This is a genomic window from Pseudomonas stagnisoli, from assembly GCF_048595745.1.
Lineage (GTDB): Bacteria > Pseudomonadota > Gammaproteobacteria > Pseudomonadales > Pseudomonadaceae > Aquipseudomonas > Aquipseudomonas alcaligenes_A.
Genome location: NZ_CP184361.1, coordinates 3040825 through 3487253 on the forward strand (window position 1 = coordinate 3040825; position 446429 = coordinate 3487253).

Genomic DNA, 446429 nt, shown 5'->3' on the forward strand with positions numbered 1-446429 from the left:
GAGACACCGCTGGATCAGCTGCAAGCCCTGCTTCTCCAGGACCAGCGTGAAGGGCTGAGGCAATTCGCCGACCAGCGCCTCTACCCGCTGATCGACCCGCTGTCGAACAAGTTTGCCGAACTGATCGAGGTTCAGCTCGGCGAGGCACGACGCCAGTACGACCTGGGCCAGGCGGCTTACGCCAGCAATCTCAGGGTGAGCCTGGGTGTCTTGTTGCTGGCCCTGCTGATCGGCGCCGCCCAGGCGCTATGTTTCGCCCGCCTGCTACGCCAGCAACTGGGCGCCGAACCGGGCGAGCTGGAAGCCATCAGCGCGCGCATCGCCGCCGGCCAACTGGACAGCCAGGCCGGCCTGGAGCGGGCGAGCACCGGGGTAATGAAATCGGTACAGCGCATGCACCATGGCCTGCGCGACATGATCGGCAATATCGGCGAGGCGTCCGAGCAGATCGAAACCGCTTCCCTGCAGTTGGCCGCCTCCTCCGAGCAGGTTCTCAACAGCGCCAACGTACAGAGCGATACGGCCTCGGCCATCGCCGCCACCATGGAACAGATGGCGGTGAGCATCAGCCAGATCGCCGAAAACGCCCAGCAAACCCGCGACAGGGCCGAGAAAGCCGGTAGTCTCAGCGATCAGGGCCTTGAAGTGACCGCAGCCGCCATCGAGGAGATGCACAGCATCGCCGAGCTGGTCAGACGCAGCTCGGCCGACCTGGAACAGCTGGCCGACCAGTCCGCCAACATCAGCGCCATCGTCGACGTGATCAAGGGCATCGCCGAACAGACCAACCTGCTGGCCCTGAATGCCGCCATCGAGGCCGCCCGCGCTGGCGAACAGGGCCGCGGCTTTGCCGTGGTCGCCGACGAGGTGCGCAGCCTGGCCAGCCGTACCGCGCAGTCAACCACCGAGATCATCGCCCTGGTCGACTCCATCCAGGGCGGCGTGGAGCAGGCTCGTACGAGCATGGGCCTGGGCCGCGAACGCCTGGGCAGTGGCACGCGGCTGGTGGAGCAGGCTGGCACGGCGATGCAGGACATTCGCGAGGCCCTGAGCGAATCGCTCGACGCGGTCAACCTGATCTCCACCTCTCTACAGGAACAGCGCGCCGCCAGCGAGCAGGTGGCGGCAAACGTCGAGCGAGTGGCGCAGATCGTCGAAGAGAACTCCGCCGCCCAGGGCAGCATCGTCCAGGCCATCAAGGCGCTGCAGGGCATGTCCGGACGCCTGCAGGGCATGCTGCGACGCTTCAGCTACTGAGGGCGGCTAGTACCCGCGGACGAAATCCACCTCGCCGCGCAGCGGCTGGCCGTCGCGGTAGCGCTGCAGGTTGTCGAGGAACAGCGCGATCAACGCCGCCGGTTCGGTCGGCGCCGAGCTGTGCCCGGTGAGCAGCAGGCGCGGCGCGTCCCAGAAGGGATGGCCGGGCGGCAGCGGCTCCTCGCGGCACACATCGATCACCGCGCCGGCCAGCAGGCCGCTGCGCAGGGCCGCCACCAGGTCGGCCTCGACCACCGCCCCGCCGCGTCCGCAATTGATGAACAGTGCCTCGCCGCGCATACGCGCGAACAGCGCAGCATCGTAGAGGTCACGGGTGGCCGGGGTGTCCGGCAACAGGTTGACCAGGCAATCGGCCCAGGCCGCCTGCGTGGCCAGCGCATCGAGGCCATGCACCTCGGCGAAAGGCGCGATCGGTCGCGGCTCGCGGGCGATGCCGCGCAACTCCACGCCGAAGGGCGCCAGCAGATGCGCCACCTCGCGGCCGATATCGCCGGCGCCGACGATCAGCACCTTGCAGCCGCGCAGACTGGGCGGCGGCTGGTTATCCCAGCGCTGCTCGACCTGGCTGGCCAGACGCGCCAGCAGGCGCCGCCGGTGGGCCAGCAGGTAGGTCAGCACGTACTCGGCCATCGGCTGGCCGAAGATGCCGACCGCGCGGCTCAGGCGGTAGTCACGCGGCAGGTCGCTGCCCAGCAGCGGGGTGATACCGGCCCAGGTGGATTGCAGCCAGGCCGGGCGCAGACTCTGACGCAGCAACGGCAGCAACAGGTCCGGCTGGCCGAGCCAGAGCGGGCAGGCGCTGGCCTGCTCGCTACTGGCCTGCTCGCCCGCAACCAGCTGCAACTCCGGCGCGGCAGCGCGCAGCAGCTCGGCGTAGCTGGCGTGGTCGTGCTCCAGCAGGAGGATGCGCACCGGCGTCACACCGGGTCGTTGCGGCGCAGCAGCTCTTCCGGCAGGTGCTGGATGTATTCCTCTTCCGGCGGCGGCATCTGCAGGTGGTAACCCTGCTTGTCGAGGTTCTCCAGCACCTGGTGGATGTCCTCGCGAGCCAGCTTCTTCTCCGGGGTGAGGATCATCTCGAAGCACAGCTGCGGGGCGCCGAAGGCGGCCAGCAGACCTTCCGGTACGCGGCTCAGGGCCTCGGCCTTGAGCACGTAGAGGTACATCTCGTTCTTGCGCGGGCTTTTGTAGATGGAGCAGATCTTCTTCATTGCAGTACGTCCAGCAGGGCTTGGCCCATCAGTTCGCGGCGCCAGCCGCGCAGGTTGTCCGGCAGCGTCCAGGGGCCGTCGGGGAAACCGCTCTTGAGCAGGGCTTCGAGGGATTTCTTGCGCAGCATCAGCTCGGGGGCAATCTGCAAGCGCTCGGCCTCGCGCTGGCCCACCGCGCGCAACTGCTTCAGCAGGGCGCCGGCTTCGAGCGGCAGCGGCATGGGCAGTGCCTCGGGCCACTGCTCGGGCGGCAGCGCGGCAGCCTCGCGGATCAGTTTGAGAATGGTCTCGCCATCCTGGCGCACGGTGCGCGGATGCATGTCCTCGATGCGTGCCAGGGCCACCGTGTTGTCCGGCTGGAAGCGCGCCAGCGGCCACAGCGAATGCTCACGCAGGATACGGTTGCGCGGCTGGTTGCGTGCCCGCGCCTGACGCTCGCGCCAGGCGCACAGGACGCGCAGCACGGCCAGCTGCTGGGGCGACAGCTTCCAGGCCAACTTGGCCTCCAGGTAGGCCTCGTCCGGGTCGATCTCGCGACGCAGGTTGGCGACCAGTTCGGCGCCGTCTTCGAGAATCCAGGCCAGCTTGTCCGCCGACAGCTTCGGCAGCAGCACCTGGTACAGCTCGGCCAGGTGCTGGGCATCCTCGGCGGCGTAACTGACCTGGGTCTCCGACAGCGGGCGCTGCAGCCAGTCGGAGCGGGTCTCGCCCTTGGGCAGCTCGATGCCAAGCACGGTCTGCACCAGGCGCGAATAGCCCATGGAGAAGCCGATATTGAGGTAACCGGCCGCCAACTGGGTGTCGAACAGCGGAGCCGGCAGCGCACCGGTCAGGCGCAGGAAGACTTCCAGGTCCTCGCTGCAGGAGTGCAGCACCTTGGTCACCGCCGGGTCTTCCAGCAGCTCGGCGAACGGCGCCCAGTCCTTCACTTCGAGCGGGTCGATCAGGTAGGCCCGCTGGCCGTCACCGACCTGCAGCAAACCAGCGATGGGATAGAAGGTGTCGACCCGCATGAACTCGGTGTCGAGGGCGACGTATGGCAGCTTGCGCCACTCGGCGCAGTGACGCGCCAGACTGGCGTCGTCGAGAATCCACTGAATATCGATGGCCACGCGGCACTCCTTGATCAATGCCGCGCAGTATATATGGGCGGCGCTGATGCGGGGCATTCATGCCCGGCATGGCGACGGCGTGTACACTGCCGCCACCTCACCACAGGGACGAACAACAATGAAGAAACTCCTTGGTCTGCTGGCCATCGCCATTGCCGGTGCTGCCGGCTATCTCGCCATCACCCCCAGCCCCATCCAGCCGCTGGCCTGGCAACCGCAGCCGGCACCGCTGATGACCGGCGTGCTGGAGCCCAACGACACCCTGATGAAGGCAGAACTGCTGGCCCAGGGGCAGATCCACGGCCCGGAAGACACCGCCGTGGACGCTCAGGGCCGGGTCTATGCCGGCCTGCATGACGGCCGTGTAGTGCGCATTGCCGACGGCAAGGTCGAGACCTTCGCCAATACCGGTGGCCGCCCGCTGGGCATGGATTTCGATGCGCAGGGCAACCTGGTCCTGGCTGACGCCTACAAGGGCCTGCTGCGCATCGACCCGGCCGGCAAGATCGAAGTGCTGGCCACCGCGGCCGACGGCGTACCCTTCGCCTTCACCGATGACCTCGACATCGCCAGCGACGGGCGCATCTATTTCACCGACGCCTCCAGCAAGTTCCAGCAGCCCGATTACCTGCTCGACCTGCTCGAAGGCCGTCCCTATGGCCGCCTGATGGTGTTCGACCCGGCCAGCGGCAAGACTGAAGTGCTGCTCAAGGACCTGTACTTCGCCAACGGCGTGGCGCTGTCGCAGAACGAGGACTTCGTGCTGGTCAACGAGACCTACCGCTACCGCATCCAGCGCTACTGGCTGAAGGGCAACAAGGCCGGCACTCACGACCTGTTCGCCGACAACCTGCCGGGTATGCCGGACAACCTGCAGGGCGACCGCGCCGGCACCTTCTGGGTGGCCCTGCCAACCCCACGCAAGGCAGATGCCGACTTCCTGCAGAACCAGCCGTGGATCAAGGCCCAGCTGGCCAAGCTGCCACGCGCGCTGTGGCCGAAACCGGCCTCCTACGGCCTGGCCATCGCCCTCAACGAGCAGGGCGAGATCGTGCAGAGCCTGCACGACACCAGCGGCACTCACCTGCGCATGGTGACTTCGGTGAAGCCGGTGGGCGACTACCTGTACCTGGGTAGCCTGGACAACGATCGGATCGGCAAGCTGAAGATTCGCTGACCCTCCCCCCTCCGGGAGAGGGACAAAAAAAGCCCGCCATTAGGCGGGCTTTTTCATGCCGGCTGACCGGTCAACCGCTCCCGCGGTGCGCTGGACTGCGGCTCGCCGAGCAGCGCCTGCATGCTCTGGCGAGTCTGCGCCATCAGCTCAGGCAACTGCTCGGGGCTGAAACGGCTGGCATCGATCGGCGCGCCGATGTGCAGCTGCACCGGCTGGCCCAGGTTGAAGCGCCAGGTGCGCGCCGGCAACACCTCGTGGATGCCACGAAAGACCATCGGCACGATGATCGCATTGGTATCCAGGGCCAAGTGAAAGCAGCCTTTCTTGAACGGCAGCAGCTGACCATCCTTCGAGCGCGTGCCCTCGGGTGCCGCCCACAAGACGATGCCGCTCTCCATCATGCGCCGCGCCTGTTCCAGATCCTTCACCGCCTGCTGGCGGTTATGCCGGTCCACCGAAGGGAACTCGGCGGCGCGGATCGCCGCGCCGAAGATCGGGATGCCGAACAGCTCCTTTTTCGCCAGCATGCGGATCGAGCCCGGCAGGGCGACGAAGCTGGCAGGAATGTCGTAGTGGCTGGCGTGGCTGCTGAGCAGGATGTAGCGCCGCCCGTCATTGAAGTCCGGCATCTGCCCGTGCACGCTCAGGTGCATGCGCACCAGGCGCAGCAGCAGGCCCGACCAGCGCCGGGTATAGCGATCGACATCGGCGCGCCGCAGGCGCCCCACCAGGGCACGCAGCAGCACCTTGCTGCAGTAATAGAAGGTGGCCAGCAGCGACCCCAGGACCACGCCGACACGGCGGGCCAGGTTGGCGCTTTCGATGGCAGGTTGCAGGCTGAGCATGGTGACTACCTCACACGGCGAACCGCCTGGGGTTCGCTTCTGGTTATGGAAAGCTGTCTTTATGATGCCCATAGTCACGATTTCGACACAGGAGTTCCCATGCCGCTCGCCCAGCTGATCAGCGCCACCGACCTGCACACTCGCCTGCAGGAGCCGAACCTGGTGCTCCTCGATTGCCGTTTCGCCCTCGAAGACCCGGACTACGGCGCCCGCAGCCATGCCGAAGGGCACCTGCCCGGCGCACACTACGCCGACCTGGAGCGCGACCTGTCGGCACCCGTGGTCAAGGGCGTGACCGGCCGCCACCCGCTGCCCGATCCGCAGATGCTCGTGGACAGGCTGCGCAGCTGGGGCATCGACAACGACTCGACCGTCGTGCTGTACGACGACGGCCCCGGCGCCTTTGCCGCGCGCGCCTGGTGGCTGCTGGCCTGGCTGGGCAAACGCGACGGCGTATGGCTGCTCGACGGCGGCCTCAAGGCCTGGAAGGCAGCCGGCCTGGCGCTGACCACCGACATGCCTGCGCAGCGGGCGGGCAGCTTCAGCGGCCAGCCGGACGGCGCGCTGCTGCTGAGCGCCACCCAGCTACAGCAACGCCTGGGGGCCGGTGATCTGACCCTGCTGGACGCCCGCGCCCTGCCGCGCTTCCGCGGCGAAGTGGAGCCGCTGGACCCGGTGGCCGGGCATATCCCCGGCGCGCAGTGCGCGGCGTTCACTGACAACCTGGGCGCCGACGGGCGCTTGCTCCCCGCCGAGCAGCTGCGCGCGCGCTTCGATGCCCTGCGCGGTACACGGCCGGTGGAGTCGCTGGTGGCCTACTGCGGGTCAGGCGTCACCGCCTGCCACAACCTGTTCGCCCTGAGCCTCGCCGGCTACCCGCTGGCGCCCCTGTACGCGGGCTCCTGGAGCGAATGGATCACCGACCCGGCGCGCCCCGTGGCGACTGGCGATTGAGCAGCGCCTGGGGCGAGGGAGGCAGCGAGTGGCCTGAACACCCTCACCCCTGGCCCCTCTGCCAAAGGGAGAGGGGAAATGACCTCTACTGCAGGCCGCGCAGGCGCTTGGGGGTCAGCCCCAGGTAGCGGCGCATGGCCGTGGTCAGCGCGCTCTGGCTGGAGAAACCGCACTCCTCGGCGATCCGCACCAGCGGCAGCGGGCTCTCACGCAGCAGGCGCGCGGCATGGTCGAGGCGGGTTTTGAGCAGGTACTGGTGCGGGGTCAGGCCCACGCTGTCCTTGAACTGGGCATGGAAGTGGCTGGGGCTGAGGCAGGCCACCTGGGCCAGCTCGATCACCGTGATGCGCCGCGCCAGGTGCTCGACGATATAGGCGTCCAGGCGGCCGATATCCAGGCCGGCCACGGCGCTGCGGCCACGCTCGCCGAACAGACGCAGGTGCAGTGCACGCAGCAGCACACCACCGAGGGCGCGGGCCAGGTGCGGGTCGCTGCCGTAGCGCGCCAGCTCGGCGCCGGCGTAGCTCAGCAGGTTCTGGAAATCGGCGTCCAGGGTCGGGTAGCGCGGGCTCTCGAACAGCTCGGCGAGCAGGCTGAGGTCTTCCGGCGAGGTGTCGCGCTCGTCCAGATCGAGGATCAGCATGCGGTTGTCGCCCATGCCGGCGAACTGGTGCTCGGCATCGCCCGGCACCAGGCAGGCACGCATGCGGCAAACCTCGCCACCGCAGCCATCGACCTCGAATTCCGCGCGGCCGGAAAGAGACAGCACCAGCTGGTGGTAGTCGTGGGCATGTTCGTGCGCCTGGTCGTCCAGGCGCAGCAGACGGGCGTTGAGCATTCTCGTTACCGGTTTGGGTAAGCCGGCACTTTATCGGGTTGCACTAAGTTGCAACAGGCCCTCGACACAAGGTTGCGACGGATGGATGCCGACATCCGCACGACCAGGGCGCCGTTACTTCGCACCAAATGAGCGAGCCCAGGCAACCCACTGCACGCCCACGGTGCGTCGCGCGCAACGATCAGCAGCGCAGCGCGCAACACTGCCGCATCGGCCACTGGCAGGGCTCTTGCAGCTGCTCGTCACATGCCCTGACCATGAGCCCGCCAGATGAGCCCCGAACTGCTTTTCGCCCTTGCCCTTGCTCTGAGCCTGTTGATCCTGGGCCAACTCCTGACCCGTCGCGCTGCGCAGATTCATCGCGCCACCCTCGACCAGCTTGAAGGGCAGTGCCTGCAACGCAGCCTGGAGCTGCTGCGTGCCCTGCAGAAGCACCGCGGCCTGGGTGCCCAGCAGGACATAGTCGCGGTGAGCCAACGCAATGCCCTGGCCCGCCAGCTCGACCAACTGTGGCTGAACTGGCCGGGAGAAAGCCTGGAGCTGGCGCCACTGCACCGTGAATGGCCGGCGCTGCGCATGCAGCCAGCCGACTTCGAAACCCACTGCCAGGTCATCGAGGCGCTGCTGCAGGTGATCGACACCCTCGAAGAACGCCTGGCCACACGCGAGCATGGCGCCGTACGCGGCCTCGCCAGCACTTGCCGCCACCTCGAGGAGCTGGCCCGACTGCGAGGCCTGGCGGTGCGCGCTGCCAACTACAGTCAGTGTCCACCTGCACTGCAGGAGCAGATGCGCGAACTGTGTCAGCGTATTGCCGCCAGCAACGCCGACCAGCAACTGCATGATCTGCTGGCGCGCCTGCGCAGTGACCTGATCGAGGCGCGCCAGCCCAGCCTTGGCCCGGCCGAGTGCTTCGCCCTGCTCACTCCACCGATCGAACGACTGCTGCAGGGTACCTGCCTGGGCCACGGTTGAAATCACCGGCGCCTCGCCCCATCTAGCACCCCACAACCGAGGGTGCGCCATGAACGACCAGGACAACACGCCGGAAATTATCGAAGCCAAGACCAGTGGCCTTGCCCTGCCCGGCCAGAACCTGCCGGACAAGCTGTACGTCATTCCCATCCACAACCGCCCGTTCTTCCCCGCACAGGTGCTGCCGGTCATCGTCAACGACGAGCACTGGGCCGAGACCCTGGAACTGGTGGCCAATACCGAGCACAAGTGCTTGGCGCTGTTCTACGTCGACCAGCCGGTGACCGACCCACGCCACTTCGACACCGCCAGCCTGCCCGAGCACGGCACCCTGGTGCGCGTGCACCATGCCAGCCGAGGCGATGGCAAGCTGCAGTTCGTCGCCCAGGGCCTGAGCCGGGTGCGCGTTCGCGGCTGGCTCAAGCGCCACCGCCCACCCTACCTGGCCGAGGTGGACTATCCGCAAAGCCCGGCCGACCCGCGTGACGAGGTCAAGGCCTACGGCATGGCGTTGATCAACGCGATCAAGGAGCTGCTGCCGCTCAACCCGCTGTACAGCGAAGAACTGAAGAACTACCTCAACCGCTTCAGCCCGAACGATCCGTCGCCGCTCACCGACTTCGCCGCCGCGCTGACCACCGCCAGCCCCGCCGAGCTGCAGGAGGTGCTGGACTGCGTGCCGATCCTGCGGCGCATGGAAAAAGTGCTGCCGCTGCTGCGCAAGGAAGTGGAAGTGGCGCGCCTGCAGAAGGAGCTGTCCGCCGAGGTCAACCGCAAGATCGGCGAGCACCAGCGCCAGTTCTTCCTCAAGGAGCAGCTCAAGGTGATCCAGCAGGAGCTGGGCATCACCAAGGACGACCGCAGCGCCGACGCCGACGAGTTCCGCGCGCGCCTGGCCGGCAAGACCCTGCCCACCCAGGCGCAGAAGCGCATCGACGAGGAGCTGGGCAAGCTGGCCATTCTGGAAACCGGCTCGCCGGAGTACGCGGTAACCCGCAACTACCTGGACTGGGCCACCAGCCTGCCCTGGGGCGTGTTCGGCGCAGACAAGCTCGACCTCGGCCATGCCCGCCAGGTGCTGGACAAGCACCATGCCGGCATGGACGACATCAAGGCGCGCATCACCGAGTTCCTCGCCGTCGGCGCCTTCAAGGGCGAGATCGCCGGCAGCATCGTGTTGCTGGTCGGTCCGCCCGGCGTGGGCAAGACCAGTATCGGCAAGTCCATCGCCGAATCCCTCGGCCGGCCGTTCTACCGCTTCAGCGTCGGCGGCATGCGCGACGAGGCAGAGATCAAGGGCCACCGCCGCACTTACATCGGCGCCATGCCCGGCAAGCTGGTGCAGGCGCTCAAGGAAGCCGAGGTGATGAACCCGGTGATCATGCTCGACGAGATCGACAAGATGGGTGCCAGCTACCAGGGCGACCCGGCCTCGGCGCTGCTGGAAACCCTCGATCCCGAGCAGAACGTCGAATTCCTCGACCATTACCTGGACCTGCGCCTGGACCTGTCCAAGGTGCTGTTCGTCTGCACCGCCAATACCCTGGATTCCATTCCCGGTCCGCTGCTCGACCGCATGGAGGTGATCCGCCTGTCCGGCTACATCACCGAGGAGAAGCTGGCCATCGCCAAGCGCCATCTGTGGCCGCGCCAGCTGGACAAGGCCGGGGTGAAGAAATCCCAGCTGAGCATCAGTGACGCCGCACTCAAGGCGGTGATCGAGGGCTACGCCCGCGAGGCCGGCGTGCGCCAGCTGGAGAAACAGCTGGGCAAGCTGGTGCGCAAGGCGGTGGTGAAGCTGCTCGACGAGCCCGGCAAGCCGGTGAAGATCGGCCCCAGGGACCTGGAAAGCTACCTCGGCATGCCGCTGTTCCGCGGCGAGCAGGTACTGTCCGGCACCGGCATCATCACCGGCCTGGCCTGGACCAGCATGGGCGGCGCCACCCTGCCGATCGAGGCCACGCGTATCCACACACTCAACCGCGGCTTCAAGCTCACCGGCCAGCTCGGCGAGGTGATGAAGGAGTCGGCGGAAATCGCCTACAGCTACGTCACAGCCAATCTGAAGCAGTACGGCGGTGATCCGACCTTCTTCGACCAGGCCTTCGTCCACCTGCACGTGCCGGACGGCGCCACGCCCAAGGACGGCCCCAGCGCCGGCATCAGCATGGCCAGCGCCCTGCTCTCCCTGGCGCGCCAGCAGGCGCCGAAAAAGGGCGTGGCCATGACCGGCGAGCTGTCGCTGACCGGCCAGGTGCTGGCCATCGGTGGCGTGCGCGAGAAAGTGATCGCCGCGCGCCGGCAGAAAATCTTCGAGCTGATCCTGCCGGAAGCCAACCGCGGCGATTTCGCGGAACTGCCGGACTACCTGAGGGAAGGCCTCACCGTGCACTTCGCCAAACGCTACGCCGATGTGGCCAAGGTGCTGTTCGGCTAGCCATGGAGCAGCTCATCGCCGCCTGCAGCCCTCGCCGGCACCCGAAAGCAGCGGCTATGCTGTGCGGGTTTTCGATCGACAGGAGTCCGCCATGAACCGTGCCTATCGCCTGCTGCTGCCCTGCAGCCTCGCCCTGCTGGCCGCTTGCACCACGCAGCCCAAGCCCAGCGTCAGCGTTGGGGAAAAACAGCTGGGCCGTTGCCCGATGCAGCTGCACAGCGGGCAAACGCTGACCGTGACCCTGCCGAGCAACCCCACCACCGGTTTTCGCTGGGTGGTGGAGGACGCCGCGCCAGGTGTATTGCGCAGCCTGGGCCAGGAGGTCTACACCACACCGGAGAATGCCGGCGTGGTTGGCGCCGCCGGGCAGTCCAGCTGGCGCTACCAGGTCTACCAGGCGGGCGAAGGCCGACTGCTGATGCACTACCGTCGCCCCTGGGAAGTGGAAGTCGCGCCGGCCAAGACCGTCGATTGCCAGATCAGCGTGCGTTGAGGCGGATGCAGTGGCGCGGGTACGCCTCCCCAGAAACCTGGGCGACTGCGAAATCATCATCACCAAAGCAGGCAGCCCTGCGGTCTGGAATCGCAAGTCCGGTAAAAATCGATTTCTACTGGCCTGCCGCAATATCGAAGAGGCCGAGAAGGTGTTGCAGAAAATCAGAGCCAATGACGGACAGGAAGACATCTGGCTGTAGCCACTGACGCAATCAGCCACCCCTGCTGGCATGCCGCGCACTGCTGCCGGGTCTCTTGGTGGCCATACTGGCTGCAAACAACAAGAGAGTTCCGCCATGCGTCCATTGCTCCTGACCGTCGCGCTGGTCGGCGTCGCCCTGTTCCTCGTCGGCCTGCAGCTGAACCTGCCGTGGCTATGCCTGCTCAGCAAGCCGCTGCCGATACTGGCCCTGCTCGTCTGGCTGCGCGAGGCGCCAGCCGGAGGCTATCGGCGCCGGATCTCCATCGGCCTGTGCCTGTCGCTGCTCGGCGACATGCTGCTGCAGTGGCCGGCGGACCTCTTCGTGTTCGGCCTCGGCGCCTTCCTGCTCGCCCACCTGGCCTACCTGCTGGCCTATCTGGGTGATACCCGCCGCCTGGCACCCCTCGACCTGCTGATCGCCGCCCTGGCGGCCGGCGGTATGTTCTTCATCCTGGCCCGCGCTGGCCTGGGCCCGCTGTTGCTGCCGGTGGCGCTGTACAGCCTGGCCATCGGCGCCATGCTCTGGCGCGCCCTGGCGCGGGTCGGCGTGATGCCGCCGCGCTCGGCCTGGCTGGCGGCCGGCGGTGCGGCGCTGTTCGTGCTGTCGGACAGCCTGATCGGCATCAACCGTTTCGTCGCGCAGTTCGAGGGCGCGCGCCACGCCATCATCCTCAGCTACTGGCTAGGCCAGTTCGGCATCGCCGCCTCGGCGGTGGCACTGGCCGCCCCGCGCCAAACAGCGGCCTAGACTGGTCCAAGTAACCAGGGCGCCCATCGCGGTTGGGTTGGCGCCCGCTCTTGGCTAGAATGCCGGACTTTTCCGCCGTGAACCGACCGCCGTGAAACAGCAGCCCGACCGACTCTTCGCCCAGCCCCTGGACCAGGTGCCGGACTTCGTCTTCAACGAAGACGTGGCCAAGGTCTTTCCGGACATGATCAAGCGCTCGGTGCCGGGCTACCCGACCATCGTCGAGAACCTCGGCGTGCTCGCCGCGCAGTTCGCCCAGCCGCACAGCGCCCTGTATGACCTCGGCTGCTCGCTCGGCGCCGTGACCCAGGCCCTGCGCCGCCATGTGCGCAGCGACGACTGCCGGGTAATCGCGGTGGACAACTCGCCTGCCATGGTCGAGCGCTGCGCCGAGTACCTGCATGCCCAGGACGCCATGTTCCAGGAGCTGTTGCCGGTCGAAGTGATCGAGGCTGACATCCTCGCCCTGGAGTTCCAGCCTGCCTCGCTGGTGGCGCTCAACTTCACCCTGCAGTTCGTCGCTCCGGAACAGCGCCTGGAGCTGCTCACGCGCATCCGCCAGGCGCTGCTGCCGGGCGGTGCGCTGATCCTCTCGGAGAAGCTGCGCTTTGCCGATGAAGCCGAGCACGAGCTGCTCGGCGAGCTGCACCTGGCCTTCAAGCGTGCCAACGGCTACAGCGAACTGGAAATCGCGCAGAAGCGCAGCGCCATCGAGAACGTGATGAAGCCCGACAGCCTGGAGCAGCACCGCGAGCGTCTGCTGGCCGCCGGCTTCTCCAAGGTCGTGCCCTGGTTCCAGTGCCTCAACTTCGCCTCGCTGATCGCCCTGCCATGATGCTCTCCCGCCTAGACCTCGACGCCTTGCAACAGCAACTGGCCGGTACACCGCTGCAGGACTGGACCGCCGGCCTGCCCGGCCAGCTCGACGCCAAGCTGGCCGTCGGCCATGGCGACCTGGAGCGCTGGTTCGCCGCCGTCGCGGCCCTGCCGACGCTGCCCGTCGAACATGCCGAACTGCGCGAGGCACTGCGCCTGGAGGGCGCCTGCGACGAGGCGACCCGCGCCGCGCTGAAGACGGCCCTGCAGGGCCTGATCCCCTGGCGCAAGGGCCCCTTCGAGCTCTTCGGCGTGCACATCGACACCGAATGGCGCTCGGACTGGAAATGGTCGCGGGTGGCCCCGCACCTGGACCTGGCCGGCAAGCGCATCCTCGATGTCGGTTGCGGCAACGGTTACTACATGTGGCGCATGCTCGGCGCGGGTGCCGAGGCCGTGGTCGGCGTCGATCCCAACTGGCTGTTCCTCAACCAGTTCCTCGCGGTCAAAAACTATCTGCCGGATGCTGCCGCCTGGCACCTGCCGCTGGCGCTGGAGGAACTCCCAGCCAAGCTGGAAGGCTTCGATACCGTGTTCTCCATGGGCGTGCTGTACCACCGCCGCTCGCCCATCGACCACCTGCTCGACCTCAAGGATACGCTGCTGCGCGGCGGCGAGCTGGTGCTGGAGACCCTGGTGGTCGAGGGCGACGCCCAGCAGGTGCTGGTACCCGAGGACCGCTACGCGATGATGCGCAATGTCTGGTTCCTGCCCTCGGTGCCGGCGCTGGAGCTGTGGCTGCGCCGGGCCGGTTTCGTCGACGTGCGCTGCGTCGACGTCTCCACCACCAGCGTCGAGGAACAGCGCGCCACCGACTGGATGCGCTTCCAGTCCCTGCCCGACTTCCTCGACCCGACCGACCACAGCCGCACCGTCGAGGGTTTGCCGTCACCGACGCGAGCCGTGCTGCTGGCACGCAAGCCCTGATGGGCAGAAAGTCGCATTGCACTGCCGGCTGAATCGCCCACACTGATAGACAGACTCCGGTGGACTGCCTGCATGTTCCGATACCTGCCGCTTCTGGCCTGCCTTTTACTGGCCGTACCTGGCCGTGCGGAACAGGCGCAGCTGCAGTTTTTCACCGAGGAATACGCCCCCATCAGCTTCCTGCACAACGGCATCGCCGACGGCATGGCCAGCGAGCTGGTGCGCGCCCTACTGCAACGCCTGGGTGAGACGGCGAGCATCCAGGTGGTGCCCTGGTCGAGGGGCTACCACATCGTGCAACGCACTCCCGGCACCGCATTGTTCGTCACCATCCGCACGGCGGAGCGAGAGCCACACTTCAAATGGGTAGGCCCGATCATGCTGGCGCAGGATGCCTACTACGGCCTGAAAGGCTCCGGACTGAAGATCGACGACCCCAGGCAACTGCATGACGTCGGCCCCATCGCGGTGCCGCGCAACTGGTTCACCTACCAGGAGCTGAGCGCCGCCGGCATGCCCAACCTGCTCGGTGTAAACGAGCCCGAGCAGATGTTTCGCATGCTGCGCCATGGCCGGGTGAAACTGATCGTTGCCGACAACATGAGCTTCTACGCCCGCGGCGAGGCGGCTCAGCAGGTCGATGGCCTGGTCCCGGAGGATGTCGAAGTGGTCTACCCCTACCGCAGTTCCGAGGGTTACATCACCTTCTGGCCGGGTACCGACGACGCGGTGGTCCGGCGCTGGCAGGCAGCACTGGACGCGATGAAGGCCGACGGCAGCTTCAGCCGCATCTACCAACGCTGGCTGCCGGGCGCCCAGGAGCCGCGCTAGTCAGACCAGTTCGATACGGTCTTCGTGGATGCGGATCAGGCCCTGCTTGAACAGCCCGCCGATGGCCTTCTTGAAGTTGCCCTTGCTCACGCCGAAAGCCTTGCTGATCACCTCCGGCGGGCTCTTGTCGGACAGCGCCAGGTTGCCGCCGGCGTCGCGCAGGGCGGTGAGAATCTGTTCGGACAGCTCATCGCGCGCCTGCTGACCGACCGGTTGCAGGCTCAGGCTGATCTTGCCGTCGGCTCGCAGCTCCTTGATGAAGCCCTTCTCCTGGGAACCGCCGCGAAGGAACTTGAAAACCTCGTTCTTGTGGATCAGGCCCCAGTGTTGACCATTGATAATGGCCTTGAAGCCCAGATCGGTCTGTTCCACCACCAGCAGATCGACTTCCTGGCCGACCTGGTAGTTGGCTGGAACCTTGTCCAGATAGCGGTCCAGACGCGCGGTAGCGGTGATGCGCCGGCTGCGGTCAAGGTAGACGTGCACCACGCAGTAATCGCCGACCTGCAGCGGGCGCTTCTCCTCGGAGTGCGGCATCAGCAGGTCCTTGGACAGGCCCCAGTCGAAGAACAGGCCGATGCGGTTGATGTCGACCACCTTGAGGCTGGCGAAGCCGCCGACCTGCACCTTGGGCTTCTCGGTAGTGGCGATCAGGCGATCTTCGCTGTCCAGATAGACGAACACGTTGAGCCAGTCGCCCACCTCGCAAGGCTCGCCCTTGGGGATGTAGCGCTTGGGCAGCAGGATCTCGCCATCGGCGCCGCCGTCGAGGTAGAGACCGAAGTCGGCCAGCTTGGCCACCGGCAGAGAGTTGTAGCGCCCGATCAGAGCCATGTTCGTCACCCAATTCGAAGAGGCGGGCATTCTACACCCCGCGAGACAGCCGGTTACATGCGCCACTGGCATCTAGCACAGGCATGTTTCAGAATCATGGCACGCCGCAACTTCGGCCGGTTCCACCTGTCTGAATGACACGGACTCTCGCTGCCTTATCTCAGGAGCTCCTGTGCGCCCTTCCAGCCATTGGCTGCCTTACCCCGCCGCGTCGCTTGTCGCGCTCGGCTCGCTGTACCTGCTCCTGCCCCTGGCCTGCCGTTACTGGCTGGGCTGGTCGAGCTGGCCCGGCTATGTCTCGGACCTCGGCATCGGCAGCCTGCTCCTGCTGCTGAGCTATCGCCGCCCCCTGCTGGCTGCACCGCTGGCCGTGGCCTGGGCGCTGATGCTGCTGGGCAATGCCGAGCTGGTCAATGCGGTGGGGCGCATGCCCGAGCCCAGCGACCTCAAGTACCTGAGTGATCCGCAGTTCGTCAGCCAGTCCACCCAGGGCAGCGGTATCCGCTATCCGCTGCTGGCAGGTGCGCTGACCGTCGCGGTGCTGGCCTGCCTGCTGCTCGGCCGCCGCCAGGGGCCGAGACTGTCTCGCTACGCCTACGCGCTGCCCGCCTTTCTGCTGCTGGGGCATGCCGCCGACCAGTACCTGGCGCCCAGCGAAAACGACCAGTGGCAACTGTTCAACCTGCCGCACAAGGTCCTCGCCGAAAGCACCAGCCGCGCCCGCGTGGCCATCGAGGACTGGTACGCCGGCGAAGAATCCGGCCTGCCGCCGGACATCGACGGCCTGACCAAGCTCGACCTCTCCGGCACCCCGCTGCTGCCGGGTGGCGGCAAGGCACGCAACGTGCTGATCGTCACCCTCGAAGGCATCCCCGGTGCCTACATCGCCAAGAATCGCCAGCTGATCGGCAGCCCCTATGCGGAAGACCTGATGCCGCGCCTGAGCCAATGGGCAGAGCGCAGCATGACCACGCCGGACTATGTGCTGCACAACCACCAGACCATTCGCGGCCTGTACGCGATGCTCTGCGGCGACTACGAGAAACTGGACTCCGGCACCCCCAAGGGCGTCGAGCTGCTGACCAGCGAGACCCGCAACCAGCAGTGCCTGCCGCACCAACTGGGCATGATGGGTTTCCGCACCCACTTCCTGCAGGGTGCCGGCCTGCGCTTCATGGCCAAGGACCAGATCATGCCGCATATGGGCTTCCAGCAGACCCATGGCCGCGACTGGTTCAAGAACAAGCCCTACCTGGAGTTCCCCTGGGGCATGGACGACAAGGCCTACTTCGAAGGCGCGCTGAAATACGTCCAGCAACTGCGGCAGAACCAGCAGCCATGGATGCTCACCCTGCTCACCGTCGGCACCCACCAGCCCTACTCCGCGCCCAAGGCCTATCTGGAGCGCTATCCCACCGCCAAGCAGGCTGCCATCCGCTACCTGGACGACGCCGTGGCCGACTTCCTCGCCGGGCTGGAAAAGCAGGGCGTACTCAAGGACACCCTGGTGATCGTCACCTCCGACGAATCCCACGGCCTGGAGAACGTGCGCCTGGCCTCGGCCTGGGGCTTCAACCTGGTATTCGCCCCGGAGGGCGACAAGCTGCCGGCGGTTAAACCCGGGGTGTACGGCCATGTCGACCTGACCGCCTCGGTGCTCGACTACTTCGACCTGCCGGTGCCGGACAATATTGCCGGACGCTCGCTGTTCCGCGACTACGCCACGCCGCGCGAGATCATGTCCTACACCAACGGCCTGCTGCGCCAGCACGACGGCAAGGTGTTCACCGAGTGCACCTTCCAGCAGGTGTGCCGGCGTTATGAAAGCACCCGCTTCATCGCCGCCGAATCCCAATACCTGGGGCGGGTTACCGGCCGCCAGGCGCGCCTGGTCAGCCAGCGTGCGGACCTGCTCGACCAGTCCATTACCGGCGGCCAGATCGGCCAACGCTACCAGTTCGCCAACCGCGAACGGATCGACCTCAAGCCCGAGTCGCGTGACGAGTGGGCGGACAACCTGATCGGCGCCCAGTATCTGGAAATGCCCAAGGGCACCCGTACCCGCGTGACCCTGAAGATCGAGGCCGTGCGCCTGGATCGCAACGGCGCGGCCCTGCGCCTGCTGACCAAGGAATTCGACCGCGACAACAGCCTGGCGATACCGCCGCTGCCACAGCTCAAGCGCGGTGAAAGCATCCAGCTGAGTTTCGACTTCGACAACCCGGAAACGCGCAAGGCCTTCTCCTTCCATCTGCTGGGCGAAGGCCACGGCGCCATCCGCATCAGCGACTTCAGCGTGGTCACCGAGCCATTGCCGCCCGAACTGGTGGCGGCCCAGGAGCCGGAGTCGGCCATGGAGGCCGCAGCGCACTGAACCGCGGCCTGCTCTTCCCCTCTCCCGGGGAGAAGGACCGTAGCCCGGATGCAATCCGGGGAAAGCACCGCCTGCATCCCCCCCTGGTCAGTCCCTATCGGCCTGAGACCAGGCCCAACCGAACCAGCTTGCCGTCCGGTGCATCGGTCAGCAGGTAGAGAAAACCATCCGGCCCCTGGCGCACATCGCGGATGCGCCAGCCCCGGTCCTGCAGCAGACGCTCCTCATGCACCACCTGATCGCCCTGCAGCTGCAGGCGAATTAGCGCCTGCCCCGCCAGCGCCCCGATGAACAGACTGTGCTGCCAGGCCGGAAAGCGCTCGGCGCTGTAGAAGGCCATGCCGGAAACCGCCGGGGACTTCTCCCACACATGATGCGGCGGCTCGGTGCCGGCCACCGTCGCGCCCTCGGCCTCGGGAATCGGCAGGAAGCTGTAATTGATGCCATGAGTTGCCTTCGGCCAGCCGTAGTTGCGCCCCGCCCGGGGGATATTGATCTCGTCGCCGCCGCGCGGACCATGTTCATGCAGCCAGAGCTGGCCACTCCAGGGATTGAGCGCCAGCCCCTGCGGGTTACGGTGACCATAGGACCAGATCTCCGGGCGTACGCCCTCGCGGCCGACGAAGGGGTTGTCCGCCGGTACGCCACCGCCCAGCTGCAGGCGCACCAGCTTGCCCTGCAGCTTGTCCAGCTGCTGCGCGGTGGCCCGCTGGTTGTTCTCGCCCAGGCTCACGTAAAGCTGGCCATCAGCACCGAAGGCCATGCGCGAGCCGAAGTGGATGCCCTCGGAGAGCTTTGGCAGCTGGCGGAAAATCACCCGGAACCCCTCCAGCGCGCTCAGGTCCTCCTTCAGCCGACCATAGCCGACCGCCGTGCCGGCCCGCTGCCCCTCGTCGTCCGCCTCGGCGTAGCTTAGGTAGACCAGGCGATCGGTGGCGAAGCTTGGCGACAGCGCGATATCCAGCAACCCGCCCTGACCACGGGCGAACACCGCCGGCACGCCGCCCAGCGGCGGATGCAGGCGCCCCTGGACATCCAGCAGGCGCAGACGCCCGGGGCGCTCGCTGATCAGGCAGCCCTGCCCCTCCGGCAGGAAGGCCAGAGCCCAGGGATGCTCAAGACCACCGATCACCTCGGTCAGCTGCAATTCGCCCAGCTCGCTGCGCTCGGCCATGACCGGCGGAGTCAGCGCCAGCAGGCTCGTCACGGCCAGCGCCAGCAGTGCTCGTTTCATCGTCGTTATCCCGATCCGTCGCTAACCTTGTAGCGCAATCCCGGCAAAGCCCCCAGGCCGGGTACAATGCCGTTCATTTCCCGATGTGACACCCACCACCATGACCGAAGCCGAACGCCTGTCCAAACGCCTGATCCAGCTCACCTCCTGCTCGCGGCGCGAAGCCGAGCTGTACATCGAAGGGGGCTGGGTCACGGTGGACGGCCAGGTGGTGGAAGAACCCCAGCACCCGGTAACCCACGAACAAGTGGTGCTGCTGCCCGGCGCCAAGGCCGAAACCCAGTTACCGGTCACCCTGCTGCTGCACAAGCCGGTCGGCCTCGGTTGCGGCCTGGGCGCCAACTCCACCCAGCAGCTGCTCAGCCATGCGCACCACTGGAGCGAAGACCCCAGCGGCATCCGGCCGCTGCAGCGCCACCTGCGTCGCCTGGAGCTGCTCACCCCGCTGGAAACCGACGCCAGCGGCCTGCTGGTGTTCAGCCAGAGCCATGCGGTGCAGCGCCTGTTCAAGGAAAAAGGTGCGGAGCTGGAACAGGAATACCTGGTGGATGTGGCCGGCAGCCTGGACGAGAAAGGGATCAAGCGCCTGAGCTTCGGCTTCAGCTACAAGGGCACGACCCTGCCGCCGTGCAAGGTCAGCTGGCAGAGCGAAACGCGGCTGCGCTTCGCCATCAAGGCGGTACAACCGGGGCAGCTGCGCTACATGTGCGAGCACGTCGGCCTGCAGGTGCTGGGCATCCGTCGCCTGCGCTTCGGCCGCACCGGCCTGGCCAAGGTGCCGGTGGGCCAGTGGCGCTACCTGGGACTCAGCGAGAAGTTCTGAACCCGCTCAATAATCCGCGTAGCGCTGCTCGATGCGCGCGTATTCGCCGCTGGCCCGGATCGCCGCCAGGCCGCGATCGAAGCGATCACGCTGCTCGGCCAGGCGGAAGCCGACACTGTAGGCCGTCGGCGGGAACAGCATGTACTGGGTCACCGGCTGACGGATATCGACCTGATCGGCGACCTCGTGGTTGAAGTACCTCAGGATGCGCGGGTCGCCAACCACCAGATCAATGCGCCCGCTGTACAGAAGGCGATTGCGGTTGATCTGCTGCGCCTCCTCGCGGTAACGCGGGTTGGCCTCGGCCATGGCCTGAAATGCCGGCCCCAGCAGAAAACGGGCGCGCTGGAAGCTGCTGATCGAATAATCGTGCAGATCCGCGATGCGGGTAATGCGATAGCCACGCGACGACAGTGCCATGACCACGTTCTGACAACGAATATAGGGCTCGGAGTAGAACGCCTCGATGCCGCTGTAGGGATTGGTGGTGGCAATGCCATCCAGATCACCACGACTGAGGGCCAGGTGCAGGCGCTCCATCGGCGCGTGGTACACCTGCGGCTCATCCCCGGCAGCACGCACCGCCGCCGCCACGATGTCGTACTCCAGGCCACGGTGCTCGCCCTCGAACACATAAGGCGGCTTGTGCGTACCAAAGCCCACGCGCAAAGACTCGGCCTGTAAGACGGGCGCCAGTGTCACCAGCAGCCACGGCCAGACGCGTCGAAACATGCAGTTCCCCCTGTCAGTCTGCCAAGCATAGGCGCTGCTCGCGAATGGGTGCTATCACTCGCGGATATGCCGGCCGATTCATCCGGTGGCAGCCTCTTGCGGCTAGACTCAGCGCTCTCAGCCGATGGAGAACTGCCATGCTTAAAGCCGAATACCAACACCGCGGAAAAGTTCCGCAGGACGTGATCGAAGCGGTCAAGCTGGAGCTGCCGCCACTGGCCGCCGGCCAGGCTCTGGTCAAGGTACTGGCCGCGCCGATCAACCCGTCCGACGTGCTCACCCTGACCGGCGAATACGGCATGCTGCCGCCGCTGCCGGCCATCGGCGGCAACGAGGGGGTCGGCCGCGTCGAGCAGCTTGGCGATGGCGTCAAGCACCTCAAGGTCGGCCAGACCGTGCTGCTGCCGGTGGGCTGCGGTACCTGGGTGACCCACCTCAACGCCCCGGCCGACAAGCTGATCCCGCTACCGGATGCCGACCCGCAGCAGCTGGCGATGATGACCATCAACCCGCCGACCGCCTCCTTGCTGCTCAGCCAGTTCGTCGACCTGCAACCCGGTGACTGGGTGATCCAGAACGCCGCCAACTCCGGCGTCGGCGGCTACCTGATCCAGCTGGCCAAGCTGCGCGGCTTCAAAACCATCAACGTGGTGCGCCGCGAGTCGGCGGTGGCCGGTGTCCAGGCCGAGGGCGGCGACGTGGTGCTGGTAGACGGGCCCGACCTGCACAAGCGCGTGCGCGAGGCCACCGGCGGCGCCAAGCTGATGCTCGGCATCGACGCCATCGGCGGCCCGGCCACCGACCACATCGCGGCCTGCCTCAGCGAGGGCGGCACCCTGGTGAACTACGGTCTGATGAGTGGCCAGCCGTGCCAGGTGTCGGCAGCCTCCTTCGTGTTCCGTGACGTAACCCTGCGCGGCTTCTGGCTGGCCAAGTGGTTCCAGAAGGCCACCCCGGCCGAGCAGATGAAGGTGTTCGGCGAGCTGACCCAGCTGATCGCCAGCGGCAAGCTCAAGGCGCGCATCGCCGCCACCTACAGCGTGGCGCAGATCAAGGAAGCGGTGGCCGCGGCCGCCAGCGGTGAGCGTGACGGCAAGATCCTGATCGTGCCCTGATCGGTTCGAGCCAAAAGAAAAAGGGGGCCTGCTGGCCCCCTTCTCGTTTCACCGCTGACCTATATGCTCCCCTCTCCCACCTGTGGGAGAGGGGCTGGGGGAGAGGACAATCCAGCTACGCCCCTCTCCCCAACCCTCTCCCCAACCCTCTCCCGTAAACGGGAGAGGGGGCAACATCCTCATTCCGCCGCCGGCTTCTTGCGCTTGAGCGGGGCCATGCCGTCCTGGCTGACCAGGGGCGCCGCCTTGGGTGCGTTGGCGCGCCGCTTGGGTGCGGTCTTGGTGGCCGATTTCTTGGCCCCGTCCTTCTTGTCGGTCTTTTTCTTCTTCACGCCGACCGCCTTGCCGGACGCCTTGACGTTCTTCGGCCCCTGGTAGCTGCCCTTGAGCTCCTTGATCACGCGGCGCTCGAAGCGCTGCTTGAGGTAGCGCTCGATGCTCGACATCAGGTTCCAGTCGTTGTGGCAGATCAGCGAAATCGCCAGGCCGCTGGCGCCGGCGCGGCCGGTACGGCCGATGCGGTGCACGTACTCGTCACCGGAGCGCGGCATGTCGAAGTTGATCACCAGATCGAGGTCGTCGATATCCAGGCCACGGGCGGCCACATCGGTCGCCACCAGCACCTTGCTGCCGCCCTGGCGGAAGCGATCGATGGCCAGCTTGCGGTCCTTCTGGTCCTTCTCGCCGTGCAGCACGAAGGCCTTGTAGTCCAGCGCGACCAGATGGCCGTAGAGACGGTCAACCTGGGCGCGGGTGTTGCAGAAGATCATCGCCTTGCGGTGCGGCTCGTTGGACAGCAACCACTGCACGAGGCGCTCCTTGTGCATGGCATCGTCGGCCGTGATGATCTGCTGGACGGTGGTCGCACTGAGCTGGTCGACGCTGTTGAGCTTCAGATGCAGCGGCTCGCGCAGCACCTTGGCGATCATCTCGCGCAGCACCTTGCCGCCGCCGGTGGCGGAGAACAGCAGGGTCTGCTGGCGGTTGGCGCACTCATGGGTGATGCGCTCGATGTCCTCGGCGAAGCCCAGGTCGAGCATGCGGTCGGCCTCGTCCAGCACCAGCACTTCGACACCATTGAGCTTGAGGCTGCCGGCGTTGAGGTGCTCCATCAGCCGGCCGGGGGTAGCGATCAGCAGGTCGGGCTGCTTGCGCAGCAACGCGGCCTGCTCCTTGAAGTCCTCGCCGCCGGTGACCAGGCCAGCCTTGATGAAGGTGTACTGGGAGAAGCGCTCGACCTCCTTGAGGATCTGCTGGGCCAGCTCGCGGGTCGGCAGCAGGATCAGCGAACGCACGTCGGTGCGCTGCTTCGAGCTGGCATCGCCGAGCAGACGGTTGAGCAGCGGTAGCAGGAAGGCCGCGGTCTTGCCGCTGCCGGTCTGCGCCGTAACCCGCAGGTCGCGTCCCTCCAGCGCCGGCGGAATGGCCGCCTGCTGCACCGGCGTCGGCTCGGTGAAGTTCAGCTCGGCGACGGCCTTGAGCAGGCGTTCATGCAGGGCGAATTGGGAGAACACAGGGGCTTACCTCGGCACGGAAAATCGGAAACAGCCGCATAGGTTACCGGTTGTCGGGGCAAAAGAGCGTATTTGATCGAATTTTGTACAAATCCTGGCAAACGGATAGAATGCGCGCCGCCTGCCATCCCGGCCGGCATGGGTTCCCTAACCCCATCCCCAAAAAAGGTAGCCTCCATGCTCGTTTCGCAGACCGCGCACCAGCGTTCGGCCCTGGCCGTGCTGATCGCCTTCCATATCCTCATCATCATCGCCAGCAACTACCTGGTGCAGCTGCCAATCACCCTGTTCGGCTGGCACACCACCTGGGGTGCCTTCAGCTTCCCGTTCATCTTCCTGGCCAGCGACCTGACCGTGCGCCTGCTCGGCAAAGGTCCTGCGCGCCAGGTGATCGCGCGGGTGATGATTCCCGCCCTGCTCGCCTCCTACGTGGTCTCGGTGCTGTTCCAGGAAGGCGCCTTCCGTGGCCTGGCGGCGCTGGGCGAGTACAACGAATTCGTCCTGCGCATCTCGGTGGCCAGCTTCCTCGCCTACGTGCTCGGCCAGCTGCTCGATATCCAGGTGTTCGACCGCCTGCGCCAGCTGCCGCAGTGGTGGATCGCGCCGACCGCCTCGACCATCCTCGGCAACCTGCTGGACACCTTCGCCTTCTTCTCGGTCGCCTTCTGGCGCAGCGACAACCCCTTCATGGCCGAGCACTGGGTGGAGATCGCCACGGTGGACTACGGGGTCAAGCTGGCCGTCAGCCTGATGCTGTTCGTGCCGCTGTACGGCATGCTGTTGCGCGCCATACTGCGAGTGCTGGACCACCGCAGCCGCGCGCTGGCCTGAGGGAACGATCGGGCACGGCCGCACTCGAAACCTGTACCCCGTACCGGAGAAGGCCCCATGTCCCGTACCCTGTCGCTTGCCCTGATCGCCGCCACCCTCGCCCTCGGGCTGAACAGTGCCGGCGCCGCGCCCAAGCATGACAAGCACGACAAACACGGCGGTGAAGGTGACGATGTCACCGTCGACCTGCGCGGCCCGAGCATCGACATCGGCCGGGTACGCATCGTGCTCGGTGACAACCGCGAGCTGATCGGCCCGGCGCAATCGCTGCCGCCGGGCATCCGCAAGAACCTGGCGCGCGGCAAGCCGCTGCCGCCGGGCATCGCCAAGCGTTTCGACAACAGCCTGCTCGGCCAGCTGCCGCGCTACGACGGCTACGAGTGGCGCCAGGTCGGCACCGACGTGGTGCTGGTGACACTGGCCACCGGGTTGATCTACGAGATCATCGAGAACGTGCTGGACTGATCCGCGGCTGCACCGGGGCGCTCACATGAAGCCGCAACTGATCTACTACGTCGCCGCCAGCCTCGACGGCTACATCGCCCGCCCCGACGGCGCCGTGGACTGGCTGCAAGCCATCGAGGCCAAAGGCGACGATCATGGCTACGAGCAGTTCTACCAGGGCATCGACGGCCTGCTGATGGGCCGCGCTACCTACGACATGGTGCGCGGCTTCGGCAGCGCCTGGCCCTACCCCGGCAAGCCCTGCCAGGTGCTGGCGCGCCATCCGCTGCAACAGCCACCAGCAGATGTCCAAGGCCGCCACTGCACCCCCAGTGAGGCCCTGGAAGAACTGGCTGCGCGTGGCTGCCAACGGGTCTGGCTGGTCGGGGGCGGCAGCCTCGCCGGCAACTGCCTGGCCGCCGGGCTGCTCGATGAACTGCTGGTCAGCGTCATCCCACACCTGCTCGGCGCCGGCATCCAGCTGTTCGCCGGCGGCCTGGAACAGCAGCTGAGCCTGCAGGCGCACCGGCTGTTTCCCAGCGGCGTCGCCCAACTGCACTACCGGGTGTTGCGCGAAAGCGCCGACTAACCCAGCTGCCGCGCCTGCTTGCGCAGCAGGCGCGCGCTGTCCCAGCCTATCAGCAGCACCGCCAGCCAGATCGGCAGGTAGGTCCACAGCTGCTGCGGCGAGAAGGTCTCGCCGAGGAACAGCACGGCAACACCGAACAGCAGCACCGGCTCCACGTAACTGAGAATGCCAAACAGCCCCAGCGGCAACAGGCGGCTGGCCGCCATCATCGCGCCGAAAGCCAGGGCGCTGAGCAGCCCCAGGCCCGGCAACAACCACCACAGCTGCGGCGCCTGCTCGAACACCGCAGGTGGCCCATAGGCATGGATCAGCCAGATGCCCAACGGCGCCAGCACCAGCATCTCCAGGACGAAGCCGGACAGCGCGTCCAGCTTCATCCAGCGGCGCAGCATGAAGTACGGCGGATAGCCGAGCGCCGCCACCAGGGTCACCCAGGAGAAGGCCTGGGTCAGCCACAGCTCATGCGCCACGCCGAGCAGCGCGCACCCCACGGCAAGGCGCTGCAGCGGGCGCAGGCGTTCGCCATAGAACAGCCGGCCGACCAGCACCATGGCCAGCGGCAGCAGGAAGTAGCCAAGCGACACATCCAGCATCCGGCCGGCCAGCGGCGCCCAGACGAACAGCAGCCACTGCACGCCCATCAGCGCCGCCGCCAGCGGCAAGGCGAGCAGCAGCAGCGGCTCGCGCCGCAGGCGCACGAAAGCGGCGCCGAGTACCTGCCACTGGCGGGCCATGGCCACCAGCAGAAGGACCGCCGGAATCGACCAGAGGATGCGCTGGGCGAACACCTGCAGGCCGTCCAGCGGCGCCAGCTCGCGCACGTAGCCGGGAATCAGGACGAACAACACCGACGCCGCCACCGACAGCGCCACACCACGACCCGACAACTGCACTGTCGCCTCCGACCACCCGACTCAAGGTGCGCTATGGCAACACAGAGCGTTCAATATTTCAAACACAGAAGACGAATTTATTGCCCATACACCTCACGCCGACCTGCGCGTCGCTGCTGCACACCGCCGAAAAAACCTTAGACTCTCAGCTCCGTGCCAACCCATCCCGCCGAGTCCAGCGTGCCTTATCCCTACGCGCCATCGCCCGTACCAGCCTCCGCCACGATAGAGGAGTTCTGGCGTGAACCGGCCCTGCCATACATGGAGAGCCGCCGCGCCTGCCACAGCCGAGCCTGCTACAAGCCGCACAGCCATCCGACGTTCTCCATCGGAGCGGTAGACGAGGGCCACAGCCTGTTCAGCAGTGCCGGCGACCAGCCCGTCGCCTTGTACCCCGGCACGCTGGTATGGGTACCGGCAGCACGTGTTCACGCCTGCAACCCGGCGAGCGGAACGGCCTGGAGCTACCAGATGCTGTATCTGGATGCTGAGTGGATGCAGGCACTGCGCCGCGAGTCGGCGCTGGGCCCGGTGGCTCCTGACGAGCCGGTGCGGATCATCGCTGAACCCGCACGCTATGCCCGCTTCTGCCGGCTCAACGCCCTGCTCTTCTCCGATGCCGCCGCGGCGGACAAGGAGGCCGCGGTGATCGAATTCATCGGCGACTTCGATGCCACACACGCGCACGGCATCGAGGTGCCTGGCCCCGACGCCGCGCAGGCCGACCGACTGCGGGCGGCGTTCGACCGCTTACAGCGCTCGCCGGCGGCCGATGTCTCACTGCACGAGCTGGCGCAGTTGAGCGAGATGAGCCGCTACCAGTTGATCCGCACCTTCCGCGCCATCACGGGCATGACGCCACATGCCTGGCAGCTCAACCTGTGCATCAACCTCGCCAAAGAGCAACTGCTGAAGGGCGCGAGCCTGGCGGACGTGGCCTACGGACTGGGCTTTGCCGACCAGGCGCACTTTCAGCGGGTATTCAAGGCCTACACCGGCATTACCCCCGGACGCTTTCGCGCCTAGGTCTGCAATTTTCTTCAATACTGGGCAGGGCCACGACTGACACGCTGCGAAAAACATCGAGCGAGTCGCCATGCAACCCTTTCTCTTCATTGCCGCCGCGCACTTCCTGGCACTGCTGTCCCCCGGCCCCGACTTTTTCCTCATCGCCCGCACCTCACTGGCTGCCGGCTGGCGGATAGCCAGCGGCGCCTGCCTGGGCATCGCCCTGGCCAACGCGCTATTCATCGTGGCAGCCTTTGTCGGCACGGCGGCACTACGGCCCGGCAGCCCGCTGTTCATGACCCTGCAGCTGGCGGGCTGCGCCTACCTGCTGTACCTCGGCGTGGCGTTCCTGCGCCATGCCGGCAGCACGCCACTGGCGCTCTGCGGCACGCGTACAGCACCTGGTATCGACGCCTGGTGGCGCGCCCTGGGCATGGGTTTTCTGTCAGGCATCTTCAATCCGAAGAACGCGCTGTTCTACGCCAGCCTGGCGGCAATGCTGACACCGCCGCACACCAGCGCGTTCTGGAAGACCCTATATGGCGTCTGGATGTTCGCCGTGGTGCTGCTGTGGGACGTACTGGTGGCGCTGCTGATCGGCAACCAGACCGTGCTCGCCCGCTTCACCCGTGCCCTACCATGGCTGGAGCGCCTCTCGGGCATCGCCCTGATCCTGCTCGCGCTGGGCATGCTGAGCCTGCTCTGGCTGCGCTGAGCAGGACCACGGACATTGCCGCAGGCAAGAAAAAACCGGCCCGCCGGGAGGAGCGCCCGCGCGGGCCGGTGACGGACCGAGACAGTCGGCCCCAGGGGAGAGTCAGGTGATCAGGCGACCTGGGCCAGTTGCTCGCGCGCCTTGGCCAGACCCTGCTCGGAGAACTCGGCGCCCATGTTCAGGCCCTCGGCATGGATGAACTGCACGTCGTGGATGCCGATGAAGGCCAGTGCCTGGCGCAGGTAAGGCTCCTGGTGGTCCATGCCGCTGCCGGCGTAGATGCCGCCGCGAGCGGTCAGCACGTAGGCACGCTTGCCGGTGAGCAGCCCCTGCGGGCCGGTCTCGGTGTACTTGAAGGTGACGCCGGCACGCAGTACGTGGTCCAGCCAGGCCTTGAGGGTGCTGGGGATGGCGAAGTTGTACATCGGCGCGGCCAGCACCAGCACGTCGGCGGCCAGTACCTCGTCGGTCAGCTCGTTGGAGCGCGCGGCGGCGGCCTTCTCGGCATCGCTCTGCTGCTCGGCGGGCTTCATCCAGCCAGCCAGCAGGGTTTCGTCGAGGTGCGGCACCGGCTGCTTGGCCAGGTCGCGGACCTTGACCTCATCCTGCGGATGGGCGGCCTGCCACTGGGCGAGGAAATCGGCGGTCAGCTGGCGGGAAACGGAACCTTCCTGACGGGCACTGCTTTCGATAACGAGGATGCGGGACATTGGGCTAACTCCATCGGGGTTGTTGGGCTTCGATGGAGTGCAGATTATGGTCAGCCAATAAGATAAAAAAGCGCAAATATCCGCTACAAATGATCAACAAAGTTGATTTATTTAGCGACGCGCCCTAGTCTCACTTGGGCTGGCAGGTCACATTCACCCGCAGCCGGATGATGCTGCGAGCGAACTTCACGGTCTGGGTCACGCTTTCCCCGGCCTTGAGTTCGGCGGAGCGGGTACGCGGCGCCTCGGGGCCATTGCGGAACTGGGCTGTGCACTTGGCGTCGGTGAGGCCGTAGTTGTAAAGAGTAAGGCCGCCAATGTTGCTGTCGATCTGCTGGACGGTGGCGGAAACCTCGGCGCCATTCATCTGCTTCTCCAGCTCGGTGGGATAGGCTGCAGCGGTAAGCGGCAGCAGGGCAAGCAGGACCAGGCAGCAGTTTTTCATCGGCACTCTCCTTTTGGGGGTGCCTAGTGTGCTGTCTCGAAATTAACTGTTCAATGAGGAAGCGGCGATGAAAGCGCCCCGTGTCACCCTGGATCAATGGCGTACCCTGCAGGCGGTGGTGGACCACGGCGGCTTCGCCCAGGCAGCCGAGGCGCTGCACCGCTCGCAATCATCGGTGAGCTACACGGTGGCGCGCATGCAGGAGCAACTGGGCGCACCGTTGCTGCGCATCGACGGGCGCAAGGCGGTGCTCACCGAAGCCGGCGAAGTGTTGCTGCGCCGCTCGCGGCAGCTGGTCAAGCAGGCCAGCCAGCTGGAAGAACTGGCCCACCACATGGAGCAGGGCTGGGAAGCCGAAGTACGCCTGGTGGTGGACGCCGCCTACCCCACCGCCAATATCGTGCGCACCCTCTCGGCCTTCATGCCGCAGAGCCGCGGCTGCCGCGTGCGCCTGCGCGAGGAGGTGCTGTCCGGGGTCGAGGAAGTGCTCAAGGAAGGCTCCGCCGACCTGGCCATCAGCGCCCTCAACATTACCGGCTACCTGCCCATCGAGCTGGGCGAGGTGGAATTCATCGCCGTGGCCCACCCGGAACACCCGCTGCACCGCCTGCAACGCGAGGTGACCTTCCAGGACCTGGAAGGCCAGATGCAGGTGGTAACCCGCGACAGCGGGCGCATCCAGCCCCGCGACTCGGGCTGGCTCGGCGCCGAGCAACGCTGGACGGTCGGCAGCCTGCCCACCGCGCGCACCTTCGTCTCCAGCGGCCTGGGTTTCGCCTGGCTGCCACGCCACCTGATTGCCCGCGAACTGGCCGAGGGCCTGCTCAAGCCGCTGCCGATGGAGCAGGGCGGCACACGCAAGCCGCGCTTCTGCCTGTACAGCAACAAGGACAAGGTGCTCGGCCCGGCCACCCAGATCCTCATCGAGCTGATCAAGAACTTCGACGGCGCGCCGCTGGAGGCGCCCTTCGCCGCCCCGCTACCCAACGCCTGAGGCCGCGTAATGCCCTACTTCGAACACGCCGGCTGCCAGCTGTACTACGAGGACCATGGCCAGGGCGAACCGCTAGTGCTGGTGCACGGCCTGGGCTCGAGCATCCAGGACTGGGAATACCAGCTTCCCCACCTGCAGCAGCAGCGCCGCGTGCTGGCTATAGACCTGCGCGGCCACGGCCGCTCCGACAAGCCGCGCGAGCGCTACAGCATGGCCGCCTTCGCCGCTGACGTGGCGGCGCTGATCGAGCAGCTGGACCTGCCACCGGTGCATCTCGTGGGCATCTCGATGGGCGGCATGGTCGGCTTCCAGCTGGGCGTCGACCGCCCCGAACTGCTGCGCAGCCTGTGCATCGTCAACAGCGCCCCCGAGGTGAAGGCCAAAAGCGCGGCCGACTGGTGGATGCTGGCCAAGCGCTGGAGCCTGTCGCGCCTGCTGAGCCTGCAGACCATCGGCAAGGGCCTGGGCCGCCTGCTCTTTCCCTACCCGGAGCAGGCCGAGCTGCGCGCCAAGGTCGAACAACGCTGGCCACAGAACGACAAGCGCGCCTACCTCGCCAGCCTCGACGCCATCATCGGCTGGGGTGTGCGCGAACGCCTGGCCGCTATCACCTGTCCTACCCTGGTCATCAGCGGCGACCGCGACTACACCCCGGTGGCAGCCAAGGAGGCCTACGTGGCCGAACTGCCGAACGCCCGCCTGGTGGTGATCGAGCGTTCGCGCCACGCCACGCCGATGGACCAGCCGGATCGTTTCAACGCTGTCCTGGACGATTTCCTCGCCCAGGTCGAGCAACCTCAACCGCAACACGACAACAAGGACCCGCAACCATGCTGAAGCAACTCCTCCTTTCCGCCGGCCTGCTGCTGAGCACCAGCCTGTTCGCCGCCGAGAACCCGCACGTGGTGCTGACCACCAGCTACGGCGACATCGAGATCGAGCTGAACGCCGAGAAGGCGCCGATCAGCACGCAGAACTTCCTCGGCTATGTCGAATCCGGCTTCTACAACGGCACCCAGTTCCACCGGGTAATCCCGGGCTTCATGATCCAGGGCGGCGGCTTCGATGCCGACATGGGCCAGAAGGACACCTTCAAGCCGATCAAGAACGAAGCCGACAACGGCCTGCGCAACGACCGCGGCACCATCGCCATGGCCCGCACCCAGGCGGTGGACTCGGCCACCAGCCAGTTCTTCATCAACCACAAGGACAACGACTTCCTCAACCACGGCGGCCGCGACTTCGGCTACGCGGTGTTCGGCAAGGTCGTGCGCGGCATGGACGTGGTCGACCGTATCGCCAAGGTGCGCACCGGCAACCGCGGCATGCACCAGAACGTGCCGGTCGAGCCGGTGCTGATCCTCAGCGCGAAGAAGCTCTAAGCCCGTTCAGGCCCTGGGCTGCGCCAGCAGCTCCAGGGCACCGGCAATATCGCCGCTGGCGTGCGCCAGGCGCAGCAGCTCCAGGCGCCGCGCCAGTTCCTCGGCGCCCAGTCCGTAGTTCTCCGGCAGCGCCGCATGGCAACCAGCGATGGCCAGCGACAGGCGCACGCCGCGCCCCTCGGGCTCCCGCCCCTCGCGATAACGCCAGCCGACCATGCGGTTCGACGCCACCTGCACCTGAGCAAAGTCCTGCACCTCTGCCCAACGCACATGATACGCACGGAACAGCGAGCTGAAGGTAAAGCCCTCCTCGTCCAGGCGCAGGTAGTTGGCCCCCGGCAGCAGGGCCAGCGCGGCGATCAGGCTGCCCAGGCCGAACAGCGCCAGGCAGAACCAGCCGGCCAGCCGCCCATCGCGCAGCATCAGCACCGCCACCCCACAGAACGCCAGGCAACCGAGCAGCATGCCCAGCCATTTCCAGGGCCTGGGGCGCAGGATGAGGCTCATCGCAGGTAGCTTCCCACCTTGCGCTGCAGCAGCTCGACCAGCTCGGGCTGCATGTACTGGTAGTCGTCGGGAATGCCCAGGCAGATCACCCGCTTGCTCTTGAGCAGCGCGCCGAAGCGCTGCTGCAGGCGGCGCTGGTGGACGCGCTCCATGACGAAGATCAGCTCGGCCCAGTGCAACTGCTCAGCGGACAAGGGCACCTCGGCGTCTGGCGCCAAGCCGGCAGAATCGCTCTCTACGCCCGGCCAGACGGCGAACAGCTGCTCCGCCGTGGGGCTGCGCAAGCGATTGCGACTGCAGATGAACAGGGCGCGTGGCATGTTCAGTCTCCAGTCTGGCGATAGGGCAGCAGCTGCCGCGCCTGCTCGGCATAGGCCCGCAGCGCCGGCCGCTCCTCAGCCAGGAAGTTCGCCACCGCGGCCCGCAGCCCCGGGTGCAGCAGGTAGTGCCAGGAGCGCGTGATGACCGGCTCGAAGCCGCGGATCAGCTTGTGCTCGCCCTGCGCGCCGGCGTCGAAACACTGCAGGCCTTCGGCGATGGCGCGCTCGATCCCCTGGTAGAAGCAGGTCTCGAAGTGCAGGCGGTCGAAGTCGCCCAGGCAGCCCCAGTAGCGACCATAGAAACGCCCGCCAGCGACCAGGCTGAAGGCCATGGCCACCGGGCGACCATGCTGCAGGGCGCTGACCACGCGGATCGCCTCGGGCATGCGTTCGGCCAGCAGGCTGAAGAAGGCACGGGGCAGGTAGGGCGCGCGGCGGCGCACATGGTAGGTGCTGGCGTAGCAGGCATACACGAAGTCCCAGTCCGCCTCGCGCAAGTCGCCGCCCAGCTGCCAGCGGAAGTCGATGCCCTGCCCCGCCACCTGCTCGCGCTCCTTGCGCAGCTGCTTGCGCTTGCGCGAATTGAGCGCATCGAGGAAGTCCTGGAAGTCGCGATAGCCGCGATTGCGCCAGTGATACTGACAGTCCAGGCGCTGCAGCCAACCCTCACGCGCCTCGAACAGTGCGTCGTCCTCGGCACGCAGGAAATTGACATGCAGACCGGAAAGCCCCTCGCCAGCCAGGCTCGCCGTGAGTTCGTCGAGCAAGGCGCCAGCCTGCTGCGGATCGCCCAGCAGGCGCGGCCCGCTGACCGGGCTGAAAGGCACGGCACCGAGCAACTTGGGGTAGTAGGCGATACCGGCACGCTGGCAGGCCTCGGCCCAGCCCATATCGAACACGTACTCGCCGAAGGAGTGTTCTTTTATATAGGCCGGCAGTGCAGCGCGCACCTCGCCCGCCGCGTCGCGCAAAAGGCGATGCGCAGGCTGCCAGCCGGTGTGAACACCGACGCTGCCGCTGTCCTCCAGGGCCGTCAGAAAGGCATGACGCAGGAAGGGCTGTGCCTCCGGCAGCAGGGCGTCCCAGGCGGCGGGCGCGATATCGGCGAGACGATGCAGGGTATGAAGCGACATGCCACCAGTCTGGCGGCTGCCCAGCGCAAATAAAAGCCTGCCGCTCCCCGCTCCAATAAAAAAGCCCCGCAGAAGCGGGGCCAGGAAGAGGAGCGGATGAACTGCTTGTACTTAGAAGACGTACTGGGCGCGCATCACGAAGCCGTCGCCACTGTCGTCATTGTTGGCATTCTTGGCGTTGTCGACCGAGGACTTGACGTAAACACCGCTGATCTTGACCGACTCGTTGGCATACCAGTTCAGGCCGACGTTGTGCACCTTGCCTTCGATATCATCGATCTTGGCGAACTTGCCGTTGTCGTCTTCAGCGCTCAGATAGTCGTAGCGGTAGAACACTTCCCAGGCACCGATCTGCTTGTTCGCCGGCTTGATCGCATCGAACTTGCCGAGCTTGTAGCCGCGCGGCTCACCGGTCAGGGTGTAGGCCGCCTGTACATAGTAGCCATCGGCATCGATGTCCTCGTAACCGTCATCGTCGGCTTCCATGCTGCGCGACACGTACTCACCCTGCAGGGAGAACGCGCCCATGGCCCAGGCCGCTTCCAGGCCCCAGGCGGCATCGTCGCCATAGGCGCCGGCCGGAGTGGCTTCGGCGCCGCCCAGGGTCAGGCGGTTGCCGTTGTCGCCGGCGTCCTGGCCACCATCGGTGCTCACGCCGCGCATGCCCAGACGGCTGCGGATACGGCCGTCGAACGCGGTGTCGGAAAGGTCGCGCTGGGCATAGTTGAGGCCGAAGTGCAGCACCTTGCCAGCCTCGGCCATCGGCGCGAACACGCCACGCAGGTTGAACTGGGAAGTGCTGTCGCCATCTTCGGTGGAGTTGGTCGCGTCCTTGGAGAACAGGCCGGCGGAACCGTACAGGGAGTTGCCGGCGGTGCCGGACACCTGGATACCCATGCCGCCGTTGTGGCCGTTGGCCCAGTCGACCAGGTCATAGGCAGCGGTACGCTCCTGGGCAGTCACCCACTTGGAGCTGGTGGCCCTCTCCAGACCGAATTCCGGGTTGAAGCGGCCGACCTTGATCGAAACCGGCGCGAAGCCGTTGTAGGCCAGGGAAGCTTCGTTGAAGTAGCCGTCATCCTTGCGGCTGTCGCCACCGGCGTTGTGCGAGAAGTCGTAGGTAACCTGGTAGGCCCAGTCGGTGTACATCACACCGCCCAGCTCGAGGTAAGCGCGGCGGAAGTAGCCGGCGTCGGCGGTGTTGCCGTTCTTGGTGTAGAAGCCATCGAAGCGGCTGTAGTCAGCCTGGATGCGGCCGCCCAGCTTGAAGCTGAATGCCTTGTCGGTGGTGCCGACTTCCAGGCCACCTTTGGTCTTGATCATGATGTCGGCGCCGTCAGTGGTGACGGTACCGGCGAAAGCCTGGGCGGAAATGGCCAGAGCCAGGGCGCTGGCAGCAAAACCGGCAAAGTGCTTCATCGAAGGATTCCCCTATTGGTCTTTAGAAAAACACTGGGCATTGGCCCTGCGTGTTGGGGGGGAATCTTGGCGGGGGGTTATTTCAGCTCGGTTGTAGTTATATGAAAGTTAAATTACAGAGGAACTTTTTAATTCCTTTTGAAATAGCAGCGAATCCCCCGGCCCGCCTGGGCCGGGGCCTCATTCAGCGGCGGCGCAATACCCTTGCCAGCCAGTGATCCAGACTCAACCAGCGCCCCGCGCCACTGAAGAACAGCGCCAGCAGCATCAGCAGGTAGGTAACGGCGAACTCGATGCCGTTGTTCAGCACGACGAAACGCCCGCTGGCCGTGAGCCAGGCGTAGTTGCCGTGCTCCTGCAGGATGGCGCGGGCACGCTCCAGTTTTTCTGCCGCGGCCAGTACGCGCTCGTTGGCGAAGGGCGCGGAGGGATCGGCAATAGCCTGCCAGCCGAACTCCCAGTGCACGGCGAAGATCGCCACCAGCATGGTTACCATCAGCGGGATGCTGATCCAGCGCACCGCCAGCCCCAGGAGCAGCAGCACCGCCCCACCCGCCTCGGTCAGCGCCGCCAGCCAGGCCAGCAGCGCCGGGAACGGCAGGCCCAGGCCCCAGTCAGGGTTGCCGAACCAGGCGATGGTCGACTCCATGTCCGCCAGCTTGTGCGTGCCGGCCATCCAGAAGATCGGCACCAGGTACAGGCGCAGCAGCAGCGGCGCGAGAAAGTCCAGACGGCGGGTGGCGTCCAGGCCGTCCTGAAAGCGGTTGAGCAGGTTCAGCATGAGGGTCTCCAGATATCCTGGCGCTGCCAATCATCCAGCAGCGCCCGAGCGTGAGCGAAGTAGTGGTCGTCGGCCGGTAAACCGGTGGTTTCGGCCAGGTCCAGCAGTGCATCGCGGCAAGGCTGTCCGCCCTGCAGGCGCAGCGCCAGGTGAAAGGCGAAGGGCGCCAGCTGCTGGAAGCGCACCCGCTCCTCGCGGTCACGCCAGGCCAGCAGGCAAGTAGGCTCGGCAGGACGCTCAGTAGGCCGGTAATCGGCGCTCAGCAACTGTACTGGCCAGGCATAGGCCAGCGGCCAGGCCAAAGGCGACCAGCCCTGCTGCGGCAGCGCGTCGGTGGCGATGTCCAGCGCCAGCTCGACCCGCTCGTAATGCGCCAGTTCGGCGACAAAAGGCGGATCGCCCGGCTCCGCGCCGCCGCCCTGCTGCAGCCAGTCGACGAACGCCTCGCCTATCTGCAGAAAGTAGGGCGTGGCGCTGCGTTGCTCGCAGAGAAAAGCCCGCACCAGCCGGCGCCGGCGCGGCTCGCCGAGAATCCGGCAGAGCACCGGAAAACCGCTGGTGATGAAGCCGTCGAGGTTGTTGAAGAACAGCTCCTCGTACACCGCCATGCGCGCCGCGGGGATGCCCGGCAACAGCGGCGCGGCCTGCGGGTCGCGGATGCGCGCGGCAAAGAGCACCTGATCACGTTCGCTCATCGCGGCGCCTCCTGCTGCAGCGCGCGGATGTGCGCCACCTCGGCATACAACTCGGCCAGCGGCGGAAAGTTGAAGTCGCGCTCCAGCAGGGTCGGACGCACACCATGGACCCGGTAGGCGTGCGCCAGCAACGCCCAGACCGGGTCGTCCACCGGCGCGCCGTGGGTGTCGATCTTCAGGTCGGCCGCCTGGTCCAGGTGCCCGGCCACATGCAGATAGGCGATGCGCGCGCTGGGCATCGCCGCGATATAGGCGTACGGGTCGAAGCCGAAGTTATGGGCATTGACCTGCACATTGTTGACGTCCAGCAGCAGCTGGCAGTCGGCCTCTGCCAGCACGGCGCGGACGAAATCCACCTCGTCCAGCTCGCCGGGCAGGCGCGCATAGGCCGAGACGTTCTCGATGATCAGCGGCCGCTCCAGCACGTCTTCGACCTGGCGGATGCGCGCAGCCACCCGGCGCACCGCCTCAAAGCTGAAGGGCAGCGGCATCAGATCGTACAACTGGCCGTCGTCGGCACAGGCCGACAGATGCTCGCTGTAGCCACGGATACCGTGCTCGTCGAGAAACACCTTGATCGCGCGCAGCAACTCAAGGTCCAGCGGCGCGTAGCCGCCCAGGTTGAGGGACAGGCCATGGCAGAGGAACGGCACGCGCTCGCTCAGCGCACGCAGCTGGCGGCCGAAACGACCGCCAACGCCGATCCAGTTCTCCGGGGCGATTTCGAGAAAGTCCACCGCACCTAGGGCGCTGTCCTGCAGCGCCCCGAGCAGGCCGCGACGCAGGCCCAGGCCCGCGCCGCTGACGAAGTTGCCGTTGGCCATGTCCCGACGCCCTTACTCGGCCTTGTCGCCGCCACACTTGCCTTCATGGCCGGCCTTGGCTTCCTCACCGCAGCTGCCTTCTTTAGCCGCCTTGTCGCCGCCGCACTTGCCCTCGCCGCATTTGCCTTCCTTGCTTGCCTTGTCGCCGCCGCACTTACCTTCCTCGGCCTTCATGTCGCCGCCACACTTGCCCTCGCCGCAGGCGCCTTCATGGCCCTTCTCGTGGGCCGCCAGGCTGTAGCCGCTGGAGAGTTCCTGGCTGGCGAAAGGATTGCCGCCGGCCTGGACAACGAAGGTGGAGCCGAGCAGGGCCGCGCCCAGGGTGATGGCGATGGTATTGCGCTGTTTCATGGAATGTCTCCGTCAGAAAAAAGTGCGAGGGGCCGATCGGCCACCTTCGCCACACTAGACGGAGCAGTCTCGTGCGCATTACAGCCGGCACGAAAAAAATTATGCGCCCTGGCGCCGCGGCCACATCAGGCTGAAACGCGCGCCCCCCAGGTAGGTGCCACGCCCGACGTAGGCACGCCCGCCGTGCCAGTAGATGATCCGCCGTACGATGGACAGCCCCAGGCCGTGACCGCCGGAGGCCCGCGTGCGGCTGTCGTCCAGGCGCAGGAACGGTGTGAACACCCGCTCCCAGGCCTCTTCCGGCACGCCCGGGCCATCGTCCTCGATGTCGATCCAGCAGCGCTCGGGATCGATCCGGTAGGTCACCCGCACACGTGACTCGGCGTGGCGCATGGCGTTGCTCACCAGGTTCTGCAGGGCACGGTGCAGGTAGCGCGGTTCGGCATCCACCTGCGCCGTGTCGTCCGGCCCATCCTGGCAGGGGCCACGCTCGACACGAACGGCCGCGCGCAGCGGCGCCAGCTCGCCGATCACCTGCTCGATCAGCGCACTCAGGTCCACCCGCTGGAAGTTCAGCTCGGGCGAGCCCTGCTCCAGGCGGGCGTAGACCAGCATCTCGTCGACCAGCTTGTCGAGGTCCTGGATATCGCCATCCATGCCCTCCAGGTATTTGCGCCGGGCCTGGTCGGTCTCGGCGTCGGCGATCATCTCCAGGCCGAAGCGCAGGCGCGCCACCGGGGTGCGCAACTCGTGGGACACCGCCCGCACCATCTCACGCTGCACGCCGACCAGGCGCTGCAACTGCTCGGCCATGGCGTTGAAGGTGCTGGCCAGACGCCCCACCGAGTCGGCACCCTGGGTCGGCGCGCGCGCCTCGAAGCGCCCGCTGGCCAGCTGCGTGGCGGCATTTTCCAGGCCCTGCAGGCGGCGCTCCAGGCGCCGCACCAGCAGATAGAGGATCATCCCCGTGAGCGTCAGGCCCAGAGCGCCGATCAGCACCAGCAACTCGGTGGGATAGGGATTCATCTGGTAGATCGGGCCGACTTCCAGCACCCAGGGCGTATTGACCATGCCGGCGATCACCCGGATCGAGTTGCCGTCCTTGCCCAGCGCCATCACCGTGTCGCCCTCGTCCACCCGGCGCTGCTGATCCTCATCCAGATCAACCTTCTCCAGCGTGACCAGGCGCAGGTCGAAGCCGAACCCCTTCTCCTCCTTCAACGCCGCCAGGCGCCTGGGTTGCTCGGCGATAGGCTGGCGCACCAGCTCGTCCATCAGCAGGTAGACGGTGGCACGCGCCAACTGCTCGCTGATCTGCTCGATCTCGGCGGTCAGCACCAACTGCTCGTCGGCACTGACCAGCGCGTATACACGCGCCTCGTGCGGAGCACTCTGTTCCACCAGCACCTGCCCATTGAGCAGGCGCGCACGCGCACGCCCATCCAGCGGGTCAGAGCCCAGCGTGCGCAACTCCAGGGGTACGCCGAGCAGACGGCTCCAGGTCACCAGGGCGCGGCGCCGATCGACATCGTCCATCGGTTGCAGGCTGTCCGCCATCAGGCGGAAGGTGCCGCGTGCCAGTTGCTCGCGGTACTGGTCGCTGCGCACCTCGTTGGTCAGCTGCAGGGCGCTGACGCCAAGCAGCGCCACCAGCACCAGCGCGGCGATGATGCCGCCATAGATGCGCAGGAAGATGGTGTTCATTGCAGCTCGGCAGCCGCCTCGGCGACGAACAGATAGCCCTTGCTGCGCACCGTCTTGATCAGGCGCGGGTGCATCGGGTCGTCACCGATCTTCGGCCGGATGCGCGAGATGCGCACGTCGATGGAGCGGTCCTGGCCGTCATACTCGATGCCGCGCAGGGCGGTGAAGATTTCCTCGCGGGAGAGGATGCGCCCGGCGTTGGCCGCCAGCAGCCAGAGCAGATCGAACTCGGCGCTGGTCAGCTCGACACCGGCACCGCGCAGCCAGGCCTCGCGCATCGCGCTGTCGATCACCAGCTGGCCGAACTCCAGGCGCCGCGGGTTCTCCGTCGGCGCCTCGCCGCCCTCGCTGCGCCGCAACAGGGCACGGATGCGCGCCAGCAGCACACGCGGGCGCACCGGCTTGCACACATAATCGTCGGCGCCCATTTCCAGGCCGAGCACCTCGTCCATGTCGTCCGTGCGCGCCGTGAGCATCAGGATCGGTCCGGCGAACTGGCCGCGTACCTTGCGGCAGATGGACAGCCCATCCTCGCCCGGCAACATCAGGTCGAGCACCACCAGGTCCGGCTGCTCCTTGAGGATACGCGCCGCGGCACGGCCACCATCGGACTCGATTTCCACCTGCAGGCCGTTGCTCTGCAGGTACTCCTGGGTCAGCTCCGCCAACCGCTGGTCGTCCTCGACGATCAGGATCCGCCAGGCCTCTTGCTCCACGACTTCTTCTCCAGCGCCAACACCATTAGTGGCGGCATTGTAACAACCGCGACCGGTTAGCACAGCGCATGCCAGAAACACTACATATTGTGTTAGGGTCGATAAGGTTTCAGAGCGTGTCGCAACCTGAGAAAAGCATGACTCAGTGGCGACGAACGGTAGAAGCCAGGGTTAACGGGGCTTGCCGCACAAACCACCGAAACGACCCACAATTCACCCACAAGTTATCCACAGCAGGCGCCTTCTCGGCTCCCTTGCAAAGCCCCCGATAGCGCATTATCTTGTATCCCCATCGCGCCTCACCCCAATATCTAGTGGGTAGAACGAGGCCAGGGACACTAAGAATAAAGAATGCAGAGGGGCCCGATCCACGCGCTACCGTTAGCATTTACGCCCAGCCGCCAACCGTGCGGCCGGCCTAGCACGGACCGCGTAGAACACTCCCCCGCATTCACCAAACGACCGCGAAGTCGCGCCGCGTCGATCACTACAGGTTGTGGTCACGCCAAACGCCTTCAGCCGTGGTCTGCAGCCAGGACGGCCCCGCGTCACCCTGTACTGCCGCAGTTTCTCGATGCCTGGCCGGACGCCGGATATCGCGATGTTTTATCAAGGGAATGAACACAAGACACCCAGCGTGTCCAAACCAATTAGAAGTGGAGAACCTCATGCACACCGACACAACTCGCGAGAACCCGCAGGCCGTGGCGCCGCAGGCCGCCGAATCCAGTCAGGATCTGGCCGCCACCGCCCCGGGCCAGCTGCGCGTGATCAAGCGCAACGGCACCGTCGTCCCCTACACCGACGACAAGATCACCGTGGCCATCACCAAGGCGTTCCTCGCAGTTGAAGGCGGCACCGCCGCTGCCTCGTCGCGTATCCATGAAACCGTCGCGCGCCTGACCGAGCAGGTCACCGCCACCTTCAAGCGCCGCATGCCGTCCGGCGGCACCATCCACATCGAAGAGATCCAGGACCAGGTCGAACTGGCCCTGATGCGCGCCGGCGAGCAGAAGGTCGCCCGCGACTACGTGATCTACCGTGAATCCCGCGCCCAGGCGCGCAAGAGCGGCGCCGCCGACGTGGCCCAGCCGCACCCGAGCATCCGCGTGACCCGCGCCGACGGCAGTGTGCAGCCGCTGGACATGGGCCGCCTGCAGACCATCATCCGCGAAGCCTGCGAAGGCCTGGCCGAAGTCGACGGCGCGCTGATCGAGTCCGAGACCCTGAAGAACCTGTACGACGGCGTGGCCGAGAAGGACGTCAACACCGCCCTGGTGATGACCGCCCGTACCCTGGTCGAGCGCGAGCCGAACTACTCCTACGTCACCGCCCGCCTGCTGATGGACAACATCCGCGCCGAAGCCCTGGGCTTCCTCGGCATCGCCAGCAGCGCCACCCACCACGAGATGGTCGACCTCTACGCCAAGGCCCTGCCGGCCTATGTCGAGAAGGGCGTGGAGTTCGAGCTGCTCGATCCCAAGCTCAAGGACTACGACCTGGCCAAGCTGGGCGCCGCGCTGAACCACGAGCGCGACCAGCAGTTCACCTACCTGGGCCTGCAGACCCTGTACGACCGCTACTTCATCCACAAGGACGGCATCCGCTTCGAACTGCCGCAGGTGTTCTTCATGCGCGTGGCCATGGGCCTGGCCATCGAAGAGCCGAAGAACCGTGAAGAACGCGCCATCGAGTTCTACAACCTGCTGTCCTCGTTCGACTACATGGCGTCGACCCCGACCCTGTTCAACGCCGGCACCCTGCGTCCGCAGCTGTCCTCCTGCTACCTGACCACCGTGCCGGACGACCTGTCGGGCATCTACGGCGCCATCCACGACAACGCCATGCTGTCGAAATTCGCCGGCGGCCTGGGTAACGACTGGACTCCGGTGCGCGCGCTGGGCTCCTACATCAAGGGCACCAACGGCAAGAGCCAGGGCGTCGTGCCCTTCCTCAAAGTGGTCAACGACACCGCCGTGGCCGTGAACCAGGGTGGCAAGCGCAAGGGCGCCGTCTGCGCCTACCTGGAAACCTGGCACCTGGACATCGAGGAATTCCTCGAGCTGCGCAAGAACACCGGTGACGACCGCCGCCGCACCCACGACATGAACACCGCGAACTGGATTCCGGACCTGTTCATGAAGCGCGTGTTCGACGACGGCCAGTGGACCCTGTTCAGCCCGTCCGAAGTACCGGACCTGCACGACCTGACCGGCAAGGCCTTCGAAGAGCGCTACGAGTACTACGAAGCCCTGGCTGGCTACGGCAAGATCAAGGTGTTCAAGACCATCGCCGCCAAGGACCTGTGGCGCAAGATGCTCTCGATGCTGTTCGAAACCGGCCACCCGTGGCTGACCTTCAAGGACCCGTGCAACCTGCGTAGCCCGCAGCAGCACGTGGGCGTGGTGCACAGCTCCAACCTGTGCACCGAGATCACCCTGAACACCAACAAGGACGAGATCGCCGTCTGCAACCTGGGCTCGATCAACCTGGTCAACCACATCGTCGACGGCAAGCTGGACACCGAGAAGCTCGGCCGCACCGTGAAGACCGCCGTGCGCATGCTCGATAACGTCATCGACATCAACTACTACAGCGTGCCGCAGGCGAAGAACTCCAACCTCAAGCACCGTCCGGTCGGCCTCGGCCTGATGGGCTTCCAGGACGCCCTGTACCTGCAGCACATCGCCTACGGCTCCGACGCGGCCATCGAGTTCGCCGACAAGTCCATGGAAGCGATCAGCTACTACGCCATCCAGGCCTCCTGTGACCTGGCCGACGAGCGCGGCAGCTACAGCACCTTCGAAGGCTCGCTGTGGTCCAAGGGCATCCTGCCGCTGGACTCCCAGCAGATCCTGATCGAGGCCCGTGGCCAGAAGTACATCGATGTCGACCTGTCCGAGTCGCTGGACTGGGCGCCGATCCGCGAGCGCGTGAAGAAGGGCATCCGCAACTCCAACATCATGGCCATCGCGCCGACCGCGACCATCTCCAACATCATTGGCGTGTCGCAGTCGATCGAGCCGACCTACCAAAACCTGTACGTGAAATCGAACCTCTCCGGCGAGTTCACCGTGATCAACCCCTACCTGGTACGCGACCTGAAGAACCGCGGCCTGTGGGACAGCGTCATGGTCAACGACCTGAAGTACTACGACGGTTCCGTACAGCAGATCGAGCGCATCCCGCAGGACCTCAAGGACCTGTACGCCACCGCCTTCGAAGTGGAAACCAAGTGGATCGTCGACGCCGCCAGCCGCCGCCAGAAGTGGATCGACCAGGCGCAGTCGCTGAACCTGTACATCGCCGGCGCTTCGGGCAAGAAGCTGGACGTGACCTACCGCATGGCCTGGTACCGTGGCCTGAAAACCACCTACTACCTCCGTGCCCTGGCCGCCACCAGCACCGAGAAATCCACCATCAACACCGGCAAGCTCAACGCGGTGTCCAGTGGTGCGATCGACGAAGGCAACTTCGCCGCGCCGGCCGGTCCGGCTCCGGTTCCAAAGGCATGCTCCATCGACAACCCCGACTGCGAAGCCTGCCAGTAATGGCAGGCGCGCGAATCTGAGCGGCGCCCGCGTTGTTGCCCGGCAGCTCCGCCCCCATCACGTGCACTAGCACGCTCAGGGGCTCGAACCTGCCAGGCGCCTAGCGCTCACTCGCTCAGCTTCGCGCTTGCACCGAGTGGCCGAGGCTAAAAGCTAATGCCGCAAGCCACTCGGACTGCTGCTAGTCCCCTCTCCCTCCGGGAGAGGGCTAGGGTGAGGGACCCAGGCCCAGCGCCGAATCCCTCAATGAACACTCCCCTCGCCCGCCAACACGGGCCTGGGCGCCACCAGTCGGGTGGCACGGTTTTACCCTTGCGCGCTGTACGCAACGGAACATAATCAGAATTACTGGACATACATACAGGCTGCTGAATGGCGGCCGTCAGCACCAAGCAGGAGACCACCATGCTCAGCTGGGACGAATTCGATAAGGAAGATGCCACCGAAGCGGCCGCCAAACCCGCCGCTGCAGTCGTTGGCGCCGCGCTTGATCAACTGGACAGCGACGCCGCCGGCTCCGTCGAGGAAGCCCGCGCCGTGTCGGCCGACGACTCCGACGCCGTCGCCCGCGCCAAGAAGGCCCTGAACGACCTGGACATCCAGGAAGGCCTGGACGACCTGGAAGGCGCCAGCGCCCGCGTGCACGTCGGCGACAAGCAGATGATCAACGCCCGCGCCGACCTCAACCAGCTCGTACCCTTCAAGTACGACTGGGCCTGGCAGAAGTATCTGGATGGTTGCGCCAACCACTGGATGCCGCAGGAAGTGAACATGAACGCCGACATCGCTCTGTGGAAGAGCAAGGACGGCCTCTCCGAAGACGAGCGCCGCATCGTCAAGCGTTCGCTGGGCTTCTTCTCCACCGCCGACAGCCTGGTTGCCAACAACCTGGTACTGGCCGTGTACCGCCTGATCACCAACCCCGAGTGCCGCCAGTACATCCTGCGCCAGGCCTTCGAGGAAGCGATCCACACCCACGCCTACCAGTACTGCATCGAGTCGCTGGGCATGGATGAAGGCGAGATCTTCAACATGTACCACGAGATTCCTTCGGTCGCGAAGAAAGCCTCCTGGGGCCTGAAGTACACCCGCTCGATCTCCGACCCGATGTTCCAGACCGGCACCCCGGAGACCGACCGCCAGTTCCTGCGCAACCTGATCGCCTACTACTGCGTTCTGGAAGGCATCTTCTTCTACTGCGGCTTCACCCAGATCCTCTCCATGGGCCGCCGCAACAAGATGACCGGCACCGCCGAGCAGTTCCAGTACATCCTGCGCGACGAGTCCATGCACCTGAACTTCGGCATCGACGTGATCAACCAGATCAAGATCGAGAACCCGCACCTGTGGGACGCCGCGATGAAGGACGAAGCGACACAGATGATCCTGCAGGGCACCCAGCTGGAGATCGAATACGCGCGCGACACCATGCCGCGCGGCGTGCTGGGCATGAACGCGGCGATGATGGAGGACTACCTGAAGTTCATCGCCAACCGTCGTCTGACCCAGATCGGCCTGAAAGAGGAATATCCGGGCGCGACCAACCCGTTCCCGTGGATGAGCGAGATCATGGACCTGAAGAAGGAAAAGAACTTCTTCGAGACTCGCGTGATTGAGTATCAGACTGGTGGTGCGTTGAGCTGGGATTGATGGCCATATGAAATCACGCTAAATTCTTACATTGCTAAGAATTTCAGGCAAAAGCCCTGCCCTAGCAGGGCTTTTTTTTGACTATAAAAGAGGTTATTCATGTCTCAGCGGATGAGTATAAATCCCACCCACCTTTCAGTAGGCCAATTATTTTCACATAACTTTATATTTCGACTACCCAAGTATCAAAGATACTACTCATGGACAAGCGAAGAAATTGATGACTTTTTAAAGGATCTGGATATTTGTGCCAGACACAAAGAAGCCAACAAGCCAAAATCCCATTTCTTCGGCGGCCTCGTAACTGTAGACCAACCAATACTAGGAAGCGCACGACAAAATGTCGAAGTGATTGATGGCCAACAGCGCCTTGCAACTTTTGTAATGTTTGCGGTAAAGCTCCGCCAAACAATGAAAAAACTTTCATCAGAAGATACAACACCAAAAGAAATCAGCGAATTTCTCTCCAAGAAAGCAGAGTCACTAAGATCACAGTATGAAGAATACAATGACACCATTAATCTTCAAGTAATCCCCGTACCGCGACTAGAGCTTTCAAAACCAGACAAAACCTTCTTCTCTCAGCTAATTGAGGGACTCAATCCGTCGATAGAACGAAAGTCACATGAGCTTCTTGAAAATGCCTTCAACCGAATGGGAAAGCACTTAGAGAAAAGTATTGCATCAAAGAGCACTGTTGAAGAGAAAGCACGATACCTCGCAACCTTAGCCGCGGTTCTTGATGAGGACTGGACTGTAATCCATATGTCGACCAAAACTAGAAGCGAAGCATATATGCTCTTTCAGGTTTTGAATGACAGGGGCATGGGCCTAACAGAAGGAGAGCTCTTACGAGCCAAAACTCTCGAAGCGCTTGATAATGGCGGTAATGCCACACAACAGCAAGCAGTGGAACAAGGCTGGGATCAAATACTCAGCACAGCTCCAGAAAGAGTAGAGGAAAGCTTGAGATGGCTGTACGCATCATATAAAGGAGCGCGCCCAGGCAAGGCTACTCTTTTCGATGACTGCTTAGATCACTTTTTCCCGATGCATAGTGAGCTACCACTTAGCAGTGAGTCTGCAGCAAGCCTAACCAAAACCGTTAACGAACTCAAAAAAGAGTTCCAAGTAATAAATTCTCTTTTAGAGGGAGAATGGCCTTACGATACTACCTCTGTAACCAAATGGGAATCAGATAGGCTTCGCCTATTAACCATTGAGCTAAAACACACAAACTGCATGCCATTGCTAGTAGCAGCATCAAAGCTAAGTCAAAAGAATTTCTCAGAAATAATACAAATTTTGGAAAAATTTGTATTTCGCTACAAAACAATTATCAATGGGCATATTGGCCCTGCGACGGCAATCTATCAGACGCAAGCAATCGAAATAAGAAAAAATCCCGCAAGTTATGCAACAAAAAATCTACAAAAAGCATTAGCGCAATTAATTTCGAGTAATGCAGATGACGCCAAATTCCGCGCAGTCTTGGGCGAACTGAAATACTCCCGAATAGCAAGCAACAAGCCTATAAAATACCTTCTAATGACACTTGAACATTACCACTCTTGGTATGCATCAGGGGCCAAAGGCAAACCTAACTGCAAAGACAAGTCTCGAGTCTTCGATTTCTCTAACGGTACGATTGAACACATATACCCAGCCAACGCCAACCCTAAGGATCCAGCACTGGAGCCATTGACCGACACACTGGGGAATCTCACATATCTAGGGCTTGCCGATAACGACGCGATAGGAAACAAGCTATTTTCAGAGAAAAAATCAGTTCTTGAAAAATCAAGCATTCTTCTAAATAGAACTGTAGCAGCCAATATGACCTGGGATGAGAAAACAATTGAGGAGCACAAAAAACTACTCATTGACATGGCAGTCAAAGTTTTCTCATTATAAATTTTTCAGGCCAACGTCATGACAACAATAGTTGAAAGCATAAAGGCGGTGCTAAACCAAAGCGTCGCCCCCCTATCTGCTCACCAGATATATGAAGCCATCGACAAGTCAAAACTATACAAATTCAATACGAAAGACCCTCTAGGAGTAGTACGCCAACAAGTTAGACGCCACTGCGAAGGCTTATCTTTTCCTTCAGCCATGCCCAACAAGTATTTTTTTCAAGCGGAAAAAGGGAAATATGGGCTACTAGAAAAACATATAAAAAACTCTCCAATACAAGCCGCAAGCACAAGCAAAGAGAAGATCCCTGAAGAGCACATACAGGAGTTTTATAAAAAACATATCGAAGAGACAAAACGCGATCTCATTGATAAGATGCTAGAAATACAACCAAGAGCATTTGAGAGACTCGTCTTAGATCTTTTGCTGAAAATGGGTTATGGCGTGAACGGCTCAGTTAAGCAGAGCAAGAATGGCTCAGACGGAGGGATTGACGGAGAAATCCTTCAAGATCAGCTAGGCTTTGATCGAATTTATATGCAGGCAAAAAGATATGCACGCAATAAATCCGTCAGCGAAGCTAAAGTGAGAGACTTTGTAGGTGCACTAAAGGGAGGGACAAGAGGGGTGTTCATCACCACGTCAAGATTTACAAAAGCAGCAATAGATTACTCAATAGACCAGCAGCAAAAAATACTTGTATTGATTGATGGTGATAGGCTGAGCCAGTTGATGATTGACCACGGCCTTGGCATTCAAAAGACCTATACCTTCTCAACGTATAGGCTTGACTCAGACTATCTTGGCGAAACAGATCTTTAGCCAAGTGATTCAAGAACAGCGTCAATCATAAAGCCATCCTCTTTACCAGCAAGATAGGACAGCCCTCTATGCAAATGACGCGCACAAGCCTGCTTAACATCTTCAACATTTGCACTCAAACCATCTTGCTGAGTACGGAGCAAAAGTAAATTCAAATATAGCTCTTCATGCCCCCCAGTGAACGTGCGCCAGTCTATTTCTATACCACTGGTAAAATTGAAGTCTTCCTCTGGCGGCATCGACGGATTAGCAAGTGAAACACACAGTGCATGCCGGCAAATCGAGTTGTAATGCTCGATACCCGTCTTGCGTTTGAGGGTGGAGAGCTGAATCTTGGCAGCGGCCGTCAGGCGAATTCGGTCGATCATAATGCGGCTTCTAACTGGAGCTGATGGGCTTTGACGCTGGCAATACTGCGACGGCTTTCGTCGTCGAAAGTCAGGGCGTATTCGCGGTTCATATGCTGTTCGAGTGCGGTATGTACGCTGCCCTCCACTTCCTCGTCGGTGGAAAGCACCAGTACCTGGTGGGAGACCTTGGCGAAGAAGTTATGGATCAACGCCTCACGGTGGGCGCGATCCAGGCGAGCCAATGGCGTATCCACCACCACCGGGAAGCGGCCTTTGCGCTCACGGATCAATGCACTCAGCACGGCAATGGCCAGGATCTGCCGCTCACCGGCGGACAGGCGTTCCATGGCCAGGCTATGGCCGTTTACATCTTCGATAGATACGGCGTAGGTTTGCGGCTCCACCAGTACACGCGATATCAGGTTGCGCTTGCGCAGCAGTTGCTTGAATTCAGCGGTGATCATTTCCGACAGCCACTGCGCCTTCGAAGCCAACAACCGCTCACGGAATATCACCAGCGCCTTCTTCGCGCGCTCTGCTGCTTCAAATGCTTTGAGCTGAAACTCGCTTTCACGCGATTCGGTACGCAACTTTTGCCGGGCGGCACTCACACGGCTCTCGACATGTTTCTGGCTTGTACGGGCCTCTTCCAGGCTACGCGCCAACTCTTTCAGTTGCAGCTCTGCGCTGGAAACGGCCTGGGTATAGGCCTCCATTTGCGCAAACACATCGGCGAGCTGCCCCTCTTCAGGAATCTGATCAACTGCCTTTTGTGCCTTGTCGACTTCATGCTGGGTTTGCTCCACAGCCTGCTGCGTCTGCTTGAGGCGGGCCTTGGCCTGTTGCAGGCGCGGCTCGATCTCTGCAGGGTCACCGCCTGGGAGCAGCAGCGGCTCATGCTGCTTCGCTGCCTCCAAGGCTTGCAGATCCTGGGCAAGCAACGCAGCCACTGCCTGCGTGACTTGTGGCGCTTGAGTGTCGAGCAAGGCCAGCACGCGCTGATCGCGCTTGCTGAATTCATCACTCAACAACGCCGCATGCTGTGCCTGTTTGTCCTGTTGCCACTGGGTTTTATAGCTATCCCACAGCGGCCCCAACCAGGCCAACGGCAATATGGGGTCTTCAAGGACTGCCACTCGCTCGCTTTTCGCTGCAGCGTAGCGCTCCTGACACAGTTTCAGCCGCGCCTTGAGTTCAGCCGCCTGCTTATAGGCATGCAGACCGCTGCGCTGGGCTTCGACCGAGAAGGTCTGTAGTGCGCGTTGAGCATTGTCCAGATCGGTACGCGCCGCGCCCTGCTGTTGCGTCAGCAGGGTAATACGCTCGTTGATGGCATCCAGTTGCGTCTGGTGCTGTTCAAGCTGCGCATGTACTTCATTAATGTCGCCCGATATCGACTTCTTGCCACCCGCACGCCTCTCGACGGCCTTGAGATCAGTGGCCAGCGCATCAATACCACCCAGCCCCAAGAAGACTTCCGTGGCGCGGCGCAACAGTTGCGGCAGGCGCTCGGGGTTGGCCAGTGCTTCGATCTTCTCGCCATCGAACAGAAACAGATGAACCAGCTCGACCGGCAATATGCCATTGATAAAGTCGTCCCACTCTTCAGCCAAGGTGATGTCTTCCCTACCCTGCTGATACACACGGAACACTTCGCGGAACGAAGCGCCCTTGGCGATCCACTCGCGACGGAGTGTCAGCACTTGGCTTTCATCGCCACGCTCGATGGTGAGGATAATTTCGATGCGCGAGTTACCCGTGGCGTCCTTGCGCTGCAAGCCGGCAATAAGTTGTTCGTACTCGGAACGCCGCGCGATATTCACGGCTTTGTAGCCGTACAGGCCAATTTGCAGCGCGGTCAACAATGTCGTTTTGCCGCTGCCGTTAAGAGCCTTGATCAGAATGACCGGACGCTTTTCCGCAACGCTGAAGTCAAAGCTTTGCTGTTCGCGGAATGGCCCCAGGTTCTCGATGGAGATATGGTTAATCGTGAGTTTGGCCATGCTTATTCTTCAACTTCTTCTTCGACCAGCGGGATCAGCTCCAGCTCTTTGTCTTCGCCAATGTCTTCCTCTTGGCTCGCCTCATCACGCGCTATCTGATCGCGGTGGCTGAGCGCGAACGCCAGGGCTTCGTCTTCGGTTCGGAAGGCGTTGGCCTTGAGTACGGCATCGAGTCGATCCAGATGCAGTGAACGCTTCTGCGACTGCATGGACTGGAACTGCACGGCCAGCAAATTACGGGTGAGCCGATACAGGCGGTCAGCCGCTTCTGGATCGAGCTCAGCGGCTACTTCTCTCAACAAGTCGAGGTCTGCGTTTTCCAGCGGATGCTGCTCCTGGGGTTTGCCTGGATACGGCTCACCGAAAACGCGCTCATAAATCTGCGGCACCAGGTCTTCAATTTCTCCCTTTTCCTCGACCCAGATGCGGCGAATGGCGTCCATCTCGTCGAGCGGAATCAGCTCGATCTGGTCATGCCCCGGCACATTGGCGTCCCGTACGATCTTCTGGGTACGCAGCAGCTCTTCGAGAAGAGTGGCGCGGTACTCCTGAAGATAGGGGCCATGAATCAGCTCATCGCGCTCGTTCATGACCTTGATGCGGCCATTCATGCGCTGGAAATCGCGCTTATCCCAGTCATGAATCGTCAGGTAGGTGTTACGAAAGTCCAGAATCGGCTGCATCCACGACTTTTGCTCGTCGTTCTGGATCATCGCCGCCATGGACTTGTCCTGCGACACCATGGTGCAGACATAGCAGCCAAAACGGCTGTCGCCGCAGCTCGGTGTGGACTTGTCGACCACCACCGGGCACTCGGCATCTGGCGTCGCGCCTTTGTAGATGTCAAAGAGATCCTGGTTATCGACGCCCCATGGGTTCGGTTCGGTGAGGACGTACATCCACACGTCGTCGCTGGTCCAGGTTTCAATCGGCAGATAAACCCATACCCGCGACAACTTAGGGTTAGCGTTGCGACTCAAACGATCACGGGAGCTGCCGCTGTAGGCATCCATTACCTTGTCACGCGCAGCGCTCTCACCACGGCGCTGACCCAGTACCAGAATCGCTTCGTTATTAGCCTCGGAAAGCTCTTGGATGAACTTCTCGGAGGCACTGATCTTCAGGCGGTCCGTACACCAACGAAAGCGATTACGCGGGGTCGGATAGCCCTTGCCGATCAGATTCACCCAGAAACGGCTTTCCAGATCAGGCGTCAAGCGATGCGGGCGGATCGGCAGACCTTGGCGCTGGGCCTCGTACTCCATGGTGCGCAGCGAGCTGACCACCCAAGCAGCGATGACCGGGTTTTCCACCAGCGTATCGGTACTGATGACGTGAATATCTTTGGTGCGCTGTTCAGCAGGCAACGCTGCGACAGCCTTCCAGATCAGTTGCAAAGAGGCAGTCGAGTCCTTGCCACCGCTGTAACCGACGATCCACGGCAGGGAGTCGGAACAATACAGCGACTGGATTTCTTCGATGATGGCCTCGGGTGGCGTGCTCATGTGGGCTTCCGCTTAAAACTCAAGATCTTTCCCGCTGAGCAGCGAGAAAGGCATTTTCGATGTCCTGCTCTTCCTGGGTCAGAGGCAACCCAAGGGAGCATTTGATTTGATTACAGGTCAGGGTGACGTTCTGGCTGTTCTTGGTCATACGCCCGCCAGTCATAGCCCTACCCTCCCAGGTACCGATGTTCTTGCGTGACCAGTCGATGTCGCTGAGCTTGTTCAGCGCCTGCTTCAGATCGGATTGGCCGCTCTGGTAAACGCACTTACCGACCCGCCCCAGCGCCTGCAGCACGATGGCGTGCGAGTGGATGAAATCCTGCCGTACTTCCCCGGCCGTCATCTTGCCGTTGCGCACATGTACCCACTCGGGTATCAGCTCGCCAACGGTTTCCCAGTAAGCAAGGCATTTTTGCGAGGCTGCGGCAAAATCCTCGAGCTCTTTCTCACTCAGCATTTCCAAGATGGCGAAGTGCAAGGCGCTCAATGTGAACAGCTTGCGCGAGCGTGCGGAAAGGGAGGAACGTTCAGCTTCGATCAGATTGCGGAATACCTTTGAGGTAAGCCCCAGATGCTTGGCGACATTAGCGGCAGCGCTTCGGTGGTCATACAGAACACCCAATGAAGGAGAAGGCTTGACCGCATGCCGGTTCAAGTCCGCAAACATCTGCTGGCAACGTTGCAAACCACGATCATGGAAGAAGACCACAGCGATGGTTTCATCACCAAGCTCAGGCTTAGCTTCCAGCGCTTGCTCGATAGCGGCCCGCCGATGCTGACCATCGTTGACGATGAACTTGGCATCCAGATCGACTTTCAGGGTGCCCATGCGAAAGCTGTTGGTATCGTTCGTTCCAACCGGCTCGAAAGCCACCTTGCCGTCGATGGAGGCAGTGATGGCGGAGAAGGTGTAGTTATCCGAGTTCGCAACGATGTAGCGGGCAATCTCGGGCACGCGGGACTTGTTGATCGAGCGCTGAGCACGCAGCTCTGGCATAAGCTCTTCGTTGTCAAAAACGAAGAGCTTGGCAAGCAGCCTGAGCGGGCACATCGAGACGTAGAATTCCCGTCCCGCCTGCACGCCGCGGATTGCCGGAAAGGTATAGGAGAAGGCGCTGACCATAAGGGCCGAAACCTTAGCATGTTTGTGTATTTCGAGACATACAAATGTCTGGTTTCACACGTACAGGCAAGGTCTGCGCGATGAGCGGCGTATTGTCGCTGAAAGCCACTGAGAACTGCTAGCCACTGCGCCCTGCCAGCCATCTGTACCCTCACCTAGCGCTTCCCGTTAGACTCCATGTCCAAGGAAACAGGTGGCCGGAAACGATGACAGACGAAGCCAAGCTAGAAACGATTAAGCACCAGAATGCCGTCATGCTGGAAAAGCTGAAATGGCAGTTTAAAAAGCAGGAGCTGGCCTTTCTGGAAGCTGGCCAGCATCTACGTGCCCTCAATCAGCTGCTCTGGCAAGTACCGGGCATGGTAATCGCTATCACAGGTGGAATTTGGTACGGGGCTCTGTCTATCCCAAATGACCGCGCCAGATCACTAGCTCTCTTGTTTGCAGCAGCGGTAAACTTTTTGACCATTGTTGTCATTTGGCGACTTCGTGCGGTTATCGATATACAAATCGCTCTTCAAAACAAATTCAATCAAATTGAGCGAAAGCATGGAAAAAATATAGTTGTCTGGTGCTGGACGCTTCTCCTCCTTGCCGCACTCACCCTCAGCCTGCTAGCAGCCATATATTTACCCACAACAACCACTAAAACAAATAATTCAGACACCACCAACAACTACTTATATCCTGAAAAAATTGAAATTATAAAGAATGAGCAACCATCTAAATAAGCCATGGAGCAGCTACGACCAACGCAGTGATGTTTTCTTCCAGACCTATAACAAAATCTACTTTTCCAGCGTACACAGACCCTTCATAAGGTTCTTACCAAAACAAGCAGCAGCAAGAGTCCTCGACATTGGCTGCGGCTCGGGGAGGGACGCCAGGGCGCTAGCTAAACGCGGCTACTCCGTCACAGCAGTTGACCCAAGCAAAGAGATGCTCCGTCTTGCTGAAGCACGAGATGTAAAAAAAACAATTGCATGGAAAATGGATGCACTTCCCCAGTTACTGTCTTTAGGGAAAACCTCCTTTAGCTTTATACTTCTCAGCGCCGTCTGGATGCACATACCTCCCCAGCAACGCGAAAGTTCAATCAAAAGAATTTCAGAGCTCTTAGAAAATGAAGGCCACCTTGCTATCACACTAAGATTAGGCAAGCAAGATGAAAACCGAATCATGTACCCCATCACTCTAGAAGAGCTTTTAACACTATCTTCAAGATACAACCTCCACCCTGTTTACATCAGCCGCTCAACCAAAGACTCACTAAAAAGAACCGAGATAAATTGGAAAAAGATAGTCCTCAAAAAGTCAAAAAAGACGTATCCCCATCTGCAATAGCAGCTGGCTTTAGAGTCCTAGATCAATGTAACGGCTTTCGTGGCCAGTTGCTCGGCAAAGACCGATGGCGTTAACCCACCAAGCCCTTTCTTAGGTCTCTCTTTGCTGTATTCCCTCCGCCAGGACTGAATCACTTCCTTGGCGTGCGGCAGGCTGGTGAACCAGTATTCGTTCAGGCATTCATCACGAAAGCGCCCGTAAAACGATTCTATGTAGGCGTTTTGATTGGGCTTTCCTGGCTCAATCAGGGACAGCTGCGCACCCCGCTGCTGAGCCCAGGTCATCATGGCCCGACCACAGAACTCCTTGCCATTGTCAGTGAGGATGGCTTTGGGCAGAGGTAGTAACTGGCATCTGAAAAGCCGTGCCGACGACACAGCTCCTTGATCGGCAGTCTGGCCTCGGCTTCTCGTAGGAAGCCAATGATTTGCTCTCCAGTGAAACGCTTATTCATGTCCGGTCTCCTGGTTACTGGGATTGGACTCTAAAGCTGAGCGCTACTCAAATCGGGGGCGACGTCCCCACGCCCCCAATAAATGCGCCGCTCTGGCCCGCTATAAGCAGCGCTTCCCTTACCCGCAGCAATCGCTAGAATGGCGCCCACCCAAAAAGTGGCACATCGCCTCCATGAACAAGGACGCTCAATGAAAACCCTGCATTACGTTGCAGCAGCCCTGCTCAGCCTGAGCCTCACCGGCTGCGTCTCCTTCAACCCCGCCGGCCCGATCAGCGAGCCCGCAGACAAAGCCAGCAGCCCCCGCCAACAGGCCGTGATGGTCGATGACGTGGTGGTCTCCGACAACAGCATCAACGCCGAAGTCCGCAAGAACCTGGGCAGCCAGTTCACCGCACAGCTGAACAAACGCCTGGAACGCGGCGAGTACTTCCGTGAAGTCATCAGCTTCCCGGCCAAGCTGGGCGAACAAGATGCCCTGCTCAAACTGGAGTTCAGCTCCCTCAAGGGCAAGCGCTCGCCACACCCGGGCTATTTCCCCGGCGCCATCCTGACCCTGACCGGCTGGATCTGGTTCAACGGCCCGATCTACGTCGACAAGTACGACCTGACCGGCGCCCTGGTCTTCACGGATGCGCACGGCAAAACCCTCGCCAGCAGCCAGAAGACGCTACAGCTCAAGCAGAACACCGGGCTGTGGGATGACGACTACTTCAACCTGGCCCTCGGTGCCACCCAACTCAACCAACTGGTCGAGGAGTTGCTGCAAGACAGCCTCCGACAACTGCCCACTGCCCCACAAGGAAACGCCCAATGAACCGGATTCTGACCCTGCTGCTGACCACGCTGCTGCTCAACCTCACCGGCTGCGCCACTTACTCGCATGACGATCTGACCCCGGTCAAACAGTGGCCGCCGGTCGCCACCAGCGGCGCCAAGCCAAGCCTCTACCTCAAGGTGGAAGGTCAGCACCTGCTCAATGGCGCGCCTACCGGTGCCAACCTGAATCAGGCCAAGCTGGCGGAGTTCGTGCTCAAGGAATACCAGAGCAGCCAGCAGTTCGAGCGCGTCACCCTCGAGCAGCAGACCTCCGATATCTATGCCACCGTACAAATCACCAACCATGAACGCGGCAGCATGGTCGGCGCCTTCATCACCGGCTTCACCCTGTTCGTCATCCCCGGCAAGTACGACAACACGCTGACCATGGAAACCGTGTTCAAGGATGGCCAGGGCAAGGTACTGGGCCGCATCGAGAAGGAAGAAACCACGACCACCTGGATGCAGCTGCTGCTGATCTTCGCCCTGCCCTTCAACGAATCGCTGGACAACGTGTTGACGCAACTGGCTCGCAGCAGCCTGGAAGAGGCCGCGCAACAGGGCCTGCTGAGCGTTCGCTAGCCCCGGGCGCCCGATCGGTTGGTATGGCCGTACAATGCCAGACCACCGATCGGGGCATCCCCGGAGTACTCGCCTAGATGTTCACCCTCACCCACCTCACCACCCCGCCGCCCGAATCGCTGAAAAGCCAGGTGCTGCAGATGGTGGTCGACTACTTCAGCGACCTCAGCCCGGCCCCGCTGACGTCGAGCAACCCGCTGTACCAGCTGTACCAGTACGTCATCGGCTACGAGGTACACCTCTACCTGCAGGCCATGGGCAGCGAGCCGGCCAGCAGCGCCCGGATGATCCTCGCCCTCGACGATGAAGACCCATCGCGCGTACTGGGCTTCGCCCTCTACCTGCCCAGCCCGGATGATCCCGAGGCCTGCACCCTCGTCTACAGCGCCGTACAGGCCAGCCACCGCCGCCAGGGCATCGCCCGCGCCATGCTGCAGCAGATGCAGCTGCTGCATCCGCATGCGGCGCTGGCCTGCGTGGCAGACCGGGTGCCGACCTTTGAGGCGATGGGCTTCAACGTCCTTGGCGCGCGCGGGCCACAGGTGTTGATGAATACCCGGCGTAAGGCATCGGATGGCTGGGTGGCGGTGCAGGACCTGGCGCCGATCTTCCAGTCCAAGGAGGTGCGGCAGATCCACAGTTACCTGGTCAAGCAACATGGCGAGCGGGCGATGCGCGATGCGGAGAAGCAGCGCGACCGTCTGCTCGACCAGCTGACCCGCCAGGCCGAAGCGCTGGCCGCCTCGCGCCGCCTACACTGAGCCCCGACACACCACACAGGAGCGGCCCCATGCGCATGATCGCGTTCTCGGCAACGCTGCTCGCCTTCGCCCTGAGCGGCTGCACCAGCCACGGCGGCGGCGAGCATGTGCAGATGCGCCTGACCGGCACGGCGAAGAACGCCGGCCGGATCGGCCAGGCCACGCTGTCGCCGCGCGGCGAGCTGACCGACGTGTCGATCTTCGTCAGCGGCGTGCCCTTCGGCGTGACCTTGCCGGTGCGCCTGTTCGCCTATGTCTACCCCGGCAGCTGCGCGGCAAGGGGCACGCAGCCGAGCCACGCGTTGAACAACACGGTGCTGACCGAGCACCGCGGCTCGGCCGATGGCTGGCGGCTGTCGCGCATCGCCAAGGTGCCACTGGCCGCGCTGCGCGCCACGCCGCACGCGCTGGTGCTGCGCACCGCGCCGGCGGATGGCAGCCAGGACATCTTCTGCGGCGAGATTCCCCAGGGAACCTGATGGAATAACCAGCAGTCTCACCAGCCCCGGCCTTCGCCGGACAGCCCTCCAGGACCACACAGCAAGGACACACCATGACCCTTCGCCCGCTCCCGCTCTTCGCCCTCGCCTGCCTGCTCCCACTGGCTGCCTGCGCAGCCACGCCGGAAATCATCAAGCCCTACCCGCAGGCCGGCGAGGGTCAGCAGCGCCATGTGATCGAGGTGCCGCCCCAGGCCAACGAGGCCGACTACCGGGTGGAGCTGATCGCCGGCAAGACCCTGGACGTGGACTGCAACCAGCAGCATCTGGCTGGCCAGTGGCAACGCAAGAGCGTGCAGGGCTGGGGCTACGACTATTACGAACTGGAGCAGGTCGGCCCGGGCATGAGCCCCCTGATGGCCTGCCCGGATGAAAGCCGCCGCAAGGCCTTCGTCACCGTGGGCGGCGAGCCGCTGCTGGTGCGCTACAACAGCAAGCTGCCGCTGGTGGTCTACACCCCGGCCGATGTGCAGGTGCGCTACCGCATCTGGTCTGCCGCCGAAAACAGCAGCACCGCGACGAAGCGCTGAGCGGCTAGCGAGGGCGTCCTGCGGTTGTCTGGAGCTGCGGATTTCACCGACACTCCAGGCCTGCACCATCGACAAGGACGCCCGATGCCCCCGCGCCACCCGCTTGCGAAGATCGCGCTGATCCTGCTGCTCAAGCTCGCCATTCTGGCGCTCATAGTCCCTGTCCTGGTGATCTCGAACATCCTGGCCATGTCCCCATTCATCCGCCTGGGGTTCTACTGGCCACCGTTTCTCTATGCCTGCGCAGCACTGATTGGCTGCTGCGCCCTCCTTACATGGCGCAGGCGCGACTGGGGGCCAATCGCCATGGGCTTCGCCACAGTGGCGACTGCAGGTGTGATGTACCTCCACTCGCCCGCCATGCCGGGAAGAGGCGCAGAGTGGGTTCTCACCGCCCTATCGATGCCTGCTGCAATCAACTTTCTTTATCGCAATCGGGTCACGGAGCCGATGCTGATCTTTTCGGCCCTGATCGTTTTGGCCTTCGCCTTCACGGACATCCTGTATCCCGCCGTGCTCCTGCTTTGGGCCTCTTTCTCCGCGGGCTACCCGCTAGGGATGAAGGATGTCTGGACCACACTGAGAAGCGTTGAAATGCTTCTGGGCGTTGCCCCTACCGCCCTTATCTATTGGCTCGGCAAGCACGGCTACGCCCCCTGGCTGAACAGGCTGCAGGTGCTGCTGCAGCGCCGCTCCGCATAGACCCCCTCCGTTTACCACGCGACCACTAGGCACCTCAGGGTGCCACCCTCCCCGCCTCCCGCTACAATGCGCGCCTTGCCGTGCCACGCCTATAAAGAAGAAACACCATGTCCTTGCCGAAGAACCATCTGGAACTGCTCAGCCCTGCCCGCGATGTCGCCATCGCGCGGGAGGCCATCCTGCATGGGGCCGATGCCGTGTACATCGGCGGGCCGAGCTTCGGCGCGCGGCACAACGCCTGCAACGAGGTGAGCGATATCGCCGAGCTGGTGAAGTTCGCCCGCCGCTACCACGCGCGGGTGTTCACCACCCTCAACACCATCTTCCACGACGACGAGCTGGAGCAGGTGCGCACGCTGATCCACCAGCTCTACGACGCTGGCGTCGATGCGCTGATCGTGCAGGACATGGGCGTGATGGAGCTGGATATCCCGCCGATCGAGCTGCATGCCAGCACCCAGACCGACATCCGCACCCTGGACCGGGCCAAGTTCCTCGACCAGGCCGGCTTCTCCCAGCTGGTGCTGGCGCGCGAGCTGAACCTGCAGGAAATCCGCGCCATCGCCGACGCCACCGAAGCCTCCATCGAGTTCTTCATCCACGGCGCGCTGTGCGTGGCCTTCTCCGGCCAGTGCAACATTTCCCACGCGCAGACCGGCCGCAGCGCCAACCGTGGCGATTGCTCGCAGGCCTGCCGCCTGCCGTACACCCTGAAGGACGACCAGGGCCGCGTGGTGGCCTTCGAGAAACACCTGTTGTCGATGAAGGACAACAACCAAAGCGCCAACCTGCGCGCACTGGTCGAAGCCGGCGTGCGCTCGTTCAAGATCGAGGGGCGCTACAAGGACATGGGCTACGTGAAGAACATCACCGCCCACTACCGCCAGCTGCTCGACGCCATCCTCGAAGACCGCCCGGACCTGGCCCGCGCCTCCAGCGGCCGCACCGCACACTTCTTCCAGCCCGATCCGGACAAGACCTTCCACCGCGGCAGCACCGACTACTTCGTCACCGAGCGCAAGGTCGACATCGGCGCCTTCGACTCGCCGACCTTCACCGGCCTGCCGGTGGGGCATGTCGAGAAGGTGGGCAAGCGTGACCTGATCGCCGTCACCGACACCCCGCTGTCCAACGGCGACGGCCTCAACGTGCTGGTCAAGCGCGAGGTGGTCGGCTTCCGCGCCAACATCGCCGAGCTGAAGAACGAATTCGAAGAGGATGGCGAGCCGCGCTACCGCTACCGCGTCGAGCCCAACGAGATGCCCGAGGGCCTGTTCCGTCTGCGCCCGAACCACCCACTGTCGCGCAACCTCGACCACAACTGGCAGCAGGCGCTGCAGAAGACCTCGGCTGAGCGCCGTATCGGCGTGAGCTGGAAGGTTGTGCTGCGCGAGGAGCAGCTCGGGCTCACCGCCACCAGCGAGGAAGGCATCAGCGTCGATGTAGCGCTGCCCGGCCCCTTCGGCGTGGCCAACAAGCCGGAGCAGGCACTCGACGGCCTGCGCGATCTACTGACCCAGCTCGGCACCACTGATTACCACGCCCTGGACGTGACGCTGGACGCCCCGCAGGCGTTCTTCGTGCCCAACTCGCAGCTCAAGGCGCTGCGCCGCGAAGCCGTCGAGAAGCTGACCGAGGCGCGCATCGCTGCCCACCCGCGCGGCAGCCGCAAGGCCGAGACAAGCCCGCCGCCGGTGTACCCGGAGGCGCACCTGTCGTTCCTCTACAACGTCTACAACCAGAAGGCCCGCGACTTCTACCACCGCCACGGCGTGCAGCTGATCGACGCCGCCTACGAGGCCCACGAGGAAGAAGGCGAAGTGCCGGTGATGATCACCAAGCACTGCCTGCGCTTCTCCTTCAACCTGTGCCCCAAGCAGGCCAAGGGCGTCACCGGCGTGCGCACCAAGGTCGCGCCGATGCAGCTGATCCAGGGCGACGAGGTGCTGACCCTGAAGTTCGACTGCAAGCCCTGTGAGATGCACATCATCGGCAAGATGAAGGGCCATATCCTCAACCAGCCGCAACCGGGCAGCGCGGCCCACAGCAAGATGGTCGCCAGCATCAGCCCGGAAGACCTGCTCAAGACCATCCGCAACAAGCCGACCGGCTACAGCCACTGACGGCTATCGACGGCCCAGCCCCGACCCTCTACCCTGTCGGCATCAAACCTGAAGTTCACTTGAGGTTGCCGCATGAAAGAGATGGACATCGGCAAGGTCGCGCGCTGGTCCGGCCTGCCAGCCTCGACCCTGCGCTATTACGAGGAACGGGGGCTGATCCGCTCCATCGGCCGCAACGGCCTGAAGCGGGTATTCGGCGAGTCGGTGCTGCAGCGTCTGGCGCTGATTGCCCTGGGGCGCACGGCCGGTTTCTCGCTGGATGACATCGCCGCGATGCTGGCCGGTCCGGAGATCGACCGCCAGCAACTGGACAGCAAGGCCGACGAACTGGACCAGACCATCCGGCGCCTAACAGCCATCCGCGACGGCCTGCGCCACGCTGCGGTCTGCCCCGCTGACAACCACCTGGCCTGCCCCAAGTTCCAGCGCCTGATGGACATAGCCGCGAAGCAGGCTGCCAAGGGCCGACACACCGCGCCGCAGCGGCGCTAGACGCTGAGCATCTCGATCTCGCGAATCTCGAAGTCGCGCTGCAGGTAGTCCATGCGCCGCTCGCTGAACGCGCGCATGTGCGGCAAGGCCGTGTGCTCGGCAAAGGCCTCGCGTGACGCCCACACCTCGAAGAAGATGAACAGGCTCGGATCAGCCGCATCGCGCAGCATGTGGTACTGCACACAGCCCGGCTCGGCACGGCTGGGTTCGACATAGGCGCGAAACAACCGCTCGAAGGCCTCGGCCTGTTCGGGTTTGGTATGGGCGTGAAGGATAAAGCCGTACATGGTGAACTCCGAAGGGATGATGCCCACACCCTAGCGCAACAGCAGCACCAGTATTCGTGACATATCAGCAATAATCATTTGCCCACGGGCGGCTGTTTCAGGGGCGCCCGCCTGCGTAACCTGCCGGCCATTCGAGATGCCCGGAGGCTCCCATGAAAAAGATCCTGTTCCTCAACGGCGGCAAGCAGTTCGCCCATTCCGACGGCCGCTACAACGCCACCCTGCACGACGCCGCCGTCGCCTTCCTCGATCGCGCCGGCTTCGACATCAAGACCACCTTTATCGACGGTGGCTACGACATCGATGAGGAAGTGCAGAAGATCCTCTGGGCCGACGTGGTGATCTACCAAATGCCCGGCTGGTGGATGGGCGCGCCCTGGACGGTGAAGAAGTACCTGGACGAGGTGTTCACCGCCGGCCACGGCAGCCTCTACGCCAACGACGGCCGCACCCGCGCGGACGCCTCGCAGAAGTACGGCAGCGGCGGCCTGATCCAGGGCAAGCAGTACCTGCTGTCGCTGACCTGGAACGCCCCGCAGCAAGCGTTCGACGACCCCAGCGACTTCTTCGAGGCCAAGGGCGTGGACGCGGTGTACTTGCCCTTCCACAAGGCCAACCAGTTCCTCGGCATGCGCGCCCTGCCGACCTTCCTCTGCACCGATGTGATGAAGCAGCCGAACATCGAGCGCGACGTGGCGCGCTACCAGCAGCACCTGGCCGAGGTGTTCAACCTCGCTTGAGCCCGCGAGGCGCAGCACCCATTCAGGGTGCTGCGCCGCTTCACGCCCCACACTGCCTTGCGATAGCCTTGCCGACACCTACTCGCAAGGACGCTCCCATGTCGCAGGATCCGCAGTTCCACCCTCTCGCCAAGCCCATCCGCCGCCTGACCCTAGCCGTGTGGGTAACGGCCGCCGCGCTGATCTTCAGCACAGTGGCCCCCTACGTCGTCATGCTGTTTCCGCAGTTCTACGCCGCACAGGTGGAACGTATCGAGGAGTCACTCGACTCGACGCTGGTGAAAGAACAAGAAGAAGTCGCCCAACTGCCCCGAACCTCCGTCGAATCGAACGCGCCATCGACTATTCCAGGCGAGGAGTTCTATGCCCTGCCGCTGGACAAGAAGATCGAGCAAGCCAGTGCAATCGCCATCACCCGCATCGAAAAAACCGACGACGGCAGACTGCGCGAGATTGTTCAGGAATATCTGAAAAAGGCACCTGGCATAACCATTCGCCATGAAGTGGGCAGCGAACTCCGCTCCCGCTACATCAATGAGGACGATAAAACCGTCTACGGCGATGGCGCCATCGTATTCTTCCAAGGCTCTCCAGCCAGGGAGTTTTACTGGTCGTACTTCCACGGCGATCGTGTCCGTGGGCTGGACGACATTCCTCTCGCGCTACTGCGTGAAAAGTGCAAACAGGCTCAGGGCGCGCCGAACAGCGCCGTCCAGTAGATGCCAGCATCGCTCTTCGGGTCCACCGCGTAGCCGGCGCCCAGTTCGCTGAACGTCGGGCTCATCAGGTTGGCGCAGTGGCCGGGGCTGGCCAACCAGCCGGCCACCACCTTGTCGGCGGCATCCAGGCCGGCAGCGATGTTCTCGCCGATCTGCATGCCGCTGTAGCCGGCCAGCTCGGCGCGGTCGCCCGGGGTGCGGCCGTCACGGTCGCGGTGGTCGAAGTAGTTACCGTTGGCCATCGCGCGGCTGTGGCTCTCGGCGGTACTGGCCAGGGTCGCGTTCCAGGCCAGCGGCGCGCTGGCGGCAAATGCCTGGCCGCCGCACTGACGCGCCTGCGCGCGGGCGGCGTTGATCCGTTCCAGCAGCTTCTGCCCTTCCGCCTGCCAGTCACCCAGGCGCCCGCCCAGCAGCGGCCGCGCCAGCACGATGCGCCAGTCGCGGTCCACGCGGCTGACGCCGACATCGACGAACTGCGGATCGAGCACCACGCGGCAGAAGCTCTCGCGCAGCGCCTGCATGGCGCTCTGCGCATCGCGCGGACCGGACAGGGTGATCGCCTGCACATTGACCATCGGGTAGCCGTTGCGCGCCAGACTGTCCTGCAGGTCGCCGCCCACCACCGGCAGTACCAGGCGCGGATCGCTGGCCAGCGGCGGCAGTTCCGGCGACGCCAGCGCGCCGCAGCGCTGCACCTGGCCACGGTAGGCGTTGATCGCCTCGACCAGTTGCGCCTCGTCGGCAGCCAAGGCACTGCCGCCGAAACCCAGCGACAGGATGAGCAGAACGGATGAAATGGCGCGCATGGGGACCTCCCTGAAACCGATGGCCGCCATCATGCGCGATTCCACCCTTGCCTTGCCACGCCCTTGGCTCTACCGTCGGCCACCCGAGCAAAGGAGTGCCGCCATGAACGAATCGTTCGACGTGAACCGCGCCAACTGGAACGAGCGCGCCGACCTGCATGCCGCCTCGCCGGACTATCAGGTCGAGCAGTTCGTCAGCCAGCCGGAGCATCTCTCAGAGGTGGTGCGCTTCGATCTGCCGCGCCTGGGCGATATCGCCGGGCTGCGCGCCGTACACCTGCAATGCCATATCGGCACCGACACCCTGTCGCTGGCGCGCCTGGGCGCGCGAGTATGCGGCCTGGACTTCTCGCCCGCCTCGCTGGCCCAGGCACGCCGCCTGGCCGAGCGCTGCGGCGCGGCCATCGACTATGTCGAAGCCTCGGTGTATGACGCCGCCAGCGTGCTGCCGACGGAGAGCTTCGATCTGGTCTACACCGGCATCGGCGCACTCAACTGGCTGCCGCGCATCGACGGCTGGGCGCGCAACGTGGCGGCCCTGCTCAAGCCCGGCGGGCGTCTGTTCCTGCGCGAGGGGCATCCGCTGCTGTTCGCCCTGGACGAGGACTGCGAGGACCAACTGGTGATCGGCTTCCCCTACTTCGAGCACACCGAGCCCACGGTATGGCAGGACGAACACACCTACGTGGAGACGGACCAGCTACTGAGCGCCAGTATCACCCATGAGTGGAACCACGGACTGGGCGAAATCATCACCGCCCTGCTGCGCCACGGCATGCAGATCAGCGCGCTGGATGAGCACGACAGCATTCCCTGGGAGGCCCTGCCCGGGCAGATGGCGCTTGGCGCGGACGGCGAGTGGCGGCTGCGCAGCGGACGCGAGCGCGTGCCGCTGAGCTACACGCTGCAGGCGATCAAACGTAGATGCTGACGCCGCCCCTGGCCTGCAGCCAGTCGCGGTAGGTGGCCAGCGAGTCGGTCTGCTGGCCGGCATTGAAGCCGACGAAGCTGCTGCTGTCACCGAGGCCCGCGTCGATCAGCTTGTCGACCTGTACCAGCAGCTTGGCCGCGTCGTCGCGGTCCATGGCGGCGACGTCGGGCAGCTCGATCTTCGCCCCCGACTCGCCGGCCTTGCTACCCGACAGGCTCTGGCTGATGCTCGGCTGCAGGCTGCCACCGCCATTGAGCGCGCGCAGCAGCCCGCCCTCGCTGCGCGCCACCATCTGCCGGGCCAGGCTGCGCAGCTCGGCAATCGGGTCCTTGCTGCTCTCGGCCGGTTTCTCCTGGCTGCTGGCAGTGGTTGCAGTGGTGACCTTGCCGGCGCTGGCGAGGTAACTGGCCAGCGGCGAGCTGGTGTTGATGGTGGTCATGGCGAAGCCCTGCGAAAGTCCGTTTCAGGGTCATAAGCAGAATGCGCGCCACCTTGCCGAAAAGCCCATGCCTGCTGGGCTGCCGCCGTATCGGCAACGCCAGTCAGCGGAACGGCCTTGCCGCTCGGGGCAAGGCCTTGCCACCCATCAGCCCGGATGCCCGTCGACCCGCGCCGTCCAGAACATCGCCGCGTAATGGCGCAGGAACAGGCCGAAGGCCAGGCACCAGCACAGCGCCGCCAGCCACAGGCCACTGACCGCAAAGGCCGCCAGCAGCACGCGGCTGAGTGCCGCTGCCTGCAGCAGGGCGAAGGCCCAGGTCATGGCCGGTGGCGGCTGCAGTGGACGCCCGGTATGGCCGAGGCTGACTCGCGCCAGCATGGCCAGGATCAGCCCACCCATCGCCCCGACTGCCAGCGCATGGCTGGCCAGGCTCGGCTGCGCCAGCCAGCCCAGGTGCCAGGCGGCCATCAGCAATCCAGCGATGGCCAGCCAGGCGTAGGCCAGGTGCAGCGACCACAGCAGCGGCACGCGCCAGATGCCGCCTGCCCGCCACTGCCACAGGCGCAAGCCGTGCAGCATGGCCACGGCGAGGAACAGCGGCGCCAGCCAGGAGCTGGAAACCTGGCCAAGGCCGGCGACAATGGTCGCGGCTATCGCCAACGAACCGCCCAGCAGACTCCACATCAGCCAGGGCCGCGCCGGCACCTGGCGAGCCAGCCCCAATCCCCGTGCAGTGAAGAAGGGAATCACCCGCCCGCCGATGATCGCCATCAGCGCCGCTACCAGCCACAGCGCGGCCAGCACGCCGCGCCGCTGCAGGCTATCGTCGACCAGCAGCAGGCCATACAGGTTCAGCGCCTGGCAGGCACCAAGCAGCGCCAGCACCAGCACGAGCGGGGCGTTATGCCACTGCCGGGCCCGCAGGATCAGCCGAGCGAAGGCCAACAGCAGAGCCAGGGCGAAGGCCAGTTCGAGCGCCGCCAGCGCGGCCAGAGGCATGGGCAGGAACCAGGCCAGGCGGCCTGCCAGCCACAAGCCGAACAACAGCGTCAGCGGACGCCCGGACAGGCTCGGCTGGCCGGTCCAGGTCTGCACGGAGGTGAGCAGGAAGCCGGCGATGATCGCCAGGCCGAAGCCGAACGGCATTTCATGACGGTGCCAGGCCAGCCAGCCGCCGAGCGGCTGCAAGACCAGCCAGCCATTCAGCGCCGACACCCAGGCGGCCATGGCCAGCAAGGCGAACAGCGCCCCGCCGAGAAAGAACGGACGAAACCCCATCCGCCAGAGCGGCGCGATGGCCAGGGCCCGGCTGCGCTCAAGCACTTGCACAGCAACGCTCCCAGCCGGCCTTGCGTTGCAGGTGCTGGGCCAGCAGCCGCATCACATAACCGATCTTCAGCAGGCTGGGGCCGAGAATCACCGCCGAATGCGCCGCCACCTGGGTAGCGATACTCAGCCGGCTGTCCAGGCCGTAAGCGACCACGACGCCGACCAGCAGCAGCGCCAGCCCAGCCAGCAGCAATTGGGTGGATACCCGCAGAAGGTTCTTCGGGCAGCTCAGGTACTCGATCATGGCGGCATCTCCCTGGAGTTGGAGGGTGAAACCCCTCTATACCCTGATCCTTACAGAACCCATGCCAATAAAATAATTATTTAAAATCAACAAGTTGAGCAATTAAGAGTCATATAGACACATGACAATAGATGTCCTTATGACCACATATTGTCATAAAGACAACAGCAGCTAGCTCCATCGGGCAATCTGCTGGCAACATGGGTGAACAGGAAACCATCAGGGACAAGGATGATGCCCACCCTCCCAACGCTCAGCACTCCGCGCCTCACCCTGCGCCCGCTGCAACTGGAAGACGCCCCGGCGATCCAGACGCTCTTTCCGCAGTGGGAAATCGTCCGCCACCTGGCCAGCCGCGTGCCCTGGCCCTACCCCGCCGATGGCGCCCTGCTCTATCTACGCGACATTGCGTTGCCCGCCATGCAACGGGGCCGAGAATGGCATTGGACTCTGCGCCTCCAGCAGCACCCGCGACAGTTGATCGGGCAGATCAGCCTTTACGACTCCCCCAACGACAACCGTGGACTCTGGCTCGCTCCCGAGTGGCAGGGCCAGGGACTGATGCAAGAGGCTCTCATGGTGGTGATGGCCTATTGGTTCGAAGTCCTTGAGCGGCCATCGCTACGCGCCACCAAAGCCTGCGCCAACCAGGGCTCACGCCGCCTGTCCGAACGCTGCGGCATGCGCCTGATCGCTACCGCCGAGAGCGACTACGTGGCGGGCAGACTGGCCAGCGAAGTCTGGGAAATCACCCGTGAGCACTGGCTGCAGCAGCGTCTCACGACGGATGCCCTGCCATAGCGCCGCGCTTTGCGTTAGGCTCTGCCGCCTATTCAACAGGAGGACACCCCATGCCCCGCGCCAGCGCCCGCCACATCCTGGTTTCCAGCGAAGCCAAGTGCAACGAACTGAAAGCCGCCATCGAAGCCGGTGCCGACTTCGCCCAGGTGGCCAAGGACAACTCCAGCTGCCCGTCCAGCCGCGACGGCGGCAACCTGGGCTCCTTCGGCCCCGGCCAGATGGTTCGCGAATTCGATCAGGTGGTATTCAGCGCCCCGGTCGGCGTAGTCCAGGGTCCGGTGAAGACCCAGTTCGGCTACCACCTGGTGGAAGTCACCAGCCGCCAGGACTGATCCTGCGGACAAATAAAAACGCCGGCGAATGCCGGCGTTTTTCATGGTGCGGGAATCAGGCGTTGCGCAGTTGCTGCTCGGCCAGGAAATCCTCTTCCAGCAGTTGGTCCTGGGCGGCGGCATCACCTGCCTCGACGCCATCACGGTGGCTCGGTCCACGCTTGTTGCGCAGCTTGCCGAGCTGGTGATCGAGTGCATGCCCGAGCTTCTCGATGGCGCCATCGAGGGCGAACTCCAGAGACTCGGCCTTGTGGGTCACGGACAGCGGCTGCAACCCCTTGGGCCGGACCTCGATCTGGCAGCGCTTGTCCTGGGCACCGGCCTTGCTGCCGTTCTCGTCGTTGAAATGCACGACGACACGGGTCAGCTCCTCGTCGTAGCGCTCCAGTTGGCTGCCGAGGGTAGCGCTGACCCAGCTGGCGAGACGGGCGCTGCCGTCGATATGGTTATCACTGTGAACCTGGATTTGCATAAAGCCTTCCTTATTCAACTTCAACCATGCGTCGCACTGAGCGACGACTTCAGCCTACGCCATTCGACGCCCCATGGGGCACTCTGTTGCACCAGGAAACACTCTTTGCTGACCTGGATCACGCACGCAACGACCACCTCGCGCCAGCTCTGGACTTTCTCGCCAGCCGGCACCTAGCATGGGCCGGATGGATGCCCGCAAGGGCTCGTTCGACACCAGGGAAGGCTGATGGAAAACCTCTACCGCACACCACAAGCACAACTCGTCGACGCCCCGCTGGCCGACGCCGAGGGTCACTTCTTCACCACCTCCATTCGCAAGATGAGCATCCTGTTCATCGCCACCATGGGCCTGTACATCCTCTACTGGGGCTACAAGCAGTGGGACAGCCAGCGCAGCCGCATGCTGCCGAAGAAGATCATGCCGGTGTGGCGCTCGATCTTTTCCATCTTCTACATGCACAGCCTGTCCGGCCTGATCGACGAGCAGCTGCGCCAGCAGGGCAAGCCTCTGCTGGGCTCTGGCCCGGCCACGCTCTATGTGGTGGTGGCCATCGGCAGCGCGCTGCTTGGCCAGGTGAGCGCCCGCATCGAGGACCTGCCGGTATTGCTCGACGTCGTCCTGATGCTGCTGCAACTGTGCATTCTGCTGCCAATGATCAGCATCCAGCGCCAGGCCAACCTGGCCAGCCAGGACCCGCAAGGCAGCGGCAACGCGCAGATGTCGGGAGCCAACATCGGCTTCATCGTCGCCGGCGTGCTGTTCTGGTGCCTCTATCTGGGCAGCATCGCCACCCTGCTGATACTCGGCGCACCGGCCTGAATCAGAAGCGGTAGTGCATGCCCAGGCTGGCCTGCACGGTGCGGTTGGACATGCCTCCCGCATCACCCTCGATCACCTCGCGGGTAACGCTGTCGTCAATCTTCACCTTGCCCTTGCCCTCGGTGAACTCCTGGTACTCCACCTGGCCACGCAGGCTGAGCTGCTCGCTGAAGCGATAGGCCAGGCCCAGGCTGGCAGCGCGCAGGCGTGAACCCTCACCGGTACCGGCAAAGGTGGTGGAGCGCAGGTGATGGATGTCGTAGTCCTCGGCATCGACCCAGTCACTGCCCTTGAGCGTGGCGTCGAGCTGCCAGTCCTGCCACTGATAGCGCCCGGTCAGCCCCAGATAGGGAGCCTTGTAGGTCTGCTGGTAGGTGATGCCGACTTCGCCATCCGGGAAGGTGCCCGTCATATCGCGGAAACCCCAGTCAGAGGAGTAGGTGTAGCTACCACCCTTGGCCTCCCACTTGTAGTGGGTGCGCTGATAGCCGGCGAGCAGCCCGAGCTGCCAGTCGGCCTCACGCAGCACCCAGAAACTGGCCGCGAACTCGGCCTGATAGGCACGAATCAGACGGGTGTCCGGATGGTAGGAGCGATCGCTCCAGGCGCTTTCCTGCTGGCTCAGCCAGTCGTAGTCGGTCATCGTGCTGTCGCCCGAATCGAGCTTGCTCCAGCCTTGCAGCGAGAGGGTCAGCCACGGATTCGGATCGAGACTGAAGCCCGCATGCAACGTAGGCGCCTGCTCGATCTCCCAGAACAGCTGGCTGATCTTCGCCCCGCTCTGCGGGTCATAGACCTTCTCCTGAGAGCGCCCGGTCAGGTAGCCGACACCCAGGCTCACCTGCGCCTTGTCCCACTGCCAGCTGGCTTCCTGCGTCCGCACCGCTTCGGCCTGCGCCACACCACCGATCAACGCCAGGCAAACGCCCGACAGGTTTACTAGATTGCGCATGCTGCTCCTCCCTGAAAAAAAGCGCGCATTCTGGCGCCCTGTTACTGTGCATTCAATAGCGTCAACCGTGACCTGATACGCGGTATCAGGCATTACCACCAGCATGCCCTAGCCAGACTGCTCGGCTTGCGCAGACACTGCGCCCCCCGCAGTCAGGAATATTGCGCATGGATCGCCAACCCCGCTCGCTTATCAAGATCATCCTCTCCCTGCTGGCGTTTAGCGCCGCCTGCGTCATCGGCCTGGGGTTCTGGACGGCATTGCCGGCGTTCAACGATCTGTTCGCCGCCTTCGGCGCCGATCTGCCGGGGCCCACCCGCTGGGTGATGGAGAATCCCGACGGCGTGCTACTGCTCCTGCGCAGCCTGCTGATTCACAACCTGGTCTGGCTGGTCGTCTGGCTCTGCGTACGCCAGCGCTGGGTCGGCCTGCTGCTGAGCCTGGCCACGCTGCTGGTATGGCTGGCGCTGGCAATGCTGGTCGGTGCCGCCTATCTGCCGATCTTCACGATGAGCGTCATGGTCAGCTGAGGCGCATTGCCATCGGCGGGATGCCGAGGCCGAAGCAACCCGTTAGAATCTGCCTCCTGAATTCGCCCCGCCCTGCGGGGCGCCGTCCCCCTCAGCCTGCGAGAACACCCCATGGGCGCCCAGTGGAAAGCCAAACCCAAAGAAGCAGCAGCCAACGCCAGAGGCAAGATCTTCGGCCGTCTGGTCAAGGAAATCATGGTCGCCGCGCGCAACGGTGCTGACCCGGACACCAACGCCAAGCTGCGTGTGGCCGTGCATGCGGCCAAGAAGGCTTCGATGCCCAAGGACACTCTGGAGCGGGCGATCAAGAAAGGCGCCGGCCTCTCCGGCGAGGTAGTCAACTACGAACGCACCCAGTACGAGGGTTTTGCCCCGCACCAGGTGCCGGTCATCGTCGAATGCCTGACCGACAACGTGAACCGCACCGTGGCCGAGATCCGCGTGCTGTTCCGCAAGGGCCAGATGGGCGCCGCCGGCTCGGTGAGCTGGGACTTCAACCATGTCGGCATGATCGAAGCCTCCTCCGACACCGGCGCCGACCCGGAACTAGCCGCCATCGAAGCCGGCGCCCAGGACTTCGAGCCGTCCGATGAAGGCAACACCCTGTTCGTCACCGACCTGACCGACCTGGACGCCGTGTGCAAGGCCCTGCCGGAGCAGGGTTTCACCGTCAACTCGGCAAAGATCGGCTACATGCCGAAGAACCCGGTCAGCAACCTGACGCCCGAGCAGATGGAAGAGGTCGAAGCCTTCCTCGAAGCGCTCGACAACCATGACGACGTCCAGAACGTCTACGTCGGCCTGAGCGGCTGACGCCGCCCGTGAGCCGCAGCCAGTTCCACCAGCAGCACGCCGCACGCGCCGAGGCCGAAGCCAGGCGCCTGCTGGCACAGCGCGCCGAACTCGGCGCGCGTTGGCTGGACTGGGTGGCCGCCGAGCTGTACCAGCTGACCCCGCCCGAATACGCCGCCATGGTGCGCCGGGAACTGCAGCGCCTGAACACCCCATGACTCGACTGACCATCGCAGCCGCCTGCCTGCTCGATGATGCCGGCCGCCTGCTGCTGGTGCGCAAGCGCGGCACCCAAGCCTTCATGCTGCCCGGCGGCAAGGTCGAGCGCGGCGAAACCTCACTCGCCGCCCTGCGTCGGGAACTGCTGGAAGAACTGCAGTTGCCGCTCGACGAATCCGCTTTCACGCCGCTCGGACTGTTCGAGGCACCTGCCGCCAACGAGGCCGACACCTGGATCGACGCCAGCCTCTATCTCGCCTATCTGCACCGCCCGGTGCACCCGGCTGCCGAACTGGAAGAGCTGCGCTGGCACTCCCTCGATCACCCCGATACCGCCGATCTGGCTCCGCTGCTGCGCCTGCATGTTTTGCCGCGCCTGCGCCGTCGAACGGCGCTATGCTGCACTTAATGTACAGCGCAGGCTGGCTCAGCCTGGGAGGTGGTGATGACCGACGAGAACTGCGGTTGCTAACGACTCGCCATTTCCGGAGGAAAGCACCATGAGCAAAGGTCTGGACCGGCACAAGGAGGCGAAGAAGAAGCCTCTGAAGACTGCCGAAGAAAAACGCATGGCCAAGCGCAACAGGAAGTCCGGCAACACCCTGCTGGGCAGCCATGCCCCGAATGCCTGACCCACTCGCACCCGGCATCGCCGGATGCCCATCTGCCACTTTGATCCAGAGCAAGACGGCTCCGCCGTCATGCTCTAGGATCGCCGGCAAAACATAACGACAACGCCCTGCGTGCAGACCCAGTCATCAACAGAGGTTTGCATGAGCACCACTTCATCCACCATCTGCGCCGCCGCCGACGCCCTGCAGGGCCTGGTCGGCTACAACGCCAAGAGCGGCCATCATATCGTCCGTTTCAGTGAGGACTCCTTCGGCCTGGACGTCACCGAAGACAGTATCCAGCCCTGCGCCGAATTCGTCTGGCAGCCCCTCAAAGGCGCGCTGATGACCCTCAGCCGCGAGCGTCTGGGCCTGCTTCTGGAGCAGCGCATCGACGAACGCCTGAACATCACCGAGCCCCTGCGCCTGTACCTGAAGCGCCACGACCTGCCGGAGATCATTGCCGAACGGCGCAAGACCTGAGGGCGACTCGGCTGGCATAATGCGCGCACCACCCTGATGCGTCTGCGCGCATCCCCTGCGAATGGAAAGGATTGCCATCGATGTTCCCGCGGCGCCTGCTGCTGGCCCTGCTACTGATCGTCCCGCCAGCCCTGGCTGCGAACGATGTCATGCGTTACCCCCGCGCGCCGGCCGGCGACGAATTCCGCCCACTCTACCCACTGGCCCTGCTGCAGCTGGCGCTGGACAAGGCCGGCAGTGACCTGCGCCTGGAGCCATCGGAACACCACATGGAGCAGCAGCGCGCCCTGCTCAACCTGGAGCGTGGCGAAGCAGTGGACGTGGTATGGACCATGACCAGCATCGAGCGCGAGCAGCGCCTGCTGCCGGTCCGCATTCCCCTGGACAAGGGCCTGTATGGCTGGCGCATCGCCCTGCTGCGCGCTGACCGGGCGCAGCTGCTGCGCGATGTGCGCACGCTCGATGACCTGCGCCGGCTGCGCGCCGGCCAGGGCCACGACTGGCCGGACACCGCCATCCTGCGGCACCAGGGCCTGCCGGTGGAAACCAGCTCCAGCTATGACAGCCTGTTCCTGATGCTGCGCGCCGAGCGCTTCGACTACTTTCCGCGAGCCGTGCTGGAAGCCAACGCCGAGTTGCAGCACATGCACATCGACGACCTGACACTGGACCGCCACCTGGTCCTGCACTACCCCACCGCGCTGTATTTCTTCTTCTCGCCACAGAAGCCGCAACTGGCGGACACGGTGCGCCAGGGGCTGGAACTGGCGCTGGCAGACGGCTCCTTCGACCGCCTGTTCCAGCAACACCACGCCGACGACCTCCGGCGCGCCAGGCTGGACCAGCGGCGCATCATCGAGCTCGACAATCCGCTGCTGCCACCGCACACGCCGCTGCAACGGCGCGAGCTGTGGTATCACCCCTAGTTGGCCGGCAGGGTGCCTTTCAGGGCGTTGCGACTGTGCGCGCCGAAGTGGCGGAACAGCTCGACCAACAGTTGCTCCAGCGCCGGATCGGGCATCACCGGCTGTAGCTGGTTGCTCTCGCTGAAGCCCTTGCCCGCTGCCGCCTTGTGCGTCGCGACCCGTGCCATCCACTCGCCGATCAGCGCATCGAACGGATCGGCGCGGGCATGCGACTCGGCCGCTACCACCTGGGCCGCATAGTCCACGTCGAAGGGTGGATAGTCAGCGTCCTGTTGCCGTTCGCCATAAGCCGCCAGCAGCGGATGGTCTAGCTCGCCCGTGAGGATCAGCGCCTGCATGCGGTCGAACTGATACTGCTCGATGGCGGTGTGGCGGTCAGCCACACGCTGGATGGCGGCTTCGCGATCTTCCGGATACCCCGCCTCGGCCTTGGCCGCGATCAGCACCATGCCGCTGGTGCCCACGCCCGGCAGCACGCTGGCGTGATACGGCTGGGTGAGGTCCTGCAGGTAGTGCATGGCCCAGCCGAGAAAACGATAGCCCCAGTAGGGATGGCCGCTGGCAAAGGCCAGGCGGGCCAGGCCGCTGTACTGATAGACCCGCCAGTGCGGCAGCGTCTGCCCCAGGTAGGGCGCGGCGGCAAAGATCAGCGCCGACTCGTGGTAGTAGCCGATGTGGAACGGCGCCTGCGAGGAATACTCGAAGCGCGCATCGCCAAACGGCTGCGGGCCGAAGTTGTAGCGCTGCCCGGTATCCCCCGGATTGTCGCTGAACAGGTTGATGTCATGGCCGTAGTCCGGCTCGTCCGCCGCGCTGGCCAGCACCTGCAGCGCCTCCACCCGCTCGCCGTCGCGCAGCGCCAGGTAGCGCCAATTCGTCCAGGGACCGACCTTGTGGAACACCAGCACGTCCTCGCCCTTGAGCAGCGGCCTGCCGCCGCCATCCTGCCCCGGCAGTTGCTGGATGAAGCTGGCCAGCTTGACCTCCGGGTTGATGCGCAATGCCTCGAGGAACGCGGCGCGCCGATCGCCCTCGCCGGCAGCCTGCCAGCGCAGCTCGTCCGGGCGCGCCGGGTAATAGGAGAAGTGCTCGCGGGCGTAACGCTCCTGCTCGTCCAGCAGTCGCTCGATGGCTGGCGCCTGAGCGGCGAGGAAGGCCTCCAGCGGCTCCACCTGCACCTCCTGGCGCAGCGCGGACTCCTCGCGCAGTGCCAGCAGGCTGCCCAGCGAGTGGTTGGACCAGGCCAGGGCATGGGAAGACAGGCCGGCCAGCAGGCCGGCGCACGACAACAGAACGAGTGACTTCACGGCTACTCCGATGCGTGAGGCTAGTCGGGCAAGGCTAACCTCGGCAGCCGCCCGAGGCACTGTCGGGCTGCGCCAGCGGCACTCACCGATCAGGCATCAGAGCAGGAAGGCGGCCGACGCTCCGGCAATCACCAGTAGCACCGCAAGCGCCAGGCCGACGCCCAGCGCCGACCCCGCCGACTTGGCAGCCGGCGCCGGCGCGGCCTGAGCCTGGGCTGCCGCACGCAACGGGTTGACCGTTGGCGCCGCGCCGTTGGCCGGCCTGGGCCTGGCCTGCGGCTTGGGCAGATCGACGGCACGCACGAACACGGTGGCGTCTTCGTTTTCGTCCGCCGGCGCCTCCTGGGCCTCGACCTTGGGCCCGATCACCAGCAATACTACCGACCCCATGCGCACCTGGTCACCGGGCTTGAGCACCGCAGCAGCGGTCTTCTCGCCGTTGACCTGCACGCCGTTGGCCGACGCCAGGTCCTTGACCTCCAGTACCTCGTCGCGCAGGAAGAACTCGCAGTGGCGACGCGACAGCTGGGCGTCACTGAAGCACAGCTCGCACTTGACCGAACGACCGAAGGTCATCGAGCCGCTGACATGGAACTTCTTGCCTTCGTGCTCGCCCTGGATCACCTGGAGGAACCAGCGCTGGCCGGCTTCGGCGCGCGGCGCGACCTTGCCCGGGTCGGTCAGTTGCAACTCCACCTCGCCCAGGCGCAGACAGTCGCCCGAACGCAGCTGATAACGACTGGCGATACGCTCGTCGTTGACGAAGGTGCCCAGCTCGCTGTCGCAGTCACTGATGTAGTAGAGGCCATTGTCCTGGCGAATCTCGGCGTGAAAGGCACTGATCCCCGCATCGGCCAGGACCAGGTTGTTGCGCTTGTCCTGGCCCAGGGTGAAGCGGTCCTCGACCAGCCAGATGGGGGCCTGGCGACTGTCCTTGAAATGCAGCTTGAGCATGGGTACGGGTCCTACTGACCGAAGATGTTGTTCCAGGCACGTTTGATCGGGTTGCTGTTACTTTCACGCTCCTCGCGCGCCGCGCGATCGGCGGCAGCGCGGGCATTGGCGGCACGGGCTTCGGCCAGCAGCTGCTGGTGTTCGCCCTGCATCTGCAACAGTTCCAGGTTCTGCGGCTCGGCCTGCAGGCCGCGCTCGATCATGGCCAGGGCAGCCGGGAAGTCGCTACGCCGATAGGCGGCATTGGCCAGGTCACGGTACAGCAGGGCCACGCGATTGAGGCCGGCCAGGGCCTCGGCGTTGTCCGGCGACCAGCCGAGAATCTGCCGGTAGTAGTACACCGCGCTGTCCTCCTCGGGCAGCAGCAGGCGCTTGTCGGCGATGCTCTGCTCGGCCAGCGCCAGGTAGCGAGCGATGCGCGCCTGCAGCACACGGCTCAACCCGTCGAGCGCGCCGGCGTGCTGCGGGTCGATGGCCAGGGCCTGGCGGTAGTAGAAGTCGGCGTTGTCTTCGCTCGGCTCGGTCAGCAGACCGTCGGCCAGGCGCTGCTCGGCCAGGTCGGTGAAAACCTTGATGCGCGCCTCGCGAATGCGCTGCAGGCCGGCCAGTGCCTCGCTGCTGTCGGCATCGATGGCAAGGATCTGGTTGAAGTAATGCTCGGCGCTGTCCTGCGCCGGCTCGATCAACTGGCCGGCGGCGAAGCGCTGCTCGGCCTGGACCAGCAGCGCCTCGATCTGCCGCTGCTGCTGGATGTACAAGCCGGCGGAGGTCAGGGTACCGATCAGCACCAGTACGCTGAGCACCACCAGCAGCGGCATGGCCGAGCGGCGCGGGCGCGGCGCGGGCGCTGCAACCGGCGCGGCAGGTTCGGGCAGCACCAGCGCCGGACGGATCTGGGTTTCCTCCAGATCGCTCAGCTCTACCTCGTCCAGCGCGGCGAGCAGCGCGCGGCAGTCGGCGAAACGCTCGTCCGGCTTCTTCGCCAGCATGCGCGCCAGCACGCCGCGGAAGGCGCCGAGACTGTCCGGCAGCGGCGGTTCCATCTGCACGTGGTTGACCACGGTCTGGGTGTAGTTGCCGCCGCGGAACGGATTGCTGCCGGTGAGCATCTCCAGCAGGATCACGCCCAAACTGTAGATGTCACTGCGCGCGTCCAGCGGCTGGCACTGGGCCTGCTCGGGGCTGCTGTAGGCCGGGCTGCCGACGGCCACGCCGAACTGGGTCAGCTCGCTGTCGATGTCCAGGTCCTTGGCCACGCCGAAGTCGGTGAGCACGGCAGTGCCATCGCCACGGAACAGCACATTGGCCGGTTTCACGTCGCGATGCACCAGGCCCTTGTCATGCACCACGGCCAGGCCGCTGGCGACCTGGCGCACGATCTGCAGAGCGCGCTCAGGGGCAAACAGCTCGCCCTTGTGCCGCGCCAGGTCGCCGCCGGGGAGGAACTCCATGGCCAGGTAGTAGCGACCGTCGGCCAGGCGATCGATGTCGTAGATGGTGATGATCGACGGGTGGTTGAGCGAGGCGACGATGTGCGCCTCCTTGATGAAGCGCTGGCTGAAGGTCTCGTCTTCGGCGCTGCGCAGCACCTTGATCGCCACCTTGCGGCTCAATGACTCCTGGGTGGCCAGGAATACCTCGGCCATGCCGCCCTTGCCCAGCTGGCCGTGGACCCGGTAGCCGGGGATTTCAAGCAGAGTGGTGCTCATGGATGTGCGTCGATCATTCAGTGCTTGCGGGAATGGAGCCAACGGCTGAGGAAGTTGCGCGGCCTGGCGTCGATCTCCGTCGATTCCGCCATGCTACGACCCAGCACGATGCAGGAGATATTGTCCTTGCCGCCCAGCCGATTGGCCAGCCCTATCAGCTCCTCGACCAGCTCATCGAGCGTGGCCGCGCCAGCACAGACTTCCTGGATCTGTTCGTCGGTCAACTCGCCGGTCAGGCCGTCGCTGCACAGCAGAAGCAGTTCGCCGGGTGCCAAACTGCCCTGCACACGCCCGACCTCGAGCTCCTGCTCGCCCTGTCCCAGGCACTGGGTCACGATATTGCGCCGCGGATGCTGGCGCGCTTCGTCGAGGCTCAGTTCACCCGCATCGATCATCGCCTGCACCCAGCTGTGGTCGCGGGTCAGGCGCTCGATGCCGTCCAGGCTGATGCGGTAGGCGCGGCTATCGCCGATCCAGGCCACCTCATAATCGGCGTCGACAAAACGCACGGCCACCACGGTACTGCCCATGCGCCGGCCACCCTCCTCCTGTACCGCCGCGAGGATCGCCTGGTGTGCTGCGTGGATGGAGGATTCGAGACCGCTACCGGCGACAACGGACTGGCGCAACGTGTCCAGGGCCAGGGCGCTGGCGACTTCCCCACACTCATGCCCGCCCATGCCATCGGCCACCGCCCACAGACCGAGCTCGGGGAGGCAGAGCACGGCGTCTTCGTTATGCCCACGAACCCGGCCCGCGACGCTCTGCGCCGCAAACCCCAGGGACTGCATCGACATGGCTGCTGCTTACCTTATGAATCTGCACTGCCGTGCATGATGCTGCGCCAGGCCCTGGCTGTCAGCCCGAAGCGCGCGAACTGTTAAACAGTCGTCAGCGGCGGCGCTGCACCTCTTGACCACTCTGTCCCGGATAACGCTGTACCTCGATGCCACCGGGATACTCGGTGCTCTGGCGGATGCCGCCGCTCTGGCGCACGCTGGAACCACTGTGGATCTGCACCTCGCGACCGTCATATCCCTGAATGGGGACGGCGTGACCGCCATACAGGTCATAGCGCTGGCTGTAACTGGAGCCGCTGACACTCCCGGAAGCGCCCGGGCTTACATACTCGATGGGCACAGGCTGCGAGCGCAGCGGCTCGTTCGCCAGGACCGGGCCGCCACACAGCGCGGCCAGCAACAACAGCGGATAGCGCATAACGGCTGCCTCTGCGAACATTCGGGCAATCGATGCTACGCCAGGCGCTGGCGCCTGGCCATGCTTGGCACAAGGCGCCGAGCCGGTATGATGCGGCCCTTTTTGGGATGCCGTATCCATGCCCAAGCGCCTCGCCCTGTTGTTGCTCTGCTGCATCGCCCTACCCACCCTCGCGGAACCACCACGCACCTTCGCCGAAGCCAAGAAGATCGCCTGGTCGCTCTATGCCCAGCAGTCGGTGGAGTTCTATTGCGGCTGCCGCTACAGCGGCAATCGAGTCGACCTGAAGAGCTGCGGCTACCAGCCGCGCAAAAACCCGCAACGCGCGGCGCGTATCGAGTGGGAGCATCTGGTACCGGCGTGGGTCATCGGCCATCAGCGCCGCTGCTGGCAACAGGGCGGCCGCAAGCACTGTGCGCGCAGCGACGAGACGTTCCGCCGCGCCGAGGCAGACCTGTTCAATCTGGTGCCCAGCATCGGCGAGATCAACGGTGATCGCAGCAACCTGCCCTTCGCCTGGCTGCCCCAGCCGCCCACCCAGTACGGCACCTGCCCGATGGTGATCGACTTCAAGGCAGGCAAGGCGATGCCAAGGCCCAAGGTTCGCGGGATGATCGCCCGCACCTACTTCTACATGAGCCAGCGTTACGGCCTGCGCCTGTCCAAGCAGGAGCGCCATCTGTTCGAGGCCTGGAGCAAGCACTACCCGGTGGAATCCTGGGAGCGCCAGCGCAACCAGCGCATCGCCTGCGTCATGGGCTGGAGCAACCCTTTCGTCGGCCCCGTCGATCTGCGCAGCTGCGCCGGGTCATTTACCGGAAAAGGCAAAAATGATTAGGTGTTTTGGCACTTTGCCTGTAGGGTAGCGAGTACTGTGCTGCATGTGTCACCGCAAATCGACCGGTTTAGATTTCGGTCCAACCTCCCTCGGTTTCTTTACTCTTTGCACTCAGTCATGGCCTGGGCTGTTCCAGCGCCGTGTTCACTTTGTTCAAGGAGAAATCCCATGTCCGTACGTCAAACTGGCACCGTCAAGTGGTTCAACGATGAGAAAGGCTTCGGCTTCATCACTCCGGAAAGCGGCGCCGACCTGTTCGTGCACTACCGCTCCATCCAGAGCGCCGGCTTCAAGAGCCTGAAGGAAGGCCAGCAGGTCTCCTTCATCGCCGTACAAGGCCAGAAAGGCATGCAAGCCGACGAAGTCCAGGTCATCTAAGACCTGCACTGCGCCGCAAGGAACCGGCCTCAGGGCCGGTTTTTTTATCCCTGCAAGATAGAGGAATACCATGAGCGCCAAGAAGTCCACCCAGCAGCCCAAGCCGCAAGCGGCCGTGGCAACCAGTGAATCCCTTGAAGCCCAGGTGGCAGCCTTCCTCAACTCCGGCGGCGAAATCCAGCAGATCGCCAAGGGCGTCAGCGGTCAGTCCTGGAGCGCGCCGAGCCGACATATCGTGATCGGCAAGAAATAAGCAGCCCCAGCACTACTGGCACTTTGCCTAACAGTTCCTTGCCGACACGCACAAAGCCCTGCATCCTTGATCTCATAACAACGAAAAACGCGCCACTGGCCAGAGATCTCGCTGATGTTCAAGCGACTGCGCAATGATTTCCAGCTGTCCATCATCACCCTCATGGGTGTCATCGGCGTGCTCGGCATCAGCCCCTACGCGTTTTACCGCCTGCTAAACGGCAACCTGCTGGTGGGCATCGCCGACAGCGTGATAGTGCTGTCGACACTGGCCGCCGTGACCTACGCCTGGCGCACCGGCGATACGGAAAAACCGGGCATCTACCTGGCCGCCGTGTTCTCCGTGGGTGCGACGCTGATCGCCATCAACCTGGGCGTCAACGGCCTGTTCTGGATCTACCCGCTGATCCTCTTCAACTTCTTCATGGTCTCGCCCGGCAAGGCGATCGCCGCCACCCTGCTGGTGCTCCTCGGCCTGGTCGCGCATGCCCTGTGGGTACCCGGCAGCGTGTTCGAAAGCCAGTACCAGATGGTGTCCTTCTTGGTGACCAACGCCATGGCCGGCATCCTGACCTTCATCTTCGCCTACCGCACCCGCACCCAGCGTGAGCAGCTGCAGGCCCTGGCCATTCAGGACCCACTGACCGGCGCGCGCAACCGCCGGGCCATGAACGAAGAACTGAAGATCGCAGTGTCCAGCAAACGTCGGCATGGCCGCAGCTACGGCGCGCTGGCCATGGACCTGGACCATTTCAAGCAGATCAATGACCAGCACGGCCACCAGGCCGGGGATCAGGTACTGATCGACTACGTGAAGCTGATCAAGGCCTGCTCACGCCAGGAGGACCGGCTGTTTCGCTTCGGCGGAGAGGAATTCCTCCTGCTACTGCCGGATGTCGACCTGCAGGGCCTGGAAGCCGCCGCCCAGCACCTGCTGGTCTCGGTGCGCGAGCAGCTGAACGGCCCTGGCGGCGCAGTTACCGTCTCGATCGGCGGCGCCATGCTGCGCAACGACGAACCCTGGGGACAGTGGCTGCAGCGCGCCGACCAGAGCCTCTACCAGGCCAAAAGCAACGGACGCAATTGCATCATCATCGACAGACCCACCGTCGGCGACCTGGCACCCAGCCATGCCGGCTGACTGACAGCCGGCACCACGCGTGAGCAGAATACTGGCAAGGGAGACGCTACAGATCCATCAACCGCTGGACCTCACGCCCAGTGCTCGCCTGATCGATATGGGCCGCGATGACCTCTTCATCGCCGACAGCCTGCTGGGCGAACGCGCCGTTCACCTTTCGGGAGTCAGCCACCAACGCGTCCATGCCTCCCGACAGACAGTCGGCAGTTACACCCTGCACTTCCTGGTGCCACGCAAGCGGGCCGACGCCCAGCCGTTACTCCACCAGTTCGACGGCGGTCTGCGACGACTGCAGGACAGCGGTGAGTACCAGCGCATCCTCGACACCCATCGCGAGCATGCGCTGCGTGCTGAATAGACCTCAGCCGCGGTGGGCGGCGGCGACGATCAGCTGCTTCATTTCCGCCACGGCCCCCTTGAAACCGACGAACAACGCATGGGCGACGATGGCGTGACCGATGTTCAGCTCGTGCACCCCGGCGATTGCCGCTACCGGCTCGACGTTGTGGTAGTGCAGACCGTGGCCAGCATTGACGATCAGGCCATGAGCCAGTCCGCAGGCCACGCCATCACGGATACGTGCCAGCTCACGAGCCGCCTCTTCCGGGGAGTGGGCATCGGCGTAGCGACCGGTGTGCAGCTCGATGGCCGGTGCACCGATGCGCCGGGACGCTTCGATCTGCCGTTCCTCGGCGTCGATGAACAACGAGACCTCGCACCCCAGCTTGCTCAGGCGCTGCACCGCGGCCCTGATCCGCTCTTCCTGGCCGGCCACGTCGAGGCCACCCTCGGTGGTCAGCTCCTGGCGCGTCTCCGGCACCAGGCAGATGTGCTCGGGCCGGATCTGCTCGGCGAAGTCGAGCATGAAGTCGGTCACGCCCATCTCGAAGTTCATGCGCGTCTGCAGCACGTCCTTGAGTATGCGCACGTCACGCTCCTGGATATGCCGGCGATCCTCGCGCAGGTGCACGGTAATGCCGTCGGCGCCCGCCTCTTCGGCATCCAGCGCCGCCTTGACCGGGTCCGGGTAACGAGTGCCGCGAGCCTGGCGCAGGGTGGCGACGTGGTCGATGTTGACGCCGAGGAGAATGCGGTTGGCTTCAGTCACGAGCAGGTTCCTTGAGAGTCATGAAAAGTTCGCGGCTGACCAGCGGTCGGCCGCCCAGGTGAGGAGCCAGGGCTTGGCGCATCAGGCGCTTGGCGGCAGCCAGGGCACCGGGAGATGACCAGTCGGCCTGCGCCATCGCCAGCAAATCGGCACCCTGGAATAGACCGGGTTGCAATTGTCCTACCGGTTCCAGACCGGCATCCGGCTGCAGGCGGTACAGCCCTTCAGCGGCGATGGGTCGACCGGCAATATCGATATCCAGGGCGAAACCATAGCCCAGCTCGTCCAGCAGACGCCATTCGAAGGCGCGCAACAGCGGCTCAAGCGGAGGATTGGCGGCCAGCGCCTGCAGGGTCAGAGCGTAGTGTTCGAACAGGCCCGGATGAGCATCCTCGGCGGGCAGCAGGCGCAGCAACAGCTCATTGAGGTAGAGCCCACTGTAGAGGGTTTGCCCCTGCAGCCACACCGCCAGCCCGGAGGCCTCCAGGCGCGCCACGTTCTTCAGTTCACCGCGCCCTCGCAACTCCAGCTCCAGCGGCGCAAAAGGCCGCGCCAGGCTGCCAGCCTTGCCGCGCGCACCACGCAGCACTGCGCGCAGGCGCCCTTGCGGAGTAAGGAAATCAACCAGCGCGCTGGTTTCCTTGTAGGGCCGGCTATGCAGGACGAAGGCCGGGTGCGCGCCGGAGAGCATGGGGATCAGAAATCGGTGTAGCCCAGCGAACGCAGCGCGCGCTCGTCATCGGACCAGCCGCCCTTCACCTTGACCCAGAGGTTGAGCATCACCTTGGAGTCGAACATGGTTTCCATGTCCTTGCGCGCATCCTGACCGATGCGCTTGATACGTTCACCCTTGTCACCAATGATGATTTTCTTCTGCCCGTCGCGCTCCACCAGGATCAGGCCGTGGATATGCAGTACGCGCCCCTCCTGCTTGAACTCCTCGATCTCCACGGTGATCTGGTAAGGCAGCTCGGCACCGAGCTGGCGCATGATCTTCTCGCGAATCAGCTCGGCAGCCAGGAAACGGCTGGAACGATCGGTAATCTGGTCTTCCGGGTAGAAATGCTCGGACTCCGGTAAACGCTCGGCAACCAGGCGCTCCAGGGTATCGAGGTTCTGCCCGTGCAGCGCGGAAATCGGCACTACCTCGGCCTGCGGCAGCTGGGTGGCCAGCCACTCCAGATGCGGCAGCAATTCGCTCTTGTCTTCCAGGCGGTCCGCCTTGTTCACCGCCAGCAGGATCGGGCACCGCACATGCTGGACCTTCTCCAGCACCATCTGGTCCTCGTCGGTCCAGCGGGTACGGTCGACCACGAACACCACCACATCGACGTCCTTGAGCGCGGTCGATGCACTGCGATTCATGTAGCGATTGAGTGCTTTGTCGTTGTGCTTGTGCAGGCCGGGCGTGTCGACATAGACAGCCTGCACCTCCCCCTCGGTCTTGATGCCAAGCATGTTGTGGCGGGTGGTCTGTGGCTTGCGCGAGGTGATCGCCAGCTTCTGCCCAAGGATATGATTGAGCAGGGTCGACTTGCCCACGTTGGGGCGGCCGACGATGGCGACATAGCCACAACGGGTCACGGGTGCATCAGTCATGGCTGTTCTCCACGCCCAGGGCCACCAGCGCGGCGGCAGCGGCCACCTGCTCGGCGATGCGCCGGCTGGCGCCCTGCCCCTGGGTCTTGTCGGTCAGCAGGGCGATTTCGCACTGCACGAAGAAGGTCCGGCAATGCGGCTCGCCCTGGATATCCACCACCTCGTAGCGCGGCAGCTCGGCGGCACGCGACTGCAGGAACTCCTGCAGTCGGGTCTTGGGATCCTTGTTGGTATCCACCAGGGTCAGGCCGTCCAGCTCATTGGCCAACCAGTCCAGGACACGGGCACGCGCCACATCCATGCCGGCATCCAGGTAGATGGCGCCGATCAGCGCCTCCAGGGCATCGGCCAGAATGGACTCGCGGCGAAAACCACCACTCTTCAACTCACCCGAGCCCAGACGCAGGTACTCGCCCAGCTCAAAGCCACGGGCCAGCACCGCCAGAGTCTCGCCTTTGACCAGGCGCGCGCGCAGTCGCGAAAGCTGCCCCTCACGGGCCTGCGGGAAGCGCTCGAAGAGCGCCTCACCGGCAACGAAGTTGAGGATGGCATCACCGAGGAATTCCAGGCGCTCATTGTTGCGCCCGGCAAAGCTGCGGTGCGTCAGTGCCAGGAGCATCAGCTCCTGGTTCTGGAATGTATGGCCGAGCCGGCGCTCGAGACGGGAAAGAGATTGGCTCACTGGGCTCGGATTCGGAATTCTTTGTCGAAGTTGGCAACCAGATCGAGATTCTCGATCAGATGCTCGCGCCTCTCATACTTGAGATGAACGAGGAACTCGTTATTCTCCAGCTTGATCTCGATAGCATCTTCTAGATTGAGATCACGAATACCGTTTACGGTCATCCCCTTCTCGACGTGCTCATAAAAATCGCGAACTGTGCTGATATCAAGGCTAGGCTCAGTCTCGACTTTAGTGATCATACTTTCCAGCGCCATGTAATCCATGTAATGCGGAAACATCTTGAAGGCTGTGCTGGCAAAAAAAGCCACCAGCGCCAAGACCACCATCCAGCCCAGCATGGACATGCCTTTCTGCGAACGCGCAAGTTTCATGGTCGACCCCAATTCCAATGTTGTTGTGATGGTGATGACTATATCTAAGCAGGCGCTGCCGGGTTGAACAGCGCCTCGCAAAACCGGGTGATCAGCGAATCAGACCGACCCGAGAGAAGTTCGGCAGGCTGCGCAGCTTGGGCTCGGACCAGGTCATCCATACGGCGAACGCCTTGCCTACGATATTGCGATCGGGAACCATGCCCCAGTCTTCCTTGGCAATATGGGCATCCTGCCAGTAACGGCTGTCGTTGGAGTCGTCGCGGTTGTCACCCATCATGAAATAATGCCCTTGCGGCACTACCCACTCGTCGCCCGGCCGGACATTGCGATGCAGCTGCTTGCGGATCATGTGCTCCGCCTCACCCAGCTTCTCCTTGTACAACAGGGTGCGCCCCAGAGAACCCGGCTCCTCACCCAGCAGCGTCTCGGCTACCAGTTGACCGTTGACCAGCAGATGCTTGTCCGCCGTATAAGCGATGCGATCCCCTGGCAGGCCGACCACACGCTTGATGTAGTTGATGCTCGGGTTGCTCGGGTAACGGAAGACCATGACATCGCCACGCTGCGGATCACCGACTTCGATGATCTTGGTATCGATCACCGGCAGGCGGATACCATAGGCAAACTTGTTGACCAGAATGAAGTCGCCCACTTCCAGAGTCGGCTTCATCGAGCCGGAGGGAATCTGGAACGGCTCCAGCAGGAAGGAGCGCAGCACCAGGACGATGGCCAGCACCGGAAAGAACGATTTGCCGTACTCGACCAGCAGCGGCTCCTTGTTCAGACGCTGCAGAACCTGCTCGTCCGGCTCACTGACCTGGCCTTCATAGGTCGCGGTGGCCGCACGACGCCGCGGCGCCAGCAGCAGCAGATCCAGCAGGGCGAGAGCGCCGCACACGGCGACGGCGATGACCAGAATCAGCGGGAAGTTGAACGACATGGGAGTTAACTATCCACCTTGAGTACGGCAAGGAAGGCTTCCTGCGGGATTTCCACGCTGCCGACCTGCTTCATCCTTTTCTTACCGGCCTTCTGCTTCTCCAGCAGCTTCTTCTTACGGCTGACGTCACCACCGTAACACTTGGCCAATACGTTCTTGCGCAATGCCTTGACCGTGGTCCGGGCAATGATCTGGCCGCCGATGGCTGCCTGGATCGCCACGTCGAACATCTGCCGCGGGATCAGTTCTTTCATCTTCTCGGTCAGCACACGACCTTTCTGGTGAGCACGATCACGGTGCACGATCAACGCCAGAGCGTCGACCTTCTCGCCGTTGATCATCACGTCCAGACGCACCAGGTTGGCCGACTGGAAACGATCGAAGCTGTAGTCCAGCGAGGCGTAGCCGCGGCTCACCGACTTGAGGCGGTCGAAGAAGTCCAGCACCACCTCGTTCATCGGCAAATCGTAGGAGACCTGCACCTGGCTGCTGAGGAACTGCAGGTCGCGCTGCACGCCGCGCTTCTCGATGCACAGGGTGATGACGTTACCCAGATGCTCCTGCGGCACCAGGATATTGGCGCGTACGATCGGCTCGCGCATGTCGAGGATGCCGGCCGGATCGGGCAGCTTGGATGGGTTGTCGACGTAGATGGTCTCGCCGTTCTTCATCTCCACTTCGAAGATCACGGTCGGCGCGGTGGTGATCAGGTCCAGGTCATATTCGCGCTCCAGGCGCTCCTGGATGATCTCCATGTGCAGCATGCCGAGGAAGCCGATGCGGAAGCCGAAGCCCAGGGCATCAGAGCTTTCCGGCTCATACTGCAGGGCGGCATCGTTCAGGGTCAGCTTCTGCAGCGCTTCGCGGAAATCCTCGAAATCATCGGAACTGACCGGGAACAAGCCTGCGTAGACCTGCGGCTTGACCCGCTTGAAGCCTGGCAGCACATCGACGTCCGGAGTAGTGGACAGGGTCAGGGTATCGCCCACGGGCGCGCCGTGAATGTCCTTGATGCCGGCGATGATGAAGCCCACCTCGCCAGCCTTAAGGTCGGCGGTCTCGGTGTGCTTCGGGGTGAACACGCCAACGCTGTCGACCTGGTGCATCTTGCCGGTCGACTTGACCAGGATCTTGTCGCCCTTCTTCACCCGGCCGTGCTTGACCCGCACCAGCGAGACCACGCCCAGGTAGTTGTCGAACCAGGAGTCGATGATCAGTGCCTGCAGCGGCGCGTCGAGTTCGCCCTCTGGCGGCGGAATCACCTTGACCAGGTGTTCCAGCACGTCGATCACGCCCATGCCGCTCTTGGCACTGCAGGGCACGGCGTCGGTCGCATCGATGCCGATGATGTGCTCGATCTCATCCTTGACCCGCTCCGGCTCGGCCTGCGGCAGGTCCATCTTGTTCAGCACCGGCATGACCTCAAGGCCCTGCTCGATGGCGGTGTAGCAGTTGGCGACCGACTGCGCTTCCACACCCTGGCCGGCATCCACCACCAAGATCGCGCCCTCGCAGGCGGCCAGCGAGCGGCTGACCTCGTAGGTGAAGTCGACGTGGCCGGGAGTATCGATGAAGTTCAGCTGATAGGTCTTACCGTCCTGCGCCGGGTAGTGCAGGGTCACGCTGTGCGCCTTGATGGTGATGCCGCGCTCACGCTCCAGGTCCATGGAGTCCAGGACCTGGGCTTCCATCTCGCGGTCGGACAGGCCGCCACAGATCTGGATGAAGCGGTCGGCCAGGGTCGACTTGCCATGATCGATGTGGGCGATGATGGAAAAATTGCGGATATGACTCAGGTCACTCACGGATCAACACTCGAAAAAGCCGCAGGCAGGCTGCCCGCCGAAAAATAGCCGGGGATTCTACCCGATCGGCGACCGGCCCGTCACGGGCAGGCATGAAAAGGGCGGCCAAAGCCGCCCTTTTCACTCGCCGGCCGTTTACTCGGCCAACTTGAAGGTAATGAAGCTGGCGCGCCCCTGACGCAGCACGCGCATGGACACCGAGCGGTTGACCGGCAGCGCCTTGGCCACTTCGGCAAACTGCTTGGCAGAAGTGATGGCCTGATTGTTCAGGTGCGTGATGATATCGCCGGGGCGCAGACCGATCAGCGCTGCCGGGCCGTTCTGCACGTCCTTGATGACCACGCCACCGCGCAGGTCGAGCGCTTTCTTCTGCTCGCCACTCAGCTCCACCACCGAGACGCCCAGCCGATTGCTGCTGCGCTCGACACCCTCGGCAGCGCCCAGCGCGACCTCCTCGCCCTCTTCAGGGAGAGCGCCAATAGCCAGTTTGATGGTCTTGCGCTCGCCCTCGCGCACCACTTCCAGAGCGGCCTGCTCGCCAGGCTTGAGCGCCCCGACCAGGTGCGGCAGATCGGCCGACATGACGATCGGCTGGCCGTTGAGGCTGAGGATCACATCGCCGACCTGCAGACCACCCTTGGCTGCGGGGCCCTCCTCGAGCACCTGAGCCACCAGGGCGCCGGCCGGCTTGTCCAGCCCGAAGGACTCGGCCAGATCCTTGTTGACCTCCTGGATCACCACACCCAGCCAGCCTCGGCTGACCTTGCCCGCGCCCTTCAGCTGATTGGCCACATCCATCGCCACATCGATCGGAATGGCAAAGGACAGCCCCATGAAGCCGCCGGATCGGGTGAATATCTGCGAGTTGATGCCGACCACCTCGCCGTCCAGATTGAACAGCGGGCCGCCGGAGTTACCCGGATTGATCGCCACGTCGGTCTGGATGAAGGGCACGTAGTTCTCGTTGGGCAGGCTGCGTCCCTTGGCGGAAACGATGCCGGCGGTCACCGAGTGGTCGAAGCCGAACGGCGAGCCGATGGCCAGCACCCACTCGCCCACCTTGAGCTCATCCGACTTACCCAGCTTGACCGTGGGCAAATCCTTGCCCTCCACCTTCAACAATGCCACGTCGGAACGCGGATCCGCGCCAATCAGCTTGGCTTCCAGCTCACTGCGGTCGGACAGGCGCACAATGATCTCGTCGGCATCGGCCACCACGTGATTATTGGTCAGTACATAACCGTCATCGGAAATGATGAAACCCGAGCCCAGCGACTGCGCCTCGCGTTGCCGGCCGCCAGGGCCACGCGGCATCTGCGGGACATTGCGCTCGAAGAACTCGCGAAACATCGGCGGCAGCCCTTCGAGATCCGGAATCTGTCCCTGGATCGCCACGTCGCGCTGCGGCAGCTTCTGCCGGGTACTGATGTTCACCACGGCAGGTGAGGCTTCCTGCACCAATTCAGTGAATTCAGGGAGTTCGGCCTGCGCCAGGGACACCTGCCCCAACAGCAACAGGGCACACAGGCCAGTGAACGAGGATTTCAGGCTACTCATGGACATCAGCTCCATCCACTCGGAAGACAGGACAAATTCGCACCCGCTCGGAGTGCATGAATCACCCGGCGGTCGCGACCATCGAAACTCACTGTGCGCTCTTGGCGTCACCGCCCTGCATCGACAGGGCCACACGCTCTGCGGTGCCCAGGGGGATTTCCCCCACCACGGTGACCATCACATCACCTTCGGCGGTATTCATGCGCCGGGACACCACGGCCGTCGGCCCAAACTGGCTGCGCGCGTCTTCGGCGGCAGCACCCCGCAGCGGCTCGAGGAAAATACTGAAGCGCGCCAGTCCGTCGCCGTAGAGCAAGTAGGCCACCGGCTCGGGAGACAGCGGGCTGGTTCTCTCCAGCGCCTGGTTCAACTCGAAACCAGGCGGCACCCAGCCGGCCTGCCAGGATTGCGAAAGGCCGGGTGACTTGTCGAAGCTGACCGGCTTGCAGGCAGCGCTCGGTTGCAACGCATCCTCGCTCTCGAAGGGCGCCAGGCTGATGAACTGGAAGCGCTCCAGCAACTGACCCTTCTCGTTGATTAACAACGATTTCAGCGGCAGCGCCGTCTCGTCATCCAGATGCAATTCGAAGGCGTAGCGATGGCGGTCGCGGGGAATCAGCGCCAGCACAGTGGCAGTGCGACCGGCAACCCGCGAACCGCCCAGCACGCGGAGGTCGTAGTGCTGCTGCAGCTGCGCCGCATTCAGCTCACGAGCCGGCCACTGCGCCTCGACCGCGTGCCCAGCCAGGGCGTCGGTCATGCACTGCGGACGTCCGTCGACCCGCAGAACTTCCTGAGCAGGGCCATCGAGCTGCAGCAAGCGCTCGCTTATCGCGTTCTCGCCCCCCTTGTGCCAGACGGCATGGGTGGAGAAGCTGCCGTTGCGCTCGTAGATGAAGGTGCCCTGAAAACTCTGATGTTCGGCCTGGGTCAGGCGCTGCAGCCAGTTCTCGGCAGCCTGGACGGGCTGGACCAGACAGCTGCCGAGCATGGCGAGAAGGACGACGCGCATAGAGGCTCTCAGCGGTTTTCCAGGCTGGCGGCACGGGCATAGGGCAGGACCGAATCATTCCCGCTGGCAGCCGCCTGTTGCGCATGCTGGCGCAGGTAGTTCGGCAGACGCTGCTCATACCAGCCGGAGGCAGGCTGCTGCACGTTCTGCCGCACCGGCGCGGCGGACTCGGTATAGCCTGCCAGCACCGCCGGCCCCTGCACCTGCGGCAGGGTCAGACTCGGCTGACCGGCCTGCTGGGCCAACTGAGCACCGGACAGCTCGTCCTGATTGTAGAAACGCACACCGGCCAGCACCGCCAGGGTCACGGAAGCGGCTACCGCCACGCGTCCGAGGGTACGCCAGGAACGCTTTACGGCAGGCGCAGGCACCGCCTCTTCGGCCAGCGCGGCGGAAACCGCCGCGGCGATATCCAGGCGCGGCTCCAGCAGCTCCTTGTGCATCACCGCGCGGGCAATCTGGTAGCGCGACCAGGTGCCTCGCAACTCGGCGTCGTCGCCGGCGGCAGCCAGCACTCGACGCAGCTCCAGTTCGTCCGCTTCGTTATCCATCACCGCGGACAGCGATTCCTGCAGGGCTTCACGACTCATGGCGTTTCCTCTCTTGGCTGTCGCCGCTGTCTCAGGCTTCCTGCAGCAACGGCTGCAGGGCTTTATCGATGGCCTCGCGAGCACGGAAGATCCGTGACCTCACAGTGCCGACCGGACACTGCATCACATTGGCAATGTCCTCATAACTCAGACCGTCGAACTCGCGCAGGGTGAGCGCCGTACGCAGGTCTTCCGGCAACTGCTGGATGGTTCGATGCACGGTGGCCTCGATCTCATCCCGCAACATGGCGCGCTCCGGCGACTCGATGTCCTTCAGGGCATGATCGCCCTCGTAAAACTCGGCATCCTCGGCGCTGACATCACTGTCCGGCGGCCGACGACCGCGCGAGACCAGATAGTTCTTCGCCGTGTTGATGGCAATGCGGTACAGCCAGGTATAGAACGCACTATCACCGCGGAAGTTGCCCAACGCCCGGTAGGCCTTGATGAACGCTTCCTGGGCGACATCCTGCGCCTCATGACTGTCATGTACGAAACGCACCACCAGACCGAGAATCTTGTGCTGGTACTTGAGCACCAGCAGATCGAAGGCTCGTTTGTCGCCCCGCTGCACACGCTCGACCAGCTGCTGATCGTCTTCCTGGGCTAGCATGAATACTCCTCGTTCGCCTCGGAAGGAGTCAGCATCGTCCAGTCTGTCGGTCTGCCAAGATAGACTCGGGTGCTGTGCAAAAGTTCTCCCCTCCGAACAAGCTTCGCGAGGCCTGCGAGGCCTGCGCAAAACGGAGCAGCGGCTGGGTCCAGCCACTGCCCGAATGATCCTTGCAGTCGACCCACTGACCGCCCGACAAGGGTAGCCATGATGCCGACAACTTCCTTTGGAACCTGACTGACTAAGAAAGTTCCGATTCGCATTATTGCGTCATAAGCCTGGCTATTGTGCGTCTGCCCCCCTCTATATACTAGGCGGCGCCATTTCGACCCCCCGCGGAACCAGCAGTAGATGAGCCAACATTATCAGCATGACGTCCTGGTCATCGGCAGCGGCGCTGCCGGCCTGACCCTGGCCCTGACCCTGCCCGGGCACCTGCGCATCGCCGTGCTGAGCAAGGGTGACCTGGCCAATGGCTCCACCTACTGGGCCCAGGGCGGCGTGGCGGCCGTGCTGGACGACGCCGACACCGTCGAGTCCCATGTCGCCGACACCCTCAACGCCGGCGGCGGCCTGTGCCGCGAAGACGCCGTACGCTTCACCGTCGAGCACAGCCGCGAGGCCATCCAGTGGCTGATCGAACAGGGCGTCCCCTTCACCCGTGACGACGAGCAGGAGCGCGAGGACGGTGGCTTCGAGTTCCACCTCACCCGCGAAGGGGGCCATAGCCACCGGCGCATCATCCACGCCGCCGATGCCACGGGCGCCGCGATCTTCAACACCCTGCTGCAGCAGACCCGCCAGCGCGCCAATATCGAGTTGCAGGAACAGCGGGTGGCGGTCGACCTGATCACCGAGCGCAAACTCGGCCTGCCCGGCCAGCGCTGCGTAGGCGCCTATGTGCTCAACCGCACCAGCGGCGAAGTCGACACCTACCACGCGCGCTTCGTCATCCTCGCTACCGGCGGCGCGGCCAAGGTCTACCTCTATACCAGCAACCCGGACGGCGCCAGCGGCGACGGCATCGCCATGGCCTGGCGCGCCGGCTGCCGGGTCGGCAACCTGGAGTTCAACCAGTTTCATCCGACCTGCCTGTACCACCCGCAGGCCAAGAGCTTCCTGGTCACCGAGGCCCTGCGCGGCGAAGGCGCGCACCTCAAGCTGCCCAACGGCGAACGCTTCATGGAGCGCTTCGACCCGCGCGCCGAACTGGCCCCGCGCGACATCGTCGCCCGCGCCATCGACCACGAGATGAAGCGCCTGGGTATCGACTGCGTGTACCTCGACATCAGCCACAAGCCGGCCGAGTTCGTGAAGTCGCACTTCCCTACCGTCTACGAGCGCTGCCTGACCTTCGGCATCGACATTACCCGCCAGCCCATTCCGGTGGTGCCGGCGGCGCACTACACCTGCGGCGGCGTGGTCGTCGACCAGCACGGCCACACCGACGTACCGGGCCTGTACGCCATCGGCGAAACCAGCTTCACCGGCCTGCACGGCGCCAACCGCATGGCCAGCAACTCGCTGCTCGAATGCTTCGTCTACGCCCGCTCGGCCGCCCAGGACATCGTCGCACAGCTGGATCGGGTACCGATGCCGCAGGGGCTGCCAGCCTGGGATGCCAGCCAGGTGACCGACTCGGACGAAGACGTGATCATCGCGCACAACTGGGACGAACTGCGGCGTTTCATGTGGGACTACGTCGGCATCGTGCGCACCAACAAGCGCCTGCAACGCGCCCAGCACCGGGTGCGCCTGCTGCTCGATGAGATCGACGAGTTCTATTCCAACTACAAGGTCAGCCGCGACCTGATCGAGCTGCGCAACCTGGCCCAGGTCGCCGAGTTGATGATCGAATCGGCCATGCTGCGCCGCGAGAGCCGCGGCCTGCATTACACTCTGGACTACCCGGACCTGCTGCCCGAGGCCCGCGACACTATCCTGGTGCCGCCCACCTACGCCGGCTGAACTTCAGGCGCACGCGCAGATGCCGGTGCGCCTCGCGCGTCAGTGCATCACGCGGGATACACAGGCCACGCACGCGCCGCTCACCAACCAGGCGAAAGCGCAGCACCACGGCGAGTGGCAGCGCCAGGCTGTCCGGCCGCAGCTGCACCGACTGCCAGCCATTGCGCGCGCTGAACAGCTGCCAGCCCTCCTCGTCCCGGCGCAGACCGGTGAAGGCCGACGGATGGCGCAGCAGAATCTGCCGCGGCAACGTCCAGGCCGCATACCCCAGGCAGGCCAGCACACCGAGCGCAGCGCCCCAGAGGGGCAGATCGATGACCAATAGGGTAAGCAGCGCCAAGCCGAGCGCCGCCAGGTAGAGCGTCAGCAGCAGGCGCGAGGCCTGCCAGTGACATTCGAAGTGCTTACTTGGGCTGGACACGATCCAGGATCATGCGAACCATGCGGCGCAGATCGGCATCCTCGGGCTCACCGCGCTGCATGAACCAGCCGAACATGTCCTGGTCCTCGCACTCCAGCAGCTTGCGGTAGCGCGCCTGGTCCTCGGCGTCGAGGCTGGGGTAGACCTCCTTGACGAAGGGCACCAGCAGCACATCCAGCTCCAGCATGCCGCGGCGGCTATGCCAGAAGAGTCGGTTCAGTTCGGTCGCGTCGGCCATGCAGCAGGCTCCTGTGCAAAGGGGCGCAGTATAACGGCGCGCGGCGCGCTCGGCACCCGCTGACAAGGCGCCGGACGGCCTCTATGATGACGGCCTGACTTATTGCCCAGCGATCGCCCATGGCCGACTCTGCCTTCTTCACCCCGCTCAATCACGAAGCCCTGCTCGCCGTACGCGGCCCGGACGCTGCCAAGTTCCTCCAGGGCCAGCTCACCTGCAACCTCAACTATCTCGACGAACGGACCTCCAGCCTGGGCGCCCGCTGCACGCCCAAGGGCCGCATGATCTCCAGCTTCCGCATCGTCCAGGAAGGCGACGGCTACCTGCTGGCGCTGGCCAGCGAACTGCTTGAAGCGCAACTGACGGATTTGAAGAAATACGCGGTGTTCTCCAAGTCCAGCCTGGCCGACGAATCCGCCGCCTGGGCCCGCTTCGGCCTCAGCGGCGGCGATGGTGCGCTGGTGAGTCTCGGCCTGGACCTGCCACAACAGGCCGATGCCGTAGCCCGTGCCAATGGCCTGCTCGCCCTGCGCCTGCCCGGCGGCCGGGCAGAACTCTGGGCCCCGGCCGCACAGGCCGAAAGCCTGCAGGCTCGCCTGGCTGCCCAACTGCCGGAGGCCCCGCTCAACGACTGGCTGCTCGGCCAGGTACGCGCCGGCATCGGCCAGGTGTTCGGCGCCACCCGCGAGCTGTTCATCCCGCAGATGATCAACCTACAAGCCGTCGGCGGCGTCAGTTTCAAGAAGGGCTGCTACACCGGCCAGGAAATCGTCGCGCGCATGCAATACCTCGGCAAACTCAAGCGCCGCCTGCAGCGCCTGAGCCTACCCCGGGGCGAACAGCCGGCCGTAGGCAGCGAACTGTTCTCGCCAGTACACGGCTCCAGCGTCGGCGAAGTGGTCCTGGCAGCCGGTAACGGTGGCGGCGCCGAGCTGCTGGCGGTACTGCAGGAAGATGCCGTCGCCGATGGCCGCATCCACCTGGGAAGCCCCGAGGGCCCAGCCCTCGAACTGCTGGAAATGCCCTACCAACTGGACGCAGATCGCGAAATCCAGCGCTAGGTAAAAAAGCTGATGCATGATCCCGGGCAAACGCGGTACAACCCGGGCAGACCCGAACACAGTCCGCCTCAGCACCTAAACTGAGGCAGTCGAGCGACCCGAGAAGCGAAATGAGCAAGCTTGCCGAGAAAGTCCAGGAAGAACTGATCCAGGCCATCGAGAACGATGAACTGGTACTGCCGACCCTGCCGGAAGTCGCATTGAAGGTGCGCGAAGCGGCCGAAGACCCGAATGTCAGCATCCCTGCCCTGAGCAAAGTGATCGGCAACGACGCAGCCCTCACCGCGCGCATCATCAAGGTGGTGAACAGTCCGCTGCTGCGCACCAGCAAGGAAATCACCGACATCCAGATGGCCGTCAGCCGCCTGGGCATCAACTACACCTGCAACCTGGCCACCGGCCTAGCCATGGAGCAGATGTTCCAGGCCACCAGCGATGTGGTCGACCGCAAGATGCGCGAAGTGTGGAACAAGAGCACCGAGATCGCCGGTATCTGCCACGTCCTGTGCCGCCATTACACCAAGCTGATGCCCGATCAGGCCACCCTGGCCGGCCTGGTCCACCAGATCGGCGTGCTGCCGATCCTCACCTATGCCGAAGAGAACAACGCGCTGCTGGCCGACTCGATCAGCCTCAACCATGTGATCGAGAAGATCCATCCGATCATCGGCGACCGCATCCTGCGTGCGTGGGAGTTCCCCGAGCCGATCGCCATCGTGCCCAGCCAGCACCTGAACTTCAGCCGCAACTCGGCCAAAGTGGACTACGTGGATATCGTTCAGGTCGCCACCCTGCAGAGCTACCTGGGCAGCGAGCACCCCTACACCCAGCTGGACTGGAGCCAGATTCCGGCCTTCGCCAAGCTCGGCCTCGACCCGAATGTCGACATGCAGGCCGACGAAGATCTCTCCGCCGCCATGGAAGCGGCCACCAGCATGCTGCAGTGAGGCACGGGCGACCCTCCGTCGCCCGCCCCACCCCGGCAAGGCTGATCCTGACTAGACTGCAAGCAAGCCCGGCGCGCGCCGGGCGGCGTCAACGGAAGCACGCCACGGCCCCGAAGGAATCGGGGTCGCAATGCTGGGTTCTGGGTAAGGAAATATCTCATGCGCCTGCTGCCACTGCTGTTCGCCTTGCTCCTGCCGCTGGCCGCCACGGCCGATGAAGTCCGCCTGACCAACGGCGAATGGAGCCCCTACCTCGGCCAGAACCTGCCCCACCACGGCGTTGCCTCGCGCATCGTCGAGGAGGCCTTCGCCCTGGAAGGCATCCGGGTCAGGTGGGAGTTCTACCCCTGGGCTCGCGCCCTGCGCAGCGCCGAGCGCGGCAAGAGCGATGGCAGCGCCGTGTGGCTGCGCAGCCCCGAACGTGAGAAGACCTTCTACATCAGTGACCCTGTGGTGGAGAGCGGCTTCTACCTGTTCCACCGCAAGGACCGCCCCCTCAACTGGCAACAGGCCGCCGACCTCGCGCCGCTGCGCCTCGGCGGCGCCATCGACTATGACTACGGCCAGGCCTTCCAGCAGGCCGAGCGCGACGGCCTGCTCAAGGTCAAGCGCCTGAGCAGCGAAGAGCAGGGCCTGCGCATGCTGCTGGCCGGCCGCCTAGATGCCTTCCCGATGGACAAGGTGGTGGCCTTCGACATGCTGCACAGCCAGTTCAGCCGCGAGGAGCGCCTGCGCCTGTCCTTCCATCCGCTGCCACTGCGCAGCGACAGCCTGCACCTGCTGCTCTCGAAGCAGGTGCCCGGCAACGCCGAACGCATGGCGCGCTTCAACCGCGGCCTCAAGGCCCTGCAGGACAGCGGCAAGGTCAGCCAGTACCTGCTGGAAATCCAGCAGCCGCTGAGCCTGACCTACTAATAGGCCGGCGGAAAACTCACCCGCACCCGCAAGCCGCCCAGCGCGCCCTGCCCCAGCTCGATCTCGGCGCGATGGGCGCGGCAGATCTCGCCGACAATCGCCAACCCCAGCCCGGCCCCGCCGGCATGCGGATTGCGCCGATAGAAGCGCTCGAATACCCGCGCGTGCTCCTCCGGCGGAATGCCGGGGCCATCGTCCTCCACCTCCAGCAGCGCCGGCGCCAGCACCCGCACCACCACGTTGCCACCCGGTGTATGAGCCAGCGCGTTGTCCACCAGGTTGTAGATCAGCTCGTGTAGCAGCATCGGCTCGCCGCGCAGCCACACCTCGGTATGCGCTTCCAGTGCCAGGGCGATGCCACGCTGGTGCGCCAGAGGCGCCAGGGCCATGCCCAGCTCGCGGGCCAGCTGGGCCAGTTCGACCCGCTCGGCGCCGCCCTCGGCCACGGCGCGGGCGGCACGCTCGATACGCGCCAGCGACAGCAGCTGATTGGCCAGGTGGGTGAGGCGGTCGGTGCTCTGCGCCGCCTTCTCCAGGGTGCTGTGCCACAGCGCCGGCTCGCGCTCGCGCAGGCCCAGCTCGATGCGCGCCTTGAGCGCCGCCAGCGGCGTGCGCAGCTCGTGGGAGGCGTCGGTGATGAACTGCGCCTGGCGTTCGAACTGCTGGCGCAGACGCTCGGTGAAGTGGTTGAGCGAGGCCACCAGCGGGCGCAGCTCGTCCTGCACCTGAACCATCGGCAGCGGCTGCAGGTCGTCCGGCTGGCGCTCTTCCACCGCCGTGCGCAGGCGCTCCAGCGGACGCAGCGCGGCACTCACCGCCAGCCCCACCAGGGCCAGGGTGATCAGTGCCAGCAGGCCCATGCGCCACAGGGTATCGAGCAGCAGGCCACGGGCCATACGCACCCGCGCCACGTCGGTCTCGGCCACGCGGATTTCCGCCATGCCGTTCATCCCCGGCTCGGAAACCGGCTGCAGCAGGCTGACCAGGCGTACGCCGACGCCATCGAATTCACCGTCATAGAAGTGCGCCAGCGCCGGGTAGTCATCGGTACGCGGCGTGCCGGGCGGCGGCGGCGGCAGACCGTCGTAGCCGGACACCACGCGCCCCTCGAGGTCGCTGACCTGATAGAAGATGCGTCCCTCCAGGTCATAGGCGAAAGGGTCCAGCGCCACGTAGGGCACGTCGGCGCGCAGCTTGCCATCCTCGGTGTAGAGTCCGTCGGCGATGGCCCGCGCCGAGGCCAGCAGGGTGCGATCGTAGGCCGCGTCGGCGGCATGGCGACCATTCCAGTAGGCGCTGAGGCTGCCGATCAGCAGCGGAATGGCCAGCAGGATGGCCAGCCGACGCAAAAGCCGGCCACGCAGGCTGCCCGCCGCCAGCTCAGTCACCGGTGGCTTCCAGCAGGTAGCCCAGGCCACGGAAGGTGACGATGCGCACCGCATCGCCTTCCAGCTTCTTGCGCAGGCGGTGCACGTAGATCTCGATGGCATCCGGGCTGGCGTCCTCGTCCAGGCCGAACACCTGGTCGGCCAGCTGCTCCTTGCTCATCACCCGTCCGGGGCGGGCGATCAGCGCCTCCAGCACCGCCTGCTCGCGCGAGGTCAGGTTGAGCAACTGCGCGCCCAGGGTGAAACGCCGGGTACCCAGGTCGTAGACCAGCGCGCCACAGCGTTGCTGCTGCTCGCCGCCGAGCACGCTACGGCGCAGCAGCGCCTTGACCCGCGCCTCCAGCTCGGTGAGTTCGAAGGGCTTGGCCAGGTAGTCGTCGGCGCCCAGGTTGAGACCATGCACACGGTCCTTCACCTCGCCGCGTGCGGTCAGCATCAGCACCGGCAGGGTCTTGCCGCGTCCGCGCACGCGCGCCAGCACCTCGAAACCGTCGAGCCGCGGCAGGCCCACGTCGAGCACCGCCAGGGCGTAGTCCTCGCTGGCCAGGGCGTGCTCGGCGGCCACCCCGTCGTGCAGCACATCGACGGTCAGTCCGGCGCCGCGCAAGGCCTGGGCCACGCTCTCGGCCAGGGGCAGATGGTCCTCGACCAGCAGGATTCGCACGGCAGCACACTCCGAAGTCTTGTCGTTATGCGCCGAGTTTAACCAGCGCGGGCGGCCTGTGAAGGGCGCCGCCGGTTTCTTTCACCCTGAAAGCCTGGCGAAAGTTTCGCCCCCTAGGATCGCGACCAGGGTGGCTCGATCCACCCGTAAAACGCCGGGAGCGTGGTTGCCCCGGCGTGACAAGAACAACAATCGGAGACCACATGATGCGATCTGCCCATCGGCAGGCCTCGGCGCCTGTTCGTCGCTTCAGCCTCACCCTGCTCGCCTGCGCCCTGGCGCCCGCCTCGCATGCCGCTTTCATCGAAGACAGCAGCGCCACCCTGACCACCACCAACATCTACCTCAACCGCGACTTCCGTGAAGGCGATGGCCAGAACAAGCGCGAGGAATGGGGCCAGGGCTTCCTGCTCGACGTCCGCTCCGGCTACACCGACGGTACCGTCGGCTTCGGCCTCGACGCCCTCGGCATGCTCGGCCTCAAGCTCGACTCCGGCAAGGGTCGCACCGGCACCGATCTGCTGCCGGTGCAGGACGACGGCGGCACCCCGGACCAGTTCGGTCGCCTCGGCCTGACCGCCAAGGTCAAGCTCGCCGAAAGCGAGTTCCGCTACGGCTCGCACATCCCCGAGCTGCCGGTGGTCAAGGCCAGCGACAGCCGCCTGCTGCCGCAGGTGTTCGAGGGCGGCCTGCTGACCTCCAGCGACATCGACAACCTGAGCTTCACCGGCGGGCGCCTGGACAAGGTGATCGACCGCGCCTCGACCAACTCCGAGGACCTCATCCTCAACAGCAAGAACAGCCGCTTCGCCAGCGGCGTGACGGCCGAGCACATGGACCTGGCCGGCTTCGATTACAGCTTCGCCAAGGGCCTGACCGGGCGCTACTACTACGCCGACGTCGAGGACATCTACCGCCAGCACTTCCTCGGTCTGCTCGCCAGCCAGCCTCTGGGCGGCGGCACCCTGAGCGCCGACCTGCGCGTCTCGATCAGCGACGACAGCGGCTCGGCCAAGGCCGGCAAGGTCGACAACAACGCCTGGAACGGCCTGGTCTCCTACGCCCACAGCGGCCACAAGGTCGGCCTCGGCTACCAGCACCTGACCGGCGACACCGGCTTCGCCTACCTCGATGGCAGCGACCCCTTCCTGGTCAACTTCGTGCAGATCAACGACTTCGCCAACGCCGACGAGCGCTCCTGGCAGGCCCGCTACGACTTCGACTTCGCCGGCCTCGGCGTGCCCGGCCTGAGCTTCATGACCCGCTACATCAAGGGCGACAACGCCCAGGTCAGCGGCAGTGATGAAGAAGGCCGCGAGTGGGAACGCAACATCGAGTTCAAGTACGTGGTGCAGAGCGGTCCGCTCAAGGACCTCTACGTGCGCCTGCGCAACGCCAGCTTCCGTTCCAGCTTCGCCCGCGACGCGGACGAAAACCGTCTGATCGTCGGCTACAGCCTGCCGATCTGGTAAGCCACAATAAAACTCCACAGGAGAAAGATCATGAAGACTGCCTTGTCGCATATCGCCCTGGCCCTCGGTGCCCTCGCCCTCAGCAGCCAGCTGCTGGCCGAGCCCAAGCGCCCCGAGTGCATCGCCCCGGCCAAGCCCGGCGGCGGTTTCGACCTGACCTGCAAGCTGGCCCAGAGCGGCCTGAAGGACAACGGCCTGCTCCAGGCGCCGATGCGCGTCACCTACATGCCTGGCGGCGTCGGTGCGGTAGCCTACAACGCCGTGGTGGCGCAACGGCCGAAGGACGCCGGGACCATCACCGCGTTCTCCTCCGGCTCCCTGCTCAACCTGGCCCAGGGCAAGTTCGGCCGCTATGACGAGAACGCCGTGCGCTGGCTCGCCGGCATCGGCACCGACTACGGCGCCATCAGCGTACGCGCCGACTCGCCCTACCAGACCCTCGACGACCTGGTGCAGGCGCTGAAGAAGGACCCGGGCAGCATCGTCTTCGGCGCAGGCGCCACCATCGGCGGCCAGGACTGGATGCAGACCGCGCTGATCGCCCGCGCTGCCGGCATCGACCCGCAGAAGCTGCGCTACGTGGCCTTCGAGGGCGGCGGCGAAACCCTCACCGCCATGCTCGGCGGTCATGTCCAGGTCACCTCCAGCGGCCTCGGCGAAGTCACCCCGCAACTGGCGGCGAACAAGATCCGCGTTATCGCCGTGCTCTCCGAGCAGCGCCTGCCGGGCAAGCTGGCCAACCTGCCGACCGCCAAGGAGCAGGGCTACGACATCACCTGGCCGGTGATCCGTGGCTTCTACATGGGCCCGGAAGTCAGCGATGCGGACTACGCCTGGTGGAAGGGCCAGTTCGACACCCTGCTGGCCAGCCCCGAGTTCGCCAAGCTGCGCGAACAGCGCGACCTGTTCCCCCTGAGCATGACCGGCGACGAGCTGAAGGCCTACGTGTTCAAGCAGGTGCAGGACTACAAGACCCTGGCCGGCGAATTCGGCCTGGTCCAGTAAGGCCTCCCCTCTCCCCCCGGGAGAGGGTGTCCCACAGGGCCGGGTGAGGGCATCGCATGCCCCTCACCCCTAGCCCCTCTCCCGGCGGGAGAGGGGAACCACCATCCTTGCTCAGGAATACCACCATGTACGTCCGCCTGTTCGCTGCGGTGTGGCTGCTCGTCTGCGCCTTTCTCGCCGTGGTCGCCTGGGGCTTCCAGGCGCCCTTTTCCTATGACCCGGTCGGCCCACGTGCCTACCCCCTGCTGTTGCTGGCACTGATGGCCGCCGCCGCCCTGTGGCTACTGTGCAAGCCAAGCGGCGAGCCGACCCTGCCGATCTCCTGGGCGCTGGCGCGCAAGGTCGCCCTGTGCATCGGCGCCCTGCTGGCCTACGCCCTGCTGTTCGAGCCACTGGGCTTCGTGCTCAGCACCGCCCTGGCCGGCTTCGGCCTCGGCCTGCTGTTCGGCGGCCGCCTGCTGCCCAGCGCCCTCAGCGGCCTGCTGATGGGCACCCTGCTGTATGGCCTGTTCGATTACCTGCTGGACGTGCCGCTGCCGCTCGGCCTGTTCGCCGCCTTCGTGGAGAGCTGAAATGGAAACGCTGAATTTCTTGATGCAGGGCTTCGACGTGGCCACCCGGCCGGTCAACCTGCTGGTGGCGCTGTTCGGCGCCTTCGTCGGCACCGTGGTCGGCCTGCTGCCGGGCCTGGGCCCGATCAACGGCGTGGCGATCCTGCTGCCGCTGGCCTTCGCCCTCGGCCTGCCGCCGGAGACCGCATTGATCCTGCTGGCCGCCGTGTACCTGGGCTGCGAGTACGGCGGGCGTATCTCGGCCATCCTGCTCAACGTACCGGGCGACGCCGCAGCGATCATGACCACCCTCGACGGCTACCCGCTGGCGCGCCAGGGCAAGGGAGGCATCGCCCTGTCGCTGTCGGCCATGAGCTCGTTCATCGGCAGCACCATCGCCACCATCGGCGTCGTCCTGTTCGCGCCGATCCTGGCCAACTGGGCGGTGGCCTTCGGCCCGGCCGAGTACTTCGTGCTGATGGTGTTCGCCATCGCCTGCCTGGGCGGCATGGTCGGCGACAAACCGGTCAAGACCCTGCTCGCCGCGCTGATCGGCCTGGGCCTGGCCACGGTCGGGGTGGACGCCACCACCGGGGTTTACCGCTTCACCTTCGACAGCGTCGGCCTGTCCGACGGCATCCAGTTCGTCATCGTGGTGATCGGCCTGTTCAGCGTCAGCGAGGTGCTGCTGATGCTCGAACACACCACCAGCGGGCAGAAGGCAGTCAAGGCCAGCGGGCGCATGCTGTTCAACTTCAAGGAGTTCGCTTCGGTCTGGTGGACCACCCTGCGCAGCTCGCTGGCCGGCTTCGTCATCGGCGTGCTGCCGGGCGCCGGCGCGACCATTGCCAGCGCCATCACCTACATGAGCGAGAAGCGCATGGCCGGGGCCAACGGCCGCTTCGGCGACGGCGACCTGCGCGGCGTGGCGGCACCGGAAGCGGCCAACAACGCCTCGGCCTGCGGCTCGCTGATCCCCATGCTGACCCTCGGCGTGCCGGGCTCGGGCACCACCGCGGTGATGATCGGCGCCCTGACCCTGTACAACATCACCCCCGGCCCGCTGCTGTTCGAGCAGCAGCCGGACGTGGTCTGGGGCCTGATCGCCTCGCTGTTCATCGGCAACGTCATCCTGCTGGCGATGAACATCCCGCTGGTCGGCCTGTTCGCCCGCATGCTCAGCGTGCCGAGCTGGATCCTGGTGCCGGCGATCACCATCGTCAGCCTGGTCGGCGTGTACGCGGTGCACAGCACCACCTTCGACCTGGTGCTGATGATCGGCCTCGGTGTGTTCGGCTACCTGCTGCGCAAGATGGACTTCCCGCTGTCGGCGCTGATCCTCGGCTTCGTCCTCGGCGAGCTGATGGAATCCAACCTGCGCCGCGCCCTGTCGATCAGCAACGGCGACCTGGCGATCCTCTGGTCCAGCCCGATCACCGTCGCGCTGTGGGGCCTGGCCCTGCTGATGCTGGCCCTGCCCGGCCTGCGCTGGCTGCGCAAGCGCCGCTCGCTGCGTGCCGCGCATGCCTAAGTGGTGGCTCACGCCGCTGGCCGGTGCGGCCGGCGGCGCCCTGGCCAGCCTGATCGGCTGGCCTTTGCCATGGATGGTCGGCTCCCTGCTGGCGGTGATTCTGCTGCGCTGCCTGGGCGGCCTGGACCTGCGCGAAGTGCCCGGCGCGCGCAAGGGCGGGCAGTGGCTGGTGGGCACCGGCATCGGCCTGCACTTCAGCCCGGCGGTGCTGGAGCAGGTGCTGGCCCACGGCGGTCTGCTGCTGGCCGGCGCCCTGCTCACCAGCCTCACCAGCCTGATCGGCATTGCCCTGCTGCGCGCGGCCGGCCACGACCGCGCCACCGCCTTCTTCGCCAGCATGCCCGGCGGCGCCAGCGAGATGGTTAACCTCGGCCAGCGCAACGGCGCCCAGGCCGGCGAGGTGGCGGCCGGACAGAGCCTGCGCCTGCTCCTGGTGGTGCTCCTGGTGCCGGCGCTGTTCCAGTGGTGGCTGGGCGCCGCACCGACATTGGCGCACGCGCACAGCCACAGTCAGCCCCTGGCGCTGGTTGCACTGCTGATTGGCGGCGCGCTGCTGGCCCTGCTCGGCCAGCGCCTGCGCCAGCCCAACCCCTGGCTGCTCGGGCCGATCCTGTTCGCCGCCGGCGGCGCGGTCTGGCTGGACCAGCCGCTGAGCCTGCCGTCCGGTACCAGCGAGCTGGGCCAGTGGCTGATCGGCAGCGCCCTGGGCTGCCACTTCAGCCGCGAGTTCTTCCGCCGCGCACCGCGCTTCCTCGCCCTGGTGCTGGCCGCCACGCTGCTGGCCATGTGCGCCGCCGCCCTAGCCGCCGAGGCCCTCGGCTGGCTGGGTGCGCTGGATCAGCGCTCGCTGATGCTGGGCATGATGCCCGGCGGCATCGCCGAGCTGAGCCTGACCGCCGAGGCCCTGGCCCTATCGGTGCCACTGATCACCGGGCTGCAGGTACTGCGCCTGATGTGCGTGCTGTTCCTTGCCGAACCGGCCTTCCGTCTGTGGCAGAGACAGCGCTGAACCGTCGGTCGGCACCCCGCAAGAAAACCTGTTGACCTCAAGTCAACTTGAACTCGTAGAGTCGTTTCACCCCCCTGAACGACTCCTGCGAGGTTCCCGTGCAAGACATCCTGCTGCTCACCGCCATCGGCGCCGGCGCCACCCTGGTCATGGACGCCTGGTTGCTGCTCCTGAACAAATGCGGCATCCCCACCCTCAACTTCGCCTTTATCGGCCGCTGGGTCGGCCATCTGCCACGCGGCCAGGTGATGCACGCGGCCATTGCCCGCTCCGCGCCCATCCGTGGCGAACGGGCACTCGGCTGGGCGATGCACTACGCCACCGGCATCGCCTTCGCCGCCCTGCTGCTGGCACTCACCGGCCCGGCCTGGGCGGCCGCCCCCAGCCTGCTGCCGGCGCTGGCCCTGGGCATCGCCACGGTCGCCGTGCCGCTGCTGCTGATCCAGCCGGCCATGGGCGCCGGCATCGCCTCATCGAAAACGCCAACGCCGCTGCGCAACTGCCTGCGCAGCATCGCCAACCACGGCGTGTTCGGCCTCGGCCTGTACCTGAGCGCCGCGCTGATCGCCGCCCTGTAAACGGAGTATTCGTCATGCACCGCATCGCCATCCTGTACCACAGCGCCCACGGCCACACCGAACACATCGCCCGCTGCATCGGTGACGGCATCCAGCAGGTCGCCGGCCTGCAGACCGACCTGCTGCAGGCCCAGGACCTGCTCGCACACCCCGAAGACCTGCTCGCCTACGACGGCCTGATCCTCGGCTCGCCCACCTACCTCGGCGGCGTCTCGGCACCGCTCAAGGCGCTGATGGACGCCACCGGCGGCCTGTGGCGCCAGCAGCGCCTGCGCGGCAAGCTGGCGGCCGGCTTCACCGTGTCGGCGCTGCCGGCCGGCGACAAGCAGTCCACCCTGCTGTCGATGTTCACCTTCTGCATGCAGCACGGCATGCTCTGGGTCGGCAACCCGATCCTGCCCGAGCAGCACCAGGGCGTGCCCTATGACGAGGCGGCCAACCGCCTGGGCTCCTGGTCAGGATTGATGGCCCAGGCGGACAAGGCCTCCCCCGGCCACGCCTTCGCCCCCGGCGATATCAAGACGGCGCACCTGTTCGGCCAGCACTTCGCCCACACCCTGCTGCGCCTGCACGCCGGCGCCAGCCTGGAGCGCGCCGAATGATCCCGCCCAGGTACGCCCCGCAGCTGTTCGCCCTGATCCTCTCCGGCCTGATGTCGCTGCTGGTTTCGGCTATCGCCACCCTGCGTGCCAGCGGGCTGGGGCCGCCGTTCATGGGCATCTGGCTGGGCGCCTGGCTGACGGCCTGGCTGTTCGCCTTCCCGACCGTACTGCTGGTAGCGCCGCTGACCCAGCGTCTGGTGCGCCTGCTGGTGCGCCAGGGCTGAAGCCGATGGCACGCTGCCGCGTGCCACAGCCTTTCAGCGCAAGGTGTAGCCCTTGTCCACCACCCAGTCCTGGCCATACACGCCACGGGCGCCCTGGGACAGCTGGAACAGCACCACCTCGGCCACCGCCGCGGCGCTGAGGAACTCGCCATCCACCAGGCGCGTATTGACCTCGCTGGCCACACCGGCCAGCGCCTCGTCCGGCAGGCCCAGGCTGTTCCAGATCGGCGTGGCCGTCGGCCCCGGCGATACCAGGTTCAGGCGCACGCCTTCGCCGGCATGCTCCAGCGCCAAGCTGCGCACCAGCGCGGACAGCGCCGCCTTGCTGGCGATGTAGGCGCCCAGGCCGACAAAGCCAAGCTGGCGCAGGAAGGTACTGATGAACACCACCGACGCCGGCTGTGCCAACTGCGCCTTCAATGCGTAGAAGGTGTTCACTGCGCCGGCGCCGTTGACCCGCCACTGAGCCTCGAACGCCTGCAGGTCACTGCCCGGCGCCAACCGGGCGATGCCCGCATTGGGCACCAGGTAATGCACCTCCCCCAGCTCGGCGGCGCCCGCCGCCAGGGCGTGCAGCGACGCCTCGCGGGTCACGTCGCCCTCATGCCAGTAAAGCCGCTGAGGATAGCGTTCCAGCAGTGGCGCCAGTTCGCCCAGGCTGCGCGACATCGCCAGCACCCGTGCGCCACGCTCAAGCAGTTGCTCACACACGGCCAGACCGACACCGGAACTGGCGCCCGTCACTACCGCCAGGCGCTGTTCAAATTCATTGTTCATCACTTACCTCGAAAGCCGAGAAGAAGGGGCCGCTCCGGGCCTGGCCCGGAGCGCCGTCAGGATCAATGGGAATAAAGCCGGCCCTGGCGCAGGTCGACCTGCTGACCACGTTCGAAGCGCCGCTGCGGCGAGCGCACCCAGCGCTTCTCACCGGCCTCGTCACGCACCCGGTAGGCGGTGCCACTCTGCCCGCTAGCGCGCTGCACCTGCGCCCCGGACCAGCCACCCACGGCCGCGCCGACTACAGCCCCAACCGGCCCACCGGCGGCGGCGCCGACCATCAGCCCGGTCAACCCACCGAAACCGGTGCCGACCGCGTTTTCTTCCCGCTCCGCCACCACCTCAGCGGCCTGGAGGGATTGCATGGCCAACAGGCCGGTTGTGAAAGCAAGCAAGGCAAGGTGTTTCATCTGAGTACTCCTGAGTTGGGCATTGCGCCTGGAGTCACTCAGCTTTCGTGCCAGGTATTTTTCTTCTTAATTTCAATTACTTGATAAGCATATAGGTCGATATGACAGCTTCTGCCTGCGGTTGATAGGACACTCATAGAGGTCGGAATGACAACTAAACGGTACTTTCCCACCGTCTATGTCCGCCAGTACCTTTATGAACAACCGTCAGGAGACCCCTGATGGCCAGAAGTGGTCAGTCTTGTCGATTAACAAATCCGTCCTCTTGTGTTCTCGATACGGACCAAGGAAGGGGCCGCGACCTGCGCGCAAGCTGAACGCATGGACAGCTTGCGTACCTCCCCCTCGATTGGCTAAGTTCCGGAAACACTAATGGCGATGCGCCAGCCGTCGGCGCCACGCGACTACAACGGAAGTAGGCCCTCTCGAAGGGCTCGGTAGTAGAGGGAAGCGCGATGCGCCTTGGCTTCTGGCAACTCTTCTCCACGCTGGCCCGGCTGGTGGCCGGCACCTATTTCGTCAACCCCCTCTCCGTGCCCAGCCAGGACCCGCGCCTGCGGCTGCTGGGTATCGCCCCCTTAACCCTTGCTGCCAACTCGATGGCGCCGGCGCTGGTCGCGGGCGACCACATCGTCGCCAATGCCTGGGCCTATCACCTTGGCCAGCCGCAGCGCGGTGATGCGGTGGTGTTTCGCCATCCAAAGATGCCGCAAATCACCTACGTGAAACGCCTGATCGGGCTGCCCGGCGAGCGAGTAGCCATTCGCGGCGGCACGGTGTTCATCGATGGCAAGGCGCTGGTAGAGCCTTATATCTTGGACAGGCCGGAAGATCGGAAGCCCAGCACCTCGGAAATGGCAGAGCGAGTGGTATCGGAGGGGGAGTTTTTTGTATTGGGGGATAACCGGAATGACTCGAATGACAGCCGGTACTGGGGGATGGTGCCGGTGGGGAAACTGGTAGGCAAGGCGGGAATATCAAATCAATAAAACATCAGCCCGCTATAGAAAACCACACCATTACCAAGCCATCTTAAGAGCCAACACAAATGAGACTGCTAAGTTTCTCTATAAAAAATTATCGAAGCATTACCAAGGCCCACAAAATTGCCCTATCCCAATCATCAGTTCTTGTCGGAAAAAATAACGAGGGAAAATCAAACGTTCTCCACGCACTAACTCTCGGACTCGAACTAATAAAGCAATACCCCGCCAAAAGATCACGACAGCTAAGATCAATAGACTCCGGCCGCATGATATTGAGGCGCGCTGGCTTCGAGTGGGAAAAAGACTTTCCGATATCTTTTCAGTCACGAAACAGACCAGCGCCATGCGTACTGCGCCTTGAGTTCTCATTGGACTCCAATGAGATTGAAGAACTTTATGAACGCATAGGAAGTAGAGTCAACGGCAGCCTACCAATTGAGATCACCATTGCAAATGGCGCAGATTACGACCTCAAGGTAGTTAAAAGCGGCCCGGGATCAGCCACCATCTCCAAGAATTCTTCAAAAATATGCTTATTTATCGCCGAAAGACTAGAATATAACTACATCCCCGCAATAAGAACTGCCGGTGAAGCGGTGAAGGTTGTTGAGGAAATGGTTGCAAACGAGCTCGCAGCCTTAGAGAAAGACGAACGATATCAAAAAGCAATGGAGGATATTGCCAACCTCCAAGAGCCTATACTTGAAAAAATATCCAATTTAATTACAACCCCTCTGAGAGAGTTCGTACCACAAATTGAAAGCGTCAGTGTTACAGTATCAAGCGAGGCACGCAGACGAGCACTCACCAAGTGCGACATTGTAATTGATGACGGAATTAAAACCTCCATAGAGAGAAAGGGTGATGGTGTCAAAAGCTTGGCAGCCATTAGCCTTCTTCAAGGAGTTGGGGACTCAGTAGAATCTAAAATATTAGCACTTGAAGAACCAGAATCTCATTTGCACCCTGGAGCCATCCATCGACTCAAAGACATTATCGATGACCTCTCACAAAAACACCAAGTAATAATAACAACTCACTGCCCCGTCTTTGTCAATAGAGCAAATATCAACTCAAACGTTGTCATCGACAACAATAGCGTCAGACCAGCAAAACAGATAGATGAAGTTCGCGAGATACTAGGAGTAAGAGTTTCGGACAACCTTCATCACGCTCGATTAGTTTTACTAGTTGAGGGTGACACAGATGCCATATCCATTAGATCTATCTTGGAAACCTCATCCACTCCTCTAAAGAGAGCTCTTAAAGAAGGCCTACTTATAATAAAATCCTTAGATGGAGCATCAAAACTCTCATTCAATGTTCATCTTTATCAAGGAATAATGTGCGATATACATGCCTTCATTGATGACGACCAATCCGGCCGAACTGCCGCACAAGGGCAACTCGACAAAGGAAGCCTTAAAGAATTTGAGATCCATCTAGCAAACTGCAAAGGCAAGATCGAAGCAGAGTTTGAAGACCTTGTTGACCCCAAAATTTACAGCGACTCCGTTCTTGCAGAATTTGGCGTAAACCTCCTAAACGACGCCACATTCACAAGAAGCAAAATGAAGTGGTCTACCAGAATTGCCGAAACCTTCAAATCCCAAAGCAAGCTATTCACACCCAGCACTCTTAAAAAGCTAAAGACGATGGTATCTGAATCTGTCGAAAAGCATGGACACACCGCAATAAACAAACACCACCTCAGTACTACAGAAAACCTATGCAAAGCACTTGAGTCTAGGATCTCAAAATATAACTAACCAATTATCTCAAGACACAAAAACAGGATAATCAGGGACAGACCACGATTTAGCGGCCGACGCATCAGTGCCAAATCGCCGCACTTTCCTCGGCTGGAACGCCAGATTTCGCCTTGTACGGCGAGTCACTTTCTTGTTGCTTGCCCAACAAGAAAGTAACCAAAGAAGAAGGGCACCCGACATCCGGGTTTGGCGGCTACGCCACCAAACTCCCCTCGCTCCGGTGCCGCTCCGGGGGCCGTCACGAAGGGACGTCCCTGTCCCTTCGTTCCTCGCTCGGCGTCCTGCCTCGCGTCCCCCTGCGCAACACCTCCACTCGGCCTCCTGACGGGGTTCGGGCTCCGAGTTGCCTGATGGCTTTTACTGGCGCTGCGCGCATTGATCGTTCCCATGCTCCGCGTGGGAGCGCAGCCGTTGATGCTCCTGCGTCCATTCGTTGGTTTATACGGGTCGGCAGGGCTGTGACGCGGAGCGTCGCGGGATCAGCTCCCACGCGGAGCGTGAGAGCTGGAGAAGGCACATGACTGTCAGGCAGCTCCAAACGCCCCTTCAGGAGGGTGAGCGGAATCGTTGCGTAGAGGGGTGAGCCGCATGGATGCGGCGAAAGGCTTAAAGGGCCAGGGACGGCCCTTGTAAGCCGACCCTCGGAGCAGCGATGGAGTGAACGAACCCGGAGCGAAGCGCAGGGCCGGATGGCGGGGCAAGCGCTTTTGGTTACTTTTGTCGCGACTGACAAAAGTGACCCGCCCAGCAGGGCGGAATCAGTGCAGTAAGCAAGTAGATAAATAGTATCGGCACGAACTAGAGCCCCTCTCCCCTACCCCTCTCCCGTAAACGGGAGAGGGGAGGTACAGTGCCCCGCTCCAACTCCCTCGCCAGCCCTGAGCAAGATCCCGATGAGCAACGACCCTCTTCATGGCCTGACCCTGAAAGCCATCCTCCAGGCCCTGGTCGACAAACACGGCTGGGAGCGCCTCGGCCAGCTCATCGCCATCCGCTGCTTCACCCACGACCCCAGCCTCGAATCCAGCCTCAAGTTCCTGCGCAAGACGCCCTGGGCGCGGGAAAAGGTGGAAGCGCTCTACATCAAGGACATCGCCCGCTAAGGAAGCGCTCAGCGCTGCAGGTAGCGCGCCTGGATGCGCGCATAGTGGCCCTCGGCAATCTGCCGGCGCAGGGCCTCGGCATAGCGCTGAACGAACTCGGCGGACAGGCTCTTCTTGCTGAAAGCGACCTCCGCCCCCTCGCTGGACACCACCACCGGCGTCGCCCGGATCTGCTCGCTCAGGCCCAGCTCCATCAGCTCCTGCTGGCCAGTGTGCTCGTCGGCGATTACGCCATCGAGGCGGCCCTTACCGAGCATACGCCAGAGGCTGGCGCGGTTCGCGCTGAACTCCATGCGCTCATGGAAGGCAGGCTCCTGGAGCAGTGCCTGATAACCGGGCCCGTAGGACACATCAATCTGCGCACCCAGGCGGAATGGCGTGTCGCGCAGCTGCAGCAGTTCAGTGACCGACCAGCGCGCGGCCGCCTGGTGGCTCATGAACAGGATGTTGCGCGAGGGCTCCTCGACGACGCCGGAGAAGTGCGCATAGACCTCACGCTCGGGCTTGCGGAAGGCGCCGGTAAGTACATCCAGGCGCCCCTGCTCCAGCTCGCGCAGCGCCCTGGCCCAGGGCAGGCGTACCAGGCGGACCTCGCAACCCAGCTCATGCAGCACACGGCGGGCACTGTCGACGGAAATGCCGCCGATGGAACCATCGGCCAGCTGCATGCTGTAGGGCGGGTCGTTGTCCCAGCGCAGCGATACCACGCAGGTGGCGCCGGCCAGGCCGGGAGCGAGCAACGATGCGCCCAGCAGGAGGCGCAGGAGCAAACGCATGAGGGGCATCGGAGTGCTCACGAAGTGACTGCAGCCGACTCTAAGAGAAAGCCCCTGCGCGGGTAAAGCGCGCTCGACTCAGGCTTTGTGGCGCTTCACCGCTTCCAGCCAGGCCAGGTCGAGGCGTTTCTGCTCGGTGTCCAGCCGGCGCTGCTCCATGGCCTCGCGGTGCGTGTCGATTTCGCGGGTCATCTGGCTCAGCTCGCTGCTGTTGCCATCGAGCTGGTGCATCTGAACCACCCCCAGGTGGTAGAAGCGCAGCAGCTTCATGGCGGTCTCGTCCCCGGCGGCCACACCGGCTCTGACGTGGTGCATGACATTGGTGACGCGCATCAGGCTGCGCTTGAGCGCCCAGCCGTAGGCGGCAGCGGCCATGAACGGGCGGTGCCAGAGCTGCTGGCGCACTACGGCCACAGTCAGGGCCAGGCCGCTGAGCACGCCGAGCAGGTTCCACTTGAAGTTGTCACCGGGCGGGCCGCCGAACAGCTGGGTGCTGGCGGTGGCGCAGAGCATGGCCAGCACCAGGAAGATGGCGATGACCACGAAGGTGCTGCGGCGGGTCTGCTGGCGGTAGAGCTCGGGGCTCATGGGCTGGATTTCGAACATGGTCTACCTGAGTGAATAGCGGAGGAGCGCCACCTTGCCTGAACGCTCGGCGAGGGTCGAGTCCCAGTGGGTGACAAAGCGCTTCAGAGCACTTCGATGCGATCGCGGCCGTTGGCCTTGGCTCGGTACAAGGCGCGGTCGGCACGGTCGAGCATGCTTTGCGGGTCCTCATCGCCGTGGTAGTGGGTAACGCCAAAGCTGGCGGTCTTGCGCACCACGGTGTCGAAATCGAACTGGCGGATGCGTTCCTGCAGGGTGCGCGCGGCGGCCTGGGCCTGCAACGCGTCGATCTCCGGCAGGATGATGAGGAACTCCTCGCCGCCCAGGCGGCCGACCTTGTCCACGCTGCGCACGTTGTCGCGCAGCAGCGTGGCGAACTGGCGCAGCACGCTGTCGCCCACCGTGTGGCCGTGGTCGTCGTTGACGTGCTTGAAGTGGTCGATGTCCAGCAGGATCACCGAGAACGGCGTGCCGTAACGACGCGCGCGGGCGAACTCCTCGGCGAACAGCTGGTCGATGCGCGCGCGGTTCCACAGCCCGGTGAGCCCGTCAAGGCTGGCGCTCAGGGCCAGCCGGCTCTGGTGCAGGAACATGGTCTTGTGCGCCTTCTCGAGCATGAAGGCGCACAACGCGCCGAACGACAGCGAGGCCAGCACCCAGATGCAGTGCAGGCGCTGCACGCCCGGCTGCAGGGCATCCGGCAGGGTGACCAGGAGCAGCACCAGGGTCGAGCCCGACGCGGTCAGCGTGGCCTGGCGCAGGGTCAGGCCGGACACGGTGAAGGTCCACATCAGGTTGAGGTAGATCTCGGGTACGAAGTAGGCGAAATCCGGCTTGCCGTAGTTGAACGCCAGGTTGGCGGCCACCGAGCCCACCGGCGCCACGCAGAGGATGGCCAGCATCCAGCGGTGCCAGGCCTCGAAGTAGCTCAGCACGCCCACGGCGAGCAGCGCCAGCGGCACCAGCAGGCCATGCGCAAGCAGGCGCAGGCCGAGCTGATCCTGCGCCACGTTCTGCTCGATCAGCGCGTAGATCAGGTACAGCGCCATGGTCAGGAAGGCGAGGTGGCGTACCTGCGGCAGCTTGGCCTGACGATACCAGCAGGCAAATTCCTGGCGCGTCGCCTGCGGCAAGCCGTGCAACGGGTCCAGCGTCCGTGTCAGCCTGTGGATCAAGGTCACCTGGGCGCTCCTGTCCAGTGCGTGCCGCCCTGCTGCGGCTCACTTATGTCGGCAGTGGCGCCGCCGACATGAGCTCAGAATGCCATCAAGCCTCCACCTGGCTCCACTGCTTGGCCAGGCGCTTATCGGATACTGCCATTTTCGTGCCCAGTTGCTGAGCGAACAGCGACACCCGGTACTCCTCGAGCATCCAGCGATACAGCACCAGCTCGGCGTCACGCTTGCCCTCCTGGGCGTGCTTGGCGGCGCGTGCCTGGTACTGCTCCCAGGCGGCGCTCAGCTCGCCGGTCCAGACGCGGTCGCGCTGCACTTGGCTGGCGACCTTGTCCAGGCGCTGTTCGATGGCCTTGAGGTAGCGCGGGATCTCCTTCAGCCACTCGCCCGGGGTCTCGCGCACGAAACCGGGGTAAACCAGGTTGGCCAGCTGCTGCTTGATGTCGTTGAGGGCCATGGCCTGGGCCAGGTCGATCTTGCCCTTGAAGCGCTTCTGCAGGCCGTGGGTGAGCTTGAGGATGTCCAGGGTGAGTTTGGCGATGCGCTCGGCGTGGCCGGTCCAGTCGCCACGCTTGCGCTCGGCCAGCTGCGCCAGGGCGGCGCCATCGCGCGGCAGCGTCGTTTCGCCGTCGAGGATGCAGGCGTCGAGGCTGGCCAGCAGGATGTCCTCGACCAGCGCCTCGGGCCGGCCCATCTCACGGTACAGCAGGCCCAGCTCAGTGAGGCCCGGCAGCTTGCCGCGCAGGTACTTGGCGGGTTCGGCCAGTTGTTGCAACAGCAGCTTCTGCAGCGCGCGGCGGTGCTGGAAGTCGGCCTCGGCCTGGGTCGGGAAACGGCCTTCCTTGACCACCCCACCCTCTTCCACCAGGGCCGGGAACACGGTCATGGAGAGGCCAGCAATCTTCTGCTGGGTTTTCTCGGCGACCTGGGCGAAGGCCTTGGCCTCGACCGGCTTCTGTTCCTGCTTCTGCTGCGGAATGGCGAGGGCGGCCTGGCTGGCTTCGGCGAAGCGCGCACACAGCTCGGCGAGGTCGCGGCCTTCGCCAAGGAACTTACCGCGCGCATCGACCACTTCGATGTTCATCTTCAGGTGGTGTTCCAGCTGCTGCGCCGACTCCCCCCAGGCCTCTTCGGGCACGCGGGCACCGGTCATGCGGGTCAGCTCACGACCGAGCGACTCGGGCAGCGAGCCCTGGCCGAAGGCAATCTTCGACAGGGCCGCGCCGACGAAGTCCGGCACCGGCACGAAGTTCTTGCGGATGGCCTTGGGCAGGCCGCGCACCAGGGCGACGGCCTTGGCCTCGATCAGGCCCGGCACCAGCCATTCGAGACGGTCCGCCGGCAGTTGCGGCAGCAGCGGCGCCGGTACGCGCAGGGTCACACCGTCGCGCGGGTGGTTGGGCTCGAAGTGGTAGGTCAGCGGCAGTTGCAGCTCACCGAGCTGGAGAATGTCCGGGTACTGCGCGGCGGTCACTTCCTTGGCATCGCGCGCCAGCACGTCTTCCTCGCGCATGATCAGCAGCTGCGGGCTCTTCGCGCCTTCGCTCTTGTACCAGTGCTCGAAGGTCGCGGCCTGGTGGATCTCCGCCGGGATGCGCGCCTCGTAGTAGGCGTAGAGGGTTTCCTCGTCGGCCAGGATGTCGCGGCGGCGGGCCTTGGCTTCCAGCTCGTCGAGGCGTTCGAGCAGCTCGCGGTTGGCCGCCAGGCAGCGGGCGCGGCTATTGATCTCGCCGCGCACCAGGCCCTCGCGGATGAACAGCTCACGCGAGGCGACCGGATCGACCGGGCCGAAATGCACGGGGCGGCGGCCGACCACGATCAGGCCGTAGAGGGTGACCTGTTCAAAGGCCACCACCTGGCCACGGCGCTTCTCCCAGTGCGGCTCGAAATGGTTCTTCTTGATCAGGTGGCCGGCCAGCGGCTCGATCCAGTCCGGCTCGATCTTGGCCACCATGCGGGCGAACAGCTTGGTGGTTTCCACCAGCTCGGCGGTCATCACCCAGGCCGGCTTCTTGCGCCCGATCACCGACGACGGATGAATCCAGAAGCGCCGCTGGCGCGCGCCGAGGTAGTCGCCGTCTTCGCTCTTCTGGCCGATCTGGCTAAGCAAGCCGGACAGAATCGCCTTGTGCACAGCCGCGTAGCTCTTGGCGCGCTGCGCCGCCTCGCTGGCCTCGGCCTGCTCGCGGACGATGACATTGACCTTGGTATCGGTGGTGGGCTGCGGCGCGCTTTTGTGGGAGCGGCCTTGGCCGCGATCAGCTGCCTGAAGGCCGCTCCCACGCCTACTCTCCGATTGGCTCGCCGACAGCTGCAGTTCGCGGGCGATCAGCACCAGCTGGCGATGCGCGTCGCGCCACTCGCGCAGGCGCAGGTAATTCAGGAAGTTCTTCTTGCACCAGTTGCGCAAGGGGTTTGCGCCCAGCTCCTGGCGCTTCTCCTCGAAGCCACGCCACAGGTTGATCAGCGCGGCGAAGTCGGAATCCACATCCTTCCACTGCGCATGCGCCTGGTCGGCCGCCTGCTGGCGGTCCATCGGCCGCTCGCGCGGGTCCTGCACGGACAGCGCCGAGGCGACGATGAGGATCTCGTCCAGGCTGCCGAGCTTGGCTGCCTCCAGCACCATGCGACCCAGGCGTGGGTCGATGGGCAGGCGCGCCAGTTGGCGGCCCAACGGGGTGAGCTGGCCCTCGCGGTTGACCGCCGAGAGTTCCTGCAACAGGTTGAAGCCGTCGCTGATGGCCTTGCCATCTGGCGGCTCGATAAAGGGGAAGTCCTCGATGCTGCCCAGGCGCAGGTGCAGCATCTGCAGGATCACCGCCGCCAGGTTGGTACGCAGGATTTCCGGATCGGTGAATTCGGGGCGGGCGAGGAAGTCCTCCTCGCTGTACAGGCGGATGCAGATGCCCGGTTCGACTCGGCCGCAACGGCCCTTGCGCTGGTTGGCGCTGGCCTGGGAGATGGCCTCGATGGGCAGGCGCTGCACCTTGGCGCGGTAGCTGTAGCGGCTGATGCGCGCGGTGCCGGAGTCGATCACATAGCGGATACCCGGCACGGTCAGCGAAGTCTCGGCGACGTTGGTGGCCAGCACGATCTTGCGTGCGCCCATCGGCGCGAAGATTTTCTGCTGCTCGGCCGGAGTCAGCCGCGCGTACAGCGGCAACACCTCGGTCAGGCGCAGGTTGGCTTTGCGCAGCACCTCGGCGGCCTCGCGAATCTCGCGCTCGCCGGGGAGGAACACCAGCACGTCGCCGGGGCGCTTGCCTTCGGCCCGTTCGTGGGCGGCGATCTCGTCCAGCGCGGCGAGGATGCCCTGGTCGACGGTCAGGTCGTCGAGCAGGCTCTCGCCCTCCTCGTCCACCTCGGCGGCCAGCGGGCGGTACCAGGTGTCCACCGGATAGGTACGCCCGGACACCTCGATGATCGGGGCGTTATTGAAGTGCTTGCTGAAGCGCTCCAGATCGATGGTCGCCGAGGTGATGATCAGCTTGAGATCGGGGCGGCGCGGCAGCAGGGTCTTCAGGTAGCCGAGCAGGAAGTCGATGTTCAGCGAGCGCTCGTGGGCCTCGTCGACGATGATGGTGTCGTACTTTTCCAGGAAGCGGTCGTGCTGGGTTTCGGCCAGCAGGATGCCGTCGGTCATCAGCTTGATCAGGCTGGCGTCGCCGGAATGGTCCTCGAAGCGCACCTGGTAGCCGACCAGCTCGCCCAACGGCGTGCCGATCTCCTCGGCCACGCGGGTCGCCACGCTGCGAGCGGCCAGGCGGCGCGGCTGGGTGTGGCCGATCAGGCCGTGCACGCCGCGGCCCAGCTCCAGGCAGATTTTCGGCAGCTGAGTGGTCTTGCCCGAGCCGGTCTCGCCGGCAATCACCAGCACCTGGTGTTTTTCCAGCGCCTTCTTGATCTCGTCGCGCTTGGCAGCGATCGGCAGGGCGTCGTCGTAGCGGATCGCCGGGATGCTCTGCCGGCGCGCCTCGACCTTGGCCACTGACGCCTGGAAGCGCTCCAGCCACTGCGCCAGCCTGGCCTCGTCCTGTGGCGTCTGCTTCTGCAGCTCGTGCAACTGGCGGCGCAGGCGGTGGCGATCGGCCTGCATGGCCTGGTCGAGGTTCTTCTGCAAGGTGTGGAAGTCGGTCATTGCAACGCGGCGGTCTGGCGAGGGCGGGCGGCGATTGTCGCAGATTGCACGGCCCGGCGTGAAACCGCGCGGCTCAGCGCCCGGCTGGCGGCAGGCCGGCGAGCAGCTTGCCGAGCAGGTCGAACAGCTGGGTTTGCTCGGCTTCATCCAACCCCGCCAGCAGGCGCTGCATGTTGGCCACGTGCGACGCCATGATGCCGTCGATCAGGGCGAAGCCGGCGTCGGTCAGCGCCACCAGCACGCCGCGTCGGTCGCTCGGGTGCTTGCGCCGCTCGATCAGCCCGGCCTTCTCCAGGCGGTCGATGCGGCTGGTCATGCCGCCGGAGGAGATCATCGCCGCCTCGTACAGTGCGGTGGGCATCAGCGCATAGGGCTCGCCGGCACGGCGCAGGGTGGCCAGCAGGTCGAACTCGCCCGGTTGCAGGCCGTGGGCGGTGAAGAACGGCACTAAGTGATCGCGGCTGATCAGCTGGCTCAGCTCGCTCAAGCGCCCCAGCAGGGCCATGGGCGCGGGATCGAGGTCGGGACGCTGCTGGCGCCACTGGTCGGCGGCGGTTTGCGCACGGTCATGCATGGGCGGCTCCAATTATCTTGCCATCAAGATACTTATCATCAAGAATGCAGCCATCCTAACCCGAGGTGAGCGTCATGTCGCGCCCCTGGCTTTCCCTGTTCCTGCTGCTGGCCGTGGGCAGTCTGCTCGGCCTGATCGGCAATGTCGCCAAACTGGCCGCCGCCAGTGGCTGGCCACCGGTGGCCCTGCTGCTGTGGAGCCTGCTCGGCGCCGGCGGCCTGCTCTGCCTGCTGGCGCTGGCCCGCGGCGAGGCGCCGAGCCTGAGTCGCCCCTATCTGCGTTACTACCTGATCTCCGGGCTGGTCAGTATCAGCCTGCCCAATGCCCTGCTGTTCAGCGCCATCCCCCATGTCGGCGCCGGCTTCGCCTCGCTGTGCCTGGCCTTCCCGCCGCTGCTGACCTATGTGCTGGCCCTGGCCCTGCGCATGGAGGGTCTGCAGCGCCTGCGCCTGCTCGGCATCCTGATCGGCCTGGCGGGCAGCCTGATCCTCGCCCTGGGCAAGCTCGGCAGCGGCGACAGCCCGCTGCTCTGGGTACTGGCGACGCTGGTGATGCCGGTGTTCCTGGCCATCGGCAACGTCTACCGCTCGCGCCACTGGCCGGAAGGCGCGCGCCCGCTGCAGCTGGCGCCCGGCATGCTGCTGGCCGGCGCCCTGCTGCTGTTGCCGCTGGGACTGTTCGGCGTGGAACTGCGCCCGGCCTGGGAGCAGGCCGCCGGAGCCTGGTGGCTGGCCGCCGAGGTGGCACTGTTCGCCGGCATGTACGCGCTCTACTTCGTGCTGCAGAAGGTGGCCGGCGCGGTGTACCTGAGCCAGATCGGCTCGGTCACAGCGATTACCGGCGCAGCGGTGGCGATCTTCCTGCTCGGCGAACAAGGCTCGGCGTCCATGTTACTGGCAGCCCTGTGCACCACGCTCGGTGTAGCCCTGGTGGCATTGCGCGCGGCGCGCTAAAGATCGCCTAATCTCAACCGCTATAAAGAGCAGCGGCGGCTCTCTTGACCCGGATCAAGCGGGGACGAAATGCCGCATGCATGATAGCGGCCTTGTGCCATCCCATCAGTCGATGAAGAAGTTCGCCATGGATGCGTGGATTCGCAATCTCTCCCTGAAATACAAGTTCTGGGCCGTCAACCTGGTGGCCTTCTTCACCACGCTGTTGCTGGTGTTGTTCGCCATGCAGCAGGAACAGGCCGGTCGCGCCGACGCCGCGCGCGAGGCAGCCCAGGCACGCGCACAACTGCTGGCTACCTGGCCGGCGGGCACACCGCTGCCGCGTGATGCCCAATTGCTGCCCTTCCCCGCCAGCGGCCAACCGCCACTGGGCTTGTCGTCCTCCGCCCGCGGCTGGACGGAACTGGAGCACGATGCGCTGTGGGCCGACTCGCCGGTGATCGGCGCCTGGGTCCAGGAAGTCGCCGGCCAGCGCGTGGCGGTGACCGCGCAGGCGCCGAGCCTGTGGCAGGTGTTCGAGGACCGGGCCGGTGCCTACGCGGTGTGCGTCTTCGTGCTGATGCTGCTCCTGCTAGCAGCTTCGCAACTGCTGATCCACTTCATCCTCAGCCACCTGCACCAGTTGAAGGACGTGATGCTGCACGTGGAGCGCAGCGGCGACCTGTCCGCGCGCGCCGAATTGAACAGCGGCGATGAGGTGGGCCAAATGGCCAATGCCTTCAACGCCATGCAGGCCGGATACCAGCGCGTGGTCGGCACCGTGGCCCAGGCCGCCGCCAGCCTCGACGAAGGTGCGCGGCGCCTGGCCGTGAGCATGGAGCAGGTGCGCAGCGGCATGCTCGGCCAGCAGAGCGAGACCGACCAGGCCGCCACCGCGATCAACGAGATGTCCACCACCGTGCACCATATCGCCCAGCACGCTGCCGACACCCGCGACCAGTCCACCGAGGCGGATCGCCTCAGCGGCGTCGGCCAGCAGGTGGTGGCGCGTGCCGGTTCGGCCATCGCCAACCTGTCGCAGGGCGTGCAGCAGACGGCCGAGATGATCCAGAAGCTGGCCGACGACAGCCGCACCATCGGCGGTATGGTCGAAACCATTCACGGCATCGCCGAGCAGACCAACCTGCTGGCGCTCAACGCCGCCATCGAAGCAGCGCGTGCTGGCGAGATGGGCCGCGGCTTCGCCGTGGTGGCCGATGAGGTCCGCAACCTGGCCAGGCGCGTGCAGGACTCCACCGACGAGATCACCCGCATGATCGGCAACCTGCAGGCAGCCAGCCGCGATGCCGTGGAGTTCATGCAGGAAAGCTCGATCAAGGCCGACCACTGCGTGCAGGAAGCCAATGCCGCCGGCGAGGCCCTGGGCGATATCGCCCGCGCCGTGGCGCTGATGCGCGAAAGCAACACACAGATCGCCGTGGCCGCCGAGCAGCAGAGCCAGGTCGCCGAGGAGATGACCCGCTCGGTGGTGGGCATCCGCGACGTTACCGAGCAGACGGTGCAGCAGACCCTGGCCTCCGCCAGCACCAGCCACGAACTGGTGGGGCTGGCCGAAGACCTGGGCAAGGCAATCCGCAAGCTCAAACTGTAAGGGGCCGGAACACGCGAGCCATTGTCGTGCCTTGGGGCGCCGGATCACTCCATGGATAGTCGGGCTACGTCGGCGCACACCCTCGGCGATGCAGCCAGACGTGCGCCGTCATGCCCCCGCATCATACCGATCGGCTACAGCTAACCCGCAGCACGCCCCTTATCGACTACTTCGTGATTGAGGCGCCCCATGCGTTTCTCTCCCACAACATCGGCGGCGAGGAGCCGCCCAAGGCCCTCGCTGCGAACATCCTGCCGCCGGCGGTGACACTGCACCAGCCCGACCGTAGCGCCCGGAAGGACCGCCCTCGGCGTCGATATCGGGCACCGTCAGGCTTCGGACAGGCCGCCTCGTGCCAGGCATGCATCTACCCCGGAAACGAGCAGCCAACTAACCTGCCCGAGGCTTTGCGCCGGGCGCTATTGCCCGAATGAGAGAACCGCAGAAACGAAAAAGCCCCGCCAAGGCGGGGCTTTTTCATGTGGCGGAAGATCAGGCCGTGGCGGCGATCTTCTTCAGCTCCTGGTCGCGCAGCTCGCGGCGCAGGATCTTACCGACGTTGGTGGTCGGCAGGCTGTCGCGGAACTCGACGAAACGCGGCACCTTGTAACCGGTGACGTTGGAACGCATGTGCTCCAGCACCTGCTCCTTGGTCAGGCTCTCGCCCGGACGCACCACGATGAAGACCTTGATCGCCTCACCCGACTTCTCGTCCGGCACGCCGATGGCCGCGCACTGCAGCACGCCCGGCAGGGTGGCGAGCACATCTTCCAGCTCGTTCGGGTACACGTTGAATCCGGACACCAAGATCATGTCCTTTTTGCGGTCGACGATGCGCATGTAGCCGTCGTCCTGGATCACCGCGATGTCGCCGGTCTTCAGCCAGCCATCAGCCGAGAGCATCTCGTCGGTGGCTTCCTGGCGCTGCCAGTAGCCCTTCATCACCTGCGGGCCCTTGACACACAGCTCGCCACGCTCGCCCATCGGGAGGTCGTTGCCTTCGTCGTCGATGACCTTGCACAGGGTCGAGGGCACCGGAATACCAATGGTACCGATCTGGATGTTCTGGTACGGGTTGACCGACACCACCGGGCTGGTTTCGGTCATGCCGTAACCTTCACAGATGGAGCAGCCGGTGACTTCCTTCCAGCGCTCGGCGGTGGCCAGTTGCAGGGCCATGCCACCGGACAGGGTCAGCTTCAGGCTGGACAGGTCCAGGCGACGGAAGTCCTCGTTGTTGCACAGGGCAACGAACAGGGTGTTGAGACCGACGAAGGCGGTGAACTTCCACTTGCCCAGTTCCTTCACGGTACCCGGCAGGTCACGCGGGTTGGTGATGAGGATGTTGTGGCTACCGGTCAGCATCATCGCCATGCAATGGAAAGTGAAGGCGTAGATGTGGTACAGCGGCAGCGGGCAGATCACGGTCTCGCAGCCTTCGCCGAGGTTGGAGCCCATCAGCGCCTTGGCCTGCAGCATGTTGGCCACCAGGTTGCGGTGGGTCAGCATGGCACCCTTGGCGACGCCGGTGGTACCGCCGGTGTACTGCAGCACGGCGATGTCACCATTGGCCGGGCTGGCCTCGCTGACCGGCTTGCCACGGCCCAGGGCCAGGGCCTTGGTCAGCTTGACGGCCTGCGGCAGGTTGAATGCCGGGACCATCTTCTTCACGTGCTTAACCACGGTGTTGACCAGCAGGCGCTTGAGCGGCGGCAGCAGGTCACCCACTTCGGTGACGATGACGTGCTTGATGCCGGTCTTGGGCAGCACTTCCTCGGCCAGGTGGGCCATGTTGGCCAGGCACACCAGCGCCTTGGCGCCGGAGTCGTTGAACTGGTGTTCCATCTCCCGCGCGGTGTACAGCGGGTTGGTGTTGACCACGATCATGCCGGCGCGCAGGGCGCCGAATACCACGACGGGGTATTGCAGGACGTTGGGCAACTGCACGGCGATGCGATCGCCGGCCTTGAGGTCGGTGTGGTTCTGCAGGTAGGCGGCGAAGACGCCGGAGAGCTCGTAAAGCTCGCCGTAGGTCAGGGTCTTGCCCATGTTGCTGAAAGCAGGCTTATCGGCAAAACGTTGGCAGGACTCTTTCAGTACGGCCTGGATATTGGGGTACTGGTCGGCATCGATTTCGGCAGCGATTCCGACAGGGTATTTGTCCTTCCAGAAGTTATCGGTCATGGAAGCCTACTCCTGAGCAACAGCTTGTCTACACCGCGCGCAATGGCGGTTGTTTGTTGTGATGATTGACCTTGACGCGAGGTGGGGACTGGCGCAAAGCGTGCCGAGAGTAGCAGCTTTGCCGGGGAGCGCCTAGCACCAAACATGGCCCCGGCGGTCAGAAAAATGACCGATCATATTAGATCGGTCATTTCCTGATAGAGCAGATGGGAACCGCTTGAGGACGGGGCTTCAGGCGATGTCGCGCAGCTCGCGACGGAGAATCTTGCCGACCGGCGTCATCGGCAGGGCATCCTTCAGCACGATGTGCTTGGGCACCTTGTAGCCGGTGAAGTTCTCCTTGCAATAGGCCTTGATCTCCTCGACGGTGACCCCGCCCTCGCGAGCGACCACGAACAGCTTGACCGCCTCGCCGGACTTCTCGTCCGGCACACCGATGGCCGCGCAGCTGGCCACCTTCGGATGCGCCATGACCACTTCTTCGATCTCGTTGGGATACACGTTGAAGCCGGAGACGATGATCATGTCCTTCTTGCGGTCGACGATGCGCGTGTGGCCATCCGGATCGATCACGGCGATATCACCGGTCTTGAACCAGCCCTCCTCGTCCAGCACCTCGGCCGTCGCCTCTGGGCGCTGCCAGTAGCCCTTCATCACCTGCGGGCCCTTGATGCACAGCTCGCCGCGCTCGCCCAGCGGCTGCTCGACGCCGTTGTCGTCGATCACCTTGAGCGTGGTGCCGGCCACCGGAATGCCTACCGAGCCCAGGCGCGCCAGCTTGCCGTAGGAGTTGGTGGTGGCTACCGGCGAAGTCTCGGTGAGGCCATAGCCCTCGACGATGGTGCAGCCGGTCATCTGCTGCCAGCGCTCGGCGGTGGCTTTGACCAGTGCCGTGCCACCCGAGTTGGTGACTTTCAGGCGAGAAAAATCGAGATTCTTGAAGTCCGGATGGTCCATCAGCGCGACGAACAGGGTGTTCAGCCCCAGCAGCGCGGAGAACTGCCACTTGCCCAGTTCCTTGACGAAGCCGGGGATGTCGCGCGGGTTGGTGATCAGTACGTTGTGGTTGCCACTGACCATCATGCACATGCAGTTCGCAGTGAACGCATAGATATGGTAGAGCGGCAGCGGCGCGATCATGACCTCGCCGCCTTCCTTCATCAGCGGCAGACCATCGTCACCGAGCTGCTGCAGGCAGTTGTACACCTGCAGCATGTTGGCCACCAGGTTGCCGTGGGTGAGCATGGCCCCCTTGGCCACCCCGGTGGTGCCGCCGGTGTACTGCAGTACGGCGATATCATTCAGCTCCTGTTTGGCCGGCTGGAAGGCGTGGCCCTTGCCTTCGCGCAGCACCTGCTTGAAGGAGATGGCCTGCGGCAGCTGGTAATCCGGCACCATTTTTTTCAGGTGCTTGACCGCCGCGTTGATCAGCAGCCCCTTGAACGACGGCAGCATGTCGCCCAGGCGCGCTTCGATCAGGTACTCGACCTGGGTATCGGGCAGCACTTCCTGCACCGACTTGCCGAAGGTATTGAGGTAGACCAGGGCACGCACACCGGCGTCATTGAACTGGTGGCGCATCTCGCGCACGGTGTACAGCGGGTTGGTGTTGACCACGATCAGCCCGGCGCGCATGGCGCCGAATACAGCGATCGGATACTGGAGCACGTTGGGCATCTGCACGGCGATACGATCACCGGGCTTGAGGTCGGTATTCTTCTGCAGCCAGGCGGCGAAGGCTGCGGAATGGCGCTCCAGTTCGGCGTAAGTCAGCGTAACACCGAGGTTGGTGAAGGCCGGGCGATCGGCGAATTTCTTGCAGGATCGTTCGAAAACCTCGACCACCGAACGATAGGAAGCGAAGTCGAGCTGGTTGGCGACACCGGCAGGGCGTTTGTCGTCCCAGAAATCAGGTTGCATTGTTGTTATTCCCCTAGACCTGAAGATGCGGGCCAGCCACCTGGGTTGCGGCCGGGCTGATCGGGAACTTAACAGCTCCATCCGCGCCGGCATATCCCCCGGCCACGCTCATTGACCGCATGAATCTTTACCATGCTTTTCAGCGATTCCCCGCGCACTGGTCTATAGCTTGTTGTGCCTCCCTGCTCGGCATCGACCATGCATCGCCCCCTATTGCTCGCCACTATCGCGCTGTTTTGCCTGCCACTGGCGGCCGAACCACGCCTCGCAGCACCGGAGTATCCACCCTACAGTTCAGCGTCATTGCCGGCCGGCGGCAGCTTTATCGAACTCACCCGCAGCGCCTTCGCCACGCAGGGCTACAACCCGGACATCGACTTCATGCCGTGGGCACGTGTACGTGCCAAGCTGCATTCCAGTCGCTACCAGGGTGCCCTACCCCTTTGGCCACGGGAGGTCAGGGAGGAAAAACTGCGGGCCTCACGCCCACTCTTCTACAGTCAGCTAGGCCTTTTCGTCAGACGCAACACCCCGTTAGTCTTCAGTAGCCTGGACGATCTGCGCGGTCTTCGAGTCGGCGTTGTCCGCGGCTACGGCTACCCGGCCCGTATCATGAATTCGGGCATCCACCTGGAGGAGGCGGTCGACGACATCAGCAACCTGCGCAAACTGGCAGCCAGGCGATTCGACCTGGTGCTATTGGAACGACGGGTTGGCGAGCACCTGATTTCCAACGATACGAACCTGCGCGACCGCCTGGTGTGGCAGGAACCGGCTCTGGAGAGCATTCCCCTGGTGGTCGGTTTCACCGCCCCAGGACCCGGCCAACCAGACTGGGCCGCAATCTTCGAGCGCGGCCTGCTCGAACTGCACGCCAGCGGCGAGTACCTGCGCATCCTCAAACGTCACAACGAGTGGCGCTAGCGGCCCTTTGCGCGATAGCCCCGGCCATGCACAATGCCGCCAATAACCGGGCACAAGGATCGCCATGCACCCACAAGACTTCCGGATCGGCGCCAGTGACGGCACCGCCCTGCGCGTACTCCACTGGCCGACCGAGACACCGCCCAAGGCGCTGCTGATGATCGCTCACGGCATGGCGGAACATGCCGAGCGCTATGCGCGCCTGGCCGAGGCGCTCACTGCCGCCGGCTATGGTGTGTATGCCCTGGATCAGCGCGGCCATGGCCGCACGGCGGACCAGGGCCTGCTCGGCCACTACGCCGACACGGACGGCTGGAACAAGGTGGTCGGCGACCTGGCCACGCTCAATCACTACATCCGTAAACAGCACCCGCAGGCGCCGATCTTCCTGCTCGGCCACAGCATGGGCAGCTACATCGGCATCGCCTACCTGATGCAGCACAGTTGCAGCCTGCAGGGCGCCATCCTGTCCGGCTCGAACTACCAGCCGTTGCCGGTCTACCAGGCCGCAAGCCTGATCACCCGTTTCGAGCGCTGGCGCCTGGGCCCGACCGGACGCAGCCGGCTGATCGACTTCCTCTCCTTCGGCTCGTTCAACAAAGCCTTCAAGCCCAATCGCACCGCCTTCGACTGGCTCAGCCGCGACCCGGCGGAAGTGGACAAGTACGTGACCGACCCGCTGTGCGGCTTCGTCTGCACCACCCAGCTGTGGTGCGACCTGATGGGCGGCCTGCAACAGATCACCCCGGTAGAGAACCTGGCGCAGATAGACGCCGACCTGCCGCTGCTGGTAATCGGCGGCGACCACGACCCGGTCAGCCAGGGCAAGCGCCTGGGCGACCTGGCCGGCGCCCTGCGCACTGCCGGTTTGCACAACGTAGAGCTGAAGATATATCCCCAAGCCCGCCACGAGCTGCTCAACGAGAGCAACCGCGACGAAGTCACCACCTACCTGCGCGACTGGCTGGACCGGGCCCTGGCCCGCAGCCGCGCGTGCACCCACCCCATCGAGGAACCCGTATGACCCAGGTCACCAACATCCCCTACGACAACCTTGAAGTCGGCCAGCAGGCCAGTCTGGAAAGGACCGTCGAGGAACGCGACATCCAGCTGTTCGCCGCCGTCTCCGGCGACAACAACCCGGTGCACCTGGACGCTGCCTTCGCCGCCGAGACGATGTTCAAAGAGCGCATCGCCCACGGCATGTTCAGCGGCGCGCTGATCAGCGCGGCCATCGCCTGCCGCCTGCCCGGCCCGGGCACCATCTACCTCGGCCAGCAGCTCAAGTTCACCCGTCCGGTGAAACTCGGTGACACCCTGACCGTGCAACTGGAAGTGCTGGAGAAACTGCCCAAGGGCCGCGTACGCCTGGCCACCCGCGTGTTCAACCAGAACCAGGAGCAGGTGGTCGACGGCGAGGCCGAAGTGCTGGCGCCGCGCGCCGAGCAGACCCTGAATATGCCAGAGATGCCGAAGGTTAGCGTCGGCTGATCCTTCGACCATGTTCAGCAAGGCCGCTCGATGAGCGGCCTTTTTCATCAACCTGCGGATTCGCAATGCGCAGCATCATGCTGCGTGGCGCCGGTGTCGAGGAACTGTGGCGGGAGATCCTGATCCTAGGAGTGTTCTGCATCGTGCTGCTGGGCCTGGCCGTGATGCGCATCCACAAGCGCCTGGACTAGGCTGACGCAGCAACGCCCCCCGGAGGCTGCCATGCGACGACCGCTGCGTCTGCTCACCCTGCTGGCCTGCCTGGCGCTGCTCGGCGCCTGCAGCCGTTTCGACCTGGCCTACCGCAACCTCGACTGGCTGCTGGCCTGGCGCATCGACCGCTACCTCGACCTGAATGCCGAACAGAAGGCCTGGCTCGAACCGCGCCTGGACCAGCACCTGACCTGGCACTGCAGCACCCAGCTGCCGCTGCTGACCCACTGGCTGGACCAGGACCGCGCCGCCCTTGCCGCCGGCGAACTGGACGCGCCTCAGCTGCGCGCCCGCCTGGGCGAGCTGCGCGCTGCGCTCGAACAGATTCCCGGAGAGGTCAGCCCGACCGTCGCCGGCCTGCTGCAGCAGCTCAGCCCGCTGCAGGTGCAGCAGTTACGCGAACAGATGGCCAGGGAAAATGCCGAGCTGCGCCGCGAATTCGTCACCCCACCGCTGGAACAGCAGATCGCGCTACGCGCGGAGAACACGGAAAAGCGCCTACAGCCCTGGTTCGGCGAGCTCAACGCAGCGCAACAAGCACTGGTGCGCAGCTGGGCAGGGCAACGCGGCGAGCAGAACCGCCTGTGGCTGGACAGCCGCGAGCGCTGGCAGGCAGCGTTGCTGCAGGAGCTGGAGGGCCGCCGCAGTGCCGACTTCGCCGCGCGCATCGAGCGCCTGCTGCGCGAACGACAGAGCTACTGGAGTGATGCCTACCGGCAGTCGTTCGCGCAGAGCGAAGACGACCTGGCCGAGTTGTTCGGCCAGCTGATTGCCAGCGCCGACAACGCCCAGCGCCAGCGCCTGTATGACCGCCTCGGTGCTCTGCGCGAGGACATCGCCGGGCTGGAGTGCATCACGCCGGCAGCGGCGGGAGTCGCCAGTCGATCGGAGTAAGACCGCACTGCTTGAGGTACTGGTTGGTGCGGCTGAAGTGGCCGTTGCCGAGGAAACCCCGGTAGGCCGACAGCGGCGAGGGATGCGCCGACTTCAGCACCAGATGGCGGGTGGTATCGATCAGCTTCTGCTTGCTCTGCGCGTGCGCGCCCCAGAGCAGGAACACCAGGTTGCCGGGGCGCGCATTGACCACCTCGATCACCTTGTCGGTGAAAGGCTGCCAGCCCTTGTCGGCGTGCGATCCGGCGCTGGCCTGCTGCACCGTCAGCGAAGTGTTGAGCAGCAGCACGCCCTGCTCCGCCCAGCTCTGCAGGTAGCCGTGCGCGGGGATGTCGATGTTCAGGTCGCGCTTGAGCTCCTTGAAGATGTTCACCAGCGAAGGCGGCGCCGGCACGCCCGGCTGTACCGAGAAGCACAGGCCATGGGCCTGGCCGGGACCGTGATAGGGGTCCTGGCCGATGATCACCACCTTGACCTGATCCAGCGGCGTGGAATTGAGCGCATTGAAGATCAGCGGCCCCGGCGGATAGATCACCTTGCCGGCCGCCTTCTCGGTACGCAGGAATTCGCTCAGCGCCTTCATGTAAGGCTTGTCGAACTCCTCGCGCAGGGCTTCTTTCCAGCCCGGTTCGAGTTTGATGCGGTCGTCGGCGCTCATGCGGCTTTCCTGCGGTAAAAACGAAAGCGGCACGCTAGGCAAGGCACCCGGGCAAGTCAAGGCTGATGCCGCGCCATCACGCCGCTGGATGCGTGTGGCGGCGCCACGCCAGCCGACCAAGACTGCAAGCTCCCACTGCCGAGGAGCATGGATCATGAGCACTGACGACAACGTAACCGGGATCAGCCGCGAACGCCTGGAGCAGGCGCTGCAACACTCCACCTTCGCCCAGCTGCTGGGCGCCGAACTGCTCGACTTCGAACCCGGCCGCGTCAGCCTGCAGGTACGCAGCCGGCCGGACCTGTGCCAGCACCACGGCTACCTGCACGGCGCGGTGGTCGGCTTCATGGTCGACAGCGGCTGCGCCTGGGCGGCGGCCTCGCTGTGCGGCGACGTGGTCACCAGCGAGTACAAGCTCAACCTGCTGGCCCCGGCCGTCGGCGAGCGCCTGCTGTGCCGCAGCGAGGTGCTCAAGGCCGGCCAGCGCCAGGCGGTGTGCCGGGCCGATGTATTTGCGCTGAAGGATGGCCTGGAGAAGCTGGTCGCTACCGGGCTGGCGACCATTGCCCGGGTGTGAAACTCAGCCAGCACCTAGACTTGCCCTAGGCGTCGACACTGGCGAACCGGGAGAAACCGAAATGGCCGATTACCAGCCCCTGAACTGCGACCTGTACGACTACCTGGAGATCGCCTGCATGCACGGCTATCGCCTGCAGGTCGAGCTGGTCGACGGCCCCGGCTTCATGGCCAGAGCGCTGGATACCCGCACGGCGGCGAGCAAGGAGGAGTTCCTCGTGCTGCAGACCGACGAGGGCCGGCAGGAAGTGCGCCTGGATCGCCTGCTGGCCATCACCCCGCTCGACCCCGGCGCCCGTTTCGGCCGAGTGGAGCTGGCCGGCAGGGTCTGCTCGATCTGATCGCTCGCACGGGCCGCTCACCCGGCCATTCATGCGTCGGCGCCTGCAATTTGCTAGCATTGCCACCCCCTTGCCCCTCGTCGTCGTCACTATGTCGCAGTCCGCCAATGCCGTGCGTTTCGCCCTGCTCACCCGTTTTCTCAAGGGTGAAGCCAAGGTGCCACAGATGCCGGAAGCCGCCCTGCGCATTCGCCGCCTGCTGGAGGACCCGCGCACCTCGCTGGAACAGTTGGCACGGGTGATCAACAGCGATCCGCCGCTGGCGGCCTATCTGATGCAGTTCGCCGACAGCCCGCTGCTGCGCGGCGGCCGCCAGGGCATGTCCATGCGCGACCTGCTGGCGCGACTGGGCACCCGCCAGCTCAACGACCTGGTGCTGGGCTTCACCGTGCGCCACCTGTTCGCCAGCCGCGAAGCCATCCTGCAGCAGGCCTTTGCCCTGCGCTGGCGGCGTGCGCGGGAGCGCGCCGCCTACTGCGCGGCATTGGCACAGCGCTGCAGCCTGACGCTGGATGACGCCATGCTCGCCGGCCTGCTGCAGGACATCGGCAGCCTGCCGCTGCTGGACGAGCTGCAGCACTGGCCGGACTTCCCGCGCGAGATGGCGGCACTGGACGAATTGTGCGACCAGCTCTCCGCCGACATCGGCGCGCTGGTGCTGACGCGCTGGCAACTGCCCGCTGCCGTCATCGAATGCGCGCGCCAGCGCGGCCAGTGGCAGCGCCAGCACGAAGGCGCAGCGGACCTCACCGACCTGGTCCTGGTCGCCAGCGCCCTGCAGGCCGACGCGGCCGCCCTGATCGAACCCCTGCCGGCGCAACAGCGCCTCGGCCTGCAACAGCCGCTGGCTGAGCTGCGCGAGGCGCTGCGCCCCGAGCTGCAGCTGTGGCTGCGCCTGCTCGCCTGATCAGCCGCGATGCAGCGCCCGGTAATGACTGGGCGCCATGCCCACCACCTTCCTGAACAGCCGCGAGAAGTAGTACGGGTCGTCGTAGCCCAGCTGCTCGGCGATCTGCCGCACCTCCAGGCTGCCCTGGTCGAGCAGGCGGCAGGCCTGGGCCATCTTCAGCTGGATGAAGTCCTGGATCGGCGCATGGCCGGTCAGGGCACGGTAGGTCTTGGCAAAGTGGAAACGCGACAGCTTGAACTGCGCGGCCAGCTCGTCGAGGTTGAGGCTGCCGTGCAGGTGGCTGCGCATCACCGCCTGCACCGCGTCCACGTCCAGTACCCGTCCGGATTTCAGCGTGGTGCGGATCGGCAGCACGGCCAGCGAGCTGAGCAGCGCCTGCAGCTGGTGGGCGGCGTGGATGAAGTGCGCCGGGTTGAGGCCACGGCGGTGCAGGCCGAGCAGCGCCTCGAAGTCGGTCAGCAGGCGTGGCTGCACACCGATACGACGTACGCCGGGCTTGCCCAGCAGACGCAGGAAGTCGTCGCACAGGGCGCCGTCGAAATGCACCCAGTGGATGGTCCAGGGCCGCTGCGGGTCGGCGCCGTAGGTGTGCGCCAGGCCCTTGGGCAACAGCAGCAGGTCACCGCCACCCACCTCCAATCGTCCATCCCCGCAGTCCAGCCAGCCACGCCCGGCGCGGCAGTAGATGAGCAGGTGGTCATCCGGTAGAGGCCGCTGCATACGGTGCCCGGCGGCCTCCGGGTAGAAGCCCAGAGCCAGCGGATAGCAGCCTGCAGAGAGCGGGTGACGGGCCAGTACACGCCTCAGCCGAGGCGGCACGATAAAGCGCAGGCCGTTGGCCGGCAGTGGCCAGTTGGAGGTTTCCACCGAGGCGTTCATGGCGCCCTCATTGTTGTTCGAATGCCAAGATCGTCCATCCCCCGAGCAAGATCGTCAATCCACAGGGGGATCGGCTGCGGCTATAACAGGGGCACATAAGAACAATCAGGAGGCCCTCGATGCCCCAGGTGATCCCCCAGCTGATCAACGGCCAATGGCAGGCCAGCAACGCCCGCGAACTGATCGAGGTGACCGACCCGGCCACTCAGGAAGTGCTGGCCCTGGCGCCCAAGGCCACCCACGAGGAAATCGAGGCGGCCATCGCCGGCGCCAAGCAGGCCTTCTTCAGCTGGCGCGAAGTCCCGGTGCCGGAACGCGCGCGGCTGATGCTGCGCTACCAGCACCTGCTCAAGGAGCACCATGACGAGCTGGCCGAGATCCTCGCCAGCGAGACCGGCAAGACCTTCGCCGATGCCAAGGGCGACGTCTGGCGCGGTATCGAGGTAGCCGAGCATGCGGCCAACATCTGCAGCCTGATGATGGGCGAGACGGTGGAGAACGTCGCCCGCGAGATCGACACCGCCAGCTATATCCAGCCGCTCGGCGTGTGCGTCGGCATCACCCCGTTCAACTTCCCGGCGATGATCCCGCTGTGGATGTTCCCGCTGGCCATCGCCTGCGGCAACACCTTCATCCTCAAGCCCTCCGAGCAGGACCCGCTGACGCCCAACCGTCTGGCCGAGCTGTTCCTCGAGGCCGGTGCGCCGGCCGGCGTGCTGCAGGTGCTGCACGGCGGCCGCGAGGTGGTGGACGCCCTGCTCACCCACGAGGACATCCGCGCCATTTCCTTCGTCGGCTCGGTGCCGGTGGGCCAGCATATCTACCGCACGGGCACACAACACCTGAAGCGCGTGCAGGCCTTCGCCGGCGCCAAGAACCATATGGTGATCATGCCCGACGCGCCCAAGGACCAGGTGCTCAGCAACCTGGTGGGTGCCAGCTGCGGCGCCGCCGGGCAGCGCTGCATGGCGATCAGCGTGGCGGTGTTCGTCGGCGAGTCGAAACAGTGGATTGCCGAACTGGCCGCGCAGATGGCCGAGCTGCGCCCCGGCTACTGGAAGGACAGCGGCGCCGCCTACGGCCCACTGATCAGCCAGCAGGCCAAGCAGCGCGTGCAGAAGCTGATCGCCGAGGGCAAGGCGGAAGGCGCCGAGTGCCTGCTCGACGGCAGCCACTGCGAGGTGCCGGGCTATCCCGACGGCAACTGGCTGGGCCCGACCCTGTTCCGCAACGTCAAGCCGAACATGTCGATCTACCGCGAGGAGATCTTCGGCCCGGTGCTGGTGTGCATGGAGGTCGACACCCTGGAACAGGCCATCGAGCTGGTCAACGCCAGCCCGTTTGGCAACGGCACCAGCATCTTCACCCGCTCCGGTGGCGCCGCGCGGCATTACCAGCATGCGGTGGAGGTCGGCCAGGTGGGCATCAACGTGCCGATCCCGGTGCCGCTGCCATTCTTCTCCTTCACCGGCTGGAAGGGCTCCTTCTACGGCGACCTGCACGCCTACGGCAAGCAGGCGGTGCGCTTCTACACCGAGACCAAGACCGTCACCAGCAGGTGGTTTGATGACACTCCAGTAACGGGCCCGAACATGACCATTCAACTGAAGTAAAGGTTGATCCGCGGCACCACGGTGCCACTACGACGAAAAGACAATGCCTCCGCGTTCGCCAGGTCTGCACAGTCGGCCCTGGCATAACAACAACAGGGAGCATTGCATGAAACGACTGACTGCCTGTCTGGCCCTCTGGGCCGGACTCACCGCCGCCGCGCAGGCGGCCGAGCCGATCACCCTCGGCCTCAGCTACCCGCGCACCGGCAGCTACAAGGAAGAAGGACTGGCACAGATGCGTGGAGCCCTGCTGGCCATCGACGAGCTGAACGCCAAGGGCGGCGTGCTCGGCCGCCCGCTGCGCCTGTCCAGCCTGGACGACGCCTCGCGCCCGGAGAAGGCCGCACGCAACGTCGACAAGATGGCCGGCGAAGGTGCCGCCATGCTCTTCGGTGGTGCCTCCAGCGCCGCCGCGATCGCCGCCGGCAAGCGCGCCAGGGAACACGGCCTGCTGTACTTCGGCACCCTCACCTATTCCAACGACACCACCGGCAAGGACGGCCACCGCTACCTGTTCCGCGAGTGCAACAGTGCCTGGATGAGCGCCCGCGTGCTCGGCCAGTACCTGGCCAAGCAGCTGCCGGACAAGCGCTATTTCTACGTCACCGCCGACTACACCTGGGGTAACACCACCGAGAGCTCGCTGCGCGAGACCACCGGAACCCAGGACGGCGCGCGCAACCCCGGCCTCAAGGTCCCCTTCCCCGGCGCGCGCATGGCCGACTACCAGAACGCCCTGACCCAGGCCGCGCAGAGCGACGCCGAGGTGCTGGTACTGGTGCTGTTCGGCGAGGACCTGGTGCGCGCCATGCGCGTGGCCGAGAAACTCGGCCTGACCCGCAAGGTGCAGATCGTCGCGCCCAACCTGACCCAGGGCATCGTCGAGCAGGCCGGCCCCGGCCTGATGGAAGGCGTGGTGGGCACCGAGCCCTGGACCTGGCGCGTGCCGGAGCTGGAGGGCAGCCAGGCCGGCCAGGCCTTCGTGCGCAACTTCACCGAGCGCTATGAGGTCTACCCCTCCAGCGCCGCCGCCTCGGCCTACAGCATCGTCCAGCAGTGGGCGGAGGCCGCCGCCCGCGCCAAGAGCCTGGACAGCGAGGCACTGATCAAGGCCCTGGAAGGCCACCGCTACAGCCTGCTCAAGGGCCCGCAGGAGTGGCGCACCTTCGACCACCAGAATGTGCAGACGGTGTACGCGGTACGGGTCAAGAGCCGCGCCGAGGTGATGGCCTCGCCACGGCATCAGGATTACTTCGAGATCGTCCACCGCCTGGACGGCGACAAGGCCGCGCCCAGCCTGGCCGAATGGCGGGCCGAGCGGCGCGCCGCCGGCCAGCCCACGACATTGCAGTGAGAGCCTATGGACTTTGAGCTGAACGAAGAACAACGCCTGCTGGTCGACAGCGCCCGCGCCTTCGCCACGCGGGAGCTGGCGCCGCATGCCGCCGACTGGGACCGCGAGCAGCACTTCCCGCTGGAGGTGATCCGCCGCGCCGCCGAGCAGGGCTACCTGGCCCTGTACATCGGCGAGGACGACGGCGGCCTGGGCCTGTCGCGCCTGACCAGTTCGCTGATCTTCGAACAGCTCGCCGCCGGCTGCGTGGCCACCACGGCCTACCTGACCATCCACAATATGGCCACCTGGATGCTGGCCAGTTTCGCTGATGAAGCCCTGAAAGCGCAGTACCTGCCAGGGCTGACCAGCGGCGAGCTGCTGGCTTCCTACTGCCTGACCGAGCCGGACGCCGGCTCCGACGCCGCCCACCTGCGTACCCGTGCCCGCCGCGAGGGCGACGAGTACCTGCTGGACGGCAGCAAGTGCTTTATCTCCGGTGCGGGCAGCACGGATGTCTTGATCGTCATGGCCCGCACCGGCGAGGACGGCGCCAGGGGCATCTCCTGCTTCCTGGTGCCGGCGGGTGCCGAGGGCGTGAAGTACGGACGCAACGAGGACAAGATGGGCTGGAAGGCGCAACCAACCCGCACCATCAGCTTCGAGGGCGTGCGCATCCCCGCCGGCAACCGCATCGGCCCCGAGGGCCAGGGCTTCGTCTACGCCATGAAGGGCCTGGACGGCGGCCGCCTGAACATCGCCAGCTGCTCGCTCGGCGCGGCCCAGGCAGCGCTGGAGCAGAGCCTGCGCTACGTTGAGGAGCGCAAGCAGTTCGGCAAACCACTGGCCGAGTTCCAGGCCCTGCAGTTCAAGCTGGCCGACATGCTCACCGACCTGACCGCCAGCCGGCAGATGGTGCGCCTGGCCGCGCACAAGCTGGACAACCGCCACGCCGAGGCCGCGCTGTACTGCGCCATGGCCAAGCGCTTCGCTACCGACCACTGCTTCGCCCTGTGCAACGAAGCGCTGCAACTGCATGGCGGCTACGGTTACCTGAACGACTACCCACTGGAGCGCTGGGTGCGCGATAGCCGCGTTCACCAGATTCTGGAAGGCACCAACGAGATCATGCGGGTGATCATCGCCCGCCGCCTGCTGGACCAGGGCGGCATGCTCGATCGCCTGCTGTAGTTTTGGCTTTTAGTCCCCTCTCCCCTCGGGGAGAGGGTCAGGGAGAGGGGGCCGATCAACCTCCCTCTCCCCCTGCCCCTCTCCCATGAATGGGAGAGGGGAGTAATCCGACGAGGACCGTTATGAGCACCGCCATCGAACCCTACAACCCCGGCATGTTCGACCTGACCCACAAGCTGACCGTGGAGAAGCACGGCCATACCGCGCTGATCACCATCAACCATCCGCCGGCCAACACCTGGGACCGAGACTCGCTGATCGGCCTCAAGCAGGTGGTCGAGCACCTCAACCGCGACGACGACGTCTACGCCCTGGTGGTGACCGGCCAGGGTAGCAAGTTCTTCAGCGCCGGCGCCGACCTCAACCTGTTCGCCGACGGCGACAAGGCCCGCGCCCGCGAGATGGCGCGGCGCTTCGGCGAGGCCTTCGAGACCCTGCGCGACTTCCGCGGCGTGTCCATCGCCGCGATCAACGGCTACGCCATGGGCGGTGGCCTGGAATGCGCCCTGGCCTGCGACATCCGCATCGCCGAACGGCAGGCACAGATGGCCCTGCCGGAAGCCACGGTCGGCCTGCTGCCCTGCGCCGGCGGCACCCAGGCGCTGCCGTGGCTGGTCGGCGAAGGCTGGGCCAAGCGCATGATCCTCTGCGGCGAACGCATCGACGCCGAGACCGCCCTGCGCATCGGCCTGGTCGAACAGGTGGTGGACAGTGGCGAAGCGCGCGGCACCGCCCTGCTGCTGGCGGCCAAGGTGGCACGGCAGAGCCCGGTGGCGGTGCGCACCATCAAGCCGCTGATCCAGGGCGCCCGCGAACGTGGACCGAACACCTGGCTGTCCGAGGAGCGCGAGCGCTTCGTCGACCTGTTCGACGCCGACGATACCCGCGAGGGCGTCAACGCCTTCCTCGAAAAACGCGACGCCCAGTGGCGCAACAAGTGATCCGCAGGGTGGAAAACGACCGCAGGTCTTTTCCACCAACCTTCCCTTCGCTGGATAACGCTACGCGCTTATCCACCCTACGATGGCCCGCCTGATGAACATGCATTTCGAAGAACGTCCCGCCCAGCACGGCTATCGCATCGGCATCGCCAGCCTGGATGCGGAGAAGAGCCTCAACGCCCTGACCTTGCCGATGATCGAGGCCCTGGATGCCAAGCTGAAGCAGTGGACCGAGGACGAGCGTATCGCCTGCGTGCTGCTGCGCGGCAACGGGCCCAAGGCCTTCTGCGCCGGTGGCGACGTGGTGCAGCTGGCGCAGCAGTGCCGCGAACATCCCGGCGAGGTGCCGCCGCTGGCGCGACGCTTCTTCGCCGACGAATACCGCCTCGATCACCGCATCCACACCTACCCGAAACCGCTGATCTGCTGGGCCCATGGCCATGTGCTGGGCGGCGGTATGGGCCTGATGCAGGGCGCGGCGACCCGCATCGTCACCCCGAGCAGCCGCCTGGGCATGCCGGAGATCAATATCGGCCTGTTTCCGGATGTCGGCGGCAGCTGGTTCCTCGCCCGTCTGCCAGGCAGGCTCGGCCTGTTTCTCGGCCTCACCGCCGCCGGCATCAACGCCCGCGACGCTCTGGACCTGAATCTCGCCGACCGCTTTCTGCGTGACGAGCAGCAGGACGCGCTGCTCGACGGTCTGGTGCAGATGAACTGGCAACAGCAGGCACCGGAGCAGCTCAACAGCCTGCTGCGCGCCCTGGAGCACGAGGCCCGCGCCGAGTTGCCCCAAGCCCAGTGGCTGCCGCGCCGCGAGCGCATCGACGCGCTGCTCGACGTGGCCGACCTGCCCGCCGCCTGGCAGGCACTCAGCGCCCTGCAGGGCGACGACGACCCGCTGCTGGCACGCGCCGCCAAGACCCTGGCCGCCGGCTGCCCGCTGACCGCACACCTGGTCTGGGAGCAGATCCGCCGCGCCCGCCACCTGTCGCTGGCCGAGGTGTTCCGCATGGAATACGCCATGAGCCTGAACTGCTGCCGCCACCCGGAATTCCCCGAGGGTGTGCGCGCACGCCTGATCGACAAGGACCAGGCGCCGAAGTGGCACTGGCCCGACCCGGCGACCATTCCGGCGGCGGTGATCGCCGCCCACTTCGAGCCGGTGTGGGACGGCGTCCACCCACTGGCGGACCTGTAGCCAAGGAGCACGCCATGTCCAGCCAGTTGCACCAAGCCCAGGCCTTCCAGGCGCTGCACCGGCGCCCCGGGTGCTTCGTCCTCCCCAACCCCTGGGATGCCGGCTCGGCCAAGGCCCTTGCGGCACTTGGCTTCGAGGCGCTGGCCACCACCAGCGCCGGCCTGGCCTTCAGCCTAGGCCGGCAGGATGGCGCCGGCCTGATCAGCCGCGAGGACGCCCTGGACAACGCCCGGGCGATCATCGCCGCCACGGGCCTGCCGGTAGCCGCCGACCTGGAGAACGGCTTTGGCGACAGCCCGCAAGAATGCGCCCAGACCATCCACCTGGCGGCCCAGGCCGGCCTGGTCGGCGGCTCCATCGAGGATGCCAGCGGCCAGGCGGATACGCCAATCTACCCGTACGAGCTCGCGGTAGAACGCATCCAGGCTTCGGTCGAGGCGGCCCGCGCCCTGCCCTTCCCCTTCACCCTCTGCGCCCGCGCGGAGAACTTCCTGCACGGCCGCGCCGACCTGGCCGACACCATTAGCCGCCTGCAGGCCTATGCCGAAGCCGGTGCCGACGTGCTCTATGCCCCCGGCCTGCGCAGCCGCGAGGACATCGCCGCAGTGGTGCGCGCCGTGGCGCCCAAACCCGTCAACGTGGTGATGGGGCTGGGTTCGGCCAGCTTCACCGTCAGTGAGCTGGCCGAACTGGGCGTCAAGCGCATCAGCCTCGGTTCGTCCCTGGCCCGCGCCGCCTTTGGCGCCTTCCTGCGCGCCGCCGAGGAAGTGCGCACGCAGGGCAGCTTCACCTTCGCCGAGCAGGCCGAACCCTTCGCCCGGATCAACGCCCTGTTCCAGCAACAGCCCTGAGCCACCCACGAGGAGAACAATAACAATGACCCAGATCGCCTTCATCGGCCTTGGCCACATGGGCCTGCCGATGGCCCGCAACCTGCTCAAGGCCGGCTTTGCCGTCACCGCCTTCGACCTGGCGCAGGAGGCGCTGGACGCCTTCGCCCAGGATGGCGGCAAGCGCGCCGCCAATGCCGCCGAGGCCGTGCACGACGCCCAGGTGGTGGTCAGCATGCTGCCCGCCAGCCGCCATGTGGAGGGACTGTACCTGGGCGATGACGGCCTGCTGCAGAAGATCACGCCCGGCAGCCTGGTGCTGGAATGCTCGACCATCGCCCCGGACTCCGCGCGCAAGGTGCATGCGGCCGCCGCCGCACGTGGCATCGCCCTGCTCGATGCGCCCGTGTCCGGCGGTACTGCCGGCGCCGCCGCCGGCACCCTGACCTTCATGGTCGGCGGCAAGGCCGAGGCGCTGGAATGCGCGCGCACCGTGCTCGCCGCCATGGGCAAGAACATCTTCCACGCCGGCCCCGACGGTGCCGGCCAGGTGGCCAAGGTGTGCAACAACCAGCTGCTCGCGGTGCACATGATCGGCACCGCCGAAGCCATGGCCCTGGGCGTGGCCAGCGGCCTGGACCCGGCCGTGCTGGCCGAGATCATGCGCCAGAGTTCGGGCGGCAACTGGAGCCTGGAGAAGTACAACCCCTGGCCGGGGGTGATGGAGAACGTGCCGGCATCCAAGGGTTATGCGGGCGGCTTTATGGCCGAACTGATGGCCAAGGACCTTGGCCTCGCTCAGGAAGCCGCGCAGGCTACCGGCAGCAGCACACCGATGGGTGCGCTGGCGCTGCAGCTGTATCGCCTGCTGCTCAAGCAGGGCAACGGCAAGCTGGACTTCTCGGCGGTGCAGAAACTGTTCGTCGAATGATCGGCTGAACAGGAAAACGGCGAAGGACCTGCATCCTTCGCCGTTCCCCCATCAGTAGGCGCGGCGCGTACCGCCAACGCCCTCGCGCTGTTGCGAGTGGCGCCTGCCATCATGCTCGCGGGTGCCATCGTGCCGGCGCGGATAGCCGTCATAACGCTGCCCGCCATGTTGCTGCTGCCAGTAAGACCGGTCACGCCGGTCATGGCTGCGATAGCGCTGGTCCCAGCCATGGCGCGGTGGCTGGTAACCACGGTCATGCTCGCGATAGCGCTCGTGGCGCCTGCCATCCTGCCATTGGTAACGACCGTCATAGCCCGGCGCGTAGTAGGAGTGGCGACGCTCCTGATAACGGTCGCGGTGCCAACGGTGATAGCTGCGATCGTCTTCGTAGTAATAGATGCGGGTGGAGGGATAACTCTCGTAATAGCGCACGCTGGGGCCGGGATAACCGTAGTCACCGCCGTACACGGCGCAACCGCTGAGGCTCAGGGCCAGAACTGCAAGGACAAGGACTAGACGGGACATGGCGGCCTCCTTCGACCGCGGGGAAGGCGCCGGCGAGTGCCGGCTCCGGGACTGCTCTCACTGCATCTGACCGCGTCACCGGGGCAAGCACATGCCGCGCCCCGGGCGAACTTTCATTACAAGTTGTTACAGCGTCGACAGCTCGATGTCGTCCTTGTAGGGCGACTGCAGGTCGCGCTCGGGAATCTCCCAGATCAGCAGCTGCGGTGGCGTTTCGCGGAAAGCCGGGCTGGCGAAGTAGTCCTTGGCGGCGCCGGAGAATTCGCCGCCGTCCTTGGCAAAGTTGCCCAGGCTGGCCCCCAGTGCCTGCTCGAGGAAGGCCACGAAGTTGGAGTTGCGCGAGAAGGAGGTACCGATCAGCGCGACATTGGGCAGCTGACTGTCACCAAACAGGTCGTCCTCGCTCATTGCCTCGGCCTGCTCGACCTTGCTGAAGCGCGACTCGGCCACCCGCTCGCCCGCCGGCTGCAGGCCTTCCGGTAGCCAGTCGAGGCCCGCCAGACGCACCAGATCGCCAGGGCGCGGCGCCTCCGCCTGCAGCTCACGCTTGAGCTGCTGAGCCGGTGTAGGGGTCACGCCGAGCGCGCCGATCTGCGGCGCCAGGGCCAGTGCGGCAGCCTGCGCCCCTGCTTCGCTCCAGTGGGTGTCGCTGCGCAGGTAGGCCGAACTGCCCAGCCTCTGCAGGGTCGGTGCCAGGTCCAGCACCGCCACGCCGGCCTGCTGCAGCTGCGCCTGCCAGCGCTGCGCGCGATCGGCCAGCTGGGCGGAACGGCTGATACCGCACAGCTGGTCGGCGGCGATCCGGCTCTTGTCCGGCACCAGAGCCACCAGCAGGCGGATGTTGCGCGCCGCCAGCCAGTCACGCACGGCGAGCACCTTCTGCGCACGCGCCTGGGCATTGTCCTCGGCACGCGGGTGAATGCGGTTCTCGTCGGCCAGGAACAGCCAGCCCGGACACCCCTGGCGCACGCGCGCACCGGTGTCGCCAATCAGCAGCCAGCTGGCGGCGCGCTCCAGGTCGGCAGCCTTCCTGGCCAGCGCCACATGGGACAGCTCCTTGGCGATATGGTGAGTGATCTCGCCCTCGCCGATAGCCGCCCAACCGTGGTCCTTGGGCAGCAGGTCCACCTTGCCGCTGACGAACATGGCCCACAGGCAGCTGAGCAGACCGGCCAGCAGGAACACGAACATCACCACTCCGGCCACCGGGCTGAGCAGAATGGTCATCGCACTTGGCGGCACCGGAGCGAGGGAAGCGTCTTTTTTCGACATAAGGACGTCCCCTTAGAACTGGAAGTACAGGAAAGGTACGGTTTCACGGCTGGCGATCAGGGCGAACGACAGCAGGAAACCGGCGACCGGCCACAAGGCGCCAACCGCACGGAAGGTCAGGCTGTGACCGAAGCGTGCCTCGGCACGGGTCTGCAGCAACGGCAGCAGCAGACACACCACGCCGAGGGCGGCGGCGATGCCATGCGCCGGACGCAGGGTCGCCGCCAGGGCATCGCCCAGGGCGAAGCCGTTGAAACCGAACTGGCCGGCATACATGCCCAGCGCCGTGGCGAAGTCCGGCGAGCGGAACAGGGTCCAGGCCAGGCAGACGAACAGCAGCGTCACCGTGTGCGCCAGCGGCGCTGGAAGGTCCGGCAGGCCGGCGCGGCTCCAGGCGCGGTCGATGCACAGGGCGATACCGTGGGCGGCGCCCCAGAGCACGTAGTTCCAGCTGTCGCCGCCATGCCACAGACCGCCGATGGCCATGATCAGGAACAGGTTGCGGTAGGTCTTCCAGGTACCGAAGCGGTTGCCGCCCAGGCCGATGTACAGGTAGTCGCGCAGCCAGCTGGACAGCGAGATGTGCCAACGCCGCCAGAAGTCCTGGATATTGCGCGCCCAGTAGGGCCGGTTGAAGTTCTCCGGGAAGTGGAAGCCGAGCATCAGGCCCAGGCCGATGGCCATGGCGCTGTAGCCGGCGAAGTCGAAGAACAGCTGGAGCGAGTAAGCCAGGCAGCCGATCCAGGCATCGACGAAGGACGGGTTGGTCTGGTGGAAAGCCACATCCACCAGCGGCGACAGGCTGTCGGCCACCAGCACCTTCATGCTCATGCCGATCATGAAACGGCGCGCACCCAGGGCGAAGTTCAGCGGATTGAAGTAGCGCTGGACCAGCTCGCGACGCACCCAGTCGTAGCGGATGATCGGGCCGGCGATGGAGTGGCCGAACATCGCCAGGTAGGTGGCGAAGTTGGCAAAGCTGCGCTCCACCGGCACCACCTTGCGGTGGACGTCGACCAGGTAGGAAATCACCTGCAGCACGATGAACGACAGGCCGGCGGGCAGCGCCACCTTCTGCCACTCGAACGGCATGGAGCCGTGCGCGGTGAGCAACTCGTTGAAGGTCGCGGCGAGGATGTTGGCGTACTTGTACCAGCACAGCACCAGCACGTTGCCCACGATCAAGAGGGTCAGCAGGCGGTAGCGCCGGCGCGACTGTGGATCAGTCAGCTCCACCAGCAGGCCACCGACCCACCCCACCACCGTCAGCACCACGTGCAGCAGGAGGAAGGCCGGGCTCAGCCAGCCGTAGAAGATCCAGCTGCCGATCAGCAGCACATGGTTGCGCCCCCCCGGCCGGACCAGGGCATACACCAGCATGAAGGTGGGCAGGAACAGCAGCAGAAACTCGAGGGAGGCAAAAACCATGTCGGGATCTTAGTTAGCCAGGTTGTCGACGGCCTGGAACAGGCGCGGACCCTGGGCCGAGGGCACCAGGAACAGGGTGTAGCGCTGGCCGGCGGCCAGTTGGCCGAGGTCCAGCGGCTGGCCGACGGCGGCACCGCCGCAACGCAGCTGTACGGACAGCTTCAGCGGGTTGATCGAACGCCGCTGCAGGCTGCCTTCGGCGACATCCTTGAAGATGTCGACATTACGCCCGGCGGCTTGCAGGCCGGCGTTGGCGCAACTGCCATCGAGGCTGTAGAAGGCCAGCGAGGCTTTCAGGGCGTTGAAATCGTCCGGCTGCTCGCGCAGGGTCACCAGGCGCAGTTCCTTGCCGTTACCAAGGCCGACCACGGTGGCGAACTCACCCGGCTCGACACTGACATCCAGCGCCTGCTGCGCGTCGCCCTGCTTCAGGCTGCCCTGGATCGGCTTGCCGGCCGGCACGGTGAGGAAATCGGAGGCACGCTGCTCGCCTTCCAGGCGCAGACTGGCGCCGTTGGCGGCATTCAGCTCCAGCGGCGTCTCGCCGGCGTTGAAGAAGCGCAGGAAGGCCGAATCTTCGCTGGGGCCGGTGGGATACAGCGGAATCTCCGCCGCCAGGGCCTGGCCCAGCGGCAGCACAGCGAACAGACCGAGCAGCACGCGCTTCATCATTTGCCTCCTTTCAGGCTGGCGGCCGGCAGCTTGCTCATCGCCTCGGCGATGGCATTGCCCCAGGCCTTGTAGCCGGCCACGGTGAAGTGCTGGCCATCGGTGGTCACCCACTGCCCCGGCTTGGACATCTTCAGCGAGTCGACATAGGTGCAGGGCGCCACGTTGGCGGCGAGGAACTGCGACATGAACTGGGTGCGCTGGTCGTTCTTCTTGTACTTGCCACCAACCTTGCCCCAGGCCGGGCCGACCCACACGCACTTGGTGCCGGTGGCAGCGATGGCCTTGGTCAGGTTGGTCACGCTCTGCCAGGCCCAGGCCTTGGGAAAGGCCGGCTTGTCGTAGGAGGCCATGGTGTCGCCGATGACCAGCACCACCACATCCGGTTTCTGCTGCGCGATCAGCTCCTTGATCGGCGTGGTGGTGGCGCCACTGCCCTTGAGCACGAGCTTGCCGTTGTTGTCCTGCACGGCACCGCAGTCAACCTTCTTGGTCACCAGCCAGTCGGCTGCGCTGGCACCGCAGGCGCCGATGGAGTGCACGTTGGCGCCTTTGGCCACCAGTGCCGCATTGAGCGGTTCGGTCAGGTGGTTCTGCAGGCTCATGTGGCTTTCGCCGAGCACCAGAAGGGTCAGGCCGGCCAGTACGGAAGAAGACATCTGAAACTCCTTGAATCGTTCACTGCGTAAAGAGGAATACCGGGCTTACTGGGCAGCGCCCTTGCGCACTTTCTCCAGCTCGGCGCTGATGGCCGCGCCCCACTTCTGGTAGCCCTGCACGTTGAGGTGCTGACCGTCGGTGGTGGCCCACTCGCCCGGCTTGGAGAATTTCAGCGAGTCGACATAGCTGCACGGTGCCACGTTGGCGGCGAGGAAAGCCGACATCTGCTTCACCTTGGCGTAGGTCTTGCCGTACTTGCCGCCCTCGGTACCCCAGTTCGGGCCAATCCAGGCACATTGGGTGCCGGTGGCGCCGATGGCCTTGGTCAGGCTGGTGGTCTGCTGCCAGATCCAGGCCTTGGGGAAGGACGGCTTGTCGTAGCCGGCCATGGTGTCGCCGATCACGATCAGCACCAGGTCCGGCTTGTCCTTGGCGATCAGCTCCTTGATCGGCGTGGTGCTGGCCTTGCCGCGCAGCACCTGGGCCGGCTCCTTGCCACGGCGCTCGGCAGCGCCGCAGTTGCCGCCCGGGGAGACCTTCAGCCAGTCGCCGGCATTGGCCCCGCAGATACCGATGGAATGGACGTTGGCGCCCTTGCGGGTGAGGTCGTCGTGCAGACCGCCGATCAGGTAGTTGGGAGTGGCCATATGGCTGTCGCCAATGATCAGGATCGACAGGCCGGCAAGCAGGGAGGAAGCCATGGGAATCCTTATTTCGCGTAGGGGGATTGATAGGGAGAAACGGGCAGCGGCATCGGGCCGGTCATGCGTTCAAGCATGTAGCGCAGGTACAGGCCGCCATTCCACTGGCGGTAGTCCTGGGCGTTGTCGACGCCGACGTGACCACCGAGGAACAGGTGGTCGCCCAGCTTGTATTCGGCGGCGCCGGCCAGGTTGTAGCCGATACCGGTGCTGTTATCGCTGCCGTAGACCGCCTCGTAGCCCAGCGCACGACTGGCCTCAGCCTGTTTCGCACGGTCGCCGGGGAAGAAGTCGGCCTCGTCCTGATTGATCGCCTGCACGCCGACCGAGCCGCGCAGCTGGAAGCTCAGGCGGTCATAACGCTGCGCCCAGCTGACCGGCACGCCCAGGGCGAAGAAGCTCTGCGGGCTGAAGTAGCCGCCGTGGCCATAGGTGAAGTAGCCGAGGTTCTCGCGATAACCGATGCCGAGCAGGTCGAGACCGATGGTGGCCTGGCTCTGCTCGTCGTTCTGCAGGTACCAGTAGACGCCGGTGCCCGCCTCCACCCGGTCGTTGTCCTCGACGTTGTTGCCAAGCAGGCGATGCCAGCCGGCATAGGCATAGGCGCCCATTTCGCGGTCATCGAAGGCCAGCTGGGCACGTCCGCCGTTGGCGGTGACGCCGCCCCACTTCTGCCCGGTGCGTTTGTCCTCGGCGCCGGCGAACGACAGCAGGCTGTCGGTGACCGCGCGCCGCGACACGCCGACGTTCCAGTGCAGGTCCGGGTTGCCGGGCACGGCGCGCTCGACGCTGACGCCACCGACCGCAGTGCTGTAGAGGAAACCCTGCGGCGTGGTGCCGATGTCGGCCTTGAGGCCCGCACCGGGGTTCTCGAAGGCCACGGCCAAACCGACACCGGAATCCTTCTGCGAGCCGGGCGACATGCCCGGGTTATCCAGGGTCGCCTGCGGACCGCCGCCGAAACGATCACGGGCACTGTCGTCCAGACTGCCGGCGTTCAGCGAGACGGGGGTCACGCGCAAGGCCAGGCGATTGTCGCCGAGCGGCATGCTGGCCTCGAACGGCGCCTGCACATCGGTGATCTTGCTCAGGCCGGACTCGCTGTCATTGGTCCGCACCGTCACGCCCTGCACCAGGTAAGGGCTGCGCTGCTGCAGGATATCGTCCAGCGCGCGTGCCGCCTCGCTCATCCCGGCACGCGGGTCCACCTCCTCCTCGGCACCCGGCAGGAAGGGGTTGCGCGGGGCAGGCTCGGCGGCGGCCAGGGTGGTCGTCGGTGCCGGCGCGGGCTCCAGGGCCAGCAGGCTGTCACGCGCGGTGGCCACCGGCAGCTCGGCACGGGCCGGGGCACGCGGCTGGCTGCTCGCCGGAGCCGGAATATCGTCCAGCGTCAGGCGCGGACGTTCGACCGGCGTCGGCAGGGTCGATACCGGGTCGGGAATCGCGGCAGGTGCTGCGGCCAGGCTGCCAACACCGGCGAAGGGGTTGGCCGGCGCGCTGGCCGGACGGGTGCTGGCGGCGTAGCTCGGGGTCTGTTCGCGCTTCTCCTGGGCCACCACCTTGCTCAGCAGCTCGGCCGCGGTACCGGTACGGCCGAGGTAGCGGTACACACGGGCAGCGGTGCTGAGGATGTCGACATCGTTGGGTGCCAGCTTCAGCGCCTGCTCCAGGCGCTCCTCGGCGTAGCCGTTCTCGGCCTGCTGGGCGGCCATATCGGCGGCACCGACCTGCAGGTTGGCGTCCTGCGGAAAACGCTGCACCAGCGGCTTGAACAGCTCCAGGGCCTTGGCGGTGTTGCCGTTGGCGCCGTACATGCGCGCCAGCGCCGAAACCGCCAGCGGGTCCTGCGGGCGCTGCGCCAGTGCCGGCGCCAGGGTGTCGTAGGCTGCGGCCAGCTCACCGCGCAGGCGCAGCTGCTCGGCCTGGCGCACGCGGTAGTGGAACAGCAGATCGTCGTACTGCTTGCGCTGCTCCACCGTCATGCTGCGGCCCTGCAGGTCGCGCAGAATGGCGGCCACCTCGGTGTCCTGCTCGGCGCGAAGCAGCACGCCGGCATAGCTCAGGGTCAGCGACAGGTCATTGCGCGGGCTGCGTGCCAGCAGGTCGCGCATGATGACCATGGCACGCTGCGGGTCGTCGGCATCGGCGTAGGCCGAAGCCATGCTGGCCAGGCGCGCCGGCTTGCCCTGGGCCAGCGGCTCGATGCGGCCGAGGAAGGCACGGGCCTCGGCGCGCCGACCACTGCGGTTGAGGCGCTCGATTTCCTGCATCTGCAGGTTGAAATCCACTTCCGCCACCAATCGGCTGACGTCCGAATTGCGCGCGTCGCGCGGGATGCGCGCGAGAGTCGCCTGGGCCTTGCGCCAGTCGCCCAGCTGCATGGACAGCAGCGCGCTGGTGTAGAGCGCGTCGCGGTCGTTCGGCTGGGTCTGCAACAGGCCATCGACCAGGCTGCGCGCCTCGTCCACGGCACCCAGATCAACGTACAGGCGGGCCAGGGCAAAGCGTGCCCAGGCATTGTTCGGATCGTCGCGCAGGGCGTTTTCCAGCTCGCGGCGCATGCCGGCGCTGTCGCCCCGCTGTTCGGCGGCGCGGGCGCGCTGCAGCGCCTGCTCGGCACGCAGCTGGCTGAGGCTGCCGATCTTCTCGCGCTCGGCCTTGGGCAGCTTGTCCAGTTCGCGCAGGGCCTCGTCGGCCTTGCCCTGGCCACCCAGCACCTGCACCAGGCCGCGCAGGGCGCGCGCCTGCTGCTGGCCCAGCTGCAGCGCCTGGCGATAGCCGGCTTCGGCGGCCGCGAGCTCGCCCTGCTGGGCCTGCAGCTCGGCCAGGCTCAGTACGGCCTCGGCATCCTTGGGCTTGAGCCGGCGCGCCTGCTCCAGTTGCAGGCGGGCATCGGCATTGCGCGCGTTGGCGATGTTGTCGCGCGCACGCTGCAGCAGCGACCAGTAGCGCACATCGTCCAGCGCACTCTGCCAGGCGCGGCCACCACCGCCCTTCACAGCACGGGTGAGCAGCAGCTCGGCATCCTCGAAGCGCTCCTGGCGCTGGCGCAGGATGCCCAGCCCGCCGAGAGCATCGGGGTCCTTGGGGTGCTTCTCCAGGTAGGCGCTCAACTCGCGCTCGGCCACCTGCAGTTCGCCTTTCTCCAGTGCCTTGAGGCCGCGGTCGAGCTGCGGGTCACGGCGCCAGGCCGCCGCGCCGCTGGCGGGCTGAGTGCGGCCCTTGACCAGCAGCGCGCGGATTTCCTCGTCGTCCGGATGAGTCTTGAGGAACTGTTCGAACAGCGGCTGCTGCGCCTTGTTGGGCGGGCCGATCCAGGTCAGCGCCAGGCGCCAGCTTTCGTCGGCGTCGCCCCCGATATCCTCGCGCTCGGCCAGCTTGGCCAGGGCGCGGATGCCCTCCTCGCGTGCGCCCTGGTTGCGCGCCAGGTGCTTGGCCAGGAACAGCGCGGCATAGGGGTCATCCGGGTACTCGCGGTGGATACGCTCCATGCCGCTGCGGGCCTCGGCCCAGTGCGCATCGACGTAGCCCAGGTTGTTGTAGAACTCCAGGCCGATCTGTCCCTGCGCAGGCTTGCCGCCCAGCGCACGGCGATAGACTTCGGCCGCCTTCGCGCGCTGGTCGCTCTCGACCAGCAGGCGGGCCTCGTCGAGCAGCTTCTGATTGGCCGGATCGGCCAGGCGGATGTCCTGCTCCAGCAGCAGCGCCTGGCGCGGCAGCGGCTGGATGGCCTGCAGGCGCTGCAGGTAGCCACCAGCGCTGGCCAGGTCACCGTCCTTGACTGCGATGAAGCCCAGGCCATAGAGCGCATCCGGCTGCGCCGCATCGATCAGCAGCAGCTTCTGCCAGACCTCGCCGGCGCGCTTGGGCTTGTCCTGCGCCTGCCAGAAATGTCCCTGCTCGATCAGCAGGCGCTGGGCATCGTTGCCCTCGGCCTGGGCGCCGCCATGGGCCAGGGCGGCGAGCAGCGCCAGAGTCAGCGGGCGGTAGCGGAACATGGAGACTCCCAAAGCGGTAGCAGACGGCCATCGGCCGCGAAGCGGTAGTACTTGTCCGCCCAGCCGAGACCGAACAGGCTGAGCATGTAGTCGTAATAGAACGGCGCAGGACCCGTGCCGGCGATCCACTGGTCAATGGCGCCGCGCGCGCGCTGGTCCTGCAGCTCTTCCAGCCAGGGCTGGCCCTTGGCGCGGAAGTACGGCACCAGGGCGCCGGAGAAGCCGCTCGGGCTCTGCCCCGAGGTGGTGCCCGTGCGCACGTCGACCTTCTCCGGCGGCAATCCGCTGGAGGCCGTGGCGCGCGCCATGCCGAACAGGCTATCGAGCAGCGGCTTGGCCAGCGGGTCGGCAGGGTCGGTCATGCCGGCCCAGAGGTAGACGCGAATGGCGTCGTAGCTGCCGCTGTCGCCCTTCATCGGGTCACTGGCGAACAGGCCGGCGCGCTCGGATACGGCGCGGTAACCGATCCAGTCGGCGGCGAAGCCATGCGGCCCGGCCTGCTCCTGCAACACCGCGCTGTGCCGGGCGATGGCGTTCCACGGCCCCTTGGGGTCGACGGCGGCGAGGCGGCGCAGCAGTGGCAACGGCTGGTAGCTGGGATTGATGCGCCACAGATGGCCGATATGCGAGAAGCCGATCGGCCCCGGCAGCAACACGGGGCCCAGGCCTGGCAGCTCGGTGGTTTCTCGGGCCTTGATCTGCGCCAGAAGGGCCAGCGCATCGGCGCGGTATTCGGGCTTGCGCCACAGGCGGTCGGCTTCCAGCAGGGCGTAGACGAACCACAGGTCGGCGTCGGAGGCGGAGTTGGGGTCCTGCACCTGCCACTGGCCATCCTTGCCCTGCCCCCACAGCCAGGCTGGCAGGATGTTCTGCGGATCGTTGCCGGCGAGGTTCTCGCGGCTCCAGCGCCAGATGCGCTCGAAACGCGCCTGGTCGTTGGCCACCAGGGCGAAGAACAGCGCGTAGGACTGCCCCTCCGAGGTGCTGTGGTTCTTCTCCAGACTGGACTCCAGGACGCGGCCGTCCGGCTGGATCCAGTGTTCGGCGAAGCGCTGCCAGTGTGGCCAGTCGACCGGGCAGGCAGCCTGCGCGGCGCTGCCGAGCACGAGGCTCAGCAGGCCGGCGCAGAGAGTCGGATACAAACGCCGCATGGCCGACCTCAGCCGTTCAGACGGGCACGGGCCCGCGCGCGCAGGCTGACGAACAGCAGCAGACTGATCAGGCCGACGCCCAGCGCGGTAAGCAGCAGCATCCAGCCCAGGTTGTGTGCCAGCAGCCACTGCAGGTAGCGGAACCAGCCCAGCTCGCCGACATGGTATTGCTCGTCAGCCACCAGCGAGTTGATGCGCGTGCCGTTGACCACCGCCAGGCTGCCCTGCAGGGACTGCTCGTAGTCCTCGCCGCCACGCAGGGCCGCGCTGACTTCGCCCAGACGCTCCGCAGCGCTGGCGGCGATCACCACCACGCTGCGCTCGCTGGTCAGCGGCGACTCGAAGCCGGTCACGTAGGCGCCGGCCGCACCGCCGTCGAGGATCAGGTTGCTGCGCGCCGGACGCAGGTTGGCGCGGCTGTCGCTGTCCACCCAGTGACGCACGCGGTGGACCAGGTCGGACAGCTCGAAGCGGGCGCGACCGTTGATCTGCGCCGGCAGCCAGTCAGCCCAGCGCTCCAGCAGCGGCTGGTTGCTGCCGGTGGCCAGCACCAGCAGATCCTTGTCTTCCAGCTCGGCATCGTTGTCGCCCTGGGTCACGCTGACGCCGCTGGCCGGCAGACCGGTGGACTCACCGAAGCGACCGAGCAGGTCGAGCAGCAGGGAGATTTCCTCGGCACTGGCGCCGGCCGGGATCACCACGGCGGTCTCGGCCAGGTCGGCCATGCGGGTGAACGGGAAGCCGCTGCTCTGGAACACGCCCAGGTTGGGCATGGCGATGAAATGCTCGTAATCGCTCAGGTCCAGGGTCGAATCCGGCTCGATGGTACCGCGCATGCTGTCGATGATGATGTCGCGGCAATCGCCCTGCTTGATGTAGTCGTACATGAAGCGCAGCTGCAGGGCCGACTGCAACGGCAGGCTGTCCAGCGGCAGCATCAGCTTGGCCTCGCGCAGCAGGCTGTCATCCTGCAGCTTGGCCAGCAGCGACTTGTCGAGGTTCTCCTGCGACGGCAGCGGCAGCGACTTGATGAACTTGCCGCCGACACTGATCAGCAGCGACGAGTTGGTCGACACCGGCTGTGGCGTGTAGCGGTACTTGAGGTGCAGCGGTACGCCCGGCTGGCGCCAGTTGAACAGGTCCGGCGGCAGGCGCATGGGCAGATTGATGGTTCCCGGGTCATAGCCGGAAACGCTCAGGCGCTTGGCATCGGCCAGCTCGCCGAGGCGCACCGGGCGATCGCTGGGCAGCCAGTTCGGCGCGTCATAGGGTTCGCGTGGCGCCAGGCTGTCGATGCGCTCGATGCGGGCGTGGGCGCCGGACAGCACCTGGCTGCCGGTGACCAGCGCCAGGGCGGCCTGCTTGAGTTGCTCGGTGTCGTCACCACGCAGGATCAGCAGCTTGCCAAAGGGGTCGGCGGGGTGCGCCATCAGGGTCAGACTGGGGCCCTTGTCGGTTGCCTCGGGCACACCGTCGACACTGGCCGCACCGCTGAGCAGGACGATGGCATTGCCCTTCTCCGGCAGCTGGCCGAGGCTCACCGGGAAACGCGCACCGCGATAGCTGGCCAGCGCGCCGAACCACGAGGACACCATGCCGGCGGCCTCCAGGCTGCGGTTGTCCGGCGCACCGGCAAACACGAAGGGCAGCTCCAGCAAACGCGAATCGCGGCTGTCGAAGAACGGCAGCGGCAGCTTGGCCAGGTCGTCCGGCAGGGCGATCTGGGTGGTCTCCAGCTGCAGTTCGCTGGTGTTGCTGACCTTGGCCCACAGGCTGGAATGCAGTGGGTCCTCGCACATCATGGTGTAGTGGCCGATCAGCTGCAGGGTCAGGCGGTTGAATTCGGTGATCAGGTGCGGCGGGATGTCCAGTACCTGCTGCTGCAGAGTCCCGGCGGTTTCCTTGGGCACCGGCAGGCTGGCCGCCACCTGGTCGTTGACCATCAGGTTGATCTGCGACAGGTCGGGCAGCAGCGCCGGCGAGTAGCTGTACTCCAGTTTGACCCGCGCCTTGCTCACCACCTGGTCGGCACGCACGTCGAAGCTGACGCTGTCACTGCCCTCGATGCCGCGCAGGTGCATGGTGTAGTTGGCGCCCAGCTGCTTGAGCGTGGCGCTGTAGGTCGGCACGAACTCGACCGGCACGGCCTCCGCCGGTACCTCACCACCTTCGACGGCAGCGCCCTCGACGGCGACGGCGCTCTCCTCGACCGGCTCCTCGGCCCAGGTGGATGCCGCCAGCAGCGGCAGGGTCAATGCGAGACACAGGGACGACAGTCCATTGCGTTTCTGGCTCATGGGTTCCTCGGGGTGGAGCGAAGGTGGAAAGACGGGATGCGCAGGCGCACACGCAATTCGGCGAAGGTGGCGCGTGACAGCAGGCGAATGCCGCGCCAGCCAATGCTGGAGACTTCAGCCAGGGCGCCCAGCGGGGTATCGACAGCACCCTGGCCCCAGGTGGCGGCCCAGGTGTCGGCACGCGAGAAGGTCATGCGAGTCAGTTCGCGCTGCTGCTCAAGGTTCAATTCGAGGAAGTTCAGGCCCAGCACGCCGTCGCGGGAGAACATCACCACGGCGGGGAACACGCACTCCTCGTTGTCGCGGAACAGCGACACCAGCAGCTGCTCGCCACGCTCGACATGTGCCCCTTCCGGCAGGGCGATGCCGATGCCGCGCTGGGAGAAGTCGTTGGTCCGGCAGACGATGGTCTTGCCGTTGGCCAGGCTCAGGGTGGCCGGCAGCTCGGCGTACACCCGCGGCTCGGCACGAATCTGCCGGGCTTCGGCGGCCACCGCGACCGACGCGGCGCTGATGACGATGTTGTAGAAGGTCCAGGTCAGGTTGATCAGCACGGTGGCCACGCTGACCTCGGGATCGAAGCCCAGCTTCCACAGGCCGGCCAGCACGCCCAACACGTTCAGAGCCAGCACCACGATATAGGGCCGGGCCATCTTCCAGTCGAAATAGCTCTTGTCGATCACCCCGCCCTTGGCCGTCACGTTGAACTTGCCGAGCTTGGGGTTGACCATCGCCAGCAGCACCGGACGCATGATGTACCAGGCCAGTACCGACTCGTAGACCTCGTTCCAGAAGGAATGGCGGAAGCGCCCCTGGATGGTCGAGTTGGTGACGCTGGCGATGAGGATGTGCGGCAGCGCATAGGCCAGGATCAGCAGGGCCTCGGCCTGGAAGATCTGCGCGCCGAAGAACAGGTAGGCCAGCGGCGCGGTGAGGAACACCAGGCGCGGCAGGCCATAGAAAAAGTGCAGCATGGCGTTGAGGTAGCACAGCCGCTGGCCGAGCTTGAGCCCCTTGCCCAGCAACGGGTTGTCGGTGCGGAAGATCTGCGCCATGCCGCGCGCCCAGCGGATGCGCTGACCGATGTGCCCGGACAGGCTCTCGGTGGCCAGGCCGGCGGCCTGCGGCAGCGCCAGGTAGGCGGTGTTGTAGCCCAGGCGGTTGAGCTTGAGGGCCGTGTGGGCGTCCTCGGTGACGGTCTCCACGGCGATGCCGCCGACTTCCTCCAGCGGGCCGCGCTTGATGATGGCGCAGGAGCCGCAGAAGAAGGTGGCGTTCCACAGGTCGTTGCCGTCCTGCACCAGACCATAGAACAGCTCGCCCTCGTTGGGCACCGAACGGAAGGTGTCGAGGTTCTTCTCGAAGGGGTCCGGCGAGAAGAAGAAGTGCGGCGTCTGCAGCATCGCCAGCTTGGGGTCGCGCAGGAACCAGCCCATGCCGACCTGGAGGAAGGAGCGGGTCGGCACGTGGTCGGCGTCGAAGATGGCGATGTAGTCGCCGTGGGTCAGCTTCAGCGCGTGGTTGAGGTTGCCAGCCTTGGCGTGGAAGTTGTCCGGGCGAATGATGTAGCCGATCCCGGCCTCGGCGCAGAAAGCACGAAACTCCTCGCGGCGGCCGTCATCGAGCACGTAGACGTTGAGCTTGTCCTTGGGCCAATCGATGGCCTGGGCGGCGAAGGCGGTGAGCTTGATGATTTCCAGCGGCTCGTTGTAGGTGGGGATGTACACATCCACCGTGGGCCACAGGGCGGTGTCGCGAGGCAGCGGGTAGGGCCTGCGCTGCAGCGGCCAGGCCGTTTGCAGGTAGCCCAGCAGCAGCACCAGCAGGGCGTACAGCTCGGCCAGCACCAGGCCGTAGCCGAACAGCATGTCGAGCAGGTTCTCGAAGCCCAGCGAGGAAGTCACGCGCCAGTACATGTAGCGCAGCGAGGCGATCACCGACATCACGATCATCGCCAGGATCGCCAGGCGATTGGCACGCCGGCGCAATAACAACGCCGCCGCCATACAGGCGGCGGTAAACAGCATCTGCTGTTCCAGGTCGAGCGGCGCGGCGATGACGATGATCATCACTACCAGGGCCACCAGCGTCAGCAGGTTCTGCCCCAGGGGCCTGGACAGCAGTCGCGTGAGCCCCCCGGCCGGCGCCAGCGCACCCGCCATCGCGCTGCGCCAGGTCATGCGGGCTGCTCGACCCGTGCTGTACTCCCAAGGCGCTCGACCAGGGCCTGGGCGCAGTGGAGGATGTCGTGGCAGCCACGCCCCTGCGGGTCGTAGTCCAGTACATTGCGGTTATAGGCCAGGGCCTCGGTGATCGACTGATCGCGATGCACGGTGCCCACCACCTGCTGGCCCAGCAACCCCTGCATGATCTGGGTGATATCGCGGCTCAGCTGGCGCGAGTTATCCACCTGATTGATCAGGTAGCTGGTGCCGACGAAGCTCTTGCGCCCAGCCGTGTGAGTCTTGATCAGACCGTCGATCATCGGCAGCGCGGTGTAGGAGGCCGCATCGGCCAGGCTCACCACCAGTGCCAGGTTGGCCACGCTCAGCGCCTGCTGCAGGTAGATGAATGGTCCGGGCGGTGTATCGATGATGACCAGCGCCCCCTCGGCCAGTTGCAGATCGCTGAGGCGGCGCGCCAGCCACTGCGGATCGTTGTGCAGCTGCGCCTCGAAGTCACGGCGCTGCGACTCCTCGACCAGACCATGGGGCAGCACGAACACGCCTTCGGCGCTGGACATGCCCTGCTCGCGCCAGTCCTGATCGAAATGGGCAATGCCGCGCTGGCCGAGCGCCTGCTGCTCGTCGGCCGAGAGGAAGTGATGATGCAGGGCGTTCTGCGGGTCCAGATCGAGCGCCAGCACCGGCCGGCCGGCTCGCTGCAGCGCAGCCGCCAGGTTGGCCGCCAGGGTGCTCTTGCCGACCCCGCCCTTGGCGGAGACCACCGCCAGAATGCGGATGTGATCAAGCTTGGGCGTCGTGACGACAGGCTTAGCCGGCTCTTCGACCTGCGTGCGGGCCTCCTGGCCCAACTTGGCCAGCAGGCTGCGCAGTCCGGCAGCGGACCACGCGGATACGGCTTCCGGCTCAGCCTGCGCCTCGACCGGCGCAGCGGCCTGGACAGGCTCGGCTACCGGCTCGACAGTCGGCTGTGCCTGCGCCACTACCGGCGCAGCCGCCGCAGGCTCGCCGCCTGACAGCACCGGCCAGCGTCGCTGGGAGGCAGTATCGCTGCTCTCCTTGGAGATTTCCTGATACTGGTCTGCGCGACCGCCAAACAACTTGAACAGACTGGAGATATCGCTCGAGGCACTCATAACTTCACACTGAGAGTTCCGGTTTTAGCAGCAACCCAAGCGGGCGTGACAAAAAAACAGCGTCAAAAAAACATCTTGAATTTATGAATTTTTTGAATTACGTCAATTCTACAGCGTAATAAAGAATTGATGTCAAGATGATATTGCAGTATGCGCCCGACGGTCAGGCACTGTTCGTCGGTCAATCTGCGCCAAAACTGCCCACACCCAAGAGACGCACCACAGCAAGGCGTGTCGCCCCAATTTGGCGCAATAGACCTGCAACCTCCGCCTGCACACCCCGTGAAATCATTAGCCAACCGCTCTGGCACGCCATTCGCTAACGACCTCCCTGCAGGATGATCGACTCAAACGACCGGTCGCCAATCAATCTATCGCAATGGCCGACTAGGGTTCCGGCTCGCCTACCAGGGCGAGTGACTGGTCCGAGAGTGGGCAACCTCGACAGAGGTCACACGGAGGGACAAAAGCCCGGGAGAACACGCGGCACGGCGACCGCCATCCTGCCTCCCGTCCACTGTTCCGAGGTTGTCATGCTCACTCGTCTGCTGTCCTGTTCACTGCTCGCCCTGCTGCTCCTGCAGCCCGCTCATGCCACACCGCAAGAAACACGCCCGTTCAAGGTCTGCTGGTCGATCTACGCAGGCTGGATGCTGTGGGGCTACATGGCCGAGGAAGGCATCATCGACAAGTGGGCGAAGAAGTACGGCATCGAGATTCAGGTCCAGCAGGTACCGGACTACGTGGCCTCAATCGAGCAGTACACCGCCGGCCAATACGACGCCTGCGCCATGACCAACATGGACGCCCTGACCATTCCGGCCGCCGCCGGCGTTGACTCCACCGCGCTGATCGTCGGCGATTTCTCCGCCGGCGCCGACGGAATCCTGGTGCGAGGCGGCAGCAAGGACCTGAAGGACCTCAAGGGCAAGACCATCCTGCTGGTGGAGAACTCGGTATCCCATTACCTGCTCAGCCGCGCCCTGGAATGGGCTCACCTGCAACCTTCCGACGTCACCATCGAGAACGTCTCGGACAAGGACCTGGCCCAGGTCTGGCGCAGCGGTAAAGGCGATGCAGTGGTGACCTGGAACCCGATCCTCTCCGACTTGCGCCAGGACGGCGACAGCGTGCAGGTGTTCAGCTCGCACCATGTACCCGGGGAAATCCTCGACCTGCTGGTGATCAACAGCCAGACCCTGACTCAGCACCCGGAGCTCGGCCGCGCCCTCACCGGCGCCTGGTTCGAAGGCATGCGCCTGATGGGGCTGCCCAACGCCGCTGGCGCAGCCGCCCGCGCCAGCATGGCCAGAGCAGCGGACACTACCCCGGAAGACTTCGACGAACAGCTGCGCACCATCCGCTCCTTCTATGCCCCGCGCTCGGCGGCCGCCTTTGCCAGTGGCGAGAAGATGCCGGACCTGATGCAGCGCGTCGCCAACTTCGCCGATGCGCAGCAACTGCTCGGTGAAGGACCGGGCCTGCAGCGCCTGGGCATTTCCTTCAGCGACAACCGCGTGCTGGGCAACCCCGCGCAGATCATGCTGCGCTTCAACCCGGCCTATATGCAGCTGGCTGCCGACAATCAGCTGTAAGCACCAATAGCGAACACCCTGCACCAGCATCGCGCAGTGCGTTGCCAGTGCAAGGCGCACGCTGCAGCGCGAGGCCCGCAGCCTGGGCCTCGCACATAGCTGGCACGATGTTCGCTTTACCCGAACCATGCAGAAGCACCCCGCAAGGGGGCACGGCACTACAACTTGCAATGGCCGACTAGGGTTCCGGCTCGCCAAGCCCGGCGAGCGACTGGTCCGAGAGTGGGCGACCTCGACAGGGGTTACACGGCGGGACAAAAGCCCGGGAGAACGCGCACAGGCCAGTGCCGCGCCGCTCCTGCCCGTATCCCTGGAACTGGAGGTCTACCCATGCGCAAGTCCCCGCTGCTCGCCCTGCTTTCCGCCGGCCTCGCCGCCGCCCTCGCCTTCCCCGCCCACGCCGAAAAGAAAGAACAGTTCGATGTCTGCTGGACCATCTACGCCGGCTGGATGCCCTGGGAGTATGGCGCCACCCAAGGCATCGTCGACAAGTGGGCGAAGAAGTACGGGATCGAGATCAAGGTCACCCAACTCAACGACTACGTCGAGTCGATCAACCAGTACACCGCCGGCCAGTTCGACGGCTGCACCATGACCAACATGGACGCCCTGACCATTCCTGCCGCCGGCGGTGTAGACAGCACCGCGCTGATCGTCGGCGACTTCTCCAACGGCAATGACGGCATCGTGCTCAAGGGTGAGAAGAAGACCCTGGGCGACCTCAAGGGCATGAACGTCAATCTGGTCGAGCTGTCCGTCTCCCACTACCTGCTGGCCCGGGGCCTGGAGCGCGCCGGCCTGAGCGAAAAGGACCTGAAGGTAGTCAACACCTCCGACGCCGATCTGGTCGCCGCCTTCGCCACCGAGGACGTCAAGGCCGCGGCCACCTGGAACCCGCTGCTGGCCGAGATCGAAGCCACCCCGGGCGTGACCAAGGTGTTCGACTCCAGCCAGATCCCCGGTGAAATCATCGACCTGATGGTGGTCAACAGCGACACCCTCAAGGACAACCCGGAACTGGGCAAGGCCCTGACCGGTGCCTGGTACGAAATCATGGCCACCATGAGCGCCGACTCGGATGCCGGCAAGGCGGCCCGCGAACACATGGCCAAGGCTTCCGGCACCGACCTGGCCGGCTACGAGGCACAGCTGGCCGCGACCAAGATGTTCTACGCGGCCAAGGATGCCGTGGCCTTCGTCAACAGCCCGAAACTGCCCGCCACCATGACCAAGGTCGCCGAGTTCTCCTTCAGCCACGGCCTGCTCGGCGAAGGCGCGCAGAGTGCCGAGGCGGTCGGCATGGCGTTCGCCAACGGCCTGGTGACCGGTGACAAGGGTAACGTCAAGCTGCGCTTCGACCCGACCTATATGGAGATGGCCGCGCAAGGCAAGCTCTGAAGCCATGGCCCCCTCTCCCTCCGGGAGAGGGCTGGGGTGAGGGAAAGCCCGCATTGGCCGAAGCCCCCTCACCCCTGGCCCCTCTCCCAGAGGGAGAGGGGAATGTGAACTTCCGAGGAACACCATGCGCCTGATCAATCGACACCCGGACCGCGGCGGCCGCCTGCTGCTGATCCTGCTGCCCTTCGCCCTGCTGCTGTTCGTCTATTTCACCGGTTCCGCAGCGCGCCTGGCGGAGAACCCCAACGACAAGCTGCTGCCCGGCGCGGCGCAGATGGTCGATGCGGTGCAGCGCCTGGCCTTCACCGAAGACAAGCGCAGCGGCGGCTACCTGTTCTGGCAGGACACCGCCTCCAGTCTGGGCCGCCTGGGCATGGGCATCGGTATCGCGGCACTGGCCGGCCTATGCCTGGGCATCGCCGCCGGCACCCTGCCGCTGCTGCGCGCACCGCTTTCGCCGCTGCTGACCGTGCTGTCGATGATCCCGCCGCTGGCGATCCTGCCGATCCTGTTTATCGTCTTCGGCCTGGGTGAACTGTCCAAGGTGATGCTGATCGTGATCGGTATCACCCCGATCCTCGCCCGCGACATGGAGCAGCGCGCCCGGGAAATCCCGGCCGAGCTGCTGATCAAGGCGCAGACCCTCGGCGCCAACACCTGGACCCTGATCCTGCGCGTGGTCCTGCCACAACTGCTGCCGCGTCTGCTGATCGCTTTGCGCCTGGTCCTCGGTTCGGCCTGGCTGTTCCTCATCGCCGCCGAGGCCATCGCCAGTACCGACGGCCTGGGCTACCGCATCTTCCTGGTGCGCCGCTACCTGGCCATGGACGTGATCCTGCCCTACGTGGTGTGGATCACCCTGCTCGCCTGGCTGATGGACCTGGGCCTGCGCCAGCTCGCCCGCCTGTGCTTCCCCTGGTACGAAGGAGCCAAGGCATGAGCTTCATTCAGGTCAAGAATGTCTGGCAGGAATACGGCGATCAGGTAGTGCTGGAGCGCCTCAACCTGATCGTGCGCGAAGGCGAGTTCTGCACCTTGGTCGGCGCTTCCGGCTGCGGCAAGTCGACTTTCCTGCGCCTGCTGCTGGGCCAGGAGCGGCCGAGCAAGGGCGAGATCCTCCTGACCGGCCAGCCGCTGGTGGCCGAGCCGGATGCCAGCCGCGGCGTGGTATTCCAGCGCTACTCGGTGTTCCCTCACCTGTCGGTGCTGGACAACGTCGCCATCGGCCTGGAGCTGCCGCGCTCGCCTCTGCTCGGCCGCCTGTTCGGCAATGCCAAACGCGAGGCGCGCGAGCGCGCCGCCGAGCTGCTGCGCAAGGTCGGCCTCGGCCACGCCCTGGACAAGTATCCCAGCGCGCTGTCCGGTGGCATGCAGCAGCGCCTGGCCATCGCCCAGGCGCTGATCACCAGGCCACGCGTGCTACTGCTGGACGAACCCTTCGGCGCGCTGGACCCGGGCATCCGCAAGGACATGCACACCCTGTTGCTGGAGCTGTGGCGCGAGACCGGGCTGACCGTGTTCATGGTCACCCATGACCTCTCAGAAGGTTTCAGCCTCGGCACCCGCCTGCTGGTATTCGACAAGGTGCGTGTCGACCCGCATGCGCCCAATGCCTTCGGCGCGCGCATCACCTACGACATTCCGCTCAACAGCGAACGCCGCGCCGCGCTGCCCGTGCAGCTGACCGAGCGTCTGCAATCGCAACTTCAAGGAGCCTGAGCATGACTGCCTCTCTCGCCCTGCGCCCGACCCTCTATGAGGAGACCGTCCCCGGTGGCGGCCACACCTCCTTCGTCCTCAAGCGCGGCCAGCTGCTGCGCATCACCGATATCGAAGGTGGCGCCAACGTCAGCCTGCTGCTGCTCAATGCCCACGAGAAAAGCGAGCGCCTGAACCTGCCGGACACCCTCAAGTGCCAGCACACCGCCAAGCTCACCGCCGGCCATTGCCTGTACTCGGATATGGGCAGAATCCTCACCGCCATCACCGCCGACACCTGCGGCTGGCATGACAGCATGGGCGGCCTGCTCAACGCGGCAGAAGTGACCGAGAAGTACGGCCAGGGCCGCTATCAGGAACTGCGCAACGGCTTCTTCCGCAACGGCATGGACAACCTGCTGGTGGAACTGGGCAAGTGGGACCTTGGCCTCGCGGACCTGCTGATGAACCTCAACCTGTTCAGCAAGGTCACGGTCGATAGCGACGGCTGCTTCCACTTCGAAGCCGGCAACTCCAAAGCCGGCGACTACATCGAGCTGTATGCGCCGATGGACACCCTGGTGGTGCTTACCGCCCTGCAGCACCCGATGGACCCGAATCCTGCGTACTCACCCAAGCCGGTGCAGCTCAGCTGGCAGCAGGTGCAGAGCGATGGCATCAGCGTGCTGTGCCGCACCTCGCGTCCGGAAAACGGCCGCGGCTTCCACAACACCGAACGTCTGTATATCTGAGGGCTGATGCCATGAGCCTGATCGAAAGCACCCTGCACCCCGAAGCCGCCGTGTTCCGCCATGTGATCCCGGCCGGCGAGCCCTACCTGTTCGAGGTCAAGGCCGGGCAGACCCTGCGCCTGCTCGACCTGGAGGGCAACCAGGCCGTCGACACCCTGTTCTTCTCGGCCCGTAACCCGCGCGAGCGTTACGACCCGCAGCGCACCCTGCGCAAGCAGAACAGCGTGTACCTGACCACCGGCACCGTGCTCTGGTCCAACCTCGGCAACCCGCTGCTGACCATCACAGCCGACACCTGCGGACGCCACGACACCCTCGGCGGCGCCTGCGCCCAGGAGAGCAACACCGTCCGCTACGCCCTGGACAAGCGCTACATGCACAGCTGCCGCGACAACTTCCTGCGCGGCGCGCTGCACGACGGCCGGCTGAGCAAGCGCGACCTCGGTGCCAATATCAACTTCTTCATGAACGTGCCCGTCACTCCAGAGGGCGGCCTGACCTTCGAGGACGGCCTCTCGGCGCCGGGCAAGTACGTGGAACTCAAGGCGCACATGGACGTGATCGTGCTGATCTCCAACTGCCCGCAACTGAACAACCCCTGCAACGCCTACAACCCCACCCCGGCCGAGGTGCTGGTATGGGACTGAAAGGATTGCGCCTGTGGTTGTTCCGCCTGTGCCAGAGCCGCTCGGGGCAGTGCCTTAGAGCTTCCTCCCCTCTCCCTCCGGGAGAGGGGTCGGGGGTGAGGGAAACCAAGCCGCAGTAGTTGACCAAACCCTCACCCCAACCCTCTCCCGGCGGGAGAGGGAGCAAAGCGTTTCCCACCCCGGACGACCGTGGTGCAGACCGAATAGCGGCGGGACGGCCCGCCACCCTTCGAGGGCTCCTCGAATGTTCGACAAACTTCTGATCGCCAACCGCGGCGCCATTGCCTGCCGCATCCTGCGCACCCTGCGCCAGCTCGACGTCAAAGGTGTCGCCGTTTACTCCGAAGCCGACGTCGCCAGCCTGCATCTGCAGCAGGCCGACGAGGCCCATAGCCTGGGCGAAGGCCCGGCGGCCCAGACCTATCTGGTGGTGGAGAAAATCCTGGGGATCGCCAAGCGCAGCGGCGCCCAAGCCATTCACCCCGGCTACGGCTTCCTCTCCGAAAACGCTGCCTTCGCCGAAGCCTGCGAGGCCGCTGGCATCGCCTTTGTCGGCCCCACCCCGGAACAGCTGCGCGTCTTCGGCCTCAAGCACACCGCCCGCGCGTTGGCCAAGCAGCACGGCGTGCCGATGCTGGAAGGCACCGAGCTGCTGGAAAACCTCGACGCCGCGCTCAGGGCCGGTGAAGCCGTCGGCTACCCGGTGATGCTGAAAAGCACCGCCGGCGGTGGCGGCATCGGCATGCGCGTGTGCCGCAGCGCGGAAGAACTCTCGGATGCCTTCGAGGCCGTCAAGCGCCTGGGGCAGAACAACTTCAGCGACAGTGGCGTGTTCATCGAGAAGTACATCCAGCGCGCCCGTCATCTGGAAGTGCAGGTATTTGGCGATGGGCGCGGCGAAGTCCTCGCCCTCGGCGTACGCGACTGCTCGGTACAGCGGCGTAACCAGAAGGTGCTGGAAGAAACCCCGGCACCCAACCTGCCGGCCGGCATGGCCGAGGAACTCTGTGCGGCCGCGATCAAGCTGGCCAGGGCCGTGAATTACCGCAGCGCCGGCACCGTGGAGTTCGTCTACGACAGCGAGGCCGAGCGCTTCTACTTCCTCGAAGTGAACACCCGCCTGCAGGTCGAGCACGGCGTCACCGAACAGGTGTGGGGCGTCGACCTGGTGCGCTGGATGATCGAGCTGGCGGCCGGCGATTTGCCGCCACTCAGCGAACTGGGCAAAGGCCTTGAACCCAGCGGCCACGCCATTCAGGCGCGCCTGTATGCCGAAGACCCGGGCCGCGACTTCCAGCCCTGCCCCGGCCTGCTCACCGCAGTGGAATTCCCTAAAGCCGATGGCAAGGCCCTGCGCATCGACACCTGGGTCGAAGCCGGCTGCGAGATTCCACCCTACTTCGACCCGATGATCGCCAAGCTCATCACCTGGGCACCGACTCGCGGGCAGGCCAGCGCCGTCCTCAGCCAGGCCCTGGCCGATACCCTGCTGTACGGCGTGGAAACCAACCGCCAGTACCTGCGTCAGATCCTCAGTGACGCGCCCTTCGCCGAAGGCAATCCCTGGACCCGCTGCCTGGAAGGTCTGACCTACCGCGCCAGCACCTTCGAAGTTCTGTCCGCCGGCACCCAGACCACCGTGCAGGACTTCCCCGGCCGCCTCGGCTACTGGGCCGTCGGCGTACCGCCGTCCGGGCCGATGGACGACCGCGCCCTGCGCCTGGGCAACCGCCTGCTAGGCAACGAGGATGGCGCCGCCGGACTGGAAATCACCATGAGCGGCCCTCTACTGCGCTTCAACACCGAGGCAGTGGTGGCGGTGACCGGCGCGGAAATCCCGCTGACGCTAGACGGTGTGGCGCAACCAATGAACACAGCCCTGCTGATCAGGGCCGGCAGCACCCTGAGCCTCGGCACTATCGCCGGCAGCGGCGCACGCTCCTACCTCACCCTGCGCGGCGGCCTGCAGGTACCGGAATACCTGGGCAGCAAAAGCACCTTTACCCTCGGCCAGTTCGGCGGCCATGGCGGCCGCGCCCTGCGCGCCGGTGATGTGCTGCACATTCCACCTCTCGGCGATACGAGCAACGGCGCGCAACTGCCCGCCGCGCTGTGCAACGAACTGCCCGCCGTGCGCGAGCTGCGGGTGATCTACGGCCCGCACGGCGCGCCGGAATACTTCACCCCGGCCTATATCGACACCTTCCTCGCCACCGACTGGGAAGTGCACTTCAACTCCAGTCGCACCGGCGTACGCCTGATCGGCCCGAAACCGGAGTGGGTGCGCGACAGCGGTGGTGAAGCCGGCCTGCACCCCTCCAACATTCATGACAATCCGTATGCCATCGGCGCGGTGGACTTTACCGGCGATATGCCGGTGATCCTCGGCCCGGACGGCCCGAGCCTGGGCGGCTTCGTCTGCCCGGTGACCATCATCGAGGCCGACCTGTGGCAGCTGGGGCAGCTCAAGGCTGGCGACAAGGTTCGGTTTATCCCGGTGGATATCGCCACGGCGCGACAACTGGCCACGACACAAAATCATGCCTACGCAGACCTCTCCCCTCTCCCTCTGGGAGAGGGGCCGGGGGTGAGGGACTCTACATATGCACAAGCTCCCTCACCCCTGCCCTCTCCCAAGGGGAGAGGGAGCTGGTCCGCGAGCGACCTTATCTCCCCCATCGTTCTCGACATCGGCGAAGGCGACAAACGCCTGGTCGCCCGCCTCTCCGGCGACACCCACCTGCTGCTGGAAATCGGCCAGCCGGAACTGGACCTGGTCCTGCGCTTCCGCGGCCATGCGCTGATGCAGGCGCTGGAAGCCAAGCAACTGGAGGGCGTCATCGACCTGACCCCAGGCATCCGTTCGCTGCAGGTGCACTACCAACCGGAAACCCTGCCGCTGCAACTCCTGCTCGACACCGTCACCGGCCTGTGGGACGACGTGTGCAACGCCCGGGACCTCAAGGTGCCCTCGCGCATCGTGCATCTGCCGCTGTCCTGGGACGACCCGGCCTGCCAACTGGCGATCGAGAAATACATGACAACGGTACGCAAGGACGCGCCCTGGTGCCCGAGCAACCTGGAGTTCATCCGCCGTATCAACGATCTGCCCAACCTCGACGAGGTGTACAAGACCGTGTTCGACGCCAGCTACCTGGTGATGGGCCTGGGTGACGTCTACCTCGGCGCACCGGTAGCCACGCCGCTGGACCCGCGCCACCGCCTGGTGACCACCAAGTACAACCCGGCGCGCACCTGGACCGCCGAGAACTCGGTGGGCATCGGCGGCGCCTACATGTGCGTGTACGGCATGGAAGGCCCCGGCGGCTACCAGTTCGTCGGCCGCACCCTGCAGATGTGGAACCGCTACCGCGAAGTCGCCGCCTTCCACGGCAAGCCCTGGTTGCTGCGCTTCTTCGACCAGATCCGCTTCTACCCGGTGAGTGCCTCCGAACTGCTGCAGATCCGCCGCGACTTCCCGCTCGGCCGCTTTGATCTGCGCATAGAGGACAGCGAGCTGGCCCTGGCCGACTATCAGGACTTCCTGACCCAGGAAGCCGCGGGCATCGACGCCTTCCGCACCCAGCAGCGGGCGGCGTTTGCCGCCGAACGCCAGCGCTGGATCGACTCCGGCCAGGCGCATTTCGAGGTCGAGGACGTCGGCCCGGATGTGGGTGAGGACGCCCCGCTCGGCGCCGGCCAGCATGGCATCGACAGCCACATCGCCGGCAACCTCTGGCAGGTGCAGGTGGAGGCCGGCAGCACGGTGAAAGCCGGCGATGTGCTGGTGATCCTCGAGTCGATGAAGATGGAAATACCCCTCACCGCACCCCGCGACGGCGTGGTGCGGGAAGTGCGTGTGCAACCGGGCTCGCCGGTGCGCGCCGGGCAGCGGGTGGTAGTACTGGAGGAGGCATAAGGGATAGAGTCGCGGTTAGCGCATTCACAGGGAAGAACCATGCCGCTGACCCGCGACCAGGCCCAGCAACGGGCCGACGATATCCAGGCGTTCCGCCGCGAGGCGCAGCGCCTGCAAGCCGAGCACGCCTGGCCGCTGGACGACGCGCCGCTGGCGCAGATTGCCGCCCACCACGAGCAGCTGCTGGCGCAGTACCGTGCCGGCTTCGATATCGACCCCGACCAGCAGAGCAAGCGCCTGTCGCTGAGCATGCGCATCGTCTCGCTGCTCGGCGCGCTGGCCCTGGCCGCCAGCCTGCTGTTCTTCTTCTACCAGTTCTGGGGCCTGTTCGGCGAAGCGACCCAGGTCGGCATCCTGCTCGGCTTCTCCCTCGGTAGCCTGCTGCTGACCTTCGCCCTACGCCGGCGCGACCCTTCCGGCTACTTCGCCAAGCTGGCCGCCACACTGGCGCTAGCCTGCTTCATGCTCAACATCTATATGCTCGGGCAGATCTTCAACATCACGCCCTCGGACAAGGCCCTGCTACCCTGGGGCGCCTACGCCCTGCTGCTGGCCTATGCCTGCAACGCGCGCCTGCTGCTGGTGATCGGCCTGGTCTGCCTGCTGGCTTTCTGCGTCAGCCGCATCGGCAGCCTGATCGGCTTCTACTGGCTGTATGCTGGCGAGCGCCCGGAAAACCTGCTGCTGCCCGGCCTGCTGCTGTTCCTGCTGCCGCAATGGGTGTCGCAGGCCCGCTACAGCGGCTTTGCCAGCGCCTACCGGGTAGTCGGCCTGCTGGCCCTGTTCGGCCCGATGCTGGTGCTGGCCAACTGGGCCGAGGGCAGCTACCTGCGCCTGGACGCCGAGCTGATCGAAAACACCTACCAGTTGCTCGGCTTCGTCGCCTCGGCCCTGCTGGTGTGGCTTGGTAGCCGGCGCGACTGGCCAGAGGTGGCGCTGTTCGGCCAGCTGGCCTTCATCCTGTTCCTCGGCATCAAGATGGTCGACTGGTGGTGGGAGCTGCTGCCCAAGTACCTGTTCTTCCTGATCCTCGGCCTGGCGGCGATCCTCGCGCTGCTGGTACTCGGCAGGCTGCGGCGTGGCCACAAGGGAGGTGCCAGCGCATGATCACCCTCAAGCCCCGCCACGGCCTGCTGGCCGGCCTGGCGCTGATCCTGCTGAGCAATGCCGTGGCCCTCGGCGGCGCCTGGTACAACCGCCAGGGCGAGCCAGAAAGCCGCCTGCAGCTCTCCGAGCGCGAGCTGTGGCGCAGCCACGACGGCCCGCACCGGGAAAACAGCGGCCTCAGCCTGCATCTGAACTGGCGTATCGCAAGCGACCCCGAGGACCCGCAACGCTTTAGCCAGCAACTACTCGATGAAACGACTCTGCTCGCACTGGGCTTCACCCGCCATCAGGGTAGCGAGCGACGCTGGCATCAGCCGCGCCAGCGCCCGGTGCTGATCGTGCTGGAGCTGGACGGCCCGGCCTACCAGCGTGAGCTGAAACAGGCCGAGCTTGCCCTGCAACAGGCCCAACAGGATCTGGCAGGCAGTCCGGACAGCCCGCACCTGCGCGAGCAGCTCAAATACACGCGTCTGGAGCTGGACAACCAGCGGGAACGCGCCAGTCGCCTGTTCGCGGTCGCCGCCGGCACGGATCTGCAGGCCCTGCGCCAGCGCTACCCGGACCGCGGCCGCTATGCCATCGTCGGCGGCACCGTGCGCGCCTGGTGTGACTGTGACGGCACCCAGCCCCACCGGCTGCGCGGCCAGATCGACCAGCTGCATGTCACCGACCTCAATGTGCCAGCAGCCTGGCGCCAGGAGCTGGCCGAGCGCATGCCACGGCGCCATGAGGACGGACAGCTGCCGCTGCACATCGAGGTCAGCTACGGACAGAGACTGGAGCCCTGGATCAGCGCCGTGCGCCTGCTGGATAAAACCGGCAGCGGCGGTGACGACAACGCCACTCCACGCTAGCATTGCGCCACTTCTCCAAGGCTCCCGCCCCATGCCGCTCAGCACGTCCCGCAAGGCCCAGATCACCCTGCTGTCGCTTCTGTCGATCCTGCTGCTGGGCGGTTTCCTCGCCACCAGCCTGGTCAGCTACTTCGCCTCGCGCGACAGCATCCGCCACAACATCGTCAACACCGAGCTGCCGCTGACCTCGGACAACATCTACTCGGAAATCCAGAAGGACCTGATCCGCCCGACCCAGATCGCCTCGATGATGTCGCGCGATACCTTCCTGCGTGACTGGGTGATCGCCGGCGAGCGCGATGCAGAACCCATGACCCGCTACCTGCGCGAAGTCCAGGACCACTACGGCACCTTCACCAGCTTCTTCATCTCCGAGAAGAGCCGCACCTACTACCAGGCCAAGGGCGTGCTCAAGCAGATCCACGAAGACGAGCCGCGCGATGCCTGGTACTTCCGCGTACGCAACATGGCCGAGCCTTACGAGATCAGCGTCGATCCGGACATGGCCAATGCCGACCGCCTGACCTTCTTCATCAACTTCAAGGTGTTCGATTACCAGCACAACTTCATCGGCGTGGCCGGCGTCGGCCTGACGGTGGATGCGGTGGTCAAGCTGGTCGATGACTACCAGCGCCGCTACGACCGCGCTATCTACTTCACCGACCGCAACGGCCGCCTGGTACTGACCAGCGCCGATGGCGGGCCGCTGGGCGCTCATCGCGGCCAGCTGCTCAGCGAGGTGGCCGGTCTGGAGCCGCTGCTGGCGGTGCTGCCGCAGCCCAAGAGCGGCCGCTTCGACTACCAGGAAGGTGGACGCGGCCACTTCCTCAACGTGCGCTACATCCCCGAACTGGACTGGTTCCTGTTCGTCGACAAGCACGAGGAAGGCGCCCTGGCCGGCATCCGCCACAGCCTCTACCTCAACCTGCTGATCTGCACCCTGATCAGCCTGCTGGTGCTGTTCCTGGTCTACCTGGCCACGCGCCGCTACCAGCTGCGCATCGCCGCCCTGGCCACCACCGACGTGCTCACCGGCCTGCCCAATCGCCGTGGCTTCGACCTGCTGGCCGCCCAGGCCCTGCAGGAAGCCATCCGCGGGCAGAGCCCGCTGAGCGCCCTGCTGATCGACCTGGACCACTTCAAGCAGCTCAACGATACCCACGGCCACCTGGCCGGCGACCAGGTGCTGCGCGGCTTCGCCCATGCCCTGCAGGGCAATCTGCGGCAGTCCGACATCATCTGTCGCTGGGGCGGCGAGGAATTCATTCTGCTGCTCAAGGACACCGGCAGCAGCACCGCACGCCAACTGGCGGAGAAGATCCGCCAGCAGACCGAGGAAGCCGTGTTCCCCTTCAACGGCGTCAACCTGCGCGTCACCACCAGCATCGGCGTTACCGAGCTGCAGGGTGACGACAGCATGGACCGCCTGATCGGCCGCGCCGACCGCGCCCTGTACCGGGCCAAGCAGTCCGGGCGCAACCGCGTGTGCGAAGACGTCAGCGGGCTGCAGCAGTGAACAGCGGGCGCTGCCCAAATTGCGGCCAGGCCAACACCTGCGCCCAGGCGGGCCAGGACGAACCGGTGCAGGACTGCTGGTGCTTCCATGTGCCGATCGCGCCGCAGGTGCTGGAAGCCTTGCCCGCCGAGGCACGCGACCAGGCCTGCCTGTGCCCCCGTTGCGCCAGCGCACAGGGCGCAGACGCCAAGCCCGACTAGCGATGCGCCTCGACCGCTTCCTCAGCAACCTGCCACGCTTCAGCCGCGCCGATGCCCGTCTGCTGCTCGCCGCCGGGCGCCTGCGCGTGGACGGTGCCACGGTGCGCGACGGCCGCCACGAGATCCGCGAGTTCAGCCGTATCGAACTGGACGACGAACTGCTGCAGGCCGGCAAGCCGGCGCGCTACTTCATGCTCAACAAGCCGGCCGGCGTTGTCAGCGCCACCGAACATGCCGAGCACCGCACCGTGCTCGACCTGCTCGACGAACCGGACAAGCACGAACTGCACATCGGCGGGCGCCTCGACCTGAACACCACCGGTCTGCTGCTCATCACCAACGACGGTCTCTGGTCGCGCCGCCTCACCGAGCCGCGCAGCCGCCTGGGCAAGCTCTACCGGGTCAGCACCGAGCAGCCGATCACCGCCGAATACATCGAGGTGTTCGCCCAGGGCCTGTACTTCGCCTACGAAAACCTCACCACCCTGCCCGCCGAGCTGCAGATACTCGATGCGCATACCGCCCTGCTGACCCTGCACGAGGGGCGCTACCACCAGGTCAAACGCATGTTCGGCCACTTCCGTAACCGCGTGGTCGCCCTGCACCGCGAACGCATGGGCCCGCTGCAACTCGATCCGGCCCTGGCGCCAGGCCACTACCGCCCGCTCACAAGCGCCGAGATAGAGGCCGTCTGAACACGGCTCGCCCGACCAATGGCAGGGCCAATTTCATCGGCATGACTTGCATCGGTAACACGAGGCTGCTTGAATCCAGTCAATGGTCCATTAGTGACCGAATAGTCACAACAGACATCTAAACGCCTTTTCCGCCAATCACGGGCTGCCCATCGAGTTGTCGATCCCGGACGGAAAATGCACCCGCCGCCAACAATAAATCCCGGCCAGCCTTTCGAGCCGACCAGGCCCCGTTTCCCAGGCCCATGCCTACCTGCCATGAAGCTCGCGCAGCCGCGAGGTGCTGCTGTGCGTCCGCAACGCCGCATGTCAGGGGCATGACCATGAAAGCTGAAACCGCTGTGCTGGATATCCAGGGGCAATACCGGGTTTACACGGAGTTCTACCGCGCCGACTGCGCCGAGCGGACCATCATCCTGGTCAACGGCTCGCTGTCGACCACCGCATCCTTCGCGCAGACGCTTCGCTACCTCCACCCGCACTTCAATGTGGTGCTGTTCGACCTGCCCTATGCCGGCCAGTCACGCGCGCACAACCGGCATGAGCGCTTCCTCAGCCGTGAGGAAGAAGCCGATATCCTTCTGGAGCTGGTCGAGCACTTCGCCTGCGACAGCGTGCTGTCCTTCTCCTGGGGCGGCATCGCCACCCTCCAGGCGCTGGCCCGGCGTCCGTCGCGGATCGAGCGTGCGGTGATCAACTCCTTCTCGCCGATCGTCAACAGCGCCATGCTCGGCTACCTGCGCGCCGGCCTGGTGGTGATGCGCGAGTGCGACCGCGAGAGCATCGGCATGGTGCTCAACGGCACCATCGGCAAGCACCTGCCCTCGCTGTTCAAGCGTTACAACCACCGGCACGTCACCGGCCTGGAGCGCTATGAATACGAGCAAATGAGCCACCACGTGGAGACCGTGCTGAACAACGGCGGGCGTTCCTGCGTCAGCTTCGCCGGGCAGATCGAGATACCGCTGCTGTTCGTCAACGGCGAGTGGGACGAGTACACCACGCCGGCTGACGCGCGCCTGTTCACCCAGTACGTGCGCCACTGCGAGTTCCGCACCATCGCCCAGGCCGGCCACTTCCTCGACATGGAACACAAGGCCGCCTGGATGGAGACCCGCGATGCCCTGCTGGCCTTCCTACTGCCCCCCACACAGGACCATGCACGCAGCGTGGAACGGGAGCCACGGGCCGTGGCGCTGTGAAGCGCCCGGCAATAAAACGGGCGCAAGACGCGCGCGCGGCTTCACCTTCCTGGGCGATTCTGGTAAAAAGTCAGCCGCCCGAGCGGGCGTCGTATAATGGCATTACCTGAGCTTCCCAAGCTCATGACGAGGGTTCGATTCCCTTCGCCCGCTCCAGATTCAAAAAGCCCCGCAGCAGCGGGGCTTTTTCATTTCAGCCGACCGTCTCTGCTCGGCCAGCCGGGGAGACCGCTGCCCCGCCCTCAGCGCGCGGCAGCCGCTGCCCGTGCGGCATGCAGCTTTTTGTAGCTCTCGATCAGGCGCAGGTGCTTGTCCAGCCCTTCCAGCTTCAGGCTGGTGGGCGTCAGGCCATAGAAGCGCACGCTGCCATTGACCGAACCGATGGCCGCGTCCATCCGCTCGTTGCCGAACATGCGGCGGAAGTTAGCCTCGTAGTCGGCCAGTTCCAGGTCGTCGTCCAGCTGCACTTCCAGCACCACGTTGAGCGCCTGATAGAACAGGCCGCGTTCGACGGTGTTGTCGTTGTACTGCAGGAAGGCCTCGGTCAGCGCCTTGGCCTCGTCGTACTTCTTCAGGGCGAGGTAGATCAGCAGCTTGAGTTCGAGGATGGTCAACTGGCCCCACACGGTGTTGTCGTCGAACTCGATGCCGATCAGCGTGGTGATGTCGGTGTAGTCATCGACTTCGCAGTTCTCCAGACTCTTGAGCAGGCTCTTCAGGCGCAGGTCGCTGAGGCTGTGCAGGTTGAGGATGTCGGAACGGAAGATCAGCGCCTTGTTGGTGTTGTCCCAGATCAGGTCCTCGACCGGGTAGATCTCCGAGTAGCCCGGCACCAGGATGCGGCAGGCGTTGGCGCCGAGGTCGTCGTACACCGCCATGTACACCTCCTTGCCCATGTCCTCGAGGATGCCGAACAGGGTCGCCGCTTCCTGAGCGTTGGACTCTTCACCATGACCCGAGAAGTCCCACTCGACGAACTCGTAGTCGGCCTTGGCACTGAAGAAGCGCCAGGACACCACGCCGCTCGAATCGATAAAGTGCTCGACGAAGTTGTTCGGCTCGGTCAGCGCCTGGCTTTCGAAGGTCGGTGCCGGCAGGTCGTTAAGACCCTCGAAGCTGCGCCCCTGCAGCAGCTCGGTGAGGCTGCGCTCCAGCGCCACCTCGAAGCTCGGGTGCGCACCGAAGGAGGCGAACACGCCGCCGGTGCGCGGGTTCATCAGGGTCACGCACATCACCGGGAATTCGCCGCCGAGCGAGGCATCCTTGACCAGCACCGGGAAGCCCTGCTCCTCCAGCCCTTGGATGCCGGCGACGATGCCCGGGTACTTGGCCAGCACTTCCTGCGGCACGTCCGGCAGGGCCAGCTCGTTCTCCAGGATTTCGCGCTTGACCGCGCGTTCGAAGATTTCCGACAGGCACTGCACCTGCGCCTCGGCCAGGGTATTGCCGGCGCTCATGCCGTTGGAGAGATACAGGTTCTCGATCAGGTTGGAGGGGAAGTACACCACCTCACCGTCGGACTGACGCACGAAGGGCAGCGAGCAGATGCCACGCGCCTTGTTGCCGGAGTTGGTGTCGTACAGGTGCGAGCCACGCAGCTCGCCATCCGGGTTGTAGATGGCCAGGCAGTACTCGTCGAGGATTTCCTCGGGGAGCGCGTCGCGCGGTCCCGGCTTGAACCAGCGCTCGTTGGGGTAATGGACGAAATCGGCATTGGCGATTTCCTCGCCCCAGAACTGGTCGTTGTAGAAGAAGTTGCAGTTCAGCCGCTCGATGAACTCGCCGAGCGCCGAGGCCAGCGCGCTCTCCTTGCTCGCGCCCTTGCCGTTGGTGAAGCACAGCGGCGACTGCGCGTCGCGGATATGCAGCGACCAGACGTTGGGCACGATGTTGCGCCAGGAGGCGATCTCGATCTTCATCCCCAGCCCGGCGAGGATGCCCGACATGTTGGCAATGGTTTCTTCCAGCGGCAGGTCCTTGCCGAGGATGCGCGTGCCCTCACCCTCGGTCAGCGCCGGCATCAGCAGAGCCTGAGCGTCGGCGTCCAGATTGGCCACTTCCTCGATGACGAAGTCGGGACCGGTCTGCACCACCTTCTTCACGGTGCAGCGGTCGATCGAGCGCAGGATGCCCAGACGATCCTTCTCGGAGATATCCGCGGGCAGCTCGACCTGGATCTTGAAGATCTGCTTGTAGCGGTCTTCCGGGTCGACGATGTTGTTCTGCGCCAGGCGAATGTTGTCGGTGGGGATGTTGCGCGTCTGGCAGTACAGCTTGACGAAGTAGGCCGCGCATAGCGCCGAGGACGCCAGGAAGTAGTCGAACGGCCCCGGCGCCGAGCCATCGCCCTTGTAGCGGATGGGCTGGTCGGCGATCACCGTGAAGTCATCGAACTTGGCTTCGAGACGGAGGTTGTCGAGAAAGTTGACCTTGATTTCCATGCGGGATTACCAGAATGCGTGCGAGGCGAAATGGTCGGCATTATCCGTCATTCGGCCACGGCATGGCGCACAGGCATATCGCCATCACAAAATGTGAAACACAACACACTTCACGCCCCACAGAAATGTCGACATCGTCACAAAGCTTGGTAGGCTCTTGGCAACCTCAATACAGGAGCTTTCCGATGAAGGAACAACGGAAATACCTCGCGTTGCGTGCACATATCGAAACCCTGCTCCAGGACGGAGCCCAGATTGTCAGCCGCACGCCCTTCACCCTACGCATCAGCGGACATCTGTTCCGCGTGCAGCACGGCATGCTGATCGGCAACTCCGTCGCCGCCTAGCCGCCCAAAACCTCGTAGAGCCCGGGTCAGTCATGGCCCGGGCTTTTGCTTTTCTGCCTTGCGCGCGTGCAAACGGTCGGCGCGGGCTTGCCTCGTCAGCGCGGGTCGCGCACCATTAACTGTATATAAAACCAGTTAACTACCATGCCTGCCGCACTCGACCCCAGCCTCTACTACCTCGCCAACTTCCGCACCGCGCTGGCCTGGATCGGCGAACGCTACAGCGACCTGCTGGACGCCGAGGAAGCGGCCTTCCTGCAAGGCTTCAGCGCATTGCCGCAACCGTCGCAAGCACTGCTGGTGCGCCTGGTGATGCGCAAGGGGCCGCATTTTCGCGCGAGCAAGCTGAGCTACGACGAGATTGGCGATGTCACTGTTGCCGCCGAACCGCTGCTGCGCCTCGGCTGGCTGATCGAGGATGCCGAGCTATCCCTGGCGGAGCTGTTCGCCCTGCTGCGCAAGGACGAGCTGCTCGCCTGCTTCCCGGAGCTCGCCCCCCTGCGCGGGCTGAAAAAGGACGAGCAGCTACAGGCTCTGCTGGCTCGTTACCCGGACGCGCGCACCTTCCGCCACTGGTGCCCGCCACTCGACCGTCTCTACAGCCTGACCATCGGCCCGCTGTGCGACCGTCTGCGCCTGCTGTTCTTCGGCAACCTGGCACAGGACTGGTCCGAGTTCGTGCTCGCCGAGCTGGGCATCTTCCGCTACGAGGCGGTCCCGATCAGCCGAGAGTCACGCGGCTTCCGCACCCGCCGCGATGTCGACGACTACCTGCACCTGCGCCGCTGCCGGGAGCAGTTCGAGGTGGGCCAGGCGGTCGCCGAGGTGCTCACCGAGCTGGGCGATTTCAGCAGTGCGAACCCGTACCTGAGCCGCCGCCATGCCAAGTTGCTGTTCCACCTCGGCCAGGCGCAGGAACGCACGGGCGAGCTGGCGCAGGCGGCCGCGCTCTATGCCGCCAGCAGCCACGCCGAAGCGCGCCAGCGGCGAGTGCGGGTACTGGAGAAGCTCGGCGACTTGCAGCAGGCCCACGACCTGGCCACTGCCGCCCTGCTCGCCCCGCTCAACGATGCCGAGGCCCAGGCGCTGGAGCGCGCCCTGCCCCGTCTGCAGCGCCAGCTCGGTCTGCCCAGGCAGCCGCGCCCCGCTGCAGCCGAGACCGGCTTGATCGAGCTTGAGCTGCCCAGGCCCGAGGCGTCGAGCGTGGAGTGGGCGGTGCAGCAGCACCTGCACGACGAGCAGGCGCCGGTCTTCTATGTAGAGAACACCCTGGTCTGCGGGCTGTTCGGCCTGCTGTGCTGGGAGGCGATCTTCGCCCCGCTGCCCGGAGCGTTCTTCCACCCCTTCCACAGCGGCCCGGTGGACCTGCATGACAGCGACTTCCGCAGCCGCCGCGCCGCGCTGTTCGAGCGCTGCCTGAGCATGCTGGATGACGGCAGCCATGCCGAGGCGATCCGCGCCACCTACGCCGCCAAGCACGGCATCGTCTCGCCCTTCGTGCACTGGGCCGTGCTGACGCCCGAGCTGCTGGAAACCGCCCTGCACTGCCTGCCGCCGGCGCACCTGCGCGCCTGGTTCGAACGCCTGCTCGGCGATATCCGCGCCAACCGCGCCGGCATGCCGGACCTGATCCAGTTCTGGCCGGCCGAGCGACGTTACCGGATGATCGAGGTGAAGGGGCCTGGCGACCGCCTGCAGGACAACCAGAAGCGCTGGCTGGCGTTCTGCGCCCAGCACGGCATGCCGGTGGACGTCTGCTACGTGCGCTGGAGCGAGGCGTGAGCTACGCGGTGGCCGTGCGCGCGCTGTGCGAGTTCACCGCCAAGGAAGGTGACCTCGACCTGCGCTTCACCCCCGCGCCCACCGCCGCCGAGGGTATGGCCGGACACAGTACGGTGGTGGGCCGGCGCGGCGCCGGCTATGTCGCCGAACTGCCGCTGACCGGGGCCTATCCGGGCCTGCTGGTCAGCGGCCGCGCCGACGGCTACGACCCGGCACAGAACCTGCTGGAGGAGATCAAGACCCATCGCGGCGACGTGGCGCGCATCCCGGCCAACCACCGCCTGCTGCACTGGGCCCAGGTCAAAGTCTATGGCTGGCTGCTGTGCGACAGCCTGGGCCTGGAGGATATCGACCTGGCGGTGGTGTACTTCAACGTCCTGTCGCAGAAGGAAACGGTGTTTCGCGAGCGCTTCGCGGCCGCCGAGCTGCGGACCTTCTTCGAGCTGCAGTGCGCGCGCTTCGTCGCCTGGGCCGAACAGGAAACGGCGCACCGCCTGGCGCGCAACGCCAGCCTGGAAACGCTGCGCTTCCCCTACCCGAGCTTCCGCCGCGGTCAGCGCCAGCTCGCCGAGGCCGTGTACCGTGCCGCCCGCGATGGCGACTTCCTGCTGGCCCAGGCCACCACCGGTATCGGCAAGACCCTGGCCACGCTGTTCCCGCAGCTCAAGGCGTTTCCCGGCCAGGACCTGGACCGCCTGTTCTTCCTCACCGCCAAGACACCCGGCCGGCGCCTGGCGCTGGACGCCCTGGCCAGCCTGCGCGAGCAGGAGGAAAACATGCCGCTGCGGGTGCTGGAGCACGTGGCCCGCGACAAGGCCTGCGAGTACCCGGACAAGGCCTGCCACGGCGACTCCTGCCCGCTGGCCAAGGGTTTCTACGATCGCCTGCCGGCCGCCCGTGCCGCTGCCCTCGAACACCGCTGGCTGACCCAGGAGGCCGTGCGCGAGGTCGCCCTGGCACACCAGGTCTGCCCCTACTACCTGTCCCAGGAGCTGTGCCGCTGGAGCGACGTGGTGGTCGGCGACTACAACTACTACTTCGACATGACCGCCCTTCTGCACGGGCTGACCGTGGTCAATGGCTGGAAGGTCACCCTGCTGGTGGACGAGGCGCACAACCTGATCGACCGCGCCCGCGGCATGTACAGCGCCGAGCTGGATCAGGCCGAGTTCAACGCCCTGCGCAAGGTCGCCCCGGCCAGCCTCAAGGGCGTGCTGGAGCGCGTCGGCCGGCACTGGAACCAGCTGCACCGCGACCAGGAAGTGCCCTACCAGATCTACCCGACCATCGCCGACCTGTTCATCGCCGCCCTGCAGAAGGCGGTGAGTGCGATCACCGACCACCTCACCGACCAGCCCGAGGGCAACCAGGCCGCGCTGCTGCGCTTCTACCTCGACGCCATGCTGTTCTGCCGCCTGGCCGAGGCGTTCGGCCCGCACTCGCTGTTCGACATCACCCGCCATGACTCGCGCAGCCTGTCGACCCTGTGCCTGCGCAACATAGTGCCGGCGCGCTTCCTTGCCGAGCGCTTCGCCAACGCGCACAGCGCCACGCTGTTCTCCGCCACCCTCAGCCCCGGCCACTACCACGCCGACCTGCTCGGCCTGCCACGCGACTGGCAGTGGCTGGAGGTGCAGTCGCCATTCAGCGCCGCGCAACTCAGGGTGCAGGCGCTGGCCAACCTGTCGACCCGCTACCAGCATCGCGAGACCAGCCTGGCGCCCATCACCGATCTGATGGCGCGCCAGTTCCACCAGCAACCGGGCAACTACCTGGCCTTCTTCAGCAGCTACGCCTACCTGGAACAGGCCCTGAACAACTTCCGCCGCGCGCACCCGGATATCCCGGTGTGGGCACAGTCGCGCAGCATGAACGAGGCCGAGCGCCAGGACTTTCTCGAACGCTTTACCGAGCATTCCCGCGGGGTCGGCTTCGCCGTGCTCGGCGGCGCCTTCGGCGAGGGCATCGACCTGCCCGGCAAGCGCCTGATCGGCGCCTTTATCGCCACCCTCGGCCTGCCGCAGGTCAACCCGGTCAACGAGGAAGTGAAAGCGCGCATGCAGCAGATGTTCGGCAACGGCTATGACTACGCCTACCTCTACCCCGGTCTGCAGAAGGTGGTGCAAGCCGCCGGCCGGGTAATCCGCACCACCTCGGATCAGGGCGTGGTCTACTTGCTGGACGACCGTTTCACCCGCGGCGAAGTGCGCCAGCTGCTGCCAAGCTGGTGGCAGGTCGAACGCACGCTACATACTTTGCAATAACTGAAACTTGAGACAACACAGGGATTCCTTATCCTTCGCAACCGTGACGCCGGGCCCCTCTGACGGTTAGCTGCCGCCATGTCGGAGTCATAGGTTTGTACAACTACGACTTAAAGGAGGGGCTCATGACTGCCCTAGAAACGTTTCTCTTCGCTGACTTCCTCGGCACCGCCACCTGGCTGTGGCTCTCGTTCCTTGCTGTAGTGATCGCCCTGCTGGCCTTCGACCTGGGGGTGCTGCACCGCGATGAACGCGAAATCGGCGTCAAGGAAAGCTTGATGCTGTCCGCCGGCTATATCTCCATGGGTCTGCTGTTCTCCGTCTGGGTGTTCTTCCAGAAAGGCGGCGACGCCAGCATGGATTACCTCACCGGCTTCCTGATCGAGAAATCGTTGTCCATGGACAACGTCTTCGTGATTGCCCTGATCTTCAGCTTCCTGGCCATCCCCCGCCGCTATCAGCACCGCGTGCTGTTCTGGGGCATTCTGGGCGTGATCGTCCTGCGCGCCATCATGATCGGCCTGGGCGCTGCACTGATCAGCGAGTTCGACTGGATTCTCTACGTGTTCGGCGCCTTCCTGCTGCTGACCGGCGTGAAGATGCTGTTCTCCAAGGTCGACGACGAGCCGGACCTGTCGAAGAACCGCTTCGTCAACTGGTTGCGCAACCACCTGCCGGTGACCGACCGCCTGCACGAACAACGCTTCTTCGTGCGCCAGCCGGATGCCAGCGGCAAGCTGAAACTGTGGGTGACGCCGCTGTTCCTGGCGCTGATCCTGATCGAGCTGGCCGACCTGGTGTTCGCCGTGGACAGCGTGCCGGCGATCTTCGCCATCACCCAGGACCCGTTCATCGTCTACACCTCGAACATCTTCGCCATCCTCGGCCTGCGCGCCCTGTACTTCGCCCTGGCCGCGATGATCCACCGCTTCACCTACCTGAAGTACGCCCTGGCCCTGGTGCTGGTGTTCATCGGCGGCAAGATCTTCCTGCACGACATCGTCGGCAAGATTCCGGCCGAGATATCGCTGAGCGTGACCGTGGGCCTGCTGGCCGGTGGTGTGCTGCTGTCGCTGTGGAAGACCCGCAACCAGCCCGCTCACAAGCTCGAATCCTGACCGCAGAGGAGACCACACTATGAGCATCGTCAAACCCCTGCTGCTCGGCCTGGGCCTGTTCGCCCTGGCCGGCTGTGACAGCGCCGAACAGGCCGCCGAGAGCTTCACCAAGAAGGTCGAGGAAGCCGCCGTGGAAACCGCTCGCGAGAGCCTGGGCGAGACCCTCAAGGAGTTCGACAAGCAGGTCGACCAGCTCAACGAGAAGGTCGACAAGGCTCAGGAAAGCACTCGCCAGTTCATGGACCAGGCGCAGCCGAAGCCCGAGCAGGAAGCGCCGGCACAAGGCGCGGAACAGCCTGGCCAGACCACGGTAGAGACCTGATCAGCCAGCAAACGCCGCATGCAACAGGTGCGGCAGCACCACTCCGGCAGCCCCCTGAACGTTATGTTCTCGGGGGCTGCTGCTGATCACTGGCTGCGGGTTGATGTGCACCACCTGAGCGCCGTTGCGCAGAGCGATCTGCGGCACCTGCGCGGCGGGGTAGACCAACCCCGAGGTGCCGACCGACATCAGCAGGTCGCATTCCGCCGCGGCCGCGAAGGCGCGCTGTAACGCCAGCTGCGGTAGCGCCTCACCAAACCACACCACACCCGGGCGCACTCGCCCGCCACAAACCACGCAAGCTGGAGGTGGCAGGCGCCGGCCCTGCTCCGGCTCGTTCAACTCGGCATCCAGCCACGCGTACGGCGCTCCGCAGTCGAAGCAGCGCGGCGCATGCAGGCTGCCATGCAGATGGAGCACCTCCTCGCTGCCGGCACGTTCGTGCAGGTCGTCGACATTCTGGGTCACCAGGGTCAGCCACGGCACTCGTCTCGTCAGCTCGGCAATCGCCCGGTGCGCCGCATTCGGCTCGGCCCGCAACACCCGCTGGCGCCGCCACTCGTACCAGCCCCAGACCAGTTCCGGATCGGCCAAAAACGCCTCGGGCGTGGCCAGCCGCGCCGGATCGAAGCGCGCCCACAGGCCGGTCAGCGCATCACGGAAGGTGGGAATGCCGCTCTCGGCGGAGACGCCGGCACCACTGAATACCAGCAGGTGACGACAGGTGCGCAGTGCTTCGGCGATCATGAAGGACATGGCAGGCTCGCGGTGAAGATCAGCCTGCATTGTCTCCAGGTCGGCAGGCACGTCGCCAGCCGCATTTTGCAGCGCAGGCCCAGCCCTCTAAACTCCTGCGCCCTCCCCTCGCCGGCAGTCCCGTAACCAGCATGTCCTTCCCCCTGAGCCGCAATGCGGCAACCCTGTGCGGCCTCATGGCCATCGTGCTGTGGAGCACCATCGTCGGGCTGATCCGCAGCGTCAGCGAACACTTCGGCGCCGTCGGCGGCGCGGCGCTGATCTACACGGTCGGCGCCCTCCTGCTCGCGCTGCTGCTCGGGCGCCCGCGCCTGCGCGGCTTCCCGCGCGCCTATCTGCTGCTCGGCAGCCTGCTGTTCGTCGCCTATGAGTGGTGCCTGGCGCTGTCGCTGGGCTTTGCCGACAACCGCATGCAGGCCATCGAACTGAGCGTGATCAACTACCTGTGGCCATGCTTCACCATCCTCCTGGCCATCGTCATGAACGGCCAGCGGGCCCGCTGGCCGATAGTGCCGGGCATTGCCCTGGCATTGCTCGGCATCGTCTGGGTGGCCAGCGGCGAGCAGTCGATTTCCCTGCGCCAGCCCCTGGCCAACGCCGCCAGCAATCCACTCGCCTACGCGCTGGCGTTCTCCGGCGCGGTGCTCTGGGGGCTGTACTGCAACGTGACCAAGCGCTATGCCGAGGGACGTAACGGCGTGGTGCTGTTCTTCATCCTGGTGGCAGCCTCGCTGTGGCTCAAATACCTGGCCGGCGAACGGGCGCCACTGGTATTCAACCTGCCGGCCAGCCTGGAGCTGCTGGCGGCCGGGGCCGCCATGGCGGGCGGCTATGCGCTGTGGAACCTGGGCATCCTGCGCGGCAACCTGACGCTGATGGCCAGCGCCTCGTACTTCACCCCGGTGCTCTCGGCGCTGTTCGCCATGCTCTGGCTGGCAACGCCGCTGGGCGTCTCGTTCTGGCAGGGTGTGGCGATGGTGATCGGCGGCTCGCTGCTGTGCTGGCTGGCGACCCGCGAGAGCAGCGCCGCAGCGTCCGACTGAAGCGCACCCAATCAGCCGGCCAGCGCCACCAGCGGCGAACGGTGCAGGCGATACAACCCATCATCGTCCCGCGTCACCAGCCCACAGGCCAGCAAACGGCTGAGCACCTGGCGCACGCTGAGCACGGAGATCTGCTCATCGGCCAGCCGCAACTGTTCATGCAGGTCCCGCGAGCGCAACCCGCGCTCACTGCGCTGCAGCACGTCGAGAATCTTCAGCCGCACCAGGCTCACCTTCAATCCGGCTCCCTGTAACAGCTTGCGCAGTTGCCGGCGCTCGTTTGCGTCCATGCCACTCTCCCTGTGCACTTGATTCGCGCCTTGTCGCCAAGACCTGCTTATCAAGACGAACGAGCCCCGGAAAACTGCAAGCAAAATGCAACTTTTTTGTCTCGCGCACGACCCACCCTTTGTGCTATTTCTCGACCGCCCGGCCCTACTGCCAGACAGGGTGCAAGCAGCGACTCGACACCAAGAGCTGCACCACCGCCGGAGCCATTGCAAGGGGTGGCGGCATTGCCGCCGATAACAGACAAGCCCGTGGGGAAAGAGATGAAAAGGCTTGTACTGCTGATGATCACGCTGGCGCTGGTCGCCGGTTGTTCCGCAACTGCCAAGACGTACGAAAAGAAGGGCCGCAAGGGCCTCAATATCAACTGCTCGGGACTCACCTCCAGCTGGGAACAGTGCGAACAGAAGGCCGCACGTGCCTGCGGCGCCAAGGGCTACAAGGTGATCGCCAAGGCGGGCGATGACCAGAGCGAGGAAGACGATCCGGCAGACTTCGCTTTCGGCCTCAATCCGGCTGGCTTTTCCAGTCGTACCATGATCGTCCTCTGTCGCTGATCTGCGTCGGGCTTTTGCCCTCATGAACAGTAGGGTCTAGTCTCCAGGACATCCGCACCAGCCGAGAAGTGCCGGAATGTCCGATACCGCGAGCAAAGCCAAGGAAACCAGGCTGTTCCTGTTCCTGGTGATCTTCCTGTTCCCCATCCTCTCCGTCGCCATCGTCGGCGGCTACGGCTTTCTGGTCTGGATCATTCAGATCTTCGCCGGGCCGCCGGGGCCTCCCGGTTAGCCGGGCACGCTCATGGACGACGTCCTGCACATCGCCAGCCTGCTGGTGCACTGCCATCCGGACCAGTTGGACGCCCTACGTGCCAACCTGGCGCGCCTACCCGACCTCGAACTGCATCAGAGCAGCCCCACCGGCAAGCTGGTGGTGGTACTTGAGGCGCGCGACGAGGCGACCGTGCTCGAGCGCCTGCATGCCATCCAGCAGTTGCCGGGCGTGCTCGGCGCCGCGCTGATCTATCACGAATGCCTCGACGCTGAAGGAGAAGCCCGATGAAGCTGACCCGCCGCGAATTCGCCAAGGCCCAGGCCGCCGCCATCGCCGCCCTGGCCGCCGGGATGCCGCTGACCAGCGCGGCGAGCAACCTGCTCACCGACGCCGACCTCACCTCCCTCGACTGGAACAAGGCGCCGTGCCGCTTCTGCGGCACCGGCTGCGGCGTGATGGTGGCGACCCGTGACGGCCGCGTGGTGGCCACCCACGGTGACATCAAGGCAGAGGTCAACCGTGGCCTGAACTGCGCCAAGGGCTACTTCCTGTCGAAGATCATGTACGGCAGCGACCGCCTCACCCAGCCGCTGCTGCGCATGAAGAACGGCCAGTACGACAAGCAGGGCGAGTTCCAGCCGGTGAGCTGGGAGCAGGCCTTCACGATCATGGCCGAGAAGACCAAGGCCGCGCTCAAGGCCCACGGCCCCGACGCGGTCGGCATGTTCGGCTCCGGGCAGTGGACGGTGTGGGAAGGCTACGCCGCCAACAAGCTGATGAAGGCCGGTCTGCGTTGCAACAACATCGACCCCAACGCCCGCCACTGCATGGCTTCGGCGGTGATGGGCTTCATGCGCAGCTTCGGCATGGACGAGCCGATGGGCTGCTACGACGACATCGAGGCCACCGACAGCTTCGTGCTGTGGGGCTCGAACATGGCCGAGATGCACCCGATCCTGTGGAGCCGCGTCACCGACCGCCGTCTCAGCCAGCCGCAGGTCAAGGTGGCGGTGCTATCGACCTTCGAGCACCGCAGCTTCGATCTGGCCGATATCCCCATGGTGTTCAAGCCGCAAACCGACCTGATCATCCTCAACTACATCGCCAACCACATCATCCAGTCCGGCGCGGTGAACCAGGATTTCGTCAAACGCCACACCCGCTTTGCCAAGGGCGCCGACGACATCGGCTACGGCCTGCGCCCCACCGACCCGCTGGAACAGAAGGCAAAGAACGCCGCCAATGCCAATACCTGGAGCGACATCTCCTTCGAGCAGTTCGCCGCCTTCGTCAAACCCTACAGCCTGGAACGCGCCGCCGAAGAATCCGGGGTGCCGGCCGAGCGCCTCAAGGCGTTGGCCGAGCTGTATGCCGACCCCAAGCGCAAGGTGGTGTCGTTCTGGACCATGGGCTTCAACCAGCACACCCGGGGCGTGTGGGCCAACAACCTGATCTACAACATCCACCTGCTCACCGGGAAGATCAGCGAGCCGGGCAACAGCCCCTTCTCGCTGACCGGCCAGCCTTCGGCCTGCGGCACCGCGCGCGAGGTCGGCACCTTCTCCCACCGCCTACCGGCGGACATGCTGGTGGCCAACCCCAAGCACCGCGCCACGGCCGAAAAGATCTGGAAGGTGCCCGCCGGGACCATCCAGGAGAAGCCCGGTTTCCACGCCGTGCAGCAGAGCCGCATGCTCAAGGACGGCGTCCTCAAGGTGTACTGGACCCAGGTCACCAACAATATGCAGGCCGGCCCCAATGTGATGCAGGAAATCCTGCCCGGCTGGCGCAACCCGGAGGCCTTCGTCATCGTCTCCGACGTTTACCCCACCGTCTCGGCCCAGGCCGCCGATCTGATCCTGCCCAGCGCCATGTGGGTGGAGAAGGAAGGCGCCTACGGCAACGCCGAGCGGCGTACCCAGTTCTGGCACCAGCTGGTCAAGGCGCCGGGTGATGCCCGGTCCGATTTGTGGCAACTGGTGGAGTTCTCCAAGTACTTCACCACCGACGAGGTATGGCCTGCCGAGCTGCTGGCCAAGGCGCCGCAGCTCAAGGGCAAGACGCTGTTCGAGGTGCTGTTCAGGAACGGCCAGGTCGACCAGTTCCCCAGCAGTGATTTGGCCGCCGGCTACGCCAACGACGAGGCCGCAGCCTTCGGCTTCTACTTGCAGAAGGGCCTGTTCGAGGAATACGCCGCGTTCGGCCGTGGCCATGGTCACGACCTGGCCCCCTTCGACACCTACCACGAGACCCGCGGCCTGCGCTGGCCGGTGGTGGACGGCCAGGAAACCCGCTGGCGCTACCGCGAGGGGCATGACCCCTACGTAGAAAAAGGCAGCGGCGTGCAGTTCTACGGCTACCCGGACAAGAAGGCGATCATCTTCGCCCTGCCCTACGAGCCGCCAGCCGAGGCACCGGACAAGGACTTCCCGTTCTGGCTCAGCACCGGCAGGGTCCTGGAGCACTGGCACACCGGCAGCATGACCCAGCGCGTCGACGAGCTGTACCGTGCCGTGCCGGACGCCCTGGTGTACATGCACCCGGACGACGCGCGTGAGCTCAAGGCGCGGCGCGGCAGCGAGGTAAAGGTGATCAGCCGGCGCGGCGAAATGCGCGCGCGCATCGAGACCCGCGGGCGCAACAAGCCACCGCGCGGGCTGGTGTTCGTGCCCTTCTTCGATGCCAACAAGCTGATCAACAAGGTAACCCTGGACGCCACCGACCCCATCTCCAAGCAGACCGACTACAAGAAATGCGCGGTGCGCATCGAACTGGTCAGCCTGGCCTGAGGAGCCCGATCATGAGAAGCCTGCCCCTGCTGCTGGTGTTCCTGGCGAGCCTCGCCCAGGCCGCCGACTACCCGCTGGACGCCCCCGCACCCGATGGCCGCCGCCCCGGCGGCACGATCAGCCAGGAACTGCCCGCGCCGCCGCTGGCCAACGACGAGAACAAGGACATCAAGCGCGAGCGCAACTACCCCGAACAGCCACCGACCATTCCCCATGCCATCCGTGGCTACCAGGTCGACAAGAACGGCAACAAGTGCCTGACCTGCCACAGCCGCGCCGGTAGCGCCAGGACCCAGGCGCCGATGATCAGTATCACCCACTACATGGACCGCGACGGTCAGCCCCTGGCCGCCGTCTCGCCACGGCGCTACTTCTGCACCCAGTGCCACGTGCCGCAGAAGGAGGTGAAGCCGCTGGTGGGCAACGACTTCCGCACCATCGACCAGCTGCTGCAGGACGAAGTGCAGCGCGCCGGCCAGACCCAGTGAGGTGTCCATGAAAGCCCTGTTTGCCTGGCTCAGCGGTTACTGGCATATCCTGCGCCGACCTAGCGTGCATTACAGCCTGGGGTTCCTCACCCTTGGCGGATTCATCGCCGGCATCGTCTTCTGGGGCGGCTTCAACACCGCCCTGGAGGCGACCAACACCGAGCAATTCTGCATCTCCTGCCATGAGATGGAGAGCAACGTATACGTCGAGCTACAGGACACTATCCACTACAGCAACCGCTCGGGCGTGCGCGCCACCTGCCCGGACTGCCACGTGCCGCACCAGTGGACGGACAAGATCGCGCGCAAGATGCAGGCGTCCAAAGAGGTCTGGGGCAAGATCTTCGGCACCATCAACACCCGCGACAAATTCCTCGAGAAACGCCGCGAGCTGGCCGAGCACGAGTGGGCAAGGCTCAAGGCCAACGACTCGCTGGAATGCCGCAACTGCCACGGCTTCGACTTCATGGACTTCACCCGGCAGAGCCCGCGGGCACGCGAGATGCACTCCACCGCCCTGGCCAGCGGCCAGGCCACCTGCATCGACTGCCACAAGGGCATCGCCCACAAGCTGCCGGACATGAGCGGCGTGCCTGGCTGGTAGCACTCAGCGGCGGCGATCGAGCAGGTTCACCACCAGGCGGTCCAGCCAGCCCCACAGGCGCTGCTGGATGCGCTTGAGCAGCGGTCGGCGCTGCCAGTCTTCGAGGGTGATCTCGCGGCTCTGCTGGAAGTCGGCAATGAAGCTGTCCGCCACCGCGCTGGTCAGCTGTAGATCGAGGGCTTCCAGGTTGGCTTCCAGGTTGAAGCGCAGGTTCCAGTGATCGAAATTGCATGAGCCGACGCTGACCCAGTCATCCACAAGCACCATCTTCAGATGCAGGAAGCGCGGCTGGTATTCGAAGATGCGTACGCCGGCCTTGAGCAGCCGCGGATAGTAGCGCTGACCGGCATAGCGCACCGGAGGATGATCGGTGTTGCGCCCGGTCAGCAGCAGGCGCACCTCCACCCCGCGCGCTGCGGCCCGCATCAGGAAGCGCCGCACCTTGCGGCTGGGCAGGAAGTAGGGAGTGGCCAGCCATACCCGCTGCTTGGCATGGCCGATACTGCGCAGCAGCGACTGGACGATGTCCAGGTGCTGGCTGGAGTCGGCGTACGCCACCCGCCCCATGCCGACGCCGGCCGGCGGACAGGGCGGCAAATGCGCCACCCCCTGGGCATGGCCGGGCTTCCAGGGGCTGCGGCCCTCACAGGCCAGCCACTGGTGCTCGAACAGCACACGCCAGTGCGCCACCAGCGCGCCTTCCATGCGCACCATCACCTCGTGCCAGTAGTCACCGGGCTCCGGCGTCCAGAACTGGTCAGTGGCGCCGGTGCCACCGACATAGGCACAGCGCTCGTCGACCACCAGCAGCTTGCGATGATCGCGATACAGATTGCGTAGCCCCCTGCGCCAGCGCAGCGGGTTGTAGTGGCGCAGCTGCACACCGGCGACAGCCAGTTGCTCGCGCCAGGCGCGAGTGAAACCCAGGCTGCCAAAGCCATCGAACAGGCAACAGACCTGGACCCTACGTCTGGCGGCGCGGCACAGCGCATCCACCAGCGCCGCGCTGCACAGGCCATCTTCCACCAGATACAGCTCGAGCAGCACCAGACGCTCGGCCGCGTCGATATCGGCGAGCATGGCCGGCATGAAGGCCGGACCATCCACCAACAGCTCGAAGCGGTTGGCCGCCTTCCAGGGGAAGATGGTGCCGCTCATCGCGAGGTGAAAATCATCACCGCGCCGACCGGGACCGACAGGCTGATGTTGGGCAACCTGGCGACCTTGCGCAGCGCCTCGACGCCCTCCTCCAGGCCAAAATGCTCGGCATGCAGCACCAGCGGCGCCAGGGTCACCACCTGGAAGCGCCGGTCATCCAGACGGGTGGCGAGCAGTTCGGCCATGTAGGCGTGTTTGCGCCCGCGAATCTCCACCTGTACCGGCAGGCTGATTTCCAGCTGGGCACCCGGGGCCAAGTCGGTAATCGGCGCCAGGTTGAGCTGGGCCATGATGTGTGCGTCAGGAAATTCCTTCGTCTTGAACAGCAGGCTGCGCAGGCGCTCGTCGCGCACCGGAATGCCAGTGCTCACCGACTCCATTTCGACGCGCAGGCGCGCGGCGCCCTTGGCGTCGATACGGCCATGCAGGGTGAGAAAGCGATGCACCTCGGAGAGGTTGCCGGCCTTGGTGGAAATAAAGGACAGCCGCGAGGACTCGTTGTCCAGATACCAGTCTGCCTGCGCCGGCAGGCTCATGCAGGCGGCCAGCAGCGCGCCGCTGAAAAGGGAAAGAGGCTTGACCATGGGCTCACTTGTATTGCGGTTTGAGCGCAACGATAGCGGCCCACGGCAGGCTTGCCAAACAGCGGACAGTTGCAGCGTGTGGCAGGCCCGATCAGAGCGGATCGGCCTGGCTCTGCAGCTGACAGCCCTGGCGCGCATCCAGCCAGGCGGCGGTCTGGCTGCTACCCAGGCCACTGGCGGTCACCCGCTTACGCTCGACGTCGTCATGGAAGGCACTGAGCGGCAGGTACAGCTGGACGTAGCCGGCACAGTACTCGGCCGGGTTGCCGCTGACGTAGCGACAGGAGCAGTACTCCTTGGCCGAGTAGGCACCGACGATGCCGGGGAAGGAAGCCAGATGGACGCGGTTGCTCCAGGCCAGCAGGGCCGCGCCGACCAGCAGCAGGAGAAAGACCGAGAGGAAGGGACGGCGCCGGATCATGGCTGTTCTCCGAAGGCATTCAGCACGCGCTTGAGCAGTTCGTTGTGGCTGTAGCTGCCGTCGCGGTCATCGGCATAGCGCACCACCACCAGTTTCTGCGTCGGCAACACGTAAAGCCCCTGCCCCCAGTGGCCGAGCGCGGCAAAGGCATCGTCCGGTACGTCCGGCCAGGGCCTGGCAGCCCCCTCCAGCGTTGCGTTGAGCCACCACTGGCCACCCGGCACAGCTTCGCCCGGTTTCTGCGGGTCGGGCCGGTAGTTGGCAAACGGCGTGCGGTTGAACGCCACCCAGCTCGGCGGCAGCAGCTGGCGCTCGCCCCAGCGACCGTCACGCTGCATCAGCAGACCGACACGCCCGAGGTCGCGGGCATTCAGGTAGGCATAGGAGGACGCCACGAACGTGCCGCTGGCATCGCGCTCCCACACGGCCGAAGTGATGCCCAGCGGCTCGAACAGCGCGCTCCAGGGATAGTTCGCATAGGCCTGCTCGCCGACCATCGACTTCAGGCTGGCGCCGAGCACGTTGCTGTCGCCGCTGGAATAGCGAAAGCGCGTGCCCGGGATGGCGCCCAGCGCATGCTCGGCGGTGAAGGCCGCCATGTCGCCACGGCCACGGGTGTAGAGCATGGCCACCACCGAGGACTTCAGCGGTGCGTATTCGTAGTCCTCCTGCCAGTCCAGGCCCGATGCCCAGTTGAGCAGGTGGCCGAGCTTCACGTCGGGGTGCGCGGCGAACGGCGGATAGTGTTTGGCGACCGCATCGTCCAGCTTGAAGCGCCCTTCGCCATAGGCGACGCCGAGCACGCTGGCGAACAGGCTCTTGCTGATCGACCAGGTCAGGTGCGGGGTCTGCGCGGTCGTCGGCGCGGCGTAACGTTCGTAGACGATCACGCCATCCTTGATCACCAGCAGCGCATCGCTGCGCACACCGGCGCGGGTGGCATCGTCGCGTGCCGGAAAGGCATAGGCCTCGAGGGCCTGCAAGGCGGGGGTGACGGCGCTGGGCTGGCTGTTCCACTCGGGCATCGGCCAGCTCTGCGCAGCCAGGGGGCCGGCGGCCAGCAGGCAGCCGGCGACCAGGGTGCGACGCAACAGGGCAAGGGGCATCGGGCTCGCTCACGTTTCGGAGAGGAGCCGACGCTAGCATGGCTGGGGTGACGAACAACAGCGCCGCGGGCGCTGCGTTCAATCCGGCAGGCGATAGTCCTGCTGGGTCATCAGGTCCAGTCCACACTCCAGCTGCTCGATCCAGTCGAGGAAGGCATTGATCATCTGGGGGCCGACGAAGGGCCGGCCGTGCTGCGGCACGATCATCGCCACGTCCATCTCGCGCACCATCTGCGCCCAGAAGCGGCAGGCCTTGTTGCTGGCCATGTAGCGTCGATGGAAACCGGCCATGCTGGGGACGTGGGCGGCGAAGTCCTGGACCGGGCTGGCGTCGTCGACCATCGAAGCGCCCATGTCGCCGGAGAAGAGGATCTTGCTCACCGGGTCGTACAGCTGGAAGTTGCCCACCGAGTGCAGGAAATGCGCCGGTACGGCCTTCAGCTGGCAGTTGCCGAGCGGAATCGACTGGCCGCGATCAGGCAGCGCGATGATGCGGTCGTAGGTACAGATGCCGTGGCTGAGGGCCAGGTAGTTGGCCGTCAGGTGCGGCAGGAAGCGCGCCCACAACTTGGAGCAGATCACCCGCGCCCGGGTGTGCAGCAGCCACTTGTCCAGCGAGGCGATGATGTCCGGGTCCTGGTGCGAGGCGAAGATGTAGGTCAGCGCCTGCACCGGGATGTGCTTGGACAGCTCCAGCGACAGCGGGGTGTAGGTCAGGTCGCCACCCGGATCGAGCAGCAGGTACTGCTCGTGGTCGGTGATCAGGAACTGGTTGGACTGCACACCCTCGCCGCTGACCAGGTCATCGAACATCAGGCATTGGTGGGTGCCGTTGTCGAACAGCACGATGGGCTCGCGGCGCATGGAAACCTCGGGATAACAGAGCGAGGCGAGCTTAGGCGCAGGCACCGGCAAACATACTGACCTGGATCAAACGAGAGTGAGTGGCGACTGCGCAACGGCTCTGGCATCAGCCCCGCGCCGCCACTGCGCGCTAGAAGCCCAACGTGGCGCCAGCCCTTTCCAGGCGCTTGTCGCGAGCCGACCGTGCCACCGCCAGCAGGTTGCAATCACGCGTCCACAGTACTGACCAGGACTCCGGTCCGGCGCCGATGGCGGCGTCCACTTCCGGCCGCAGCGCCTCGAACTGGGCGAACAGGCCGGCCAGCAGCAGGTGGGTGACCGGCTCGCTGGCACTGTGTCGCGCCACTTCGGCGCAGCCACCGATCAGTGCCAGCAGGCGCAGGCGCAGCGCCGCCGGCCAGCCACCATCGCGCCCGATGCCATACAGCCAGGCGGTGATCGCGGCCAACACATGCAGGTCCTCGATGCTGCGGAAGGGTTTGACGTAGCTGTCCCAGCCATCTCCCGGCAACAGCTCGCACAGCACATTGTCCAGGTGCAGGCGGGCATGGCCGATGTCCGGCATCAGCGCCAGCGCCGGCAGTGGCTCGATGCGCGCGCCCGGCGCACCGCTGCGCACCACGCCCACCGCCAGGCGCGGGGCGCCCTGCTCCTCGTTGCGCGCCGCCACCAGCAACCAGTCGGCAGCCTCGGCGGCGGTGACGAAGTCCTTGCGGCCGGACAGGTGCAGCCCGTCCAGGCGGGTGTGCAGATCGGCCGGACGCGAGCTGCGGTTCTCGGTCACGCATAGCGCGCCAAGGCTGCGCGGTGCCGCCGGCCACAAGGCACGCAGGGCGCCCTGGTAACCGGCCAGGAAGGCCAGCCCCGGCGTAGCCGCCAGGCAGCCGCCGAGCACCGCCAGGGCGAACGGGCTGCTATCGCCCGCCCGTTTCAGCAGCGCGGCATACCAGTCATCCAGGGGCCCGGCCGGCAGGCGGTCACGGGTTTCCAGCAGAGATTGCCAGGGCATCACAAAGTCCTCGTCGTCTGTCACGCAAGCATCACCAATTGTTCATGGAGGTGACACCGGGTGTTCCTAGCCTGAGCTTGCCCAACAACATCGACCGGCCGCAACCCATAGCAGGCTGGCTCACGGAGGCTAATCGATGACCCAGATCGCCCGAACTGCCGAACGCCGCCTGCACGCCGAGCGCCTGATCGGCCCGGACGCGTTGCGCGAAGCCCAGACCCTGCGCTACGCCGTATTCAGCAGCGAATTCGATGCCAAGCTCAAGGGCGCCGAGCTGGGCCTGGACATGGATGATTTCGACCCGCACTGCCGCCACATCGGCGTCCGCGATCTGAACACTGGCAAGCTGGTGGCCACCACCCGCCTGCTCGACCACCAGGCCGCCGCCAGCCTCGGCCGTTTCTACAGCGAGGAAGAGTTCAGCCTGCATGGCCTGGCCCACCTCGAAGGGCCGGTACTGGAGATCGGCCGCACCTGCGTCGACCCGGCCTACCGCAACGGCGGCACCATCGCGGTGCTGTGGAGCGAGCTGGCCGAGGTGCTCAACGAGGGCGGCTACCGCTACCTGATGGGCTGCGCCAGCATCCCCATGCAGGACGGCGGCGTCCAGGCCCAGGCGATCATGCAGCGCCTGCGCGAACGCCACCTGTGCACCGAACACCTGCGCGCCGAACCGCGCACCCCGCTGCCGGCCATGGACCTGCCGGGCAACGTCATCGCCGAGATGCCGCCGCTGCTCAAGGCCTACATGCGCCTGGGTGCCAAGGTCTGTGGCGAGCCCTGCTGGGACCGCGACTTCCAGGTGGCCGACGTGTTCATCCTGCTAAAGCGCGACGAGCTGTGTCCGCGTTACGCCCGTCACTTCAAGGCCGCCGTGTGAAACCTGTCTCGGATCTCTTGATCGTCGGCCATGCTGCGTTGAAATGGTGCTCGGGCTGCTCATTTACAGCTCGTAAACTCCGCGCCCTCGCCCCATTTCGCCTTGCCTGGCTCTAGCTCAAGAGCCCGAAACAGGTTTCCGGCTCTTGTTCCCTCACACGAGAGCAATAATGAACCGACTTCGTCTCTACTCGCGCCTGGCCCGGCTGGCGGCGGTATTGCTGCTGGGCTTGGCACTGGCCAGCTTTGTCGCCGTAGTCGAGCGCGCATACCGGCATGACCTGATGACACTGCGCCAGCGCCTGACCCGCTGGTTCCTCGCCCGCCTGAGCGGCGCCCTGCCGTTCGAGGTCGAAGTACGCGGCGAGCTGCCACAGGGCCCGCACCTGTGGGTCGGCAACCATGTGTCGTGGACCGACATCCCGCTGCTCGGCCAGCTGCTGCCGATCTCCTTCCTGTCCAAGGCCGAAGTGCGCACCTGGCCGCTGGCCGGCTGGCTCGCGCACAAGGCCGGCACGCTGTTTATCCGCAGAGGCTCGGGTGACAGCACACTGCTCGCCCGCCAGCTGCACCGTCACCTGGAAGCCGGGCGCCAGTTGCTGATTTTCCCCGAGGGCACCACCACCGACGGCCAGCAGGTGCGCACCTTCCACGGTCGCCTGCTGACCGGCGCCATCGAGGCTGGCGTGCCGCTGCAGCCGGTGGCGATCCGCTACCGGCGCAACGGTGAGGTCGATCCGATCGCCCCGTTCATCGGCGACGACGACCTGCTGTCACATCTGCTACGCCTTTTCCGCGCCGAGCGCGCAGTGGTCGAAATCCAGCTGCTTACCCCGATCGCCAGCCACGGCCAGGAGCGCAACGCCCTGGCTCGTCAGGCGCAACGGGCAGTGCAGGTGGCGCTGTTTGGCGAGCCGCAGGAGCAGTCGCAGGCGGCCTGATGGCGTGCGGTGTACTGCCGCCGTAGGGTGGATCACGCTTCACCGATCCACCGGGCGGCGTGAGGGTGGATGAACAAAGCGTCATCCACCCTCGGATCTGGCAAACACCTGCAACTGCGGATAGAAGGCGCGGAAGTCGTCGCTGAGCGGCTCGTACAGCCGCTCCAGCTCGCTCATCGCACCTGCCAGCATCTGCGGCCGCGAAAGACGCCGACTCATGCCGCCGATCACCTGCTCCAACACGGCGAAATCCCTGTAACTGCCCAGCCAATCCTGCGCCGCCATGCGCGGGGCGATGCTGGCCAAGCGCTCGGGCAGTTCGCGCTGGGCCGCCAGCACTTCGTACACGCGGCCGGTGAACTGCGGCAGCGGTTCATCGTGGTAGTCCGTCCAGTCGCGTGCCAGGCAATGATCGAAGAACAGGTCCAGCAGGATGCCCGAGGTACGCCGCCGCTCGGCGGGAAAGCGCGCCCGCGCCTGCTCGACCAGCGGGTGGCGGTCGGTGAAGGCGTCGATCTGCCGGTGCAGGCGGATGGCCGCCTCGAGGTCGGCCGGGAAGCGCCCCGCCAGCGGTCCCTTGACGAAATCGCCGTACAGGCTGCCAAGCAGCTGCGCCGGGCTGTCGCCGCCCAGATGCAGGTGCGCCAGGTAGTTCACGCCGCGGCCTTGCGCCAGGCATTGGGGGTCATGCCCAGCCAGCGGCGGAAGGTACGGCTGAAATTGCTGGTATCGCGATAGCCGAGGCGCTCGGCCACCGCTTCGACGCTCAGCTCGGTGTTCTGCAGCAGCCAGCAGGCCAGCTCCTGGCGCACCTCGTCGAGCAGCAGCTGGTAGTGGGCGCCCTCCTCGCGCAGACGGCGGATCAGGGTGCGCTCGGACAGGTGGAACTCCTCGGCCAGCTGCTCCAGGGTCGGGTAGCTGCCGCTGCAGGCCAGCAGGCGCAGCTGCACCTTGCTGGTCCAGTCACCGCCATGACGAGTACCGAGCAACTGGTGCTCGCAGTCGCGCAGGGCGATGCGCGCGGCCTGGGCATCGGCGCTCAGGCTCGGCCGATCGAGCCACTCCAGCGGCAGGCTGACGGCATAGTGCTCGGCGGAAAAGCTCACGTCAGGGCCGAGCAGCTCGAAGTAACGAGCAGCCCAGGGCGGCTCGGCGAAGGGGAAGGCGAACTGCAGGCGGCCCGCCGGCAGCATCCCGCACACGGCCTCCAGCAGGCGCAGGCAGACACCTGCGGCAGTGGCCAGGATGTGCTCGCGGGCATCGCCCAGGTCGAACAGTTCCTCGCCGGTCACCCGATAACGCTCACCCTCCTCGCGACCGGACAGACGCAGGCTGGTCAGGCGCAGCACGCTGAAACGCTCCAGCACCTGCAGCACGCCGCGCAGGTCCGGACACAACGCCGCGGCGTAGCCCACCGGGCCATGGGCCGACACCGGCGTGGCGCAGCCGACCTCCAGGCCCAGCCAGGGACAGTCGGTAAGCACGATGGCGCGGCGCACCAGGCGCTGCACCTGGGCGAAGTTGAGCGGGCGGTTGTCGCGGTGCAGGTGCTGCCAGTCAAGCCCGGTGCCGCTGAGGATGTCGTTCTCGGCGAAGCCGCGCTGGCGTAGCGCCGCGCACAGCAGGCGGGCGTAGATCGGGTGCAGGCAGGGTTGCAGCGGGACGAGGCTGGGTTCCATGGCGGCTTCCGGCGCGGGGCTCAACTGTCACCATAAGACGATTTTCTGCCCATCTCAACGGTTCTGCGCAAGACCAATGCGGTCCATGCTGGCCACAGGTCGTAGAACCTCGGAGAGAACAACATGGAAATCGCCCTGCCCTACCGTGACCGCAAGCGCCCGCTGTGGCTGCTGTCACTGTTCGTACCCACCTTCGGGCTGATCGGCCCGGCGCTGTACCTGCTGGTGTCGCCCAGCGAACTCTGGCTGTGGCTGTCGCCGCTGTTTTTTTATTTCGGCATCCCGCTGCTGGATGCGCTGATCGGTGAGGACCCGAGCAACCCGCCGGAGTCCGAAGTCCCGGCGCTGGAGGCCGATCCCTACTACCGCTGGATCACCTACCTGCTGGTGCCGGTGCTGTGGGCCTCGTTCATCGCCATCTGCGTGTTCGTCGCCAGCCAGCCGCTGAGCGCAACCGGCCTGCTGGCGATGATCATCAACACCGGCGGCGGCCTGGGTTTCGCCATCAACCTGGGCCACGAGATGGGCCACAAGAAAAGCACCCTGGAACGCTGGCTGGCCAAGCTGGCACTGGTGCCGGCCTGCTACGGGCACTTCTACATCGAGCACAACCGCGGTCACCACCGTGATGTGGCCACGCCCGTCGATCCGGCCTCATCGCGCATGGGCGAGTCGATCTACCGTTTCGTCCTGCGCGAAATGCCGGGCGGCTTCCGCCGCGCCTGGCAGCTGGAGCAGGAACGCCTGGCGCGCTGCGGCAAGAGCCCCTGGAGCCTGGACAACGAAGTGCTGCAGCCGGCGCTGATCAGCCTGGCGCTGTACGGCGCGCTGGTGGCCGCGCTGGGCTGGCAGATCCTGCCGTTCCTGCTGCTCAGCGCCTTCTGGGGCGCCTTCCAGCTGACCTCGGCCAACTACCTGGAGCACTACGGCCTGCTGCGGCGCAAGCTGGAAAATGGCCGCTACGAGGTGTGCCAGCCGCACCATTCGTGGAACAGCAACCACCTGTTCTCCAACTGGGCGCTGTTTCACCTGCAACGCCATTCCGACCACCACGCCCACCCGACCCGGCGCTACCAGTCGCTGCGCAACTTCCCCGATCTGCCGCGCCTGCCCAGCGGCTACTTCGGCATGTTCCTGCTGGCCTACGTGCCGCCGCTGTGGTTCCGCCTGATGAACCCGCGGCTGATTGAAGCGGTACAGGGCGATGCGGCGCGCATCAACTTCCAGCCGGGCCTGCGCGAGCGCCTGATGCGCCGCTACGGCCTGCAGGAACACGCCGCATGAGCCGCTACCGCTGCCCGGAATGCGGCTACTGCTACGACGAATCCCGCGGCGAGCCGCACCAGGGCTACCCGGCCGGCACGCCCTGGGACGCCCTGCCGGGAGACTTCGCCTGCCCGGACTGCGCGATCCGGGTGAAGGACGAGTTCGAGCCGCTGGCCGAATGACCCGTACAGGCCGCGAGCCACGCGCAGGCTCGCGGCCTGTCCATCAGCAGCGTCGATAGTCGCTATCGGAACAAACGATCTGCGTATCGGGAAAGCCCGATATACAGTTCGCCTCAATCCGATACGCGCAGTCCGCCGCCATGTCCGACTCCATCGACCTCGACGAAATCATCAAAGCCCTGGCCCACCCGGTGCGCCGCGAAATCCTGCAGTGGCTGAAGGAGCCGGAGAAGCACTTCGCCGACCAGGACCACCCGCTGGAACTGGGCGTGTGCGCCGGCAAGTTCGAGCGCTGCGGCCTGTCCCAGTCGAGCGTCTCGGCGCACCTGGCAACGCTGCAGCGCGCCGGTCTGATCAGCAGCCGCAAGGTCGGCCAGTGGAGCTTCTTCAAGCGTAACGAGGCCGTCATCCAGGCCTTCCTGAGCAGCCTCGACCAACAACTCTGAGCCCGGCCCGGCACGACGGGCCCTTCCATCACCGATTCGTTTCAGGAGCCGGCCCCATGCCGTTACCGCTTCTCGTCCTCGCTTTGTCCGCGTTTGCCATCGGCACCACGGAATTCGTCATCATGGGCCTGCTGCCCGAGGTGGCCGCTGACCTCGGCGTGTCCATCCCCGGCGCCGGCTGGCTGGTCACTGGCTACGCCCTGGGCGTGGCCCTGGGCGCGCCGTTCATGGCCCTGGTCACCGCCAACTGGCCACGCAAGCTGGCCCTGCTTGGCCTGATGGGCATCTTCGTCATCGGCAACCTGCTGTGCGCCACCGCCGCCGACTACGAGTTGCTGATGGTCGCGCGGGTGGTCACCGCGCTCTGCCATGGCGCCTTCTTCGGCATCGGCTCGGTAGTCGCCGCCAGCCTGGTGCCGGAGAACCGCAAGGCCTCGGCCGTGGCCCTGATGTTCACCGGCCTGACCCTGGCCAACGTGCTCGGCGTGCCGCTGGGCACCGCATTGGGCCAGTACGCCGGCTGGCGCTCGACCTTCTGGGCGGTGACCGCGATCGGCGTGATCGCCTTCATCGGCCTGTGGCGCGTGCTGCCGAACAATCAGCAGCAGGAGCCGGCCGACCTGCGCGGCGAGCTGGCCGCCATGCGCGGCGCCGGACTGTGGCTGGCGCTGACCACCACCGTACTGTTCTCTGCCGCCGTGTTCGCCCTGTTCACTTACATCGCCCCGCTGCTCGGCGAGGTCACTGGTGTGTCGCCGCGCGGCATCACCTGGACCCTGCTGCTGATCGGCGTCGGCCTGACCCTGGGCAACCTGATCGGTGGGCGCCTGGCCGACTGGAACCTGGCCACCGCACTGGCCGGCATCCTGCTGACCCTGGCGATCCTCTCCTCGCTGGTGCGCTGGAGCAGCCCACTGCTGATTCCTTTGGAGATCAACCTGCTGCTCTGGGCCATGGCCGCCTTCGCTGCGGTGCCGGCCCTGCAGGTCAACGTGATGAACTTCGGCCAGGCCGCCCCCAACCTGGTGGCCACCCTCAACATCGGCGCCTTCAACCTGGGCAATGCCCTTGGCGCCTGGGTCGGCGGCCTGGTGATCAGCCTGGGCCTGGGCCTTACCAGTGCGCCCCTGGCCGCTGCCGCGCTGGCCGCCCTGGCACTGCTCGCCGCCCTGCTCACGACTTCTCTCGGCAGCATCGCAGCCGCCGAACCCCTGCTGGACTGACCCACTGGAGACCGCACCATGACTACCCTGTTCGATCCGCTCAAGCTCGGCAGCCTGGAACTGCCCAACCGCATCATCATGGCCCCGCTGACCCGCTGCCGCGCCGACGCAGGCCGCGTGCCCAACGCGCTGATGGCCGAGTACTACGTGCAGCGCGCCTCGGCCGGCCTGATCCTAAGCGAGGCCACCTCGGTGACGCCGATGGGCGTCGGCTACCCGGACACCCCCGGCATCTGGTCCGAAGACCAGGTGCGCGGCTGGCTCAACATCACCCGCGCCGTGCACGCCAACGGCGGGCGCATTTTCCTCCAACTGTGGCACGTCGGCCGCATCTCCGACCCGCTGTACCTCGATGGCGAGCTGCCGGTAGCACCGAGCGCCATCCAGCCGGCCGGGCATGTCAGCCTGGTGCGCCCGATGAAGGGCTTCGAGACCCCGCGTGCCCTGGAAACCGAGGAAATCGCCGAGATCGTCGAGGCCTACCGCCACGGCGCCGAGAATGCCAAGGCCGCCGGCTTCGACGGCGTAGAGATCCATGCCGCCAACGGCTACCTGCTCGACCAGTTCCTGCAGAGCAGCACCAACCAGCGCAGCGACCAGTACGGCGGCTCGCTGGAAAACCGCGCGCGCCTGCTGCTGGAAGTCACCGATGCGGCGATTTCCGTGTGGGGCGCCGACCGCGTCGGCGTGCACCTGTCGCCGCGTTGCGACCTGCATGACATGGGCGATGCCGACCCGCGCGAAACCTTCGGTTATGTCGCCCGCGAGCTGGGCAAGCGCGGCGTGGCCTTCATCTGCACCCGCGAGCGTGAAGACGAAGACAGCCTGACGCCGTTCATCAAGGAGCAGTTCGGCGGCCTGGTGATCGCCAACGAGCGCTTCACCAAAGAGCAGGCCAACGCCTGGCTGGCCGCGGGCAAGGCCGACGCCGTGGCCTTCGGCGTGCCCTACATCGCCAACCCCGACCTGGTCGAACGCCTGGCCCAGGACGCCCCGCTGAACGAGGCACGCCCCGAGCTGTTCTACGCCCAGGGCCCGGTCGGCTACATCGACTACCCGCGCCTGTAAGCTGGCAGCCATGGAAAGCCCCGCGATCGGGGCTTTCCATCGATTTCGCCAAGCGCCTCCCTCTGCCAGCCCCGCATCGGCGGCGTATCGCGCCGGGCCTCGGCGAGCCGCTCACTCGACTCCTTCCGGGCCTGCCCCGGCGGCCGGACTGGCCATGAGCCGGACCAACACGGAGAACAGCATGCACAAGGTACTGATAGCCGGCGCCTCGCGCGGCATCGGCCTGGGCCTGACCCGCGCCTGCCTGGCACGCGGCGACAGGGTTTACGCCGTCGCGCGCCGCGCGGGCAACGCGGCCCTCGACCAACTGCAACAGCAACATCCCGGACGCCTGGTACTGATCACCTGCGACCTCACCCGCCCGGATGCCGCGCAGCACATCGAGGCGGCGTTGCCGGCGCAGCCACTGGATATCCTGCTGCTGAACGCCGGCATCATGGGGCCAGAGCATCAGGACGTGGCGCAGATCAGCGCCGATGAGGTCGCCACCCTGTTTCTCACCAATGCCGTTGCGCCGATCCGCCTGGCCAGGCAACTGGCGCATCGGCTGCGCGCGGGCGGTGTGATCGCCTGCATGAGCTCGCAGATGGGCAGCGTCGCCCTGGCCCGCTCTGCCGAGATGCCGCTATACGGCGCCAGCAAGGCCGCACTGAACAGCCTGCTGCAGAGTTGGGACCACTCCAGCGAACGCCCCCGGGCCTGCCTGCTGGCACTGCATCCCGGCTGGGTACGTACCGAGATGGGAGGCGACCAGGCCGCGCTGGAGATCGAAACCAGCGTCGCCGGCCTGCTCGCCACCATTGAGGCGCATCTCGACGCCGATGGCTGCCACTTTCTCGACTACCAGCAGCTGCCGCTGCCCTGGTAGACAAGGCGGCACCGGTTCGTCAGCAGGCTCTTGTCGGACAGCACCCCGACCTGGCTATGATCACACCCCATGATCAACCCGCCTCCATTACGCCCACCCTGCCCGCCCGGTGCCTGTGATTGCGGCCGCGACCAGCTGCTGGAAACCCAGGATGCGGACCTGCGCATCCTCCTGCTCAACCGCAGCGAGGAGAAGCGCCTGCTGGAGCGCCTGGAGAACCTGCGCGACCTCGACGATCTGCGCCACCTGCAGCAGCGCATGCAGCAGCAACTCGGCATTCGCGTGGAGGTGGCGCCGGGCTTCAACGAAGTGCGCAGCATGCGCGGCATCGCCATCCAGATCGCCGAGCATCCGGGCCTGTGCCGCAAGACCCGCCAGGCCATCCCCGCCGCCATTCGCCGCGGCCTGGAGCGCCAGCCGGAGATCGCCTACCGCTTGCTCGACTCCTACGACCTGCTGGGCGGCATCTGAAACGAACAAGCCCCGCATGGCGGGGCTTGTTCATGCCGACGCACGACTACAGCGAGTCGAGGTAGCGCTCCACATCCAGCGCTGCCATGCAGCCGGCACCGGCCGAGGTGATGGCCTGGCGGTATACCGAGTCGGCCACGTCACCAGCGGCGAACACACCGGGGATGCTGGTGGCGGTGGCGTTGCCGTCGCGGCCGCCGTTGACCACCAGATAGCCATCCCGAAGCGCCAGCTGGCCCGCGAACAATGAGGTGTTGGGGGTGTGGCCGATGGCGACGAACAGACCGTCGACCTGCAGCTCGCTGGCGTTGCCGTGGCGGTGCCGCAGGCGCACGCCGGTCACGCCTCCAGAGTCGCCCAGGACCTCGTCCACCTCGGCATTCAGGCGCAGCTCGATCTTGCCTTCGGCAATGCGCGCACGCAGCTTGTCCTGCAGGATCTTCTCGGCGCGGAACGTCTCGCGGCGGTGCACCAAAGTCACCTTGCTGGCGATATTGGCCAGGTACAGCGCCTCCTCCACCGCGGTGTTGCCGCCGCCAACCACCGCCACCTCGCGGTTGCGGTAGAAGAAGCCATCGCAGGTGGCGCAGGCGGAAACCCCCTTGCCCATGAACGCCTGTTCCGACGGCAGGCCGAGATAACGAGCACTGGCGCCGGTGGCGATGATCAGCGCATCGGCCGTGTAGGTACCGCTGTCGCCCACCAGGGTGAAGGGCTTGCCGGCCAGATCCACGGCATTGATGTGGTCGTAAACGATTTCGGTCTCGAAGCGCTCGGCATGTTCCTGCATGCGCTGCATCAGCGCCGGGCCGGTCAGGCCATGGGGGTCGCCAGGCCAGTTGTCGACTTCGGTGGTGGTGGTCAGCTGGCCGCCGGCCTGGATGCCGGTGATCAGCAGCGGCTTGAGATTGGCACGGGCGGCATACACGGCGGCACTGTAGCCGGCCGGGCCGGAACCCAGAATGATGACGCGAGCATGGCGGTTGGCGGACATGACCGGCTCCTGAAGAAAAAGGGGCCGGCCGAAAGCACTTGGGGAAGGCTTGAAGGTACGGCAGACCCCGCAAAGGGTGATTGCCGGCAAGGCTACCCAGCAGCCTGGCGCGGTGAAAATGTCCATTCTCAATACGACCGATAGCCCAGGCCTATACGCCCGGGCACAGCGCCGGCCTTGGCTATACTCGGCTGAATACCTGCCTCCGGGTGTCAATGGCATGACCCTGCGCAAACGACTGTTCTGGCTGTTCGCCCCCCTGCTGTTGTTCGCCCTGGGCTTCGCCTACCTGCTGTCGCAAAGCCTGATCCTCAGCCGCTTCGACCGCCAGGACACGATCCAGCTCACGGCCGAGGCAGAACGCCTGCGTGCGCTGCTGGACAACAGCCTGAAACGTAACCTCGACCTGCTGCTGAGCTACGCCCAGTGGGACGACAGCTATGAATTCATGCGTGGCAACCACCCGGACTTCACCCGCCGCAACATGGACCCGGAAGCACTGCGCAGGGTGAACTTCGACTTCATGGTGTTTCTCGACCTCGACGGCAAGGTGCGCGCCGAGCAATGGCTGCCGCCCGACCTGCCGGACCTGCTGGTACTGGGCAGCGACCGGCCCCGCAGCCACGCTTCGCTGCGCCAAAACATCCTGGCGCTGGCCGAACGCTTGCGTCACACCACCAGCGCAGGGCCACGCGGCCAGCTGGTCGAAGTGCAGGGCGTACCCTTGATCATGGTGATGAGCGAGATCAGCAATAACCAGAGCAGCCTGCCCAGCGCCGGCACCCTGCTGGCGGGGCACTTCATCGACGGCGAGCGCGCGGAGCACCTGCAGACCCAACTCGACGGCGCACTGCGGCTGCTGCCGCCGAGCGACAGGCGGGCCCGCTGGCGCGACCTGCCCAGCGCAGACCCGAGCAGTATCAACGAGATCGAAATCAGCCCACGGCGAGTGCTCGACGCCCGGCACCAACAGATCGCCCTACTGTTCAGCAATAGCCTGGGCGAACCGGAGGTGATGCTCGAACTGACCCGCGAGCGCAGTCTTTATCTGGAGGGTCGGCAGGCCATTGCCATCTTCCTGGCCCAGGCCGGCGGCGTCGGCCTGGCCGCCTGGTTGCTCATTTTCCTGGGGCTGGAGTTCGGCATCCTGCGCCGGGTTTCGCGTATGCACGGGGAGATCGCCGCCATCGGTCCGGGCTCGGTGCGACAGCGTATCGGCGACCGCGGCAATGACGAGCTGGGGCGTCTGGCGCTGGAGATCAACCGCATGTTCGAGCGCCTGGAGCAGAGTGAGACACGCGATCGCGAGATTCTCGACGCCATCCAGGATGGCTATTTCGAGCTGACGCCCGACGGCACCGTGCAGGCGGTCAACCGTGCGCTGTGCAGAATGCTCGGCTATCCCAGCGAGGACCTGCTGGAGCAGTCCTATGAAACCATGCTGGAGCAGGAAGACATCGAGCGGGCGCGCCTTCTCTTCAGCCATGCGCTGGAGAGCGGCGAAAACGTCAGCTTTGCCGCCCCCTTTCGGCGCCGCGACGGCAGCCAGGGCTACTACGAGGCCCGCCTGTCGTTGATCCGCGACGGCCAGGGCAACTTCACCGGCTACCGCGGCATTTTGCGCGATATCAGCGATCAGGTGGCCTATCAGAACCGCCTGCTGGACATGGCGTACCGCGACCCGTTGACCGGCCTGGGCAATCGCAAGGCCTTCGCCGAGCAGTTGCGCCAGGCCATGGACAGGCAGACCCCGCTGGCCTTGCTGTTCCTCGACCTGGACCGCTTCAAGGAGGTCAACGACCGCTTCGGCCATGATGTCGGCGACGATCTCCTGCGCCAGATCGCCGAGCGCCTGCGCAGCGCCCTGCGCCAGCCCGACCGGGTCTATCGTCTGGGCGGCGACGAGTTCACCCTGATCCTTACCGAGGGCGACGAGGCCGTGGCGCAGAAGCTCGCCGAGCGCCTGCGCCAGGCGCTGCATGAGCCGATTCGGATCGGCGCACTGAGTATCGATTTTGTTACGCCGAGTATCGGCATTGCACTCTATCCGCAGCACGCCCAGGATGCGGAAAACCTGATCAAGGCCGCCGACAGCGCGATGTACGAGGCCAAGCGCGAGCGCGACCGCGCCTGTCTCTACCAGCCGCAGCCGCTTTCCTCATCACCGCAAACTGGTTAAGGTCGGCGCGTTTTTACCAGCGCTGCGGAGATCAGCATGCTCGCCCCAACCCTGACCGGTCCCCAATACCTTGCCCAAGGCCTGAAACTGGTGCTAAGCCCGGGCCTGCGCCTGTTCGTGCTGCTGCCCCTGGCCGTGAATACCCTGCTGTTCATTGGCATGATCGTGCTGGCCATGCAGCAGTTCGGCGGCTGGGTCGATACCTTCATGCCCGGCCTGCCGAGCTGGCTGAGCTTCCTCGAATACGTACTCTGGCCGCTGTTCGTCGTGCTGGTGCTGGTGATCATGTTCTTCAGCTTCACCCTGCTGGCCAACATCATCGCCGCGCCCTTCAACGGCTTCCTCGCCGAGAAGGTGGAAGTGGTGCTGCGCGGTCGCGATGACTTCCCGCCCTTCAGCTGGGCCGAGCTGGGTGCCATGGTGCCGCGCACCATCGGCCGCGAGCTGCGCAAGCTGGCCTACTTCCTGCCGCGCGCCATCCCGCTGCTGATCCTCACCTTCGTGCCGGTGCTGAACCTGCTCGCCGCTCCGCTGTGGATTCTGTTCGGCATCTGGATGATGGCCGTGCAGTACATCGACTACCCCTGCGACAACAACAAGGTCAGCTGGGATGACATGCTCGCCTGGCTGCGCGAGAAGCGCTGGCAGAGCCTGGGCTTCGGCGGCACCGTGTACCTGTCGCTGCTGATCCCCTTCGTCAACATCCTGGTAATGCCCGCCGCCGTGGCCGGCGCCACCCTGTTCTGGGTGCGCGAGCGCGACGTCACCGCGCAGTAACCACACCGTCACGGCCTGTTCATGGCGCCGCTCCAGACTGGCGCCATGAATGTCACAAGCCTGCATATCGCCCTCGTCAGCGAAACCTTCCCGCCGGAAGTCAACGGCGTGGCCAACACCCTCGGCCGCCTGTGTCAGGGCCTGCGCGAGCGTGGCCACCGGCTGCAGCTGGTGCGTCCGCGCCAGGCCGATGACACCGCGCCCAACGACGATCAGTTGCTGCTCACCCGCGGCTGGCCGCTGCCCGGCTACGCCGGCCTGCAGTGGGGCCATTCGTCGCTGCACAAGCTGCTGCGGCGCTGGCAGCGCAACCGGCCGGACGTGCTGTACATCGCCACCGAAGGGCCGCTCGGCCTGTCCGCCCTGCGCGCGGCGCGGCGCCTGGGCATCCCGGTGGTCAGCGGCTTCCACACCAACTTCCAGCAGTACAGCGACCACTATGGTTTCGGCCTGCTCACGCGCCTGCTCACCGGCTACCTGCGCTGGTTCCACAACCGCTCCCGGCTGACCCTGGTGCCCAGCCCGAGCCAGCGCCTGGAGCTACAGCGGCGCGGCTTCGAGCGCCTGGAACTGCTGGCGCGCGGCGTCGATGGCCAGCTGTTTCATCCCGCCCGGCGCTCGGCCGCACTGCGCGCCGAATGGGGCCTGGGCGAGGACGAGATCGTCGTGCTGCACGTCGGCCGTCTGGCCGCGGAGAAGAACCTGCAGCTGCTGACCCGCGCCTTTCGCGAGCTGCAGGGCAACCTGCCACGGCAGCGCCTGCGCCTGGTACTGGTCGGCGACGGTCCGCTGCGCGCCCAGCTGCAGGCCGAGCTGCCCGATGCACTGTTCTGCGGCGTGCAGCGCGGCGAGGCGCTGGCTGCGCACTACGCCAGCGGCGATCTGTTCCTCTTCCCCAGCCTCTCCGAAACCTTCGGCAACGTGGTGCTCGAGGCCCTGGCCTCGGGGCTGGCGGTTGTCGCCTTCGACCAGGCCGCCGCCGCCCAGCACATCCGCCACGGGCACAATGGCGCCCTGGCCACCCCAGGCGACGAGGCCGCCTTCATCGAGGCCGCCCGCTGGCTGCTGGAAGACGCGGAGAGCCTGCGCCGGGTGCGCCTGAATGCGCGCCAGCACGCCGGCAAGCAGGGCTGGCCGGCCATCGTCGAGCGCTTTGAGAGCCTGCTGCACGCAGCGCGCGACGTGCAGGCATAAAAAAGCCCCGGTGTGCCGGGGCTGGGAGGGGTGCCCCGCAGCGCGGCGCACCTGGGGTACTGCGAAGGATCAGACCAGCTGCTTGAGCGCCTCGCGACTGAACGGCAGGATGTCGCTCTCGCGGCCATCGCGCACCTTCACCGCCCAGTCCGGGTCGACCAGCAGGGCACGGCCCACGGCCACCAGGTCGAATTCCTGCCTGTTCAAACGCTCCAGCAGGTTCTCCAGGCTGGCCGGCTCGGCCACCTTGTCGGTGTTGACCATGAACTGCAGGAACTCGCCGTCCAGGCCGACGCTGCCGACGGTAATGGTCGGCTTGCCGGTGAGCTGGCGGGTCCAGCCGGCCAGGTTGAGGTCGCTGCCTTCGAACTCCGACTCCCAGAAGCGGCGGGTCGAGCAGTGGAAGATATCCACGCCGGCGTCGGACAGCGGCTTGAGGAAGGCACCCAGTTCCTCAGCGGTCTGCACCAGGCGCGCGGTGTAGTCCTGCTGCTTCCACTGGGAGAAGCGGAAGATGATCGGGAAGTCCGGGCCGACGGCGGCACGCACGGCCTGGATCAGCTCGATGGCGAAGCGCGAGCGGCCGGCCAGGTCGCCGCCGTACTCGTCGGTGCGCTTGTTGCTGCCTTCCCAGAAGAACTGGTCGATCAGGTAGCCGTGGGCGCCGTGGATCTCCACGCCGTCCATGCCGATGGCCTTGGCGTCGCGGGCGGCCTGGGCGAAGGCGGCGATCACCTCCTGGATGTCGTCTTTGGTCATACCATGCACGACCACGGTGCCGTCCTTGACCTTCTCCGACGGGCCGTAACCCGGCACGCTGGCATCCGGCTCGGTGCCCAGTTTGCGCACGTTACCCACATGCCACAGTTGCGGGACGATCTTGCCGCCCTCGGCGTGCACGGCATCGACCACCTGCTTCCAGCCGGCCAGGGCATCCTCGCCAAAGAAGCGCGGTACATGCGGATAGCCGTTGGAGGCCTTGTGGCCAACAGTGGTGCCCTCGGTGACGATCAGGCCGACGCCGGCGGCGGCACGGCGACGGTAGTACTCGACCACCTGGGCATTGGGCACGCCGCCCGGCGAGAAGGAACGGGTCATCGGCGCCATCACCACGCGGGTGGGCAGCTCCAGGTTACCCAGGTGGAAGGGCGCGAACAGGGCTTGAACAGGTGCGGTCATGAGTTCTCCTTGGGCCGGCCAGCTGACCGGTCGTCTCGTCGAGGGGCAAAAAAATGCGTCAGGGCCGCAGCAGCAGCTCCAGACGCTGAATGAAGGCTTCCAGCGGTTGCAGGCTGCGGCCGACCTTGAGCCGGACCAGCACGCCCTGCCAGGCGTTGGCGATGAAGATCGCCAGGTTGTCGCAGTCCTCGTCCGCGCCCAGCTCGCCGGCCGCGCGGGCCTGCTCCAGGCAGTCGCGCAGGATGTCCACCGAGGCCTGCTGGATACGCTCGACCTCGGCGCCGATGGCCGGCAGCACATCGCTCATCTCGAAGCTCAGGCTGCCGATGAAGCAGTGGTACTCGGGCAGCTCCTGACGCGAGAAATGCGCCAGCAGCTCGCGGTAGTAAGCCAGGATACGTGCACGCGGGCTCAGCGCCTTGTTGCCCAGCGCCTCGGCATAGCGCATCAGGCGCGGCCGGTAGACGAAGTCGAGGGCCTGCAGGGCGAAGTCTTCCTTGCTGGCGAAGTAGTGATAGAAGCTGCCTTTGGGAATGCCGGCAGCCTGGACGATCTCCATCACCCCGGTGCCGTGGTAGCCACGCCGGGTCATCACCTGCGAGCCCTTGGCCAGGATGAGTTCACGCTTGTCGAGTCGGATGCTGCTGTTCATGGCAGCGAGCATATGACCGGTCGTCTCGCTCCGCCCAGCACTATTGATCCGCGTGATTGAGCCTCAGAAATGGCGCCGCTACAGCCAGGTGACGTGCTGCTCCAGCGGAAAGCGCAGACGCGGGTTGTACACGCCCTTCTCGCCCTGGCGGCCCACCGCCAGCAGCATGATCGGAATGGCCTGGCGCGGGATGTCCAGCACCTTGCGCAGGCGTACCTCGTCGAAGCCCTCCATCGGGCAGGTCGCGTAACCGTGGCTCTGGAAGGCCAGCATCAGGTTCTCCGCCGCCAGCGCCGTGGACTTCACCGCCCATAAGCGCATATCGGCATGGCTGTTGGGCGTGCGCATCAGCGGCTTGCGCAGCGCCACCAACCTCACCAGCTGGCGCTTGAACAGACCGAGCAGACCCAGCGGGCCCTGGTTGTATTGGAAGGGAGCAGTCTTGGCGTAGAAGTGCCGGATGCGCCCCGGCACCTCAGGCTCCGGCCAATACTCGACCATGTTGGCGCAGGCCTGCTTCCAGGTATCCGGCCGCGCCAGCACGGCGATGATCAGCGGCGCCTTCGCCGCATTCTGGCTCATGCACACCGGGTGCAACCGCGACAGCAGCGCCGGATCGCGCACCACCTGGAAGCTCCAGGGCTGCAGGTTGCAGGAATTGGGCGCCAATACCGCCAGCTCCAGGCAATCGCGGATCACCGCGTCGGGCACCGCCTCGGGAAGGAAACGGCGCACCGCGCGGCGGCTCTCGATCAGCGCGCGCAGCGCCTGCGGCGAAGCGCCGAGGCTGAGGTCATCGGGGGAGAAGCTGGTCATCGGAGGCCTCCTCGGCAGATGCCCCGATTAGGCTATCGGGACGCCGAGGGGGCAATACTGCGCAGGGAAATCAGCCGAAAAATGGCCGAATCAGCCGAGGGCTTTTTCGATCGCCTGCAGCAGCGCCGGATCATCCGGCGTCGTGCGTGGCGAGAAACGCGCCAATACGCGGCCGTCACGGCCGACCAGGAATTTCTCGAAGTTCCAGGTGATGTCTCCAGGGAACTCGGCGCCCTCGCCGGCCAGCAGGCGATACAGTGGATGGCGATTGGGGCCGTTGACCTCGAGTTTGCTGCCCAGCGGAAAGGTCACGCCGTAGTTGAGGCTGCAGAACTCGCGGATCTCGTCCTCGCTGCCCGGCTCCTGGGCGGCGAACTGGTTGCAGGGCAGACCGAGCACGGTGAAACCACGCTCCTGGTAGGCCTGATGCAGCTTTTCCAGGCCCGCATACTGTGGGGTCAGGCCGCACTTCGAGGCCACGTTGACCACCAGCACTATCTGGCCCTTGTAGGGCGCCAGCGGCAGGTCATGGCCGTCCAGCGCACGCAGATTGAGATCGTGAAAGGCACTCATGGCAGACTCCTTGAGGGACAAAAAAGGCGCCCGCGGGCGCCTTTTCGGTTCACTCAGCTTAGCAGCGGATGGCGAGCTTGGAACAACCACAAGTCGTATCGCCACCCCGTTCAGCGATCAGTGATGGTGACCGCCTTCGCCATGGATGTGGCCGTGGGCGATCTCTTCGGCATGGGCGTCACGCACGTTGACGACCTTGACCTGGAAGTTCAGGCGCTGACCGGCCAGCGGGTGATTGCCGTCGACGATCACGTCATCGCCTTCGATGTCGCGGATGGTGACGATCTGCATGCCGCCATCCGGACCGGAGGCGTGGAACTGCATGCCCACTTCCAGCTCGTCAACGCCTTCGAACATGCTGCGGTTGAGGGTGGCAACCAGCTCGGCGCTGTACTCGCCATAGGCTTCGCCCGGCTCGATGGCCACGCTCAGCTCGTCACCGGCCTGCTTGCCTTCCAGAGCCTTTTCCAGGCCGACGATGATGTTGCCGGCACCGTGCAGGTACACCAGCGGTGCGCCGCCGGCGGAGCTGTCGATCACCTCACCGGCATCGTTGGTCAGGGTATAGTCGATGGACACAGCCTTGTTGGCGGCGATCTGCATGGAGGGGAAACCTTTTGCAAGAGAATGGAAAGGTGCCAAGTCTAACCGCCCAAACGGCCGAAAGCGACCGCGGGGCAGACAGACGGGGCACCCGGCTGCTGGGCTTCCACCAGGACGAGGACGGCCACTGGGTGGCCGAGCTGTCCTGCGGCCATACGCAGCACCTGCGTCATCAGCCCCCATGGCAGAATCGCGCCTGGGTCATGGACCCGCAGGCGCGCCAGCGTCATCTGGGCCAGCCGTTCACCTGTGGCTGGTGCGCCAAACCGGCAGAGCAAGCGGATAAGGAGTAGTCATGCCGTCACGCAACATCCTGGTCATCAACTGTGGCAGCTCGTCGATCAAGTTCGCCCTGGTGAGCGAAGACCGAACCGACTTCATCCTCAGCGGCCTGGCCGAGCGCCTGTCCAGCCCGGAAGCCGTGCTGCACTGGCAGCACAACGGTGAGAAGGACAGCCTGCTGCTGCAGGGAGGCGACCATCGCACCGCCCTGCAACACCTGCTGCCGCTGGTGCAGAACGCCACCGGCGGCCAGCTGCACGGCATCGGCCACCGCGTGGTGCACGGCGGCGAGCAGTTCACTGCAGCCTGCCGCATCGACACCGTCAGCCTGCTGGCGATCCGCGCCACCTCGCCGCTGGCACCGCTGCACAACCCGGCCAACCTGCAGGGCATCGAGGCGGCACTCAAGCTGTTCCCCGAGCTGCCGCAAGTCGCGGTGTTCGACACCGCCTTCCACCAGAGCCTGCCCGAGCATGCCTATCGCTACGCGGTGCCGGAACAGCTGTACCGCGAGCACGGCGTGCGCCGCTACGGCTTCCATGGCACCAGCCACCGCTACGTCAGCCAGCGTGCTGCGGAGATGGCCGGAGTGCCCTACGCCGCCAGCAGCTGGCTCTCGGCCCACCTGGGCAACGGCTGCTCGACCTGCGCCATCGTCGACGGCCAGAGCCGCGACACCAGCATGGGCCTGACCCCGCTGGAAGGCCTGGTGATGGGCACCCGCAGCGGCGACGTCGACCCCAACCTGCACGGCCACCTGGCCCGCACCCTGGGCTGGAGCCTGGAGCAGATCGACGCCATGCTCAACAAGGACAGCGGCCTGCTCGGCCTGTCCGGCCTGTCCAACGACATGCGCAGCCTGGAGCAGGCGCGCGAGCAGGGCCACGCCGGCGCCACCCTGGCCATCGAGGTGTTCTGCTACCGCCTGGCCAAGTCCCTGGCCGCGATGAGCTGCGCCCTGCCGCGGCTGGATGGCCTGATCTTCACCGGCGGCATCGGCGAGAACTCGTCGTTGATCCGCAGCAAGACGGTGGAGCACCTGAAACTGTTCAATCTGGCCCTCGATCCGCAGGCCAATGCCCGCTGCATCCGTGGCATCGCCGGCGCCATCGGCGCCGAAGGCCACCCGCGGGTGCTGGTGGTGCCGACCAACGAGGAACGGCAGATCGCCCTCGACACCCTGGCCCTGCTCACCGCCTGACCGCTCAAGGAATACCCATGCACACCTTCTTCATCGCGCCCACCGGTTTCGGCGTCGGCCTCACCTCCATCAGCCTCGGCCTGATCCGCGCCCTGCAGCGCGCCGGTCTGAAGGTCGGCTTCTTCAAGCCGATCGCCCAGCCGCATGCTGGCGATGCCGGGCCCGAGCGTTCCAGCGAGCTGGTCGCGCGCACCCACGGCCTGCTGCCGCCGCAGTCACTGCCGCTGGCACAGGTCGAACGGATGCTCGGCGACGGCCAGCTGGACGAGCTGCTGGAAGAGATCGTGCGCCTGCACCAGCAGGCTGCCGAGGGCATGGACGTGCTGATCGTCGAGGGCATGGTGCCGACGCGCCACGCCAGCTATGCGGCGCGGGTCAACGTGCACCTGGCCAGAAGCCTGGATGCCGAGATCATTCTGGTGTCGGCGCCGGAGGGCGAAGAACCGGAGAGCCTGACTGAGCTGTCCGACCGCATCGAGATCCAGGCCCAGCTGTTCGGCGGACCCAAGGACCCCAAGGTGCTCGGCGTGATCCTCAACAAGGTGCGCCATCCCCAGGGTATCGAAGCCTTCACCGAGCAGATCGGCCAGCGTTCGCCGCTGCTGCGCGGCGAGGACTTCCGCCTGCTCGGCTGCATCCCCTGGCAGGACGAGCTGAACGCGCCGCGCACCCGCGACGTGGCCGAGCTGCTCGGCGCACAGATCCTCAACGCCGGCGACTACGAACAGCGCCGGGTACAGCAGATCGTGCTGTGCGCGCGCGCCGTGCCCAACACCGTGCAATTGCTCAAGCCCGGCGTGCTGGTGGTCACCCCCGGCGACCGTGACGACATCATCCTCGCCACCAGCCTGGCGGCGATGAACGGCGTGCCGCTGGCCGGCCTGTTGCTGTGCAGCAACTTCCCGCCAGACCCACGCATCCTCGAGCTGTGCCAGGGGGCCCTGCAGGGCGGTCTGCCGGTGCTGACGGTGAGCACCGGCTCCTACGACACGGCGACCAACCTCAACCGCATGAACAAGGAAATCCCGGTGGACGACCGCGAGCGCGCGGAGAAGGTCACCGAGTTCGTCGCCGGACATATCGACCTGGACTGGCTGACCCAGCGCTGCGGTACGCCACGCGAGCTGCGCCTGTCGCCGCCGGCCTTCCGCTACCAGCTGGTACGCCGTGCCCAGGCGGCCAACAAGCGCATCGTCCTGCCCGAGGGCAGCGAGCCGCGCACCGTGCAGGCCGCCGCCATCTGCCAGGCGCGCGGCATCGCCCGCTGCGTACTGCTGGCCAAGCCTGAGGACGTGCACAACGTGGCCAAGGCCCAGGGCATCGAGCTGCCGCCGGGCCTGGAGATCCTCGACCCCGAGCAGGTGCGCGAGCGCTATGTCGAGCCGATGGTCGAGCTGCGCAAGGGCAAGGGCCTCAACGCGCCGATGGCCCTGGCCCAGCTGGAGGACAGCGTGGTGCTGGGCACCATGATGCTGGCTCTGGACGAAGTCGACGGCCTGGTCTCCGGCGCCATCCACACCACTGCCAACACCATTCGCCCGGCCCTGCAACTGATCAAGACCGCGCCGGGCTACAACCTGGTGTCCTCGGTGTTCTTCATGCTCCTGCCGGACCAGGTACTGGTCTACGGCGACTGCGCGGTAAACCCCGACCCGAATGCCGCCGAGCTGGCCGAGATCGCCCTGCAGAGCGCCGCCTCCGCCGAGGCCTTCGGCGTGCCGGCACGGGTGGCGATGATCAGCTACTCCACCGGCGACTCCGGCAGCGGCGCCGAGGTGGAGAAGGTGCGCGAGGCCACCCGCCTGGCCCGCGAGCAGAACCCGCAACTGCTGATCGACGGCCCGCTGCAATACGACGCCGCCGCCATCGCCAGCGTCGGCCGGCAGAAGGCCCCGAACAGCCAAGTCGCCGGCCGCGCCACCGTGTTCGTGTTCCCCGACCTGAACACCGGCAACACCACCTACAAGGCCGTGCAGCGCAGCGCCGACTGCGTCAGCGTCGGCCCCATGCTGCAGGGCCTGCGCAAGCCGGTAAACGACCTGTCGCGCGGCGCGCTGGTGGACGACATCGTCTTCACCATCGCCCTCACCGCGATCCAGGCGGCGTCCCGGGAGGTCTGAGCGGACTCAGCGCCGCAGCGCGGCCGGAAGCCCTGGCCGCGCATGCCTGCGCAGCACGGCTTGGGCTAGAATCGGACGCGCCGCCGCAGATGCACGGCCCCGGCAAACCGACCAAACAGTCAAAGACAGCACTTGCCGTTCAGTGTACAAGCGTTAACCTTGGCGCCGGACCGACTTGCCGCAGGGAGTGCTGCAGGTATCTCGACCCGAACGGGGCGCACAGAACGCCCCCTGACCAGGAGCCTTCCGAGCCCATGCTGCATTTCCTGCCCGCCCCGCTGCGCGGAGTCATCAGCGCCCTGCTGCTGGCCCTCAACACCCTGATCTGCTGTTGGCCGCTGTTCACCGTGGCCCTGCTCAAGCTGTTGCTGCCCTTCCCCGCCGCACAGCGCGTGCTGCGCGCGGTGATGCATGGCATCGCGGAGTTCTGGATCGGCGTGAACAAATTCTGGATGAACCTGGTGCGCGACACCCGCTGGGACGTCGAGGGTATCCAGGGGCTGGACATGCGCCACTCCTACCTGGTCACCAGCAACCACCAGAGCTGGGTGGATATCCTGGTGCTGCAGTACCTGCTCAACCGCCGCATGCCACTGCTGAAGTTCTTCCTCAAGCAGGAGCTGATCTGGGTGCCGGTGATCGGCCTGTGCTGGTGGGCACTGGAGTTCCCGTTCATGAAGCGCTACAGCAAGGAGTTCCTGGCCAAGCATCCGGAAAAACGCGGCCAGGACCTGGCCACCACGCGCAAGGCCTGCGAGCGCTACAAGAGCAACCCGGTATCGGTCTTCAATTTCCTCGAAGGTACCCGCCTCACGCCGCAGAAGCATGCCCAGCAGAACTCGCCGTTCCAGTACCTGCTCAAGCCCAAGGCCGGCGGCATCGCCTTCGTGCTGGACGCGATGGGCGAGCAGCTGGATGCCATCGTCAACGTCACCATCCACTACCCGGGCGGCAATCCCGGTTTCTGGGACCTGCTGTGCGGCAACGTCGGCGAGGTGGTGGTGCGCTTTGCCAAGCTGGATGTGCCTGCCGCGTTCGTCGGCCACAACTACGACCAGGACGAGCAGTACCGCCTGCAGTTCCAGCAGTGGGTCAACCAGCTGTGGCAGGCCAAGGACGCCCAGCTGGCCGAGCTGCACCGGCAGTTCCCCGGCCGCGACTGAACTCAGCTGGAGCGCGGCGGCTCGTCCGGCCGCCAGCTGCTCCAGTCCAGGCGCGTCGGAAAAGCGCTGGCGCGTGCCACCGGCAACCCCGGCGCCACCAGGAAGCCCTGCATGGTGGTGCAGTGGTGAGCGATCAACCAGTCGCGTTGCTCGACGGTCTCCACGCCTTCGGCGATCACCTCCAACCCCAGGTGGTGACCGAGATCGATGATGGTGCTGACGATCGCCGCGTCCTTCGGCGAACCCAGCATGTTGGCGATGAACAGCCGGTCGATCTTCAGGGTATCCAGCTCGAAGTGACGCAGATAGGCCAGCGACGAATAGCCAGTCCCGAAGTCGTCAATGGCGATGCGTACGCCCAGCTCCCGTAACTGACGCAGCTGCTCGCGGGTGGTGTCGAGATCCTGCATCAGCGCACTCTCGGTGACCTCCACTTCCAGCTGCGAGGCCTGCAGGCCGTGCAAATCCAGCACCCGGCGCAGATCGTCGACCAACTGCGGCATGCCGAACTGCACCGGACTGACGTTGAGGCTGAGCAGCAGCTGTTCGCCGAAACGCTCACGCCAGGCCTGGCACTGGCGCACGCCCTGATCGAATATCCATTCGCCCAGGCGGTTGATCAGGCGGGTCTCCTCCAGCAACGGGATGAACACACCCGGCGAGATGGTGCCGGCCACCCGATGCTCCCAGCGCAATAGCGCCTCGAAACCACGCAGGCGCCCCGTGGCGAGCTCGATCTGTGGCTGGTAGACCAGCACGAAGTCATCCTGCTCGATGGCATTGCGCAGGCTCTCCTCCAGCATCAGGCGCGAACGCGCGCGCCCGTTCATCTCCGGCGAGAAGAAGCGGTACTGCTGGCGCCCCGCACGCTTGGCCTCGTACATGGCCATGTCGGCCGAGCGCAGCAGGCCGTCCACTGTCTGCCCGCACTCGGGATAGCAGGCGATGCCGACGCTGGCGCCCAGGGTGAACTCGACTCCGTCCACCTTGTGCCGCACCGACACCAGCTCGATCAGCTTCTCCGCCACCCGCGCGGCATCCTCGGGGTGATCGAGGGAATCGAGCAAGGCAGTGAACTCGTCACCGCCCATGCGCGCCACGCAATCGTAGGGGCGCAGGCAGGTCTTCAGCTGCTCGGCGACCTTGCGCAGGACCTGGTCACCGGCTGCATGGCCGAGCGAGTCGTTGATCCGCTTGAAGCCATCCAGATCGAGGTAGAGCACGGCCATCCGCTTGCCACTGCGGTCGATGCGCGACAGCGTGGATTCCAGAATCTGGTGAAAGCCGCGCCGGTTGTACAGGCCGGTCAGGGCATCGGTGATTGCCTGCGACTCCAGCTGGGCATGCAGGTCGCGCACCACCGACATGTCCAGCGCAATCAGCACCATGGAGTTCTGATGCTGCGGCAGCGGTGAGCAGGACAGCGCCACCGGCAGGTAGTCGCCACTCAGCGTCGCCAGCACCGCATCGTGCGCCCGGTAGGTCTGGCCGGCGCGCCAGTGCCGGTAGAATTCGCTGTCCTTCCAGTCGGTCGGCATCTGCGGCGCCTTGAGATAGGACAGCAATGCACTCCCGGTCAGATCGGCCACCTCGCCGTGGAGCATCTGCGCAATGGCCGGGTTGGCGAAGCGGATGACGCCCTCCTTGTCGATCACCAGGATGCCTTCCGAAGCGTTGTCCAGCACCGAGGCGTTGAAGGCGCGCTCGCTGTCCAGTTGCTGGGTCAGTTGCAGCAGTTCGTGACGATGACGCTCCTGCTCCAGCAGGGCGCCGATCTTGTGCCTGAGCACCTTGGGGTCGAAGGGTTTGAGGATGAAGTCCACCGCGCCGATGGCATAGCCCTGCAGCACCGAATCCTCGGTGTGGGCAATGGCGGACAGGAAGATGATCGGTGTGTGGCGCGTGTGCGGGCTGCCACGCATCAGCCTGGCCACTTCGAAGCCATTCATCTTCGGCATCTGCACATCGAGCAGCACCAGGCCGACCTCCTCCTCCATCAGGCAGCGCAGGGCCGCCTCCCCCGAGTTGACGGTGCGCACGTCCCACTGCCCGTCGCCGAGCAGTGCCTCCATGGCCACCAGATTCTCTTCACGGTCATCCACCACCAGCAGCACCTGCTGCGCGGTCGCGGCCTCCAGTTGCATCTGTGCCATGCCGGCCTCCTCTCAACCCGGTGGCGGTTGCTGCGGCGCCTGCCCGACGGCCAGCCAGCGATGTAGCATTTCCAACAGTTCCTGGCGCCCTACCGGCTTGGCCAGGTAATCGTCACAGCCTGCGGTAATGCACTTCTCCCGGTCACCCTTCATCGCGTGGGCGGTCAGGGCAATAACCGGGATGGCGCAAGCGCGCTCGCCCTTGAGAATGCGGGTAGCGGTGTAGCCATCCAAGTTGGGCATGGCCATGTCCATCAGCACCAGATCAAAAGGTTCGCGGTCGAATACCTGCAGCGCCTCCTCACCGTCCTTGGCCGCCACCACCACCAGCCCCAGTTCGTCGAGCAACGCCGTCATGGCGTAGATGTTGCGGATATCGTCATCCACCAGCAGCACCCGCTTGCCTCCCAGCACCTGGCTCTCGGCCTGGGGCTCCTGAAGGATCGCGAGGAAGCCTTGCAAGGCGTCACTGAGTGGCCCCAGATCATCGCCGCTCTTGCGGACCACGACCGCCGAGTAGCGTCGCAGGCGCTGCAGGTCCTGCCGGGTCACATCCACACCGGTATTGATCACCACCTGAACTCCCTGCAAGGGACGTTCGCGGTGGAGCGTTTCGAGCAGATCGAAGCCATCCTGGTCGGGCAAGTCGAGATCGATCACCAGCGCGTCAAACCGCTTTCCCGCGTAGGCCTGGAGAGCCTGTTCCGCATTGCTCAGGGCCAGTACCTGGAAGCCCATGTGCGTCAGGTGCTCACGATAGTGCTCGCGCTCGACCTCGATATCCTCGACCAGCAACAGGTCGCGCGAGGGCTTATCGGGCAGCACGATGTCCTGGAACACTTGCTCAAGGTCCTCTCGCGCGATTGGCTTGACCAGGTAGCGCGTACCCTCGCTCTGCCAGTCCTGAGGTTGTGGAACACAAGAAACGATGTGTACCGGTACGTCGCGGTGCTGCAGCAGGCCACGCAGACGCCGATAGATCTGCCAGCCACTGATATCCGGCAGGAGGATGTCCAGTATCACCGCAACGAAACGCTCGCTCTGCAACAGGGCAATGGCCTGCTTGCCGGTACGGCAGTGCACGCTCGAAAAGCCGTGCGCCTGTGCCTCCTCGGCAATCACGGCGGCAAAGTTGGGGTCATCCTCGACAATCAGCAGCGCCGGGCCACTGCCCTGGCGCTGTGGCGTGGCATCGGATGATTCGGAGCGCTGCTCAAGCGTCGGCAGCGCCACCACCGGCAAGCGAACGATGAAGCGAGAGCCCCTGCCGGGAGCGCTGTCCAGGCTGATCTGCCCCCCCAGCACTTCGACCAGCTGGCGCGTGATGGCCAACCCCAACCCGGTACCGCCGAAGCGTCGGCTGGTGGAGCCATCGATCTGCTGGAAGGCCTGAAAGATTCGCTCATGCTGCGCTGGGTCGATACCGATGCCACTGTCACGGACGACGAACTCCAGCGTCTCGCGCTGCTCGTCCAGCGAGACCATCGAATGGCCGATGGACAGTTCCACCTCGCCATGCTCGGTAAACTTCAGCGCGTTGGACAGCAGATTGCGCAGGATCTGCTGCAGACGCCCACGGTCGCTGTGAATCATCTTCGGCACGCCTGGCTCCAGGTGGGTCAGCAGGCGCAAACCCTTGATCTCCGCCATCGGGCGCAGGCTGGAATCGAGCTCCACCAACAGGTCGTGAATGTTCAGTGGCTCCAGCTTGAGCTGCACCCGACCGGCCTCGATCTTGGCCAGATCAAGCACGTCGTTGATCAGCTGCAGCAGGTCGTTACCGGCCTTGTAGACAATGTCGGCATGCTTGACCTGCTTTTCGGTCAGATTGCCCGCCACGTTATGGCGAAGCTGCTCGCTGAGGATGAGGATGCTGTTGAGCGGAGTGCGCAGCTCGTGCGACATGTTGGCGAGAAACTCGGATTTGTAGCGATTGGCCAGCGCCAGCTGTTCCGCCTGCTCGCGCAAACGCTGCTCGGCGGCCTTGCGCTCACTGATGTCGATAATCACCGCCTGCACCAACTGGGCTGAACCGTTGCGCAGTGGCGAGAGACTGACCTCGAGCGGGATCGGATGGCCATCGCGGTGCCGCCCGAAGATCTCGCGGTTACCCGCACCTGCCGGGGTCGTCGGCTCAACGGAGAGGCTTTCGCGGAAGGCAGCCCGGAAGTCTCGGGCAGACTCCGGCAGCAAGGTGTCCGCGGGCTTGCCCAGAAGCTCATCACGCGAATAACCGAATATCCGCTCCACCTGGCGATTGATCATATTCAGCCGGCCATCGGCATCGACCAGTACGATGGCGTTGGGTGAAGCCTCGACGACCAGGCGGAAACGCTCTTCAGCAGCCCTGCGCTCCCGGATGTCGATGATCACCGCCTGCACCAGCAGCTCACTGCCGGTGCGAATCGGGTCCAGACCGACCTCCAGCGGAATCAGACTACCGTCGCGGTGCTGGCCGAACAGCTCGCGATTGACGCCCATGCGCCGCTGTTCCGGCGCCTGGTGAAACGCCTGCCGCATCGCAATGTGGCCCTGCCGCAGATTGTCCGGCAACAGGCGCTCCACCGAGTGTCCCAGCAACTCATCACGCTCATGACCGAACAACAACTCGACCTGGCGATTGACCATCGTCACCCGCCCCTCTCGGTCAACCAGTACGATGGCGTTGGGCGATGCCTCCACCACCAGGCGGAAGCGCTCTTCACTCTCCTGCAGGCGCAGTCGCTGCCGCTCGCTTTGAAACAGGGTGCGCTCACGCGAATAAAGGAAGCCACCGGCCAGAACGGACAGCAGTAACGCCGCGAGCAGGCCACTGCCCAGACCAACCGGTAGCCCACGGTTTGCCACAGCCGCCTCATAGGCAGCCGTGCTGCTGACGTTCAGGCGCCACTCACGACCGTAGAAGTGAAAGCTACGTACCGCGCGGAAACTGGCCGGAGCCTGACGGGCTTCGCTCAGCGCCAGCAGGGGCGTCTTCGCATCGGCCGCATCGATCAACTCCACCGCGAACAAATCGGCACTGCTGCCGAGTATGCCGCGCATCAGGTCCGCCATGCGGAAGGAGCCACACACCAGACCCAACAGGGCCTGGCTGCGTTCCTCGACCGTGCTCAGCGGCGCGTTGAGCCGATAGACCGGGAGGTACAACAACACGCCCGTCTGGGCATCCCGCTCCGTCTCTTGCTTGAGCCGCAGCGGGCCGGTCAGTACGGCCTCGCCCAGATCACGGGCCTGAACGATGGCGGACCGACGTGTCGGCTCGCTGTACATATCAAAGCCGAGGACGCGCCGGTTGCGCCAATCCAGCGGATAGATGAACTCGACGACGCTGTAATCTTCACGGTCCCCCGCGGGATAGACCTGATAGTCCTGGCGCTCGTGGCGGACCTGCTCGACGAAAGCCCGCAGACTGCCACCCTTGAGATAGGGCGCCCAGGCGATCGCCTGGATACCCGGATATTGCTCCTGCAACTGCAGTTGATCGGTTGCACGCTGCCATTCCTGATCGGAGACCCGATCACTGCCAGTCATCAGACCCGCCATGCCCCGCAGGACCATTTCGTAGGCACGCATGCGCTCACGAACACTGAACTCGACGCCGTCAGCAGCCAGCGCGAAGCGCTGCTCCTGAGACTCCCGACTGGAGCGTTCCAGAATCTGCCATTGCCACAACACCAGAGCCCCCAGGCCGGCAAACAACAGCAGGCTGACCAGCAGGGGCATCCTCAACCTGCGTGAGAAAAAGGCGGGAGCGGCGTCGTCCATGGGGCCTCCTGTTCCTTCAGCAGACCACCTCCCTCACCGGAGGCGGCCAGCCGTTGCGCCAAGCGGCGCGGCTGCTGAGAGTGTAGTCAGGTTTTTCTCTCACAAGCTGCGACGACAGGCGCCCCCACCCGGCGCCAGAAAACAAAAGGCCCCTGACGGGGCCTTGTGGATCAGTACTGCGCGCCAGGCAGGGGGCGCAAGGTGACTTCAACCCGGCGGTTCTGGGCACGCCCTTCTGCCGTGGCATTGCTGGCAACAGGTTGATCAGGACCGGCACCACGGGTACTCAGTCGCGAAGCATCAACCCCCTGAGCCGTCAGGTAGTTGGCGACACTCTGCGCACGGCGCTGCGACAAGCCCATGTTGTAGGCGTGATTGCCGGTGCTGTCGGTATGCCCGACGATCTCGATACTGTTCTGGTTGTACTGGCGGAAGGAGGTAGCCAGGTTGTTGAGCGGCGCGTAGAAACTGCTGGCGATGTCGGCCGAGTCAGTGGCAAAGGTAATGTTGCCCGGCATGATGAGCTGAATGGTATCGCCCTGGCGCTGCACTTCCACGCCCGTGCCCTGCATGCTGCGACGCAGCTCTTCTTCCTGCTTATCGACGTAGTAGCCATAGCCCGCACCCGCTGCACCGGCCACGGCGGCGCCAATCAACGCGCCCTTGCCACGATTGTCATGATTGATCGCAGCCCCGGCCACCGCACCGGCGAGAGCTCCCAGGCCGCCGTACTTGGCGGTCTTGCTCATGCCACCGGAGCTTTGCTGGCTCTGATTGTCGTAGGGGTTCTGCGAGGCACAGCCCGACAACAGAGCCACCAGAACGGCGGCGATGGTCAGGCGTGAAGTATTGGACATGGTTCTGCTGCTCCTGAGACGGGTTACCGGCCACACGGACCGACGCACTGTTAGAGCCGGAAGACGGGGAAAAATTCCCGCTCAGGCGCGGATGAACGGGTTCTCGCGCATCTCGTCACCCAGCCGGGTATCCGGTCCGTGGCCAGTCACCACGGTGGCATCCTCATCCAGAGTGTAGAGGCGCCGGATCGAACGCTCGAGGGTCGCATAGTCGCCACCCCACAGGTCGGTACGGCCGATGCCACGGCGGAACAGGGTATCGCCGGCAATCAGCAGCTTGGCCTCGGCGAACCAGAAACTGGTGGAGCCTGGGGTATGCCCCGGCGTATGCAACGCAACGCCGCAGCCGCAGGCCAGCTCTTCGTCGTCGGCCAGCCATTGGTCCGGGGCCGGCACCGGGGTATAGGGCACACCGAACATGCGGCACTGCATCTCCAGGTTATCCCAGAGGAGCTGGTCATCCTTGTGCAGGTGCAGGGTCGCGCCGGTCTTCTCCTTCATCTGCCCGGAGGCGAGGAAGTGATCCAGATGGGCGTGCGTGTGGATGATGCTCACCACCTTGAGCCCATGCTTGTCCAGACGCGCCATGATCAGCTCAGGATTGCCGCCTGGATCGACGACGATGGCCTTCTTGGTCACAGGATCGCCGATGATCGTGCAGTTGCACTGCAAAGGCCCGACGGGAAAGGTTTCGCGGATCAGGCTGGGTTGCGGGCTGTTTGTCATCGGGCATTCTCCTCGGGCGTCACGGGGCGGGCACGATAATCCGTCGGCGCCCTGCCCGTCCATTTGCGGAAGGCGCGGCGGAAGTTGGATGGATCGCTGAACCCCAGCAGCACGGCGATCTCGAACAGCGGCAGGTGCGTGGTCTCCAGGTACTGCAGGGCCAGGCGCTTGCGTACCTCGTCGAGCACCTGCTGGTAAGTGGTGCCCGCAGCAGCCAGGTGGCGACGCAGGCTACGGCCGCTGGTGTGCAAGGCGCTGGCGGCGCTGTCCAGGTTGGGGAATTCGCCAGGGCGCGCCAGCAGCAGTCGGCGCAGGCGGCTGAGCAGCCCCTCCTGCACATCGAGGCTGGCCAGCAAGGCCTCGCACTGCTGCTCGCACATCTGCATGGTGGCGGGATTGGCCAGGGCCATGGGCCGGTCCAGATAATGGCGCGGCAGACGGAACCAGTGCCAAGGCTGGTCGAAGGCCGCCGCCACGCCGAATGCCTCTTGGTAGCGCGTGGCATGTGCAGGCTCAGGATAGGCAAAACCGATCTCTACGCCCTGGGGAGGCTCGCCGAGCAGGAACTGAGCGATCGCATACAGGCTGCCGAACAGACCTTCGGCGGCGAAGCGACTAAGCATGCCCAGCGGAATCGACTCACTGGCACGCAGCTCCAGTGAGTCAGGACTGTCCACCAACTCGAGGTCGAAGGTCAGTCCCAGCACCCGGTAGTAGCGCAGGGCAAAGTGCACCGCCTTGCCCAGGTTGGCACTGGACAGCAGAGCGTAGCCAAGAATGCCATGCGCCGATGCGTTGAGGCGCAAGCCGAGCAACAGGCCCAGCGCCGGTTCGTCGCAGCGCAGCAAGGCAGCGCTGGCAAGCTGGTGGAAGTCGGTGAAGGACAACCGGCCGGTGGGGCTGTGCAGCTGTTCCGGGCGCAACCCGGCAACGGCGAGCAGCTGCTCGCGGCCAGCCCCCAACTCCCCGGCCAACTGCAGCAGCGCCTCGGCATAGGCCACTGGCACCAGCTCGGAACTCAGAGTAAGAGGTTTGCTCATAGGCACCGCGCCAGCCCTTGGCCAGATATGACCTGCAATTTGGCTGAAGATAACCTTGTCCGGGAAAAGCCCACAAGCCCATAGTCCCCGCACTGATAACAACAAGATGGGAGGCCGCATGCACTGCCCCACCCCGCACGACCTGCTGATCAAGCCGCGTCAGCCCGAATTTGCGCTACCCTCGCCCTGGCTGCGCCACTGGCACAGCGGCGACGCCTTCAAGAGCCACTTCTTCGATGCCATGTCGTTGCTGTTTCCCGACGGCGAGCGTTTTTTCATCGACTCGGTGCGCGCCTACCGCGACCAGGTGACCGACCCGCAGCAGCAGGCACAGATCCGCGGCTTCATCGGCCAGGAGGCACATCACAGTCGTGAACACCAGCACTACAGCGAGGCCCTGCGCGAGAGCGGCTACGACCTCGATTATCTGGAGCGGCGCCTGAAGAAACGCCTGGCCTTCGTGCGCAGGCATCTACCGCCCAAGGTGCACCTGGCGGCAACCACGGCCGTGGAACACCTGACCGCGATCATGGCTGACGCCATCCTGCAGAACCCGGACTGGCTGGAAGGTGCCGATCCGACCATGGCGCGCCTGTGGCGCTGGCATGCGCTGGAGGAAAGTGAGCACAAGGCGGTGGCCTTCGACCTCTACCAGCAAGTCTGCGGCAAGGTCTGGCTGCGCCGCCGCGCGATGCTGCAGAGCACGTTCTTCTTCACCCTGGATACGATCAAGGGGCTGGTGCACATGCTGCGCCGCGACGGTTTGCTGTGGAACTGGCGGATCTGGCGCGACGGCCTGGGTTGGCTGTGGGGAAGCCGCGGCATACTCAAGCCGCTGGTGCGAGCCTATTTCGACTTCTACCGGGCCGACTTTCACCCCTGGCAGCACGACAACCTGCAGCTGATCCTGGAGCGGCGCTGCGAGTTCGACCCGCTGGAGGTCAGCTGATCAATCCCAGTCCCTTGGCCCGGGCCACAGCCTGGGTACGCCGCTCCACACCGAGCTTGCTGTTGATGTGGCGGGCGTGGGTTTTAACCGTATGCAGGGAGATGAACAGTCGCTCGCTGATCTCCTGATTGGAACAACCCAGGGCGATCAACCGCAACACCGCCAGCTCGCGGGTACTCAGCGCCTCGGCAGTGCCAACAGGCAGCGGCTCGACTGCAAGCTCATCCGGCAGGCAGCGGCGCAAATCCTCGCACAGCGCGGAAGCCGGTGCCGTTTGCAGCTGTGCCCGCAGCCACGCCGGCTGATGGGCAAGCAGTTCGTAGAATGGCAGCAGCGTGCCACCGCTGGCCAACTCCAGACCGGCTAGCAGCTGCTGCTGGGCATCTCGCTCACGACCACCGGCATACAGCAACAGACTCAACTGCACCTGAGCAAACACGCCGAGCAGTTGCCCCCCTTGGCTCTGGGCGCGCTGGGTCAGCGCTCGCAATCGGCGCTCGGCGGCCTCCAGCTGGCCCGTACGCCGCTCCAGGGCCGCACGCTGCAGCTCGATGTGCAGCGGCAGCTGCGGATGGAACTCGGGCGCGGCGGCAGCCAGCTCACCGCCGTAGGTCTCGGCCAGGCGCAACAACCAGGCGTTAGCCAGGTCGACCTGCCCCTGACTGAGCCACAACTCGCACTTGGTCACGGTAATCATCGCCAGGTAGTACACCGGCGGCACATCCCAGATATGCATCAGGCGCTCAGCCTCGGCCAGCAAGGCGAATGCCTCATTGAGTCGCCCCAGGCGCCCCTCCTGACTGGCCAGGATGCAGTAGCCGACCAGCAGGCTGATATCACGGCAGGCGCGCGCCTCGGCGATACCAGCCTGCAAGCGCTCACGGGCCTGCTCCGGACACAGGCGCAGGGCGAGCAGAAAGCCCTCGTACAGAGTCAGCCGTGCACGCACCGCATACACCCGCTGGCTCGGCAGGCCACGCAGGCGCTCAAGACCGGCTCGCACCTCCTCCAACGCACGAAGTATCTCGCCGCGGGCCAGCAGCACGCGACCGCGATCATAGTGACAGAAGGCCTCGAACAGCGGGTTGCCGTGACGCTGGGCCAGTTCCAGAGCCTCGCGATTGAGGCCGCGCGCACGCCACAGATCGCCCCGCACCACCGCCAGGTTGGCCAGCGTGGAGAGGCACAGCAGGCGCGAGCCGTAGTGCTGGCCAGGCATGCCTGCCAGAGCCTGACTGCAGTAAAGCTCGGCGTTGTCGCTGTCACCGCGACCGCGAGCAATCACGCCACTGATGGCCAGCCATTGCGCCAGCAGCGATTGCTGCTCGGCGCCACTGGGGGCCGGCAGGAAGCGCTGCAGGTGGTTGGCCAGGTCTTCCGCTGCGTCCAGCTGACAGGCCAGGGCCAACGCCCAGCTATAGAGCAGGATCAACCGTGGGGTGCTGGTCAGCAGACTGTCGGGCAGGTCCATCTTCCAGCGCAGCAGCATGGCGACGTTCTGTTCGGCCAGCAGATGCTCCTCGGAGAAGTTCTGCACCAGACTGGCCGCCACATCCGGCTGACCTGCCCGCAAGGCCTGCTCGACGGCCTCGTCCAGGCGGCCCTGACTGCTGAACCAGCGACAGGCCCGCAGGTGCAGGCGAGACAGCGGCTGCGACAGCTGGCTGGCCGGATTGGCGCGCAGCAGATCGGAGAACAGGTGGTGGTAGCGGAACCAGTGGCCCTGCTCGTCCAGCGGCACCAGAAACACCTGGTGCGCCTGCAGGTGCTGGAGCATGGCGGCACTGTCATGGCTGTCGCGCACCGCATCGCACAACTCGGCGCAGAAGCGATCGAGGCAGGCGGTGTCATACAGAAAGGCCTGCAGCTCGGGCGGCTGGCGCTCGATCACCTCCTCCAGCAGGTAATCGCGGATCATGCCCTGAGCGCCGTGCAGACCACGCTCACCCTCGGCGGCAGTGAGCAGCCACAGGCGCAAGCCGGCGGCCCAGCCCTCGCTGCGCTGCACAAGGTTGTCCAGCGCCTCGCCAGGCAGCTCGGCCCCCTGCTCGAAAAGCAATTCACGGGTCTCGTCGAGGGTCAGGCGCAGATCCTGCTCCTGCAGCTCAAGCAGTTGCCGCGACAGGCGCAAGCGGGCCAGATGCCAGTCGGGGCGCTGGCGGCTGGTCACCAGCACCAGCATGCCGGCCGGCAGATGATTGAGGAAGAATTGCAGGCAGCGATCCAGTACCGCACCTTGAGCCAGGTGGTAATCATCCAGCACCAGCAGCAGCGGACTGGCAGGATCTAGGCGTTCGCCCAACTCGTCGAGCAATCCATCCAGCCATTCTTCGAAAGCGAAAGGCTGGTGGCGCTGGCGCATCTTCAACAGCCCCAGAGCCTCATCGCCTATCCGCGGAAAATGCTGACGCAGCCCTTCCAGCAGGCGTTCGAGGAAACGCCCGGGATCACCATCGCGCCGGTTGAGGCTTAGCCAAAGGCTCTGCCAGTGGGCAGGCAGGCGCTCACAGAACTCCACCGCCAACGAACTCTTGCCAAAACCGGCCGGTGCGCAAACCAGCAGCAGGCGCCCGTCCATGCCCTCTTCCAGACGCTCACACAAACGCGGCCGCAGCACATGACCAGCAGGCAGGGGGGGACGGAAGAAGCGCCCCTCGCCGGCGGAAACCGGAAAGCTGGCGACAGCGGAAGAACGGGACAGGTCAGTCACAGGCGGAATCGGCATCCAGGCGCGAAATGTCCGCAGACTATCCGCTCGCGTCTTGCATTTGAAGTCCACACCGTCCGCCAGAAACGAAAAAGCCGGCACTAGGCCGGCTTCTTCGATCACGCAACGATTAACGCACGCCAGCCTGACGCAGGGCTGCCGGGGTGTAATCGGTGGTCGCGGCCTTGTAGTTGAAGTCGTAGGATTGTTTCTCCTCGTTCTTCATACCCAGGGCCAGGTAACGACCGGAGATGATGTCGTGCAGCGTCTCAACGGTGTACCACGGCACTTGCTTGTCGTAGTAGTACTGGGCATGAGCCTCAGCCACACGCCACAGAGCGCCACGACCGTCGTAGTGGTCGATCACCGCGGCCTGCCAGGTGTCCTCGTCGATGAACACATCACGCTTGGCATAGATGTGACGCTCGCCAGCCTTCAGGGTGCCGGTTACGTGCCACACGCGATGCAGCTCATAGCGAGTGTGGTCCGGATTCAGGTGGCCGGCCTTGATGATGTCGGCGTACTTCAGCTTCGGCGAGTCCAGCTTGTAGGAGTTGTACGGAATGTAGATCTCCTTCTTGCCGTTCAGCTTCCAGTCGTAACGGTCAGGAGCACCGTTGTACATGTCGAAGTTGTCGGAAGTACGCAGACCGTCGGCGGCGGTACCCGGGCCATCGTAGGACACCTGCGGAGCACGGCGCACACGACGCTGACCGGCGTTGTACAGCCAGGCCAGACGAGGCTCTTTCACCTGGTTCAGGGTCTCATGGACCAGCAGGACGTTACCGGCCAGACGTGCCGGAGCAGTCACGCGCTGCTTGAAGTAGAACAGGATGTTGCTCGGCTTGCTCGGATCGTAGTCGGTCAGGCTGGTCGGGAAGGTGAACTCATCCTGGAAGTAAACCAGGCTGTAGGAACCATTGGCCTGCGGAGTGGCCTGAGTTACCAGGCGACGCACGCTGCCACCGCGATAGCGGGTAATCTGGTTCCAGATCGCTTCCAGGCCGTTCTGCGGGATCGGGAAGGGGTACGCGGTCTTGAAGTTCTCCAGACCGTTACCGCCCTCGACCAGTTTGGTGCTGGTGGCGTTGACTTTCACATCATCCAGCACGCTCTGCGGAGCAGTGGCAGAACGGTGAGTCGGGTACACCGGGATCCGGAAGCTGTCCGGGTAACGCTTGAACATCGCCTGCTGACCGGGGGTCAGCTTGTCCTTGTACTGATCAACGTTCTGCGCGGTGATGGTGAACAGCGGTTGCTCGCTGGCGAACGGGTCGGACAGGAAGCCACGGTCATCGGCAGTACCGGCGTTCTTCGGCAGGCCACCGGTCCACTCCGGGATGGAGCCGTCGGCGTTACCGGCCTTCTCGGCACCCAGCGGAGTCAGGGTGGTGCCCAGCTTGGCAGCCTCTTCGGCGGAAACGGCAGCCATGACGCTGGTGGCCAGCAGGGACAGCGCCAGGACGCCGGATTGCAGCATGTACTTTGTTGTTTTCATTTGCATGTGTTCCCTCAAGAATCCTGGTCTCTTAGAAGCTGGCGCCGACGCTGAAGGCTACGAAATCGCGGTCGATCTGGGTGTTGTAATCGCCGCCGAAGAAGTCGGTGTAGGACAGGTTGGCGGTGTAAGTGTTCTGGTACTCGGCCTCGAGACCCAGGCTGACAGCCTTACGACCTTCCTCGAAGTTGGCACCCGGACCAGGCGAATAGCCATCGACATCATGCGACCAGGCGATGCTCGGACGCAGGTTGATACCGGCGAACACATCCGGGTAATCCCAGATGGCACGAGCGCGGTAACCCCAGGAGCTGTGAGTGGTGAAACCGTCGTCGTTACAGTTCTTAGTTGCATTGCTGTAGTCAGCATTACCTACAGCACCAGCAACGGTCACATTATTCAGGCGCTCACAGGTGCCGTTAGGCAGTTCGCCTGGACCAAAGACCGGATCACGGCCGTAACGGGCAACGCTGTTGTTCTCCAACCCACCCACGAAGGTCATACCGGCCTCACCCACCAGAGTCAGACGACTAGCGCCCATGACCTGATCAAAGAAGTGGGTGAAAGTAGTCTGAATCTGTGTTACTTCCTTGCGGTTATAACCATGGCGAGTAGCGCCCGGTGCAGCACTGAGAACCGAGGCATCAGCGTATGGATTCGCAGCGTTCGGATTGTTGATTGGGCGTACCGCCGAGTAAAGAACATCGGTGGTGTTCAGGGCGACCGGAGCGTTGGGGCGATAGCTGATCTCACCGCTCCACGCCGTGCCGGTAGGCAGTGTGGTAGAGAAGCTCAGACCATAAAGACGGATGTCTTCAGGGTACTCGATGAAGTACTCGGAGTTGCCCGCAATTGCCAGTGCAGCACCCGAGCTAGAAAGCGGCAATACGCGGTTAGCCACGTTATAAACGCTTTGCGACGGGGCAGTCGCACTGAGAATAGGGGCACGACTGTGATAATTCATGGCGTAGGCGCCGAATTCAGTATCCAGAGGCTCATAGAAGTAACGGAATGCCAAGCCCCACTGACCATCATCGCGAGCGTCACGATCGGCACCGCGGACAACTAGGTTACCCTCCGAGTTGGTATCCAGCGGATCCAGGCCGGCAGGGACCAAGAACAATCGGTTCAGGGTGCTTACAGTCGCAATGTTGTTAGACAGCAAGCGCAGGTTGTCATCGCAACCATCCGCCGCCACATCCACCTGGGAGAAGAAAGTACCGCAGTTATCAACAACGGTCTGCTCCCACTCCAGCTGGTAGAAAGCTTCCATCGACAGGTTGTCGGTCAGGCTCTGCGATACGTAGAACATGTTGACCGGAATCAGACCTTCCTTGACTTCCGCGCCAGGGCGGCGGAAAGCGGATACGTCAACCGGGTTGATCGCGTTGATGCCGTTCTGGATGAAGGTACTCTCACCCCAGCTCACCACCTGCTTACCCAGGCGCACGGAACCCGGCTGCTCGGCAATGCTGTAGTTGTGATAAACAAACGCGTCGAGGAACTCGGCACCGGCGGCTTTAGCGCCTTCTTTACGGTTGGAGTCGTCGATGTCCTTGAACAGGCGGCTCTCGTCCTTCAGCTCGAAGTCGTACCAGTACTTGCCACGGACGAACACGCCGGTGTCACCGTACTTCAGCTCGAGGTCGTGAATGCCCTTGAAGATTTTCGAGAAGGTCTCGCCCTTCTTGAAGTTCAGGCGGCCGTCATCAGTGGTCTGCGACAGGCCCTGGCCGCCGTTGTTGACGCCGATCAGATCACGATCGGCACTGCGCACCGACCAGCTGGCACCCACGGACAGGGTGGAGTCGAGCTGACCCTCGATTTCACCGATATTGAAACTGACGCCGAAAGCCGGGGCAGCGAGGGTTGAGGCAAGGCTGACTGCCAGGGGCAGCTTGGCCATACGCCAGAACGGTTTAGTGGTTGTCATCGACGCTACTCCATGTGTTTTTGTTATGGATGCCACGGACTATAGCTACCACCCCCCTAGGCTTGATCCCCCTAAAGTGTGATTTCCAGTCCCCAGCCTCTCTAGACCGGTCGGTCACGCACTAACGAGCCAACCAGATTCATCACGCGACAGCAATTTACAAGCCAAGCGTTTGCTCGGATGGGGCAGCGAAATGCTCCGATGCCCCGTCTTCCGGGCTCAGAGCGTCGACAGGAACGCACTGCCCGCGGCTTGCCACTGGGCGATATCAAGACGAATACGTTTCTTGTCGAGCTTACCCACGCTGGTTTTGGGAATATCGGTAACAACTGCGATCTGACTGGGTATTGCCCACTTGTTGATGTGGCCCAACTCGACGAAGGGAATGAGGTGCTCTTTCAGCCCCTTGGCATCCAGTGTCTGCCCTTCACGCAGCACGAGCAGGGCGAAGGGACGCTCACCCCATTGCGGATCGGGAATGCCGACCACCGCCACTTCCCGCACGGACGCATGGCGACTGATCAGATCCTCCAGCTCCAGGGACGACAGCCACTCGCCACCGGTCTTGATCACATCCTTGATGCGGTCGCGGATGTCGATGAAACCGAAGTCGTCCAGGGTCGCGACGTCGCCAGTGTGCAGCCAGCCGTGCTCCCACAGTTCGGCGCTCTTCTGCGGCTCGTTGAAGTAGCCCATGGTCAGCCAGGGCGCGCGCAGCACCAGTTCGCCCTGGGTTTCACCATCCGCTGGCAGCAGTTGGCCGTCCGGCCCCATCAGCGCCGCCTCCACCAGCGGCACAGGCACGCCGGCCTTGATCCGATAGGTAACGCGTTCGTCCTCACTGCCGACCTTGAACTCCTCGTTGATGTGCGCGCACGAGATCAGCGGGCAGGTCTCGGACATGCCATAGGCTGCGGTCAGCTGGATGCCTCGCGCTTTGGAGGCCTCATAAAGGGCGCGATTCAGCGCGCTGCCGCCAATGATGATCTTCCAACCGGCGAAGTCCTGCCCCTGCCCGGCCTTGGCATTGAGCACCATCTGCAGAATGGTCGGCACGCAATGGGAGAAAGTTACCTTCTCCTTCTGCCACAGCTGGACCAGCAGTTCGGGGTCGTAGCGCCCGGGGTAAACCTGCTTGATGCCCATCATGGTGGCCACGTAGGGAATGCCCCAGGCATGCACGTGGAACATCGGGGTAATCGGCATGTAGACATCGTCGGTACCGAGCAGGCGCACACTGTCCAGGCTGCCGAGCACAGCAGCCTCGGCCAGGGTATGCAGCACCAGCTGACGATGGGTGAAATAAACGCCCTTGGGGTTGCCGGTGGTACCCGTGGTGTAGAAGGTAGTGGCCACCGAGTTCTCGTCGAAGTCCTGGAAGTCGTACCGGGTACTGGCCGCAGCCAGCAGGCTCTCGTACTCGCCGACCAGATTGGGCAGGTCGGCGGTCTTCTCGGCCCCGTCGGTGAGCAGGATGGTCTTCTCCACCGTGGTCAACTGGTCCTCGACCGCCTTGTACAGCGGCACGAACTCGCTGTTGACCAGCACGAAGCGGTCCTCGGCATGATTCATGGTGTAGAGGATCTGGTCGGCGGACAGGCGGATGTTGATGGTGTGCAGCACCGCGCCGATCATCGGGATGGCGAACATGCACTCCAGGTAACGGTGACTGTCCCAGTCCATCACCGCCACGGTGTCTCCGGCCTTGACCCCGGCCGCGCTCAGCACGTTGGCCAGGCGCGCAACGCGCTCGTTGAAGGTGGCGTAGCTGTAACGCATCTGGTCGCGATAGACGATCTCGCGAGTCTTCTCGTAGCGGCTGCCGGAGAGCAGCAGGCGCTTGATCAGCAGCGGAGCCTGGTTAGCGTTGGCGGTCGGCGGAATGACACGGGTCTGCAGCATGGCGGTAACCTGTTTTTGGAGTTTTTCTTGGTCGCCAATCTAGAACCGCTCTAGCCCAGACTTAATCCACCCAAAGGATGATTTTTCCCGTGACTCTTTGGCCATTACCGGTCACGCAGTAGAATCGAATCGTTCCTGCCGTTCCGGCTTCACTCTTCAGAGGTAATACCGATGTCCGATATCGTCATCGTCAGCGGCGCCCGCACCCCCATGGGTGGTTTCCAGGGCAGCCTGTCCAGCGTGCCTGCCGTGGAGCTGGGCGCCCTCGCCATCCGCGAGGCCGTGGCCCGTGCCGGTATCCAGCCTGCCGACGTGCAGGAGGTGATCATGGGCTGCGTACTCCCCGCCGGCCTCAAGCAGGGCCCGGCCCGCCAGGCCTCGCTGGGCGCCGGCCTACCCGCCGCCACCGGCTGCACCACCATCAACAAGCTGTGCGGCTCCGGCATGAAGGCCGTGATGCAGGCGTTCGACGCGCTCAAGGCCGGCAGCAACGACGTCATGGTGGCCGGCGGCATGGAAAGCATGTCCAACGCCCCCTACATCATCGAGAAGGCCCGCACCGGCCTGCGCATGGGCCATGGTGAGATCAAGGACCACATGTTCTTCGACGGCCTGGAAGATGCCCGCACCGGCCGCCTGATGGGCTCCTTCGCCCAGGAAACCGCGGACAAGTACGGCATCACCCGCGAGGAAATGGACGCCTACGCCATCGAATCGCTGAAACGCGCCCAGGCCGCCATCCAGAGCGGTGAACTGGCCAGCGAGATCGTCCCGGTCACCGTCACCAGCCGCAAGGGCGAAGTGGTGGTAAAGGATGACGAACAACCGCTGACCGCCAACCTGGACAAGATTCCGACCCTCAAGCCAGCCTTCAAGAAGGACGGCACCATCACCGCCGCCAATGCCAGCTCGATCTCCGACGGCGCCAGTGCCCTGGTCCTGATGACCGCCGAGGAAGCCGCCAAGCGCGGCCTCAAGCCGCTGGCGAAGATCGTCGCCCATGCTACCCAGAGCCAGGACCCGAGCGAGTTCACCATCGCGCCGATCGGCGCCATGAGCAACCTGTTCAAGAAGACCGGATGGAGCAAGGACGACGTCGACCTGTACGAGATCAACGAAGCCTTCGCCATGGTCACCATGCTGGCCATGCGCGAACACGGCCTGGACCACGCCAAAGTCAACGTTTACGGCGGCGCCTGCGCCCAGGGCCACCCGGTGGGTTCCACCGGCTCACGCCTGATCATCACCCTGATCAACGCCCTGCAGAAGAAGGGCGGCAAGCGCGGTGTAGCCTCGCTGTGCATCGGCGGCGGTGAGGCGACTGCCGTGGCGATCGAACTGCTGTAACCGGCGCGCAAATGAAAAGCCCCGCCTAGGCGGGGCTTTTTTATGGGCGACTGCTCAGCGCAGCTCGGTAAAGGCCAGCTTTACGCCCAGACCCACCAGCACCGCGCCCATCAGCCGGTCGAACCAGTGCCCCAAGCGGGCAAAACCGGCGCGCACCCGGCGCTGGCTGAACAACAGCGCCACCAGGCAGAACCAGATCGCCGTGGCAAAGGCCAGGTAGACGCCATAGCCGGCCTGCACTGCCAGCGGCGTATGCGGGTTGATAACCACGGTGAACAGGGAAAGGAAGAACAGCGTGGCCTTGGGGTTCAGGCCATTGGTGACGAAGCCGGTCATGAAGGCTCCACGCGGCGAGCGCTCGGCGCCATCGCCAACCACCTCCAGGCTGCCCGGTGCCGCCGGCTTGGCGCGCAGGGCCTTGATGCCGATGTAGAACAGGTAGGCCGCCGCCAGCCACTTCAGCGCGTTGAACAGCACGATGGACTGCGACACGATCAGGCCGATGCCGAGCAGCGAATAAGCCACATGGACGAAGATGCCGGTGCCAACGCCCAGTGCCGTCCAGGTACCGGCGCGGCGACCATGGGCCACACTCTCGCGCACCACGATGGCGAAATCCGGCCCCGGGCTGGCCACGGCCAGCAGGTGGATCAGCGCCACGGTAAGAAACTCTGCCCAGTACATGAGGCCTCCTAGGGGTGGGAATCGATCGAACAGGCTGGCAACCTTACGCCAGCCCCCGCCATTCGCAACAGGTACAGCTGATGAGCAATAGCCCTCGCGCGGTCTTTCTCGACCACGCCTCCCTCGACCTCGGCGATCTCGACCTGGCGCCGCTGCGCCAGGTGTTCGGCGAACTGATCCTGCATGACGCCAGCACCCGCGAGCAGGTCGTCGAGCGCCTGCAGGGCGCCCAGGTGGCGATCAGCAACAAGGTGCGCCTGGATGCGGACACCCTGGCCGCCTGCCCCGAACTTAAGCTGATTCTGGTGTCCGCCACCGGCACCAACAACATCGACCTGGCCGCCGCCCACGAGCGCGGCATCACGGTCGCCAATTGCCAGGGCTACGGCACCGCCTCGGTGGCCCAGCACGCGCTGATGCTGCTGCTCGCCCTGGCCACCCGTCTGCCTGACTACCAGGCGGCGGTTCGTGCGGGCGCCTGGCAGCGCGCCAGCCAGTTCTGCCTGCTCGACTTCCCGATCATCGAACTGCAGGGCAAGACCCTCGGCATCCTCGGCCATGGCGAACTGGGCGGTGCCTTTGCACGCCTGGCCGAGGCCCTGGGGATGCGCGTGCTGTATGGCGCCCTGCCCGGCCGCCCCGCCCGCGCCGACCGCCTGCCGCTGGGGGAGCTGCTGCCGCAGGTCGATGCACTCAGCCTGCACTGCCCATTGACCGAGCAGACCCGCCACCTCATCGGTGCCGCCGAACTGGCGCTGCTCAAGCCTCATGCCCTGCTGCTCAACACCGCCCGTGGCGGCCTGGTCGACGAACAGGCCCTGGCCGATGCCCTGCGCGCCGGGCACCTGGGCGGCGCGGCCTTCGATGTGCTCAGCGAGGAACCGCCGCGCCATGGCAACCCGCTGCTGGCGGACGATATCCCGCGCCTGATCATCACCCCGCACAACGCCTGGGGCAGCCGCGAGGCGCGCCAACGCATCGTCGGCCAGCTGTCGGAGAATGCCCGCGCCTTCTTCGCCAGCGCCCCCATCCGCGTGGTCAACGGGTAAACTACGCGGCTTTTTTACCGGGAGATGGCCATGGACCCACGAAGCGAGGTGCTGCTGCGCCAGGCGGAGCTGTTCCAGGGCGAGCTGCTGCTGGCTGGCCTGCCGGCCGACGACCTGCTCGGCCAGTTGCCGCGCGCCCATGGCTGGAGCTGGCATGCCGGCGAGCAGAATGCGCTGCAGGCGCGCTTTGCCGGGCGCTGCCAGTTCGGCACCGGCGCGCCCGAAACCGTGTTCGACAGCGCCGTGCTGTTCCTGCCCAAGTCGCGCGAACTCACCGATTACCTGCTGCAGGCCCTGGCCGCGCGCCTGGCCGGCCGCGAGTTGTATCTGGTTGGCGAGAAGCGCGCGGGCATCGAGCGCGCCGCCAAGCAGCTGGCCGTGTATGGCAAGCCGCGCAAACTGGACAGCGCCCGCCACTGCCAGCTGTGGCAGGTGACGGTGGAGCACGCCCCCGCAGTACCCGACCTGCACAGCCTGGCCCAGCGTTTCGAGCTGCCGCTGGCCGACGGCCCGTTGCCGGTCATCAGCCTGCCCGGCGTATTCAGCCATGGCCGCCTGGACCGCGGCAGCGCCCTGCTGCTGGAGCAGCTGGACGGTCTGCCGCAGGGCCATCTGCTCGACTTCGGCTGCGGCGCCGGGGTGCTCGGTGCGACGCTCAAGCGCCGCTACCCGCAGAGCCAACTGACCCTGCTCGATGTCGATGCCTTCGCCGTCGAGAGCAGCCGCCTGACCCTGGCCGCCAATGGCCTGGACGCCGAGGTGATCGCCGGCGACGGCATCGACGCAGCGCCCACGGGCCTCGCCGCCATCGTCAGCAACCCGCCGTTCCACAGCGGCGTGCACACCGACTACCAGGCCAGCGAACACCTGCTGCGCCAGGCTGCCCGCCACCTGGACAAGGGCGGCGAGCTGCGCCTGGTGGCCAACAGCTTCCTCAAATACCCACCGCTGATCGAACAGCACCTGGGCCCCTGCAAGACGCTGATCGAGGCCGACGGCTTCCGCATCTACAGCGCCCGTCGCCGCTAAACCTTTCATCCGCACCCACTTGAGCGTCCGCCCGCAGGTCGACGCTCCGGAGCCATTTTTCGTGACCGATAGCAGTACCCCGCAGCCGCATCTGCAACGCGCGCTCAAGCCCCGCCACCTGAACATGATCGCCATCGGCGGCTCCATCGGTACCGGCCTGTTCGTCGCCTCCGGCGCCACCGTGGCCAGCGCCGGCCCAGGCGGAGCGCTGCTGGCCTATGCGCTGATCGGGGTGATGGTGTACTTCCTCATGACCAGCCTCGGCGAGATGGCGGCGCACATGCCGGTATCCGGCTCGTTCAGCACCTATGGCAGCCGTTTCGTCGACGATGGCTTCGGTTTCGCCCTGGGCTGGAACTACTGGTACAACTGGGCGGTGACCATCGCCGCCGAGCTGGTGGCGGCGCAGCTGATCATGAGCTTCTGGCTGCCGGAGGTGCCTGGCATCTACTGGAGCGCGCTGTTCCTCGGCCTGATGTTCCTGCTCAACGTCTTATCGGTGAAGGGCTTCGGCGAGAGCGAGTTCTGGTTCGCACTGATCAAAGTGGTGACGGTGATCGTCTTCATCGGCATCGGCCTGGCCACCATCTTCGGCATCATGGGCGGCATCGAGTCGCCCGGTTTCAGCAACTTCACCACCGGCGACGCGCCTTTCGTCGGCGGCCTGCAGGCCATGGTCGGGGTGGCGATGATCGCCGGCTTCTCGTTCCAGGGCACCGAGCTGATCGGCATCGCCGCCGCCGAGTCGGAAAACCCGAAGCGCAACATTCCCATCGCCATCCGCCAGGTGTTCTGGCGCATCCTGATGTTCTACATCCTGGCGATCTTCGTGATCGGCATGCTGATCCCCTACAACGAGCCGAGCCTGCTGCAGAACGATGCCAGCGACATCAGCGTCTCGCCCTTCACCCTGCTGTTCGAACGCGCCGGCTTTGCCGCCGCAGCCAGCGTGATGAACGCGGTCATCCTCACCGCCATCCTCTCGGCCGGCAACTCGGGCATGTATGCCTCCACCCGCATGCTCTACACCCTGGCCATGCAGGGCAAGGCGCCGCGCTTGTTCGCCCGCCTCTCCGCCAACGGCGTGCCGCGCAACGCGCTGTATGCCACCACCCTGGTGGGCGCCCTGTGCTTCTTCACTTCCATCGTCGGTGACAGCACCCTGTACACCTGGCTGCTGAACACCTCGGGAATGTGTGGATTCATCGCCTGGCTGGGCATCGCCGTGTCGCATTACCGCTTCCGCAAGGGCTACCTCGCCCAGGGCGGGCGCCTGGCGGACCTGCCCTACCGCGCCAAGCTGTTCCCCTTCGGCCCGCTGTTCGCCTTCAGCCTGTGCCTGGTCATTACCCTGGGGCAGAACTACCAGGCCTTCATCGGCAACGGCATCGACTGGGCCGGCCTCATCGCCACCTACATCAGCCTGCCGCTGTTCCTCGCCATCTGGTTCGGCTACCGCCTGAAGAAAGGCGCCCGCCTGGTGCCCTACCAGGCCATGGACGTGCGCGGTAGCGACGACTGAGGTTGCCACCCCGGCGCGCTTTGGGCACAATGCGCGCCGTCCTAGGGGAGTAGTCTCCCGTGAGCGCCAGCTCACCCGGCGTGCGTCAACACACTTGCTCCGCAGAGCATGGCGCATGCGACCCGAGGCCCTCGCGGCCTGGGTTTGACAAGACCTATGACACGCACACCTCAGCCCGGGGCGGGGAGGTAGTACGTGTCATAGAACAGTCAAACCCGCCCCCTATAGGAACGCCTGATGCTGGAATCCCTGTTCGTACCCACCGGAATCGTCGCGCTCGCCGAAATCGGCGACAAGACGCAGCTGCTTGCCCTGCTGCTGGCCGCCCGCTTCCGCCGCCCATGGCCGATCATCTGGGGCATAGTGGTCGCGACCCTGGCCAATCACTTCGCCGCCGGCGCCGTCGGCAACTGGGTGGCCGGCTTCTTCTCCGCCACCACCCTGAGCTGGGTGCTGGCCGCCTGCTTCGCCGCCGTGGCCGTGTGGACGCTGATCCCGGACAAGCTGGATGACGATGAAGCGTCCGCCCTCAACAAGTACGGCCCGTTCCTGACCACGCTGATCGCCTTCTTCCTCGCCGAGATGGGCGATAAGACGCAGATTGCCACCGTGATGCTGGCCGCGCAGTACCCGCACTTCCTGATGGTGGTGATCGGCACCACCCTGGGCATGCTGATCGCCAACGTGCCGGTGGTGCTGGCCGGCAACTTCGCTGCCGATCGTCTGCCGCTGACGCTCATTCGTCGGCTCGCAGCGCTGGCGTTCGCCCTCCTCGCGGTGTACGCAGCCTCTCAGGCACTGGGGTTGACGGGAACGCTCTGACGCAGCGTGACGAGAACTGGCGCACAGAAGGGGGCTGTTACGACTCACGAGGCTGGTAATCTGTGCAACGGATTGCGCAGTACCCGCTTGGAGGGAGTTGTACATGTCACTGGACGAGATGAAGAAGCGCGTGCGCCAGCACATCGACCTGACCTGGAATCGCGGCCGCCTGGCGCTTGCCGAGCAGATGCACAGCCCCGATTTTCTCTACAAGAGCTCGTTCGTCGGGCATCCACTGGGCAGCACTGCGTTCGTCCAGATGGTGCAGAACATCCGCAGCGCCATGCCGGACATGGAGGTGGTCGTCGAGGAGTGCATCGCCGAAGCCAACAAGGTGGTGACCTGGAGCACCCTGATCGGCACCATCGAGAAGCCGGCACTGGGCTATCCGCCCAGCGACAAGGTCCTCAGCATCTCGGCCATGGCCTTCTGGACCCTGGCGCCGAACGGCGATATCCGCGAGATCTGCACCATGTTCGACATGGAGAGCTTCCGCGCCCAGCTCGGCCTGGAAAGCCGCCCCTTCGCCGAAAAGGCCCTGCCCTGATACGACAACGGCGCCCGAGGGCGCCGTTGTTCCTTATTTCCTGGCCTGCTCGTAAAGCGGCATCACCTTGGGGATAGCCGCCTGCAGGGCAGCGATGCGACTGCTCGACGAGGGGTGGGTGCTCATGAACTCCGGCGGCGCACCACCGCCCGCCTTGCTCATCTTCTGCCACAGGCTGATCGCCGCGTTCGGATCGTAACCGGCGCGCGCGGAGAGCTCGAGACCAATGATGTCCGCCTCGTTCTCGTTGGAGCGGCTGTTGGGCAGCATCATCAGGTATTCGACGCCGGTATCAGCCATCTGCTTGCCAGCGTCGCCCAGCCCCAGCAGGGCCGCCCCCACCTGGGTGGCCATTTGCGTACCGTAAGCCTTGGACATGGCCTCGCGGCTGTGCTCGCGCAGAGCATGGGCGATCTCGTGCCCCATCACCGCCGCCAACTCCGCATCTGTCAGCTGCAGTCGCTCGATCAGGCCGCTATAGACGATGATCTTGCCGCCCGGCCCGCAATTGGCGTTGAGCTCCTCACTGTCGATCAGGTTGACCTGCCAGTTCCACTGCGCAGCGTCGGCACGAAACACCGGCGCCTGGGCAATCAGCCGGCGGGCAATGGTCTGAACCCGCTGGGCATTGCGGCTACTCTTATCCAGAACCCCCTTGCCGGCAGCCTCGTTCAGCGTCTGCTGGTAGGCCTGGGCATACATGCTGTCGACCTCCTGGGCCGACAGCATGCTGAACATGTACTGCTTGCGCTCCACGCCCACCGCGCCTCCGCTGGTGGTATTCACGGCCTGGCAGGCCGTCAGCAGGGGAAGGACGGTCAAGGCCGTCAGGCGAAACAGGTTGTGCATGTCGGATCTCCGTTAAAACAGGGCTCTTATGCTAGGCCGCCGAACACGAAGGAACAATGTCCGGCTTGCACTCTGACCATCGGCCATCTTTTCTAGTTGCAGAGAGGGCTAATGCTTTGATGTAAAGCAGCCGATAACCAGGGACCGGTGCAACCCGATGATGTGGAGTCCCTATGCGCTTCAAGTCCATCCAGTTTTCAGTTGTTGTTCTGGCGGGTGCCAGCGTGCTGGCCGTTGTCGTGGCACTGGTGCTCTACGCGCTGTTCGCGGGATCGCGCACCCAACATCTGGTGCATGATCGCACCCAGGCACTGCTTGAACAGGTCATCGATCAGCGCCTGATCGCACTGGCCGAAGCACAGGTCGGCAAGCTGCAACGCCAGTTCGAGACGCCGATGACCGTTGCCAAATCGCTCGCCACCCTGAACAGCCAGATGGCTCCTGGCGAGGACGGCGCAGCCAGGGTCAGCCTTAGTCGCGACGAATTGTCGAATCTGGTTTCCGTCTATCTGGACAAGAACCCTGAGCTGATCGACCTCTACATCGGCTGGGAACCCAACGCTTTCGATCAGGACGATGATCTCTACGCCGGCCAGGAGGCCAACGGTTACGACACCACGGGCCGCTTCATGCCCTGGTGGTACCGCGACGCTGGGCAATTGAAAGTCGCCCCGCTCACTGCGGCCCAGATGGAGAGCGAGAAAATCCTGCCCACCGGAGTGCGCGAGGGCGAATACTACCTGTGCCCCAAAGCCACCAAGCAACCCTGCGTGATCGACCCTGCCTCCTATGACTTCGGTGGCAAGCAGGTCCTGGTGTCTTCGTTCAACGCGCCGATTATCGTGGACGGCCAGTTCAAGGGGGTCGCGGGTAACGACCTGGCGCTCGATTTCATCCAGGGTCTGCTCAATACCGCCAATGCCAGCCTTTACGAGGGAGCAGGCGAGCTGGCCCTGATTGCCTCCAACGGCACCCTGATCGCCGCGACCGAGGATGCCAAGCTGGTAGGCCAGCCCGCGACCCAGGTCCTCGATGCAGAACTGCTGGAGCGTCTCAAGCAAAGCAGTGGTACCGAACCGATTCTCAAGCGTGATGAGGGACAGAACCTCTACCAGTTGCTATTGCCCTTCCAGGTCGCGGGCACCTCAACGCGCTGGGCCCTGGCCATCGAACTGCCAACCGAGGCAGTGCTGGCAGAGCTGCATCAGCTACAGGACGACCTCGCAGCCCAGGCGCACGAGGACACCTTCAGCATGGCCCTGATCGGCCTGCTGGTGGCCGCTTTCGGGCTGCTGGTGATCTGGTTCGTCGGCTACGGCATCGCCCGCCCCCTGAAGGACATGGCTGCGATGCTTGATGATATTGCCAAGGGCGATGGCGATCTGACCGTGCGCCTGCAAGTGGATCGTGCCGACGAGCTGGGGCAGATCGCCAGCGGCTTCAACACCTTCCTCAACAAGCTGCAGAACATGATCCGCGACGTGGTCGGCTCGGTGCAGAAAGTCAGCGATTCGTCTGAACATACCGCCGATATTGCGATTCGGACCAATCAGGGCGTCCAGCGCCAGATGGCGGAAATCGACCAGGTTGCCACCGCCGTGCATGAGATGACTGCCACGGCCCAGGATGTCGCACGCAACGCTACCCAGGCCGCCGAAGCGGCCAGCCATGCCGACCGCTCGGCCAACGACGGCAAGCGCATTGTCGAAGGGACCGCCAAGGCCATTTCAGCACTGGCCAACGAGATAGGCCGTGCCGTGGGCGTGGTGCAAACCCTGGCCAAGGACAGCGAGAACATCAACGCCATCCTGGTAGCCATTCGTGGCATTGCCGAGCAGACCAACCTGCTGGCTCTCAACGCCGCCATTGAAGCGGCCCGGGCTGGCGAGCAAGGTCGCGGCTTCGCAGTGGTGGCGGACGAGGTACGCAATCTGGCACAGAAGACCCAACAGGCGACCGAGGAAATCCAAGCGATGATCCAGCAGCTGCAGCACGGTACCCGCGAGGTCGTCAACGTGATGGAGCAGAGCCAGGCACGCACCGATGACAGCGTGCAGCAGGCGCAGATTGCCGCATCGGCACTGGAGGAGATCACTCAGGCGGTGTCCGTGATCAATGACATGAACACCCAGATTGCCAGCGCTGCGGAGGAACAGAGTGCGGTCGCGGAAGACATCAACCGCAACGTCACCAATATCGGCCAGGTAGCGGTGGAGGTGGCCGGCGGCGCGGACGAGGCCAGCGCCGCCAGCGCCGAGCTGACGAAGCTGGCCGAGCAGCAGCGGCGGTTGATCAATCAGTTCAGGGTGTAGTTCGCAGGCGGGGCGTACTGCCCTGCTGCTGCCTCAGTGTTTGTGCGCCCAGCGCTGGCGCAACCACTCCAGGTCTTCCGGGCGGGTGATCTTCAGGTTGTCCGCCCGCCCCTCCACCATTTTCGGCGCCTGCCCGGCCCATTCCAGGGCCGACGCCTCATCGGTCACCGCCACCCCTGCCACCAGCGCGTCGGCGAGGGCGCGATGCAACGCGGCGAAACGGAACATCTGCGGCGTGTAGGCCTGCCAGATCAGGCTACGGTCGACCGTCTCCGCCACCCGGCCATCTGCACCGATGCGCTTGAGCGTATCGCGCGCCGGCACCGCCAGCAGACCGCCGACCGGGTCATCGGCCAGCTCGGCGAGCAGTCGGTCCAGATCACTGCGTGCCAGGTTGGGTCGCGCGGCATCATGCACCAGCACCCAGTCGCCTGCCTGCGCCCCCAGTTCGACAAGGCACAGCAGTCCGGCCAGCACCGAATCGGCGCGCTCGGCACCGCCTTCGACGCGCTGGATGCGCGGATCAGTGGCGCAAGGCAGGGCAGGCCAGTAGGGATCGTCCGCCGCCAGGCTGAGCACCAGGCCCTTGAGGCGCGGATGATCAAGGAAACAGTCGAGGGTGTGCTCCAGGATGGTCCGCCCGGCCAGCTGCAGGTACTGCTTGGGACGGTCGGCACGCATGCGCGAACCGATACCGGCGGCAGGAATCACCACCCAGAAGGGAGGAAGCTCGTGCGCGATCATTCGGCGAGCTGGTAGAGGGTCTCGCCCTCTTTGACCATGCCCAGCTCGTGGCGGGCACGCTCTTCCACGGTTTCCATGCCTTTCTTCAGCTCCAGCACCTCGGCCTCGAGGATGCGGTTACGCTCCAGCAGGCGCTCGTTCTCGCCCTTCTGTTCGGCAATCTGCCGCTGCAGCTCGGCGACCTGCGCCAGGCTGCCCTCACCCACCCACAGGCGATACTGCAGGCCGGCCAGGACCAGCACGAGCGCGACGAACAGCCAGTAAGGCGCTTTGTTAGACATGGGGACGCGAATATCCATACAAAAAGGGCAGCTTGCGCTGCCCTTTTACCATTCCCGGCCTAGCCGCGGAACTCGGCACGGCCCTTGTAGGGCGCTTTGCCGCCGAGCTGCTCTTCGATGCGCAGCAGCTGGTTGTACTTGGACACGCGATCCGAACGGCACAGGGAGCCGGTCTTGATCTGACCGGCAGCGGTGCCGACGGCCAGGTCAGCGATGGTGCTGTCCTCGGTTTCACCGCTGCGGTGCGAGATCACCGCGGTGAAGCCGGCAGCCTTGGCCATCTGGATGGCTTCCAGGGTCTCGGTCAGCGAGCCGATCTGGTTGAACTTGATCAGGATCGAGTTGCCGATCTTCTCTTCGATGCCGCGCTTGAGGATCTTGGTATTGGTCACGAACAGGTCGTCGCCAACCAGCTGCACCTTCTCGCCGATCTTGTCGGTCAGGACTTTCCAGCCAGCCCAGTCGGACTCGTCCATGCCGTCTTCGATGGAGATGATCGGGTAGCGCTGGGTCAGGCCGGCCAGATAGTCGGCGAAGCCTTCGGCGCTGAACACCTTGCCTTCGCCAGCCAGGTCGTACTGACCATCCTTGAAGAACTCGGAGGAAGCGCAGTCCAGGGCCAGGGTAATGTCGGTGCCCAGCTGGTAGCCAGCGTTGGCCACGGCCTCGGCGATGGCGGCCAGGGCGTCTTCGTTGGAAGCCAGGTTCGGCGCGAAGCCGCCCTCGTCACCCACGGCGGTGTTCAGGCCACGGGCCTTCAGCACGGCTTTCAGGTGATGGAAGATCTCGGCGCCCATGCGCAGGGCGTCGGCGAAGTTCTTGGCGCCGACCGGCTGGACCATGAACTCCTGGATATCGACGTTGTTGTCGGCGTGCTCACCGCCGTTGATGATGTTCATCATCGGCACCGGCATGGAGTAGACGCCAGGGGTGCCGTTCAGATCGGCGATGTGCGCGTACAGCGGCACGCCCTTGGCCTGGGCAGCGGCCTTGGCGGCGGCCAGGGACACGGCGAGGATGGCATTGGCGCCCAGCTTGGCCTTGTTCTCGGTACCGTCCAGATCGATCATGGCGCGGTCCAGAGCCTTCTGGTCGGTCGCGTCCTTGCCCAGCAACAGGTCGCGGATCGGGCCGTTGATGTTGGCCACAGCCTTCAGTACGCCCTTGCCCAGGTAACGGCTCTTGTCGCCATCACGCAGTTCCAGCGCTTCGCGGGAACCGGTGGAAGCACCGGACGGCGCGCAGGCGCTGCCGATGATGCCGCCTTCGAGGATTACATCGGCTTCTACGGTGGGGTTACCACGGGAGTCGAGAACCTCGCGGCCCTTGATGTCGACGATTTTTGCCATCGCGTGTAGCACTCCAAAAGTTTACGTGAGGGTACGCCCAACGGGCGCGCACTTTACCGGAGAAACGGCCGATCAGGCAGTCTCGATCGGCGGGAAGCTCTTCACCAGATCATCCAGCTGCTTGAGCTGGGTGAGGAACGGCTCCAGTTTGTCCAGGCGCAAGGCGCAGGGGCCGTCGCACTTGGCATTGTCCGGGTCTGGATGGGCCTCGAGGAACAGTCCAGCCAGGCCCTGGCTCATGCCGGCCTTGGCCAGGTCGGTGACCTGGGCACGACGGCCGCCGGCGGAGTCGGCGCGGCCACCCGGCATCTGCAGAGCGTGGGTCACGTCGAAGAACACCGGATACTCGAAGGACTTCATGATGCCGAAGCCGAGCATATCCACCACCAGGTTGTTGTAACCGAAGGAGGAACCACGCTCGCAAAGGATCAGCTGGTCGTTACCGGCCTCCTCGCACTTGCGCAGGATGTGTTTCATCTCCTGCGGGGCGAGGAACTGGGCCTTCTTGATGTTGATCACCGCCCCGGTCTTGGCCATGGCCACCACCAGGTCGGTCTGCCGCGAAAGGAAGGCCGGCAGCTGGATGATGTCGCACACCTCGGCCACCGGGGCGGCCTGGTAAGGCTCGTGGACGTCGGTGATCACCGGCACGCCGAAGGTCTTCTTCACTTCCTCGAAGATCTTCATGCCCTCTTCCAGGCCCGGGCCGCGGAAGGAGGTGACGGAAGAACGGTTGGCCTTGTCGAAGCTGGCCTTGAACACGTAGGGAATACCGAGCTTCTCGGTGCCCCGTACGTACTCCTCGCAGGCCTGCATGGCCAGGTCGCGCGATTCCAGCACGTTGATGCCACCGAACAGCACGAACGGCTTGTCGTTGGCGATCTCGATGCCGCCGACCTTGATGATCTTCTGAGCCATATACCTTTCCTTAGAGTCTGTTCATGCTCTCGCGAGCTAGAGCCATGCCAGGCGAAAACAGGTGAGGAAGCGCAGTTTACCGAGAGTAAATGAGCATTCCGAGCCTGTTTTCAACGCAGCAGGGCCGACGCGTAGCAGAGCATGGACTGACTCTTATGCCTTGCCGGCCTGTTTCAGGGCTGCCTTGACGAAGCCACTGAACAGCGGGTGGCCATCGCGCGGGGTGGAGGTGAATTCCGGGTGGAACTGGCAGGCGACGAACCACGGATGATCCGGAGCCTCGACCACCTCGACCAGCGCGCCGTCGGCGGAGCGACCGCTAACCTTGAGACCAGCGGCCTCCAGCTGCGGCAGCAGGTTGTTGTTCACTTCGTAGCGATGGCGATGGCGCTCGACGATCACGTCCTTGCCATAGCACTCACGCACGCTGGAGCCGGCCATCAGCTGGCAGTCCTGCGCGCCCAGACGCATGGTGCCGCCCAGGTCGGAGGCTTCGGTACGGGTTTCCACACTACCGGCGGCGTCCTGCCACTCGGTGATCAGGCCAACGACCGGGTGGGCGCTGTTCTGGTCGAACTCAGTGGAATTGGCATCACTCCAGCCCACCACGTTGCGGGCATACTCGATCACCGCCACCTGCATGCCCAGGCAGATGCCCAGGTAGGGAATCTTGTTCTCGCGGGCGTACTGCACGGTGCGGATCTTGCCTTCCACACCACGCAGACCGAAGCCGCCCGGAACCAGGATGGCATCGACGCCTTCGAGCTTGGCAGTGCCTTCGTTCTCGATCTCCTCGGAGTCGATGTAGCGCAGGTTGACCTTGGTGCGATTCTGGATGCCGGCGTGGCCCATGGCCTCGATCAGCGACTTGTACGCGTCCAGCAGCTCCATGTACTTGCCGACCATGGCGATGGTGACTTCCTTCTCCGGGTGCAGCTTGGCGTCGACCACGCGCTCCCACTCGGAGAGATCGGCCGGCTGGCACTGCAGGCCGAAGCGCTCGACGACGATGTCGTCCAGGCCCTGGGCGTGCAGCACGGAAGGAATGCGGTAGATGGTATCGACGTCTTCCAGGCCGATCACCGCGCGTTCTTCCACGTTGGTGAACAGGGCGATCTTGCGGCGCGAGGACAGGTCGATCTCATGGTCGGAACGGCAGATCAGCACGTCCGGCTGCACACCGATGGAACGCAGCTCCTTGACCGAGTGCTGGGTCGGCTTGGTCTTGGTCTCGCCGGCAGTGGCGATGTAGGGCACCAGGGTCAGGTGCATGAACATGGCACGCTTGGCGCCCAGCTCTACACGCAGCTGGCGGGCCGCCTCGAGGAACGGCTGGGACTCGATATCGCCCACGGTGCCACCGATCTCGACCATGGCCACGTCGGCATCGCCGGCGCCCTTGATCACGCGGCGCTTGATCTCGTCGGTGATGTGCGGGATCACCTGGATGGTGGCGCCCAGGTAGTCACCGCGGCGCTCCTTGCGCAGCACGTGCTCGTAGACACGGCCGGTGGTGAAGTTGTTGTCCTGGGTCATGGTGGTGCGGATGAACCGCTCGTAGTGGCCCAGGTCGAGGTCGGTCTCGGCGCCGTCGTGGGTGACGAACACCTCACCGTGCTGGAACGGGCTCATGGTGCCCGGATCGACGTTGATGTAGGGGTCCAGCTTGAGCATGGTGACCTTCAGGCCACGCGCCTCCAGGATGGCCGCCAAGGAAGCCGAGGCGATGCCTTTCCCCAATGAAGAAACAACACCGCCCGTGACGAAGATGTAGCGCGTCATGAAAAATCCTAGAAGTCTGCGTTCAAGCGGTCAGCGCCGCCGGGGTAAGAGCGCAGGCTGGCCTTGGCCAACCTGAAATAAGCAAAGCACTGCGGGTTCCGAGGGAGCCCACAGAAGCAGTAACAAGACGGGAGCGTAGTCTACCGGAAAGGGTCTATCAGCTCAAACCTTGTGCGCTGGTCGGCGGCTGCCAGTGCAATTGCCAGGCGCCATGCTGCGAACCGTCCAGCCCGGGCAGGTTGGCGACCGCCAACAGCTCGTCGCAGCGATACAGCAGCGGCAGGCGCCCGCGCACGAAGGCAGGCAGTGCACGTTCGTTGAGCAGGCGCTTGAGATCACGACGACCTCGCCCCGGCAGCGCCATGATCTCGCCGCCCGCACGATAACGCAGGTGCAGGGGTCCGGCCGGCGGCACACCGAGCAGTTGAACGACGCCATTGTTCGGCAACTGCAGCGGCTGAGTGCAGTCATCCCAGGCCGTAGGGAGCGTTGGCGACTGCAACCACTGCCCGGATAGCCACCATAACCGTTCGTCGGCGCGCCTCAGCTCACCTCCGGCCAGACGCCATATCGGGCTGGTATCGATGCCGGCATCGCGCAGATCCTGCCAGCCCGCCCAATGCTCGGTATCCGGCAGAAGCGTCCGGGGCGCCAGCCAATGCCGCAGAGCATTGCGCTGACGCGGCTCGGACAGCGCCAACAGCGGCACCAGCGCCAGCGAGGGCAATCCCAACCAAGCGAAAGGCTCCTGGTCACGCGCAGCCAGCAGGTCCAGCTCGGCCAGCTCGATGAGCAACTGCTCGGCCTCGCGCAGGTGCTGCGCGCTGCGCGAGAGGTTCACCGCCGCCTGCGGCCAGTGGCACGCCAGGGCCGGCAGCACCTCGCGGCGCAGGAAGTTGCGCGCCAGCCGGGTATCGGCGTTCGAAGGATCCTCGACCCAGCTCAGCGCCTGCTGCCGGGCGTAGCACTCCAGTTCAGCACGAGACACCCTGAGCAGCGGCCGTACCAGCCAGCCAGCCCCCAGGCGACGGCTCGGCGGCATGCCGCCCAGGCCACGCACACCAGCACCGCGCAGCAGACGCAGCAGCAGGGTCTCGGCCTGATCATCACGGTGCTGCCCGGTCAGCAGCAGCTCGCCCTCCCCCAGCCGCCCGGCAAACGCGGCATAGCGTGCCTCGCGCGCCGCCCGCTCGAGGCTGGGACCGTCGTCAACACGCACCCGTTCGACATGCAGGGGCACACCGAGACGGTCGCACAGCGCCTGGCAGTGCTCTGGCCAGGAATCGGCCGCCGACTGCAGGCCGTGGTGCACATGCATGGCGGACAGCGGCGGCAGGGCTTCGCGTTCGCGCAGGGACGCCAGCAGGTGCAGCAGCACGGTCGAATCCAGGCCGCCGGACAGGGCGATGCGCCAGGCCGGTGCCGCGCGCCAGGGGCGAAGAAATTCGAGCAGGGAGAGTTCGAGCGCAGTCATGCCGCCAGCTTAAACAACAACGGGCCCAAAGGCCCGTTGCAGATGACGTGACGCGCGCGTCAGGCGACGCCGTAGCTCATCAGGCGCTCGTAGCGACGTTCAAGCAGCTTGGCAGTATCCAGCTTGTGCAGGCTTTTGAGCTGGGCGACCAGCTCCTGGCGGATCGACTCGGCGGCGGCAGCCGGGTCGCGATGGGCGCCACCCAGCGGCTCGGTGATCACCTTGTCGACGATACCCAGGCCCTTCAGGCGCTCGGCAGTGATACCCATGGCCTCGGCCGCATCCGGGGCCTTTTCGGCGGTCTTCCACAGGATGGAAGCGCAGCCTTCCGGTGAGATCACCGAGTAGGTGGAGTACTGCAGCATGTTCAGCTGGTCGCACACGCCGATGGCCAGAGCACCGCCGGAGCCACCCTCGCCGATCACGGTGGCGATGATCGGCGTCTTCAGGCGCGCCATCACGCGCAGGTTCCAGGCGATGGCCTCGCTCTGGTTGCGCTCCTCGGCATCGATGCCCGGGTAGGCACCGGGGGTGTCGATGAAGGTGAGAATCGGCAGCTTGAAGCGCTCGGCCATTTCCATCAGGCGGCAGGCCTTGCGATAGCCCTCGGGACGCGGCATGCCAAAGTTGCGGCGTACCTTCTCGCGTACCTCGCGGCCCTTCTGGTGGCCGATGACCATCACCGGCTGGCCATCCAGGCGCGCGGTACCGCCAACGATGGCGGCATCATCGGAGAAATGGCGATCACCATGCAGTTCGTCGAACTCGGTGAAGATGTGCTCGATGTAGTCGAGGGTATAAGGACGGCGCGGGTGGCGCGACAGCTGGGAGATCTGCCAACTGCTGAGGTTGCCGAAGATGGTCTCGGTCAGCGTGCTGCTCTTGTCCTGCAGACGGGAGATCTCGTCACTGATGTTCAGCGCGTTGTCGTTGCCCACCAGGCGCAGCTCTTCGATCTTGGCTTGCAGGTCGGCGATCGGCTGTTCGAAGTCGAGGAAGTTCGGGTTCATAGGCGTCCGTCTAGCATCGGCGGCCCCGGGGGCCGGGCGGTGTTCCATGTGGCGCCTACCTTAAGGGATAGCGCGCCCCTGGTCGAGACCGAGACGGCGAGCCCGAGGCCCGCCCCTCAGCGGTATTGGAGGAAGACGTTGTCTTTGCCGAACTGGTCACGCAGCGCCTGGATCAGGTTGTCCGCCGGATCGATGCGCCACTGCTCGCCGAACTGCAGCACCGCCTTGGCCTCGCTGCCGCTGTAGTCCAGGGTCAGCGGACAGGCACCGCGATGCTTGGCGAACAGCTCGCCGAGCCAGCGCAGACGATCCCCCTGCAGCGCTTCGCGCGGCGCGCGGATGCGCAGGCTCTCGGCCAGGCCGGTACGCGCCTCCTCCAGGCTCATCACCCGCTTGGCGCGCAGCCGCAGGCCACCAGAAAACTCGTCGTTGCTGATTTCCCCTTCGACCACCACCAGTGCATCGGTCTGCAGCAGCGCCTGGGCGCTGGCGAAGGCATCGGCGAACAACGACGCCTCGATCCTTCCGGAACGGTCATCGAGGGTGATGAAGCCCATCTTGTCGCCTTTCTTGTTCTTCATCACCCGCAGCGCCACGATCAGGCCGGCGATGGTCTGGGTATCGCGCGCGGCACGCAGCTCGACGATGCGCTGGCGGGCGAAGCGGCGCACCTCACCCTCGTACTCGTCGATCGGGTGGCCGGTAAGGTACAGACCAAGGGTGTCCTTCTCGCCTTTCAGGCGCTCCTTGATCGACAGCTCGCGCGCCTTGCGATGGTTGGCGTAGACGTCCGCTTCGGGCTCGGCGAACACCCCGCCGAACAGGTCCATGTGGCCGCTGTCATGGCTGCGCGCGGTCTGTTCGGCGGCCTGTACCGCTTCTTCCATGGCCGCCAGCAACACGGCGCGGTTGAGGTCGACGCTGGCCTGGTAGGCCTTGAGCTCGTCCTGGTAGTAGGGGCCGAGGCGGTCCAGCGCGCCGGAGCGGATCAGCGCCTCCAGGGTGCGTTTGTTGATGCGCTTGAGGTCGACGCGGTTGCAGAAGTCGAACAGGTCCTTGAACGGTCCACCCTCCGCGCGGCACTCGACGATGGCCTCCACCGGCCCCTCGCCCACACCCTTGACCGCGCCCAGGCCGTAGACGATGCGCCCGTCGTCGTTGACGGTGAACTTGAACTCCGAGGTGTTCACGTCCGGCGCATCGATGCGCAGCTTCATGTTGCGGCATTCCTCGATGAGGATCACCACCTTGTCGGTGTTGTGCATATCCGCCGACAGCACCGCCGCCATGAACGGCGCCGGGTAGTGCGCCTTGAGCCAGGCGGTCTGGTAGGAAACCAGGCCGTAGGCAGCCGAGTGCGACTTGTTGAAGCCGTAACCGGCGAACTTTTCCACCAGGTCGAATATGTTGCCCGCCAGGTCGGCATCGATGCCGTTGTTGGCGCAGCCCTCGATGAAGCCACCGCGCTGCTTGGCCATCTCCTCGGGCTTCTTCTTGCCCATGGCGCGGCGCAGCATGTCGGCGCCGCCGAGGGTGTAGCCGGCCATCACCTGGGCGATCTGCATCACCTGCTCCTGGTACAGGATGATGCCGTAGGTGGGCTTGAGCACCGGCTCCAGGCCCGCGTACTGGTAATCGGGGTGCGGGTAGGAGAGCTGCTCGCGACCGTGCTTACGGTTGATGAAGTCGTCCACCATGCCCGACTGCAGCGGACCGGGGCGGAACAGCGCCACCAGTGCGATCATGTCCTCCAGGCAGTCCGGCTTGAGCTTCTTGATCAGCTCCTTCATGCCGCGCGATTCGAGCTGGAAGACCGCGGTGGTCTCCGCCTTCTGCAGCATGTCGTAGGTCTTCTTGTCATCCAGCGGGATGAAGTCGATGTTGATCAGCTCTTCGTCAGAGGCACCATCGCGCTTCTGGATGCGATGGATGGTCTCCATCGCCCACTTGATGATGGTCAGGGTGCGCAGGCCGAGGAAGTCGAACTTCACCAGGCCGGCCTGCTCGACGTCATCCTTGTCGAACTGGGTGACCAGGCCGCCACCTTCTTCATCGCAGGAGGTCGGCGCGAAGTCGGTCAGCTTGGTCGGCGCGATCACCACGCCACCGGCGTGCTTGCCGGTGCCGCGGACGATGCCTTCGAGCTTGAGCGCCATGTCCCAGATCTCCTGGGCTTCCTCATCGCTCTTGAGGAAGTCACGCAGCACTTCTTCCTGCTCGTAGGCAGCTTCAAGGGTCATGCCGACTTCGAAGGGAATCATCTTCGACAGGCGGTCAGCCAGGCCGTAGGACTTGCCCTGCACCCGCGCCACGTCGCGCACCACCGCCTTGGCCGCCATCGAGCCGAAGGTGATGATCTGGCTCACCGCGTTGCGTCCGTACTTGTCCGCGACGTAGTCGATTACCCGGTCGCGGCCGTCCATGCAGAAGTCGACGTCGAAGTCGGGCATGGAAATACGTTCGGGGTTGAGGAAGCGCTCGAACAGCAGGTCATAGGCCAGCGGGTCGAGGTCGGTGATCTTCAGCACGTAGGCCACCAGCGAGCCGGCACCCGAACCCCGGCCCGGCCCCACCGGCACACCGTTGTTCTTCGCCCACTGGATGAAGTCCATCACGATGAGGAAGTAACCGGGGAAGCCCATCTGAATGATGATGTCGAGCTCGAAGTTGAGGCGGTCGACATAGACCTGCTTCTTGGCTTCGTAATCCGGCGTGTCCTTGGGCAGCAGAACGCGCAGACGCTCCTCCAGGCCCTCGAAGGAAGCATGCCGAAGGTAGTCGTCGATGCCCATGCCGTTGGGCGTGGGGAAGTCGGGGAGGAAGTACTTGCCCAGTTGCACCTCGATGTTGCAGCGCTTGGCGATCTCCACCGTGTTCGCCAGCGCCTCGGGCAGGTCGGAGAACAGCTCGGCCATCTCTTCCGGCGTCTTGAGGTACTGTTCCTCGGAGTAGTTGCGCGGCCGCCTCGGGTCGTCGAGGGTACGGCCCTCGCCGATGCACACGCGGGTCTCGTGCGCCTCGAAGTCGCCCCGCTTGAGGAAGCGTACATCGTTGGTTGCCACCAGCGGCACGCCGGTGCGCCCGGCCAGTTCGACAGCCGCGTGCAGGTGCTCCTCGTCATTGACCCGGTTGGTGCGCTGCACTTCCAGGTAGAAGCGCTCGGGGAATACCGCCAGCCACTCGTTGAGGATGGCCTCGGCGCGGTCGCTCTCGCCGGCCAGCAAGGCCATGCCCACCTCGCCCTCGCGCGCGCCGGACAGGGCGATCAGGCCTTCGGCGGCCTCCTTGACCCAGTCGCGCTGGATGATCACCAGGCCGTTGTCCTGGCCCTCGGCCCAGCCACGGGAAATAAGCTCGGTGAGGTTGCGGTAGCCCTTGGCGTTCATCACCAGCAAGGTCAGGCGCGACAGCGGGCCATCCTCATCCGGGCTGGCCAGCCAGATATCGGCGCCGCAGATCGGCTTGATGCCGCCCCCCATGGCCGTCTTGTAGAACTTCACCAGCGAGCACATGTTGCTCATGTCGGTGACCGCCACGGCCGGCATACCGGCGCCGGCCACGGCCTTGACCAGAGGTTTGACCCGCACCAGGCCGTCGACCAGGGAGAACTCGGTGTGCAGGCGCAGATGGACGAAGCTGGCGGTCATGGCAATCCCGTTGGTGACACAAAAACGATAAGGCCCGGATTGTACCGGGCCTGCTTACAAAGGGCAGCTTGAGAGTCGTCGCTCAGCTACCTTCCAGCACCGCGCGCACCGGGGCGAACGAACGCCGATGGATAGGCGTCGCCCCCAAGCGCTTGAGCGCTTCCAGGTGCACCGGCGTCGGGTAGCCCTTGTGCCCGCCGATGCCATAGCCGGGGTAGAGCTTCTCCATCTCGGCCATCTCGCGATCACGACTGACCTTGGCCAGGATGGAAGCAGCAGCGATGGCCGGCACCTGGGCATCACCACCGACCACCGGCGCGCTGGGCACCGCCAGCTTGGGGCAGCGGTTGCCGTCGATCAGCGCCAGTTTTGGCGTGATGCTCAGGCCTTCGACGGCGCGCTGCATGGCCAGCATGGTGGCATGCAGAATATTCAGCTGGTCAATCTCCTCGACCTCGGCGCGGGCAATGCACCAGGCCAGGGCCTTTTCGCGGATCTCGTCGAACAGCTTCTCGCGGCGCACCTCGGTCAGCTTCTTCGAGTCGTTGAGACCAACGATGGGACGAGCAGGATCGAGAATCACCGCGGCGGTCACCACCGGGCCACAGAGCGGGCCGCGACCGACCTCGTCGACGCCGGCGACCAGTTCCTCGACCAGCGTGAAATCCAGACCCAGCTGCATCAGGCCTGCCCGACCAGCTTGAGCACGGCGTCAGCGGCCTGCTGCGAGGCATCCTGGCGCAGCGCGCGGTGGATCACGTCGAAGCCCTCGGTCTGCACCGCGCCGTCGTCCAGCAGCGGCGCCAGCGTCTGGGCCAGGGCGTCCGCTGTCGCGGCATCCTGAATCAGCTCGGGCACCAGCAAACGCTCGGCCAACAGGTTGGGCAACGAAATATAGGGGCTCTTCACCAGACGCCTGAGGATGCGATAGGTCAGCGGCGCCACCTTGTAGGCCACCACCATCGGGCGTTTGTGCAGCAGAGCTTCCAGGGTGGCGGTACCGGAGGCGATCAATACTGCGTCGCAGGCGGCCAGCGCTTCATGGGAGCGGCCATCGAGCAACAGCAGCGGCAGGTTGCGCCCGGCCAGCATGGCCTCCAGCTGCGCGCGACGCTCGGCATTGGCACAGGGCAGCACGAAGCGGATACCGGGGCGCAACGTGCGCAGGCGCTCGGCGGCATCGAGAAACAACGCCCCGAGGCGTGCCACTTCGCCCCCCCGGCTGCCCGGCAGCAATGCCACCACCGGCTCATCCGGCGCCAGGCCGAGCGCCTCACGGGCGCCGACGCGGTCGGCCTGCAGCGGTATGGTATTGGCCAGCGGATGACCGACGAAGCGCACCGGCACCTGGTGCTCCAGGTAAAAACGCGCCTCGAAGGGGAACAGCGTCAGCATCAGGTCGCAGGCATCACGAATCTTCAGCACGCGCTTCTGCCGCCAGGCCCACACCGAGGGGCTGACGTAGTGGACGGTCTTGATGCCGGCCTGACGCAGCTTGAGCTCGAGGGTCAGGTTGAAATCCGGAGCATCGATGCCGATGAAGACGTCCGGCTGGGCGGCGATAAGCTCCCGGATCAGGCGCTTGCGCCGTGCCAGCAGCTCGCGCAGGCGCCCCAGCACCTCGACCAGCCCCATCACCGCCAGGCGTTCCATGGGGAACGCGGAGACAAGCCCTTCGGCCTCCATGCGCGGGCCGCCGACACCGATGAATTCGACCTGCGGATGTTGCTGCTTGAGCGCCTGCATCAGGCCGGCGCCGAGGATATCACCGGAGGCCTCGCCGGCCACCAGCGCCACGCGAAGAGGGCGACTCATATCAGCGGGTGATGCCGCGGGTCGAAGCCTGAACGGAATCGCGGAACACCGCGACTTCCGGGAACTGGGCAGCGGACTCGGCCAGCTCGGCCAGTGCCTGCTCGACGGTCAGGCCCTGACGATAGACCACCTTGTAGGCACGGCGCAGGGCGGCGATGGCCTCGGCACTGAAGCCGCGCCGACGCATGCCCTCGAAGTTCATGCTGCGCGCCTCGGCGGGGTTGCCGAAGACAGTGACGTAAGCCGGTACGTCCTTGCCGATGGCCGTGCCCATGCCGGAAAAGCTGTGGGCGCCGATGCGGCAGAACTGGTGAACCAGGGTGAAACCGGAGAGGATCGCCCAGTCGTCGACCCAAACATGGCCGGCCAGCGCGGTGTTGTTGACCAGGATGCAGTGGTTGCCGATCACGCTGTCGTGGCCGACATGCACATAGGCCATCAGCAGGTTGTGACTGCCGATGGTGGTTTCGCTACGATCCTGCACGGTGCCACGGTGGATGGTCACGCCTTCGCGAATCACATTGTGATCGCCGATCACCAGCCGCGTGGGCTCGCCCTTGTACTTGAGGTCAGGGGTGTCCTCGCCCACCGAGGAGAACTGGTAGATCTTGTTGTGCTTGCCGATCACGGTCGGCCCCTTGAGCACGACATGCGGACCGACCACGGTACCCTCGCCGATTTCCACATCGGGCCCGATGATCGACCAGGGGCCGACCTGGACATCCGCAGCCAGCTTGGCCGACGGATCGATGATGGCGCGAGGGTCGATCAGACTCATAGCTTGCGTTCCGCACAGATGATTTCGGCCGAGCAGACTTCCTTGCCATCGACGCTGGCACGGCACTCGAACTTCCAGATGCTGCGCTTGACGCTCAGGAAGCGGGCTTCAAGCACCAGTTGGTCGCCCGGCAATACGGGCTGGCGGAAACGCAGCTTGTCCGAGCCCACGAAATAATAGAGGGTTCCGTCGGCCGGTTTCACGTCGAGCATCTTGAAGCCGAGGATACCGGCAGCCTGGGCCATCGCCTCGATGATCAGCACGCCCGGCATGATCGGGTGCTCGGGGAAGTGACCGTTGAAGAAAGGCTCGTTGATGCTGACATTCTTGTAGGCGCGAATGGTCTTGCCTTCGATATCCAGCTCGGCAACGCGATCCACCAGCAGGAAGGGATAGCGGTGCGGCAGGTATTCGCGAATCTCGTTGATGTCCATCATGTGCGTAAAGCCTTTACTTAAAGTGGGGGCGTGCCTCAGGCACGATCAGGCATCAGATGAGGCCTGGTCGTCCGGGGTCACGGCGGCGAGGCGCTTTTCCAGCTCGCGCAGGCGCTTCGCCATGTCGTCCAGTTGACGGATACGGGCCGCGCTCTTCTTCCAGTCGGCCGCCGTCTGCATGGCGGTACCGGAAGAATAGGCGCCCGGCTCGGTGATCGAGCGGGTGACCATGGTCATGCCGGTGACGAACACGTTGTCACACACCTCGATGTGGCCAACCATGCCGACACCACCGGCGATCATGCAGTGCTTGCCGATCTTGGTGCTGCCGGAAATCCCGGCGCAGCCGGCCATCGCGGTGTGATCACCGATCTGCACGTTGTGCGCGATCATGATCTGGTTATCCAGCTTCACGCCGTTACCGATGACGGTATCGGCCAGGGCGCCACGGTCGATGGTGGTATTGGCGCCGACTTCCACGTCGTCACCCAGCACCACGCCACCGATCTGCGCGATCTTCTGCCAGACCCCCTTGTCGTTGGCAAAGCCGAAGCCCTCGCCCCCGAGCACGGCGCCGGACTGGATAACCACGCGCTTGCCGATCTTCACGTCGTGATACAGGGTCACGCGCGGCGCCAGCCAGCCGCCCTCGCCGATTTCGCTGCGTGCACCGATGACGCAATGCGCTCCAATGCTCACGCCAGCGGCAATACGCGCACCACTCTCGATCACCGCGTAGGCACCGATGCTGGCGCTCGGGTCGACCTGCGCATCAGCCGCCACCAGTGCGGTAGGGTGCACGCCAGCGGGCGCCACCGGCTTGCGGTCGAACAGATGCGAGAGTTCGGCAAAGGCCAGATAGGGATTGGCCACCAGCAGCGCGTCGCCCGCGTAGCCTTCGGCATCGGCGGCGGTCAGCAGCACGACTCCGGCGCGGGTCTCGGCGAGAAACTTGCGGTACTGCGCATTGGCCAGGAAGCTCAGCTGATCCGGACCGGCATCCTGCAGGGTTGCCAGACCACGGATCGGCTTGTCCACGGCACCACGCAGGGTGGCGCCGAGACGCTCGGCCAGCTGACCGAGGGTAAATACCGGTGCGCTCATGATCAGCGCTGCGAGTTCATGCGCTCGATGACCTGACGAGTGATCTCGTACTGCGGCTTGACGTCGACCACGGCGCCACGCTCGAGCACCAGATCGTAGTTACCCTGCTTGATCACTTCCTCGACGGCCTTGTCCAGCTTCGGCTTGAGCTGCTTGAGCATGTCGCGGTCGGAGATGGCCTTGGCTTCATTCAGCTCCTTGGACTGGAACTGGAAGTCACGCGCCTTCTGTTTGAACTCCAGCTCCAGACGCTCGCGCTCGGCCTGCTGCATCTTCTCGGCATCCTTCACCAGGCGATCCTGAATACGCTTGGCATCGGCTTCCAGCTGCTTGAGCTTGTTCAGCTGCGGACCGAACTTCTTCTCGGCATCCACGGCATATTTCTTGGCGGCGTCCGACTCGAGCAGGGCCATCTGATAATTCATCACCGCGATTTTCATCTCGGCGAAGGCCGGGGTCGCCATCATGGCTGCTGCGACCAGAACCAGTTGAGTCAACTTACGCACGATGCACTCCTGCAACAAAACACGTTGTCTAGCAAATTAGAAAGTTTGGCCCAGCGAGAACTGGAATATCTGGGTATCCGCTTCTTCCGGCTTCTTGATCGGCGCCGCCAGGCTGAAGCTCAGGGGCCCCATCGCGGTAACCCAGGTCACCCCGACACCCACGGAGCTCGCCAGATCGCCGAAGTCGATGTTGTTGCAGCTCGGCGACGAGGAGGAACAGGAGGTGTCGTACACATTACCCACGTCCCAGAACAGTGCGGTCCGCAGGGAGCGCTGATCCTTGACGAACGGCAGCGGGAACAGCAGCTCCGCGCCACCCTGGATCAGGACGTTGCCACCGAAAGGCAGCGGGTCCTGATCCGGGTCGGTGAAGCGGCCGTCTGCACCGGCGGTGCCGTCGGTAATAATCGATCCGTCAGCACGACGCGCAACGCTAGGCGTACTGCGCGGCCCCAGGCTGCTGTCCTCGAAACCGCGCACCGAGTTGAAACCACCGGCGAAGTAGTGCTCATAGAACGGCAGTTCGGAGGTGGAGCCATAGGCATCACCGAAGCCCAGCTCGGTATGGAAGCGCAGGGTGTACTTGTCGTTGATCGGGGTGAACAGCTGGCCGCGGTAGTCAAGCTTGAAGAACGACAGGTCACTGCCCGGCACGGTGCTTTCCAGCACCAGGCTTTGCGAGTGACCACGGTTGGCCAGCACACCGCGATTCAGCGTCGACTCGGACCAGCCGATGGAGGCCTTAAGGTTCAGGTAGCTATCACCCTCCTCCTCAAGAAACTTCATGATTTCGTCGACCGTGTAGTCGCCGGTATCGATGCTGTCCTGCTGAATGGTCAGCCCATAGGTCAGGCGCGAGGTTTCGCTGATCGGATAACCGATGCTCATGCCGGCACCGTAGCTGTCCACCGCATAGCTCGATACGTCGACATCGAGGTCATCGTAGTCAGTGGTGCGATAGAAGGCGTTGTAACCCAGGCTGACGCCATCGACGGTCCAGTAGGGGTCGACGAAGCCGAAGCTGTAGCGGGTCTGGTATTCGGAGCGAGTCAGGCCGACGCTGACCTTGTTACCGGTACCCAGGAAGTTGTTCTGGCTGATCGAGCCACCCAGGATCAGACCGGCGTTCTGGGCGAAACCGACGCTGGCGGTGATGGAGCCGGACGGCTGCTCTTCAACGCTGTAGTTGACATCAACCTGGTCGTCGGTGCCTGGAACCTGCGGGGTCTCGACGTTGACTTCCTTGAAGTAGCCAAGGCGTTCCAGACGCACCTTGGACTGATCGATCAGGTAGGTGGACGCCCAACCGCCTTCCATCTGGCGCATCTCGCGACGCAGCACTTCGTCTTCAGTCTTGGTGTTGCCACGGAAGTTGATGCGGTTGACGTAGGCACGCTTGCCCGGGTCGACCACAAAGGTGATGGCGACGGTCTTGTCTTCGTCGTTGGGCTGCGGCACACCGTTGACGTTGGCGAAGGTATAGCCCTCGTTACCCAGACGACGGGTGATCAGCTCGGAGGTGGTGGTCATCACCTTGCGCGAGAAGACCTGTCCTTCCTTGACCAGCAGCAGCTTCTCGATTTCTTCCTGCGGCACCTTGAGGTCACCGGAAAGCTTTACTTCGCTGACGCTGTATTTCTCGCCTTCTTCGACGTTGACGGTGATATAGACGTGTTTCTTGTCCGGGGTGATGGATACCTGGGTGGAGGAGATATCCATATTGATGTAGCCGCGGTCCAGGTAGTAGGAACGCAGACGCTCCAGGTCACCGGACAGTTTCTCGCGGGCGTACTTGTCGTCGTTCTTGAAGAAGGACAGCCAGTTGGTGGTCTTCAGCTCGAACAGGGTGGTCAGGTCTTCATCCGGGAAGACGCTGTTGCCGACCACGTTGATGTGCTGGATGGCGGCGACCGAGCCTTCGTTGATGGTGATCTTCAGCGCCACACGGTTGCGCGGCTGCGGAATCACTTCAGCCTCGATTTCGGCGGAGTAGCGGCCCTGGGCCACATACTGGCGCAGCAGCTCGTTGCGCACGCCTTCGAGGGTGGCGCGCTGGAAGATCTCGCCTTCGGCAAGGCCGGACTGCTGAAGACCTTTCATCAGGTCTTCGGTGGTGATCGCCTTGTTACCCTCGATCTCGATGGTGGAGATCGACGGGCGCTCGGTCACGTTGACCACCAGCACGTCGCCTTCGCGGCCCAGCTGGATATCCTGGAAGAAGCCGGTCTTGAACAGCGAGCGGGTGGCCTCACCGAGGCGACGCTCGTCGACCTGATCACCGACGTTCAGCGGCAGGGCACCAAACAGGCTGCCGGCGGAAACCCGCTGCAGGCCGTTGACGCGGATATCTGAGATGGTGAAGGACTCGGCGTGAACTTCGGCGATCATCAGCGCGGCGAGCACCGCAGGTAGCAGCAGACGTTTCATGAAGTCCTTTCTTATTCCAACTGATAATAAAGAAACTGCCGCGAAACGCGGCAGATTCGGAATTCAGCTATTCGGTTACAGACGGCTCAAATCATTGACCAGGGCCAGCAACATAACCCCCAGCACCAGACTGATACCGATCTGAATGCCCCAACCCTGCACCCGCTCGGACAGTGGGCGACCACGCACCCACTCGACCAGGTAAAACAGCAAATGCCCCCCATCCAGCACGGGAATGGGCAGCAAATTGAGAACCCCCAGGCTAATGCTCAGATAGGCGAGGAAATTGAGGAAATCCGCCACGCCGGACTGAGCCGAAGCGCCCGCCACTTTAGCAATGGTTATCGGCCCACTCAAGTTTTTTACCGAGAGCTCGCCGAACAGCATTTTCTTCAGCGAATCAAGGGTTAGCACGGTCATGCCCCAGGTACGCCGAAGGCTTTCGGCGACGCCCTCGAGCGGACCGAAGCTGACCTCGCGGAGCATGCGGGCCGGCCACTCCCCACCCTTGACGCCCACCCCCAGATACCCGGCGCGAGCCTCGCCCTCGCCTTTTGCGGCCAGCGTGATCGGCAGCTCGAGCTGTTCGCCGTTGCGCGTCAGACGCAAGGCAACGACTTCACCCGGACGCTTGCGCACCCAGTCAACCACTTGCTGCCAGTCATCCACACGCTGCTCACCCAACGCCAGCAGACGATCCCCCAGACGCACGCCAGCGGCCTGCGCCGGCCCTTCCGGATCCAGCTCGCTGACCACCGGATCGGTGGCCGGACGCCAGGGGCGAATGCCCAGCGACGCCAACGGATCCGGCTCGTCGACACCACGCAACCAGTCGTGCAGCACCAGCTGGCGACTGGACACCAGCGAAGCGCCGTCGTCACGCACCTGCACCTCGACGATGCCGCTCTCGCCCAGACGACGCACCAGCTGCAGGTTGACCGCCGACCAGCCCGAGATCAGCTCACCATCAATGGAAACGATTTCCTGCCCAGCCCGCAGCCCCGCGCTTTCAGCCAGACTGCCCGGCTCGACCTGACCGATCACCGGGCGCACCTGCTGCACACCCAGCATGGCGATGATCCAGAAGAACAGGATGGCCAGCAGGAAATTAGCGATGGGACCGGCAGCAACGATGGCGATGCGCTGGCGCACCGACTTGCGATTGAAGGACTGATCGAGCAGCTCGGGCGGCACATCGCCCTCGCGCTCGTCGAGCATCTTCACGTAGCCACCCAGCGGAATGGCGGCGACAACGAACTCGGTGCCCTGGCGGTCATGCCAGCGCAGCAGCGGGCTACCAAAACCGACGGAGAAACGCAGCACCTTGACCCCACACCGTCGGGCCACCCAGAAGTGCCCGAATTCGTGGAAGGTAACCAGAACCCCGAGGGCGATCAGGGTGCCGACGATCATGTACAGCGCGCTCATTGCCTCTTCCTCCGAGCCTCAACGCCCGTGGCGATTCAACCAGTCATTGGCCAGGGCTCGCGCCCGGGCATCCGCCGCCAGCACGGCATCCAGGTTTTCGACCGCAGCCGAAGCCTCGCGATCCAGGGTGTCATCGATGATACGCGCGATCTCGGGAAAGCGGATGCGCCGCTCGAGAAACGCTGCCACGGCCACTTCGTTGGCCGCATTGAGCCGAGCCGGAGCACAGCCTCCCGCCTCGGCCGCCTGGCGCGCCAGACGCAGACAGGGGAAACGCTGCTCGTCGGGGCGCTGGAAATCCAGGCGCGCCACGGCAAACAGGTCGAGCGGCGCCACCCCGGAATCGATACGTTCCGGCCAGGCCAGGGCATTGGCGATGGGCGTGCGCATGTCCGGATTGCCCAACTGAGCCAGCACCGAACCGTCGACATAGTCGACCAGCGAGTGGATCACGCTCTGCGGGTGGATCACTACCTCGACCTGAGCCGGTCGCGCATCGAACAACCAGCAGGCCTCGATCAGCTCCAGCCCCTTGTTCATCATGCTCGCCGAATCCACCGAGATCTTGCGCCCCATGGACCAGTTCGGATGGGCACAGGCCTGCTCGGGGGAGACTTTCTCCAGCTGATCCAGCGGTGTTTCGCGGAAAGGACCGCCGGAGGCGGTCAGCAGGATGCGCCGCACGCCCACCGCCTCCAGACCGCGCACATAGTCGCCGGGCAGGCACTGGAAGATGGCATTGTGTTCGCTATCGATTGGCAGCAAGGTTGCGCCATGCTCGCGTACCGCCTGCATGAACAGAGCGCCGGACATCACCAGCGCCTCCTTGTTGGCCAGCAGCACCTTCTTGCCCGCACGCACGGCCGCCAGGGTCGGCTTGAGGCCGGCAGCGCCAACGATGGCCGCCATCACCGCATCCACCTGCGGATGAGACGCCACCTCGCACAGCGCATCCTCACCCACCAGTACCCGCGTCGGCAGGCCAGCAGCATTCAGCGCAGCCTGCAAACGCCCCGCACTAGCCTCGTCGGCCACCACGGCGAACTGCGGGCGATGCCTGACACAGAGCTGCTCCAGCTCGGCCATCCGGGAAAAGCCGGTCAACGCGAAGGCCTGGTAACGCTCGGGATGACGCGCGATGACATCGAGGGTACTGAGCCCGATGGAGCCGGTGGCTCCGAGCACGGTGATCTGCTGCGGCTGAGTCACTGCGCGCCCCACCCCGCCAACCAGAGCAGTACCGCAAACAGCGGAACGGCCGCCGTCAGGCTGTCGATGCGATCGAGCACGCCACCATGACCCGGCAGCAGATTGCTGCTGTCCTTGATCCCGGACTGACGCTTGAACATGCTCTCGGTCAGGTCACCGATCACCGACACTGCCACCACCAAGGCGGCACCGCCCAGCGCCAGCAGCAAGCCATTTACCTGCCAGCCCTGCTGCAAGCCAACCACCAAAGTGATCAGCAGACTGGCAGCCAGGCCACCGTAGAAGCCCTCCCAGCTCTTGCCGGGACTGACCCGCGGCGCCAGCTTGCGTTTGCCGAACGCCTTGCCGGCAAAGTAGGCGCCGATGTCGGCCCCCCACACCAGCACCATCACGGCAATGATCAACGCATTGGCCTGCGGCCACTGCTTGAGCTGCACCAGACCCTGCCAGGCTGGTAGCAGAATCAACAAACCAATCAGCAGCTTACCGAGCAGCCCGCCCCAGTAGCGACTGCTCCGCGGATAGCTGAGCACCAGCAAGGTCGCCGCCAGCCACCAGAGTACCGCGGCACCCAGCAACCAGGGCGCCAGCGCCGGCACCAGCCAGGCACCATAGAGCAGCGCCGCAACCACAGACGCATAGGCCACCCGTTGCGGCTGGCCCGCCAGGCCAGCCAGGCGCGCCCACTCCCAGGCACCCAGGGTGACGACGGCGCCGATGAACAGCGCGAACCATGCGCCGTCGAGCAGGAAGAAGCCGCCCAGGGCTATAGGCAACAGGATCAGGGCAGTGATGATGCGCTGCTTCAGCATTGACGAGCCTCGGCTTCCACCTGCTCGCTGGTCTTGCCGAAGCGGCGCTGGCGCTTGGAAAAATCGGCCAGCGCCTTGCGCATGGCCTCGTGCTTGAAATCCGGCCAGTACAGGTCGGAGAAATACAGCTCGGAATAGGCGAGTTGCCAGAGCAGGAAGTTGCTGATGCGGTGCTCGCCACCAGTGCGGATGCACAGATCCGGCAACGGTAGGTCACCCGTGGCCAGGCAACCCTGCAGCAGCCCGGGAGTGATGTCCTCCGGCTGCAGGTGGCCAGCTTGCACCTCGCGCGCCAGACGCTGGGCAGCCTGGGCGATGTCCCACTGACCACCGTAGTTGGCGGCGACCTGCAGCACGAAACGGCTCTCGCCGGCCGTCTGCTGCTCGGCTTCGCGCATGGCGGCCTGCAGCTCTGGATGGAAGCGCGAACGATCGCCAATGATGCGCAGGCTGATGGCGTTTTCCTTCAGCTTGCGCGCCTCACGGCGCAGGGCCGAGAGAAACAGCTCCATCAGTGCGCCGACCTCCTCGGCCGGGCGCTGCCAGTTCTCGCTGGAGAAGGCGAACAGGGTCAGCACTTCCACGCCGGCCTCGGCACACACTTCGATGACCGCACGCACCGCATCGACGCCGGCCTTGTGCCCAGCCACACCAGGCAGAAGACGCTTCTTCGCCCAGCGGTTGTTGCCGTCCATGATGATGGCAACGTGGCGCGGCACCAGCGCCGAGGCTTCCTGCTTCGCCTTGTTCACATCACACCGCCATCAGATCGGCTTCTTTGACTTCCAGGGCCTTGTCGACTTCGGCAACGAACTTGTCGGTGAGCTTCTGCACCTCGTCGGCGGCGCGGCGCTCCTCGTCCTCGCTGATTTCCTTGTCCTTGGACAGCTTCTTCAGCTCGGCCAGGGCATCCCGACGCACGTTGCGCACGGCCACCTTGGCATCTTCGGCCACGCCACGCGCCTGCTTGGTGTAGCCCTTGCGGGTTTCCTCGGTCAGGGCCGGCATCGGCACACGGATGGTGGCGCCAGCGCTGCTCGGGTTCAGACCGAGGTCGGAGGTCATGATGGCCTTCTCGATTGCGGCGCTGAGGGTCTTATCGTGGGCGACGATCTTCAGGGTGCGGGCATCTTCCACGGTGATCGCAGCAACCTGATTCAGCGACATCTCGCTGCCATAGGCCGGAACCTTGACGCTGTCCAGAATGCTCGGGTGCGCGCGACCGGTGCGAATGGAAGCCAGGTTGCGTCCCAGGGACTCCAGGGTTTTGACCATACGCTCCTGGGCGTCTTTCTTGATCTCGTTGATCATTGTGCATCCTCCTCGATCAGGGTTCCTTCGGCACCGCCCACCACGATATTGAGCAGGGCGCCAGGCTTGTTCATGTTGAAGACCCGCAGCGGCATCTTGTGGTCGCGTACCAGGCAGATGGCCGTCAGGTCCATCACGCCCAGCTTGCGGTCGAGCACCTCGTCATAGGTCAGGCGCTCGAATTTTTCCGCATTGGGATCCTTGAAAGGATCGGCAGTGTACACGCCATCGACCTTGGTGGCTTTCAGCACCAGATCGGCATCGATCTCGATGGCACGCAGGCAGGCCGCCGAATCGGTGGTGAAGAACGGGTTACCGGTGCCGGCGGCGAAGATCACCACCTCGCCCGCGGACAGGTGGCGCATGGCCTTGCGACGATCATAGTGATCGGTTACACCCACCATGGAGATGGCCGACATCACCAGCGCCGGGATATTCGAGCGCTCCAGCGCGTCGCGCATGGCCAGAGCGTTCATCACGGTGGCCAGCATGCCCATGTGGTCGCCGGTGACACGGTCCATGCCGGCGGCGGACAGCGCCGCACCGCGGAACAGATTGCCACCACCGATCACCAGGCCGACCTGCACGCCGATGCCGACCAGCTGGCCAACCTCCAGCGCCATGCGATCCAGCACCTTGGGATCGATGCCGAACTCCTCCGACCCCATCAGGGCCTCGCCGCTTAACTTGAGCAGAATGCGTTTATAGCGAGGTTGACGACCACTCACCTGCTGAGCCATTGCGTATCTCTCCTGCGGCGTTGTTTGGCTGTTCATTTTACCCGGCAGTCAGACCACTGCCCGGTGAATTCGTGCGGGATGCTCCCGCGCTTTGCAAAAGAGGCTGCACGCGTGAGCGGGCAGCCTCTTCTGTTCAACAGTTTGAAACCGTCTTACTGCTTGGCAGCGGCTACCTGAGCAGCAACTTCTGCAGCGAAGTCAGCCTCGACCTTCTCGATGCCCTCGCCCACTTCGAAGCGGATGAAGGAAACGATTTCGGCGCCGGCTTTCTTGACCAGGTCACCGACCTTGACTTCCGGATCCATGACGAAGGCTTGCTCGACCAGGCTGGCTTCGGCCAGGAACTTGGCGATACGACCCTTGACCATGTTCTCGACGATGTTTTCCGGCTTGCCGGCGATCTTCTCGGCGTTCAGCTGCAGGAAGATTTCCTTTTCCTTGGCGATCAGCTCTTCGGAAACGTCCGACGGGCTCAGAACGGCAGGGTTGGAAGCAGCGACGTGCATGGCAACGTGCTTGGCCAGTTCTTCGTTGCCGCCTTTCAGGACAACCAGAACACCGATGCGGTGGCCGTGCAGGTAGGAACCAACGACATCACCTTCAACAGCGGCCAGACGACGGATGTTGACGTTCTCGCCGCACTTGGCAACCAGAGCCTCACGAGCAGACTCGCGGGAAGCGATCAGCGGAGCGGCTTCGGTCAGCTTCTGCGCGAAGGCTTCATCCAGGCTCTCCTTGACGAAGGCCTTGAAGTCGTCCTGCAGAGCCAGGAAGTCGGTCTGCGAGTTGACTTCGATCAGCAGGCCACGGCCACCTTCGACGCGGGCGGCGATGGCGCCTTCAGCGGCGACGTTACCGGCTTTCTTGGCGGCCTTGATAGCACCAGAAGCGCGCATGTCGTCGATGGCCTTCTCGATGTCGCCACCGGCGGCAACCAGGGCCTTCTTGCACTCCATCATGCCTTGGCCGGTGCGCTCGCGCAGTTCTTTAACCAGGGCTGCAGTGATTTCTGCCATGTTCCTAATCCTCTTGAAGTGGTGTTCAACCATTCAACCCGGCCACGCCGGGCACAAAATTCGTAAGTGGCAAAAAGGGGGCCTAGCCCCCTTCTCGCACAACGGGATGCTCGATCCCGTTATCAGCCTTCGCTGACCTCGGAGGCGGCTTCTTCGACGAACTCGTCGGCGCCACCAGCGGAGTTACCACGACCACGGATCACGGCATCAGCCATGGCACCCATGTACAGCTGGATGGCGCGGATGGCGTCGTCGTTACCCGGGATGATGTAGTCAACGCCTTCCGGGCTGCTGTTGGTATCGACAACGCCGATGACCGGGATGCCCAGCTTGTTGGCTTCGGTGATAGCAATGCGCTCATGGTCAACGTCGATCACGAACAGAGCGTCCGGCAGGCCGCCCATGTCCTTGATGCCACCCAGGCTGCGATCCAGTTTTTCCAGATCACGGGAACGCATCAGCGCTTCTTTCTTGGTCAGCTTGGCGAAGGTGCCGTCCTGGGACTGGGTTTCCAGATCGCGCAGGCGCTTGATCGAAGCACGGATGGTCTTGTAGTTGGTCAGCATGCCGCCGAGCCAGCGGTGGTCGACATACGGAGAACCGCAACGTGCAGCTTCTTCAGCCACGATCTTGCCGGCGGAGCGCTTGGTGCCAACGAACAGGATCTTGTTCTTGCCAGCAGCCAGCTTCTCAACGAAGGACAGAGCTTCGTTGAACATCGGCAGGGTTTTTTCGAGGTTGATGATGTGAATCTTGTTGCGCGCGCCGAAAATGTACTTGCCCATTTTCGGGTTCCAGTAACGGGTCTGGTGGCCGAAGTGCACACCGGCCTTCAGCATATCGCGCATATTGACTTGGGACATGATAGTTCCTTGATAAGTCGGGTTAGGCCTCCACGCATCCCAATTTCCAACCCTTGCGGGCACCCAGGAAATCGTGTCGATACGTGTGCGGGTTAATGCTTCACGAGCCCTCAGCCCGTAAAGCGGCGCGTTTTATACCACACAAAGGCGCAGCAAGCTAGCCGAAAGGCACTTTGGTCCTGCGCCGCCGCCCGCCAGCTTTCTTTGTTAGAATCGCCACCTTCCCAGATATGCCTAGCGCCACCGGCGCCGAGAGAGACCGCATGACCGTCACCATCAAGACGCCCGACGAAATCGAAAAGATGCGCGTAGCCGGCCGCCTGGCCGCCGAAGTGCTGGAGATGATCGGCGAGCACGTCAAGCCCGGCGTTACCACCGAGGAAATCGACCGCATCTGCCACGACTATATCGTCAACGTGCAGAAGGCCATCCCCGCCCCGCTCAACTACGGTGCCGCACCGGGCCGCCCTGGCTTCCCCAAGTCGATCTGCACCTCGATCAACCATGTGGTCTGCCATGGCATCCCCAACGACAAGCCACTGAAAGACGGTGACGTGCTGAACATCGACGTCACCGTGATCAAGGACGGCTACCACGGCGACACCAGCAAGATGTTCATGGTCGGCAAGGTGCCGGAGTGGGCGCAGCGCCTGGCCCAGGTCACCCAGGAATGCATGTACAAGGGCATCCAGCTGGTCAAGCCGGGCGCACGCCTGGGCGATATCGGCGAGGTGATCCAGAAGCACGCCGAGAAGAACGGCTTCTCGGTGGTACGCGAGTACTGCGGCCACGGCATCGGCGCGGTGTTCCACGAGGAGCCGCAGGTCCTGCACTACGGCCGCGCCGGCACCGGCGTTGAGCTCAAGGAAGGCATGACCTTCACCATCGAGCCGATGATCAACCAGGGCCGCCCGGAAACCCGCCTGCTCGGCGACGGCTGGACCGCCATCACCAAGGACCGCAAGCTCTCGGCCCAGTGGGAACACACCGTGCTGGTTACCGCCGACGGCTACGAGATCCTCACCCTGCGCAGCGACGACACCCTGCCGCGCACCTCGGCCTGAGTTCAATACATATATAGAGAAGGTAGGCACGCATGCCGCAGATGGACCCGGAGTTGTTTGACCGCGGCCAGTTCCAGGCGGAACTGGCGCTCAAGTCCAGTCCCATCGCCGCCTTCAAGAAGGCCATCAAGCAGGCGCGCGAGGTGCTCGATGGGCGCTTTCGCGAGGGCCGCGATATCCGTCGCCTGGTCGAGGACCGCGCCTGGTTCGTCGACCAGATTCTCCAGGAAGCCTGGAAACGCTTCGACTGGAGCGAGGACGCCGACATCGCGCTGCTGGCCGTCGGCGGCTACGGCCGTGGCGAACTGCACCCGAATTCCGACATCGACCTGCTGATCCTGCTCGACAGCGCCGACCACGAGGTCTTCCGCACGCCGATCGAGGGCTTCCTCACCCTGCTCTGGGACATCGGACTGGAAGTCGGACAGAGCGTGCGCTCGGTCGCCGAGTGCGCCGAAGAGGCACGCGCCGACCTGACGGTGGTCACCAACCTGATGGAAAGCCGCACTATCGCCGGCCCCGAACACCTGCGCCAGCGTATGCAGGAAGTCACCGCCAGCGACCGCATGTGGCCGAGCAAGGAGTTCTTCCTGGCCAAGCGCAAGGAAGCCAAGGCGCGCCACGCCAAGTACAACGACACCGAGTACAACCTGGAGCCCAACGTCAAGGGTTCGCCCGGCGGCCTGCGTGATATCCAGACCATCCTCTGGGTGGCGCGTCGCCAGTTCGGCAGCCTCAACCTGCACTCCCTGGTGCAACAGGGTTTCCTGGTCGACAGCGAGTACGGCATGCTGGCTGCCAGCCAGGAGTTCCTGTGGAAGGTGCGCTACGCCCTGCACATGCTGGCCGGGCGCGCCGAAGACCGCCTGCTGTTCGACCATCAGCGCAAGATCGCCGCCCTGCTCGGCTTCGAGGACGGTGAAGGAAAGCTGGCCGTCGAACGCTTCATGCAGAAGTACTACCGGGTGGTGATGGGCGTTGCCGAGCTGTCCGAGCTGATCAACCAGCACTTCGAGGACGTCCTCCTGCGCGAGGGCGAGCGCGGCGCGGCACAGCCGCTGAACAGCCGCTTCCAGGTCCGCGACGGCTATATCGAGGTCACCAGCCAGGGCGTATTCAAGCGCACGCCCTTCGCCATCCTCGAGGTGTTCGTGCTGATGGCCCAGCACCCCGAGATCAAGGGCGTGCGCGCCGACACCATTCGCCTGCTGCGCGACAGCCGTCACCTGATCGACGACGACTTCCGCCGCGACATCCGCAATACCAGCCTGTTCATCGAGCTGTTCAAGTCACCGCAGGGCATCCACCGCAACCTGCGCCGGATGAACCGCTACGGCATCCTCGGCCGCTACCTGCCGGAGTTCGGCCATATCGTCGGGCAGATGCAGCACGACCTGTTCCACATCTATACGGTGGACGCGCACACGCTCAACCTGATCAAGCACCTGCGCAAGCTGAAATGGCCAGAGCTGGCGGAGAAATTCCCGCTGGCCAGCAAGGTCATCGACAAGCTGCCCAAACCCGAACTGATCTACATCGCAGGGCTCTATCACGATATCGGCAAGGGCCGTGGCGGCGACCACTCGGAGCTCGGCGCGGTCGATGCCGAGGCCTTCTGCGCCCGCCACCAGCTGCCCGCCTGGGACAGCCGCCTGATCACCTGGCTGGTGCAGAACCACCTGGTGATGTCGACCACCGCCCAGCGCAAGGACCTCTCCGACCCGCAGGTGATCTTCGACTTCGCCCAGCAGGTCGGCGACCAGACCCGCCTCGACTACCTCTACGTACTGACCGTGGCCGACATCAACGCCACCAACCCCAGCCTGTGGAACTCCTGGCGCGCCAGCCTGCTGCGCCAGCTGTATACCGAGACCAAACGCGCCCTGCGCCGCGGCCTTGAGAACCCGCTGGACCGCGAGGAGCAGATCCGCCAGACGCAGAGCGCGGCGATCGACATCCTGGTGCGTGGCGGTATCGACCAGGACGACGCCGAGCAACTATGGAGCCAGCTCGGCGACGACTACTTCCTGCGCCACACCGCCGCCGACGTGGCCTGGCACACCGAAGCCATCCTCCAGCACCCGGCCGGCAAGGACCCGCTGGTCTTGATCAAGGAGACCGCCCAGCGCGAGTTCGAGGGCGCCACCCAGATCTTCATCTACGCCCCGGACCAGCACGACTTCTTCGCCGTGACCGTGGCCGCCATGGACCAGCTCAACCTGAACATCCATGACGCCCGGGTGATCACCTCCACCAGCCAGTTCACCCTCGACACCTACATCGTGCTGGATGCCGACGGCGGCCGTATTGGCGACAACCCGGCGCGCATCAAGCAGATCCGCGACGGCCTGGTCGAGGCCCTGCGCAACCCGGACGAGTACCCGGCGATCATCCAGCGCCGCGTGCCGCGCCAGCTCAAGCACTTCGCCTTCGCCCCACTGGTGAGCATCCACAACGACGCGCAGCGCCCGGTCACCGTCCTGGAGATCACCGCCCCCGACCGCCCCGGCCTGCTGGCGCGGATCGGCAAGATCTTCCTCGACTTCGACCTGTCGCTGCAGAACGCCAAGATCGCCACCCTCGGCGAGCGGGTGGAGGACGTGTTCTTCATCACCGACGCCCACAACCAGCCGCTGGCCGACCCCGAGCTGTGCGCACGCCTGCAGGACGCCATCGTCCAGCAGCTGTCGCAGGCCAATGGCGAGAACGTCAGCCTCGGCTCCATCAGCATCTGAACCCGGCCGGGCGCCACGCGCCCGCCCCGCAAGCGCCCGAAGAGACACCATGAACCACGCCCTGACCCAGCTGCAGCCCTACCCCTTCGAGAAACTGCGCGCCCTGCTCGCCGGCGCCCAGCCGCCCGCCGACAAGCGACCGATCGCGCTGTCCATCGGCGAGCCCAAGCACAAGTCGCCGGACTTCGTCGCCCAGGCGCTGGCGAACAACCTCGACCAACTGGCCGTGTACCCCACCACCCTGGGCATTCCGGCGCTGCGCGAAGCCATCGCCACCTGGTGCGAGCGTCGCTTCGGCGTGCCGAGCGGCTGGCTGGATGCCGCCCGCCACGTGCTGCCGGTCAACGGCACCCGTGAGGCGCTGTTCGCCTTTACCCAGACAGTGGTGCAGCGTGACGTTGGCGGACTGGTGGTCAGCCCCAATCCGTTCTATCAGATCTACGAAGGCGCGGCGCTGCTGGCCGGCGCCGAGCCGCACTACCTGCCGTGCCTGGAAGACAACGGCTTCAATCCGGACTTCGACGCCGTTCCGACCGACATCTGGCAGCGCTGCCAGATCCTCTTCCTGTGTTCGCCAGGCAACCCCACCGGCGCCCTGGTACCGATGGAGCAGCTGAAGAAGCTGATCGCCCTGGCCGACGAGCACGACTTCGTGATCGCCGCCGACGAGTGCTACAGCGAACTGTATTTCGACGAAGAGAATCCGCCACCCGGCCTGCTCAGCGCCTGCGCCGAGCTCGGCCGCAGCGACTTCAAGCGCTGCGTGGTGTTCCACAGCCTGTCCAAGCGCTCCAACCTGCCGGGCCTGCGCTCGGGTTTCGTCGCCGGCGATGCCGAGATTCTCAAAGCCTTCCTGCTCTATCGCACCTATCACGGCTGCGCCATGCCGGTACAGACCCAGCTGGCCAGCATCGCCGCCTGGCAGGACGAGGCCCACGTGCGCGCCAATCGCGACCAGTACCGCGCCAAGTACGACGCGGTGCTGGAGATCCTGCAACCGGTGCTGGACGTGCAGCGCCCGGACGGCAGCTTCTACCTGTGGGCCAGGACCCCGGGCGACGACACGGTGTTCACCCGCGAGCTGTTCGCCCGCGAGCATGTCACCGTGGTGCCAGGCTCCTACCTGTCACGCGAAGTGAACGGCGAGAACCCTGGCGCCGGGCGTATCCGCATGGCCCTGGTCGCGCCGCTGGCCGAGTGCATCGAGGCGGCGCAGCGCATCCGCCACTTCCTGCAGGGCTGATTACTTGGCCTGGTGACCGACCCGCAGGGCGTGGACGGTCACCCGCCCGCCCTCGGTGGCCGGCCCCTGGTTGTCCGGGATGTAGTTGCCGGCCTTGAAATAGAAAGCCTTCTTAGCCCAGGCCGTGTTTATGGTAGTGCTGTACTGCAGGCCGGCGACCTCAACATCCAGTCGCCCATTGGGCGAAACCTTGAAGCTGTAGTCGAACGCCGTGTCCAGCGGCATGCTCTTGTAGGTCAACACCACCGGGCTGCTGGCATCGCTGGGCTTGCGGCGCAGCGTCACGTCGAGGTAGCCGACGCCGCGGTCCATGCGGTAGCTGAGCTTGAGGAAGGGGTAGGGATTATCCTTGGCGTGGATCTGCCCGATGATCACCGCGCCTACCGACGGCAGCTGATTCACCTCCATCCGCGCACTCAGGGTGGCCGTACCCTCGGTGTACTTCCAGTTGCGCGGCGTGCCGTCGGCATAGGCCTCGCGCAGCTCGGTGCGCGGATAATCGCTGAGGTTGGTACTGGTGCCGCTGACCGGCGCCCAGAAGCGGATGGAGCTGCCATCCGGCTTGAAATACTGGTCGCTGTATCCTGCCACCAGCCGCGGGCTGGTGATCACGACTACGGGGTCCCCTTCAGGGATCGACAGATCCCAGTGGCCAAGGTCGATCATGGTGTGCACCTCTCTACGTCGCACGCCACGCAGGATAGGGAGAGGCCATCGATAGATTTTTCGATTGCATCGCATAACGAAGTGTCATTCGTCAGGCGCCACACTTCCGCCGCAACGTCCATTAACAGCGCGGTGCCAGTCCAAGCCGCATCAGGCATGGCATAATCGCCGCCCGCACTTTCTACGGCTCAACAGGGCACGAGGAAATTCAATGCCTTACACCCTCTACGGCATCAAGGCCTGCGACACCATGAAAAAGGCCCGCACCTGGCTCGACGAGCAAGGCGTCGCCTATGTGTTCCATGACTACAAGACTTCCACCATCGACCGCGCCAGCCTGAGCAAATGGTGCGCCGAGCATGGCTGGGAAACCGTGCTGAACCGTGCCGGCACCACCTTCCGCAAGCTCGACGAAGCGCAGAAGGCCGATCTGGATCAGGACAAGGCCATCGAACTGATGCTGGCCCAGCCCTCGATGATCAAGCGCCCGGTACTGGACCTGGGCGAGCGTACGCTGGTCGGTTTCAAGCCGGACCTTTACGCCGCCGCACTGGCCTGACCTCCACTTTCTGAATTCGTGAAAAGGAATCCATCATGACCGCTACCCTGTTCAGCCTGGCCTTCGGCGTCGGCACCCAGAATCGCCAGGGCGACTGGCTGGAAGTCTTCTACGCCCAGCCGCTGCTCAACCCGGCCGCCGAACTGGTCGGCGTGGTCACCGCCAAGCTGGGCTACAGCGGCGGCAACCGGGCCATCGCCATCAGCACCAACCAAGCCGGCGAGCTGGCCAATGCGCTCAAGAGCATCGACGCCACCCAGGCCGCCCTGCTGACCCGCCTGGCCGAGAGCACCAAGCCGCTGGTGGTCACCCTGCTGGCCGAAGATGCCGCGCTGACCTCCACTCCCGAGGCCTACCTCAAGCTGCACCTGCTGTCGCACCGCCTGGCCAAGCCGCACGGCCTGAACCTGGCCGGTATCTTCCCGCTGCTGCCCAACGTGGCCTGGACCAGCCAGGGCGCCGTCGACCTCGGCGAACTGGCCGAGCGCCAGCTGGAAGCCCGCCTCAAGGGGGAGCTGCTGGAAGTCTTCTCGGTGGACAAGTTCCCCAAGATGACCGACTACGTGGTGCCGGCCGGCGTGCGCATCGCCGACAGCGCCCGCGTGCGCCTGGGTGCCTACATCGGTGAAGGCACCACCGTGATGCACGAAGGCTTCGTCAACTTCAACGCCGGCACCGCCGGTCCGGGCATGATCGAAGGCCGCGTCTCAGCCGGTGTGTTCGTCGGCAAGGGCTCGGACCTGGGCGGCGGCTGCTCGACCATGGGCACCCTGTCCGGCGGCGGCAACATCGTGATCTCCGTTGGCGAAGGCTGCCTGATCGGCGCCAACGCCGGCATCGGCATCCCGCTGGGCGACCGCAACACCGTGGAATCCGGCCTGTACATCACCGCCGGCACCAAGGTGGCGCTGCTCGACGAAGCCAACAACCTGGTCAAGGTGCTCAAGGCCCGCGACCTGGCCGGCCAGCCGGACCTGCTGTTCCGCCGCAACTCGCAAACCGGCGCAGTGGAGTGCAAGACCAACAAGACCGCCATCGAACTCAACGAGGCGCTGCACGCCCATAACTGACGGGGCTGCCGTAGGGTGAAAAACTCGCGCAGCGATTTCCCACCCTGGCGGATGAGGCTTCGCCCTCATCCTGACCGTAGACAGGCCGGGCCCATGCCCGGCCTGTCTATTTATACTCAGCACATTTCCCAGCAATGCCGCAGACCATGCCCATCACCTCTCCCTGGCGCACCGACTTCCCCGGCATCCTGGCCCTCGCCGCCGAGGGCCAGACCTACCTGGACAGCGCCGCCACCGCGCAGAAGCCGCAGGCCATGCTGGACAGCCTGTTCGGCTACTACGCTGGCGGCGCGGCCAATGTGCACCGCGCCCAGCATCTGCCTGGGGAGCGCGCCACCCGCGCCTTCGAAGCGACACGCGACAAGGCTGCGCGCTGGCTGAACGCCGCCAGCAGCGAGGAAATCGTCTTCACCCGCGGCACCACGGAGTCGCTGAACCTGCTGGCCTACGGCCTCGAGCCGCTGTTCCAGCCCGGTGACGAGATCGCCATCAGCGCCCTGGAGCACCACGCCAACCTGCTGCCCTGGCAGCAGCTGGCCCTGCGCCAGGGGCTCAGGCTGGTCGTCCTGCCGCTGGATGAACGCGGCGACATCGACCTGGAGCAGGCCACCAGCCTGATCGGCCCGCGTACCCGCTTGCTGGCGATCTCGCAGCTATCCAACGTGCTGGGCCGGCAACAGCCGGTCGCCAGGCTGGTCGACCTGGCCCGCGCCCGGGGCGCTCTCAGCGTGGTGGATGGCGCCCAGGGCGCCGTGCACGGTCGCCAGGATGTGCAGGCGCTGGGCTGCGACTTCTATGTCTGCTCCGGGCACAAGCTCTATGGCCCGGACGGCGTCGGCCTGCTCTATGGTCGCCGCGAGGCCCTGGCGCAGCTGCGCCACTGGCAGTTCGGCGGCGAGATGGTGCTGCAGGCCGACTATCAGCGCTCGACCTTCCGCCCGGCACCGCTGGGTTTCGAGGCCGGGACTCCCGCGATCGCCGCAGTCATCGCCCTGGGCGCGACCTTGGACTACCTCGCCGACCTCGATCAGGCCGCCGTGGCGACGCACGAAGCCGCGCTGCATGCCGAACTGCTCGCCGGCCTGGGCGCACGCGCAGGTATACGCCTGGTCGGCGCGCCGCAGCTGGCCCTGGCCAGCTTCACCGTGGACGGGGTACACAGCGCCGACCTGGCGCACCTGCTCACCGAGCAGGGCATCGCCGTGCGCAGCGGCCATCACTGCGCCATGCCACTGCTGAAAAGCCTCGGCCTGCCTGGGGCGATTCGCGTGTCGTTGGGCCTGTACAACGATGGCGAGGACCTCGAGCGCCTGTTCATCGCCCTGGACAAGGCCCTGGAGCTGCTGCAGTGACCCTGCCAGCTGCCGCCCGCGAAGCACTCGATGCCTTCGCCGCCTGCCCCGGCTGGGAACAGCGCGCGCGCCTGCTGATGCAATGGGGCGAGCGTCTGCAGCCACTGACTGAAACCGAGCGCAGCGAAGCCAACCGGGTCGACGGCTGCGACAGCCTGGTGTGGCTGGTGGCCGAACGCCGTGGCAGCGCCTGGCACTTTCGCGCCGCCAGCGAGGCTCGGCTGATCCGCGGCCTGCTGGCCGTGCTGCTGGCACGTATCGACGGCCTGAACGCGGATGAATTGGCCGAACTGGACCTGCCGGCCTGGTTCGACCAGCTCGGCCTGGCCCGCCAGCTCTCACCCTCGCGCGCCAACGGCCTGAATGCCGTGCTCCGGCGCATGGCCGAGCTGGCAACCCGCTGATCAGCGCCGCCAGGCCTCGAAAACACCAAACTCCCAGCGCCGCATGGCCAGCACCAGGGTGTAGCCCTCGCGCTCGGTCTCGGATAGCTTCTGGTCGGCCAGGTGCTGCTGGGCGAACTCCTGCGCCACCCGCTGCAGGCGCTCGACGAAGGCAGGCGCCAGCGCCCGGCTGATGCGCCCATGTACCAGCAAAAGCCCCTCGTCGGCACCGGCAAAATCACCAGCGTAGTAATCCTGGAGTGCCTGCTTGCGGAAATAGCGCATCACCGGCCCGTCCGGCTGCCAACGGAAGGTCTTGGCCAGTTTCAGGCGATAGCGGTTAAGGGGCTTCAGCTCGATCACGCCCAGCCGATCCAGGCGGATCAGGGCTCCCACCACCTCTGCCTCGCTCAGCCGATAGGTCGCGATCATCTGCTCGAAGGTCCACTGGCTAAGCACGCAGATGGCCACCAGCAGCAGTTTCTCATCGCCAACCACGGCCCGCTCCTGCTCGAGGCTCAGGGCACTGAGCTGTGGCTGGGCATCCGCCACCTGGCGCGCCAGGTCGGCAAAGTCCAACTGCAGGACACGGCAGATGGCATCCACCCGCGACAGCGGCATGTCGCCCTTGGCCAGCATGCGCTTGACGTTGGACTCGGACATCCCCAGTGCATGAGCCAGGTCGGCATAGGTGATCTGACGCGCCTTGAGCTCGCGCTTGATGAGCTGGATCAGTTCGATGGTTGCGCCCATAAGTATCGCCTGAATGAACCTGACAGGTACTTATACGCTACCCAGCATAACCACAAGAGACTTTTCTGGGAGAGCTAACCAGACTGCGCCCATCGCGTCGACCTGAAGGAACAGCCTTATGCCCACCACAACATCGGCACTCCGGGCCCCACTGACCGCGCTCGGCATCACGCTGGCGGTGCTCGCCGCATTCGGCCCGCCCCTGCTGCAGCCGCAGTCCTACCACGACTTTGCCGACCAGCGCGCGCTGTTCGGCCTGCCGCATGCCATGGACGTGCTAAGCAACCTACCCTTCCTCCTCCTGGGCCTGTTCGGACTCGCCCGCCTGCCCAGAGTGGCCGAGGCCTGGAGAGGCCTGGTGGTTGTGCTGTGTACGGGATTGTTGCTGACTTTCGCCGGTTCAGGGCTGTATCACCTCGCACCGGGCAATACCGGCTTGCTCCTCGACCGCCTCGGCATGCTGGTGCTGTTCGCCGGCATTCTCGGCCTGGCCAGCGCCGATCGCCTGGGGCTGTCGGTGGCACGTGGGATGCTGGCCTGGGTGGGGCTTGGCGGAGCCGCGAGCCTGACGGCCTGGTGGTACGGCGGCAATCTGCTGCCCTGGGCGTTATTGCAGACCGGCGGCGTGTTGGTCCTGCTGCTGCTCGCCTGCACCCGACCGCAAGCCGATGCCCCGGCCCTCAGGCTGGGACTGTGTGTAGCCTGGTACGGTCTGGCCAAGCTGTGTGAACTGACTGATGACGAGCTTTTCAGGCTGAGCAACCAGATGATTTCCGGGCACAGCCTCAAGCACCTGCTATCTAGTCTCGCGGTCCTGCCACTGCTGCTGCCGCTGAGTATTCAGGGCCGTGGTCGCCAATCATCGGCATCGCCGGCGTAAAGGGCACGCTGCAGGCGCGCCAGCTCGCCACGCCTGGCGAAGCGCGCCAGCGCCTCGTTGAAACGCTGCAACAGCGCCTGAGCCTGCGGATCATCCTTGCGCAACAACAGACGCAACGGCTCGGTATTGAGGTAACGCGGGTGGTGCGTGATGCCCCTGCGCTCGTGCTCGGAAAACAGGCGCCGAAGCATGGCGTAACCGACCGCGCGGTCTTGCGGGTGGAGATCGACGCGCCCTAGCGCCAGCAGACGGAAGGCCGTGTCGTCCTTGCTGTTCTGCTCGACCTGCAGCCGCCCCGCTTGCAGCGCCTGGTCGAACTGCAGTCCATAGGAATAACCCAGCGTCGTGGCTATGCGATAAGGCTTGAGATCCTCAACGCGTCGCCAGTCGAACGGCAGCGCCTTGCGATGAAACAGCACGACCTCGCCACGCACCAGCGGCTCGCTGCACACCCCATACTGCCGGCGCATCGGGCTGCAGCTATAAGGCATGATGGCATCCAGCGTACCTTGCTGCAGCATCAACACATTGCGGTCCCAGGGGTAGAAGAAGAACTCGACCTGGTAGCCGGCATCAGCGAATACCGCACGAACCAGGCGGGCCAGAGCGCCCCCATCGGCGCGGTGCTGATCGACATAGGGCACCCAGTCGCCGGTGCCGATACGCACCACTGGCTCGGCATTCGCCGTCAGACTACTCAGCATCAGAGCGAGCAGCATCAGCCGACGCAGTGGCGAGCGGTGAAGCGAAAAAGACATGCGTACCTCACATCTGGGGCCGTCCGCCCCCAGGCTTAGCCGGGTCGTTCAACCACGCTGACGCAGGGTCAGGCCCCGCAGGAAGTTGCGCAGAAGCTGGTCACCGCAGGCGCGGTAGTTCTTGTGCTCGGGGCTGCGGAACAGCGCACTGAGCTCCGCCTTGGTCATTGGCAGGTCGGCGGCACGGAGGATCTCGTGCAGGTCGTCGTCACGCAGCTCGAAAGCCACCCGCAGCTTCTTCAGGATGATGTTGTTGGTCAGGCGCTTTTCCACCGGCAGCGGCGGACGGCTTTCGTCGCGCCCACGCTTGTACAGCACCAGGCCGGCCAGGAAGTGCGCCAGCACTTCATCGCTACAGGGCTGGAAGCCCTCCTCGTCATCCTTCTTCAACAGGGCCGCGACCGCCTCGGGCGCCAGGCTGTATTCGGCCAGCTGGCAGATCCCGGCCAGCTGGGCATCGCTGATGTCAAGCAGGTAGCGCAGACTGCGCAATACATCGTTGTTGTTCATGGAAAACTCTCTGGGCGCCCGCAGGCGCATACATGCTTAACCGGCCTTGCCGGTACGTTCCGCCGGACGCCGCGCACCGGCCACCAGCTTGTCGATGGTGCGTGCGGCGGCGGCCATGCCAAAGCTGGCGGTGACCATCATCACCGCACCGAAACCGCCGGCGCAGTCGAGCTTGACGCCCTCGCCGACGAAGCCCTTGGCCTGACAGACGCTGCCATCGGGTTTGGGGTAGCGCAGCTGCTCGGTGGAGAACACGCAGGGCACGCTGTAGCTGCGCCCCGGCGTGCGGGAGAAGTTGTAGTCGCGGCGCAGGGTACTGCGCACCTTGGCCGCCAGCGGGTCGTTGAAGGTCTTGTTGAGGTCGGCAATCTGGATCTGCGTCGGATCGACCTGACCACCGGCGCCTCCGGTGGTGACGATCTGGATCTTGCGCCGCTTGCACCAGGCGATCAGCGCCGCCTTGGCCGCCACGCTGTCGATGCAGTCGATCACCGCGTCGAGCTGTTCGGTGATGTACTCGGCCATGGTCTCGCGGGTGACGAAATCAGCCACCGGGTGAACCTTGCACGCCGGGTTGATGGCACGGATGCGCGCGGCCATCTCGTCAACCTTGGCCTTACCCACGGCGCCATCAATGGCATGCACCTGGCGGTTGGTGTTGGTGATGCACACGTCGTCCAGGTCGAACAGCGAGATCTCGCCCACGCCGGAGCGCGCCAGGGCCTCGGCAGCCCAGGAGCCGACGCCACCGATGCCAACCACCGCCACATGCGCCGCCGCCAGACGCTCCAGCCCTTCACGCCCGTACAACCGGGCAATACCGCCGAAACGCGGATCTTCTGTCGCCATCGCACACCTCACAAACCGGCCGGCATTATACGGTGCGGGCTCGGGCTGTCGCGCGAAGATGCATCCGTTGGTCTGATGCAGGCGCGGTGCGCCAGCCGGGGCATTTCCGCAAGGCCCTTGATGCAGGCGCGCCCGGCCTGGACAGCACACCTCTGCCGGCAGACGGAAGCGATTCACCCCCGCCCGCCAGGGAACTCCGCCAGCGTGCCGGCAGACCAACCCCTTGGCGGGCCCGGCGGTGCTATACAGTCTTGCGGCCGCGGAGTAGCATGCGCGCCGACCGGCGTTCGCCGGCCCATTTCCCGGTTCGTACGAGGAGCTGCCAGATGCCCTGGCCTCTCGACGTGACCCTGTTCCTGATTGCGGAACCTCTAAGCAGCCATGCCAACGCGCAAACTCGGAATCAACCTGGTGGTCATCGTGGCGGTCGCCGCCCTGTTCACCGGCCTCTGGGCACTCTATAACCGTCCGGTCAGTGCCCCGGACTGGCCGGAGCAGATCTCCGGCTTCTCCTTCTCGCCGTTCCGTGCCGGGCAGAGCCCGATGACCGGGGTCTACCCCAGCGACGAGCAGATGCGTGCCGACCTGGAGCTGCTGAGCCGGCAGACCGACAACATCCGCACCTACTCGGTGGACGGCAAGCTGGCCGACATTCCGCGCCTGGCCGAGGAGTTCGGCCTGCGCGTGACCCTCGGCGTATGGATCAGCAATGACCTGGAGCGCAACGAGCGCGAAATCGCCAAGGCCATCGAACTGGCCAACGAATCGCGCAGCGTGGTGCGGGTCACCGTGGGCAACGAATCGCTGTTCCGCGAGGAAGTCGAGGTCGAGGAGCTGATCGGCTACATCGACCGGGTGCGCTCGGCAGTCAAGGTTCCGGTCAGTACCTCCGAGCAATGGCACATCTGGCAGGAAAACCCCGAGCTGGCCCAGCACGTCGACCTGATCGCCGCTCACGTGCTGCCCTACTGGGAATTCGTGCCGATGCAGGACTCCGGCGAGTTCGTCCTGGAACGCGCCAAGGACCTGAGAAAGCTGTTCCCGAAAAAGCCGCTGCTGCTCTCCGAAGTGGGTTGGCCGAGCAACGGCCGCACCCGTGGCGGCGCCGAGGCGGACCAGGCCGAGCAGGCCATCTACCTGCGCACCCTGGTCAACACTCTGAACGCCAAGGGCTACAACTACTTCGTCATCGAGGCCTTCGATCAGCCCTGGAAAGCCAGCGAGGAAGGCTCGGTCGGCGCCTACTGGGGCGTTTACAACCTCGACCGCCAGCCCAAGTTCGCCTTCGAGGGACCGGTCGTCGCCATCCCGCAGTGGCGCCTGCTGGCGGTAGCGTCGGTGGTCATGGGCCTGCTGGCCCTGGCACTGATGCTGATCGACGGCTCGGCCCTGCGCCAGCGCGGCCGTACCTTCCTGACCTTCGTCGCCTTCGTCGGCGGCTCTGCCCTGGTGTGGATCGCCTATGACTACAGCCAGCAGTACAGCACCTGGTTCAGCCTGACCGTCGGTGGCCTGCTCGGCATCGGCGCACTGGGCGTGTTCATCGTCCTGCTCACCGAGGCGCATGAACTGGCGGAAACAGCCTGGACCCGCACCCGCCGCCGGCCCTTCCTGCCGGTGCTGACCGACACCGCCTACCGACCCAAGGTGTCGATCCACGTGCCCTGCTACAACGAACCGCCGGAGATGGTGAAGCAGACCCTGGACGCCCTGGCGGCCCTGGACTATCCGGATTACGAAGTCATCATCATCGACAACAACACCAAGGACCCGAAGGTCTGGGAGCCGGTGCAGGCCTACTGCGAGCAACTCGGCCCGCGCTTCCGCTTCTTCCATGTGGCCCCGCTCGAGGGCTTCAAGGGCGGTGCGCTGAACTACATCCTGCCGCATACCGCCCCAGACGCCGAAGTGGTGGCAGTCATTGACTCCGACTACTGCGTGAGCCGCAACTGGCTCAAGCACATGGTGCCGCACTTCTCCGACCCGAAGATTGCCGTGGTGCAGTCGCCGCAGGACTACCGCGACGGTGATGAAAGCGCCTTCAAGAAGCTCTGCTACGCCGAATACAAGGGCTTCTTCCACATCGGCATGGTCACCCGCAACGACCGCGACGCCATCATCCAGCATGGCACCATGACCATGATCCGCCGCAGCGTGATGGACGAACTGAAGTGGGCCGACTGGACCATCTGTGAAGACGCCGAGCTGGGCCTGCGCGTGTTCGAGAAAGGCTACTCGGCCGCCTACGCCCACGAGAGCTTCGGCAAGGGACTGATGCCGGACACCTTCATCGACTACAAGAAGCAGCGTTTCCGCTGGGCCTATGGCGCCATCCAGATCATGAAGGGACATGCCCGCGCGCTATTCCGCGGCGAAGGCTCGCAGCTGACCCGAGGCCAGCGCTACCACTTCATTGCCGGCTGGCTGCCGTGGATCGCCGATGGCCTGAATATCTTCTTCACCGTCGGCGCCCTGCTCTGGTCGGCGGCAATGATCATCGTGCCGAACCGCGTCGACCCACCGCTGATGATCTTCGCGATTCCGCCGCTGGCGCTGTTCTTCTTCAAGTTCGGCAAGATCATGTACCTCTACCGCAAGGCGGTGGGCGTCGATCTGGCGCGCTCCTTCCAAGCCGCCATCGCCGGCCTGGCGCTCTCGCACACCATCGCCAAGGCGGTGTTGTACGGCACCTTCACCAAGACCATCCCGTTCTTCCGTACGCCGAAGATGGCCAGCAACCATGGCATCCTGGTGGCCCTGGCCGAAGCACGCGAGGAGGTGTTCGTCATGCTCCTGCTGTGGGGTGCGGCGATCGGCATCAGCTTCGCCCAGGACATCGGCAACGCCGACGTGAAATTCTGGGTGGCCACGCTGCTGGTGCAATCGCTGCCCTACCTGGCGGCCCTGCTGATGGCCCTGCTGTCGTCACTGCCCAAGCCGGTGGAGAAAGAGGTCGCGCAGGCGGCGTAGCCGTGAGTGGATGTCATTTTTGACGACGCGTGTCACCCCATCGAAACGGCGGCCTTGAGGCCGCCGTTTTGCATTAAGATGGCGGCCTTTCTGATCTTCGCTGTTCCGGAGCCGCAATGACCGCCCTCACCCCCACCCTGGAGCTCGCCTTCGACCTGATCCGCCGCCCTTCCGTGACCCCGGTCGACGAAGGTTGCCAGGAACTGATGATGCGCCGCCTGGCCGCCGTCGGTTTCGAGGTGGAGCGCATGCGCATCGAGGAGGTGGAGAACTTCTGGGCCCGGCGCGGTGGCGAGGGCCCGGTACTGTGCTTCGCCGGCCATACCGACGTGGTGCCGACCGGTCCGCTGGATGCCTGGCAGTACCAGCCTTTCGATGTGCGCGTGGACGATGAAGGTATGCTCTGCGGCCGCGGCGCAGCGGATATGAAGGGCAGCCTGGCGTCGATGGTCATCGCCGTCGAGCGCTTCGTCGCCGATCACCCGGACCACAAGGGCGCCATCGCCTTCCTCATCACCAGCGACGAGGAAGGCCCGGCCCACCATGGCACCAAGGCCGTGGTCGAGCGTCTGCGCGAACGCGGTGAGCGCCTGGACTGGTGCATCGTCGGTGAACCCTCCAGCACCAGCCTGCTCGGCGACGTGGTGAAGAACGGCCGCCGCGGCTCGCTCGGCTGTACCCTCACCGTACGCGGTAAGCAGGGCCACGTGGCCTACCCGCACCTGGCGCGCAACCCCATCCACCTGGCCGCGCCGGCCCTGGCCGAACTGGCAGCCGAGCACTGGGACGACGGCAACGCCTACTTCCCGCCGACCAGCTTCCAGGTGTCCAACCTCAACGCCGGTACCGGTGCCACCAACGTCATCCCCGGCGAACTGAAGGCGGTGTTCAACTTCCGCTTCTCCACCGAATCGACGGTCGAGGGCCTGCAGCAGCGCGTCAGCGCCATCCTCGACAAGCATGGTCTGGACTACAGCCTGGACTGGGCCCTGTCCGGCCTGCCCTTCCTCACCCAGCCGGGCGAACTGCTCGATGCCGTGGCCGCCAGCATCCAGGCGGTCACCGGCCGCGAAACCACGCCGTCCACCTCGGGTGGTACGTCGGACGGTCGCTTCATCGCCACCCTGGGCACGCAAGTGGTCGAACTGGGCCCGGTCAACGCCACCATCCACCAGATCAACGAGCGGGTACTGGCCAGCGACCTCGATCTGCTCACCGAGGTTTACTACCAGACCCTGGTGAAACTGCTGGCATGAGCCTGACCTGCCCCATCTGCCGGGAACCGCTGAGCCCGACGGGCAGCGGCCTGGCCTGCAGCAACCGGCACAGCTTCGACCGTGCCCGCCAGGGCTACTACAACCTGCTGCCGGTGCAGCACAAGAACAGCCGCGACCCGGGTGACAACCAGGCCATGGTCGAGGCGCGCCGGCGCTTCCTCGACGGCGGCCACTACGCACCACTGGCCAAGCGCCTGGCCGAACTGGCCGCCGAGCGCGGCCCGCGCAGCTGGCTGGATATCGGCTGCGGCGAGGGCTACTACACCGCGCAGCTCGCCGAGCAGCTGCCCGAGGCCGACGGTTACGCCCTGGACATCTCCCGCGAGGCGGTGAAACGCGCTTGCAAGCGCGCGCCGCAGCTCAGCTGGCTGGTGGCGAGCATGGCCCGCGTGCCGTTGAGCGATGCCAGCTGCGACCTGCTGGCAAGCGTGTTCAGCCCACTCGACTGGCAGGAAGCGCTGCGCCTGCTCAGGCCCGGCGGCGGCCTGCTGCGCATGGGCCCGACCCGCGCGCACCTGATGGAACTGCGGCAGAAGCTGTATGACGAAGTACGCGACTACGACGACCATAAGCACCTGGAGCTGATCCCGCCGGGCATGCACCTGGCCCACAGCGAGACCCTGAGTTTCCCGCTGCGGCTGACCGACGCCCAAACCCGCGCCGACCTGCTGGCGATGACCCCGCACGGCTGGCGCGCCAGCGCCGAGCGCCGCGCCGCAGTGATCGCCGAACCCTTCGAGTTGACGGTCGCCATCCGCTACGATTGGATCGAAAAGAACAAGGACTGAGCCATGCGCCAACCCGATATCGAGATCTACCTGAAGGACGCCGATCAGCAGGCTATTGCCGCCTGGCTGAGCGAGGCCATCGGTCCGTGCAGCGAGTGGCGCCAGCAGGGCCAGACCTTCAAATGCCGCGCCGGCGAGGTGCCGGTAACCTGGCTGCCGAAGGCCGTGGGAAAGTGGCACAGCCTCTATCTGGAAAGCGACGCCACGCCCTGGAGTGATGACCTGGCCTGTGCCCGCGCCGCCTTTGCCGCGCTCGGCGTGCAGGTACGCTGCGCCCCCGGAGGCTGGAGCGAGGCAGAAGCAGAGGAAGAAGCGGATCGCTGGATCAAGATCGACGCCGAGGGCGAGCAGGAAATCATCTGGCGCACCGATTGATCTCCCCTCTCCACTCGGGAGCGGGACAGGGGTGAGGGTCTTCCAGGGGACTTCGAGCCGCTTATAGCACCCTCACCCCAGCCCTCTCCCAAAGGGAGAGGGAGTGGAAAGTCTGAAACGCAAAAGGCCCGTCATCGACGGGCCTTTTGTTGTGCGACGGGTCTGGCTTCAGACCTTGGACACGTCTTCCGCCTGCAGGCCCTTCTGGCCCTGGATAACGGAGAACTCCACCTGCTGGCCTTCGACCAGCGTGCGATGCCCCTCGCCACGGATGGCGCGGTAGTGGACGAACACGTCCGGGCCGCTTTCGCGTTGAATGAAGCCATACCCCTTGGAATCATTGAACCACTTGACGGTTCCGACCTCACGATCAGCCATTACCACTTCCCTCGATTCTCGATTTTATTGTTGGGCGGATCGGCGCAAACGTTCTTCTTCTTCTCTCCGACCCCGGCCATAACGAGCATGGAGCGGTGTTCCGAATGGCGTCCTGATGCGACCGCCAGGCGAGTATAAAACAAGCGTTCGTCTTGCCAAGGGATTTTTTCGGCCGCCTGCAAGCCCCGGAATACAGGGCCTGCAGGGCTTTTTACTCAGTCCTTGGCAAGCAGATCGGTCAACTTCCTGGCCAGGCTCTGGTACTGGTAAGGCTCGACTCGATAGGCCCAGTCACTACGCCCCGGCACCTCGCTGGCGGACAGACCGCTGCCCTGCTCCAGCAACAGCCAGTGCTGATCGGCCTTGCCGTAGAAACGGCCTTTCAGGGTCTTGCCAGCAAAGGTGGTGAGGCTGAATTCCAGCGCCGGCTTGCCGTCGAAACCGAGCTGGGCCAGCGGTGCGGCATCGGCGAAACGCAGGTCGGCGAAGAACTGCCCGAAGCCATTGGCCGCTCCGTCGAAGGCCAGCCGCTTGCCCTTGGGCAGATCGCGCACCTGCAGGTTCGCCTCCTCGGCCTTGTCGCGCGCCAGCGTCAGGCGCTCGCCACCCGCATGACGCAGATCCAGCTCGCGCACCTCGGCGAAGGGAATGGCCGTGACACGCCGATCCAGCCACTCCAGCTCGCTGGCAGGCAGTTCGATGCGCTGGCTGACCAGCCAGCTCTGCGCCTCGTCGGCGCGCCGCACCAGCTGGCCCTCCTGCTGACCGGGCTTGCCAATCAGCAGCCGCAGGGGGGCCTCGCCCTGCTCCAGCGTGAGGCGCACGGCACGCTCTTCGGCCTCGCCCTTGTCGGCCAGGCCGAGGCGGCCATATAGCTCGGGGTTGGCCGTGCGCGGTTCGACCTTGCGCGCCTCGGCCAGGGCCTTGAGCAGCCTGTTCACCACACCCTGGTCGGCCGGGTAATCGGCCTTGGCTGGCACCACCCAGCCTTGCTCGCGCCGCTCCAGGCGCACCAGCGGCTGGTCACCACGCTGCACTTCAATGGCCTTGACCTGCGCCACCTGCACGCCCGGCAGCCAAGGTTCGGCCTGGGCCGGCACGCGCGGCAGGCCCACCTGGCTGGTGAAGTACCAGCCGGCCACCAGGGCCAGCGCCAGCACCGCCAGAACGAATAGGGTTTTGCGATTCATAGGCTGTTCTCCTCAATCAAGGAGTCGGTGAATAGGGGAAGGGAAAGCGAAGGGGAAAGGGCCGCGCCCTCTCCTCCCACCCCTCTCCCATCAATGGGAGAGGGGTGGGACGCCATCACGCGGCCTTGCGCCGGCGCCACAGCCACAGAGCCAGTACGCCGAGGGTCAGCAGCAGCGGCACGGCAAGGATATTGGCCAGCTTGAGGGTGCGACCCAGCGCCTCGATGTCGGCATTGAGCTGGAAACGCACCTCGCGCAGTTCCTTGCGGATACGCAGCTTCTCATCGAGGAACTGCTGCACCGCCGCCTGCTGCTCGGGGGTCAGCTCCAGGGCCTTGCTCGGGTCCTGCTGCTGCAGCGAGGCGAGCTTCTGGTCGGTCTCGGCCAGGCGCTTCTGCAGGTCCTCTTCCTTGACCCGGAACTGCGCCTCGGCCTCACGCTGCAGCGCCTCGACCACCTCGAACGGACGGCTGAAACGCCCCCGCGAGCGCACGCTGATCAGCGCATCGCTGCCAGCCAGGTTGTCCAGCGCATTGATGGCGAAACCGGCGTTGTCGGCGAACGGCTGCGGCACGCGCTGACCGAAGAAGTCCTGCACCTGCACCCACATGCGGTCGGTCAGCAGGTCGGTGTCGGCCACGGCGATCACGTTGATGTTCTCGGCGGATTTCAGGCCATCCTTCTGCCCCTCGATACCGTTGGGGTAGGCGGACTGCGCGGGACCGCTGATGCGCGCGGCGATGGCGTAGCGCTCGCCGGTCGGCTCCAGGTCACGCATCAGCTCGCCGGGATTGGCCAGCATGCTGAAACGCGCCGCCTCGAACGGCATGGCGTACTCGGAACTCTGCAGCAGCGGCACGAACTGGGTCTTGGCGCCCTCGATCGGCTCCAGGATACCGCTGGTGGCAATGTTGATGGTCTCCAGACCGGCCGTAGCCACGTCCTCCTGGCTCATCGCACGCTGCGGCAGCGCCAGCCAGGCAGCATGACGGGCCGGCGGCTGGCCCTGGCCCATGCTCACCGACAGCGCGTAGGAGCCATCACCGAGCACCTTATCCGGCACCATGCGCAGGCCCCAGGCCTTGAACAGCGGCTCCAGGTCGGACGACTTGCCGGCATCGTCACCCGGCATCATCGGTACGGCATTGTCCGCCTCGGCCAGCGGGTCGACGAACACCAGCAGCTTGCCGCCTCGCAGGACGAACTGATCGATGGCGTACAGGGTCGCCTCCGGCAGGCTCTTCGGGTGCACCAGCAGCAGTACCGAGACCTCATCCGGGATCTTGTCGATGCCGGCCTTGAGGCTGTCGATCTTGAACAGCTGACGGACTTCCTCCATCACCATCCAGGGTGCGGTGGGCTGGCGCGCCATCATGTCGAAGCCGCCATTGAGCTGCAGCCCGGAGAGCAAGCCGATCACCGGCCGCTCTGGCTTGGCCAGGCCCTGCACCAGCTGGCTCAGCTGGTATTCGAGGAACTCCTCCTGGTCCAGCGGGAAGAACGGGATGATCTGCTTGTCGTCCACCGCGTTGGTGCCCGCCAGGCCGAAGTAGATCTGCTCGCCGCTCTGGTTCGCCGGTACGGCCTGCAGGCCGAAGCCGGCGGCCTTGTCCTCGTCCTCGGAGAAAGGCTCGGGGTCGACGATGTGCAGCTTGATCTTGCCATTCGCCGCACGCTCGTAGGCCTTGAGCATCTCTTCCACGCGCACCGCGTAGTTGCGCAGCACCGGCAGGTCGCGGGCGGCCTTGTCGGAGTAGAAGAAGTACAGGTTGATCGGCTCGTCGAGCTCGCCAAGGATGCGCTCGGTGCCTTCGGAGATGGTATAGAGCTTCTGCTCGGTCAGGTCCAGGCGGGCATTGCCCAGGCCCAGGGCCGAGAGCATGTTGAAGGCCAGGAAGGCCACGGCGATCAGCAGCAGGCCGGCGCCGGAATACATCAGTTTCTTCATGGTCAGTCAGCCTTCTTCAGATCGACCACGATGGCGGTGGCGGCAAGCCAGGCGGCCATCAGGGATATGAAATAGAGCAGGTCGCGCAGGTCGATCACGCCCTTGCTGATCGCGTCGAAGCGGGTCAGGAAGCTCAGCGAGGCGACCGCGTCGAGCAGCCATTGCGGAGCCCAGGACAGCGCATCGAGCACCATCGGGAAGCCGCTGACGATGAACAGGAAGCAGGCGCTGACGGCGAGGATGAAGGCGATCACCTGGTTCTTCGCCAGGGCCGACATGCACGAGCCAATGGCCAGGTAAGAGCCCGCCAGCAGCCAGCTGCCGAAGTAGCCGGTGAAGATCGCGCCGTTGTCCGGCTCCCCCAGGTAGTTGACCGTGATGATCATCGGGAAAGTCAGCAACAGGGCGATGCCGGCGAACACCCAGGCGGCGAGGAACTTGCCCAGCACCGCGTCGGCACGGGTGATCGGCAGGGTCATCAGCAGCTCGATGGAGCCTGACTTGCGCTCCTCGGCCCACAGGCGCATGGCAATCGCCGGCACCAGGAACAGGTACAGCCAGGGGTGGAAGTTGAAGAACGGTGCCAGGTCCGCCTGGCCGCTTTCGTAGAAGCCGCCCAGGTAAAAAGTGAAGACCCCGGACAGCACCAGGAAGATCAGGATAAACACGTACGCAAGAGGGGTAGCGAAATAGCTGGCCAGCTCGCGCTTGAAGATCACGGGCAACTGTTTCATGCCGCTTCTCCCCGGGTCAGGCTGCGGAACACTTCATCGAGCCGGCCACGCTCCACGTCCAGCTCCTTCACCTGCCAGCCACGCTGGCGAATCAGCTCGTTGACCTGCGGGAAGATCACCTGGCCAGGCGCGGCCAGCAGGGTCAGGCTGCCCTCGGCGTTGTCTTCCACGCCGGCCACGCCCGGCAGGGCGGCCAGCGCCGCGCGGTCCAGCTCGCCCTCGGCGACCAGGGTCACGGCCTGGTGGTAGCGCGAGCGGCTCTCCAGCTCCATTGGGGTGCCATCGGCCACCAGCTTGCCGGCGGCAATCACCACGGCGCGGGTGCACACCGCCGACACTTCTTCGAGGATGTGGGTGGAAATGATCACGATCTTGTCCTTGGCCAGGCTCTGGATCAGCTTGCGCACCTGGTGCTTCTGGTTCGGGTCGAGGCCGTCGGTGGGCTCGTCGAGGATCAGCACGCGCGGATCATGCAGGATCGCCTGGGCCAGGCCGACACGGCGCTTGAAGCCCTTGGACAGGGTCTCGATGCTCTGCTCCAGCACCTTGTCCAGCTCGACCTGCTCGACCGCACGCTGCACCCGCTGCTTTTTCTCGGCACCGCGATAGCCACGCACTTCCGCGATGAACTCGAGGAAGCCGCGCACCGTCATGTCGCCATAGCAGGGCGCGCCTTCCGGCAGGTAGCCGATCTGCTGCTGGGCCTTGAGGGTGTCGCTCTGGATATCGAAGCCGAGAATGCTGGCGGTACCGGAGGTCGGCGCCAGGAACCCGGTGAGCATCTTCATGGTGGTGGATTTACCGGCCCCGTTGGGGCCGAGGAAGCCCAGCACTTCCCCCTGCTGGACCTGAAAACTGAGGCCATCGACGGCCGTATGGTGGGCAAAACGCTTGGTTAGATTTTTTATTTCGATCATGGCTCTCATCCCGACGGGAGAAACCCCGGGCCATGCTGACCACGGGGGCCCTGCAAACGCTGGCGGACTATAAAAGTCGACCTGCGGCATGGCAAGACAGCGGCTTTTAGGAAAAGTTGCAGCGCCATCGCTGTCGTCCCGCAGGCCAGTAACGACGCGGCATCGGGTGAACACTTGTACCGGCGGCGCTTTTGCCGCAGCGGGGCGAATGCGGCACACTAGCTGCCCCGAGCGCATGCTCGTTTTTTCACAGCCGCAATCTATGACCCGCTCCCCGCTCCGCCGCCTCGCCTTTGGTGCCCTGCGTCGCCTGCTGTTCCTCTGGGTACGCTCGGAAACCATCAACCAGTCGTCCTTCAACCTGCGCCTGGATCGCAGCAAGCCGGTGTTCTACGTGCTGCAGCAACCCTCGGCGGCGGACCTGGCGGTGGTGGACCGGGAATGCAGCAAGGCCGGTCTGCCGCGCCCGGTACTGCCGGTGGCGATCGGCGAGCAGATGGAGCCGGCGGCGTTCTTCTACCTGACCCGCTCGCCCAGCTGGTTCGGCGGCCACGACAAGCGCGGCGCGCCGCCCACCCTGCAGCGCATTCTCGCCAGCCTCGACGGCAACGCCCTGGACGACGCACAGATCGTCCCGGTCAGCGTGTTCTGGGGGCAGTCGCCGGACCGCGAGACCAGCCCCTGGAAGCTGCTGTTCGCCGACACCTGGGCCGTCACCGGACGCCTGCGCAAGCTGGTCAGCATCCTGATCCTCGGGCGCAAGACCCGCGTGCAGTTCTCCGCGCCGATCCACCTGCGCGAGCTGCTCGACCAGAACAAGGGCCGCGAGCGCACCCTGCGCATGGTCCAGCGCATCCTCCGTGTGCACTTCCGCAACCTGAAGACCGCGGTGATCGGCCCCGACGTGTCGCACCGCCGTAACCTGGTCAAGGGCCTGATCCACGGCCCGCTGGTGCGCCAGGCCATCGCCGAGGAAGTCGAGCGCGACAAGATCAGCGTCGAGAAGGCCGAGGCCAAGGCCCTGCATTACGGCAACGAGATCGCCTCGGACTACACCTACACCGCCATCCGCTTCCTCGAGACGGTGCTCAGCTGGTTCTGGAACAAGCTGTACGAGGGCATCCAGGTCAACCACCTGGAGGCGGTGCGCGACATCGCCCACGGCCACGAGATCATCTACGTGCCCTGCCACCGCAGCCATATCGACTACCTGCTGCTGTCCTACCTGCTGTTCCGCAACGGCCTCACGCCGCCGCACATCGCCGCCGGCATCAACCTCAACATGCCGGTGGTCGGCGGCATCCTGCGCCGCGGTGGCGCCTTCTTCATGCGCCGCACCTTCAAGGGCAACCCGCTGTACACCGCGGTATTCAACGAGTACCTGCACACCCTGTTCAGCAAGGGCTTCCCGGTCGAGTACTTCGTCGAGGGCGGGCGCTCGCGCACCGGCCGCACCCTGCAACCGAAGACCGGCATGCTGGCCATCACCCTGCGCAGCTTCCTGCGCTCCAATCGCCTGCCGATCGCCTTCGTGCCGGTCTATATCGGCTACGAAAGGGTGCTGGAGGGCCGTACCTACCTGGGCGAGCTGCGCGGCGCGGCGAAGAAGAAGGAGTCGATCTTCGACATCTTCAAGGTCATCGGTGCCATCCGTAAGCAGCGTTTCGGCAGCGTGCACGTCAACTTCGGCGAGCCGATCAAGCTGGCCGAGTTCCTCGACGCCGAGCAGCCGGGCTGGCGCACCCAGGACCACGGCGAGCAGTTCCGTCCGGCCTGGCTGAACGCCACCACCAACCGCCTTGGCGCCAAGGTGGCGCAGCACCTCAACGAGGCGGCGGCGATCAATCCGGTCAACCTGGTCGGCCTGGCCCTGCTCTCCACCAGCAAGCTGGCGCTGGACGAAAAGGCCTTGGCGCGCGTGCTCGACCTGTACCTGGCGCTGCTGCGCAAGGTGCCCTACTCGCCCCATGCCACCCTGCCGGAAGGCGACGGCCAGGACCTGATCCGCTATGTGCAGAGCATGGACCTGCTGGCCGAACAGAAGGATGCACTGGGCAAGATCCTCTATCTGGACGAGCAGAACGCCGTCCTGATGACCTACTACCGCAACAACGTGCTGCACGTGTTCGCCCTGCCCGCCCTGCTGGCCAGCTTCTTCCTCAGCAGCTCGCGCATGAGCCGCGAGCAGATCCTGCGCTACTGCAGCGCGCTCTACCCCTACCTGCAGTCGGAGCTGTTCATCCGCTTCACCCAGGAGGAACTGGAAGGCGTGGTTGACCAGTGGCTGGAGGCCTTCGTCGAACAGGGCCTGCTGCGCCGCGAGGACGACATGTTCATCCGCCCGGCGCCCAGCTCGCGGCAGTTCGTCCTGCTCACCCTGCTGGCCCGCGCCATCGTGCAGACCCTGCAGCGCTTCTACATGGCCACCGCCCTGCTGCTCAACGCCGGGCAGTACGCCCTGTCCGCCGAGGAGCTGGAGAACCTCTGCGTGGTCATGGCCCAGCGCCTGTCGATCCTGCATGGCCTCAACGCCCCGGAGTTCTTCGACAAAAGCCTGTTCCGCCACTTCATCCAGACCCTGCTCGACCAGGGCGTGCTGCGCCAGAACGGCGAAGGCAAGCTCAGCCACCACCCGCAGCTCACCGAACTGGTGGAGGGCGTGGCCAAGCGCGTGCTGCCGGCGGAAATCCGCATGTCGATCCGCCAGGTGGCGCTGGAGCGAGGAGAAGAACCACAGACGCCGGCCTAACGGGCAAGGCCCCGCGCCAGCCGCCATCCCATGCTATAGAGTTAGTGCGGGACAACGCGAAACAGCAGCCAGCCGGCTTCACCCAGCCCGCACAGGGCTGGCGATGAGGAGGTGTCGATGCGCGTGATGATCGTGGACGACGATCCCTGGCTGGCCGATCTGCTCAAGCAACTGGTGCAGAGCGTTCGCCCAGCAGCCGAGATCGAGTGCCATGGGCAACTGCAAGGCGCCATCGCAGCCTACAACCAGCACACCTACGACCTGATCCTGGCGGACTGGAATCTGCCGGATGGCAGCGGCATTGATCTGCTGCGCCATATCCGCAGGACCAGCGCCAGCCTGCCGCTGATACTGGTCACGGGGCGTTCCGACCGCGACAGTGTCATGGCGGCCAGGCCGCTGCACATCAACGCCTACATCACCAAACCCTTCGACATTCCCAAGGTGCAGGACTGCATCGACCAGTTGCTCCCCAAGAGCACTGCCAGCAGACCCTCCTCCCAGGAGGCGCCCGACTTCCTGACGCATCTGGCCCGCCTATCGCCCGCCGAGCTGGACCTGCCCCTGCTGAACGGGGTGAAGGAGAAGCTGAAGCGGGTCAGCCAGGGCGTCCCAATCGACTTTCGCGAGCTCATCGCCAGCTGGCAGCACGATGCCGCCCTGTGCGCCTATCTGATTTCAGCCGCCAACAGCGCGGCCTATGGCGGCTCCGGCAGCCCCTGCAATAGCCTGGGCGAAGCGCTGCACCGACTGGGCGGCAAGACCAGCCTCAACCTGGCCGTCGCGATGGCGCTGCGGCAAGCCTCGGTCAGCAGCAATCTGCTGATCGAGGTGATGCTCGAGGACCATCTGAAAGCCGCGGAGCGCCTGGCCGAACAGGTAGTGACGCTGGCCAGACAATGCGATATCGAGCCCGCGCCCCTGCAGATCGCCGCCTTGCTGCACCGCATCGGCGAACTGTGCGTATTGCTGCAGGCCCAGCAATGGGTGGCACGCGATCAGGATGTGGACGACAACCAGTTGCTGAGTGCCCTGAGCGAGCACGCGCGCTCGTTCGCCATCGCGCTGAAGACTCACTGGGGTCTGCCGATGTCACTGCGGGAGCTGATCGGAGCGGTCTATGCGCTACCGCAGGTACAGGTGCACCGGGAGCAGGTACTGATGCGCCTGGCGGCGGCCATTTGCCAGGATGAGCCCGACGCGACCGTCGATCGCCTCAAGCATCTCGCCGGGATTAGCTGATACAGGTGGTCTAAGCTCACCGGGAGAAACGGAATTCCGGAGCAGACATATGCCCTCGTCAGTGTTCAGCTCGCTCCCGACAATCCTGATTGTCGACGACCAGCCCAGTGATGCGCTGATCCTCAAGGAAGCCGTGGCCGATCTGGGCGATGCGCTGGTGGCTCGCGATGGATCGATGGCACTCGACATTGCACGGTTTCGCCGCCCAGACCTGATCCTGCTGGACATTCAGCTACCCGGTACAAATGGCTTTGAACTGTGCCGCCAGCTGAAAGCCGATCCCAAGCTGTGTGACGCCGCCGTCATGTTCGTGACCAGCCACACGCAGGCCGACAATGAAATCCGTGCACTTGAACTGGGCGGCGTCGACTTCATCCAGAAGCCTCTCAGCATTCCGGTGGTCAGGGCCCATGTCAAAGCGCACCTGAACCTGCGTAACGAAGCCAAGCGGCTGGCCTACTTCGACGCCCTCACGGGCCTGCCCAACCGCAGCCTGCTGATGGACAGGGCTACCCAGGCCATGCAGAAGGCGCACAGAAACATGGGCAAGGTCGCGCTGTTGCTGCTCGATCTGGACAACTTCAAGGGCATCAACGACACGATGGGCCATGCCCAGGGCGACGCGGTACTCAAGGAGATTGCCGCCCGACTCAGCCGGTGCGTGCGCAGTATCGACACCATCGGCCGCCCCGGAGGGGATGAATTCGTCATCCTGCTGCCCGAGGTAACCCGCCTGGAATCGGTCAGCGATTTCGCCGAACGGGTACTGCAAACCCTGGCCACGCCCATGCGGATCGACAACAACCGCTACGACCTGTCCGCAAGTATGGGCATCAGCATTTTCCCCGACGACAGCGACGATCTGGAGTCCCTCTATCGTCATGCGGACTCGGCCATGTACCTGGCCAAGAAACAGGGCCGTAATCGCTATCGCTTCTTCTCCCAGGCGATCGAGAGCAGCAGCCGCGCCCGCCACCTGCTCGAAGGCCACATGCGCCGAGCCGTGGAACAGGGAGTCTTCGAGGTTTTCTACCAACTCAAAAGGGATACACAACACAACCGCCCCTGCGGCATCGAGGCACTGATCCGCTGGCGAAAGGCTGACGGCACACTGATTTCTCCCAACGACTTTATTCCACTGGCAGAAGAAACCGGCCTCATCGTGCAAATCGGCAAACAGGTGCTGGTCAAGGCCTGTAACGATGCTCAGCGCCTGCGCGCGGAGGGGCTTGAGCTACCGGTCAGCGTCAACATCTCGACCGTACAGTTTCGCGAAGAAGCCTTTCTGGCCATGGTCACCGGTATTCTGGAACAGACGGGGCTGCCGCCTCATCTGCTGGAGCTGGAAATCACCGAGGGGGTGCTGGCCGAAGACATCGTGCTCACCCGTCAACTGCTCAAGGACCTCAAGGCGCTGGGTATCAACATCGCCATTGACGACTTCGGCACCGGCTACTCCAGCCTTCTCTATCTGAAGCAGCTGCCCATCGACGTGCTGAAGATCGATCAGAGCTTCGTGCGCGACATGCTGGTCAGCCCCCGGGATACGGCCATCGTCGAGGCCATCATTCGGCTTGCCCAGGCGTTGCATCTCGACCTGGTTGCCGAGGGGGTCGAGGCGATCGAACAGGCCCAGCGCCTGCAGGAGCTGGGCTGCTCGGTGATGCAAGGCTACCTGTATGCCCGCCCGGTACCCTTTGACGACCTGGTTCGGAGCCTGCTGGACCACGCCGAACGGCAGCAGAGTCATGGTTTCTGAAGCCGCGACAGGACATCCAAATCGATGATCAACACGTCGCTGTTGCGCAGCCCCGCCATCCTGCTGACGCTGTGCGCCGGTATCGCGGTTTCAGCGGCAGGAGCACTGTGGCTGCAGCATGCCAATCAGCGGCAGGCGCAAGAGGCGCTGCAACGGGCAACCGAGCTGGCAGCCGATGCCGTGCATAAACGCATGCAGCTCTATCAGTACGGCCTCAGGGGCGCGCGCGGGGTCGTTGTCACCAGCGGCCCGCAAGGCCTGAGTCGGGCGCTCTTCCACCGGTACAGCCAAACACGTGACATTGCGCGCGAGTTCCCAGGTGCCAGAGGCTTCGGCTTTATCCGCCGCGTGCCGCGATCAGCCGAAGCGTCGTTTCTCAACCAGGCCCGAGCCGACGGCGCACCCGACTTTGCCATCCGCCATCTGGCCGCCCACGATGGCGAGCGTTTCGTGATTCAGTACATCGAACCGCAAACACACAATCTGCCCGCCGTCGGCCTGGACATTGCTTCCGAAGACAACCGTCGCGATGCCGCCCTGGCTGCACTGCGCAGCGGTGAAGTGAGAATCACCGGCCCCATCACCCTGGTCCAGGCCACGGGTAGCCCGCTGCAATCGTTCCTGGTTCTGCTACCGATCTACGAGACGGTGACGACTCCAGACAGCGAAGAAGCGCGCATGCGCCATGGCATTGGCTGGAGTTATGCGCCCCTGTTGACCAAGGACGTACTGCACGGCCTGGCGCTGCACAGCCAGGACACGGTGCTGCGCCTGAGCGACATCACCCGGCAGGACCGCCCCGTGCTGTTCTTCGAGAACGACATGGCCTCCGGCAACAACCGGCCGATCATGCGTCACGCGGTGGAGCGCGACATTTTCGGGCGCCGCTGGCTCATCGAACTTGCCGCCCACCCGCAGTTCCTGCTGCCGCTCCAGCAGCGTTCCCCCACCACGGTTCTGCTGGTGGGCATACTGGTCAGCCTGATGCTGGCGACCCTGGCCGGCGCGATCACCATCAACCGGCAGCGCCGCCAGCTGATCAATGTCAGCCAGGCCAAGCTGGCCGCGATCGTGGAAAGCTCGAGCGATGCCATCATCGGCAAGACGCCCGAAGGTGTGATCAGCAGCTGGAACCGGGGGGCCGAACGGATCTTTGGCTACTCCGCCGAGCAGGCCATTGGCAGAAACATCCTGGAGCTGCTGGTCCCCAGCCACCTCAACGATGAGGAACTGGACATCCTGCGGCGCATTGCAGCCGGCGAACGCATCACCCACCTGGAAACGCAACGGCAACGCCAGGATGGCGAACTGATCGAGGTATCGGCGGCTGTTTCCCCGATTCTCGACGAGAACGGCCGGGTCGTCGGAGCCTCCACCACCATTCGCGACAACACACGGCAGAAGGCAGCAGAAGCGCGCATCCTCGAACTGAACGCCAGCCTGGAACAGCAGGTTGCAGAGCGCACGGCGCAGCTGCGCAAATCCAACCTGCTGCTAAACAACGTGCTGGACTCCGCGTCGGAGGTGTCGATCATCGCCACCGATACGGACGGCCTGATCACGCTGTTCAACCGTGGTGCAGAGCGGATGCTGGGCTACACCGCCGAGGAGATGATCGGCCTGCAGAACCCAGCCATCCTGCACCTGGCCGAGGAAGTGGCGGCGCGCAGCGAGATGCTCAGCGAGGAAGCGGGATACCCGGTGGAGGGGTTCCGCGTTTTTGTCCACAAGCCCGAGCGAGACGGCGCGGAAACCCGCGAGTGGACCTATGTTCACAAGAGCGGCCAGCACCTGAAAGTCTCGCTGGCAGTCACCGCCATGCGCGACACACAGGGTTCGGTGGTCGGCTATCTGGGCATTGCCCTCGACATCACGCAACGCAAGATCGCGGAGAAACGCCTGGGAGCCCTGCTCGAGACAACCCGAGCCATTCTCGATACGGCAGTCAACCCAGTGCTGACCTTTGACCGCGACGGACTGATCCAGCAGCTCAATCCGGCGGCGCGCCGCGCCTTCGGTCTGGGCCACAATGTCTGCGGCAGCCTGCACGAGCTGATAGCCCCGGGCTCGCGCGAACGCCTGACCCTGCTCATCGACAAGGCGATACACGCCCCGCATACCCACCTCTCCGAAGAGCTCATCGGGCGGCGAGACAACGGCGAGGAGTTCCCGCTGCAGCTCTCGTTGGGCAGCATGCGCGGCGAAAGGGACATGCTGGTCTGCGTCATCACCGATCTGAGTCAGCAAGTCCAGCTACGCCAGGAACTGCTGGCCGCCCGCGATCAGCTGCTGATGGCCGCGGAGGTGGCCGAACTGGGTATCTGGACCTGGACCCTGGCCGACAACAGCCTGCAATGGAATGAGCGCATGTTCGAGCTTTACCAGCAGCCGCCGGCGCTGCAGCAAAGCGGCCTGAGCTACGAGCACTGGTACTCGCGCGTGCACCCGCAAGACGTCGAGTCCACCGCCGCAAAGCTGGACGCCGCCGTTCGCAATGAAGGCATCTACGACCCTGTTTTCCGCATCGTCAGACCGGACGGCAGTACCCGCATCATCCAGGCAGGCGCACAGGTCGAGCGCGACGCCGATGGCAACGCCATTCGAGTTACCGGCATCAATCTGGACATCACCGCTCAGCATGAAGCCGAGACACGCCTGCGCGAGTCCCGGGATCGCGCCGATGCCGCCAATGCCGCCAAGAGCGCCTTCCTGGCCAACATGAGTCATGAAATTCGCACGCCGATGAATGCGGTGCTGGGCATGCTGCAGCTCGTCCAGGCGACCGACCTCAGTCCACGCCAGCTCGATTACGTGCAGAAGGCCCGCAGTGCCGCCCAATCCCTGCTGGGCCTGCTCAACGACATACTCGACTATTCCAAGATCGAGGCCGGCAAGCTGCACCTCGAACTGCATCCGTTCGAACTTGATCGCCTGATGCGCGACTTGGCAATCGTACTGGCCGGCAACCAGGGCAGCCGAGACGTCGAAGTGATGTTCGATATAGACGCAGCGCTGCCAGGAGCGCTGATTGGGGACAGCCTGCGGCTGCAGCAGATTCTGGTCAATCTGGCCGGCAATGCCCTGAAATTCACCGAGCGAGGCCAAGTGGTCGTCAGCCTCAAGCAGCTTGAACGACAGGATGACCAGGTCACCCTGAGGGTCGCTGTCAGCGACACCGGCATCGGCATCGCCCAGGAGCAGCTGCAACGCATCTTCGAGGGATTTACCCAGGCCGAGGCCTCGATCAGCCGGCGCTTTGGCGGCACCGGACTCGGTCTGGTGATCTGCAAGCGGCTGGCCGAATTGATGGGCGGCACACTGCAGGTGCAGAGCAGCCCCGGGCACGGCAGCCGCTTCTGGTTCGACATCACGCTGGCCATTGCAGAGCCGGACTCCCTGCGCAGCAGTTGCCTGGCGGTCGACAGCGACCTGCGCCTGCTGGTGGTTGATGACAACGAAGCGGCACGCGAGATTCTGCTGAGAACGGTGACCGCACTTGGCTGGCATGCTCAGGGCGTGGACAGCGGCAGCCAGGTGGCGAGCCTGGTAGCCAAGGCGGCAGAGGAGCAACGCCCGTTCGATATCGTGCTGATGGACTGGCGCATGCCGGACATGGACGGCATGGCGGTCGCGCGCGACCTGCAGCAACGCGGCCCCGGCCGCACACCCCTGATTATCATGATCACGGCTTACGGCCGGGAGGTACTCGCCGACATCCAGCAAGAGGGTGAGCCGCCTTTCGCAGCCTTCCTGACCAAACCCGCCACCCCGCAACAACTGGCCGAAACCATCCAGCAGGCCCTCTACGACCTGAGCACGCCGACAAAAGCGCCTCAGTATCAGCCATCGACCAGACTCCAGGGGTTGAGGGTGCTGGTCGTCGAGGACAACGCCCTCAATCGCCAGGTGGCCTACGAACTACTGACGGGTGAAGGTGCCAGCGTGGTGTTGGCCGATGGCGGCCAAGCCGGCATCGATTCGGTGCTGGCCGAAGGCAGTCGCTTCGACGCCGTGCTGATGGACATTCAGATGCCCGATATCGATGGTCTGGAAGCTACTCGCGAAATTCGCCGCCACCCCGAGCAAAGCGAGCTGCCGATCATCGCCATGACCGCCAATGTGTCACAGAGCGACCGCAGCGAATGCCTGCTTGCCGGCATGCAGGATCACATCGGCAAACCCATCGATCTCGAGCAACTGGTTTCCACGCTGCTCCACTGGACACGCGGCACCCCTTCAGCCTCGCCGTTCCGAGCAGCATCCGATCAACTGCTGGAGCCCAGGGATGCCATCATCAAGCGCTTCGGCGGCAATATCGACCTGCTGCGCAACGTGCTGCGTGGCTTCGAGCCAGAGATGCGCAAACAATTGCAGGCGTTGCGCGAACACATGGCGGCCGGTGACATCGCACATACCTTGGCGGCGCTGCACACGCTCAAGGGTAGCTCCGCCACCATGGGTGCCCATCAGCTTTCACAGTATGCCGCCGCACTGGAAGCGCAACTGAAGCAGCTGGATGAATCCGCGCAACTGGCCTGTCTGGCCCGCAGCGAGATCGGATCAGAGCTGGAGCAGTTGCTCGACAGCAGCGTGAGCCAGTTGCTGGCCGCCTTCGGCATATCCGCGCCCGCAGACACAGCCACCTCAGGCAGGTGAAACAAACCACGCACGTTGCCCGCGCATCGCCAGCGCGCTTGCGTCGGGCCGGTGAACGCTGCACGCTGACAGCCTATTCCCCAATTGCACTGCTCCACACCGAGGAACGCTCATGCGAGTTATCACCACCCTGACTACCGGCCTGCTGCTATCGGCCAGCGCCTTTGCCCTGTCCCTCTCCGACCTGACCCAAAGCGATGCCAGCGGTGGCCTGAAGGATGCACTGACCCAGGGCGCGCAGATCGCCGTCAAGCAGCTCGGCAAGCCGGGCGGCTTCAGCGACAACGACGAAGTGCGCATCGAACTGCCGGGCAAACTCGGCAAGGCCGCGCAGACCATGAAAATGATGGGCATGGGCGAACAGGTCGAGGAGCTGGAAGCGAGCATGAACAAGGCCGCCGAAGCCGCCGTGCCGCAGGCCCAGGCGATCCTGGTGGACGCGGTGAAGAAAATGACCGTATCCGATGCCAAGGCCATCCTCGCCGGCGGCGAGGACTCCGCCACCCAGTACCTGAACAAGAGCAGCCGCGAGCAGATCCGCGCCAAGTTCCTGCCCATCGTCAAGCAGGCCACCGACAAGGTCGGCGTCGCCCAGCAGTACAACAGCTTTGCCGGCCAGGCGGCCGCCCTCGGCGTGGTCGATGCGAAGAGCGCCAACGTCGAGAACTACGTGACCGAGAAAGCCCTGGACGGCCTGTTCAAGATGATCGCCGAGCAGGAAGCGAGCATCCGCCAGAACCCGGCCGGCGCAGCCACCAGCCTGGCGAAGAAGGTGTTTGGCGCGCTGTAAGGAGATCGGCGACACGAACTGGCGGCAGCCTGATCCTCTAGCCTGCTCACGATGTCTGCCGTAACCCGGATGCAATCCGGGAAGCAGGCCACTCAGCCCCGGATTGCATCCGGGCTACAGAAAGCAAAAGCCCGGCAGATGCCGGGCTTTTTTGTGGCCGGGCTTGTGGCCCTGCCGGGTGCCGGAACGAGCCGGCCTGGGGTCGTAACGCCTCGTACCGGGCGGGTAAGCCCCCACGGTGGGTGTACGCGGCGTGGCGCCGGGCGGAGATCCGCCGGCACCGGGAGTGGGCGCCTCGCGGCGCCCGGAAACTGAAGGTGTCGCGACAGCATGCCAGGGAAAGCTTTCAGCACGCTTTCCCTGACGCGACCTGTTCGGTCAGCTATCGCGGGGTTTCAACCGATGGTCATCAGGCTGGCGTTGCCGCCGGCCGCCGCGGTGTTCACGCTCAGCGCATGCTCGATCAGCAGGCGCTCCAGCGGAATGTCGGTTTCGCCCTTGTTCAGGCCGTGCACGCTGACGATGGCGCCCTTGCGCTGGGCCGCCAGCTGGCTGACCTCGCGCAGCTGGTCGGAGTCGCCGTGATGGAGGATGGCGTCGAACTCGACATCGATCGCCGTCCAGTCGGCCACGGTGGCGATGCGCTTCTGCACCTCCTTGGGCAGCGCGGCGAGCAGCTCGCGCTGGCGCTCCGGCAGCAACGCATGGCTGCCAACGGCCAGGGTCGCGGCCAGTTGCGCCAGCAGGTCGCCACGCTCCTCGGCCAGGCACAGTACACGCTCACGCGGCAGCAGGGTGTAGGTGTTGCGCTCACCGGTCGGGCCGGTCAGTACATGGCTGGTGTAGCTCTGCGACAGTTCGCCGTACTGCTGGAACAGCGCGGCCACGGCCGGCTCCTCCTTGGTTGCCCAGGTGGCGAAGGCGGCACGCGCCTTCTCCAGTTCGGCCGGAGCGCCCAGGGCATGTACGTTGTCGCCCTTGAGCTGCTGGGCCACGGCATCCTGCGGGCGGGTCGACAGCAGGCGATACAGGTACAGCGGGCCACCGGCCTTCGGACCGGTACCGGAGAGGCCTTCCCCCCCGAACGGCTGCACGCCGACCACGGCGCCAACGATGTTGCGGTTGACGTAGAGGTTGCCGACCTTGGCGCCATCCACCACCTGGGCGATGGTCTCGTCGATGCGGGTATGCACGCCGAGGGTCAGGCCGTAGCCGCTGTCGTTGATCTGCTGCAGCAGGTTGCCCAGCTCGGCGCGCGGGTAGCGCACCAGGTGCAGCACGGGACCGAAGATTTCGCGCTTCATCTCGTCGAAGCTGTCCAGTTCGATCAGGGTCGGCAGCACGAAGGTGCCGCGCTTGATCTCGTCGGCATCGGCGCGGGCAGCCTGGAACACCTTGCGGCCCTTCTCGCGCATGGTGGCGATGTGCGCTTCGATACCGGCCTTGGCCTCGGCGTCGATCACCGGGCCGATGTCGGTGTGCAGGCGCTCCGGCGAGCCGATGCGGTACTCGGCCATGGCGCCCTTGAGCATCTCGATCACGCGGTCGGCCACGTCATCCTGCACGCACAGCACGCGCAGGGCCGAGCAACGCTGGCCGGCACTGTCGAAGGCGGAGCTGACCACATCGACCACCACCTGCTCGGCCAGGGCCGAGGAGTCGACGATCATGGCGTTGAGGCCGCCGGTCTCGGCGATCAGCGGAATGGTGCGACCCTGTGCGTCCAGGCGCCCGGCGATGTTGCGCGCGAGGATGCCGGCCACCTCGGTGGAGCCGGTGAACATCACGCCGCGCACGCGCTCGTCACCCACCAGGCGGGCGCCGACGGTTTCGCCGCGCCCCGGCAGCAGCTGCACGGCACCGCCGGGCACGCCGGCATCGAGGAGGATGCGCACGGCCTGGGCAGCGATCAGCGGGGTCTGCTCGGCCGGCTTGGCCAGTACGGTATTGCCGGCAGCCAGCGCGGCAGCCACCTGACCGGTGAAGATCGCCAGCGGGAAGTTCCACGGGCTGATGCACACCACCGGGCCTAGCGGGCGGTGGCTGTCGTTGCCAAAGGCACGGGCCTGGGCGGCGTAGTAGCGCAGGAAGTCGACCGCCTCGCGCACCTCGGCGATGGCGTTGGCAAAGGTCTTGCCAGACTCACGCACCAGCAGACCCATCAGTTGCTGGATTTCTGCTTCCATGCGGTCGGCGGCGCGCTCCAGTACGGCGGCGCGCTCGGCGGCCTGGGTCGACTGCCAGATCTGCCCGCTGGCCTGGGCGCAGAGGATCGCGCTCTTGACGTCGGCCTCGCTGGCCTCGTGCACATGGCCGACCAGGTCGCGGTGATCGGCCGGGTTGCGCACCGGTTCGGCCGGCCCCGGGTTCGGCGTGTCGCAGCCGAGGATCGGCGCGGCAACATAGGCGGTGTTGGTGGACGACAGCAACGCCGAACTCAGCGAGCCCAGGCGATGTTCGTTGGCCAGGTCGATGCCTTCGGAGTTCAGGCGCGCGTCGCCGTACAGGTCACGCGGCAGCGGAATGCGCGGGTGCGGCAGACCGAGGGTGCCTTCCTGCGCGGCCATGCGCTCGACCTGCTCGACCGGGTCCAGCACCAGTTCCTTGAGGGAAATGCTGTGGTCGGCGATGCGGTTGACGAAGCTGGTGTTGGCGCCGTTTTCCAGCAGGCGACGGACCAGGTAGGCCAGCAGCGTTTCGTGGCTGCCGACGGGGGCGTAGATGCGGCACGGCCGGTTGAACTTGCCGTCGGCGACCTTGCCCACCACCTGCTCGTACAGCGGCTCGCCCATGCCGTGCAGGCACTGGAACTCGTACTGGCCCGGGTAGTAGTTCTGCCCGGCGATCTGGTAGATGGCCGACAACGAGTGGGCGTTGTGGGTGGCGAACTGCGGGTAGATGGCTTCCGGCACGGCCAGCAGCTTGCGTGCGCAGGCGATGTAGGAGATGTCGGTGTAAGGCTTGCGGGTGTACACCGGGTAGCCTTCCAGGCCTTCGACCTGGGCGCGCTTGATCTCGCTGTCCCAGTAGGCGCCCTTGACCAGACGGATCATCAGGCGATGGCGGCTGCGCTTGGCCAGGTCGATGACGTAGTCGATCACGTACGGGCAGCGCTTCTGGTAGGCCTGGATGACGAAGCCGATGCCGTTCCAGCCGGCCAGCTCGGGGGCGAAGCACAGGCGCTCGAGCAGATCGAGGGAGATTTCCAGGCGGTCGGCTTCCTCGGCGTCGATGTTCAGGCCGATGTCGTATTGCTTGGCCAGCTTGGTCAGGCCCAGCAGGATCGGGTACAGCTCGTCCATCACGCGGTCGTACTGGGCGCGGCTGTAGCGCGGGTGCAGCGCGGACAGCTTGATCGAGATGCCCGGGCCTTCGTAGATGCCGCGGCCATGCGAGGCCTTGCCGATGGCGTGAATGGCCTGCTCGTAGGAGGCCAGGTAACGCTTGGCATCGTCCTCGGTCAGCGCGGCTTCGCCGAGCATGTCATAGGAGTAGCGGAAGCCCTTGCTCTCCATGCTGGAGGCATTGGCCAGGGCCTCGCCGATGGTCTCGCCGGTGACGAACTGCTCACCCATCAGGCGCATGGCCATGTCCACGCCCTTGCGGATCACCGGCTCGCCGCTCTTGGCGATGATGCGGTTGAGCGCCGAAGTCATGCCGGCTTCGTTGTGGGTGGACACCAGTTTGCCGGTGATCAGCAGGCCCCAGCTGGCGGCGTTGACGAACATCGACGGGCTCTGGCCGAGGTGCTGGCTCCAGTTGCCGTTGGCGATCTTGTCGCGAATCAGCGCATCGCGCGTGGCCTTGTCCGGGATGCGCAGCAGCGCCTCGGCCAGGCACATCAGCGCCACGCCTTCCTGCGACGACAACGAGAATTCCTGCAGCAGGCCCTGCACCAGGCCCTGGCGGCCGCCGGCGCTCTTCTGGTTGCGCAGCTTCTCGGCGATGCCGAGGGCCATCTTCTGGGTGGCTTCGGCCTGATCCTGCGGCAGGCGCGCCTGCTCCAGCAGCATCGGCAGCGCCTCGGTCTCCGGGCGGCGGTAGGCACCGGTGATGGCCGCGCGCAGCACGGACTGCGGCAGGATGCTTTCGGCGAAGTCGAGGAATACCTGCAGGGCCTGCTCGCCCAGGTTCTCCACCGCCTCTTCGCCGGCCGCAGCTGCCAGGCCGGAATGCTCGGCCGGGGTCAGGCCACCTTCCACCTGCTCCAGATAGTTGAAGATCGCTTGCTTGATCAACCAGTGCGGTGTGCGATCAAGGGACTGGGCAGCTTGCTTCAGACGTTCACGGGTGGCGTCGTCGAGTTTCACGCCAAGGGTGGTGGTGGCCATTGCTTATCCTGTTTCGGTTGAGTGCGCTGCGGCGCGTGGCGGAAGAGTAAACCGCTCGCAGGAAAAGGTGCAACCTTGTGCAACCATTGCTTCCGACGAGAGGCAAACCAAGTGCAACCAATATCTCGAACAGAACTACAGACAACCTTAGACCCGCACAGCCGACTTACGGCGCAACCCGATAGGCGTGCGCCGCCAAAGAAAAAGCCCGGCACGGGCCGGGCTTTTTCTCAACGCAGCGCCTAGCGCTCCACTTCCTTGACCCGGAACCAGGCCGCGTACAGCGCCGGCAGGAACAGCAGCGTCAGCGCCGTGGCGACGATCAGGCCACCCATGATGGCCACCGCCATCGGCCCGAAGAACACACTGCGCGACAACGGAATCATCGCCAGAACCGCCGCCAGGGCGGTCAGCACGATGGGGCGGAAGCGCCGCACCGTGGCCTCGATGATGGCATGCCAACGATCCTGGCCCGCGGCGATGTCCTGTTCGATCTGATCGACCAGGATCACCGAGTTGCGCATGATCATGCCGGACAGGGCAATGGTGCCGAGCATGGCGACGAAGCCGAATGGCTGCTGGAACACCAGCAGGAACAGGGTCACGCCAATCAGCCCCAGCGGCGCCGTGAGGAACACCATGGCCGTACGCGACATGCTCTTGAGCTGCAGCATCAGCAGGGTCAGCACCACCAGGATAAACAGCGGGACGCCGGCATTGACCGACTTCTGGCCACGCGCCGACTCCTCCACGGTCCCACCCACTTCCAGCAGGTAGCCGTCAGGCAACGCGGCGCGGATCGGCTCCAGGGTCGGCATGATCTGCTTGAGCAGCGTCGCCGGCTGCTCGCCACCATAGATGTCGCCCAGGATGGTCACGGTCGGCAGGCGATCGCGACGCCAGATCACGCCCTCCTCGAAACCGTATTCCAGGGTGGCGATCTGTGACAGGGCCACGCTCTTGCCACTGCTGGTCGGCACCGCCAGGCTCGGCAGCAGCTCCAGCGCCTGGCGCTCACGCACGGTGCCGCGCAGGAGGATCTCGATCAGCTCGTTGTCCTCGCGGAACAGGCTGACGCTGGAGCCGGTCAGCGAACTTTGCAAGAAGCTCGACAGGTCGGCACTGCTCACCCCCAGGGCACGCGCGCGCTCCTGGTCGATATTCAGGTAAACCACCTTGCTCGGCTCTTCCCAGTTCAGGTGGACGTTGGCCACGTGACTGTTCTCACGCACCTTGGCCGCCACCTCGCGGGCGATGGCACGCACTTCGTCGATGTGCTCGCCGCTGACCCGCAGCTGGATCGGGAAGCCCACGGGCGGGCCGTTTTCCAGGCGCGAGACGCGGGTACGGGCGAACGGGAAGTCTTCATTCATCACCTCGATCAGCCAGGTGCGCAGCTTCTCGCGATCCTCGATGCTCTTGGCCAGGATGACGAACTGGGCGAAACGGGTCGCCGGCAGCTGCTGATCCAGCGGCAGGTAGAAGCGCGGCGAACCGGTGCCGACGTAGGCCACGTAGTTGTCGATGCCCTCATGCTCCTTGAGCTTGGCCTCCAGGCGCCTGACCTGCTCCTCGGTGGCCTTGAGCGACGAGCCCTCGGTGAGCTTGATGTCGACCATCAGCTCCAGGCGCCCGGAAGCCGGGAAGAACTGCTGTGGCACGAAGCGGAACAGCAGCAGCGAGACGACGAACAGGCCGATGGTGATGAGGATCACCGTCTTGCGCCGGCGTACGCACCACTCCACCACCTCGCGCACCGTCTGGTAGAAGGTCGTCGAATACGGATCATGGCCCTGCGCGCTGCCGCCATGCTTCTTCGCATGCAGCTTGGCCAGGTCCGGCAGCAGGCGGTCGCCCAGATAGGGCACGAAGACCACGGCAGCGATCCAGGACACGATCAGGGCGATGGCCACCACCTGGAAGATCGAGCGGGTGTACTCGCCGGTGCCGGACTGCGCGGTGGCGATCGGCAGGAAGCCGGCGGCGGTGATCAGGGTGCCGGTGAGCATCGGGAAGGCCGTGCTGGTCCAGGCGTAGCTGGCCGCGCGCAGCCGGTCATAGCCCTGCTCCATCTTGATCGCCATCATCTCCACCGCAATGATCGCGTCGTCCACCAGCAACCCGAGCGCCAGCACCAGTGCGCCCAGGGAAATCTTGTGCAGACCGATGCCGAAGTAATGCATCAGGGCGAAGGTCATCGCCAGCACCAGCGGGATGGACAGCGCCACCACCAGGCCGGTGCGCAGGCCGAGGGAGAAGAAACTCACCAGCAGCACGATGATCAGCGCTTCCACCAGCACGCGGACGAACTCGCCCACGCCGGTTTTCACCGCGGCAGGCTGGTCGGACACCTTGTGCAGCTGCATGCCCAGCGGCAGGGTTTCCTGCAGGCGCGCGAACTCGCGCTCCAGGGCCTCGCCCAGCACCAGGATGTCACCGCCGCTCTTCATCGATACGGCGATGCCGATGGCATCCTCGCCCATGAAGCGCATGCGCGGCGCGGGCGGATCATTGAAGCCGCGGTAAACCTCGGCCACATCCCCCAGACGGAAGGTGCGGTCACCGACGCGGATCGGGAAATCGCGAATCTCGTCCACCGAGGTGAAGCGCCCCGACACACGCATCTGCACGCGGTCGGTTGGCGTCTCGAAGAAGCCCGAATACGCCACCGCATTCTGCTCGTCCAGCGCCTGCTGCACCGCCGCCAGCGGCAAGCCGAGGGTGGCCAGCTTGACGTTGGACAGCTCGATCCAGATCTTCTCATCCTGCAGACCAATCAGCTCGACCTTGCCCACATCCTTGACCCGCTGCAGCTGCAGTTGCAGGCGATCGGCGTAATCCTTCATCACGGCATAGTCGAAACCTTCGCCGGTGAGTGCGTAGATATTGCCGAAGGTGGTGCCGAACTCGTCGTTGAAGAAGGGGCCACGAATGCCGGGCGGCAGGGTGTGGCGGATGTCATTGACCTTTTTGCGGATCTGGTACCAGAGCTCGGGAATATCCTTGGAATGGATATTGTCGCGAGCCATGAAAGTGACCACCGACTCGCCCGGGCGCGAATAAGAGTTGATGTACTGGTAGTCGCCCGTCTCCATCAGCTTCTTTTCGATGCGCTCGGTGATCTGCCGCGAGACTTCTTCGGCGGTGGCGCCCGGCCAATCGGTGCGCACCACCATGGCCTTGAAGGTAAAGGGCGGGTCCTCGCTCTGGCCGAGCTTGGTGTAGGACAGCGCGCCGATCACCGCCAGCACGATCATGAAGTAGCGCACCACACTGCGGTTGCGCAGCGCCCACTCGGAAAGGTTGAAGGACATGGCTTACTCCTTGCCGACCAGCGCAACCACGCGGTTATCACGGTCCACCGGACGCACCTTCTGCCCGTCTAGCAGCACGTGCACGCCGGCAGCCACTACCCAGTCGCCCTCCTTCAGGCCTTCCAGGATCGACACACGCTCCTGGCCGTAGGCACCGACCCGCACAGGCGTACGCACCACCTTGGATTCCTTGGCATCGATGACCCAGACGAAGGGCTTGCCCTTCTCCGCGCTGAGCGCGGACAGCGGCACCGACAGCGGCACCTCGCCGTCGGCGGTGATCGAAACGCGAGCACTCTGCCCCACCTCGGCCTTGACCTTGGGATCGCTGAAGGTGACGCGTGCGGCAAAGGTGCGCGACTGCGCATCGGCGGCCGGCGACAGCTCGCGGATGCGCCCGGGGAACTGTTTGTCCGGTTGCGACCACAGCTCGATACTGACTTCCTGGCCGATGCGGAAGCGCTCCAGGGCATGCTCGGGCACACTGATCAGCACTTCGCGCTCGCCATCGGCGGCCAGGGTGAACACGGTCTGACCGGCAGCCACCACCTGGCCCACCTCGCCCAGACGGCGGGCGATCAGGCCATCCTGGGAGGCACGCAGCACCGAGTAACCGGCCTGGTTGCTGGCCACATCGAACTCGGCCTTGATCTGCTTAACCCGCGCCTCGCCGGCACGGTACTGGTTCTCCACCGTGTCGTACTGCGACTGGCTGATCAGCTGGCGGACCAGCAGGGTCTTGTAGCGGTCGCGCTCGGAACGCACCAGCTTGAGGTTGGCCTCGGCAGCATTGAGCTGGGCGCGGGCGGCCTCCAGCTGCAGCTTGACGTCTTGCGGGTCCAGTTCGGCCAGCGGCTGATCCTTGCGCACCCGGTCACCGGCATCCACCAGGCGCTTGGCGATCTTGCCACCGATGCGGAACGCCAGCTCCGGCTCGAAGCGCGCGCGCACTTCACCGGGGTAGGTATCCACCGCGTCAGCCGCCGGCAGCGGCTGCACCACCATGGCCGGGCGGGCCGGGGCCTCGACGGTTTCACCGTTGCCACAGGCAACCAGCAGGGAGATCAGCGACAGCGGCACAGCGAGGGACAAGGCATGACGGAGCATGATGGCGACCTTTCGCAAAAAGATGCTTGGAATACTTATACTGAGCGGTATAGTAAAAATAGCGTACTCACCAGTCCAGTATTAAAAAGCCAAATGTCCGACAAATCTTTTCCGCCCGCCGGTGGCCCCGGACGTCCCAAGGACCCGGCCAAGCGCCTGGCCATTCTCGAAGCGGCCAAGCGCCTGTTCATGCAGAACGGCTACGATGGCAGCAGCATGGATGCCATTGCCGCTGAAGCGGGCGTCTCCAAGCTCACGGTGTACAGCCATTTCACCGACAAGGAGACGCTGTTCGCCTGCGCGGTGGAATCCAAGTGTGCAGAGCAGTTGCCGCCGCTGTTCTTCGAGCTGCGCCCGGACAGCAGCATCGAACAGGCCCTGCTGACCATCGGTCGTGGCTTCAATGCCCTGATCAACAGCGAAGAGTCGCTGTCCATGCACCGCCTGATGGTGGCCCAGGGCGCACAGAACCCGCAGCTTTCGCAACTGTTCTTCAATGCCGGCCCACAGCGCGTGATCGATGCCATGCAGCGTCTGCTGGAGCAGGCCAACGCGTGCGGCCAGCTGCAAGTCGACAACCCGCAGCACGCCGCCGAGCACTTCTTCTGCCTGATCAAGGGCGGCTGCCACTTCCGCCTGATGATCGGCGTGGTTGCCCCGCCCAGCGCGGAGCAGGCCGAGGAGCATGTGCAGGAAGTGGTGCGGCTATTCGTGCGCGCCTATCAGGCCTGAGGCTTGAGGGCCTTCTTGGGATAGATGTCGTAGCGGCTGGATTTGCCTTCCAGCGCATAGCTGGGCTTGGCGCCTTCGATGATCGGCGCCTTGCGCGGGCGCTTCACCACCACCCGGTGGGTCGCCAGAGCCAGCGCCGCCTGCAGCAGCGCCGGGGCATCCAGATCATCGCCTACCAGCGGGCGGAACAGGCGCATCTCCTTCTTCACCAGGGCACTCTTGTCGCGATGCGGAAACATCGGGTCGAGGTAGATCACCTGAGGCGGCTCACCCTGCCAGTCGCGCATCAGCTCGATGGCATTGCCCTGCAGCAGGCGCATCTGCGCGGCGATCGGCGCCACCTCGGCATCCCGCTGCGCGCGCGCCAGGCCGTCCTCGAGCAGCGCGGCGATGATCGGTTGCCGCTCGCTCAGGGTCATCGCGCACCCCAGTGTGGCCAGGACAAACGCATCGCGGCCCAAACCCGCCGTGGCATCCAGCACGCTCGGCCGTACTCCGGGCTGCACGCCAACCGCCTTGGCAATCATCTGCCCACTGCCGCCGCCATACAGACGCCGGTGCGCCACCGCGCCCTCGACGAAGTCCACCCGCACAGGCCCCGGCGCCTGCGGCCCGAGCTCCGCCAGCTGCAGCCCCTCATCACCCAGCTGCAGGGCAAACTCGGCCTCGCCCCCTAGCGGCAGGCCCAGGCGCTCGGCCCAGGCACTGGCACCGTCGGCAAAGACTGGCCGCAGGGCCTCGACTCGGATTCTAGTGATAGGCCGCTCGTCGCTCATCAGGAAATATGCTCAAAAAACGCTCAATGACTACGGCACACGGCCGATAGCTGGAATGGTGCCCCATTTTGCCAGACGCGGCCGACTCCAGCCGCATCGAGTTCCATCATGATCGATTCGCTCTCCTCTGCTCGCCCCTCCACGCTGGACAGCCAGCTGGATGCCGGCCTGCGCAACTCCTTCGACTACCAGATACTGCGCCGCACCCTGATGCCCAAGGGAGAGCAGCTGCCCCCCGAACAGGCCGCCGCCAGGGTCGAAGAGGCCAGCCAGCCGACGCCGCCCACTGGGGGCCTGGTCGATGCCAGCGCCCAGGCCGCCCGCTTCCAGCAGGTACTGCAACAGCGTGAGCTGCAGCTGAACGTCACCACCAGCCCGCAGCCGCAGAAGACCGATCCGCTGGTGCTCGACCTCGCCGGCAACGGCTTCAGCACCCGCGGCCTGGACGATGCCGTGCGCTTCGATCTGGACGCCGACGGCCGCACGGACCGCATCAGCGCCCCCAGCGGCGACGACGCCCTGCTGGCGCTGGACCGCAACGGCAATGGCCGCATCGACGACGGCCGCGAGCTGTTCGGCGACCAGAACGGGGCCGCCAACGGCTTTGCCGAGCTGGGCAAGTACGACGACAACGGCGACGGCCGCATCGACCTGCAGGACGCCGTGTTCGAGCGCCTGCGCCTGCTGCGCTTCGACGCCGAGGGTCGCCAGCACAGCCAGAGCCTGAGCCAGGCCGGCGTCGCCGCCATCGAACTGGACGCGCGCGACGTCAAGATCGCCCTGGGCGCCTACGACGAGATCGCCCAGCTGGGCCGCTTCCAGTTCAGCGACGGCCGCAGTGGCGAGGCCGCCGACCTGCTGCTGGCACGCCGCTAAGCAGCTGCACGCCTTATAACAGCCCGAACTGCTCCACCTCGGGCTCGCGCTGCGCCAGCGCGGGCAAACCCGGCAGGCGCTCGCCGAGGCCGGCGTGAAACCGCAGCGCCTGCGCTGCTGCCAGGTAATTGTTCGGGGTGTGCAGGAAGACGTAGGGGGTGAGCCCCTGCCCTATCCAGTCCGCCACCTTGTCCAGCCAGGGATCGAGGAAAACCCGGTTGGCCTCCAGGTCAGGGCCGCCGATGAAACGCAGCTGCGGACTGGTGCTGAAAGCGGTCGGGCGCAGCGGCAGGCGCGGCTTCTTCGCCTGGGCATGCAGCACCGCCGGATCAGGCGAGGTGCAGGCGAACAGCGCCCGCGAATCCAGGCAGATGCGCTCCACGCCTCGTGCCTGCAGCTGGCGATTGAGCAGACGCTCCTCGTCGCCGCGGGCGAAGAAGGCCGGATGGCGCAACTCCACGGCAATTGCACGCCCGGCGAACTCGTCCAGCCAGGCCAGCAACTCACCGAGCCGCTGTGGACCGAAGCTGACCGGCAGCTGCAGCCACAACGGCGCGACCCGCACGCCCAATGGCGCCAGCAACTGCAGGAAATCGGCAGTCGCGCTGAAGTGCTCGCGCAGGTCGCCGGCATGGCTGATATCACGCGGTACTTTGGCGCAGAAACGAAAGTGCTCCGGCATCTGCTCGGCCCAGCGCTGCACGGTCTGCGGCGCTGGGCGGGCATAGAAGGTGGTGTTGCCCTCCACCGCATTGAACGTGGCGGCGTAGTGGCTCAGGGTGTCAGCGGGACGCAGGTCGGATGGATAGAAACTGCCGCGCCAGGCCGGCTCGTTCCACGACGGGCAGCCGAGAAAATACGGCAGCATCAGGCGTAGAGGTCGAGGCCGAGCACTTCGCTGGCGTCGCGCTCCTCGGTGTAGGCGGATGTGCTGCCGTAGGCAGCCAGGGCCTGGTTGGCCTTGGCGCTGAGACCGCGCTGTTCGACGAAACTGTCCTGGTAGCGCGCTGGCAGGCTGTCGGTACTGGCGTTACCGGCCTCCACGCGACGCGGCAGGGCCAGCTGCTCGTAGCCTTGCGTAGCGGATGGCGAAACCGGTACCTCGCGCTGCTGCTCGACTTCCCGCTGGGCCTCGCGCAGCGGCGTAGACGCACTGCCCGGACGAGGGCTGCGATCCAGCGAATAGGAAGAAGAGAGGCCGTCGATACGCATCGGTTACTGCTCGGTAGACGTGAAAAGCAATGTAGCGGCGGCGGATACAAATGGCAATTTCCCGGCGCCAGCCGGCAGATGGCAGGCGACCTCAGACCGGCTGCTTGGGTGTCGCCACATTGTCACGCAGGTACACAGGTTGCGCCTGGTCAGCCGGCGAGGCCTCGCCACGCGCCCAGGCGAAAGTGGCCAGGCTGAGCAGATCCTGCGCATGCGGCAACATGGCCGGCTCACTGCCGCAGGGCTGCAGCGCAATGCGTGCGCCATAGGTGCCCCAGCCGGTGCCGGCGGCGAACCAGTCGCCATGAGCGCCGCGTGGCAGTTGCGCCAGTTCGGGCGCCAGCACGGCCTCGAGCCCCTGCAGGCGCATCTCGCCCCGCTCGGCGGCGTAGCACCCCCAGTAGACCTCGTCCATGCGCGCATCGATGGCGGCAGCGACCTGTTGCGCACCGTGCTCGCGCAGCGCGCGCTGCGCCAGCACGGCCAGGTTGGAAACCGGCAGCACTGGCCTGTCGAGGGCGAAGGCCAAGCCCTGGACCACGCCGATGGCGATGCGCACGCCGGTGAAGGCACCGGGGCCGCGACCAAAGGCGATGGCATCCAGCGCGGACAGCGCCAACCCCGCCTCACCGAGCAGATCCTGAATCATCGGCAACAGGCGCTGAGCGTGCAGGCGCGGCGCCACTTCATAGTGACTGAGCACCTTGCCGTCGTGCAGCAGAGCGACCGAGCAGGCTTCGGTGGCGGTATCCAGGGCCAGCAGAGTGGTCATCGAGGTATCCGGTCAGGCAGACAAAGGGCTGCATTATAAACGCCAACGGCCCGCAATAGCGGGCCGTTGGACAGAGCGGTCAGCCGATCAGCTGAGGGCGGCGAGCACCTTCGCGGTGATCTCGTCCACCGAGCCAACGCCGGCGATGGCGCTGTACTTCGGCGTGCCTTCGGCGGCGGACAGCTTTTGGTAGAAGTCCACCAGCGGCTTGGTCTGCGAGTGGTAGACGGACAGGCGGTGGCGTACGGTCTCCTCGGTGTCGTCCTTGCGCTGGACCAGGTCTTCGCCGGTCACATCGTCCTTGCCCTCGACCTTCGGCGGGTTGTAGACCACGTGGTAAACACGGCCGCTGGCCTCGTGCACACGACGGCCGGCAATGCGCTGGACGATTTCTTCGTCGTCGACGGCGATTTCGACCACGTTGTCGATGGTCACGCCAGCTTCCTTCATGGCCTCGGCCTGGGGAATGGTGCGCGGGAAGCCGTCGAACAGGAAGCCGTTGGCGCAGTCCGGCTGGGCGATGCGCTCCTTGACCAGGTTGATGATCAGGTCATCGGAGACCAGACCACCGGCGTCCATCACGCTCTTGGCCTGCAGACCCAGCTCGGTGCCGGCCTTGACGGCAGCACGCAGCATGTCGCCGGTGGAAATCTGCGGAATACCGAACTTCTTGGTGATGAAGCCAGCCTGGGTACCTTTACCGGCACCGGGCGCCCCCAGCAGAATCACGCGCATCGAAGTGCTCCTCAAAAAATAAGACAGAAAAGTCGTCGGACTCGCCTCATGGGGCCAATCTCGTTAATTGGGTTTCCGCGTCACTGAGCGGCGAAAGGATGGCCACGATACACAGCGCGTCAAGGCTGCACAAGCCACCGAAAGTCGGAGGCGGCGGGGCCTCAGCCGGTGTTGCGCAGCCCCGCCGCGATACCCGCCACACTGACCAGTAAAGCCTGTTCCAGAGGGCTGTCCACCGGGCTCTCGCGCAGCCTGCAACGAGCCAGGAGCTCGGCTTGTAGCAGGTGCAGCGGGTCCAGGTAGATGTTGCGCACGGTAATCGCCTCACGGGTCTCCGGGCTGTGGGTGAGCAGCTCGGACTGATGAGTCAGGGCGAGCACCAGAGTGCGACACTGCGACAATAGGTCGCGTAAATGCGCCCCCAGCGGTCGTAGCTCGGCCGTCACCAGGCGCTCGTCATACAGCTCGGCAATCGCCAGGTCGGTCTTGGCCAGTACCATCTCCAGCATGTCGATGCGCGTGCGGAAGAATGGCCAGCGCTCGCGCATATCCTCCAGCAGCGCCTGCTCGCCGCGCTGCATGGCGTTACCCAGTGCGCTCTCCCAGCCCAGCCAGGCCGGCAGCATCAGACGGGTCTGCGTCCAGGCGAAGATCCACGGAATGGCGCGCAGGCTTTCGATGCCGCCGGCACGGCGCTTGGCCGGGCGGCTGCCGAGCGGCAGACGCCCCAGTTCCTGCTCCGGCGTGGCCTGGCGGAAGTACTCGACGAAGCGCGGATTGTCGCGCACCACCGCGCGATAGGCCGCCACGCCCTCCCCGGCCAGCCGCTCCATGGCCTCGCGCCAGGCCGGCTCGGGCGCGGGCGGCGGCTGCAGGGTGGCTTCCAGCACGGCGGCCAGGTACAGGTTGAGGTTCTGCTCGGCCAGCGCCGGCAGACCGAATTTGAAACGGATCATTTCGCCCTGCTCGGTGGTGCGGAAGCGTCCGCTCACCGAACCCGGCGGTTGCGACAGGATGGCCGCATGGGCCGGACCGCCACCGCGACCGACCGTACCACCGCGGCCGTGGAACAGCAGCAGCTCCACCTCATGCCGGCGGCAGACCTGCACCAGAGTCTCCTGAGCGCGGTACTGGGCCCAGGCAGCGGCCACGGTACCGGCGTCCTTGGCCGAGTCGGAGTAGCCGATCATCACTTCCTGCGGGCCATGCAGACGTGCTCGGTAGCCGTGCAGGCCCAGCAGGCGGTCGATGGCCGGGCCGGCGTTATCCAGGTCGGCCAGGGTCTCGAACAAAGGTGCAACCCGCATCGGCCGCTGCAGGCCGGCTTCCTTCAACAGCAGTTGCACTGCCAGCACGTCGGACGGCGCGCCAGCCATGGAGATGACATAGGTGCCGAGTGAGGCAGCCGGTGCCGCAGCGATCACCCGGCAGGTCGCCAGCACTTCGGCGGTTTCGGCCGAGGGCCGGTGCTGCGCCGGCAGCAGCGGGCGACGATTGTCCAGTTCACGCAGGAGAAACTCGATGCGCCGCTCCTCGTCCCACTCCGCGTAGTTGCCCAGGCCCAGATAATCGGTGATCTCGGCCATGGCAGCGGCATGCCGGGCGGCGTCCTGGCGCACATCCAGGCGCACCAGGAACAGGCCGAAACAGGCAGCGCGGCGCAGGCAGTCGAGCAACTCGCCTTCGGCGATCACGCCCATGCCGCAGCTATGCAGCGAGTGGTAGCAAAGCTCCAGTGGCTCGAGCAGTTCGCGATTGTCGTGCAGCACGTCGGCACCCGGTGCAATCTCCTCGCGCAGGGCGGCCTCGGCCCAGGCACGGGTGGCGCGCAGACGCTCGCGCAGTTGCTTGAGCACGGCACGGTAAGGCTCCGGGTGCACGCCAACGCGCAGACGCAGCTCGTCACTGGCCTGCTGCATCGACAACTCGGCCGCCAGCCGCTCGACGTCGCGCAGGTACAGATCGGCCGCCATCCAGCGCGCCAGCAACAGTACCTCGCGAGTGACGCTGGCGGTAACGTTGGGGTTGCCGTCGCGGTCGCCGCCCATCCAGGAGGCAAAGCGCACCGGCGCCGCCTCCAGCGGCAGGCGCAGGCCGCATGCTGCCTGCAGGGCCCGATCGGCCTTGCGCAGGAAGTTCGGCACGGCCTGCCACAGCGAATGCTCGATCACCGCGAAGCCCCACTTGGCCTCATCGACCGGGCTGGGCCGGTTGCGCCGAATTTCCTCGGTATGCCAGGCCTCGGCGATCAACCGCTGCAACTGGAGTTGCACCTCTTCGCGCTCGGCTGGCAGCAGGTCGCCGTGGTCGAGGGCGGCCAGCTGCGCGGTCATGGCATCGTATTTCTGGATCAGGGTGCGCCGCGCCACTTCGGTGGGGTGCGCGGTGAGCACCAGCTCGATATCCAGGCGGCCCAGCTGGCGCGCCAGCTGCTCGGGCTTGTGCCCATCCGCGACCAGGCGCTGCAGCAACTCGGCCAGCACCCGGTCATCGAAGGGTTGCGCCTCGCCCGGCCGACGCCGACGGATACGGTGATACTGCTCGGCGATATTGGCCAGGTTGAGGAACTGATTGAAGGCCCGCGCCACCGGCAGCAGCTCGTCATCGCCGAGCGCGGCCAGCGTCTCGCGCAATTGCCGGTCGCCAGCGGCCGAACCCTGGCGCCCGGCCTTGGCCCCCTGGCGGATCTGCTCGATCTTGCCCAGGAAGGCATCGCCGCGCTGATTGCGTATGCAGTCGCCGAGCAGCTCGCCAAGCAGGTGAACCTCTTCACGCAGACGCGCATCGATTTCCGCCATGACCGCCCTCTCCGCCAGGGATAGAGCCTTCAGCTTGCACAGGGCGACTCATTCTTACAAGCACACGACGAGCGGCCATGGCCGCAGCCAAGGCGAGCTAGGCTGAACAGACCGGGGGCAAAAGCCCCGTGGGCCGGCGCCCACAGCGTCCGACCAGACCGTCGCCCACCACGAATGGGCACAACGAGGTGTGTATGAAGATCCGTGAACTCGCCCGCCATTGGGAACAGAACGCCAAGGGTCGCCTGACCCGCAACACCTACCAGGTCCATCTCGACCTGGAGTCCGCCGCGCGCCTGGCGGCATTGTGCGAGATGTACCCCAAGCGCAATGCCGAAGAGCTGCTCGGCGAACTGATCGGCGCCGCGCTGGAGGAACTGGAGGCCAGCCTGCCCTACGTCAAGGGCAGCAAGGTGGTGGCCACCGACGAACAGGGCGACCCACTGTACGAGGACATCGGCCCCACGCCGCGCTTCCTCGCCCTGTCACGCCGCTACCTGCAGGAGCTGTGCGCGCAGCAGGACGGCGCCAAGCACTAGCGCCGCGACGGGTCGAGCGCTGCCGCCTCACAGAGGCTGCAGAACGACGCCGGTGAGCACCCGCGTCGGGAGCATTTACTGCTGAGGCGCCTGCGGCGTTTCCTGGCCCATGCAACGCACCGCCTGCTTCTTGCTGTCTACCAGCACGCCGGTCAGGCCCTTCTGCTGGGTATCGAACAGCACCAGCACGCCATCGATGCACTGAGCCACCTGATTGGCCGGCTTGAGCGAGACTTTGTAGTCCTCGCCGGGCACGGTCTTGAGCATGGTGAAATCGGCCAACAGCAGGGCATCCTCCTCCTTGGCGAAATGCACGTAGCCGTAGTACCAGAGCACGGCAATGGTGCCGATGATGCTGGCGATACCGGTGAGAATCATGGGAATGGCGTTACGTTCTTCACTCATGGGAATGGCTCGCTGTACAAAAGGGCGAAAGTTTACCCGTTGCCCGGGTGCGCCGCGCGTCCGCAGTGTCGCAGCGCGTAACATTGCGACCGGCTACTTACCGCCAGCGCGTACTTCTTCGCGGGCCCGGAAAGTGGCGTCGTAGATACGCTCGGCCAGGCGCGAGAAGGGCAGGCTCTGCACCCACACGGTACCGGTGCCCTTGAGGGTGGCGAGGAGAATTCCCTCGCCGCCGAACAACATGCTCTTCAACCCGCCGGCCAGGCCGATGTCGTAGTCGATGCCGCTGGTGAAGGCCACCAGGCAACCGGTATCCAGGCGCAGGGTCTCGTTGTTCAGCTCCTTGCGGATCACCGTGCCGCCGGCATGCACGAAGGCCAGACCGTCGCCTTCCAGCTTCTGCAGAATGAAGCCCTCGCCGCCGAAGAAGCCGGCGCCGATGCGTTTGTTGAAGCTGATGCCGATCTCGGTGCCGTACGCAGCGCAGAGAAAGGCGTCCTTCTGGCAGATCAGCCTGCCGCCGACCTGGCCCAGGTCGATGGGCACCACGGTGCCCGGATAGGGCGCGGCAAAGCCGACCCGCTGCTGGCCCTTACCCTGGTTGCTGAAGTGGGTCATGAACAGCGACTCGCCGGTGAGCAGGCGCTTGCCCGCACCCCACAGCTTGCCCAGCATGCCACTGGCCGAGCCATCGCCCATGCGCGTCTCGAAGCGGATGCCCTCGGTCATGTAGTTCATCACCCCGGCCTCAGCGATCACCGTCTCGCCCGGGTCGAGGATGATCTCCACGGTCTGCGCCGAGGCGCCAAGGATTTCGTAGTCGAGTGTGTGGCTGGGCATAGGAAGAATTCCTTGCAGGTTGCGCGGTGCGCCCTCTCCCGTTTACGAGAGAGGGACATGATTTACCCTCTCCCCCAACCCCTCTCCCCCAAGTGGGCGAGGGGAGCCGCGGATCTAGAGAATATTGGCGTAGTCCGCTTCGATGCGATCCAGGCTCAGATGGTTCAGGAAGTTGGAGAAACACATCCAGGCCGCCAGTGCGTTGAGGTCGCGGAACTGCGGCGGCAGGTACTTGGGTGGCGCTACCAGCCCCTCGTCGACCAGCTGGCGCAGGGTGCGCATGTCTTCCAGGGTGGTCTTGCCACAGAACAGCAGCGGGATCTGCTCCAGCTTGCCCTTGCGCACGGCGAGCTGGATGTAGTTGTAGATCAGGATGAAACCCTTGAGGTAGGACAGGTCCTTGGTGAACGGCAGGCCGTCCGGGGTGGAGCCGCGGAACACCCGGCTGGCGTTGCCGTAGCTCTCCTCCAGGCCGTAGCCCTGCTCCTGGTAGAACTCGAACACCTGCAGGAAGTCCGCGCCCTCCTCCGCCATGTGGATGGCGCGGGTACGGTTGGTCAGCTTGCGCAGTCGGTAGGGATAGGAGGCAAAGGCGATCACCTCCATCAGGATGGCCAGACCTTCCTGGGTCACGGTCGACGAGGGCGGGCCCTTGGCCAGGAAGGTGCACACCGGCTGATTAAGACCGTTGAGGGTGGTGCCGACATGCACCAGGCCCTCATGCACTTCCAGCGCACGCACGTCGCGTTCGTTGAACAGGGCGTCGCTGCGAATCTTGATGTAGTCGGCGCCAGCGGCGGCATCGGCGACGATGCCGTCGGACTCCAGCACGCGAATGGTGTCGTCGCCAAACACCTTGGCCAGGCGCTCCTGGAGGATGGCCACGGCATCCTTGGCGGTGAGGCTCTTCGGCTCGTCCTGCAGATCACCGCGGGCGGCGATGTTGTTCAGGTAGTCGGAAAGCATCAGGCCGAGGTCGGCCAGCGTCGGGTCGCCAGCGTGGAAGGCGTCCGAGGCGGCGCCGTAGAGTTCCTGCGAGATCAGGCCGAAGTCGGCGGTGCCGCGCGCCTCGAGCATGCGGATCACCATGCGGTATTCCTTGCACATGCGCCGCATGATCTGCCCGACCGGATTGAACTGACCGAGCTGACGGGTGATGTCGCGCTCGATGTTCTGGAATTCCAGCTTCTTCGCCACCGCATCGAAGGCCAGCGGGCGGCTGTCGTAGTAGGCCCGATCAACCGCCGGCATTGCGCGCCCCTTGGCCTTGAGGAAGCCCTGGCGCACGCTGTCGTCCCACTTGATGGCATCGAGCACGCGGATCGGCGTCTGCGCCTCGACCAGGCGACCGGACAGAGCGCGGATGATCTCGTGATAATCGTCCTGGGATTTGCGCCGACTCATGGGCCGTCCTTACTCGACACTGCGCTGATAACGCGCCACTTCGACGAAGACGTCCGCATTGGCCTGATCATCGAGATAACTGAACACCTTATCCAGCGGGCTGGTGACCAGCACGGCATCGCCCTCCGGTGTTTCCACGGGCTGTCCCTGCAGAGTACCTCCGTCCATGTCCTGCAGGATGCGCTCGACATCGAGGTTGTAGATCACCAGTTCGTTCTTGGCCGTCAGCTCGAAACCGGCGATGGCGAAGTTGGCCCCGAGCCGCTTGGGCAGGCCCGCCGAGATGTACCAGCGTCGACCATGATGGGCCACGGTGAAGCCATATTCCTCGGCCACCTGGTCATCGCCATCGCTCCAGGCCCTGGCGCGGTAAAGATTGGAGCCGGCACGCACGATGGAAAGGTACTGTTGATCACCCCACTCATCCCTGCGCTCCCAGTCGCCGAGCAACGGCATGGGTGCCGCCTCGTTGGCCGGTATGGGGTCCTTGAACGTTACCAGGCATCCGCTCAACAGCAGGCAACTCAGGGCAGCTAGGGCCAGGCGCCAGGCATTCATTACGCACTCCTTGTGAGATTCCGGCGGAAAAGAAAAGCCCCGCCAAGGCGGGGCCGCAACTCATGATAAGGAGGCGTTGTTAAGCCCCGATTACCAGATCGAGAAAGCGCCGCAGTACCGCACGCTGGCCTTCCTGATCGAAGTCTTCCACCCCATCGACAATGGCATGATATTCCATCCGCAAAACCAGCGTCGTCAACACCTGTGCATCCTCGACAGGTGCCTTGGAGCCCATGGCCCTTACGGCGCGCTCGGCAAAGCGAAAACGCAGCTGCTGATGCGCCAGGAACAGTGGCCGCAACTGCGGATTGGTCAGCGCCTCCTGGCGGAAGGCCAGCTCAACCAGCAACTCGTCATCATGAGCATGCATCTTGGCCAGGACGTGAGCCACGGCCAGATCGATGAAGTGGGTAACCAGCTCGCGACGAGCACGCGGATTCTGCTCGATGGCAGCCGCGATGCGGCGGAAGTCGTCCTCCATGCCGGCCCAGAGTGCAGCAAGGCTGGCCGAGCTGCGCTTGACGAACAAGGCGAAGCTGTCGGCAATCAGGTCCTGAATGTCATTGAAATAGTAGGTGGTGGCCGACAACGGCACACCTGCCTCCGCAGCCACCGCACGATGACGCACACCACGCAGGCCCTCACGCACGATGATGCGTAGCGCCGCCTCGAGAATGCTCAGACGGCGCTGCTCGCTGCCCTGGCGACTGGCCTTGCGGCCACGATACTGCACGGATTCGGCTAACTCGCCGGCCAGTCGGACCGGGCATTCAACGGCGGAGCTGAGGTTCACTGCTGGACGTTCCTCGCAAGGACTGAAGAGAAAAAATCAGGGGCCTGCCATAGCGACAGACCCCTGCTTTCAAACAGCCGGATGGCCATGTGCCACCCAGCGCCCGACGGTGCCCTTTCAACGACCTGCGATCAAGCCTGCGGACGCATATGCGGGAACAGGATCACATCGCGAATGGACGGCGAATTGGTCAGAAGCATTACCAGGCGGTCAATCCCGATACCCTCGCCGGCGGTCGGCGGCATGCCGTATTCCAGGGCGCGGACGAAGTCGGCGTCATAGTGCATGGCCTCGTCGTCACCGGCGTCCTTGTCGGCCACCTGCTGCAGGAAGCGCGCGGCCTGGTCTTCGGCGTCATTGAGCTCGGAGTAGGCGTTGGCGATTTCGCGGCCGCCGATGAACAGCTCGAAGCGGTCGGTGACACTCGGATCGTCATCGCTGCGACGGGCCAGCGGCGAGACCTCGAACGGGTAACGAGTGATGAAGTGCGGCTGTTCCAGCTTGTGCTCGACCAGCTCCTCGAAAATCATCACCTGCAGCTTGCCCAGGCCTTCGAAGCCGAGCACCTTGGCGCCGGCCTTCTTGGCGATCTCGCGGGCCTTTTCAATGTCGTTGAGGTCGGCGGCACTGATGTCCGGGTTGTACTTGAGGATCGAGTCGAACACCGACAGGCGCACGAACGGCTCGCCGAAGTGGAACACCTTGTCGCCGTAAGGCACGTCGGTGCTGCCCAGTACCGCCAGGGCCAGCTCGCGGAACAGCTCCTCGGTGAGGTCCATGTTGTCTTCGTAGTCGGCGTAGGCCTGGTAGAACTCGAGCATGGTGAACTCGGGGTTGTGCCGGGTGGAGACGCCTTCGTTACGGAAGTTGCGGTTGATCTCGAAGACCTTCTCGAAGCCACCGACCACCAGGCGTTTGAGGTACAGCTCCGGCGCGATGCGCAGGAACATGGCCATGTCCAGGGCGTTGTGGTGGGTCTCGAACGGCTTGGCCGCGGCGCCGCCGGGGATGGTCTGCAGCATCGGGGTTTCCACTTCGAGGAAACCGCGCTCGTTGAGGAAGCGACGGATGTGCGCGATCACCTGGGAGCGCACGCGGAAGGTGTCACGCACCTCCTCGTTGACGATCAGGTCGACGTAACGCTGGCGGTAACGCTGCTCGGTGTCGGTCAGACCGTGGTGCTTGTCCGGCAGCGGGCGCAGCGACTTGGTCAGCAGGCGCACGTTGAGCATGTCGACGTACAGGTCGCCCTTGCCGGACCGGGCCAGGGTGCCCTCGGCGGCGATGATGTCGCCCAGGTCGAAGTGCTTGACCGCTTCCAGCTGCTCGGCCGGCAGGGTCTTGCGGTTGACGTAGACCTGCAGGCGCCCGGAGGTGTCCTGGATGACCATGAAGGCGCCACGATTGAGCATGATGCGCCCGGCGACCTTGACCGGAATGGCGGCCGCTTCCAGCTCTTCCTTGGTCTTCTCCGCGTACTGCTTCTGCAGGTCGGCACACAGGCTGTCGCGGCGGAAATCGTTGGGGAAGGCGTTGCCCTGCTCACGAACGGCGGCAAGCTTTTCCTTGCGCTGGGCAATCAGCTTGTTTTCTTCCTGTTGCAGGTCGTTCTGGTCGAGTTGTTGGTCGCTCATGGTCGTTCTATCTGCCTGGCGTCTATGTCGTTTGAGTTCGGGTGGCGTGAGGGCTCAGAGACCCTGTTTGAGGCTGGCCTCGAGGTACTGGTCGAGGTCGCCGTCGAGGACCTTCTGGCAGTCGCTGCGCTCGACGCCGGTACGCAGATCCTTGATGCGCGAATCGTCGAGCACGTAGGAGCGGATCTGGTGCCCCCAGCCGATATCCGACTTGGAGTCTTCCAGGGCCTGGGATGCGGCGGTGCGCTTCATCATCTCCAGCTCGTACAACTTGGCCCGCAGCATCTTCATGGCGGTGTCCTTGTTGGCGTGCTGGGAACGTTCGTTCTGGCAGGCCACCACGGTGTTGGTCGGTACGTGGGTGATACGTACGGCCGAGTCGGTGGTGTTGACGTGCTGGCCACCGGCGCCGGAGGAGCGGTAGGTGTCGATGCGCAGGTCGGCCGGGTTGATCTCGATCTCGACCTTGTCGTCGATCTCGGGCGATACGAACACCGCCGAGAACGAGGTGTGACGACGGGCGCCGGAGTCGAACGGGCTCTTGCGCACCAGACGGTGCACGCCGATCTCGGTGCGCAGCCAGCCGAAGGCATACTCGCCCTTGATGTGCACGGTGGCGCCCTTGATGCCGGCGACTTCGCCTTCGGACAGTTCGATGATGGTGGCGTCGAAGCCACGCTTGTCGGCCCAGCGCAGGTACATGCGCAGCAGGATGTTGGCCCAGTCCTGCGCTTCGGTACCGCCAGAGCCGGCCTGGATATCCAGGTAGCAGTTGTTCGGGTCCATCTCGCCGCTGAACATGCGGCGGAATTCCAGCTTCTCGAGGATTGCGCGCAGGCGCTCGACTTCGGCGACGATGTCGTTGACCGCGCCCTCGTCGTTCTCCTCGGCGGCCATTTCCAGCAAGTCTTTGGAGTCGGCCAGGCTGCCGGTGAGGTCGTCGATGGTTTCGACGATCTGCGCCAGCATGGCGCGCTCGCGGCCCAGGCCCTGTGCGTACTCGGGCTTGTTCCAGACGCTGGCGTCTTCCAGCTCGCGGTTGACTTCGATCAGGCGGTCATGCTTCTGATCGTAGTCAAAGATACCCCCGAATCGACAGGGTCCGCTCGGACAGGTCCTTGATGCTGTTGAGGATCGGATTGATTTCCATGGTGGGCAGCACTCTCGGGCAAAGGCGCGCGGTTGTCGGGCCATCGGCGAGGTGCCGACCGCGCACGACGCAGGCCGCGACCGCGAAGTTTCGGAAAAGCCCGCGAGTATACCCGAGTGCACGCGCCCTGGCAGCCTGCAGGCTGACCGGCGGGCCGACCTCAGAACTTCAGGCTGAGCCGCGCCGCCAGGGCGTTGTCACGCGCATCCTCGGCGTAATCGCCCGCATAGGTCAGGCCGAGGTAGAGGTCGTCACGCAGTTCGTGGTCCAGGCTGAGGTCCAGGCGCAGGCTGCTGCGCTCGAACTCGCGGCCCTGCAGGCGCAGACTCTGCCCATCCGCGGTCATCGCCTCGGCATTCAGACGGTCGCTGCCCAGGTCCTGGCGCAGCGCCAGGCTGGCCCGGCCGACCCATTTGCGCTGCTGCCAGTACCAGGGGGCCGCCAGACGCCAACCCAGGGTCAGGTAGCCGCCCTCCTCGTCCGCCGCCCGCAGGCGCAGGCCGTTGTCGCGCAATGCGCCGCCGTCCAGGCACTGCAGCGCCAGCCCGGCGAAGGGCTCCAGGGTGAAATCGCGGAAATCCAGGGCGAAGCTGCTTTCGCCGAACAGCTGCCAGCTATGCGCGCTGGCGTGGTCGCTGCCAGTGTCCAGGCGATGCTGGCCATACAAGGCGCCAAGCTTGAAGCCCAGCTGGTTGTAGATACGAGTGGCGGCATACAGACCGAAGTGGGCACTGTCGCTGGCGCCGCTATCCCCGTCATCCTCCAGGCGCGCCTGAGACAACGCGACCAGCCCGCCGCCGACCCACTGGCCACCGAGCGGCCGATCCAGCCCCAGTGTGAGGCTCTCGCCGCGGCGCTGCAGACCGCCGTCCCAGTGGCCGTGATAGCCCTGGACGCGCGTCCAGATCGGCCATTGATCAGCCTCGGCCTGAGACTCGCGAAAGGCAAAGCGTACCTGCTGCAGGCGATCCAGCGCCGCCTCGCGGGGCAGTCGACTGTCATTCAACAACAACGCGCGCTGATCGAGTGGCAGCACGCTTTCGACCGCGCCGGCAGCAGCCGACGCCAGCAACAGGCCCGCGAACAGCGCACAGCGCATCAACGCAGCGCCAGTTCCTGACGCACCTGGCTTTCCAGCTCGGCCTTGAGCGAGGGCTCCAGCTTGAGCTGACGAGCCAGCTCCTCCAGGTAGGCACGCTCCATGAAGTGCTCTTCGTCGACCATCAGCACACTGGCGATGTACATCTCGGCGGCCATTTCCGGGGTACTCGCGGCACGCGCCACCTCGGCAGGGTCGAGCGGCTTGTTCAGCTCGGCATCCAGCCAGCGCAGCAGCTCAGGATCATTGGCCAACGCACCGATCTGCTCCTCGATCAGCTGGCGCTCCTTGGCGTCCACGTGGCCATCCGCCTTGGCCGCCGCCACCAGCGCCTTGAGGATCGCCTGGCTGTGCACTTCGGCCTGCGGTGCCGGCAGGCGATCGACGGTCTGTGGCTCGATGCGCGGCTGCGCGCTGCCGGCACGCTGCTGTTCCTGCCAGTTGCCATAGGCCTTGTAGGCGATTACGCCGAGGGCCGCCAGGCCACCGTAAGTCAGCGCCTTGCCACCCAGCTTGCGCGCACTCTTGTTGCCCAGCAGCAGCCCCAGAGCACCCGCCGCCAGGGCGCCGCCGCCAGCCCCCTTGAGCAACGTGCCGAGATCACCGCTGCCACCCTTGTTGCCGCCGGTCACGCTACCGAGCAGGCCACCCAGGCCACCGGACGACGACGAGCCGGACTTCTGCTGCAGCAGGTCCTGGCCGGATTTAAGCAGTTGGTCGAGCAGTCCACGAGTATTCATCTGAGCCCTCCTGAGGGATTACCTATCCATGTAAGGCCTTGATTCTAACCACAACAACCGGCGCACGAAGTGACGCTCTGCTTCCGGATATTGCGTACAACAAAAAAACCACTTCCTTTCTATAAAAAAGAACGGCTTTATTAATTTTCTATAAACCTCAACCACAAGCTCCGGATTGCCCGCCATGATGACCCTGCGCCAGATCCGTCACTTCATCGCTGTCGCCGAGACCGGCTCGATCTCCGCCGCCGCCCAGGCGGTATTCATCTCGCAGTCGACCCTGACCCTGGCCATCCAGCAGCTGGAGGAGGAGATCGGCGTCAGCCTGTTCAACCGCCACGCCAAGGGCATGAGCCTGACCCACCAGGGCCACCAGTTCCTGCGCCAGGCACATCTGATCCTGGCCACCGTGGACAATGCCAAGCGCAGCCTGCAGCAGAGCACCGATCAGGTTGCCGGGCACCTCACCATCGGCGTAACCAGTCTGGTCGCCGGCTACTACCTGGCCGACCTGATCACCCGCTTCCAGCGTGCCTACCCCAACGTGCAGGTCCGCGTAGTGGAAGACGAGCGCCCCTACATCGAGCACCTGCTGGTCAGCGGCGAGATCGACGTCGGCGTGCTGATCCTGTCCAACCTGGAAGACCGCCATGCCCTGCAGACCGAGGTACTGACCCATTCGCCGCATCGCCTCTGGCTACCGGCACGCCATCCGCTACTGGAGCGCGACAGCATCAGCCTGGCCGACGTGGCCAGCGAGCCGCTGATCCAGCTCAATGCCGACGAAATGGGCCTGCATACCCAGCGCATCTGGAGCCGCGCCGGCCTGACCCCGCACGTGACCCTGCGTACCGCCTCGGTGGAGGCCGTGCGCAGCCTGGTGGCCGCCGGTCTCGGCCTGTCGATCCAGCCGGACATGACCTACCGGCCCTGGTCGCTGGAGGGCGACATCATCGAGGCGCGGCCGCTGGTCGACCTCGGCGAGCCGCTCGACGTCGGCCTGGCCTGGCGCCGCGGCACAGCGCGACCGGCACTGGTCGACCCGTTCCTGACCCTGGCCCGCGAACAGCCCAACAACCGCAAGGTTTCGATTTAATCGAACGCCACTTTCAATATTTAGAATTTGTCGACCTCAAGCCCGGCCTCTAGTCTCGCTTCCCTATGGACGCAGGCATCCCGGGCCAACCGGAGCCGCCATGCCAGCCGCAACCAATAACAGAAGAAACGCGAAGATGAGCACGCCCACCCTGCACAGCGCTTTGCTGATCGACGGCCAACTGGTCGGCGGGGAAGGTGTTGCCGAAGCCATCCTCAACCCCGCCACCGGCGACGTCCTGTGCAGCATCACCGAGGCCTCGCTGGAGCAGCTCGAGGCGGCCGTGCAGGCCGCCCATCGCGCCTTCCCCGCCTGGTCGCGGACCACCCCGGCACAACGCGCCGCTACCCTGCTGGCGATTGCCGAGGCCATCGATACGCAGGCCGAGCAGCTGGCCCAGCTAGAGGCGTTGAACTGCGGCAAGCCGTTGCATCTGGCGCGCCAGGACGACCTGCCGGCGACCGCCGACGTCTTCCGCTTCTTCGCCGGCGCCGTGCGCTGCCAGCAGGGCCAGCTGGCCGGCGAATACCTGGAAGGGCATACCAGCCTGGTACGCCGCGACCCGGTCGGCGTGGTCGCCTCCATCGCGCCGTGGAACTACCCGCTGATGATGGCGGCCTGGAAAATTGCCCCAGCCCTGGCCGCCGGCAACACCCTGGTGTTCAAACCCTCCGAGCACACGCCACTGTCGATCCTCGCGCTGGCGCCAGCGCTGGCGCAAATCCTCCCGGCCGGCGTGCTTAATATCGTCTGCGGCGGCGGCGAAGGCATCGGCAGCAGCCTGGTCGGTCACCCGAAAGTGCGCATGGTGTCGCTGACCGGCGATATCGTCACCGGCCAGAAAATCCTGCAGAGCGCCGCGCGCACCCTCAAGCGCACGCACCTGGAACTGGGCGGCAAGGCGCCGGTGATCGTCTGCAACGATGCCGACATCGACGCCGTGGTTCAGGGCATCCGCAGCTACGGCTACTACAACGCCGGCCAGGACTGCACCGCGGCGTGCCGCATCTATGCCGAAAAAGGCATCCACGATCGCCTGGTCGCCGAACTGGGCGACGCGGTAGCGAGCATTCGCTTTGCCCGCAAGAAGGACACCGACAACGAAATCGGCCCACTGATCAGCGCGCGCCAGCGCGACCGCGTGGCCAGCTTCGTCGAGCGTGCCCTCGGCCAGCCGCACATCGAGCGCGTCACCGGCGCCGCCGTGCATTCCGGTCCCGGCTTTTATTATCAGCCGACCCTGCTGGCCGGCTGCAGGCAGCAGGACGAGATCGTCCAGCGCGAGGTGTTCGGCCCGGTGGTCACAGTGACCCGCTTCGACCACCTGAGCCAGGCGCTGGACTGGGCCAACGACTCCGAATACGGCCTGGCCAGCTCGGTATGGACGCAGAACCTGGACAAGGCCTTCCAGCTGGCCAACCGCCTGCAGTACGGCTGCACCTGGATCAACACCCATTTCATGCTGGCCAGCGAGATGCCGCACGGCGGGCTGAAACGCTCGGGCTACGGCAAAGACCTGTCCAGCGACTCGTTGCAGGACTACAGCGTGGTGCGCCACATCATGGTGCGCCACGGACAACAATTAGATTGACCCAACCCGCTCGGCGCGGTCTGCCGAACGCCATTCATCTGCCCCGATAACAGGTCACAACAAGAGGGAATCACGATGTCCGCGCCAACCACCACACTCCTCAGCGCTCTCGCCACCGCCCTGCTCGCCAGCGGCGCCGTGCAGGCCGCCGAACCGCTCAAGACCCTCGGCAGCGCCGAAGGCCAGCTCGACATCATCGCCTGGCCCGGCTACATCGAGCGCGGCGAAACCGACAAGAACTACGACTGGGTCACCCAGTTCGAGCAGGACACCGGCTGCAAGGTCAACGTCAAGACCGCCGCCACCTCCGACGAGATGGTCAGCCTGATGGCCAAGGGCGGCTATGACCTGGTCACCGCTTCGGGCGATGCCTCGCTGCGCCTGATCGCCGGCAAGCGCGTGCAGCCGGTCAACGTCGACCTGATCCCCAGCTGGAAGCACATCGACGAGCGCCTGAAGGACGCTCCCTGGCACACGGTCGGCGGCCAGCACTACGGCACGCCCTACCAGTGGGGCCCGAACGTGCTGATGTACAGCACCAAGTTGTTCAAGGAGGCGCCGAGCAGCTGGAAAGTAGTGTTCGAGGAACAGACCCTGGCCGACGGCAAGAGCAACAAGGGCCGCGTGCAGGCCTACGACGGCCCGATCTATATCGCCGACGCCGCGCTGTACCTGAAGGCGCACAAGCCGGAGCTGGGCATCAGCGATCCTTACCTGCTCAACGAAGAACAGTACGCAGCCGCGCTGGAACTGCTGCGCCAGCAGCAACCGCTGATCCACCGCTACTGGCACGACGTCACCGTGCAGATGAACGACTTCAAGAATGAAGGCGTGGTCGCCTCCAGCGCCTGGCCGTACCAGGTCAACGCGCTGCAACTGGAGAAGCAGGAGATCGCCTCCACCGTCCCGGCCGAAGGCGCCACCGGCTGGGCCGACACCACCATGCTGCACGCCGAGGCCAAGCACCCGGTGTGTGCCTACAAGTGGATGGACTGGTCGCTGCAGCCCAAGCTGCAGGGTGACCTGGCCGCCTGGTTCGGCTCGGTACCGGCGGTGCCGGCGGCCTGCCAGGGCAATGCCCTGCTCGGCGCCGAGGGTTGCAAGACCAACGGCTTCGACAACTTCGACAAGATCGCCTTCTGGAAAACCCCGCAGGCCGAGGGCGGCAAGTACGTGCCCTACAGCCGCTGGACCCAGGACTACATTGCCATCATGGGCGGCAGGTAAAAACCGTCCTGGCGGCTGCTGCGCAGGCCTGATCCGCGCCCGGGCAGTGCTCGGAATCCTCACGTACTCCAGTACGTTGCGGTTCCTGCGCGCTGGCCGGACACGGCTGAGGCCCGCTCGCGACGCTGCCAGAACGATTTTCAAACCCTGGATGCCTTAGCGATCCCTTCCACAGCTTCACCGTTGTACACCCACCACCGACTCTCCCGTCTCGTGTCGGCAAACCGGCCGGGCCGGTGGTGGGTGGCTTTCCTCCTGGAGTGTTCGAGATGACCCTTGCAGTGCAATTCACCGATGTGTCCCGCGTGTTCGGCGAGGTCAAGGCCGTCGACCGGGTGTCCATCGACATCCGGGACGGCGAATTCTTTTCCATGCTCGGCCCCTCCGGCTCGGGCAAGACCACCTGCCTGCGCCTGATCGCCGGCTTCGAACAACCCAGCGCCGGCTCCATCCGTATCCACGGCGCCGAGGCGGCAGGGCTGCCGCCCTATCAGCGCGACGTCAACACGGTGTTTCAGGACTATGCCCTGTTCCCGCACATGAACGTGCTGGAGAACGTCGCCTATGGCCTCAAGGTCAAGGGCGTGGCCAAGGCCGAGCGCCTGGCACGCGCCGAAGAGGCGCTGGCCCTGGTGGCCCTGGGCGGCTATGGCACACGCAAGCCGGTACAGCTGTCCGGCGGCCAGCGCCAGCGCGTGGCCCTGGCCCGCGCCCTGGTCAATCGCCCGCGCGTGCTGCTGCTCGACGAGCCACTGGGCGCACTGGACCTCAAGCTGCGCGAGCAGATGCAGAGCGAGCTGAAGAAGCTGCAGCGCCAGCTCGGCATCACCTTCATCTTCGTCACCCACGACCAGGGCGAGGCGCTGTCCATGTCCGACCGCGTGGCGGTGTTCAACAAGGGCCGTATCGAGCAGGTCGATACCCCGCGCAACCTGTACATGAATCCGGCCAGTACCTTCGTCGCCGAGTTCGTCGGCACCAGCAACGTGCTCAAGGGTGACCTGGCCATCCGGGTCAGCGGTTCGCCGCGACCGCTGTCGATCCGTCCGGAACATGTGCGCCTGGTGGACAGCGGCGCCAGCGTGCCGGCTAGCGACGAGGCGGAGATCAGCGGCCTGCTGCACGATATCCAGTACCTGGGCGCCGCCACCCGCTACGAGCTGCAGCTCGACAACGGGCAGAACTTCGCCGTGAGCCAGGCCAACAACCAGTGGGGCGTCGGCGATGCCCCCTGCCAGCCCGGCCAGCGCGTCACCGCGCGCTGGGCCCGCGCCGCCATGGTCGCGCTGCGCGAGGAGGCCTGAGATGAGCAGCCAGACCCTGGCCCTGCAGACGGATGGCGGCCTGCTGCGCCGCCTGTCCAGCCTGCTCTACCGCAAGCCCACGCTGTACCTGGCGCTGCTGCTGATTCCGCCGCTGCTGTGGTTCGGCGCCATCTACCTGGGCTCGCTGCTGACCCTGCTGTGGCAGGGCTTCTACACCTTCGACGACTTCAGCATGACGGTCACCCCGGACCTCACGCTGGGCAACTTCAAGGCGCTGTTCCAGGCGGCCAACTTCGACATCATCCTGCGCACCCTGACGATGGCGGTCGCGGTGTCCGTGGCCAGTGCCGCGCTGGCCTTTCCCATCGCCTACTACATGGCGCGCTACACCAGCGGCAAGACCAAGGCCTTCTTCTACATCGCGGTGATGCTGCCGATGTGGGCCAGCTACATCGTCAAGGCCTACGCCTGGACCCTGCTGCTGGCCAAGGGCGGAGTCGCCATGTGGTTCGCCCAGGTCTTGCACCTGCAACCCGTGCTGGAGTTCCTGCTCGGCCTGCCGGGCGTTGGCGGCAACACCCTGTCGACCTCGCACCTGGGGCGTTTCATGGTATTCGTCTACATCTGGCTGCCGTTCATGATCCTGCCCATCCAGGCCTCGCTGGAGCGTCTGCCACCCTCGCTACTACAGGCCTCGGCCGACCTCGGCGCGCACCCGGCGCAGACCTTTATGCAGGTCATCCTGCCGCTGTCGGTTCCCGGCATCGCCGCCGGCTCGATCTTCACCTTCAGCCTGACCCTCGGCGACTTCATCGTGCCGCAGCTGGTGGGGCCGCCCGGCTACTTCATCGGCAGCATGGTCTACGCCCAGCAGGGCGCGATCGGCAACATGCCGATGGCCGCCGCCTTCACCCTGGTGCCGATCGTGCTGATCGCCATCTACCTGTCCATCGTCAAGCGTCTGGGGGCCTTCGATGCACTCTGAGCAAGCGTCCTGGGGCCTCAAGGCTGCCGCCTGGGGCGGGCTGGTGTTCCTCCACTTCCCGATCCTGATCATCTTCCTCTACGCCTTCAACACCGAAAGCGCCGGCTTCAGCTTCCCGCCCAAGGGTCTGACCCTGGGCTGGTTCAGCGTCGCCTTCGCCCGTGCCGACGTGCTGGAAGCCATCGTGCTGTCGCTCAAGGTGGCGAGCATCGCCACGCTGATCGCCATGCTGCTCGGCACCCTGGCCGCGGCAGCGCTGTGGCGGCGCGACTTCTTCGGCAAGGAGAGCGTGTCCCTGCTGCTGATCCTGCCGATTGCCCTGCCCGGCATCGTCACCGGCATCGCCCTGCTCTCGGCGTTCAAGACCTTCGGCATCGAGCCGGGCCTGCTGACCATCGTCATCGGCCACGCCACCTTCTGTGTGGTGATCGTCTACAACAACGTCATCGCCCGCTTCCGCCGCACCAGCTATAACCTGATCGAAGCCAGCATGGACCTGGGCGCCGACGGCTGGCAGACCTTCCGCTACATCGTCCTGCCCAACCTGGGTTCGGCCCTGCTGGCGGGCGGCATGCTGGCCTTCGCCCTGTCCTTCGACGAGATCATCGTCACCACCTTCACCGCCGGCCATGAGAAGACCCTGCCGATCTGGCTGCTCAACCAGTTGTCGCGCCCGCGCGACGTACCGGTGACCAACGTGGTGGCCATGCTGGTGATGCTGGTGACCATGCTGCCGATCCTCGGCGCCTACTACCTGACCAAGGGTGGCGAGGGCGTGGCCGGCAGCGGCAAGTGATCTTTACGCCCCTCTCCCGCCGGGAGAGGGGCCGAGCTCTGTGCAGATCCTAACTCCCTCACCCAACCGCTCTCCCAAAGGGAGAGGGGCTTAACAAACAACCGCAACGACGAGGCTTATGCGATGCAAACCAAACTGCTGATCAACGGCCAACTGGTGGCTGGTGAAGGTGCTGTCCAGCCGGTCCTCAATCCTTCGCTGGGTACCACCCTGGTGGAGATCGCCGAGGCCAGCCCGGCCCAGGTCGATGCTGCTGTGCAGGCCGCCGACGCCGCCTTCGATGAATGGTCGCAGACCACCCCGGGCCAGCGTTCGGCCCTGCTGCTGCAGGTGGCCGACGCCATCGACGCCCATGCCGAGGAACTGGCCCGCCTGGAATCACAGAACTGCGGCAAGCCTTACGCCGCCGCCCTGGGCGACGAACTGCCGGCGGTTGCCGACGTGTTTCGCTTCTTCGCCGGTGCGGTGCGCTGCATGCCGGGCTCGGCCGCCGGCGAGTACCTGCCGGGACACACCTCGATGATCCGCCGCGACCCGGTCGGCGTGGTCGCCTCCATCGCGCCCTGGAACTACCCGCTGATGATGGCCGCCTGGAAGCTGGCCCCGGCCCTGGCCGCCGGCAACTGCGTAGTGCTCAAGCCCTCCGAGCAGACCCCGCTGACCGCGCTGAAACTGGCCGAGCTGATCGCGCCGATCTTCCCCGCCGGGGTGGTCAACCTGGTGTTCGGCCGCGGCCCGAGCGTCGGCCAGCCGCTGGTCACCCATCCCAAGGTGCGCATGGTCTCGCTGACCGGCTCCATCCCCACCGGCGTCAACATCGTCTCCAGCACCGCCGAAACCATGAAACGCACCCACATGGAACTGGGCGGCAAGGCCCCGGTGCTGATCTTCGACGACGCCGACATCGACGCCGCCGTGGAGGGCATCCGTGCCTTCGGCTTCTACAACGCCGGGCAGGACTGCACCGCCGCCTGCCGCATCTATGCACAGAAAGGCGTGTACCAGCAGTTCGTCGCCAAGCTCGGCGAAGCCGTCGGCACGCTCAAGCTGGGCACCCAGGACGAGGATGGCGTCGAGCTCGGCCCGCTGATCACCGCTGCCCATCGCGACCGCGTGCTGGGCTTCCTCGAACGCGCCAAGGCCGTACCGCACATCCGCGTGGTCACCGGCGGCCAGGCTGCCGACCGTCCGGGCTTCTTCGTCGAGCCGACCGTGCTCGCCGGCGCTCGCCAGGACGACGAGATCGTGCGCCGCGAGGTATTCGGCCCGGTGGTCTCGGTCACCGAGTTCGACACCGAGGAGCAGGCCCTGGCCTGGGCCAACGACTCCGACTACGGCCTGGCCAGCTCGGTGTGGACCGCCGACGTGGGCCGCGCCCATCGCCTGTCGGCGCGCCTGCAGTACGGCTGCACCTGGGTCAACACCCACTTCATGCTGGTCAGCGAGATGCCGCACGGCGGCATGAAGCTCTCCGGCTATGGCAAGGACATGTCCATGTACGGGCTGGAGGACTACACCACCATCCGCCACGTGATGATCAAGCACTGATCTGAGCGCCGCGCGCGACGCCTAGACAAATCCAATGTTTCCCTGCCCCACGGGCGGCGCCTGGCGCCGCTCGCGGGCAGCGCTACGCCGATTTCGGGCCAGCCGGCCCATCACCCGCGGGTACGCCCGCATGGAGGCAAGCATGCGTCATCTCGTCAGAGCCTTATCACTGCTGTCGCTGTTGTGTTTCGCCCACCTGGCCCAGGCAGCTGACGCCAGGGCCATCGTCGATGGCTACATGGCCGCCTGGAACGCCCATGACGCCGACCTGGCCGCCACCTTCCTGGCCGAGGACGCGGTGTATTTCGACGCCACGATCGGTACGCCGCAGAACGGCAAGGCTGCCGCGCGCGACAACGTGATCAAGGTCTTCGTCGGCGCCGTGCCGGACCTGAAGTGGGAGATGACCAGCGCGCCCATCGTCAGCGCCGACGGCATCGCCTTCCAGTGGAAGTTCAGCGGCATCAACAGCGGCGACTGGAGTGCCGAGACCAAGGCCACCGGCAAGCCGCTGTCGTTCGAGGGGGTCAGCTTCATCCGCATCAAGGACGGCAAGATCGCCTACCAGGGCGACTACTACGATGCTCTCGGGTTCAACAAGCAGCTGGGCTGGTGACAGCCTGGCGGTCCCGGCGCAAGGCCGGGACCCAATTGTGCAAAAAGTGTTCAGCATCACATCCGACCGGCTTCGCCACCGCTAGCATGGCGGCATAACGAAAAACGGCAGCCATCCCGGCTGACCAATAAACCCGAAGCCCCTGCCCCATGCCCGAACAGCCCACCCGCTGCGCCGCCGTCTTGCGCCAGGCCCTGCTCTGTCTGGGTGTCCTGCTGTTGTGCAGCGGCGTCCGCGCGGACCAGCACTCGGCCCTTGCCGAGGCCATCAGCGCAGGCCGCCTGAGCGCCTGGGAAAGCTTGCTGGCACAACCCGGCACGGCAAACGAAGCGCAGTTGCTGGAACGGGTCAACCACTTCGTCAACCGCAGCGTGCTGCACGGCGAGGACCGCGAGCTCTGGGGCGAGGCCGACTACTGGGCCACCCCGCGCGAAACCCTCGGCCGCGGCCGCGGCGACTGCGAGGACATCGCCATCGCCAAATACTTCGGCCTGCTGCGCCTGGGCGTGGCCAGCGACAAGCTGCGCCTGACCTTCGTCAAATCCCTGGAGCTGAAGCGCGCGCACATGGTGCTGGCCTTCTACGCCACCCCAGATGCTGAACCGCTGATTCTCGACAACCTGCAAACGCAGATCCTGCCCGCCCACCGGCGCCGCGACCTGCTACCGGTGTATGCCTTCAACAACCACGGCATCTTCCTCGGCAGCGCCCCGCAGCGCCCGTCGAAACAGTCGCCGCAGCTGCTTTCGCGCTGGCAGGACGTTAGCGCGCGGGCACTGGCCGAAGGCTCGACCGCCCCCACGCCGCAGAGCTGATTCGCCCCTCTCCCACAGGGGTACGCCCTCTCCCGTAAACGGGCGAGGGAGAACAGCCCGCTCAGCGCGGCGCCAGGTGCGCCACCATCAGCTGTACGCTTTCGCGCCCTTGGTACTCGTTGACGTCCAGCTTGTAGGCCAGCTCCACCCAGCGCACGTTGGGGTTGGGCCAGATCTCGCGGTCGACGTTGAAGGCGATGCCATCCAGGGTCAGGCTGCCGCATTCGGTCTTCAGCACCAGCTTGAGGTGCTTCTCGCCCACCACCCGCTGGGTGACGATCTGGAACACCCCGTGGAACAGCGGCTCGGGGAAATGCTGGCCCCAGGGCCCGGCATGGCGCAGGGCCTTGGCCAGCTCCAGGTGGAACTCCTCGGCCCCCAGCTGGCCATCGGACAGCAGGCGGCCGGTCAGGTCATCCTCGCTCAGCTGGCGACGCACTTCGGCATCGAAGGCCGCGGCGAAGGCACCGAAGTGCTCCTGCGGCAATGACAGGCCGGCGGCCATGGCATGCCCGCCGAACTTGCTGATCAGCCCCGGATGGCGCGCCGCCACGGCGTCCAGCGCATCGCGGATATGCAGGCCCGGCACGGAGCGCGCCGATCCCTTGAGCAGGCCGTCGCCGGCATCGGCGAAGGCGATGGCCGGGCGGTGGTAGCGCTCCTTCAGGCGCGAGGCGAGGATACCGATCACGCCCTGGTGCCAGTCCGGCTCGAACAGGCACAGGCCGAACGGCAGGCTCTCCACCGGCAGGTCCTTGAGCTGAGCCAGCGCCTCGCGCTGCATGCCCTGCTCGATGGCCTTGCGGTCCTTGTTCAACTCGTCGAGCTGCTGCGCCATGTCGCGGGCCAGGGCCTCGTCCTCGCACAGCAGGCACTCGATGCCCAGGCTCATGTCATCCAGGCGCCCGGCCGCGTTGAGGCGCGGCCCGAGGATAAAGCCGAGGTCGGTGGAGGTGATCCGCGCGTGCTGGCGCCCCGCCACCTCCAGCACCGCGCGCAGCCCCGGCCGCGCCCGCCCCGCACGAATGCGCGCCAGACCCTGGTGCACCAGGATGCGGTTGTTGGCATCCAGCGGCACCACGTCGGCCACGCTGCCCAGGGCCACCAGGTCGAGCAGCTCGCCCAGGTTCGGTTCAGAGATACCCGCTTTGGCGAACCAGCCCAGCTCGCGCAGCCGCGCACGCAGGGCCAGCAGCACGTAGAACATCACGCCGACCCCGGCCAGTGCCTTGCTGGGGAACGCGCAGCCCGGCTGGTTGGGATTGACGATGGCGTCGGCCGCCGGCAACTCCGGCCCAGGCAGGTGGTGGTCGGTGACCAGCACCTTGAGGCCGGCCGCCTTGGCCGCCGCCACGCCGTCGACGCTGGAGATGCCGTTGTCGACGGTGACCAGCAGCTCGGGCTGGCGCTGCAGGGCCACGGCGACGATTTCCGGGGTCAGGCCGTAGCCGTACTCGAAGCGGTTGGGCACCAGGTAATCGACATGCGCCGCGCCGAGCATGCGCAGGCCGAGCACACCGACCGAGCTGGCGGTGGCGCCGTCGGCATCGAAGTCGCCGACGATCAGGATGCGCTGGCGCTGCTGCAGGGCCTGCACCAGCAGGTCCACCGCGGCGTCGATACCTTTCAGTTGCTGATACGGAATCAGCCGCGCCAGGCCCTTGTCCAGCTCGGCGGCGGACTGCACGCCACGCGCCGCGTACAGGCGGGTCAGCAGCGGCGGCAAGTCACCCAGGTCGGGCAGTTGGGCAGGAAGTGGGCGGGGTTCGATGCGCATGGGTAGTCCGGTTGTTTTTCTGGGCGGGCCGGCGTGGCACGTCTTGCTCCCTCTCCCTCCGGGAGAGGGCTGGGGTGAGGGTGTTACGGGAAACTCGGAGCCGCCGGAAAATCCCTCACCCCTGGCCCCTCTCCCGGAGGGAGAGGGGAACAGCCGGCGATCAGCGCTCGCCGGCCAGCCACTCCAGCGGGATCTCGTGCTGGCCGCGCTCGTCGGTCACATAGAGGTGGCCATCGCTGATCATCACGCTCCAACTCACCGAGCGCGGCAGGTCGCGGGCCAGGTTCTCCAGGGCTTCCTGGTTCACCCCAACCACATTGATATTCTTCAGGCTGCGCACGCTGTCGAGCACCTTGCTCTGCCAGACGCGCAGGTTGCCATAGGCCACCAGGCTGAACTTCTCGGTACGCCGCGAGCACCAGGTGATGCGTTCGGCGTCCGGCTGGCCCACTTCGATCCAGTGCAGCACGCGATCGTCCAGGCTCTTTTCCCACAGCGCCGGCTCGTCGACATCGGACAGGCCACGGCCGAAGGCCAGCTGCTCGTGGTACCACAAGGCGTAGGCGATCAGGCGCACGCACAGGCGCTCCTCGGTCTCCGATGGATGCTTGGCCACGGTGAAGCGCAGGTTCTCGTAGACGTTGCGATCGATGTCGGTGAGGTTGAGTTCGACTTTGTAGGGCGTGGCTTGCAGGGCCATGGGCGGGCTTCTTGGCTGGCGGGAAAGGCGGCAAGTCTACCCGATGCCCCGCCCGACAGTTAGAGTCACGCCCATCACCAGGATGGACGGACAGCCCATGAACCCAGCCCCAAAACCCCTCGCCGGCCTGAAAGTGGTCGAACTCGGCACCCTGATCGCCGGCCCCTTCGCTTCGCGCATCTGTGCCGAGTTCGGCGCCGAGGTGGTCAAGGTCGAGTCGCCGGATGGCGGCGACCCGCTGCGCAAGTGGCGCAAGCTGTACGAAGGCACTTCGCTGTGGTGGTTCGTGCAGGCGCGCAACAAGCGCTCGATCACCCTCAACCTCAAGCACGAGGAAGGCCGCGAGGTGCTGAAAAAACTGCTCGCCGAGGCCGACATCCTGATCGAGAACTTCCGCCCCGGCGTACTGGAGAAGCTCGGCTTGGGTTGGGACGTGCTGCATGCGCTGAACCCGAAGCTGGTCATGGTGCGCCTGTCCGGCTTCGGCCAGAGCGGACCGATGAAGGACCAACCGGGCTTCGGCGCGGTCGGCGAATCCATGGGCGGGCTGCGTTACATCACCGGCTTCGAGGACCGCCCACCGGTGCGCACCGGCATCAGCATCGGCGACTCGATCGCCGCCCTGTGGGGCGTGATTGGCGCGCTGATGGCGCTGCGTCACCGCGAAGTCAACGGCGGCCAGGGGCAGGTGGTGGACGTGGCGCTCTATGAAGCGGTGTTCGCCATGATGGAGTCGATGGTGCCGGAGTTCGATGTATTCGGCTTCATCAGGGAGAGAACCGGCAACATCATGCCCGGCATCACCCCCTCCTCCATCCATACCTGCGCAGACGGCAAACATATCCAGATCGGCGCCAATGGCGATGCGATCTTCCAGCGCTTTATGCGCGCCATCGACCGTCACGATCTGGCGGATGCACCGGACCTGGCCGATAACGCCGGTCGCGATGCGCGGCGCGACGAACTCTACGGGGTGATCGACCGCTGGGCCGCCAGCCTGCCGCTGAGCGAGGTGGAGGCGATCCTGGTGCGCGCCGAAGTGCCGGCCAGCCGCATCTATTCCGCCGAGGACATGTTTGCCGACCCGCAATTCCTCGCCCGCGAAATGTTCCTCTCGGCCCGACTGCCAGACGGCAAACCGTTCAGGATGCCCGGTATCGTGCCCAAGCTCTCCGACACGCCCGGCGGCGTGGAGTGGACCGGCCCGCAGCTGGGCGAGCACAACGCCGAGGTACTGGGCGAGCTGGGCTACAGCGCCGAGGACATTGCCGCGTTGAAGGCCGGCGGCGCCATCTGACAGACGCCGCGCGGAAAGGGACACCCAGGCGACGACGGCTTTCAGCGAAGCGCCACCGAGCAGCGGGTCGCTTGCCGATAAATACTTTAAAGTCCAAAATGGACAAACAAGTATTCACGGAGACAGCCGCATGACCCGCGTGATCGACCAGACTGAAGCCGAACGCCTGCTCGCACGGATCGACGTGCATCAGGCCATGCGTGCCATGTTCGCCAGCCTGGCCGAAGGTCGCGCGGTGCAACCGGCACAGCAGCTGGTGGAATTCCCCGGCGGCGGCGATTTCATCAATTACCTGGGCGTGCTGGCTGACGAGGGGGTCTATGGGATCAAGACCTCGCCCTATATCCCCGGCCCGCAGGGCGCCACCGTGACGGCCTGGACCCTGCTGATGTCGATGCGCAGCGGCCAGCCGCTGCTGCTGTGCGACGCCAAGAGCCTGACCACGGCACGCACCGCCGCCACCACTGCGGTGGCCGTGGAGGAACTGGCGCCGGCACATGCCACGCGCCTGGCCATCATCGGCAGCGGCCCGGTGGCCCGCGCCCACCTGCATTACGTGAAGAACCTGCGCGACTGGCAGGACATCCACCTGTACTCACCACGCCTGACCGCCGAGAGCGCCACCCGGCAGGCCGAGCTGCGCGCCCTGGACCCACGCCTGCAGCTGTGCGCCAGCCTGGAGGAAGCCGTGGCCACGGCGGACGTCATTCTGCTGTGCACCTCCTCCGCCAGCCCGGTGCTCGACCCGCTGTGCCTGGGGCGCAACGTGCTGGTCACCTCGATCAGCACCAACGCGCCACGCGCCCATGAGGTGCCGCCGACCAGCCTGGAAGGCATGGACGTGTACTGCGACTACCGCGCCACCACCCCGGGCGCGGCCGGCGAGATGGTGCTGGCGAGCGAGAGCGGCTGGAACCGCCAGCTGATCTGCGGCGACCTGCCCGAGCTGGTCAGCGGACTGGTGGCCAAGCCCACCTACGAGCGCCCGGTCTTCTTCCGCTCCATCGGCCTGGGCCTGGAAGACATGGCGCTAGCCAACGCCCTGCATCAGTTGCTGGAGCAGGGCCAATGAGCGACGTGATCCACACCGACTATCTGATCATCGGCGCCGGCATCGCCGACGCCAGCACCGGCTACTTCCTCGCCCCGCACGGCAAGACCCTACTGCTGGAGCGCGAAAGCCAGCCCGGCTACCACAGCACCGGACGCTCCGCGGCGCTCTACACCCTGGCCTACGGCACGCCGCAGGTACGCGCCCTGACCGCCGCCAGCCGCGCCTTCTTCGACGCTCCGCCGCGCGGCTTCAGCGAGCATGCGCTGCTCAGCCCGCGCGGCGAGATGGTGGTGGACTTCAGCGGCGACCCGGTGGAACTGCAGCTGCAATACGCAAGCGGCAAGGCCAGCGTGCCGGAGATGCGCCTGCTCAGCGCCGACGAGGCCTGCGCCCTGGTTCCGGTGCTGCGCCGCGACAAGGTCCACGGTGCCATGCTCGACCCCAGCGCTGCCGACATCGACACCGATGCCCTGCACCAGGGCTACCTGCGCGGCATCCGCCAGCACGGCGGAGAAATTCACTGCAACCGCGAAGTCACCAACATCGACCGGGTCGAGGGTGGCTGGCAGGTGCACTGTGGCGAGCAGCGCTATCGCGGCCGCGTACTGATCAACGCCGCTGGCGGCTGGTGCGACGAAATCGCCCGCCTGGCCGGTGTCGCGCCGATCGGCCTGACGCCGCGGCGTCGCGCCGCCTTCACCTTCCCGGCGCCGGAGGGCATGGACTGCCACACCTGGCCCTGCCTGGTGGACCTGCACGAGGCCTTCTACTTCAAGCCGGACGCCGGCCAGCTGCTCGGCTCGCCCGCCAACGCCGACCCGGTGGCGCCGCACGACGTGCAGCCCGAAGAGCTGGACATCGCCATGGGCCTGTACCAGATCGAGGAGCACACCAGCCTGCAGGTACGCCGCCCGGCGCACACCTGGGCCGGCCTGCGCAGCTTCGTCGCCGACGGTGATCTGGTCGGCGGCTACGACAGCCAGGCCGAGGGCTTCTTCTGGGTCGCCGCCCAGGGCGGCTATGGCATCCAGACCAGCGCGGCGATGGGCGAGGCCTGCGCCGCCCTGATCCGCCGCCTGCCGCTGCCGGCACACATCGCCCGCTTCGGCCTGAGCGAAGCCATGCTCAGCCCCGCGCGCCTGCACCGCACGGACAGCAGCCGCCACTGAGCCGCCCGGCCAGCCCGGCCCTGCTGCGGGCAGCGCCTGATGACGCCCCCGGCGCTTTGCGGCACACTCGCCGAGCCGATTCTGGAGCCCACCGCATGACGTCCCGCCCCGCCGCCGACCTCGACAACTTCCGCGCGATTGCCGACGCCATCGCCACCCTGTTCTTCCCCCACGCCGAGGTGGTGCTGCACGACCTGCGCACGCAGAAGATCGACCACATCGCCAACAACCTGTCCAAGCGTGCGGTGGGCGACGATGCGGCCCTGGAAGACCTGCTGGAGAACACCCCGGACGAACGCAATATCGGCCCTTACGAGAAACTCAACTGGGACGGTCAGAAGATCCGCTCGGTCAGCACCGTGCTGCGCGACGCCGAGGGCACGCCGATCGCCGTGCTGTGCCTGAACCTGAATATCTCGCTGTTCGAAACGGCCAAGCAGGCGCTCGACCTGTTCCTCTCCTCCAGCAAGGTGATTCCCCAGCCCGACGCGCTGTTCCGCGACGACTGGCAGGAGCGCATCAACACCTTCCTGCACAGCTGGCTGCGCCAGCGCCAGCTCGGCCTCAACCTGCTGACCCGCGAGCACAAGCGCGAACTGGTGGAGGCGCTGCACGCCGAAGGCGCGTTCAAGGGCAAGAGCGCCGCCAACTACGTGGCCAACGTGCTCAACATGGGCCGCGCCACCGTGTACAAGCACCTCAAGGAAATCAAGGGCGAGGCCTGAGGTTCAGGGCAGCGCGTAGGCCTTGAACAACAGCCGCACCTGCTCGCTCGGCTCGCCGAAATAGCGGCGGTACAGCGGCTCGATCTCACCGCTGCGATAGATCAGGCTCAACTCGCTGTCGACCAGCAGACGCAGATCCTCGTCGCCACGCAGCAGGGCAAGTGCTACCGGTTCCAACTCGAAGATTCGCTCAAGCACGCGGGGACGCTGCGGTGCGCTGCTGGAAGCCACAAGCTCCTGCAGCACCGCACGGTCACCGAAGAAGGCGTCGGCCTTACCGCTCTCAAGCAGGGCAGTGCCCTCGGCAAAACTCTGAACCGGCACCACCTCGGAGACCACACCGAGCAGACGCAGCTGCTGACGAGCCCACTGTTCGGTCGTGCTGCCCGCGATCACCGCAAAGGTGCCCCGCGCCAGCCCGCGGTTGAGAGTGGCACGCCATTGTGGCGCAGTACGCTCAACGCGCCCCTCCAGCACTCTCAGAAGGTCCGGTGGCACCTCGTCGCGTACCGCCACACCGCGCCCTGAGGGATAGACTGGCAGGGAGAAACTGACACTGCGGCGCCGCTCCAGGCTCGCAACCAGCGGGCTACACAGCAGATCCATCTGCCCGTCCTGCAAGGCTGCCAGCGCCTCCTCGCGAGCGAACTGACGATAGACCAGGCGCAGCTGCGGCAAAGCCTGATCGCGCGCGACTCGCGCGGCAATACGCTGGCAAAGCTCGATGACATAGCCAGACGGCTGATCGACCGGCCCGGACGAGAAAGGCTGCAGCTGATCTACATATCCAAGGGTAAGGGTGTTGCTCTCCCGCACCCGCTCCAAGGTCTGTGCCGCCAGCGGCAGAGCCAGCCCGAATGCCAGGGCAACGCCAAGAATGCGCCGTGCGATCATCATTGCGCCCTCCCTGTGGAAACCGGTGCGGCGCGCTCATCCAGGAAGCGGTCGGCGATGTAACCGAACAGCAGATAGCCTACCGCCGTGACCAGCATGCCGCCGAACACGGCCTCCGTGCCCGAGGCATACAGTGCGTAGAAGCTGTAGGCCATGGCCACGGCCAGCGCAGCCCCGTTGCGATACTGCACCCTGCGCCCCACTCCCGCTTTGCGCATGATGATCAGCAACGCCGAGAGTGCGGTGATGTACGGAATGATGTTGGTAACCGCCGCCAGGTTGACCAGCTTGCCGAACTGCTCGGAGGCGTTGGGCGATATGGTCGAGACCGCCATGCCGGTTTGCAGGGCAGCATTGGCGATCAGACCGATGATCGGCGCACCCATCAACGTCACGCGGGCGAAGAAGCTCGGGAACATGCGCTGCTCGGCGGTGACCTTGGCGGTCTGCGCCAGGGTGAACTGCCAGCCCAGCAACGAGCCGACGCAGGCCATGACCGCCAGGGCCATGATGATGTCACCGACCCCGTCGTTGAACATCTGCGCGTAGACGAAGGCGAAAGGCGCCGTGGAGTTGGCCAGCTCGGCGTTCGGCACGATGCCCATGATCACCGAAGTGGAGGCTACATAGACCACTGCTGCCCCCAGGGTACCGAGCAGGCAGGCCAGCGGCACGTTGCGCTGCGGGTTTTCCACCGCATCGGAATTCTGCGCCGCCGACTCCATGCCGAGAAACGCCCACAGGGTCAGCGGGATGCTTTGTGCGATGGCCTCGCTGGTGGCAATGCCGGTGGGATTCCAGGCCTGGCGGAACACCTCGGCGTCAAACCAGAACCAGCCGATCAGCGATAACCCGGCCACCGGGATGATCACGCCCCAGACGGTAATGGAGCCGATCTGCCCGGTGACTTTCGGTCCGCCGAAGTTGGCCAGCGAGGTCAGCCAGATCAGCCCGACCGTACCGACAAACAACGGGATGGCACCACTGCCCAGCCAGGGTAGGAAAGGTGTGAGGTAGCCCACCGCAGAGATGGCGATGGCGACGTTGCCGATGGCCAGCGAGAGGAAATACAGATAGGAACAGAGGAAGAACGCCGACTTGCCGTGCGCCTCCTCGGTATAGGCCGACATGCCCCCCGGCCGCGTGCAGAAAATGCCGCACTGGGCAAAACAATAGGCGATGGCCATCGAGCCGATGGCGGTGATCACCCAGGACAGCAGGGAAACCGCCCCTAGCTGGGCCATGCTCGACGGCAGCATGATGATGCCCGAGCCCATCATGTTCACCGCCACCAGGGTGGTCAGCCCGGTGAGCCCCATTTTCTTGCCAGCCTGAGCCATATCCACCCTCCCCCAAGGAATTGCCATTGCATACTAGGAGAGATCGGGTTGACTAGCCCCTTAAGCGCAAAAGGCCGCACGCATCGCGGCCTCTTGCGGTCCTACCGGCCTCACTCGCCGTAGATATCGAAACTGAAGTACTTGCTCTGGATCTTCTGGTACTCGCCATTGGCCCGCAGCGCCAGGATGGCTGAATTGAGCTGGTCCAGCAGCGCCTTGTGACCCTTGCGCACGGCGATGCCGGCACCCTCGCCGAAGTAGGCCGGATCGGTGAAGGACGGGCCGACGAAGGCGAAGCCCTTGCCCTGCTCGGTCTTGAGGAAGCCCTCGTCGACCGGGATAGCGTCGGCCAGGGTGCCGTCGACACGACCGGCGACCATGTCCAGGTAGATTTCGTTCTGCGAGCTGTAGCGCACCACTTCCACGCCCTTGGGCGCCAGTACCTCGCTGGCGAAGCGGTCGGTGGTGGTGGCGCGCTGCACGGCGATGCGCTTGCCGGCCAGGCTGCTGAAGTCGTCGCTGACCACGGTACCTTCCTTCATCGTCAGGCGAGCCGGGCTGTAGTAGTACTTGCCGGTGAAATCCACCGATTTGCGGCGCTCGTCGGTGATGGTCAGCGACGACAGCACGGCATCGACCTTCTTCACCTTCAGCGACGGGATCAGGCCGTCGAACTCCTGCTCCACCCACTGGCACTCGACCTTCATCTCGGCACACAGGGCCACGCCGATATCCACATCGAAACCGGCAATCGAACCATCGGCCTGCTTGAAGGCGAACGGCGGGTAGGCGGCTTCGATACCCAGGCGCAGCGGCTTGTCGGCAGCGAGCAGGCTGGAGGCCATCAGGCTCAGGGCGAGGCCGCCCAGCAATGCGAGTTTCTTCATGGTGTGACTCCCGAATGCATCCGCACCAGGGCGGACAGGTTGGCGATGGGCAGAAGGCAGTGGCGCCGGCCGAAGCCGGAACCCAGGGACCGCAGCCTGCCGAACAGGCCACAATTTATACTTATAAGTCCACTCTGGACTTTTACGTACAAATCGTCAACCGCCTGTCACATCACCCGCGCACGGCGCGCGATCGCCCAAAACGTCTGGGTTCAAGAGCGTGACCAGCGCGCCGCGGCGTGCTGGTCGCTGTCACGGCCCTCGACCCAGCGTGCGCCTTGCGGGGTGTCTTCCTTCTTCCAGAACGGCGCGCGGGTCTTCAGGTAGTCCATGATGAAGTTGCAGGCGTCGAACGCCGCCTGGCGATGGGCACTGGCAATACCGACGAAGACGATGGGTTCACCCGGTTGCAGCCGGCCGACCCGGTGCAGCACCTCCACCCGCAGCAGCGGCCAGCGCTGCTCGGCCTCACCGACGATGCCGGCCAGGGCCTTTTCGGTCATGCCCGGGTAGTGTTCGAGGAACAGGCCATGCACGTCCTGCCCGTCGTTGTAGTCGCGCACGTAGCCGACGAAGGTGGCTACCGCGCCGATGCCCAGGTTGGCAGCGTGCAGCGCGTTGAGCTCGAAGCCCGGATCGAAGGCCTCGACCTGTACCCGGACAGCCACCCTAACCTCCCGTTACGGTCGGGAAGAAAGCGATCTCGTCACCGTCGGCGATTTCGGTGTCCAGGCTGCACAGTTCCTGGTTGCGCGCGCACATCAGGTTCTGCTCGGCCAGCACCTGCCACACGCCGCCACGGCTCTGCAGATGCTCGCGCAGCTGTTCCAGGTTGCTCAGCGCGGCACGCTGCAATTGCTCGCCCTCGATGCCCAACACCTCTCGGTAACGGGCGAAATACTGTACGCGGATCATGTCAGGCTCCCTGCCTCGTGATAGTCCAGATGGTAATCGCCGCTCTTGCCGCCGGACTTCTCCAGCAGGCGCACGGCCTCGATGCAGATGCCGCGGTCCACGGCCTTGCACATGTCGTAAATAGTCAGCGCGGCGACACTGGCGGCGGTCAGCGCCTCCATCTCCACGCCGGTCTGCCCGGCCAGCTTGCAGCGCGCGACGATGCGCACGCAGTCGATACCTTCGGCCTGCAGCTCGACCTTGACGCTGGTGAGCATGAGCGGATGGCACAGCGGGATCAGATCGGAGGTCTTCTTCGCCGCCTGGATGCCGGCGATGCGCGCCACGGCGAACACGTCGCCCTTGGGATGGCTGCCATCGGCAATCATCGCCAGGGTGGCGGGCAGCATGCGCACGCGGGCTTCGGCCACGGCCACGCGGGAGGTCACCGCCTTGTCGGTGACATCCACCATGTTGGCGCGGCCTTGGGAATCGAGATGGGTCAGCACGGTCTGGCTCCGGGGTAGATGCGCGCATTGTAACGCCGCCGCTACGCCGCGCGCGCGCCCGCGCCGCTCCTCCGGTCGGAGGAGCGGGCGGCTGCCGCGTTTACATGTGTGCTTCGGCGTACTCGGCCAGCACCGAGCGCGGCACCCCTTGCAGGGTGATGTGCACGCCGTGCTCGAAGTCCTTGAAGCGCTCGGTGAGGTAGGTCAGGCCCGAGCTGGTGGCGGACAGGTAAGGCGTATCGATCTGCGCCAGGTTGCCCAGGCAGATCACCTTGGAGCCGCTGCCGGCACGGGTGATGATGGTTTTCATCTGGTGCGGGGTGAGGTTCTGGCACTCGTCGATCAGGATCAGGCTGTGCTGGAAGCTGCGCCCGCGGATGTAGTTGAGCGACTTAAACTGCAGCGGCACCTTCTGCAGGATGTAGTCGACGCTGCCGTGGGTGCTCTCGTCGTCCGAGTGCAGCGCCTCCAGGTTGTCGGTGATGGCGCCCAGCCAGGGTTCCATCTTCTCCGCCTCGGTACCGGGCAGAAAGCCGATGTCCTCGTCGAGGCCCTGCACGCTGCGGGTGGCGATAATGCGCCGATAGCGTTTGCTGACCATGGTCTGCTCGATGGCCGCGGCCAGCGCTAGGATGGTCTTGCCCGAGCCGGCGGCACCGGACAGGTTGACCAGGTGGATGTCCGGGTCGAGCAGCGCGTACAGCGCCAGCGACTGGTACAGGTCGCGCGGGCGCAGGCCCCAGGCTTCCTGATGCAGCAAGGGTTCCTGATGCAGGTCGAGGATGGTCAGGCTGCTGCCCTGGATGCCCTTGACCCAGCCGACGAAGCCCTGCTCATCGACGATGAACTCGTTGATGTGCACCGCCGGCAGGTTGTCGGTGAGCTGCACCTGGTGCCAGGTGCGGCCGTGGCCCTGGCGCGTCTCGACCTTGGCGACGCGGTCCCAGAAGGAGCCGGAGAGGTTGTGGTAGCCGCGCGACAGCAGGTTGACGTCGTCCACCAGCTGGTCGGTGTGGTAGTCCTCGGCGGAGATGCCGCAGGCGCGCGCCTTCAGGCGCATGTTGATGTCCTTGGTCACCAGCACCACGGGCGAGCCGCTGCGCCGGCTCTGCAGTTCCACCAGCTGGTTGATGATCTTGTTGTCGTTGAGGTGCTCGGGCAGCCAGGTGATGGGCTCCGCGCGCTTGCTCATGAGAATCGACAGGGTGCCCTTGGGCTCGTTCTTGCCGCGGCGAATCGGCACCCCCTGCTCCACCTCCTCGGGGCTGGCCTCGCCCAGCGTCTGGTCGATCAGGCGGATGGCCTGGCGGCATTCGGCGGCGACCGTGTGCTTGCCGGTCTTGAGCTTGTCCAGCTCCTCCAGCACGGTCATGGGGATGGCGACGTGGTGTTCCTGGAAATTCAGCAGCGCGTTGGGATCGTGGATCAGGACGTTGGTGTCGAGGACGTAGAGGGTGGGCTGGGTGGAGCGGGTGCGTCCGTGATCATCCATACTCGGTCACCTTATCGAGGGGCCTGGACGACGGAGTCTCTACAGCGCTCCGCCGCGGAGGACCGCCCACCTCCCGAACGGTGCGGGATTCGCCAGCAAAGGTGATGGCCGATGGCCGCCACCTGTGCTGCAGGGTTCGGCGGTCTGCTTTTTTAATACCCCAATCTGGATGACAGAAAAAAGAACTTTTTCTGCCTCACGACGCTTTTTTATCGGCTCGACGAATAACGCTTGGCGCCCTCCACCTGCACCGTTACATTCGGAAGTCCTGCCTCCCCGTCGCCACCCTATGAACGCCATAGCTGGAGCCCTGCCGGGCATCCGGCCTAGAATCGCGCCACGCTTTCTGGAGACGATTCGATGCTGTTGGTGATTTCCCCCGCCAAGACCCTGGACTACGACACCCCGCCGGCCACCGCGCGCTTCACCCAGCCGCAACACCTGGACCATGCCCAGGAGCTGATCGGCCAGCTGCGCCAGATGAGCCCGCAACAGATCGGCGAGCTGATGCACCTGTCGGACAAGCTCGCCGCGCTCAACGTGGCGCGTTACGGCAGCTGGCAACCGGACTTCACGCCGGCCAACGCCAAGCAGGCGCTGCTGGCGTTCAAAGGTGACGTCTATACCGGCCTGGCCGCCGAGGACTTCAGCGAAGAGGACTTCGACTTTGCGCAGGCGCACCTGCGCATGCTCTCCGGCCTGTATGGCGTAATGCGCCCGCTGGACCTGATGCAGCCCTACCGCCTGGAGATGGGCACCAAGCTGGCCAATGCCCGCGGCGCCAACCTCTACGAATTCTGGGGCGAACGCATCAGCGGCTGGCTGAACGAGGCGCTGGCCGCCCAGGGCGACGACATCCTGCTCAACCTGGCGTCCAACGAATACTTCGGCGCGGTCAAGCGCAAGGCCCTGAACGCCCGGATCATCGACACCGAGTTCAAGGACCTGAAGAACGGCCAGTACAAGATCATCAGCTTCTACGCCAAGAAGGCCCGCGGCCTGATGGCGCGCTACGTGATCAAGGAGCGCATCCGCGATCCCGAGCAGCTCAAGGCCTTCGATTACCAGGGCTACCGCTACAGCGCCGAACAGTCGAAGCCGGACAGCCTGGTGTTCCTGCGCGATCATGCAGAAGACTGATCAGCCGGCACGCCGGCGCCGCGACTGGTTATGATCGGCACTCTCCTTCACGCGCCAGACAAGGAACGCCCATGACCCAGCCCGTCGTCCTGATCACCGGTTGCTCCAGCGGCATCGGCCGCGCCCTCGCCGATGCCTTCAAGGGCGCCGGCTACCGGGTGTTCGCCGCCGCGCGCAAGGGTGCCGACCTGGAGACACTGAACGCCGCCGGCTTCACCGCGGTGAAGCTGGACGTCAACGATGCCGAGGATATCGCCCGCGCCAGCGAGCGGGTGAAGGCCGAGGCCGGGCGCCTCGACGTGCTGATCAACAACGCCGGTTACGGTGCCATGGGCCCGCTGCTCGACGGCGGCGCGGCGGGCATGCGCCAACAGTTCGAGACCAACGTGTTCAGCCTGGTCGAGCTGACCCGCGCCTGCTTCCCGCTGCTGCGCGCCAGCCGTGGCCTGGTGATCAACATCGGCAGCATCTCCAGCGTCCTGATCACCCCCTTCGCCGGCGCCTACTGCGCCTCCAAGGCCGCCGTGCACGCGCTGTCCGGCGCCCTGCGCATGGAGCTGGCACCCTTCGGCATTCAGGTGATGGAGGTGCAGCCGGGGGCCATCGCGTCCAGCTTCGGCGCCAACGCCAGCCACAGCGCCGAGCAGCTGGTCAGCGAGCAGTCGCCCTGGTGGCCGGTGCGCGAAGGCATTCGCGCCCGCGCCAATGCCTCGCAGGAAAAACCCACGCCGGCCAGCCAGTTCGCCGCCACCCTGCTGGCTGCCGTGGCCCGGGCCGAACGCCCGGCCCTGCTGCGTATCGGCAACGGCAGCCGCCGCCTGCCGCTGCTCCAGCAGTTGCTGCCGCGCCGGCTGATGGAGCGCATGCTGAGCAAGCGCTTCGGCCTCGATACCCCTCTGTGAGCGGACGGCCATGACACGTCGCTTTCCCCTCTACGGCTACGTGCTCGCCACGGTCGCCATCGCCTTCGCCAGCAACGTGCTGCTGCGCGTACCGCTGAAGATCGGCGGCCTGCCGGCTACGCTGATCGCCGCCACTCTGAGCGCCTTCGCCCTGCGCGGCCTGTTCGTCTGGCTGGAGCAGCGCCCGCTGCAGATCGCCGAGCGCTGGGCGCTGACGGCTCTGTACGGCGCCGCGCTGGGGGCGATCTACCTGCTGATCTTCGCCCTGATGTGGCTGAAGGACGAGCCGGGCGACATGGGCCAGCTGCTGTTCTTCTTCCACTACCTCTGCTACCCGACGGCCCTGGCGCTGGTCCTGCACCTGGGGCGCCGCGGCGACTGATGCGCTTCTCCGACGTCGCGCGGGCGCCCGCCGCCACCTTGCCCTGCACGCTGCGCGACCACCCGGACTGGCACCGCGGCCGCGCACGCTACTGGCTGTGGTCGATCCCGGTGGACTGCCCGGCGGTGCTGCAACGCCTGCAGGCGGCGCGTAGCTGCCTGGGTGACTGGCTGCATGCGCCTGGCGCGCGCCAGGCGCACATCACCCTGTTCGTCTGTGGCTTCGCCACCCCGCAGCCCGTGCACAACGACGATATCGCGCCCGCAGTGCTGGACGCCCAATGTCGCGCCCTAGCGGCGCTGCGCCAGCCGGCATTCGAGCTGCACATCGGCGACCTCGACAGCTTCACCAGCGCCGCCTTCCTCGCGGTGCAGGAACACGGCCACCTCGACCGACTGCGCGGCACACTGGCCGACCTCGCGCCGGAAGTGCGCCAGGCCCCCTATGCGCCGCACCTGACCGTGGGCCTGTACCGCCGCGCGGTGGCACGCGCGACCTGGCAGCAGCACACCCGCGCGCTGCGCGACTGCCCGCCGCTGGCGCTGCCGGTACGCGAGCTGCAGCTGCTCAGCTACGCCGCCAGCGAACCCCAGGGGGCGCTGCGTATCGAGGCACGAGTCGCGCTAGCATAGGCCGCCTCAGGTCAGGACGACTCTCATGCTGCATACCCTCGCCGTCGGCAACTACCGCTCCATCAACAACCTGGTGATGCCGCTCGGCCGGCTGAACCTGATCACTGGCGCCAACGGCAGCGGCAAGTCCAACCTGTACCGCGCCCTGCGCCTGCTGGCCGAAACGGCGCGTGGCGGGGTGATCAACGCGCTGGCCCGCGACGGCGGCCTGGAGTCGACCATCTGGGCCGGGCCAGAGCAGATCAGCCGACGTATGCGCAATGGCGAGGTGCCGGTCCAGGGCGGCCCGCGCAGCGAGGTGGTGCGCCTGCGCCTGGGCTTCGCCGGCGAGGACTTCGGCTACGCAATCTCCCTGGGCCTGCCGACACCCTCGCACTCGGCCTTCGCCCTCGACCCGGAGATCAAGCGCGAGTGCATCTGGGCCGGGCCCTGCTACCGCCCGGCAGCCCTGCTGGTGGACCGCGAAGGCCCCATGGTGCGCCAGCGCGAGGGGCGCAGCTGGCAGGTGCTGGCCCAGCACCTGCCGAGCTACGACAGCCTGTTCGACCAGATCGGCAACGACCCCGGCTGTCCCGAGGTATTCCAGCTGCGCGAGACCATCCGCCGCTGGCGCTTCTACGACCACTTCCGCACCGACGCCGAGGCGCCGGCACGCCAGCCACAGCTCGGCACCCGCACGCCGGTGCTGCACCACGATGGCCGCGACCTGGCCGCCGCGCTGCAGACCATCCGCGAGATCGGCGACCGCCAGGCGCTGGAGCGTGCCATCGCCGATGCCTTCCCCGGCTCGGAGCTGGGCATCGACTGCCAGCCGGGCGGGCGCTTCAGCGTCGCCCTGCGCCAGGAGGGACTGCTGCGCCCGCTGTCGGCCGCCGAGCTGTCCGACGGCACCCTGCGCTACCTGCTGCTGGTAGCCGCCCTGCTCACTCCACGGCCACCGTCACTGATGGTGCTCAACGAACCCGAGACCAGCCTGCACCCCGACCTGCTGCCGGCGCTGGCCCGGCTAATCATCGAGGCCTCGCGGCATACCCAGGTGTGGGTGGTGTCGCACGCCAGCCGACTGATCGCCGCGCTGGAGCAGCACCCGGAGTGCCACTCCATCGTCCTCGACAAGAGCCTGGGGCAGACCGCCATCCAGGGCCAGGGCATGCTCGACGCGCCGCCCTGGCACTGGCCGGACTAGGCGCGCCCCGGCGCGGCGACAGGCGCCACCGGCTTCGCCTGGCGGAATACCAGTACGTTGCCGAGCATCACCAGGCCCAGGCCGAGCAGCGCCGGCAGCGTCCACTGGTAGCCCTCGACGAACACCGAGATGTTCAGCGCCACCACCGGGAACAGCACGGTGCAGTAGGCCGCGCGCTCCGGCCCCATGCGCCCGACCAGCGTCAGGTAGGCGGTGAAGCCGATCACCGAGCCGGGAATCGCCAGGTACAGCAGCGAGCCGATGTAGCGCGTATTGGCCTCGAACGTGAACGGCACACCGCTGACCAGGCAGTAAGCCAGCAGCAGCAAGGCGCCGTAGAACATGCCCCAGGCGTTGGTGGTCAGCGGCCTGAGGCCGGCCTGCTGCTGCAGGCTGGACAGCAGGTTACCGGCGGAGAAGCACAGGGTGCCGAGCACGGCCAAGCCGATGCCCAGCAGCGTCTCGCGGCTGGCCTCGTGGTGCGCCAGTTCCGGCCAGAACAGCAGGCCCAGGCCGAGCAACCCCAGGGCGCCGCCGGCCAGCACGTTGGCGGCGATCCGCCGGCCCATGAAGACGCGCGCATTGAGCGCATTCCACAGCGTGGCGGTGGAGAAGATCACCGCCACCAGGCCGCTGGGGATCCACTGGCTGGCCGTGTAGAAGCACATGAAGTTGACGCAGAACAGGCACAGCCCCTGCGCCAGGCACAGCAGCTGGCCGCGCCGGTCGAGCGGCTGCAGACGGCGGCTGAGCAGGAGGATGGCGAACAGCACGGCGGCGGCCAGGCTGAAGCGGTAGGCGATCGACAGCGGGATGGCTACCTCACCCAGTTGCAGCTTGAGGGCGATCCAGGTGGTGCCCCAGATCAGGACGGTGAGCAGGTACAGCGACAGGTTCATGGCAGGGCTCCTTGACCCGGCCAGTCTCCGCCCCGGCCACGCCCGCGCGCTTGCACAAACTTGCGCTTATCTGTTGCCGCCCCCTGGCAGGCCGGTGTCGCAGGAGTAGGATGACAGCCATCCCTTCAGTCGATGTCCGTTCCATGGCCGCACTCGAACACAACCTGGTCTTCCAGTCGCTCAGCAGCTCGCCCCATGCGCGCCTGCTGCGCGGTGCCGAGCTGGGCGACGAGCTGGCCGCGGCGCTGTGGAGCAACCACCACGACGCCCGCGACTACCAGGGCCCCAGCCACCACACGCTGTCCTGCTACCTGGCCGGCGGCACCGGGACCTTCCGCCGCGAGCGCCCCGGCGCCAAAGGCGCGCCGGACAAGCTGTGCGTGCTGCCGGCCGGGCACGAGTCATCCTGGGTGATCAACGGCGACATCCGCCTGGCGCACCTGTATGTCAGCCCCGAGCGCTTCGCCGCCAGCGCCGTCGCCCTGCTCGACCGCGAGCCGCGCGAGCTGCAGCTGCGCGAAAGCACCTTCCTCGAAGACCCGCAGCTGGCTGCGCAATTCCGCCAGCTGGTAACGCTGAACTGGGACGAGCCGGGCGAACGCCTGCTGACCAGCAGCCTGGCCCACGCGATGATCGACCATGTGCTGCTGACCCAGGTCGGCCAGCGCCAGGGCCTGAAACTCAAGGGCGGCCTGGCACCGCACCTGCGCCGGCGCCTGGTGGACTACATCGAGCAGCACCTGGACCAGCCGCTGGCGCTCGGCGAGCTGGCACAGTTGGCGGCGCTGTCGGAATACCACTTCGCGCGCATGTTCAGCACCAGCTTCGGCCTGCCGCCGCACCGCTACGTGCTGCAACGGCGTCTGCGCCGGGCCCGCGAACTGCTGCTGCACAGTGACATGCCGCTCGGCGAGATCGCCCTGGCCTGCGGCTTCGCCAGCGCCAGCCACTTCAGCAATCGCTTCCGCCAGGCCTTCGGGGCCGCACCGGGTCTGCTGCGAGCAACGCGTCCATCTTGAGCACGCCACGGGCGGTAGCCGGCAACCTCGGTAGCCCCGAACCTGCCCGCAGCGTCCTGGCCCGCGTCAGCTATCGTCTCCGCGCGCAGGTGCCTGCACCGACGGGAAACGCGACGAGGCGAAACGCACCACCAGAATGGCCACGGCCAGCAACAGGATGGCACCGGACACATAGACCACCCCCATATCCGGACGGTGGTGGTGCGACACGTCCGAAATCAGCAGGCGCGTCAACGCGGTGATGGCCACGTAGATCAGGAAGCGCACCGGCATGTGATTGGTCTTGAAATAGATGCCCACCATGGCACCCAGCTCGAGGTAGATGAACAGCAGCAGAATGTCGTCTACCTCAACCTGCCCCTTCTCCAGCATGCCGAGGAAAGCCACCACCGATGCCCAGGCGGTGATACCGCCGATGGCAAACAGCGCCAGATAGTGAAAGGACTCGACCAGCAGGTTGCCAAAGGACTGGGCGATGGCATGCATGCCTGCGCGCATGGCTTCGATACGGGGGTAACTCACGGTGCTCTCCTGACAGTGGATTGCGGTCATGCTGGACCACTTGCATGACAACGGCTATGCAGGATGAGGGCCAGCCCGTGCACCTGCACTCGCTCGCCGGACTTGCCAGGCGACCGCCCGAGCAATTACTGTATATCCATACATACCAACCAGCTATGGGAATGAGGTGATGAATGGCCGTCGAAGTGGTGTACCGCAGCAGTCGCGATCCGGAGCGCCTGTTCATGGATAAGGCCGAAGCCGATCGCTATGACAAGATGCTGGAGCTGGCCGAGGCGCTGTCCGAGGCCCTGCACAAGGCGGTACCCTCGCTCAGCGAGGAGCAAGTGGAAGAGCTCGGCATCTTCATGGCCAAGAACCGCGATACCTTCGCCAAGGCCTTCAAGAACCAGCCTGACGCCCTGTCCGAGCTGGAGCAGAGCGAAAGCGACTGACAGAGGTCGCCGAATGATCTGCCCGGTTCAGCCTCGGCTGGTCATTCGGCGATTCATCCGGGCAATGCCCACGCCCTCCTCACACCCGCGCTAGCCGCTTGTCTCGACACTGCACCGGGCCAGATAGCGATCTTCGCCCGCCTGCTGGGCATGGTGTCGCCATTAACCGGCACCGTAGAGCAGGCGTTCGGCCAGCGTATCGGCCACCCGGGCCGGCGAACGCTTCTCGGCCTGGGCATGCGCATAGACCTCGGTCAGGCGCCGGCCGATCTGCGTCAGGTGGGCGGTGATGGCCGGCAGCTCCTCGCCCCGGTGCCTGAGGGCAACATAGATGAGGCCGCCGGAGTTGATCACGTAGTCCGGGGCGTAGAGGATGCCGCGCGCCTCCAGGGCATCGGCGATCTCGCTGCCGGCCAGCTGATTGTTGGCCGAGCCGGCTACCGCGGCGCAATGCAGCTCGCCCACCGTCTGCGCATTGAGCACGCCGCCCAGGCCACAGGGCGCGAGGATGTCGCAGGGGGTCGCCAGCAGCGCCTCGCTGCTCACCGGGTGGGCACCAAGCTGTTCGACCGCCAGCTGCACGCGCCCGGGGTCGAGGTCGCTGACGAACAGCTCGACGCCAGCCGCAGCCAGCTGCTCGGCCAGGGCGAAACCGACGTTGCCCAAGCCCTGCACGGCCACCCGCAGGCCTTGCAGATCGTCACTACCAAGCCGCGCCATGGCAGTGGCACGGATGCCGGCGAACACCCCCATGGCCGTATGCGGCGAGGGATCGCCAGCGGCCGTGGTGCTGGTGACATGCTGGGTCTGCTGGGCGATGCAGTCCATGTCGGCGCTGGAGGTGCCGCTGTCGACGGCGGTGATGTAGCGGCCGTTGAGCGACTCGATCATGCGGCCGAAGGCCTCGAACAGGGCGCCGCGATTGTCGACATGCGACGGGCGGATGATCACCGCCTTGCCGCCGCCCTGTGCCAGGCCGGCCAGCGCGGCCTTGTAGCTCATGCCCTGGGCCAGGCGGATGGCATCGCGGATGGCGCTGTCGTCGTCCGAGTAGGCCAGGTAGCGGCAGCCACCCAGCGCCGGACCGAGGCGAGTGCTGTGGATGGCGATGATGGCCTTGAGGCCGGTAGCAGGATCCTGGGCAAGGTGCAGCGCTTCGAGCCGGGCGCTCTCCATCACGGCGAACATGGCGGACTTCCTCGCTGGCTTTACCAGCCAGTATAGGTCGCCGTTGCAGGCAGGCTCAGCGACCCTGCACTTTCCACCAGGTGCAGAACTCCTCCAGCGCGGTCCAGATCGGCACCTGCGGGTCGTAGTCCAGGTACTGGCGGGCACGTGAGATGTCGAGGGAGAAATCGCGCCCCATCACCGCCACGCCGAGCCGGAACAGCGCCGGCTCCGGGCGCCCCGGCAGCAGTTTGCACACCGTCTCGTTGAGGGTCGCCGCGGCATAGGCCAGGCCGAACGGCATGTGCTTGCTCACCGGCGGCAGGCCGAACTGACGCAGCACGAAGTTGACCACATCCCACAGCGGTACCGGCGCGCCATTGCTGATGTTGTACACCTTGCCCAGCGCCGGACCGGCCGCCAGCAGGCTGCTGAACAGGGCATCGTTGAGATTCTGCATGCTGGTGAAGTCGACCTTATTCAGGCCGTCGCCGATCACCATCAGGCGGCCCTTCCGGCGCATCTCGATCAGCCGCGGGAAGATGCTGGTGTCACCGGCTCCGGTGACGAAGCGCGGACGCAGGGCGATCACCTCCAGGCCGAACTCCTGGGCCTCCATGACCTTCTGCTCGGCCAGGAACTTGGTGGCGCCGTAATGATCGACGAAGCGCTTCGGTACCTGCTCTTCGCGCAGGCCGACATGGGCCTTGCCATCGAAGTACACCGACGGCGAGGACAGATGCACCAGACGCCGCACCTGCTGGCCCAGGCAGCCCTCGATGACATTCTGGGTCACCACCACATTGGCCTGGTGAAAGTGCTGGTAAGTGCCCCAGGTGCCCACGGCGCCGGCACAGTGAACCACCATTTCCACATCGCGGCAGAGCTTGTGGACCAGGTCCGGGTCGCTCAGGTCGCCCTGGACGAATTCGGCCCCCCGCTTGGTCAGATGCTGCACCGCTTCGGGGCGGCGCCCGTTGACCCGCACCGTCAGGCCCTGTTCCAAGGCGAAACGGGCAAAGCGGCCACCAATGAAACCGCTCGCCCCCGTTACCAGAATCTTCATTGCGCGACTCCCCCAAATTCTTGTTGTGACTGCGACTCTAGCAGCAGGCAGCCCCCATGCCGCTTGCCGTAGCGGCCAAATGCACGTCCTTGCGGACGCGCACGGTTGACTATGCTGATAGTCGTAAAGCAATTTGCACGCTTCTTGCAGAATTTTTTACGCCCAAGAACCCTGTCACCCATCTACACGCGGAGTCTCAGGACATGCCGTTGCGCGTAAAACTCGCTGTCAGCTTTCTGCTGATCGGCCTAATTCCGGTGTTGGCCATGGCGGTCACGGTGTATCGCCAGGCCAGCCTGGCGCTTCAGGAACAGGCCCTGAATGCCCTGGAAGCCGTTGCAAATATCAAACAACAGCAACTGCAGGACAGTTGGCAAGCCCGCCACAACCAGCTCAGCACCCTGGCCAGCAATCTGGGCACCAGTTATGCCGGACTGGACGGCGTGGCCCTGGTCAGCACCGCCAACTATGACAAGCCGATCTTCGAAAACTTCGCCAAGACCTTCGGCTACAGCGAACTGAAACTGGTGAGCAAGGAGGGCCAGGTGCTGTTCAGCCTGCAGCGCGGCAGCGACTACCAGCAGAACCTGGGCGAGGCCGCCTGGCGTGATACCCCGCTCGGCCGCGTTGTGCGCGCCGGCCTGGACAGCGGCCGGGTACAGATCGGTGACCTCGCGGTGAGCCAAACCGGGGCCGAACCCAGCCAGTTTCTCGCCGCACCTGTCCTCGACGAGGGCGAACTGCAACTGCTGCTGGTCCTGGAGCTGCCGTTGGCCGAGCTGAACCGGGTAATGCAGGCTCGCCAGGGCCTGGGCGAGGCGGGAGAGACCTATCTGGTCGGCCCCGACGGCCACCTGCGTTCAGACTCGATACGCTTCGATGACCACACAGTGGCACGCGACGATAGCCGCACGGCTCCCCTTCCCGGAGCCGCCATCGCGCAAGCCCTGGCCGGACAGCAGGGCCGCGTTGCCGAAGCAGGGCTAAATGGCCAGGCCGCGCTCAAGGCCTTCGTGCCGCTGCAGCTGGATGATCAGCGTTGGGCGCTGATCGCGGAAATGGATCAGGACCAGGCCTTCGCCCCGGTACGCGCGCTGATGTGGCAGGTCCTGCTGCTGGTCGGCCTGACCATCGTCGGTGTGGCCATCGCCACCTGGCTGGTCAGCCGCAGCGTGATGCGGCCGCTGGGCGGCGAGCCGCGGCAGATGGCTGAACTGGCACGACGCCTGGCCGCCGGTGAACTGCGCCTGAGTGGCGACAGTACCGACCAGGCTGGCCTGATGCAGGCCCTGCACGAGATGGCACGCGCCTGGCGTGATGTGGTGCAGCGCCTGCGCCAGGCCAGCCAGGCGGTGGGCGATGCCAGTGGCGACATCCTCGGCGCCGCCGGCCAGACCAGCAGCAGCCTCGACCAGCAGCAGGAGGCGCTGGAGCTGGTGGTCAGCGCCGTCGACCAGATGGCCGCCACCGTGCAGGAAATCGCCAGCAGCGCCAGCCAGAGCGCCGACGGCAGCGCCGCCGCGCGCGAGGCCTTCACCACCGTACAGGGCAGCCTGCAGCGCATGATCGGCCAGCAGGACCAATTGCTCGCCGGCCTGCGCGAGGCCGACCAGGTGGTGCAGCACCTGGCCGGCGACAGCCAGCAGATCGGCAGCGTGCTGGCGGTGATCCGTGCCATCGCCGAACAGACCAACCTCCTCGCGCTCAACGCCGCCATCGAGGCAGCACGCGCCGGCGAGGCCGGGCGGGGTTTCGCCGTGGTCGCCGACGAGGTGCGCAACCTGGCGCAGAAGACCCGCCAGGCCACCGAGGAAATCGTCGCCATCGTCGAAGCGCTCGGACAGTCCTCCGACGAGGCGCAGATCCGGATGCAGGGTTCCAGCACCCAGGCACGTGCGCTGGAAGTGGAGACCCAGGCCGTGCTGGGCAACCTGAGCCAGCTCGACAACTCGCTGCAGGACGTCCACGCCCTGGCCTTCCAGATCGCCGCGGCGGCCGAGCAGCAGGCGGCCACTACTCAGGAGGTCACCCAGCACATGCACCGGCTCAACGACATGACCGCCGAGAACCGCCGCACCGCTGCGCACACCCGCGACTGCGGCGAACACTTGCGCAAGGTGGCCGGCAGCCAGGAGCGGCTGGTGGCGCAGTTCCAGCTCTAGACAGCTCGGCCAAACCTGCCGATGTAGCCGGATGCAATCCGGGGCGCTCCGTTCCCGGATTACATCCGGGCTACGACCTGACCTCCCCTCTCCCCCAGGGAGAGAGTCCAGGGCGGCCCGCATAGGGTGAGGGGTTTCCAGGCTGCACCGAGCCGCCTATAGCTCCCTCACCCCAAGCCTCTCCCAAAGGGAGAGGGAGCAGGCCATCCGCCCCCCTATACCAGCCACGCCTCCACGCCACGCTCCAGGTGACGGGTCAGGCTGGCCAGCAGCTCGCCGCCGTTGCGCCAGTGATGCCAGTACAGCGGCACGTCCAGCGGCCGCTCCGGCAGCAGCTCGACCAGTTCTCCGCTGGCCAGCTGCTGGCGAACCTGCAGCTCCGGCACCATGCCCCAGCCGAGCCCGGCACAGGCCAGACGCACGAAGCCTTCCGAGGAGGGGCACAGGTGGTGGGCGAAGCCGCCACCGACGCCGAGGCCGGCGAGGAAGCGGTGCTGCAGCTGGTCGTCCGCGCCGAACACGATCGACGGCACTCGCGCCAGCGCCGCGCCGTCGACACCCGCGGCGAAATGCCGGGCAACGAAGGCCGGGCTGGCCAGTGCACGATAGCGCATCGCCCCCAAAGGCAGAGCACGGGCACCGGCCACCGGGCGTTCGGCGGCGCACACGCAGCCAGCCACCTCGCCGGCGCGCATGCGTTTGAGGCCGACGTCCTGGTCATCCACCACATGGTCCAGCAGCAGACGGTGTTCGGCGACGAATTCGCCCATCAGCGGAGCCCACCAGGTGGCCAGGCTATCGGCATTCAAGGCGATGCGCAGGCGCTCGGCCGGCTGGTCCTCGGCCAGGGCCGGCACCTGGCCCTGCAGGTCGCGCTCCAGCAGGCGCACCTGCTGCACGTGGTTGAGCAGGCGCCGACCGATCTCGGTGGGGGCCGGCGGCGCGGCGCGCAGCAGCACCGGCTGGCCGACCCGTGCCTCGAGCAGCTTGATCCGCTGCGACACCGCCGACTGCGACAAACCAAGCAGCTGCGCCGCGCGCTCGAAGCCGCCCTGCTCCACCACGGCGGCCAGGGCCGCCAGCAGCTTGTAGTCGAACATAAGATTTCCTAATGAGAGATCAGCACGATTTGTTTTTCTTATACACAGGCAATCCCCAGACTGGCCAGCATCACAACCCCAACAAGGACTCCGCCATGACCGGCGAAACCAACCTGAGCCGCCTGCTCGCCAGCCTGTCGCCACGCCTCAACCCCGGCAGCTTCGTGTTCTGCAGCGTGTCACAGCCCACCGTGGTGCAGGTCGCCACCGCACTCGGCAGCTTCCGTGAAGCCGAAGGCACCACCCTGATCCTGGCCCGCGAGGAAGCCGAGCGCCTGGGCCTGGCCTACGACTACCTGGCCGCCTGGATCACCCTCGAGGTGCATTCCTCGCTGGCCGCTGTCGGCCTTACCGCCGCCTTCGCCAAGGCACTGGCCGGCGAGGGCATCAGCTGCAACGTGATCGCCGGCTTCCACCACGACCACCTGTTCGTCGCCGAGGCCGATGCCGAGCGCGCCCTGGCCAGGCTGCAGCGCCTGGCCGCAGAGGGCTGCTGAGATGTGGCAGAGCTACCTCAACGGCCTGCTGGTGGCGGCCGGCCTGATCATCGCCATCGGCGCGCAGAATGCCTTCGTCCTGGCCCAGAGCCTGCGCCGCGAACACCACCTGCCGGTGGCGGCACTGTGCGTATTGTGCGACGCGCTGCTGGTCGCCGCCGGGGTGTTCGGCCTGGCGGCGGTGCTGGCACAGAATCCGACACTGCTGGCTGTGGCGCGCTGGGGTGGCGCCGCCTTCCTGCTCTGGCTGGGCGTGCAGGCGCTGCGCCGGGCCATCCGGCCGCAGGCCCTGCAGCAGCAGGACAGCGGCCCGCGCTCGCGCCGTGCGGTGCTGCTCGCCGCTTTGGCGGTGACCCTGCTCAACCCGCACGTCTATCTGGATACCGTGCTGCTGATCGGCTCCCTCGGCGCCCAGCAGCCGGTGCCCGGCGCCTACGCCCTGGGCGCGGCCAGCGCCTCGCTGATCTGGTTCTTCACCCTGGCCCTGGGCGCCGCCTGGCTTGCACCCTGGCTGGCGCGCCCGGCCACCTGGCGCCTGCTCGACCTGGCGGTGGCGGCGATGATGTTCGCGGTGGCGGCGCAACTGGTGCTGCACGCCCCCGGCACATGACCGCGCAGGCGCCGCAGCGCTATGCTGCGGCGCTCTGAGCGGGGATAGGGAGCGGCGCGTGGATTCGACGGTATTTGTCCTGGTACTGGCCGCCGCCGCGCTGCATGCAGGCTGGAACGCCCTGCTGAAGATCGGCCTGGACCGCTACCTGACCGCCTCGCTGATCCAGATCGGCGCCGCCTGCGTGACCCTGCCCGCCCTGCCTTTCTTCAGCCTGCCGCAGCCCGTCGCCTGGCCTTTCATCGGCCTCTCCGCACTGCTCCACGTCGGCTACAACCTGTTCCTCACGCGCGCCTACCAGCACGGCGACCTGTCGCAAGTCTACCCCATCGCCCGGGGCAGTTCGCCGCTGCTGGTCGCCCTGCTGGCACTGCTGGCCGGCGACCTCTTGCAACCGGCGCAGTGGGCGGCGCTGCTGGTGCTGGTCGCCGGCATCTGGCTGATGGCCTGGCGCGGCGGCCACGCCCATGCCTCGCTCAACGGCCCGCTGCTGCTGAATGCCCTCGCCACCGCCGCCTGCATCGCCGGCTACACCCTGGCCGACGCCCTCGGCGCACGCAGCAATGGCGATGCGATCGGCTATGCGCTGTGGCTGTTCGTGGTCAACGGCCTGGTGGCGACGCTGCTGATCACCCTGCGCAGCGGTCCGCGCATCTTCCTCCGGCTCGGCCCGCACTGGCGCGGTGGCCTGGGCGGCGGTGCCATGTCGATGCTGGCCTACAGCCTGGTGATCTGGGCCACCACCCAGGCGCCGGTGGCCGCGGTCTCGGCGCTGCGCGAGAGCAGCGTGCTGTTCGCCCTGCTGATCGGCTGGCTGCTGCTCAGGGAGGCGATGCCGCCCATGCGCCTGCTCGCCTGTGCCGTGATCGCTCTCGGGGTGGTCCTCCTCAAGCTCGCCTGAAGCCTGCTGGCATAGGCTTTTCCACACAGTTGCTGCGTGGATAAGGCCGGGGTCGGGTGCTATGATCCCGGCCTCGCGGCACACTTAAAGAGTACAAACTCGTCGCCGCCCGTATTCCGGCCGCCCCGTGAACGGCCTGCGCTAGTCGCACATATCCCGACCTGATGAGGAGATAGACCATGGCTTTCGAATTGCCGCCGCTGCCGTACGAGAAGAACGCCCTCGAGCCGCACCTGTCCGCCGAGACCCTGGAGTTCCACCATGGCAAGCACCACAACGCCTACGTGGTGAACCTGAACAACCTGGTGCCGGGCACCGAGTTCGAAGGCAAGAGCCTGGAAGAGATCATCAAGACTTCCTCCGGTGGCGTGTTCAACAACGCCGCGCAGATCTGGAACCACACCTTCTACTGGAACTGCCTGTCGCCGAACGGCGGTGGCCAGCCGACCGGCGCCCTGGCTGACGCCATCAACGCCACCTTCGGTTCCTTCGACAAGTTCAAGGAAGAGTTCAGCAAGGTCTCCATCGGCACCTTCGGTTCCGGCTGGGGCTGGCTGGTGAAGAAGGCTGACGGCTCCCTGGCCCTGGCCAGCACCATCGGTGCCGGCTGCCCGCTGACCAGCGGCGACACCCCGCTGCTGACCTGCGACGTGTGGGAACACGCCTACTACATCGACTACCGCAACCTGCGTCCGAAGTATGTCGAGGCGTTCTGGAACCTGGTCAACTGGGACTTCGTGGCAAAGAACTTCGCCGCCTGAGTCGCCTGACCGTTCCACACAAAAGCCCGGCCCTGCGCCGGGCTTTTGCATTCATGCGACCGTCGGTCCGCCCGGGCAAACCAAATGCCCCAGCGCAGACACCGGCAATAGCGTCTGTGCTCAAAAAAATGCAGCGGTGACGTAATGGCCCTTTGACGGCTCACGCTCATTTGCCAATACTCACATCGGTCATATGCCTCCGGCGGCGAACAAGGAATACGCATTTGAAGCTGGACCTGAAAAACAGCCTGTCGCTAAAACTGCTACGTGTTGTCCTGCTGTCGGCATTGGTGGTCGGGGTAGTACTGAGTTGCGGGCAGATTGTCTTCGACATCTACAAGACACGGCAGGCCGTGGCCAACGACGCCCAGCGCATCCTTGGCATGTTCCGCGACCCCTCGACCCAGGCCGTCTACAGCCTTGATCGCGAGATGGGCATGCAGGTCATCGAAGGCCTTTTCCAGCATGAAGCCGTGCGCTACGCCGCCATCGGCCACCCCAACGAGCCGATGCTCGCCGAGCGCTCGCGCGAACTCACCCCCTCAGCCAGCCGCTGGATCACCGACCCGATTCTCGGCAAGGAACAGACCTTCACCACCCAACTGGTTGGCAAGGGCCCGTACAGCGAATACTACGGCGACCTGACCATTACCCTGGATACCGCCAGCTACGGCGAAAACTTCATCACCACCTCGGTGATCATCTTCGTCTCCGGCGTGCTGCGGGCCCTGGCCATGGCCCTGGTGCTTTACATGGTCTACCACTGGCTGCTGACCAAGCCACTGTCGAAGATCATCGAGTACCTCAGCGACATCAACCCGGACCGCCCCAGCGAGCACAAGCTGCCGATGCTCAAGGGCAACGAGAAGAACGAACTGGGGCTGTGGATCAACACCGCCAACGACCTGCTCGCTTCCATCGAACGCAACACCCACCTGCGCCGCGAGGCGGAAAACAGCCTGTTGCGCATGTCGCAGTACGACTTCCTCACCGGCCTGCCCAACCGCATGCAGTTGCAGCAGCAGCTCGACCAGATTCTCGAAGACGCCGGTCGCCTGCAGCGCCGAGTGGCCGTGCTGTGCGTCGGCCTGGACGACTTCAAGGGCATCAACGAACAGTTCAGCTACCAGACCGGCGACCAGCTGCTGCTGGCCCTGTCTGACCGTTTGCGCAGCCACAGTGGCCGTCTCGGCGCTCTGGCCCGCCTCGGCGGCGACCAGTTCGCCCTGGTCCAGGCCGACATCGAGCAGCCCTATGAAGCCGCCGAGCTGGCACAGAGCATCCTCGACAGCCTCGAAGCGCCCTTCGCCCTGGAACAGCAGGAAGTGCGCCTGCGCGCCACGATCGGCATCACCCTGTTCCCGGAAGACGGCGACAGCACCGAAAAGCTGCTGCAGAAAGCCGAACAGACCATGACCCTGGCCAAGAGCCGCTCGCGCAACCGCTACCAGTTCTATATCGCCAGCGTCGACAGCGAGATGCGCCGCCGTCGCGAGCTGGAGAAGGAGCTGCGCGAGGCCCTCAACCGCAACGAGATGCACCTGGTGTTCCAGCCGCAGATCGACTATGCCGACCACCGCGTGGTCGGCGTCGAGGCGCTGATTCGCTGGCAACACCCGCAACACGGCTTCGTACCGCCCGACCTGTTCATCCCGCTGGCCGAGCAGAACGGCACCATCATCGCCATCGGCGAATGGGTACTCGATCAGTCCCTGCGCCAGCTGCGCGAATGGCATGACCAGGGCTTCAGCGACTTGCGCATGGCAGTCAACCTGTCGACTGTTCAGCTGCACCATGCCGAGCTGCCGCGCATGGTCAGCAACCTGCTGCAGGTCTATCGCCTGCCGTCGCGCAGCCTTGAACTGGAAGTCACCGAAACCGGCCTAATGGAAGACATCAGCACCGCCGCCCAGCACCTGCTCAGCCTGCGCCGCGCGGGCGCGCTGATCGCCATCGACGATTTCGGTACCGGCTACTCCTCACTGAGTTACCTGAAGAGCCTGCCGCTGGACAAGATCAAGATCGACAAGAGCTTCGTCCAGGACCTGCTCGATGACGAGGACGATGCGACCATCGTTCGGGCCATCATCCAGCTCGGCAAGAGCCTGGGCATGCAGGTCATCGCCGAGGGCGTGGAGACGTCCGAGCAAGAGGCCTACATCATCGCCCAGGGCTGCAACGAGGGTCAGGGCTACCTGTACAGCAAGCCGCTGCCCGCCCGCGAACTGACGCTTTACCTCAAGCAGGCGCGCCGCCTGAGCAACGCCGGCAACCCCGCCACGCTGTGACACCAGGCCTACACTGCAATGGACTCCTCCCATTGCAGTGTTTAGCCATGCTCCGATCGATTTCCCTCCTCGTCCTTTGCCTGACCCTGCCAAACATGGCCATCCCCTGCCAGCTCAGGGTTGGCTGGGAGGAGTGGTTCCCGCTCATTCACCGTCAGGACGACCAACTCACCGGCAGCGAATATCAACTGATGCAGGAACTGGCCACTGCCGCCGGCTGCACCCTGATCTTCGTGGAAACGCCCTGGGTACGCGCACTGCAACTTCTCAAGAGTGGCCAGCTGGACATGCTCTACGGTGCCAGCCGCAGCGCCGAGCGCGAGGCCTATGCCCAGTTCAGCCAGCCGTATCGTTACGAGCAAATGGTACTGGTGGTAAGAGCTCCGCAGGAGCAGCCGCAGCAACCGATGCATGAGCTGTCACTGGCGGCTTGGCTGGCTGAACCACGGAGCAACGGCCAACGGCGCGTGCTCGGGCTGATCCGCGGCTTCAACTACGGCACCCTGGAACCACTGGTGCGTCCACAAGCTGCGCCAACCCGGCACCTGGAAGTACGCTGGGATCAGCAACTGCACCAATTGCTGGCGGCCCAGCGCATCGACGGCTACCTGGTGGAAATCAGCGTGGCTCAGGCCCAACAGGCCGTCGGGGGCCAACCGTTGCGCTTGAGGACTGTCAGCGAGCAGCCACACGAACCCATGTACCTGATGTTCTCCCGCGATGTGCCTCATCAGGTGGTCAAGGCATTCAACGAGGCCATCCTCGCGCGCACCCACCAGGCTCCCTGAGCGGCGTTGATGCGGCCCGGCAGCAAACACCCTCCCACCGCTAAAACCCTATACAATGCGCGCCTTTTCGCTCCGAACGAGGCACCACCATGAGCACCTTGCCCCCCTGTCCTAAGTGCAACTCCGAATACACCTACGAGGACGGCACCCAGCTGGTCTGCCCGGAGTGTGCCCACGAGTGGTCTCCGGGCGCGGCTGCCGAGGCTGGCGACGGCGAGCGGGTGATCAAGGATTCGGTGGGCAACGTACTGCAGGACGGCGACAGCGTCAGCGTGATCAAGGACCTCAAGGTCAAGGGTTCGTCGCTGGTGGTCAAGGTCGGCACCAAGGTGAAGAACATTCGCCTGTGCGACGGCGACCACGACATCGACTGCAAGATCGATGGCATCGGCGCGATGAAGCTGAAATCCGAGTTCGTACGCAAGGTCTGAAGCGAGACGGCCCGGCACAAGGCCGGGCCGCACGCCTTACTTCAGGTTGGCCTTCAGCCATTCGGCTTGGCTCTTGAGCACCTCCGGTACGCCACCGAAAGCCAGCCAGTTGCCTTGCCGGTACAAATAGCTGTTCTGGCCGTCGCCGTTTTTCCAGGTCAGCGACTGCAGGCTGCCGTCCATCGCGTAGTTCAGATGCAGATGCGGCTTGTCACTCCACGGTTCGTCAGCACCACGCGTGGAGAAATACAGGTCCGCCGGCAGCCCGGAATAGTGCTCGACCCAACCGGCCTGCTTGAGCTGCTCGATATTCTCTTTGCTGATATTGGGCATGATGACCTCCTCGTCATTACCGGCACCTCGCCGGTGTCGTCAGCAGAGTGCGGGCAGTCGCTGCACGATCGCAGAGGCAAATCCTTCCCGGGCCGCTAGGCTGAAAGAAACGGACGCCTACCGCCTGGGAGGTCCACATGCGCAGCCTGCCGCTTCTTCTCCTGGTACTGTTCAGCGCTCTTGCCACCGCCGAAACCTGGCGCGTGGTCGGCGACGAGCAGTTCGCCCCCTACAGCTTCGTGACCATCGACGACGACACCCCGCGCGGGGTGGATGTCGAACTGATCCAGGCGATCATGCAGGCGGGCGCCATCGACTACCAGCTGCGCCTCTACCCCTGGGAACGGGTCAAACGCATGCTCGATCGCGGCGAGGTGGAGATGGCCTTCCAGTTCGCCGGCACGCCCGAGCGCAAGGCCCAGTACGAACTGGCCGGGCCGATCCGCACCGGCTCCACTGTATTCATGACCAGCCACAAGATCAGCCTCAAGGACTGGAAGACCCTGGACGATTTCACCCCGTTCGTCATCGGGCAAGTACGCGGTTACGCCTACGAGTCCAACTTCGACAAGGCTGAACTGCGCCGTGATACCAGCGCGCAGAACCCACGCCAGCTGGTGTCCATGCTGCTGGCGGGGCGCATCGACATCATCGTCGGTGACCGCACCCAGCTGCTTTATTTCATACAGGAACAACGGGCCCACAGTAGCGTGCGCCTGCTGCCCACACCGCTGGTGGAAATGCCGCGCTATGTGGCCTTTGCCAAGGGTGACAGCCAGCGTGCCAGGCAGTTCGACGCGGCGCTGGACAAGGTGCGCGCCAGCGGTGAGCTGGAGAAGATACTGCGCAAGTGGGAGGAATAGGAGGCGACGCGCAGGAGCAAGGGTGAGGCAAGCCTCACCCTTGTCGATGGATCACTGACTCAGCGAAACCTGCTTGGCCTCGATGTTCAATTCGCTCAAGCGCTTGAGCAGCGCGGAGATGTTCTCGCGAGCGGAGCCTTCGTTGGCCAGGCGCAGGCGCTTCACGGCAATGAAAGCGTCGCCCACGCCGGCGGTGAACGGAGTACGCAGGGTCTCGCGCAGCAGTTCCTTGCCGGTGGCATTGTCCACCAGGGTGTACTCGACCTCGCTGGTCACTTCGAAGTCCAGCCCGAACATCGGCTGATCGACGCGGACGAGGTTGGCGCGCAGAGAGTAGGGCGCCTTGTCGCCAGCGCTCAACAGGCCTGCATTGCCGAGGGACTGTTGCAGCGCAGCCTGGAACTCCTGACCACCAATTTCGGAGGTCCACATCGGGTTGGTTTCCTGGCCACCCTTGACTTCGCTCAGCTGCAGGTTGTCCTGCAGAGCGGGGGCGTAACTATTGGCGCGAGCCTGGGTCTCGGCAACGGTCATGCCTTCGATCTTGGCAGAGGAAGCGCAGCCCGTGAGGATCAGGGAAAACAGCGAAAGGCAAAGCAAACGACGCATGGGGCAATCCTTTAGATGATGGTTGGTGCCGGGCGCAGCCCGGTGCGTCGGGACTACACGAGGCGCAAATCCACCACTTGCGTTCGTCCCTGAGCGCGGCGGCAGATTAGTGGCAAGTTGTCCATGCACTCAAGCAGAGACTGCCTGGTCACTGCACCGGCAGGAAGTTGAGGAACAACAGGCCGTGGGCGTAGTTCACCCCGATGCGCCGGTAGCGTTCCTCCAGCACGTGGGCGAGCAGATCAAGGCGCGCGGTCATCTTGCCGAACTCCACCGCATAGCTGAGGTTGCTCCCCTCGTTGGACAGCAGCAGCGGTTGCCCCTCGGCATCGCGGCGCTGGGCCAGCATCCAGGCCGCCTTCTCGACATTGCGCGAGGCGTTGAAGACAAACTGCGGGTCGAGCGAATCACTCAGGTAGAACTCGGTGCGCCCGCCATGCGCGGTCACCAGCATGCTGCCCAGGGCATAGACGAAGGCACCGACCCGGTCTCCCTGGAAGTCCGCGCTCAAGGCGTAGCTCAACGCCGCCACGTCGCGTCTGCCGCCCAGTTGCGGCAGTGGCTGGTTCAGTTCGATGGCCTGGTGAATGGCCTGTTCCGCCGCCTCCCGGCTGGGCAGGCCGGTCTTGCGCCATTCGCGGGGGTTGCGCTGATACAGCTTGCCCATCAGCTGATAGAGGCTGGACAGGTTATCGCGCATGGCCAGGGTCGCCATGCGGTCGACGTTGCTCTGCAACAGCTCGCCAGCCTGCGGCTCGCTGTTCTTGCTGACGATGGCCTCATGTTCCAGCCGCCCGGAGCAACCACCCAGCCCCAGTGCCAGCAGCACCAGGGCCGACGCGGCCGCTTGCGAGACTCTGTTCATCGGCTTGCCCCCGCACCAGTGAAGTCCCTTGGCAAGCAGTAAAGCTCAAAAGCTGCACATGCGCCGTGCGCCACGCCGCCATCAGGGAATGACTTCCGCCTGATGCCGCTGGCAGCCGGCCGCGCAGGATTGGCCCACCCCACTCAAGGGGCCAACCAGGAGAACAGCATGTCCACCACCCTGATCTGCTGGTGCCGCAACGACGACGAAGTCAGCGGCGCCGCCCTCAAGTTCCCTTGCGACTTCCGCTACAGCGGCTGCCGCATCGCCGCCCTGCCGCAAACCCTGAAACGCCTGCAGGGCGATGACATTCTGATCATCACCGCGCACGGCAATGCGTCGAGCATCGGCGAAGACGTCGACAGCTTCAGCGACCTGACCCTGGACCGCCTCGCCCAGGTGCTGAACGAAAACACCTCCCCGGACTGGAGCGGCAGCCTGTACTTCGACACCTGCTCCGGCTACGCCTTCGCGCGCCAGCTCAAGCCGAAGATCGCGGCGCACCTGCCACGCCTCAAGCTGTTCGGTTGCGTCGGCGCGACAGACATGGATGTCGACCTGGACAAGCACCGCCAGGCCTGACGTCGCGGGCGGGAGCCGGGCTGCCGCCCCTGCCCGGCAGCCCGGCTTTTACACAGGATTTACATAGCCCCCGGGAAAACATCGCGGCGCTGGCAGTCGAAGCCTGTAACCGGACACCTCCGGTTTCACAGGAGTCTCGACCATGCATTCGCGTATCCCCCTCATCACCGGACTGATCGCCAGCCTGGCTCTCGCAGGCGAGCAGCAGGCACTCGCGGCCGACGGCGGCGACGTGGCCGCGGGTGTCGCCGTCGGTGCCATCATTGGCGGCGTGCTGGCCAGCCAGCGCCCCGTCAGGGTCTACCAACCGGAACCCGTCTACGCCCCGCCGCCCGTGGTCTACTACGAACCGCGCCCGGTCTACTACGAAGCCCGTCCGGTCTATTACACGCCGGGGCCGGTGTACTACGTACCCGAGCCGCGCTATCGCCATAAGCACTGGCACAAACGCCATCGCCACCATCACCACGACCACGGCTACCGCTGGTAATCACAGGCCCCGCACAGACGGGGCCTGCCTTTGACAGAGCAGCAGCGCTCGCACGGCAGGCCGGATCGACGGCTGCCGTCCCCTGCTTGCGCGGCATGTCAGAAGCGACGCGCCGTCGACAACGCCCCCGGCCAATCTGCAACCCCGCCCTGCCCCGCTGCCAACGGAGCGCATGCCGGGCTGCGACGGGCTGACAAGCCATCACGCGCCGTCTCGCCGACCGGTTGACAGCCACCGAGGCCTGCACCTGCCGGACAACACGACCATACGTCCCGCCAGACCACACCCGCGCCCTCCCTGGCCGATACTCAACGCACGTGAGGTCAAACCTCCCGCCCCAGAGGTCATGTCCATGAAAACGCGGCATCTTCTGCTGACACTGGCACTGTGCGCGACGTTCGGCCAGGCTCATGCCGAACGGATCCTGATTGCCGCCGAAGACGACTGGCCACCCTATTCAGCCCGGCGGACCGACAGCACCGAACCGACAGGATTCACCCCGGCACTGGTACGCGAAATCTTCGCCCGCCGCGACATCGCCGTGGACTTCATCACCGTGCCCTTCTCACGCTGCCTGCACTACGCCGAAACCGGCCATGCCGTAGCCTGCTTCAACGTCACCATCACCGACGACAATCGCGACCAGTTCTACTGGCACCCGACGCCGATGTTCCATGAAGGACTGGCGATCTTCGCCCTGCGCGGGCGCTTCCAGCCGGAACTGAGTAGCAAGGACCTGCGAGGCCAGCGCGTGGGCATCACCAACGCCTACACCTACCCCAGCGACCTGATGAATGATCCGCACATCGAGCGCCTGGTGGCACGCTCGGACGCCAATCTGCTGAACATGCTCGTCAAGGACCGGGTGGATTTCATCATCATGAACAGCCTGCCGGGACAGCTGCGTATTCTGGAAGCCAAACTCGGCCCGCAGATCGAACGGGTCGGGATGATCTCCAACGATGGCTTCTGGCTGAGCTTCTCCAAACGGCATCCGGATGGCGAGCGACTGTCGAAGATCTTCGAGGAAGAGCTGGTCCGGCTCATGGCCAACGGACGCGTGGCCGAGCTGGAGCTGGAGATGAAGACCCGTCTGGGGCTGCGCCTGCCGCAGGATGCCCATGCCGGGCACTGAAGGAACGCCCAAGGCCAGGCTCTGTCAATGCTCGCTAGTTTGCGTTGCGGTGAGAGGATAATCTTGGCCATCCGAACAGAGTTCAGGGATGGGGCCAGGCGGCTTGTGCAGAGAGCTGGACTCTCCGCTCGCCCGCTGCAGTAGCCGATAGGAGTAATCATGGACGTTAACAACCAGCGTGCTGGATGGCCGATCTGGCTTGCTCTGGCTCTGGCCACTCACACCGCGAGCGTCTCGGCAGGCGCCTACGAAGATCGCATGACTGGCGACTGGAATGGCCAGCGCCAGGCGCTGGCGGACAAGGGCGTCACGGTTCAGCTGGAAAACACCAGCTTCTACTCCGGGCTGCAGGCCGGTACGGGTGACAAAAGCTTCGAGTTCACCAACCGCAGCGATCTGCTGGTCAATGCCGACATGCAGAAGCTGGGTCTGTGGGACGGCGGGCGCCTGCACACCCATGTCGAATATCTGACCAACAGTGACGGCGCGTCATTCGGCGGCGCAATACTGCCGGTGAGCACCGGTGCCTTTCTGCCGCTGGGCAAGACCGATGAGGTGGTCGCCACCTCCTTGTACCTGAGCCAGCAGCTGGGCTCCTCAAGCAGCCTGCTGCTGGGCAAGATCAATGTGATCGATCTGCTCGCAGGCGACCCCTTCTTTGGTGGCTGGGGCAATCACCGGTTCATGAATGTCGCCTTCGTGGCCCCGCCCACCGGCGTGCTGCCTCCGGTGATCATGGGGGCCATCGTCAACCACCGGCATGGCCCCTTTACCCTGACCGGAATGCTCTACGACCCCAACGATCACACGGATGACTACTCGTTGAGCGGCCTGTTCAGGAACGGCGGCAATGCCTCCCTGTCCCTTGCCTGGCGCGACCGAGTGTTCGGGCGCATGAGCAATGCCACCCTGACCGGCGCCTACAGCAGCAAGCAGAGTGCCGACCTTTCCGAGGTGCTGCTGGCCGAGGACATGCGCGGCAGCGCACGCAGCGGCGCGTTCAATATCAGTTTGCAACTCGGCCATGTGCTGGTGGAGAACGGCCTGGGCAACGGTCAAGGTCTGGGACTCTACGCCAAAGGCTCGGTGGCGGACGGCAATCCCAATCCGATCGAAGCATCGTTCTCCGGCGGGATCAGCGGCCATGGGATGCTGGCGTCTCGACCGTACGACAGCTTTGGGGCCGGCTATTTCGTCTACAACTTCAGCAGCGATCTGCGCTCCGCACTGAAACCACTGCAGCAGTTTCAAAACGAAAGCGGCATCGAAGTGTTCTACAGCTTTGCCGTCAGCCCCTGGCTGCGACTCAGCCTGGACGTGCAAGCCGTCAACCCTTCTTCGACCCGTAACGATGACCTGTTGTTGACGGCCGTGAGGGCCAACTGGGCGTTTTGAGTTCACCTGCAACGGGCTGTGGTGTTAACGGATACCGCCCCATAAACATTCACGATCAAGGAAGCAGCGTAATGAAAAGAACCGGACTCACGCTCTCCGCCTGGGCCTTGTGTGCCTGCCTGGCGGCGCCGAGCATCGCGGCGCAAGCCCCCAAGAGCAATGCCGTGCTCTTCGAGAACGTGCGCATCTTCGATGGCGTTGCCGACAGCCTGTCCGCGCCCAGCCACGTGCTGATCGTCGACAACCTCATCCAGCGCATCTCTGCCACCCCCATCAGCCCGCCCGAAGGTGCGGCGCTGACCACCATTCAGGGTAATGGCGCCACCCTGATGCCCGGCATGATCGACGCGCACACACACCTGATGATGTCGACCGTGCCCATGATGGATCTGCTCAGCAGCGACGTGGTGTTTGCCGCCGTAGCCGCCACCCGTGGTGCCGATGACATGCTGCAACGCGGCTTCACCAGTGCGCGCGACCTGGGCGGACCGGTGTTCGGACTCAAGCGCGCCATCGACCGCGGCATCGTCAATGGACCGCGCATCTGGCCCTCGGGTGCCACCATCTCGCAGACCGCCGGGCATGGTGACTTCCGCCTGCCCAATGAGCTGCCGGCCCGTCCCGGCGATCACGGCTATCCGGAGCGGGTCAACTACACCGCGCTGGCCGATGGCGTACCGGCCGTGCTGCAGCGCACCCGCGAGCAGCTCGGGCTGGGCGCTTCGCAGATCAAGGTGATGGCCGGCGGTGGCGTGTCCTCGTTCTATGACCCGCTGGACGTCAACCAGTACACCCCGGAAGAAATGCGCGCCGCCGTTAACGCAGCCAGCAACTGGGGCACCTATGTCGCGGTGCATGCCTACACACCGCAAGCCGTGCGTCAGGCCATCGATGCCGGTGTGAAGGTCATCGAGCACGGCCAACTGCTCGACGAGCCCACCCTCAAACTGATGGCCGAGAAGGGCGTCTGGCTGAGCCTGCAGCCCTTCCTTGACGATCAGGATTCCATTCCATTCCCGGACGGCTCGGTCAACCGCGTCAAACAGCTGCAGATGACCGCCGGCACCGACAATGCCTACAAATGGGCCAAGCAGTACGGCGTGAAGATCGCCTGGGGCACCGACACGCTGTTCGATGCGCGCCTGGCGACCCGCCAGAACGCCCAGCTGACCAAGCTCACGCGCTGGTACAGCCCAGCCGAAATACTGCGCATGGCCACCTCGGGCAATGCCGAGCTGCTGGCCCTGTCCGGTCCGCGCAACCCCTACCCGGGCAAGCTCGGCGTGGTGCAGGAAGGGGCGCTCGCTGACCTGCTGCTGGTCAGTGGCGACCCGCTGGCCGACCTGAGTGCGCTGGAAAACCCGCAGCAGAATTTCCGGGTGATCATGAAGAACGGGACCCTCTTCAAGCACCTCAAATAGAGCTGTATTGGCAATGCCCAGCCGGCGAGTGGCCACTGCCGCCGGCAGGCGACATAGTCCAACCCTGTATCACAGCCCACTGCGCGCTCACTCGCCACCAAGTCGCTGCCAGTGCGCGAGCAGCTCCGGGACTTCCGCTTCGTCGTCCAGGTCAGCCAGCTCGCGGTTATCCAGCAGCGCCTGCACCTGGGGATCGTTCACGCTCAGGCCGAGCGCGCCATCGGGCAGGCAGGCGGTGATGCGGTAAGGTTGCGACTGCTCATCGGTGCAGATCCGCGACAGATCGAGGAAGCGCGGTGGGCAGCGTTGGCCGTCACGGTCGATCAGTACCGCCACCTTGGGACGCAACTGCAGCTTGGGGTGTTTCTCCAGCACCAGGCCGATCTCGCCGGTGTGCAGTTCCACCAGCGTGCCCACCGGGAAGATGCCCAACCATTCGATGAAGCGCATCACCAGCTCGGCATCGAAGTGCGTCTCCCGACAGTCCATCAGCACCTTGAAGGCATCCTTGACCGTGCGGGCGCGGTCGTACACGCGGTTACTGGTGATCGCGTCGAAGCAGTCGATGATGCTGATGATGCGGGTGAAATAGGCTATCTGCGCGGCCCCCAGCCCGCGCGGATAGCCCTGCCCGTCGAGCCGCTCATGGTGGCCGTGGGCAACGTCCACGGCGATCGACGGCAGGTCGCGGTGGCTCAGCAGCAGCTTGTAGCCCAGCGTGGCGTGCTGCTTGATGTGCTCGAACTCCTCGGCGCTCAGTTTGCCCGGTTTGTTCAGCACCTGCGGATCGACCCTGATCTTGCCCACATCGTGCAGCAGGCCGGCAATGCCCAGTTGCTCCAGACTGTCATTGCTGAGCCCCAGGTGATGGCCGAAGCCCATGGCCATGATCGACACCGACAGGCAATGCTGGCTGGTGTACTCGTCCTGGCTTTTCATGCGCGTCAGCCAAAGCAGGGCGCTCTCGTTGCGCAACAGGCTCTGCAGGTTGTCGCTGACCGCCTCACGGCAGGCCGCGGTATTGATGCCCCGGCCCAGCTGCACGTCGAAAAACACCTCCTTGAGCACAGCCGAGCTCTTGTCCCGGTTGCGCCGCGCCTGCTGCATCTCGCGCGACAGCGGGGCGCGCTTGTGCGAGTCCGCCGGCGCCGGCCCGGCGCTTTCCGGCATCAGGCTGACCTTGACGCGCTGGAACTCGTCGATGAACACGTACTGGCAGCAATCCTGTACCGCGCGGATGTCCTGCACGGTCAGCAGTGGAAAGCCCTGGAACAGAAAGGGCGTCTCCCGCCACGGCCGATCCACCTCGCAGACGAACATGCCGATCTCGAGTTGGGACACATCCACTTGGCGACGTTTCAGGCGGGTGGTTTCGTACATGTGACTGCCTGGCGGGGAGGGTTCATTCGGTATTCTAGAGAATAAAATCGCGGGACTACGCCGCGATCAAGCCCAGGGAGGGCGATATGAAACAACTGCTCTACCTGCTGATGCTCGGCGTGATGCTGTACTTCGGCATACAGCAGGCGCTGGAGATGGGCGACTCGCGGGAATGGCCGACCACCGAGGGAGTGATCACCGCGTCGCGCATCGACCGGCAACTCGCCGACTCGGCTTACCGAAGCGGCTACGAGTACGAGGTCAGGGTCGAGTATTCGTACCAGGTGGATGGAGTGCGCTACCACGGCAACCGGCTGCGCATCCAACCGGCCGAATACAGCTCGGCAAGCAGTGCCCGGCGTGAGCTGATGCAATACCCGGTGGGCGGCAAAGTCCGGGTGTACTACAACCCGCAACAGCCCGAGCGGAGCCTGTTGAAACACATCTGACCCACGCCCGCCGTCTACTGTTACCCCCACAGCCTCTGCCCCGCAGGAACAGACCATGAGCGACGAAACCTTCCCTGCCGAATGCGCTGAACACGGCGCAGGCCCCGCCGCCTTTGTCTGCCAGCACCTGCAGCGCGGCAGTGGCCAGGGCTTCAACATGGGGTACGACCCCGAGCAACCCGATGATGCCTACCCGGACGCCTGGTGCGACCAGTGCGACGCCATGCTGGAACAGGAAGGCGAATGGAACGAGCGCGCCGAAGCCTTCGCCGACATCAAGATGGTCTGCGCGCAGTGCTACTGCGACATCCGCGCGCGCAACTGGCAGCAGGACGATGACGCGCTGGCCGCACTGATCAGCGACAGCTTCGACTACCTGCAGGCGCGCCAGGCCGACTTCATGCAGACCTACGGCATCGGCGAATACCAGCGCTGGGACTGGTACCAGGAGAACGCCACCCTGGTGTTCTCCAACGACGGCCAGCCGGTACTGGAATGCGCCATCGATTTCGTCGGCAGCTTCTCCAGCCGCTCCAACACCTGGATGTGGGCCTGGGCCAACGACTCGCTGCTGGAGCCGGTGCGCAGCGGCTCGCGGGCCATCCGTGAACTCGGCGAATCGCTCGGCCTGCTCCCGCTGGCCTGCGCCACCTGGGCGGCGGAGCCGGTCGATGGCTGGGAGATGACGGCGGTGATGGCCAAGCACCTCGGCGCAATCGGCGCCTACCGCACGCCGAGCGAGAATGGCTTCATGCACATGGTGGTCAAGCAGTTGCGCTGGCTGGGCGAGCGCTGACCACGCGCTCGGCCGTGGCGGCGGGCCTGAGCTAGTGCAGCAGGCTCACCCCGAGGAACAGCAGCAACCCCAGCGGGCCGAACATCATCGCCATCAGGTAGCACGGCACCAGCCACAGGTGGCCGATGCCCTGCGCCGCGCCCTGCTGCTGGATGTACAGGCCCACCATCAGGTCAAACGCGAGGATGTGAATCCACGCCGCCAACACCGCCTTGGGGTTGCTGAACAGCGCCAGCACGCCACGCAGGGTGAAGAAGCCGGGCTTGCCCATGCTGCGCTCGCCCCGGCTGGTCAGGGCCTGGAACAGGCTGACGCCGTACAGCACGCAGAGCAGTACCACGGCGACGCCGAGCACCAGCCGCGGGCCCTGGCTCCAGGTGGGCAGCAGGATCAATACGCTCCAGCCGCCGAGGGCGGCGAAGCTGGCGAGCTGGAACAGGTGTTTCTGGCTGAGGGCGGGCATGGGGGTTCCTCACGGGGATTTAGGTTCGGTTGTAGCCGAAAAGCGGCAGCGGCGGCTGCCATCAGTGAGGGGGTGAATGGTGGGGGCTGGGGTTGGGCTATGGGGTGGTTGTTGACTGAGGTTTCAAGTCTGGCAATGCGATGTGGTTCGCAGTATGGTCGGGGCATCGACCTGCAAGGATGCATTCATGGCCAGCAAAGCCCCAGCGCCTCGCCAACAGAAACACCTCGCCGTCCTGATCGACGCGGATAACGCTTCGGCGGCCATCGTCGAAGGCCTGTTCGAGGAAATCGCCAAGTACGGGCTGGCCAGCGTCAAGCGTATCTACGGTGACTGGACCCAGCCCAACCTGGGTGGCTGGAAGCAGGTGCTGCTGGATTACTCGATCCAGCCGATGCAGCAGTTCGCCTATACCAAGGGCAAGAACGCCACCGACAGCTCGCTGATCATCGATGCGATGGACCTGCTCTATACCCGGCGTTTCGATGGCTTCTGCCTGGTCTCCAGCGACAGCGACTTCACCCGCCTGGCGGCGCGGATACGCGAGGAAGGGCTGGAGGTGATCGGCTTTGGCGAGCAGAAGACGCCCAAGCCGTTTGTGACGGCCTGCGATAAGTTCATTTATACCGAGTTGCTGCGTGACGATGCCGAGCCTGCGGAGTTAGAAGCTTCTGCCAGTACGCCGGCGGTTGTAACGGTACCGGCCGCTGCGACGGGTGGAAAACCTGCTGCGCAGCCTGCTCCAGCCAAGGTGAAGCCGCAGAAGGTGCCGGTGGACTTTATTGCGAAGGTGATCGACGACAACTCGGATGAAGATGGCTGGTGTGCACTAGGTCTACTCGGCAACGGCATCAGCAAGCTGCGCTCGGACTTCGACTCGCGACTCTATGGCCACAAGAAACTTAGCGACCTGATCAAGGCGCAGAACGCTCGCTTTGAACTGCAGGAGCGTGGCGCGACCGCAACTGGTGGCAAGTCGCTGTATGCGCGTAATCGCAAACCCGCCAAGTGAGCTTCGGGAATGACGACTTCACTGCGCAGGCGTGCTTCTGATGCTGCTCTTACGCAAGGTTTCGCCCTGCTGGGCGACCTACTTTCTTTGCTTGTGCAAAGAAAGCTAGGCAAAGAAACACACCCCGGCATCCGGGTCTCGCTGCGCTCGACTCCCCTCCCTCCGGTGCCGCTCCGGGGGCCGGCGTACAAGGGGTATCCATGCCCCTTTACGCCTCTCGCCGCATCCCTGCGGCTCGTCCCCCTGCACAACACCTCCACTCGGCCTACTGACGGGGAGTTTGCGCGCATGAAGGTTGCGCGTTTCAGGCCGGACGGAGTTGTCGGCTTGCTTCGTCGCAGGACGGGTGAACCCGCGCAGAAATCTCAAGCGGTTTTGATTTTTCTTTGGTTACTTTCTTTTTGCACCGGACGGCGATCAGTAAGTAAAGTAAAAAACTGCAGTAAAGGTAGAAAACCCCAACATGCCCTGATGAAAAATCGCGGGCACTGGCCTACAGTTTTCGACCAATAAACACATGAAATCCAAAACACAAAGATCGATACAAATCAACGAGAGAATCATGTCTCCACAAAGCAAGCATCAAGGCAGAATAAAGATCTCAGGCTACAAGAGCCTTGACAACCTAGAGATCAAAGACATTGGTCCATTCATGGTATTTGCGGGCCCCAATGCAAGCGGAAAGAGCAATGTATTTGACGCACTTAAATTTGCCTCATCAGTGCTCAACTATGGAGCAACAAGAGCGATAAAAGAATCCGGAGGCTTCAAAAGCATTCACTGCAGAAAGAGAAAAAAGGACTACAGAAAAACATTCAACCTGGAAATAGACTGGCCCATAAAGAGGAAGGACAAGACTGAAACGCTAGCCAAATACCAACTAAAAATACACAACCTTGACAGCAAACCCGTCATCTATGAGAAGCTCTTACATGGCAGCGAAATAAAATATGAAAGAGAAGGAAAATCACTGAAAAAAACAAACCTCAAGGACGATCACTTCAACGAATACATAAGCAAATACATACCCGAAGACCATACATCATTAAACGTAGCAGAGATATTCCTTGACGGCTCCATATCAAGAATGCTCTCCAACATTAAAAAATATGCAATCGACCCAAATGCTGCACGAGAACCAAGCAGATCAGAAACATCTGACGCAGAGCTCGAACCAAATGGAAAAAACCTTGCAGCCGTTCTAAGCAGACTAGAGCGAGAAGATCAAACGTCTGCTGAAGAGATATGCGAACTAATCTCACACCTAGTACCCAGCATTCAAAACTTTAAAACCGAAGAGAGTAAATTAGACACCAGCGTATCCCTTAACTTTAGAGAAGTTGGCCATGCAAGCCTATTTCCGCCAGGCCTCATCTCAGATGGAACATTCTACATACTTTGCATATTGGTTGCGGCTCTCACAGATAGAGACGAGCCCGGCCTGAGCCTCATCGAAGAGCCAGAACGAGGGATTCACCCTAAAGCAATGGAAGAGCTTTCCAAGCTTCTTCAAAATGAGGCCAGCTGGGAAAGGCCGATCTTCTTAACAACGCATAGCGAATCAATAATCAGAACCTGCAACATCGAATCAATAGTATTCCTAAACAAAGTAAATGGAATAACAAAAGGCAAGTCTGCAAGCCTTCCAGCCGGGCTAAACATCCCGCTTGACGAAGCCTGGCTGACCAACATGCTGAATGGTGGGCTTCCATGGTAAAAGTGGGCTTCATAGTTGAGGGCGATACCGAAAAGCTGATTATTGAATCAACAAGATTTCGAAAAAAACTACAAGAGATAAATCTCGAAGTATGCGACCCAATAATAAATGCCAGCGGAAACGGAAACTTACTCCCGCGCTATCTTGAAAACTACGTTAGACTGCTCAACGAAGGCCCAAGCCCGGACATAATCATAGTCCTCACCGACCTTGAGGATGCACCTTCCGTACAATCCGTAAAGGACAGGATTCGAACAGCGCAGATAACAGACGACCTAATAATTGTTTCAGTTAAAGCAATTGAATCTTGGTTCCTAGGCGACAGCAATAGCCTTAGCCAATTGCTAGGCATACCTTATGTCGAGCTATACCCAGAACAAACCATTGGCATGCCATGGGATAGAATAAGAGAACTAACCACCGAAATCACCGGCAGAGGAGTTGGTAGAATAAAAACAATGTTTGCTCAGAAATATATTGACAGGCATGGCTTCTGCGTATTCTCTTCTGCCGACCACATGAACTGCAGAAGCGCCAGAGACTTCAAAGATAAACTTTTGGCATTGGGCGCTGACATCTAATAAGAAAAGGCCCACTTCGATGGGCCTTTTCTTTTTCATCTAGTCGCAAACTGTGCTCCTCTCGTCTGTGTGATCTCGTACTGATAATCCTGGCAAAAGGGGACAGGTTTATTTCCCACAAAGCCCTTGCCCAGCTATCTCTAAAGCCCCCTCCCCATCAAACACTGCCTCTCCCCCCAAGCCTCAAACTCCTCCAACAACGTCCACCCGCGCCGCGCGTAGTACTCCGCGCGGTCATGCGTATGCAGATACAAACGCGTATGCCCCTGCTCCCGCGCGGTCTGGCAGATGTCGTCGATCAGCCGTTCGGCCAGGCCCTGGCCACGGGCTTGCGGCAGTACGAATACGCAGGCCAGCCAGGGGCCAAGCTCCGGCCGTTGCGGCAGGTCGTCGCGGGCCAGGCCGGCGCAGCCGATAGGTTGGCCGCTCTGCAGGGCAATGCGCATCAGCCAGTCGCCGTTGTGCTGGCCGGCGGCGAACTCGGCCTGCCAGTCGGCCAGGGGCTGCTCGCTGAACTCGTAGGGGAACTGGTGGTACAACCACTCGGCCACCAGGGCGCAGTGCTGTGGATGGTGGCGGAGCCAGTCGACGCTAAGCATGGGAATTCCTTGCGGGTGGAGGCCATCGTGCGCTGACTGTAAGGGCCACACGGGCCCGACAACAACGCTTGCGACGGACGTCTAGAGGCGCAGCCCGCCGCGCCCGGCTAATCTCAAAGGAAACAGTCAGCGCACTCGCCAGGAGCGAAAGGGATGTCCCATCTGCATGACCTGCAGGACCAGAGTCCACTGCAGCAGAAGCTGCGTTACCTGCTCCAGGCCCTGCAGCAGAAATACCCCGAAGTGCAACGCATGGCCGTGGCGCTGTATGACCATGGCAGCGACTGGGTGAAGACCTTCGCCGCCATCGAGGATGGCCAGAACTCGCTGCCGCTGTACCACGCCCACCTCGCGCAAACGACCTGGCTGCAGGCCGTGGCCAACAGCCAGACGCCGCGGGTGATCAACGACTTCAGCGTGCTGCAGGACAGCCATAAGCAGCATGTGCGCGCCCTGATGGATGCCGGCTACCGCGCCAGCTACACCCTGCCGATGTGCGTGAACGGCTACTTCTTCGGCTTCGTGTTCTTCAATGCGCGGCAACCCGGTGTGTTTGCCGGCATGCTGCTGAGCGAGCTGGATATGCTCGGCCACCTCGCCAGCCTGATGGTCTACAACGAGCGCTCCAGCGTGCGCACCCTGCTCGCCACGCTGAAGTCGGCGATGACCATGACCCACGCGCGTGATCCGGAAACCGGCAACCACCTGGAGCGCATGTCGCGCTATTCGCGGCTGATCGCCCAGAGCCTGGCGCAGCAACAAGGTCTGGATGACAGCTTCGTCGAGCATGTCTACCTGTTTGCGCCGCTGCATGACCTAGGCAAGATCACCGTGCCCGACCGGGTGCTGCTCAAGCCCGGTCGCCTGAACGAGGAGGAGCAGATGATCATGCGCAAGCACGCAAGCGCCGGGCTGGAGCTGATCAATCAGTTGCTGGAAAACTTCGGCCTGGCCAGTGTCAGCCAGGTGCAGATGCTGCGGCACATCGTGCTGCATCACCACGAGCTGTACGACGGTAGCGGCTACCCCGGCGGCCTGGCGGGCGAGGCAATACCACTGGAGTCGCGCATCGTCACGGTGGCCGATGTGTTCGATGCGCTGACCAGCGATCGGCCCTACAAGAAGGCCTGGAGCAATGACGAGGCGTTCGCCTGGATGCACGAGCGCTCGGGCCGGATGTTCGACCCCGCCGCCCTGCAGGCACTGATGGACAAGCGCGACGAGGTGGAACACATCCAGCAGTGCTTCCGCGAGAACGTGTTCGGCTGAGCCTGCAGAAGCGAGACAAAGCCCGTCGGCTGACCGTAATGCTGCTCACATAAGCCGTGACCTACTCGACCCCGTCCCCTCTCCCCAGCGGGGAGAGGGGGAGCAGCAGTCGGCCCTCTCCCCCAGCCCCTCTCCCATCAATGGGAGAGGGGCGCTGATCGAGCAACCGCTCAGTGAACAGCGTTACCGTCTACTGACGGGCCTTTGCGTTGGCGGCTAATGCCAGGCTCAGGCCTCCGCCACCTCGCGGCGCTTGGCCAGCTTGCGCGCCTGGTACTCGCGCGCGGCCTCGTGGAAGGCACCGATCAGCGCGTTGTACTGCGGGTTCTCCCAGTAGCGGTACTCAGGGTGCCACTGCACGCCGAGGGCGAAGGCCTTGGCGCCTTTCACGCTGACGGCTTCGATCTGGCCGTCTTCGCATACGGCCTCCACCTGCAGCCCTTCGCCGAGGCGGTCGATGCCCTGGCCGTGCAGCGAGTTCACCTTCATCTCGGTCGCGCCAATCAGCTGGTGCAGCATGCCGCCTTCGGTGAGTTTCACGCTGTGCATCGGGCCATAGGCGACGTCATCCGGCACATCCTTGACCTCGCGGTGGTCGAGGCGGCCAGCCACGGCATGCACTTCCCGGTGCAGGGTGCCGCCGTACAGCACGTTGAGTTCCTGCACGCCACGGCAGATGCCGAGGAAGGGAATGCCACGCTCGATGCAGGCACGCATCAGGCGCAGCACGGTGGCGTCGCGGGGTTTGTCGGCCAGGCCGAGGCCGGGATGGTCGTCGCCGTAGAAGCTGGGGTGTACGTTGGACAGCGAGCCACCGAACATGATGCCGGAGACGCTGTCGAGCACGGTGTCCATGTCCAGGTCGTCGGCGAAGGCAGGGATCATCAGCGGGAAGGCGCCGAAGCCGGTGACGGACTGGATGTATTTCTCGCCCACCAGGTGGAACCAGCCGATGTCGCGGTCAGTCAGCTGCCAGCGGCACAGGGGTAGACCAATCATGGGTTTGCTCATTTCAAGGGAGTCCTCTTCTGTTGATTGAAGTGGGCTGCCCTTGGGAGAGCGGGCTTGCGGTTCACCTGAAACGTGAGTCCGCTCACCCAAGGGGTGCCGCGCCCCGATCTTTGCCGGTTCACTGCACCAATGCCGCGCCCGCGCGGCAGGGGTTCCCCTCTCCCACTGGTGGGAGAGGGGCTGGGGGAGAGGGCGTTGTTCGACGGCCCCTCTCCCCAACCCTCTCCCGTAAACGGGAGAGGGAGCAAAACGTGCCGTTCCTGACCCTATGCAACGGGGTCGGAACACGGCCGAAGCATCCGGCCAGACTCACTGCACAAAAAGGGCCGGTCCGTAGACCAGCCCTGGTAGTGCTTAACCGTTGCTCGGGAAGGCGAACTGCGCGGCCTCGTGGGAGGCGCGCTGCGGCCAGCGCTGGGTGATGGTCTTGCGCTTGGTGTAGAAGCGCACACCGTCCGGACCGTAGGCGTGCAGGTCGCCGAACAGCGAGCGCTTCCAGCCACCGAAGCTGTGGTAGCTGACCGGCACCGGCAGCGGCACGTTGACGCCGACCATGCCCACTTCGATCTCGTCGCAGAACAGGCGCGCAGCCTCACCGTCGCGGGTGAACAGGCAGGTGCCGTTGCCGTACTCGTGGTCGTTGATCAGCTGCATGGCCTGTTCCAGGCTACCGACGCGGACGATGCACAGTACCGGGCCAAAGATTTCTTCCTGGTAGATGCTCATCTCGGTGGTGACGTGGTCGAACAGCGTGCCGCCGACGAAGAAGCCGGCTTCGTTGCCCGGTACGCTCAGGCCACGGCCGTCGACCACCAGGCTGGCGCCCTGGGCCACGCCGGCGTCGATGTAGCCCTTGACCTTGTCACGCGCAGCGCCGGTGACCAGCGGGCCCATGTCGAGGCCGCAGGAGGTGCCGGCACCGATCTTCAGCGCCTGGATCTTCGGCACCAGTTTTTCCACCAGGGCGTCGGCCACGTGGTCACCCACCGCCACCACCACGGAGATGGCCATGCAGCGCTCGCCGCAGGAGCCGTAGGCGGCGCCCATCAGGGCGTTGACGGTGTTGTCGAGGTCGGCGTCCGGCAGTACCACGGCGTGGTTCTTGGCACCGCCCAGAGCCTGTACGCGCTTACCGCGACGGTTGGCCTCGGTGTAGATGTATTCGGCGATCGGCGTCGAGCCGACGAAGCTGATGGCCTTGACCTCTGGGGCCTCGATCAGCGCATCCACCGCTTCCTTGTCACCGTTGATGACGTTGAGCACGCCGCGCGGCAGGCCGGCTTCGTGCAGCAGCTGGGCGATGTACAGGGTGGAGCTGGGGTCGCGCTCGGACGGCTTGAGGATGAAGCAGTTGCCGCAGACGATGGCCAGCGGGTACATCCACAGCGGCACCATGGCCGGGAAGTTGAACGGGGTGATGCCGGCGACCACGCCCAGCGGCTGGAAGTCGCTCCAGCTGTCGATGTTCGGGCCGACGTTGCGGTTGTACTCGCCCTTGAGCAGCTCCGGGGCGCCGCAGGCGTACTCGACGTTCTCGATGCCGCGCTGCAGTTCGCCGACGGCGTCCTCGAGGGTCTTGCCGTGCTCTTCGCTGATCAGCGCGGCGATTTTGTCCTTGTTGGCTTCCAGCAGCTGCTTGAAGCGGAACATGACCTGGGCGCGCTTGGCCGGCGGGGTGTTGCGCCAGGCCGGGAAGGCGGCCTTGGCGGAGTCGATGGCAGCCTGGATGGTGCCGCGGTCGGCCAGTTCGACCTGGCGCACGGGCTCGCCGATGGACGGGTTGAAAACCGGCGCGGTGCGCTGGCCGCTCAGAACGATGTCGCCGTTGATCAGGTGGGCGATGGTGCTCATGGGGTTATCTCTCACTGTGAATTCTGGGCGGTGGACGTCGCTGTGCGGACTGCCACCCTACTCAATCAAGTCCCCTCTCCCCTTGGGAGAGGGTTAGGGTGAGGGAGCTCGGCATTACCCGGTGCACCCTCACCCCCGGCCCCTCTCCCAGGGGGAGAGGGGTGGGAAGCAGCGCGTCAATCCAGCTTGTTCAGCACATCGCCGACAGCGTTGAACAGGGCGTCCAGCTGCTCCGGCTGGGTGTTGAAGGTCGGCCCGAACTGCAGGGTGTCGCCACCGAAGCGCACATAGAAACCGGCGTTCCACAGCTTGATGCCGGCCTCGAACGGGCGGATCACCGCGTCGCCGTCGCGCGGGGCCAGCTGGATGGCACCGGCCAGGCCGCAGTTGCGGATGTCGATCACGTGCTGGCTGCCCTTGAGGCTGTGCAGCTTCTCTTCGAAAACCGGCGCCAGGGCGGCGGACTGTTCGATCAGGTGGTCACGCTTGAGCAGCTCCAGGGTGGCCAGGCCGGCGGCGCAGGCGACCGGGTGGCCGGAGTAGGTGTAGCCGTGGCCGAACTCGACCATGTGCTCCGGGGTGGCCTGCTGCATGAAGGTGTCGTAGATCTCCTTGCTGGCGATCACCGCGCCCAGCGGGATGGCACCGTTGGTGACCTGCTTGGCGGTGTTCATGATGTCCGGGGTCACGCCGAAGTACTCGGCACCGGTCCATTTGCCCATACGGCCGTAGGCGGTGATCACTTCGTCGAAGATCAGCAGGATGTTGTGCTGGGTGCAGATCTCGCGCAGGCGCTGCAGGTAGCCCTGCGGCGGCACGATGACGCCGGCCGAGCCGGACATCGGCTCGACGATCACGGCGGCGATGTTGGAGGCGTCGTGCAGTTCGATCAGCTTGAGCAGCTCGTTGGCCAGCTCCACGCCGCCGGTCTCGGCCATGCCCTTGGTGTAGGCCAGGTGCGGCTGCAGGGTGTGCGGCAGGTGGTCGGCGTCCATCATCTGGCCGAACATCTTGCGGTTGCCGCCGATGCCGCCGAGGCTGGTGCCGGCGATGTTGACGCCGTGGTAGCCACGGGCGCGGCCGATGAACTTGGTCTTGCTCGGCTGGCCCTTCAGGCGCCAGTAGGCACGCGCCATCTTCACCGAGGTGTCGGCGCACTCGGAGCCGGAGTCGGTGTAGAACACATGGTCGAGGCCGGCCGGGGTCAGCTCGGCGATCTGCTCGGCCAGGCGGAAGGACAGCGGATGACCGTACTGGAAGCCCGGGGCGTAATCGAGGGTGCCGAGCTGCTTGGCCACGGCCTCCTGGATTTCCTTGCGGTTGTGCCCGGCGCCACAGGTCCACAGGCCGGACAGGCTGTCGAACACGCGGCGGCCCTTGTCGTCGATGAAGTGGTTGCCGTCGGCACCGACGATCAGGCGCGGGTCGCGCTTGAAGTTGCGGTTGGCGGAGAACGGCATCCAGTGGGCATCCAGCTTGAGCTGGCTGGCCAGGGACGGGGTGGCAGTCTGCGGCATGTTCATCGTGGCTCTCCAGAGCGGCACTGTGGTTTTGTTGCAAGCGAAGGTGCCACGGGCATAAAGTCACGAAAATCCAAATCTTCGCACTTTAAGTTCAGCCAGGACTAAACATATGAGCAGCCGCCGTTCCGATCCCCTGGCCCAGGTCAGCGACTTCGATATCCGCCTGCTGCGCCTGTTCCGCAGCGTGGTCGAGTGTGGTGGTTTCTCAGCCGCCGAGAGCGTGCTGGGCATCGGTCGGTCCGCCATCAGCCAGCAGATGAGCGACCTCGAACAGCGCCTCGGCCTGCGCCTGTGCCAGCGCGGACGCGCCGGCTTCGCCCTGACCGAGGAAGGTCGCGAGGTGTATCAGTCGTCGCTGCAGCTGTTCGGCGCGCTGGAGAGCTTCCGCAACAACGTCAACGGCCTGCACCGCGAGCTGCGCGGCGAGCTGCACATCGGCCTGACCGACAACCTGGTCACCGTGCCGCATATGCGCATCACCCACGCGCTGGCGCGGCTCAAGGAGCTGGGCCCGGACGTGCGTATCCAGATCCGCATGACCCCGCCGAGCGAGGTGGAACAGGGCGTGCTGGACGGTAGCCTGCACGTCGGCGTGGTGCCGCAGAGCCACGCCCTGTCCGGCCTGGAGTACCAGCCACTGTACGGCGAGCGTTCGCAGCTGTACTGCGCGGTCGGCCATCCGCTGTTTTATGTGGACGACGAGCAGCTCACCGACCAGCGCCTGAATGCCCAGGACGCCATCGCCCCGACCTTCCGCCTGCCGCCGGAAATCCAGACCCAGTACCAGGTGCTCAACTGCACCGCCAGCGCTTCGGACCGCGAGGGCATGGCCTTCCTTATCCTCACCGGGCGCTACATCGGCTACCTGGCCGATCACTATGCCCAGCAGTGGGTACAGCAGGGCCGTCTGCGCGTGCTCAAACCGGCCAGCCGCTTCTATGACCTCACCCTGGCCTCGGTGACGCGCAAGGGCCGTCGCCCGCAGCTGGTGCTGGAGACTTTCCTCGAAGCGCTGGCGAAGACCGGCTAAGGCACCACAGGCGAACCGGGATAGCAGCTGGAACGCCCGTACCACTAGGCGCGGCGCCATTTTCCCAACAGCGATGACCGCAGCGTCAAAGACGATTTTTTGGCGCTTTTGCGGCTATTTATCCGGTAACGAGGAGGCTTCGTCTGCGAAATACACGTTTTTGACGCCCGAGGGTTGTTTCATGACCCGCGCTGGGGTATCAGTTCACACACAACACCGATCATCAGTACGGACCCCCTCGATGCCCGCAGCCCCCGCCCCTGCTACCAGCACCGCCAAACCCGCCGGCCGTATCCGCCAGAAGAACGAAAAAGCCATCATCGCCGCCGCCGAAGTGGAGTTCGCCCGCCACGGCTTCAAGGGCACCAGCATGAACAGCATCGCCCAGGCGGTGGGGCTGCCCAAGGCCAACCTGCACTACTACTTCAGCAGCAAGGAAGGCTTGTACATCGCCGTACTGAACAACATCCTCGACCAGTGGGACGCCACCTTCAGCAGCCTGACGGTGGACGACGATCCGGCAGTGGCGCTGTCACGCTACATCCGCGCCAAGATCGAATACTCGCGCACCCAGCCGCTGGCCTCGCGCATCTTCGCCATGGAAGTGATCAGCGGCGGCCAGTACCTGACCGCACACTACAACCAGGACTACCGCGAGTGGTTCCGCCAGCGTGCCGGCGTGTTCCAGGCCTGGATCGACGCCGGCAAGATGGAGCCGATCGACCCCGTACACCTGATCTTCCTGCTCTGGGGCAGCACCCAGCACTACGCCGACTTCGCCAGCCAGATCTGCCTGTTCACCGGCAAGAACAGCCTGAAGAAGACCGACTTCGAGGAAGCCGCCGACAACCTCGAACGCATCATCCTCAAGGGCTGCGGCCTGACCCCGCCGCCGCGCGACTGACCGGCCGCGTGCCGCTTGGCGCCCGCCAGGGCGCCGCGACCAGCAATTCGGCGCAGCGCTGCTGGAGGAATTCACGCAGCAGGCGCACCGGGCCACTGAGCTGGTCGCGGTGGGCGCAGATCAGATTGAGCGGCGTCGGTTCGCCCAACCAGCCTTCCAGTAATACTTCCAGGCGCCCCGCCTGTACGTCGGCGGCCACGTCCAGCCACGACTTGTACACCAGCCCCTGCCCCGCCACGGCCCAGCGCCGCACCACGTCGGCATCGTCGCTGACGCGGTTGCCGCTCACCGTCAGCGCCGTGCTGCGTCTGCCGTCGTTGAAGCTCCAGCGCTCATGCACACGGCCGCCAAGCATGTACAGCAGGCAGTTGTGCCGGCGCAGCTCCTCCGGTTGCTGCGGGCGACCATGGCGCGCCAGATAGGCCGGGGCCGCGCACAGCACACGGCGGTTATCAGCGGCCAGCGGCAGCGCCACCAGGCTGGAGTCCTCCGGCTCGCCGTAACGCAGGGCGATGTCCACCGGCTGGCGGAACAGGTCGGTGACCCGGTCGCTGAGCAGCAGGCGCAAGGCCAGTTGGGGACGTTCGGCCTGGAACTGGTCGAGCCAGGGCAACAGCGCGTTGCGCCCGAAGTCCGAGGGGGCGGCGATCTGCAGCACGCCGCTGATCTCGTCGCGCACGCCCGCCAGCTGCCGGCGTCCACTCTCCAGGCTGGCCAGGGCGGCGCGGGCGTGGGTCAGGTACTGTTCACCCTCGGCGGTCAGGCGCAGGCTGCGAGTGGAACGCAGCAGCAGACGTACCTGCAGTTGCGCCTCCAGACGCTTGAGCGCGGCGCTGGCTACTGCGGGCGAACAGTCCAGCTCCCGGGCAGCGGCGGACAGGCTGCCCAGCTCGGCAGTGCGGACGAACAGGGCAATGTCATCGAGACGCAGCATGGACCTCACCAATTTTCAAAAAAGCATTGAAAGAGACTCTATGGCAGCCCGCTTTTTCTCGCCAGCCAACTAACCGAACATGCGCTCAACGCCAGCCAGGCCCACCGGCTAAGCTGGAGCATCCGAATTTGCCGTCGCGCCCCTCCGAGGATCTGCCGCATGAAAGCCGTCGCGTACCATCAGTCACTGCCCATCGATCACCCCGAGGCCCTGCTCGATATCGAGCTGCCCACTCCACAGCCCGGCCCTCATGACCTGCTGGTACGGGTCAGGGCCATCTCGGTCAACCCGGTGGACACCAAGATCCGCCGCAATGTCGCGCCAGCCCCTGGCGAGGCCAAGGTGCTGGGTTGGGACGTGGCGGGCGAGGTGGTTGAGGTCGGTAGCGACGTCCGCCAGTTCCGTCCTGGCGACAAGGTGTTCTATGCCGGCGCCATCGACCGTGCCGGCGCCAACAGCGAACTGCATGTGGTGGACGAACGCATCGTCGGGCGCATGCCTGGCTCGCTGGATTTCGCCGCCGCGGCCGCCCTGCCGCTGACCGCCATCACTGCCTGGGAACTACTCTTCGAGCGCCTTGGCGTGCGCGAGGGCAAGGGCGATAGCGACCAGAGCCTGCTGGTGGTCGGTGCCGCGGGCGGCGTTGGATCGATCCTGGTGCAACTGGCCCGGCAGCTCACCGACCTGACCGTGATCGGCACCGCCTCGCGTGCAGAAACCCAGCAATGGGTCCGTGAACTGGGCGCCCACCATGTGATCGACCACAGCCAGCCGCTACTGCCACAGCTCAAGGCACTGGGCCTCGACCAGGTGAGCATGGTCGCCAGCCTGACTCACACCGACCAGCACCTGGACCAGCTGATCGAAGCGCTGGCACCGCAGGGCAAGCTGGCGCTGATCGACGATCCGGCGCAGCTCGACGTGGTCAAGCTCAAGCGCAAGAGTCTGTCGCTGCACTGGGAGTTCATGTACACCCGCTCACTGTTCCAGACAGCGGACATGATCGAGCAACACCGCCTGCTCAACCGGGTCAGCCAACTGATCGACGACGGCGTACTGAAAACCACTCTGGGCGAGCACTTCGGTCGTATCGAGGCGGCCAATCTGCGACGTGCCCATGCCCTGCTGGAAAGTGGCAAGGCGCGCGGCAAGATCGTGCTGGAAGGTTTCTGAGACAGTCTCGTCGCCCTGGTATAGGCTCTGAGCAGCGCCCCACGAAGGGGCATGCCAGAGCCCTTGCGGATAAGGAGCGCCGATGACGTTGCAACCCGTGGAAACCCTGCTCGCAGCCGTGCTGGTGCTGCTGCTCGGTCACCTGCTCAACCGCCTCGTCCCTCCGCTTTCGCAGTACAACATCCCCGCTCCCATCACCGGTGGCCTGCTGTTCGCCCTGGGACTGTTGCTGGTTAACAGCTCCACGGGGTTCACGCTGGAATTCGACGTCACCCTGCGCCCGGTCCTGCTGCTGTCATTCTTTGCGGCCGTGGGCTTGTCGGCCAACCTGTCGCTGCTGCGCCAGGGCGGCAAGCGCCTGCTGCTGTTCGTCATGGTGCTGGCGCCGTTCCTGGTCCTGCAGAACCTCACCGGCCTGCTGATCGCATGGACGCTGGACCTGCATCCATTGATGGGACTGATCGGCGGCACCATCACCCTGGTCGGCGGCCACGGCACCGGGGCGGCCTATGCGGAGCGCTTCGCCGAGGTCAACAACATCCAGGCCATCATGGAGCTGGCGATGACCGGCGCCACACTCGGACTGGTCCTGGGCGGACTGTGCGGCGGGCCACTGGCGCAGTGGCTGATCCGCCGTCACCGGCTGGCGGGCGCCGACGGCCACGCGACCGAGCCTCACCCCAGCGCGGATGGCGACGCAGCGCCCATCAGCGCCGCCAGCCTGGTGCCGGTGCTGGCCGCCGTGCTGATTGCGGTGCTGGCCGGGCAATGGCTGGCCGAACTGGTCAGCGATGCGCCGGTCACCCTCCCCAGCTTCCTCTGGTGCCTGCTGCTCGGCGTGTTGATCCGCAATGGCGGCCATCTGGTTGGCCTGCGCCTCAACGATGCCGCGATCGAGCTGATTTCCGGGCTGGCCCTGGCGCTGTTCCTGGCCATGACCATGATGGCGCTGAACCTGGCGAACGTCGCCAGCCTGGCAGGACCACTGCTGCTGATCCTGCTCGGCCAGGTCGTGGTGGTGCTGGTCTATGGCGGTGCGCTGGTTTACCGCGCCGTGGGCCGCGACTACGAAGGCGCGGTGATGTCTGCAGCCTTTTGTGGTTTTGCCCTGGGGGCGACGGCCACCGCCATCGCCAACATGCAGGCCATCGTGCAGAAGTACGGCCCCGCACCGCAGGCCTTCCTGGTGGTGCCATTGGTCGGCGCCTTCCTCATCGACCTGATCAATGCCCTGGTGCTGACCGGATTCCTGTCACTACCGGGCCTGGGAGGCTGAGCCATGCCACGTCTGCTGCTCATCGTCCTTTTCACCCTGCTTGCCGCCTGTTCGCGTGGCCCGGAACAGCAAACGCTGGAAGCCGAACTGCGCCAGCGCCTGGAACAGGCTTTTCCCACCGACAGCCTGAGCCTGCTCAGCCTGAAGCGACGAGGCTCCGCCAGCGACGCCAGCGCGGGCCCCGACGAGGAGCGCCTGTTGGTGTACTTCGATGCCGAGCTGCAGGTCGAACGTGATCTCGACTTCGGCTCCTGGGACTCTCCAGGGGTCGCCAGCCTGGTCAGCGCCCTCGGCGCGGGGCCACGCGGCATCGGCGGCATCGAGAGTGGCGGCAACCAGAAGGGCGATAGACTGATTGCCCACGGCAGCCTGATCTACCAGCGCCACGACGGTACCTGGCAGGCCGTCGCGCCCCAAGGCTTCACCCTGCCGCGGGCACCACAGGCAAGCAATGCGACCAGCCCGCGCGAGGCGCTGGTCGCAGCCATCGGCACCGCTCTCAACCTGTCGCCTGGCGGCACCGGCAGCACGGCGCGCAAGGTGATCAACGAGGAAGTGGAACGCTCGCTGACGAACATCCAGGGCCGGCTTGGCCGTCTGCAGAACGGCTATCCGCTGGCAGGCGGACCGGAGTCCGGACAGTACGCCAGCTTTGCCCGCGCCATGAGCCAGGCGCTGCGTGAGCAGGGCCTGAATATCGTGCCACTGACGACGGCTGGCGGCATCGAGAACCTGCGCCTCCTGCGCACCGGGGATGCCGCGCTGGCGCTGTCGCAAAGCGACAGCGCTCATCAGGCGGTCGCCGGCATCGGGCCGTTCTCGCAGGATGGAGCCGACCTCGGCCTGCGCGCCCTGGCCAGCCTCTACCCGGAGCCGGTGCATGTACTGGTAAGGGCCGACAGCCCGCTGCGCGGCATCGCCGACCTGCGCGGCAAACGGGTCAACCTGGGGTTGCCCGGCTCGGCCTCACGGGATACCGCCGTGGCGGTGCTGGCCGCTCATGGTCTGGCCACGGGCGATCTGCAGCAACAGGGCGCGCTGGACCTGCAGCAGGCCCTGGGCGCATTGCGTGACGGCGAGCTGGATGCCCTGATTCAGGTGATCGGCTATCCGGCGGACAGCATTCGCGCCGCTGGCGAGGACTTTGCCATGCGCCTGCTGCCGCTGGAGGAGGCGGCTGTCGCGCAACTGCAGCGCGAGAGGCCCGGCAGCTTCGCCTATCAACTACCGCGCGCCAGCTACGCCGGCCAGGACGAGGCACTGCCGACCCTGGCGGTGACCAGCCTGCTGCTGGGTACACGACAGCTGACCAGCCAGGAGGTCGAGCAGCTGATGTCCCAGCTGTTTGCACGCGACCGGCAGTGGCTGCAGTACGGCAGCATCCAGGGCAGCCAGCTTGCACCGGCCAATGCCCTGCGCGGACTGGGCGTGCCCCTGCACGAAGGCGCCGAGAAAGCCCTGCGAAAGCTGAAATCCACCCTCCCCCCGGCAGGTTGATGAGAGACGGCTAAACTGGGAAAGACCCGGGCCGATGCAGTGGTCCGGGCAGCCCCTAGCCTGTCACTGCCGAGGGTTCAGGATGACACCCAAGCCTTCCCGGCCACTGCGCATCGCCGGCATCTATCTGCTGTTCAGCGCTGCCTGGATCCTTGGCAGCAATCTGCTGCTGCGGGCGATCATTGACGATCCCACGATCCTGACCCACTTGCACACGGTGAAGGGGCTGCTGTTCGTCACCCTCAGCAGCGCGCTGATCTTCCTGTTGTGCCGCCAGGACGAACTGAGCCAGCAGCGCCTGGAGCGGGGTCTGCGCGATCAGCTGCTGACACTGCAGCAAGCCCAACGCGACGCGGGACTGGGCACCTGGAGCTACGACGGCCATCTGCACTGGTCGGCCGAGGCACTGCGTCTGCTGGAGCGCCCCGATAGCGACAACACGAGCAACCTGGATGACCTGCTCGGCTGGCTCTATCCCGCCGATCGCCATGCCGTGCAACGGGCCCTGCAACATCTGTTGCAGGGGGGATCGCCCTTGCTGGTCAACGCTCGCCTGAACCGACCAGCCGACCGCGAAGTGGTGTGGGTGATGTTGCGCGGCAGCCCCAGCAACGACGGCGGCGCCCATGGCAGCGTGCAGAACATCAGTGGACAGAAGCGCGACGAACAGGCCCTGCGCGAGAGCGAGCAACGCTTCCGTCAGCTGTTCGAACAGACCCCTCGCATCGCCGTGCAAGGCTACGATCGCGAGCGCCGGGTGATTTTCTGGAACCAGGCCAGCACCCAGGTATACGGCTACAGCGTCAGCGAGGCCATGGGGCGGCCGCTGGAGGATCTGATAGTACCGCCGGCGATGCGTGCCCAGGTGGTCGCCGACATCTCATCCTGGATGATGGGCGGGCCGCCCATACCCGCCGCCGAGCTGACCCTGCAGCACCGCGATGGCAGCCCGGTTTATGTCTATTCCAGCCACCTGCTGCTGCGCAATACCCGTAACCAGCTGGAGATGTATTGCGTCGACATCGACCTGAGCGAGCAGCATCTGACCTACCAGCAGCTGGAAAGCAGCGAGAACCGTTACCGGGATCTGGTGGAGCAGCTGCATGAGGCGATCTTCCTGGCCGACAGCGGCGGGCGCCTGACGTTCGTCAATCCGGCCTGGCAGATCATCACCGGCTACAGCATCCACGAGAGCCTCGGCAAACCCTTGCTCGACTTCATTGATACAGACCACCGCGAGCGGGCCGCCCAGGAGATCTCCGCGATCCTCTCCAGGCAGACCAACTCGTGGCTCTGCGAGCTGTGCCTGCGCAATGCCGACGGGCAGGCACACTGGGTTTCGCTGAGCCTCACGGCGGGGGAACAGCACGACCTGGGGCTGCGCGGCAGCATGAGCGACATCCAGGAGCGGCGGCGCAGCCAGGCCCTGCAGGAGGCCCGCAATGCCGTGCTGGACCGCATGTTGGCCCAGCGCCCGCTGCAGGAAACCCTGAGCGATATGGTCAAGCGCCTGGAGCAGATCAGCCCGGGGATGCTGGTCACCATCATGCTGGTCGAACAAGGCCGGCTGCGGGCACATGCCGCCCCCAGCCTGCCGGTGAGCTACATCGAGGCCATCGACGGCATCGTTGCCGCACCGGGTATCGGCAGCTGCGGCCATGCGGCCGCCACCGGCGAGATGACAGTGGTCGAGGACATCCTCCAGCATCCCAACTGGGCCGGATTCAGCGAACTAGCCCAGCAGGCCGGACTGCGCGCCTGCTGGTCGCTGCCCTTCAAGAATGATCAGGGCGCCGTACTGGGGGTGTTCGGCATCTACCATCGGCGCCCCATGCATCCGCTTCCAGCGGATGTGGCTCTGGTGACGGAATTCACCCGTCTGGCCGGTCTTGCCGTGCGTCAGCACCAGCGCGATGCCGAACGCCTGCAGAGCGAGCTGCGCTTTCGCGCCACCTTCGAGCAGGCCGCCGTCGGCATCGCCCACCTGTCACCGGACGGCCAGTGGCTACGGGTCAACCAGCGCCTGTGCCAGATGCTCGGTTACAGCCGCGCCGAGCTGATACAGCGGACCTTCCAGGAGGTCACCCACCCGGATGATCTTGATGCCGATCTGACGCTGACTCGCCAACTGCTGGCAGGGGAAATCAGCCGCCTGGCCATGGAGAAGCGTTATCTGCGTCGCGACGGCAGTACGCTGTGGGCCAACCTCAGCGCCACGCTGGTACGGCATACCAATGGCACACCCTACTACTTCATTTCGGTGATCGAAGACATTGGCCTGCGCAAGCAGCAGGAGCAGGCGCTGCGCCAGGCCGCCACCGTATTCGAGAGCACCCAGGAGGGCGTACTGGTGGTTGACGCGCGTCGCCGCGTGCTGACCAGCAACCCGGCCTTTACCCAGATCACTGGACTGACGGCACAGCAGGTACTGGGGCGGCGCCTGCCGCTGCTGCCCGGCAACGATCTGGACCGCACCCGCTACCGCACCCTGTGGCGCAAGGTGCAGGAATGCGGATATTGGCAGGGCGAGCTGAACAGCCGCCGACGCGACGGCTCGCGCTTCACCTTCTGGCTGACGATCAGCCGGGTACGTGACTGCGACCCGCTGCAGCCGCAGTACGTACTGACCTTCAACGACCTCAGCCAGTACCGCGACAGCCAGGAGCGCCTGGCCCACCTGGCGCACTTCGACCCGCTCACCGACCTGCCCAACCGGCTTTATGCCATGGAGCGTCTGAGCCATGCCCTGGACCATGCGCAGCGCCACAACGAGCGCGTGGCATTGCTGTACTTTGACCTGGACAACTTCAAGACGGTCAACGAGAGCCTCGGTCATCGGGTAGGCGACGATCTGCTGGTGGCGGTGGCACGTCGCCTGCAACAGCGCCTGCGCAACGAGGACACGCTCGCCCGCCTGAGCAGCGATGAGTTTCTCGTGGTGCTGGAGAATCTGCACCGGCCGGAAGAGGCCGCCAACATCGCCCGCACGCTGATTGAGCTGCTCGAGCGCCCGCTGCCGCTGGGCAGCGGCGGCCGCGAGGCCTACCTGAGCGCCAGCATCGGCATCAGCCTGTATCCGGACGATGGCCTGTCCAGCGACGACCTGCTGCGCAATGCCGACAGTGCACTGCACCAGGCCAAGCAGGAGGGCCGCAACACCTTCCGTTTTTATACCGAGGGCCTGACCCACCAGGCGCATACCCGCCTGAGCCTGGAGGTCCACCTGCGCCAGGCGCTCAAGCGCAACGAGTTCGTTCTGCATTACCAGCCGCTGGTCAATGCCAGCACCGGCGAGCCGATCGGTGTCGAGGCGCTGCTGCGCTGGAACAGCCGGGAAGGCATGGTTTCGCCCGCCCAGTTCATTCCCCTGGCCGAAGAGACCGGCCTGATCGTGCCGATCGGCAACTGGGTCCTGCGCGAGGCGTGCCGGCAAATGCAGTTCTGGCGTCAGGAGGGCCTGCCGCTGAACACCCTGGCCGTCAACCTGTCGCCCCGCCAGTTCCGCCAGGCGGACTTGCTGCAGCAGGTCAGGGAGGCGCTGCACGATAGCGGCCTGCCGGCCGAACATCTGGAACTGGAAATCACCGAAGGTGCGCTGATCGAGAACCTGGAGCAGACCCAGGCCACGCTCGCCGCACTCAAGAGCCTGGGTGTGAAACTGGCCATCGATGACTTCGGCACCGGATACTCCTCACTGGCATACCTGCGGCGTTTCCCGCTGGACAAGCTGAAGGTCGATCAGAGTTTCATGCGCGGCGTCCCGGAGGACCAGGCCAACCTGGAAATCGTCGCCACCATTGTGGGGCTGGCACGCAACCTGAAACTCTGCGTACTGGCCGAAGGGGTGGAAAACGGCGAGCAGCTGAAGGCTTTACGCCAGCTGGGCTGCGATCAGTGCCAGGGCTACCTGTTCAGCCGCCCGCTGAGCGCCATGCGGCTGGCGCACTGGCTACGCAGTGACCATCAGTCGGTGGGTTGACCCAGATCATGGAAGCCAGGCCGGCGCGATCTACACTGCAAACTCCATTTTCTAATGGAGGTCTGCAATGGACATCCGCATACGCACCCTGAACACTGCTGCGGGCCCCCGCTGGCAGGTTTGCCTGGACCAGCACGGCGTCAGCTTTCGCAGTGAAGCCGAAGCCAATACCTTCGTCGCCACGCTGCAGGCTCGCCTGCGCGCGCCCCATCCACTGCCATGGCGAGCGGGACCGCTGAAAACCGCCAGCTAGCGGCTAAAGGTTAAGCCCCACACGACGGGCATGCTTAGCGGTCAGCAACCCCAACGTCAGGCTGGCCAGCCCACACAGGGCGATGACCTGTGCCATGGGTAGCGCGCTGCCATCATGCAGCGCGCCAACCAGTGCCGACGCGCCGGCCGCCACACAGAACTGCAGTGAACCTATCAGTGCCGAAGCACTGCCGGCATGCATGCCCTGTCCGGCCATCGCACAGGCGGTGGCATTGGGTAGTACGCAGGACAGGCTGGCGGTACTGATGAACAATGGGATCAGCAGCGGCCAGAGAGCCTGGGGTTTGGCCAGCGCAACGGCCAGCAGCGCGAGGGTTGCCGCGCAGTAAACCCACACCGTGCGCCGAATCCAGTATTCCGGGCCATGATGACGCAGCAGCCAGCCGTTCAGCTGTGCCGTAAGGATGAAACCTGCGGCATTGGCCCCGAACAGCCAGCCATAGTGCTCTGCCGGCACCCCATAAAGCTCGATGAACACATAGGGCGAACCGGAGATGTAGGCAAACATGCCAGCCATCGCCACCCCGCCGGTCAGGCCGTAGCCGATCAGCAGGCGGTCACCGAGCAGTTGCCGGTAGCGCCCCAGCGCACCACTCAGGGGTGCGGGCGGCACCCCCGAGGCGCGCGTTTCCGGCAGCCAGAGCAACACCGCCACCAGGCACAGAGCGCTGAACAGCATCAGCCCGTAGAAGATCGAATTCCAGCCGAAAAGCTCCAGCAGCACGCCACCGGCAAGGGGCGCGAGTATCGGCGCCACCCCCATGACCAGCATCAATTTGGAGAACACCCGGGCAGAGGCCAGCGGATCGCACAGATCACGCACCACCGCACGCGAAATGACCATGCCTGCGCAGCCGCCAAGCGCCTGGACGAAGCGGGCGACGATCAGCCATTCAAGACTCTGTGCCTGGGCGCACGCCAGCGAGGCCAGGGTGAAAAGCACCAGCCCGGCGAGCAGCGGCCAGCGCCGACCGAAACGGTCGGCCAGCGGCCCATAGAGCAGTTGCCCCATGGCAATACCAACAAAGTAGGAGGCCAACGACAGCTGCACATGTTCTACATCGGTGGCAAAAACCCGGGCCAGGGTCGGAAAACTGGGCAGGTAGAAGTCGATGGCCATTGGACCAAAGGCGCTCAGGCTACCGAGGATCAGCAGGATGCGAAGGTTCATGCGTTATCCACTGCGGGGCGTACCCCGGAAAACCAAGGGCGCCCCGGAGGGCGCCCTGAGAAGTACTGCGGCTAGATCGTTGGCAGCTCTAGTGCTGTTCCAGGGCCGTCGGCTTTTTCTTGCGGCTCAGCTTATCGCTCATGGACTCCACCAGCAGGTAGAACATCGGGATCAGGAAGGTGGCCAGCAGGGTAGCGGCGAGCATGCCGCCAATCACCCCGGTACCGATGGAGTGCCGGCTGGCCGAACCGGCGCCGGTGCTGATGGCCAGGGGCACACAACCGAGAATGAACGCCAGCGAGGTCATCACGATCGGGCGGAAACGCAGCTTGGCTGCCTCGAAGGCAGCATCGAAGATGCTCTTGCCTTCGGCCCGCAGCAGCACGGCGAATTCGACGATCAGGATGGCATTCTTCGCCGCCAGGCCGATCAATGTCACCAGACCGACCTGGAAGTACACGTCGTTCTGAATGCCGCGCAACCAGACGGCGAGGATCGCCCCGAACACCGCGAAGGGCACTGCGGTGACCACTGCCAGCGGCAGAGTCCAGCGCTCGTACTGGGCGGCCAGGATGAGGAACACCATGATCAGGCCAAAGATGAAAGCCGTGCTGCCAGAGCCCTGGGTAGCCAGCTCCTGATAGGCTGAACCGATCCAGCCGACGGTGTAGTCGCTGCCAAGCACCTCGCCGGCCACTTCCTGGATCGCCGCCAGCGCCTGGCCCGAGCTGTAGCCCGGAGCCGGGCCGCCGAGGAACTTGGCCGAGGGGTAGACGTTGAAGCGTGCATAGGTATCAGGCCCGAGAATACGCTGCACCTTGATCAGGCTGGTCAGCGGCACCAGATCACCACCACTGGCCCTTACATAGACCTGCGAGAGATCTTCCGGCTTGCGACGGAACTCCGACTCGGACTGCAGACTGACCTGCCAGGTCCGTCCGTACAACGTGAAGTCGTTGACGTAGTAACTGCCGAAGGTCGACTGCATCGCCGTGAATACGTCGCTGATCGACACGCCCAGGGCGCGCGCCTTGGTGCGATCGAGGTCGATGTAGTACTGAGGCACACTGGCATTGAAAGTGGTCTGTACCCCCGCCAGTTCGGGACGTTTCTGCGCGGCAGCAACGAAGGCCTGAACCTTGGCCGCCAGCTCCGCGACACTGCCTCCGCTGCGATCCTGGATGTAGCCCTCGAAACCACCCGTGGTGCTCATGCCGGTGATGGGCGGCGGGTTGAAACTCATGACCACGCCGTCTTTTTCGCTGAGCCCCATGCCCATGAATTCGCGGGTCAGGTTGCGTGCATCAAGCTCAGGGGTGGTGCGCTCGGACCAGTCCTTCAGCGGTACGAAACTGACCCCGGAGTTGGTTCTCTGTCCGGATGTCAGCACATCGAAGCCGGCAAAGGTGACCACATCCTGCACCGCCGGATGCTTCATCAGTTGCTGCGAGAAATCGCTGGTCAGCGCATCGGTACGGTTGATGGAGGCTGCCGGCGGCAACACGTAGGCATTGATCACGTAGCCCTGGTCTTCATCGGGCACCAGCGAGCCGGGGACGCGGGTGAACAGGACCGCCATGATGGCGATCATGCCGCCGAACAGCAGCAGTCCGACGATCGAGCGTTTGAGGAAGAACGCCACGCCGGCCCCGTAGGCCTCGGTCACCCTGTCGAAGAACCGGTTGAACGCGCGGAAAGGCGCCGCCGGCTCGCGATGCTCCGGCTTGAGCATCAGCGCACAGAGCGCGGGCGACAGGGTCAGCGCCACGATGCCGGAGATCACCACCGACACGGCGATGGTGATGGCGAACTGACGATACATCTCGCCCGCCAGCCCTCCGAGGAAGCCCACCGGGACAAACACGGCGCAGAGCACCAGTACGATGGCAATGATCGGCCCGGTCACCTCCTCCATGGCCTCGATCGCCGCCTCGCGGGCATTGAGCTTCTTGGTACGCATTACCCGCTCGACGTTCTCGATGACCACGATCGCGTCGTCCACCACGATACCGATGGCCAACACCAGGCCGAACAGCGTCAGCAGGTTGATGGAGAACCCCAGCGCGTACATGCCGGCGAAGGTGCCGACCAGCGACACCGGAATGGCCAGCACCGGGATCAGCGTGGCGCGCCAGTTCTGCAGGAAGATGAAGACCACCAGCACGACCAGTACCAGCGCCTCGAAGAAGGTGTGGATCACCTCCTCGATAGACACCTCGACGAAGCGGGTGGTGTCATAGGGAATCTTGTAGGTAATGCCCTCGGGGAAGCGCTCCGCCAGGCGATCCATGGTTTCGCGCACCGCGTCCGCGGCATCCAGCGCGTTGGCGCCCGGCTGCAGGTAGATACCAAAGGCGGCGTTCTGCTGGCCATTCAGGCTGGTGACCACCGAGTAGTCCTGAGCACCCAGCTCGATACGCGCCACATCACCCAGGCGCAGGCTGGCACCCGTGGCGTCGGAACGCAGGATCACGCTCTCGAACTCCTTCGGATCCTTGAAGCGGCCCTGGGTGGTCACCGTGTAGGTGAAGTCCTGCGGTGTCTGCAGCGGTTGCTGGCCGAAGCTGCCGGCGGCGAACTGGGAGTTCTGCTCGCGGATGGCGTTGACCACGTCGGTCGGCGTCAGGTCATACTGCGCCAGCTTGTCCGGACGCAGCCAGATCCGCATCGAGTAGTTCTTGGAGCCGAACTGGCTGACATCGCCAATACCCGGTAGGCGCTTGAGTTCGTCAATGACGTTGATCAGCGCGTAGTTGGAGATGAACACCGGATCCTTGGAGTTGTCTGGCGAATAGAGCGTGACCACCTGGAGGATGTCCGAAGACTTCTTCTCCACCTTCACGCCCTGCCGACGGACCTCCTCCGGCAGCTTGGCCAGGGCCGCCTGCACCCGGTTGTTGACGTCGATGGTGGCCTGGTCGGGATCGCGGCCCACCTCGAAGTACACCGACAGACTCATGCTGCCACTGCTGGCCGAGTTGGACAGCTGATAGATCATGCCCTCGACACCGTTGATCTGCTGCTCCAGCGGGGCTGCCACGGTCTCGGCGATGACCTGGGCACTGGCGCCCGGGTAACTGGCCGATACCGACACCTGGGGCGGCAGAATCTGCGGGTACTGGGCGATGGGCAGGGACTTCATCGCCGCCAGACCGGCGAGGATGATCACGATCGAGATGACCGCGGCGAAGACCGGACGGTCAATGAAGAATTTCGAAATCACGGGCCGCGCTCCTTACTGCTGGGGCTGCGCGGCGGGCGCGGCACTGACAACCTTGACCGGCGCATTCGGCCGCACCTTGGGCAGGCCCTCGACAATGACCCGATCGCCGGCGGCAATCCCGCTGTCGACGACCCAGCGCCCAGCCGCGGTGTGCGCGGTGGTGACCGGACGGATACGCGCCAGCCCCTGATCGTCCACCACAAACACGAAGGTGCCATTCGGCCCCTGGGACACAGCGCGCTCGGGAACAGTAACGGCATTGGGCTTGCTGATGCCCTTGACCATCACCCGCACAAACTGTCCGGGCATCAGCGCCTGTTCCGGGTTGGGCACCACGGCGCGCACGCTGACGGTGCCCGTGCTGCGATCGATGGTGCTGTCGGTGAAGTCGACCTTGCCTTCCAGCGGGTAGCTGGAGCCGTCGCCAAACTTGATTTCCACACTCATCTGCTGACCGCCCTCGCGCACCAGGCTGCCGCTCTGCAGGCCACTGCGCACGCTGGATACCTCGCGATCCGGCGCGGCGAAATTGACATAGATGGGATCAAGCTGGGTGATCTGAGTCAGCAGGCTGGCGTTGGGGTCTCCGGCCACCATCAGGCTGCCCTCGGATACCGTCTCCTTGCTGGTGATGCCCGAGATGGGGGCCTCTACCGTGGTGTAGTCGAGGTCGATCTGCTTGGACTGCACCTCGGCCTTGGCCGCCTCGATATTGGCCTTGCTCTGCTCGAAGTTGGACACGGCGTTGTCCAGCTCGCTCTCGCTGGCAAAGCCCTTGCGCTGCAGTTCACGAATCCGTTTCAGGTCACGCTCGGTCTGCCGGTAGCGCGCCTGCTCCTGGGCCAGCGCGCCCTTGGCGCGGGCCAGCGCGGCCTGGTAGGGCCGAGGGTCGATGCGAAACAGCACCTGCCCCTGCTTGACCTGGCTGCCCTCCAGGTAAGTGCGCTCCTGCAGGATGCCACTGACCTGAGCCCGCACCTGCACCTCGCGGTAACCCGCGGTGCGCGCCGGATACTCGAACTGCAGCGGCAGCGACTCGACCTTGGCCGCCTCGACCAGCACCTCCGGCGGCGGCATCTGCTGAGCGCTCTCTGCGGCATACAGCGCCGGGGCGATGAGCACCCCCAGAGCCAGCGTGGTGAGCGCGAGAGCATGGGAGCGAGCAAGCATCGGGTCTTCTCCTTGACGTCAGGATCGGGCAGGGCCCTTTAAATGAAGGGCCATGCTAGTGACATAGTTTCAGGCGTGTAAACAGGAACACGGGGCAATAATCGCTAAAGAGCGTTCCACCAGAACACAGCCTAGCCCTATTGACGAGAGCCGACATGGGCAACAGCGCAGCGGCGGCACGCCGTCACCCGTGCGCCCGAGCGCGCACAACGAGACCTGCGCCGGCGGGTGTCGCAGCCTAGGCTGGCTCGGCCGGGTAACCCTGCGCGCGGACAGCGGCCAACAGCTGCTCCAGATCCAGGCGACTGGCGACCCGCACCTCGCCATTCGCCAGATCGACCTGTACATCCGCCGCCGGGTCCTCGGCCTGCACCGCCTCGGTGATGGCACGAACACAGTGACCGCAGGACATACCGGAAACTTTCAGAATCTGCATAACCTATACCTCTGATTGGGGTGACCATGAGCCTTGTCGAGGGCTCTGCGAACAGTTTCAAGCCTGCCACGATGGCAAGGTCAAGCCCTGTGACTTGTAGTCGCGACTGACCTGGCCCAAGCTGGCAACAGGCTTCAGGAGAAACCCGTCATGCGCCTGCCAATTGCCCTGCTCGCCCTGCTCTGCCTGCCCGTGTGGGCCGACGAGTCGGTGCCGGAGCCGGCCACCATGATGCCCGCCCCCGCCCCGCAACCGGCCAGCGTGCCGCTGGCCCCGATGACCCTGCCAACCCCCATCGACTATGGCGTGCTGATCGTCTCGCGCGAGCGCCTGGAGGTTTCCACGCCCTGCGATATCGGCCTGTACCTGCAGGGCAACCTGACGGCGCGCCTATACCAGGGACAGTCGATCACGCTGAACCTGCCTCCGGGCAAGGTGCAGGTGCGCCTTGGTCAGCTTGGTGGCCACCAGTGCCAGCCACGCTTCGAGCAGTTGCGCAGCCAGACCCTGCAGATACAGACCGGCGAGGTGCTCAAGTACCGCATCGCCATGGACTCGCTCGGCCTGCAGCTGATCCCGGCACCGCAGAATTATTGAAGATGCGAGCGGGGCTTGACCTTGCCCCTGTGTCAAGGTTGATCCTGTGGGCGAATCGAGGAGGAATCGCCCATGTCCAACCTGCAAACCTTCGATCTGCCCATTGCGGGAATGACCTGCGCCAGCTGCGCAGGCCGCGTCGAGCGTGCCCTGAGCCGAGTGCCCGAGGTCGAGCAAAGCAGCGTCAACCTGGCCACCGAGCAGGCCCGGGTAACCGCCCCGCGCGAACGCCTGGACGAGCTGCTGGCAGCCGTCGAGCAAGCCGGCTATTCGGTACCGCTGCAGAGCCTGGAGCTGACCCTCGGCGGCATGACCTGTGCCAGCTGCGCCGGACGCATCGAGCGAGTGCTGCTGAAAGTGGCTGGAGTGCGCCGCGTCAGCGTCAACCTGGCCAGCGAGCGCGCCCATGTCGAGATGCTTGCGGGCACCCCCAGTGCCGTGCTGATCGCCGCTGTCGAAAACGCCGGCTACACCGCCAGCCTGCACGACGCCGCGCCGGCCTACGATCCACAGACTGCCCTGCGCCGCGAGCGTCTGGCGGTGATCCTCGCCCTGCTGCTGGCCTTCCCACTGGTGGTGCCGATGCTGGCCGGGCACTGGATGTTGCCGGCCTGGGTTCAGTTCCTGCTGGCCACGCCGGTGCAGTTCGTCCTCGGCGCGCGCTTCTACAAGGCGGCCTGGAAGGCAGTGAGGGCCGGCAGCGGCAACATGGACCTGCTGGTGGCCCTGGGTACCAGCGCCGCCTATGGCCTGAGCCTGTATCTCTGGGCCACGGCCGAACACCCTGTGCCGCACCTGTATTTCGAAGCCTCGTCGGTGGTCATCGCCCTGGTGTTGCTCGGCAAGTACCTGGAAAGCCGCGCCAAGCGCCAGACCAGCGCCGCCATCCGCGCCCTCGAGGCGCTACGCCCGGAACGCGCTACCCGCCTGGTCGACGGCCGCGAGGAAGAGGTGGCGATCGCCACCCTGCGCCTGGACGATAGGGTGGTGGTGCGCCCCGGCGAGCGCTTCCCGGTGGACGGCGACGTGCTCGAAGGCCACAGCCAGGCCGACGAGGCGCTGATCAGCGGCGAAAGCCTGCCGGTCGCCAAGGCGCCGGGTGATAGGGTCACCGGCGGCGCCATCAATGGCGAGGGCCGCCTGATCGTGCGCACCACGGCGCTGGGCGGCGAGACGGTACTGGCGCGGATCATCCGCCTGGTCGAGGACGCCCAGGCCGCCAAGGCGCCGATCCAAAAGCTGGTGGACCGTGTCAGCGCGGTGTTCGTCCCCGCCGTGCTGCTGATCGCACTGCTCACCCTCGGCGGCTGGCTGCTCGCCGGTGCCGGCCTGGAGCAGGCGCTGATCAACGCGGTGGCAGTACTGGTGATCGCCTGCCCCTGTGCCCTGGGCCTGGCCACCCCGGCGGCGATCATGGCCGGCACCGGCGTGGCGGCGCGCCATGGCATCCTGATCAAGGACGCCGAAGCCCTGGAGCTGGCACACAAGGTCACCGTGGTGGCCTTCGACAAGACCGGCACCCTTACCTCCGGCCAGCCGCGCATCGTCCACCTGGCCAGCGAGAACATCGAGGAAAGCGAGCTGCTGCGCCTGGCCGGCGCCTTGCAGCAGGGTAGCGAACACCCGCTGGCGCGCGCTGTACTCGACGCGGCAGGCGAGCGCGGCCTCACCCTACCGCCGCTGGCCACCAGCCAGGCCCTGGCCGGTCGCGGCATACGCGGTGAAGTCGAAGGCCGCGCACTGGCTCTGGGCAACCAGCGCCTGTTCGACGAACTGCAACTCGACAGCCCGCTGCGCGAGCAGGCTACGGCCTGGGAGGCCGAGGGGCGCACCCTGTCCTGGCTGATCGAACAGAGCGAGCCTGCCCGTGTGCTGGGCCTGCTGGCCTTCGGAGACAGCCTCAAGGCAGGCGCTGCGGCGGCCGTCGCCGCACTGCGCGAACAGGGCATCGAGAGCCACCTGATCAGCGGTGACAACGCCGGCAGCGCCAATGCCGTGGGCCGCGCCCTGGGCATCGACCGGGTGCATGCCCAGGTTTTGCCGGCAGACAAGGCGGCCCATGTCGCCGCGCTGAAGCGCGCAGGCATCAGCGTGGCCATGGTCGGCGACGGCATCAATGACGCCCCAGCACTGGCCGCCGCCGACGTCGGCATCGCCATGGGCGGCGGCACCGATGTGGCCATGCACGCCGCCGGTATCACCCTGATGCGCGGCGACCCGCGCCTGGTACCAGCCGCGCTGGAGATCAGCCGGCGCACCTGGCGCAAGATCCAGCAGAACCTGTTCTGGGCCTTCATCTACAACCTGGTGGGCATCCCACTGGCGGCTGCCGGCCTGCTCAACCCGATGCTGGCCGGCGCGGCCATGGCCCTGTCCAGCGTCAGCGTGCTGAGCAATGCGCTGCTGCTCAATGCCTGGAAGCCCGATACGGAGAAACGCCCATGAACATCGGTCAGGCCGCCAAGCACAGTGGACTCAGCGCCAAGATGATCCGCTACTACGAATCCATTGGCTTGCTACACCCCGCCGGGCGCAGCGACAGCGGCTACCGCCGCTACGCAGAGCAGGATCTGCACGTGCTGGCTTTCATCAAGCGCTCGCGCGATCTGGGCTTCTCGCTGGAGGAAGTCGGCAAGCTGCTGGCCCTGTGGCAGGACCGCGAGCGCGCCAGCGCCGACGTCAAGACGCTGGCCCTGGCCCACGTCGACGCACTGAACCGCAAGATCGCCGAACTGAGTGCGCTGCGCGACACCCTGAGCGACTTGGTGGAGCATTGCCAGGGCGACCACCGCCCGGATTGCCCGATCCTCAGAGACCTGGAAGGCTCCTGCTGCCACTGAGATGAAAAAAGGGAGCCGCAGCTCCCTTTAAGCCCACTGTGTCGCCGTCAGGCCTGTGACTGCAGGTAGTTCTGCAGGCCGATGCGCTCGATTAAACCGAGCTGCTTTTCCAGCCAGTAGGCATGGTCTTCCTCGGTATCGTGCAGCTGCACCTCGAGAATCTCGCGGCTGATGTAGTCGCCATGCTGCTCGCACAACTCGATCCCCTTGGCCAGGGCCGCACGCACTTCGTATTCCAGCTTGAGGTCGCTCTTGAGCATCTCCGGCACGGTGGCGCCCGGGTGCATCTTCTTCGGCCGCATGTCCGGCGTCCCCTCGAGGAACAGGATGCGCTTGAGCAGCGCATCGGCGTGCTCGGTTTCCTCCTCCATCTCGTGGTTGATCCGCTCGTAGAGCTTCTCGAAGCCCCAGTCCTGGTACATCCGCGAATGCAGGAAATACTGGTCGCGAGCCGCCAGCTCTCCGCGCAGCAGCTCCTTGAGATATTCAACGACTTCGGTCGCGCCTTTCATGACTCGTGCCCTGCTAAAACCCTATCCAGATAGGCAGCTTCGACCCTCCGACGGGATTGGTCAAGCCGCAGAACAACATCCCTCACGGAGCGATTCTCATTGGCGCAAAGCCGCATGGCAGCTGGGTTGCAGGAACAAAACCCGCTAGCAATCGCAAGCGGTTCGCAGGGGTAAAAATCTGTCATTCGACGGTGCCAGCGCCACCCCGTTCAGCCCGTGCGCAGGCGCATGACGCCGCGATAAAAACCGGCCGGTAGCAGGCTGATGGCCAGACCGCCAAACACCAGCGCGCAGGCCAGCCAACCCAGTGCGCTGAGTGCTTCCCCCAGTAGCAGCCAACCGGCCAGCAGGCCGGAAACCGGCACCGCGAGGGCAAAGGGCGTGACCACGCTGGCCGGGTAGCGACGCAGCAGGAAGCTCCAGATGGCGAAGCCGACCGTGGTGGCCAGGAAGGCGATGTACAGCAGCGCACCGACACCGCGCCAACTCAGGTGCTCGAACGCTGCGCCCAGCGCCTGCGGCCCCTCGAACAGGTAGGACAGGCCCAGCAGCGGCAGCACCGGCACCAGGCTGACCCAGCAGATCAGGCGCAGCATGTCGCTGGCGCCGGAGCGCTTGGTGGCGATATTGGCGAAGGCCCAGGCCAGCGCTGCGGCGACCACCAGCGCGAAGCCCAGCAGGCTATCACCCAGCGGTCGCTGCAGGCCCAGCAGCAACAGCCCGCCGGCCGCCAGCAGCAACCCGACCAGCGCGCGGGCACCGGGGCGCTCGCCGAGCAGCAGCGCGGCGATCAGTACGGTGAAGAACACCTGGCTCTGCAGCACCAGCGAGGACAGCCCGGCCGGCATGCCCAGGTGCATGCCGACGAACAGCAGGCCGAACTTGACCACCCCGAGCAGCACGCCGATCTGCACGATGCGCCAGCCCGGCGCTGGCAGCGGCCCGCGCAGGAACAGCAGCGGCAGCGCCGCCAGGGCAAAGCGCAGGGCACAGAACAACAGCGGCGGGAAGTCCTGCAGACCGACCTTGATCACCACGAAGTTGACACCCCAGATCAGGGTGACCAGCAGGGCCAGGAGTATGTGCGGCAGGGACATGGGCGGGCTCCGGAAGCGGTTCCCGCACACTAGCAGCCGCAACGCGCCCCTTCTCGGTACAGTTGCAGCCTATCGCGACCGGACAGACACGCTCACTGCGCCCAGGGCGGCGGTGGCGGTTCGTCGCGCGGGGCATCCTCGGCATTGCGCGCCGCCTCGCGGCGCGCCTGTTCGGCCAGGGCTGCCTTGATCTCGCGCAGCACCGCGCCGACATCGGCCTCGTCCTCCGGCTCGGCGAAACGGCCGGTGAGCGGGGTTTCCGGGGTCAGTTTGCCTTCCTCATAGAGCGCCCACATTTCCTTGGCATAGCGCGTCTCCAAGAGCTCCGGGGCGAACTGGCCGAAGTACTCGGCCATATTGCGCACATCGCGCTCGAGCATGCTGAAGGCGTGGTTGTTGGCGGCGGCATCCACCGCCTGCGGCAGGTCGATGATCACCGGGCCGTGCGGGTCGAGCAGCACATTGAATTCCGACAGGTCGCCATGCACCAGGCCGGCACAGAGCATCTTGACGATCTCGCCAATCATGAAGGCGTGGAACTCGCGGGCATCCTCCGGCAGCAGGTCGACGTCGTTGAGGCGCGGCGCGGCATCACCGTAGCCATCGTCGACCATCTCCATCAGCAGCACACCATCGAGGAAGTCATAAGGTTTCGGCACCCGCACACCGGCAGCGGCCAGACGGAACAGCGCGGCCACTTCGGCGTTCTGCCAGGCGTCCTCCTGCTCCTTGCGCCCATACTTGCTGCCCTTGGCCATGGCCCGGGCATCACGGCTGTTGCGCGTCTTGCGCCCCTCCTGGTACTCGGCAGCCTGGCGGAAACCACGCTTGTTGGCCTCCTTGTAGACCTTGGCACAGCGCAGCTCGCTACCACAGCGCACCACGTAGACCGAGGCTTCCTTGCCGCTCATCAGCGGGCGCACCACCTCGTCGATCAGGCCGTCTTCAAGCAGGGGTTCCAGGCGTTTCGGGGTTTTCATCGCGTACGGCGGGGCTCCAGTGGGAAATGCTGCAGGCGTTATACGGCAATCGACAGCTAACCCGCCAGCAGGGCGCGACGCAGTGCCTCCATGGCATAGCGCACCTTGGCCGGCTGGGCATCACGGCGCGGCGTCACCAGATGCAGCCCGATGGGCGCTGGCTGCCACTGCGGCAGCACGGCGAGCAGCTCACCACGCGTCAGCAGGTCGCGAATTTCTGGCTCAGGCTGCAGCGACAGCCCCATGCCGGCCAGGGTGAACTGGCGTACCGAGAGTATGTTGTTGCACACCACCCGGCCCTCGACCCGCAGGCGCTGCAGTGTGCCCCCAGGCCCGTGCAACGTCACCTGCCCTCCCCGCTCGTGCCCCAGACTGAGCCAGTCCAGGCCACTCAGCTGCTCGGGGTTATCGATGGGACCGCAGCGCGCCAGGTAGGCCGGCGCCGCACACAGCAGCATCGGCCAGTCGCCGATATGCCGGGCGACCAGGCTGGAGTCCTCCTGGCGCCCCACGCGGATGGCCAGGTCGATACGCTGCTCGACCAGGTCGATCTGCTCGTCCTGGAAGAACAGCCGCAAGCTCAGTTGCGGATGGGCGCGCAGCAGTGGTGCCAGTGCGGTGGTTACCAGATGCCCGGAGAAGCCCACCGGCGCGGCGATGCGCAACTCGCCGACCGGCGCGTCGCGCAGCTCGGCCAGACGCTGCTCCGCCTGCTCGGCCAGCAGCACGATCTGCCGGCAGCTGTCATACAGCTGCGCCCCGGCCTCGGTCAGGGTCAGGCGCCGCGTGGTGCGGTGCAGCAGGCTGACCTGGGTGCTCTCCTCCAGCTTGCGGATCTGCTGGCTGACGGCCGAGGCACTCATGCCCAGAACCTCGGCGGCAGCGACCATGGAGCCCTTCTCCACCACGGTGGCGAAAAGAGCCATGCGCTTGAGCTGCTCCATTATGAAGCCCTGCTTAATTGTTCAAGCGGATTAGGCCTCTTTTTCCCAACTTTATCCAGAAGCGATTATCTGTCCCACGTGAACACCAACCGAGGACACCCCATGAAACTTGCCCTGATCGGCGCCACCGGCTATGTCGGCGCCGCCCTGCTGGAGGAAGCCCTGAACCGCGACCATCAGGTCACCGCCCTGGTCCGTCATCCGGAGAAACTGCCGCAACATCCCAACCTCATTGCCATCAAGAGTGATGTACATGAGGTTGCCGCCCTGAGCGAAAAGTTGCGCGGCCACGATGCAGTGCTTAGCGCCTTCAACCCCGGTTGGGGTGTAGCCGACATCCGCGAACAGTTCGTCACCGGCACCAAAGCCATCCTGACCGCCACCAAGGCGGCCGGCGTGCCGCGCCTGCTGGTGGTCGGTGGCGCCGGCAGCCTGTATGTGGCGCCGGGCCAGCAGCTGATCGACAGTGCCGGCTTCCCCGCCGAGTACAAGGAAGGTGCCGAGGGCGCGCGCCAGGCACTCAACCTGTTGCGCGAGGAACGCGACCTGCAGTGGACCTTCCTCTCCCCCGCCGCGCACCTGGAACCGGGCCCGCGCACCGGTCAGTTTCGCCTCGGTGGCGATGATCTGCTGCTCAGCGACGGCCAGCCGGGACGTATCTCGGTGGCCGACCTGGCGGTGGCCCTGCTCGACGAAACCGAGCAGCCCCAGCACCCACGTCAGCGCTTCACCCTGGCCTACTGAGGAGGACCATCATGAGCGACTTCACTTCCGCCGCCTTCGTCGCCACCGCGACGCCGGCGCGCTACATCAGCCGCCTGTGCAAACACTTCGCGCACAAGATTCCGGTCAGCTTCGACGAGCACCAGGGGCGTATCGAATTCGCCTTCGGCCTGGCCCTGCTGCAGGCCGAAGATACCGGCCTGACGCTGCGCGTAGAAGCGCGCAACGCCGAGGAACGGGAACGACTCGAACAGGTGGTGGCCAGCCACTTCGAACGCTTCGCCTGGCAGGAAGCCCTGACGCTCGACTGGCAGCCGCAGGCCTGAGCCGACCTCAGCGCGGCAGGGTCAGCTCGATGCTCTCGCCGAGCGAGGCTTCCAGACGCTGCAACTCGCAGTGGATGGACACCGCGTCATCCGCATATTCGCCGGCGATGGCGGCGAAACTGTCAGCGGCACCGATGCAGGCCAGCACGATGCTCGGATCGAAACGCGTCGCGCTGGCGGCACCGATCTGCGCCAGCGCCTCGTCGTGGCTCAGCGACTGGCGATAGGGACGCCGGCTGGTCAGCTCCTCATAGCAGCCGACCACGGCCATCAGCCGGGCCGGTAACGGAATCTGCTCGCCCCGCAGGCCTTGCGGGTAACCGCCGCCATCCCACTGCTCGTGCTGGCTGTAGACGATGTCGCGGGCGTCACGCAGGAAATCCGGCACGCTGCCCAGGCGTGCTTCGGCTGCCAACAGGGCATCACACCCGGCCTGGGGGTGGCTGCGCAGCAGCGCGAGATCCTCGCCCTGCAGCGGCACCGGGCTGAGCAGGATGCGGTCGGGTAACACCAGTTTGCCGATGCCGTGCAGCAGCGCCGACTTGCCCAGCTGGGCGATGCGCGCCTCATCCAGCGCCGCGGCCAACGGCGGCTGCTGGCGGGCCAGGCTGGTGGCCAGGGCGACCATGAGGCGCTCGACCCTTGCCAGGTGCTTGCTGCAGGGGTTGTCGCGCATGGCGGCCAGGCTGGCCATGGCTTCGATGGTCACCTCCTGCAGACGCTGGATATCCCGGGTACGCCGGCGCACTTCCCACTCCAGGTACTCGCTCTTGTCGCGCAGGAAGTCGGCACTGGCCTTGAGCTGCAACTGCGCGCGCACCCGGGCCAGAACGATGGGTGGGCTGATCGGCTTGGTGATGTAGTCCACCGCCCCCAGGTCGAAGCCCTGCTGCTCGTCGTCCTGCTCGCTCTTGGCGGTGAGGAAGATCACCGGGATCTCGGCGGTGGCCGGGTCGGCCTTGAGCCGGCGGCACACTTCGTAGCCGTCGATCTCCGGCATCATGATGTCCAGCAGGATCAGGTCGGGCAGGCTCTGCGCCGCGATGCTCAGGCCCTTGGCACCATGGTTGGCCACCTTGACCCGGTAGCTACCGGCCAGCAGCTCGCTCATCAGCGTGAGGTTCTCCGGCGTGTCGTCGACCACCAGCACCAGCGGCTGGTCGGGTCGGTCAAGCATGTCCACCGTCATCCTGCTATCCCCTGTCGTGCGGCCGCCTGCTGCAAAAGTTGAATGGCCCGTTCGAGGTCGAAGCCAAGAACTGCCATCGCCAACGTGCCGTAGTCATCATTAAAGCTGCTGCACACCATTGGCGGCACGCTCCAGGCACTGCGCCAGTTCACCCAGCCGGGCCCGACGGACATCCTTGATCGCGTTTTCCAGCGCTGGCTGCGAGGCCACATCGGTCGTCTCCGGATTGCCGGCCAGCAGACGCAGGTCGGCCCGGGCCGGCTGCGGCAGCAGCCAACAGAGGCGCGGCATGGACGTTTCCAGGTCGACGCTGGATTCGCTCAGCTTAGTCAGCACTTTGAAAGTCAGATGCGGATTGGCAGCGCTGACGGTCGGGCCGACAATCCGCCCACCAGGACTCGGGAGAACGCCCGCCATGCTCAATCACGACCACTGCTGGCAAGCTCTGTGCGAGCGCGATGCGCACTTTGATGGGCAGTTCGTCTTCGCCGTGCGCAGTACCGGCATCTACTGCCGACCCAGCTGCCCGGCACGGCGGCCACGGCGCGACAACGTCAGCTTTCATGCCGATGCGGCCAGCGCCGAGGCCGCCGGCTTCCGCCCGTGCAAGCGCTGCTCGCCGCACGGCCAGAGCCCGGCCGAGCAGCTCGACGCGCTGGTGGTGGCCGCCTGCCGCCTGTTGCAGAACAGCGAGCCGGCGCCGACCCTGGAGCAGCTAGCGGCGCGCATCGGCCTGTCCGCCTCGCACCTGGCGCGCGCCTTCAAGGCGCGTACCGGGATGACCCCGCGCGCCTGGCTGGCCGCACAACGGCGCCAGCGCCTGGAAGCCAGCCTGCCGCAGGCCGGTTCGGTGCTGCAGGCGGCGCTGGACGCCGGCTACTCCGGCACCCGGGCGTTGTACGAGCAGCCTGCCGCGCTGAGCCCGGCGCGGCGACGCCAGCAGGGCGCCGGCGAGGTGCTGCGCTACGCCATCAGCGACTGCCCGCTGGGCCTGCTGCTGCTCGCCACCAGTGACAAGGGCGTCTGCGCCCTGCTGTTTGGCGACGACGAGAGCGAACTGGAGGCCGAACTGCAGCAGCGCTTCGCCGCCGCCGAACTCCAACGTGACCAGCGCGGCCTGCGCGACTGGCTGCGCGAAGTGCTCCAGCAGGTGCAGGAACCGCAGCGCGCCGCCAGGCTGCCGCTGGACCTGCGCGGCAGCGCCTTCCAGCAGCGGGTCTGGCAGGCTCTGCGCGAGATTCCGCCGGGGCAGACGCGGCGCTACGGCGAACTGGCCGAGCAGCTCGGCAGCCACGCCCGCGCCGTGGCCCGCGCCTGTGCCAGCAATCCGCTGGGCCTACTGGTGCCCTGCCACCGGGTGGTCGGCGCCAAGGGCGCGCTCACCGGCTACCGCTGGGGCGTGCCGCGCAAACAGGCGCTGCTGGACCAGGAAGGCGCCACCCTGGGTGACTGATGATCCCCTCTCCCCCTGGGAGAGGGAGTCAGCTCCATACTTGCGACAATCCTCTGCCGGGCCGAAGCTATGCGGCCCGAAGGAGAGCCCATGGACACCGCCGAACTCACCCGCCGCCTGCATGCCATTCGCGACCACAACGCCTGGCGCCGTTTCCACAGCCCGAAGAACCTGGCCATGGCCGCCAGCGTAGAGATGGCCGAGCTGGTGGAAATCTTCCAGTGGCTGTCCGAAGACGAATCGCGCCAGCTGCCGGCCGAGCAGCTGGAGCATGCCGGCCAGGAAGTCGGCGATATCGTGCTCTATCTGTTGCTGCTGTGCAGCGAGCTGGGCATCGATCTGGAGCAGGCGGTGCGCGCCAAGCTGGCCGACAGCGAGAGGCGCTTCGCATGAGCGACCGCCATTTCGACGAACTGGCCACCCGCTTCGCCGAGAAGATCTACGGCGGCGCCAAGGGCGCCATCCGCCTGGCCGTGCTGCAGGCCGACCTCAAGGAAGCCCTGCCGGAACGCCCGCTACGGGTGCTCGACGTCGGCGCCGGCCTCGGCCACATGAGCCTGTGGCTGGCCCAGCGCGGCCACCAGGTGACCCTGGCCGAACCCGCCGCGCCAATGCTGGAGGGGGCACGCCAGCGCTTCGCCGAAGCCGGCGTCGCGGCCACCTTCATCCAGGCGCCCTGGCAGGACCTGCTCGGACAACTCACCCAACCCTATGACCTGGTGCTGTGCCACGCAGTGCTGGAATGGCTGGCCGAGCCGCACGCCATCCTGCCCGTGCTGCACCAGCTGACCGCCGCCGAGGGCTGGCTGTCGCTGGCCTTCTACAACAAGGATGCGCTGGTCTATCGCAACCTGCTCAAGGGGCATTTCCGCAAGCTGCGCAAGGAGCGCTTCGCCGGCGAGGGGCAAAGTCTGACCCCGCAGCAGCCGCTCGACCCGCGCGAGCTGGCCACGCAACTCGACGCCCTCTGGCAGGTCCAAAGCCGCAGCGGGGTGCGGGTGTTCCATGACTACATGCCGGCCGAGTTCCAGGCCAAGGCCGAACTGGCCGACCTGCTGGAGATGGAGCTGGCCTACCGCCGCCACCCGAGCTTCGCCGCCCTTGGCCGCTATCAGCACTGGATCTGCCGACCACGCTGACCGGAGCTACGCTGAGTCAAACTGCGGAGCCACCATGAGAACCTTAGTCCTGCCATTCGCCCTGCTGCTTGCCGCCTGCCAGAGTCCCAATCCCTACCAGGCCGACGGTAAGCCGCTACCGCCCGCGCCGCCCGGCGCCGCCAGCCACTTCGACCGCAGCGCCTACCCGGCCACGCCACGCGACTTCAGCCGCTACCGCGACTGGGCCTGGCGCGAGCCGCCGGCCGGCAGCGCCTGGGCCGATGGCGCGCTGGTCGCCGAAGCTGTCGCAGGCAGCCTGGACCAGCGCGGCCTGCGCCCGGCGCAGGGTAACAAGGCGGCCGACCTGCGGGTGAGTGCCAAGGTCAGCCTGGAGCGGCGCCAGTACCAGGTACGCGACGACTACGGCAGCTACTATGGCGACGGCCCCTATGGCGACCACTACGGCATGTACGGCAGCGTGCCCCTGGTGCGCACCTACGAGGTAGAAGTGGCTGTGGTGCGTATCGAGCTCTACGACGGACGCGACGGTCAGCCGGTGTGGAACGGCAGTGGCGAGGCGCGCAGCGAAGGTAGCCAGAGCGAACGCGCCAACGCCCTGCGCCGGGCCGTTGCCGACACCCTGGGTGCCTATCCGCCGGAGTGACATGGCGCTTGCCGAAGTGCCCCGGTTGCAGTTGGATAGCGGCTCTAGCACGGAGGTTATCGCCATGTTCCAGCGCCTGTTACTGGTCTCTATCCTGCTGTTCCTCGGCGCCTGCCAGAGCCCGCACGTCGAGCGCGACTTCGACACCCGCCGCGATTTCGCTGCCTACCGCAGCTGGAGCTGGCAGGAACCGGCCCTGCAGTACCGCCCGGACGACCCGCGGCTGCGCAGCGACCTGACCGAGCAGCGCATCCGCAGCGCCATCGGCCAGCAACTCGACCAGCGCGGCCTGCGCCCGGCGCAGCCCGGCAAAACCGGTGACCTGCGGGTACAGGCCTGGCTGATCGTCGACCAACGCCAGGAACAGGTCAGCAGCCACTACGGTGGCTACTGGGGCGGCTACTGGGGCGGTCCGGCCTACAGCGAGACCCGCACCGTCGATTACCAGGTGGCCACGTTGCAGATCGACCTGCTCGACGGTCGCGACGGCAAGCTGGTCTGGCGGGGCAGTGCCGAGCAGGTGCTGCGTGACTCGACGCAGAGTCCGGCGCAGCGTGAAGCGGCGATCCGCCACACCGTCGCCCAGGTCCTGGCCCACTACCCACCACACTGAGCCCAAGATGAGCGACCAACTGCTGACCCACCGTCCCGCCACGGACGACGACCTCGACGCCGTGGCGCACTTCGTGCGCAATGCCGATGAACTCTTCTATGCCTTTCCGCGCGCGCACTGGCCGCTGAGCCGCGAGCAGCTGGCGGCCGCCTGCGCCGAACGCCAGGGCAGCACCCTGGCATTGCTCGACCGCCGCCCCGCCGGTTTCGCCAACTTCTACCAGAGCGTGGCCGGGGAGTACTGCGCCCTGGGTAACCTGATGATCGCCCCCTGGGCACGCGGCCAGGGCGTGGCGCAGTACCTGGTCGGGGTAATGGAACAGCTGGCCCGGCGCGATTTCGCCGCCCGCGAGTTGCGCGCCTCCTGCTTCAACGACAACAGCGCCGGCCTGCTGCTCTACACGCGCCTGGGCTATCGCCTGAGCGGCCTGGTCGAGCGTCAGCGCGGCCAGCATCGCGTGGCGCTGGTGCAGTTCGCCAAAGACCTCTAAAGCTGACTACCAGGACAGCAAAGCGCATAATAGCCGCCCCTTTTTACCGGAGACCGGCATGCCCAACTGGTGGCTACTCGTCCTGCCCCTGCTCGCCGGCGCCGTAATGCCGCTGCAGGCCGGCATCAATGGCCAGTTGGCCAGGCACCTGTCCAGCGTGATGGCCGCTGCCCTGGTGTCCTTCCTGGTCGGTACCCTGGCCTTGTTGATCATCGTCCTCGCACAACGCGATGTATCCGGTCTGGCAGCCTTCAAGGGGCTGTCCTGGTGGCACTGGAGTGGCGGCCTGCTCGGCGCCTTCTTCATTGCCACCGCCGCCTTCGCTGGGCCACGCATCGGTGCCCTGCTGTTCATGGTGCTGGTGCTGGCCGGTCAGCTGGGCATGGCCCTGCTGCTCGACCACAACGGCTGGGCGGGCTTTCGCGAGGCACCGATCACCCTGGGCAAGGCCGCCGGCCTGGCCCTGATCATCGGCGGAGTCTGGCTCATTCGTCGCGGTTGACGACGGAATGCTGGCACTTTGCTTTCCTTGGCTCCGTTGCGACGCTATGCTGCTGATATGCCGCATTTGTGATCACAACACATGGCCTCCGATTCGCATTTACCCCACAGCGCCTCGTTCACCCTGTTCAGGGAAGCCCGGGACGCACACTCGCGTACCCGTCTGGGCGGCGTCTACTATCTGCTCGCCTGGCTATTGACCTGGGGCTTCTCCAGCGCGCCAACCGCCATGCCGGTACTGGCCGGGGTGGGCACCCTGTTTTTTACCCTGACGCTGGCCCTGCGCTGGCTGCATCGGCTGCCCAGCCAGGAGAGCCGAAGCTGCCTGCAACAGTGGATTGATCGCCATTGGCTGCTGATCCTGATCAACAGCCTGGGCTGGGGCCTGGTCCATGCCTGGGCACTGCTGCGTCCGGAGTTCGAGGCTTCGCGGCTGATCGCCACCCTCAGCACCGTCGCCTTCAGCACCGCCATGGCCTTCAACTTTCCCATGCGCAAACAGCGCTGCGTGCTGGCCATCCTGCTGCTGTACCTGCCGGGTCTGGCCGTGCTGGCCTGGCAATGGCCGGGCCAGGAGGCCGTGGCGGTAACCCTGGCGTTCTACCTCAGCTACCTGTTGCTGGCGCTCAACCGCAGCCATCGCGAATACCACGGCGCCCTGGCCATGGAGCGACAACTGGTCGAGCAACGCGAGCGCTACGAGCAGCTCAGCCGCACCGACAGCCTGACCCAACTGGGGAATCGACTGCAGTTCAATGGCCTGTTCCCGGCCATGGTGGCCAGCGCCCGGCGCCAGAACAATCCGTTGAGTCTGGTGCTGCTGGATATCGACTTTTTCAAACGGATCAATGATGAGTACGGCCACAGCACTGGCGACGCCTGCCTCAGCGACTTTGCCGAGCGCATGCGCCGGGTGTTCCGCCGTGACAGCGATGCCTTGCTGCGCCTGGGCGGCGAAGAGTTTGGCGTGCTGATGCCCGGCACGCCGCTCAAGGAAGCCTGCGAGCTGGCCGAGCGCTTCCGTGCCGAACTGGCGGCGCAGGGCTTCGTGCTGCATGACCAGCGTCTGCCGCTGACCACCAGCCTGGGGGTCGGCGGCTTCGATGCGGCCAGGGATGAGAGTGCCGAAGCCTTCTTCAAGCGTGTCGATGACGCCTTGTACCGCGCCAAGGCCGAGGGCCGCGACCGCCTGGCCCTGGCCGAGGCCTGAGCCGACGCTAGTCGCCGAGCAGGAACTCGACCCGCGCCGTGGCCCCACTCTGGTCCAGCAGACTGAGCTGATAGAGCCCGCTCGCCGTGAGCTTCTGCTCGATGCTCTCGCCGGGCCGACTTTCGGCCACCGGCCTGCCATTGAGGAACCACCAGCGCGTGCCGCTGCCCCCCACGGCCGCGAGTTTGAGTTGCAGGGGCCCGGCACTGCTGGCCGGACGCCGCAGGCGATCACCCTCGCGCACCCCGACGATCGATAGCGGTGCCGCCGGTAGCGGCACTGCCGGTGGGCACTCGGCCGAGGCCGCCGGCAACCGCGCGGCACGCCGCTCACGGCGTGGCAGCCAGGGCTCAAGCGGCGCCGGCCACAGGGCGATCTGGGATTCCCGCGCGCCTTCACAGCTGGCCGCCACCTGCCAGCCATGTGCATCCAGCCAGACGCGCTGACTCAAGCCCAGGCCCAGCGGCTGATCGGCGGCCTGCAGGGTCGGCGGCACGGTGCCATCCAGGGTCCAGGCGAAACGCTGGCGCCGGCAATTGGGGTCGTCGCGGGCCAGTTCCTGGCCCAGCGGCCAGCAGATCGCCGCCACGCCGATGCCCGCCGGCACCGCCTGCACCGGCGGCGCCAGGCCACGCTGGCGGTCGCGGTTGACCAATAGGTCGTGCACCTGCAACAGCAATGGCGCGGCCGACGCCAGGCCGAACTGGCCGGGCACCGGGGTGCCGTCCGGGCGACCGATCCACACCCCGATCAGGTGGCGCGGACCGACGCCGATCGCCCAGGCATCGCGGAAGCCGTAGCTGGTGCCGGTCTTCCAGGCCAACACGGGACGCTGCACCAGCTCGGCGCGCGGATCACGGTCCGGCCGCGCCTGCCCGGCAAGAATGCGCCGCACGATCCAGGCCGATCCGGGCGAGAGCAGACGCCGCTCGTGCAGTGCGTCCTGCGGTTGCAGCCGTGGCCGCGCGGCCAAGCCATTGCGGGCGAAGGCGCTATAGCCAGCCACCAGCTCTTCCAGGCGGCTGCCGGCGCCGCCGAGGATCAGCGCCAGGTTCGGCTCGGCGCCAGCCGGTAACGCCAGCGGCACGCCGGCACCGCGCAGCTCGCCGGCGAAGCGCTTGGGTCCGTAGGCTTCCAGCAACTGCACAGCGGGTAGGTTGAGCGAGGTGGCCAGGGCCTCACTGGCCGACACTGGGCCGATAAAGCCGGCGGCAAAGTTGCCCGGCCGGTAGTCGCCGTAACGTCGCGGCACGTCCTGCAGCAGCGACTCGGAATGGATCAACCCGGCGTCCATGGCCAGACCGTAGAGGAACGGCTTGAGGGTGGAGCCGGGCGAGCGCTGGGCGCGGATCATATCGACATGGCCGTAGCGCTTGTCGTCGCCGACATCCAGCGAGCCGAGGTAGGCGCGTACCGCCATGCTCTCGCTGTCGACCACCAGGATGGCCGCCGAAGTGCGCTCCGGCAGGCGCGCGCGCCAGCCCAGCAGCAGGTCTTCCAGCCGTCGCTGCAGATTGGCATCGAGGGTGGTGCGGATCAGCGGCGGGCTGCCCGCCACGTTCAACCGTCGCGCCAGCAGCGACGCCAGGTTGGGTTCCTGGCGCGGCGCCAGCAACACCGGCTCCTGCAGCGCCTCGTCCACCGCCGCCTGCGGCCATTGCGCGAATTGCGCCATACGCCGTAGCACCTTGTCCCGCGCGGCCTGGGCGCGTTCGGGATGACGGTCCGGACGCAGCCGGCTGGGCGCCTGCGGCAGCACGGCGAGCAACGCCGCCTCGGCGCGGGTCAGCTGGCTCGGCGGCTTGCCCAGGTAGGCCCAGCTGGCCGCCGCCACGCCCTGCAGGGTGCCACCGAAGGGCGCGCGGTTGAGGTAGAGGGCGAGGATCTCGTCCTTGGACAGGTGCCACTCCAGCTGCAGGGTGCGCCACAGCTGCTTGAGCTTGCCGGCGAGGCTGCGCTCGTGTGGGTCGAGCAGGCGCGCCACCTGCATCGACAGGGTGCTGCCACCGGACAGCACACGCCCGCCGGACAGGTTCTGCCAGGCGGCCCGGCCCAGGGCCAGTGGGTTGACCCCGGGGTGCTGGTAGAACCAGCGGTCCTCGTAGGTCAGCAGCGCCTCGAGGTAATAGGGCGAAACCTCCTCCGGCACCACCGGATAGCGCCACACGCCGTCGGCATCAGCGAAGCGCCACAGCGGCGTGCCGTCCTCGGCCAGCACCACGCGGGCCAGGCCGTCCTCGGGCAACGGCAGCGGGAACAGGCGATCGGCCAGCCACAGCAGCGCCAGCGGCAGAGCAAGCAGTGCCAACCTGCGCCGCCAACGCTTCATCGCCGGCCCTCGCTGCGCAGGGGACGCTGGCTATGGCATGCTGGTCGGCAACTCTTAGCGGCACTGCGGGTATTCATACCTTGATCCAAGACTTCTTCGAATGGCTGGGGCATGCCCTCGGCACCCTGATCCGCTTCATCGTCGAGGCCCTCAGCGGCTTCTTCGGATTCTTCGCCGACATCGGCCGCAGCTTCCTCGACGGTATGGCGTCGGCGCTGGGCACCAATGTCGGCCTGCTCAGCATCGTCGCCATGGTCTGCGGCCTGTTGCTGCTCTACGCCGCCGTCCGCGCCGGCATGCGCAAGGCTTTCGTGCGCATGGTGGTCTATGGGTTGCTTGGGTTGTGGTTGTTGAGTTTGATTGTGAGTTGAGGTGTCGCCCTCTCCCCAACCCTCTCCCGTAAACGGGAGAGGGGGCAGTCCGCGCAGGGACCATCAATTGTCGTCACTCCTCGCCCACTTATGGGGGCACGCCTAGTGGAGAGGGGCCGGGGCGGCCCGCGTAGGAAGAGGGCGCGACTTCCAGACGAATCCGCTCCAGCACTGCTTCCATCTCCCCCAGCACCTGGTGATTCCAGAAGCGCAGCACCCGATAACCTCGCTCGCTTAGATACTGATCCCGCTCGCAGTCCTGATCGGCCTGTTCAATATGCTGCCCGCCGTCCAGTTCGATCACCAGAAACTGCTCCAGGCAGACGAAGTCGACTATATAGGGGCCTATGGGCTTCTGACGCTTGAACTTGAGGCCCATGGGAGCCTCCTTGCTCCTGATACCCTCTCCCCCGCCCCTCTCCCATAAATGGGCGAGGGGTGACTCGGCCCTTACTTCCCCGCACGGCCAGTCCCCTCTCCCGTTTACGGGAGAGGGTTAGGGAGAGGGCGTAACTCAGCGCCCCTTCACCACCAACCGCTCCGGCGTCGTCCCGATGGCGTTCCACGCCGGGCGATACATCGACTCCACCTGCGGCGGCGGCACCCGGTAGGTGCCGGGGGTGACGGCGCGGGCCAGGTACAGCAGGTGGGTGGTGTCGTAGCCGTTCACGTCCAGGGCCGCGACAAAGCGGTCGTCACGGAACTCCTGGTGCTTGATCGCGGCGTTCTGCATCGACTTCTGCCACTCCTTCACCGCGCTGCTGGCGTCGTCCAGGCTGGCGGCGCTCTGCGCCAGGTTCTGGTTCTCCAGCTCCAGGCCGGCCGGCAGCAGGTCCACCACTAGGGCGTCGGGCACCCGCTCCTCGGCGCGCACCGCCAGGTGCACCAGTAGCAGCTGGCCGCTGGCCAGGTTGCCAAGATCCAGCGGGCGACCGTCCAGGCCGTAGAAACCGCGCTCGATGCTGAGGTTATTGCCGCGCGCCGCCGGGGCGGCGGTCGGGTAACCGGAGAGGGTCAGCTGCTGATAGAGCTTGCCCTCGAAGCTGCTGCTCAGGCTCAGTGGCTCGCTCAGGCTGGCCCCCTCCAGCTTCAGCGCCGGCTGCACATCATTCAGCTCGCGCACCTGGTCAGCGCTGTTCAGGGTAGCGCTCCAGCTCTTCTCCGGAGTCTTGATCAGGCCCCGGCCGGCGAGGAACAGGGCGTTGCGCTCCTGGGTCGACAGGTAGTCCTGCACGGCGCGCTCCTCGGCCAGGCTGAACAGCAGCTGGTCGCGGCTGCTGGCGGCCAGGTCGTTCTCCTCCAGCAGGGCGTAGATCAGCGCCTGGTCGCGCAGCGGGCTGCCGTAGTCGGCCAGCCACTCCTGGCGCTGGCGGCCGAGCCCCAGGCCGAGGGCCAGGGCCTCGTCGGCGCGCGGCTTGTCACCCATTTTCTGCAGGGCCACGGCCAGCTGCACCAGCGGCAGACCTGACTTGGCGTCGCCTCGGCGGTCGTACAGCGCACGCAGGCTGCCCAGCGGCGCCTGCTGACTGCGCGCCAGCACCAGGCCGGCGTAGGCCTGCACGGCGAAGCGGGTGTGGTCGAGGTTGTCGCTGTAGCCAGCGTCGATCAGCTGGCGATCCTGCAAGAAGCGCAACAGGCGTTCGCTGGCCTTCTCTAGCGCCTCCGGCGGCACGGCGAAGCCCTGCTCGCGGGCGCGCAGGAGGAAGTCGGTGACGTAGGCGGTCAGCCAGAACTCCTCGTCGCTGTCCGAGCCCCACAGGCCGAAGCTACCGTTGTAGCGCTGCATGCCGAGCAGGCGCTCGATGCCGATCTCGATGGAGTTGCGCCGTTGCTCTTCCGGCTCGCCTTCCAGGCCAAGCTTCTTCAGCGTCGCCGCGTCGGCATAGAGCGACGGGTAGAGGCCGCTGGTGGTCTGCTCCAGGCAGCCGTAGGGATAGGCCTTGAGCGCCTGGATCTGCTCGGCCAGGTTCAGCGGCGGACGGCTGGAGACGCTGAGCAGCACCTCGCGCCCGGCCGGCTCGAAGGCGGCCAGAGTGCCGGCTGGCAGCTGCCAGCTGTCGCCCTGCAGCACGCCACGCAAGTGTTTCTGCTGCGCCGGCCAGGCCGAGCGCACGCCGATGCGCCACTCGCGGCTGAACGCCGGCAGGTTCTCGCCCGGCAGGCTCAGGCCGTTGACCTTGACCCGCAACACGCCAGCGCCGTAGCCGCCCATGGCCCGCACCGGAATGCGCAGGGTGTGGCGCTGGGCCTGGTCGAGGGCCAGTGGTGCGCGGTGGCCGGCGGGGTCCGCCAGGCTGAGCTGGCCCTCGGCCTCGACCTGCACCTCGAGTTTCTGCGCGGCGCCGGACAGGTTGGTCAGGTCCAGGGCCACGCTGGTCTCATCGCCACCGGCGAGGAAGCGCGGCGCCGAAAGCTCGGCCACCAGCGGCGCGGCGACCACCGTCTTGCCCTCGCCCATGCCATAGCGCTCGTCGGTCCAGGCCTGGGCCATCAGGCGCAGTTCGCCGTTGAAATCGGGGATGTCCAGGCTGACGTCGCCTTCGCCCTGGGCGTTCAGCTCGATCGGCACGCTCTGCAGCGCGACTATGGTGACGCTGGTATCCGGGCGCTTGCCGCCCTTAGCCAGCGCCGCGTCGCCACCGAAGGCCAGCTTGGCCAGGCGACCCTGGCCGGCCTCGATCAGTTGGCCGTAGACATCGAGCTGGTCGACACCGTAGGCCTTGCGGCCGAACAGCTCGGCGAACGGGTCAGGCGTCTGGTATTCGGTGATATTGAGGATGCCGACGTCCACCGCCGCCACCAGTACATTGACCTTCTGCGCCGGGCTGCCGTCGGCATTCTTCGCCTGCACCCTGACCTTCAGCGGCTGCTGCGGGCGCATCTTCTCCGGCGCCTCAAGACTGACCTGCAGCTTGCGCGGTGCGCGGTCGAACGGCAGGTGCAGCAGGCCCACGGAGCGCTTGGGCGTGGCACCCGCCTTGCGCTCGCCGGGTCGGATGACCAGGGCACTGACATACAGGTCATGCCTAGCCCACTCCTTGGCCAGCGGGATATCGAAGCTCCTGCCCTCGGCAGGCACCTCGATCTCCTGCCACCACAGCGGACCGTCGCTGGACTCGACCATCAGGTAGCCGCTGCCACCGGACGGCGGCGTGACGGTGACCTGGGCCGTGTCACCGGCGCGATAGGCCGGCTTGTCCAGAGCCAGCTTGACCTGGTCCGGGCGCACCGCGCCGCCTTCGGTGTTGTCCTGCCAGGAATAGCCGGCCCAGAAGCGCAGGCTGCTGGTGAGGCCGGTCTCGGGGTCGGTGACCTCTACCCGGTACGGGCCCCACTCCACCGGGAAGCTGACCTTGGCGGTGCCGCCGGCGGCGACCTTGATGCCCTCCTCGCCGAGGTTGAGGAACTTCTCGTTGTAGTGGTAGTTCCAGCCCTCGCTCTCCGAGAAGCTCCAGTAGTAGTCGCGGCGCTCGCGGATCAGGCGCACCTGCAGGTTGTCGCTGGCCAGCTTGTTACCGGCCGGGTCGGCCAGCAGCACTTCGAATTCGGCCAGGCCGTCGCCATCCACATTGTCGCCGTCAAACAGGCCGCGCAGGCCCGGCAGGCGCTCGGCCGGCCACACCGGCTGCACCAGGCGGCGGGTAATTGGGCGACCGCCGGACTCCTGCAGGCTGGCCTGGAGGATCAGCTGCAGTGGCGACTTGGCCTCGGCCCAGCGGTTTTCCACGCCGACCGTGGCCTTGCCCTGGGCGTCCAGGGTGGTTTCTTCCAGTTCCAGGTCCTGGCTCAACTCCTCCTCGGTGACCGAGCCGAACTGATAGCCGGGCAGCGCCTTGACCGCCTCGCGCAGCGGGCGCACGTAAACCTGGCCGGTGAGGCGATTGCCGGAAGCCGGCGCGCCGTAGAGGTAGCGGCCTTCGATCTGGAAGCGCGCGGCGTCGCTCGGCCTGATCGGACTGTCGCTGCCTTTCAGCTCCAGGGCCAAGCGCTCGGGGAGAAAATCCTCGACCAGGAATTCATGGACCTGCTGGCGGCCGCCGCCGAAGTCGAACAGCAGTTGCCAGCGCCCGGTCGGGGCCTCGCCGGCCAGTTGCAGCTGGTACTGGTACAGACCGTTGTCACCGGACTGCCAGACGAACTTGCGGCTGACCTGCTCGTCCGGCCGGCGCACTTCGACGTTGACCGGTTGCGGCTTCACCGCACGGCCGTCGGCATCGCGCAGCAGGGCGTTGAGCAGCACCCGCTCGCCCGGGCGATACAAGTCGCGCGGGCCGAACACGAAGAACTGCAGCGGGTTGGCCACCGGGCCGGCGATGTCGAACTCGGCCAGGTCCAGGGCCGGGCTGCCGAGATTGAGCAGGCTGGTCTGCTCGCCCTGGCGGGCCAGCACCACGGCGGCCTTGTCCGGCAGTGGCAGTTCGGCGTGGCCGGCATCGTCGGTCGTGGCGCTGGCCAGCACCTGGCCGTTGCCGCCGAGCAGTTCGACCTCCACGCCCTCCAGCGCCTGGCCGCCTTCCAGGGCCTGGGCGAAGGCGTCCAGGCGGCCGTGGTAGCGGTGCACGGACAGGCCGATGTCGCTCAAGGTGAACAGGGTCGCCGGCTGCGAATAGTTGTAGGTACCGGCCTGGCGCATCACCGCCAGGTACACGCCGGGCTGCTTGAACGGCGCCAGGCCGGCGATCGGCAGCAGCAGGGTCTCGCGGGTATTGCGCGCCGGGTTGAGTTCGAAGCGGCCGCTGTAGACCAGTTCGGCCATCGGCAGCAGCTCGCGCGACTGCCAGGTGTCCAGGTTGGAGCTACGGCCCCACTGGGCGAGAAAATTGGGCAACGACTCCTGCTTGATGCGGAAGAACTCGACGTTGACCTTGTCGACGTTCAGCGCTATCACCGGTAGGCCCTCGGCCAGACGGGTCGGCAACAGCGAGCCGCGGCTGGCGAAGCCGACGCTGGGCTGCAGGTCGCGGGTGTCGAGGCTGGTGTTGTACTCGGCGGCCAGCTCGCTGCCGTTGATCGCGCGCAGGCCAGGGTCGATGGACAGCACCAGACTGCGCCGCGGCTCCAGATGGCGCAGACGCAGCTCCATCAGGTTGTCGGAAAGTTCCCAGGCGCCATCGACCTTGCCGGTCTTCTTGTCCACCAGGTGCAACCTGGCGGCGAAATCCTGCTCCGGGTCCAGCGGCACGCTGAAACTCACCGACAGGGTGCTGGCGCCGTCCAGCTGGACTTCCGAGGCATCCGCCACGGTCAGTTCACGGTCGGCATAGCGCTTGGCCAGCTCGGCCTTGTCCAGCGCCGGGCGGGGCGCATCCTGTTGCGCGGCCGGCTTGCCGGAAGGGGCCACGGGCATGCCGGGAGTGGAGGAATCGCAGGCGCTCAGCAAAGCGAACACGGCGGCCAGAAACAATCCTTTGTACGACATGGCGAACTCTCGGAAGCGTGACGGCAGAGACTCGGCACTATAGTCGAGGCCCCTGCGCTCTTCGAGGAACGAGCACGCAGTTCACTGCCGCTTCGACGGGTAGCTGACAGAGCACAGCCCCCAGCCAGGCAGCAGTGCCGGCGGCGCTATACTGCGGCCCTGTTCCGGAGTACCCATGTCCATATTGCTCGATGCCTGGCGCCACACCCCGACCCATCGCAAGGTCTGGGCCCTGGCCGCACCGATGATCCTGTCCAACCTCTCGGTACCCCTGGTGACGCTGGTGGATACCGCCGTCATCGGCCATCTGCCGCACACCCAGCAGCTCGGTGCCGTGGTGGTCGGCGGCAGCCTGTACGCCATGCTGGTCGGTGTATTTGGCATTCTGCGCATGAGTGCCACCGGCTTCGCCGCCCAGGCCGTGGGCCGTGGCGATGGCGGCGCGCTGCGCCAGGTGCTGTTGCAGAGCCTGGTGCTGGCAGCGCTGATCGCCCTGCTGGTCGGTCTGCTGGCGATTCCACTGAGCGGTGTGGCCCTGCAGCTGATGCAGCCCTCGGCGCAACTCGAGGCGCTGACCCGCGAGTTCTTCCAGGCGCGTCTGTTCGGCCTGCCGGCGACCCTGGCGGTGGCCGCACTGATCGGCTGGCTGCTCGGCACGCAGAATGCCCGTGGCGCATTGGCGGTGATGCTGACCACCAACCTGCTGAACATCGCCCTCAACCTGTGGTTCGTTCTCGGCCTCGACTGGGGCGTGCTCGGCTCGGCCCGCGCCTCGGTGCTCGCCGAATGGAGCGGCGCCCTGCTCGGCCTGTTACTCGCCTGGCGCACCCTCGGCCGTCACCCCGGGCAGGTCGACCGCGCGGAGCTGCGCCAGTGGCACAGCTGGCGCGCGCTGCTGGCAGTCAACCGCGACATCCTGATCCGCACCCTGGCCCTGCACCTGGTGTTCTTCCTGATCACCGTGCAGGGCACCCGCCTGGGCGATGCCACGGTGGCGGCCAATGCCCTGCTGCTCAATGGCCTGCTGGTCGCCGCTTTCGCCCTGGACGGCCTGGCCCATGCGGTGGAGGCCCTGTGCGGCCACGCCATCGGCGCCCGCGACCGCCTGGCGCTGCGCCGCGCCCTGCTGGTCGCGGGGGGCTGGTCGCTGCTCGGCAGCCTGCTGTTCGCCCTGCTGTTCCTGCTCGGCGGGCGGCTGTTCATCGAACTGCAGAGCGACATCGCCGAGGTGCGCAACGCCGCCTACCCCTACCTGCCCTACCTGGCGCTGCTGCCACTGATCGCGGTGTGGAGCTACCTGCTCGACGGCCTGTTCATCGGCGCCACGCGAGCCCGGGAGATGCGCGACGCCATGCTGGTCAGCGTCGCCCTGGGGCTGGTTTTCGGTGCACTGCTGCAGGATCTGGACAATCACGGCCTGTGGCTGGCTCTCCTATGCTTTATGCTGATGCGCGGCCTCAGCCTGGCCATCCTCGGCTGGCGCCTGCAACGCCAAGATGCCTGGCTCGCGACGAGCCACTGAGTGGAGACGGATATGCAGCCTGCCCCCATTCCCGCCGATGAAGCCCTGCGCCAGCGCGCCCTGGACGACATGGAACTGCTCGACACGCCGGCAGAGCTGTACCTGGATACCCTGGTGCACCTGACCCGCGAGCTGTTCGAAGTGGAAAGCGTACTGATCAGCCTGGTCGACCGTGATCGTCAGTGGTTCAAGGCCCGCATCGGCCTAGACGGCGATTCGGCGCCCCGCGATACCTCGTTCTGCGGCCACGCCGTGGCGGCCCGCCAGCCGCTGGTGGTGGAAAACGCCCTGAGCGATCCGCGCTTTGCCGACAACCCGGTGGTCACCGGGCCACCCTATGTGCGCTTCTACGCCGGCCAGCCGATCTACAGCCGCGACCACCAGCCAATCGGCACGCTGTGCCTGATCCACCCCGAAGCCCGCGCCTTCAGCCCGAGCGAACACTCGCGCCTGCACGACCTTGGCATCCTGGTGGAAGGTTATCTGCACATGCGCAGCATGGGCCAGCAGGCCCAAACGCTGCGCCAGGCGGTGGATCGCGAGCAGCGCAAGGCGCTGATCGACCCGCTGACCCAGCTGTGGAACCGCGCCGCCCTCAACCAGTTCTTCGAGCGCGAGATGGCCCGCGCGCAGGATGTCGGCCTGCGCCTGGGCGCCATCTACATCGACCTCGATCACTTCAAGCAGGTCAATGACCAGTTTGGCCATGGTGGCGGCGACCAGGTCCTCTGGCAAAGCGCCCGGCGCATGGGTACGGCACTGCGCCCGGATGACCTGCTGATACGTCTGGGTGGCGAGGAGTTCGTCGCCCTGCCGGCCGTGCACGATGCCGCGGAGCTGCGCCAGGTCGCCGAGCGCATCCGCCATGCCATCTGCGACGAGCCGATGAACATCGGCAACCAGCTGCACCCCATGACCACCAGCCTGGGCACCGCCCTGATCCTGCCCGGCGAAAGCCAGGCGGACCTGCTGGAGCGCGCCGACGCGGCGCTCTACCAGGCCAAGAGCCAGGGCCGCAACCGCACCCTGCACGCCACCGACAACCTCTGAGCCCGGGAGCCACCATGGCCGACGCCATTGCCGCCAGCCTGCATTACCTGTCCATCTTCGTGCTGTTCGCCCTGCTCACCTGCGAGCACATCCTGTTCCGTGCCGACCTCGACCATGCCACGGCAAAGCGCCTGCTGCGCATCGACATCGCCTACGGCATCACCGCCGGGTTGGTGCTGGTGACCGGCGCGGTGCGGGTGGTCTGGTATGGCAAGGGCCTGGACTACTACCTGCACAACGGGCTGTTCCACGCCAAGGTCGGCCTGTTCCTGCTGATCGGCCTGCTGTCGATCGTGCCGACCCTGACCTTCTTCAACTGGCGCAACGCGCTGCTGGCCGGCCAGGCGCCGGACATCAGCCCGGCCACGGCCAGGCGCACCATCTGGGTGATCCGCCTCGAGCTGCTCCTGCTGGTCTGCCTGCCGTTCCTGGCCAGCCTGATGGCACGCGGGGTGGGTTACTCCAGCTGAGTAGCAGGTAGCTCCCATGAAAAAGCCCGGCGATTGCCGGGCTTTTTTGTTGCTTGGACCAGATGGAGGAGCGGCCGCGCACTGCCTGCAAGCACCTCTCCCAGCGTCTCAGGTCGCCAGGTAGGACGAGCGGGTCAGGCCCAGGCGCAGCGCATCCAGGTACTGGGCGCGCTCAGCGGCCGAGAGCTTGGCGCCGGCCACCTTGTCGCGGTAGTAGGTCATCAGCTCCTCGGGCGACAGGTGCACGTAGCGCAGCATGTCCTCGATGGTGTCGTGGGTCTCGATGCCGGTGTGCACCACGCTGCCGTCCGGGCGCTGGTAGATGTTCACCGAGTCGGTGTCACCGAACAGGTTGTGCATGTCGCCGAGGATCTCCTGATAGGCGCCGACCAGGAACACGCCGAGCACGTAGTCCTCGCCCTCGCGCACCTCGTGCACCGGCAGACTGGTCTCGATCGACTGCTCGTCGACGTACTGGCGGATCTTGCCATCGGAGTCGCAGGTCAGGTCCTGCAGCACGGCGCGACGCAGCGGCTCCTCGTCCAGGCGGTTCAACGGCAGGATCGGCAGGATCTGGCCGATGGCCCAGGTGTCCGGCAGGCTCTGGAACACCGAGAAGTTGCAGATGTACTTGTCCGCCAGCTTGTCGTTGAGTTCGTCGAGCACCGCGCGGTGCGAGCGCTGACGCGCCTTGAGCTGGTTGTGCAGGCGCCGGCAGATGGCGAAGTAGCACTGCTCGGCCAGCGCCTTCTCGGTCAGGTTGAGCTTGCCGGCGGAGTACTGCGCGGCCACTTCCTCGATGTAGTGGGTGGCGCGCCAGTAGCTCTCGGCGACCATCTCCGGGTCGCTGTCGGCGAGCAGGTCGATGAGGTTCTGCAGCACTTCCGGCTGCTCGACGTTCGGGTCGATCTGCGGCATGTCGTCGTTGTGCCGCTCGACGTCGGTCACCTGCACCACCAGCACGGCGTGGTGCGCAGTCATCGCCCGGCCGCTCTCGGAGAAGATGTGCGGATGCGGGATGTCCTGGCGGTCGCAGAATTCCTTGAGCATGTCGACCACGGTGGAGGCGTAGTCCTCCATGTCGTAGTTGATCGAGCTGGCATTGCGCGAGTGGGTGCCGTCGTAGTCCACGCCGAGGCCGCCACCGACATCGATATGGTCGACCGGCAGGCCCAGGCCGCGCAGCTCGCCGTAGTAGCGGATGGCTTCGCGAAAGCCCTTGCGGTAGTCGGCGATGTTGGCGATCTGCGAACCCATGTGGAAGTGCAGCAGGCGGATGCCCTGGTCCAGCTTGGCGGCCTTGAAGCGCTCGACCACAGCGAGGATCTGCGCGGCGGACAGGCCGAACTTGGACTTCTCGCCACCGGTGTCGGCCCACTTGGAGGACGCCAGCGAGGACAGCCGTACGCGCAGGCCCACCTGCGGGGTGACCTTGAGCTTGGCCGCCTCCTCGATGACGAACTGCACCTCGGACTCCTTCTCGATCACGATGAACACGTTGTGACCGAGCTTCTGCCCCATCAAGGCCAGGCGGATGAACTCGCGGTCCTTGTAGCCGTTGCAGACGATGGTGCCGCCCTTGGGTGCCAGTGCCAGCACGGCCATCAGCTCGGGCTTGGAACCGGCTTCCAGGCCGATGGAGACGTCCTGGGTGGCGATGATGTTCTCCACCACCGCCTCCTGCTGGTTGACCTTGATCGGGTACAGGGCGGTGTAGCGGCTGCCGTATTCGAGGCGCTCGATGGCCGCGTCGAAGGCGCTAGTCAGCTGGCGCACGCGGTACTGCAGGATCTCCGGGAAGCGCACCAGCAGCGGCAGCGACAGGCCGCTGCCGCGCAGGTCGTCGAGCTGCGCATAGAGATCGATGGGCGCGCTGTCCGGGCCGTTCGGGCGCACTTCCACCCGACCGGCATCATTGATCGAGAAGAAGCCGGCGCCCCAGTGGCGAATGCCATATACGCTGCGGCTGTCCGCGACTGTCCATTGGCTGCCATCGTCTTTGCGGGTGCGTCTTGCGGCCATCGAGGTCTCCTGTAGGCGAGAAAGGGCTGCCGCCGGGCAGCACGGGTAATGCATCAGATGAAGGTTGCAGGAGTGTGGACCGCCCCTGCCGCAGAGAAGTTTAGGAAGTGGCGGTTCAGCCGCCGGACTTCTTGGCCTTGAAACCACGCTTAGTCAGCTCTTCGAGGAGCAGCTCGACCATGTCGCCCTGGATTTCGATCACGCCGTCCTTGAGCCCGCCGCCGCAACCGCAGCGTTTCTTCAGCGCGCTGGCCAGCTCCTTCAGCTCGGGCTCAGCCAGCGGCACGCCGGTGACGGTGGTGACGGTCTTGCCGCCACGGCCCTTGGTCTCGCGGCGCACACGGGCGATGCCGTCGCCTTCGGGGATCCGGCTCTGCTTGCAGATGCAGGCGGCCACGGGCTGGCCACAGTCGGGGCAGTGCCGACCGGCATCGGTGGAATAGACGAGACCGCCGAGGGCGGAGAACGACGCAGCTTTCTTGACCACCGGCTTTTCCTCGTAGGGGTCAGGATAGCGACTGGCCGGCGGGGAGGCCGACCGCGAGGCCCCACTCAGGCAGGGGCAGCGCAACCAGGCATGGCGCCTGGCGTTGAAGGTGGCGCAGTGTAAGGGCAAAAGACCGCGATGCTAAGTGCGAAATTGCGCCATTGATCGACGGATTGGCGACCTTGTGCGGCATCACGCACGCCATGCCCGGAAATACTGCACAAAGCCGCGCCGGGCGCGGGTTGCCGATCAGCTCGCCAGGTACAGGCGCAGTGCCTGCAGCGAGTCCGGGCAGTAGGGTTTGGCCTGCGCTTCGGCCAGCGCCTGCTGCGGGGCGATGAAGCGCGCCTCCAGCACCTCCTCCGGCTGCAACAGCAACGGGGCGTCGGAGATGGCGGAGAACACTGCGCCCCACAGACGGTTGCCCGGCTCGGCGAAATGAAAGCGGCCGTGCTCGCGCAGCGGTACACCGGCGATGCCCAGCTCCTCGTGCAGCTCGCGGGCGGCGGACTCGGCATAGCTCTCGCCCTCGCCGACCATGCCGCCGGCGGCCACGTCCCAGTAGCCGGGGTAGATCGCCTTGCTCAGGGTGCGCCGGTGTACGCACAGCTCGCCGCGCGTGTTGAACAGCAGGATGAAGGTGCCACGGCCAATCAATCCGCGTTCGCGCAGCTCGGCCCGCTGCAGGCCGCCGAGCAGGCGATCCTGCTCGTCGACCCAGGCGACCCGCTCCAGGTCGGAGGCGGCCCGGTGCGCCGCCTCGCGTGCGGAGATATCCATCAGCCCTGGCTCAGCAGGGTACGCAGGTCGATGATCGCGGCGTTGGCGCGGGAGATGTAGTTGGCCATCACCAGCGAGTGGTTGGCCAGCACGCCGTAGCCGCTGCCATTGAGCACCATCGGGCTCCACAGTGGCTCCTGGGCCGCCTCCAGCTCGCGGATGATCTGCCGCACGCTGACGGTGGCGTTCTTCTTCGCCAGCACGTCGGCGAAGTCCACCTCGATGGCACGCAGCAGGTGCGACAGCGCCCAGGCCTGACCACGGGCCTCATAGAACACGTTGTCGATCTGCAGCCAGGGGGTCTTCACCTCTTCTTCACGGCCCGCCAGGTTCTCGCCATCCACAGCGACCTTGCCCTCCGGAAGATCGGTATTCAAGCGGACGCGACCGACACTCGCCGACAGCCGCTGCGAGAGCGAGCCCAGGCGGGTCGCGACATCGCCCAGCCAGCTGTTGAGGTTGTCGGCACGGGCATAGAACTGCGCCGAGGGCTGACTCGGATCGGCCAGCGCGGCCAGGTAGCTGTCCAGCGACTTGAGGCCGGCGGCGTACTCATCCTCGGAGGCAGGCAGGGCCCAGCTCTTGTTGTCGAAGTTGAAGCGCTGCTCGGCCTTGATCAGCCGCGAGTCTTCGGTGGACTGCGACTGCGAGCGGGCAAAGTCCTTGCGCAGGGCCCGCGACAGATCACGCACCTGCACCAGCACGCCGTACTCCCAGGCCGGCATGTTATCCAGCCACAGACCGGGTGGCGCGATGTCGTTGGAGAGGTAGCCACCCGGCTTGTTCAGCAGGGTGCCGGACACCTGCTTGAGGGTTTCCACCGTGGTGTAGCCGCTGACCAGCTTGCGCTGCGCCTGCTCGGCAGCCGCCTGAGCGTGCTGCTGTACGGGGAACAGCTCGGGTTCCTGGCTCCAGTACCAGCCCACCAGCATGGCGGCCAGCAGGTAGAGCCCGAGCAGGGTGCCCAGGGTGCGGCTCAGCCACAGGCCGCCGAAGTAGCTACGCGCGTTGTCCACCGAGTCGCTGACGTTGCCACGCAACTCGTCCGTACCTTTCTTCCAGTCCAGCATGATCTTGGTCCTTGATTGCTCGTCTCGCCCGATCCACCCCTTTCCGCGGCGGACCATTGTCCCGCACTATAAGTGAAGCGCAGCGCACAAGCAGTGTCGGAATGCCCGGAAAGGCGGCAAATCGGCCAAATGCTGGCGGTTTGACGCCAAATGACCGACGGCAACCCTGGGATATGTTACCAGTGGTAGCATCATGCCATCACCCAGCCATCAGCTGGATTACCATCAGATGTCTGTCATGAACGAGCACGAAGATCCCAGTCGCGACCGCCTCAAGCAACACTTCGCCAAGCGCGTGATCCACCAGGCCCGCCAGGTATTGGAAGTGTGGCAGCGCCTGCAACAGGAAGAGTGGGGCGCGGGCGTCATGGCCGAACTGGCGGAGACCAACCTCGGCTTGCTGCGCTACGCGGAACGCTTCGAACAGGACCTGCACATCCAGCTGGCCCGCGGCATCGGTCAGTGCCTGGAAACCGTGGAAGGCAACCGCGGCCGTCTCAACAGCCAGCTGATCACCGAACTCAACCAGCTCATGCAGCGCCTGTCGCGCACCGGCCTGCGCCATGGCGACCAGTACGAGCAGACCTTCCTGCCACCACTGCGCAAACCGGTGTACCTGGCCCTGCAGGATCAGGACCGTGCCCAGCGCCTGGCCCAGCAGCTGGAGTTCTTCGGCCTGAGCGCCCAGCACTTCGGCAGCGCCGCTGCGTTCCGCGCCGCCATGGCCGAGCGTCATCCGGCCGCCATTCTGATGGAAGTGGACTTCGCCGGCCCGGGCCTCGGCCTGCAGCTGGCTGCCGAGGCGCAGCAAGGCCTGGAGCAGAAGCTGCCGCTACTGTTCTTCAGCCATGACGACGTCGATACCCCGACCCGCCTGGCCGCCGTGCGCGCCGGTGGTCAGGAGTTCTTCACCGGCAGCCTGGACGCCTCCGGCCTGATCGAGCGCATCGAGATCCTCACCAACGTGGTCCACTACGACCCCTACAAGGTGCTGATCGTCGATGACTCGCGGGCCCAGGCCACCCACACCGAGCGGGTACTGAACAGCGCCGGCATCGTCACCCGCACCCTCACCGAGCCGATCCAGGCGATGGCCGAGCTGGCCGAGTTCCAGCCCGACCTGATCATCCTCGACATGTACATGCCCGAGTGCAACGGCACCGAGCTGGCCAAGGTGATCCGCCACAACGACCGCTATGTCAGCGTACCGATCATCTACCTGTCCGCCGAGGACGACCTGGACAAGCAGCTCGACGCCATGAGCGAGGGCGGCGATGACTTCCTGACCAAGCCGATCAAGCCGCGCCACCTGATCGCCACCGTGCGCAACCGCGCGGCGCGGGCACGCAACCTCAAGGCGCGCATGGTGCGCGACAGCCTCACCGGGCTGTACAACCACACCCACACCCTGCAGCTGCTGGAAGATGCGCGCTTCCGCGCCCGCCGCGACGGCCAGCCGCTGACCTTCGCCATGCTCGACATTGACCACTTCAAGAAGGTCAACGACACCTATGGCCACCCCATGGGCGATCGAGTGATCAAGAGCCTGGCACTGTTCCTCAAGCAGCGTCTGCGCAAGACCGACCATATCGGCCGTTACGGCGGCGAGGAATTCGCCGTCGTGCTGTCGGATACCGATGCCGTGGCCGCCGCCAAGGTGCTCGACGAGATCCGCCGGCGCTTCGCCGAGATCCACTACCCGGCACAACCGCACGACCTGTCCTGCACCTTCAGCTGCGGCATCGCCGAGCTGCGCGACGGGATGGACGGCAACACCCTGTCCAAGCAGGCCGACCAGGCGCTTTATATCGCCAAGCGAGGCGGCCGTAACCGGGTCGAAATCTTCCTCGACGAAGCGTGACCCAGATCACGCCGTCATAAAGCCGTAACCAAATCGCAATAACCTCCAGGCACCACCTCGTTGCTCCCCCGGTGCCCGATCATGCGTCTCAAGCAGCTCACCAACCTCTCCACCGTCCTGCTGGTCACCGCCTGTGTCGCCCTCGGCGGCACCCTCTGGTGGTCCGAGACCGCGCTGGAGCGTCCTTACCTGCTGATGCAGCGATACCTGAGCCTGTCACAACAGTTTCAGCACCAGGTCGCGGACAACGTCCAGGCCTACCTGGGCAGCGGCGACGCCCTGCGCCACAAGCAGGCCCAGCAGGCCATCGAGGCACTGGCCACGCAACTCGGCGAACTGCCGCCCCACCTGGCCGACAACCTGCGCCCGAGCCTGGAAGAGCTCAGCCAGTTCGTCGCCGGCGATCTGCTCGCCGCCGGCAAGCTGGCGGGCGACCCGCAAGGCCTGCTGCTGCAGGCCGAACGCGAAATCGGCGGAACCCTGGATCAGCTGCAGCAATACGCCACCACGAGCGGCAACACACAGGCCAGCACTTACTCCTTGACGCTCTTCCAGGCCGCTCAACACCTGGCGCGTCTCGCCCACGCTCGCGGCAAGCTGGTCAGCAGTGGCCGCAGCGAGCTGGCCGGTGACGTGGAGCGCGAACTGGCGGCACTCAGCCTGCGCGCCAGCGAACTGCAAAGCCTGCCGCTGCTCGGCGTCACCGAGAGCAGCGACGCCGGCAACAGCTTCGCCGCCATGCTCGGCCTGGACAGCGGCGCCGAAGACGAGCAGGCCGAGGATCAGGGCATCGCCCTCAAGCGCGAGTTGAGCAGCCTGCTCAAGCGCTATCCGGCCGAACTGCAGCGCACCCAGGCGCTGGTCCGCCAGCGCGCCGAACTGGCCAGCGCGAGCACCAGACGGGTCGATGACCTGCAGCAGGCCCTGGCCGCGCTGGAACCGGAGGTACGCGCCGAGCATGCGCGTATCCAGGGCGAAGTGCGCCTGGTGCAAGGCCTGGCAATTGGCCTGATCCTGTTGATTGCATTGTTCCTCGACCAGATCCAGCGGCGCATGAGCCATGTCCTCACGCGCCTGGCTCCGGCCCTGTCGACCTGGGCAGGGGGCGACTTCGCCGCCGATATCCGGTTGCAGGCACGCACCCGCGAGATGCGCGACATCGAGGATTCTCTGAACCGACTGCGTACATACCTGGTCGAGCTGGTCGGCACCATCCACCAGCATGCTGGCGAGGTGGCTGGCAGCAGCCGCACCCTGGCCGAGCTGAGCCAGGGCCTGCACGGCGGCGCCGAGCGCCAGCTGGCCGACACGGCGCAGATTCGCGACGCCCTTGGCGAGCTCGAACACACCATCGCCAGCGTGGCCGCTGACGCCAGCCAGGCCGCCGATGCCAGCCGCGCCGCCAGCCGCGCCGTGGAGCAGGGCCAGCGGGTGATCGAACAGAGCCTCAAGGGCCTGCATGATCTGGTGGGCGAGGTACAGGGCAACGCCCAGTCGATCGAACAATTGGCCGCCGAGACCGCCACCATCGGCCAGGTGCTCACGGTGATTCGCGGCGTGGCCGAACAGACCAACCTGCTCGCCCTCAACGCCGCCATCGAGGCGGCACGCGCCGGCGAGATGGGCCGCGGCTTCGCCGTGGTCGCCGAAGAAGTACGCTCGCTGGCCCAGCGCACCAGTGGGGCGACCGAAGAAATCCAGCAACTGATCGCCCGCCTGCAGCAAGCCGCCCAGCAGTCAGTGGCGGCCATGCGCGCCCAGGTCGAGCATGCCGAGACCACGGCCAGCCAGGCCGAACAGGCCGACGGCGCACTGGATCAGGTGGTCGGAGCCATCCGCACCATCGCCAGCATGGCCGAGCGCATCGCCGAGGCCACCGCTCAGCAGGGCGGCGCCGCCAGTGAAATCCGCAACCGCAGCGAACGCATCCACAGCCTGGGCGGGGACAACCTGACCCGCATCGGCGAGGGCCGCGCCCAGGGCGAACAGCTGCTGCAACTGGGCAGCCAGCTGCACACGGCGGTGCAGGCATTTCGCGTCGCCTAGCCGCCGCGCGTCGGCCGACAATATCCGCTTACGCACTGCGCCACCCGGTCGCCTGGGGTCCGCTGCCGGACTTGGGTATGATGCCCGCCAAGTCCGTCGTGCGAGCCCGTCATGCGCCGTCTGCTCCCTCTGTTCCTGCTGCTGTTCACCCTCCCCGCCCTGGCTGGTCTGTTCGACGACCCGGCCCCGCGCGGCGTGATCGAAGATACTCCGCTGAACAACAGCAGCGACTTCCTGCCGGTGCGCGAGGCCTTCCGCCTCAGCCTGGTGAGCAGTGACGCCCAGTCGGTGAAGCTGCGCTTCGTGGCGGCCGAGGGCTATTACCTCTATCGCCACCAGTTCAAGTTCCGCATCGAGCCCAGCGACCTGGCCAAGGGCGAAGCGCGGCTGCCGGCGGGCAAGCCCAAGCACGACCAGTACTTTGGCGATGTCGAGGTGTACTACGGCGTCACCGACATCGACCTGCCGATCGACAACCCCATCGACCTGCCCTTCACCGTGCATGTGTCCTACCAGGGCTGCGCCGACAAGGGCCTGTGCTACCCACCGGAAAACGAGCGCATCGAAGTCGACGGCCAGGGCGCGGCACCGACCGAACCGGCTGCCAGCACAGCGCCCAGCGCACCGGCACCGGCACCGGCCGGCTGGACCTGGAAGGAACTGGCGCTGTTCTTCCTCGGCGGCCTGGCCCTGACCTTCACCCCCTGCGTGCTGCCGATGCTGCCGATCCTCACCGGCGTGGTGCTGCGCGGCCAACCCGGCGGCGCTCGTGGCCTGGTGCTGTCGCTGGCCTACGTACTGCCGATGGCACTCAGTTTTGCCATCCTCGGCGCGCTGATGGGCCTGTTCGGCGCCGAACTCAACCTGCAGGCGCGCCTGCAGTCGCCCTGGGTGCTGGCGCCATTCGCCATCTTCTTCGCCCTGTTCGGCGCCGCCAGCCTGGGCTTCCTCGAACTGCGCCTGCCGGCCGCCATCGACGGTCGCCTGCAGCGCCTGAGTCAACGCCTGCATGGCGGCACCATCCTCAGCGCCGCAGCCCTCGGTGTGCTCTCCAGCCTGCTGGTGTCGCCCTGCGTGTCAGCGCCGCTGGCCGGCGCGCTGCTCTATATCAGCAGCAGCGGCGACGCCCTCGGCGGCGGCCTCAAGCTGCTCGCCCTGGGCCTGGGCATGGGCACGCCGCTGGTGCTGTTTGCCGTCGGTGGCGGCGCCCTGCTGCCGAAGTCCGGCCCGTGGATGGTCACCGTGCGCAATGCCTTCGGCGCCCTGCTGATGGCTGTGGCCGTGTGGCTGCTCGAACGCGTGGTGCCCGGCCCGGTCGCCCTGGCGCTGTGGGGCCTGCTGGCTGCCGGTATCGCCCTGTGGCTAGGCGTGCTGGAGCTGACGCCCAAGACCCACCACCAGAAGCTGGCGCAGCTGATCGGCCTGCCGCTGCTGGTCTACGCGCTGGTCGCCTGGGTCGGCGCCCTGCAGGGTGAGAGCGATCCGCTGCGCCCGCTGGGGCAGGCCCAGGTCGGTGCAGCTGTCGCGGCGCCCCGCGCGCAGCATGGCGAATGGCAGACCGTGACCACCCCGGCCGAACTGGATGCCGCACTGGCCGAGGCGAAAAGCGCCGGCCAGCCACTGCTGCTGGACTGGTACGCCGACTGGTGCATCAGCTGCAAGGTGATCGAGCGCGAGGTCCTCAGCGCACCGACCGTAACCGCGCAGCTGGGCGGCTACCGGCTGATCCGCTTCGACATCACCGAAAGCCGCGAGGATCAGCGCGCCCTGCTCGACCGTTACCAACTGTTCGGGCCGCCAGCGATCCTGTTCTTCGGGCCAAAGGGTGACGAATGGGCCGATCTGCGTGTCGTAGGTGAAATCAGCGCCGCCGACTTCGCCGAACGCCTGGCCCGCGCCGCCTCGCGACAGAACTGACAACGTCATATTTCTGCCGCAAACTTCGTCCATCGTGCCGACTATTTCCGGCAACTGGACAGCCTGCGGCGCTTTCGGCATAGTCCCGGCCAATCCACGGTCAGAACAACAAGGAAGCGCCCATGGCCACCCTACTGGTGCTGCACGGCCCCAACCTCAACCTGCTGGGCACCCGCGAACCCGACAAATACGGCGCCACCACCCTGGCCGAGATCAATCAGGACCTGGAGCAGCGCGCCCGCGCCGCCGGCCACCACCTGCTGTACCTGCAGAGCAATGCCGAGTACGAGCTGATCGAGCGCATTCATGCGGCGAAAGGTGAAGGAGTCGACTTCATCGTCATCAATCCGGCCGCTTTCACTCACACCAGCGTCGCATTACGTGACGCGTTGCTGGCGGTGAGCATCCCATTCATCGAAGTGCACCTGTCCAACGTGCACAAGCGCGAACCCTTCCGCCATCACTCCTACTTTTCCGACGTAGCGGTGGGAGTGATCTGCGGCCTCGGCGCCAGCGGCTACCGCTTGGCTTTGGAGGCTGCCCTGGAACAATTAGAACGCCCCTGACCTCACCCTTGGGAGTTGCAAAACTATGGATATCCGTAAAGTCAAAAAACTGATCGAGCTGCTGGAAGAGTCCGGTATCGACGAGCTGGAAATCCGCGAGGGCGAAGAGTCCGTGCGCATCAGCCGCCACAGCAACAAGGCCATGGCCGCCCAGCCGATCTACGCCGCCGCTCCGGCCCCGGTCGCCGCCCCGGCTGCACCGGTCGCCGCTGCCGCCCCGGCGGCCGACGCCGCGCCGGCCGCCGCCAAGCTGAACGGTCACGTGGTGCGCTCGCCAATGGTCGGCACCTTCTACCGCGCCGCCTCGCCAACCTCGGCCAACTTCGCCGAAGTCGGCCAGACCGTGAAGAAAGGCGACATCCTGTGCATCGTCGAAGCCATGAAGATGATGAACCACATCGAGGCCGAGGCCAGCGGCGTGATCGAGTCGATCCTCGTCGAGAACGGCCAGCCGGTTGAGTACGACCAGCCCCTGTTCACCATCGTTTGATGCGCGGGGAACCTGCGATGCAGAAGCTGGAGAAAGTCCTGATCGCCAACCGTGGCGAAATCGCCCTGCGCATCCTGCGCGCCTGCAAGGAAATGGGCATCAAGACGGTGGCCGTCTACTCCACCGCCGACCGTGACCTGATGCACCTGGGCCTGGCCGACGAGACCGTGTGCATCGGCCCGGCGCCGGGCGCGCAGTCCTACCTGAGCATTCCGGCCATCATCAGCGCCGCCGAAGTGACTGGCGCCACCGCCATCCACCCGGGCTATGGCTTCCTGGCCGAGAACGCCGACTTCGCCGAGCGCGTCGAGAAGTCCGGCTTCGCCTTCATCGGCCCGACCGGCGACGTGATCCGCCTGATGGGCGACAAGGTGTCCGCCAAGGAAGCCATGATCAAATCCGGCGTGCCGGTGGTCCCGGGCTCCGATGGCCCGTTGCCGGAAGACGAGGAAGAAGCCCTGCGCATCGCCCGTGAAGTGGGCTACCCGGTGATCATCAAGGCCGCTGGCGGCGGCGGCGGTCGCGGCATGCGCGTGGTGCACAAGGAAGAAGACCTGATCAAGTCGGCCAAGCTGACCCGCACCGAAGCCGGAGCTGCGTTCGGCAACCCGATGGTCTACCTGGAGAAGTTCCTCGGCAACCCGCGCCATGTGGAAGTCCAGGTGCTGTCCGACGGCCAGGGCAACGCTATCCACCTGTATGACCGCGACTGCTCGCTGCAGCGCCGGCACCAGAAGGTGCTGGAAGAAGCCCCCGCTCCGCAGATCGACGAGAAGGCCCGCGCCGAAGTGCTCAAGCGCTGCGTCGATGCCTGCGTCGAAATCGGCTACCGCGGCGCCGGCACCTTCGAGTTCCTCTATGAAGACGGTCGCTTCTACTTCATCGAGATGAACACCCGCGTGCAGGTCGAACACCCGGTCACCGAGATGGTCACCGGCATCGACATCGTCAAGGAGATGCTCAGCATCGCCGCCGGCAACAAGCTGTCGATCAAGCAGGAAGACGTGAAGATCCTCGGCCACGCCCTGGAGTGTCGGATCAACGCCGAAGACCCGGACAACTTCATGCCCTGCCCCGGCAAGGTCAAGCACTTCCACGCCCCGGGCGGCAACGGCATCCGCGTCGACTCGCACCTGTACAGCGGCTACTCGGTACCGCCGAACTACGACTCGCTGATCGGCAAGCTGATCAGCTACGGTCGTACCCGCGACGAAGCCATGGCACGCATGCGCAACGCCCTGGACGAGATCGTGGTCGACGGTATCAAGACCAACATCCCGCTGCACCGCGACCTGACCCGCGACAAGGGCTTCCTCAAAGGGGGTGTGAACATTCACTACCTCGAG

The 446429-nt window shown here is 65.3% G+C and carries 420 protein-coding genes, 1 tRNA gene, 1 other RNA gene, 4 pseudogenes and 3 riboswitches (2 of these 429 only partly in view); of the genes and pseudogenes, 229 read left to right on the plus strand and 197 right to left on the minus strand.

The genetic code is table 11. From position 1 onward, the window contains the following. Positions 1–1257, plus strand: the 3' portion of a protein-coding gene (locus ACOAPY_RS14695; protein WP_465153774.1) for a methyl-accepting chemotaxis protein. The gene continues 366 nt to the left of window position 1, outside the view; the window shows 1257 of its 1623 coding nt (coding positions 367–1623); the start codon falls outside the window, past its left edge; its stop codon occupies positions 1255–1257. Between the two features lie 6 nt (positions 1258–1263). Here ACOAPY_RS14695 and ACOAPY_RS14700 read toward each other — a convergent pair whose 3' ends face one another. The 3 genes from ACOAPY_RS14700 to rnd are packed head-to-tail and all read right to left on the minus strand — an operon-like array spanning position 1264 to position 3601. Continuing rightward, the gene (locus ACOAPY_RS14700) at positions 1264–2190 is read right to left on the minus strand and encodes a D-2-hydroxyacid dehydrogenase (protein ID WP_465153775.1); all 927 of its coding nucleotides are present in this window, start codon (positions 2188–2190) and stop codon (positions 1264–1266) included. Between the two features lie 5 nt (positions 2191–2195). After that, the gene (locus ACOAPY_RS14705; protein ID WP_021699190.1) at positions 2196–2489 is read right to left on the minus strand and encodes a YcgL domain-containing protein; all 294 of its coding nucleotides are present in this window, start codon (positions 2487–2489) and stop codon (positions 2196–2198) included. Further along, complete coding sequence (gene rnd, locus ACOAPY_RS14710) at positions 2486–3601, minus strand: ribonuclease D (protein WP_465153776.1); 1116 nt, start codon at positions 3599–3601, stop codon at positions 2486–2488. Before rnd ends, ACOAPY_RS14705 begins: the two co-directional genes overlap by 4 nt. 118 nt (positions 3602–3719) lie before the next feature. Here rnd and ACOAPY_RS14715 point away from each other — a divergent pair, with 118 nt between their 5' ends. Continuing rightward, on the plus strand, positions 3720–4778 hold the full coding sequence (locus ACOAPY_RS14715) for an SMP-30/gluconolactonase/LRE family protein (RefSeq protein ID WP_465153777.1): 1059 nt from the start codon (positions 3720–3722) through the stop codon (positions 4776–4778). Positions 4779–4831: 53 nt separating this feature from the next. Here ACOAPY_RS14715 and ACOAPY_RS14720 read toward each other — a convergent pair whose 3' ends face one another. Then, positions 4832–5623 (minus strand): lysophospholipid acyltransferase family protein, encoded by a 792-nt coding sequence (locus ACOAPY_RS14720; protein ID WP_465153778.1) that lies wholly within the window; start codon positions 5621–5623, stop codon positions 4832–4834. A gap of 99 nt (positions 5624–5722) precedes the next feature. On the opposite strand from ACOAPY_RS14720, the gene ACOAPY_RS14725 reads away from it, so the two are divergent. Beyond that, positions 5723–6577: a sulfurtransferase gene (locus ACOAPY_RS14725; protein WP_465153779.1), complete on the plus strand. Its 855-nt coding sequence runs from the start codon at positions 5723–5725 to the stop codon at positions 6575–6577. Positions 6578–6662: 85 nt separating this feature from the next. On the opposite strand, the gene ACOAPY_RS14730 is transcribed toward ACOAPY_RS14725, so the two are convergent. Continuing rightward, positions 6663–7415, minus strand: a complete 753-nt coding sequence (locus tag ACOAPY_RS14730; protein ID WP_076579245.1) for an AraC family transcriptional regulator — start codon at positions 7413–7415, stop codon at positions 6663–6665. 270 nt (positions 7416–7685) lie between these two features. Here ACOAPY_RS14730 and ACOAPY_RS14735 point away from each other — a divergent pair, with 270 nt between their 5' ends. From ACOAPY_RS14735 to ACOAPY_RS14770, 8 genes are all read left to right on the plus strand, one after another. Further along, positions 7686–8390 carry a hypothetical protein gene (locus ACOAPY_RS14735; RefSeq protein WP_076579246.1) on the plus strand — a complete coding sequence of 235 codons (705 nt, stop codon included), beginning with the start codon at positions 7686–7688 and terminating at the stop codon, positions 8388–8390. A 49-nt stretch (positions 8391–8439) separates the two neighbouring features. Continuing rightward, positions 8440–10827, plus strand: a complete 2388-nt coding sequence (gene lon / locus ACOAPY_RS14740) for an endopeptidase La (RefSeq protein WP_465153780.1) — start codon at positions 8440–8442, stop codon at positions 10825–10827. A gap of 91 nt (positions 10828–10918) precedes the next feature. Next, entirely contained in the window at positions 10919–11320 is a 402-nt protein-coding gene (locus ACOAPY_RS14745; protein WP_465153781.1) for a protease inhibitor I42 family protein, read from the plus strand. 10 nt (positions 11321–11330) lie between these two features. Then, positions 11331–11522: a hypothetical protein gene (locus ACOAPY_RS14750; RefSeq protein ID WP_465153782.1), complete on the plus strand. Its 192-nt coding sequence runs from the start codon at positions 11331–11333 to the stop codon at positions 11520–11522. Between the two features lie 96 nt (positions 11523–11618). Then, positions 11619–12272 carry a lysoplasmalogenase gene (locus ACOAPY_RS14755; protein WP_465153783.1) on the plus strand — a complete coding sequence of 218 codons (654 nt, stop codon included), beginning with the start codon at positions 11619–11621 and terminating at the stop codon, positions 12270–12272. A gap of 91 nt (positions 12273–12363) precedes the next feature. Beyond that, positions 12364–13107 carry a carboxy-S-adenosyl-L-methionine synthase CmoA gene (gene cmoA, locus ACOAPY_RS14760; RefSeq protein ID WP_237044705.1) on the plus strand — a complete coding sequence of 248 codons (744 nt, stop codon included), beginning with the start codon at positions 12364–12366 and terminating at the stop codon, positions 13105–13107. After that, complete coding sequence (gene cmoB, locus ACOAPY_RS14765; RefSeq protein ID WP_465156816.1) at positions 13107–14075, plus strand: tRNA 5-methoxyuridine(34)/uridine 5-oxyacetic acid(34) synthase CmoB; 969 nt, start codon at positions 13107–13109, stop codon at positions 14073–14075. Before cmoA ends, cmoB begins: the two co-directional genes overlap by 1 nt. Positions 14076–14147: 72 nt before the next feature. After that, complete coding sequence (locus ACOAPY_RS14770) at positions 14148–14906, plus strand: substrate-binding periplasmic protein (RefSeq protein ID WP_465153784.1); 759 nt, start codon at positions 14148–14150, stop codon at positions 14904–14906. Here the strand turns inward: ACOAPY_RS14770 and ACOAPY_RS14775 are convergent, their stop codons facing one another. Next, entirely contained in the window at positions 14907–15740 is an 834-nt protein-coding gene (locus ACOAPY_RS14775) for a CvfB family protein (protein ID WP_465153785.1), read from the minus strand. Positions 15741–15912: 172 nt separating this feature from the next. On the opposite strand from ACOAPY_RS14775, the gene ACOAPY_RS14780 reads away from it, so the two are divergent. Beyond that, positions 15913–18114, plus strand: coding sequence for an LTA synthase family protein (locus ACOAPY_RS14780; RefSeq protein ID WP_465153786.1), 2202 nt, complete (start codon positions 15913–15915; stop codon positions 18112–18114). A 94-nt stretch (positions 18115–18208) separates the two neighbouring features. On the opposite strand, the gene ACOAPY_RS14785 is transcribed toward ACOAPY_RS14780, so the two are convergent. Further along, complete coding sequence (locus ACOAPY_RS14785) at positions 18209–19348, minus strand: PQQ-dependent sugar dehydrogenase (protein WP_465153787.1); 1140 nt, start codon at positions 19346–19348, stop codon at positions 18209–18211. Positions 19349–19448: 100 nt separating this feature from the next. On the opposite strand from ACOAPY_RS14785, the gene ACOAPY_RS14790 reads away from it, so the two are divergent. Continuing rightward, entirely contained in the window at positions 19449–20171 is a 723-nt protein-coding gene (locus ACOAPY_RS14790; protein WP_465153788.1) for an rRNA pseudouridine synthase, read from the plus strand. Between the two features lie 6 nt (positions 20172–20177). Here the strand turns inward: ACOAPY_RS14790 and ACOAPY_RS14795 are convergent, their stop codons facing one another. After that, complete coding sequence (locus tag ACOAPY_RS14795; RefSeq protein ID WP_465153789.1) at positions 20178–20903, minus strand: substrate-binding periplasmic protein; 726 nt, start codon at positions 20901–20903, stop codon at positions 20178–20180. A 137-nt stretch (positions 20904–21040) separates the two neighbouring features. Between ACOAPY_RS14795 and ACOAPY_RS14800 the strand changes: the two genes are divergently transcribed. Then, positions 21041–22018, plus strand: coding sequence for a zinc-dependent alcohol dehydrogenase family protein (locus ACOAPY_RS14800; RefSeq protein WP_465153790.1), 978 nt, complete (start codon positions 21041–21043; stop codon positions 22016–22018). A 179-nt stretch (positions 22019–22197) separates the two neighbouring features. On the opposite strand, the gene ACOAPY_RS14805 is transcribed toward ACOAPY_RS14800, so the two are convergent. Beyond that, the gene (locus ACOAPY_RS14805; protein WP_076579263.1) at positions 22198–23532 is read right to left on the minus strand and encodes a DEAD/DEAH box helicase; all 1335 of its coding nucleotides are present in this window, start codon (positions 23530–23532) and stop codon (positions 22198–22200) included. Between the two features lie 177 nt (positions 23533–23709). Here ACOAPY_RS14805 and ACOAPY_RS14810 point away from each other — a divergent pair, with 177 nt between their 5' ends. From ACOAPY_RS14810 to ACOAPY_RS14820, 3 genes are read left to right on the plus strand one after another with little or no spacing between them, the layout of a single operon-like run. Next, positions 23710–24363, plus strand: coding sequence for a 7-cyano-7-deazaguanine/7-aminomethyl-7-deazaguanine transporter (locus ACOAPY_RS14810; protein WP_021699210.1), 654 nt, complete (start codon positions 23710–23712; stop codon positions 24361–24363). Between the two features lie 57 nt (positions 24364–24420). Next, complete coding sequence (locus ACOAPY_RS14815; RefSeq protein ID WP_465153791.1) at positions 24421–24828, plus strand: anti-virulence regulator CigR family protein; 408 nt, start codon at positions 24421–24423, stop codon at positions 24826–24828. A gap of 25 nt (positions 24829–24853) precedes the next feature. Next, positions 24854–25396 carry a dihydrofolate reductase family protein gene (locus tag ACOAPY_RS14820; RefSeq protein WP_465153792.1) on the plus strand — a complete coding sequence of 181 codons (543 nt, stop codon included), beginning with the start codon at positions 24854–24856 and terminating at the stop codon, positions 25394–25396. Here the strand turns inward: ACOAPY_RS14820 and rarD are convergent. Continuing rightward, on the minus strand, positions 25393–26289 hold the full coding sequence (rarD, locus tag ACOAPY_RS14825; protein ID WP_465153793.1) for an EamA family transporter RarD: 897 nt from the start codon (positions 26287–26289) through the stop codon (positions 25393–25395). The genes ACOAPY_RS14820 and rarD overlap by 4 nt on opposite strands. A 261-nt stretch (positions 26290–26550) precedes the next feature. On the opposite strand from rarD, the gene ACOAPY_RS14830 reads away from it, so the two are divergent. Next, complete coding sequence (locus ACOAPY_RS14830) at positions 26551–27315, plus strand: helix-turn-helix domain-containing protein (RefSeq protein ID WP_465156818.1); 765 nt, start codon at positions 26551–26553, stop codon at positions 27313–27315. A gap of 70 nt (positions 27316–27385) precedes the next feature. Further along, entirely contained in the window at positions 27386–28012 is a 627-nt protein-coding gene (locus ACOAPY_RS14835) for a LysE family translocator (RefSeq protein ID WP_465153794.1), read from the plus strand. A gap of 110 nt (positions 28013–28122) precedes the next feature. Here the strand turns inward: ACOAPY_RS14835 and ACOAPY_RS14840 are convergent, their stop codons facing one another. Then, positions 28123–28722 (minus strand): FMN-dependent NADH-azoreductase, encoded by a 600-nt coding sequence (locus tag ACOAPY_RS14840; RefSeq protein WP_076579273.1) that lies wholly within the window; start codon positions 28720–28722, stop codon positions 28123–28125. A 130-nt stretch (positions 28723–28852) separates the two neighbouring features. Continuing rightward, positions 28853–29167, minus strand: a complete 315-nt coding sequence (locus ACOAPY_RS14845; RefSeq protein WP_076579274.1) for a 3-phosphoglycerate kinase — start codon at positions 29165–29167, stop codon at positions 28853–28855. Between the two features lie 67 nt (positions 29168–29234). Between ACOAPY_RS14845 and ACOAPY_RS14850 the strand changes: the two genes are divergently transcribed. The 3 genes from ACOAPY_RS14850 to ACOAPY_RS14860 are packed head-to-tail and all read left to right on the plus strand — an operon-like array spanning position 29235 to position 31543. Beyond that, entirely contained in the window at positions 29235–30161 is a 927-nt protein-coding gene (locus ACOAPY_RS14850) for a LysR family transcriptional regulator (RefSeq protein ID WP_076425017.1), read from the plus strand. 9 nt (positions 30162–30170) lie between these two features. Continuing rightward, entirely contained in the window at positions 30171–30998 is an 828-nt protein-coding gene (locus tag ACOAPY_RS14855; RefSeq protein WP_465153795.1) for an alpha/beta fold hydrolase, read from the plus strand. Further along, positions 30992–31543 (plus strand): peptidylprolyl isomerase, encoded by a 552-nt coding sequence (locus ACOAPY_RS14860; RefSeq protein WP_021699218.1) that lies wholly within the window; start codon positions 30992–30994, stop codon positions 31541–31543. Before ACOAPY_RS14855 ends, ACOAPY_RS14860 begins: the two co-directional genes overlap by 7 nt. A gap of 6 nt (positions 31544–31549) precedes the next feature. Here the strand turns inward: ACOAPY_RS14860 and ACOAPY_RS14865 are convergent, their stop codons facing one another. From ACOAPY_RS14865 to ACOAPY_RS14910, 10 genes are all read right to left on the minus strand, one after another. Further along, positions 31550–32050, minus strand: a complete 501-nt coding sequence (locus ACOAPY_RS14865) for an STM3941 family protein (RefSeq protein ID WP_465153796.1) — start codon at positions 32048–32050, stop codon at positions 31550–31552. Continuing rightward, positions 32047–32370: a low molecular weight protein tyrosine phosphatase family protein gene (locus ACOAPY_RS14870; protein WP_465153797.1), complete on the minus strand. Its 324-nt coding sequence runs from the start codon at positions 32368–32370 to the stop codon at positions 32047–32049. The genes ACOAPY_RS14865 and ACOAPY_RS14870 overlap by 4 nt, the downstream gene beginning before the upstream one ends. Before the next feature lie 2 nt (positions 32371–32372). Further along, on the minus strand, positions 32373–33503 hold the full coding sequence (locus ACOAPY_RS14875; protein WP_465153798.1) for a GNAT family N-acetyltransferase: 1131 nt from the start codon (positions 33501–33503) through the stop codon (positions 32373–32375). Between the two features lie 111 nt (positions 33504–33614). Then, entirely contained in the window at positions 33615–34922 is a 1308-nt protein-coding gene (locus ACOAPY_RS14880; RefSeq protein ID WP_465153799.1) for an OprO/OprP family phosphate-selective porin, read from the minus strand. Between the two features lie 184 nt (positions 34923–35106). Next, complete coding sequence (locus ACOAPY_RS14885) at positions 35107–35703, minus strand: HvfX family Cu-binding RiPP maturation protein (protein ID WP_076579288.1); 597 nt, start codon at positions 35701–35703, stop codon at positions 35107–35109. Beyond that, positions 35697–36398: an HvfC family RiPP maturation protein gene (locus ACOAPY_RS14890; protein WP_465153800.1), complete on the minus strand. Its 702-nt coding sequence runs from the start codon at positions 36396–36398 to the stop codon at positions 35697–35699. The genes ACOAPY_RS14885 and ACOAPY_RS14890 overlap by 7 nt, the downstream gene beginning before the upstream one ends. Beyond that, positions 36395–37222, minus strand: a complete 828-nt coding sequence (locus ACOAPY_RS14895) for an HvfB family MNIO-type RiPP peptide maturase (protein WP_465153801.1) — start codon at positions 37220–37222, stop codon at positions 36395–36397. The genes ACOAPY_RS14890 and ACOAPY_RS14895 overlap by 4 nt, the downstream gene beginning before the upstream one ends. A 12-nt stretch (positions 37223–37234) precedes the next feature. Next, the gene (locus tag ACOAPY_RS14900; RefSeq protein WP_465153802.1) at positions 37235–37573 is read right to left on the minus strand and encodes an HvfA family oxazolone/thioamide-modified RiPP metallophore; all 339 of its coding nucleotides are present in this window, start codon (positions 37571–37573) and stop codon (positions 37235–37237) included. Positions 37574–37672: 99 nt separating this feature from the next. Next, complete coding sequence (locus ACOAPY_RS14905) at positions 37673–39277, minus strand: ATP-binding protein (protein ID WP_465153803.1); 1605 nt, start codon at positions 39275–39277, stop codon at positions 37673–37675. Next, positions 39274–39993, minus strand: coding sequence for a winged helix-turn-helix domain-containing protein (locus tag ACOAPY_RS14910; protein WP_465153804.1), 720 nt, complete (start codon positions 39991–39993; stop codon positions 39274–39276). Before ACOAPY_RS14910 ends, ACOAPY_RS14905 begins: the two co-directional genes overlap by 4 nt. A gap of 668 nt (positions 39994–40661) precedes the next feature. Between ACOAPY_RS14910 and ACOAPY_RS14915 the strand changes: the two genes are divergently transcribed. The 4 genes from ACOAPY_RS14915 (at position 40662) to ACOAPY_RS14930 (ending at position 47933) form a co-directional block, all read left to right on the plus strand. After that, on the plus strand, positions 40662–43544 hold the full coding sequence (locus ACOAPY_RS14915; protein WP_465153805.1) for a ribonucleoside-diphosphate reductase subunit alpha: 2883 nt from the start codon (positions 40662–40664) through the stop codon (positions 43542–43544). 405 nt (positions 43545–43949) lie between these two features. After that, a complete protein-coding gene (locus ACOAPY_RS14920; protein ID WP_076579297.1) occupies positions 43950–45194 on the plus strand; it encodes a ribonucleotide-diphosphate reductase subunit beta in 1245 nt (414 codons plus the stop codon). Between the two features lie 99 nt (positions 45195–45293). Beyond that, on the plus strand, positions 45294–47108 hold the full coding sequence (locus tag ACOAPY_RS14925; protein ID WP_465153806.1) for a DUF262 domain-containing protein: 1815 nt from the start codon (positions 45294–45296) through the stop codon (positions 47106–47108). Between the two features lie 18 nt (positions 47109–47126). After that, positions 47127–47933 (plus strand): restriction endonuclease, encoded by an 807-nt coding sequence (locus ACOAPY_RS14930; RefSeq protein ID WP_465153807.1) that lies wholly within the window; start codon positions 47127–47129, stop codon positions 47931–47933. On the opposite strand, the gene dndE is transcribed toward ACOAPY_RS14930, so the two are convergent. From dndE to dndB, 4 genes are read right to left on the minus strand one after another with little or no spacing between them, the layout of a single operon-like run. Beyond that, positions 47930–48301 (minus strand): DNA sulfur modification protein DndE, encoded by a 372-nt coding sequence (gene dndE / locus ACOAPY_RS14935; RefSeq protein ID WP_465153808.1) that lies wholly within the window; start codon positions 48299–48301, stop codon positions 47930–47932. The genes ACOAPY_RS14930 and dndE overlap by 4 nt on opposite strands. Next, entirely contained in the window at positions 48298–50286 is a 1989-nt protein-coding gene (gene dndD / locus ACOAPY_RS14940) for a DNA sulfur modification protein DndD (RefSeq protein WP_465153809.1), read from the minus strand. Before dndD ends, dndE begins: the two co-directional genes overlap by 4 nt. Before the next feature lie 2 nt (positions 50287–50288). After that, complete coding sequence (dndC, locus tag ACOAPY_RS14945; RefSeq protein WP_465153811.1) at positions 50289–51791, minus strand: DNA phosphorothioation system sulfurtransferase DndC; 1503 nt, start codon at positions 51789–51791, stop codon at positions 50289–50291. 19 nt (positions 51792–51810) lie between these two features. Further along, positions 51811–52914: a DNA sulfur modification protein DndB gene (gene dndB, locus ACOAPY_RS14950; protein WP_465153812.1), complete on the minus strand. Its 1104-nt coding sequence runs from the start codon at positions 52912–52914 to the stop codon at positions 51811–51813. A gap of 206 nt (positions 52915–53120) precedes the next feature. Between dndB and ACOAPY_RS14955 the strand changes: the two genes are divergently transcribed. Both ACOAPY_RS14955 and ACOAPY_RS14960 read left to right on the plus strand, forming a co-directional pair. Beyond that, the gene (locus ACOAPY_RS14955; protein WP_465153813.1) at positions 53121–53645 is read left to right on the plus strand and encodes a hypothetical protein; all 525 of its coding nucleotides are present in this window, start codon (positions 53121–53123) and stop codon (positions 53643–53645) included. Next, positions 53626–54258, plus strand: coding sequence for a class I SAM-dependent methyltransferase (locus ACOAPY_RS14960; protein WP_465153814.1), 633 nt, complete (start codon positions 53626–53628; stop codon positions 54256–54258). Before ACOAPY_RS14955 ends, ACOAPY_RS14960 begins: the two co-directional genes overlap by 20 nt. 17 nt (positions 54259–54275) lie before the next feature. On the opposite strand, the pseudogene ACOAPY_RS14965 reads toward ACOAPY_RS14960, so the two are convergent. After that, positions 54276–54596: pseudogene (locus ACOAPY_RS14965) on the minus strand (transposase family protein); the annotation flags it as partial. Further along, complete coding sequence (locus tag ACOAPY_RS14970) at positions 54542–54712, minus strand: transposase (protein WP_465153815.1); 171 nt, start codon at positions 54710–54712, stop codon at positions 54542–54544. The pseudogene ACOAPY_RS14965 and the gene ACOAPY_RS14970, both read right to left, overlap by 55 nt. A 190-nt stretch (positions 54713–54902) precedes the next feature. Here ACOAPY_RS14970 and ACOAPY_RS14975 point away from each other — a divergent pair, with 190 nt between their 5' ends. From ACOAPY_RS14975 to ACOAPY_RS15010, 8 genes are all read left to right on the plus strand, one after another. Continuing rightward, the gene (locus ACOAPY_RS14975; RefSeq protein WP_465153816.1) at positions 54903–55529 is read left to right on the plus strand and encodes a hypothetical protein; all 627 of its coding nucleotides are present in this window, start codon (positions 54903–54905) and stop codon (positions 55527–55529) included. Then, on the plus strand, positions 55526–56113 hold the full coding sequence (locus tag ACOAPY_RS14980; protein ID WP_465153817.1) for a hypothetical protein: 588 nt from the start codon (positions 55526–55528) through the stop codon (positions 56111–56113). Before ACOAPY_RS14975 ends, ACOAPY_RS14980 begins: the two co-directional genes overlap by 4 nt. 77 nt (positions 56114–56190) lie before the next feature. Next, the gene (locus ACOAPY_RS14985; RefSeq protein WP_465153818.1) at positions 56191–56874 is read left to right on the plus strand and encodes a GNAT family N-acetyltransferase; all 684 of its coding nucleotides are present in this window, start codon (positions 56191–56193) and stop codon (positions 56872–56874) included. Positions 56875–56903: 29 nt separating this feature from the next. Continuing rightward, positions 56904–57353, plus strand: a complete 450-nt coding sequence (locus ACOAPY_RS14990) for a hypothetical protein (protein ID WP_465153819.1) — start codon at positions 56904–56906, stop codon at positions 57351–57353. A 74-nt stretch (positions 57354–57427) separates the two neighbouring features. Next, on the plus strand, positions 57428–57904 hold the full coding sequence (gene eco, locus ACOAPY_RS14995) for a serine protease inhibitor ecotin (protein ID WP_465153820.1): 477 nt from the start codon (positions 57428–57430) through the stop codon (positions 57902–57904). An 84-nt stretch (positions 57905–57988) separates the two neighbouring features. Next, on the plus strand, positions 57989–58606 hold the full coding sequence (locus ACOAPY_RS15000; protein WP_465153821.1) for a hypothetical protein: 618 nt from the start codon (positions 57989–57991) through the stop codon (positions 58604–58606). Positions 58607–58713: 107 nt separating this feature from the next. Continuing rightward, positions 58714–60729: a peptidase U32 family protein gene (locus tag ACOAPY_RS15005; RefSeq protein ID WP_465153822.1), complete on the plus strand. Its 2016-nt coding sequence runs from the start codon at positions 58714–58716 to the stop codon at positions 60727–60729. Positions 60730–60801: 72 nt separating this feature from the next. Further along, complete coding sequence (locus ACOAPY_RS15010; protein WP_465153823.1) at positions 60802–61221, plus strand: helix-turn-helix domain-containing protein; 420 nt, start codon at positions 60802–60804, stop codon at positions 61219–61221. Here the strand turns inward: ACOAPY_RS15010 and ACOAPY_RS15015 are convergent. Continuing rightward, positions 61218–61508, minus strand: a complete 291-nt coding sequence (locus tag ACOAPY_RS15015) for a putative quinol monooxygenase (RefSeq protein ID WP_465153824.1) — start codon at positions 61506–61508, stop codon at positions 61218–61220. The genes ACOAPY_RS15010 and ACOAPY_RS15015 overlap by 4 nt on opposite strands. A 152-nt stretch (positions 61509–61660) precedes the next feature. Between ACOAPY_RS15015 and mdaB the strand changes: the two genes are divergently transcribed. Together mdaB and ACOAPY_RS15025 are read left to right on the plus strand one after the other, a co-directional pair. Then, positions 61661–62248, plus strand: a complete 588-nt coding sequence (gene mdaB, locus ACOAPY_RS15020) for an NADPH:quinone oxidoreductase MdaB (protein ID WP_465153825.1) — start codon at positions 61661–61663, stop codon at positions 62246–62248. 98 nt (positions 62249–62346) lie between these two features. Beyond that, entirely contained in the window at positions 62347–62967 is a 621-nt protein-coding gene (locus ACOAPY_RS15025) for a hypothetical protein (RefSeq protein WP_465153826.1), read from the plus strand. Here ACOAPY_RS15025 and ACOAPY_RS15030 read toward each other — a convergent pair. Continuing rightward, positions 62937–63773 (minus strand): CAP domain-containing protein, encoded by an 837-nt coding sequence (locus tag ACOAPY_RS15030; protein WP_465153827.1) that lies wholly within the window; start codon positions 63771–63773, stop codon positions 62937–62939. The two genes, ACOAPY_RS15025 and ACOAPY_RS15030, sit on opposite strands and share 31 nt — an antisense overlap. A 103-nt stretch (positions 63774–63876) precedes the next feature. Here ACOAPY_RS15030 and ACOAPY_RS15035 point away from each other — a divergent pair, with 103 nt between their 5' ends. Continuing rightward, positions 63877–64704, plus strand: a complete 828-nt coding sequence (locus ACOAPY_RS15035) for a class I SAM-dependent methyltransferase (protein ID WP_465153828.1) — start codon at positions 63877–63879, stop codon at positions 64702–64704. Here the strand turns inward: ACOAPY_RS15035 and ACOAPY_RS15040 are convergent. The 3 genes from ACOAPY_RS15040 to ACOAPY_RS15050 form a co-directional block, all read right to left on the minus strand. After that, a complete protein-coding gene (locus tag ACOAPY_RS15040) occupies positions 64688–65143 on the minus strand; it encodes a hypothetical protein (protein ID WP_374559397.1) in 456 nt (151 codons plus the stop codon). The genes ACOAPY_RS15035 and ACOAPY_RS15040 overlap by 17 nt on opposite strands. 147 nt (positions 65144–65290) lie before the next feature. Beyond that, on the minus strand, positions 65291–66475 hold the full coding sequence (locus ACOAPY_RS15045) for an NnrS family protein (protein ID WP_465153829.1): 1185 nt from the start codon (positions 66473–66475) through the stop codon (positions 65291–65293). Then, complete coding sequence (locus tag ACOAPY_RS15050; RefSeq protein ID WP_280002007.1) at positions 66462–66719, minus strand: transmembrane sensor/regulator PpyR; 258 nt, start codon at positions 66717–66719, stop codon at positions 66462–66464. The genes ACOAPY_RS15045 and ACOAPY_RS15050 overlap by 14 nt, the downstream gene beginning before the upstream one ends. A gap of 234 nt (positions 66720–66953) precedes the next feature. Here ACOAPY_RS15050 and ACOAPY_RS15055 point away from each other — a divergent pair, with 234 nt between their 5' ends. Both ACOAPY_RS15055 and ACOAPY_RS15060 read left to right on the plus strand, forming a co-directional pair. Further along, positions 66954–67520: a GNAT family N-acetyltransferase gene (locus ACOAPY_RS15055; RefSeq protein ID WP_465156820.1), complete on the plus strand. Its 567-nt coding sequence runs from the start codon at positions 66954–66956 to the stop codon at positions 67518–67520. 50 nt (positions 67521–67570) lie between these two features. Next, positions 67571–67852, plus strand: a complete 282-nt coding sequence (locus ACOAPY_RS15060; protein ID WP_021699249.1) for a peptidylprolyl isomerase — start codon at positions 67571–67573, stop codon at positions 67850–67852. 55 nt (positions 67853–67907) lie between these two features. Here ACOAPY_RS15060 and ACOAPY_RS15065 read toward each other — a convergent pair whose 3' ends face one another. Further along, positions 67908–68324: an HPF/RaiA family ribosome-associated protein gene (locus ACOAPY_RS15065; RefSeq protein WP_021699250.1), complete on the minus strand. Its 417-nt coding sequence runs from the start codon at positions 68322–68324 to the stop codon at positions 67908–67910. A gap of 228 nt (positions 68325–68552) precedes the next feature. Here ACOAPY_RS15065 and ACOAPY_RS15070 point away from each other — a divergent pair, with 228 nt between their 5' ends. Further along, entirely contained in the window at positions 68553–69146 is a 594-nt protein-coding gene (locus ACOAPY_RS15070; protein WP_465153830.1) for an MFS transporter permease, read from the plus strand. A 1-nt stretch (position 69147) separates the two neighbouring features. Here the strand turns inward: ACOAPY_RS15070 and ACOAPY_RS15075 are convergent, their stop codons facing one another. Continuing rightward, positions 69148–70098, minus strand: coding sequence for an omptin family outer membrane protease (locus ACOAPY_RS15075; protein WP_465153831.1), 951 nt, complete (start codon positions 70096–70098; stop codon positions 69148–69150). Between the two features lie 167 nt (positions 70099–70265). Between ACOAPY_RS15075 and ACOAPY_RS15080 the strand changes: the two genes are divergently transcribed. The 7 genes from ACOAPY_RS15080 (at position 70266) to ACOAPY_RS15110 (ending at position 73659) form a co-directional block, all read left to right on the plus strand. Then, positions 70266–70628, plus strand: a complete 363-nt coding sequence (locus tag ACOAPY_RS15080; RefSeq protein ID WP_465153832.1) for a hypothetical protein — start codon at positions 70266–70268, stop codon at positions 70626–70628. Between the two features lie 111 nt (positions 70629–70739). Then, on the plus strand, positions 70740–71441 hold the full coding sequence (locus ACOAPY_RS15085; protein ID WP_076425085.1) for a YebC/PmpR family DNA-binding transcriptional regulator: 702 nt from the start codon (positions 70740–70742) through the stop codon (positions 71439–71441). An 8-nt stretch (positions 71442–71449) separates the two neighbouring features. Next, complete coding sequence (locus ACOAPY_RS15090) at positions 71450–71638, plus strand: hypothetical protein (protein ID WP_076579323.1); 189 nt, start codon at positions 71450–71452, stop codon at positions 71636–71638. Then, positions 71635–72048: an NUDIX hydrolase gene (locus tag ACOAPY_RS15095; protein WP_465153833.1), complete on the plus strand. Its 414-nt coding sequence runs from the start codon at positions 71635–71637 to the stop codon at positions 72046–72048. The genes ACOAPY_RS15090 and ACOAPY_RS15095 overlap by 4 nt, the downstream gene beginning before the upstream one ends. A 91-nt stretch (positions 72049–72139) precedes the next feature. Beyond that, entirely contained in the window at positions 72140–72271 is a 132-nt protein-coding gene (locus ACOAPY_RS15100) for a hypothetical protein (protein WP_257722346.1), read from the plus strand. A gap of 141 nt (positions 72272–72412) precedes the next feature. Next, positions 72413–72733: a DUF2025 family protein gene (locus ACOAPY_RS15105; protein WP_021699255.1), complete on the plus strand. Its 321-nt coding sequence runs from the start codon at positions 72413–72415 to the stop codon at positions 72731–72733. Positions 72734–72813: 80 nt separating this feature from the next. Further along, the gene (locus ACOAPY_RS15110; RefSeq protein WP_465153834.1) at positions 72814–73659 is read left to right on the plus strand and encodes a substrate-binding periplasmic protein; all 846 of its coding nucleotides are present in this window, start codon (positions 72814–72816) and stop codon (positions 73657–73659) included. On the opposite strand, the gene ACOAPY_RS15115 is transcribed toward ACOAPY_RS15110, so the two are convergent. The 5 genes from ACOAPY_RS15115 to ACOAPY_RS15135 form a co-directional block, all read right to left on the minus strand. Beyond that, positions 73656–74966, minus strand: coding sequence for a phospholipase (locus tag ACOAPY_RS15115; protein WP_465153835.1), 1311 nt, complete (start codon positions 74964–74966; stop codon positions 73656–73658). The two genes, ACOAPY_RS15110 and ACOAPY_RS15115, sit on opposite strands and share 4 nt — an antisense overlap. 96 nt (positions 74967–75062) lie before the next feature. Then, the gene (locus tag ACOAPY_RS15120) at positions 75063–75920 is read right to left on the minus strand and encodes an FHA domain-containing protein (protein ID WP_465153836.1); all 858 of its coding nucleotides are present in this window, start codon (positions 75918–75920) and stop codon (positions 75063–75065) included. Between the two features lie 11 nt (positions 75921–75931). Further along, positions 75932–77629, minus strand: coding sequence for a serine/threonine-protein kinase (locus ACOAPY_RS15125; protein ID WP_465153837.1), 1698 nt, complete (start codon positions 77627–77629; stop codon positions 75932–75934). A 17-nt stretch (positions 77630–77646) separates the two neighbouring features. Beyond that, the gene (locus ACOAPY_RS15130) at positions 77647–78426 is read right to left on the minus strand and encodes a PP2C family protein-serine/threonine phosphatase (RefSeq protein WP_465153838.1); all 780 of its coding nucleotides are present in this window, start codon (positions 78424–78426) and stop codon (positions 77647–77649) included. A 94-nt stretch (positions 78427–78520) separates the two neighbouring features. Next, complete coding sequence (locus tag ACOAPY_RS15135; protein ID WP_465153839.1) at positions 78521–78868, minus strand: hypothetical protein; 348 nt, start codon at positions 78866–78868, stop codon at positions 78521–78523. A 97-nt stretch (positions 78869–78965) separates the two neighbouring features. On the opposite strand from ACOAPY_RS15135, the gene ACOAPY_RS15140 reads away from it, so the two are divergent. The 5 genes from ACOAPY_RS15140 (at position 78966) to ACOAPY_RS15160 (ending at position 81814) form a co-directional block, all read left to right on the plus strand. Beyond that, entirely contained in the window at positions 78966–79685 is a 720-nt protein-coding gene (locus ACOAPY_RS15140) for an endonuclease (protein ID WP_465153840.1), read from the plus strand. 168 nt (positions 79686–79853) lie between these two features. Further along, positions 79854–80063 carry a cold-shock protein gene (locus ACOAPY_RS15145; protein ID WP_021699263.1) on the plus strand — a complete coding sequence of 70 codons (210 nt, stop codon included), beginning with the start codon at positions 79854–79856 and terminating at the stop codon, positions 80061–80063. A gap of 70 nt (positions 80064–80133) precedes the next feature. Further along, on the plus strand, positions 80134–80316 hold the full coding sequence (locus ACOAPY_RS15150) for a hypothetical protein (protein WP_021699264.1): 183 nt from the start codon (positions 80134–80136) through the stop codon (positions 80314–80316). Positions 80317–80430: 114 nt separating this feature from the next. Further along, a complete protein-coding gene (locus ACOAPY_RS15155) occupies positions 80431–81456 on the plus strand; it encodes a GGDEF domain-containing protein (RefSeq protein WP_465153841.1) in 1026 nt (341 codons plus the stop codon). Between the two features lie 19 nt (positions 81457–81475). Beyond that, positions 81476–81814, plus strand: a complete 339-nt coding sequence (locus ACOAPY_RS15160) for a hypothetical protein (protein ID WP_465153842.1) — start codon at positions 81476–81478, stop codon at positions 81812–81814. A gap of 3 nt (positions 81815–81817) precedes the next feature. Here ACOAPY_RS15160 and pdxJ read toward each other — a convergent pair whose 3' ends face one another. From pdxJ to rpoE, 11 genes are all read right to left on the minus strand, one after another. Beyond that, a complete protein-coding gene (gene pdxJ / locus ACOAPY_RS15165) occupies positions 81818–82564 on the minus strand; it encodes a pyridoxine 5'-phosphate synthase (protein ID WP_465153843.1) in 747 nt (248 codons plus the stop codon). Then, a complete protein-coding gene (gene recO, locus ACOAPY_RS15170) occupies positions 82557–83255 on the minus strand; it encodes a DNA repair protein RecO (protein ID WP_465153844.1) in 699 nt (232 codons plus the stop codon). Before recO ends, pdxJ begins: the two co-directional genes overlap by 8 nt. A 5-nt stretch (positions 83256–83260) precedes the next feature. After that, positions 83261–84163 (minus strand): GTPase Era, encoded by a 903-nt coding sequence (era, locus tag ACOAPY_RS15175; protein ID WP_465153845.1) that lies wholly within the window; start codon positions 84161–84163, stop codon positions 83261–83263. Further along, complete coding sequence (gene rnc, locus ACOAPY_RS15180) at positions 84156–84845, minus strand: ribonuclease III (RefSeq protein WP_203787652.1); 690 nt, start codon at positions 84843–84845, stop codon at positions 84156–84158. Before rnc ends, era begins: the two co-directional genes overlap by 8 nt. Continuing rightward, positions 84842–85219 carry a DUF4845 domain-containing protein gene (locus ACOAPY_RS15185; RefSeq protein ID WP_278958341.1) on the minus strand — a complete coding sequence of 126 codons (378 nt, stop codon included), beginning with the start codon at positions 85217–85219 and terminating at the stop codon, positions 84842–84844. The genes rnc and ACOAPY_RS15185 overlap by 4 nt, the downstream gene beginning before the upstream one ends. 91 nt (positions 85220–85310) lie before the next feature. After that, positions 85311–86162 (minus strand): signal peptidase I, encoded by an 852-nt coding sequence (gene lepB, locus ACOAPY_RS15190; RefSeq protein WP_465153846.1) that lies wholly within the window; start codon positions 86160–86162, stop codon positions 85311–85313. A 5-nt stretch (positions 86163–86167) separates the two neighbouring features. Then, positions 86168–87967, minus strand: coding sequence for a translation elongation factor 4 (gene lepA / locus ACOAPY_RS15195; RefSeq protein ID WP_203787660.1), 1800 nt, complete (start codon positions 87965–87967; stop codon positions 86168–86170). A gap of 135 nt (positions 87968–88102) precedes the next feature. Beyond that, positions 88103–89524: a DegQ family serine endoprotease gene (locus ACOAPY_RS15200; protein ID WP_465153847.1), complete on the minus strand. Its 1422-nt coding sequence runs from the start codon at positions 89522–89524 to the stop codon at positions 88103–88105. Between the two features lie 88 nt (positions 89525–89612). Beyond that, complete coding sequence (locus ACOAPY_RS15205) at positions 89613–90536, minus strand: MucB/RseB C-terminal domain-containing protein (protein WP_465153848.1); 924 nt, start codon at positions 90534–90536, stop codon at positions 89613–89615. Between the two features lie 8 nt (positions 90537–90544). Then, positions 90545–91126, minus strand: a complete 582-nt coding sequence (locus ACOAPY_RS15210) for a sigma-E factor negative regulatory protein (RefSeq protein WP_465153849.1) — start codon at positions 91124–91126, stop codon at positions 90545–90547. Positions 91127–91157: 31 nt separating this feature from the next. Next, positions 91158–91739 (minus strand): RNA polymerase sigma factor RpoE/AlgU, encoded by a 582-nt coding sequence (gene rpoE / locus ACOAPY_RS15215; protein WP_021699277.1) that lies wholly within the window; start codon positions 91737–91739, stop codon positions 91158–91160. A 351-nt stretch (positions 91740–92090) separates the two neighbouring features. Between rpoE and nadB the strand changes: the two genes are divergently transcribed. Then, on the plus strand, positions 92091–93707 hold the full coding sequence (gene nadB / locus ACOAPY_RS15220; RefSeq protein ID WP_465153850.1) for an L-aspartate oxidase: 1617 nt from the start codon (positions 92091–92093) through the stop codon (positions 93705–93707). Here the strand turns inward: nadB and ACOAPY_RS15225 are convergent. Both ACOAPY_RS15225 and ACOAPY_RS15230 read right to left on the minus strand, forming a co-directional pair. Then, on the minus strand, positions 93676–94128 hold the full coding sequence (locus ACOAPY_RS15225) for a protein YgfX (protein WP_465153851.1): 453 nt from the start codon (positions 94126–94128) through the stop codon (positions 93676–93678). The genes nadB and ACOAPY_RS15225 overlap by 32 nt on opposite strands. Beyond that, complete coding sequence (locus ACOAPY_RS15230; protein WP_021699280.1) at positions 94112–94366, minus strand: FAD assembly factor SdhE; 255 nt, start codon at positions 94364–94366, stop codon at positions 94112–94114. Before ACOAPY_RS15230 ends, ACOAPY_RS15225 begins: the two co-directional genes overlap by 17 nt. A 119-nt stretch (positions 94367–94485) precedes the next feature. On the opposite strand from ACOAPY_RS15230, the gene ygfZ reads away from it, so the two are divergent. From ygfZ to ACOAPY_RS15245, 3 genes are all read left to right on the plus strand, one after another. Then, the gene (gene ygfZ, locus ACOAPY_RS15235) at positions 94486–95427 is read left to right on the plus strand and encodes a CAF17-like 4Fe-4S cluster assembly/insertion protein YgfZ (RefSeq protein ID WP_465153852.1); all 942 of its coding nucleotides are present in this window, start codon (positions 94486–94488) and stop codon (positions 95425–95427) included. A 110-nt stretch (positions 95428–95537) separates the two neighbouring features. Continuing rightward, entirely contained in the window at positions 95538–96374 is an 837-nt protein-coding gene (locus tag ACOAPY_RS15240; protein WP_076579355.1) for an HDOD domain-containing protein, read from the plus strand. Positions 96375–96533: 159 nt separating this feature from the next. Then, positions 96534–97289, plus strand: a complete 756-nt coding sequence (locus ACOAPY_RS15245) for a substrate-binding periplasmic protein (RefSeq protein WP_465153853.1) — start codon at positions 96534–96536, stop codon at positions 97287–97289. Here ACOAPY_RS15245 and ACOAPY_RS15250 read toward each other — a convergent pair. After that, entirely contained in the window at positions 97286–98668 is a 1383-nt protein-coding gene (locus ACOAPY_RS15250) for a sensor histidine kinase N-terminal domain-containing protein (RefSeq protein ID WP_465156822.1), read from the minus strand. The two genes, ACOAPY_RS15245 and ACOAPY_RS15250, sit on opposite strands and share 4 nt — an antisense overlap. A 1-nt stretch (position 98669) precedes the next feature. After that, positions 98670–99341 (minus strand): response regulator, encoded by a 672-nt coding sequence (locus ACOAPY_RS15255; protein WP_076579358.1) that lies wholly within the window; start codon positions 99339–99341, stop codon positions 98670–98672. 206 nt (positions 99342–99547) lie between these two features. Between ACOAPY_RS15255 and ACOAPY_RS15260 the strand changes: the two genes are divergently transcribed. The 8 genes from ACOAPY_RS15260 to ACOAPY_RS15295 all read left to right on the plus strand — a co-directional run bounded on the left by ACOAPY_RS15260 (position 99548) and on the right by ACOAPY_RS15295 (position 106313). After that, entirely contained in the window at positions 99548–100813 is a 1266-nt protein-coding gene (locus tag ACOAPY_RS15260) for an OprD family porin (protein WP_465156824.1), read from the plus strand. Between the two features lie 30 nt (positions 100814–100843). Further along, positions 100844–101818, plus strand: a complete 975-nt coding sequence (locus tag ACOAPY_RS15265) for a Bug family tripartite tricarboxylate transporter substrate binding protein (RefSeq protein WP_465153854.1) — start codon at positions 100844–100846, stop codon at positions 101816–101818. A 125-nt stretch (positions 101819–101943) separates the two neighbouring features. Beyond that, on the plus strand, positions 101944–102390 hold the full coding sequence (locus ACOAPY_RS15270; RefSeq protein ID WP_465153855.1) for a tripartite tricarboxylate transporter TctB family protein: 447 nt from the start codon (positions 101944–101946) through the stop codon (positions 102388–102390). A gap of 1 nt (position 102391) precedes the next feature. Next, positions 102392–103900, plus strand: coding sequence for a tripartite tricarboxylate transporter permease (locus ACOAPY_RS15275; RefSeq protein ID WP_272793121.1), 1509 nt, complete (start codon positions 102392–102394; stop codon positions 103898–103900). Continuing rightward, complete coding sequence (locus tag ACOAPY_RS15280; RefSeq protein WP_465153856.1) at positions 103884–104909, plus strand: AbrB family transcriptional regulator; 1026 nt, start codon at positions 103884–103886, stop codon at positions 104907–104909. The genes ACOAPY_RS15275 and ACOAPY_RS15280 overlap by 17 nt, the downstream gene beginning before the upstream one ends. Positions 104910–105007: 98 nt before the next feature. Then, positions 105008–105487, plus strand: a complete 480-nt coding sequence (locus tag ACOAPY_RS15285) for a DUF2938 domain-containing protein (RefSeq protein WP_465153857.1) — start codon at positions 105008–105010, stop codon at positions 105485–105487. A 14-nt stretch (positions 105488–105501) separates the two neighbouring features. After that, positions 105502–106089 (plus strand): flavodoxin family protein, encoded by a 588-nt coding sequence (locus ACOAPY_RS15290; RefSeq protein WP_465153858.1) that lies wholly within the window; start codon positions 105502–105504, stop codon positions 106087–106089. Next, the gene (locus ACOAPY_RS15295; RefSeq protein WP_465153859.1) at positions 106086–106313 is read left to right on the plus strand and encodes a DUF2798 domain-containing protein; all 228 of its coding nucleotides are present in this window, start codon (positions 106086–106088) and stop codon (positions 106311–106313) included. Before ACOAPY_RS15290 ends, ACOAPY_RS15295 begins: the two co-directional genes overlap by 4 nt. Positions 106314–106346: 33 nt before the next feature. On the opposite strand, the gene ACOAPY_RS15300 is transcribed toward ACOAPY_RS15295, so the two are convergent. Then, the gene (locus tag ACOAPY_RS15300) at positions 106347–107090 is read right to left on the minus strand and encodes an SDR family NAD(P)-dependent oxidoreductase (protein WP_465153860.1); all 744 of its coding nucleotides are present in this window, start codon (positions 107088–107090) and stop codon (positions 106347–106349) included. A 62-nt stretch (positions 107091–107152) separates the two neighbouring features. Then, the gene (locus ACOAPY_RS15305; RefSeq protein ID WP_465153861.1) at positions 107153–107500 is read right to left on the minus strand and encodes a hypothetical protein; all 348 of its coding nucleotides are present in this window, start codon (positions 107498–107500) and stop codon (positions 107153–107155) included. A 455-nt stretch (positions 107501–107955) separates the two neighbouring features. Between ACOAPY_RS15305 and lepB (ACOAPY_RS15310) the strand changes: the two genes are divergently transcribed. From lepB (ACOAPY_RS15310) to ACOAPY_RS15320, 3 genes are all read left to right on the plus strand, one after another. Further along, positions 107956–108489: a signal peptidase I gene (gene lepB / locus ACOAPY_RS15310; protein ID WP_465153862.1), complete on the plus strand. Its 534-nt coding sequence runs from the start codon at positions 107956–107958 to the stop codon at positions 108487–108489. Between the two features lie 59 nt (positions 108490–108548). After that, a complete protein-coding gene (locus tag ACOAPY_RS15315; protein ID WP_465153863.1) occupies positions 108549–110255 on the plus strand; it encodes an ATP-dependent nuclease in 1707 nt (568 codons plus the stop codon). A gap of 890 nt (positions 110256–111145) precedes the next feature. Next, positions 111146–111361 (plus strand): VF530 family protein, encoded by a 216-nt coding sequence (locus tag ACOAPY_RS15320; RefSeq protein WP_465156826.1) that lies wholly within the window; start codon positions 111146–111148, stop codon positions 111359–111361. Positions 111362–111369: 8 nt separating this feature from the next. On the opposite strand, the gene ACOAPY_RS15325 is transcribed toward ACOAPY_RS15320, so the two are convergent. The 5 genes from ACOAPY_RS15325 to ACOAPY_RS15345 all read right to left on the minus strand — a co-directional run bounded on the left by ACOAPY_RS15325 (position 111370) and on the right by ACOAPY_RS15345 (position 118630). After that, positions 111370–112146, minus strand: coding sequence for a substrate-binding periplasmic protein (locus ACOAPY_RS15325; RefSeq protein WP_465153864.1), 777 nt, complete (start codon positions 112144–112146; stop codon positions 111370–111372). A 69-nt stretch (positions 112147–112215) separates the two neighbouring features. Next, positions 112216–112743 carry a DUF3087 domain-containing protein gene (locus ACOAPY_RS15330; RefSeq protein WP_465153865.1) on the minus strand — a complete coding sequence of 176 codons (528 nt, stop codon included), beginning with the start codon at positions 112741–112743 and terminating at the stop codon, positions 112216–112218. Positions 112744–112826: 83 nt separating this feature from the next. Further along, on the minus strand, positions 112827–113924 hold the full coding sequence (locus ACOAPY_RS15335; RefSeq protein ID WP_465153866.1) for a GGDEF domain-containing protein: 1098 nt from the start codon (positions 113922–113924) through the stop codon (positions 112827–112829). 85 nt (positions 113925–114009) lie between these two features. Further along, positions 114010–118056, minus strand: a complete 4047-nt coding sequence (gene hrpA, locus ACOAPY_RS15340; RefSeq protein ID WP_465153867.1) for an ATP-dependent RNA helicase HrpA — start codon at positions 118054–118056, stop codon at positions 114010–114012. 73 nt (positions 118057–118129) lie between these two features. After that, positions 118130–118630, minus strand: coding sequence for a MarR family winged helix-turn-helix transcriptional regulator (locus tag ACOAPY_RS15345; RefSeq protein ID WP_465153868.1), 501 nt, complete (start codon positions 118628–118630; stop codon positions 118130–118132). 74 nt (positions 118631–118704) lie between these two features. On the opposite strand from ACOAPY_RS15345, the gene ACOAPY_RS15350 reads away from it, so the two are divergent. The 3 genes and pseudogenes from ACOAPY_RS15350 (at position 118705) to ACOAPY_RS15360 (ending at position 121174) form a co-directional block, all read left to right on the plus strand. Continuing rightward, entirely contained in the window at positions 118705–119583 is an 879-nt protein-coding gene (locus ACOAPY_RS15350; protein ID WP_076579380.1) for a DMT family transporter, read from the plus strand. 559 nt (positions 119584–120142) lie between these two features. Continuing rightward, positions 120143–120304, plus strand: a pseudogene (locus tag ACOAPY_RS15355) (HAMP domain-containing protein); the annotation flags it as partial. 114 nt (positions 120305–120418) lie between these two features. Beyond that, positions 120419–121174 (plus strand): methyl-accepting chemotaxis protein, encoded by a 756-nt coding sequence (locus ACOAPY_RS15360; protein WP_372237600.1) that lies wholly within the window; start codon positions 120419–120421, stop codon positions 121172–121174. 492 nt (positions 121175–121666) lie between these two features. Here ACOAPY_RS15360 and fadD1 read toward each other — a convergent pair whose 3' ends face one another. Both fadD1 and fadD2 read right to left on the minus strand, forming a co-directional pair. Beyond that, positions 121667–123358 (minus strand): long-chain-fatty-acid--CoA ligase FadD1, encoded by a 1692-nt coding sequence (gene fadD1, locus ACOAPY_RS15365; protein ID WP_465153869.1) that lies wholly within the window; start codon positions 123356–123358, stop codon positions 121667–121669. A 231-nt stretch (positions 123359–123589) separates the two neighbouring features. After that, positions 123590–125278, minus strand: coding sequence for a long-chain-fatty-acid--CoA ligase FadD2 (gene fadD2 / locus ACOAPY_RS15370; protein ID WP_465153870.1), 1689 nt, complete (start codon positions 125276–125278; stop codon positions 123590–123592). 198 nt (positions 125279–125476) lie between these two features. Here fadD2 and ACOAPY_RS15375 point away from each other — a divergent pair, with 198 nt between their 5' ends. From ACOAPY_RS15375 to ACOAPY_RS15395, 5 genes are all read left to right on the plus strand, one after another. After that, a complete protein-coding gene (locus tag ACOAPY_RS15375) occupies positions 125477–126202 on the plus strand; it encodes a substrate-binding periplasmic protein (RefSeq protein ID WP_465153871.1) in 726 nt (241 codons plus the stop codon). Between the two features lie 64 nt (positions 126203–126266). Beyond that, positions 126267–127226 (plus strand): alpha/beta hydrolase, encoded by a 960-nt coding sequence (locus tag ACOAPY_RS15380; protein WP_465153872.1) that lies wholly within the window; start codon positions 126267–126269, stop codon positions 127224–127226. After that, the gene (locus tag ACOAPY_RS15385) at positions 127223–127693 is read left to right on the plus strand and encodes a MaoC family dehydratase (RefSeq protein ID WP_465153873.1); all 471 of its coding nucleotides are present in this window, start codon (positions 127223–127225) and stop codon (positions 127691–127693) included. Before ACOAPY_RS15380 ends, ACOAPY_RS15385 begins: the two co-directional genes overlap by 4 nt. A gap of 65 nt (positions 127694–127758) precedes the next feature. Next, positions 127759–127884 carry a hypothetical protein gene (locus tag ACOAPY_RS15390; protein WP_465153874.1) on the plus strand — a complete coding sequence of 42 codons (126 nt, stop codon included), beginning with the start codon at positions 127759–127761 and terminating at the stop codon, positions 127882–127884. A 31-nt stretch (positions 127885–127915) separates the two neighbouring features. Next, positions 127916–128800: a DUF6279 family lipoprotein gene (locus ACOAPY_RS15395; RefSeq protein ID WP_465153875.1), complete on the plus strand. Its 885-nt coding sequence runs from the start codon at positions 127916–127918 to the stop codon at positions 128798–128800. Here ACOAPY_RS15395 and ung read toward each other — a convergent pair. After that, positions 128760–129458 carry a uracil-DNA glycosylase gene (ung, locus tag ACOAPY_RS15400; RefSeq protein WP_465153876.1) on the minus strand — a complete coding sequence of 233 codons (699 nt, stop codon included), beginning with the start codon at positions 129456–129458 and terminating at the stop codon, positions 128760–128762. The two genes, ACOAPY_RS15395 and ung, sit on opposite strands and share 41 nt — an antisense overlap. A 154-nt stretch (positions 129459–129612) precedes the next feature. Here ung and ACOAPY_RS15405 point away from each other — a divergent pair, with 154 nt between their 5' ends. The 3 genes from ACOAPY_RS15405 (at position 129613) to ACOAPY_RS15415 (ending at position 131282) form a co-directional block, all read left to right on the plus strand. Further along, the gene (locus tag ACOAPY_RS15405; protein WP_465153877.1) at positions 129613–130035 is read left to right on the plus strand and encodes a PaaI family thioesterase; all 423 of its coding nucleotides are present in this window, start codon (positions 129613–129615) and stop codon (positions 130033–130035) included. A 61-nt stretch (positions 130036–130096) separates the two neighbouring features. Further along, a complete protein-coding gene (locus tag ACOAPY_RS15410; RefSeq protein WP_465153878.1) occupies positions 130097–130375 on the plus strand; it encodes a Rho-binding antiterminator in 279 nt (92 codons plus the stop codon). Between the two features lie 91 nt (positions 130376–130466). Continuing rightward, positions 130467–131282, plus strand: coding sequence for an HDOD domain-containing protein (locus tag ACOAPY_RS15415; RefSeq protein WP_465153879.1), 816 nt, complete (start codon positions 130467–130469; stop codon positions 131280–131282). Here the strand turns inward: ACOAPY_RS15415 and ACOAPY_RS15420 are convergent, their stop codons facing one another. After that, the gene (locus ACOAPY_RS15420; protein ID WP_061903725.1) at positions 131283–132164 is read right to left on the minus strand and encodes an AraC family transcriptional regulator; all 882 of its coding nucleotides are present in this window, start codon (positions 132162–132164) and stop codon (positions 131283–131285) included. A gap of 119 nt (positions 132165–132283) precedes the next feature. Here ACOAPY_RS15420 and ACOAPY_RS15425 point away from each other — a divergent pair, with 119 nt between their 5' ends. The 7 genes from ACOAPY_RS15425 to mmsB all read left to right on the plus strand — a co-directional run bounded on the left by ACOAPY_RS15425 (position 132284) and on the right by mmsB (position 140201). Next, on the plus strand, positions 132284–133777 hold the full coding sequence (locus ACOAPY_RS15425) for a CoA-acylating methylmalonate-semialdehyde dehydrogenase (protein ID WP_465153880.1): 1494 nt from the start codon (positions 132284–132286) through the stop codon (positions 133775–133777). A 106-nt stretch (positions 133778–133883) separates the two neighbouring features. Further along, positions 133884–135131 (plus strand): ABC transporter substrate-binding protein, encoded by a 1248-nt coding sequence (locus ACOAPY_RS15430; protein ID WP_465153881.1) that lies wholly within the window; start codon positions 133884–133886, stop codon positions 135129–135131. A gap of 6 nt (positions 135132–135137) precedes the next feature. Beyond that, positions 135138–136301, plus strand: a complete 1164-nt coding sequence (locus ACOAPY_RS15435; RefSeq protein WP_465153882.1) for an isobutyryl-CoA dehydrogenase — start codon at positions 135138–135140, stop codon at positions 136299–136301. Between the two features lie 122 nt (positions 136302–136423). Next, positions 136424–137242: an enoyl-CoA hydratase gene (locus ACOAPY_RS15440; RefSeq protein WP_021699332.1), complete on the plus strand. Its 819-nt coding sequence runs from the start codon at positions 136424–136426 to the stop codon at positions 137240–137242. A 94-nt stretch (positions 137243–137336) separates the two neighbouring features. Then, positions 137337–138440 carry an enoyl-CoA hydratase/isomerase family protein gene (locus ACOAPY_RS15445; RefSeq protein WP_465153883.1) on the plus strand — a complete coding sequence of 368 codons (1104 nt, stop codon included), beginning with the start codon at positions 137337–137339 and terminating at the stop codon, positions 138438–138440. A gap of 14 nt (positions 138441–138454) precedes the next feature. Then, the gene (locus ACOAPY_RS15450; RefSeq protein ID WP_465153884.1) at positions 138455–139291 is read left to right on the plus strand and encodes an isocitrate lyase/PEP mutase family protein; all 837 of its coding nucleotides are present in this window, start codon (positions 138455–138457) and stop codon (positions 139289–139291) included. A 25-nt stretch (positions 139292–139316) separates the two neighbouring features. Continuing rightward, positions 139317–140201, plus strand: a complete 885-nt coding sequence (gene mmsB / locus ACOAPY_RS15455; protein ID WP_465153885.1) for a 3-hydroxyisobutyrate dehydrogenase — start codon at positions 139317–139319, stop codon at positions 140199–140201. A 51-nt stretch (positions 140202–140252) separates the two neighbouring features. On the opposite strand, the gene ACOAPY_RS15460 is transcribed toward mmsB, so the two are convergent. The 11 genes from ACOAPY_RS15460 to bcsQ all read right to left on the minus strand — a co-directional run bounded on the left by ACOAPY_RS15460 (position 140253) and on the right by bcsQ (position 156221). Beyond that, complete coding sequence (locus ACOAPY_RS15460; RefSeq protein WP_076579431.1) at positions 140253–140726, minus strand: hypothetical protein; 474 nt, start codon at positions 140724–140726, stop codon at positions 140253–140255. A 126-nt stretch (positions 140727–140852) separates the two neighbouring features. Beyond that, positions 140853–141953, minus strand: a complete 1101-nt coding sequence (locus tag ACOAPY_RS15465) for an alginate O-acetyltransferase AlgX-related protein (protein WP_465153886.1) — start codon at positions 141951–141953, stop codon at positions 140853–140855. A 57-nt stretch (positions 141954–142010) separates the two neighbouring features. Next, positions 142011–143426 carry an MBOAT family O-acyltransferase gene (locus tag ACOAPY_RS15470; RefSeq protein WP_465153887.1) on the minus strand — a complete coding sequence of 472 codons (1416 nt, stop codon included), beginning with the start codon at positions 143424–143426 and terminating at the stop codon, positions 142011–142013. A gap of 9 nt (positions 143427–143435) precedes the next feature. Continuing rightward, the gene (locus tag ACOAPY_RS15475) at positions 143436–144095 is read right to left on the minus strand and encodes an alginate O-acetyltransferase AlgF (protein WP_076579436.1); all 660 of its coding nucleotides are present in this window, start codon (positions 144093–144095) and stop codon (positions 143436–143438) included. Beyond that, positions 144095–144754: an SGNH/GDSL hydrolase family protein gene (locus tag ACOAPY_RS15480; RefSeq protein WP_076579438.1), complete on the minus strand. Its 660-nt coding sequence runs from the start codon at positions 144752–144754 to the stop codon at positions 144095–144097. Before ACOAPY_RS15480 ends, ACOAPY_RS15475 begins: the two co-directional genes overlap by 1 nt. Positions 144755–144799: 45 nt before the next feature. Continuing rightward, the gene (locus ACOAPY_RS15485) at positions 144800–145456 is read right to left on the minus strand and encodes an SGNH/GDSL hydrolase family protein (RefSeq protein WP_142135197.1); all 657 of its coding nucleotides are present in this window, start codon (positions 145454–145456) and stop codon (positions 144800–144802) included. Positions 145457–145464: 8 nt separating this feature from the next. Next, positions 145465–149454 carry a cellulose biosynthesis protein BcsC gene (locus ACOAPY_RS15490; protein ID WP_465153888.1) on the minus strand — a complete coding sequence of 1330 codons (3990 nt, stop codon included), beginning with the start codon at positions 149452–149454 and terminating at the stop codon, positions 145465–145467. Beyond that, positions 149433–150605, minus strand: a complete 1173-nt coding sequence (gene bcsZ / locus ACOAPY_RS15495; RefSeq protein WP_465153889.1) for a cellulose synthase complex periplasmic endoglucanase BcsZ — start codon at positions 150603–150605, stop codon at positions 149433–149435. Before bcsZ ends, ACOAPY_RS15490 begins: the two co-directional genes overlap by 22 nt. An 8-nt stretch (positions 150606–150613) precedes the next feature. Further along, positions 150614–152902, minus strand: coding sequence for a cellulose biosynthesis cyclic di-GMP-binding regulatory protein BcsB (gene bcsB, locus ACOAPY_RS15500; RefSeq protein ID WP_465153890.1), 2289 nt, complete (start codon positions 152900–152902; stop codon positions 150614–150616). Next, the gene (gene bcsA / locus ACOAPY_RS15505; RefSeq protein ID WP_076579446.1) at positions 152899–155082 is read right to left on the minus strand and encodes a UDP-forming cellulose synthase catalytic subunit; all 2184 of its coding nucleotides are present in this window, start codon (positions 155080–155082) and stop codon (positions 152899–152901) included. The genes bcsB and bcsA overlap by 4 nt, the downstream gene beginning before the upstream one ends. Then, a complete protein-coding gene (bcsQ, locus tag ACOAPY_RS15510) occupies positions 155079–156221 on the minus strand; it encodes a cellulose biosynthesis protein BcsQ (protein ID WP_465153891.1) in 1143 nt (380 codons plus the stop codon). Before bcsQ ends, bcsA begins: the two co-directional genes overlap by 4 nt. Positions 156222–156597: 376 nt before the next feature. Next, positions 156598–156701, plus strand: a riboswitch (guanidine-I (ykkC/yxkD leader). Positions 156702–156754: 53 nt separating this feature from the next. Here bcsQ and ACOAPY_RS15515 point away from each other — a divergent pair. From ACOAPY_RS15515 to ACOAPY_RS15580, 14 genes are all read left to right on the plus strand, one after another. Beyond that, the gene (locus ACOAPY_RS15515) at positions 156755–157816 is read left to right on the plus strand and encodes a putative urea ABC transporter substrate-binding protein (protein WP_076579448.1); all 1062 of its coding nucleotides are present in this window, start codon (positions 156755–156757) and stop codon (positions 157814–157816) included. A 167-nt stretch (positions 157817–157983) separates the two neighbouring features. After that, positions 157984–158087, plus strand: a riboswitch (guanidine-I (ykkC/yxkD leader). A gap of 59 nt (positions 158088–158146) precedes the next feature. Further along, positions 158147–159214: a putative urea ABC transporter substrate-binding protein gene (locus ACOAPY_RS15520; protein ID WP_465153892.1), complete on the plus strand. Its 1068-nt coding sequence runs from the start codon at positions 158147–158149 to the stop codon at positions 159212–159214. A 124-nt stretch (positions 159215–159338) separates the two neighbouring features. Next, entirely contained in the window at positions 159339–160154 is an 816-nt protein-coding gene (locus ACOAPY_RS15525; RefSeq protein WP_465153893.1) for an ABC transporter permease, read from the plus strand. Next, positions 160151–160933: an ABC transporter ATP-binding protein gene (locus ACOAPY_RS15530; RefSeq protein ID WP_465153894.1), complete on the plus strand. Its 783-nt coding sequence runs from the start codon at positions 160151–160153 to the stop codon at positions 160931–160933. Before ACOAPY_RS15525 ends, ACOAPY_RS15530 begins: the two co-directional genes overlap by 4 nt. A gap of 2 nt (positions 160934–160935) precedes the next feature. Then, entirely contained in the window at positions 160936–161664 is a 729-nt protein-coding gene (locus ACOAPY_RS15535; RefSeq protein ID WP_465153895.1) for an urea amidolyase associated protein UAAP1, read from the plus strand. Positions 161665–161675: 11 nt separating this feature from the next. Beyond that, a complete protein-coding gene (locus tag ACOAPY_RS15540) occupies positions 161676–162311 on the plus strand; it encodes an urea amidolyase associated protein UAAP2 (RefSeq protein WP_142135209.1) in 636 nt (211 codons plus the stop codon). Positions 162312–162555: 244 nt separating this feature from the next. Continuing rightward, positions 162556–166230, plus strand: coding sequence for an urea carboxylase (gene uca / locus ACOAPY_RS15545; protein WP_465153896.1), 3675 nt, complete (start codon positions 162556–162558; stop codon positions 166228–166230). A 39-nt stretch (positions 166231–166269) separates the two neighbouring features. Then, positions 166270–167337, plus strand: a complete 1068-nt coding sequence (locus tag ACOAPY_RS15550; protein WP_465153897.1) for a DUF2157 domain-containing protein — start codon at positions 166270–166272, stop codon at positions 167335–167337. After that, on the plus strand, positions 167334–168191 hold the full coding sequence (locus tag ACOAPY_RS15555) for a DUF4824 family protein (protein WP_465153898.1): 858 nt from the start codon (positions 167334–167336) through the stop codon (positions 168189–168191). Before ACOAPY_RS15550 ends, ACOAPY_RS15555 begins: the two co-directional genes overlap by 4 nt. Before the next feature lie 31 nt (positions 168192–168222). Continuing rightward, positions 168223–169707 (plus strand): sensor domain-containing diguanylate cyclase, encoded by a 1485-nt coding sequence (locus tag ACOAPY_RS15560; protein WP_465153899.1) that lies wholly within the window; start codon positions 168223–168225, stop codon positions 169705–169707. Beyond that, a complete protein-coding gene (locus tag ACOAPY_RS15565) occupies positions 169704–169907 on the plus strand; it encodes a cysteine-rich CWC family protein (protein WP_465153900.1) in 204 nt (67 codons plus the stop codon). Before ACOAPY_RS15560 ends, ACOAPY_RS15565 begins: the two co-directional genes overlap by 4 nt. A 2-nt stretch (positions 169908–169909) precedes the next feature. Continuing rightward, a complete protein-coding gene (locus ACOAPY_RS15570) occupies positions 169910–170602 on the plus strand; it encodes a pseudouridine synthase (protein ID WP_465153901.1) in 693 nt (230 codons plus the stop codon). A gap of 323 nt (positions 170603–170925) precedes the next feature. Next, a complete protein-coding gene (locus ACOAPY_RS15575; protein WP_465153903.1) occupies positions 170926–171804 on the plus strand; it encodes an alpha/beta fold hydrolase in 879 nt (292 codons plus the stop codon). An 82-nt stretch (positions 171805–171886) separates the two neighbouring features. Beyond that, positions 171887–171960 (plus strand) — tRNA-Gly (locus ACOAPY_RS15580). An 86-nt stretch (positions 171961–172046) separates the two neighbouring features. On the opposite strand, the gene ACOAPY_RS15585 is transcribed toward ACOAPY_RS15580, so the two are convergent. Then, the gene (locus ACOAPY_RS15585) at positions 172047–174245 is read right to left on the minus strand and encodes an OsmC domain/YcaO domain-containing protein (protein WP_465153904.1); all 2199 of its coding nucleotides are present in this window, start codon (positions 174243–174245) and stop codon (positions 172047–172049) included. Positions 174246–174430: 185 nt separating this feature from the next. On the opposite strand from ACOAPY_RS15585, the gene ACOAPY_RS15590 reads away from it, so the two are divergent. From ACOAPY_RS15590 to ACOAPY_RS15610, 5 genes are all read left to right on the plus strand, one after another. Then, complete coding sequence (locus ACOAPY_RS15590) at positions 174431–174592, plus strand: hypothetical protein (protein ID WP_167629383.1); 162 nt, start codon at positions 174431–174433, stop codon at positions 174590–174592. A gap of 144 nt (positions 174593–174736) precedes the next feature. After that, the gene (locus ACOAPY_RS15595; RefSeq protein ID WP_465153905.1) at positions 174737–176374 is read left to right on the plus strand and encodes a VRR-NUC domain-containing protein; all 1638 of its coding nucleotides are present in this window, start codon (positions 174737–174739) and stop codon (positions 176372–176374) included. Beyond that, on the plus strand, positions 176371–178638 hold the full coding sequence (locus tag ACOAPY_RS15600; protein ID WP_465153906.1) for an ATP-dependent DNA helicase: 2268 nt from the start codon (positions 176371–176373) through the stop codon (positions 178636–178638). Before ACOAPY_RS15595 ends, ACOAPY_RS15600 begins: the two co-directional genes overlap by 4 nt. 125 nt (positions 178639–178763) lie before the next feature. Next, positions 178764–179756 carry a TerC family protein gene (locus ACOAPY_RS15605; protein WP_076425253.1) on the plus strand — a complete coding sequence of 331 codons (993 nt, stop codon included), beginning with the start codon at positions 178764–178766 and terminating at the stop codon, positions 179754–179756. Positions 179757–179775: 19 nt separating this feature from the next. Further along, positions 179776–180078 carry a hypothetical protein gene (locus ACOAPY_RS15610; RefSeq protein WP_465153907.1) on the plus strand — a complete coding sequence of 101 codons (303 nt, stop codon included), beginning with the start codon at positions 179776–179778 and terminating at the stop codon, positions 180076–180078. Here ACOAPY_RS15610 and ACOAPY_RS15615 read toward each other — a convergent pair whose 3' ends face one another. Further along, positions 180079–180834 (minus strand): SIR2 family NAD-dependent protein deacylase, encoded by a 756-nt coding sequence (locus ACOAPY_RS15615; RefSeq protein WP_465153908.1) that lies wholly within the window; start codon positions 180832–180834, stop codon positions 180079–180081. Positions 180835–180965: 131 nt separating this feature from the next. Here ACOAPY_RS15615 and yddG point away from each other — a divergent pair, with 131 nt between their 5' ends. Next, on the plus strand, positions 180966–181877 hold the full coding sequence (gene yddG, locus ACOAPY_RS15620) for an aromatic amino acid DMT transporter YddG (protein ID WP_465153909.1): 912 nt from the start codon (positions 180966–180968) through the stop codon (positions 181875–181877). An 11-nt stretch (positions 181878–181888) separates the two neighbouring features. Here yddG and ACOAPY_RS15625 read toward each other — a convergent pair whose 3' ends face one another. Beyond that, complete coding sequence (locus tag ACOAPY_RS15625; RefSeq protein ID WP_286948419.1) at positions 181889–182167, minus strand: transcriptional repressor; 279 nt, start codon at positions 182165–182167, stop codon at positions 181889–181891. A 261-nt stretch (positions 182168–182428) separates the two neighbouring features. Here ACOAPY_RS15625 and ACOAPY_RS15630 point away from each other — a divergent pair, with 261 nt between their 5' ends. From ACOAPY_RS15630 to ACOAPY_RS15655, 6 genes are all read left to right on the plus strand, one after another. Then, the gene (locus ACOAPY_RS15630) at positions 182429–182722 is read left to right on the plus strand and encodes a hypothetical protein (protein ID WP_465153910.1); all 294 of its coding nucleotides are present in this window, start codon (positions 182429–182431) and stop codon (positions 182720–182722) included. A 76-nt stretch (positions 182723–182798) separates the two neighbouring features. Further along, on the plus strand, positions 182799–182954 hold the full coding sequence (gene napE, locus ACOAPY_RS15635; protein ID WP_076425264.1) for a periplasmic nitrate reductase, NapE protein: 156 nt from the start codon (positions 182799–182801) through the stop codon (positions 182952–182954). Between the two features lie 12 nt (positions 182955–182966). Then, positions 182967–183227 carry a chaperone NapD gene (locus ACOAPY_RS15640; RefSeq protein WP_465153911.1) on the plus strand — a complete coding sequence of 87 codons (261 nt, stop codon included), beginning with the start codon at positions 182967–182969 and terminating at the stop codon, positions 183225–183227. Continuing rightward, positions 183224–185728 carry a nitrate reductase catalytic subunit NapA gene (napA, locus tag ACOAPY_RS15645; protein WP_465153912.1) on the plus strand — a complete coding sequence of 835 codons (2505 nt, stop codon included), beginning with the start codon at positions 183224–183226 and terminating at the stop codon, positions 185726–185728. Before ACOAPY_RS15640 ends, napA begins: the two co-directional genes overlap by 4 nt. An 11-nt stretch (positions 185729–185739) precedes the next feature. Beyond that, positions 185740–186216: a nitrate reductase cytochrome c-type subunit gene (locus ACOAPY_RS15650; protein WP_465153913.1), complete on the plus strand. Its 477-nt coding sequence runs from the start codon at positions 185740–185742 to the stop codon at positions 186214–186216. 7 nt (positions 186217–186223) lie between these two features. Further along, on the plus strand, positions 186224–186820 hold the full coding sequence (locus ACOAPY_RS15655) for a cytochrome c3 family protein (RefSeq protein ID WP_076579490.1): 597 nt from the start codon (positions 186224–186226) through the stop codon (positions 186818–186820). 3 nt (positions 186821–186823) lie between these two features. Here the strand turns inward: ACOAPY_RS15655 and ACOAPY_RS15660 are convergent, their stop codons facing one another. The 6 genes from ACOAPY_RS15660 to ACOAPY_RS15685 form a co-directional block, all read right to left on the minus strand. Beyond that, entirely contained in the window at positions 186824–187978 is a 1155-nt protein-coding gene (locus ACOAPY_RS15660; protein WP_465153914.1) for a phospholipase D-like domain-containing protein, read from the minus strand. Continuing rightward, on the minus strand, positions 187975–188562 hold the full coding sequence (locus ACOAPY_RS15665; protein ID WP_465153915.1) for a YceI family protein: 588 nt from the start codon (positions 188560–188562) through the stop codon (positions 187975–187977). The genes ACOAPY_RS15660 and ACOAPY_RS15665 overlap by 4 nt, the downstream gene beginning before the upstream one ends. 91 nt (positions 188563–188653) lie before the next feature. Then, a complete protein-coding gene (locus ACOAPY_RS15670; RefSeq protein WP_280002904.1) occupies positions 188654–188983 on the minus strand; it encodes an amidase in 330 nt (109 codons plus the stop codon). Beyond that, positions 188980–190089, minus strand: a complete 1110-nt coding sequence (locus tag ACOAPY_RS15675) for a serine hydrolase domain-containing protein (protein WP_465153916.1) — start codon at positions 190087–190089, stop codon at positions 188980–188982. The genes ACOAPY_RS15670 and ACOAPY_RS15675 overlap by 4 nt, the downstream gene beginning before the upstream one ends. A 78-nt stretch (positions 190090–190167) precedes the next feature. Further along, positions 190168–190953, minus strand: coding sequence for an oxygen-binding di-iron domain-containing protein (locus tag ACOAPY_RS15680; protein WP_021699382.1), 786 nt, complete (start codon positions 190951–190953; stop codon positions 190168–190170). A 130-nt stretch (positions 190954–191083) separates the two neighbouring features. Continuing rightward, positions 191084–191962 (minus strand): acyl-CoA dehydrogenase family protein, encoded by an 879-nt coding sequence (locus ACOAPY_RS15685; RefSeq protein ID WP_465153917.1) that lies wholly within the window; start codon positions 191960–191962, stop codon positions 191084–191086. A gap of 136 nt (positions 191963–192098) precedes the next feature. Between ACOAPY_RS15685 and olsB the strand changes: the two genes are divergently transcribed. Together olsB and ACOAPY_RS15695 are read left to right on the plus strand one after the other, a co-directional pair. Next, positions 192099–192842 (plus strand): L-ornithine N(alpha)-acyltransferase, encoded by a 744-nt coding sequence (gene olsB, locus ACOAPY_RS15690; RefSeq protein WP_076579500.1) that lies wholly within the window; start codon positions 192099–192101, stop codon positions 192840–192842. A 169-nt stretch (positions 192843–193011) separates the two neighbouring features. Further along, complete coding sequence (locus tag ACOAPY_RS15695; RefSeq protein ID WP_465153918.1) at positions 193012–193782, plus strand: lysophospholipid acyltransferase family protein; 771 nt, start codon at positions 193012–193014, stop codon at positions 193780–193782. Between the two features lie 81 nt (positions 193783–193863). Here the strand turns inward: ACOAPY_RS15695 and ACOAPY_RS15700 are convergent, their stop codons facing one another. Then, entirely contained in the window at positions 193864–194439 is a 576-nt protein-coding gene (locus tag ACOAPY_RS15700; RefSeq protein ID WP_465153919.1) for an acyl carrier protein phosphodiesterase, read from the minus strand. After that, the gene (locus ACOAPY_RS15705) at positions 194436–195461 is read right to left on the minus strand and encodes an AraC family transcriptional regulator (protein ID WP_465153920.1); all 1026 of its coding nucleotides are present in this window, start codon (positions 195459–195461) and stop codon (positions 194436–194438) included. The genes ACOAPY_RS15700 and ACOAPY_RS15705 overlap by 4 nt, the downstream gene beginning before the upstream one ends. Before the next feature lie 123 nt (positions 195462–195584). On the opposite strand from ACOAPY_RS15705, the gene ACOAPY_RS15710 reads away from it, so the two are divergent. The 7 genes from ACOAPY_RS15710 to ACOAPY_RS15740 all read left to right on the plus strand — a co-directional run bounded on the left by ACOAPY_RS15710 (position 195585) and on the right by ACOAPY_RS15740 (position 200985). Beyond that, positions 195585–196745: an alkane 1-monooxygenase gene (locus ACOAPY_RS15710; RefSeq protein WP_465153921.1), complete on the plus strand. Its 1161-nt coding sequence runs from the start codon at positions 195585–195587 to the stop codon at positions 196743–196745. Further along, positions 196742–196909, plus strand: a complete 168-nt coding sequence (locus tag ACOAPY_RS15715; protein WP_465153922.1) for a rubredoxin — start codon at positions 196742–196744, stop codon at positions 196907–196909. The genes ACOAPY_RS15710 and ACOAPY_RS15715 overlap by 4 nt, the downstream gene beginning before the upstream one ends. Positions 196910–197049: 140 nt before the next feature. Beyond that, on the plus strand, positions 197050–197355 hold the full coding sequence (locus ACOAPY_RS15720) for an ArsR/SmtB family transcription factor (RefSeq protein ID WP_465153923.1): 306 nt from the start codon (positions 197050–197052) through the stop codon (positions 197353–197355). 56 nt (positions 197356–197411) lie between these two features. Continuing rightward, positions 197412–198578, plus strand: a complete 1167-nt coding sequence (locus ACOAPY_RS15725; protein ID WP_465153924.1) for an MFS transporter — start codon at positions 197412–197414, stop codon at positions 198576–198578. Between the two features lie 18 nt (positions 198579–198596). Next, positions 198597–199646 carry an alkene reductase gene (locus tag ACOAPY_RS15730; RefSeq protein WP_076579518.1) on the plus strand — a complete coding sequence of 350 codons (1050 nt, stop codon included), beginning with the start codon at positions 198597–198599 and terminating at the stop codon, positions 199644–199646. Between the two features lie 181 nt (positions 199647–199827). Next, positions 199828–200514: an SDR family oxidoreductase gene (locus ACOAPY_RS15735; RefSeq protein ID WP_465153925.1), complete on the plus strand. Its 687-nt coding sequence runs from the start codon at positions 199828–199830 to the stop codon at positions 200512–200514. Between the two features lie 69 nt (positions 200515–200583). After that, positions 200584–200985, plus strand: a complete 402-nt coding sequence (locus ACOAPY_RS15740; RefSeq protein WP_465153926.1) for a hypothetical protein — start codon at positions 200584–200586, stop codon at positions 200983–200985. A gap of 46 nt (positions 200986–201031) precedes the next feature. Here ACOAPY_RS15740 and trxB read toward each other — a convergent pair whose 3' ends face one another. Next, positions 201032–201979 carry a thioredoxin-disulfide reductase gene (gene trxB, locus ACOAPY_RS15745; RefSeq protein WP_465153927.1) on the minus strand — a complete coding sequence of 316 codons (948 nt, stop codon included), beginning with the start codon at positions 201977–201979 and terminating at the stop codon, positions 201032–201034. Positions 201980–202199: 220 nt separating this feature from the next. Between trxB and ACOAPY_RS15750 the strand changes: the two genes are divergently transcribed. Genes ACOAPY_RS15750 through ACOAPY_RS15760 form a run of 3 tightly spaced genes read left to right on the plus strand, consistent with a single transcriptional unit; the run spans position 202200 to position 206129 of the window. Further along, positions 202200–204158 carry a sensor domain-containing diguanylate cyclase gene (locus tag ACOAPY_RS15750; protein ID WP_465153928.1) on the plus strand — a complete coding sequence of 653 codons (1959 nt, stop codon included), beginning with the start codon at positions 202200–202202 and terminating at the stop codon, positions 204156–204158. Between the two features lie 36 nt (positions 204159–204194). Further along, complete coding sequence (gene cysZ / locus ACOAPY_RS15755) at positions 204195–204935, plus strand: sulfate transporter CysZ (RefSeq protein WP_076579528.1); 741 nt, start codon at positions 204195–204197, stop codon at positions 204933–204935. Between the two features lie 45 nt (positions 204936–204980). After that, positions 204981–206129 carry a glycosyltransferase family 4 protein gene (locus tag ACOAPY_RS15760; RefSeq protein ID WP_465153929.1) on the plus strand — a complete coding sequence of 383 codons (1149 nt, stop codon included), beginning with the start codon at positions 204981–204983 and terminating at the stop codon, positions 206127–206129. A gap of 69 nt (positions 206130–206198) precedes the next feature. Here the strand turns inward: ACOAPY_RS15760 and ACOAPY_RS15765 are convergent, their stop codons facing one another. From ACOAPY_RS15765 to ACOAPY_RS15785, 5 genes are all read right to left on the minus strand, one after another. Beyond that, positions 206199–207308, minus strand: coding sequence for an NADH:flavin oxidoreductase (locus ACOAPY_RS15765; protein ID WP_465153930.1), 1110 nt, complete (start codon positions 207306–207308; stop codon positions 206199–206201). Positions 207309–207366: 58 nt separating this feature from the next. Beyond that, the gene (locus tag ACOAPY_RS15770) at positions 207367–207960 is read right to left on the minus strand and encodes a TetR/AcrR family transcriptional regulator (RefSeq protein ID WP_465153931.1); all 594 of its coding nucleotides are present in this window, start codon (positions 207958–207960) and stop codon (positions 207367–207369) included. Positions 207961–208038: 78 nt separating this feature from the next. Beyond that, positions 208039–208776: a nitroreductase family protein gene (locus tag ACOAPY_RS15775; RefSeq protein WP_465153932.1), complete on the minus strand. Its 738-nt coding sequence runs from the start codon at positions 208774–208776 to the stop codon at positions 208039–208041. A gap of 90 nt (positions 208777–208866) precedes the next feature. Beyond that, positions 208867–209349: a glutathione peroxidase gene (locus ACOAPY_RS15780; RefSeq protein ID WP_076579538.1), complete on the minus strand. Its 483-nt coding sequence runs from the start codon at positions 209347–209349 to the stop codon at positions 208867–208869. 117 nt (positions 209350–209466) lie between these two features. Next, positions 209467–209952 (minus strand): FKBP-type peptidyl-prolyl cis-trans isomerase, encoded by a 486-nt coding sequence (locus tag ACOAPY_RS15785; RefSeq protein WP_076425329.1) that lies wholly within the window; start codon positions 209950–209952, stop codon positions 209467–209469. Between the two features lie 32 nt (positions 209953–209984). Between ACOAPY_RS15785 and ACOAPY_RS15790 the strand changes: the two genes are divergently transcribed. The 4 genes from ACOAPY_RS15790 to ACOAPY_RS15805 all read left to right on the plus strand — a co-directional run bounded on the left by ACOAPY_RS15790 (position 209985) and on the right by ACOAPY_RS15805 (position 214718). Next, positions 209985–210245, plus strand: coding sequence for a DUF3565 domain-containing protein (locus ACOAPY_RS15790; protein ID WP_465153933.1), 261 nt, complete (start codon positions 209985–209987; stop codon positions 210243–210245). A gap of 2 nt (positions 210246–210247) precedes the next feature. Beyond that, entirely contained in the window at positions 210248–211435 is a 1188-nt protein-coding gene (locus tag ACOAPY_RS15795) for an acetate kinase (protein ID WP_465153934.1), read from the plus strand. 17 nt (positions 211436–211452) lie between these two features. Continuing rightward, entirely contained in the window at positions 211453–213555 is a 2103-nt protein-coding gene (pta, locus tag ACOAPY_RS15800; protein ID WP_465153935.1) for a phosphate acetyltransferase, read from the plus strand. A gap of 254 nt (positions 213556–213809) precedes the next feature. Continuing rightward, entirely contained in the window at positions 213810–214718 is a 909-nt protein-coding gene (locus tag ACOAPY_RS15805) for an acyltransferase (protein ID WP_076579547.1), read from the plus strand. Positions 214719–214720: 2 nt separating this feature from the next. Here ACOAPY_RS15805 and ACOAPY_RS15810 read toward each other — a convergent pair whose 3' ends face one another. The 5 genes from ACOAPY_RS15810 to ACOAPY_RS15830 all read right to left on the minus strand — a co-directional run bounded on the left by ACOAPY_RS15810 (position 214721) and on the right by ACOAPY_RS15830 (position 223259). Further along, complete coding sequence (locus ACOAPY_RS15810) at positions 214721–216871, minus strand: putative bifunctional diguanylate cyclase/phosphodiesterase (RefSeq protein ID WP_465153937.1); 2151 nt, start codon at positions 216869–216871, stop codon at positions 214721–214723. 12 nt (positions 216872–216883) lie between these two features. Then, positions 216884–220636 carry a CHASE domain-containing protein gene (locus tag ACOAPY_RS15815; RefSeq protein ID WP_465153938.1) on the minus strand — a complete coding sequence of 1251 codons (3753 nt, stop codon included), beginning with the start codon at positions 220634–220636 and terminating at the stop codon, positions 216884–216886. 170 nt (positions 220637–220806) lie between these two features. Beyond that, positions 220807–221493, minus strand: a complete 687-nt coding sequence (locus tag ACOAPY_RS15820) for a YiaD family glycine zipper/OmpA-like lipoprotein (RefSeq protein ID WP_465153939.1) — start codon at positions 221491–221493, stop codon at positions 220807–220809. 81 nt (positions 221494–221574) lie between these two features. Then, the gene (locus tag ACOAPY_RS15825) at positions 221575–222219 is read right to left on the minus strand and encodes an MBL fold metallo-hydrolase (protein ID WP_465153940.1); all 645 of its coding nucleotides are present in this window, start codon (positions 222217–222219) and stop codon (positions 221575–221577) included. Beyond that, positions 222216–223259: an AraC family transcriptional regulator gene (locus ACOAPY_RS15830; protein ID WP_465153941.1), complete on the minus strand. Its 1044-nt coding sequence runs from the start codon at positions 223257–223259 to the stop codon at positions 222216–222218. The genes ACOAPY_RS15825 and ACOAPY_RS15830 overlap by 4 nt, the downstream gene beginning before the upstream one ends. A gap of 118 nt (positions 223260–223377) precedes the next feature. Here ACOAPY_RS15830 and ACOAPY_RS15835 point away from each other — a divergent pair, with 118 nt between their 5' ends. Beyond that, positions 223378–224208 carry a metal-dependent hydrolase gene (locus tag ACOAPY_RS15835; protein WP_465153942.1) on the plus strand — a complete coding sequence of 277 codons (831 nt, stop codon included), beginning with the start codon at positions 223378–223380 and terminating at the stop codon, positions 224206–224208. Here ACOAPY_RS15835 and ACOAPY_RS15840 read toward each other — a convergent pair. The 4 genes from ACOAPY_RS15840 to ACOAPY_RS15855 all read right to left on the minus strand — a co-directional run bounded on the left by ACOAPY_RS15840 (position 224201) and on the right by ACOAPY_RS15855 (position 232248). After that, positions 224201–226918, minus strand: a complete 2718-nt coding sequence (locus tag ACOAPY_RS15840) for a LuxR C-terminal-related transcriptional regulator (RefSeq protein WP_465153943.1) — start codon at positions 226916–226918, stop codon at positions 224201–224203. The genes ACOAPY_RS15835 and ACOAPY_RS15840 overlap by 8 nt on opposite strands. Positions 226919–227045: 127 nt before the next feature. After that, positions 227046–228413: a DUF1329 domain-containing protein gene (locus tag ACOAPY_RS15845; RefSeq protein WP_465153944.1), complete on the minus strand. Its 1368-nt coding sequence runs from the start codon at positions 228411–228413 to the stop codon at positions 227046–227048. 31 nt (positions 228414–228444) lie between these two features. Beyond that, complete coding sequence (locus ACOAPY_RS15850) at positions 228445–230346, minus strand: DUF1302 domain-containing protein (protein ID WP_465153945.1); 1902 nt, start codon at positions 230344–230346, stop codon at positions 228445–228447. A 219-nt stretch (positions 230347–230565) separates the two neighbouring features. Beyond that, positions 230566–232248: a fatty acid--CoA ligase gene (locus tag ACOAPY_RS15855; protein WP_465153946.1), complete on the minus strand. Its 1683-nt coding sequence runs from the start codon at positions 232246–232248 to the stop codon at positions 230566–230568. Between the two features lie 171 nt (positions 232249–232419). Here ACOAPY_RS15855 and ACOAPY_RS15860 point away from each other — a divergent pair, with 171 nt between their 5' ends. Beyond that, a complete protein-coding gene (locus tag ACOAPY_RS15860) occupies positions 232420–233595 on the plus strand; it encodes a thiolase family protein (RefSeq protein WP_076425358.1) in 1176 nt (391 codons plus the stop codon). A 54-nt stretch (positions 233596–233649) separates the two neighbouring features. On the opposite strand, the gene ACOAPY_RS15865 is transcribed toward ACOAPY_RS15860, so the two are convergent. After that, a complete protein-coding gene (locus ACOAPY_RS15865; RefSeq protein WP_465153947.1) occupies positions 233650–234279 on the minus strand; it encodes a LysE family transporter in 630 nt (209 codons plus the stop codon). A gap of 80 nt (positions 234280–234359) precedes the next feature. On the opposite strand from ACOAPY_RS15865, the gene ACOAPY_RS15870 reads away from it, so the two are divergent. The 5 genes from ACOAPY_RS15870 (at position 234360) to ACOAPY_RS15890 (ending at position 239248) form a co-directional block, all read left to right on the plus strand. After that, positions 234360–235328, plus strand: coding sequence for a 2-hydroxyacid dehydrogenase (locus ACOAPY_RS15870; protein ID WP_465153948.1), 969 nt, complete (start codon positions 234360–234362; stop codon positions 235326–235328). A 30-nt stretch (positions 235329–235358) separates the two neighbouring features. After that, positions 235359–236357 carry a methyltransferase gene (locus ACOAPY_RS15875; protein WP_465153949.1) on the plus strand — a complete coding sequence of 333 codons (999 nt, stop codon included), beginning with the start codon at positions 235359–235361 and terminating at the stop codon, positions 236355–236357. Positions 236358–236418: 61 nt separating this feature from the next. Continuing rightward, a complete protein-coding gene (locus ACOAPY_RS15880; RefSeq protein ID WP_465153950.1) occupies positions 236419–237879 on the plus strand; it encodes an amino acid permease in 1461 nt (486 codons plus the stop codon). Positions 237880–237911: 32 nt separating this feature from the next. Beyond that, positions 237912–238025, plus strand: a riboswitch (yybP-ykoY riboswitch). Between the two features lie 94 nt (positions 238026–238119). After that, positions 238120–238701 (plus strand): TMEM165/GDT1 family protein, encoded by a 582-nt coding sequence (locus ACOAPY_RS15885; RefSeq protein WP_465156828.1) that lies wholly within the window; start codon positions 238120–238122, stop codon positions 238699–238701. A 103-nt stretch (positions 238702–238804) separates the two neighbouring features. Then, positions 238805–239248, plus strand: a complete 444-nt coding sequence (locus tag ACOAPY_RS15890; protein ID WP_465153951.1) for an ester cyclase — start codon at positions 238805–238807, stop codon at positions 239246–239248. 33 nt (positions 239249–239281) lie between these two features. Here the strand turns inward: ACOAPY_RS15890 and ACOAPY_RS15895 are convergent, their stop codons facing one another. Further along, on the minus strand, positions 239282–240097 hold the full coding sequence (locus ACOAPY_RS15895) for a M48 family metallopeptidase (RefSeq protein WP_465153952.1): 816 nt from the start codon (positions 240095–240097) through the stop codon (positions 239282–239284). Between the two features lie 1253 nt (positions 240098–241350). On the opposite strand from ACOAPY_RS15895, the pseudogene ACOAPY_RS15900 reads away from it, so the two are divergent. Together ACOAPY_RS15900 and ACOAPY_RS15905 are read left to right on the plus strand one after the other, a co-directional pair. Then, positions 241351–241551, plus strand: a pseudogene (locus ACOAPY_RS15900) (HAMP domain-containing protein); the annotation flags it as partial. Positions 241552–241665: 114 nt separating this feature from the next. After that, positions 241666–242409 (plus strand): methyl-accepting chemotaxis protein, encoded by a 744-nt coding sequence (locus ACOAPY_RS15905; RefSeq protein ID WP_372237602.1) that lies wholly within the window; start codon positions 241666–241668, stop codon positions 242407–242409. Between the two features lie 33 nt (positions 242410–242442). Here the strand turns inward: ACOAPY_RS15905 and ispD are convergent, their stop codons facing one another. The 23 genes from ispD to rpsB all read right to left on the minus strand — a co-directional run bounded on the left by ispD (position 242443) and on the right by rpsB (position 268060). Continuing rightward, complete coding sequence (gene ispD, locus ACOAPY_RS15910) at positions 242443–243153, minus strand: 2-C-methyl-D-erythritol 4-phosphate cytidylyltransferase (protein ID WP_465153953.1); 711 nt, start codon at positions 243151–243153, stop codon at positions 242443–242445. Next, positions 243150–243434: a septum formation initiator family protein gene (locus ACOAPY_RS15915; RefSeq protein WP_076425379.1), complete on the minus strand. Its 285-nt coding sequence runs from the start codon at positions 243432–243434 to the stop codon at positions 243150–243152. The genes ispD and ACOAPY_RS15915 overlap by 4 nt, the downstream gene beginning before the upstream one ends. Positions 243435–243493: 59 nt before the next feature. After that, positions 243494–244783, minus strand: coding sequence for a phosphopyruvate hydratase (gene eno, locus ACOAPY_RS15920; protein ID WP_465153954.1), 1290 nt, complete (start codon positions 244781–244783; stop codon positions 243494–243496). Positions 244784–244855: 72 nt separating this feature from the next. Continuing rightward, positions 244856–245701, minus strand: coding sequence for a 3-deoxy-8-phosphooctulonate synthase (kdsA, locus tag ACOAPY_RS15925; RefSeq protein ID WP_465153955.1), 846 nt, complete (start codon positions 245699–245701; stop codon positions 244856–244858). Between the two features lie 153 nt (positions 245702–245854). Beyond that, positions 245855–247483 carry a CTP synthase gene (locus ACOAPY_RS15930; RefSeq protein ID WP_237044552.1) on the minus strand — a complete coding sequence of 543 codons (1629 nt, stop codon included), beginning with the start codon at positions 247481–247483 and terminating at the stop codon, positions 245855–245857. A 157-nt stretch (positions 247484–247640) separates the two neighbouring features. Then, a complete protein-coding gene (tilS, locus tag ACOAPY_RS15935) occupies positions 247641–248957 on the minus strand; it encodes a tRNA lysidine(34) synthetase TilS (RefSeq protein ID WP_465153956.1) in 1317 nt (438 codons plus the stop codon). A 59-nt stretch (positions 248958–249016) separates the two neighbouring features. Continuing rightward, positions 249017–249967 (minus strand): acetyl-CoA carboxylase carboxyltransferase subunit alpha, encoded by a 951-nt coding sequence (locus ACOAPY_RS15940; RefSeq protein ID WP_465153957.1) that lies wholly within the window; start codon positions 249965–249967, stop codon positions 249017–249019. Positions 249968–250083: 116 nt separating this feature from the next. After that, positions 250084–253614: a DNA polymerase III subunit alpha gene (gene dnaE, locus ACOAPY_RS15945; RefSeq protein WP_465153958.1), complete on the minus strand. Its 3531-nt coding sequence runs from the start codon at positions 253612–253614 to the stop codon at positions 250084–250086. A gap of 82 nt (positions 253615–253696) precedes the next feature. Beyond that, positions 253697–254296, minus strand: coding sequence for a ribonuclease HII (gene rnhB / locus ACOAPY_RS15950; RefSeq protein WP_465153959.1), 600 nt, complete (start codon positions 254294–254296; stop codon positions 253697–253699). Continuing rightward, on the minus strand, positions 254296–255429 hold the full coding sequence (gene lpxB / locus ACOAPY_RS15955) for a lipid-A-disaccharide synthase (RefSeq protein WP_465153960.1): 1134 nt from the start codon (positions 255427–255429) through the stop codon (positions 254296–254298). The genes rnhB and lpxB overlap by 1 nt, the downstream gene beginning before the upstream one ends. A 1-nt stretch (position 255430) precedes the next feature. Continuing rightward, positions 255431–256207 carry an acyl-ACP--UDP-N-acetylglucosamine O-acyltransferase gene (gene lpxA / locus ACOAPY_RS15960; RefSeq protein ID WP_021701231.1) on the minus strand — a complete coding sequence of 259 codons (777 nt, stop codon included), beginning with the start codon at positions 256205–256207 and terminating at the stop codon, positions 255431–255433. Next, positions 256204–256644: a 3-hydroxyacyl-ACP dehydratase FabZ gene (gene fabZ / locus ACOAPY_RS15965; RefSeq protein WP_021701230.1), complete on the minus strand. Its 441-nt coding sequence runs from the start codon at positions 256642–256644 to the stop codon at positions 256204–256206. Before fabZ ends, lpxA begins: the two co-directional genes overlap by 4 nt. Positions 256645–256689: 45 nt before the next feature. After that, a complete protein-coding gene (gene lpxD, locus ACOAPY_RS15970; RefSeq protein ID WP_465153961.1) occupies positions 256690–257748 on the minus strand; it encodes a UDP-3-O-(3-hydroxymyristoyl)glucosamine N-acyltransferase in 1059 nt (352 codons plus the stop codon). Between the two features lie 2 nt (positions 257749–257750). Beyond that, positions 257751–258254, minus strand: coding sequence for an OmpH/Skp family outer membrane protein (locus ACOAPY_RS15975; protein ID WP_021701228.1), 504 nt, complete (start codon positions 258252–258254; stop codon positions 257751–257753). Positions 258255–258290: 36 nt separating this feature from the next. Further along, positions 258291–260681 carry an outer membrane protein assembly factor BamA gene (gene bamA, locus ACOAPY_RS15980; protein WP_465153962.1) on the minus strand — a complete coding sequence of 797 codons (2391 nt, stop codon included), beginning with the start codon at positions 260679–260681 and terminating at the stop codon, positions 258291–258293. A 75-nt stretch (positions 260682–260756) separates the two neighbouring features. Then, positions 260757–262109 (minus strand): RIP metalloprotease RseP, encoded by a 1353-nt coding sequence (gene rseP, locus ACOAPY_RS15985; protein ID WP_465153963.1) that lies wholly within the window; start codon positions 262107–262109, stop codon positions 260757–260759. 18 nt (positions 262110–262127) lie between these two features. After that, complete coding sequence (gene ispC / locus ACOAPY_RS15990) at positions 262128–263318, minus strand: 1-deoxy-D-xylulose-5-phosphate reductoisomerase (protein ID WP_465153964.1); 1191 nt, start codon at positions 263316–263318, stop codon at positions 262128–262130. Further along, the gene (locus tag ACOAPY_RS15995) at positions 263315–264130 is read right to left on the minus strand and encodes a phosphatidate cytidylyltransferase (protein WP_465153965.1); all 816 of its coding nucleotides are present in this window, start codon (positions 264128–264130) and stop codon (positions 263315–263317) included. Before ACOAPY_RS15995 ends, ispC begins: the two co-directional genes overlap by 4 nt. Next, the gene (gene uppS / locus ACOAPY_RS16000; protein WP_465153966.1) at positions 264124–264882 is read right to left on the minus strand and encodes a polyprenyl diphosphate synthase; all 759 of its coding nucleotides are present in this window, start codon (positions 264880–264882) and stop codon (positions 264124–264126) included. Before uppS ends, ACOAPY_RS15995 begins: the two co-directional genes overlap by 7 nt. A 1-nt stretch (position 264883) precedes the next feature. Next, positions 264884–265441 carry a ribosome recycling factor gene (gene frr, locus ACOAPY_RS16005; RefSeq protein WP_465153967.1) on the minus strand — a complete coding sequence of 186 codons (558 nt, stop codon included), beginning with the start codon at positions 265439–265441 and terminating at the stop codon, positions 264884–264886. Then, entirely contained in the window at positions 265438–266181 is a 744-nt protein-coding gene (pyrH, locus tag ACOAPY_RS16010) for a UMP kinase (protein WP_021701221.1), read from the minus strand. Before pyrH ends, frr begins: the two co-directional genes overlap by 4 nt. Before the next feature lie 152 nt (positions 266182–266333). Then, on the minus strand, positions 266334–267197 hold the full coding sequence (gene tsf / locus ACOAPY_RS16015; RefSeq protein WP_076579605.1) for a translation elongation factor Ts: 864 nt from the start codon (positions 267195–267197) through the stop codon (positions 266334–266336). A gap of 122 nt (positions 267198–267319) precedes the next feature. Then, positions 267320–268060: a 30S ribosomal protein S2 gene (gene rpsB, locus ACOAPY_RS16020; protein ID WP_465153968.1), complete on the minus strand. Its 741-nt coding sequence runs from the start codon at positions 268058–268060 to the stop codon at positions 267320–267322. Between the two features lie 263 nt (positions 268061–268323). On the opposite strand from rpsB, the gene map reads away from it, so the two are divergent. From map to dapC, 3 genes are read left to right on the plus strand one after another with little or no spacing between them, the layout of a single operon-like run. After that, the gene (gene map, locus ACOAPY_RS16025; protein WP_021701218.1) at positions 268324–269124 is read left to right on the plus strand and encodes a type I methionyl aminopeptidase; all 801 of its coding nucleotides are present in this window, start codon (positions 268324–268326) and stop codon (positions 269122–269124) included. Positions 269125–269156: 32 nt separating this feature from the next. Then, entirely contained in the window at positions 269157–271859 is a 2703-nt protein-coding gene (locus ACOAPY_RS16030) for a [protein-PII] uridylyltransferase (RefSeq protein ID WP_465153969.1), read from the plus strand. A gap of 49 nt (positions 271860–271908) precedes the next feature. Next, positions 271909–273102, plus strand: coding sequence for a succinyldiaminopimelate transaminase (gene dapC, locus ACOAPY_RS16035; protein ID WP_465153970.1), 1194 nt, complete (start codon positions 271909–271911; stop codon positions 273100–273102). On the opposite strand, the gene ACOAPY_RS16040 is transcribed toward dapC, so the two are convergent. Then, positions 273103–273768, minus strand: coding sequence for a polysaccharide lyase family 7 protein (locus ACOAPY_RS16040; protein ID WP_465153971.1), 666 nt, complete (start codon positions 273766–273768; stop codon positions 273103–273105). 211 nt (positions 273769–273979) lie between these two features. On the opposite strand from ACOAPY_RS16040, the gene ACOAPY_RS16045 reads away from it, so the two are divergent. The 4 genes from ACOAPY_RS16045 to ACOAPY_RS16060 all read left to right on the plus strand — a co-directional run bounded on the left by ACOAPY_RS16045 (position 273980) and on the right by ACOAPY_RS16060 (position 277153). Next, entirely contained in the window at positions 273980–274327 is a 348-nt protein-coding gene (locus ACOAPY_RS16045; protein WP_465153972.1) for an ArsC family reductase, read from the plus strand. Positions 274328–274362: 35 nt separating this feature from the next. After that, positions 274363–275397 (plus strand): 2,3,4,5-tetrahydropyridine-2,6-dicarboxylate N-succinyltransferase, encoded by a 1035-nt coding sequence (gene dapD / locus ACOAPY_RS16050; protein WP_465153973.1) that lies wholly within the window; start codon positions 274363–274365, stop codon positions 275395–275397. 146 nt (positions 275398–275543) lie between these two features. After that, entirely contained in the window at positions 275544–276749 is a 1206-nt protein-coding gene (locus ACOAPY_RS16055) for an aminotransferase class V-fold PLP-dependent enzyme (protein ID WP_465153974.1), read from the plus strand. Further along, entirely contained in the window at positions 276746–277153 is a 408-nt protein-coding gene (locus ACOAPY_RS16060) for a SufE family protein (protein WP_465153975.1), read from the plus strand. Before ACOAPY_RS16055 ends, ACOAPY_RS16060 begins: the two co-directional genes overlap by 4 nt. On the opposite strand, the gene ACOAPY_RS16065 is transcribed toward ACOAPY_RS16060, so the two are convergent. Beyond that, complete coding sequence (locus ACOAPY_RS16065) at positions 277154–277885, minus strand: helix-turn-helix domain-containing protein (protein ID WP_237044535.1); 732 nt, start codon at positions 277883–277885, stop codon at positions 277154–277156. A 118-nt stretch (positions 277886–278003) separates the two neighbouring features. Between ACOAPY_RS16065 and ACOAPY_RS16070 the strand changes: the two genes are divergently transcribed. After that, on the plus strand, positions 278004–278765 hold the full coding sequence (locus ACOAPY_RS16070) for a hypothetical protein (RefSeq protein ID WP_237044534.1): 762 nt from the start codon (positions 278004–278006) through the stop codon (positions 278763–278765). Here ACOAPY_RS16070 and ACOAPY_RS16075 read toward each other — a convergent pair. From ACOAPY_RS16075 to tcdA, 3 genes are read right to left on the minus strand one after another with little or no spacing between them, the layout of a single operon-like run. Next, a complete protein-coding gene (locus ACOAPY_RS16075) occupies positions 278726–279523 on the minus strand; it encodes a substrate-binding periplasmic protein (protein WP_465153976.1) in 798 nt (265 codons plus the stop codon). The genes ACOAPY_RS16070 and ACOAPY_RS16075 overlap by 40 nt on opposite strands. A gap of 48 nt (positions 279524–279571) precedes the next feature. Next, complete coding sequence (locus tag ACOAPY_RS16080; RefSeq protein WP_465153977.1) at positions 279572–280033, minus strand: YehS family protein; 462 nt, start codon at positions 280031–280033, stop codon at positions 279572–279574. A 36-nt stretch (positions 280034–280069) separates the two neighbouring features. Beyond that, positions 280070–280882, minus strand: coding sequence for a tRNA cyclic N6-threonylcarbamoyladenosine(37) synthase TcdA (gene tcdA / locus ACOAPY_RS16085; RefSeq protein WP_076579629.1), 813 nt, complete (start codon positions 280880–280882; stop codon positions 280070–280072). Positions 280883–281263: 381 nt separating this feature from the next. Here tcdA and ACOAPY_RS16090 point away from each other — a divergent pair, with 381 nt between their 5' ends. The 4 genes from ACOAPY_RS16090 to ACOAPY_RS16105 all read left to right on the plus strand — a co-directional run bounded on the left by ACOAPY_RS16090 (position 281264) and on the right by ACOAPY_RS16105 (position 286292). Continuing rightward, positions 281264–283852: a glycosyltransferase gene (locus ACOAPY_RS16090; protein ID WP_465153978.1), complete on the plus strand. Its 2589-nt coding sequence runs from the start codon at positions 281264–281266 to the stop codon at positions 283850–283852. A gap of 116 nt (positions 283853–283968) precedes the next feature. Further along, the gene (gene dapE, locus ACOAPY_RS16095; protein ID WP_465153979.1) at positions 283969–285108 is read left to right on the plus strand and encodes a succinyl-diaminopimelate desuccinylase; all 1140 of its coding nucleotides are present in this window, start codon (positions 283969–283971) and stop codon (positions 285106–285108) included. Beyond that, on the plus strand, positions 285105–285917 hold the full coding sequence (locus ACOAPY_RS16100; protein WP_465153980.1) for a putative RNA methyltransferase: 813 nt from the start codon (positions 285105–285107) through the stop codon (positions 285915–285917). The genes dapE and ACOAPY_RS16100 overlap by 4 nt, the downstream gene beginning before the upstream one ends. 3 nt (positions 285918–285920) lie before the next feature. After that, a complete protein-coding gene (locus tag ACOAPY_RS16105; RefSeq protein WP_465153981.1) occupies positions 285921–286292 on the plus strand; it encodes a hypothetical protein in 372 nt (123 codons plus the stop codon). 168 nt (positions 286293–286460) lie between these two features. Here ACOAPY_RS16105 and ACOAPY_RS16110 read toward each other — a convergent pair whose 3' ends face one another. From ACOAPY_RS16110 to ACOAPY_RS16130, 5 genes are all read right to left on the minus strand, one after another. After that, complete coding sequence (locus ACOAPY_RS16110) at positions 286461–286670, minus strand: cold-shock protein (protein ID WP_043306963.1); 210 nt, start codon at positions 286668–286670, stop codon at positions 286461–286463. 215 nt (positions 286671–286885) lie between these two features. After that, positions 286886–287860 carry a DUF4340 domain-containing protein gene (locus ACOAPY_RS16115; protein ID WP_465153982.1) on the minus strand — a complete coding sequence of 325 codons (975 nt, stop codon included), beginning with the start codon at positions 287858–287860 and terminating at the stop codon, positions 286886–286888. Positions 287861–287975: 115 nt separating this feature from the next. Next, on the minus strand, positions 287976–289808 hold the full coding sequence (locus ACOAPY_RS16120) for a GldG family protein (RefSeq protein ID WP_465153983.1): 1833 nt from the start codon (positions 289806–289808) through the stop codon (positions 287976–287978). A gap of 2 nt (positions 289809–289810) precedes the next feature. Next, complete coding sequence (locus tag ACOAPY_RS16125) at positions 289811–290542, minus strand: ABC transporter permease subunit (protein WP_377740683.1); 732 nt, start codon at positions 290540–290542, stop codon at positions 289811–289813. Further along, positions 290539–291459 carry an ABC transporter ATP-binding protein gene (locus tag ACOAPY_RS16130; RefSeq protein WP_465153984.1) on the minus strand — a complete coding sequence of 307 codons (921 nt, stop codon included), beginning with the start codon at positions 291457–291459 and terminating at the stop codon, positions 290539–290541. Before ACOAPY_RS16130 ends, ACOAPY_RS16125 begins: the two co-directional genes overlap by 4 nt. Positions 291460–291721: 262 nt before the next feature. Between ACOAPY_RS16130 and plsB the strand changes: the two genes are divergently transcribed. The 5 genes from plsB to ACOAPY_RS16155 all read left to right on the plus strand — a co-directional run bounded on the left by plsB (position 291722) and on the right by ACOAPY_RS16155 (position 302655). Further along, entirely contained in the window at positions 291722–294208 is a 2487-nt protein-coding gene (gene plsB, locus ACOAPY_RS16135) for a glycerol-3-phosphate 1-O-acyltransferase PlsB (protein WP_465153985.1), read from the plus strand. A 117-nt stretch (positions 294209–294325) separates the two neighbouring features. After that, on the plus strand, positions 294326–295450 hold the full coding sequence (locus ACOAPY_RS16140; RefSeq protein WP_465153986.1) for a response regulator: 1125 nt from the start codon (positions 294326–294328) through the stop codon (positions 295448–295450). Positions 295451–295499: 49 nt separating this feature from the next. Further along, the gene (locus ACOAPY_RS16145; protein ID WP_465153988.1) at positions 295500–297209 is read left to right on the plus strand and encodes a two-component system response regulator; all 1710 of its coding nucleotides are present in this window, start codon (positions 295500–295502) and stop codon (positions 297207–297209) included. 24 nt (positions 297210–297233) lie between these two features. Continuing rightward, on the plus strand, positions 297234–301865 hold the full coding sequence (locus ACOAPY_RS16150) for a PAS domain S-box protein (RefSeq protein ID WP_465153989.1): 4632 nt from the start codon (positions 297234–297236) through the stop codon (positions 301863–301865). A 112-nt stretch (positions 301866–301977) separates the two neighbouring features. Then, positions 301978–302655 carry a DUF4197 domain-containing protein gene (locus tag ACOAPY_RS16155; protein ID WP_465153990.1) on the plus strand — a complete coding sequence of 226 codons (678 nt, stop codon included), beginning with the start codon at positions 301978–301980 and terminating at the stop codon, positions 302653–302655. Positions 302656–303050: 395 nt separating this feature from the next. Here ACOAPY_RS16155 and putA read toward each other — a convergent pair whose 3' ends face one another. From putA to ACOAPY_RS16170, 3 genes are all read right to left on the minus strand, one after another. Beyond that, the gene (gene putA, locus ACOAPY_RS16160) at positions 303051–306986 is read right to left on the minus strand and encodes a trifunctional transcriptional regulator/proline dehydrogenase/L-glutamate gamma-semialdehyde dehydrogenase (protein WP_465153991.1); all 3936 of its coding nucleotides are present in this window, start codon (positions 306984–306986) and stop codon (positions 303051–303053) included. A gap of 242 nt (positions 306987–307228) precedes the next feature. Continuing rightward, positions 307229–310300, minus strand: a complete 3072-nt coding sequence (locus tag ACOAPY_RS16165) for an efflux RND transporter permease subunit (protein ID WP_465153992.1) — start codon at positions 310298–310300, stop codon at positions 307229–307231. A gap of 3 nt (positions 310301–310303) precedes the next feature. Continuing rightward, a complete protein-coding gene (locus ACOAPY_RS16170) occupies positions 310304–311407 on the minus strand; it encodes an efflux RND transporter periplasmic adaptor subunit (RefSeq protein WP_465153993.1) in 1104 nt (367 codons plus the stop codon). A gap of 93 nt (positions 311408–311500) precedes the next feature. Between ACOAPY_RS16170 and ACOAPY_RS16175 the strand changes: the two genes are divergently transcribed. After that, the gene (locus tag ACOAPY_RS16175; RefSeq protein ID WP_465153994.1) at positions 311501–312139 is read left to right on the plus strand and encodes a TetR/AcrR family transcriptional regulator; all 639 of its coding nucleotides are present in this window, start codon (positions 311501–311503) and stop codon (positions 312137–312139) included. Here the strand turns inward: ACOAPY_RS16175 and ACOAPY_RS16180 are convergent. Further along, positions 312130–312915: a class I SAM-dependent methyltransferase gene (locus ACOAPY_RS16180; RefSeq protein ID WP_465153995.1), complete on the minus strand. Its 786-nt coding sequence runs from the start codon at positions 312913–312915 to the stop codon at positions 312130–312132. The genes ACOAPY_RS16175 and ACOAPY_RS16180 overlap by 10 nt on opposite strands. 108 nt (positions 312916–313023) lie before the next feature. On the opposite strand from ACOAPY_RS16180, the gene ACOAPY_RS16185 reads away from it, so the two are divergent. Next, positions 313024–313791 (plus strand): hypothetical protein, encoded by a 768-nt coding sequence (locus tag ACOAPY_RS16185; protein ID WP_465153996.1) that lies wholly within the window; start codon positions 313024–313026, stop codon positions 313789–313791. Between the two features lie 13 nt (positions 313792–313804). Here ACOAPY_RS16185 and ACOAPY_RS16190 read toward each other — a convergent pair whose 3' ends face one another. The 5 genes from ACOAPY_RS16190 to ppc form a co-directional block, all read right to left on the minus strand. Further along, complete coding sequence (locus ACOAPY_RS16190) at positions 313805–314659, minus strand: DUF72 domain-containing protein (protein ID WP_465153997.1); 855 nt, start codon at positions 314657–314659, stop codon at positions 313805–313807. Next, positions 314659–315003, minus strand: coding sequence for a hypothetical protein (locus ACOAPY_RS16195; RefSeq protein ID WP_465153998.1), 345 nt, complete (start codon positions 315001–315003; stop codon positions 314659–314661). The genes ACOAPY_RS16190 and ACOAPY_RS16195 overlap by 1 nt, the downstream gene beginning before the upstream one ends. Positions 315004–315094: 91 nt before the next feature. Beyond that, a complete protein-coding gene (gene tsaB / locus ACOAPY_RS16200) occupies positions 315095–315775 on the minus strand; it encodes a tRNA (adenosine(37)-N6)-threonylcarbamoyltransferase complex dimerization subunit type 1 TsaB (RefSeq protein WP_465153999.1) in 681 nt (226 codons plus the stop codon). Positions 315776–315862: 87 nt separating this feature from the next. Then, positions 315863–316510 (minus strand): adenylate kinase, encoded by a 648-nt coding sequence (adk, locus tag ACOAPY_RS16205; protein WP_076579664.1) that lies wholly within the window; start codon positions 316508–316510, stop codon positions 315863–315865. A gap of 161 nt (positions 316511–316671) precedes the next feature. Further along, a complete protein-coding gene (gene ppc, locus ACOAPY_RS16210) occupies positions 316672–319308 on the minus strand; it encodes a phosphoenolpyruvate carboxylase (RefSeq protein WP_465154000.1) in 2637 nt (878 codons plus the stop codon). A 194-nt stretch (positions 319309–319502) separates the two neighbouring features. Here ppc and ACOAPY_RS16215 point away from each other — a divergent pair, with 194 nt between their 5' ends. After that, positions 319503–319847, plus strand: a complete 345-nt coding sequence (locus ACOAPY_RS16215; RefSeq protein WP_465154001.1) for a pilin assembly protein — start codon at positions 319503–319505, stop codon at positions 319845–319847. Positions 319848–319922: 75 nt separating this feature from the next. On the opposite strand, the gene ACOAPY_RS16220 is transcribed toward ACOAPY_RS16215, so the two are convergent. The 9 genes from ACOAPY_RS16220 to ACOAPY_RS16260 form a co-directional block, all read right to left on the minus strand. After that, positions 319923–320252, minus strand: coding sequence for a hypothetical protein (locus tag ACOAPY_RS16220; protein WP_076425475.1), 330 nt, complete (start codon positions 320250–320252; stop codon positions 319923–319925). A 93-nt stretch (positions 320253–320345) separates the two neighbouring features. Next, on the minus strand, positions 320346–321092 hold the full coding sequence (locus ACOAPY_RS16225) for a TIGR00266 family protein (RefSeq protein ID WP_465154002.1): 747 nt from the start codon (positions 321090–321092) through the stop codon (positions 320346–320348). 114 nt (positions 321093–321206) lie between these two features. Next, positions 321207–322496 carry a flavohemoglobin expression-modulating QEGLA motif protein gene (locus ACOAPY_RS16230; protein ID WP_076425480.1) on the minus strand — a complete coding sequence of 430 codons (1290 nt, stop codon included), beginning with the start codon at positions 322494–322496 and terminating at the stop codon, positions 321207–321209. 9 nt (positions 322497–322505) lie between these two features. Further along, positions 322506–323054 (minus strand): hypothetical protein, encoded by a 549-nt coding sequence (locus tag ACOAPY_RS16235; RefSeq protein WP_465154003.1) that lies wholly within the window; start codon positions 323052–323054, stop codon positions 322506–322508. Between the two features lie 79 nt (positions 323055–323133). Further along, positions 323134–323847, minus strand: a complete 714-nt coding sequence (locus tag ACOAPY_RS16240) for a TetR/AcrR family transcriptional regulator (RefSeq protein ID WP_465154004.1) — start codon at positions 323845–323847, stop codon at positions 323134–323136. 131 nt (positions 323848–323978) lie between these two features. Next, positions 323979–325481: a lysine--tRNA ligase gene (gene lysS / locus ACOAPY_RS16245; protein WP_465154005.1), complete on the minus strand. Its 1503-nt coding sequence runs from the start codon at positions 325479–325481 to the stop codon at positions 323979–323981. A 54-nt stretch (positions 325482–325535) separates the two neighbouring features. Continuing rightward, positions 325536–326631, minus strand: a protein-coding gene (prfB, locus tag ACOAPY_RS16250; RefSeq protein WP_465154006.1) for a peptide chain release factor 2 whose coding sequence is annotated in 2 segments (ribosomal slippage) — positions 325536–326558 and positions 326560–326631 — 1095 coding nt in all. Because the reading frame shifts where the segments join, the coding sequence is not laid out codon by codon here. A 160-nt stretch (positions 326632–326791) separates the two neighbouring features. Beyond that, positions 326792–327730 (minus strand): autotransporter outer membrane beta-barrel domain-containing protein, encoded by a 939-nt coding sequence (locus tag ACOAPY_RS16255; RefSeq protein ID WP_465154007.1) that lies wholly within the window; start codon positions 327728–327730, stop codon positions 326792–326794. Further along, a complete protein-coding gene (locus ACOAPY_RS16260; protein ID WP_465154008.1) occupies positions 327730–328470 on the minus strand; it encodes a tellurite resistance TerB family protein in 741 nt (246 codons plus the stop codon). The genes ACOAPY_RS16255 and ACOAPY_RS16260 overlap by 1 nt, the downstream gene beginning before the upstream one ends. A 184-nt stretch (positions 328471–328654) precedes the next feature. Between ACOAPY_RS16260 and ACOAPY_RS16265 the strand changes: the two genes are divergently transcribed. From ACOAPY_RS16265 to ACOAPY_RS16310, 10 genes are all read left to right on the plus strand, one after another. Next, entirely contained in the window at positions 328655–329566 is a 912-nt protein-coding gene (locus ACOAPY_RS16265) for a LysR family transcriptional regulator (protein WP_021701172.1), read from the plus strand. A 136-nt stretch (positions 329567–329702) separates the two neighbouring features. Next, positions 329703–331157, plus strand: coding sequence for a gamma-aminobutyraldehyde dehydrogenase (locus tag ACOAPY_RS16270; protein ID WP_465154009.1), 1455 nt, complete (start codon positions 329703–329705; stop codon positions 331155–331157). Between the two features lie 75 nt (positions 331158–331232). Further along, positions 331233–332384: a putative ABC transporter substrate-binding protein YdcS gene (ydcS, locus tag ACOAPY_RS16275; RefSeq protein WP_169921485.1), complete on the plus strand. Its 1152-nt coding sequence runs from the start codon at positions 331233–331235 to the stop codon at positions 332382–332384. A 61-nt stretch (positions 332385–332445) separates the two neighbouring features. Then, positions 332446–332520, plus strand: a non-coding RNA gene (locus ACOAPY_RS16280) — sX9 sRNA. 133 nt (positions 332521–332653) lie between these two features. Next, positions 332654–333688 carry an ABC transporter ATP-binding protein gene (locus ACOAPY_RS16285; protein ID WP_465154010.1) on the plus strand — a complete coding sequence of 345 codons (1035 nt, stop codon included), beginning with the start codon at positions 332654–332656 and terminating at the stop codon, positions 333686–333688. Between the two features lies 1 nt (position 333689). Continuing rightward, positions 333690–334634: an ABC transporter permease gene (locus ACOAPY_RS16290; protein ID WP_465154011.1), complete on the plus strand. Its 945-nt coding sequence runs from the start codon at positions 333690–333692 to the stop codon at positions 334632–334634. Continuing rightward, positions 334624–335430, plus strand: coding sequence for an ABC transporter permease (locus ACOAPY_RS16295; RefSeq protein ID WP_021701167.1), 807 nt, complete (start codon positions 334624–334626; stop codon positions 335428–335430). Before ACOAPY_RS16290 ends, ACOAPY_RS16295 begins: the two co-directional genes overlap by 11 nt. Before the next feature lie 123 nt (positions 335431–335553). Then, a complete protein-coding gene (locus tag ACOAPY_RS16300; RefSeq protein ID WP_465154012.1) occupies positions 335554–336978 on the plus strand; it encodes a gamma-aminobutyraldehyde dehydrogenase in 1425 nt (474 codons plus the stop codon). Positions 336979–337120: 142 nt separating this feature from the next. Continuing rightward, positions 337121–337594 carry an ester cyclase gene (locus ACOAPY_RS16305; RefSeq protein ID WP_465154013.1) on the plus strand — a complete coding sequence of 158 codons (474 nt, stop codon included), beginning with the start codon at positions 337121–337123 and terminating at the stop codon, positions 337592–337594. Positions 337595–337743: 149 nt separating this feature from the next. Beyond that, positions 337744–338409: a transglutaminase-like cysteine peptidase gene (locus ACOAPY_RS16310; protein WP_465154014.1), complete on the plus strand. Its 666-nt coding sequence runs from the start codon at positions 337744–337746 to the stop codon at positions 338407–338409. A gap of 61 nt (positions 338410–338470) precedes the next feature. On the opposite strand, the gene recJ is transcribed toward ACOAPY_RS16310, so the two are convergent. Both recJ and ACOAPY_RS16320 read right to left on the minus strand, forming a co-directional pair. After that, on the minus strand, positions 338471–340186 hold the full coding sequence (recJ, locus tag ACOAPY_RS16315) for a single-stranded-DNA-specific exonuclease RecJ (RefSeq protein ID WP_465154015.1): 1716 nt from the start codon (positions 340184–340186) through the stop codon (positions 338471–338473). Between the two features lie 160 nt (positions 340187–340346). Further along, positions 340347–340886, minus strand: coding sequence for a YaeQ family protein (locus tag ACOAPY_RS16320; RefSeq protein WP_076425505.1), 540 nt, complete (start codon positions 340884–340886; stop codon positions 340347–340349). A 97-nt stretch (positions 340887–340983) separates the two neighbouring features. Here ACOAPY_RS16320 and ACOAPY_RS16325 point away from each other — a divergent pair, with 97 nt between their 5' ends. From ACOAPY_RS16325 to ACOAPY_RS16340, 4 genes are all read left to right on the plus strand, one after another. Beyond that, positions 340984–342183 carry a CaiB/BaiF CoA transferase family protein gene (locus ACOAPY_RS16325; protein WP_465154016.1) on the plus strand — a complete coding sequence of 400 codons (1200 nt, stop codon included), beginning with the start codon at positions 340984–340986 and terminating at the stop codon, positions 342181–342183. 130 nt (positions 342184–342313) lie between these two features. After that, positions 342314–343255, plus strand: coding sequence for an ornithine cyclodeaminase family protein (locus ACOAPY_RS16330; RefSeq protein WP_465154017.1), 942 nt, complete (start codon positions 342314–342316; stop codon positions 343253–343255). A 5-nt stretch (positions 343256–343260) separates the two neighbouring features. After that, positions 343261–344406, plus strand: a complete 1146-nt coding sequence (locus tag ACOAPY_RS16335) for an NAD(P)/FAD-dependent oxidoreductase (RefSeq protein ID WP_465156830.1) — start codon at positions 343261–343263, stop codon at positions 344404–344406. 95 nt (positions 344407–344501) lie between these two features. Beyond that, entirely contained in the window at positions 344502–345131 is a 630-nt protein-coding gene (locus ACOAPY_RS16340) for a helix-turn-helix transcriptional regulator (RefSeq protein ID WP_021701149.1), read from the plus strand. Positions 345132–345134: 3 nt separating this feature from the next. Here the strand turns inward: ACOAPY_RS16340 and ACOAPY_RS16345 are convergent, their stop codons facing one another. The 7 genes from ACOAPY_RS16345 to ACOAPY_RS16375 all read right to left on the minus strand — a co-directional run bounded on the left by ACOAPY_RS16345 (position 345135) and on the right by ACOAPY_RS16375 (position 351147). Beyond that, positions 345135–346028, minus strand: a complete 894-nt coding sequence (locus tag ACOAPY_RS16345) for an amino acid ABC transporter substrate-binding protein (protein WP_465154018.1) — start codon at positions 346026–346028, stop codon at positions 345135–345137. Beyond that, on the minus strand, positions 346025–347365 hold the full coding sequence (potE, locus tag ACOAPY_RS16350) for a putrescine-ornithine antiporter (protein WP_465154019.1): 1341 nt from the start codon (positions 347363–347365) through the stop codon (positions 346025–346027). The genes ACOAPY_RS16345 and potE overlap by 4 nt, the downstream gene beginning before the upstream one ends. Before the next feature lie 110 nt (positions 347366–347475). Next, positions 347476–348252 carry an ABC transporter substrate-binding protein gene (locus tag ACOAPY_RS16355; protein ID WP_465154020.1) on the minus strand — a complete coding sequence of 259 codons (777 nt, stop codon included), beginning with the start codon at positions 348250–348252 and terminating at the stop codon, positions 347476–347478. Positions 348253–348464: 212 nt separating this feature from the next. Then, on the minus strand, positions 348465–348920 hold the full coding sequence (gene moaE, locus ACOAPY_RS16360) for a molybdopterin synthase catalytic subunit MoaE (RefSeq protein WP_465154021.1): 456 nt from the start codon (positions 348918–348920) through the stop codon (positions 348465–348467). Position 348921: 1 nt separating this feature from the next. Beyond that, complete coding sequence (locus ACOAPY_RS16365; protein ID WP_076425522.1) at positions 348922–349167, minus strand: MoaD/ThiS family protein; 246 nt, start codon at positions 349165–349167, stop codon at positions 348922–348924. Further along, on the minus strand, positions 349164–349655 hold the full coding sequence (moaC, locus tag ACOAPY_RS16370; RefSeq protein WP_465154022.1) for a cyclic pyranopterin monophosphate synthase MoaC: 492 nt from the start codon (positions 349653–349655) through the stop codon (positions 349164–349166). Before moaC ends, ACOAPY_RS16365 begins: the two co-directional genes overlap by 4 nt. A 100-nt stretch (positions 349656–349755) precedes the next feature. Beyond that, complete coding sequence (locus tag ACOAPY_RS16375; RefSeq protein WP_021701142.1) at positions 349756–351147, minus strand: PhoH family protein; 1392 nt, start codon at positions 351145–351147, stop codon at positions 349756–349758. 360 nt (positions 351148–351507) lie between these two features. Here ACOAPY_RS16375 and yaaA point away from each other — a divergent pair, with 360 nt between their 5' ends. From yaaA to ACOAPY_RS16400, 5 genes are all read left to right on the plus strand, one after another. Continuing rightward, the gene (yaaA, locus tag ACOAPY_RS16380; RefSeq protein WP_465154023.1) at positions 351508–352287 is read left to right on the plus strand and encodes a peroxide stress protein YaaA; all 780 of its coding nucleotides are present in this window, start codon (positions 351508–351510) and stop codon (positions 352285–352287) included. A gap of 71 nt (positions 352288–352358) precedes the next feature. Further along, entirely contained in the window at positions 352359–353189 is an 831-nt protein-coding gene (locus tag ACOAPY_RS16385; RefSeq protein WP_465154024.1) for an SDR family oxidoreductase, read from the plus strand. A 10-nt stretch (positions 353190–353199) separates the two neighbouring features. Beyond that, positions 353200–353571, plus strand: a complete 372-nt coding sequence (locus tag ACOAPY_RS16390) for a hypothetical protein (protein WP_465154025.1) — start codon at positions 353200–353202, stop codon at positions 353569–353571. Then, the gene (locus ACOAPY_RS16395) at positions 353571–354203 is read left to right on the plus strand and encodes a 2'-5' RNA ligase family protein (protein ID WP_465154026.1); all 633 of its coding nucleotides are present in this window, start codon (positions 353571–353573) and stop codon (positions 354201–354203) included. The genes ACOAPY_RS16390 and ACOAPY_RS16395 overlap by 1 nt, the downstream gene beginning before the upstream one ends. Positions 354204–354228: 25 nt before the next feature. Continuing rightward, on the plus strand, positions 354229–355389 hold the full coding sequence (locus ACOAPY_RS16400) for an AAA family ATPase (protein WP_465154027.1): 1161 nt from the start codon (positions 354229–354231) through the stop codon (positions 355387–355389). On the opposite strand, the gene ACOAPY_RS16405 is transcribed toward ACOAPY_RS16400, so the two are convergent. Then, positions 355386–356288 carry a DMT family transporter gene (locus ACOAPY_RS16405; RefSeq protein WP_465154028.1) on the minus strand — a complete coding sequence of 301 codons (903 nt, stop codon included), beginning with the start codon at positions 356286–356288 and terminating at the stop codon, positions 355386–355388. The genes ACOAPY_RS16400 and ACOAPY_RS16405 overlap by 4 nt on opposite strands. 143 nt (positions 356289–356431) lie before the next feature. Between ACOAPY_RS16405 and ACOAPY_RS16410 the strand changes: the two genes are divergently transcribed. Next, a complete protein-coding gene (locus tag ACOAPY_RS16410) occupies positions 356432–357307 on the plus strand; it encodes a helix-turn-helix domain-containing protein (RefSeq protein WP_465154029.1) in 876 nt (291 codons plus the stop codon). Between the two features lie 66 nt (positions 357308–357373). Here the strand turns inward: ACOAPY_RS16410 and ACOAPY_RS16415 are convergent, their stop codons facing one another. Continuing rightward, the gene (locus ACOAPY_RS16415; RefSeq protein ID WP_143479575.1) at positions 357374–357805 is read right to left on the minus strand and encodes a phosphate-starvation-inducible protein PsiE; all 432 of its coding nucleotides are present in this window, start codon (positions 357803–357805) and stop codon (positions 357374–357376) included. A 197-nt stretch (positions 357806–358002) separates the two neighbouring features. Here ACOAPY_RS16415 and ACOAPY_RS16420 point away from each other — a divergent pair, with 197 nt between their 5' ends. Continuing rightward, a complete protein-coding gene (locus ACOAPY_RS16420; protein ID WP_076425542.1) occupies positions 358003–358263 on the plus strand; it encodes a YebG family protein in 261 nt (86 codons plus the stop codon). A gap of 162 nt (positions 358264–358425) precedes the next feature. Here ACOAPY_RS16420 and ACOAPY_RS16425 read toward each other — a convergent pair whose 3' ends face one another. Further along, positions 358426–359451, minus strand: a complete 1026-nt coding sequence (locus tag ACOAPY_RS16425) for a Leu/Phe/Val dehydrogenase (RefSeq protein ID WP_465154030.1) — start codon at positions 359449–359451, stop codon at positions 358426–358428. A gap of 55 nt (positions 359452–359506) precedes the next feature. Next, on the minus strand, positions 359507–360496 hold the full coding sequence (locus ACOAPY_RS16430; protein ID WP_465154031.1) for an NAD-dependent epimerase/dehydratase family protein: 990 nt from the start codon (positions 360494–360496) through the stop codon (positions 359507–359509). A gap of 203 nt (positions 360497–360699) precedes the next feature. Between ACOAPY_RS16430 and ACOAPY_RS16435 the strand changes: the two genes are divergently transcribed. Then, positions 360700–362658 (plus strand): methyl-accepting chemotaxis protein, encoded by a 1959-nt coding sequence (locus tag ACOAPY_RS16435; protein ID WP_465154032.1) that lies wholly within the window; start codon positions 360700–360702, stop codon positions 362656–362658. A gap of 215 nt (positions 362659–362873) precedes the next feature. On the opposite strand, the gene ACOAPY_RS16440 is transcribed toward ACOAPY_RS16435, so the two are convergent. Continuing rightward, positions 362874–363758 (minus strand): LysR family transcriptional regulator ArgP, encoded by an 885-nt coding sequence (locus ACOAPY_RS16440; protein ID WP_465154033.1) that lies wholly within the window; start codon positions 363756–363758, stop codon positions 362874–362876. 95 nt (positions 363759–363853) lie between these two features. Here ACOAPY_RS16440 and ACOAPY_RS16445 point away from each other — a divergent pair, with 95 nt between their 5' ends. The 7 genes from ACOAPY_RS16445 to ACOAPY_RS16475 all read left to right on the plus strand — a co-directional run bounded on the left by ACOAPY_RS16445 (position 363854) and on the right by ACOAPY_RS16475 (position 370034). Beyond that, positions 363854–364255, plus strand: a complete 402-nt coding sequence (locus tag ACOAPY_RS16445) for an ACT domain-containing protein (RefSeq protein ID WP_465154034.1) — start codon at positions 363854–363856, stop codon at positions 364253–364255. Between the two features lies 1 nt (position 364256). Continuing rightward, positions 364257–364865, plus strand: a complete 609-nt coding sequence (locus tag ACOAPY_RS16450) for a LysE/ArgO family amino acid transporter (protein ID WP_465154035.1) — start codon at positions 364257–364259, stop codon at positions 364863–364865. Positions 364866–364923: 58 nt separating this feature from the next. Beyond that, a complete protein-coding gene (locus ACOAPY_RS16455) occupies positions 364924–365766 on the plus strand; it encodes an EamA family transporter (RefSeq protein WP_465154036.1) in 843 nt (280 codons plus the stop codon). A gap of 179 nt (positions 365767–365945) precedes the next feature. Beyond that, positions 365946–366527 (plus strand): superoxide dismutase [Fe], encoded by a 582-nt coding sequence (sodB, locus tag ACOAPY_RS16460; RefSeq protein WP_021701119.1) that lies wholly within the window; start codon positions 365946–365948, stop codon positions 366525–366527. Positions 366528–366751: 224 nt separating this feature from the next. Next, the gene (locus tag ACOAPY_RS16465) at positions 366752–368815 is read left to right on the plus strand and encodes a putative bifunctional diguanylate cyclase/phosphodiesterase (protein WP_465154037.1); all 2064 of its coding nucleotides are present in this window, start codon (positions 366752–366754) and stop codon (positions 368813–368815) included. 47 nt (positions 368816–368862) lie between these two features. After that, the gene (locus tag ACOAPY_RS16470; RefSeq protein WP_465154038.1) at positions 368863–369603 is read left to right on the plus strand and encodes a substrate-binding periplasmic protein; all 741 of its coding nucleotides are present in this window, start codon (positions 368863–368865) and stop codon (positions 369601–369603) included. A gap of 89 nt (positions 369604–369692) precedes the next feature. Continuing rightward, on the plus strand, positions 369693–370034 hold the full coding sequence (locus ACOAPY_RS16475) for a zinc ribbon domain-containing protein YjdM (protein ID WP_076425563.1): 342 nt from the start codon (positions 369693–369695) through the stop codon (positions 370032–370034). A gap of 36 nt (positions 370035–370070) precedes the next feature. On the opposite strand, the gene ACOAPY_RS16480 is transcribed toward ACOAPY_RS16475, so the two are convergent. Then, the gene (locus tag ACOAPY_RS16480) at positions 370071–370367 is read right to left on the minus strand and encodes a hypothetical protein (RefSeq protein ID WP_076579761.1); all 297 of its coding nucleotides are present in this window, start codon (positions 370365–370367) and stop codon (positions 370071–370073) included. A gap of 137 nt (positions 370368–370504) precedes the next feature. On the opposite strand from ACOAPY_RS16480, the gene ACOAPY_RS16485 reads away from it, so the two are divergent. After that, positions 370505–371230 carry a substrate-binding periplasmic protein gene (locus ACOAPY_RS16485; protein WP_465154039.1) on the plus strand — a complete coding sequence of 242 codons (726 nt, stop codon included), beginning with the start codon at positions 370505–370507 and terminating at the stop codon, positions 371228–371230. 51 nt (positions 371231–371281) lie between these two features. Here ACOAPY_RS16485 and ACOAPY_RS16490 read toward each other — a convergent pair whose 3' ends face one another. Further along, positions 371282–371839, minus strand: coding sequence for a hypothetical protein (locus ACOAPY_RS16490; RefSeq protein ID WP_465154040.1), 558 nt, complete (start codon positions 371837–371839; stop codon positions 371282–371284). Between the two features lie 148 nt (positions 371840–371987). After that, on the minus strand, positions 371988–372704 hold the full coding sequence (locus ACOAPY_RS16495; protein ID WP_076579765.1) for a hypothetical protein: 717 nt from the start codon (positions 372702–372704) through the stop codon (positions 371988–371990). 168 nt (positions 372705–372872) lie between these two features. On the opposite strand from ACOAPY_RS16495, the gene ACOAPY_RS16500 reads away from it, so the two are divergent. From ACOAPY_RS16500 to ACOAPY_RS16520, 5 genes are all read left to right on the plus strand, one after another. Then, positions 372873–373286, plus strand: coding sequence for a hypothetical protein (locus ACOAPY_RS16500; protein ID WP_076579767.1), 414 nt, complete (start codon positions 372873–372875; stop codon positions 373284–373286). Positions 373287–373428: 142 nt separating this feature from the next. After that, a complete protein-coding gene (locus ACOAPY_RS16505) occupies positions 373429–373776 on the plus strand; it encodes a hypothetical protein (RefSeq protein WP_076579768.1) in 348 nt (115 codons plus the stop codon). 352 nt (positions 373777–374128) lie between these two features. Then, on the plus strand, positions 374129–374911 hold the full coding sequence (locus ACOAPY_RS16510) for a substrate-binding periplasmic protein (RefSeq protein ID WP_179085187.1): 783 nt from the start codon (positions 374129–374131) through the stop codon (positions 374909–374911). Positions 374912–375070: 159 nt separating this feature from the next. Next, complete coding sequence (locus ACOAPY_RS16515; RefSeq protein ID WP_465154041.1) at positions 375071–376306, plus strand: carbohydrate porin; 1236 nt, start codon at positions 375071–375073, stop codon at positions 376304–376306. A 71-nt stretch (positions 376307–376377) separates the two neighbouring features. Beyond that, positions 376378–377727, plus strand: coding sequence for a metal-dependent hydrolase family protein (locus tag ACOAPY_RS16520; protein ID WP_465154042.1), 1350 nt, complete (start codon positions 376378–376380; stop codon positions 377725–377727). A gap of 87 nt (positions 377728–377814) precedes the next feature. On the opposite strand, the gene ACOAPY_RS16525 is transcribed toward ACOAPY_RS16520, so the two are convergent. Further along, entirely contained in the window at positions 377815–379107 is a 1293-nt protein-coding gene (locus ACOAPY_RS16525) for an HD-GYP domain-containing protein (protein WP_465154043.1), read from the minus strand. Positions 379108–379193: 86 nt separating this feature from the next. Here ACOAPY_RS16525 and ACOAPY_RS16530 point away from each other — a divergent pair, with 86 nt between their 5' ends. Both ACOAPY_RS16530 and ACOAPY_RS16535 read left to right on the plus strand, forming a co-directional pair. Further along, a complete protein-coding gene (locus ACOAPY_RS16530) occupies positions 379194–379556 on the plus strand; it encodes a DUF3592 domain-containing protein (protein WP_286946053.1) in 363 nt (120 codons plus the stop codon). 55 nt (positions 379557–379611) lie between these two features. Next, positions 379612–380352, plus strand: a complete 741-nt coding sequence (locus ACOAPY_RS16535; protein ID WP_465154044.1) for a DUF6882 domain-containing protein — start codon at positions 379612–379614, stop codon at positions 380350–380352. 31 nt (positions 380353–380383) lie between these two features. Here the strand turns inward: ACOAPY_RS16535 and ACOAPY_RS16540 are convergent, their stop codons facing one another. Next, positions 380384–380815 (minus strand): abscisic acid-deficient protein Aba4 family protein, encoded by a 432-nt coding sequence (locus ACOAPY_RS16540; RefSeq protein ID WP_465154045.1) that lies wholly within the window; start codon positions 380813–380815, stop codon positions 380384–380386. 187 nt (positions 380816–381002) lie between these two features. Between ACOAPY_RS16540 and ACOAPY_RS16545 the strand changes: the two genes are divergently transcribed. From ACOAPY_RS16545 to ACOAPY_RS16555, 3 genes are all read left to right on the plus strand, one after another. Further along, a complete protein-coding gene (locus ACOAPY_RS16545) occupies positions 381003–381827 on the plus strand; it encodes an NYN domain-containing protein (RefSeq protein WP_465154046.1) in 825 nt (274 codons plus the stop codon). A gap of 562 nt (positions 381828–382389) precedes the next feature. Continuing rightward, the gene (locus ACOAPY_RS16550) at positions 382390–383544 is read left to right on the plus strand and encodes an AAA family ATPase (protein WP_465154047.1); all 1155 of its coding nucleotides are present in this window, start codon (positions 382390–382392) and stop codon (positions 383542–383544) included. Then, positions 383538–384125: a hypothetical protein gene (locus ACOAPY_RS16555; RefSeq protein ID WP_465154048.1), complete on the plus strand. Its 588-nt coding sequence runs from the start codon at positions 383538–383540 to the stop codon at positions 384123–384125. Before ACOAPY_RS16550 ends, ACOAPY_RS16555 begins: the two co-directional genes overlap by 7 nt. Positions 384126–384265: 140 nt before the next feature. On the opposite strand, the gene ACOAPY_RS16560 is transcribed toward ACOAPY_RS16555, so the two are convergent. Beyond that, the gene (locus ACOAPY_RS16560) at positions 384266–384724 is read right to left on the minus strand and encodes a GNAT family N-acetyltransferase (RefSeq protein WP_465154049.1); all 459 of its coding nucleotides are present in this window, start codon (positions 384722–384724) and stop codon (positions 384266–384268) included. Between the two features lie 153 nt (positions 384725–384877). Between ACOAPY_RS16560 and ACOAPY_RS16565 the strand changes: the two genes are divergently transcribed. Then, positions 384878–385993 (plus strand): HD-GYP domain-containing protein, encoded by a 1116-nt coding sequence (locus tag ACOAPY_RS16565; protein WP_465154050.1) that lies wholly within the window; start codon positions 384878–384880, stop codon positions 385991–385993. Between the two features lie 228 nt (positions 385994–386221). Here the strand turns inward: ACOAPY_RS16565 and ACOAPY_RS16570 are convergent, their stop codons facing one another. From ACOAPY_RS16570 to aptA, 3 genes are all read right to left on the minus strand, one after another. Then, complete coding sequence (locus ACOAPY_RS16570; RefSeq protein ID WP_465154051.1) at positions 386222–386992, minus strand: gamma-glutamyl-gamma-aminobutyrate hydrolase family protein; 771 nt, start codon at positions 386990–386992, stop codon at positions 386222–386224. A gap of 366 nt (positions 386993–387358) precedes the next feature. Next, the gene (locus ACOAPY_RS16575; RefSeq protein ID WP_465154052.1) at positions 387359–388855 is read right to left on the minus strand and encodes a CoA-acylating methylmalonate-semialdehyde dehydrogenase; all 1497 of its coding nucleotides are present in this window, start codon (positions 388853–388855) and stop codon (positions 387359–387361) included. Positions 388856–389031: 176 nt separating this feature from the next. Next, positions 389032–390378 carry an omega-aminotransferase AptA gene (gene aptA, locus ACOAPY_RS16580; protein ID WP_465154053.1) on the minus strand — a complete coding sequence of 449 codons (1347 nt, stop codon included), beginning with the start codon at positions 390376–390378 and terminating at the stop codon, positions 389032–389034. A 109-nt stretch (positions 390379–390487) separates the two neighbouring features. Between aptA and ACOAPY_RS16585 the strand changes: the two genes are divergently transcribed. Together ACOAPY_RS16585 and ACOAPY_RS16590 are read left to right on the plus strand one after the other, a co-directional pair. Continuing rightward, positions 390488–391408 (plus strand): LysR family transcriptional regulator, encoded by a 921-nt coding sequence (locus ACOAPY_RS16585; RefSeq protein ID WP_465154054.1) that lies wholly within the window; start codon positions 390488–390490, stop codon positions 391406–391408. A gap of 241 nt (positions 391409–391649) precedes the next feature. After that, positions 391650–392312 (plus strand): TetR/AcrR family transcriptional regulator, encoded by a 663-nt coding sequence (locus tag ACOAPY_RS16590; protein ID WP_330098642.1) that lies wholly within the window; start codon positions 391650–391652, stop codon positions 392310–392312. Here ACOAPY_RS16590 and ACOAPY_RS16595 read toward each other — a convergent pair. After that, positions 392275–393246 carry a LysR family transcriptional regulator gene (locus ACOAPY_RS16595; RefSeq protein ID WP_465154055.1) on the minus strand — a complete coding sequence of 324 codons (972 nt, stop codon included), beginning with the start codon at positions 393244–393246 and terminating at the stop codon, positions 392275–392277. The two genes, ACOAPY_RS16590 and ACOAPY_RS16595, sit on opposite strands and share 38 nt — an antisense overlap. A gap of 159 nt (positions 393247–393405) precedes the next feature. On the opposite strand from ACOAPY_RS16595, the gene ACOAPY_RS16600 reads away from it, so the two are divergent. From ACOAPY_RS16600 to ACOAPY_RS16620, 5 genes are all read left to right on the plus strand, one after another. Beyond that, complete coding sequence (locus ACOAPY_RS16600) at positions 393406–394419, plus strand: zinc-binding alcohol dehydrogenase family protein (RefSeq protein WP_465154056.1); 1014 nt, start codon at positions 393406–393408, stop codon at positions 394417–394419. A gap of 82 nt (positions 394420–394501) precedes the next feature. Next, complete coding sequence (gene gltS / locus ACOAPY_RS16605; RefSeq protein ID WP_330098645.1) at positions 394502–395695, plus strand: sodium/glutamate symporter; 1194 nt, start codon at positions 394502–394504, stop codon at positions 395693–395695. A 3-nt stretch (positions 395696–395698) separates the two neighbouring features. Next, positions 395699–397192, plus strand: a complete 1494-nt coding sequence (locus ACOAPY_RS16610) for a TAXI family TRAP transporter solute-binding subunit (protein ID WP_465154057.1) — start codon at positions 395699–395701, stop codon at positions 397190–397192. Between the two features lie 82 nt (positions 397193–397274). Next, positions 397275–401171: a bifunctional diguanylate cyclase/phosphodiesterase gene (locus tag ACOAPY_RS16615; RefSeq protein ID WP_465154058.1), complete on the plus strand. Its 3897-nt coding sequence runs from the start codon at positions 397275–397277 to the stop codon at positions 401169–401171. 67 nt (positions 401172–401238) lie between these two features. Then, positions 401239–401424 (plus strand): hypothetical protein, encoded by a 186-nt coding sequence (locus ACOAPY_RS16620; protein ID WP_076579795.1) that lies wholly within the window; start codon positions 401239–401241, stop codon positions 401422–401424. Between the two features lie 3 nt (positions 401425–401427). On the opposite strand, the gene ACOAPY_RS16625 is transcribed toward ACOAPY_RS16620, so the two are convergent. The 4 genes from ACOAPY_RS16625 to ACOAPY_RS16640 all read right to left on the minus strand — a co-directional run bounded on the left by ACOAPY_RS16625 (position 401428) and on the right by ACOAPY_RS16640 (position 407444). Further along, positions 401428–402615: a multidrug effflux MFS transporter gene (locus ACOAPY_RS16625; protein WP_465154059.1), complete on the minus strand. Its 1188-nt coding sequence runs from the start codon at positions 402613–402615 to the stop codon at positions 401428–401430. Between the two features lie 88 nt (positions 402616–402703). Beyond that, entirely contained in the window at positions 402704–405838 is a 3135-nt protein-coding gene (locus ACOAPY_RS16630) for an efflux RND transporter permease subunit (protein WP_330098649.1), read from the minus strand. Between the two features lie 12 nt (positions 405839–405850). Continuing rightward, a complete protein-coding gene (locus tag ACOAPY_RS16635; RefSeq protein WP_256720111.1) occupies positions 405851–407008 on the minus strand; it encodes an efflux RND transporter periplasmic adaptor subunit in 1158 nt (385 codons plus the stop codon). Positions 407009–407246: 238 nt separating this feature from the next. Beyond that, on the minus strand, positions 407247–407444 hold the full coding sequence (locus ACOAPY_RS16640; protein ID WP_330098651.1) for a heavy-metal-associated domain-containing protein: 198 nt from the start codon (positions 407442–407444) through the stop codon (positions 407247–407249). Positions 407445–407672: 228 nt separating this feature from the next. Here ACOAPY_RS16640 and ACOAPY_RS16645 point away from each other — a divergent pair, with 228 nt between their 5' ends. The 3 genes from ACOAPY_RS16645 (at position 407673) to cueR (ending at position 410881) form a co-directional block, all read left to right on the plus strand. Next, positions 407673–408041 carry a hypothetical protein gene (locus ACOAPY_RS16645; RefSeq protein ID WP_076580052.1) on the plus strand — a complete coding sequence of 123 codons (369 nt, stop codon included), beginning with the start codon at positions 407673–407675 and terminating at the stop codon, positions 408039–408041. A gap of 72 nt (positions 408042–408113) precedes the next feature. Further along, the gene (locus tag ACOAPY_RS16650; RefSeq protein ID WP_465154060.1) at positions 408114–410486 is read left to right on the plus strand and encodes a heavy metal translocating P-type ATPase; all 2373 of its coding nucleotides are present in this window, start codon (positions 408114–408116) and stop codon (positions 410484–410486) included. Beyond that, a complete protein-coding gene (cueR, locus tag ACOAPY_RS16655) occupies positions 410483–410881 on the plus strand; it encodes a Cu(I)-responsive transcriptional regulator (protein ID WP_465154061.1) in 399 nt (132 codons plus the stop codon). The genes ACOAPY_RS16650 and cueR overlap by 4 nt, the downstream gene beginning before the upstream one ends. Positions 410882–410928: 47 nt before the next feature. On the opposite strand, the gene bfr is transcribed toward cueR, so the two are convergent. The 4 genes from bfr to ACOAPY_RS16675 form a co-directional block, all read right to left on the minus strand. Further along, positions 410929–411393: a bacterioferritin gene (gene bfr / locus ACOAPY_RS16660; RefSeq protein WP_076425625.1), complete on the minus strand. Its 465-nt coding sequence runs from the start codon at positions 411391–411393 to the stop codon at positions 410929–410931. 209 nt (positions 411394–411602) lie between these two features. Next, on the minus strand, positions 411603–412490 hold the full coding sequence (locus ACOAPY_RS16665) for an EamA family transporter (protein ID WP_465154062.1): 888 nt from the start codon (positions 412488–412490) through the stop codon (positions 411603–411605). 92 nt (positions 412491–412582) lie between these two features. Then, positions 412583–413470 carry a PA4780 family RIO1-like protein kinase gene (locus ACOAPY_RS16670; protein ID WP_076579808.1) on the minus strand — a complete coding sequence of 296 codons (888 nt, stop codon included), beginning with the start codon at positions 413468–413470 and terminating at the stop codon, positions 412583–412585. Positions 413471–413526: 56 nt separating this feature from the next. Next, positions 413527–414414, minus strand: a complete 888-nt coding sequence (locus ACOAPY_RS16675; RefSeq protein ID WP_465154063.1) for a LysR family transcriptional regulator — start codon at positions 414412–414414, stop codon at positions 413527–413529. A 102-nt stretch (positions 414415–414516) separates the two neighbouring features. Between ACOAPY_RS16675 and ACOAPY_RS16680 the strand changes: the two genes are divergently transcribed. Then, the gene (locus ACOAPY_RS16680; protein WP_465154064.1) at positions 414517–415158 is read left to right on the plus strand and encodes an NAD(P)-dependent oxidoreductase; all 642 of its coding nucleotides are present in this window, start codon (positions 414517–414519) and stop codon (positions 415156–415158) included. Between the two features lie 11 nt (positions 415159–415169). Next, positions 415170–415463, plus strand: coding sequence for a DUF2218 domain-containing protein (locus ACOAPY_RS16685; protein ID WP_465154065.1), 294 nt, complete (start codon positions 415170–415172; stop codon positions 415461–415463). Between the two features lie 7 nt (positions 415464–415470). Here ACOAPY_RS16685 and ACOAPY_RS16690 read toward each other — a convergent pair whose 3' ends face one another. Together ACOAPY_RS16690 and ACOAPY_RS16695 are read right to left on the minus strand one after the other, a co-directional pair. Beyond that, complete coding sequence (locus ACOAPY_RS16690; protein WP_465154066.1) at positions 415471–416640, minus strand: response regulator; 1170 nt, start codon at positions 416638–416640, stop codon at positions 415471–415473. Between the two features lie 111 nt (positions 416641–416751). Further along, positions 416752–416943 (minus strand): hypothetical protein, encoded by a 192-nt coding sequence (locus ACOAPY_RS16695; protein ID WP_465154067.1) that lies wholly within the window; start codon positions 416941–416943, stop codon positions 416752–416754. A 124-nt stretch (positions 416944–417067) separates the two neighbouring features. On the opposite strand from ACOAPY_RS16695, the gene ada reads away from it, so the two are divergent. From ada to ACOAPY_RS16735, 8 genes are all read left to right on the plus strand, one after another. After that, entirely contained in the window at positions 417068–418105 is a 1038-nt protein-coding gene (gene ada / locus ACOAPY_RS16700; RefSeq protein ID WP_465154068.1) for a bifunctional DNA-binding transcriptional regulator/O6-methylguanine-DNA methyltransferase Ada, read from the plus strand. Between the two features lie 90 nt (positions 418106–418195). Beyond that, positions 418196–418498, plus strand: coding sequence for a nucleotide pyrophosphohydrolase (locus ACOAPY_RS16705; RefSeq protein ID WP_021701418.1), 303 nt, complete (start codon positions 418196–418198; stop codon positions 418496–418498). Next, the gene (locus ACOAPY_RS16710; RefSeq protein ID WP_465154069.1) at positions 418495–419244 is read left to right on the plus strand and encodes a methyltransferase domain-containing protein; all 750 of its coding nucleotides are present in this window, start codon (positions 418495–418497) and stop codon (positions 419242–419244) included. Before ACOAPY_RS16705 ends, ACOAPY_RS16710 begins: the two co-directional genes overlap by 4 nt. Positions 419245–419278: 34 nt before the next feature. Beyond that, the gene (locus ACOAPY_RS16715) at positions 419279–419869 is read left to right on the plus strand and encodes a DUF4136 domain-containing protein (protein ID WP_465154070.1); all 591 of its coding nucleotides are present in this window, start codon (positions 419279–419281) and stop codon (positions 419867–419869) included. A gap of 64 nt (positions 419870–419933) precedes the next feature. After that, positions 419934–420482 carry a DUF4136 domain-containing protein gene (locus ACOAPY_RS16720; RefSeq protein WP_465154071.1) on the plus strand — a complete coding sequence of 183 codons (549 nt, stop codon included), beginning with the start codon at positions 419934–419936 and terminating at the stop codon, positions 420480–420482. Between the two features lie 7 nt (positions 420483–420489). Next, positions 420490–420972: an N-acetyltransferase family protein gene (locus tag ACOAPY_RS16725; RefSeq protein WP_465154072.1), complete on the plus strand. Its 483-nt coding sequence runs from the start codon at positions 420490–420492 to the stop codon at positions 420970–420972. A 58-nt stretch (positions 420973–421030) separates the two neighbouring features. Further along, the gene (locus ACOAPY_RS16730; RefSeq protein WP_076579830.1) at positions 421031–421474 is read left to right on the plus strand and encodes a DMT family transporter; all 444 of its coding nucleotides are present in this window, start codon (positions 421031–421033) and stop codon (positions 421472–421474) included. An 81-nt stretch (positions 421475–421555) separates the two neighbouring features. Next, a complete protein-coding gene (locus ACOAPY_RS16735) occupies positions 421556–422683 on the plus strand; it encodes a GGDEF domain-containing protein (protein ID WP_465154073.1) in 1128 nt (375 codons plus the stop codon). Positions 422684–422690: 7 nt separating this feature from the next. On the opposite strand, the gene pbpC is transcribed toward ACOAPY_RS16735, so the two are convergent. Beyond that, positions 422691–425012, minus strand: a complete 2322-nt coding sequence (gene pbpC, locus ACOAPY_RS16740) for a peptidoglycan glycosyltransferase PbpC (protein WP_465154074.1) — start codon at positions 425010–425012, stop codon at positions 422691–422693. Between the two features lie 80 nt (positions 425013–425092). Here pbpC and ACOAPY_RS16745 point away from each other — a divergent pair, with 80 nt between their 5' ends. After that, positions 425093–425383, plus strand: coding sequence for a hypothetical protein (locus ACOAPY_RS16745; RefSeq protein WP_372237598.1), 291 nt, complete (start codon positions 425093–425095; stop codon positions 425381–425383). An 88-nt stretch (positions 425384–425471) separates the two neighbouring features. Here the strand turns inward: ACOAPY_RS16745 and ACOAPY_RS16750 are convergent, their stop codons facing one another. Together ACOAPY_RS16750 and ACOAPY_RS16755 are read right to left on the minus strand one after the other, a co-directional pair. After that, positions 425472–425762: an endonuclease domain-containing protein gene (locus tag ACOAPY_RS16750; protein WP_465154075.1), complete on the minus strand. Its 291-nt coding sequence runs from the start codon at positions 425760–425762 to the stop codon at positions 425472–425474. Positions 425763–425897: 135 nt separating this feature from the next. Further along, positions 425898–430802, minus strand: coding sequence for an alpha-2-macroglobulin family protein (locus ACOAPY_RS16755; RefSeq protein WP_465154076.1), 4905 nt, complete (start codon positions 430800–430802; stop codon positions 425898–425900). A 175-nt stretch (positions 430803–430977) separates the two neighbouring features. Between ACOAPY_RS16755 and ACOAPY_RS16760 the strand changes: the two genes are divergently transcribed. From ACOAPY_RS16760 to ACOAPY_RS16770, 3 genes are read left to right on the plus strand one after another with little or no spacing between them, the layout of a single operon-like run. Next, positions 430978–432324, plus strand: a complete 1347-nt coding sequence (locus ACOAPY_RS16760) for an MATE family efflux transporter (protein ID WP_465154077.1) — start codon at positions 430978–430980, stop codon at positions 432322–432324. A 12-nt stretch (positions 432325–432336) separates the two neighbouring features. After that, complete coding sequence (locus ACOAPY_RS16765; RefSeq protein ID WP_465154078.1) at positions 432337–433374, plus strand: GGDEF domain-containing protein; 1038 nt, start codon at positions 432337–432339, stop codon at positions 433372–433374. A gap of 14 nt (positions 433375–433388) precedes the next feature. Then, positions 433389–433844 (plus strand): DUF2214 family protein, encoded by a 456-nt coding sequence (locus ACOAPY_RS16770; protein WP_142135482.1) that lies wholly within the window; start codon positions 433389–433391, stop codon positions 433842–433844. Positions 433845–433952: 108 nt separating this feature from the next. On the opposite strand, the gene speA is transcribed toward ACOAPY_RS16770, so the two are convergent. From speA to ACOAPY_RS16790, 4 genes are all read right to left on the minus strand, one after another. Next, positions 433953–435866, minus strand: coding sequence for an arginine decarboxylase (gene speA / locus ACOAPY_RS16775; protein ID WP_465154079.1), 1914 nt, complete (start codon positions 435864–435866; stop codon positions 433953–433955). 115 nt (positions 435867–435981) lie between these two features. Beyond that, a complete protein-coding gene (locus ACOAPY_RS16780; RefSeq protein ID WP_237045411.1) occupies positions 435982–436353 on the minus strand; it encodes a translation initiation factor Sui1 in 372 nt (123 codons plus the stop codon). A 249-nt stretch (positions 436354–436602) separates the two neighbouring features. Beyond that, positions 436603–437133, minus strand: a complete 531-nt coding sequence (locus ACOAPY_RS16785) for an NUDIX hydrolase (RefSeq protein ID WP_465154080.1) — start codon at positions 437131–437133, stop codon at positions 436603–436605. Then, positions 437133–438203: a DUF2333 family protein gene (locus ACOAPY_RS16790; RefSeq protein WP_083690839.1), complete on the minus strand. Its 1071-nt coding sequence runs from the start codon at positions 438201–438203 to the stop codon at positions 437133–437135. Before ACOAPY_RS16790 ends, ACOAPY_RS16785 begins: the two co-directional genes overlap by 1 nt. Positions 438204–438432: 229 nt before the next feature. On the opposite strand from ACOAPY_RS16790, the gene ACOAPY_RS16795 reads away from it, so the two are divergent. The 6 genes and pseudogenes from ACOAPY_RS16795 to accC all read left to right on the plus strand — a co-directional run. Further along, positions 438433–440064 carry a GGDEF domain-containing response regulator gene (locus ACOAPY_RS16795; RefSeq protein ID WP_465154081.1) on the plus strand — a complete coding sequence of 544 codons (1632 nt, stop codon included), beginning with the start codon at positions 438433–438435 and terminating at the stop codon, positions 440062–440064. A 1527-nt stretch (positions 440065–441591) separates the two neighbouring features. Beyond that, positions 441592–442110, plus strand: a pseudogene (locus ACOAPY_RS16800) (methyl-accepting chemotaxis protein); the annotation flags it as partial. Between the two features lie 111 nt (positions 442111–442221). Further along, positions 442222–444027 carry a protein-disulfide reductase DsbD gene (gene dsbD, locus ACOAPY_RS16805; RefSeq protein ID WP_237045413.1) on the plus strand — a complete coding sequence of 602 codons (1806 nt, stop codon included), beginning with the start codon at positions 442222–442224 and terminating at the stop codon, positions 444025–444027. A gap of 122 nt (positions 444028–444149) precedes the next feature. Continuing rightward, the gene (aroQ, locus tag ACOAPY_RS16810; protein WP_021701439.1) at positions 444150–444593 is read left to right on the plus strand and encodes a type II 3-dehydroquinate dehydratase; all 444 of its coding nucleotides are present in this window, start codon (positions 444150–444152) and stop codon (positions 444591–444593) included. Between the two features lie 25 nt (positions 444594–444618). Continuing rightward, the gene (gene accB / locus ACOAPY_RS16815; RefSeq protein ID WP_237045414.1) at positions 444619–445083 is read left to right on the plus strand and encodes an acetyl-CoA carboxylase biotin carboxyl carrier protein; all 465 of its coding nucleotides are present in this window, start codon (positions 444619–444621) and stop codon (positions 445081–445083) included. Positions 445084–445100: 17 nt separating this feature from the next. Further along, a protein-coding gene (gene accC, locus ACOAPY_RS16820; RefSeq protein ID WP_076579857.1) for an acetyl-CoA carboxylase biotin carboxylase subunit crosses the window boundary here: on the plus strand, positions 445101–446429 show its 5' portion. 27 nt of this gene lie beyond the right edge of the window; only the first 1329 of its 1356 coding nucleotides appear in the window; the start codon lies at positions 445101–445103; the stop codon falls past the right edge of the window.

Excerpts from the sequence above, each read along its gene's own strand:
- ACOAPY_RS16140 (WP_465153986.1), top strand. The coding sequence starts at position 294,326 with ATGCGCGTGATGATCGTGGACGACGATCCCTGGCTGGCCGATCTGCTC.
- ACOAPY_RS14895 (WP_465153801.1), bottom strand. The coding sequence starts at position 37,222 with ATGGCCAACGGCAACTTCGTCAGCGGCGCGGGCCTGGGCCTGCGTCGC.
- ispD (WP_465153953.1), bottom strand. The coding sequence starts at position 243,153 with ATGATCGCGCACGAGCTTCCTCCCTTCTGGGTGGTGATTCCTGCCGCC.
- ACOAPY_RS15660 (WP_465153914.1), bottom strand. The coding sequence starts at position 187,978 with ATGAGCGGCACCATCTTCCCCTGGAAGGCGGCCAACCGCTTCGAGCTG.
- ACOAPY_RS16635 (WP_256720111.1), bottom strand. The coding sequence starts at position 407,008 with ATGCTTGCTCGCTCCCATGCTCTCGCGCTCACCACGCTGGCTCTGGGG.
- ACOAPY_RS14745 (WP_465153781.1), top strand. The coding sequence starts at position 10,919 with ATGAACCGTGCCTATCGCCTGCTGCTGCCCTGCAGCCTCGCCCTGCTG.
- ACOAPY_RS15530 (WP_465153894.1), top strand. The coding sequence starts at position 160,151 with ATGAGCTTCATTCAGGTCAAGAATGTCTGGCAGGAATACGGCGATCAG.
- rnhB (WP_465153959.1), bottom strand. The coding sequence starts at position 254,296 with ATGCAGCTGGGTCTGGATTTCACGCTGGTCGAGGAACTGGTCGCCGGC.
- ACOAPY_RS14790 (WP_465153788.1), top strand. The coding sequence starts at position 19,449 with ATGACCGAAGCCGAACGCCTGTCCAAACGCCTGATCCAGCTCACCTCC.
- ACOAPY_RS15245 (WP_465153853.1), top strand. The coding sequence starts at position 96,534 with ATGCGCCTGCTGCCACTGCTGTTCGCCTTGCTCCTGCCGCTGGCCGCC.
- ACOAPY_RS16420 (WP_076425542.1), top strand. The coding sequence starts at position 358,003 with ATGGCCGTCGAAGTGGTGTACCGCAGCAGTCGCGATCCGGAGCGCCTG.
- ACOAPY_RS14875 (WP_465153798.1), bottom strand. The coding sequence starts at position 33,503 with ATGTCGCTTCATACCCTGCATCGTCTCGCCGATATCGCGCCCGCCGCC.
- ACOAPY_RS16120 (WP_465153983.1), bottom strand. The coding sequence starts at position 289,808 with ATGAAGAAACTGATGTATTCCGGCGCCGGCCTGCTGCTGATCGCCGTG.
- ACOAPY_RS16065 (WP_237044535.1), bottom strand. The coding sequence starts at position 277,885 with ATGGGCGCAACCATCGAACTGATCCAGCTCATCAAGCGCGAGCTCAAG.
- ACOAPY_RS16405 (WP_465154028.1), bottom strand. The coding sequence starts at position 356,288 with ATGAACCTGTCGCTGTACCTGCTCACCGTCCTGATCTGGGGCACCACC.
- ACOAPY_RS14970 (WP_465153815.1), bottom strand. The coding sequence starts at position 54,712 with ATGAATAAGCGTTTCACTGGAGAGCAAATCATTGGCTTCCTACGAGAA.
- ACOAPY_RS15295 (WP_465153859.1), top strand. The coding sequence starts at position 106,086 with ATGATCCCGCCCAGGTACGCCCCGCAGCTGTTCGCCCTGATCCTCTCC.
- ACOAPY_RS15535 (WP_465153895.1), top strand. The coding sequence starts at position 160,936 with ATGACTGCCTCTCTCGCCCTGCGCCCGACCCTCTATGAGGAGACCGTC.
- ACOAPY_RS14800 (WP_465153790.1), top strand. The coding sequence starts at position 21,041 with ATGCTTAAAGCCGAATACCAACACCGCGGAAAAGTTCCGCAGGACGTG.
- ACOAPY_RS16565 (WP_465154050.1), top strand. The coding sequence starts at position 384,878 with ATGTCCCATCTGCATGACCTGCAGGACCAGAGTCCACTGCAGCAGAAG.
- ACOAPY_RS15130 (WP_465153838.1), bottom strand. The coding sequence starts at position 78,426 with ATGTCGATGCAGTCCCTGGGGTTTGCGGCGCAGAGCGTCGCGGGCCGG.
- ACOAPY_RS15015 (WP_465153824.1), bottom strand. The coding sequence starts at position 61,508 with ATGTACGGCTTTATCCTTCACGCCCATACCAAACCCGAACAGGCCGAG.
- ACOAPY_RS15005 (WP_465153822.1), top strand. The coding sequence starts at position 58,714 with ATGTCCTTGCCGAAGAACCATCTGGAACTGCTCAGCCCTGCCCGCGAT.
- ACOAPY_RS16115 (WP_465153982.1), bottom strand. The coding sequence starts at position 287,860 with ATGAATCGCAAAACCCTATTCGTTCTGGCGGTGCTGGCGCTGGCCCTG.
- ACOAPY_RS16490 (WP_465154040.1), bottom strand. The coding sequence starts at position 371,839 with ATGCGTCGTTTGCTTTGCCTTTCGCTGTTTTCCCTGATCCTCACGGGC.
- hrpA (WP_465153867.1), bottom strand. The coding sequence starts at position 118,056 with ATGACCGACTTCCACACCTTGCAGAAGAACCTCGACCAGGCCATGCAG.
- ACOAPY_RS16445 (WP_465154034.1), top strand. The coding sequence starts at position 363,854 with ATGACCGGCGAAACCAACCTGAGCCGCCTGCTCGCCAGCCTGTCGCCA.
- ACOAPY_RS15430 (WP_465153881.1), top strand. The coding sequence starts at position 133,884 with ATGAAACGACTGACTGCCTGTCTGGCCCTCTGGGCCGGACTCACCGCC.
- ygfZ (WP_465153852.1), top strand. The coding sequence starts at position 94,486 with ATGGCCGACTCTGCCTTCTTCACCCCGCTCAATCACGAAGCCCTGCTC.
- ACOAPY_RS16685 (WP_465154065.1), top strand. The coding sequence starts at position 415,170 with ATGAGCGACTTCACTTCCGCCGCCTTCGTCGCCACCGCGACGCCGGCG.
- ACOAPY_RS15060 (WP_021699249.1), top strand. The coding sequence starts at position 67,571 with ATGCCCCGCGCCAGCGCCCGCCACATCCTGGTTTCCAGCGAAGCCAAG.
- pta (WP_465153935.1), top strand. The coding sequence starts at position 211,453 with ATGCACACCTTCTTCATCGCGCCCACCGGTTTCGGCGTCGGCCTCACC.
- ACOAPY_RS15205 (WP_465153848.1), bottom strand. The coding sequence starts at position 90,536 with ATGCGCGTCGTCCTTCTCGCCATGCTCGGCAGCTGTCTGGTCCAGCCC.
- ACOAPY_RS16310 (WP_465154014.1), top strand. The coding sequence starts at position 337,744 with ATGCCCGAACAGCCCACCCGCTGCGCCGCCGTCTTGCGCCAGGCCCTG.
- ACOAPY_RS15520 (WP_465153892.1), top strand. The coding sequence starts at position 158,147 with ATGCGCAAGTCCCCGCTGCTCGCCCTGCTTTCCGCCGGCCTCGCCGCC.
- ACOAPY_RS15050 (WP_280002007.1), bottom strand. The coding sequence starts at position 66,719 with ATGATCGAGTACCTGAGCTGCCCGAAGAACCTTCTGCGGGTATCCACC.
- ACOAPY_RS16080 (WP_465153977.1), bottom strand. The coding sequence starts at position 280,033 with ATGAACAACAACGATGTATTGCGCAGTCTGCGCTACCTGCTTGACATC.
- ACOAPY_RS14890 (WP_465153800.1), bottom strand. The coding sequence starts at position 36,398 with ATGAGCGAACGTGATCAGGTGCTCTTTGCCGCGCGCATCCGCGACCCG.
- ACOAPY_RS16040 (WP_465153971.1), bottom strand. The coding sequence starts at position 273,768 with ATGATCGACCTTGGCCACTGGGATCTGTCGATCCCTGAAGGGGACCCC.
- ACOAPY_RS15585 (WP_465153904.1), bottom strand. The coding sequence starts at position 174,245 with ATGGAAATCAAGGTCAACTTTCTCGACAACCTCCGTCTCGAAGCCAAG.
- ACOAPY_RS15525 (WP_465153893.1), top strand. The coding sequence starts at position 159,339 with ATGCGCCTGATCAATCGACACCCGGACCGCGGCGGCCGCCTGCTGCTG.
- dnaE (WP_465153958.1), bottom strand. The coding sequence starts at position 253,614 with ATGACCGCCAGCTTCGTCCATCTGCGCCTGCACACCGAGTTCTCCCTG.
- ACOAPY_RS16730 (WP_076579830.1), top strand. The coding sequence starts at position 421,031 with ATGCCCAACTGGTGGCTACTCGTCCTGCCCCTGCTCGCCGGCGCCGTA.
- ydcS (WP_169921485.1), top strand. The coding sequence starts at position 331,233 with ATGTCCGCGCCAACCACCACACTCCTCAGCGCTCTCGCCACCGCCCTG.
- ACOAPY_RS15725 (WP_465153924.1), top strand. The coding sequence starts at position 197,412 with ATGCCGTTACCGCTTCTCGTCCTCGCTTTGTCCGCGTTTGCCATCGGC.
- ACOAPY_RS16285 (WP_465154010.1), top strand. The coding sequence starts at position 332,654 with ATGACCCTTGCAGTGCAATTCACCGATGTGTCCCGCGTGTTCGGCGAG.
- ppc (WP_465154000.1), bottom strand. The coding sequence starts at position 319,308 with ATGGCGGAAATCGATGCGCGTCTGCGTGAAGAGGTTCACCTGCTTGGC.
- ACOAPY_RS15830 (WP_465153941.1), bottom strand. The coding sequence starts at position 223,259 with ATGAGCAAACCTCTTACTCTGAGTTCCGAGCTGGTGCCAGTGGCCTAT.
- ACOAPY_RS15735 (WP_465153925.1), top strand. The coding sequence starts at position 199,828 with ATGCACAAGGTACTGATAGCCGGCGCCTCGCGCGGCATCGGCCTGGGC.
- ACOAPY_RS16145 (WP_465153988.1), top strand. The coding sequence starts at position 295,500 with ATGCCCTCGTCAGTGTTCAGCTCGCTCCCGACAATCCTGATTGTCGAC.
- pyrH (WP_021701221.1), bottom strand. The coding sequence starts at position 266,181 with ATGGCTCAGCAGGTGAGTGGTCGTCAACCTCGCTATAAACGCATTCTG.
- ada (WP_465154068.1), top strand. The coding sequence starts at position 417,068 with ATGCTCAATCACGACCACTGCTGGCAAGCTCTGTGCGAGCGCGATGCG.
- nadB (WP_465153850.1), top strand. The coding sequence starts at position 92,091 with ATGAGCCAACATTATCAGCATGACGTCCTGGTCATCGGCAGCGGCGCT.
- ACOAPY_RS16670 (WP_076579808.1), bottom strand. The coding sequence starts at position 413,470 with ATGAAAACCCCGAAACGCCTGGAACCCCTGCTTGAAGACGGCCTGATC.
- ACOAPY_RS16645 (WP_076580052.1), top strand. The coding sequence starts at position 407,673 with ATGATGCCCGCCCCCGCCCCGCAACCGGCCAGCGTGCCGCTGGCCCCG.
- ACOAPY_RS16545 (WP_465154046.1), top strand. The coding sequence starts at position 381,003 with ATGGCCAGCAAAGCCCCAGCGCCTCGCCAACAGAAACACCTCGCCGTC.
- ACOAPY_RS15570 (WP_465153901.1), top strand. The coding sequence starts at position 169,910 with ATGCGCCTCGACCGCTTCCTCAGCAACCTGCCACGCTTCAGCCGCGCC.
- ACOAPY_RS16320 (WP_076425505.1), bottom strand. The coding sequence starts at position 340,886 with ATGGCCCTGCAAGCCACGCCCTACAAAGTCGAACTCAACCTCACCGAC.
- ACOAPY_RS14845 (WP_076579274.1), bottom strand. The coding sequence starts at position 29,167 with ATGAAAAACTGCTGCCTGGTCCTGCTTGCCCTGCTGCCGCTTACCGCT.
- ACOAPY_RS16650 (WP_465154060.1), top strand. The coding sequence starts at position 408,114 with ATGTCCAACCTGCAAACCTTCGATCTGCCCATTGCGGGAATGACCTGC.
- olsB (WP_076579500.1), top strand. The coding sequence starts at position 192,099 with ATGACCCAGATCGCCCGAACTGCCGAACGCCGCCTGCACGCCGAGCGC.
- ACOAPY_RS15265 (WP_465153854.1), top strand. The coding sequence starts at position 100,844 with ATGAAGACTGCCTTGTCGCATATCGCCCTGGCCCTCGGTGCCCTCGCC.
- mmsB (WP_465153885.1), top strand. The coding sequence starts at position 139,317 with ATGACCCAGATCGCCTTCATCGGCCTTGGCCACATGGGCCTGCCGATG.
- sodB (WP_021701119.1), top strand. The coding sequence starts at position 365,946 with ATGGCTTTCGAATTGCCGCCGCTGCCGTACGAGAAGAACGCCCTCGAG.
- bcsB (WP_465153890.1), bottom strand. The coding sequence starts at position 152,902 with ATGAGCCAGAAACGCAATGGACTGTCGTCCCTGTGTCTCGCATTGACC.
- ACOAPY_RS16585 (WP_465154054.1), top strand. The coding sequence starts at position 390,488 with ATGAGCAGCCGCCGTTCCGATCCCCTGGCCCAGGTCAGCGACTTCGAT.
- ACOAPY_RS16220 (WP_076425475.1), bottom strand. The coding sequence starts at position 320,252 with ATGAGTGAAGAACGTAACGCCATTCCCATGATTCTCACCGGTATCGCC.
- ACOAPY_RS14715 (WP_465153777.1), top strand. The coding sequence starts at position 3,720 with ATGAAGAAACTCCTTGGTCTGCTGGCCATCGCCATTGCCGGTGCTGCC.
- ACOAPY_RS15140 (WP_465153840.1), top strand. The coding sequence starts at position 78,966 with ATGCCCAAGCGCCTCGCCCTGTTGTTGCTCTGCTGCATCGCCCTACCC.
- ACOAPY_RS14900 (WP_465153802.1), bottom strand. The coding sequence starts at position 37,573 with ATGAAACAGCGCAATACCATCGCCATCACCCTGGGCGCGGCCCTGCTC.
- ACOAPY_RS16230 (WP_076425480.1), bottom strand. The coding sequence starts at position 322,496 with ATGAGTCGGCGCAAATCCCAGGACGATTATCACGAGATCATCCGCGCT.
- ACOAPY_RS16575 (WP_465154052.1), bottom strand. The coding sequence starts at position 388,855 with ATGAGCACCATCGCCCACCTGATCAACGGCGACATCGTTCTGAGCGGC.
- ACOAPY_RS15640 (WP_465153911.1), top strand. The coding sequence starts at position 182,967 with ATGGACGACGTCCTGCACATCGCCAGCCTGCTGGTGCACTGCCATCCG.
- ACOAPY_RS15890 (WP_465153951.1), top strand. The coding sequence starts at position 238,805 with ATGTCACTGGACGAGATGAAGAAGCGCGTGCGCCAGCACATCGACCTG.
- ACOAPY_RS16550 (WP_465154047.1), top strand. The coding sequence starts at position 382,390 with ATGTCTCCACAAAGCAAGCATCAAGGCAGAATAAAGATCTCAGGCTAC.
- ACOAPY_RS16795 (WP_465154081.1), top strand. The coding sequence starts at position 438,433 with ATGTCTGTCATGAACGAGCACGAAGATCCCAGTCGCGACCGCCTCAAG.
- ACOAPY_RS16255 (WP_465154007.1), bottom strand. The coding sequence starts at position 327,730 with ATGCGCTGTGCGCTGTTCGCGGGCCTGTTGCTGGCGTCGGCTGCTGCC.
- ACOAPY_RS16695 (WP_465154067.1), bottom strand. The coding sequence starts at position 416,943 with ATGCCGCGCCTCTGTTGGCTGCTGCCGCAGCCGGCCCGGGCCGACCTG.
- ACOAPY_RS15055 (WP_465156820.1), top strand. The coding sequence starts at position 66,954 with ATGCCCACCCTCCCAACGCTCAGCACTCCGCGCCTCACCCTGCGCCCG.
- ACOAPY_RS15240 (WP_076579355.1), top strand. The coding sequence starts at position 95,538 with ATGAGCAAGCTTGCCGAGAAAGTCCAGGAAGAACTGATCCAGGCCATC.
- fabZ (WP_021701230.1), bottom strand. The coding sequence starts at position 256,644 with ATGATGGACATCAACGAGATTCGCGAATACCTGCCGCACCGCTATCCC.
- ACOAPY_RS15405 (WP_465153877.1), top strand. The coding sequence starts at position 129,613 with ATGAGCACTGACGACAACGTAACCGGGATCAGCCGCGAACGCCTGGAG.
- ACOAPY_RS15350 (WP_076579380.1), top strand. The coding sequence starts at position 118,705 with ATGTCGCGCCCCTGGCTTTCCCTGTTCCTGCTGCTGGCCGTGGGCAGT.
- ACOAPY_RS16215 (WP_465154001.1), top strand. The coding sequence starts at position 319,503 with ATGAAGATCCGTGAACTCGCCCGCCATTGGGAACAGAACGCCAAGGGT.
- ACOAPY_RS15210 (WP_465153849.1), bottom strand. The coding sequence starts at position 91,126 with ATGAGTCGTGAAGCCCTGCAGGAATCGCTGTCCGCGGTGATGGATAAC.
- ACOAPY_RS15420 (WP_061903725.1), bottom strand. The coding sequence starts at position 132,164 with ATGAACGCCTCGGTGGAAACCTCCAACTGGCCACTGCCGGCCAACGGC.
- ACOAPY_RS14865 (WP_465153796.1), bottom strand. The coding sequence starts at position 32,050 with ATGAGCCTCATCCTGCGCCCCAGGCCCTGGAAATGGCTGGGCATGCTG.
- ACOAPY_RS16555 (WP_465154048.1), top strand. The coding sequence starts at position 383,538 with ATGGTAAAAGTGGGCTTCATAGTTGAGGGCGATACCGAAAAGCTGATT.
- ACOAPY_RS15670 (WP_280002904.1), bottom strand. The coding sequence starts at position 188,983 with ATGATCCGGCGCCGTCCCTTCCTCTCGGTCTTTCTCCTGCTGCTGGTC.
- ACOAPY_RS15185 (WP_278958341.1), bottom strand. The coding sequence starts at position 85,219 with ATGAAACTTGCGCGTTCGCAGAAAGGCATGTCCATGCTGGGCTGGATG.
- ACOAPY_RS15075 (WP_465153831.1), bottom strand. The coding sequence starts at position 70,098 with ATGCGCAATCTAGTAAACCTGTCGGGCGTTTGCCTGGCGTTGATCGGT.
- ACOAPY_RS16270 (WP_465154009.1), top strand. The coding sequence starts at position 329,703 with ATGAGCACGCCCACCCTGCACAGCGCTTTGCTGATCGACGGCCAACTG.
- ACOAPY_RS15815 (WP_465153938.1), bottom strand. The coding sequence starts at position 220,636 with ATGGACGACGCCGCTCCCGCCTTTTTCTCACGCAGGTTGAGGATGCCC.
- ACOAPY_RS16340 (WP_021701149.1), top strand. The coding sequence starts at position 344,502 with ATGACGTCCCGCCCCGCCGCCGACCTCGACAACTTCCGCGCGATTGCC.
- potE (WP_465154019.1), bottom strand. The coding sequence starts at position 347,365 with ATGGCTCAGGCTGGCAAGAAAATGGGGCTCACCGGGCTGACCACCCTG.
- tsf (WP_076579605.1), bottom strand. The coding sequence starts at position 267,197 with ATGGCAGAAATCACTGCAGCCCTGGTTAAAGAACTGCGCGAGCGCACC.
- ACOAPY_RS15010 (WP_465153823.1), top strand. The coding sequence starts at position 60,802 with ATGAAAGAGATGGACATCGGCAAGGTCGCGCGCTGGTCCGGCCTGCCA.
- ACOAPY_RS16410 (WP_465154029.1), top strand. The coding sequence starts at position 356,432 with ATGGCCGCACTCGAACACAACCTGGTCTTCCAGTCGCTCAGCAGCTCG.
- ACOAPY_RS16620 (WP_076579795.1), top strand. The coding sequence starts at position 401,239 with ATGGACATCCGCATACGCACCCTGAACACTGCTGCGGGCCCCCGCTGG.
- ACOAPY_RS15290 (WP_465153858.1), top strand. The coding sequence starts at position 105,502 with ATGCACCGCATCGCCATCCTGTACCACAGCGCCCACGGCCACACCGAA.
- speA (WP_465154079.1), bottom strand. The coding sequence starts at position 435,866 with ATGGCCGCAAGACGCACCCGCAAAGACGATGGCAGCCAATGGACAGTC.
- ACOAPY_RS15440 (WP_021699332.1), top strand. The coding sequence starts at position 136,424 with ATGAGCACCGCCATCGAACCCTACAACCCCGGCATGTTCGACCTGACC.
- ACOAPY_RS15695 (WP_465153918.1), top strand. The coding sequence starts at position 193,012 with ATGAACCGACTTCGTCTCTACTCGCGCCTGGCCCGGCTGGCGGCGGTA.
- ACOAPY_RS14730 (WP_076579245.1), bottom strand. The coding sequence starts at position 7,415 with ATGCTCAACGCCCGTCTGCTGCGCCTGGACGACCAGGCGCACGAACAT.
- ACOAPY_RS14990 (WP_465153819.1), top strand. The coding sequence starts at position 56,904 with ATGCGCATGATCGCGTTCTCGGCAACGCTGCTCGCCTTCGCCCTGAGC.
- lepB (WP_465153862.1), top strand. The coding sequence starts at position 107,956 with ATGCGCCTTGGCTTCTGGCAACTCTTCTCCACGCTGGCCCGGCTGGTG.
- ACOAPY_RS16180 (WP_465153995.1), bottom strand. The coding sequence starts at position 312,915 with ATGAGCGACGAGCGGCCTATCACTAGAATCCGAGTCGAGGCCCTGCGG.
- ACOAPY_RS16665 (WP_465154062.1), bottom strand. The coding sequence starts at position 412,490 with ATGTCCCTGCCGCACATACTCCTGGCCCTGCTGGTCACCCTGATCTGG.
- eco (WP_465153820.1), top strand. The coding sequence starts at position 57,428 with ATGACCCTTCGCCCGCTCCCGCTCTTCGCCCTCGCCTGCCTGCTCCCA.
- ACOAPY_RS16500 (WP_076579767.1), top strand. The coding sequence starts at position 372,873 with ATGTCCACCACCCTGATCTGCTGGTGCCGCAACGACGACGAAGTCAGC.
- ACOAPY_RS16365 (WP_076425522.1), bottom strand. The coding sequence starts at position 349,167 with ATGATCCGCGTACAGTATTTCGCCCGTTACCGAGAGGTGTTGGGCATC.
- ACOAPY_RS15825 (WP_465153940.1), bottom strand. The coding sequence starts at position 222,219 with ATGACAAACAGCCCGCAACCCAGCCTGATCCGCGAAACCTTTCCCGTC.
- ACOAPY_RS16125 (WP_377740683.1), bottom strand. The coding sequence starts at position 290,542 with ATGAAACAGTTGCCCGTGATCTTCAAGCGCGAGCTGGCCAGCTATTTC.
- ACOAPY_RS15625 (WP_286948419.1), bottom strand. The coding sequence starts at position 182,167 with ATGGACGCAAACGAGCGCCGGCAACTGCGCAAGCTGTTACAGGGAGCC.
- ACOAPY_RS16450 (WP_465154035.1), top strand. The coding sequence starts at position 364,257 with ATGTGGCAGAGCTACCTCAACGGCCTGCTGGTGGCGGCCGGCCTGATC.
- ACOAPY_RS15270 (WP_465153855.1), top strand. The coding sequence starts at position 101,944 with ATGTACGTCCGCCTGTTCGCTGCGGTGTGGCTGCTCGTCTGCGCCTTT.
- ACOAPY_RS15930 (WP_237044552.1), bottom strand. The coding sequence starts at position 247,483 with ATGACGCGCTACATCTTCGTCACGGGCGGTGTTGTTTCTTCATTGGGG.
- ACOAPY_RS15655 (WP_076579490.1), top strand. The coding sequence starts at position 186,224 with ATGAAAGCCCTGTTTGCCTGGCTCAGCGGTTACTGGCATATCCTGCGC.
- ACOAPY_RS15070 (WP_465153830.1), top strand. The coding sequence starts at position 68,553 with ATGGAAAACCTCTACCGCACACCACAAGCACAACTCGTCGACGCCCCG.
- ACOAPY_RS15375 (WP_465153871.1), top strand. The coding sequence starts at position 125,477 with ATGCATCGCCCCCTATTGCTCGCCACTATCGCGCTGTTTTGCCTGCCA.
- dapD (WP_465153973.1), top strand. The coding sequence starts at position 274,363 with ATGACCGCTACCCTGTTCAGCCTGGCCTTCGGCGTCGGCACCCAGAAT.
- ACOAPY_RS16110 (WP_043306963.1), bottom strand. The coding sequence starts at position 286,670 with ATGGCTGATCGTGAGGTCGGAACCGTCAAGTGGTTCAATGATTCCAAG.
- ACOAPY_RS15085 (WP_076425085.1), top strand. The coding sequence starts at position 70,740 with ATGGGCGCCCAGTGGAAAGCCAAACCCAAAGAAGCAGCAGCCAACGCC.
- ACOAPY_RS15765 (WP_465153930.1), bottom strand. The coding sequence starts at position 207,308 with ATGACCGCACCTGTTCAAGCCCTGTTCGCGCCCTTCCACCTGGGTAAC.
- ACOAPY_RS16715 (WP_465154070.1), top strand. The coding sequence starts at position 419,279 with ATGAGAACCTTAGTCCTGCCATTCGCCCTGCTGCTTGCCGCCTGCCAG.
- ACOAPY_RS16485 (WP_465154039.1), top strand. The coding sequence starts at position 370,505 with ATGCGCAGCCTGCCGCTTCTTCTCCTGGTACTGTTCAGCGCTCTTGCC.
- ACOAPY_RS14980 (WP_465153817.1), top strand. The coding sequence starts at position 55,526 with ATGAACCGGATTCTGACCCTGCTGCTGACCACGCTGCTGCTCAACCTC.
- trxB (WP_465153927.1), bottom strand. The coding sequence starts at position 201,979 with ATGTCCGCCAACCGCCATGCTCGCGTCATCATTCTGGGTTCCGGCCCG.
- ACOAPY_RS16475 (WP_076425563.1), top strand. The coding sequence starts at position 369,693 with ATGAGCACCTTGCCCCCCTGTCCTAAGTGCAACTCCGAATACACCTAC.
- ACOAPY_RS16675 (WP_465154063.1), bottom strand. The coding sequence starts at position 414,414 with ATGGAGCAGCTCAAGCGCATGGCTCTTTTCGCCACCGTGGTGGAGAAG.
- ACOAPY_RS16300 (WP_465154012.1), top strand. The coding sequence starts at position 335,554 with ATGCAAACCAAACTGCTGATCAACGGCCAACTGGTGGCTGGTGAAGGT.
- ACOAPY_RS16470 (WP_465154038.1), top strand. The coding sequence starts at position 368,863 with ATGCTCCGATCGATTTCCCTCCTCGTCCTTTGCCTGACCCTGCCAAAC.
- ACOAPY_RS15120 (WP_465153836.1), bottom strand. The coding sequence starts at position 75,920 with ATGCTCAAGCTGCATTTCAAGGACAGTCGCCAGGCCCCCATCTGGCTG.
- adk (WP_076579664.1), bottom strand. The coding sequence starts at position 316,510 with ATGCGCGTGATTCTGCTGGGGGCGCCCGGTGCCGGTAAAGGTACCCAG.
- ACOAPY_RS15105 (WP_021699255.1), top strand. The coding sequence starts at position 72,413 with ATGAGCACCACTTCATCCACCATCTGCGCCGCCGCCGACGCCCTGCAG.
- ACOAPY_RS16725 (WP_465154072.1), top strand. The coding sequence starts at position 420,490 with ATGAGCGACCAACTGCTGACCCACCGTCCCGCCACGGACGACGACCTC.
- ACOAPY_RS14985 (WP_465153818.1), top strand. The coding sequence starts at position 56,191 with ATGTTCACCCTCACCCACCTCACCACCCCGCCGCCCGAATCGCTGAAA.
- ACOAPY_RS15435 (WP_465153882.1), top strand. The coding sequence starts at position 135,138 with ATGGACTTTGAGCTGAACGAAGAACAACGCCTGCTGGTCGACAGCGCC.
- yddG (WP_465153909.1), top strand. The coding sequence starts at position 180,966 with ATGTCCTTCCCCCTGAGCCGCAATGCGGCAACCCTGTGCGGCCTCATG.
- cysZ (WP_076579528.1), top strand. The coding sequence starts at position 204,195 with ATGCTCGCCCCAACCCTGACCGGTCCCCAATACCTTGCCCAAGGCCTG.
- ACOAPY_RS16600 (WP_465154056.1), top strand. The coding sequence starts at position 393,406 with ATGAAAGCCGTCGCGTACCATCAGTCACTGCCCATCGATCACCCCGAG.
- ACOAPY_RS16785 (WP_465154080.1), bottom strand. The coding sequence starts at position 437,133 with ATGGATATCTCCGCACGCGAGGCGGCGCACCGGGCCGCCTCCGACCTG.
- ACOAPY_RS16415 (WP_143479575.1), bottom strand. The coding sequence starts at position 357,805 with ATGCGCGCAGGCATGCATGCCATCGCCCAGTCCTTTGGCAACCTGCTG.
- ACOAPY_RS15780 (WP_076579538.1), bottom strand. The coding sequence starts at position 209,349 with ATGAGTGCCTTTCACGATCTCAATCTGCGTGCGCTGGACGGCCATGAC.
- ACOAPY_RS16045 (WP_465153972.1), top strand. The coding sequence starts at position 273,980 with ATGCCTTACACCCTCTACGGCATCAAGGCCTGCGACACCATGAAAAAG.
- ACOAPY_RS15155 (WP_465153841.1), top strand. The coding sequence starts at position 80,431 with ATGTTCAAGCGACTGCGCAATGATTTCCAGCTGTCCATCATCACCCTC.
- ACOAPY_RS16030 (WP_465153969.1), top strand. The coding sequence starts at position 269,157 with ATGCCGCAGATGGACCCGGAGTTGTTTGACCGCGGCCAGTTCCAGGCG.
- lon (WP_465153780.1), top strand. The coding sequence starts at position 8,440 with ATGAACGACCAGGACAACACGCCGGAAATTATCGAAGCCAAGACCAGT.
- ACOAPY_RS15895 (WP_465153952.1), bottom strand. The coding sequence starts at position 240,097 with ATGCACAACCTGTTTCGCCTGACGGCCTTGACCGTCCTTCCCCTGCTG.
- rpoE (WP_021699277.1), bottom strand. The coding sequence starts at position 91,739 with ATGCTAGCCCAGGAAGACGATCAGCAGCTGGTCGAGCGTGTGCAGCGG.
- ACOAPY_RS16625 (WP_465154059.1), bottom strand. The coding sequence starts at position 402,615 with ATGAACCTTCGCATCCTGCTGATCCTCGGTAGCCTGAGCGCCTTTGGT.
- ACOAPY_RS15300 (WP_465153860.1), bottom strand. The coding sequence starts at position 107,090 with ATGAACAATGAATTTGAACAGCGCCTGGCGGTAGTGACGGGCGCCAGT.
- ACOAPY_RS15445 (WP_465153883.1), top strand. The coding sequence starts at position 137,337 with ATGAACATGCATTTCGAAGAACGTCCCGCCCAGCACGGCTATCGCATC.
- ACOAPY_RS16130 (WP_465153984.1), bottom strand. The coding sequence starts at position 291,459 with ATGATCGAAATAAAAAATCTAACCAAGCGTTTTGCCCACCATACGGCC.
- ACOAPY_RS15650 (WP_465153913.1), top strand. The coding sequence starts at position 185,740 with ATGAGAAGCCTGCCCCTGCTGCTGGTGTTCCTGGCGAGCCTCGCCCAG.
- bfr (WP_076425625.1), bottom strand. The coding sequence starts at position 411,393 with ATGAAAGGCGCGACCGAAGTCGTTGAATATCTCAAGGAGCTGCTGCGC.
- ACOAPY_RS14720 (WP_465153778.1), bottom strand. The coding sequence starts at position 5,623 with ATGCTCAGCCTGCAACCTGCCATCGAAAGCGCCAACCTGGCCCGCCGT.
- dndB (WP_465153812.1), bottom strand. The coding sequence starts at position 52,914 with ATGGTCAGCGCCTTCTCCTATACCTTTCCGGCAATCCGCGGCGTGCAG.
- ACOAPY_RS15550 (WP_465153897.1), top strand. The coding sequence starts at position 166,270 with ATGCCGCTGACCCGCGACCAGGCCCAGCAACGGGCCGACGATATCCAG.
- ACOAPY_RS15030 (WP_465153827.1), bottom strand. The coding sequence starts at position 63,773 with ATGCGCGCCATTTCATCCGTTCTGCTCATCCTGTCGCTGGGTTTCGGC.
- ACOAPY_RS14915 (WP_465153805.1), top strand. The coding sequence starts at position 40,662 with ATGCACACCGACACAACTCGCGAGAACCCGCAGGCCGTGGCGCCGCAG.
- rpsB (WP_465153968.1), bottom strand. The coding sequence starts at position 268,060 with ATGTCCCAAGTCAATATGCGCGATATGCTGAAGGCCGGTGTGCACTTC.
- ACOAPY_RS14930 (WP_465153807.1), top strand. The coding sequence starts at position 47,127 with ATGACAACAATAGTTGAAAGCATAAAGGCGGTGCTAAACCAAAGCGTC.
- frr (WP_465153967.1), bottom strand. The coding sequence starts at position 265,441 with ATGATCAACGAGATCAAGAAAGACGCCCAGGAGCGTATGGTCAAAACC.
- bcsQ (WP_465153891.1), bottom strand. The coding sequence starts at position 156,221 with ATGAGTGCCTCGAGCGATATCTCCAGTCTGTTCAAGTTGTTTGGCGGT.
- ACOAPY_RS15810 (WP_465153937.1), bottom strand. The coding sequence starts at position 216,871 with ATGGCACAGATGCAACTGGAGGCCGCGACCGCGCAGCAGGTGCTGCTG.
- ACOAPY_RS16495 (WP_076579765.1), bottom strand. The coding sequence starts at position 372,704 with ATGAACAGAGTCTCGCAAGCGGCCGCGTCGGCCCTGGTGCTGCTGGCA.
- ACOAPY_RS15200 (WP_465153847.1), bottom strand. The coding sequence starts at position 89,524 with ATGAGTAGCCTGAAATCCTCGTTCACTGGCCTGTGTGCCCTGTTGCTG.
- ACOAPY_RS15675 (WP_465153916.1), bottom strand. The coding sequence starts at position 190,089 with ATGCCCCTTGCCCTGTTGCGTCGCACCCTGGTCGCCGGCTGCCTGCTG.
- ACOAPY_RS15705 (WP_465153920.1), bottom strand. The coding sequence starts at position 195,461 with ATGGAACCCAGCCTCGTCCCGCTGCAACCCTGCCTGCACCCGATCTAC.
- ACOAPY_RS14855 (WP_465153795.1), top strand. The coding sequence starts at position 30,171 with ATGCCCTACTTCGAACACGCCGGCTGCCAGCTGTACTACGAGGACCAT.
- ACOAPY_RS16710 (WP_465154069.1), top strand. The coding sequence starts at position 418,495 with ATGAGCGACCGCCATTTCGACGAACTGGCCACCCGCTTCGCCGAGAAG.
- eno (WP_465153954.1), bottom strand. The coding sequence starts at position 244,783 with ATGGCAAAAATCGTCGACATCAAGGGCCGCGAGGTTCTCGACTCCCGT.
- ACOAPY_RS14850 (WP_076425017.1), top strand. The coding sequence starts at position 29,235 with ATGAAAGCGCCCCGTGTCACCCTGGATCAATGGCGTACCCTGCAGGCG.
- ACOAPY_RS16355 (WP_465154020.1), bottom strand. The coding sequence starts at position 348,252 with ATGAAGAAACTCGCATTGCTGGGCGGCCTCGCCCTGAGCCTGATGGCC.
- ACOAPY_RS16610 (WP_465154057.1), top strand. The coding sequence starts at position 395,699 with ATGCCACGTCTGCTGCTCATCGTCCTTTTCACCCTGCTTGCCGCCTGT.
- ACOAPY_RS16530 (WP_286946053.1), top strand. The coding sequence starts at position 379,194 with ATGAAACAACTGCTCTACCTGCTGATGCTCGGCGTGATGCTGTACTTC.
- ACOAPY_RS16430 (WP_465154031.1), bottom strand. The coding sequence starts at position 360,496 with ATGAAGATTCTGGTAACGGGGGCGAGCGGTTTCATTGGTGGCCGCTTT.
- gltS (WP_330098645.1), top strand. The coding sequence starts at position 394,502 with ATGACGTTGCAACCCGTGGAAACCCTGCTCGCAGCCGTGCTGGTGCTG.
- ACOAPY_RS15315 (WP_465153863.1), top strand. The coding sequence starts at position 108,549 with ATGAGACTGCTAAGTTTCTCTATAAAAAATTATCGAAGCATTACCAAG.
- ACOAPY_RS16260 (WP_465154008.1), bottom strand. The coding sequence starts at position 328,470 with ATGAATACTCGTGGACTGCTCGACCAACTGCTTAAATCCGGCCAGGAC.
- ACOAPY_RS16525 (WP_465154043.1), bottom strand. The coding sequence starts at position 379,107 with ATGTACGAAACCACCCGCCTGAAACGTCGCCAAGTGGATGTGTCCCAA.
- cueR (WP_465154061.1), top strand. The coding sequence starts at position 410,483 with ATGAACATCGGTCAGGCCGCCAAGCACAGTGGACTCAGCGCCAAGATG.
- ACOAPY_RS15415 (WP_465153879.1), top strand. The coding sequence starts at position 130,467 with ATGTCGCAGTCCGCCAATGCCGTGCGTTTCGCCCTGCTCACCCGTTTT.
- ACOAPY_RS15260 (WP_465156824.1), top strand. The coding sequence starts at position 99,548 with ATGCGATCTGCCCATCGGCAGGCCTCGGCGCCTGTTCGTCGCTTCAGC.
- ACOAPY_RS15845 (WP_465153944.1), bottom strand. The coding sequence starts at position 228,413 with ATGAAAACAACAAAGTACATGCTGCAATCCGGCGTCCTGGCGCTGTCC.
- ACOAPY_RS16425 (WP_465154030.1), bottom strand. The coding sequence starts at position 359,451 with ATGTTCGCCGTGATGGAGAGCGCCCGGCTCGAAGCGCTGCACCTTGCC.
- ACOAPY_RS15865 (WP_465153947.1), bottom strand. The coding sequence starts at position 234,279 with ATGTACTGGGCAGAGTTTCTTACCGTGGCGCTGATCCACCTGCTGGCC.
- ACOAPY_RS15390 (WP_465153874.1), top strand. The coding sequence starts at position 127,759 with ATGCGCAGCATCATGCTGCGTGGCGCCGGTGTCGAGGAACTGTGGCGG.
- ACOAPY_RS15820 (WP_465153939.1), bottom strand. The coding sequence starts at position 221,493 with ATGTCCAATACTTCACGCCTGACCATCGCCGCCGTTCTGGTGGCTCTG.
- ACOAPY_RS15795 (WP_465153934.1), top strand. The coding sequence starts at position 210,248 with ATGCCGTCACGCAACATCCTGGTCATCAACTGTGGCAGCTCGTCGATC.
- ACOAPY_RS16290 (WP_465154011.1), top strand. The coding sequence starts at position 333,690 with ATGAGCAGCCAGACCCTGGCCCTGCAGACGGATGGCGGCCTGCTGCGC.
- ACOAPY_RS16595 (WP_465154055.1), bottom strand. The coding sequence starts at position 393,246 with ATGCTGCGTCTCGATGACATTGCCCTGTTCGTCCGCACTGCCGAGCTG.
- ACOAPY_RS15805 (WP_076579547.1), top strand. The coding sequence starts at position 213,810 with ATGCTGCATTTCCTGCCCGCCCCGCTGCGCGGAGTCATCAGCGCCCTG.
- ACOAPY_RS16680 (WP_465154064.1), top strand. The coding sequence starts at position 414,517 with ATGAAACTTGCCCTGATCGGCGCCACCGGCTATGTCGGCGCCGCCCTG.
- ACOAPY_RS16155 (WP_465153990.1), top strand. The coding sequence starts at position 301,978 with ATGCGAGTTATCACCACCCTGACTACCGGCCTGCTGCTATCGGCCAGC.
- ACOAPY_RS15730 (WP_076579518.1), top strand. The coding sequence starts at position 198,597 with ATGACTACCCTGTTCGATCCGCTCAAGCTCGGCAGCCTGGAACTGCCC.
- ACOAPY_RS15855 (WP_465153946.1), bottom strand. The coding sequence starts at position 232,248 with ATGCTGCAGACCCGTGTCATTCCGCCGACCGCCAACGCTAACCAGGCT.
- ACOAPY_RS14840 (WP_076579273.1), bottom strand. The coding sequence starts at position 28,722 with ATGTCCCGCATCCTCGTTATCGAAAGCAGTGCCCGTCAGGAAGGTTCC.
- ACOAPY_RS15475 (WP_076579436.1), bottom strand. The coding sequence starts at position 144,095 with ATGAAGCGCGTGCTGCTCGGTCTGTTCGCTGTGCTGCCGCTGGGCCAG.
- ACOAPY_RS16150 (WP_465153989.1), top strand. The coding sequence starts at position 297,234 with ATGATCAACACGTCGCTGTTGCGCAGCCCCGCCATCCTGCTGACGCTG.
- ACOAPY_RS15110 (WP_465153834.1), top strand. The coding sequence starts at position 72,814 with ATGTTCCCGCGGCGCCTGCTGCTGGCCCTGCTACTGATCGTCCCGCCA.
- aroQ (WP_021701439.1), top strand. The coding sequence starts at position 444,150 with ATGGCCACCCTACTGGTGCTGCACGGCCCCAACCTCAACCTGCTGGGC.
- ACOAPY_RS16385 (WP_465154024.1), top strand. The coding sequence starts at position 352,359 with ATGACCCAGCCCGTCGTCCTGATCACCGGTTGCTCCAGCGGCATCGGC.
- ACOAPY_RS16750 (WP_465154075.1), bottom strand. The coding sequence starts at position 425,762 with ATGGGCCTCAAGTTCAAGCGTCAGAAGCCCATAGGCCCCTATATAGTC.
- ACOAPY_RS16640 (WP_330098651.1), bottom strand. The coding sequence starts at position 407,444 with ATGCAGATTCTGAAAGTTTCCGGTATGTCCTGCGGTCACTGTGTTCGT.
- ACOAPY_RS15095 (WP_465153833.1), top strand. The coding sequence starts at position 71,635 with ATGACTCGACTGACCATCGCAGCCGCCTGCCTGCTCGATGATGCCGGC.
- ACOAPY_RS15100 (WP_257722346.1), top strand. The coding sequence starts at position 72,140 with ATGAGCAAAGGTCTGGACCGGCACAAGGAGGCGAAGAAGAAGCCTCTG.
- ACOAPY_RS16390 (WP_465154025.1), top strand. The coding sequence starts at position 353,200 with ATGACACGTCGCTTTCCCCTCTACGGCTACGTGCTCGCCACGGTCGCC.
- ACOAPY_RS16235 (WP_465154003.1), bottom strand. The coding sequence starts at position 323,054 with ATGAATGCCTGGCGCCTGGCCCTAGCTGCCCTGAGTTGCCTGCTGTTG.
- uca (WP_465153896.1), top strand. The coding sequence starts at position 162,556 with ATGTTCGACAAACTTCTGATCGCCAACCGCGGCGCCATTGCCTGCCGC.
- ACOAPY_RS16510 (WP_179085187.1), top strand. The coding sequence starts at position 374,129 with ATGAAAACGCGGCATCTTCTGCTGACACTGGCACTGTGCGCGACGTTC.
- ACOAPY_RS16170 (WP_465153993.1), bottom strand. The coding sequence starts at position 311,407 with ATGCTCCGTCATGCCTTGTCCCTCGCTGTGCCGCTGTCGCTGATCTCC.
- ACOAPY_RS14905 (WP_465153803.1), bottom strand. The coding sequence starts at position 39,277 with ATGAACACCATCTTCCTGCGCATCTATGGCGGCATCATCGCCGCGCTG.
- ACOAPY_RS16175 (WP_465153994.1), top strand. The coding sequence starts at position 311,501 with ATGTCCGACAAATCTTTTCCGCCCGCCGGTGGCCCCGGACGTCCCAAG.
- ACOAPY_RS15150 (WP_021699264.1), top strand. The coding sequence starts at position 80,134 with ATGAGCGCCAAGAAGTCCACCCAGCAGCCCAAGCCGCAAGCGGCCGTG.
- ACOAPY_RS15450 (WP_465153884.1), top strand. The coding sequence starts at position 138,455 with ATGTCCAGCCAGTTGCACCAAGCCCAGGCCTTCCAGGCGCTGCACCGG.
- ACOAPY_RS14975 (WP_465153816.1), top strand. The coding sequence starts at position 54,903 with ATGAAAACCCTGCATTACGTTGCAGCAGCCCTGCTCAGCCTGAGCCTC.
- ACOAPY_RS16690 (WP_465154066.1), bottom strand. The coding sequence starts at position 416,640 with ATGCTTGACCGACCCGACCAGCCGCTGGTGCTGGTGGTCGACGACACG.
- ACOAPY_RS15595 (WP_465153905.1), top strand. The coding sequence starts at position 174,737 with ATGCCTGCCGCACTCGACCCCAGCCTCTACTACCTCGCCAACTTCCGC.
- lysS (WP_465154005.1), bottom strand. The coding sequence starts at position 325,481 with ATGAGCGACCAACAACTCGACCAGAACGACCTGCAACAGGAAGAAAAC.
- ACOAPY_RS14880 (WP_465153799.1), bottom strand. The coding sequence starts at position 34,922 with ATGAAGCACTTTGCCGGTTTTGCTGCCAGCGCCCTGGCTCTGGCCATT.
- ACOAPY_RS14820 (WP_465153792.1), top strand. The coding sequence starts at position 24,854 with ATGAAGCCGCAACTGATCTACTACGTCGCCGCCAGCCTCGACGGCTAC.
- ACOAPY_RS15345 (WP_465153868.1), bottom strand. The coding sequence starts at position 118,630 with ATGCATGACCGTGCGCAAACCGCCGCCGACCAGTGGCGCCAGCAGCGT.
- ACOAPY_RS15750 (WP_465153928.1), top strand. The coding sequence starts at position 202,200 with ATGACCCTGCGCAAACGACTGTTCTGGCTGTTCGCCCCCCTGCTGTTG.
- ACOAPY_RS16075 (WP_465153976.1), bottom strand. The coding sequence starts at position 279,523 with ATGTCTTTTTCGCTTCACCGCTCGCCACTGCGTCGGCTGATGCTGCTC.
- fadD2 (WP_465153870.1), bottom strand. The coding sequence starts at position 125,278 with ATGCAACCTGATTTCTGGGACGACAAACGCCCTGCCGGTGTCGCCAAC.
- bamA (WP_465153962.1), bottom strand. The coding sequence starts at position 260,681 with ATGAAACGTCTGCTGCTACCTGCGGTGCTCGCCGCGCTGATGATCGCC.
- ACOAPY_RS14785 (WP_465153787.1), bottom strand. The coding sequence starts at position 19,348 with ATGAAACGAGCACTGCTGGCGCTGGCCGTGACGAGCCTGCTGGCGCTG.
- ACOAPY_RS16225 (WP_465154002.1), bottom strand. The coding sequence starts at position 321,092 with ATGCCCAGCCACACACTCGACTACGAAATCCTTGGCGCCTCGGCGCAG.
- tilS (WP_465153956.1), bottom strand. The coding sequence starts at position 248,957 with ATGACTGCGCTCGAACTCTCCCTGCTCGAATTTCTTCGCCCCTGGCGC.
- ACOAPY_RS15850 (WP_465153945.1), bottom strand. The coding sequence starts at position 230,346 with ATGACAACCACTAAACCGTTCTGGCGTATGGCCAAGCTGCCCCTGGCA.
- yaaA (WP_465154023.1), top strand. The coding sequence starts at position 351,508 with ATGCTGTTGGTGATTTCCCCCGCCAAGACCCTGGACTACGACACCCCG.
- cmoB (WP_465156816.1), top strand. The coding sequence starts at position 13,107 with ATGCTCTCCCGCCTAGACCTCGACGCCTTGCAACAGCAACTGGCCGGT.
- ACOAPY_RS14960 (WP_465153814.1), top strand. The coding sequence starts at position 53,626 with ATGAGCAACCATCTAAATAAGCCATGGAGCAGCTACGACCAACGCAGT.
- ACOAPY_RS15065 (WP_021699250.1), bottom strand. The coding sequence starts at position 68,324 with ATGCAAATCCAGGTTCACAGTGATAACCATATCGACGGCAGCGCCCGT.
- ACOAPY_RS16105 (WP_465153981.1), top strand. The coding sequence starts at position 285,921 with ATGCGCCAACCCGATATCGAGATCTACCTGAAGGACGCCGATCAGCAG.
- ACOAPY_RS15330 (WP_465153865.1), bottom strand. The coding sequence starts at position 112,743 with ATGTTCGAAATCCAGCCCATGAGCCCCGAGCTCTACCGCCAGCAGACC.
- ACOAPY_RS16165 (WP_465153992.1), bottom strand. The coding sequence starts at position 310,300 with ATGTCCTTCAACCTTTCCGAGTGGGCGCTGCGCAACCGCAGTGTGGTG.
- ACOAPY_RS15680 (WP_021699382.1), bottom strand. The coding sequence starts at position 190,953 with ATGCGCCGCGAGCCCATCGTGCTGTTCGACAACGGCACCCACCAATGC.
- lpxB (WP_465153960.1), bottom strand. The coding sequence starts at position 255,429 with ATGAGTCGCCCTCTTCGCGTGGCGCTGGTGGCCGGCGAGGCCTCCGGT.
- ACOAPY_RS14885 (WP_076579288.1), bottom strand. The coding sequence starts at position 35,703 with ATGCTGAACCTGCTCAACCGCTTTCAGGACGGCCTGGACGCCACCCGC.
- napA (WP_465153912.1), top strand. The coding sequence starts at position 183,224 with ATGAAGCTGACCCGCCGCGAATTCGCCAAGGCCCAGGCCGCCGCCATC.
- ACOAPY_RS15710 (WP_465153921.1), top strand. The coding sequence starts at position 195,585 with ATGGAAATCGCCCTGCCCTACCGTGACCGCAAGCGCCCGCTGTGGCTG.
- ACOAPY_RS16520 (WP_465154042.1), top strand. The coding sequence starts at position 376,378 with ATGAAAAGAACCGGACTCACGCTCTCCGCCTGGGCCTTGTGTGCCTGC.
- ACOAPY_RS14755 (WP_465153783.1), top strand. The coding sequence starts at position 11,619 with ATGCGTCCATTGCTCCTGACCGTCGCGCTGGTCGGCGTCGCCCTGTTC.
- lpxD (WP_465153961.1), bottom strand. The coding sequence starts at position 257,748 with ATGAGCGCACCGGTATTTACCCTCGGTCAGCTGGCCGAGCGTCTCGGC.
- ACOAPY_RS15940 (WP_465153957.1), bottom strand. The coding sequence starts at position 249,967 with ATGAACCCGAACTTCCTCGACTTCGAACAGCCGATCGCCGACCTGCAA.
- ACOAPY_RS15385 (WP_465153873.1), top strand. The coding sequence starts at position 127,223 with ATGACCCAGGTCACCAACATCCCCTACGACAACCTTGAAGTCGGCCAG.
- ACOAPY_RS15760 (WP_465153929.1), top strand. The coding sequence starts at position 204,981 with ATGAATGTCACAAGCCTGCATATCGCCCTCGTCAGCGAAACCTTCCCG.
- bcsZ (WP_465153889.1), bottom strand. The coding sequence starts at position 150,605 with ATGCGGCGTTTGTATCCGACTCTCTGCGCCGGCCTGCTGAGCCTCGTG.
- ACOAPY_RS16265 (WP_021701172.1), top strand. The coding sequence starts at position 328,655 with ATGATGACCCTGCGCCAGATCCGTCACTTCATCGCTGTCGCCGAGACC.
- ACOAPY_RS14770 (WP_465153784.1), top strand. The coding sequence starts at position 14,148 with ATGTTCCGATACCTGCCGCTTCTGGCCTGCCTTTTACTGGCCGTACCT.
- kdsA (WP_465153955.1), bottom strand. The coding sequence starts at position 245,701 with ATGGCTCAGAAGATCATCAAGGTCGGCGGCATCGAGATCGCCAACGAC.
- ACOAPY_RS15000 (WP_465153821.1), top strand. The coding sequence starts at position 57,989 with ATGCCCCCGCGCCACCCGCTTGCGAAGATCGCGCTGATCCTGCTGCTC.
- ACOAPY_RS15395 (WP_465153875.1), top strand. The coding sequence starts at position 127,916 with ATGCGACGACCGCTGCGTCTGCTCACCCTGCTGGCCTGCCTGGCGCTG.
- ACOAPY_RS15080 (WP_465153832.1), top strand. The coding sequence starts at position 70,266 with ATGGATCGCCAACCCCGCTCGCTTATCAAGATCATCCTCTCCCTGCTG.
- dndD (WP_465153809.1), bottom strand. The coding sequence starts at position 50,286 with ATGGCCAAACTCACGATTAACCATATCTCCATCGAGAACCTGGGGCCA.
- ACOAPY_RS14815 (WP_465153791.1), top strand. The coding sequence starts at position 24,421 with ATGTCCCGTACCCTGTCGCTTGCCCTGATCGCCGCCACCCTCGCCCTC.
- ACOAPY_RS16195 (WP_465153998.1), bottom strand. The coding sequence starts at position 315,003 with ATGCGTATCGACGGCCTCTCTTCTTCCTATTCGCTGGATCGCAGCCCT.
- ACOAPY_RS15490 (WP_465153888.1), bottom strand. The coding sequence starts at position 149,454 with ATGTTCCGCTACCGCCCGCTGACTCTGGCGCTGCTCGCCGCCCTGGCC.
- ACOAPY_RS16325 (WP_465154016.1), top strand. The coding sequence starts at position 340,984 with ATGAACCCAGCCCCAAAACCCCTCGCCGGCCTGAAAGTGGTCGAACTC.
- ACOAPY_RS15720 (WP_465153923.1), top strand. The coding sequence starts at position 197,050 with ATGTCCGACTCCATCGACCTCGACGAAATCATCAAAGCCCTGGCCCAC.
- ACOAPY_RS15785 (WP_076425329.1), bottom strand. The coding sequence starts at position 209,952 with ATGCAGATCGCCGCCAACAAGGCTGTGTCCATCGACTATACCCTGACC.
- ACOAPY_RS16375 (WP_021701142.1), bottom strand. The coding sequence starts at position 351,147 with ATGGATGATCACGGACGCACCCGCTCCACCCAGCCCACCCTCTACGTC.
- putA (WP_465153991.1), bottom strand. The coding sequence starts at position 306,986 with ATGGCCACCACCACCCTTGGCGTGAAACTCGACGACGCCACCCGTGAA.
- ACOAPY_RS14835 (WP_465153794.1), top strand. The coding sequence starts at position 27,386 with ATGCAACCCTTTCTCTTCATTGCCGCCGCGCACTTCCTGGCACTGCTG.
- ACOAPY_RS16055 (WP_465153974.1), top strand. The coding sequence starts at position 275,544 with ATGCCCATCACCTCTCCCTGGCGCACCGACTTCCCCGGCATCCTGGCC.
- plsB (WP_465153985.1), top strand. The coding sequence starts at position 291,722 with ATGACCCGCTCCCCGCTCCGCCGCCTCGCCTTTGGTGCCCTGCGTCGC.
- ACOAPY_RS16100 (WP_465153980.1), top strand. The coding sequence starts at position 285,105 with ATGAGCCTGACCTGCCCCATCTGCCGGGAACCGCTGAGCCCGACGGGC.
- ACOAPY_RS15485 (WP_142135197.1), bottom strand. The coding sequence starts at position 145,456 with ATGGCTTCCTCCCTGCTTGCCGGCCTGTCGATCCTGATCATTGGCGAC.
- ACOAPY_RS15540 (WP_142135209.1), top strand. The coding sequence starts at position 161,676 with ATGAGCCTGATCGAAAGCACCCTGCACCCCGAAGCCGCCGTGTTCCGC.
- ACOAPY_RS16400 (WP_465154027.1), top strand. The coding sequence starts at position 354,229 with ATGCTGCATACCCTCGCCGTCGGCAACTACCGCTCCATCAACAACCTG.
- ACOAPY_RS15665 (WP_465153915.1), bottom strand. The coding sequence starts at position 188,562 with ATGGTCAAGCCTCTTTCCCTTTTCAGCGGCGCGCTGCTGGCCGCCTGC.
- ACOAPY_RS16090 (WP_465153978.1), top strand. The coding sequence starts at position 281,264 with ATGCCAACGCGCAAACTCGGAATCAACCTGGTGGTCATCGTGGCGGTC.
- recJ (WP_465154015.1), bottom strand. The coding sequence starts at position 340,186 with ATGCGCATCGAACCCCGCCCACTTCCTGCCCAACTGCCCGACCTGGGT.
- ACOAPY_RS14725 (WP_465153779.1), top strand. The coding sequence starts at position 5,723 with ATGCCGCTCGCCCAGCTGATCAGCGCCACCGACCTGCACACTCGCCTG.
- dapC (WP_465153970.1), top strand. The coding sequence starts at position 271,909 with ATGAACCACGCCCTGACCCAGCTGCAGCCCTACCCCTTCGAGAAACTG.
- ACOAPY_RS14735 (WP_076579246.1), top strand. The coding sequence starts at position 7,686 with ATGAGCCCCGAACTGCTTTTCGCCCTTGCCCTTGCTCTGAGCCTGTTG.
- era (WP_465153845.1), bottom strand. The coding sequence starts at position 84,163 with ATGACTGATGCACCCGTGACCCGTTGTGGCTATGTCGCCATCGTCGGC.
- ACOAPY_RS15305 (WP_465153861.1), bottom strand. The coding sequence starts at position 107,500 with ATGAAACACCTTGCCTTGCTTGCTTTCACAACCGGCCTGTTGGCCATG.
- ACOAPY_RS16790 (WP_083690839.1), bottom strand. The coding sequence starts at position 438,203 with ATGCTGGACTGGAAGAAAGGTACGGACGAGTTGCGTGGCAACGTCAGC.
- ACOAPY_RS15145 (WP_021699263.1), top strand. The coding sequence starts at position 79,854 with ATGTCCGTACGTCAAACTGGCACCGTCAAGTGGTTCAACGATGAGAAA.
- accB (WP_237045414.1), top strand. The coding sequence starts at position 444,619 with ATGGATATCCGTAAAGTCAAAAAACTGATCGAGCTGCTGGAAGAGTCC.
- pbpC (WP_465154074.1), bottom strand. The coding sequence starts at position 425,012 with ATGAAGCGTTGGCGGCGCAGGTTGGCACTGCTTGCTCTGCCGCTGGCG.
- ACOAPY_RS16435 (WP_465154032.1), top strand. The coding sequence starts at position 360,700 with ATGCCGTTGCGCGTAAAACTCGCTGTCAGCTTTCTGCTGATCGGCCTA.
- ACOAPY_RS16070 (WP_237044534.1), top strand. The coding sequence starts at position 278,004 with ATGCCCACCACAACATCGGCACTCCGGGCCCCACTGACCGCGCTCGGC.
- ACOAPY_RS16720 (WP_465154071.1), top strand. The coding sequence starts at position 419,934 with ATGTTCCAGCGCCTGTTACTGGTCTCTATCCTGCTGTTCCTCGGCGCC.
- lpxA (WP_021701231.1), bottom strand. The coding sequence starts at position 256,207 with ATGAGTCTGATCGACCCTCGCGCCATCATCGATCCGTCGGCCAAGCTG.
- ACOAPY_RS15555 (WP_465153898.1), top strand. The coding sequence starts at position 167,334 with ATGATCACCCTCAAGCCCCGCCACGGCCTGCTGGCCGGCCTGGCGCTG.
- ACOAPY_RS15630 (WP_465153910.1), top strand. The coding sequence starts at position 182,429 with ATGAAAAGGCTTGTACTGCTGATGATCACGCTGGCGCTGGTCGCCGGT.
- lepB (WP_465153846.1), bottom strand. The coding sequence starts at position 86,162 with ATGTCGTTCAACTTCCCGCTGATTCTGGTCATCGCCGTCGCCGTGTGC.
- ACOAPY_RS14810 (WP_021699210.1), top strand. The coding sequence starts at position 23,710 with ATGCTCGTTTCGCAGACCGCGCACCAGCGTTCGGCCCTGGCCGTGCTG.
- ACOAPY_RS15325 (WP_465153864.1), bottom strand. The coding sequence starts at position 112,146 with ATGCCCCTCATGCGTTTGCTCCTGCGCCTCCTGCTGGGCGCATCGTTG.
- ACOAPY_RS16185 (WP_465153996.1), top strand. The coding sequence starts at position 313,024 with ATGATCGATTCGCTCTCCTCTGCTCGCCCCTCCACGCTGGACAGCCAG.
- ACOAPY_RS15410 (WP_465153878.1), top strand. The coding sequence starts at position 130,097 with ATGGCCGATTACCAGCCCCTGAACTGCGACCTGTACGACTACCTGGAG.
- ACOAPY_RS15470 (WP_465153887.1), bottom strand. The coding sequence starts at position 143,426 with ATGGTTTTTGCCTCCCTCGAGTTTCTGCTGCTGTTCCTGCCCACCTTC.
- ACOAPY_RS16590 (WP_330098642.1), top strand. The coding sequence starts at position 391,650 with ATGCCCGCAGCCCCCGCCCCTGCTACCAGCACCGCCAAACCCGCCGGC.
- ACOAPY_RS16480 (WP_076579761.1), bottom strand. The coding sequence starts at position 370,367 with ATGCCCAATATCAGCAAAGAGAATATCGAGCAGCTCAAGCAGGCCGGT.
- ACOAPY_RS16295 (WP_021701167.1), top strand. The coding sequence starts at position 334,624 with ATGCACTCTGAGCAAGCGTCCTGGGGCCTCAAGGCTGCCGCCTGGGGC.
- ACOAPY_RS15875 (WP_465153949.1), top strand. The coding sequence starts at position 235,359 with ATGGACCCACGAAGCGAGGTGCTGCTGCGCCAGGCGGAGCTGTTCCAG.
- ACOAPY_RS14705 (WP_021699190.1), bottom strand. The coding sequence starts at position 2,489 with ATGAAGAAGATCTGCTCCATCTACAAAAGCCCGCGCAAGAACGAGATG.
- ACOAPY_RS15905 (WP_372237602.1), top strand. The coding sequence starts at position 241,666 with ATGGCGGAAATCGACCAGGTTGCCACCGCCGTGCATGAGATGACTGCC.
- ACOAPY_RS14920 (WP_076579297.1), top strand. The coding sequence starts at position 43,950 with ATGCTCAGCTGGGACGAATTCGATAAGGAAGATGCCACCGAAGCGGCC.
- dndC (WP_465153811.1), bottom strand. The coding sequence starts at position 51,791 with ATGAGCACGCCACCCGAGGCCATCATCGAAGAAATCCAGTCGCTGTAT.
- recO (WP_465153844.1), bottom strand. The coding sequence starts at position 83,255 with ATGCTCTCCGGCGCGCACCCGGCCTTCGTCCTGCATAGCCGGCCCTAC.
- ACOAPY_RS16570 (WP_465154051.1), bottom strand. The coding sequence starts at position 386,992 with ATGATTGGTCTACCCCTGTGCCGCTGGCAGCTGACTGACCGCGACATC.
- ACOAPY_RS15480 (WP_076579438.1), bottom strand. The coding sequence starts at position 144,754 with ATGTCTTCTTCCGTACTGGCCGGCCTGACCCTTCTGGTGCTCGGCGAA.
- ACOAPY_RS15465 (WP_465153886.1), bottom strand. The coding sequence starts at position 141,953 with ATGACCATTCTGCTCAGCCCGGTGGCCGGAGTGGTGATGTTCGTGTTC.
- ACOAPY_RS16755 (WP_465154076.1), bottom strand. The coding sequence starts at position 430,802 with ATGTCGTACAAAGGATTGTTTCTGGCCGCCGTGTTCGCTTTGCTGAGC.
- ACOAPY_RS15035 (WP_465153828.1), top strand. The coding sequence starts at position 63,877 with ATGAACGAATCGTTCGACGTGAACCGCGCCAACTGGAACGAGCGCGCC.
- dndE (WP_465153808.1), bottom strand. The coding sequence starts at position 48,301 with ATGATCGACCGAATTCGCCTGACGGCCGCTGCCAAGATTCAGCTCTCC.
- ACOAPY_RS14830 (WP_465156818.1), top strand. The coding sequence starts at position 26,551 with ATGGAGAGCCGCCGCGCCTGCCACAGCCGAGCCTGCTACAAGCCGCAC.
- ACOAPY_RS15275 (WP_272793121.1), top strand. The coding sequence starts at position 102,392 with ATGGAAACGCTGAATTTCTTGATGCAGGGCTTCGACGTGGCCACCCGG.
- ACOAPY_RS16345 (WP_465154018.1), bottom strand. The coding sequence starts at position 346,028 with ATGATGATCGCACGGCGCATTCTTGGCGTTGCCCTGGCATTCGGGCTG.
- ACOAPY_RS14870 (WP_465153797.1), bottom strand. The coding sequence starts at position 32,370 with ATGCCACGCGCCCTGTTCATCTGCAGTCGCAATCGCTTGCGCAGCCCC.
- ACOAPY_RS15560 (WP_465153899.1), top strand. The coding sequence starts at position 168,223 with ATGCCGCTCAGCACGTCCCGCAAGGCCCAGATCACCCTGCTGTCGCTT.
- ACOAPY_RS16560 (WP_465154049.1), bottom strand. The coding sequence starts at position 384,724 with ATGCTTAGCGTCGACTGGCTCCGCCACCATCCACAGCACTGCGCCCTG.
- aptA (WP_465154053.1), bottom strand. The coding sequence starts at position 390,378 with ATGAACATGCCGCAGACTGCCACCCCGTCCCTGGCCAGCCAGCTCAAG.
- dsbD (WP_237045413.1), top strand. The coding sequence starts at position 442,222 with ATGCGCCGTCTGCTCCCTCTGTTCCTGCTGCTGTTCACCCTCCCCGCC.
- ACOAPY_RS15915 (WP_076425379.1), bottom strand. The coding sequence starts at position 243,434 with ATGTCTAACAAAGCGCCTTACTGGCTGTTCGTCGCGCTCGTGCTGGTC.
- ACOAPY_RS16330 (WP_465154017.1), top strand. The coding sequence starts at position 342,314 with ATGACCCGCGTGATCGACCAGACTGAAGCCGAACGCCTGCTCGCACGG.
- ACOAPY_RS16515 (WP_465154041.1), top strand. The coding sequence starts at position 375,071 with ATGGACGTTAACAACCAGCGTGCTGGATGGCCGATCTGGCTTGCTCTG.
- ACOAPY_RS16615 (WP_465154058.1), top strand. The coding sequence starts at position 397,275 with ATGACACCCAAGCCTTCCCGGCCACTGCGCATCGCCGGCATCTATCTG.
- ACOAPY_RS14775 (WP_465153785.1), bottom strand. The coding sequence starts at position 15,740 with ATGGCTCTGATCGGGCGCTACAACTCTCTGCCGGTGGCCAAGCTGGCC.
- ACOAPY_RS16705 (WP_021701418.1), top strand. The coding sequence starts at position 418,196 with ATGGACACCGCCGAACTCACCCGCCGCCTGCATGCCATTCGCGACCAC.
- ung (WP_465153876.1), bottom strand. The coding sequence starts at position 129,458 with ATGAGCGCCGACGACCGCATCAAACTCGAACCGGGCTGGAAAGAAGCC.
- ACOAPY_RS16305 (WP_465154013.1), top strand. The coding sequence starts at position 337,121 with ATGCGTCATCTCGTCAGAGCCTTATCACTGCTGTCGCTGTTGTGTTTC.
- bcsA (WP_076579446.1), bottom strand. The coding sequence starts at position 155,082 with ATGACCTGGCGCAGCGCGATGGCGGGTGCGCTGGCGCCGGCCGGGGGG.
- tcdA (WP_076579629.1), bottom strand. The coding sequence starts at position 280,882 with ATGGCGACAGAAGATCCGCGTTTCGGCGGTATTGCCCGGTTGTACGGG.
- ACOAPY_RS15610 (WP_465153907.1), top strand. The coding sequence starts at position 179,776 with ATGAGCATCGTCAAACCCCTGCTGCTCGGCCTGGGCCTGTTCGCCCTG.
- ACOAPY_RS15575 (WP_465153903.1), top strand. The coding sequence starts at position 170,926 with ATGAAAGCTGAAACCGCTGTGCTGGATATCCAGGGGCAATACCGGGTT.
- tsaB (WP_465153999.1), bottom strand. The coding sequence starts at position 315,775 with ATGACCACTCTGCTGGCCCTGGATACCGCCACCGAAGCCTGCTCGGTC.
- ACOAPY_RS15740 (WP_465153926.1), top strand. The coding sequence starts at position 200,584 with ATGATCAACCCGCCTCCATTACGCCCACCCTGCCCGCCCGGTGCCTGT.
- ACOAPY_RS16765 (WP_465154078.1), top strand. The coding sequence starts at position 432,337 with ATGCAGCCTGCCCCCATTCCCGCCGATGAAGCCCTGCGCCAGCGCGCC.
- ACOAPY_RS15770 (WP_465153931.1), bottom strand. The coding sequence starts at position 207,960 with ATGAACAGCAGCATCCGACTCGACAAGCGTGAACTCATCCTGGCCAAG.
- ACOAPY_RS15515 (WP_076579448.1), top strand. The coding sequence starts at position 156,755 with ATGCTCACTCGTCTGCTGTCCTGTTCACTGCTCGCCCTGCTGCTCCTG.
- ACOAPY_RS15615 (WP_465153908.1), bottom strand. The coding sequence starts at position 180,834 with ATGTCCTTCATGATCGCCGAAGCACTGCGCACCTGTCGTCACCTGCTG.
- ACOAPY_RS16760 (WP_465154077.1), top strand. The coding sequence starts at position 430,978 with ATGTCCATATTGCTCGATGCCTGGCGCCACACCCCGACCCATCGCAAG.
- ACOAPY_RS15835 (WP_465153942.1), top strand. The coding sequence starts at position 223,378 with ATGCACTGCCCCACCCCGCACGACCTGCTGATCAAGCCGCGTCAGCCC.
- ACOAPY_RS15380 (WP_465153872.1), top strand. The coding sequence starts at position 126,267 with ATGCACCCACAAGACTTCCGGATCGGCGCCAGTGACGGCACCGCCCTG.
- ACOAPY_RS16440 (WP_465154033.1), bottom strand. The coding sequence starts at position 363,758 with ATGTTCGACTACAAGCTGCTGGCGGCCCTGGCCGCCGTGGTGGAGCAG.
- dapE (WP_465153979.1), top strand. The coding sequence starts at position 283,969 with ATGACCGCCCTCACCCCCACCCTGGAGCTCGCCTTCGACCTGATCCGC.
- ACOAPY_RS15460 (WP_076579431.1), bottom strand. The coding sequence starts at position 140,726 with ATGTCCCGTCTAGTCCTTGTCCTTGCAGTTCTGGCCCTGAGCCTCAGC.
- ACOAPY_RS15230 (WP_021699280.1), bottom strand. The coding sequence starts at position 94,366 with ATGGCCGACGCGACCGAACTGAACCGACTCTTCTGGCATAGCCGCCGC.
- ACOAPY_RS15360 (WP_372237600.1), top strand. The coding sequence starts at position 120,419 with ATGCTCGGCCAGCAGAGCGAGACCGACCAGGCCGCCACCGCGATCAAC.
- ACOAPY_RS15605 (WP_076425253.1), top strand. The coding sequence starts at position 178,764 with ATGACTGCCCTAGAAACGTTTCTCTTCGCTGACTTCCTCGGCACCGCC.
- ACOAPY_RS16190 (WP_465153997.1), bottom strand. The coding sequence starts at position 314,659 with ATGCTGCCGTATTTTCTCGGCTGCCCGTCGTGGAACGAGCCGGCCTGG.
- ACOAPY_RS16505 (WP_076579768.1), top strand. The coding sequence starts at position 373,429 with ATGCATTCGCGTATCCCCCTCATCACCGGACTGATCGCCAGCCTGGCT.
- ACOAPY_RS16535 (WP_465154044.1), top strand. The coding sequence starts at position 379,612 with ATGAGCGACGAAACCTTCCCTGCCGAATGCGCTGAACACGGCGCAGGC.
- ACOAPY_RS16770 (WP_142135482.1), top strand. The coding sequence starts at position 433,389 with ATGGCCGACGCCATTGCCGCCAGCCTGCATTACCTGTCCATCTTCGTG.
- ACOAPY_RS15775 (WP_465153932.1), bottom strand. The coding sequence starts at position 208,776 with ATGACCAGCTTCTCCCCCGATGACCTCAGCCTCGGCGCTTCGCCGCAG.
- ACOAPY_RS15590 (WP_167629383.1), top strand. The coding sequence starts at position 174,431 with ATGAAGGAACAACGGAAATACCTCGCGTTGCGTGCACATATCGAAACC.
- ACOAPY_RS15870 (WP_465153948.1), top strand. The coding sequence starts at position 234,360 with ATGAGCAATAGCCCTCGCGCGGTCTTTCTCGACCACGCCTCCCTCGAC.
- ACOAPY_RS15425 (WP_465153880.1), top strand. The coding sequence starts at position 132,284 with ATGCCCCAGGTGATCCCCCAGCTGATCAACGGCCAATGGCAGGCCAGC.
- ACOAPY_RS15135 (WP_465153839.1), bottom strand. The coding sequence starts at position 78,868 with ATGTTCGCAGAGGCAGCCGTTATGCGCTATCCGCTGTTGTTGCTGGCC.
- ACOAPY_RS16735 (WP_465154073.1), top strand. The coding sequence starts at position 421,556 with ATGGCCTCCGATTCGCATTTACCCCACAGCGCCTCGTTCACCCTGTTC.
- ACOAPY_RS15995 (WP_465153965.1), bottom strand. The coding sequence starts at position 264,130 with ATGCTGAAGCAGCGCATCATCACTGCCCTGATCCTGTTGCCTATAGCC.
- ACOAPY_RS15025 (WP_465153826.1), top strand. The coding sequence starts at position 62,347 with ATGTCGCAGGATCCGCAGTTCCACCCTCTCGCCAAGCCCATCCGCCGC.
- ACOAPY_RS15040 (WP_374559397.1), bottom strand. The coding sequence starts at position 65,143 with ATGACCACCATCAACACCAGCTCGCCGCTGGCCAGTTACCTCGCCAGC.
- ACOAPY_RS15125 (WP_465153837.1), bottom strand. The coding sequence starts at position 77,629 with ATGAGCACCACTCTGCTTGAAATCCCCGGCTACCGGGTCCACGGCCAG.
- ACOAPY_RS15685 (WP_465153917.1), bottom strand. The coding sequence starts at position 191,962 with ATGCCCTGGCAATCTCTGCTGGAAACCCGTGACCGCCTGCCGGCCGGG.
- ACOAPY_RS14860 (WP_021699218.1), top strand. The coding sequence starts at position 30,992 with ATGCTGAAGCAACTCCTCCTTTCCGCCGGCCTGCTGCTGAGCACCAGC.
- ACOAPY_RS15860 (WP_076425358.1), top strand. The coding sequence starts at position 232,420 with ATGTCCGATATCGTCATCGTCAGCGGCGCCCGCACCCCCATGGGTGGT.
- rseP (WP_465153963.1), bottom strand. The coding sequence starts at position 262,109 with ATGAGCGCGCTGTACATGATCGTCGGCACCCTGATCGCCCTCGGGGTT.
- map (WP_021701218.1), top strand. The coding sequence starts at position 268,324 with ATGACCGTCACCATCAAGACGCCCGACGAAATCGAAAAGATGCGCGTA.
- ACOAPY_RS14925 (WP_465153806.1), top strand. The coding sequence starts at position 45,294 with ATGTCTCAGCGGATGAGTATAAATCCCACCCACCTTTCAGTAGGCCAA.
- fadD1 (WP_465153869.1), bottom strand. The coding sequence starts at position 123,358 with ATGACCGATAACTTCTGGAAGGACAAATACCCTGTCGGAATCGCTGCC.
- napE (WP_076425264.1), top strand. The coding sequence starts at position 182,799 with ATGTCCGATACCGCGAGCAAAGCCAAGGAAACCAGGCTGTTCCTGTTC.
- ACOAPY_RS14795 (WP_465153789.1), bottom strand. The coding sequence starts at position 20,903 with ATGTTTCGACGCGTCTGGCCGTGGCTGCTGGTGACACTGGCGCCCGTC.
- mdaB (WP_465153825.1), top strand. The coding sequence starts at position 61,661 with ATGAAAAAGATCCTGTTCCTCAACGGCGGCAAGCAGTTCGCCCATTCC.
- ACOAPY_RS16540 (WP_465154045.1), bottom strand. The coding sequence starts at position 380,815 with ATGCCCGCCCTCAGCCAGAAACACCTGTTCCAGCTCGCCAGCTTCGCC.
- ACOAPY_RS15715 (WP_465153922.1), top strand. The coding sequence starts at position 196,742 with ATGAGCCGCTACCGCTGCCCGGAATGCGGCTACTGCTACGACGAATCC.
- ACOAPY_RS14955 (WP_465153813.1), top strand. The coding sequence starts at position 53,121 with ATGACAGACGAAGCCAAGCTAGAAACGATTAAGCACCAGAATGCCGTC.
- ACOAPY_RS16395 (WP_465154026.1), top strand. The coding sequence starts at position 353,571 with ATGCGCTTCTCCGACGTCGCGCGGGCGCCCGCCGCCACCTTGCCCTGC.